This is a genomic window from Phyllobacterium zundukense, from assembly GCF_025452195.1.
Taxonomy (GTDB): domain Bacteria; phylum Pseudomonadota; class Alphaproteobacteria; order Rhizobiales; family Rhizobiaceae; genus Phyllobacterium; species Phyllobacterium zundukense_A.
On record NZ_CP104973.1, the window covers coordinates 1,481,194 to 1,850,000 of the forward strand.

Here is a 368,807-nt window from a genome sequence, read left to right on the forward strand (position 1 = left end):
GACGGATTGATTGTGGCAGGGTCTCTCGGCGAAGGGCCGATGCTGAGCCATGATGAGAAACTTGAGGTTTTGAAGACTGCGCAGAGCGTTGCCAAGGGCAAGCCCGTGCTCCTGACCATCAATGAAGCGGCAACGCGTGATGGTGCCGCGCTGGCAAAACGTGCTGCCAAAGCTGGTGCAGACGGCCTGATGCTCGTTCCAAGCCCGATCTACCACACAGACCCCGAAGAAACAGTGACGACGCTGAAAGCCGTGGCGGCGGCGGGCGGCTTGCCTGTGATGATCTATTCCAATCGCATCGCTTACCGCGTCGACGTAACGAGTGAAATCCTGACGGAACTTGCGTCGGATCAGCATTTCGTCGCGATCAAGGAATCCTCTGATGACGTTCGCCGCACGACAGATATCATCAACATGTTCGGTACCCGGTATGACCTCTTTACCGGTGTAGACAATCTCGCGTTTGAAGCGCTGACCGCAGGCGCGATCGGTTGGGTTGCTGGCCTGGTCACCGCTTTTCCGAAGGAAACTGTTGCTATATACAAACTGGTCATGGCTGAACGCTATGCGGAAGCGCTGGAAATTTATCGCTGGTTCCGCCCGCTTCTCGACCTCGATGTTTCCACATACCTCGTCCAGAACATTAAATTGGCGGAAGTGCATGAAATCGGCACCAATGATCGAGTCCGCCTGCCGCGTCAGCCGCTTCGCGGCGAACGCCGCGCTGCTGTCGAGAAGACCGTCATGGACGCGATCGCATCCCGCCCGAAACTCCCTGCGCTCTGAGCCAGTCGGCCGATTGATGGGCCAACGTTCGGACACAAAGGAAATTGTTATCATAGGTGCCGGCATTGTCGGCATCGTCGTTGCTGCCTATCTCGCCGAAATGGGACACAAGGTGCTTGTCATCGACAGGCAGGGTATCTGTGAAGGGACAAGCTCCGGCAACGCCGGGGCATTGGCATTTTCCGATATTCTTCCCATGGCTTCGAAGGGCATTCTTGCCAAGGTGCCGGGTTGGCTTATCGACCCCCTCGGACCATTCTCAATTCGCCCATCATATCTGCCGAAGCTCGCACCGTGGCTCTACCGGTTCTGGCGCGCCAGCCGTGCTAATGCACTGGAGCGGACCGTTCAGGCGCAGGGCGCACTCATGCGGCTTGCCAAGCCGGAAATGCTCGGTCTGATGGAGCGGGCGGGTATTAGCGGCATGGTACGTGAGGATGGCTCACTTGAACTCTATGAAAGCGAAGAAGAACTGAACGCAGCCTTGCCGGGCTGGAATGCCCGAAAGAGAGCCGGCATTGCCTTTGAGCATCTGCGCGGCGGGGAGCTTGCCACAAGCCAACCTGGTCTCGCATCGCGCTTTGTCGCGGGCACCTTTGTGCCTGGATGGAAGACGGTTAGTGATCCCCAACATGTGGGTAAGGGTTTGTGGGCTTACGCAGCTCGTTTTGGCGCTGAATTTCTGCAAGCCGAGGTCAGGGCTGTTACGGCAAGCGAAAAAGGTGCGACGATCCAGCTGGCAGACGGCATAAGTATTGAAGCTGCAAAAGTGATTGTTGCCGCCGGCGCATGGTCGCACCAGCTGGCAAAGGGTTTGGGTGATGCAATTCCTCTGGAGACCGAGCGCGGCTACAATACAACTTTGCCCGTGGGGGCGTTCGATCTCAAGCGCCAGCTAATTTTTTCGGGCCACGGCTTTGTGGTAACGCCACTCCAAACCGGTATCCGCATCGGCGGCGCAGTCGAATTTGGTGGACTGGATCTGCCACCTAACTATAAACGATCCGACGCGATGTTGACGAAGGCGAAAATATTTATGCCCGACCTCGATACTTCGGGCGGCAGGCGGTGGATGGGATATCGGCCGTCCGCGCCGGATTCATTACCGGTTATCGGCTATGCAAGAACCAGCAAGAATGTTCTCTATGCTTTTGGCCATGGTCATCTTGGACTGACACAGTCGGCAGCGACAGGACGCTTGATCATGGATCTTATTGTTGGAGCGAAGCCTTCAATTCCGATCGGACCATTCAGCCCGCAACGTTTCTAAGGAGTATCATGGCGCGCCATTCCTTTTTCTGTGTCGATGGTCATACTTGCGGCAATCCAGTGCGTTTGGTGGCCGGTGGCGGCCCCAATCTTTCCGGTTCGACGATGATGGAAAAGCGGGCACATTTCCTGGCGGAATTCGACTGGATCCGTACAGGACTGATGTTCGAGCCGCGGGGGCATGACATGATGTCCGGCTCAATCCTTTATCCACCCACCCGTGACGATTGCGATGTGGCGGTGCTTTTCATCGAAACGTCTGGCTGCCTGCCCATGTGCGGCCATGGTACGATCGGTACCGTGACGATGGCGATCGAACACGGCCTGATAACACCGAAGACACCAGGTATCCTCAAGCTCGATACACCCGCCGGGCTTGTGGTCGCGGAGTACGAACTAGACGGCCAGTACGTCTCCAGTGTGCGGATTACGAATGTTCCCGCATTTCTCTATGCCGAGAAGCTGGAAGTCGAATGTCCGGATCTAGGAACGTTGTTCGTCGATATTGCCTATGGCGGGAACTTCTATGCGATCGTCGATCCCCAGGAGAATTTCACGGATATTGCCGACTATCGAGCGCTCGATCTTATGGGCTGGAGTCCGACACTCCGAGAGCGCCTCAACGAGCGCTATTCGTTTCAGCATCCGGAAAAGCACGATATCAATACCCTCAGCCATATCCTTTGGACCGGCGCAGCGACGCAACCAGAAGCACACGCACGCAACGCGGTTTTCTATGGGGATAAGGCTATCGATCGTTCGCCATGTGGAACCGGGACGTCCGCCCGTATGGCGCAATTAGCGGCCAAGGGGAAGCTGAAACCAGGCGATGATTTCGTGCACGAATCAATAATCGGCTCGCTGTTTCATGGCAGGGTCGAAGAGGCCATCAGCGTGGCAGGAAAGCCGGCAATCATTCCGTCGATTGCAGGGTGGGCGCGCATGACCGGATATAACACCATCTTCATAGACGACCGCGATCCCTTTGCTCACGGCTTTGTGGTCAAATAGGCCCTTTTGGATCACTGGAGAATTAAGGCACGACTAGTCAATTCGTCTAACAGGGGCATAAAGGCCGGAATTTCTGTTGCATTGGATGTTAAATTTGGTGAAAATTTCCAGCGAATATATGTCAGCAAATGTAACGTTGTTGTGTCAGCCAAAAAAGCAGTTGCTTTCTCTAACGCAGACGCTAGGTGTAAAGACATTGGGGTAATGGGAACCGGATAAAAAAACCGGATAAAAAACTTCCCAATAAAATGAGGGGTATCGTTGCGATGGAGTACTTCATCCAGCAATCGATCAATGGATTGACGCTTGGTTCGATCTATGGACTGATCGCCATCGGCTATACGATGGTTTACGGAATTATCGGTATGATCAACTTCGCCCATGGCGACGTTTTCATGCTCGGCGCCTTTATGGCGATGATTGTTTTCCTTGCCTTGACTACTTTCATTGGTGGTGTGCCGGTCGTACTGGCACTGCTCCTGATGATGATCGTGGCCATGCTGCTGACGGGGTTGTGGAGCTGGACGATCGAGCGCCTGGCCTACCGTCCCTTGCGCGGCTCGTTCCGTCTCGCACCGTTGATTACAGCGATCGGCATGTCGATCGCGTTGTCGAATTTCGTGCAGGTCACACAGGGTCCACGCAACAAGCCGATCCCGCCGCTCGTCAATGGTGGCATTACCATTTACGGCACGAACATCACCATCGCCTACAAACAGATGGTCATTATCATCGTGACAGTGATCCTGCTTGCCGCGTTCTGGTATCTTGTCAACAAAACTACGCTCGGAAGGGCGCAGCGCTCCTGTGAACAAGACCGCAAGATGGCGGCTCTGCTCGGGATCGACGTGGACAAGACCATTTCCATGACGTTCGTTATGGGTGCCATGCTCGCGGCAGTCGCCGGCACGCTTTATCTCATGTTCTACGGCGTCATTTCCTTCACCGATGGTTTTACCCCAGGCGTCAAAGCTTTCACTGCCGCGGTGCTGGGTGGTATCGGCTCTCTCCCTGGCGCGGTGGTCGGCGGTCTGCTGATCGGTCTGATCGAGGCTCTTTGGTCCGCCTATTTCTCCATCGACTACAAGGACGTTGCCGCATTCTCGATCTTGGCAATCGTTCTGATCTTCCTGCCTTCCGGTATTCTTGGTCGGCCCGAAGTCGAAAAGGTTTAAGCGTATGGCTGTCCAAAAAATAGAACCGGATTCCGTCTTCGCAAAAGCTGTGAAGGAAGGGCTCCTCGCCAGTGCCCTCGCTTTCGGATTGTTCTTTCTGATCGTCGGTTTCCGCACCGATCAGAATATCCGGAATGAGCTTGTTCTCAACCAGCGTTGGGGACTGCTGGCAATCTTCGTGCTTGTCGCAGGTATAGGGCGGTTCTTGCTGACCGCTTACATAACACCCTGGAATGAAGCACGCAGCAAGAACAAGCGTGCTGCAGTCGAGAAAGAACAATCGACCTTTCGTAAGAGTTTTCCGAAGATCGGTTTGGGTCTCCTTCTCGTTTATCCGTTCCTCGTGATTTTGATCCTCTGGGCCTATAACGGTTCGATAATGGGCGGGCTGCAAGGTTCGCTGAAATATGTCGATAATTTCGGCATTCAGATTCTGATCTATGTGATGCTCGCCTGGGGTCTGAATATTGTGGTCGGTCTCGCCGGATTGCTCGATCTCGGTTATGTCGCCTTCTACGCTGTTGGTGCCTATTCCTACGCATTGCTCTCAACCCATTTCGGCTTATCGTTCTGGCTGTTGCTGCCCATGGCGGGCATTTTCGCCGCCCTCTGGGGCATTATGCTAGGCTTCCCGGTTTTGCGCCTACGTGGCGACTATCTGGCGATTGTTACCCTCGCTTTCGGTGAAATCATTCGTTTGGTGTTGATCAACTGGACCGTCGTTACCAAGGGCACGTTCGGTATTTCGGGTATCGCCAAAGCAACCTTGTTTGGCATTCCTTTCACCCCTGGACCAACCGGTTTCGCAGCGCTGCTTGGTCTTCCCAATTCCGGCGTCTACTACAAGATTTTTCTCTACTATCTTATTCTGCTCCTTGCGCTCCTGACTGCGTGGGTCACGATTCGTCTGCGCCGTATGCCGATCGGTCGCGCGTGGGAGGCTTTGCGTGAGGATGAGATCGCCTGCCGCTCGCTCGGCATCAATACGACGACGACCAAACTGACAGCGTTCGCCACCGGCGCAATGTTTGGCGGATTTGCTGGTTCCTTCTTCGCGGCACGGCAGGGATTTGTCAGCCCGGAATCCTTCGTGTTCCTCGAGTCCGCTATCATTCTTGCAATCGTGGTTCTAGGGGGTATGGGATCACTGGTCGGCATCGCTATCGCTGCGGCAGTGATGATCGGCGGCACTGAACTCTTGCGCGAGTTGGAATTCCTAAAGCGCATCTTTGGACCGGATTTCACTCCCGAACTGTATCGTATGCTCTTGTTCGGTCTTGCGATGATCGTGGTCATGGTCTGGAAGCCGCGCGGTTTTGTCGGCAATCGAGAACCGAGTGCCTTCCTGCATAAACGCAAGATGGTGTCCAGCGAGTTTACCAAAGAAGGCCACGGCTGATGGTTTCGGAAGTGCAAAACAATCCCACTGCAATCTTGCGCGTTGAACGGCTCTCGATGAAATTTGGTGGCCTCATCGCGATCAACGACCTGAACTTCGAAGCCAGGCGCGGCGCGATTACTGCCCTTATCGGCCCCAACGGTGCAGGCAAGACCACGGTCTTCAATTGCATAACCGGCTTTTACAAGCCGACCGAAGGTATGCTGACGATGACCCGTCAGAATGGTGAGGAGTATCTTTTGGAACGGATGGCCGATTTCGTCATCACCAAGAAGGCCAAGGTCGCGCGTACGTTCCAGAATATTCGACTGTTCTCGGGGTTGACCGTTCTGGAAAACCTGCTCGTCGCTCAGCACAACCCACTGATGTTGTCGTCTGGTTTTACCATTCTCGGCTTGCTGGGCTTTCCTACTTACAAGAAGGCGGCTTCGGATGCGATCGAGAAGGCCCGTTTCTGGCTGGAGAAGATCAATCTGGTGGAGCGCGCCGACGATCCAGCTGGTGATCTGCCCTATGGCGCGCAGCGGCGCCTTGAGATCGCTCGTGCAATGTGTACGGATCCTGAATTGCTCTGCCTTGATGAACCTGCTGCAGGACTCAATGCTCGGGAGTCCGCTGAACTCAACAAGCTCCTGCTCGATATTCGCGATGAGACCGGGACTTCGATCCTCCTCATCGAACATGACATGTCCGTAGTGATGGAAATCTCCGATCACGTTGTTGTTCTCGAATACGGCACGAAGATCTCGGATGGCACACCTGAGACCGTGAAAAACGATCCAAAGGTCATCGCTGCTTATCTTGGCGTCGAGGACGAAGAAGTGGTCGAACTGATCGAACAGGTGGAAGCTGCTGGTCTTGATGATATTACCGCGGCGGTAGACCTGCTTTCGACCGAGGCGCTACACGAGATTGAGGAAGCTCATCCGGAGATGGCTCCGGCCGCACTTATTCCTTCCGCTCCTGCCAAGGTCAGGCGGGCCAGAGCTACGGCTGCAAATAAGCCCGTTGTAAAGTCCGCCACAGACAAAAGTGCCGCCAAGCCGGCAGCAGCGAGTACCGTGAAATCGAAGCCGGCCAACCCGGCCGCAAAGTCGCCGGTGGCGATCAAACCCGGTGCAACGGCGAACGCACTTGCAGAGCCGCGTGGCGGCAAGGCAGACAAACTTATCGTTATCAAGGGCATCGGACCGGTCAACGAGCGCAAACTCAACGAACACGGAATATTCCACTTCGACCAGATCGCTGCCTGGAAGAAAGCCGACATCATTGCCGCTGAGGCCTATCTTGCTTTTGATGGGCGGATCGCGCGTGAAGACTGGATTGGACAAGCCAAGAAACTGGCAAAGCAGAGCCAGGTAACCCCGGCGCCCAAAAAGACCGGAGGGGCTAAATAATGTCAGAAAAGCAAGCCCTTCTCAGCGTTGAAGGCGTTGAAACCTATTACGGCAATATTCGTGCCTTGAGTGGTGTGACAGTCCATGCGGATCCGGGTGAGATTGTCGCTTTGATCGGTGCCAATGGCGCCGGAAAATCCACCCTGATGATGACGATCTTTGGGATGCCTCGCGCGCGTACCGGACGTGTCGTGTTTGACGGCAAGGACATCACGCAATTGCCGACGCATGAGATCGCGCGGCTGCGGATTGCACAATCACCTGAAGGCCGCCGCATTTTTCCCCGCATGACCGTGCAGGAAAATCTGCAAATGGGTGCGAGCCTCGACAAGCTTGAGTTCTTCGATGAAGATTCGCGCATGGTGTTCGATCTTTTCCCGCGATTGAAGGAACGCATCAATCAGCGCGGCGGCACCCTTTCTGGGGGCGAGCAGCAAATGTTGGCAATCGGGCGGGCGCTTATGGCACGTCCGCGTCTGCTACTGCTGGACGAGCCTTCATTGGGTCTCGCGCCACTGATCATCAAGCACATTTTCGAAGCAATCAAAGAGTTGAACAAGACCACCGGATTGACGGTCTTCCTTGTTGAGCAGAACGCGTTCGGCGCTCTGAAGCTTGCCGATCGCGGCTATGTAATGGTGAACGGAATTGTGACGATGAGCGGATCGAGCGCGGAACTTCTTGCGAATCCGGAAGTGCGCGCTGCCTATCTTGAAGGCGGTCGGCACTAACTGGAGAAAGGCCTCAAGGGGAATATTGCCATGCAGGGCATCTTATACGAAGAACCTTCAATCTGGCTGTTCATACTGGTTACCTGCCTCATGGGCGGCTGGGCCGCGTGGATGGCAGGACGAGCGTGCGCCAAAACATGGCGCCCCTTGGTGTTCGTCATATTCTATATGCTGCTGTTAGGCATCGCCGTCCGGTTCATCCACTTTGCTCTTTTTGGTGGAACGATGTTCACGCTTCACTACTACATCGTGGATACGATTGTGCTGACCATCATCGGAATTCTCGGCTATCGCTATACCCGCACCAACCAGATGGTGCGGCAGTATCATTGGCTCTATGAAAAAAGTTCTCCATTCGCCTGGAAAGAAAGAATGAGAGCTTAACCTATCTCGCTGATGCGAAATGAATCAGCGTGACAACCGCCGGGAAATCGGCAAATGTAATCTTCAAGCGACGAAAAACAAGCCGTCGCGAGGGGTTTGGTAAGTACCTAGAAAATGGGAGTTTTCAAATGAAGAAGTCACTATTATCGGGCGTTGCACTTGCTGCAATGCTCGCCTTGAGCGGCAACGCCTATGCCGATCTTTTGATCGGTGTCGGTGGACCGTTGACCGGACCGAATGCCGCTTTTGGTGCACAATTGCAGAAGGGTGCAGAAGCAGCTATCGCTGAGATCAACGCAGCTGGCGGTATTAATGGTGAGCAGGTCAAACTGTCACTTGGCGATGACGTTTCGGATCCAAAACAGGGCATTTCCGTTGCCAACAAGTTTGTTGCTGACGGTGTGAAGTTCGTTATCGGCCACTTCAATTCCGGCGTTTCGATCCCGGCATCTGAAGTCTATGCTGAAAACGGCATTCTGGAAATCACGCCTGCTGCGACCAACCCGGTCTTCACAGAGCGCAAATTGTGGAACACTTTCCGCACTTGCGGACGGGACGATCAGCAGGGTGTCGTAGCTGGTACGTACATTGCAGAGAAGTTCAAGGACGCCAAGATCGCGGTTGTCCATGACAAGACACCATATGGCCAGGGCCTCGCGGACGAAACCAAGAAGACGCTGAATGCCAAGGGCATGAAGGAAGCAATGTACGAAGGCGTTAACGTCGGCGATAAAGACTTCTCCGCTCTGATCGCCAAGGCCAAGCAAGCCGGTGTTACGGTTCTCTATTGGGGTGGTCTGCATACGGAAGCTGGCCTGATTATCCGTCAGCTTGCTGATCAGGGTCTGAAAGTCACGTTCATCTCCGGAGATGGCATCGTTTCGAATGAACTTGCTTCGATCGCTGGCGATGCGGTTGCGGGTACGTTGAACACGTTCGGCCCGGATCCGAGCAAGAACCCAGCCAACAAGGAACTCGTTGAAAAGTTCCGCGCACAGGGCTTCGAGCCGGAAGCCTATACGCTCTACGCCTATGCAGCAGCACAGGTCATCGCAGACGCAGCGAAAGCCGCGGGATCGAACGATCCTGAGACCGTTGCAAAAACGATGAAGGAAAAGGGTCCCTTCAAGACCGTTCTTGGCGATATCGCTTTTGATGAAAAGGGCGATCCCAAGCTTCCAGGCTACGTCATGTACGAATGGAAGAAGGGCGAAGACGGCAAGTACAGCTATTTCCAGCAATAAGCCTTCCGTTTGAGACAATCAGTGAATGCCCGGCCCGATGCTGGGCATTCACATTGATAACCAGCGCGTTTGTCGTGTTTCGGCGGCGCTTATTAGCCCGCGTAAAATACCAGCAATTTTTACAGCAAGCCTTTCGTTTATCCGCCCAAACCTATGCCGGTGATCAAGCTCCGGATGTGGTAATATAGCCCCACCAATTTTTCGACGTCATTTTAGAATGGAGTTTTGCATGACGAAGCTACTTTTCCCCTGTATGGTTGCAGCAACAATGCTCATATTCACCGGTTCCGCTGGCGCCGACATACTCGTCGGCATTGGGGCTCCACTCACTGGACCGAATGCGGCCATGGGTGCGCAGATCAAGCGAGGGGTAGAGGCTGCTACCGCTGCCATCAACGATGCCGGCGGTATCAATGGTGAGAAGATCGATCTAGCCTTCGGCGATGATGTTTCCGATCCGAAGCAAGGTATTTCCGTTGCAAACAAATTCGTGGCCGATGGCGCGAAGATCGTTATTGGTCACTATAATTCGGGCGTATCGATACCAGCATCGGAAGTTTATGCGGAGAATGGCATCCTGCAGGTAACCCCGGCGTCGACCAATCCGAAATATACCGAGCGGGGTCTCTGGAACACGTTCCGAACCTGTGGCCGCGATGACCAGCAAGGGAAAGTCGCCGGGGCATATATCGCCGATCATTTCAAGGACGCGAAGATCGCCATCGTCAATGACAAGACGCCCTACGGCCAGGGTCTCGCCGATGAAACCAAGAAAGCACTGAACGCCCAAGGCATCACCGAAGTGCTCAACGAGGGGGTCCATACCGGTGACAAGGATTTCTCGGCGCTGATCAGCAAAGTGAAGGAAGCCGGTGTTACCGTATTCTATTGGGGCGGTGTACACACGGAAGCGGGCCTGATCATGCGTCAATTGGCGGATCAGGGCCTTAAAGTACAATTCATCTCAGGTGCGGCGATCGTCTCAAATGAGCTGGCTTCGATAGCAGGCGATGCCGTCATTGGTACGCTCAATACATTTGGTCCGGATCCACGCAATAACCCGGCGAACAAGGAACTGATCGAGAAGTTCAGGGCGGACGGTTTTGAGCCGGAAGCATTCACGTTGTATGCCTATGGCGCGCTTCAGGCCATCGCCGCCGCGGCAAACGTCGCAGAAACAAACGATCCGGAGTTGATATCCAAATCATTGAAAGAAAAGGGGCCGTTCAAGACGGTGCTAGGTGATCTGGCGTTTGATGAGAAGGGCGATCCAAAATTCCCGGGCTACGTCATGTATGAATGGAAAAAGGGCCCCGACGGCAAGATCGGTTATTTCCAGCAGTAAGCTGATTAACTGATAGGTTACATAAAATGCCCGGCGCAGCGCCGGGCATTTTGCTATTGGACATTTGAGGTTCTTATGTTCAATATGTATTGTTTGCACTGCAGCAATCCTGAGAAATGTTGATGCAGACCAATCCATTTTAAAGCGGTTTCGCTGTCTGGAGTTTTCGCCTTGCCTATCAAGAAAATACTTGTCGCCAATCGATCAGAGATTGCCATTCGCGTTTTCCGTGCGGCCAACGAACTTGGCATGAAAACCGTGGCGATCTGGGCGGAAGAAGACAAGCTTGCGTTGCACCGCTTCAAGGCGGACGAGTCGTATCAGGTGGGTCGTGGTCCGCATCTGGCCAAGGACATGGGGCCCATCGAAAGTTATCTCTCAATCGAGGAGATCATCCGGGTCGCGAAGCTCTCGGGCGCCGATGCTATCCATCCAGGCTACGGTCTTCTGTCAGAAAGCCCCGAATTTGCCGAAGCGTGTGGCGAGGCTGGTATTATCTTCATCGGTCCAAAGCCGGAGACCATGCGACGCCTTGGTAACAAGGTTGCCGCGCGCAATCTGGCAATTGACATAGGCGTTCCAGTGGTGCCGGCCACCGAGCCCTTGCCGGACGACATGGAAGCCGTGAAAGCGATGGCCGTGGAGATCGGCTATCCGGTGATGCTGAAGGCGTCATGGGGTGGCGGCGGACGCGGCATGCGTGCAATTTTTTCGCCGGACGACCTTGCCCGCGAAGTCACCGAGGGTAAGCGCGAAGCCAAGGCCGCTTTTGGCAAGGATGAGGTTTATCTTGAAAAGCTCGTGCAACGCGCCCGTCACGTTGAAGTACAGATTCTTGGCGACACGCACCGCAATGCGGTGCACCTTTTTGAGCGCGATTGCTCGATTCAGCGACGGAACCAGAAGGTAGTCGAACGCGCTCCAGCGCCTTACCTCACGGACAGCCAACGCAAGGAAATATGCGACTACGGCCTGAAGATTGCTAAGGAAACCAGCTATATCGGCGCGGGCACCATCGAGTTCCTGATGGATGCCGATACCAATGAGTTCTACTTCATCGAAGTGAACCCACGAATCCAGGTCGAGCACACTGTCACCGAAGAGGTGACTGGTATCGACATCGTCAAGGCGCAGATTCGCATTCTTGAAGGTGCGGCCATTGGCACGCCGGAATCGGGCGTACCCGCGCAAAAAGATATCAAGCTCAACGGCCACGCCTTGCAGTGCCGCATCACCACGGAGGATCCGGAACAGAATTTCATTCCGGATTATGGTCGCATCACTGCCTATCGGGGCGCTACGGGTTTCGGTATCAGACTTGATGGTGGTACGGCTTATTCCGGCGCCGTGATAACACGCTTTTACGATCCGCTGTTGGAAAAGATTACAGCCTGGTCGCCAACAGCCGAAGAAACGATCCACAGGATGCATCGTGCGCTGCGCGAGTTCCGTATCCGCGGTGTCGCCACAAACCTGACCTTCCTTGAAGCGATCATCACACACCCGAAGTTTCTCGATAATTCCTATACGACCAAGTTCATCGATACGACGCCCGAACTCTTTGAACAGGTGAAGCGCCAAGACCGTGCAACCAAACTTTTGACCTATCTTGCCGACGTGACCGTCAATGGTCATCCGGAGACCAAGGGCAGGGCTATGCCCTCCAAAGATGCGGCACTGCCGCGCGTTCCTTTCGTCGAAACGCCCATCCCCGATGGGACCAAGCAACTGCTTGATCAACTCGGACCGCAAAAGTTTGCCGAGTGGATGCGCAACGAAAAGCGCGTGCTGTTTACGGACACTACGATGCGTGACGGGCACCAATCACTCTTGGCTACGCGAATGCGGACCTATGATATTGCTCGCGTTGCCGGCACTTATGCACGCGCCCTGCCACAACTTTTCTCGCTGGAATGCTGGGGTGGTGCTACTTTTGATGTGGCCATGCGATTCCTGACGGAAGACCCGTGGGAGCGCCTCGCTGAAATCCGCGAGGGGGCGCCAAATATCCTTCTGCAAATGCTGCTGCGTGGCGCAAACGGCGTTGGTTACAAAAGCTATCCGGACAATGTCGTCAAATATTTCGTACGCCAGGCGGCAAAGGGTGGTGTGGATGTTTTCCGCGTGTTCGACAGTTTGAACTGGGTTGAGAACATGCGCGTCACCATGGATGCGGTGGTCGAAGAGAACAAGCTGTGCGAAGCAGCCATCTGCTATACGGGCGACATCCTCAACTCGGCGCGGCCAAAATACGATCTGAAATATTACGTCGACCTGGCACAGCAGGTGGAGAAGGCTGGGGCACATATCATTGCCCTCAAGGACATGGCGGGTCTTCTGAAGCCAAATGCTGCGAAGGTTTTGTTCAAGGCATTGCGCGAAGCAACCGACCTGCCGCTGCATTTCCACACACACGACACGTCGGGCATTGCCGCAGCAACGGTTCTTGCAGCGGTGGATGCTGGTGTTGACGTGGTTGACGCTGCAATGGATGCGCTCTCCGGCAATACCTCGCAGCCATGCCTCGGTTCAATCGTTGAGGCGTTGAAAGGTACGGAGCGCGATCCCGGCCTTGATCCCGAATGGATTCGCCGGATTTCTTTCTACTGGGAGGCTGTACGAACCCAATACGCGGCTTTCGAGAGCGATCTGAAGGGGCCGGCCTCCGAGGTCTACCTTCACGAAATGCCCGGGGGGCAGTTTACCAATCTCAAGGAACAAGCACGCTCCCTCGGACTTGAGACGCGTTGGCACGAAGTTGCGCAGACCTATGCGGACGTGAACCAGATGTTCGGTGATATCGTCAAGGTCACTCCGTCCTCCAAGGTTGTCGGGGATATGGCGCTAATGATGGTAAGCCAGGATCTGTCCGTCGCCGATGTGAAAAACCCCGATAAGGATATCGCATTTCCGGATTCGGTGGTGTCGATGATGCGGGGTGATCTCGGACAACCGCCGAAAGGTTGGCCGAAAGACATCCAGACGAAGATTCTGAAAGGCGAAAAGCCATTCACCGAGCGGCCGGGTGCACTTCTGGGGCCCGCAAATCTTGATGCCGAGCGCAAAGAAATCGAGACCAAACTGGAACGGAAGATCAGCGATCAGGAATTCGCTTCGTATCTCATGTACCCCAAAGTGTTCACGGATTTTGCCATAACGCACAATACATATGGACCGACGAGTGTACTGCCGACGCATGTCTACTTTTACGGACTGGCGCAGGAGGAGGAAGTGTTTCTCGATATCGAACGCGGCAAGACACTCGTCGTGCGCAACCAAGCAGTGGGCGAACCCGATGATAAAGGAATGTGTACCGTCTTTTTCGAGATGAATGGTCAGCCGCGCCGTGTGAAGGTGCCGGATCGCGCACGGGCTGGCAGTGGCGCTGGCGTGAGGCGCAAGGCGGAGCTTGGAAATGACAAGCAGGTGGGAGCGCCCATGCCGGGCATTATCTCAACTGTAGGCATTGCGAGTGGACAGAAAGTCAACGCGGGAGATGTCTTGTTGTCTATCGAGGCTATGAAGATGGAGACTGCCTTGCGAGCCGAACGAGATGGCACAATTGTGGAAGTGCATGTGCGTGCCGGCGATCAGATAGACGCAAAGGATCTTCTCGTCGTTTACGAATAGGTTTGTGGACTATATCCGCAAGCATGAAAAGGCCCATATCGGCCTTTTTTGATGCCGAATCGGGTTCAAAATTCTTATTCATGCAAATATACGCATCCTATCTTGCCGATATAGGCAAATGCCGTTATGCTCGCTACAGGTGCGGGGTGTTCGATGCTGAAGGATTTATCGCCGGACGAAAGAAAAAGTATGATCCTTCAAAGGATCAATGAGTCTGGCCGCGTGCTGGCGAATGCGGTTGCATCGGAATTTGGTGTTTCAGAAGACTCCATACGCCGCGATCTTCGGGAATTGTCCGAACAGGGCCTCGTCCAGCGTTTCCACGGAGGCGCTGCCAGAAGCAGATCAGGTCCCCGAAGCTTTCAGCAGCGTGCTCGCGATGAGACCGCCGGCAAGAAGGCAATCGCCGCCGCCGCCGCCGCCCGCATCCCGGCGAACACCACGATGCTTCTCGACTCCAGTACAACGGTGCTGGAGTTTGTTCATGCACTCCCTAGAGACCTTCAGGCATGCATCATCACCGGTTCCCCGGATATCGCTTCGGCGGCGCTCGACCATCCCTGCTGCGAGGTTATTCTTCTGGGTGGAAGCCTAAACCGGCTGACGCGCAGTGCCATCGGGCAATCCACGCTGGCCGAAGTCCAATCGATGCGTGTTGACTATTGTGTTCTCGGTGCATGCGCCGTCGATGAAGAGTTGATGCTACGTGCCGAGAACTACGATGATGCACGCATGAAACTTGCCCTTGGTCAGGCTTGCAATGAGATCATTCTCCTTGCAACAAGCGAAAAGCTTGTTAAGCAGGCTCCCTTTGCCATTGGACCGATATCGCTCGTATCCACCCTTATAACCGACCGGACTGCAGATCGGTCGATTCTGGAGCGAATAAGCGGGATGGGTGTCGAAGTGATCGTCGCAGACGATCAACTCGGGTGACCGGAATGTCTTCGCAGTATCAGCCCACAACAGGTGATGATCCAATGGATGCCTCTGTCTACCTCAGGAAAGCCGTCTATGGCCGGTGGGCCGTCGCCTGCGCGTTTTTCTTCAACGGCTTCCTCGTCGGCAGCTGGGCGCCGCAAATTCCCGTATTTATGGTGCGTCTCGGGATCAGTGAATTCACGCTCGGTTTGCTCATCCTGGTTTTTGGTGTAGGCGCGCTCGCTGCGATGCCGTGGTGTGGTTACCTGATCAGCCGATTTGGATCACGGGCGGTCGTGAAGGCCTTTGCGGTGTTCTGCTCCTTCTCGCTATTGCTCGTCGCTCTCGCTCCAAACGTCTCGACAGCTGCTCCAGCGCTGTTTCTTTTCGGTGCTGTGATTGGCGGCATGGACGTCGCGATGAACGCTAATGCAGTGGAGGTGGAGAAAAAACTTTCGCGGGCGGTAATGTCGTCATCACACGGATTTTGGAGCCTTGGCGGGTTTGCCGGCGGTGCACTGGGCGGATTGGTGATCGAAGCGCATGGCCACTTGGCTCATGCGCTGGTGGTTACGCTGATCGCCATCGTGCTAAGCATGGCAACCTTCGGCTATATGATCACCGAAGACTCGCCTGCGGTACAGGAAAAGCACAAACTTGAGTTCCCGACCAATCCATTGATCTATCTCATCGGATTGATGGCGTTGTTTTCCATGGTACCCGAGGGTTCGGTGCTCGATTGGGCGGCGCTCTATCTTCAGCAGGAGCGTGGCGCAGACATTGCAACCGCCGGTTTCGCCTTCGCCGCTTTTTCCGGAACAATGTCGATCATGCGCTTTCTCGGCGATGGCGTTCGCAACCGCTTCGGTGCAGTGAAAACATTGCGCTATTCGGCACTTATCGGCGCAACCGGCATGTTGATAGCCAGTGTCGCTCCCAATTCCTGGATTGCGATACTTGCATTTGCATTCGCTGGACTTGGTATCGCAAATATGGTCCCAATCGCCTTCTCGGCAGCAGGAAATCAAAAAGGGACGTCTTCCGGGGTGGCGCTCAGCATGGTGACGCTCATGGGCTATTCGGGTATTCTTGTCGCTCCATCGGCCATAGGTTTTGTCGGAGGCAGAACCGGATTCGGACCGATCTATATGGTGCTCGCCGGATTGCTTATCGTTGTGTTCCTGATGTCCAATCTGGCAAAGAGCGCTGATGTTGACCGATAATGGAGCAATTCCAGGAAAAGTGGGAACCGGTTTTCCGTCCGGAATTGCGTAAAAATAAAGAGTTGGAACAATTCCGCGATTCGAAGAAAACCGGAAGTGTTTGATTAAGCGCGCCGGGCGACGACGGCGGGCTTTTTCCGTTGCATGAGAAAATCGCTCACGCGTTTTCCGGGCTTGTGAGACTTCAGTCCGACGCTCATTTCCGGTGTCAACTCGCCGGTCAGATCGAGCGTAGCGTGTTCGCCAACAGCATCGAAATTTTCCTCCAGCCAATCGCCTGCGGCTGCTCGACCAAGATCGCGCAGATATTCAAGGAACGCCCATTCGGCGTTGATTTTGGACGACGAAGACAGGCCCTCGAGCGCTTCGTCGGCGTCGATGCGGTGCATTCGAATGTTGCGGTATTCGCCATGCTCCAGCCTCCCGGCTTTAATCAGCGAATTGACGAATGCAATCGAACGGAACTCGCGCAAAAGCGCAGCGTTGAAGGTAATCTCATCGATACGATCGGTTATTTCGCGTGCCGTCTTGGGGGTGCCGCGTCTTTCGATCGGATTGATCTGGACCAAGAGGACGTCTTCGCTCTCGCTCGAATAGAAGAACGGGTATAGCGCCGGATTGCCGCCATAGCCGCCATCCCAATAGGGTTCGCCATCGATTTCCACTGCCTGAAAAATATAGGGAAGGCAGGCTGAGGCCATGACCACGTCTGCATTAAGTTCCGATTGCGAGAAGACACGCAGCCGCCCGCTCTCTACGTTGGTCGCGGAAACGAAGAGCTTGAATTGAGAACAGGCCCGTACCCGTTTGAAATCGATTTCCTTTTCAACCACGTCCCTTAGGGGGTTAAGATTGAACGGATTGAACTCGTAGGGAGAAAACAGTCGCGAAAACTGTTCAAACAGGTTGTAGCCGAGGCCATGTTCAACTGACCAGTTGCCGAAGAATCGATCCCATGGCGTGCGCTGAACCGGGCTGAATTGCCCTGTTCGCCCCACGGCTCGCCAGAATTCGTGCAACTTTGCACGGGCACCTTCAGCGCCGTTATGTGACCAACCGTCGGCGAGAGCTACGGCGTTCATTGCACCTGCGCTGGTGCCGGATATGCCTTCGATTGTCAGTCGGCTATCCTCGAGGATGCGGTCGAGAACGCCCCAAGTGAAGGCACCGTGCGAACCACCGCCTTGCAGGGCGATGTTGATTGTCTTCGATTTTACCTTTGTCACTGCGCTGTCCAGCCACCATCGACGGATATGGAGGTTCCGGTGATCTGCGCGGCGGCGTCGCTGGCGAGGAATACGACGGTTGCGCCAATCTGATCCACAGTCGCAAACTCCTTGGTAGCCTGCTTGTCGAGCATGACCTCGCGGATAACGGTCTCACGATCCATATCATGCGCTTTCATCTGATCAGGTATCTGCGCCTCGACGAGCGGCGTAAGCACGTAACCGGGACAGATTGCATTACTCGTGATGTGATGCTCTGCAACTTCCAGCGCAACAGCCTTGGTAAAGCCAAGGACGCCATGCTTGGCCGCGACATAGGCGGATTTGAATGGCGAGGCCCTAAGCCCATGTGCTGACGCAATATTTATGATGCGTCCCCACCCGGCTTTCTTCATGTATGGAAGGGCAGCAGCAGTCGTATGAAACGCCGATGTCAGATTGATGGTGATGATTGCGTCCCACTTTTCCGTCGGGAACTCATCGACAGGCGCAACGAACTGAATTCCGGCATTGTTGACCAGGACATCGACATTGCCAAAGGTTTGGGCGGCCTTTTCAATCAGGGTCCGGCACTCGGTACCGTTCGACATGTCTGCCTTGATATAGGCTACCTCTACGCCGTACTTCTCGGCAATTTCCCTGGCAAGTGCATGATCTTCGGGCCGGTCAGTGAATGAGTTGATCACAACATTGTATCCTGCTGCTGCAAGAGCATGCGCGGAACCGAGCCCAATGCCGGAATTCGAGCCTGTAACGACTGCGGTCTTTTTGGCCATGATTATTTCCTTTGATTGATCAACCGTGCGTGCAGAAGGCCGACAGAATATATTGCATTGCAGCAAAATTGCTAGATGTGCAGTATGAACACTTTGTCATACAACATCATTCACCCGGAATTGTCGTCGTCGCTCTGCATCAACCGGTCAACCTGCCGGCGTTCACGTTTTGTCGGGCGGCCGCTGCCCGCATCGCGCTTGGGTAATCCGTCAAGAGCAGTGATGCCGTCTTTGGCTGGAGGTGGCGGCGAGATGTCCTCGTACAACGTCCGCGCTTCTTCGGCCGGACCCCGGCGTGTTCCACCAGAGACCACTTTGTAGACGAGAATACGCCGATCAAGTGTGATCGTCAGGACATCCCCGGGCTTCACGCCGTGCGATGGCTGATCAATTTTGTCTTTGTTCGACCGCACATTGCCGCCAGAGACAAGCTTGGCTGCGAGGGCCCGGGATCTGACCACTCGGGCGAAGAATAGCCATTTGTCAATGCGCTGCCTTGTACTTCCATGATTTGAGGCTGAGCCCACCATGCCTATTTCTTCATTTGTTCCTTCAGTGCAAGCAGTTTCGCAAAGGGAGAATCCATGTCGATCTTGACCGGACGATCTTCACGTTCCTGGCGCTTCGCATGGAGAGGCGGCTTGGCGGCAATCTTTCCACTGTCGCCTTGCTTAAAACGATCCTTGCCGTTGGGCTTGCCTTTACCGCGGAATTGTTCCTTGCGCGCACCCTGTTCGTTCTGCTGATTTGCGTCGCGTTCATTCCGAGGGGGGCGCTGTTCGCCTTGGACACTGCGCGCCTGTCCGCCGCGATGATGCTCGCGTTTCTCTTGGTGCCCGCGATTGTTGCGGCCGTCAAAACGCGCCTGGCGCCAGAGCAGAATTGGCTTCGGCGCTTCTTCAGCCACAGTTTGCACAACAGTCGGGGCAGGCTCGTCAGCGGATGCACTGACTTCTGCAACCGATTCCGGCTGGAGCTCTCCGTCGGCAGACGGTTCAGTGGAATTGACGGCTGCTTCCGTAGGTGTGACGTTCTCATCTTCAGCGACCGCTGGGCCCGACGTGGCAGCAACCACAGCCGCTGGGTCGGCAGGCAGTGGCACGGTATCAAGTTCTATCAGTTTGGCAGCAACAATTGCTGCTGCGACCGATTCAGGACGATAGCCAAGACTTTTGAGAATTTCTTCCATATCGTCGGCGGTAGCGCCGAGGATCGACATCATCGACGGAGTCACCACAAAGCGAGTTCCATCATACGCGCCGTCCGGCCGTGTGCCCATTCCAGGCTTCCAGCCAAGTGCAGGCCGGATAAGATCGGCGAGGCGCTCAAGAATGTCGATTCGCACTGCGCGCCGGCCGAGGAGACGGTAGCCCCCAAGCCGATAGAAGGTTGGATCAAAGGTGGGATCAGTAACCACAGATGTGCGTCCTGCAGATAAGACCTGCACTACATCTCCATAGCCGGGGCGATCCTTGGCATCTTCCTTGAGGGCCCACAAAAGCGTGAGCAGACCGGCTGGTGCAGGCTTGAGCAGAGCGGGCAGGAATACGTGGTAAGCCCCGAAGCGGACACCAAGACGGCGAAGAGCGGCTCGTGAATCCTGATCGAGGCCACGTACGTCTTCGGCCACATCCCGGCGCTGAAGGACGCCGAAATTCTCGACAAGCTGGAAAGCAAGGCCCTTGGTGATACCAACCAGCGCATCGGCATTGGCAAGATCGACAAGTGGCTTCAGTATCGTCTCGATGTGATGAGCGAGAAAGCGATCGACGCGGGCCGCAACCTTGTCCCGCGCCGGGCCTGTCAATTGCTCGTCGGCAAGCAGAACAGCACGCGGCTTCAGCGCTTGCTCACCTGAGACGACCGAGGCGACCGGCGCGCCGATCCATCGCAAAGTCCCGTCTGAGCCGAGGGCGAAATCGCCATTGGCCGAAGCGGAGAACCGCTCGACGCGATTCTCGAATTCCGTCGCAAGCGCTTTCTGCGCTGCAGCCTTGACGGCCTTCGCGTCCGTTCCATCGACTTGAGCGTCCGTAGTGAAACGGAACCCATCCAAACGTCCAACATGATGCCCCTCGACAACAACGTCCCCGGCAGGGCTAATTTCGGCTTCTAGCATTGTATTCTCTCTCAGGCGCCTCATAAGCACGCTTGTCCTGCGGTCTACGAAGCGTTTCGTCAACCTTTCATGCAGTGCATCTGATAGTCTGTCCTCAATTTCACGCGTCTTTTCTTGCCAATGTGCCTGATCTGCAAGCCATCCAGGCCTGTGAGACACAAAAGTCCAGGTTCTGATCTGGGCGATCCGCCGTGAAAGCGCGTCGATATCGCCATCCGTGGAATCGGCGCGGCGAACCTCTTCGGCCATATAATTCTCGTTCACATGGCCCTTATCCGCAAGGTCGGTGTAGATCGATGCGATAATATCGGCGTGCTGGGCTGGCGCAATCTTGCGATAGTCGGGCAGCGCGCAAGCATCCCACAAAAGAGCCACACGTTCAGGCGTAGTGGCCAGTGGCGCGACATCCGGGTCGTTGGACAAATATTCTAGCGCCTGTTGATCGACCGCAGGGAGAGCACGCGTCAATCCTTCGATAGGAGCGGGCATATCAATGGATCTCTTCAGCGCGTCCAGGCTGGAATAGTCAAAGCGAGCCGTGCGCCACTGCAGAATCTTGACAGCGTCGAAGGAATGGGATTCCACTCTCTGTACGAGTTCCTCCGAGAACCCCGACACTTGGCCCGTCACGCCGAACGTGCCGTCGCGCAAATGCCTGCCGGCGCGGCCAGCTATCTGCCCTATCTCGCCCGGGGAGAGATTACGAAATTGATAGCCATCGAATTTGCGGTCCTGAGCGAAGGCCACATGATCAACATCAAGATTGAGACCCATGCCAATGGCGTCTGTGGCGATCAGATAATCGACATCACCAGATTGATATAGATCGACCTGCGCGTTGCGGGTACGCGGGCTGAGCGCACCCATGACCACCGCTGCGCCACCAGTCTGGCGCCTTATGAGCTCGGCGATGGAGTAAACCTCCTCGGCCGCGAAGGCGACTATCGCGGAGCGGGGCGGCAGGCGAGTTATTTTCTTGGATCCTGCATAGGCGAGATTTGAAAGTCGTGGCCGCGTGACGACCGAAACGCCACGCAACAGCTTCTCCAGTATCCCCCGCATGGTTGCAGCACCAAGCAACAACGTTTCCTGACGACCGCGAAGATGCAGAATGCGATCGGTAAAAATATGACCACGTTCAAGATCATTGGCGAGTTGCACTTCATCGATGGCGACAAAATCCACATCGGTTTGGCGGGGCATCGCTTCAACCGTGCAGACCGAATAGCGCGCTCCATGTGGATTGATCTTTTCCTCACCGGTAATCAGCGCAACATTTGCCAGCCCCACCCTGTCTGCCACACGATGATAAACCTCCCGGGCAAGCAGACGAAGTGGCAAGCCAATCATTCCGGTATGATGGGCAAGCATCCGCTCGATCGCTAGATGGGTTTTCCCTGTATTTGTAGGCCCCAGGACGGCTGTAACATCGCGGCCAGTCAAGACCAGGGGGACTTCGGGGTTGGGCATAAGGTTCATCAACTACAATCCAATACCGGCCACGAGGCGGTAAAAGCCGGGCATGCGTTTTCGATTAGCATTTTAAGCGTCCGACACAAAGGTAGGCGGGGCTAAACAGATAAACAATCGCGAACGATTCACGGAGTGTACCGTAACGAAATAGAACGCGAGGCGAACGAATCAGCTACGAAACGGCTCTAGGACGTGATTCCTGATTTGTTCACGGCCATATTTAGCTTTTCCGCGCTAATTCGTACTACATGCTGAATCACTAAAAATAAGTCCCTCCACACTGCATTTCTTAGAGTGGCGCGTGTCAACCCATGATTGTGACCGAGTTTTTCAGCACCAAAGACAAATGATTTCTTATGGTTACCTGATCAATGCGCGCGTGTCCCCAACTAGTGTTATTGCCATTCCGGTCGAGCCGAAACGAACCGGCGTCTCGCGGGATTTCCGTTTTGTTCACCACACACAGTTGGATGCTGCAGCAACAAAAACCGCACAACGCGCAACGATTCACAAGCTTTTATAGGACAAGATTCAGGCGCTCATACTGCGGAAGAACACCATGTTGGCGCCACGTATCCTCCGTTACGTTCAGGTCGAATACTGTCCACCGTTGGCCGTGAGTGTAGACCCGGTAATGAAACCCGCATCGTCAGATGCCAGAAACACCACACAGCGCGCTACTTCTTCCGGTTCGCCAAGGCGTCCGACCGGAATTTGCGGAATTATCCGCTCATTGAGCACCTTCTCATCGATTGCCCGCACCATCTCGGTGCCTATGTAGCCGGGGCAGATGGCATTGACCGTAATACCGGCACGCGCGCCCTCTTGAGCCAGAGCCTTCGTAAAGCCAATATCACCTGCCTTTGAAGCCGAATAGTTGGCTTGGCCGGCTTGGCCCTTTTGTCCGTTGATCGAAGAAATGTTGATCACCCGGCCAAATTTGCGGTCGCGCATACCGCTCCATACTGGATGGGTCATGTTGAACAGGCCGGTAAGATTGGTGTTGATTACGTCACTCCATTGGCCCGGTGTCATCTTATGGAACATCGCATCGCGAGTGATGCCGGCGTTATTTACCAGTACAGCGACGGGACCGAGATCTGCTTCGATCCTTGCTATACCAGCCGCACATTCCTCATAATTGGAGACATCCCACTTATAGGTCGCGATTCCGGTCTTTTTTCCGAATTCTTTGGCGGCGTCATCATTGCCAGCGTAGTTAGCCGCAACCTTGTAGCCTGCGGCTTTCAAAGCGACGCATATTGCTGCGCCTATACCGCGCGTTCCACCCGTTACGATTGCTGTTTTTGTCATTTATCATCCCTCCCTGAAACTGATCTCGTATAACGCTGTGCGACAATGAAAATGAAACGGCTTGTTGGTAGCAACAGCGGCCATCGATATAAAAACCGGCCCAATAATATTGAGCCGGTTGAAACTTGTTAGTCCTTGATGCGCTCTACACAAAGCGCGACTCCCATGCCGCCACCTATGCAAAGCGTGACGAGGCCCTTTGTGCCGTTGCGACGCTTCAGCTCGAACAACAAGGTATTGAGAACACGAGCACCAGAGGCACCGATTGGATGGCCGATAGCAATTGCGCCACCATTCACATTGACTATCTCCGGGTTGAACCCGAGATCCTTGTTGACGGCGCAGGCCTGAGCCGCAAACGCTTCGTTTGCCTCGACGAGATCAAGATCTTCGGCCGTCCAACCGGCCTTTTCAAGGGCTTTTCGCGAGGCCGGGATCGGCCCCGTCCCCATGATGGATGGATCAACACCGGCTGTCGCCCAGGATGCGATCCTTGCCAGTGGCTTGATGCCGCGGCGCTTGGCTTCTTCCTCGCTCATCAGCACCACCGCGGCGGCTCCGTCATTGAGACCCGATGCGTTGCCTGCAGTCACAGTGCCGTCCTTGTCAAAAGCCGGTCGCAATTTTGCCAGTGAGTCCAGTGTTGCTCCGTGTCGGATATATTCATCGTCGGCGACCACGACGTCGCCTTTGCGCGTTTTGACCGTAAACGGCACGATTTCATCCTTGAACTTGCCAGCCTTTTGAGCTGCCTCGGCTTTGTTCTGTGAGCCAAGCGCGAACTTGTCCTGTTCCTCGCGGGTCAACTGCCACTTGGTGGCGATGTTTTCGGCTGTAATACCCATGTGATAACCGTGGAAGGCATCGGTCAAACCATCCTTGATCATCGTATCGATCAGCTTCATGTCGCCCATTTTGGTACCACTGCGGAGATGCGCGCAATGGGGTGACAAGGACATCGATTCCTGACCTCCGGCAACAACGATAGTGGCATCACCCATGGCGATCTGCTGCATGCCAAGAGCAACCGCACGCAATCCGGAACCGCAAACCTGGTTCAGCCCCCAGGCGGTCGCTTCCTGCGGAATACCGGCGGCCATCGCTGCCTGTCTCGCCGGGTTCTGGCCTTCGCCAGCGCCGAGCACCTGTCCCATGATCACCTCATCGACATCCGCACCGTCGACACCGGCGCGACTCAGAACTTCCTTGATGACGGCGGCGCCCAGCTCATGTGCCGGAACATTTGCAAATGCCCCGTTGAACGATCCAACGGGGGTCCGGGCGGCACTGGCGATGACGATGGATTGGGTCATAACGTTTCCTCATATTTGTCATTCTGAATTCATAAAGCATATATCGATCAAAATTAGCTGCCTGCAACAGTTTGACAAGGCCCATTTAAGTATGAGACGCAAATATCACCGATCGCAGTGCAGCATTGGGCACAATGCACTGCGTTGAATGCAATGCACAAAACGCTTTGAATTGGCGCGCTTTGCCCCTATCCTCTCAAGTCCATCCATAAGCCGGCACGCAAAATTCGGCGGAGGAAACGAAGTTTTGGGGAGTTGAGTAATGGCTGCGAAAACCGGGGAGATCGTCATAAAAAAATACGCCAACCGGCGTCTGTACAACACCGGAACAAGTACTTACGTGACGTTGGAAGACCTGGCCGAGATGGTAAAACGCAACGAGGACTTTACCGTTCAGGACGCAAAGACTGGCGAGGACATTACTCACTCAGTCCTGACCCAGATTATTTTCGAGCTTGAGAACAAGGACGGGCAGAACATGCTGCCTATCCCGTTCTTGCGCCAATTGATTGCCTATTATGGTGATCAGATGCAGGTTGTGCTTCCAACGTTCCTTGAACAGTCTATGTCGGCCTTTGCAAAGGAGCAGGAGCGCATGCGCGAGCAACTGACGGCGGCCTTCGGCAAGACGCCGATGGACATGATGAACGTTAGCGCCCCGCTCAAACTGGTCGAAGAGCAGGTGCGTCGCAACACGGAAATGTTGCAGCATGCCATGCGCATGTTCACGCCTTTTCCCTTGAACAAGACCACCGCTCCTTCTGAGCCCGATGATGCGCACGCGCCCGAGAAGCCCGCAAAGGATACGGGGCTCGATGAGTTGAAGGAGCAGATTGCCGCTATGCAGCGCAAACTCGACTCCCTTGATAAATAATAATTGCTGGGGATAGAGCGAACCATTAACGGCGGAGTACTCGGTATGGCAGCGGCCAAAGCAACTGTATTCATCGACAATGAGCGCGTTGTCGTTACAGAATATCGTTTTGCTGTCGGAGAGAACACGGGTTGGCACAGGCACGCGCGTGATTATGTTGTCGTCCCGCTGATGGATGGACGGGTCAAGCTGGTGACGAAGGACGGTGAATCATTTGCGGAAATGAAAAAGGGCGTTCCCTATTTCCGGACTGAGGGCGTCGAGCATGATGTCGTTAACGCCAATGATGGTGAATATGCTTTTATCGAGATCGAGCTGAAATAGCTCAAGTGCTGCACACAAACAAAAAAGACCGGCACAACGGCCGGTCTTTTCATACGAATTCGAAAGAGGATTAGCCTTCCTTCGGCGTCAGAACCTGACGGCCACGGTACATGCCGGTCTTCAGATCGACGTGATGCGGACGGCGCAGTTCGCCTGAATTCTTATCTTCGACGTAAGTCGGTGCCTTCAGCGCGTCAGCGGAACGGCGCATGCCGCGCTTCGACGGAGAAGTTTTTCGTTTAGGTACAGCCATTGTTCCAGCTCCAGTAATCAGTCAAAATCCGGCACTGGCCCGATTGAGCCTGTCGCAATGGACAAAATTCCGGAAAGTTCGGTGGGGCTATACACGTCCTGAGGGCTTTTGACCAGCAGGACTCGCATATTTTTTGTCGCCAAGGCTTTTATCGGCAGATTCACCTAATTCACACATCCGATATAGGCCCCGGCGCCCCGTGCTCTGCGTTCGTTGACCCGTGCCAACGTCTGCATGCCACGGCCAGGCCGCGCAGGGTTGCGCACGATTGGGTTAGGCAACGTCACCGCCAGATAAGCGGCCTGACGTGGCGAAAGCTTTGCTGCGCTCGTCTTGAAATGATATTGCGACGCGGCCTCGATACCGTAGACACCCGGGCCCCATTCAGCGATGTTCAGGTAGATTTCCAGCAGCCGCTGCTTGGGTAAAATAAGATCCGTCAGTACAGCCAGAGGTACTTCCAGTCCTTTGCGGATGAATGAGCGGCTAGTCCACAGGAACAGGTTTTTGGCTGTCTGCATCGGAATCGTCGACGCGCCACGCGTCTGTTCGCCATCAATCGTATCCGAAACGACCGAATTCAATGCATCCCAATCCACGCCGTTATGGAAACAAAACCTCGCATCTTCAGACATCATGACCGAATTGACGAGTGATGGAGATATCTGGTCGAGTGGTACCCAGCGGCGGTCATAGCCAGAAAATGTCACGAGATCTTTGACCATCAGCGTGGAAATCGGATGGATGAAAGGCAATCGGTAAAGACTGAGCAGGATGATCGGCAACATTACGAGCACGACAACCAGTAGAACCAGGTAGCGCATGGCGCGCCCGACGGGCGAACGGCCAGGATTAACCAGATAACCTTTGCCCCGTTTGTTTTTGACGAGAAGTCTTGCCACACATATCTTCCATTTGAATATTCCCGTCGGACATAAAGCAAAGAGTGGCAGAAGGGAATTCTTTCTAAAATTTTCTGAGCCGTACACATAGGGACCACTGCAGAAATGCAATCGTGTTTGCTTAGGGCCATTGACCCGAAGTGGATTTATCGGCAATTGGCTGATTATGATGACAGATCGGGATTTTTCGTTGTTCCAGATTGCCTTACAGCAGCGCGCAACTTCGGTTGAAGCGCTGCTTGGCAATTTGCTGTCGGATCGCCCGCAAACCGGCGAGATTAGTCGTCCGCCCCGATTGATGGCTGCGATACGCCACAGCGTATTGAATGGCGGCAAGCGCCTTCGACCGTTTCTGGTTATGGAAAGCGCTGCCCTTTTTAAAGCGGATAATCTTGCCGCTTTGCGCGTTGCTGCGGCGCTCGAATGCGTTCACAGTTATTCTCTCGTCCATGATGATCTGCCAGCCATGGACAATGATGACCTGCGGCGCGGCCAACCGACGGTGCATCGGAAATTCGATGAAGCCACTGCCATTCTTGCTGGAGATAGCCTTCTGACCTATGCCTTCGAATTGATTGCCAGCGAGGAAACCGAGCTTGATCCCCAAGCAAGAATAGCGCTGATCGCGACGCTCGCCCGAGCCGCAGGAGTCGGAGGCATGGTGGGTGGCCAAGCGCTCGATCTTGAGGCGGAGATGGTCAAACCAGACGAACAAGGCATTATCCGCTTGCAGGCGATGAAGACCGGAGCGCTGATCCGTTTTGCCTGCGAGGCGGGTGCTATCGTCGGCCACGCCGGCCTAGAGGACCGCGAGCGGCTGGCGGAATATGGCGCTGCCATTGGCCTCGCCTTCCAACTTGCCGATGATCTGCTCGATGTTACAGCCGATGCGAGCCACATGGGCAAGGCGACGCGCAAAGATGCCGCGGCAGGCAAGGCGACACTTGTCTCCATGCATGGCATCGAGTGGACCCAGCGCCAGTTGGTCGGTCTGATCGCGCAGGCGGAAGAGCTTCTTGCCCCCTTTGGTGAGAAAGCAGCCCTGCTTAAGGATGCGGCGCGCTTTATTGCAGAAAGGCAGAGCTAGAACTACTACTCTGCCGCGTGCGAACCCGCGCCAAGACCGAACCGGTTCTCGATGTAATCTGCCACCATTTTCTGGAATTCCTGAGCGATACCGGCGCCACGCAAGGTTGCAACCTTCTTGCCGTCAACAAATACAGGTGCGGACGGTGTTTCGCCGGTGCCCGGCAGCGAAATGCCGATATCGGCCATTTTAGACTCGCCGGGACCATTGACTATGCATCCCATGACGGCGACGTTCAGCGCTTCAACGCCTGGATATTTTTCGCGCCAGATCGGCATATTGGTGCGGATATCGCTCTGAATCGATTGCGCCAGTTCCTGAAACACCGTTGACGTCGTGCGCCCGCAGCCAGGACATGCAGCGACTATCGGGATAAATTGCCGAAAGCCCATGGTTTGCAAGAGTTCTTGCGCCACCTGGACTTCGCGAGTGCGATCGCCGCCCGGCTCAGGTGTCAAAGAAATACGGATCGTGTCGCCGATACCCTGTTGCAACAGGATACCCATCGCGGCCGAAGAAGCCACGATGCCCTTGGTGCCCATGCCCGCTTCGGTCAGCCCGAGATGCAGGGCGTGATCGCAACGTCGTGCAAGTTCTGCATAGACCGCAATCAGATCCTGAACCTGGCTCACTTTTGCGGAGAGAATGATTTGCGAACGAGGCAGGCCAATCTCTTCGGCGAGTTGCGATGAGATCAGCGCCGATTGCACAATCGCTTCCCGCGTTACAGCCGCGGCCGTCAGGGGTGCGCCAGCAGCATGGTTCTGGTCCATAAGGGCAGTCAGCAGTTCCTGATCGAGCGAACCCCAATTTACACCGATGCGAACCGGCTTGTCATAGCGGATTGCCATTTCGATGATGGCGCCGAACTGTGCATCCTTTTTGTCCTTGAATCCAACGTTGCCCGGATTGATGCGGTATTTGGCCAATGCTTCGGCGCAAGCCGGATGGTCAGCCAGCAGCTTGTGGCCTATATAGTGGAAATCACCCACCAGCGGGACCGGGAGACCCAGCCGGTCGAGGCGTTCACGAATCTTCGGTACGGCTGCAGCCGATTCATCACGGTCAACTGTAATGCGGACGATCTGCGAGCCCGCCCTGGACAGAGCGGCCACCTGCGCCACAGTACCATCCACATCGGCGGTATCCGTATTGGTCATCGATTGAACGACAACCGGCGCGCCGCCACCCACCATGACGCCGCCCACATCGACACCGACCGACGACCGACGGCCAAAAGGTTGCGAGTAATAGTCTGACATCGTCAAGCTCCAGATATGCTGTTCAGGTGGCGCAGCTATCGCCATTTGTCAACTCCGTACGTACCAAGGAGTGGGCTACGCCTGCACTGCAGAGCTTAATTTCGAATATTGGCTATCGTGTCGAAATACTCTCTACCAGTGGCTCGCAAGCTAAGATATTATTCCACGAAGCGCGTCAGTATGGGACAGGCGTTGCTTGTCGATTGCGTGTCGCAATGCCATGAATGGCGCCGTGAACGCCGATGTCCCTAGATTCAAGGGAAGCCCGACCGCGTTCTGGTGCCGCAGCCGTTTTTCCCTCTTGTCAGCCCGGCATCAGAATCGTTACCTCAACGGCTGACACGTGGTGTCTTCAGGAGCCAGTAAATGACTTATGTTGTGACCGACAATTGCATCCGCTGCAAATATATGGATTGCGTTGAGGTCTGTCCTGTCGACTGTTTCTACGAGGGCGATAACATGCTCGTCATACATCCGGACGAGTGCATTGATTGCGGCGTTTGCGAACCTGAATGCCCTGCGGAAGCTATCAAACCCGATACCGAACCGGGCTTGGACAACTGGCTGCAGATAAATGCTGAGTACGCCGAGAAATGGCCTAATATTTCGCAGAAGCGCGATGCTCCTGCGGATGCCAAGGATATGGATGGTATCGAAGGCAAGTTTGAAAAATTCTTTTCGCCAGAGCCTGGCGAGGGCGACTGATATTTTATTCGAGTTTAGAAATAAATAGCCAATTTTTATCGCAGGGCATGTCTTGCAATATTGCGCCTTTTGCGCAAACGCAGCAAAAAGTTGATTCTAATCACTTTTCGTGATACTGTGCCGGCATACGTTGATCATTGGACGTCAAATTTCGTGGCGCTAAAGTATAAATCACCAATCGGCTAGATTTATTTCGGACTCTGCAGTTCAGGGCATGTTGTTTGTTTGCCCACCAATCTGTCTTGTCCGGACTGCTTTCGCGTGACAATTGGCGGCCGACAAACCGGGTTCCGGTTTCCAGTGATTGGTTTGACCGGTGCGTTTTGCCGGGCGCAGCAAGGAGTAGTTAAGCGCATGACAGCAGTTCAGCAGAAAAAAACCGCCCAGCGTATTGGATTTAAAACGGGCGAGTTTATTGTATATCCGGCACATGGCGTAGGGCAAATTGTCAATATCGAGGAACAGGAAGTTGCGGGCCACAAGCTTGAGCTGTTCGTGATCGATTTTCAGAAAGACAAAATGCGCTTGAAGGTACCGGTCGCCAAGGCAACAGCTATCGGTATGCGCAAACTTTCAGAGACAGACTATGTTGATCGTGCGTTGAAGGTTGTCCAGGGACGTGCTCGCATTAAGCGGACCATGTGGTCCCGCCGTGCCCAGGAGTATGATGCGAAGATCAATTCCGGCGACCTGATTTCGATTTCGGAAGTTGTGCGGGATCTTTTCCGGGCTGACAACCAGCCGGAACAGTCATATTCGGAACGTCAGCTTTATGAAGCAGCGCTGGATCGTATGGCTCGCGAGATTTCCGCCGTCAACAAGATGTCGGAAACAGAAGCTGTGCGCCTTATCGAGGTTAATCTCGCCAAGGGACCGAAGCGCGGTGCCAAGGCTGAAGAGGCTGAGATCGAAGCAGATGTCGTTGTTGAAGATGAGCAGGAAGAAGCCGCATAATAACGGATTCGTCCGAGTACAAAAAAGAAGCCCGGCATTGCCGGGCTTTTTTATTCGCTGATAATCTTGACTTTGTCGCCGGTGGATACCGTACCGCCGGGCGGCAGTGCATTGATCAGGCGGAAGAGGTCGAGCTTTCGATCGGTGCCCATGATCTGGTTGGAGAGGCTGACCAGTGTGTCGCCGGGCTTGACTGTGACGACCCGGATGCGCAGGGGCTTGGTATTTGCTTTCTCCTCCGGTGTCAGCAGGTGGAAGCTCCGGATGACTGTCTGTGAAGCCGGCATTAACGCGGTGCTGCCTGTTGGAGCAGCGGTCAGGAAGCGATAAATCCGGTTGCCTGCATTGACGACGAATATGTCGAATTCCCAACGATCCGCACGGGCTTTCGCGCTTGCCGCGGGCATTCCGTTGAAAGTCACCGCCTGAACGCTGGCACTATCAAGACCCGTAACCCAGCCGCTGCGCATGTAATCCGCCATCGACGGATTGCCGGAAACCTGCGTGCCGTCGAAGCGTATGGCCACTTCGCCCGGTCCCGTTGCCATGACCGCGTCTGCGCTGTTGTCGATTGTAAAGCCCTCAGGGACCGTGAAGCTTACGCCGAGCAGTGGATGAACGAAGTTGCGCCCTCGAACGTAACCCTCCTCGGGGGTGTCGCCATAGAGGATACCGTCGATCCCCTGCAAGAACGAGTCTCGGTCGGTCGTGCCTACACCCGGTGCGCCGATGCGACGCGCATGCCCGCGCGCGAGTTCGATACGCTGTGGCGCTGATGGGTGGCTGGCAAGAAAGTCGAGGCTCGCATCGGTCGCGCCTGAGACGCTGCGGAAATCCGCATAGGACGCCATGGATTGCAGGAAGCGGGCGGCAGCGAACGGATCATAGCCAGCCTCGCCGATCATCTTGATACCAATGGCATCCGCCTGAAGTTCCTGGTTTCGCGAAAATTGCGCCATGCGCAGCTTTCCGCGAATCAGCGCTTCGCGTCCGGCACTATCGTCCTGCAAGACTTCCGAAACGACGCGACCGGCAATCTGCGCCTCCTGCTCGCGCTGTTGACGTTCGACGCCGTGATTGGCGATCACATGACCCATCTCATGTGCGATGACGGCTGCCAGTTCCGCACTGTCATTGGCGAGGGCAAGAAGACCGCGCGTCACATAAAGATAGCCGCCGGGAAGGGCGAACGCATTGATGTTGGGCGAGTTGAGAATGGTGATGCGATAGGTGTGCGTCGGATTGTCGGAAACCGTAGTCAGATTACCGACGACTTTGGCGACCATGCGTTCGAGCTTGGCATCCTTGTATTCGCCGCCATAGGTCGCAAGAATGCGAGGATGCTGTTCGGCACTGAGCTTTGCCAGCCTGTCGTTCTTGGTGACATTGTCGACTGTCACCGGATTCGACGAAGGTCCTAACGCGTCCTCCTTGGTAACGTTAAGAACCTGACACCCCGACAGGAAAGCAAGTAGCAGCGTTGCCGACACGAGATTCGTGCGGCGAGCGGCTGGATGCCATCCGTTGTAGCTAGGGGATTGGTGCGAAGCCAGTATCATGTCCTCATTGTCGTCACGCGCGGGCAGATGCGTATTTTCGTGCCCTTGCTAGCCCGACAAACAGCTGTGAGCAAGAATTTCATTGTGTTCTTGAATGTGGCAACGCGTCGAAAATATGTCAAAGCTCAGACTCTTCTGCACCGAGATATTTCCGCAACAGCGTTGGCGCGTTGGTTGAGAGCAGGTCCGCTGCCAGTCCCGAAGCAACGATTTTTCCGTTGTCGAGAAAAACCAGCCCAGAGCGCAGACGCAAAGCATCGCCCGGATGATGCGTCACCATGACCACGGTCATGCCAGTTTCTTCTTGCAGATCACCGACAAGGTCGAGCATCTCATGCCGCAAAGCGGGACCAAGAGAAGCGAAAGCCTCATCCAGCAGGAGCACCGGCCGATTCCGTACGAGCGCCCGCGCTATCGCCACGCGCTGACGCTCGCCGCCGGACAAAGCCTCCGGCTTTCTATGTTCCTTGCCGGAGAGACCAACCTTGCCGATCGCCTCGGCAACGGCTACCTTGTCAGTTTCGTCCAATCTGAGGTTGGGCTTTCGGCCCAGCCCGACGTTGGCGGCAACATCGAGGTGCGCGAATAGATTATTGTCCTGAAAGACCATCGAAACAGGGCGCTCTGATGGTGCAGCATGTGTCACATCGGCGCCGGCGATCACGATGCGGCCGGATTTAGCCGTTTCAAATCCAGCAATGAGATTGAGAAGGGTGGATTTTCCCGCTCCGCTTGGGCCTATGATCGCGGTGATGGTCGACGGTTCGATGATCACGTCGAAATGCATCGCCATGTCATCATAGTCGAAGTTGACCGCATCGAGGCGGATTGCCGCACCATCCTTGGTTCGGGTCTTGGTTCGGGAACGCTCAGCCAATGTTAGCGACTTCTCTCTTTGCCAAAGTACCTGCACCTCTGTCAGCTGCGATCATCAGAAGCAAACACAGCACACCGAGGATCAGCGCCAGTCCTGCCGCATCCTGTGTACGATAGCTGCCCATGCGTTGCAGCAGCAAATAGGGCAGGGTCTGGATGGAATTGTTTCCGAAGAGAGCGATTGTTCCAAGGTCGCCAAGCGACAGGGCCATCGCAAAGGCGAAAGCCACGCTCGATGGCCGCTTCAGAACCGGCCAGTCGATAAGTCTAAGCCGGTTCCATCCGGTAATGCCCAGTTGCGCACACAGCCTGTTGTTGCGGCTTGCGGCCGTATCCCATGTCGGGCGCAATATGCGAAACGCAAAAGGTATTGCCATCGCGGCGTTAACGCTCACAACCATAAAGGGTGCGAGGCTGAATGGATCGACAAAATGGCGTGACAGGATAAACCAGCCGGAGCCGATGACGATCGGTGGTATGACCATGATAAGACTTGCACCGCGATCAAGCGAACGCTCAAACAGTTTTGGCGAGGCGTAGCGACGCCGGCTTGCAAGATATTCGCGGGCCATCACCAACGCCAGTGAAATGACCAGCGACAGCGCAGCCGCACTTGCTCCGAGCACGATGCTGGTCAGGATTGCGCGCCAGACGAGGCTCTCACCCAGTAGCCGGAGAAGATCGGCCGCCAGCCCCGAAACGACTGTTCCGCCTATGGGGAGCGCGACGAAAAGGAGACCGAGGATTATCGTGGCTCCGTCCAGAACGCGTGTCCTTAACGTTGGTTGGTCAAAGCGGCGCGTCGTCGTGTGCAGGCTGAACCCCTCCTCGGTCGGGCGCCCGCTTAGGCTCAGAACCGACAGAACGGCAATGGTCAAACACAACTGCACAAGCGTCAGCGAAACCGCGCGGGCGATATCGAAATCAAAATGCAACGATTGGTAGATCGCAACCTCAAGCGTTGTTGCACGCGGTCCGCCGCCGAGCGTCAGGACAACGGTGAACGACGTAATGCAGAGCATGAAAATCAACCCGGCAATGCCGGAAAGGTTGCGCTGTATCACCGGCCATTCGATCAACCGGAACCGCCCCCACGCTCCCATGCCGAGTTGGGAAGAGAGTTTCCAATAGTCTTCCGGAATGGAGTCCATGCTTGACAGGAGCAGTCGTGTTGCCAGGGGCAAATTGAAAAACACATGCGCAATGAGGATGCCGGTTAGTCCGTAAATATTAGGAATGGCGTCTAGCCCTAGCCAGCTGAACAGCACAGCAAGCAGGCTATTGCGTCCATAGATACTGGTGATACCGAGCACGGCCACAAGGGCTGGCAGAGCGAGCGGCAGGGCGAAGAACCGCAAGATCATAGTCCGTCCCGGAAATTCCGGATGTGCGTGGAGGGCGCGAGCGAGCGGGATGGCAAGCCCCACCGAGAGCAGCATGGAGAGCAGCGCCTGCAACAATGTGAAGCGTGCAATTCGCCACAGATAGCTGTCGAAGGCCGCAAAGCCTTCCGTGCCGCCACGCAGTGCTTCAACTGCGAGGCTCAAACATGCGCCGCCCGTCAGCATCGCAAGGAAGGCGAGGGCGAGAGCCCCCGCCAATGGCTTCAAGGATATCAACGTGTTACAAGCTCATGGCCGTCAGCCATTCATCGATCCAGGCTTTACGATTTCTAGCTACTTCCTCCGGTGAAAAAATCAATGTTTTTGCCGGCTTTACCAGGGTATCGAAGGTAGGGTTAAGCGGTCCGCTTGTCTTCGCCGCCGGAAGCATCCAGTTGCTTTCTGGAATGGTGTCCTGAAATACCGTGCCGGTCATGAAAGTCAGGAACTGCGAGGAAAGCGGGTTTTTTGCGCCGTTCACCGTTTGCGCGGCCACTTCGACCTGCAGGTAATGGCCCTCTTCGAATGCAGCAGCCTTGTAACGGTCGGTCTTTTCAGCAATGACGTGATAGGCAGGCGAGGTCGTATAGGAGAGCACCAGCGGTGCTTCTCCTTTAGTGAACAGGCCGTAGGCTTCCGACCAGCCCGGCGTCACGGTCAACACGCGATCCTTCAGTTTGGCCCAAGCTGCGCCGGCCTTGTCGCCATAGACGGATTTCACCCAGAGCAAGAGGCCGAGGCCCGGTGTAGATGTCCGTGGATCCTCGATGACGATCTTCTGGTTAGGTTCACCCTCGACCAGTTGCTTGAGACTGGTGGGCGGATTCTTGAGCTTTTCCGTATCGTAGATCACGGCAAAATAGCCGTAGTCGTAGGGAACGAAAGTATCGTCTTCGTAGCCGCCGGGAATGTTGATAGCACTTGTGTCGATTGCGTGCGGGGCGAACAGTCCTGTTTCCTTCGCCTCATAGGTCAGATTTGTGTCGAGGCCAAGCACGACATCGGCTTTGGTTGAAGCGCCTTCAAGTCTCAGACGGTTGAGCAGAGCGACGCCGTCCGTAACCGCGACGAAGTCCACAGTGCAATTGCATTGCTTTTGAAAGGCTTCCTTGACTTTCGGCCCCGGACCCCATTCGGCAGTGAAGCTTTCATAGGTATAGATCGTCAGTTTGCCATCGGCTTTTGCCGGTCCGGCAAGGGCAATTGCAAGAATGCCCGCCATGCTCACAGACTTCAGAATAATGTCGAATAGCCGCATCGGCGCCTCCTAGAGTTGAAATTCAAAAGGATTGATGCGCCGGCTTTATTGCCGCGTCTAATCCCTCCGCCGGTACAAACCGGATCAGGTTCCGCGGGTTGGCAGAATTTCTCCTTTAAGCCTCTCAGCCGATCCTTGCGAACTGGCACCCCGTTAGAGCATTGCAAAGATTAGAGATAAAGCTTTTGCCGTGCAAGCAATATGCCTTGTCGACTGAGCGATATGCTTCCCTTGCCACGCCCTCATCAGAGTCTGGCCATTGCTTGCATTGTGGGAAGACGGGCGGTCGTCGAAGCGCGTCTTGGTAGATAAGTAATGCGATCCGAAGACCGCCCGCTAACGTTGTCCCCCTGCCGGCCAGCTTCTGCTTGTTCCGAAGGGCGAGTGGATGAACGCCTGGAGTCCGGGCCCATCGTCGCCGTCGGTGCAGTGTCCGCACGATTGGCGTTGGCGTCAACAATGGAGGCAATATCTGCCTGGAATGCGCAGATTGACCTCCGAAGACGAACAGGTCGGCCAGCGCTCGGGTCCGTTGCCCGCCCGCTGACACGCCGTCCTTCCCCACTTTCGAACGGCTCCGGAAGCAGCTCCCCATGGAAAGGACGGGAACAGGATAGCTCAGGTTTGAAGGTGTTGGATAAACAGCCACGATTATTTTTGTCCGGAGGTTCGAGCGGGTACCTTTAAGGCTGTTTGATTTGCCGGATGGCAATGCTGCTGTGCGCCCTTCGACAGGCTCACCATGAGGGAGGTGGGTTGATTGCAGGGAGCCAGGAACAGCACCGTTGATGCCTGTCGCGACGCGGCCGGTTATCGTGTGGCTGTCGCGACATTGCAGGTTATCGTGCAGCCCACCCACCCTCCCTCATGGTGAGCTTGTCGAACCACGCACAGCAGCATTGCCATCCGGACAAAAAGGGTAGCCAACCTCAATGCGGCTCACAGGCGCATCTATCCCGTTGTTCTCACGCATGCTATGGGCGATCCATGAGCAAGTTCGTTATCCTTCTTGGTGGAGCCGTCCGTGTTACCGATCGTCTCCTGCGTCTTGTCGCCGGGGCGCGGGTGCTTGCTGCCGATGGAGGAATCGCCCATGCAGCGCCGCTAAGGCTCAAGCCGGAACTTTGGCTCGGCGATTTCGATTCGGCCTCGCCGGAGCTCGAAGCACAGTATGCCAAGGTTCCGCGGATGGAATTTCCGTCCGAAAAGGACATGACCGACGGCGAACTCGCTCTGAGCGAAGCCTACCGACTGGGTGCGACTGAAGTTATCCTCTGCGGGGCTTTCGGCGGCGAGCGTACCGATCACGCACTGCTGCATTTGACGATGGCGACGCGGTATGCAGCCGAAGGACGAAAGCTCGTTCTCTCCAGCGGATACGAAGAGGCACATCCTCTGGTTGCAGGCTCCTATGACTTCGATTTTGTGAATGGAACCCTTTTCAGCATTGTTGCATTTTCGCCATTAAGCGGGCTTTTTATCCATGGCGCGCGCTGGCCGCTTGAAAATGTGGAACTTTTTTTCGGTTCATCGCTTACATTGTCGAATGCCGTGCGTGGGAATCTCCACGTGTCACTTCATTCGGGTAAAGCGATCCTGATTGCTGCGCCGCAAATCGCCTAACGCTTGTAAAACAAAAGCGGAAAGTGTAATTGTCGACAGCCAGCATTGGGGACGCAAGCTGATGAGTTTGGTTTTTAAAACGGAGAGGTCTTCCATGTTGAAAAGTTTATCCACGATTGCGGTCGCAGGGCTTTTGGCGCTCTCGGTTGCTGGTTGCACGACCAGTGATCAGCGCGTCGCCGGTTATGGCGTTGGCGGTGCCGCACTGGGTGCGCTTGCCGGTGGTGCAATCACAGGTTCAGGCCGTGGCGCACTTGCAGGTGCGGCGATCGGTGGCGCTGGTGGTGCCTTGGTCGGCGCCGCAACCAACAATAACGATGGCCGCCGCTACTGCACTTACGAAAATCGCTATGGCGAACGCTATCGCGCACCGTGCCGCCGTTATTAATGTTGCATTTAAGCTATAAAAGAAACGGGCCGGAAATTTCCGGCCCGTTTTGTTCCGAGGCTACCAATCTTCATCCAACTCCCAGCGATCTTTCTTCTGCCGTATTATCTACGCAGAGTCTGGCTCGTATTGTTTCGATGTGAGAGGATTTTAAGATGACAGTTCGTTTAACTGCAATTGCGGTTTCGGCACTTTTGGCCCTATCTGTAGCCGGTTGCGCGACGAGTGAGCAAAATCAACGTGCCGGGACGGGCGCTTTGATCGGCGGCGGCGTTGGTGCGCTGGCTGGCCAGGCTCTTGGACATGATACGAAGAGCACCGTCGTTGGTGCAGCAGGCGGCGCACTTCTTGGTGCAGCCATCGGAACCGCAACGACCCCGAGAGGACAGAGCGGCAACTATTGCCGTTACCAGCGGCGTGACGGATCCATCTACGAGGCCCCCTGCGAAGGCAACGGCGGCGGTGGTTACTAATCCCGATCGATTTAAAGCTTGTGTGTAGGTACAGCAGGCCGGAAATTCCGGCCTGTTTTGCTTTATGGCATTTGACAGCGGCAATAATCTCGCCGACAAGCACGGCAATCTTCGATCGTAGCGCAAATTTTCCAGAACTGTAAACCGGCATGGCTCCCCCTCTTCTCCGTCTTGACCAGATAGCGCTGACTTTTGGTGGCACGCCGCTGTTGAGCGACGCGGCCATCTCCGTCAGCGAAAACGATCGCATCGCACTCGTCGGCCGCAACGGATCGGGTAAATCGACGCTGCTGAAAATTGCCGCCGGATTTATCGCGCCGACCGATGGTGACGTATTCAAGCATCCGGGCGTCACGGTGCGTTACCTGGCGCAGGCTCCCGACATGGAAGGCTTTGCCACTGTACGCGCCTATGTCGAAGCGGGCCTTGGTCCTGCTGACGATCTCTACCGGGTCAGTTATCTGCTCGAACATCTTGGCCTTACCGGCGAGGAAGAGCCGGACAATCTTTCCGGTGGCGAAACACGCCGTGCTGCGCTGGCCAAGGTGCTGGCGCCGCAACCCGACATTTTATTGCTCGACGAGCCGACCAACCATCTGGATCTCACAACTATCGAGTGGCTGGAAGACGAACTTCGCCAGATACGTTCCGCGATCGTGGTTATTTCCCATGACAGGCGCTTTCTGGAAAACGTCAGCCGTTCGACCATCTGGCTGGATCGCGGCGTGACAAAGCGCCTCGAACAGGGCTTCGCGGCTTTCGAGGAATGGCGCGACAAGGTTCTCGAAGAGGAAGAGCGCGACTTGCACAAGCTCGGGCGGCAGATCGTGCGGGAAGAGCATTGGCTGCGCTATGGCGTGACGGCCCGGCGCAAGCGCAATATGCGGCGGCTTGGCGATCTGCAATCCATGCGCAGCGAGTTCCGCAATCATCGCGGTGCGCAAGGCAAGGCCGTGCTGAAAGCCAGTGATGCAAGAGAGTCCGGCAAGCTCGTCATAGAGGCGGAGCATCTCGTCAAAGCCTATGGCGACCGGGTGCTGGTCAATGATTTTTCAACGCGGATACAGCGTGGAAATTGTGTGGGATTCGTGGGCCCTAACGGTGCGGGCAAGACGACACTGCTGTCGATGCTGACCGGAGTGCTCGCGCCGGATAGCGGCTTCGTCAAGCTTGGCACCAATCTGGAGATCGCCATCCTCGACCAGAAGCGCGACAGTCTCAATCTTGAGCAGACACTGTCGGACTACCTGACCGACGGGCGCGGCGAGAATGTCATCGTCAATGGCGAGCAACGCCACGTCGCATCCTATATGAAGGACTTTCTATTCCAACCGGAGCAACTGCGCACACCCATCCGCGAGCTTTCCGGCGGCGAGAGAGCACGGCTCATACTGGCGCGGGTACTTGCCCGTCCGGCCAATCTTCTGGTGCTCGATGAGCCAACCAACGATCTCGACATGGAAACGCTCGATCTGCTGCAGGAACTGGTAGCCGGCTTCGTGGGTACCGTCCTCCTTGTCAGCCATGACCGCGATTTCCTCGACCGGACGGTGACGTCGGTGATCGCTCCGGAGGGCAATGGCCGCTGGCTCGAATATGCCGGCGGCTACACGGATATGCTGGCGCAGCGCAAGGAAGCCGCCTTAGCGACACGCAAGGAGTTGAAAACTGCAAAGCTCGCCGGTGGTTCGGTGGAAAAGGCAGGGCCGGCGCAGCGTGAAGAAAAGCGCAAGCTTTCCTACAAGCAGAAGTTCGCGCTGGAAACTTTACCGGGAAAGATTGAAGCGCTGCACGTTGAGATTGCAATGCTTGAGAAAAAGCTGGCAGATCCGCAACTTTTCGCCAAGGACGCGGTGCTGTTCAACAAGACGGTCGATGAAATCAGCAAGAAGCGCCATAGCCTTGAAACTTACGAGCACGAATGGCTGGAGCTCGAAATGCTGCGGGAAGAAATCGAAGGCTAATTCGCCTTGGGCGCGAGCTTGGTTGCAAGCGTCTCGATACGGGTCGTAACCTCGGACAGCACGCCTGTTATCGCAGCGTCATTGTTATCGGCCTTGGCCAGCGCCTCGTCGCGGCTCTTGCGTAGCGCTTCCGCCTCGTTTTCGAGACCCTTTACCCGCATCTGCAACTCGCTGAGTTCATCCATGACCATGATGCCGGCCATGACAGTCAGACGCAGATCTCCGATTTCGCCAAAAGACGATTTGAGATGCGTGACATAGCGGTCAAAGCGCTCGGCAAGACCTGTCAGGTGCTGTTCCTGGCCTTCGTCGCAGGCCATTCTGTAGGCTTTGCCGTCGATCGTAACTGTTACCGTGGCCATGGTATGTTTCTTCCCGGTTTAACTCTTTGTCTTGTCGCATTTCCCGACGGAAAATCGCTTCACACTTTTCCTGGAAATGCTTAGCGATCAAGGACAGTACGGATGGATTCCATTGCAGCCACGAGACGGCGCGAAACTTCCTTGTTTGCCGCCTCCAGGCGCTCGGCCCGTCCTTCCGACGCATCGAGCTCCTGGGCCAGCTTGCGCCGGTCCATGTTCATGCGCTGCACTTCTTCTTCGGCCTCGGCAAAATCGCCTTCGTGCTCCAGACGTGCGTCGACCGCGTCCTCGAGCGAGGCCAAAGCTTTTCCCAGTCTTTCAAGAACCTGTTTGAGGGTGGCTTCCGATGCCATTTCAATGCTTCCCCATGTGTCGATCTTTTTAAACGAATCGCAAAAAGAAGAACAGCTTATCTTGGAGAGTCTAAGGGTTACATCAACGCCACGTCAATCAATCCGCACTGTCATGGTCCAGTCATGCACCGATAATAATCTCGTGCGACGAATGACCCGTTTGTCGGCAAGGCCATTTTGCCTTAGGTTTAATTGACTCCCTGAAGACACCTGCTATTTGTCGCGTGCCTTTTGGAAATTGTCTTTCCGGCATCCAGAGACGGCACTCCTTTCCTCTTCGAAAGACGGTGAACATGACCAATTCTGAGAAATCCAACCAAATGGCCAATGCAATCCGCTTCCTTTCGGCGGATGCGGTGGAAAAAGCCAATTCTGGCCATCCCGGTCTTCCCATGGGCGCAGCCGATATTGCGACCGTGCTTTTCACCCGCTTCCTCAAGTTCGATCCGAAAGCGCCGCATTGGCCCGACCGCGACCGTTTCGTGCTTTCGGCCGGCCATGGCTCGATGCTGCTCTATTCGCTTTTGTACCTGACGGGCTACGAAGACATGACCATCGACCAGATCGAGAATTTCCGTCAGCTCGGCTCACGCACGGCCGGTCATCCGGAATATGGCCATGCAGCAGGCATCGAGACGACAACCGGCCCACTTGGTCAGGGCCTTGCGAATTCTGTAGGCATGGCGCTTTCCGAACGCATCATGAATGCGCATTTCGGCGATGACCTGGTCGACCATCATACCTATGTCATCGTTGGCGATGGCTGTTTGATGGAAGGCATCAGCCAGGAGGCTATCGCGCTTGCCGGTCATCTGAAGCTGAACAAGTTGATCGTTTTCTGGGACCACAACAATATTTCGATCGACGGTCCGGTTACCCTTGCCGACAACACCGATCAATGTGCCCGCGTCGAAGCTTCGGGCTGGAATTCCATAAGCGTCGACGGTCACGATCAGGATGCCATTGCCGCTGCAATCGAAAAGGCTCACAAGTCCGATAAGCCGACATTCATTGCGTGCAAGACGACAATCGGTTTCGGTGCGCCGACGAAGGCTGGTACCAACAAGGTTCATGGGTCGCCGCTCGGCGCCGAAGAACTCGCCGGCGCGCGCAAGGCGCTTGGCTGGACGGCGGAGCCTTTTGTCGTCCCTGCCGACATTCTCGATGACTGGCGTGCCGCAGGTCAGCGTTCCAATGAGGAACACAAGGCCTGGGAAGAGCGCCTGCAGAAAGTCGATTCGACTATACGTTCCGAGTGGGATCGCCGCTTGAGTGGTGATTTGCCGGATAATTTCGAAGCAACGATTTCGGCCTACAAAAAGAAGCTTTCCGAAGACAGGCCCAAGGTTGCGACCCGCAAGGCTTCCGAGATGGCGCTCGAAGTCATCAACGGGATTGTGCCGGAAACGATTGGCGGTTCCGCTGATCTGACAGGTTCCAACAATACCAAGACCAGCCAGACCAGCAACATCACCCCTGAGGACTACGGTCAGCGCTACGTCCATTATGGCATTCGCGAGCATGGGATGGCGGCAGCGATGAACGGTATCTCGTTGCACGGCGGCCTAATCCCCTATTCGGGGACGTTCCTGACGTTCTCCGATTACGCGCGCGGCGCCATGCGGCTTTCGAGCGTGATGGGTATTCGCGTTGTCTACGTGATGACACATGATTCAATCGGTCTTGGTGAAGACGGGCCGACACACCAGCCGGTTGAACATCTTGCCGCTCTGCGTGCCATCCCCAACAATTACGTTTTCCGCCCGGCCGACGTCGTCGAAACGGCGGAATGCTGGGAATTGGCGCTCAAGTCGCGCAAGACGCCGTCGACAATCGGCTTGACCCGCCAGAATCTTCCGACGGTTCGCACCGAATATATCGCGGAGAACATGTGCGCCTATGGTGCCTATGAGCTCGCAGCGGCAAGCGGCAAGGCCGAAGTCACCATCTTTGCGACAGGTTCGGAAGTTGAGATTGCTCTCAATGCCCGCACGAAACTGGAAGAAGACGGCCATCCGACGCGGGTCGTTTCCGTTCCCTGCTTCGAACTTTTTGAACAGACGAGCGACGAGTACAAGCGCGTCATCCTCGGCGATGCGCCGGTGAAGATTGCGGTCGAAGCCGCCATCCGCATGGGCTGGGACAGGTTCATCGGTATCGATGGTATTTTCGTTGGCATGACCGGGTTTGGCGCCAGCGGCCCGATCGAAGCACTGTACGAGCACTTCGGTATCACCGCGGATCATATCGTCGCAGCGGCCGAAGCCAAGTTGAAATAATCCAGACCATTCCTGCATAATCCATTCAAGGGCCCCAAAACCCAGGGAGACATACAAATGACAGTTCGCGTTGCAATCAACGGATTTGGCCGCATCGGCCGCAACGTTCTTCGCGCCATTGTGGAATCCGGCCGCACCGACATCGAGGTCGTTGCGATCAATGATCTCGGCCCGGTCGAGACCAATGCCCATCTGATGCGCTATGACAGCGTCCACGGCCGTTTCCCCGGAACCGTGACGGTTGATGGCGACACGATCGACGTTGGCCGCGGACCGATCAAGGTCACTGCCGTGCGTAACCCTGTCGAATTGCCGTGGAAAGAGCTCAACGTCGATATCGCGCTCGAGTGCACTGGTATCTTCACTGCGCGTGACAAGGCCGCTGCTCATCTTGAAGCCGGTGCGAAGCGGGTCATCGTTTCGGCGCCAGCCGATGGTGCCGACCTGACCGTCGTCTTCGGCGTCAATGATCACAAACTGACGAAAGACCATATGGTCATTTCGAATGCGTCCTGCACCACGAATTGCCTTGCGCCGGTCGCCTATGTTCTCAACGATGCCGTCGGCATCGATCATGGATTCATGACCACGATCCACAGCTACACCGGCGACCAGCCAACGCTCGACACGATGCACAAGGATCTCTATCGCGGCCGTGCTGCAGCCCTGTCGATGATCCCGACCTCAACCGGTGCGGCCAAGGCTGTGGGCCTCGTTCTTCCAGAACTCAACGGCAAGCTGGACGGTACTTCAATCCGCGTTCCGACCCCGAATGTTTCGGTTGTGGATTTCAAGTTCGTCGCCAAGAAGCCGACGACGGTTGCGGAGATCAATGATGCCGTGAAATCGGCTGCCAACGGCAAGCTGAAGGGTATTCTCGGCTATACGGACGAACCGAATGTTTCGGTCGACTTCAACCACGACCCGCATTCTTCTGTATTCCACATCAGCCAGACCAAGGTTCTGGAAGGCACATTCGTACGCGTTCTGTCCTGGTACGACAACGAGTGGGGCTTCTCGAACCGGATGGCTGATACGGCTGTGGCTTTCGGCAAGGTCATCTGAGCCCTTCGATAAATCCATCCTGATGGCCATCTGATGCGATTTTCTGCGCTTCCGGTGCTCATGGACCTGAATGTCCACTGCGCTCCGTTTCTCGAAAACCGCACCAGCTGACCTATCAGGCTGAATTTCTCGCAAGGTCTCCCGGAGATCCAATTTCGGTGGCGGGCCGTGATAGGCTATTGTCCATCCGGCTTGCTGCCGATTTGCACCATTTCAAATGAGGGTAGGACGATGACTGTTTTCAAGACGCTAGACGATGCCGATGCCTCTGGAAAACGCGTGCTTGTGCGCGTTGATCTGAATGTCCCCGTAGCAAATGGCGAGGTAACCGATGCCACCCGCATCGAGCGGGTTGCGCCGACCATTCTAGAACTGTCGAAAAAGGGCGCGAAAGTCATTCTGCTGGCCCATTTCGGGCGCCCGAAGGATGGTCCGACGCCAGAATTTTCGCTGAAGCCAATAGCACAGGCGGTATCGAAGGTTATTGGTCACAGCGTTCAATTTGCCGAAGACAGCGTTGGCGACAAGGCTGCGGAAGCGGTTGCCAGATTGAAAAATGGCGACATTCTGCTTCTGGAAAACACCCGCTTCCACAAGGGCGAGGAAAAGAACGATCAGGCTTATGTGGAAGCTCTGGCCGCGCTGGGCGATATCTACGTCAATGACGCATTCTCGGCTGCTCACCGTGCCCATGCCTCAACCGAGGGGCTTGCGCGCGCGCTCCCCGCCTATGCGGGACGCACGATGGAGGCAGAACTTCAGGCGCTGGAGAAGGGCTTGGGCAATCCAAAACGTCCGGTCGTTGCCATTGTTGGCGGCGCCAAGGTATCTTCCAAGCTCGACCTTCTCGGCAACCTCGTTCAGAAGGTCGATGCACTGGTTATTGGTGGCGGCATGGCCAATACGTTTCTAGCCGCGCAGGGCGTGAATGTGGGAAAATCCCTGTGCGAGCACGATCTAGCCGCAACAGCCCGGGAAATCATGGCAAAGGCGAATGCCGCCAATTGCACCATCATCCTGCCTGTCGATGCTATCGTTGCCTGGCATTTTGAGGCCAATGCACCGTTCCATGCTTATGGTCTTGATGCCATTCCGGATGACGGCATGATTCTCGATGTTGGCCCGCAATCGATCGAGCGTATCAAGGCTGCCATCGACGATGCTTCCACACTGGTGTGGAATGGGCCGCTCGGCGCCTTCGAATTGCATCCGTTCGATCATGCCACGGTTGCCGCTGCACGTCATGTGGCCGCGCGGACGAAGGCGGGCCACCTCGTGTCAGTCGCCGGCGGAGGTGATACCGTCGCTGCGCTCAATCATGCTGGCGTTGCAGACGATTTCAGTTATGTTTCGACCGCAGGAGGAGCATTTCTTGAATGGATGGAGGGCAAGCCTCTGCCTGGTGTGGATGCTCTGACAAAACGCTAGAGATTTATCCCTATCGAGGATCAGTGGCCCGCTACGGTTAATGAACAACAGAAAATGTTATCTCTCTAAATCGGTTGAAAAAATTTCAATCGTTTCAATAAGTTGGTGTATAGTTCCGTTTGTCATTTGCTTCTGCTATGGCCCACGCTGTGGGAAAATGGAGTGATATAACTGATGAGCGAACGCCTGGAAGATATCGCGATTGCAATGGTTGCCGACGGCAAGGGTCTGCTTGCTGCTGATGAAAGTACAGGAACAATCAAGAAGCGGTTCGACACGATCGGACTGGAATCGACTGCCGATAGCCGGCGGGATTATCGCGAAATGCTGTTCCGTTCAGATGACGCGATGAAGGATTACATCTCCGGGGTCATTCTTTACGACGAGACCATTCGGCAAAGTGCCAAGGATGGCACGCCGTTTGTCAAACTTCTTCAGGCTGATGGCTGCATACCGGGCATCAAGGTCGATGCGGGTGCGAAGCCACTTGCCGGTTTCACCGATGAGACGATCACCGAAGGCCTAGATGGACTGCGCGAACGGCTAGGCGAGTATTACAAGATTGGCGCGCGTTTCGCCAAATGGCGCGGCGTGATCGGTATTGCCGACGGTATCCCGACCTGGGGTGCAGTCAAACAGAACGCACAGGCGCTGGCGCGCTATGCCGCGCTTTGCCAGGAGGCCGGTATCGTGCCGATCGTCGAGCCGGAAGTGCTGATGGATGGCAAGCCTGCGACGCATTCCATTGAACGCTGCTATGAAGTCACCGAATGGGTTCTGAAGACGGTTTTCGATGAACTCTATGACGCGCGCGTTGTGCTGGAAGGCATGATCCTGAAGCCAAACATGGTCATCGACGGCAAGAATGCCCGCAAGGCTTCGGTCGAGCAGGTGGCCGAACAAACCGTGCGGCTGTTGAAATCAACCGTACCGGCGGCAGTTCCAGGCATCACATTCCTTTCTGGTGGCCAGAATGACGAGGAAGCCACGGCGCATCTTTCGGCGATGAATGCCAATTACTCGCTGCCGTGGAAGCTCTCGTTCTCTTATGGCCGTGCACTACAGGCAGCTGCCTTGAGCGCCTGGAATGGTAAACCCGAGAACGTGGCAGCGGGCCAGAGGGCCTTTACCCACCGTGCGAAGATGAACAGTCTTGCCGCAACGGGCGGCTGGAAAAAAGACCTCGAGAAAGCAGCTTAAGCGTTTTTTATCCAAAAACGTATCTGATGGAGCCCGGGCTGGAAAATCAGCCCGGGTTTTTTGCGCACCATTTGCCGGCCGGGATTTATAACGGAAACATTTATGCGTGGAAATCCAATGTGTTATTGTAGCATTTATGCATTCAGGCGAATGCAAAAATGGCAAGGGAGGTATTTGCCTGCTAATGAAACCTTCGCCGTTCCATCCGCTGGTCAGCTGGCTGCTCTACCCTGTCTACGCGTGGCAGGGCACGGGCGTGCGGCGGAAAACAGAGCGTATGTTACCGCCAAGCAACCTGCCCATAGGTGAGATAGCTGGCAAGGACCCGGCAATCAGGCTGCTCGTGATTGGCGATTCGTCCGCGGCCGGTGTTGGCGTAACCGATGCATGGCAGGGCCTTTGCGTACGGCTAGCGGTGCATCTGCAGGGGCGGACCGGGCGCAAGATCATCTGGCGCACCGCGGGCTTCAATTCGGCGACGTCCGGCCAATTGCGCGATCATGTCGTGCCCAATCTCGAGCGCGGCATGTGGACCCATATCGTGCTGACGACCGGCACCAACGACACCAAGAATTTCCATTCGCTGCCGCGCTTCAAGCGCGAGTTTGGCGGGCTGCTCTACGCGCTGAAGGCGAAGTGGCCCGAAGCCCATATTGTCTGGTCGAAGGTCATCGATTTTCGCGATGTGCCCGCCATGCCGCCGCTGCTCGGCCGTATCCTTGAAGCAAGGGCGAGTGCAATCAACAAGCTGGGAGAACGGCTGTGCCGCGAGCGCATGGTGATCCCTGCAATGCGTCTGCCGATAGAGGGACCGGAAGGCTTTTCCAGTGACGGCTTCCATGCCTCGGCGCTTGGATATGATGCCTGGGCAAAACATCTGGTGCCCTATATTCTCAACCTGCCAGGCATGGAAAGCGATCCAGCGGATACCTAATAGCCTGCATGTCCGAGCAGGACGAGCGCGAACATCGCAAGAATGGCACCGGCGGCTATCTTCCAGAAATCACCGCGTTTTTTCAATCCAGGCCAGCCCAATGGTTTGATGATGTGCAACGCCATCATCAGAATCAGCACCAGCGGCAGGATTTTGGTCATGAAGGCATTTTACCTGCGCGGATGATCGGTAAGCCGAGCAGTGGTCGATCCATATGCGATTGTCAATTCCACCTTTGACTCTGCGTGGCACATTAGGGATGCTCTGAGCCGGGAGGATACGCATGACATCGCGATACAAAGAAATCTATCAGGAATGGCAGGCCGACCCGGAGGCATTTTGGGCTCACGCCGCCGTGGCGATCGATTGGATACGTCCATGGGAAAAGGTGTTCGACCCGGATGACGGACCCTATGGCCGCTGGTATGCGGGTGCTGAGTGCAACACTTGTTACAACGCCGTTGATCGGCATGTGGCGCAGGGGCGCGGCGATCAGCTCGCCCTCATCCACGACAGCGCGGTAACGGGGACCCAGCGCAAGATCACCTATGCGGAGCTTTTGAGCAATATCAATGCGCTGGCCACAGTTCTGACAGACAAGGGCGTAAAAAAGGGCGACCGCGTCATCATCTACATGGCCATGGTGCCGGAAGCGGTTGTCGCGATGCTTGCCTGCGCACGCATTGGCGCGGTGCATTCGGTGGTCTTTGGTGGCTTCGCCGCGCACGAGCTTGCTACGCGCATCGATGACGCCAAGCCGGTGATGATCATCGCAACTTCGTGTGGTCTCGAACCCGGGCGCGTCGTCGCCTATAAGCCTATGCTCGACAAGGCGATCGAACAGGCCAAGCACAAGGTTAGCGCCTGCCTGATCCTCGTTCGTCCGCAGCAGCCGCACGAGATGGTCGAGGGACGTGATTTCGACTATGCGGAGACGGTTGCCGCTGCGGCAGGGCGTGAAGTGCCATGCGCCGCGCTGAAGGCGACGGACCCGCTCTATATCCTCTATACCTCCGGTACGACCGGCCAACCCAAAGGCGTCGTACGCGACAATGGCGGGCATCTCGTGGCGCTCGCCTGGTCCATGGGTGCGATCTATGACACAAGGCCGGGAGACGTGTTCTGGGCGGCTTCGGACATAGGTTGGGCGGTAGGCCATTCCTACATCGCGTATGCGCCGCTGTTCGTCGGGGCAACGAGCATCGTCTATGAGGGCAAGCCAGTTGGAACGCCGGATGCGGGTACCTTCTGGCGCGTTATCTCCGAGCACAAGGTCAGGGTGCTGTTCACGGCGCCGACGGCGTTTCGGGCCATCAAGAAGGAAGATCCAAAAGGCGAGTTCATCGGCAAGCATGATATCTCGTCGCTGAAGTACCTGTTCCTTGCAGGGGAGCGCGCCGACACCGACACGATCAAATGGGCGGAGGAAAAACTCGGCGTTCCGGTCATCGATCATTGGTGGCAGACAGAGAGCGGTTGGCCGATGGCGGCCAATCCGGCCGGGCTTGGGATGCTGCCGGTCAAATACGGTTCGCCGACAGTGCCGATGCCGGGTTACGACGTGCAGGTGCTCGACGATGCTGGGCATCCGGTGAAACGCGGCGAACTTGGCAATATCGTCGTCAAGCTGCCATTGCCACCCGCTTGCCTGCCGACGCTGTGGAATGCCGACCAGCGTTTTCGCGAGGCTTACACCACAGAATTTCCCGGCTACTACAAGACCGCGGATGCCGGCATCATCGATGAAGAGGGCTATGTCTACATCATGAGTCGTACCGACGACATCATCAATGTTGCCGGTCATCGCCTCTCCACCGGCGCGATGGAGGAGGTGCTTTCAAGCCACCCGGACGTCGCCGAATGTGCTGTGATCGGCATTGCCGATCATTTGAAAGGGCAGGTGCCTTGCGGCTTCATAGTTCTCAAATCCGGTGTAACGCGGGACGAGACCCAGATCGAACAGGATTGCGTCGCGTTGATTCGCGAGAAGATCGGTCCGATAGCGGCTTTCAAGACGGCACTGACGACAAAGCGCCTGCCCAAAACGCGCTCCGGCAAGATTTTACGGGGAACGATGCAGAAGATTGCCGATCAGGAGCCCTGGAATATGCCAGCCACGATCGATGATCCCGCGATCCTCGATGAGATCAAGTTGGTGCTCAATGCACGCGGGATCGGTGTCAAAAATTAATCCGCGCTCATGACATCCTCCTGACAGCAGGTTGTCAGGAGGGGTGTGAGATAGTGTCTCTGTAGTCAAAAGGAGACAGGGATATGACTTACGTTGATTTTGGCATTGCCCGCACAGTAAGGCGTCTGCTTTCGGATTTCACAGCGTATCGTGAAGAACTGCGTACGGAGCGTCATATCAGTACGCTTCCCGAGCATATCCTGAAGGATATTGGCTGGCCGGATGCCTACGCCGAACGCCTCGCACGTCGAGGCTCCATGGAAGAAAAGGAGGCTGGCACGGAAGGTGCCAGCTCCGACCTCGCTCCATGGCAGCTTGGATGGCCGAAGGCTCGCCAGCCGAGAAAAGTCAGCAAATCGGGTTATTTCGGACTAGAATGCTGAGATAATCGGCAAGAATGGGAGCGAAAGATATGGAGCAGAAAAAGACGATCGGGTTTGTTTTCGTCGATAAATTCGCCGATTGGGAATTCGGATTGCTTTCAGGATCGGCGGTCGACTGGTTTGGTGCTCGTACCGTAGCGCTGTCGCCGTCGACCGGTCCGGTCAAATCCATTGGCGGCCTCAGACTGATGCCGGACCGGGGCGTCGCGCCCGAAGAAAATGCCGACCTCGATGCGGTTGCAGTCATCGGCGCGGAGACCTGGCCGAGCGAGGATGCTCCTGACATTGCGCCTTTATTGAGCGCCACATTGGCACGCGGCGGTATCGTTGGCGGCATTTGCGGCGGGACGTTGGCTTTGGCTCGCGCCGGGCTTTTTGAAGGGCGAAAACATACGAGCAATGGCGCCGGCTGGATCCAGTCAAAGATCGACGACTACCCGGGATCTTCACTTTACCAGGACGTTCCCTATGCTGTGAGGGATGCACACATTGTCAGTGCCGCAGGATCTGCACCAGGCACATTCGCGACCGATTTTCTCGAAGCCCTTTACCCTGAAAAGGCCGGGCAGGTTGCGGAGATGCGGGAGTTCATCGCCAGAGAGTTCAGGAACGACAATGCGCAGGGCTGACCGCCTTTTCCAAATTGTGCAGAAGCTGCGTGGCGGGCGCCTGGTAACCGCGCGTCAGCTTGCCGAAAAGCTCGAGGTTTCCGAGCGCACGATCTATCGTGACATCGCTGACCTGCAATCAACCGGCGTGCCGATTGATGGCGAGGCCGGTGTCGGTTACATCCTGCGCGAGGGTTTCGATCTGCCGCCACTGATGTTCACGCGCGATGAAGTTGTGGCGCTTGTCGCCGGTGCGCGGCTGATTACGGCTTGGGGCGGTGCATCCATGGCCCGCGCTGCGGAAGAAGCCATCATCAAGATAGGCGCCGTTCTGCCCAAAGAAGAGCGCCCGCGCATTACGAATACCCATGTTCACTCGACCAGCTATAACATCAGTGACAACGACCGGGCACTCATCGATCTTGCGGAAAACGCCGCGGAACAGTGCCGCATTCTGTCAATCACTTACACTGATCTCGACGGTAACGAGAGTGCCCGTGACATCCGGCCACTCGGTTTGTGGTTCTGGGGCAAAGTGTGGACACTGATCAGCTGGTGCGAGTTGCGCAATGATTTTCGCACGTTCCGCATTGACCGGATCGCCAAGGTCGAGAAAATCGACCGGATTTTCCGCCAGGAGCGCGGCAAGACTCTGGCGGACTTCTACCGCCGTGTGGAGCTGAGCGAAACACCGGATCACAAGGCTCGTGCGTCATAAAAAAGCCCGGCATCGCCGGGCTTTTTTCAATGGTTTGTCTTGCGAAGTCTATTCTTCGTCGTCGGTTTCCTGGTGGCCCTTGAGCGAAGACAGCTTGGCAAATACCTTGTCGGCGTCGAGCTCCTGATCCTCTTCGCGGACCGTTGGCTGAATGTCGAGATTTTCGGTTGCCGATGCGGGGAGCAGCGTATCGCCGCCTTCGCCTGGCTGCGGTACCGGCCGGCCGCGGGATGAGCGCTCCACCTCGATGTCCAGATCGATCTGCGAGGACAGGCCGAGGGTGACCGGATCCATCGGCTGAAGGTTATTCGAATTCCAGTGCGTACGATTGCGGATCTGTTCGATGGTCGATTTCGTCGTGCCGATCAGCCGCGAAATCTGCGCGTCCTTCAATTCCGGGTGGTTGCGAACCAGCCAGAGAATGGCATTCGGGCGATCCTGGCGCTTCGATAGCGGTGTATAGCGCGGACCCTTGCGCTTGGTTTCCGGAACACGAACCTTCGGCTCCAGAATCTTCAGCTTGTAGTTGGTATCAGCCTCGCCCTTGGCAATTTCCTCGCGCGACAACTGGCCGGTAATCAACGGATCAAGGCCCTTGATGCCCTGGGCGGATTCGCCATCGGCAATCGCCTTCACTTCGAGCGGATGCAGCTTGCAGAATGCAGCGATCTGATCGAAGGACAGCGCAGTATTGTCGACAAGCCAGACGGCCGTTGCCTTTGGCATTAGAAGCTGGGTGGCCATAGATATAGTCCTCTCGTTCGTCCGCTCCGGGGGCGCGGGACGTGGGTTCAACCACAATTTCCGGGAATTCGGCGCCTATATAGCGTTATTTTGTTCGATGAGCAAGAATCGGTTTCGAATACAACCGAGTACAACTGGGCGTTTCATCAAACTGTCATGAAATTGTCATTCCATTGCAATGCGGCTAGGCGAACGATCCTCCAACAATAACAGGAGGTTTCCCCGAACATGTCGCGCAAATCGCTCTATCTTGGTCTCTGGACTGCCCTGGCAGCGTCCGTTGCCATTCCCGCCGCCGCTGAACCGGTTTTCAACCGTATTGCGAGTTTCCCTGTCGCCGACAATCTGCCGAAAGACGCAGACAAGTCGAAGCCGACATCGTCGGAAATCATCACTGCATCGGAAGACGGCAAGACGCTCATTTATTCCGACAGCCCCTATGGTGCCATCGGCTTCGTTGACATCACTGATCCGGCCAAGCCGCAGGCGGGCGGGATCATCAAGGTCGATGGCGAGCCAACATCGGTTGCGACCGTTGGCGGAAATGTTCTGGCCGCTGTCAATACGTCCGAAAGCAAAGCCAAACCTTCAGGACGGCTCGACGTCATTGATATTGCCACACGCAAGGTCAACGCGACTTGCGACCTCGGCGGACAGCCGGATTCGGTTGCGATCTCCCCCGACAAGACTTTTGCCGCCGTCGTCATCGAGAATGAGCGCGACGAGGAATTGAACGATGGCGCAATACCGCAGATGCCCTCGGGCAACCTCAAGATATTCTCTTTGAAAGACGGCGCTCCGGATTGCGCAACCATGAAAACGGTGGACTTGACCGGTCTTTCGGAGATTGCACCAACGGACGCGGAACCGGAATTCGTTTCGATCAACAGTCAGAATCAGATTGCGGTGACCCTGCAGGAGAACAATCATATCGCTGTTGTCGATGCGGCGACCGGCAAGATCGTCAGCCAATTCTCCGCAGGTACCGTCGATCTGGACAAGATCGATGTGAAGAATGACGGAGCTTTCAAGTTCGACGGCAGCATGAAAGGTGTGCTGCGCGAGCCTGACACCGTCAAGTGGCTCGATAACGATCGCTTCGTTGTCGCCAATGAAGGCGACTACAAGGGTGGTTCGCGCAGTTTCACCATCTTCACGAAGGACGGCAAGGTAGCCTACGAGTCCGGCCCTTCGCTCGAATACAAGATCGCGGAAGCTGGACATTATCCGGACAAGCGCAACAAAAAGGGTGTTGAGCTCGAAGGAGCCGAATTCGCCAAGTTTGGCGATACGCCATATCTCTTCGTTGCCAGCGAACGCGCATCCATGGTCGGCGTTTACAAGGACACGGGTGCTGATCCGGAATTCGTTCAACTTCTGCCCTCGGGCATTGGGCCGGAAGGCGTTCTTGCGATCCCGTCGCGCAATCTTCTGATTACGGCGAATGAATCGGACCTCGTCGAAGATGGCGGTGCCCGGTCGCATGTCATGATCTACGAGCTCAAGGATCAGACTCCCAATTATCCGCTCATCGTCTCTTCAACAAAAGATGATGGAACGCCTGTCGGCTGGGGCGCGCTATCTGGTCTCGTCGGTGACCTGAAGGAATCCGGCAAGCTCTATGCCGTTTCGGATTCGATTTATTATTCCGCACCGACGATCTATACGATCGATGCCAAGCAGACGCCGGCAAAAATCACCAACGCACTAGTGGTCAAACGCGCCGGCCAGGCAGCCCAGAAGCTCGATCTTGAAGGTCTCACCACCGATGGCGACGGCGGTTTCTGGCTTGCCAACGAGGGCGATCAGGCGAAGCTTGTCCCGCATGCGATCCTCAATGTGAACGACAAGGGCGAAATCAAGAAAGAAATCGCGCTGCCGGACGACCTGCTGCCAAACCAGATACGCTACGGTCTCGAAGGCATCACCCGTGTTGGCGAAGGCGATGACGCTGTGCTCTGGATGCCGATCCAGCGCGAATGGAAGGACGACGAGAAGGGTTTCGTCAAGCTCCTGCGCTACGATATCAAGAAGAAGGAGTGGAGCGCGGTTGCCTATCCGCTCGACAAGACCGAAAAGGGCTGGGTAGGACTGTCCGAAATCACTGCCCATGATGGTCAGCTTTACATCATCGAACGCGACAATCAGGTCGGTGCAAATGCCGTCAACAAGCGCTTGTACCGCGTGGCGCTTGATGGGCTGAAGCCTGCCAAGATCGGCGAAAAGCTTCCAGTAGTCGAGAAGACGCTGGCGCATGACTTCATGGGTGATCTGAAGGCCAGCAATGGTTATGTCGCGGAGAAGCTAGAAGGCTTTACCGTCGACTCCGAGGGTAATGGTTATGCGGTGACCGACAATGATGGTGTCGACGGTTCGTCCGGCGAAACCATGTTCTTCAATATCGGTAAGGTTCAGGCAACAAACTGAGCCGGTCTTACTGAGTTTTCGCGTCCATCCTCCCGAACAGGAGGGTGGACGTCTTCTTTTTAGTCAGCTCACATCGAGCACGATCTTGCCGATATGGTGCCCGTCTTCGATACGTTCATGGGCCCGCCAGGCTTCATGCAGCGGGTAGATCATATCGATCACTGGCGCTACACGGCGCTCGACCAGCAAGGGCCACACTTTGAGCTCAAGTTCGCGTGCGATCCCCGCCTTGAACTCGACCGGACGGTTGCGAAGGGTGGACCCCGTATGGGTCAGACGCTTGACCATCAATTTCGATATGTCCGTTGTGACTTTGGCGCCGTTCAGGAAGGCGATCTGCACAATACGGCCATCGAGCGCTGCGACCTCATAGTTGCGTTCCGTATAATCGCCGCCCACCATATCCAGAGTGAGGTTGACACCCTTGCCGCCAGTCGCCTCCTTGACGGCCTCGACGAAGTCTTCACTGCGATAATTGATCGCGCAGTCAGCACCGAGTTTCCGGCAGGCTTCGCATTTCTCGTCCGAACCTGCAGAGGTGATTACTGTGGCCCCGAAGGCCTTGGCCAGCTGGATTGCCGTAGTGCCTATTCCGGACGATCCGCCATGCACGAGAAAGGTTTCGCCGCTCTGCAAGCCGCCGCGCTCGAACACGTTGTGCCAGACCGTGAAATAGGTTTCCGGAATTGCTGCGGCTTCAATGAAACCGTAGCCCGCAGGGATCGGCAATGCGTTGGTTTCGTGTACCACACAATATTGGGCATACCCCCCGCCCGCAACGAGCGCTGTCACTCGCTCGCCCATGCGAAATCGCGTTACACCTTCGCCAACCGCGACGACATCGCCGGCGATTTCCAGACCAGGGATATCAGACGCACCGGCTGGCGGGGGATAAAACCCTTGCCGCTGCAGCACATCGGGCCGATTGACGCCAGCGGCACGTACCTTGATGAGAAGCTCACCGGCTTTAGGCTCCGGAACGCCGCGCTCGCCCGGCTTCAGGACCAAGGGGCCGCCCGGCGCGGTGATTTCGATCGCCGTCATCGTCGTCGGAATTGTTTCGGCCATGGTGGTCTCCCTCTGAATTGATTCGCCAGAATGATTTGCAATTCCAAGCAGTTGGACTGTATCCTCTAACACTAGGACGACAAGTGGAGGAAATAATGTCACTTTTCGACGAAGAACCAAGGCGCAAGATTGTTCACGATATCGGGCAAGATCTGTCGTTGTTATCGGTTGCCGAACTTGACGAGCGGATTGTCCTGCTGCGTTCCGAGATCACACGTCTTGAGGAGGAGCGGTCACGCAAGGGTGACAGCAAGGTCGCTGCCGAGGCGCTGTTCCGCTGAGCCGACAAAGATTTGCGGGTGACCTAAAATCTCCGCATTGCTGATTGAGACGAAGTCATCACCAGCCTGCTCCAGGCTGGCTCCATTCCCCATTCGCTTGAAGGGTTTGCCGTGTTCCGTTCGTTCATTCAGGTCTTCGCGCTTCTCTGTGGCACCTCCTTCCTCGTTATGGCATCCGGTCTCCACGGATTACTGTTGCCATTGCGCGGTGGCGCGGAGGGTTTTTCGACGACGTCTCTCGGTCTTTTGGGAACAGCCTGGGCGGGTGGTTTCATCACCTCTTGCCTGCTGGCGCCACGGCTTGTGCGCCGTGTAGGGCACGTCCGTGCCTTCAGCGCCTTTGCATCGATCGCCGCGATTGTCGCGCTCTTTACCGGGATTCTCGTCGATTCGACTGCCTGGATCGTCCTTCGCGCTTTGACCGGCTTTGCCATGGCAGGCTCCTACATGGTGATTGAGAGCTGGCTGAATGAGCGCGCGACCAATGCCAATCGCGGGCAAATTTTCGGCCTCTACATGGTGGTGAACTTCGGTTCGATCACCGTCGGGCAGATGATGATCGGCTTCGGCGACGTGCATACGGGAACATTCTTCATGCTGTCCGGCATTCTCTTTTGCCTGGCACTCATTCCAACCGCGATTTCCACGGCCAGCAGCCCGAAGCCCCTGACCGAAGTGCAGCTCGATCTGAAGGCACTTTATCGCAATTCTCCGGTGGCTTTCCTTGGCTGTATTCTGATCGGCATCGCCAATGGTGCGTTCGGAACGCTTGGCGCCGTCTATGGCGCGGAGACGGGCATATCAACCACAGAGATCGCTCTGATGATGAGTGCATCAGTCATGGGCGGTGCGCTAATGCAGATCCCGGTTGGCCGCATGTCGGACCGCACGGACCGCCGCTATGTTCTCGCCATTGTCGGCGGTGCTGCGGCAGCGATTGGCCTTTTGATCTTTCTAATCGCGCCACACCACGCCTATGCCATTCTGGCGATGACCGCCATATATGGCGGTTTGGCCTATACGCTCTATCCCGTGGCAGTTGCCCATGCGAACGATTTTTCGGATCAGCAAAGCTTTGTCAAAGTCACGAGCGGACTGTTGCTGCTCTATGGTTTTGGCACCATGATTGGGCCGATACTTGGCGCGTGGGCGATGGAAAGCGTTGCACCTGAGGGTCTATTTGCCATAACGGCGCTGGCGCATATTTCGATCATGGCTCACGCGATTATAAGGTCACGTATGCGTGCACCCGTTCCGATCGAACTGCGCGATAACTTCCAGACGGTTCATTCCGAACGTGTGACGCCCGAAGGGGTCAGGCTGGATCCGCGTGCCGAGACGTTGCCCGAATAGTCCGGTCCAGTACGAAATTCGTTGACATTGCCGCTGGTTTAAAATGACTATTCTCACATGGTCGAAACGGATGCCTTTGCAGCAATTTCTGATCCAAACCGCCGCTATCTGCTCGAGGAGCTCAGACGCGGACCGAAAACTGTGAACGAACTGGCGACAGGCCTGCCGATTTCCCGTCCCGCCGTCTCCCAACACCTCAAGGCGCTTTTAGACGCGCGGCTTGTGTCAGTCAAAGCCGAAGGCACGCGGCGGATCTATGCTGTCGATGACAACGGGTTCCTTCATCTGAACCTGTGGCTCGACCAGTTCTGGAACGAGTAATACTTTTTGAGAATTCCACCCTAACGGACATCTGATGCGATTTTCTGCGCTTCCGGTGCTCATGGACGAGATTGTCCATTGCGCTTCGGTTCTCGAAAACCACACCAGCTGTCTCGACAGGCTGGCTTTTCAAAAGGTCTTGTTCACCTACAACAAAAAACCCGGCTCACCGCCTTTGCGGGAACCGGGTTTTTTCCAACTGCCAGTACGACGCTTCTTCAAGCTATCGACTGGAATTCTGCGGTCCTTCCGGGTCGTTAGTGGTGGGTGACGGCTGCTTTCAGTCGTTCAATCTGCTCTTTGAGCACCAGCTTGCGTCGTTTCATATTACTGATCGTCAGGTCGTCGGAGGCGGGACTTAACAGCGCGTCGGAAATTTCCTTTTCCAGCGCTCCATGCTTACGTTCAAGCGTTTCAAGATGAGACTCAATGGCCATCCGGCTTCTCCCTTGGTTGGTTTCGTCACGTATGCATGCTCTGCTTGCCAAGCAGCAAGTTTATGACAGAGCCGTGACACTGTGCCATCACTTTAGGCAATTGTCGAATTTGTTTCGTAGGATTTTCTTGTTCCATGAAATATGGTATGGCGACGTGCTGGCGAAGGCAGGTTGTCCACAGCCAGAGATTTGATTCTTTTTACAGCAAGAATACCGGGAATCACTGCATGTCCGACCAGGATCAGGCTGACATTCGATTGGCAGTCGCAAGATTGAAACAGGAGCATCTGGATTTCGATGCCGCCATACAAGCAATGATCCAGGTTGGGTGTGACCAGCTACGTATCCAGCGAATGAAGAAGAAGAAGCTCATCATCAAAGACAAGCTCATCGAGCTTGAAGACAAGATCACCCCCGATATTATCGCCTGACCTCAATCCGGAATATTGCAGTTCTGTCGCCAGCTTGCGGCGGTCAGTCTTTTCCGTTAATTCCTCCCGACAGATTTACAGGATGCTCAATGGCTGACAAACGCGCCGATGTTGCAATCATCATGGGGAGCCAGTCGGATTGGGCGACCATGCGTCACACTGCCGAAACGCTGGATAGTCTCGGCATCTCTCATGACGACCGCATTGTTTCCGCGCACAGAACCCCCGACAGACTTGTAAGCTTCGCCAAAGGCGCGCGCGAAGCTGGTTTCAAGGTGATCATCGCGGGTGCAGGTGGGGCTGCTCACTTGCCCGGGATGGCAGCATCGATGACGGCATTGCCCGTGTTTGGCGTGCCGGTGGAATCAAAGGCGCTTTCTGGGCAGGATTCACTTCTGTCGATCGTGCAGATGCCAGCCGGCATCCCGGTTGGCACATTGGCGATTGGTCGGGCCGGCGCGGTCAACGCCGCCCTCCTGGCCGCTGCGGTTCTTAGCCTGAACGATGCCGCGCTGGCAAAGCGGCTGGATGATTTCCGCAAGGCACAAAGCGACAAGGTTGCGTTGAGACCTTCTGACGAGGCATAAGCATGATTTCTCCTGGATCAACGATCGGTATTGTCGGTGGTGGTCAGCTTGGCCGTATGCTCGCCATGGCGGCGGCACGGCTCGGTTACAAAACCATCATTCTCGAACCACAGGAAAATTGTCCGGCGGCGCAAGTTGCAAACGAGCATATCGTTGCGGCCTATGACGATCGCAATGCGCTTGAACAACTTGCCGAACTTTGCGACGTCATCACCTATGAATTCGAAAATGTTCCTGTCGATTCGGCCGAAATACTCAGTGAAATCAAATCCGTATTTCCATCGGCGGCAGCATTGAAAGTCTCGCAGGACCGCGTCAGTGAAAAGCGCTTTCTCAACAATGCAGGGATCCAGACGACACAATGGCTCAGCATCGAGAACGAGGGCGATCTAGAAGCGGCCCTGTTGGCCTTCGGCGGCAAAGGCATACTCAAGTCACGTCGTTTCGGCTATGACGGCAAGGGACAGGTCAGGTTTTCCGGCAAAAAAGGTGAAGACGCCAAAAAAGGATTCGCCGCCATTGGCAGTGTTCCCGCCATACTGGAAGCGCTGGTCGATTTTGTCTGTGAAATTTCCGTCATCGCGGCCCGGGACGAAGCGGGCAATATAAAGACTTATGACATCACCGAGAACGTCCACAAGAACGGCATTCTTGCGACCTCGACGGTACCGGTCTCTGTGTCATCGACCGTAGCCGGCCTTGCCGCCGATGCAGCCCGCAAGCTGTTGGAAGGCTTGGACTATGTCGGCGTTGCCGGCATGGAATTCTTCGTGCTTGCCAATGGGACTGTACTGGCGAATGAATTTGCCCCGCGCGTGCACAATTCCGGTCACTGGACTGAAGCGGCCTGCGCTGTATCGCAATTCGAACAGCATATCAGGGCAATCGCGGGTCTGCCGCTCGGCGATACGAGGCGGCATTCCGATTGTGTCATGGAGAACCTGATCGGTGACGACATTGCAAAAGTTTCGGAAATCCTCAAGGAAACCGGCGCTGTCGTGCAACTCTATGGCAAGGCGGAAGCACGTCCCGGCCGCAAGATGGGCCATGTGACGCGGATCACGAAACGCCTCTAGCGATAAATAAATGCGTGATTCCCCGATGAATCATGCCATGAATCGTGAGCCGGGTGTTGACAATGCAGGTAATCCTTGGCTATTTCCCCGCAACGTGTTTATGGCGCGCTTTTTAAGGCGCGTTTTTTATTGGTGCCCGGTTTCGGGCGAAAGATACCGGTGCTGAAATGAAGATCAAGAACTCGCTTAAAGCCCTGAAGGGCCGTCATCGTGATAATCAGCTGGTCCGTCGCAAGGGCCGCATCTATATCATCAACAAGACTGCTCCGCGTTTCAAAGCACGCCAGGGCTGATATTACCCGTCTCACGGTTATTTGCATTTGACGTTTCGCTGATACGGATTACCATTCGTGTCATGCGGAACGTTGTTGTATTTTCAGCTGTTTTTTTACTTGCCTCGCCGGCAATTGCCATCGCGCAGGATCAACTGCCGCCGCCGCAACAGGCCGCCTTGCCCAACCAGACATTGACTGAGAAGCGTGCCGCGCGGCTCGACGACCTTTTTGCCTCGCTCAAGCGCGAAAGCAATGAAGTCAAGGCGGCGCGCATCGCCTCACAGATCCAGGCGCAATGGCAGAATTCCGGTAGTCCCACGATCGACCTGATGATGGGCTGGGCCGGTAAGGCTATGGAAGAAAAGAAGTATTCGGTCGCGCTCGACTTTCTTGACCAGGTGGTCGTGATGAAGCCGGACTATGCCGAAGGCTGGAACAGACGCGCAACCCTGAACTTTCTGGTGAACGATTACGGGCGTTCGATGGCGGATATCCAGAAGACACTGGCGCTTGAACCACGGCATTTCGGGGCCATGGCCGGCATGGCGGCGATCCTCAAGGATACAGGCCGCAAGGAGGCCGCCTTACAGGCTTTCGAGCGCGTTCTGACAGTCTATCCGATGATGCGCGAGGCGCAGAAGCAGGCGGGTGAGCTGGCCGACGAACTGACCGGCCAGCGGACGTAACGCACGTCGCCACAACCAATTTTCCTGCATAAGTAGAAAAACGTGCGCCAGAATCGATGATTCTTGCATCGGAATCGGTGGTTCTTATGTAGGAATCCGGTCATTGCGTTCCATTTTTCCGCCGGAACGCAATGATCCTTGTTAAAAAGCACTCAGATGCCGGTCAGCCCGTCCGATCCGATATAGGCGATGCGCAACATATTAGTCGAACCGGGCGTACGCAGCGGTACGCCGGCCGAGATGATGATGCGATCACCCGGATTGCCGAACTCTTCCTGATAGGCGATGTGACAGGCACGATCGACCATGTCGTCGAGGTCGCTGGCATCCTCAGTTACAACGCAGTGCAATCCCCAGACGAGAGAGAGCTTGCGCGCCGTTTCGACAACCGGCGACAGCGCGATGATCGGCAAGAGAGGCCGCTCGCGTGCTGCGCGCAGTCCGGTTGTGCCGGATGCGGTGTAGGTAACGATGGCCGAGAGGTTGAGCGTTTCAGCGATCTGGCGGGCGGCCAGCGAAATCGCATCGGCGCCTGTCGCGTTCGGCTCGGGACGCTGGGCGTGAATGATGCCCGGGTAGTTCGGATCGCGCTCGACCTCCTCGGCGATGCGCGCCATGGTCGATACGGCTTCGACCGGATAGGCGCCGGCGGCGGACTCCGCCGAGAGCATGACCGCATCGGCACCTTCGAATACGGCTGTCGCAACGTCGGAAACCTCGGCTCGCGTCGGAACGGCTGCCGTGATCATCGATTCCAGCATCTGCGTGGCGACGACGACCGGCTTGCCGGCTCTGCGGCAGGCGCGGATGATCTGCTTCTGGATACCGGGAACCGTCTCCAGCGGCATTTCAACACCGAGATCGCCGCGGGCAACCATGAGCGCGTCAGAGAGCTCGATGATCTCCTCAAGGCGGGTGACCGCCTGCGGCTTTTCGATCTTCGACAGCAGGGCAACGCGGCCGCGCGAGATCTTGCGCACTTCGGCAAGATCCTCCGGCCGCTGGATAAATGACAGGGCAACCCAGTCGACTTCCTCCTGCAGGACAGCATCGAGGTCGCGCCGGTCCTTCTCGGTGAGGGCGCTGACCCCGAGCGTCGTATCCGGCAGGCTGACGCCTTTCTTGTCGGAAATCTTCGTTCCGGAAACGACACGGCAGCGAATGTGCTTGCCGTCGGAAGCTTCCGCCACAAGCGCGAGCTTGCCATCGTCGATCAGAAGGCGGTGACCCGGCTCAACAGCTTCGAGAATTTCCGGATGGGGCAGGAATACGCGCGTATTGTCGCCCGGCGTGTCATTGTCGTCGAGCGTGAAGGTCTGCCCGGCAACGAGGTCGGCCTTGCCGTCCTTGAACTTGCCAACGCGCAGCTTCGGCCCTTGCAGATCGGCGAGAATGCCGATCGGTCGCCCCAGTTCCTTTTCGACATTGCGCAGGCGGCGCACGAGCTCCCGCATCAGGTCATGACTGGCATGGCTCATGTTGATGCGGAATACGTCCGCGCCGGCTTCGAACAATTTGCGGATCATGGCTTCGTCAGAGGAAGCGGGACCCAGTGTGGCTAGAATTTTGACCTTGCGGCGGCGTCTCATGGAGCGGGGGTATCCGTTACAATTGGAGAGGAGGGGGGATTTTCTTCCGTAAGCTGGACCATCCAGCTCGTTTGCTCGCCGGTATCGTATTCCTGGAATCCGGAGCGCTGGAAGCCACGCGCGAAACAGTCATTGATACCGGTAATCTTGAATTGGTTTTCGGCGACGCACATGTTCACCCTGCCATCCCAGCGCCCGCCACTCTGCGCGTCTTCGGCGTAGAGATAATAATAGCGCGAAGTCAGCGGTCCGACCACAAGCGTTGTGCAGGAGGACGCATTGACGTGCCACCAGCCTTCGGTGACCCAACCGGATTTGGCCCGGTAACCGAGCGCGACGCCGACGAGATTTTGCGTTGTGTTGCAGACGCGAAAATCGGCATGGGCCTTCTCAGGCGCAAAAAAACTGCCCGCAATGAAAATGAATAAAAAAGCCGCTAGAAAGCTGCCCAATCTCGTCCGCTGATGCAGTTCAGCGTGGAATATAGACCACTTGCGCAATATTGCCTCCGAAGGGTCAGGACCTGTTAATCTGGTCGAAATGGTATGAGGCTTTTCGTTCGGATGCGAGGAGCAGAGGCGATGGAAATGTTTATCCATTTTCAAGCCTTTGCGACAAAGTAGCCGGGCGAAAAGACCATATCCTCCGGACGCCGAAACGGCTGCAAGCTGCAGTGTCGAACCGCTCGGCCGGGGGGAAGGCCCCGCCCTTCACGCTTCTCCTCGCATCTTCTTGCCGTTTCAGGCGCCATTTCGATCATATTAATAGGTCCTGACCCTACATCGTGGTCACCCTTTTCGGTAGTTTCGCGAGCATTGTCAACGTAACCACGTAGAGTTCCTGCAACACTAAGACAAAAGAATGATGCCTGGATTGCCAACCAGACTATGAACAATGGAAAACAACCCTTGTTCGGTTTGAAAGACCTTCGTTGATTGCCAATTTCCCGTTGATGGCAATCGGCAAAAGCAGCTGTTCTTGACGCAGTGAATCGTAACTCCAATATGTATGAGGCAAAGCATCTGGCCCCGAACCAGACCCGATCGAGGACGTTTAAATGAGCAATCTTACTAATGATCAGCGCATTGCGCTCGAAGCCGCTGTTTTTCGTCGGCTTGTGGAGCATTTGCGAACCCGCAGCGATGTGCAGAATATCGACCTGATGAATCTGGCGGGGTTCTGCCGCAACTGTCTGTCGAACTGGTACCGCGAAGCGGCTGAAGCGTCCGGCGAAGAGCTTTCCAAGGAAGAATCGCGCGAAATCATCTATGGCGAACCCTATGCGGACTGGCAGGCCAAGCATCAGCGTGAGGCCAGCGATGTGCAGAAAGCGGCTTTCGAGGCCAATAAGCCCGCACATTGAGGGGGCGCCGTGCGTGGTTCGACAAGCTCACCATGAGGGAGGTTGTGTCAAAGGGGACCGGGTTCTGCAGCGTTGATGATGGGTGTTGCAATCGCTACCTCCCTCATGGTGAGCTTGTCGAACCACGCACAACCAGACGAATCCGACTCAATTGTCTTGACTCACCACGCACTGGTCGGGCATCGGAACCGCTCGCGCGACCGGTCTTGAGTCGCAAGATGAATTTTTACGGAGCGAGAGATGAGCATGGATGATTTGGCAGCACAGGGTGGGGTCGAAGGTGTGGCTGCGGCAGAGCTTCGGCAGTTCATCGAGCGCATCGAGCGTCTGGAAGAGGAAAAGACAACGCTCCAGGACGACATCAAGGAAGTGATGGCCGAAGCCAAGGGCCGCGGTTACGACACCAAGATCATCCGCACGATTGTCCGCCTGCGCAAGAAGGACGCCAACGAGCGCAAAGAGGAGGAGGCGATTCTTGAGCTTTACATGAATGCTTTAGGAATGGTCTGAACGGCAACCTGACGTCGTAATCCTATTTTGGCATTGCCATCCAGATGCGAGGTGCATTTTGCCAAACCAAAGCATCACAGATAGGCGAGCGTGCCCAACGATGAATAATGTTGGTTCAACATGTTGAGTTGCCTCATGTCGGTTTCGTCGATGGCAAAATCGAACACGTCGAGATTCTCTTCCATATGACTGGCTTGATTCGCTTTGGGAAGCGGGATCGTTCCGCGCTGCAGGTTCCATCGGATGACCAGTTGCGCTGGTGTTTTGCCGTACCTCGTTGCAATATGTGAGAGGGTGTCGTCGTCCAGACGCCGGCTGCGGGTCAGCGGACTGTAGGCCTGGATCGCGATGCCTCGTCTGGTCGCCTCGCGCAACATGGCCTCACTGTGGCCGAAGGGGCTCCACTCGATCTGATTCACCACTGGCGCTTCGCCGGTCGCGTTGGTCAGTTCGTCGATAAGTTCGATCGTGTAGTTGCTGACGCCGATATCGGTGGCAAGTCCCTCGTTTTTCGCTTGCAGCAGACCGCGCCAGAGGCTCTCGCCGGAACCTGTTCGCGGTGGCCGATGTATGAGCACCAGGTCTGCATGATCCAGTTGGAGTTCGTCCAGGTTTTTACGGGTCGCCTCGTAAGCATTGTCGGTCTCCTCGACTTTGGTCACAAGAAAGATGTCTGCACGTTCGAGACCGCTGCGTCGGATTCCCTCGCCGATCCCTTGCTGGGTTCCATAGTCACCGGACGTGTCGATGAGGCGGTAACCGAGTTGCAATGCAGTTTCGACCGCCTGCACTGTATCATCTCTTAGCTGCCAGGTTCCCAGACCCATTACCGGCATGCGGCTGCCGCTGCGCAGTTCTATCTCGCTCGTTCTGTCCATCGCCCTTTCCTCCACTGGTCCACATGCCCTTTCCAAGTTGTTACCTTGTGATCGGTAACATCAGCGCCAGGGATAGGTTCCACCATCGGATTGCCTGCAGCGGCACCGGCCAAAGGATTCGGTGCAGGCGCAACCAATCGGCAACGCCATTGTGGTCAAACACCGTGGTTGCACCAAAACAAGGAGGACCCGGCAAACACCATATTCAGCCCTTGTTTAAGATAGGCGGAACTAAATCTCCAGGCGAACGCTTTATCGTCATCGGTCGGATCGCCGAAAACCGTAATTGTGAGATTGCGCATGAAAATTGGCGGGGTCTGCAAAATAGCTGTTGTATGCCTTTTCGGGTTTGGATTGCCGGGTTGTTCAGGCGAACGGTCCGCGCTCGACCCTGCCGGCAAGGAAGCCGAAGAACTGGCCAAACTCTTTTGGATAATGCTCACGGGGGCGGGCATAGTATGGCTGTTCGTCCTCCTTGCGACGTTCGCAGCAGTCAGATTTCCATCTTCAGCCTTTGCGGGGATTCGCCCCGGTTTATTCATATTCATCAGTGGCGTAATTTTTCCCACGATTTGTTTGGGAGGTCTGCTTGTCCACTCATTGCGCCTGCTTCCCGGTGCCCGGGACGCGAAAGCCGACATAATTGTCAAGGTAAGCGGTGAACAGTGGTGGTGGCGGGTCAGCTATATGGGCCCTCGAGGTGAGAACGTCGTCTCCGCAAATGAAATCCGAATCCCGTCTGATGCGACGGTCGAGTTCGAACTTACAAGTCCCGACATCATCCATTCGTTTTGGATACCAGTGTTGGGCGGCAAAATGGACATGATCCCGGGACGGACCAACCACTTGCGTTTGCATCCGGAGAAAGCTGGAGTCTATCGTGGTGTTTGCGCAGAATATTGCGGAACATCGCATGCCTTGATGGGGTTTCCCGTCGTCGTTCAAACACAAGCGGAGTTTGACGCCTGGTTGAAACTCGAAACGTCGGATGCAGTTCGTCCGGGTTCGCCCGACGCCATCAATGGCGAACGTTTGTTTATGTCCACGGGCTGTCGCGCTTGCCATACGGTCCGTGGTACCGAGGCGAGGGGGCAGATCGGCCCGGACCTGACGCACTTCGGTGGCCGCAAAACAGTGGGAGCCGGCATTCTGGCAAACACGAGTACCAACCTCGAAAAATGGCTGCGTGACACAGGAAAGGTGAAACCCGCGGTGCGCATGCCGGAATTCAACATGTTGCACTCCGGTGAAACCCGGGATTTGGCAGCTTACCTGACGGGTCTCAAATAGGTGGATGGTATTCATGAGCGACATCCATCAGGGCCAAGCCCATGTCCAGGACGCGCAAACGGAACGTCTCAGAGAGGTTTGGAAAAATCCGGTCGGATGGCGGCGCTTCTCTGAAGTCAACAACTCGGTCATAGGTCACTGGTATACGGCAACAGCGTTCGCATTTCTGATTTTCGCAGGCGGCCTGGCGCTCTTGATGCGGGCGCAACTGGCCGTTCCGGATAATGATCTTGTAACCGCGCAACTCTACAATCAGTTGTTTACCATGCACGGTACGGCGATGATGTTTCTGTTCGCGGTTCCCGTCTTCGAAGGTGTGGCGATCTTAATCTTGCCGGCAATGCTCGGCGCGCGTGATCTGCCTTTTCCGCGTCTGTCCGCCTTCGGCTATTGGTCATTTCTCATCGGCGGTGTTTTTGTCTGTGGCTCGATATTTTTCAACGCCGCGCCGACCGGCGGATGGTTCATGTACCCGCCGCTGACCACGGATACGCGTCAATCCGGCATCGGTGCAGATATCTGGTTGCTCGGGCTGTCATTCATCGAAGTTTCATCGATCGCTGCGGCGGTGGAACTGATTGTAGGTGTACTGAAGTTCCGGGCTCCCGGTATGAACATCAATCTGACGCCACTCTACGCCTGGTATGTTCTTGTCGTGGCTGGCATGATTCTGTTTGCGTTTCCTCCTTTGATCGTCGGCGATTACCTGATGGAATTGCAACGGGCCTTCGACTGGCCGTTTTTCGATCCCAAGCGGGGCGGAGATCCGCTCCTGTGGCAACACCTGTTCTGGATTTTCGGTCATCCCGAGGTCTATATAATTTTTCTCCCCTCCATCGCCTTGTTGGCCATGATCGTTCCGACTTTCGCACAGCGTCCCATAGTCGGTTATTCATGGATCGTCCTGTCTGCCCTCGGTACGGGTTTTCTGAGTTTTGGACTGTGGGTGCACCACATGTTCACCACGGGGCTCCCGTCATTGTCTCTCGGGTTCTTTTCCGCCGCCTCGGAAGCCGTCGCCATCCCGACCGGAGCTCAGATATTCGTATTCATTGCTACGTTGGCACTGGGAAAAGTCGTCTCGTCCACGCCATTGCTGTTTGCTGCAGGCGCGCTCGCCATTTTCGTATTTGGGGGGCTGACCGGAGTGATGCTTGCGCTGGCTCCTTTTGATTTCCAGGCACATGACACCTATTTCGTTGTCGCCCACCTGCACTACACCCTATTCGGGGGCATGATTTTTCCACTGCTCGCCGGCGTGTATTATTATTATCCCTTCGCAACCGGGCAAAAGCTTTCGGATCACGCGGGCAGGGTTGCCTTTTGGTTGATGTTCGTCGGCTTCAACGCCACCTTCCTGCCGATGCACTTCACGGGCTTGCGCGGTATGCCGCGCCGGGTGTTCACATATCCGGCGGATGTGGGCTGGGACTGGTTCAATTTCATTTCGTCAATCGGCGCGTTCGTCTTTGCCGTCGGTTTTTCGGTCGTCCTTATCGATGTGCTGCGACCCAAGAAGCAAAGACCTGATGCGGACGGCAATCCATGGAATGCCGGAACGCTCGAATGGCTCGCGCAACGCGATGAAAGTTTTGGGATGCGCACCATACCCATCATCAGACATCGTTATCCGATCTGGTACCAAAAGAACTTTGTTCAGGACGTACGCGAAGGGCGTTTCTATTTGCCCGACGCGGAGGATGGGAGACGTGAGTCTCTCGTAACATCGGTTTTGGACGCTGAACCCGAACAATGTGCCCGGATACCCGGGCCGACGTTCCTCACGCTCTTCGCCGCGATCTTTCTGGGCGCTACTTTCATTTTTGCTACTTATCACTGGTGGATATCCACGCTCGCGAGCGCTTTTCTGACGCTTGCAACAGTCTTGTCGTGGTTGTGGACCGGCACAGGCGAAATCCCCGAGAAGCAGTTTCGAGATATCGGACTTCAACGCCGGGTACCGCTTTATCGCTCGGGACCAGCTTCCACTGGCTGGTGGGCCATGTTCATCACCATGACAGGCGATCTTACGGCATTTCTCAGTCTCATGTTCTGCTACTTTTTTTACTGGACCATTCACACCGACTTTCCACCAGGGGCAGACGGCAGGAATGGAACGTACTGGCTGGCAGGCTCGGCATGCCTGGTCATCCTGGCTTGGGCTTCGACGCTCTTGGCGCGGCGATTGAACACCGCCGGTTACCCTGCAGGTGTTCGATCCGCACTTTATGCTGGAGTAGCGTTGGGGATCCTGGGCGTTCTGGCCATGCTTGCTGGTCCCTGGTTTTCGAAAATGGACCCAACAGCCAATGTCTATCCGGCGACCGTTTGGGCGATTGTCATCTGGGTTGCCGTGCATACGTCTGTGGGGGTGATCATGCAGGCCTACTGCATCGCCCGCGCTTATGCAGGGAGGTTGACTGCCCGATATGACATGGAGATCTGGAATGTCACCTTATACTGGCACTTCGCCTGTTTTAGCGCGGTGGTCGCCTTGGCCACGCTCGTTGCTTTCCCGAACCTGACATGAGGGCGCCATGACACGCGAAACCGAAACGGGCCACAATCTTTGGCGGATGCTTGCGCCCCTGACGATATGGGCGCTGCATTTTCTCGCCTGCTATGTCGCGGCTGCGATTCTATGTGCCAAATACCCTCAGATCACAGACCTTGCGCCCCTCCGCCATCTGATATTTCTTGTCACTTTCCTTGCGGTGGCAGCTGTTGCCTACATCGGATTCTCGACGCTGCGAATATGGCGGCACAGCCTGGATGGCGATCTGGATTATGACCACGACACGCCCGAGGAGCGGCATCGCTTCCTTGCGCACGTTACGCTGATGCTATGTGCATTATCTGTTATCGGTATCCTGTACGTCGCCATTCCGGCCGCAATAATCGGATCATGCCGATGAAGGAAACGGCTAGCCTCACCGCGGGACTTATTGTCCTGGCCATGGCTTGGAGCGGGCCGTTGGCCATCGTCGGCCAACCGGGTTTTTCGTTCCAGATGTTGACGCACATGCTGGTGGTTGCAGTCGCTTCGCCACTTTTGGCAGTCTTTCTGCGGCCCGTTCTGCAAGCCCGTGCGTCCCCAATAGTGATCGCCACAATAGCATTCGTTTCGAGTCTGGCTGATTTCATCCTCATCTGGGCCTGGCACGTTCCTGTCCTGCACGATTACGCGCGCTACAACAGCGTGGTGCTATTGGCTGAACAGGCGTCATTTCTCTTCATAGGTGTCGTGGTCTGGACGTTTGCGCTGGCCACCTACCAGACAGCAAGGCGCACAGCGGGCCTCGTCGGAGCGGGGGTTCTGTTTTTTACGTCGATGCATATGACGCTACTTGGTGCGCTCCTGGCGCTGGCGTCTCGCCCTCTTTACGGCAGCTGTCTGGATGGAGCGAAGGCACTCAACTTGAGTGTTCAGGAAGACCAGCAACTCGGAGGTGTGATTATGCTGGTCATGGGCGGGTTGATTTACCTTGGCGTCGGCCTCGCCCTGGCCGGTGCCTCCATCGGTGCACACGACGACTTGTCTCTGCGTAAAAAGGAAGGGAGCTGATGCGCCCGCGCTTCGTGCTAGTAACTGCCCTTGCAGGGCTACTCATTGCTGTCGTTTCTGCCTGGTCAGGTCTATTCAACGTGGCTGCGAGCAGTGGGCATTTCAAGATCACAGCATGGTTCCTGCACTACGTGATGCGCCAGTCGGTGAAGACCCATTCGATCGGCATCGTGCCGCCTGATCTGAATGATCCCGTGCTGATCCGCCGTGGCGGAGCCCACTTTGAGACGGCCTGTGTTTATTGTCATGGAAGTCCTCTTGCGGACGGTAGCCCCGTGGCACGACAGATGACCCCAGCCCCACCGCAGCTTGGACACACCTTGGATACGTGGAAGTCCGCCGAGCTCTTCTGGATCGTCAAACACGGCATCAAGTATACGGGCATGCCAGCATGGCCGGCTCAGGATAGGGACGACGAGGTCTGGGCGGTGGTCGCATTCCTTGAAGTCCTGTCGACGATGTCCGCTGCGTCTTACCGAGAAATAGCGTTCGGGACTGAATCCGAGCATATCGCGGTACCAGCCGATCTCCCGCAATCGAAAGGCTGTACTCGATGTCACGGACAAGACGGCAAGGGCGATGACATCGAAGCGTTTCCCCGGTTGGACATACAGTCCGAGCGATATCTTGGTGCGGCACTGCAAAGCTACGTTCACGGCCGGCGGCAGAGCGGCATCATGGAAGCTGCCGTTTCCGGACTCACGCCCGGCGACATCGAAGCACTCGCCCGTTACTACCGGGCACCGGCCGAGCCCGGTCAGGCCCAGCACCAATCGGCAGACGATGCGACCGTGCTCAAGGGACAGAAAATTGCGCGGGAAGGGATTGCCGAAAAACAGATTCCCGCATGCAATAGCTGTCATCAACCAGAGGGCAACACGCCCAATTTCCGTCCCGATTTTCCTCGATTGGCAGGACAGAACAGGCGGTTTCTGATCGATCAGTTACATCTGTTTGCCGCTGAAAAAGATAGAGGTGGAACGGCCTTCGCCGGGCTTATGGCACCCTTCGCGCATAAACTCGATAACGAAGATATACACGCCGTCGCGGCCTGGTATGCTAGTTTGCCTGCCAGTCGCAATTGAGATTCGCCGGGAGCGGCGATACTAGCGACCCGGCGTCGAGTGCAAAGAGCAAAACCCTTCCCGCGCCGCGCAGTCTCTTAGTCATCAGCGCGTGGTTTATTATGGCCACTTTCCTGATTGAGGCCGCGGATTTCCGGGCGTTTGCCTGTATCGGCAGCATCGGTGCGGGGAGCTCGAAGTTTGTCACCCTTGCGGTAGGCCTCGCGTAATTCCTTCGATTGTTTCAGATCGCGCTCCGCGGCCCCGGGGTCCACTTCCTTGTCCGGACTCAAGCGGCCTTCAATGATGTCGATCTGCCTGTCGTGTGTTTTTCTTCCGACCATGGTTCCGATCCTTCATAGGGGTCTGTTGTTCGGGCGGCAGCGGCGTTTGCTGATGGTGCACAAGAAGCCACTGCGAATTCGTGCGCGTGTAAATGGAGCTGCAGAGCGCCCTGTAGGGGGGATCGCCATCGCGTTGCGCTATTGCCCGATAAGTCAGCACCGTTACGCGAGTGTCCAGTTCTACCAGGCTGCCGTTCTCCATCTCGATCGTTTCCCAGCGCGGCGCCTGCTCAAGTGCCGCGGTGATCTCATTTCCAACGAGGACGCCGGGTGGTTCCGGAAACACCATGATGCAATCGGGCGCCAGAAACGTCGTGTAGTAGGCCGCATCATTGAGCCAGAAGCCACGTTCCATCTCCCACAGCGCTCCCTCGTTCGAGCTGTCGTTTTGTGTCACGGAAGTCCTGACAAAGAATGGCAGCAGTTCGGAGATGCCGGAACCCAAGAGGTTCATATCTATTCTCCTCCTCAGTGCAGGAGCCCTATGGCCGCCAAGGTGAATGGTTGCACCGGCGCCTTGCTCAATCGTCGTTCAAACGGTTTGCCGCATGATCATGGTACTGTTCGGTCTGTATCTGTTTGCCGTCCGCACCACGTTCACGCGAGTGCTGTGCCTTGTCCCTGTTGGACAGGACCCTGTTTTCAGGAATCTTGTCCTCCGGCGTCTTTGACATTGCGCCTTCACCTGAGCCTTTGCCCTGTGAACCTTTGCCAAAATGCTTCTTACTGGCTTGCGCCATAGGAATTTCCTTTCATGCTTGTCCCATGAGTGGAGCGATCATTTTCCAGCCTTTTTCCGTGGATCGTGCGTGTGATGGCTATCTCGCTCGCCGCCGCCGCCGGATATCTTGCTCTTCGCGCGCTGATCGGACTCGGCCGGTGGCTTGTGGATTTCGAGCGGTGCCTTGGCATTTTCATGCGAGGCTCCCGGGCCTCCCTGGCGAATGCTGGCTGGCGTCTTGGTTGATGTTGGCATGATGAACCTCAACGATCCTGCTGATAACCCTGATGGGTCGTGTTGACTTTGGTGTTGCCGGTCTGACCGCGCTTTTCCGGATGGTCGGTTGCGCTTCCGTGTTGGGCCTCTTGCTTATCCTCAGGATTGGCGGCATCGCCGGTTCCCTTGGGCGAGCGATTGTCCTTGGGGACAGGGGGTGATTTGGCAGTCATGATTTTTTCTCCTTCCCGTTTCAAACCAATCAATCCACCGAATGTTCCATCAGCGCGGACTTCATCGCAGAAAGGCATAGGTTGGCCGCAGAACATTCATCGTGGGAACACGAACCGCGCTCACAAGCCAAACGGATAAGTGTCGGGCGCACCCGGCTTGGCATGCTCCGCCCCGAGCGGTGTGAGGGCAGAGGTTTCGTCAAACCAGACAAAAGCATCGAATTGACGGGCAAGCGACGCTTCAGCGTAGTGGCTGAGCACCTCGGTTTCCGGTCGATAGATCACACCGATAAACCGCTCCAATCGCGGTTCCGTCAGGCGTTGGCTGAGCAGCTCGTGTTGATCAAAATCAAGAAGGAAACGCGGAATGGCCGCCTCATGGCAAAGCCGTTCGTAGCTGTCGTGGTGCGAATGGCGCACGTCCATTATCTGCATCTCGCCATCCCAATCGGCGGCTGCAGCGACCGTGCCGGTATGCGTGCTGAATCCGATCAGGGCTGTTTCCTTGTGGAAGCGCTGGCGACAAAGCTGGCCGATGGTCAGTTCGCCGCGCACAACACCCATGTCGGTATAGCGAGCGTCGCCGATGTGCGAGTTGTGCGCCCATACCACAGCCTTGGCATCCGGGCCGCCTGTCTCAAGGATACGGCAGAGCGTCTCGAACATATGCGAGTCGCGCAGGTTCCATGATTCAGGACCACCATAATACATGATGCGGTAGTAGCGCTCCGCCGCAGCGACGAGGCGCGCGTTTTGCGCGGCATCGAAATAGTCCTTGCCATCCCTTGCTGCATAGTCGAGGCGGCGATTGAGCAGATCGCGGCACTGGGCGACAATCGCATCTTCGCATCTCCGGTAGCCGGCGGTGAGCACGGCGCGTCCGTAGCTGGAAGGCTCCTTTTGCCAAGGCGTCAGGCAGCCGTAGCGTTCGCGGGCGATTACGGCCGACCGGGGATCGACCTCATCCAGATAGTCTAGGACGGCGGCAATGGATCCGCTCATGTTGTAGATGTCGAGGCCGTAAAAGCCGGCGTGTCGCTCAGGCTCTACCCCGCCATTATATTCACGCATCCAATCGATGAACGCATCCACATCGGTGTTGCGCCACATCCAGGTGGGAAAACGCTGGAACGGCGGGTCGGAACCGGGCCGTGCCTGCCGATGCCGGACATAGCGGTCTATCTCCGCTGCATCGGGCCAATCCGCCTCAACGGCCACGATCGTGAAACCGTGTTTTTCGACAAGATGCCGGGTGATCGCGGCGCGGGCACTGTAGAAATCCGATGTCCCGTGGCTGGCCTCGCCTAGCAACACCACGCGCCGGTCAGCAAAGCGGCCAAAACACTCTCCAAACGCCGGATCGTCGGATTCAGGCAGCGGTTCGGCAGCGGCTGCGATCATATCGGGCAGCGTTTGTTCGCGCACTGCGGTGACGGGACGGTCACTCTCCTCTGCCCAGCCCTGCTCTCCAATCAAGGGGACGAACATCACCGAGCCGAGGTCCTCCGTCTCAAAGTCGGTTTCGCTCGTACGGGTCAGTTTGCGAAGCGTCTGACTCCATTCGTCAAGGCCGACCGGGATCACCAGGCGACCGCCTATCGTCAGCTGCTCTTTCAGCGCCCGGGGTACCTCCGGTCCGCCCGCCGCGACCAGAATGACATCGAAGGGCGCGGCTTCTGGCCATCCTTTCGTGCCGTCACCAATACGCAGATCGATGTTGTCGTAGCCGAGTTGCTGCAACCGCCTGCGGGCGGATTCGCCAAGGGTGTGATGGCGCTCGATGGCAAACACCCGGTCAGCTATCTGGCTGGCTACCGCCGCCGCATAGCCGGACCCTGCGCCTACATCGAGAACGGTTTCACCGGGCTTCAATTCCGCGGCTTCAATCATCCGCGCAACGATGTAGGGTTGCGAAATGGTCTGGCCCTCGCTTATCGGCAAGGGACTGTCCTCATAGGCAAACTCTTCAAATCCCGGATCGACAAAAACTTCGCGCGGCACACGGCGCATGGCCTCTAGAATGTGGGAGTCATTTATACCGCGCCGGGCAATCTGAACATCTACCATCCGGTTTCGCGCGCGGGGAAAGTCGAGCATTATCAGCGCTCCAGCAGTGGTGTATCCGCTTCCTTAACCTCGAACGAAGGCAATGGTTCCGATTTCAACTTCCACCAAGAGCGCGACTGAATCGCCGCGAAGGGTGCGCACGCAGGGCTGACCCGCGTCCAATTATGCTCCGGTATCGTCGTGGCTCGCGCTCAGGGGTTTTGATTCGGGCGACCCTTTGTAGCGAAGGAAAATTGACAAAACGACCAGCATTGCCGTGGAGAAGAATTCGGACTGCCAGTTCTGAAACGATTCAAACCAGAACCGCGCACCGCCAATATAGGCAAGTAGTGACTGCGTGCTATTTCCATGGATAACGGCTTCGGCATTCGATGATACGTGGCTGGCCAGCATATGCCCGAGGAAGGAAAGGATAAACAAGAACACCAGGACCAGACCAAGGGAGTAGCGATACAGCCAGCGAAACAGAGGAACATTATGCAATTTGGCCGGGTAGCGGGGCTCGTCGTTCTCGCCTCCTTTTTCGGGCGGTCCCTCCGGGTCGCGGGATTCGGCAGATCCCTTCTGGAAGAGATATGCGGTAAGAACGACGTAGGTTGCCATTTGCAGCCATTCGCTCTCCCAGTTTTCAAACAGCGCCGACAAGAAATTTGCGTTGGTCAAGTATTGGGCGAGTGATACCGCAGGCAGGCCGTGTTGCGCCAGCCGTTCGTTTTCATGGTAATGGCCAGCGACGGTCATGCCGATCATGCTAATGAGGAACGCGGTCAAAAGGGCAACGGTCAGGCCGTTGTTGCGCAGTGTACGCATATCGGTTCTCCGGTGCGAGAATCTATCGATTCACGAAAGTCGCGCCAATCGACAACATCATGCAGGACACCGACGATCCTTTCATCCTCCGCATCCGAGGCGAGCATCAATGGGTGGAAGATGTACCGTTCTTCATCGTCGGCGAGATAAGCAGCATGGACACTGGCAGCAATCGAGATAGTGTGCTCCAAAGAGGTCATGCGGGGTCTCTCCCAGCGCTTGGTGATGACTCTCTTTAATCCTCGGAAGAACAAGGCGTTCCATCCAACACGGGTTTTCTTTCGCTGGCGCCGGCATGGCTTTGTTGATTGGAACACGTGATTAACTTGTGCGTTTCAATCCAGCAAACAAGGAGGTCTGTCATGGACTGGAATCGCGTGGAAGGTAATTGGATGCAGGTAAAAGGCAAGATCAAGGAGCAATGGGGAAGGCTGACCGACGATGATCTCGACGTCATCGCCGGGAGACGAGACCAGCTAGAAGGCAAGATTCAGGAACGATACGGCAAGGCGAAGGACGAAGCCAGGCGCGAAATCGACGACTGGTACAACAGCCAGACCTGGTAGCCTTCCAACCGGTGACAATGCATCACGCAGGAGAACCTACGCGGCTCGATGGCTTGGCTTGAGCGAAGGGCGAAAGCGCTTGAGCAGTGTCTTTCCCAACCGGATACCATACATCTCGATCGTTCTGTGCAGCCCCCAGCTGATTACATAGACGGGTGGAGCTGTAAGGACGACCGTTATCAGCACGCGATATTGTTCCGTCATCCCGACATAAGCGGGAAGCCCAGACAGGATGCCTATAATCGGAATCATCAGAAGCAGGTGAACCAGGTAAACGCTGTACGATGTATCGCCAAGGAAACGAAATGGCCGCCAGTCAAGCCTGCCGACCAAGTCTTCGATCCACGGTTGGCCGAAACGTCTGGCAATACGCTTGTGAAGGACAAGGAAGCCAAACCCCAGCGCCATCGCGCCCTGCGTGGCGGCATACGTCGCCGACTTCGACCCGAAAATCATGCCCGGCACAAGCACCAACATCGCCAGCGAGCCAAAGAAAGCGGATCGCCTGTCTGCGTAAGACGCCGCAGCGGCAAAGAGCATGCCTGTCAGGAAGACATCGATTTTCAAAACCAGATTTGCTGGCATTGGATAGGCGTCAAAGTAGGCGGGTGCGATCATTTGAAGGGCAAACGCAACCGCAAGGCTCGCCAGCATGGCCGCGGCTGCCCCAACCCGCGCCCAAAGCAGCATGATGATCGGAAAAGCTACATAGAACTGCATTTCCAGGCCGATGCTCCAATCGGGCAAGGGTGTACGAAAACTGTATTCGGGAAGCAGACCAAACAAAAATGATCCGTGAACAAGTGCATTCAACGGTGACTGGTCAGTGTATCGAAGCATCGTGGTTGCCGTTGAAGGCCAAACTGTAGCGATCTGTTCACGCCAGCCGCCGACCGAGTTGCCGATGATGAACGAAACGAGCAGAAGAAGGTAGAACACAGGAGCAATCCTGAAAAAGCGTCTCAACCAGAACATTTGCCATGTCATCGGCGCTCCCCAAGGCTCTGCAACAGACCGCTGGATATAGTGGTGCGTCATGAGGAAGCCCGACATCATCATAAAGAGATCGACCGCGAAACCGCCTTCGGAGATGATGGGCCAATGAACCGCATTTAACACCGCTGCGTGCGAGGCAAGAACCCAAAACGCAGCCAAACCCCGGACCGCATCAAGGTAGGGTAAATGTCTGGCATTCAAGGATGCAGAGGTCGACATGGCTATCCTTGCTGCATTGCGAAGATGTTATTGACCGAATTTTTGCAATGCAGCATAGGGTGACACAAGGGTCAATAGCTGACGCCAGGTTTGTTTCCCGATTGCCGCATGGCCCTTTGATTCTGCAGAAGAACTGCCAGGATAATTTATGGGCGGGAACAGCAGCAGTTAGAAGTACCGTTGGATCGCGTTCCGGAAAGCCGAGCCACTGCCATACCTCGAAGTGCGCGCTGGACCATCGTGCAATGCCCCGCAGTTCGTCGCTGAGGGATCAGCGTTTCAAGATCCTTGCTCTGCGAATTTTGATTTCGTCCCGCTTCGTTGTGGGGTGAGACGGGTTCGTTGCAGCGCCGTATGGCATTCACTTGGCTGCTGAAGGCCGAGCATTGTCAAAGTGACATCGATTTCATCTCGGAGCATGGCAAGCAGATCCTCGGCTCCCGCCTCACCGTTTGTGGCGAGCCCCCATAGTGGAAGCCGACCAATCATTACTGACCTGGCGCCGTTGGCAATATACTTCAGGACGTCGCTTCCGCGCTTCACGCCACTATCCGCAAGGACGTCAAGATCGTGGCCAACGGCATCTGCGATTCCCGAAAGAACGTCGATCGGCGCGGGCGCAATATCGAGATTGCGGGCACCGTGAGCGGACACCACGATCCCGTCGGCTCCAGCAGTCTTTGCCAGGTGAGCATCGTGAACGCCAAGAACACCCTTGATGACAAGTTTACCTTTCCACCAGCGTCGAAGCTGATGGATGTCGTCCCAGTTCAGAAGGTTCTCCAGTCGGACGGCTTCGGCGATGGAAAGTCGGGTGACTGCGCTGCGGAATTCCTGCGGATAATGGCCATAGGTGGGCATACCAGTCTCCAGGAGATAGCGAAGCAGGACTCCACACAGCCAACGCGGGTGGAGCGCCACGTCCAGGCCAAGGCGCAGTGAATACTTTATCGGAATCGAAAAACCGTTCCGATGGTTGTATTCCCGCTTCGGGCTTGTGGGGGTATCGGCCGTCACGACCAGTGTCGTCACCCCTGCCTTTTCCACGCGTTCCAGCAGCGCGCGTGACAGGTTTCTATCCTTCCACATGTAAAGCTGAAACCAGAGGCTGGCTCCTGGCGCTCCCGCACGGATTTCTTCAATGGTCGTGATGGATTGTGTGGAGATACAAACCGGGATGCCCATCCGCGCAGCCGCTCGGGCAAGTTTGATCTCGCCGTTGTGTGAGACCAGTCCCGCCAGTGCCGTCGGCGCCACAACCAACGGCATCGCCGTCGTTTCACCGAGAATTTCGGTTCTCAGCTCGCGCTGAGGGTGACCAGTCAACACGCGCGGAACGAGCGTTATCGAATCGAGACTGTTTCGAAGGCATCGCAGGGCATTCTCATCTTCGGTTCCACGATCTATATATTCGAAGAGGGCTTTGGGAAGAGCTCTCCGGGCGGCGTCGCGAAAGCCCCCCGCGTTCAAAGGTCTCTGCATTTTCAGTTGCCTTGGCAGATCATGAGACGGCGAGGACCCAAAGCACTTTAGCGTCGCGCTCGCCGGCGGATGTCCACACGTGCTCGGCATTGGCATCGTAGTAGATCGAATCTCCCTCGTTTAACACAAGCGGCTCATACAGCTTGCTGTGGACGACAAGAGTTCCTTCCAGGACGGTCAGGAAAATTTCGGCCCCCGATTTTGCCCAGATCTTATAATCATCGGGTGAACGTGCCGAAACGGTCGTCATAATCGGTGTCATTTTCTTGTTGCGTAGATCCGAACACAAGAAGTTGTTGGCACACGTATTCGTGTCATGAGCCTTGCCGTTTCCAGCCCGCGTAACACTGCGGCGGCCATAGCCGCTTGGCGATGTATTTTGCGCATTCAGCAATTCCATCAAATCAATTCCGAGGCCAACGGCGATCCGCTGCAGCGTTCCGATTGTCGGGGAAAGTTCATTGCGTTCGATCTTCGAAAATGCCGAGGCAGATACGCCCGTCGCTTTGCTGACACTCTGCAACGTCAGGTTTCTGTCCTTGCGAATCTGATGCAAGCGCGCGCCGATGTTCATCTCGGATGGCGCGGCATCTGCAATACTGCTGGCGTGTTCGTCGCTCTTGCGGCGAATGACATCGTGGAGCAGTACGCCCTGATCGCTGATTGACTGGCTGGCCATAACCTTCTCCATCAGTTGCCGTCCGAATGCTTTGCTGTTGCGGACTTCACAATCCGCTACCGCAAATGATCCACTCTGGAAAGAAAAATACGCTAAAGCCAGAATTTTTCCTATAGTACATTTTTTTGATAAAAATATTGACATGTGCCGAATGCTCATAAATTATCTCATTTGTGAGGCGATCAACGCAACTAGAAAATAAAACCGGAACGGTCGCGATCACACTGGGAAACCGTGGCCGATCGCGCCTGTCCTCCGACTATGGGACATGCATTCATGACGACTCTTTCTGCCAATGAAATTAGTGGCCTCTACACGGCCATAGTCACTCCGATGAAGGAAGACAGAACCGTCGATCTTGACGCCCTGCGCGAGCTTACACGCTTTCAGTTGGAAAGTGGCGCGGCCGGGGTCGTTCCTATCGGTGGCACTGGCGAATATACGGCTTTCTCGCGATCCGAGCGCAGGGCGATTGTGGAAGCGTGCGTCGAGGCGTCGGATGGCAAGCCGGTCATTCCCGGTGTCCTGTCCACTGGTTTCAAGGATGCTGTCGAGGCTGGACAGGATTTTGCTGCCGCCGGCGCTTCTGCCGTAATGACGGTTACTCCTTATTACGCTTCGGGCACCCAAGAGGCGATGCGCGAATACTTCCGGGCCTATCGCCAGGAGATCGATGTGCCTGTTATGCTTTACCAAATCCCGCGTCGTACCAATGTAACCGTTACCGCCGAGTGCATACAGGGGATGGTCGAAGATCGCTCCATCATCGGCATGAAGTACTCGTCCTATGACGTGCCGGAGTTTATCAAGACGATCAAGTATGTCGGTAATCAAATTGCCATACTAAGCGGCGAAGAGCCTCTTTTTGCGACCCACGTCGCACTTGGCGCTCGCGGTGGCGTTCTAGCGTCCGCGTCGATATATCCCAAGGTCTGGCTTAAAATCTTCCAGCTTGCGCAGGAGGGTAAGCTCCATGAGGCCTTGCAAATCCAGGCCCCGATCGACTCCGTCGTCGAGGCAATTTTCCTGGAAACCAATCCCGGGCCTCTGAAGAAATACATGGCTCTGGCCGGCATGCCCGTAGGTAGTGTCAGGCTGCCGTTACAGGACCCGAGGCAACTCTGGCGAAACTGAAGGAAGTCGCCAATCAAGCCAAGCTAGTGAATCTCGCTTGACGAAAGGCTTATATCCGTGATCGATCGGCTGCTCGACATCGTTGGCCCCAAAGGGATCGTTAGCGACCCTTCCGAGATGACGCCCTATCTCACGGATTGGCGTGGTCGAAAGCAGGGCAGGGCCGTTTGCGTGGTTTTGCCCGCCTCGACAGACGAGGTCGCAGCAGTGATGCGCGTGGCCGCGGAAGAAAAGCAGCCGGTTTTCCCGCTCGGTGGCAATACGGGGCTGTGCTATGGAGCGGTACCCGAAAGTGACGATGCCGAAAAGCCCGGTATCGTACTCTCGCTTCGCCGCATGCACCGTATCCGCGACATCGATACCGTGTCAGATATTATCACTGTGGATGCCGGGGTCATACTTGCTGAAATCCATCAGGCGGCCGACAAAATCGATCGCCAGTTCCCTCTGCGTCTTGGTAGCGAAGGCAGTGCACAGGTTGGCGGACTCATCTCGACCAACGCCGGCGGCACCGCAGTCGTCCGGTACGGGCCGATGCGCGACCTGGTTGCCGGGCTGGAAGTGGTCCTGGCGGACGGCCGCATCGTCAACGACCTCGCGGCTCTGCGCAAAGACAACACCGGCTATATGTTACGGCAGCTCTTTATCGGTGCGGAAGGAACGCTGGGTATCATTACAGGCGCGGCGCTGAGGTTATTTCCAACGCTCTCAAAGAGTGCGCACGCCTGGATCGACGTGGTCTCGCCGGCGGATGCTGTTAAACTTCTCGCTCGGTTTCGCGCAACTGCCGGCTCATTCATCGAGGCCTTTGAGCTGGTATCCGCCTCTCAGTTCGAGCTCGTCCGGCGGCACGTGGATCGGGTTCGCATGCCGTTCGCTCAGTTGCCTGCATGGTCACTGATGGTGGAACTCAGCACATCCGACAGTTACACGGACCTGGATGCCATGCTCGGCGGCCTGCTCGAGGAGGGTTTTGCGGCCGGTCTGGTTGGTGATGCTGTGGTTGCCGCATCCAATCAACAGGCAAAGGAGATCTGGCATGTGCGCCACTCGGTATCGGAAGCCAACAAGAAGGAAGGCATTGGTATCGTCCATGATATAGCGGTACGGACATCTTTCGTTCCCGCGTTCATCGACGCGGCGGATAAAGTGGCAGCGGAACGATTTCCCGAGGCCACCACGCAGGTCGTGTGCCATCTCGGCGACGGAAATGTCCACTATATCCTGATGTTCTCGCACGACTATTGGAACACCATTGACGACCAGGACGGGTTTGCACTCGACGTCGAAAGGGCGATCCATGACGTCGGCGTCCAATTCGGCGGAACGTTCAGCGCGGAACACGGAGTGGGCCGTAAGCTCCCCGCGGAACTGGAGCGGTTGTGCGACCCGCTCCGCTACGAACTGATGCAGCAAATTAAACACGTTCTCGATCCGGACGGCAGGATGAACCCGGGGGTTCTGCTGAAATCGCAGTGAACTACCAACCGAAAGAAGAAAGGGGAATAACATGGTTTCCAGAAGAGAATTCGCAGGCCTTCTCGGAGGAGGTGCAATTGCAGCGACCTTAGCCGGTGCAAGCTCGGCTGTGGCGCAAGCCCCGTCGCAAAACTCGTTTCAGCAGATCATCAACTCGAAGAAGCTGCGCATCGGCGGCGTTGCAACCGGTGCGCCCTGGACAGTAAGGGACAAGGAGAGCGGCCAGTGGGGTGGTCAGTTCTATGACATCGGCAAGGCTCTTGCCACAGATATGGAGGTCGAGCTTGAAGTCGTGGAGACGACGTGGGGCAACGCCATCCTCGACCTGCAGGCCAACAAGATCGATGTCATGTTCGGAATGAACCCAACACCGAAACGCGCCTTGGCCGTGGACTTCACTGTCCCGGTCTATAACAGCGCTCTCGTTGTCATCGCGAAGACGGGTTTCGAACCGAAAACGTGGGCAGACCTCAACAAGCCCGAAGTCAAGATCGCGGTCGACATGGGTTCCGCGCACGACCAGGGTGCTTCGCGCCTGTGTCCCAATGCGACAATCGTACGGCTGAAATCGCTCGACGAGGCTACGTTGGCGCTCTCCACGGGCCGCGTTGATGCGCAGTGCATCTTCTGGATGGGAGGTGTTCGTGCCGTCAAGCGCGATCCTCGCCTGGGTAAGGTCATCGCTCCGACGCCGATCTTCGGTTCGACGTCCAACGCGGCCGTGCGACGAGAGGAAGATAAGACCCTCCGTGATTTCCTGAATACCTGGATCGTCTATGCGCAGGGCCTCGGCCTGGTCCGAGAGGCCGTCGTGTCCAGTCTCGCGAAGGTCGATATCACCCTCGACGACATTCCCGCCGGCGTTACCTTTTAATGATGTTTCGGTGCCTGCCTTTGGTGGGCACCGAACCGGAACACAGGAAGTCGTGATATGTATAATTGGGATTTCAACATCCTTTGGAGCTACCGTTGGCTGCTATTTGAAGGAACGCTCGTCACTATTGCCCTAACGGCCAGCATTGTCGTTTTAGGGCTGCTGATGGGGCTGATTGCCGGTCTGGCGCAGATTTCCCGGTTCGCGTTTCTAAGATGGGTGTCTTGGGCGTATATCGAACTCTTTCGTTGCACGCCTCTTCTTGTCCAACTCCTGTGGTTTTACTATGCACTGCCAATTTGACGGGCATCGAGATGAGCGCCATCACGGCGGCCGTTCTCACCCTGTCGTTGTATGGCGGATCGTTCTATGCCGAGGTAATCCGTGGTGGCATCGTGGCGATCGACGCCGGCCAACGTGAAGCCGGTCTGGCGCTCGGTTTGACGCCAGCGCGGGTGATGCGGCGCATTATCCTGCCACAGGCGATCAAGCAAATGATCCCTCCGCTCATGAACCAGTCGATCATCCAGTTCAAAAATACATCGCTGGTTTCCGTTCTGGCCGTGCCCGATCTCCTTTACCAGGGGCAATCGGCCGCGACGGAAACATACCGTCCGCTCGAAGTCTATACGGTGATTGCGGTCATCTATTTTGTCGTACTCGTGCCACTGACGGCCATCGTGAAGAAGAGCGAGAAGGCTCTTCGGGAAAGTGACTAAAATGATTGCCGAGAACTATAAGATCGAAATCAGTTCGCTCAAAAAGCAGTTCGGCGATCTGATCGTCTTGCGCGATATCAATTTAAAGATTGCTCCTGGCGCCGTCATCGCACTCATTGGCCCTTCAGGATCCGGTAAGTCCACGCTGCTGCGTTGCATGAACCTCTTGGTCATCCCGGACGGCGGCCTTATTCGCATCGGTAACGACGCGTTCCAGTTCGGACCTGGAACGAGTCTTCCTTCAGCTCGCGAGCAGGCTCGTTTCCGTCGCGGGGCAGGCATGGTGTTCCAGCATTTCAACCTGTTTCCTCATATGACGGTTTTGCAAAATGTCATGGAAGGACCGGTTTCCGCGAAGAATATGCCGAAGGCCGAGGCTGCAGTTCTGGCGCGCAAATTGCTTGCCAAAGTCGGGCTGGCCGAAAAGGCTGACGTTTATCCGCAAAGGCTCTCGGGTGGACAGAAGCAGCGTGTTGCGATTGCACGGGCGTTGGCAATGGAACCCGAGGTGATGCTGTTCGATGAAGTCACGTCTGCGCTCGATCCAGAACTTGTTTCCGAGGTGCTGTCAGTAATGCGTGATCTTGCTGCGGAAGGTATGACAATGATCATTGTCACGCATGAAATTGCCTTTGCACGTGAAGTTGCGGACATAGTCGTCTTCATGCGCGATGGTGTTATCGTGGAAGAAGGGCCAGCGCGCGAGGTCATCGACACTCCGAAACAGGAGGGGACGCGGTCTTTCCTCAGGCATTTTCATACCCGTGGCTAAAATGAACGTTCGGACTAGCGCTGCATATTCATCAGTTCCGGCATGGACATCATGTTCGCATCGAGATTGGCCATGATGATCATTGAACCGAACACGACCAAGGCAACGACAAAGACGCCAAAGGCCAGTGCAAGGATGTTGTTGAGGCTGTCGGGTGCGCTGGAGATGTGCAGAAAGAAGACGAGGTGGACGCCCATCTGGGCTATCGCCAATACGGCAAGCAGGATGGGAACGCCCGGTCCCCAGATCATGTCGGTTCCTGCAACCCAGAATGAAGCCAACGTCAATATGATCGCAAAGACCAGCCCGATGAGGTAGCCCTGCCAGCTTCCCCCGGCGACGCGCGGTGCACCGGCCTCCTGATCCTCGGTCGTTTCGATGGGTTCTGCCATTAGCGGGCTCCAAGATAAACGATTGTGAAAACACCTATCCAGACAATATCGAGCGCGTGCCAGAACAGGCTGAAACAGCGCAGCCGCCGCAGGACCATCGGACGGAAACCGAGCGTCAGAACCTGCGCGAACATGACCAGCAACCAGAACAACCCAGCCGACACGTGCAGGCCATGTGTCCCCACCAAAGCGAAGAAGGCGGAAAGGAATGCGCTGCGATCTGGTCCGGCACCGCTCTCAATCATGCCATGGAATTCAGACAGTTCCATGCCGACAAAGGTCGCGCCGAGCAGGAACGTAGCCGCGCCCCAGGCGACGGCCGGGATCAGTTTGCGTTGTTCGACGGTCAAGGACATCAGTCCGCAGGTGAAGCTTGACGCAAGAAGGATAGCGGTCTCGAGAAGGACGCGGTTGCGATCGAAGAGATCGTCCCCCGAAGGTCCGCCCGCCGTCTCATGCGACAGCACCGCAAACGCCGCGAACAACGCCGCAAATATGACGATGTCGCTCAGGAGAAACAGCCAGAAGCCGAAGCTGACCACAACATTCCTCGGCGCGGGGCCGCGTTCAGAAAGTGGAATCTCTGAGTGAGTCGATGAACTTGCGCTCATATGGCTCCTCGCGACACTTCGCTCTCGACGATGTACTCGACCTCGTCCGCAACGCGCCAGGCGTGAGCAAGAATGGTCATTAGCGCGCCTATCAATCCGGCGATAGCCATCCACCAGATATGCCAGATCAGGGCGAAGCCGGTCATGACTGCAAAGAACGCCAGCACGAACCCGATGGGGCTGTTGCGTGGAACCGTGATTGTTTCCGGATCCGGACCATCCTGACGGTGGGATTTGGGACTCTTCTTTGCTTCCCAGTAAGCGTCGAGGCCGTTCACCGATGGCAAGACCGAATAGTTCCATGCGGGAGGCGGGGAAGGCGTGGACCATTCGAGTGTGCGCCCATCCCATGGGTCGCCAGTTAGATCCCGTCGCTGGTCGCGGGTTCGAATGCTGATGAAGAGTTGAACAATCGTCAGAACGATACCGGCGAGGATGACGATTGCGCCAAGCAACGCGACGAGCATCAGGGGCTGCCAACCAGCAACATCGTAGTGCTGCATCCGCCGTGTCGCGCCCATCAGGCCGAGCATATAGAGCGGCATGAAGGCGAGATAGAAACCGATGAACCAGCACCAGAAAATTGCCTTGCCGATGCGCTCATCCAGCTTGAAACCAAAGGCTTTCGGGAACCAGAATGTATACCCGGCGAACGCACCGAAAAGCACGCCCCCGATAATCACATTATGGAAATGCGCCACGAGAAACAGGCTGTTGTGCAAGACGAAATCCGCGGGAGGAATTGCGAGCAAGACGCCTGTCATGCCGCCGACGACAAATGTGACCATGAAACCCAGCGCCCAATAGACCGGCGCATCGAAGCGGAGACGGCCACCATAAAGCGTGAACAGCCAGTTGAAGACCTTCACGCCAGTCGGCACCGCGATGATCATCGTCATGATCCCGAAGAAGCCGTTGATGTCTGCTCCTGCTCCCATCGTGAAGAAGTGATGCAGCCATACCATGAAGGACAAAACGCATATGGCCATGGTGGCAATGACCATCGAGCGATAACCGAAGAGGCGTTTACCGGAAAAGGTGGCAATAACTTCAGAGAAAACACCAAATGCGGGCAGGATCAGAATGTACACTTCAGGATGACCCCAGGCCCAGATGAGGTTGATATACATCATGGCATTGCCGCCAGCCTCGTTCGTGAAGAAATGAAATCCGAGGTAGCGGTCAAGAAGGAGCATCGCGAAGGTCGCAGTCAGGATCGGAAAAGCCGCGACGATCAGAAGATTGGAAGCGAGCGCCGTCCAGCAGAAGATCGGCATCCTCATATAACCCATGCCGGGTGCGCGCAGCTTCAGGATGGTTGTCGTCAGATTTATCCCCGACAAGAGCGTGCCCGCGCCGGATATCTGCAGCGCCCAAAGATAATAATCGACGCCAACCCCGGGCGAATACGCCAATTCCGACAGAGGCGGATAGACCAACCACCCCGTTCTCGCGAACTCGCCGATAACAAGTGACATGTTTACGAGAAGTACACCCGCTGCCGTCAACCAGAAGCTGACCGAGTTCAACACGGGAAACGCCACATCGCGGATACCGAGTTGCAGAGGCACGACGAAATTCATCAGGCCGACCATGAAGGTCATCGCCACAAAGAAAATCATGATCGTGCCGTGAGCCGAGAATATCTGGTTGTAATGCTCGGGTGGCAGGTAACCCTGCGCGCCGCCAGCCGCCAGTGCCAGTTGCGAGCGCATCATGATCGCGTCGGTAAACCCCCGGACGAGCATGACAAGGGCAAGCAGGATATACATGACGCCAATGCGCTTGTGATCGACGCTGGTGATCCATTCGGACCAGAGATAGGGCCACCAGCCTTTCCACGTGACAAGCAGCAATACCGCCGAGATCGTCAGCATGACCATGAGGGATGCGATCATCGGAATGGGCTGGTCGAAAGGTATGGCGGCCCAGCTGAGCTTTCCGAGCATGTCAGGTTCCGCCAGAAATCGTGGGTGCCGAATGGTGCCCGGCGGGGGATGTACCGGATCCGGGGTTGTTTGAATTCACGATATCATTGAACAGGTTTTGCTCGACCTGACCAAAAGTTGACGATGCCACCGCGGAACTCGGACGCGCCAGCTCCGAGTAGCTCGCCTTGTCCAACTTCCCGCCAGCAGTGCGTGCGCTTGCAGTCCACTGGTCGAAGGCTTGCTGCGGCATTGCATCGACCACGAAGCGCATATCCGAAAAGCCTTCGCCGCTGAATTGCGCCGAAAGGCCGGGATACCTTCCCGGCTTGTCTGCGAGCAGATTGAGCCGCGTCGTCATGCCCTCCATCGTGTAAATCTGGCTGCCGAGCTGTGGCACGAAAAAGCTGTTCATGACAGTCGCGGATGTGAGCTGAAAGCGTATCGGAACTCCTGCCGGCACCATGAGCCTGTTGACGCTTGCAACGCCCAGATCGGGATAGATGAAGAGCCATTTCCAATCGAGGGAAACCACCTGCACATTGAGTGGAGCGGCACTGGAAGCGATCCGCTTGCCGGGATCGAGGTCGTGGGAGCCGACCCAGGCGATACCGCCGAGGAACAGCACCACCAATGCAGGAATCGACCATACGATCAGTTCGATGCGGCCCGAATAGGACCAGTCAGGCATGTATCGAGCCCGCGCGTTGCTGTGCCGAAACCACCAGGCGAACCCGAGAGTGAGCAGAATGACAGGAATGACCACTGCCAGCATGATCGTTGTTGCGTTCAGCAATATCGTGTTCTGTGCGGCACCGACCGGACCCTGCGGGTCGAGAACGCCGCTGCGCCAATAAGAACCCGCTACGTCAGACATGATGTAATAACCAGTAAGCGGATTGTCTCATCAACGAAGCCCCTTTTGCCAACCCGGTTCCAAGTTGCGATGGTGATGGCGCGTCAGTCAGGCAGGGCGAAAGCGATAATTTCGTCGCTGACCTTTGGAGTGAGGATCGAATTACCCCCCGCTGCAAACACGACATATTGTTTGCCCTTATACTCATAAACCGCCGGAAGCGCGACAGCCGGCGCTGATACGAGAGACTTCCACAACACCTTGCCGGTTGCAAGGTCGAGTGCGCGCACCATCGAGTCCATGGAAGCGCCGATAAAGATCAAGCCGCTTGCGGTGATGACGGGGCCTCCCAGGGTGATCGATCCCCATGACTCAGGCATATAGAAGCCATATTGCTGCACCTGGCCGAACGGCACGTCCCAAAGCTGCTTGCCGGTTTTAAGATCATAGGCAGCAATTGAACCATAGGGAGGCTTCCAGCAGGGCATTCCCAGAGGATTGAGGAATGTTGTGAGCTGGACTCCGTAGGGTGCGCCGGTCATCGGAAAGAAACCGCCGGTTTCCAGGCCTCCGGCAGTCGCTGCCTTGTCATAATCAGCACGCGGGATCAGCTTGTAGATCTGCACTGCACTCGAATAGTTGACAACGAAGGTGCCGGTCGAAGGGTCGACCGCTCCGCCACCCCACTCGATACCCCCAATCGTACCCGGATAAACCAGAGACCCTTCAAGGCTGGGCGGTGTGAACCGGCCCTCGTCGCGCAAAGTCGCGGCGGTGCGGCTGCAATAGCCGAAGCTCACGATGTCCGCCAAGCCAAAGACACCGGGCCACTTGTCTCCCACGACGGCTTTGGGCAGTGGCACGTAGGGTTGTGTTGGTGAGGCCTTCTCTCCCGGTACTGTTGATGCCGGGAAGGGGCGTTCCTCGATCGGGTAGACCGGCTCACCCGTCTCGCGGTTGAGGACATAAAGGAAACCCTGCTTGGAGGTCTGCACCAGCGCCGGAATTGTGGCTCCATCCTTCTGGATATCGATCAGTGTCGGCGCAGAATTGGTGTCGAGGTCCCAGATATCATGATGCACGAGTTGCCTTGACCATACGACTTTGCCTGTGTCCACATCGAGCGCAGTCACTGATGTCCCGAGCGAGATCGCGTCCAACCTGTTACCGCCGAAAAAGTTTGGACTGGGCGAACTGACCGGCAAAAACAGCAGGTTGCGGTCACGATCGACGGCCATGCTTGCCCAGACGTTTGCGGTGCCGCTCTTGGCAGCGTCCGCTGGGTTCAAGGCATGGAACGTCCAGCGCAGAGCGCCCGTCCGCGCATCGAGCGCAAACACAGTACCGGGTGGATCGACGGCATCGGCCCAGTCCTTGCCGGCCCAACCAACGAAGAGGAAATCCTTGTAGACGGTTGGAGGCTGGAGAATGGACAGCGGCCACTTGGCGTTTTCAACATTCCACTGGTCGATATCCACGACGCCGCCTTTGCCGAAATCGGCGCAGGGCTTGCCCGTGTCTGCATCAATGGAATGCAGTTTTGCGTCCATCGTACCAATATAGATGCGTTTCTGGCATGCCTGCGCAGCGTCAGGGGCATCTGCCTGCCAGTAAGCAACGCCGCGGTTCTTGAGGTCGGGCTGTGTCAACGCTTCAAGAACAGCATTGGTGTCGTAGCTCCACTTAACCTTTCCTGTATCGGGCTCAAGTGCGAAAATCCGGTAGAAGGGTGTGCCGAGGTAGACTGTGTCATTAACGAAAAGCGGCGTCGCCGACCATACTGTTGGCGGAAGATCGGCCTGCGGATCAGTGGCCGGCGGACGATTGTGCATTCCAGCCGATGGCGGTCCACCGGATGAAACGTCACCAGTATGGGTACGCCATGCCACTGCGAGATTCCCCACATTTTGCGGAGTGATCTGCTTCAGGGGCGAGAATTTTTGTGCCGCAAGGTCACCATTGTAGGTGCTCCATTCGGCGCTCTGGGCCCGGAGTTCGCCGCAAGTTGCCGTCAACGCCACAACAGACAACGCCGACAATAGATACTTTGTCCACATCACGTCGGTCACCATTGCAAAAGCTTGGTTCAGGCAAACGCGCGACGCCGTCTGAACACGTGAAGAATCCAGCCGAGAAGGCTGACGAGCATAAGGATCACAAGTGTTTGACTATGCAGGAGATACCCGGCGAATGATGTGCCGGCGATATTGAGGAGAGAAGAGACAATGAAGAACGACCGGAGGAAGCCGGAGTTCAATTTGGCAAGCGCCATACCGAACAGGGCCAGCAGAATGGTGGACGCAATCACCAGAAGCGTTCCTGGCTCACCGGCGATACCGCTATCGGGATTGAAGTAGTTGAAGATGGAAACGATCAGACCGCCAAGCGATGCCAGCACCATGAGTGCAGCTCCAGCATCATTAAGGATCCCAGAAATTTTGGTCATCGTCCCCCTCGCTCCTATAGTATTGGAGCAAGCGAGTGGCAAAGTCTAGCTGGATTTTTACAGCCCTATAGCTCTTTTGATCAGTCTAACTGCAGTAATCGCCCAACATACCTAAACAATGTTGCATATAGCCAGAGTCCTCAGCTTAAACAGAGATGCAATTCGCTGGTCCGGTTGGGAGGCTGCGCGGCTGGACTAGAACAACGATGCGGGAATCCATCAACGCGTGCACGTCACGGTGCCGCCAGCGAATATGCTTTTTACTTCGATGGAAGCAAGGGTTGTTGTCCAGGCTACGCCGATAAGAATCGCTCGGTGAGCCGGGCCCACATGGCGGCACCGGTGGTCAGGCTGTCGTCGTTGAAGTCGTACTTCGAGCTGTGCAGGATCGGCGAGTCCTCGCCATTGCCGAGCCGCAGGAAGCAGCCTGGCTTGTGTTCCAGGAAATAGGCGAAATCTTCGCTGCCCGGAATCATGGGGCATACGCCCACCTTGTCGTCGCCCACGAGTTCCTTGACGACGTCTATGGCGAAGGCCGTTTCCTTCTCCGAGTTGATGACGACGGGGTACCCGCGCTCAAAGTCGATGGAAACGCTGGCGCCATGCGCTTCGGCGATCGACGTCGCGATGCCACGCACGCGCCGCTCGAGCATGGCGCGGACATCCGGCGAGAAGGAGCGAATGCTGGCGACGATCTCGGCCGTTTCGGGGATCACGTTCGACGCCGTGCCGCCGTGGATGGTTCCGACCGTCACGACCGCAGTCTCGATCGGGTTCACATTACGGGACACGACTGTCTGCAGCGCCATGACCATGTTGGCCGCAACGACGATCGGGTCGACTGTCAGATGCGGACGGGAGGCATGCCCGCCCTTTCCGACAATGGTTATCGTCGCGGTATCGGAGGCAGCCATCAATGGGCCCGGCCGCATCAGGAAGGTGCCGGCAGGCGCGCCCGGATGATTGTGCAAGCCGAAGATCGCATCGCAAGGGAACCGATCGAAAAGCCCATCTTCGATCATCGCCTGGGCGCCGCTGCCCTTCCCGGCCTCCTCGGCAGGCTGGAAGATCAGATTTACCGTGCCGTTGAAATGGCGGGTCCGCGCCAGATATTCGGCTGCGCCGAGCAACATTGTCGTATGGCCGTCATGGCCGCATGCATGCATCTTGCCAGCGGTCGTGCTGGCGTAGGGCAGGCCCGTCGCTTCCATAATGGGGAGGGCATCCATGTCCGCGCGAATGGCGATGCTGCGTCCGCCTGCACCCTGCCGCAACCGACCGACGACACCGAGACCTCCGACGTTGCGGGTCACCTCGTAGCCCCAGCGTTCCAGGCGATCGGCGACGTAGGCGGCCGTTTCGTGCTCCTCGAACGAGAGCTCCGGATGTGCGTGCAGGTGCCTGCGCGTCTCGATGAGCTCGGGGGTCCGATCGTCGAAATCCGCAATGCGAGCGAACTCATTTGAAGTTTGGGGCATGAGACTGTCTTCCGTGTTTTGCTCGGCCCGCCGGTCAGATGAAGCGGCTGAGGAAACTTCTGGTGCGGGGATGGGATGGATTGGTAAGGACCTCTGCCGGCGGACCCTCTTCGACGACGACGCCTCCGTCCATGAATACGACGCGGTCCGCTGCTTCCTTGGCGAAACCTATTTCATGGGTGACCACGATCATGGTCAAACCTTCCTTGGCAAGGTCGCGCATGGCGGCCAGCACTTCGCCCACCAATTCCGGATCGAGGGCAGATGTCGGTTCGTCGAACAGCATCAACCTAGGCCGGATTGCCAGCGCGCGGGCGATCGCCACACGCTGTTGCTGCCCGCCCGACAACTGGCGCGGATAGGCGTCCATCTTTTCCGCCAGCCCGACGCGGTTGAGAAGTTCCTTGGCGTATCGGACGGCCTCGTTCCGGTTCTGGCCATGGACGCCGATCGGCGCTTCGATGACGTTCTGCAGCGCAGTCATGTGCGGGTAGAGGTTGAACTGCTGGAACACCATGCCGATCTTGCTGCGCTGGACAGCGATGTCGCGATTGGAAAGCTTGTTCAACCGTCCATTCTTGAGGCGATAACCGATCTGTTCCCCGGCGACTTCGATGAAGCCCTGGTCGATCGCCTCGAGGTGGTTGATGCAGCGAAGGAAGGTGGATTTTCCCGAGCCTGACGGACCCAGAATCACAACCACTTCGCCGGGCGCGACATCGAGGTCGATGCCCTTGAGGACTTCCAGCGGGCCGAACGCCTTGTGGACATTGCGGGCCCGCACAAGGCTGGTTTCAGACATGCTCATGGGCCGCTCCTACCATGGGCGTGGCGTTTTCTTTTGTCCTGTCCGCAGGCGTCGACCCACGATCGCCACGATTGTAATAGCGTTCGATGGCGCCCTGTCCGACGTTAAGGATCGACGTGATGAACAAATACCAGAGCACGGCGACAAGCAGCATCGGGATGATCTCGAATGTCCGGTTGTAGATCGACTGGACCGAGTAGAGGAGATCGGCCATGGCGATGACGCTGACAAGCGAGGTCGCCTTGATCATGCTGATCAGCTGATTGCCGGTCGGCGGCACGATGGACTTCATCGCCTGCGGAATGATGATGCGCCACAAGGCGCGCGCCTTGTTCATACCAAAGGCCTCCGCCGTCTCGGCCTGACCCTTGTCCACCGACAGCAGGCCGCCGCGAATGATCTCGGCCATATAGGCGGCCTCGTTCAGGGCCAGCCCGACAATGGCTGCGGTCAACGGTGTGATGAGGTCGTTCGTGTCCCAGCTCGCGATTCCGATGGAAATGCGCGGGAACAGCGTGGACATATTATACCAGAAGATAAGCTGCACGAGCAGCGGTGTTCCACGGAAGAACCAGATGAACAGACTGGCCAGGGACGACGCCAGCCTGTCGTTCGACATGCGTGCGATGGCGAGAATGAGTCCGAGCACCACACCGATGATCATTGCGACGACCGTCAGGCCGAGTGTCACCCATAGGCCCTGTATGACCGTAGGGTCGAAGAGATACTGGGCTACGACCGGCCAGCCGAAGTTCGGATTGATCGCCACGATGTAGGCGAATCCAAGAGCGACGGCCAAGGTGAAGATCCAAAGGGCCAGGCGTGTGACGGGGAACGGCACGTGCGCGAGTTTGACGTCGCGCAGCCTGTCGTCGGGTTGAATCGATGCGGAACCGGACATGATCCTCTACTGCCCCTGGTTGATGCCGGGGGTGTCGATCAGATTCTTCTCGAGGCCCCATTTCTTCATGATCTGGGCGTAGGTGCCGTTCTCGATCAAAATCTTGAATGAGTCGAGCAGTACGCCGCCCAGAGGCGAGCCCTTCTTCACCACGGCGCCCTGATAGATGTCCTTGAATCCGTTGGCCTGGCCGACTGCAGCCAGCTCGAGCTGGCCGTTGGCCTGCTGAACGAAGTAGGTCAGGGGTGCCTGGGAAGAGAAGAAGCCGTCGGAGCGTTTCGACCGGACGGCCAGGATCGAGCTCGGCTGGTCGGTGAAGGACTGGACCTCGACCGCCGGATTACCCGCAGCCACGCATTTTTCGGACTGTTGCTTGATAACCTTTTCCGCCGAGCCACCGGCCATCACTGCGATGCGCTTGCCGCACGAGGCGTCGAGCGACGTGATGCCCTTCGGATTGCCCTTCTCCACCGCGAAGACGACATATTCACGCGCCCAGTCGATGAAGTCATTGGCCTTCTGGCGGTCGGGATAGTCGCCTACCGGGCCCATGGCGAACTGGTAACGGCCGGAATTGATGCCGCTGAGCAGGGCCGGAAGACCGGCCACGGATGCATGATCGATGGTGATCCCGAGCAATTCGCCTATGGCGATCGAAATATCGTTCGTCGCGCCGGTCAGGTCGGTTCCGGTGACGATTTCATAAGGAGGGAAGGAGCCGTTATTGACGGCGACCATCTTGCCCGCGTCGCGGATGTCCTGTGGCAAGCGCGAGCGTAGCTCCTCATTCTGCGTCTGTTTCTGAATGTCCTGAGCCCATGCAGCGGTTGCGGCCAAAGCCGCCACGAGCGAGGCGAGAATGCGGATCGATTTCTTCACGGTACACTCCTCTTGGGTGAAATTACGTCAGGCGACGCCTGGCTTCGAACGGAAAAAGCGAATGCGGCGTAAGCTCGGACTGCAGGATGCCCTGATCACGTAGTTCGGCAATGAAATCCTCGATCATCCTGAAATTCGCGTCCAGTCCACTATCGTTCCACGTCGGCGGCAAGTCGCGCGCCGAGCGCAGCAGCTCGTCGAACATCCACGGCGTCGTTTCGGCATATTTGCGCCGCTTCGAGGTCCAAAGCCGCTGACTTTCGTCGACGAGACGGGTTAACTCGCCGGGAAGCCAGGGATGGTCATGGACCAGCTCCGCCTTGACCGCAATTATGTGCATGCCGGGCACATATCCGACTTCGTCGAAATAGGCCTTTTCGGCGGCTGCGAAGTCCGGCAGCAATTGGCGAAGCCCCGCCCCGTTCTCGAAATAGCCGTCGGGCATGAAGGGAGTGAAGATCGCATCGAGCTCGCCCTTTGCCAGCAGTTCGAGCATGGGACGTTCACCGGGAGCCGCCTCGATCCTGCCGGCCAGGCCATAGCCGTCGAGCCGATCGACAATGGGGTGGTTGGCCGTCAGGCGACCGGCGAACCAGAACGCATCTTCGATGTCGACGCCTTCCCGGCGCAGGGCAGCCCGCGTCCAGGTGTTGCCGGAGTCGCGCCAGCCGGTGACGCCGATCCGCTTCCCGGCCAGATCGGATAGTCGGGTCATCGGGCTCGCTTCGGTGGTTACGACGCACCTGTGGCGGAAGCCTCGCATGATGAAGCAAGGAATGCCGACGATGGTTTCCGCGCCCTCGGCCATGGCGGAGGTGTAGCGGCTGAAGGAAACTTCCGCGGCGTCATAGATATCGCTCGAAGCAAGATCGGGGATCAGCGTTCCAACGCGGTCCACCTGGAGTTCGACCCGATCCGACGAGATGTCGCCGAAGATCAGCGGAGTAAGGTAGTCCCAATCCCGGGTGGCAATTTTGATGGGAACGCGCATGGATTTCCTCATTCCGGCGGTTTGACGAGACCTCCGTAAATGTTTATGTTGATGCAATCAAATGTTATTATGACATTAAACATTTAAAGTTCAGATGATGACAGATCAATTCGACGCTCAATGGTTTGCTCATCGTCTTGGCGATCGGACTTCGCGCGGCATCGCGCTTGAAACGGGCGCGATGATCCGCTCGGGCCTTCTGCCGGTCGGAACCAAACTGCCGTCCGTACGCGATCTCGCCTTCACGCTGGGTATAAGTCCGGCGACGGTTTCCATCGCCTGGGCCGATCTGCGCCGCCACAAGATCATTGGGGGGAGAGGTAGGAACGGCGCCTGGGTGATGGGCGACCGATTTGCGCCGCGTCCGACGCGCCTCGTGAACATCGGCAACTACGTGCCGGACACCCTGGAACTCGCGACGGCGTCGCCGGACAGGTCTTTGCTTCCGCCGCTGGAAGCTGCGCTGGTGCATGGAGCGAAGGCCGAAGCGCTCAACAGCTACGAAAGGGTTCGCATCCTGCCCGAGTTGGAAGACATCGTCCGTCCGACCTGGCCCTATGATCCTGGTGCGTTCCTGGCAACCAATGGAGGGTACAACGCCGTATACACCTTGCTGCATGCACTGGTGCCTGCCGGTTCGCCGGTTGCAATCGAAGACCCGACGGCAATGCGGCTTCTGGACATCCTGGAGGATCTCGACGTTCCGATCATCCCGGTTGCATGCGACGTGCACGGGCCACTTCCTGAAGCGCTCAGGGAAGCGCTGAAAGAAAAACCGGTGGCGTTTCTCTTCCAGCCCAGGGTGCATTCCGTCACCGGCTCCTCCATGACGGCGGAAAGACTTGAAGCGTTGGGCGACGTGCTGAAAGGGTCCGAAACGCTCATCATAGAAGATGATGGCGTCGGCGATATTTCGGAGGCGCCCCGGCATTCATTAGGCCGGCGCTTTCCGGACCGCGTCATCCACATCCTTTCCTATTCGAAAACACTCGGGCCCGATCTGAGGCTGGCCGTGTTGTCGAGTTCAGCGCGCATCGTCGAACAGATTCAATCGTATCGAAGCTTCAGCGCAGGCTGGACGAGCAGAATCTTGCAGGCTGCTGCATCCTGGCTTCTTCAAGACCCGTCGACGGATGAAATCATCCGTCGAGCCAGGACGATTTATCGGGAGCGCCGGCACTCGTTTGTTTCGGCATTGCTCCTGCGTGACATAAGAATTGATGCCGGAGACGGCCTGAGCGTGCTCGTTCCAGTCATGTCGGAGAACTTTGCTTTGATAACCTTGGCGTCCCGCGGCATCGCGGTTCATCCAGGTTCAAAATTCTCCATGAAGCCGATCAATTTCATACGCGTCGCCACCAGTGTCCTTCAATTGCCGGACGTCGACAGGGTCGCCGCTGCGATCGGGGTCGCGGCCGCTGTACCCAGATGAGCATCCGGGGCGCTTTGCTTCATGCAAAAGCGGCCTGAGAGATCAGGCCGCTTTCACGTCTTCAAATGGGCGCCTGTGAGGGGTCAGAAATTCCTCTGGAAGCGGATTGTGCCGCCGAAAGCATCGTCATCGCCGCCATTGGCAACCGAGAAGGCCTCGCGAGCGCCGTCGAACTTGGTGTAGTTGAGTTCCGGCGTGATCACGAAACCCGGAACCAGTTCGTATTCGACGTTGAGAGCAAGGGCGTAGGTGCCTTCGTCTTCCCAGGCCGCCTGGCCGTTGAGGGTCGCCTTCTCGGCGAGTTTTGCAGTGAAGCCACCCCATGCGGCCCAATCGCCCTCCCAGGTACCGAACCAGTTGCGGTTGAACTGATCGACATCGCCTGTGGCGGGATCGAAGTCGTTGTCGTAGCCGGACTGATAGCCGCCCATGATGAAGACCGAGAACTTGTCGTTGATCGTGACGTCGAGCCGAAGCTTGCCGGCAAATTCCTCGATGTTGGAGTCGTAGCCGACGACGCCGGATACACCGCCCCAGTCTTTCTCAAGTTTTGCACCGGCGAGAACGTGAGGCAGATAGTCTTCGATCACATATTGTCCGCCAAGGCCGGTAACATCATCCTGACCTTGCTCTGCGCCGATCATGGCCGAGAAGCCGTTGCCGCCGGTAAAGGTATAGCTGACCTGATTGCTCTGCCCGGATTGGTAGTTGATCACATCGTCGTTGAGGACATTGCCGGCGTAGCCGACGAATGATCCGAAAAGTTCATCAGCTGTACCGATGCGGAAGCCGCCGAGTTCGATCCACGCTTGCGGGAGTGTACCGCCGGTGGAGACGCCGTTCTCGTATTCGAGGCGGGTTTCGGCGTAGGAGCGAAGCGTGCCGAGCTCCGTCTCCGAACGGGCATCGAAGCGAACTTCCGCGCGGGTAAGCTTGTACCACGTCTCGTCGCCGTTGGCGCCGGCATTGGTGCCATCATAGGGATTGTCTCCGGCTGCAGCATCGTAACGAACATAACCGTCGATCTTCAGACAGGTCTCTGTACCAGGTATGTAAAAGAAGCCGGTGCCGTATGCATCGCAAACGCGCACATATTCGACGGGCTCCGGTTCAGCAACAACAACTGCATCTGCAGCGCGGGCGCCGGACGCTGCAACGAAGCCTGCAACGGATCCTAGTAAAAGACTTTTGATATTCATTGTTTTTCCCCATGTTGATAATTGTTGATCCTCGTCAGCCAGTCGCTTCCGATACGATGCGATCTCAGGATCGCAATCGGGTCTTCCCAATCGAGACGCGAACAGACGCGATAGATCTCCAATGTCTCCGCATCCATTTCGCCCCGCCGATTGAAGTACATGGCGGCCGCATAACGAGTGCGGCCTGACCACTCCTGTCCCAGCGGCGTGTTGATCAAGGCCCATTGTTCTCGCTCTACTTCGTCCGCAGACATGTCAGAAATCCGCAGGCGGGTTCGCAGTGCGTCGATCGAGCTTGATGAAGGGCCTCGGCACCACCTTGGCGCGCTTCATCAGCTTCTGATAACGAAGCTCGCGCATGGCATAGATCTCGACCCACAGATCGCCGGTTATGGTGTCGCCGTAGGGTCGCTCCAAACTGGCCAGTGCAATATTGCGCTTGGCCATCGGCGACCAAATCGCCGCGCTGACCAGTCCTATCTCGCGCTTGCCCTGGTGATAGACGATGGCGTGTTCGGCAGGGATATTCCCTTCGATTTCGAGCCCTATGAGGATGTGCTTCAGGCTGCCATTGGCTCGAGCCTGCTGGATGGCACGCCGCCCGTTGAAGTGGGGCTTTTCCATATCGATCATGAATCCGAGGCCAATCTCATCCGGCATTCGCACCCGGTCCGCGCGGATGGCGTGCTCGGCGGTGATGAAATCGGAATTGGCGACGATCAAGCCTGCTTCGAGCCGTGCCCGGTTGAGTGCGGCATAGCCTATTGCGCGCAAGCCGCGCTGTGCTCCCGCTTGCCACAACCTATCCCAAAGACCGAGAGCCAGTTTCTGCTCTACGAACAGTTCATAGCCAAGATCGCCGGTAAAGCCCGTGCGCGAGATCGTAACTGCGCCGCCTTCGTGCGGAAATTCGGCGAGATCGAAGATCTTGAGCGCGGCGACATTTTCGAAGCCCGCATCGCGCAGCACCGCGAAGGACGCTGGCCCCTGCAGCGCCAGAGCCGCGATAGAACTGGTCTCCTCGATAATGCTGACGTCGAACCCGATGCCGCTATCGAGCAGCCAGGGTAAATGCCGTTCCTGGCTGCAAAGGCGAAACCGATCACTCGTCAGGCGGAAAAGGGTTCCGTCATCGAGCACGTGGCCTTCATCGTTGCACCAGGCTGTATAGTGAACTCTGCCGGGCTTCAACTTCCTGACATCGCGAAGGGTAACCCGGTTCAGGAATGCTTCGGCATCCGGTCCTTCAATGCGATATTTCACCATTGGCGAAATATCGAACAGCGCGGCCTGGCTGCGAATGGCAAAATATTCGAGTTCTTCGTCCCAAAGCGAAAGAGGCGCCTTGTAGCCGGCCCAATCGTACCACTCCTCCGTTTGCATCAAGGCCTCGATGCGCGGCTGAAACGGCGAGGCGATGCGCGGCGTGCGGAAATGGTCCTGTGAGGCGGCTCTCGCCATCAGCAGCTTTTTCGGGTCGCTGTGCTTCATGACGTTATCCTTTCCTCGCAATGATGCGCCGCGCCGCGTTCAATCCCGGGACACCCGACACGCCGCCGCCCGGATGTGAGCCGGAACTTGCAAGATAAAGTCCGTCAATAGGGGTGTCATAGCCTTCAGCGCCGAAAACGGGACGGGACATCAACATCTGATCCGCCTGCAGTTCTCCGTGGTGCCAATGTCCACCTGGCATGCGGTAACGCTGTTCAATATCCAGCGGCGTAAGGAGTTCGGCGTGGAGGATCGATTTGCCGAGTCCTGGGGCGTAAGCCTCCAGCTGTGCGAGAATTGCCTTCAGGAACTTCGGCTTGCCAGCGCTCCAACCCTCCTTCAATGCGTAGGGAGCATACTGAACGATAGCGGAGAGAGTGCATGCGCCATCGGGCGCAAGGGATGAGTCGAGCAGGCTCGGCAGGGTTATCTCCATGACCGGCTCGGGCGAGAATTCTCCGTACTTGGAGGGATTGAATGCGCGCTCCACGTGATTGGCGGAAGGTGCAATGACTAGCCGGCCATTCAATTCCGGTGTACGCAAGCCTGAAAATTGCGGAATTCTGTCCAAGGCCAGATGCAGTTTGGCGGCGTCGCCATTAACCCGGATATTACTGATCCGTCTTACAAATCCTGTGTCGATCTCGCGGGTTCCGACAAGATTGAGAAACGTCGTGCGAGGACTGATGGCGGATACAACCGTTTTCGCCCGTATTTCCTCACCACTCTCCAGCACGGCACCTACCGCCCGGCCATTCTCGACGATGATCCTGACGACGGGAACATTCGAGCGGATGGCCACGCCAGCTGCTCTGCGGCGAGTTCGATTGCCTTGACCACGGCGCCGGTGCCGCCGACGGGATGCATCTGCGCGCCGGGCTTGCCACCCATTTCGCCCGCAAGCCGGTAATAGAGCCCGAGCAGGGAGGTCGGGGACCGCGGTCCAAGATGGCTGCCAAGTGTGGCATCGAAAGCAAGAAGACCTTTCAACCGATCGTCTTCGAGATGTTCGTCCAGCACATCGGCGACGTTCACGAGCAGCATGCGCAAAAAATCGCGCATGTCCTCCTTGCCGAGCCGGCGCAGGGAGATGCCGGTCATGGCCAGCGCGGACGTTTCCGCAAAGGACATGCCACGCAAATCGGGAGGTCTACGCGCGAGCAGGGGCTTCAGGATCCCTGCATAGCGCAAGAGTTGACTGCGCAGTCCGCTCCACGCCTCCTGTTCCGGCTTGGCAGCGCCGACGAGAGTTTCACCATAAGCGCCGATCAGGGTAAGTGGCGCACCTTCAGCTGAAAGCACGGTGGTCGGCATGAGACGGGATACGTCCAGTTTGAGGCCGTGCTTCTGCAACTCCAGAGACTTGATCACCTCGGGATGCAACCTGTTGATCAGGTGGGCTACCGGAGACGTCCGGAAACCTGGTGCGAATTCCTCGGTGCGCGCAGCACCGCCAGTTTCACCATTCGCTTCCAGCACGAGCACTTTTCTGCCGGTTTTGCCGAGAGTAGCGGCAGCAACGAGGCCATTGTGACCGCCACCAATGACTATCGCATCAAATGACGTCATGGGCGGGACTCATATGTTTCGTGCCAAGTGACAGATCACGCAGGATTTCGGCTGCAGCGTTGCGTCCGGGTGCTCCCATGACGCCGCCGCCTGGATGTGTGGAAGAGCCGCACATGTAAAGGCCGCCGACCGGCGAACGGTATTGCGCGTAGCCGGGGACAGGGCGGTTGAACAGCAGCTGATCGAAGGTCAGTTCGCCCTGGAAGATATTGCCTTCCGTCAGGCCAACTTCCGCTTCGAGTTCGCGCGGGGTGCGCACTTCCATATGAATGATGCGATCGCGGAAACCGGGCGAATAATCGGCGATCTGCGAAATCACCGTCTCGCCGAAAGCATCGCGGTCAGCGTCTGTCCACTCCTTGCCTTCCACCTTGGGTGGGCAATATTGGACGAAGCAGCTCATGAAGTGCTTGCCGGGCGGCGCCATCGTCGGATCGAGCGTTGTTGGAATGACCATGTCGAGGAAAGGATCGGCCGACCAGCGCCCGGCCTTCCAGTCATCATATCCGCGTTCCATGCGTTCTACGCTGTCGGTGAAGTGCATGTCGCCGCGATAAACGGGGGAATCCTTTGGAAGTGCCGGAAACTCCGGCATGGAATCGAGCGCGATGTTCACCTTCCCGGACGAGCCGCGCATCTTGAAGTTCCTGACGCGTCGCAGGAAAATATCGGGAAGTTCCTTCTCCTCGACGAGTTTGAGGAATGTCCTTTTCACATCGGCGTTGGAGATGACCATTTTTCCGGGTATTTCTTCACCGCCGACGAGCACGACACCCTTGGCGGATCCATTTTTGACGAGAACGTGGTCAACTTCGACGCCGGTGCGGATCGTGCCGCCGGACGCCTCGAACGACGCGGCGAGCGCCTTGGTGACCGCACCCATGCCGCCGCGGGCGTAGCCCCATGCACCGACGGACCCGTCGACCTCGCCCATGTAGTGATGCAAGAGGACATAGGCCGTTCCCGGTGACATTGGCCCCAGCGCCGTGCCGATAATTCCGGACAGCGCAAAGTTCGCCTTGATCACGTCTGTCTCGAAATATTCATCGAGGAAGTCCGAGATCGACATCGTCCAAAAGCGCAATGTATCTGCCATTTCTGTTGCGCCGAGACCGGCAAATTTCTTGCCGAGATACATCAGTTCCGAGATATCGCGCGGGCGGAAGCTCGTTGGATCAGCGGCTGTGCGCATGAGCAACGGCTGTATGAACCGGCACTGTCTCGTCACGTCGCGCGCATATCGATCATAGGCTTCGGCATCGCGTGGCGAGAAACGCGCGAACTCCCGGCGGTGCGCGTGATGGTCGCGATAATTGGCCAGGTAGTCGCCGTCCCGGGTAAAGACGGCGCCACCTTCATAGGAGATGACCTGCAGGCCAAAGCGCGGCAGTTCCAGATCGCGCATGATCTCCGGCCGGAATAGCGAACAGACATAGGAGCAGTTCGAATAGAGGAACCCGGGGGTGAGGGACCGGCTCGTCGCGGCGCCGCCGATCCAGTCGTTCTTCTCCAGCACGAGCACGTCAAGTCCAGCACGCTGCAAATAGCACGCGTTGACCAATCCGTTATGTCCCGCGCCAATGACGATGGCGTCCCAACTTTTCATTCGATACCCGTTCCCACTGTTCTTGCTCCATAATTCACACGAGAAATAATGGCTTGTCCAGTAGATATTGAATGAATGTTCAACAAATATGATTGCGTTCTGGACGACTTGGGTTATTGTTGAGCTGGATTGTGGACGGTACGCCCTTGACGGAAGCAGAGATCATCGGGACCTGGAAACGATGCAGAGCGAGCTTGACAATGACGGCTTTCACTTCACTCATCGGCATGAGGATGCCGGGCGTGATTTGCAGCCCGGCCGGATGCAGAAGAGGTCAGGCATGAAGGTCACACCGATCAAGGAAAAGGACGCGGAGAAGCGCGGCCGAAAGGCTTCGAAGGAGACGAGGCAGCTGCAGCTTATCGAGGCGACGATCGATTCGCTCGCCAAGCGCGGCTATTCCGAGACGACCATGGCGGATGTGGCCGATGGTGCCGGTCTCTCACGCGGCATCGTCAATTTCCATTTCGAGAGCAAGGAAAAGTTGCTCGTCGCAACACTGCAATTCATGTCCGAGGAATATTCCGTTCACTGGCGCAACGCGCTGGCCAAGGGCGGCGATGATCCTGCCCGGCAACTTGCCAGTGTTGTAGCTTCCGATTTCGATCGTGCCATCTGCAACAAGAGAAAGCTGGCCGCCTGGTGTGCCTTCTGGGGCGAGGCGAAATCCCGGCCGACCTATCAAGCTCTGTGCGGAGCGCGGGACGAGGCCTATCAGAACGTGATCATCGACATCTGCAAGAAGCTCAAGACCGACGGCGATTATTCGTTCGATGCCACTGCAACTGCACTTGGACTAAGCGCCATGCTTGAAGGTCTGTGGCTGCGTCTCATGATGGGAACCGAAGATGTGACGCGGGAATCGGCCCATTTTGCCGCCTGCGATTATCTGGCCTCCGTATTTCCAAAACACTTCTCAAGGGAAGCCTTGCCTGCAAAGAAAACCGCATGAACGGTTAAAAAAGGGGAATGAGCATGAAGAAATCGGGCCGCCATCTTGGCATCATACTTGGAGCCGCCGCCGCGCTGTCGGCTGCTGTCGCGACGATAGCCATCGCCGCAGACAAGGATCTGATCGTTTTCGACTGGGCCGGGTATGAGGAGCCATCGTTCCACCCCGGCTATGTTGCCAAGAATGGTGAGTCTCCAACCTTCGCTTTTTTGGCGACGAGGATGAAGCCTTCGAGAAGGTGCGTTCCGGTTTCAAATCCGACCTTGGACATCCATGCTCGCAAAGTGTGAAGAAGTGGCGGGAAGCCGGTCTGCTGCAACCATTGGATACGACGAAGATCACCGGCTGGAATGATCTGGCACCGAACATCATGGCCATGAAAGATCTTGCGACTACAGCGGACGGCAAGGCATGGTTCATGCCTTGGGACTGGGGGAATACATCGCTGACCTATAACAGCGATAAGGTCGACGCGAAGGACGTGCAATCGCTGAAAGCCTTTGCCGATCCGAAGTTCAAGGATCGCGTGTCTATCGGCGACAATGTCGACGATGCTTATGCTTTGGCGAGTCTCGCGATTGGGTTGAAAGACTGGACGCAGATGACTGACGAACAATTCAAGCAGGCGTCGGACTTCCTTCGTGAGGTCCATAAAAACGTACGGCTCTATTGGACAGATACCACCGAGATCGTACAGGCGATGGGCGGAGGCGAAGTCGATCTGGCCTGGGCATGGAATGATGCAGCGACGCAACTCAATCTTGCCGGCACGCCTGCGGCGAGAAAAGCCGATACAGATGAAGGTAACTCCACTTGGGTTTGCGGTTATGTCCGCTTCAAGGATGCGCCCGGATCGGAAGCGAAGGCCTATGATTTTCTCAACGCGCTCAATGATCCGGCGATCGCAACCTACATGGTGAACGATTGGGGATATGGCATGGCGAACGCCAAGGGCATGGGATCGGTCGATCCAAAACTGCTGGAGGAAAAAGGCTATGCCAACAACGACAAATCCGCCGAGAATACCTTGTTCCAGTCGCCGCTGCCCAATGAGTTGAAGGCGAAGATGATCGCTGAATTCGAGAAGATCAAGGCGGGGTATTGAGCGCAGACGTTCCCTCGCGCGTTGTCGTCGTCGGCGCAGGCTTTACCGGCATGTCGGCGGCGAGCGAACTGCAACGCGCGGGCATAGACTTTGTCCTGCTCGAGGCGCGGGATAGGGTGGGCGGACGCGTCGAGTCGAAAGCGAACTGCCTTGGCGAGCTTTACGATACGGGGGGCCAGTTCATCTGCGACGACATGCCCGAGATCATGGGGTTGGCGCGAACCCACGGCAAGACATTGGTCGAGACGCCTACACGCGGTGACACCATCGCCCAACCGCCGCCGCACGGCAGGCATGATGCGGAAAAAGTTTCTGCAGGATCGATGGCTCTGCGCCGACGCCTGCGAAAACTGGATCCGAACGATCCCGCGCTGTCCGGTTTGGCCGTCCGCGCATGGGTCGAGAACCAACAGGCCGAACCCGCCGTAAAAATGCGGTTTCTCTCGTTGATCGAAGGTCTATGGTGCGTGCCGGCCGGGCTTGTTCCACTGTGGTTTATTGTCGATAACGACCGGCGCATCACAAACAAGGTCTCCGAACTGCAGTACTTTCTCAAGGAAACGATGCATTCGCTGGCCGCAGATATGGCGCGGTCGTTGGGGAAATCGCTGCTATTAAGTGAGCCCGTCGACCGTGTCGAGACGACTGCATCCGGTGTGATGGTACGCACTATCCGCGAAGGCTATTCGGCCAACGAGGTCATCATTGCTGTACCGCCTGTAATGGCGCGCAAGATCATCTTCCATCCCTCCTTGCCAGACGCAATAAACAACGCGCTTGCCTCGTGGAAGAGCGGCACAGTCGTCAAGTTGCTCATACGATATGCCGAACCTTTCTGGCGGAGGACGGGCCTCAGCGGCAGTGTCATCTGGGTCGATCCACGCGGCCTCTACGCGTGCGATGCGAGCCATGATGACCAGCACCCGGCACTCGTGGTCTTCCTCGGGGGACCCATCGCCGTCGAGTGGTCAAGCCTTGGCGAAGAAGCGCTGAAGCAGGAGGTGCTGTCGAGACTGGTGGTGGCGCTTGGGTCAGAGGCTGGCACGCCGCTGGACATCCTGCTTCGTAATTGGATCGATGACACGTGGAGTGGTGGTGGCTATTCGGATATTGTCGAGGTCATGAACGCGATCGAAGCCGAAAATGCCTTGCGCCGCGGTTTTGCCGGCATCACCTTTGCCTCGTCGGAACTCTCGCCATCGTTTCCCGGCTATATCGAAGGAGCGATCATTGCCGGCCGCTTGGCGGTCCGGCCAATTATCGAGCGCCTTCAGTCGGCGAGTGCCACCAACGCGTCGGGGTCGTAGGCGAGGCGGATCGGGGCGCCCACCGGAATATCGTCAGCGCCAAAATTATTTGTCTCCGTCACCGAGAGCGGTTTGTCAAAACCTGGTATCTCGATCACGAGATGGGTTATCTCACCGAAATAATGCCGGTCGATAACCTTGCCGGCCACCTCGTATTTATCGGTCGCATCATCCCACAGGACGCGCAGGCGTTCGGGTCTGATCCCGAGCGTCGCACCTTTGCCATTCCTGACAAATGCCGCTGGCTTGTCGGTTTTCACCCGTCCAAAACCTGGCGTATCCAATATCATCGATGCGCCATTCTCCTCGACAATCTCAGCCTTTACGAAATTCATGCCGCCGAGAAAGTCGGCGACCTGACAGTTGACCGGCCGCTGGTAAATCTCTTTCGGCGATGCGACCTGCGCGATCTTCCCGCCGAACATGACCGCGATGCGATCGGACATGGCCAGCGCTTCATATTGATCGTGGGTGACGAGAATGAACGTGATGCCGACGGCTTGTTGCAGCCGGCGCAATTCAACCTGCATCTGCTCGCGCAGCTTTCTTGTCCAGCGCTGAAAGCGGCTCGTCCAGGAGAAGCACCTTTGGGCGCATGACCAGCGCACGGGCGAGCGCAACACGCTGGCGCTGTCCACCAGACAGTTCGGTCGCACCGCGCTTCCCAAGCCCGGTCAGTGATACTTGCGACAGCGCTTCTTCGACGCGGCGCTTTTCTTCGTCTGCACCAAGGCGGAGCCGTTTCAGCCCGTAACACACATTCTGTTCGACATTGAGATGCGGAAAGATGGCGTAGCTTTGAAAGACCATGTTGGTCGGCCGCCGGTTGGCGGGAATCCCGTCCATCGGTTGCCCGTCGACCGAGATCGATCCGCTTGTCGGCATGTCGAAGCCTGCGATCATACGGAGCAGCGTGGTCTTGCCGCAACCAGAGGGGCCAAGAAGCGAGAAGAACTCACCCTCGCGGATCGTGAGTGACGTCTCATCCAGCGCCTTGAAGGCCCCGTAGCTGCGCGTCACGCGCGAAATCTCGATCATGGAGCGTTCAGGCAATCATGCCTCCCATATTCTGAGTGCGATTGCTTGCGCGGCGTCGCACGATTTCTGCGATGGTCAAAAGGAGAATCGAACCAGCGAGGAGCAGCGTACCGAGAGCGAGGACGCCCGGCAGCTTGGCGGCAAATCGCAACTGACCCCAGATATAGACAGGCAGAGTCGCTTCGGTTCCGGTCAGGAAGAATGCCATGATAAATTCATCGAGCGAGATGGTGAAGGAGACGAGCAGGCTTGAAATAATAGCAGGCGAAACCATGGGCAGCGTCACACGCCGGAACGTTCCGAAGGCGCTCTCGCCAAGGTCCGAGGAGGCTTCCTCAAGGCTCCTGTCGAACCCTTCGAAACCCGAGGTCAGGACGCTCAGCGAATAGGGAATGCAGATCAGTACATGGCCGAATACAACCGTGATCAGCGACAGGCTAAGGCCGAGTTGCAGCATGACAAGCAGCATCGAGACTGCAACGATGATCTCTGGAAGGACCAGCGGCGCCATGAGAAGGCCATTGATGGTGCGCCTGCCGGGGAAGCGATAGCGCGTTATGGCACGCGCGGCGCATATGCCGAATATCGTGCTCAATAGGGAGGCGGAGATGCCGACGAGCAGGCTGTTCCATGCCGCATCGGTCAGTGCCGGGGTGCGAGTCAGGTCGCCATACCATTTGAAGGTAAAACCGCTTAAGGGAAACTTCGGTATCGCCGATGTGTTGACCGAAAAGATCGGTAGGAAAATTACAGGCAAATAGAGGAAGATGACGTAAAGGAAGGCGTAGGTTTTTAGCCAGCTTGGCGCAAAGTTCCGCAAGGTCTTCATCGGATTCGCCTCGCTGCCATGCGGATCACGAGAACGACAGAGGCGGCCATTGCCGTCACCACGGCCATGGTCGTCACCGAGAGCGCTGCGCCAAGTGGCCAGTTTGCGGCTTTGCCGAACTGAGCCTGGATAGCGTTGGCAATCATCACACCGTCTTTGCCGCCGACCAGACGCGGCGTCACGAAATCGCCGACAGTCGGGATCATCACGATAAGCGTTGCAGATATGATCCCAGGCACCGACAGGGGTAAGGTAATTCGCAGGAACCGACGCAATGGCCCATCGCCAAGGTCGGTCGCGGCCTCGACAAGCGAACGGTCGATTTTTTCCAGCGAGATGAAGATCGGCAGTACGGCAAATGTTGCCCACGCGTGCGTCAACGTGATCACCACTGCACTGGTGTTGTAAAGGAACGCGTCCGACGGACCGTTGGTGATCCCGAGGCCCATCAACGTCGCGTTGAGAACGCCATTATAGCCAAGGATGACTTTCCAGGACATCACGCGCAGGAGATAGCTTGTCCAGAACGGGATGGTGATCAGGAACAGCCAGACGCCTTTGTGCTCGCCGCCATGAAACGAGATGAAGAAAGCGATCGGGTAGGCAAGGACAACTGTAAAGAAGCTGACGAGGAGGGAAATCCACAGCGAGCGCATCAGAAGATCCCGGTAGATGGGATCGGTCAGCGCGATGCGATAATTTTCGAGGGTGAATGTCCGGTCGATCGTCAGGTAGTTTTGCGTCCAGAAACTGTTCGCAATGACCAGAACAATTGGAATGACCAGGAAGATCACTGCATAAATAAACGTCGGGCTTATCAGCCCGAGACCACGCGCAGCTTCTGATTGCAGAACAGGATTTCTTTGTTTTCGCACGACAGGCAGTGCGGCGATCCCTTCCGCCGGTGCCGTCATTCGAACGGACCGCGCGCGTGATATGCCATCAGGTACCGGAGCATATTGTTCCCATTCATTCGATTGACGCGGCACGTTCCCTGTCGTGCCTTCTTTCTTGCATCATGCGCCTATCTGTGGATTGAAATCAAGTGCTATTTCTGACATATTGATTGAATGAACATTCAATATAATGGGAGAAATCCTATTGATTTCCAATAATTGAGTGTAATTTTAAACGGGGAAAACCCGACACAAGTGTGAGGGAACTATGGCGGCGGTGAAACAGATACGGGCAGCCGGGGTGGCAGCGGCGCTGACAAATCACGAGACGATCGATCTCGCCAAGCAGCATCTGGTTCAGCCATGGCCCTGTGCTGGAGAAATCGGCGCCGAAGCCAGGTCGCTGATTAGTGGCGGCGAGGGAATCTATATCACGGACGGCGAGGGCAAGCGGCTTATCGATGGGCCCGCAGGCATGTGGTGCGTCAACGTGGGGCACCGCCGTGAAGAGCTGGCGCGCGTCATGTACGACCAGGCCATGCAACTATCATACAACACCCCTTGGTATACGATGAACGAGCCATCGGCGGTGCTCGCAGCGCGTATCGCCGCCTATGCGCCTGGTGACCTCAATCACGTCTTTTTCACCACCGGCGGCTCGACAGCCGTCGAGAGCGCACTGCGTTTCATGCAGTTTTTCAACAATGCGCGGGGGCGGCACGAGAAAAAGCTGATCCTGTCGCGCGGCGGCGCCTATCATGGTTCTACCTATCTTTCGGCATCGTTGAACGGGCGTCCGCGGGATCGCGACTGGATGGATGGGGCAGACGAACTTGTCGTCAAATTGTCCTCTCCGGACGCATTTCGCCGCCCCGATGGGATGTGCATAGCCGCATTCTCGGATATGCTGGTCGCCGAGTTCGAGGAGACGGTCCGCCGCGTGGGCGCCGATAAGATCGGTGCGTTCATTGGTGAGCCGGTCCAGGCTTCAGGCGGCGTCATTCTGCCGCCCGAAAACTATCTACCCCGCATCCGCAAGATATGCCGGGACAATGAAATACTGTTCATCGCTGACGAAGTGGTCACGGCCTTTGGCAGGCTCGGGCACGTCTTCGCTTCCGAGGATGTGTTCGATATCGATCCGGATATCATCACCTTCGCCAAGGGCGTCACCTCGGGCTATTTTCCGCTCGGCGGCATGGTCATTTCAGAGCGTCTTCTTGAAGAACTGCGCCGTTCAAATCACCCGACGGCGATGTATGCGCATGGACTGACTTACACCAGCCATCCCGTCGGCTGCGCCGTGGCGCTCACCAATCTCGACCTGCTCGAGGATGGCATCCTTGCTCATGCGCGGTCCGTTGCGCCCTATTTTCAGCAGCAATTGAAGACGCTTGAGGAACTACCCCTGGTTGGAGAGGTTCGCGGGATGGGCCTGATGGCCTGCGTCGAGTGCGTTGCCGACCGCGAGAGCAAGAATCCGCTGCAACTTGATACGAATGTCGGAATGCGCATCGATACACATTGTCATCAGCTCGGCCTATTGGTGCGGCCGCTCATCAATATGTGCGTCATGTCTCCGCCGCTGGTTATTACCCGCGAACAGATCGACGATATGGTGGGGATCTTGCGTGAAGGGATTTCTCGCACGATGGACGATCTACGGCGTGAGGGCGTCTGGCAAGGTTAAGCCGACTAATGATGCGGCCCGGCGTTTCCGCCGGGCTTGATCGACAATACAGTCCTGTCAGATTTGTCCGGCGAGCTGCGCGTTCAGCAAGGGCACCTCGACCTCTGAAGGGGCCATTTCAACCTTTAGAACGGGCAGCACATTGCGCAGGTGGTCGTGGTGCGAACGGACACCATATTCGAGATCCGAGAGATAGAATCCCGAGAACGATTTCGACAGCATCGATTCATTTGACCATTTCGTCAACTGAACATCTTCCGAGCTCGTCTCGCGATCGATGCGCGAGGCGAGGTAGCGGGCAGCCCGCTGCTGTCGAGTTTCATCCTTGTTGCGGAATACAGCGCCGCGCAACAGGGTCTCGCCTGTCGACAACGGAAACTCCTGGTAATACTGCGCGCCTTCAGGCGTAACCGAGATCACAGAATTCGGGAAAATCCCGTAATAGATCCACGCGTTGCGAAGGTTCTCGGGCAGATGCGTCGCCTCCGGTGCCAGATTGATATAGTTGCGCACACTCCAGCGCCGTCCCGCATGGGGATTATAGCTGGCGAAAGATCGCGACACGCCATTGATGAATGGCTCGTCGTAATAGGTCGAGCCGTAGAGGTCCTGGAGCGCCGGATGGGCCATTGCCACGTGGTATCCTTCATTGTCGACATCGCGCACCGACTTCCAGTTGACGGGCGATTTCTGCGTCCAGAAGCCGGCAGGCACCATATCCGCGATCTTGTAGTTCGCGATTTCCGCCCCGAATGGCTTCATCAACGTGGCAACTGATGGCTGGGCGCTCTTGAGAAAACGGATGAAGATAAAACCCATCCAGATTTCGAGTTCGAGTGGCAACAGACCGAATTCGTTTTTGTCCATCTCCGGGAAAGAGCGTGGACGCGCCGCGCCTCGCAGGGTGCCGTCGAGATTATATACCCAGCCATGGAAGGGACAGACCAGCGCGTTGTTGCATGTTCCCTTGTTATCGGTGACGACACGCGATCCCCGGTGACGGCAGATATTGTGAAAGGCACGGATTTCGCTGTCCTTACCACGCACGATCAGGGCCCGCTCGCCTACGATATCAAGCGCGACATAGTCACCGACGTTGGGCACATCGCAGACATGCCCGGCTATCTGCCAATGGCTTCGAAAGACGTATTCTTTCTCGAGCTCGAGCAAGGCCGGACTGCTGTAGCTCCAGGCCGGCAGTCCCCGGCGGTCCCAATTGTCCGGAATCGTCAAATCGCGTTGATTAACCTGCATAAATCCGCTCTTACTTATTGAATGTTCATTCAATATAAGCACAAACATCATTTGTTTGCAATCTGTTGGATGCCGACAGGATCGAAATGCCGGCCGTTCGCGCAATCGGCGGTGGCATTGTTTGGTTTTTTGAATCACAAGTCACTACTCTAGTCCGGCCGCTTTGACAGAACCGTGTCAACAAGGCCCCACTCCCTGGCTTCCTCCGCGGTCATGAAGTGATCGCGATCCAGTGTCTTTTCCACATCCTCGAACGAGCGCCCGCAATGCTGCGCGTAAAGCCGGATCATTCGGGCCTTGGTTTGGCGCATTTCTTCCGCATGGATGAAGATGTCAGAGGCCTGTCCCTGAAAGCCGCCGAGTGGCTGATGCACATGAATACTTGAATTCGCCAATGCAGTGCGCTGACCGGGTTCACCAGCCATCAGGAGGAAAGAACCCATGGACCGCGCTGTCCCCATGCACAACGTTGCGACGGGGCATGTGATGAACTGCATCGTGTCATAGATCGCCAGACCGCTGGTAATGACACCGCCGGGCGAGTTTATATACATCGAAACCGGCTTCGTCGGGTTTTCCGATTCCAGAAACAGCAATTGCGCGCAGACGAGTGCCGCCATTCCGTCTTCGACCTCGCCATTCAGGAACACAATACGTTCGCGCAGCAAGCGTGAGTAAATGTCGAATGATCGTTCGCCGCGGCTGGATTGTTCCACTACCATAGGGACGAGTTGCATCATGTCGCGCATAGGCGACCTCCTTCCGGTGTTGTTAGCAGGGTAATTTTAGGCTGCTGCGCGCAGAGGTGTCCGGCTATTGCTATTGGCTGCGTTCATCGCAATTTCATGGACAATACTGAAGGTCGTGCCGCCAGCATCATTCGCCCCGATCTGGAATGTCACGACACTAATGGCATCGTTATCCTTGATTCTATAACGCACGCGCGTATCAGGATCGGCGGAAATCAGATGCAGTTCGAAGGGTGGCTGCTGCGCGCCGCTCTCCGGTGCATCGTCCTCTACCCCGGGTCGCTTCAGCCATCGCGACACATATTCCGGTACGGTCAAGGCTCGCCACACTTTAGATGGAGCAGCGTCCAGTTCATAGGTGAGGTTTACGCTCGCGTCAGTCGTGCGTGTCATTGGTCCATCTCCTTGAGAAGCTGCTTCAGGTCATCCACGCGGCTTGGCCAGAACGCATTGTAGCGGCTAAGCCATCGATGGATTTTCGCCACGCCATCGGGATTGATCCGATAAAGGACATTCCTGCCGTGTTTCTGTTCCGCGATCAGTCCAGCCATGCGCAAGACAGCCAGATGCTGCGACATGGCCGGCTGCGACAAGTCAAATCCTTGCCGCAAGTCCGTGGCATTCATCTCGCCGTCGGCCAACCGTTCGAAGACGGCGCGTCTTGTCGGATCGGCCAACGCTTTGAAAAATTCTGTCTCACTCATGCAGATACATAAGCACAGACTTATATGATTTGCAACAGTGACGAATATCGACATTGGGTGACAAACACACAATCACGCCGGCAGCAGTCCTCCGGGTTCAATCTGGTGGGACAAAGGCGGGATTCCAGACGATTTCCCAAAGATGTCCATCAGGGTCCTGAAAATACCCCGCATAGCCGCCGTAAAACGTGTCCCGGGCACTTTTTATGATCGTCGCTCCGGCAGTGCGGGCTTGGTCCATTACTTCGTCAACTTCGTCTTTCCGGGACACATTATGGCCAATAGTAAAGGCGGTCGGGCTCGGAGCCGTCTTGGGCATTCCCGTATCATGGGCAATATCGTCATGTGACCAGACCGCCAGCTTCAGCCCTGAGGTCAGATCGAAGAATGCAACTGCTCCATGCTCAAATTCCTTCCCCACGATGCCGTCAGTCGGTAGGCCAAGACCAACGCGGTAGAACTCGACAGCCTTTTCCAGATCACTTACACCAAGGGTAATTACGGAAATTCTCGGTTTCATCTGTACTCCTCCGTTCTTGTCGTGGCACGAGCGGCATTGTACGCGAGCTCCATCCGGCTGTCGTGAAAATCCCGGTTGGAGCGATCCCTGACGTCGAGGTTCGCTCTACATCTGCTTGATGTGCATTACGGTCACGCGCTTCAGTTCTTCGATATCTTTCGCTGACAGGGCATCGATCATCTGGTGGTGCTCCCGCGACGATTGTTCAATCCGCGCGCGTGTTTTCCATTGTGACACCGGCGCCGAAGACGTCCTCTGGCGGATTTCGGTAACGAGGTTCACCAGTTCGCTGTTGCCGCAGAGCGCGAGCAACTCGCGGTGAAAGGCGAGATTGGCTTCGTAAAGCTCGATCATCGTTCCGTTCATGATGAGATCGTCAAAACGGCATGCGAGGTCCCGGAGTTTTTTCGTCGTCAGTTCCGAGGAGTTGGCAACGATCTTGTCCGCGACCGCCGTTTCGAGGATGACACGAATGTCGCTCACTTCCGTCGCCTGACGGCCATCGGGTTCATACACGTGGTAACCGCGATTGGGAACATGTTCGACCAGACGTCTTTGTACCAGCCTGTCGAGAGCGCGCCGCACTTCCGGCCGGGTGCATTGGTAGCGCTGTTCGAGATCGATCTGTTTCAACCATGCGCCTGGAGCGAGCACGCCAGCTAGAATATCGTGCAGGATCAAATCGGTGACATCGACGGCTTTGAGCTGTGATCTTGTTTTGGTTGTTGCTTCACTCATCGTCTCTCCCCGTATCCATCGAAATGCGTGCCGGCTGTAAGGTCTTCGTTCCCTACGAGATGTACGCCAGACAAATAATTTTACACAGAGGTTGCGTAAAAACTATTTGCGTCTAAATTGGTGCCAATTTTGGTTACTATCATAAAAACAGCCAAGTGGGAATCATGAGAAATTCGGGAGAAGTATGGGAAATCGTCGTGGCCAAGCGCGCTGCATTCTTTGAATTGAGCGATCGCGTTTGGGAGATGCCCGAGACGAACTACGAAGAATATCGCTCGTCAGACGAGCATGCACATCTGCTCGAGAAGGAAGGGTTTCGCGTCACCCGCGGCATCGCCAATCTGCCGACCGCAGTGATGGGCGAAGCAGGAGAGGGCGGACCAATCATCGCCATTCTCGGCGAATTCGACGCGCTCCCCGGCCTCAGCCAGGTAGCTGGACTGGCCGAAGAGCGGCCAATAGTCGAAGGCGGAAATGGCCATGGCTGTGGTCACAACCTTCTCGGGTCAGGATCGATGCTCGCAGCAGCTGCCGTCAAGGACTATCTGGCAAAAAACGGACTGAGGGGACGCGTACGCTACTATGGCTGTCCCGCTGAAGAGGGTGGCTCGTCCAAGGGCTTCATGGTGCGTGCTGGCGTATTCGACGACGTCGACATTGCCATTTCCTGGCATCCGGCAGCCTTTGCCGGCGTGAACAATCCAATCTCGCTTGCCTGCAACGAAATCAATTTCCATTTCAGCGGCCGTGCGTCGCACGCCTCGGCAACGCCGCATCTGGGACGCAGCGCCCTGGATGCTGTCGAGCTGATGAATGTCGGCGTGAACTACATGCGCGAACATATTCCATCGAGCGCACGTATCCACTATGCCGTTACCGACACAGGTGGCTCTGCCCCGAATGTCGTTCAGGCCCGGGCAACTGTACGCTACCTGGTACGGGCACGTGACCTGCCCGAACTCAACAGCCTTGTGGCGCGGGTCAAGAAGGTCGCAGATGGTGCGGCATTGATGACCGAAACCACCGTACGCAGCCGCATTGTCAGTGGCGATGCCAATCTTGTCGGTAACACGCCGCTCGAAACCTTGATGCATGCGCAGCTGGAACGTCTTGGCCCGCCGGATTTCGACGAGGCCGACCATGAGACTGCGCGGAAATTTCAGCAGACGTTCTCGCAAGAGGACATCCTATCCTCCTACAAGCGATTTAACGTGATGCCGAAGAAAGGCCAGGCGTTGTGCGACAGCATTTTCCCCCCCTGAGAGCGGTGATGGATCGATCGTCGGCTCGACAGATGTGGGAACGGTAAGCTGGGTTGTCCCGACAGTGCAGATGCGCGGCGCGACCTATGCCATTGGCACGCCGGGACATTCATGGCAGCTGGTTGCTCAAGGCAAGCTGCCTGCGGCGCACAAGGGCATGGAACATGCTGCGAAAGTGATGGCCGCGACAGCCATCGACCTGCTTGCCAATCCGGATCTCATTGGGGCCGCCAAGGCCGACCATAGACAGCGTCTGGACGGAACGCCGTTCATCAACCCCATACCGGATGACGTCGAGCCGCCATTGCCGGAGAACACGGATGTCTGAAACAGTTTTTGAACCGGACAAAGATCAACTGATGGAACACATTCGCGCGTTTTCGCGGAGAGTGAAATTGTCCGGTACGCCTGAAGAACTTGAAAGCTTCCGCTATCTGCAAGCGCAGATGGAAAGCTATGGCTACGATGTCCGGCTCATCCAGCACGATGCTTATATCAGTCTGCCGGGCAAGGCGCGGGTCATTGTGGATGGTCGCGTACTGCGCTGCATCACCCATTCGATGTCCGTTTCCACGCCCGGGGTTTCGGCTGAACTGGTTTACGTCGGCGAAGGCACAGCGGCGGAGTTCAGGGTCGCGGACGTTGCGGGGAAAGTCGTTCTCGTCGATGGTATAGCGACCGAAGAGGTCGCTGCGCTTGCCAGCGCTGCCGGGGGGGTCGGCCAGCTTCATGTCAGTCCCAACGAACACCTCTACGAAATGTGTGTGTCGCCCGTGTGGGGCAGCCCTTCACAGCACACGCGTTCAAATCTCCCGTCCACCGTCATCTGTTCTGTGCCTAATGACGAAGGGGCGAAACTGCGTACACGCTGCGAGCGAGGGGAGACGGTCAATGTCTCCATGCAGGCCGAGGTGGATACAGGTTGGCGCAAAACGCCTCTGCTGGTCGCCGAGTTGAGTTCCTTGGCTGCCGAAGCAGGCGAACCTTTCGTGCTTTTCTCGGGCCATCATGACACATGGCACTACGGCGTCATGGATAATGGCGGCGCCAATGCGACAATGCTGGAGGCTGCGCGCCTGCTTGCCGCCCATCGTGGCGAATGGCGAAGGGGGCTGCGCATATGCTTCTGGTCGGGCCACTCACATGGGCGCTATTCGGGCTCGGCATGGTACGCGGACGAATACTGGACCGAATTGGAGCAGCGCTGCATCGCCCACGTCAACGTGGATTCGACCGGCGGCGAGGGGGCAAGCGTGCTCACCAATTCAGGCGTGGTCGACGAGTTAAAGGCAGTGGCCTTCGCGGCAGTCGAAGCTTTCACCGGACAGCAACATGCCGGGCGGCGTCATGGTCGTTCAGCCGACCAGTCTTTCTGGGGCATCGGCATTCCCTCGATGTTCGGAAGTCTCAGCCATCAGCCGCCCGGACCAGTCAAAATGCTGACGGCGCTCGGCTGGTGGTGGCATACCCCGCATGACACGATCGAACACATTGATCCAAAGAACCTCGTCCGCGATACCGGGATCGTTATTCAGGTTCTGCGACAGCTGCTGACCTCTCGCATCCTGCCCTATGACTATACGGCCTATGCGGATGCATTCGCTGAGGAAATTGCGCAAATCAAGCAGCAGCTCGGCGTCAGGCTGGACATCAGCTCCCTCGAAAATGGTGCATCAGCTCTCCGGAACAATGCGGCAAGTCTGCTTGCGGCGTCGAAGACTGCTACGGATGTGGATGCCTCGCGTATCAATGCTGCGCTTATGCGCGCATCGCGCCGGCTTGTCCCGCTCAACTATACGACCGGGGAGCGTTTCCATCACGATTCAGCGTTGCCGCATCCGGCCTGGCCATCATTGGAGGGGATCAGACAACTCGCGCGGCATCCGGAAGGTTCGACCGAGCTACCGTTTTATGCGGTGCACGCGCGTCAAACGCACAATCGCATTGCCCATGCCTTGATGGAAGCGAATGCGGAACTGGAGGCGGTGCTGATCTGAACGCGGCCTGACAACAGTTCGCGAATAATGAGGCCTTGCGGCCTCCAAATAAAGGGGAATGAACATGAACAAGAAATTGCTTTTGGCTATCGTAGCCGCCGCTTTGTCATTCACGGGTACGGCGGCAAACGCCAAGGACTGGACCCATGTCAAAGTCGGGATCGAAGGTGCCTTTCCGCCCTGGAACATGATTGACTCCGGGGGCAAATTGTCAGGCTTCGATGTCGATCTGATCCAGGATCTGTGCACGCGCGCCAAGGTCGAATGCGAACTCATCACTGGCGAATGGACTAGCCTTATCCCCAGTCTGAACGCCGGGAAGTTCGATCTCGTCATGACGCTCGGCATCAACGAAAAACGCAAGCAGGTCGTCGACTTCACGGTTCCCTATGCGAGCGGCGTTGCCAGCTTCCTGACGTTGAAGGATGGAACGGTAACCGCGTTCCCCATGACGGGCGAACGCCTGAATCTGAATGACCATGCCAAGGCCGACTCCGTGATGGCCGAGATCGGCAAGGAGCTCAAGGGCAAGTCTGTCGGCGTTGTTGGCTCGACAAGCCAGGAACAGCTTATTCAATCCTATTTTGGCAACACAGTTACGGTCCGGACCTACAAGAGTTCCCCCGAACGCGATCTCGACCTGAAGGCAGGCCGTATCGATGCGGGTTTCGACAGTGGCGTATACGCAACCTCGATGTTGACCAAGCCAGGCAATGAGGATCTGCAGATGTCCGGCCCGCTTGTCAAAGGCGCCATGCTTGCAACGGAAGTGGCGCTTGGCACGCGCAAGGGCGAGGCCGATCTTCGCGAAAAGTTCGATGCTGCGATCAAATCTGCTGCCGAGGCAGGCGTCATCAAGACGCTTTCAGAAAAGTGGAGCAAGCTCGATCTCACGCCTACATTCAGCGGAAATTGAACGCGCAGTTTCAAGAGAAGGGCACAGATATGCCGTTCAATCGGTTCTATGAATTCGGATCGTACTGGCCATGAACCAGCCGGGCTTCCTTGACGTCATCAGCTTTGGACCGGGAGGGTGGGGTGCGGCCCTTCTCGCCGGAGCCTGGATGACGGTGCTCATCGCTATATCCGGTTTTCTGATCGGTTCGATCATAGGCACATTCGGCGCTTGGGCAAAGATCTCCGGCGGCAGGACAATACGGGCTATCGCTGATGGATATACCACTGTGCTGCGCGGCATTCCCGACCTTCTCGTCATCTATCTGTTCTATTTCGGCGGCAGTGCAGCGGTAACAGCGATCGGGCGTTTTTTCGGCTCGGAGGGGTTTATCGGCTTTCCGGGGTTTCTGGCCGGTGCATTGGCGGTCGGCATCACGTCGGGCGCCCAGCAGACAGAGGTGTTTCGCGGGGCATTCAAGGCCGTGCACCGGGGTGAAATAGAAGCGGCTGTCGCTTGCGGCATGTCGCGCGCTCTGCGCTTCCGGAGGATCATCGCACCATTGACGCTGCGTCACGCGCTGCCCGGTATGGGCAATGTCTGGCAGGTCGTGTTGAAGGAATCGGCCCTCGTGTCGATTACGGGCGTCGCTGAATTGCTGCGGCAGGCCCAGGTGGGCGCCGGATCGACTGGAATGCCCTTCAACTTCTATGTCGTGGCCGGCGCGATTTACCTGACGATCTCGACCTTCTCCGGTGCGCTGCTGCAATGGTCCGAGCGCTACTTTTCACGCGGTGTCAGGAGGAACTGATGGATTGGACATTTACGCTTGAAACGTTCATCAGCCTTGTCGCGGCTATTCCACTGACGCTGCAACTCGCTGCCACGTCGATCCTGCTCGGCGCTTTTCTTGCCCTCGGTCTGGCATTGCTTCGGCTTTCCGGGATTCGCGTTCTGGACTGGTTTGCCCGGTTCTACGTATTCGTGTTTCGCGGCACGCCACTGCTGGTGCAAATATTCCTCATCTACTACGGGCTCAGCCAGTTTCCGGCGGTGCGCCATACGATTCTGTGGCCGATACTGCGCGAGCCCTACTGGTGCGCCGTCATTGCATTGACGCTCAATACTGCCGCCTATGCCAGCGAAATCATCCGCGGCGGCCTCTTGTCGGTTCCGCACGGCCAGATAGAAGCTGCCCGAGCGTGCGGCATGCCACGCTTTATGGTTTTCCGGCGGATCGTCTTGCCTCTTGCTATCCGGCAGGCATTGCCTGGATATGGCAACGAGATGATCTCCATGGTGAAAGCGACTTCGCTTGCCTCGATCATCACGCTGATGGAAGTCACCGGGGTCGCCGCGAAAATCATCTCGGAAACCTACCGCGCCATCGAGGTCTTCATCGTCGCTGGCGTAATTTACCTGACCATCAATTTCCTGCTCACGCGGCTGGTGCATGTCGTCGAATACATGCTGAGCCCGCATCTTCGCGCGCCGCGCCTGCAGACCCCCGTTCAAGGAGAGAGCAAATGAACGCTCAAGCGCCTGCGATCACGCCATTGGCGCTCGACGTCAAGGATCTGCACAAGAGCTTCGGCAATGTCGAAGTACTGAAAGGGATTTCGCTCGGCGCCCGCGAGGGCGAGGTCGTCTCGATCCTTGGGTCTTCCGGTTCCGGCAAGTCGACCCTGCTGCGCTGCATCAATCTTCTCGAAGTGCCCGATTCCGGCGACGTAACAGTCGGCGACGAGACGATCCGCATGCAGCGCACGCGCGATGGCAAAAGCCGGCCGGCGGACCAGGCGCAGGTCGAACGCATTCGCTCACGGCTCGGCATGGTGTTTCAAAGCTTCAATCTGTGGTCGCACAAGACCATCCTCGAAAACGTCATCGAAGCACCGATCCATGTGCAGAAGCGCCCGCGCAAAGAGTGCGTGGAAGAGGCTGAAGCGCTTCTTGCGAAAGTCGGTATCACTGAAAAGCGCGATCACTATCCCTCGCATCTGTCGGGTGGTCAGCAGCAACGCGCTGCAATAGCGCGTGCTCTCGCCATGCGGCCGAAGGTGATGCTTTTCGACGAGCCCACCTCGGCGCTCGATCCGGAGCTCGTCGGCGAGGTTCTGCGCGTCATGCGCGGTCTGGCCGAAGAGGGCCGCACCATGCTGGTGGTCACCCACGAGATGGGCTTTGCCCGCGATGTCTCAAGCCGCGTTGTCTTCCTGCACAAGGGGCTCGTCGAGGAGGACGGCCGGCCGGAACATGTTTTCGTCAACTCGAAATCCGAACGATTCAAACAGTTCATCAAAGGCTGAACTCATCAGCCGCAAAAGGGGAATACCTGGAAATGAAATATGCAATTTTTACTTTGAAAGCCTTGCTGCTGTCGGCGTTGGTCTTTTCGTCGGCCGCCCAAGCAGAAAGCAAGAAATGGACGCAGATCACCATCGCCACGGAAGGCGCATTCAAGCCGTATAACTTTACCAAGCCCGACGGAACACTCGACGGTTATGAGATCGAGCTTTCGAAATATCTTTGCGATCATATGAAAGTCGAGTGCAAGATCGTCGTCCAGGACTTCGACGGGATGATCCCGGCGCTCAATGCCGGTAAGTTCGACGCCATCATGTCGGGCATGTCGGCGACTGCGAAACGCGAGCAGATCATCGATTTCAGCCAGTCCTATGGTTCCACCGGCCAGGCTTTTGCAACGTTGAAATCAAGCCCGTTGGCAGGCATGGAATTCAAGGGCGAAGTCTTCTCGCTGGCGTCCAATGAAGCAGGTGCCGTCAGCGCTTTGGAGAAACTGAAACCACTTTTGCAAGGCAAGACTATCGGCGTCCAGACAGCCTCGACAGGTGCGACCTTTGTCGAGAAATACTTGAAGGACATTGTCGAGGTTCGCGAATACAAGACCACCGAGCAACACGACCTTGATCTCGCCGCGGGCCGCGTCGATCTCGTCATGGCGTCCATGGCCTATCTCACGACATCGGCCGCCAAGCCAGGCAATGAGGAGATGACTGTGGCCGGTCCGCGCTTTCAGGGTGGGTTCCTGGGCAAAGGCAGCTCGGTCGGTCTGCGCAAGAACGAACCAGAACTCAAAGCGATGTTCGACAAGGCAATCGATGCAGCCAAGGCCGATGGCACGATCAAAACATTATCGCAGAAATGGTTTGGCTTCGACGTTACGCCACTCTGATCGATTGATAGTGCCGGGCATTCAGGCGGATGTGTTTGTGCCCGGCCGTCCGACGATCAATATCGAGAGCGCCACATGTCGATGGTTGGAGGTCAGCGAGTAAAGCCATCGCCGTATAAACATGACTTGATTTATCATATTATTGCGATTAAAGCACCCGGTTATCGCACCTCGGCTTTTGGTGCAGTTCCTACACGGGGTTTGAGATGCCGGAAATCCGCTTGAGTGCGACCGCGCGCGTGATTGTGTCAACACCGGATCACTATCTTGAGCGGCTGACGGATTACTTCTCCGAGCATGGCGATGTCTCGCTTGCCGCACGCAAAGGGCGCATTACTCTCCCGTTCGGCACGGCAATGATCGAGGCGGATAATGACAGCCTTTCGCTTCGCACGGAGGGCGAGGATGAAACTGGTCTTGCCTATATGAAATATGCCATCGCCAACCAGATGCTTGAGCTGGCGAGTGAGGAAAAGCCCAGGATCGTCTGGGTGGGCGACTGCGCTGCGGGCGGGCACCCGCCATTTTTCCGCGAGATGCGCTTTGTCAGCGCTACGAATATATCCCCGCACATGCGCCGTGTGACACTTCAGGGAGAGAGGCTGGCGCGTTTTGCGCGCGGAGGACTGCATGTCCATTTGCTGTTTCCGCCAAAGGGCGTTGAACGACCACAATGGCCAGTAACGGGGGAAGACGGGCGCCCGGTATGGCCTGAGGGCGAGCACAAGCTGGTCTCCCGCGTCTACACGATCCGCAATATCGACGCGGACGCCGGCAAAGTGGATATCGACATCGTCATTCACGAAGGGGAAGCAACGCCGGGTTCAGGTTGGGCCCTGAATGCCCGCAAAGGCGATCTGGTGGGTATGACAGGGCCGGGCGGCGGCGATGTGCCTGAGGCGGATTGGTATTTGCTGGCCGGAGATGAAACTGCACTTCCGGCAATCGGGCGCATACTGGCGCGGCTTCCAACGCTTGCAACGGCGGTCGTGCGTATCGAAGTGGACAATCCGCTCGACGAGCAGCTTCTGGCCTCTGCGGCCAATGTTGACCTTGTCTGGCTGCATCGCAATGGCCTGGAAGCAGGCACGACGACGCTGTTGCAGGATGCTGTCGAAACGGTGCCGTTCCCGACTGACGGGCAACGCGTGTTCGCCTGGGCGGGCTGCGAATTTGCAGCGTTCAAGGATATTCGCGGCTACTTGCGGAACGAGCGGAAGCTTGAACGGGAAAAACACCTTGTTGTGGCGTACTGGCGCCGCGGGTTTGATGGCGACAATGCCCGAAAAGAGCGAGAGAAAAAGGCTGGATAGAAGCATGCTGGATTGAAGGCAGGCAAAGAGGCTAGAGATGACATTTCATCCGCGGATGAAGAGCCGGGTAGAAGGGGTCTCCGTCATCGGGGACCTTCGCTGGCGCTCGTGGCAGGGCGTTGTTGCCGATGTCTGGTCCGTCAATTGCGCTCCGGATGCAGCTGGAGAATATGTGTCGGAGGATCCGCGTCTATTCGTGACGCTCGACAAGTCAGGAGATGGCAGCTTCGGCGTGGGGCTCAACACCCATGCAAAGGGTTCGATCCGGAGCAGCGTGCCTTACCCGATGAGCTATATACCTGCCGGCTTGCCAGTATGGGGGCGGGTTCACGATATCCAGTATCTGCGTCATCTCGATATGCACTTTGATATCACGAGTTTTGAACGCCGCTTTGCAGATGATCGTATCGGTGAAAGATTGAAGCTACCCCGGCTGATGTTTTTCGATGAGCAGGTCGCAAAGCTCGCCAACCTGATTGCCGATGAATGTCTTAACGATGAACCGCTGCACGAACTCTACGGCGATGGGCTGACCACGGCCCTTTTTGTCGCGCTCTTTCATATTCAGCAAGGCAAGAAACGGCAACGCAGCCAGCTTTCGCCGCGACAGTTGCGGACTGTCACAAGCTATATCGAAGACAATTGCATGCGAAGCATCCGCCTCCATGAACTGGCGGAATTGACGAGCCTTTCGCAGTCCTACTTCAGCCACGCTTTCAAGGCCTCGACAGGCATTGCCCCGCATCAATGGCAGATACGCGCCCGCATCAGAAAAGTTCAGACGCTGTTGGAAAAGCCCGGATCATCGCTGACACGCGTAGCTGCCGCTGCGGGTTTTTCGGATCAGGCACATTTCACGCGCGTATTCAAGCGGGTCGTGGGGGTGACGCCTGCCGTCTGGCAGCGGGATCGGCAGTTGTAACGCCAGACAACCTCGCCAACTGAATTCCTCACAAGAACGGCCCAAAAAAGTTCAAAAGACGACAGGAACAATCAATCCCAAAAATTAAAGTTGATATATGTACTCAACTTATATTCTGGCCTTGCTAGCGGTTACGGCTCGCCGCGTTGTTGGCCTTTTTGGACTTATCTGCGAGGGGATTATCATGCGTGGTGTTTATCGGTTGGCATTTGGTACGCTGCTTGGCGGGACGGCGGCGTCCGTAATGCTATGGGCAACTGAAACGCGTGCGCAAGATGCCTCCATCCAGCTGGACCCGATCGTCATCGAGGGGGGAAGTTCTGATGGTTCGGCAACCGGTCCGATTGATGGCTATGTGGCCAAGCGCTCTGCAACCGGTTCCAAGACAAATACCCCGATTACGGAAATTCCGCAGGCTGTATCGGTTGTCGGCAGGCAACAGATGGATGACCAGGGCGTGCAGAAGATCGACGAGGCGCTGCGCTATACCTCTGGCGTATTTGCGCAGCCCTTCGGCGTCGACAATGATACAAACTGGATCTACATCCGCGGCTTCGATGCGACGCAGAAGGGAACGTATCTCGATGGATTGCAGAATTTCGGCTTCGGATTCGGCGGCTTCTTTATCGATTCATTCGGTATTGAGCGCATCGATGTTCTGAAGGGACCTGCTGCCGTGCTTTACGGCGGCAGCAATCCCGGAGGCATTGTCAACTACATCAGCAAGCGTCCGACCGGCGAACGTCTGCGTTACGTCGAAACCGGGATCAACAGCTATGGCAACGGCTACCTTGGTTTCGACATTGGCGACAAGGCTTCCGAGGTGGTCGACTATCGCATCAACGGTAAAATATCGGGCGGTGACAACTACACCGATTTTTCAAAGGATTTCCTTGGTGTGATTTCGCCCAGCATCACCTGGAAGCCGGATGACGCCACGAAGTTTACGATTCTCGCCAATTACACGCATCTGGATCTTACCCATGATGGTGGTAGCTTCCTGCCCTATTATGGAACTGTGGTCGACGCGCCCTTTGGCAAAATCGATCGCAAAGCGAATTTCACGGAACCGTCGATCGACGACTATAACCGCGAGCAAGCCTCTATCGGCTACGAACTGGAACACACTTTCGACAATGACTGGACGGTGCGGCAGAATCTTCGCTACGGTTACAGTGGCGTGCGCGAACACAATCTATATCCGTTTGGATACGATGCTTTTTCCGCGCAGCCCATCGACGGCAATTACGATCTCTCGCGCATCAATTTCATGCACGATACGACGGTCAATACGTTCGTCGTCGACAACCAGCTCGAAGGCCAGGTAGCGACGGGCCCGATCGAGCACACGCTGCTGTTTGGCGCGGAATACAAGTTCTTCGACATTGACCAGATTCAGGCGACCGGCGGGTCAACCCCTATTAGTGCAGTTGATCCGGTTTATGGTGAACCTCAAGGTCCAATGTTTGCTCCTTACATCGACCAGGTCGTCAAGCGTCATCAGATCGGCGTCTATACGCAGGACCAGCTGCGCTTTGGCGATGGCTGGCTTGTCACTTTGAATGGCCGCTACGATTATGTGACGACGGATGCAAAAGGCACGCCTGAATATGACGGTCATGATGGTCAGGTCAGCGGAAGGGCTGGCATTGGCTACGAGTTCGACAACGGGATCACGCCCTACGCGAGCGTCGCGACGTTCTTCAGTCCGGAAATTGGGGTCGACAGTAATCTTGCCTTTCTGAAGCCCGAAACCGGCCAGCAATACGAAGTCGGCATAAAGTACCAGCCGACGAGCTTCGACGGTCTGATCACCGCTTCGCTGTTCGATCTGACAAAGCAGAACGTGCTGACCGGGCCGTTCAACGCGCAATTCCAGGTCGGCGAAGTCAATTCCCGTGGCTTCGAAATCGAGGCGCAAGCGAACATCACCGAAGCCTGGAGGCTGACAGCCGCCTTTACTGCGCTCGACTTGAAAGTGAAGGACGATGCCGACGCGGCACTGATCGGCAAGCAGCCTTATTTGATCCCCGAAGTGCAGGCGTCGCTCTTTGCCCAATATAGCTTCCTTGATGGTAGGCTTGAAGGCCTGTCCCTCGGTGGTGGTGTCCGCTACGTCGGCTCGAGCTATGCCGACCAATTGAATACGTTGAAGGTTCCCGATGTGGCATTGGTCGACCTGAAACTCGGCTACAAGAAGAACAATTGGGGCGTTGATCTGAACGTCACCAACCTGTTCGACGAGGATTATGTATCGGGCTGTCAGGGCGTTTACGTTTGTTCCTATGGCGAAGGACGCAAGGCGCTGCTGAAAGCCCATCTGACCTGGTAGCAGCCGGCCCGGAACGCATTATCGCCAGGGACCATAACGAACGATGACCTACCGCAGTCTTTTGCATCATTGATAATACGGAGAAATTATCCTTGCCTTTAGGGCGGCGACCGAGCGCATATAAAAGAGCCATGCGGTCAAAATACAACTTCAAATTTGGTTCACGGAGTTATGGCATAAGTGACCGCAGAGCTGCATGATGCATGCTGGCGGCGTGATGCGAATGAATTCGGAGGGCTGAAATGAACGACCAAAAGCACGAAGCGGCAAACCAGGATTGGCTTGAGGCTGAACTCGCCGATACACTCGATGAGGATTATGAGCTCGAACTTTCCGAGCCTGCGCTGTCCGAAGAGATTCGCAAGATCTACCGCAAGACTCATCCGCCAACCATCCCGCGTATGGAGTATTTTCGTGCCTTGCTTGCGTTGCAGGCGGAGTTGATCAAACTGCAAGACTGGGTCGCCTATCACAAAGAGAAGGTCGTCGTCGTTTTCGAGGGACGCGACTCTGCAGGCAAGGGAGGTGTCATCAAGCGCATTACCCAGCGGCTCAACCCGCGCACTGCGCGCGTCGTAGCGCTTCCAGCTCCTTCAGACCGGGAAAAATCCCAGTGGTATTTCCAGCGTTACGTGCCTCATTTGCCCGCCGGTGGCGAAATCGTACTGTTCGACCGATCCTGGTACAATCGTTCAGGCGTCGAACGCGTGATGGGATTCGCAACGGAAGACGAGGTTCAGCAGTTCTTCCACGATGTGCCGGAATTCGAACGCATGCTTGTCCGCTCCGGCATCAGGGTTATCAAGTACTGGTTCTCGATAACCGACGAGGAGCAGCAGTTGCGCTTCCTCATGCGCATTCATGACCCGTTGAAGCAGTGGAAACTCTCTCCCATGGATCTGCAATCGCGCGTGCGCTGGGAAGGCTACACCAAAGCCAAGGAGGAAACCTTCGCCCGTACGAATATACCCGAAGCGCCCTGGTATATCGTCGAGGGTAATGACAAGAAGCGCGCCCGTCTCAACTGCATTGCGCACCTTCTTTCACAGGTTCCCTATGAGCCCGTGCCCCACGAAGAGATCACCTTGCCTGATCGCGTGTTCAATCCGGACTATGAGCGTAAGGTATTGCCGCCCGAACTCTACGTTCCGTCAAAATACTAACTTAATACCGGCAATCCCGGCTGCGCGTTGTCTGTGATATCTTCTCCATTGCCTTCCCAGAGCGATCATCGGGAAGGCGATCGTTTCTGAACATCTTCAAAAACGCTGGGGGGATAGCGACAATGGATGAACACGAGATCGATGCGGTCAGGGCCCTGCTGCAATCCCATCCGCGACCCGCGAGCCTTGCCGAGCGTCGCCAACGCCTCGATCTCGTAGCGGCCGACGATCCAATCGCGCCCGATATCCAGTTCAAGCATCAAATGGTCGGTACGATTGAGGCTGAATGGTCGCTGGCGACGGGAAGCGACAGTACCAAGACGCTGCTGTTTTTTCACGGCGGTGGCTATTGCTCCGGATCGATCCAAAGCCATCGCAGGATGGTGGCCGAGACGGGTCGCGCTGCGGGCGTGCGCACGCTTGCGCTCGGTTACCGGCTCGCGCCCGAGAATCCGTTTCCGGCTGCCCTCGACGATGCGCTTGCCGCGTTTGAGTTCCTGCTCGCTCAAGGCGTTCCCTCGGCCTCGCTTGCCATCGGCGGTGACAGTGCTGGCGGCGGGCTGACGCTCGCGACCATGATACGTCTGCGCGACGCTGGCAGACCGCTGCCCGGTTGTGCCTGGTTGGTGTCGCCATGGGTCGATCTCGAAATGGCCGGCGCGAGCATGGACGAGAAGGCCGCCATCGATCCGCTGATTCACCGCGACTATCTCGAAGAGCTTGCGGGCGCATATCTTGGTCGGACCAGCGCTCGCGAGCCGCTTGTTTCGCCGCTCCATGCCGATCTTGCAGGGCTCCCGCCGATCCTCATCCAGGTTGGCTCGGCCGAGACACTCCTTGACGATGCGGTGCGGATCGCCCGCAGGCTTGGAGCGGTCGATATAGCAACGAACCTGGAGATCTGGCCACACATGATCCACGCTTGGCATCTATGGGCGGCGCGGCTGACTTCGGGGCGAGAAGCGATCGCGTCGGCCGGCGCGTTCATCAACAGACACCTCGCGACTTGAGAGCTCCTGCGGGAACCAGCGAAACGGTCAGTCGAAGGGGCGAGTGCTGGCACCGCCATCTGTGCAGGTCTACGAAATTGTGGCATAGATGAGCGATGGCGATAAGTCTCTTGGCAGTCCACAACAGCGGCGGCGAGACGGAGCGGGCGACGGGCAATTCGCTTGCCGTTGGCTACTCCGTAGCCGTGCTGTGCTGGCTGCTGTCGGCGGGTGTCTATATCTCCGCGAAATGGGTCTCTCCCGAAATGCCGCCATGGGCGTTGTGTTTCTGGCGCGTCCTTATTGCGTGGGCGATCCTGCTGCCGATTGTGCACAGTCATTTCGGCTCCATGGCTACGCTCGCGCGGGCGCGCCCGCTGGAGCTCATTCTCGTCGGCGGCATCGGGCTCGCGATCTGTCAGGGCATGGTCTTTATGGGGCTCGAAAACGCCGACGCCACCACGGCCGGCATCATCATGGCGCTAATCCCGATCATAACCATGATATTGGCCCGTTTTATCCTGGGTGAGCCAATGGGAAGGTGGCAGGTAATCGGATCGATCGTTGCCTTCGCCGGGATCGTGGTCATCATTGTCAAAGGCAGCCCGGCGGTGCTGATGCGTCTCGACGTCAATCCCGGCGAGTTGTGGCTCGTCGCTGGCGCTTTCTGCTTCGGCCTCTATGCTGTTCTGCTCCGCCGCGCGAAATTCGATTCAGAGCGTCTTCCGCTTCTGGTCCTTTTACTTGGGGCTGCAGCGCTGACAGCGCTCCCCTTCTATCTCTGGGAACTTGCTTCCGACGAACGCTCGGCCCTCGACAGCAATGGCCTGTTAGCCTTGGCCTATGTGGCGGTCCCCGGCGGAGCGCTGATGTACTACCTCTTCAATTGGAGCGTAGAAGCGTTGGGGGCAGGTCGGGCGGGCGTGCTTCTTTACATCCAAACGATATTTGTCGCCATACTCGCCTATTTTATCCTTGGCGAGCGCCTGCAAACCTATCATCTCGAAGGCGCTGCGCTCATAGTCGTCGGCGTGCTTTTTGTCATCCTGCTCAAGCCTCGGACCAAGTCTGTATGACCAAACCCTGAGGGCCCATTGAAATGACGATGAATGACCCCAATCAATTGGCGTCTGAAGTCTCGATTTCGATTGAGTGGATCCGTTCATTCTCTCTGGAGCGCTTGTGGCCCCGGTTCCTGTAATACTATCTGCAGCCATTTGACGAAGAGGTTCGCAGTTTCCTCGCTCCGTTGCCGTGTCGGGACCACGACGAAATAAGCCCCTCTGGGTTTGATCGCGGCGTCAGTCAGGCGCACCAGTCTTCCCTGCTGCAACAAGTCTTCCACGAGATGTGTCCAGCCCAGCGCGATCCCCTGACCGTTGAGCGCGGCATAGATCGCTTCGGTGTAAAAGCTGCAGCGCAATCCCAGCGTCTTCTTGGGAACCACGATGGAAAATGACGAGAGCCACTCATTCCAGCCTGTCCATGTTGGATCGTCGGTTTCATTGGAAATGAGGGAATACGAGGTCAGGTCCGCCGGGGTCTTGATGCGCCCGTCTGCGCCGATATATTTTGGGCTGCAGACCGGGAAGACTTCGTCCTCGAACAGCAATTCCGCATGAGCATCCGGCCACATGCCATTGCCGAACCTGATCGCGACATCCGCCTCGCCCAAGTGGAGGTTTGGCATACTGTCCTGAGAGAGGATGCGGAGGTTGATGTAGGGATACTGGCGCGAAAATTCTGAAATTCTGGGCATCAACCAGAAATGCGAGAATGCAACTGTCGCAGAAATGGTCAGCTCGTCGCCGGGTGCGTCCTTGCGAAGGTCGGTGACAGCTTCCGCGATGAGTTTGAAGGCGTCACTGGTGGCCGCCGAAAGCGCCTTGCCCTTGTCCGTCAAAACCACCTTGCGGTGCAGACGCATAAAAAGGGGAAAGCCAAAGTCCTTCTCGAGAAGGTGTATCTGGCGGCTGACCGCAGCCTGGGTGACGCCGAGTTCCTGGGCGGCCCTCGTAAAGCTCGACAACCTCGACGCCGCTTCGAATACGGTAAGTGCCGTCAATGGTGGCAGCTGTTTCCTCAAGTTTTTCACAGTTCACCCCGACTTGGCTGAGCCGCGCCAGAGTTTCCCATTACTTCAGGTAATGTCAATGGCGCACATTTGTGCGGTTGAATTATTGCGAGTCGGTGCGATTCTAAGGAGGCTTGATCCATAAGGAAACATTATGCTCAATACGTTCCCATCGCCGATCTCCTCTTTGCTCGATGCGCGTATCGACGGGCACTCTCTTCCTGCTGGACTTTATACGCGCGACGACGTCTTCCAGGCGGACCTCGATGTGTTCTTTTCCAGGCACTGGATTCATGTTGGTCTCGAGTGCGATGTTCCGGAAGCCGGCGACGCCGTGGTCATCGACATCGGATCGACGAGCCTGATCCTGCTGAGGGACGACGAAAACGACATCCGGGTGGTCCGCAATGTTTGCCGCCATCGCGGCGCGCGACTGCTGGACGCGGGGTCAACAGTCATTTCCAAGCTGGTGTGCCCCTACCACCAATGGACCTACGAGCTTTCGGGTGAACTCAGTTATGCCCCGCACATGGGGAAAAACTTTGACAAGAGTTGCAGGAGCCTGAAGCCGGTCAACTTCAAGTCGATCGGCGGCCTGATCTATGTTTGTCTTTCCGACAATCCTCCGCAAGACATTAAACGGCTGGAGGAAGTCATGGAGCCGCGACTCGCGCCCTATGATATCCGCAACGCCAAGGTCGCACACCAGCTGGACGTCATCGAGAAGGGCAACTGGAAGCTCACCATGGAGAACAACCGGGAGTGCTATCACTGCTCGGCCAACCACCCGGAATTGTGTGTTTCGTTCGTCGATCTTGACTTCGGATATGATCCCGACAGCCTCAGCCCGGAGGACCGGGAAGAGGCTGAAGCGCACTTCGCCATGTACAGCGAGCGTACGAAAGGCTGGGAGACAGACGGATTTCCATCGTCTACGGTCGAACAGGTGAGAAACTGTGAAACCAATTTCCGCACCCAGCGCCTGATTATCGCCGGGGCGGGCGAGTCCCAGACGGAGGACTCGACCGCCGCCTCGCAGAAGCTTCTTGGAACAATGACCCGCAAGGATCTCGGCGACACGCATCTTTGGGGGCACAGCAGCTGGTGTCACTTCATGGGCGACCATGCCGTGGTCTCCATCGCAATCCCGCTCTCTGCCGACACGACGTTAATCCGGACGAAATGGCTGGTTCACAAGGACGCGATCGAGGGCGTCGACTACGATCTTGCCAAACTTGCCCACGTATGGACCGAGACCACCAATCAGGACGCAGAGCTCGTTGCTCGCGCCCAGGCGGGCGTTCAGGACCCCGGCTATGAGCCTGGCCCTTATTCCAGGTTCACCGAAGTCGCGCTCGACGACTTTGCGACCTGGTACATTGAACGGATGCGCGCCCATGGCTACTGATCTCCTTCTCAATGCCGTGGGCCGAGCAAGCGGCGGATACTGTGACCCGGAGACCGACGGCGAACTCCTTTGCATCGACGTTCATGACGAAACGCATGACGTGAAAAGTTTCACGTTCGTCTCGCCCGAGCGGAAACAATTCGAGTTCAGCGCCGGCCAGTATTTCAAATTCGAGCTCGGTCTCGACAACGAAGACGACGGGCGCTGCTACAGCGTCTCTTCTTCTCCACTGCGCAAGAACGCCATTACAGTCACGGTGAAGCGCGTTCCGGGAGGTAGAGTGTCGAACTGGCTGCATGACAATTTGATACCGAACATGGCCGTTCGCGCGTCGGGGCCACTCGGCCGTTTTATCCGGCCAGCGGCGAAGAAATACCTTTTCCTGTCAGGTGGCTCAGGAATCACGCCGTTCATGTCGATGGCGCGGGAGCTTGCCGACACGGCCGAGTCGACCGATGTCATCTTTCTACATGCGGGCAGAAATCCAAAAGACCTTATCTTCCGCGAAGAGGCTGCAAACATCGCCCGACGCGTCAAAGGGTTCAGACTTCTGCTGCTTCCCGAAGACATCGGAACCGAACGAGGTTGGCCGGGTATTTCCGGCCGTATCTCCAAGGAGTTCCTTGCACTGGCCGCACCCGATATCTCCGACCGCGTCGTCATGTGCTGCGGACCCGCACCATTCATGGCGGCCGCGAGAAAGATCAGCGTCGAACTGGGTGTTCCCGAATCCAACTACCTTGAAGAAAGCTTCGACGGCGTTGTCATCGAAGCTCCAGCGCCGGCCTTCGAGGCTGTCGAAACAAAATCGTTCAGTGTGCAGTTTTCGAAACAGGGCAAGTATATCGACGTCCGCGCGGATCAGACGGTTCTCTCCTGCGCCAAAAAATCCGGCGTCAGAATTCCATCATCGTGTGCCAGCGGTATCTGCGGGACCTGCAAGTCCAAGCTCGTGAGCGGATCCGTCGACATGAAACACGATGGAGGGATCAGGCAAAGAGAGATTGACGCTGGCTTCTTCCTGCCGTGCTGTTCCAGACCGCTCAGCGATCTCATTGTCGAACGCTAGACTGGCTCGTGCAGAAACCAAGTCAGGACGGGGCTGCGGGCCTTGTGAAAAGCGAGAACCGATGATCATTGTTCATCGATCCGCCTGACGCGTCGACAGGATCACAGGCCGGATGTTTCCTTCAACAACCGCGCGCGCTCCGATGGCGGGATGCCGGTCTGTCGTGTCTTCTACGACGGTATAAAGTTTGTCGTCTCGAAATGCGCTAAATGTTCTTGTCGTATCCCCATCGGCAGGCGCCACGTCCATATCAAGGAAATCGTCTTCGGCTTCCGCGGCGACGACTCGGGCATCGGCGGCAGATCGAGCGCGAACGATGACCTCGCCCTGATTATCCGCATTATCCCAGCGCGGATCAGCTTCGTCGGCAATAGGCAGAAGGCGAAAAATTTTTAGCGGTTCCATGGTTAGCTCCGTTGTACAGGTCTATTCCATACGGAACGTAGCGGCGCCGGTTTTGTTGCAGCACGATGTGTCCCCGTGACTTTCAGAGAGCAAAAATCGTCATGGAACAACTGTCACATTGAAACGTTAGGTTGCGCTATGACCACACCGTTTCCCTCTGTGACCATCGAAATCCAGCCTGCCGGAAAGTCCCGGAACATCGCGTCTGCCCCGGAGGCTGCCGAAGTTCTGTTGATGGACTGGCCAATTCATGACGGCGTCAAACTGAAGGCGGCAAGGCAGAAATGTCTTGATGCGCTGGATGGTAAGGTAACAGTTACTGAATGCCGCTCGGCGTTCATCGAAGCGGCCAAAGAGGCTCGCATATTTGTCGATTATCCGGTGAAGAGATTCTAGGTCACGTATCGAAGTTGCGCTTCAGAACGGCCGAGAACATCGGGTCGTTGGCTATATTGTCGGCGATGTCGGTGAGTTTTGGAAAAGATTGCGAGAATTCTTTCCTTCCTGGCCGCCAGTTGCGCATGACCGCGATATAAAGGTCGATAGCGCTGAAATTATTGCCGAGAAAACAGGGTGTATCGGCGACATCTTCCACGTGTCCCCACAATGTTTTGCGATATCGATCGACAGTCCGCTTGTAACCGTCCTGTGCATCTTTCGGTAGTTGCCAGCGGGCAGGGTCATCGCTGAATGTCGACGTGGGGTAGATTTCGCTGACGATGTAAATGAGCCAGCGGAGGAATGCCGGCCGTTGCCGGTCGCTGGTTGCAGGCGCAAGTTTTGCATCAGGAAATGCGTCGGCCAGATGAAGGATAATCGCTGCGCTTTCGGTCATGACATCGCCATCCGGCATGATCAGCGTCGGAACCTGTCCGAGCGGATTCAATTCCAGCAAACGGTCGCGATCGGGGCCCGGCTCGAGATAGGGGATCTCTTCGAGTTCGAATTCAGCGCCGGCTTTGAGCATTGCCAATTCGATGACAACCGACCCGCAACCTTTCGATCCGATGAGAACATATTTGCTCACAGCCTTTGCTCCATCAAGTTTTGGCGTCATCCTCGACATCGACTTCAGGCCGGTCACTTCCCCTGACCGATTCCTGATGCCATGTGCCATCTGAGGTTTCATAGCTGATCTGGGCATCCTCGCCACCAATTTGCTGGCGTTTGGCTGCCTCCCTGGCAGCTCTCAACGCAGCGTCATGGGAGGGAAACTTCTCGGACCAGACGTCTCCGAGCTTGTAGGCCCAACCGCCGTCATGGGCATGGACATGATAGGTGAGATGCATGAAAGTTCTCCATTTGGACCGACTGATCTGATTGCACGGTGCTGCTATCAGGCGAAAAGAAAATGAACCGCCGAAGATTTTGTTCCAGCCAGAGCCACGATTGATGGCAAAGTAAATCTTCAGTGATTTGTCGAATGAATGGCTGCAGAGTTTAATGTAGCACACTTATCGGGCGATCAGCGAAGGGACGGGGCATGTCCAAATCCAATGCAGCGCTTTCGGGCACATTCAAAATTGGCGGAGACATCGAGATCAATCGCCTCGGTTTCGGCGCCATGCGCATTACTGGTCCGGGGATATGGGGCGAACCGACCGATCGTGCCGAAGCGATCCACACGTTGGAGCGCCTTCCCGAATTCGGCGTGAATTTCATCGATACTGCCGATTCCTACGGTCCTAATGTCTCCGAAGAGTTGATCAGGGAAGCGTTGCATCCCTATGGCGATATGTTGATCGCAACGAAAGCTGGGCTCGCACGCACGGGCCCAAACCTGTAGACGCCGCTCGGTCGACCGGAATATTTGATTCAGCAGGCCTATGCCAGCTGCCGCCGGCTTGGTGTCGAACAGATCGGTCTCTGGCAATTGCACCGGATCGACGCGAACGTGCCGAGAGACGAGCAGTTTTCGGCGGTAAAGAAGCTTCTTGATGATGGTGTAATCCGTCATGCGGGCCTGAGCGAGGTATCGGTTGCCGACATCAAGGCCGCATCAAAACATTTCAAAGTGGCCACGGTGCAAAACCGCTACAACCTTGTCGATCGAACCAGCGAGGACGTGCTCGACTATTGCGGCGAAAACAACATCGGTTTCATTCCGTGGTTCCCGCTCGCAGCGGGCGATCTGGCAAAGCCTGGATCTCTTCTCGACAAGATGGCCTCAGCTCACTCGGCCGGTCCAAGCCAGATCGCGCTGGCCTGGGTCTTGAAGCGCAGCCCGGTGATGCTGCCCATCCCGGGTACATCCAGGGCGGCGCATCTCGCGGAAAACATCGCAGCCGCGGCAATCGAACTTTCCAACCAAGAATTCGCTGCGCTGGATGCGGAAGGGAAGGCGTGGAAGGCGGGCTAATCAGTCCGGGGCCAAGCACGTTCTGAAGGCGATCAAGCAGCGGGTGCTGGCCGGCTATGATTTTCCGGTGCGCTTCATCCAGTGAAAACCACTGGGCGCAAGCGATCGACCCGCCCCCTTTCGAACAAGAGCGTCATGAACGCCGCAGCATCACCTCTACGGGCGGTCTGTTGCGAATGGTCTGGTACACCACGCAGTAGCGTTCGGTGAGCTTGAGGAGCTGGTCGAGCTTGTCTTGCGGTGCTTCCGTTTCAACGTCGAAGATTAGGCGAATTTGGGCAAAGCCAACTGCAGCGTCCTTGGCAACGCCGAGGGTACCGCGGAAATCGAGATCACCTTCGGCCGAGACGGCAGCGGATTGAAGCGGAATCTCCAGCGCCGTCGCCACTGCCTTCATGGTCACGCCCGCGCAGGCAACGAGTGCTTCGAGCAGCATGTCACCGGAGCATAGTTCCAGGCCGGTCCCCCCAGTCGCGGGATGCAGGCCCGCGACAGCAAGAAGGCGTCCAGTCTCCACTTTGCAGGCGATATTTTGGTCATCGAGCGTGCCGTGCGCCTTTAGCGTGATATATGCGTCCTTCGGGTCGGTTTTGTAACGCTCCTTGATCGGCGCCTGAATGGCGCGCAGCGTGGCAGCATCCATGGGGTGGCACTCCTTTTCGACGGCCGTTTTTAGTATATCGATGAAGTCGTCGTGCCTTGAAGCGATAGCAGGGAAGTCGAGCCCTCTCAAGGGCTGCTCCGTGTCCGCAACGATCAAGTGAAAACTGTCCCTGATCGTCCCTATCTGTGTTGGTCGCGGTGATTTACGGCAACTTCGCCACCCCCTGTAAGCCATCTTGCATCGAACCAGCGATCAGCCGGCCCGTCATAGGGCAGCCGCGTGACATCCCAGTGGCTGACGAAGCGTGCATAGGCGTCCCAGACCGGTGGGCCGCCACCGATGAAAACGACACGGCCAGCAAAGCGCCTGAGAGTTTCCTCGGGATCCATGCTGGAGCGAATGACGACAAGTTCCCGATCCGTGCGAGCAAAATCCGGAACGCTCGCAATCGTCTTGGGGCCAGCGAGCAAGACGTGTCCTCTCGTGAGGTCGAAAAACCGTGCAACGTCAGCCACGAACTCCGGCGACCGGTCGCCTTCCCATGGAAGGCCGCCTTTGAGGCCGAGCTGCCCCGTTTGGCCGATGGCACAGACAACCCTGACGACAGTCTTCTTCATGAGAACTCCATCCATAACTGGTCTGATGGATCTGTTGCAACGTTCCCCGCGGCATGGAGCGGTTCGCCTTCACAGACCCACCGTCGTTGCCATCGGTATCTTTTGACAAGCGTCCATTCACCCTCGGCCTTGGCCTTCGCATCTGCATGGAAAGGCGGCCAGTTGTTCAGGATTTCACCTGCCGGGAAGTATTGTAAGAGAAGACGTGTGCAGAGGGAAGCAGGACGGTGAAGCGCGGTGCAATGCAAATAGCCCCGAGCCGGGAGGAGCATCACTGCGGCACGCATCAATTGGTTTATGGCGCGATTACAGAGGAGTTGCAGCCCTCTGGTTCAATCCGAATGCGTGTTTTCAGCATCCTCAAGGGTATGTGGTCCGAAATCGCATAGCGTGTGGAACTTGATCGAAATACGGCGGTCAATTCCGTTAGCTAGCTGTGGAACCTCAACAGGTTGTCCCGATCCAGGCCGAGACGGCTGATAGGTGGTTTTGATCCTAAACTGCCGTGCGGCCTGTGCCAATTGTAGCGATGAAGCCAGTGCGGCAGCTCCTCCGTGCGTTCTTGAGAGTTGTTGTAAGCACGAGCGTAAGCCCATTCGCGTAGGCTCGTCTGAATGAAGCGTTCGGCCTTACCATTGGTCTTAGGCGTGTATGGTCTTGTGAAGACTTGACGCAAGCCCAGACGTTTGCAGGCTGTGCGGAAAGCCTTTGACCGGTAGCATGACCCGTTGTCGGTCATCACGCGCTCGATACAGATACCCAGCTTCGCATAGTAGGCGACGGCAGCCTCCAGGAAGGCAACGGCGCTCTCTTTGCGCTCATCTGGCATGACCTGCACAAAAGCGACCCGCGAAGCGTCATCAATGCAGACGTGGACGAACTCCCAGCCGATGCCCAGATGGCGGTTGACAACGCCCGTTTGCCGTCCGGTGATGCGGTGTCCCACCGAGCCAATACGGCCAAGCTTCTTAATGTCGAGATGAATGAGTTCGCCCGGATGTTCCCGTTCATAGCGGCGCACGGGTTCGGGATCCAGGGCGCTCAGTTTGTTGAGGCCCAACCGGCGCAGAACACGGCTGACAGTTGCCGGCGAGACGCCGACCTCGGCAGCGATCTGCTTGCCTGTCCAACGCTGGCGGCGTAACCGCTCAATCGTCCCGACAATGGCTTCAGGGGTCGGCCGGCGCAAGCGATGTGGTCGCGACGAACGATCCTCCAGTCCGCTCAAGCCCTCGCGGCGATACCGATCGACCCATTTGCGCACCGTCCGCGGGCACACGCCTGCGGCTTCGGCAACGGCCTGCGGCGTCTGCCCGCCCTCGACCTGGCTCACAATTCGCTCTCGACCATACCGCGTAAGACGGGCATTCTTGTGGATGTTCATCCGGTCCTCCAAGAGTCACTGAAGCTTCGACAACCTCAGTCTCCCCGGTTTGGACCGGATGGACAACCTATTGAAAGCTCACAACTAGCTCAGTTCGTCAGTCGAACACAGCCATGCGACCCGACTTGTTGATAAGCTCGGGATCAGGCATTCCATGAATGCCGTAGGTCGGCTCGGTTAGATCGATCCAGACACTTCCGACCGGGCCATTTTGCAGATTTTGACCCTGGTTGCACAAAGTTACTTTTATTGTTGTTTCTAATCAGAAAGACTCATTGACAATAGGGGTTTCCCCTTGATCGGCATTCGCCATTTTCCGGCAGATTCCCCACTATCTCTTTGATGTTATTGTATTATTTTTGAGGCTAACATTGACCCCATCCACCTCAGCAAACTGAATGATCATCAAAAAATAGGAATGTGCTGTCATTTGCATCTTTCGATTTACATAAGTACTGTGTGATGGGCACGCTGAACAATCGCTGGCTGCTCGGAGTATCAATCAACCGTTGGTATTTGATTGCGCTGCGATAGCTGCGCCCTGATGTCCAATTCTGAACATGGTCGTTGTCACAATCGATGAGGTTGCTGGTCTATTATTGTTGCCTTGGTGCAACGGGAGTCGTCACGTCTTTGACGCGCATATGTTGTGATCTGGAGAGGGGCATTTATTCTCTCAATAAGGCGTGTTTTATGGACACGCTGGAAATGAATGGCTTTGTGCGATGAATGGTCCGCATAATCACAACCTTGTGGAGTTGGACTTGAACTGCGAAGCAGGGATGCTGTCCGCGATTCCGAACAAAGTCGGGCCGAGATTGGAAACGCCGATGGGAGGCGTAATTGATGTTTCCCGGCCTCCCGGCTCGCTGACATTTCATACCAATGCGGAATTCGCTACGGTAATTCTGGCGCCGTCACCCAATATGGAAGCGGCCTTTGCAAACGATCGTTTGCAAACGTTCGACGCTGCCGTCGGAATGCTGGTTGTCAATCCATCCAATGTCGACCGGACGCTGAAATGGTCAACGACGAAAAGGAATGCAGCAATTGCCTTTGGCGCGACTGCCTATTCGGACCTTGCGTCATCCGAACTCGAAGGAGCCAGCTGGGAACTGCGGCCGCCAAAATTCGGGCACATCGATCTGCGGGCGCTGCGGCTCGCAAAAGCTATGGCCAGCGAAGTCTCTGCCTCCACTAGTAATCCATTGTATCTCGATGCCCTTCTTACGGTGTTTGGTATTCCATCTTCTGAGACACTATTCGAACGCCAAACTGCACTTGAAGGCTACCGCGTCCCGACGGCTGTCGGGACAAACGTCGAAGCGGACAGTGGAGTATATGAATGAAAACATGTCCGAGAACCTGTCGATCAACGATCTTGCTCGAATCTCCCGCATGTCTCCCAGTCATTTTATTCGGGCATTCACGCTGACGTTTGGCATGCCGCCACACCAGTATCTTGTAAATCTGCGCCTGAAAATGGCCGAAAAGCAGCTCATTGAAACAAAGCTTCCAATTTCAGATATTGCATTTCAAACCGGGTTTTCGAGCCAAAGTCATCTGACAAATACAATGAAACGTTTCAAGCAGTTAACCCCAGGCAAGATCAGATCTGCCAGCTAATGGCGACAATCTATTTTGTTGGTTGAGCCTTGGCCAGCGCAATCCAAGCCAGGCAGCTATACCACCTGCCAATACTTGATCATCAATTTCGATAGATGTTCATTTAAGCCAACAATACGCAGAGGCGAGAATAATATTTCAAAAAATGAAGTAAACATATCTTTTTTATTGGCCTAAATCATATTGTAAAAAGCGCGATCCTGTAAAGTTGGGCAATTTCGTGATATATTTTTGTCAAAAATTGTGTTGTCAATCCTGCATTGCGAAGCGGAGTGCGACATATCTTGTCACTGGTGGAAACTCAATTCGGGACATTCCGTAAACGTTTATGGCCGATGGCCCAAGACGGCATAACCCGAAACCTTCGCACCGGAATCAGCCGGCCAGGCAATCGGAAGCCGACCATGTCCGATCTATCCCAATCCCTTGTCGATGAACTTAATCAAAGAATAAGCGCCGTCTTGGTATCGCTGGAGAAGCGCCAACAGATGGCGTTGCCCGATCCCCGATGCGATCTGCTGCTCGCAACCTATGTGTTCGGCCTGACGACTCCTTTCTACGAAGACGAGCCGCCAGAACAGCATCTCGAAGCGATCCGAAACTATCTTGTTCGTGTGATGCCGTCCGACCGGGTGGCGCAAGCGCTGCTGGCGACACCCGGCGACGGGGACGACTGGTATACGAGCGCTCTCGATCCCATCGAGGCGATCGGCCGCAAGGATGGGCGCACGCTTTTCATTCGATACGTTGGTGCCGACGGCACCGCCGCAATTCAGACCAAATACTCTGCACCGGAAATGAATGGCGGTTTCAGAGAAGAACCAGCCGTGACCGATTTGAAAGGGACTGCCAAATGACGCATTTGCCAAGTGTGACTGCTTTCCGTCAGATCGCCCGCTTCACGGCAAATTGGGTGCCAGGGGCACTCGAAGACAACCGCTCCCTGCGCCGGCGTCTGATGGCGGCCTTGCGCAGGGCGCATCGTGTGCTCGGCATGCGCCGCAAAGGTCTGGGGCTTGGCATGCTGGGCGGCGGCAGGATGCTGGCGGCAGCATTGGGCGTGATCGCCTTCGGGGGCATAGCGACGCCGGCATTGGCGCAATATCAGGCTGGCGGCGGTTCGGCGACAGTCAGCGAATCCATGGCGATAGGAAACGGCGCGAGCGCCACCAACGTCTGGGCCATAGCGATCGGCTTCCAGTCCGTTTCGTCGGCCCAATACTCGGTGGCTCTCGGCCGGACTGCGTCAGCGACAGGCCCAGGCGGCGCCGTGGCAATCGGCAGCGGCACGATCTCAAACAACGTCAATTCGGTCGCGCTCGGCGTCAACGCCAGTGCCATCGCAGCCGGCAGCAACGCCTTGGGAACCTTCTCCACGGCGTCGGGCGGGAACTCCACCGCCGTCGGTACCGGCACCACAGCCAGCGGCGGCTCGAGCTTCGCCGGCGGCTGGGGATCCATTGCCAGCGGGCTGCGTTCCGCAGCATTGGGATTCCAGGCAAACTCCTCGGGGGTGGACTCGATTGCCCAAGGTAACAATGCCGCCGCAAGCAATCAGAATGCCGTAGCTATCGGCTTCCAGACGATCGCATCGGGGATCAACTCCGTCTCTCTCGGCTCGCGCACTGCACCGGGAGCGGGTGCTCTTGGGCAAAGCGCCATCGCCATAGGCACGGATGTGACGGCGTCCGCGAACGACGCACTTGCCGTCGGACGCGCAAGCCAGGCGACGGCAGCCAGCGCCATTGCGGTCGGCGTCAACTCCGGTGCCAGTGCAGCCGGCAGCACCGCACTCGGCAACGGCGCCAGAACCAGCGCCCTGAATGCCGTCGCTGTCGGCGCCGGGACGAGGGCGTCCGGGATAAACTCGGTCTATGTCGGCTCGTCCAGTTTTGCGACAAGCGCCAGTGGTCAGAGCGCTATCGGCATCGGCACGGACGTGACGGCGTCCGGGAACGATGCCATTGCGATGGGGCGCGAAAGCGGGGCGACTGGGACCAACGCCATCGCGGTTGGCCTGCAGTCTTTTGCTGACACCGCCGACGCCGTCGCCATCGGCACCGGTGCGTTTGCGACAGGCGGCAAGGCGGTCGCCATCGGCGCGGGAAACGTCGCCTATGGCGACGGCGCGGTCGCGATCGGCGATCCAAGCTACGCCAGCGGCACCGGCGCCTTCACCGGCGGCGCGAATAACATCGCCAATGCCGACGGCACGGCGAGCGCCACCGCCGCCAATGCGGCCAACGGCGTGGTCGCCATCGGCAACAACAATGTTGCGATCGGCCAGGGCTCCGTGGCGCTCGGCAACTTCAGCCGCGCGGGCGCCGCGGGCGCGGTCGCCTTCGGCGATACAGCAGTGGCGAACAATGCCGACGATGTCGCTCTGGGCTCGGGCTCGGTCACCTCGGTGGCTATCGGCACGCCCAGCGCAGTAATCAACGGCACGACCTACGCCTTTGAAGGAACCACTCCGATCTCCACGGTCAGCATCGGTGCGGCCGGTGCTGAACGCACCATCACCAACCTGGCGGCGGGCCGGATCAGTGCGACGTCGACCGATGCGATCAACGGGTCGCAGCTCTTCGCCACCAACAGCGCTGTCGACAGTCTTGGTGCGACGATCAACAATATCAACGATGGCGGTGGCATCAAATATTTCCACGCCAACTCGACGCTCGCAGATTCCACCGCGACGGGGGCAGATTCTGTAGCAATCGGCCCGGTATCCACCGCAACGGGCGCTGGCTCGGTATCAGTCGGTAATGGCGCCACCGCGACCAATGCGAATGATGTGGCGCTTGGCTCCGGTAGTCAGACCGCAGTTGCGGTCGCCACCCCCGGGACCACGATCAATGGCGTCAACTATACTTTCGCCGGTACAAATCCGACTTCGACCGTCAGTGTTGGTGCGGTCGGCGCTGAACGTACCGTTACCAACGTGGCCGCGGGCCAGGTCAACGGAGGGTCGACCGACGCGATCAACGGATCACAGCTCTTTGCGACAATCCAGTCGATCGACGCCGTGTCGGGTCAGCTTACGCACTATTACAGCTACAATGACGGGGGCACTCAGCAGGCAAACTATGCCAATGATGGCGCGACCGGAATCAACTCATTGGCGGCAGGCGTTGCCGCATCGTCCACCGCAGCAGAGTCTCTTGCCTTGGGTTATAACACCCAGGCAACCGTGCTCGGCGGCGTAGCGATCGGCGCAGGGTCGATATCGGACCGTGCCCTCGCACCGGCGACGGGCACGATTGGAACCTTTATCCCCTTCAATACCACCGATCTTACCTTACTTGGTGCCGTCTCGGTCGGAAACGCCACCGGTTATCGCCAGATCACCAATGTGGCCGATGGCACCGAGGATAGCGATGCCGTTACCATTCGCCAACTTACCGGCGCGCTCAGCTCGTTCGCGACCACGACGACGAGGTACTTCCACGCCAACTCCATCCTGGCGGATTCGCTCGCGGTTGGAACCGATTCTGTGGCAGTAGGCCCATCGACAGTCGTCAACGGCGACAATGGCATCGGCATCGGCAACGGTGCACTCGTCCAGCAAACTGCTCCGGGCGGCATCGCCATCGGCCAGAACGCAGCGGTCAGTTTCGCAGACTCGGTGGCTCTTGGTACCAATGCTCAGGCGAACGGCATCCAGTCGATGGCACTCGGTGCCGGGGCTTCGACTACCTTTGCAACCAACGTTGCGCTTGGAGCGGGAGCGCAGGCCACCGCACAGGCCGGGGATGTGGCACTGGGTGCCGGTTCGACCACGTCGAGCGCGGTCGCAACGACCAGCACCACTATAAACGGGACGACTTATAACTTTGCCGGTACCAATCCTACTTCGACAGTGAGTGTCGGCAGTGCCGGTGCGGAGCGTACAATCACCAATGTGGCTGCGGGCCAGATAACTGCAACGTCGACCGATGCCATCAATGGCAGCCAGCTCTACGCAACGAACCAGTCGATCGAAGCGCTCACGACCGGCATTGGTAATCTTGGAGACTCGGCGGTCCGACAAACCAGATGGCACGAAGTCGAACACAATCACGCTCCAGGGCGGTGATCCCGGCGCGCCGGTTCTGATCAGCAATGTTGCCGCCGGTGTCAGCAATACGGATGCAGTGAATGTCAAGCAGCTGAATGATGGGATGGCCACGACACTGACAGATTCCAAATCCTATACCGACCAGGTCGGCGCGACGACCCTCAGCAGCGCCAACGCCTACGCCGACTCCAAGTTCGGTCAGCTCAGTAACGATATCGGTGAGGTTCGCAGTGAGGCCCGAGGGGCGGCTGCGATCGGCTTGGCTGCGGCATCTCTGCGCTATGACGATCGTCCCGGCAAACTCAGTGTCTCGATGGGCGGCGGTTACTGGCGCAACGAAGGTGCATTGGCCTTCGGTGCGGGCTACACCAGCGAGAACGGACGCGTGCGTGCCAATCTGTCTGGTGCCACAACAGGCGGCAATGTTGGCGTTGGCGCCGGCATCAGCATCAGCCTTACCCTGAACTGAGACGCCTGACAAAGTGCTGCGAGAAAAGTCTTCGACAATAGTGAAGGTCCTGGTTTGCCTGCTCATCACAGGTAACCAGGCCGCGGCAGGAGGCTATAAAATCAAACCATCGGACGTTTTGGTGCCGCAAGACGTGCCCATGGGCAAGTATCGCCGGATCACCCAACCCTTTGAGAACTGGATTCTCATTTGTGACGAGAACCTGAAGACCAGACGCAAAGTGTGCAACATCAGCCAGACCTTTACCGATGAGACAGGAGCGCAGGTGTTCAGCTGGTCGCTGGCAGCAAATGTTGACGGTAAACCCTTCATGATCTTGCGAGTGCCGCCGGCAATCGGCCCGGGCAGCAAGATTTCGTTGAGGCTTGGCGGAATGGACCGCGACGTGGATGTCGACGTCAAGGCTTGCGACGCGTCGGTCTGTATTGGTTATCAGCCTGTCGGTCCGATCCTGCGCCAAGAGATTGTTAAAGAGACGACGGCCCGGGTTTCTTATTCGATGGGCGTGGGACAAGACGTCAGCATCGATGCCCCATTCAAAGGACTTGCGGCTGCCCTGTCCGCAATCAAATAGCGAAAGAATGGCAAGTTGACCAAGCAATCAATCAATGATCGGATACTATCCCGTTCGCAAGACACGATAAACGCGGAAGCGCAGGCTGGCTCAGGTTCACAGCTCGTGCGGCGGATCACATTATTCTGCAGCATCGGTGCTTTTCTGGCGGCCGGGACGGCACTGGCTTTTCAAATCAGTCCACACATTGGTGCGTTCTTATTTACTGAAGCGACTGCCCAGTCCCAAGCTCCTCAAAGCGCCAAAGCCGATACACCATTCCAGGAACATATCAGCCAGGCAGGCATCCGCGCCTGTGCCAATCTTTTCCCGGTGCTCGGTCAAGCGCTGACCTTCGGCTCGACCTATGCCGTCAACACCCAATGGAACAAAACCTCTCCCGATGCACATTCCGTGCAAGCCGTTGCAGGGATGAGCTACAACACGCCTGAGTATAAGGAGCAAGCAGCTGGCGTTGTCGTTGCCTCACCGATGGCCACCGGTTGCGAGGGGACCTTTGTCCGCGTGGCACCGTTTCAAAAGCCCTGCAAGGAAGTAATCGCAACCCTGCCACAGGGAAGCACACTCGCTGAAACGCTGTCCGGAACGCCTTTATACAATCTGGCAAATGATTCCGGTCAAGCTCTGCTGATCTCCTCCGGGACCTCGTGCGTCGTTGTTTCCATGGGGAGTTTGGCAGGATGACAACGACGTATCGTTCTCGCATAGCAACCCCCAGACAATGGAGCGTTCGTATGTATGGCAACCGTATCCTTTCGATTGGACTGCTCTCAATAGTCATTGGCCTTTCTCCCGGCAGCCGTGCCGCCGATATGCCTGACCCCGAGTCAATTCCGGAGCCGACGGTCGCAGAGAAAGGGATCTGGGGCGCGATCGCCTATTCCACAACGGATAATCGACACGGTTTTTTTTGGGGAGCGGACAAGCGAGACGAGGCGGAGGATATTGCCCTCAAACACTGCAATAATGCGGATGGAAAGAACTGCAAGGTCGTTACGGTATTCCGTAATCATCGTCACTGGAAAGACGATGACGACAGCGGCTTTCCTTATGAGCACTGCGCCGCCTTGTCTGTAGGCAAACCCACAGCTGGTGGAAGCTCGCCCTGGGGAGCTGCTTCGGAAGAGACGCGACAGAAGGCAGAGGAAAAGGCGACCAATCTCTGCGGAGGTGAGGGGCAGGAGTGCAAGATTCGCGAGTGGGTCTGTACCTGACGTCTATTGTCGAGAGAACGGGACAGGACAAGTCACGCCAATTGAGGGCTTAGAATTAAAAAGGGCTCGGTTGCGAGTTTTACAGGTTCGTCGACCGGCTCGGAGTGCGGCTGTTGAACCGAGCGACTGCCACGCCTCTTTTTTCCATTTCACCCGATCTGTTCGAATGTGCACTGCTGTGGGGACTTGTCGGGTCGCCAACGGACAAATCGAGTACCATGGCGGAAGCGTTCATTCGTCACATGATCGAATTTGACCTCAACCACCAGTTCCGGTCGCAAAGGCTGCCATTGACTGCTCTTCCCGGTAGCCCAACGGCTCGGGCCGGGTGCACGACCCGTGAAGCCTTCCCCCTTCCGCGCCTCGAGCTTTCGGGTCAGCGCCGGCGCTTCGGAGGCGGATATCATGGAGGTAAACCCCACATGATCGAGCATGCCATTCGTATTGTATAAGCCGAGCAACAGCGACCCGACAAGGTTGGTCCCGCTTCGGTAACGGAACCCACCCACGACGCAATCGGCAGTGCGGATACGTTTGACCTTTACCATTGTCCGCTCTCCCGGCCTATAGGGTGCGTCGAGGAGCTTGGCGACGACGCCGTCCGTTGCACCATGTCCCGAAGCGTCCAGCCAGGTCTGCGCCTTTGCTCGATCGGTGGTCGCCGGCGAGATAACCAGTTTGTCCTCGTCCTGAACCGATTGCACGAACTGCTCCAGCAGACTACGCCGTTGCCGGAGTGGCACATCGAGCAGTGACGCACCGTTCTCATCTGCCAGAATATCGAACACAGTGAACTTCGCCGGCGTCGACAGCGAGAGTTTGCGGATTCGGCTTTCAGCCGGATGCAAACGCATTTGCAGCGCATCGAATTCCGGTTTGCCGTCAATCATCACCACCAGCTCCCCATCGATCACAAACTCAGCGGCCCGCACCGCCTTGAGGTATGCGACCATCTCGGGAAAATAGCGGCCGAGATCTTTTCCAGACTTAGCGAGCAGACGGATGTTCTCGCCCTTCTTGAAAGCCAAGCAGCGAAACCCGTCCCATTTTGGCTCATACTGCCAAGGCCCGCCGGCCTGGGGCAGCACTTCGCTGGTGCGGGCTTCCATCGGCGTAATGTCTGATGGAAGAGAAAATTCAGATTTGGGGACCACGCGAGTTCCTTTTGTTCCAAACAGGCTTCCGGGCAAGGGGTTCCGCCAATCCGGAACAAAACGCAACGACGGTAGTTGGCGATATGCATAAACGCAGGAGGAGCAAGCTCATGAATGCGCCCATAACACCGCCCCGTCCCGAGGAACGAGGCACGAAGCTTCCTGAAAAACCCAAACCGCGTGATACGCCTTTCCCCGCACCCGGCCAACCGCCGACACCGAAACAGAAATCGGAGCTCGAAGACGGCAAAGAGGAGGAGCATCCACGCGAGCTATGAATGGGGACGAGGCTAAAACGACTAATCCGGCGTCACCGCCGAACGATTGAAATAGGTGTATCGCCCGAATTGGGGTATTGCAGGGTAAATGCAAATCTGAGATCATCCCTCATCCTAGAAGTCCAAATAAAAAGACCAGGGAACAGGAGGAAACATAGTTCGTAATTCTCGATGGAGTACAACTATGATTTCGAATTCAAGCTACGCGAATATCGCTGTTTCGTACAAAACGGGAGGCAGCGGATCATGAACGACAAGTCTTTTTCATCTCCAGTACTGATCAGCCTCGGTGCCATGGGGCTTCGCCTCGTCTCTTCGGCGTGGGAGGCATTGGAGTGCCTGAAGAACCAATGGCCACAGCAGGATGGGGTCGAATACCGGCGTGCCACGCGAATGTGCCGGGATGCCCTCGAAGGCTGGATGCCGCCGGCAAAGGCGAGGCAAGCATTCGTCATTGCCGCGCAGCGCGCGGGTGTGTTGATAGGCAAGCCCACGTTGAAATGAGCTAAATGGCGTGAGGCTGCTGCAGCGGGTACTTCTGTCTCGCGCCATCCGCATGGGCGCGAGAATTAGAGTTCTGACCGTCTTTTGCACTATCGAAGAGATGACGCAGCTGTGCAAAGCGGCTTTTGCCGCTTGCGGTTGGAAAAGCTGTCGCAATTCTCCCGAAGGATGTTATTGAAATCGTTGAATCTTTGAGGTTGATCCCCTCGGCTACGATGGGCACAGCCGGCTTACAATTCATTTAATTGAACAATTTCAATTCGTTAAGACGCGTATTTCCGTGACCCTCCCCTTGTGACCAAACTGTAATATAAGTGTCACATGACTGTTATAAACCTTCTGTAGACAGCGCTTACTTCAACAGCTTTCTAACGGGAGTAACACGATGAACAAGCTTTTAACCACAGCCGCTGTGCTTGCGATCGCCGTAGGCGCGTCGACGGTCGCAGCGTCTGCACGCGATCAGGTCCAGGTGTCGGGCTCTTCGACGGTCCTGCCATACGCCAAGATCGTTGCCGAAACTTTTGGCGAAACATATCCTAATTTCAAGACGCCAGTCGTTGAATCCGGTGGTTCCGGCGCAGGCATCAAGGAATTCTGCAAGGGCGTTGGCGAAGACACGGTCGACATTGCCAATTCATCCCGTCCAATCAAGGAGAGCGAATTGAAGTCTTGCGCCGATGCTGGCGTCAAGGACGTCCAGGAAATTCGCATCGGCTATGATGGCATCGTTTTTGCGACCGACGTCAAGGGTCCGGATTGGGCTTTGGCGCCGAAGGACATCTATACGGCACTTGCTGCCCAGATCGTCGTTGACGGCAAGCTTGTCGCCAATCCAAACACCAAGTGGAACCAGGTGAATCCGGCTCTCCCGGACTGGGATATCGCTGCTTACATCCCTGGCGAAAAGCATGGCACGCGCGAAGTTTTCGAAGAGAAGCTGATGACCAGCGGTTGCAAGACGACCGGCGCTGCCGATGCGATCAAGAAGCTCGGCCTTGATGACAAGGCTGCCGCTGCCGCCTGCGTCAAGATCCGCAAGGACGGCAAAGCAGTTGATATCGATGGCGATTATCCGGAAACGCTGGCTCGTATCGATGCCAACAAGACTGGCGTTGGCGTATTCGGCCTCGCTTTCTACGAAAACAATGCCGACAAGCTGAAGGTTGCTACGGTTGAAGGCGTTGTTCCGAGCACGGAAACCATTTCTTCCGGCAAATACCCGGTTTCCCGTCCGCTGTTCTTCTATGTCAAGAAGGCCCATCTCGGTGTCATTCCTGGTCTCAAAGAATATGTCGACTTCTTCCTCAACGATCAGATGATCGGACCGGACAGCCCACTCGTCGAGTATGGGCTAGTTGCTGCTCCAGATGCAGAACGCAAAGCCCAGCGCGATGCCTTCGCTGCCGGCACAACAATGAAGTAGGCTGCGGCTTACGGAAACGGGCGGCCTGGGCTGCCCGTTTACCTTTTAATTGACGTGAATTTTGCGGTACGGGGAAGACCTCTAGATGTCCATTTTCATGGTGCTTGTGATTGTAATGGCGATCGCCACGGCGGGATACTTCATCGGCCGCCAGCGCGCTGTCAGCAAAGAGGGCGGAAACGTCAAGCCGCATTCTCTGCCGCACTATCATGGATGGTGGGTTTTCTTGGCTTCTGCGCTGCCAGCTGTCCTTTTTATCGCAGTGTGGGCCGCCGCAACCGGCGTCTACCTGGAGCGCTCGGCCATTGCCGAGCTGCCAACGCGCACTGCCGACACTGTCATTGCCAGCCAAAGCCTTGAGCTCGGCATGGTCAGCGGGATTGCGCGCGGCCTGGACAGGCTTAGCGATGCGGAACGGGCCAATCTTCCGCAAACCTTTGCAGAATTGCAGCCGCTTCTCGCGAGCAAGGGAGTGGCGCTTGCGACCGAGGGTCAGGACTATATGATCCCCATCGCTGCCGAGTGGAACAGGAATACCGCCTGGGCGAGCAGTATCGGCGGAACTGTTGCGATAGTGCTGGCACTTGCCGGTGCGGTCTTCGGCCTCTCCGGGGTCAATGTCCGGGCTCGTGCACGCAACAATGTGGAGCGTATCATCCTTGGTGCGCTCATTGCGGCGTCGGCTATCGCCATTCTCACCACTATCGGCATTATCCTGTCGATGCTGTTCCAGACGATTACCTTCTTCCAATCCGTGTCGCCTTCGACGTTCTTCTTCGGCACGGTCTGGGATCCACGCTTTGCGGCGGCGGGTTCCGGCGGTTCGCAAGGGCAGTTCGGCTTGGTCCCTCTGCTTGCTGGCACGCTTTATATCGCGTTCGTGGCCATGCTGTTCGCCGTGCCGGTCGGCCTGTTCGCCGCCATCTACATGGCGGAATACGCCAGCCGCAGCGTACGCTCCGTCGTCAAGCCGTTGCTTGAGGTGCTCGCCGGTATCCCGACGATTGTCTATGGTTTCTTCGCACTCGTCACGGTTGGTCCATTCCTGCGCGATCTCAGCGCAGCACTTTCCGGTGGTTATGCCTTTATCCAGGCGCAGAGTGTTTTGACTGCAGGCATCGTCATGGGTGTCATGCTGATCCCTTTCGTCTCGTCGCTTTCCGATGACATCATCACTGCTGTTCCTGGTTCGCTGCGCGATGGATCACTCGGCCTCGGTTCGACCAAATCCGAAACAATCCGCCGTGTTGTTCTTCCGGCAGCCCTGCCGGGCATCGTGGGCGCGCTGCTTTTGACCGCGTCGCGCGCCATCGGCGAAACCATGATCGTTGTGCTGGCCGCCGGTGTTGCCGCCAACCTCAACATCAACCCGTTCGAAGCGATGACGACGATCACCGTCAAGATCGTCAATCAGTTGACGGGCGACCTCGAATTCAACTCACCGCAAACGCTGGTGGCGTTCGCCTTGGGCCTCACCCTCTTTTTCATCACTTTGGCGATGAACATCTTTGCGCTCTACATCGTGCGTAAGTATCGGGAGCAGTACGAATGACCGACATAGCCCTCAATCCCGTTGCATCTGCACGGCCGGCGCGCCGTGACATCGGGCTCAAGCGCCGTTATGCCGCCGAGCGTCGTTTCAAACTCTATGGCATTGCCGCTATCGCCATCGGTCTCTTCTTCCTGATCGCCCTGATGTATTCGGTGTTTTCCAACGGCTACACAGCCTTCTGGCAGACCGAGGTCAATCTTACGATCAATCTCGACCCGAAGATCATCGATCCCGACAACAAGCGTGCGACTGACCCGAACGTCCTGCTGACGGCCAATTATCCGATCCTGGCGCGCAATGCGCTGGCGGAAAAACTGGGCGTACCGACGACAAACAAGCCCGCGATGCGTGAACTCGGCAAGCTGTTTTCAGAAGGGGTACGCGGACAATTACGTGAGCTTGTCGTCGCCAATCCTTCGCTCATCGGCACGACGCAGAGCGTCTGGGTGCTGACCGGTGCTGACATCGATTCCGCCTTCAAGGGCCAGATTGATCTGACCGTCGATCAGACCCGCCGCAAGGTTTCAGACCAGCAGGTCGAGTGGATGAACAAGCTGAAGGGTGAGGGCGTGATGTCCCAGCGCTTCAATACCGGCCTTTTCACCTATGGCGCCTCGAGCCGCCCCGAGACATCTGGCCTTGGCGTTGCGCTCATCGGCTCGCTTTACATGATGTTGATCGTGCTGTGCCTTTCTCTGCCGATTGGCGTGGCCGCGTCTATCTATCTTGAGGAATACGCCAAGAAGAGCCGGCTGACGGACGTCATCGAAGTCAATATCAACAACCTCGCCGCCGTTCCTTCGATCGTGTTCGGCCTTCTCGGATTGGCTGTCTTCATCAACTTCTTCCACATGCCGCGCTCGGCTTCGCTGGTTGGCGGTATGGTGCTGACGCTGATGACATTGCCGACGATCATCATCGCCACACGTGCAGCGCTTCGGGCCGTTCCACCTTCGATCCGCGCGGCGGCTCTAGGCGTCGGAGCGTCGAAAACCCAGATGGTTTTCCACCACGTTCTGCCACTGGCCGCCCCCGGCATTCTGACCGGCACGATCATCGGTCTTGCGCATGCTCTGGGTGAAACGGCGCCGCTGCTTTTGATTGGCATGGTCGCTTTCGTCGCCAACGCTCCGGTTACGCCGCTCGATCCTTCCACGGCGCTGCCAGTACAGATCTATATGTGGGCAAATGAGGCGGAGCGCGCCTTTGTCGAGCGTACGTCCGGCGCTATCATCGTGTTGTTGATTTTCCTAGCGGTCATGAACATCACAGCTATCATTCTGCGTCGCCGCTTCGAGCGGCGGTGGTAACGGGTCGGGAAAGGCTCTAATTATGAACCTGATGACGGAACGAAATCTCGAAAAAGCGGTAAATGACAAAATGAGCGCTCATGGAAACGCGATCAAAATGCAGGGCAAGGATGTCACCGTCCACTATGGTGACAAGCAAGCCCTGTTCGGTGTCAGCCTCGATGTGCCGGAGAAGATGGTAACTGCTCTGATTGGCCCCTCGGGCTGCGGCAAGTCCACTTTCCTGCGCAGCCTGAACCGCATGAACGACACGATCGAAGGCTGCAAGGTCGGCGGCCTTCTTACGCTGGATGACGAGGACATCTACAATCCCAAAATCGACGTCGTGGAACTCAGAGCCCGCGTTGGCATGGTTTTCCAGAAGCCCAACCCCTTCCCGAAGTCGATCTTCGAGAACGTGGCTTATGGCCCGCGTATTCATGGTCTCGCCAAGAACCGCCAGCAACTCGATGAAATCGTCGAGAAGAGCCTGCGTCGCGCCAGCCTTTTCGAAGAGGTGAAAGATCGCCTGCACGAAGCGGGTACAGGTCTTTCCGGCGGCCAGCAGCAGCGCCTTTGCATTGCGCGCGCCATCGCCGTCAGCCCGGAAGTTATCCTTATGGATGAGCCTTGCTCGGCGCTCGATCCCATCGCCACCGCCAAGGTGGAGGAGCTGATCGACGAATTGCGAGAGAATTATACAATCGTCATCGTGACGCACTCGATGCAGCAGGCGGCACGCGTATCGCAGCGCACCGCAATGTTCCATCTGGGCAATCTTGTTGAGGTAGGTGATACCGAAATGATGTTCACAAGCCCGACGGAAAAGCGCACGCAGGACTACATCACCGGACGCTTCGGCTGATCACGGGAAAGAGGTTGATATCATGACCGAACAGACAGCACAGCACACCGTCCGTTCCTACGACGAGGAACTGAAATTCCTGACACATAAGATTGCCGAGATGGGCGGCCATGCGGAGCGCATGGTCGAGCAGGCCGTCGCTGCCATGGTCAATTCGGATAATGCGCTGGCACAGCGGGTTATCTCGGACGATTTGATCCTCGATGCCGGTCAACGTGAGATAGACGAAAAGGCGATTACCATCATCGGCAAGCGCCAGCCCATGGCGATCGACTTGCGTGAAGTCATCGGCACGATCCGCATATCATCGGATCTGGAACGCATCGGCGATCTCGGCAAGAACATCGCCAAGCGGGTGGTTGCGGTCACCGATACGAGGCAGACGCTCTCCGTCTATCGCGGGTTGCAGACCATCGCCGAACTGGCCTTGACGCAGCTCAAGGACGTTCTCGACGCCTACGCCACGCGTTCGGTCGCGCAGGTCAATATCGTGCGCGAGCGTGACGACGAGATCGATGCGCTCTATACGTCATTGTTCCGTGAACTCCTGACCTACATGATGGAAGATCCGCGCAATATCTCCGCCTGCACCCATCTGCTTTTCTGTGCAAAGAACATCGAACGTATCGGCGATCACGCGACGAACATTGCAGAGACAGTTTATTATATTGTGACGGGAACGCAGCTTCCGGCGGAACGCCCGAAGGAAGACCAATCTCACACCATCGTGGTGGATGAACCTCTCGCATCCTAGTTGAAGGTAGAAAATGGCTATAGCTCCCAAAATCACCGTTGTGGAAGACGAGGAAGCTTTGAGCGTCCTCCTCAGGTACAATCTTGAAGCTGAAGGCTATGCGGTCGACACTATCGCACGCGGCGACGAAGCAGAAATAGCTTTGCGGGAGAAAGTGCCGGATCTGTTGATTCTGGACTGGATGCTGCCAGGCCTTTCCGGCATCGAATTGTGCCGGCGGCTGAGGGCCAGACGCGAAACGGAAATCCTGCCGATCATCATGCTGACGGCACGCGGCGAGGAAAGCGAGCGAGTGCGCGGCCTTGCGACCGGCGCAGATGACTACATGGTCAAGCCATTCTCGACACCGGAGTTGCTCGCACGCATCAAATCGATGCTGCGCCGGGTCAACCCGAGCCTTCTGTCGCATGTGTTGAGCTTTGGCGACCTCAAGCTCGACCGCGAGCAACACCGTGTCTACCGCAAGGAGCGCGAACTCAAACTTGGTCCGACGGAGTTCCGCCTCCTGGAATTCCTGATGCAATCTCCCGGCCGGGTCTTTTCGCGTGGTCAGCTGCTCGACAATGTCTGGGGCGCCGACATCTATGTGGATGACCGCACCGTCGACGTGCATGTCGGGCGGTTGCGCAAGGCCATCAATATTGGCCGCTCAATTGATCCCATCCGTACGGTGCGCGGGGCAGGATATTCATTCGGCTAAGTTATTGCAGGGTTATCTTTCCAGCCAGACCAAGGAACCATTGTCTAACACCTTCGTTACTCTCGCGGTCGATTACTTGCGCAGCATCAAATTGCGTTTAATCGCGAAACCGCCAAACGAATGGGAGTCGTACAATGGCCGAGAAGACACTGGACAAACTCTTTCATGAAACCCTCAAGGATATCTATTACGCCGAGCGCAAGATTCTAAAAGCCCTGCCGAAAATGGCCAAGGGCGCGGCATCCCCGCAACTGAAAGCTGCTTTCGAGAAGCACCGGGACGAGACGGAGGTTCATGTCGAGCGGCTGCAACAGGTTTTCGAAATTTTCGGCAAGCGTGCACAGGGCAAGACCTGCGAGGCGATTGAAGGCATTATCGCCGAGGGCGAGGAAATCCTGGACGAATTCAAGGATCAACCTGCGCTGGATGCGGGACTGGCATCCGCAGCGCAGGCTGTCGAACATTATGAGATTGCGCGATACGGAACCTTGGCGCGCTGGGCCGGGGATTTGAATATGCCCGACGCGAAGAAACTGCTGGGCGCAACCTTGCAGGAGGAAATTGCCACCGACGCAGCACTGTCAAAACTGGCTGAAGGCTCGCTAAACCGGGCAGCAGCTGCCTGACCATCTGCAAAACGCTCCGTTACCGACGGAGCGTTTCCAGGTCGTAACTCAAAAATCTGGTGGAAATGGTATGAGGCCATCTTTTCGGATACGGGGAGCGAAGGCGATGGAAATGTGGTTCATTTTCGAGCCTTTGCGACGATGTTACCGGGAAGATGGACCCTATCCTCTGGACGCCGAAACGGCTGCAAGCTGCAGTGTCGAACCGTTCGGTCGGGGGAAGGGCCCCGCCCTTCACGCTTCTCCTCGCATCTTCTTGCCGTTTCTCGCGCCATTTCTATCAGATTTATGAGTTTACGACCTGTTGGAGGACATCGTGGCAGCCGGGTTGCGATACGGGCCGATCGGTCGAAGCGCTGTTCATCTCTGCGTGGATATGCAGCGCATTTTTTCGGGTGATAGCCCTTGGGCGATGGTCTGGTTCCAACGGGTATTGCCAAATATCGAGTTGATAGCCGGGCACCATCCTTCAGAAAGCATCTTCACCCGGTTCATTCCTGCCGACAGGCCCGGAGAGGGTCCTGGTCTCTGGTCGAAATATTATACCCGCTGGGCCGATATGACCTTGAGCCGACTGGATGAGCACAGTGTTGAGCTCGTGGAAGAGCTGGCCCGTTTCATCCCACCCGCCCGCATCTTCGACAAACGCGTCTACTCTCCCTGGCACAAAAGTTCACTCTATGCCGAGCTATACGAACGTCGAATGGACACTCTTGTCATCACTGGCGGGGAGACCGATGTTTGCGTGCTTTCCACTGTTCTCGGGGCAGTCGATTTCGGATTCAGGGTGATCGTAGTGACGGACGCGATCTGCAGTTCGTCCGATGAAGCGCACGATGCGATGCTGACGCATTATCATCAGCGATATTCTCAGCAGGTCGAAACGGCCACGACCGATATGGTTCTTGGCAGCTGGACAATCTGACTGTTGTTGCTTTTCTATCTCTGCCGTTCCCATGGCGGGACAAACCTTCCATCCAGATATTCATCCAGGTAACCCGAATGCACCGGGATGGCGAGATCTGATGATTTTAGGAATGCAAACGCCCAGCCTGCCTGGTTGCCATTCTCGTCGCAGATTTTAATCGACTTGCGAAAATTACCAGGCAATCCAACGGATTCGAGTGCGTCGAGCAAAGGTAACCGGCTTTCGGCGATGTCATAAAGTTCGCCTTTGACGCGAAGACCGGTCCCCGGCAAATCCAGCATCATCGGAGCGAACCAGGATCCGGCAATGAGCATGGGAAACCGCTCGACTGTACGGTAGTTTCCAAGAAACACGGCATCGTTCAGACCATGGGCATGCAGCGGGAAACCTTTCTTTAAAGTACCGAAAGCGAATATTCTCATCGGAACTCTGCAACGAACTTGCCGAATCCAGTCAGGCCGTGAGCCGAGCGGATTTTGAGAACCTGTACATGGACCGGCAGCTCGATGAGGAATTCACTATCCCGGGCGAGATGATGGATGCTGTTGGGGTCACCTCCGGTAAAGTGCGCCATCGACCCCACGTCCTCCCAATAAGAAATCGTCATGAATTCGGTCTCGTCCTCCCGGTCCTCACGTAAGGTCTGCACCCCGAGCGCCTTTTCAATTAGCGGCTTGATGCCGGCTTCGTAGTTATAGGCCTCATATTCGTCCGCGTGTTCCGGCCGGGTTCGGCCACGCCAAATGCGGGCAATCGTCGGTCGTTTGGTCATCTCGTTTTCCCTTGGTTGTGCTGTTCGTCGAAAACGCCAGATCCAAGCAGATAGTTCCTCCACTACGTCAGGAACAATTCGGGATGCTGTGGGTTAGGGTCAGAAGCGACGAAGGAGATTCAGATGGCACAGGGAAATCTTTCACGCCATGAAACAGCCGGTAACACGACTGCGAAACGGCACCGTGAAATTCAAGCTCAGATTGATAAGATCGACGAACGCAAGGGTAGTTCTGCTAAGGAAAAAGCGCCGCAAACGGGCGCCCGTGCTTACCCCGTTCCGCCATTTCCAAGACAGCATTTAAAGAAACCGGGCATCGAGGCTACCATAGAGCCAGCACCGATGTACGATGCACCCTACTATGAAGGTTCGAAGAAACTTGATGGCAAAGTCGCATTGATCACGGGCGGCGATTCCGGCATCGGACGCGCGGTTGCTGTTCTCTATGCGCGGGAAGGCGCCGATGTGGTCATCGTGCATCTCGATGAAGAGCGTGATGCGGACAAGACAAGGAAACTGGTCGAGAAGGACGGCGGACGTTGTCTCGTTATCGCGGGGGATGTTCGAAAGCGAGACTTTTGCCAGGATGCGGTTAAACAGACGATCAAAACCTTCGGCAAAATCGACGTCCTCGTCAACAATGCTGCATTCCAGCTGCACACCGACGATTTCCAGGATTTGACTGAAGAGCACTTTGACGAAACAATCAAGACCAACCTCTATGGCTATTTCTTTCTTGCCCAAGCGGCGGCGCGCGAGATGAAACCAGGATCGGCGATCATCAACACGGGCTCCGTTACAGGGCTTATGGGCAGTAAGAATCTCATCGATTACTCCATGACCAAGGGCGGTATTCACGCCTTCACCCGGGCGCTTTCAGGAAACTTGCTTTCCCGTGGCATTCGCGTCAACGCCGTTGCGCCAGGTCCCGTCTGGACGCCGCTCAATCCAGCCGACAAGGAGGCCGGGGACGTTTCGAAATTTGGTTCGGATACGCCGATGAAGCGGCCCGCTCAGCCCGAAGAACTTGCACCCGCTTATGTCTTTCTGGCGTCGTCCCATTGCTCGAGCTACATCACCGGCGAGATACTGCCCGTGGTTGGCGGTTATTAGGAGGGCGGTATGAAACTCAAGGCGCTCGCCCTCAATGGCACGTTGAAGAGCGAAGGGGAATCCTCCACGCAAAAGATGATCGACTTGGTGCTGGAAGCGTTGCAGCAGCACGACGTCGAGGGAACCAGCGTCCGGCTTGCCGAGCTGAATATCAAGCCGGGTGTGACTTCGGATGAAGGTGGTGGAGATGCCTGGCCGGACATCCGCAAGCGGATACTGGGTTCGCACATTCTCGTCATGGGAACGCCGATCTGGCTCGGCCAACCGTCGAGTGTGTGCAAACGGGCTCTTGAACGTATGGACGCCTTTCTCGAAGAGACGGATGAGGCGGGCAGGATGGTGTCTTATGGCCGCGTTGCGGCGGTTGCTGTCGTTGGCAATGAAGACGGTGCGCACCACGTCTCCGCCGAGCTTTTTCAGGCGCTCAATGATGTCGGGTTCTCATTGGCGCCGAATGCCGTTGCCTATTGGGTCGGTGAAGCCATGGGACGCACAGATTTCATCGATCTCAGGAAAGTGCCGGATGTTGTAACGAATGCGGTTGATATGCTCGCGCGCAACGCTGCGCATCTAGCCAGACAGCTGGCTGCAAACCAGTATCCCGGCGAGGGATAAAAAATTTCTCTATATTATTTCGTCGGATTTCAGAGTTTTGGGCGAGTTCTGATTGGCCGGACCGTGAAGAATTTGCCCAGGCTCGTCAAGCCGGGTAATCACCCCTTTTTCCATACGGAAGACACCGTGTTGCCCACCTTGCCGAGCAAAATCGGTTTCGAGATCGCCCCACGAACCAAGGAAATTGCCGCAGGAGCTACAATGTATTGGCGAGTTCGAATCCACATCTGCAGGTATGTTTAGATAGATTGTACCACAGTTTGCGCATTCCAGCTTTTGGTCCAGCCTTTGACCCATACCAGTACCCTTCTATGCTATTCAGCAGAAGAGTACGCCGTTTGCACGTAAGCGCAATTGTATGTCTACAAGCGGACATAGCCACAATGGAGTTCCTCGCAACGCCACCATCAGGCGCGGCCAAATTCCTTCCTCAGTTCATCTTTAGCGCGTTCTAATATTCTCTTTTGTTTGTCTGGCAGGTTGTGGCCTGCGCGGTTGATAAAGAAAGTCAGCATAGACATCGCAGACCGGTAGGGACTGGATTTGCGCCGATCGGAATGTTCTGCGGATCGCTTCAGCGAGACGGCAATCTTGTGAGGATCGTGCTGTTCGAAGACACGGGCCTCGAGGTCCAGCGCGTCACTATGATCGGTGACATCCTGGGACCATTTCTCTTTTGGCTTCCCGGCCATTTTTAAACCTCCAAGGGCTGTTCACTCGAATGTTACTTTCTGCGGATCGAATGCCCCATGACCTCGGATTGCACCGACGTCCGGTTTCGGGTCTTCATAGGCCCACATGGCATCTTTGGCAGACTCGCCCTGACCTGTGACCCGCCAGTAGGACGCGGTTCCCTTCCACGGGCATTTCGTGCTGGTCTCGGTCTTTTCCAGATGAGCGAAATAGATATCGTCGAAAGGAATATAGAGAACGGGATTGTGCCCGGGCTCCAATAGTTCCAATGCCCGTTCCGTCGAAGCTATAACGACATCGTGGAATCGTACCGTCACGGGGTGGGAATATGGTGTGATCGTGATGCCGCTATCCATGGTCGGTTCCTTTTCGCAATTGAATGACCGGAACTTCGTCGAGTCTCAAGCCGCAAGGAAGCAAAATGTTCCCGGCGAATGAAAAAGTGAACGAACCGTGCCGGGTCTATTCGTCACGGGAACCCCGGCACTTTTGATGCGTTAGAAAAGCACAGGAGAAATACCCCATGACGGAGACCAGATTGCTTACGGACCATCAGGAGATACGGGACTGGGCGGCGGCGCGATCTGGCATACCGGCGATCCGCGATCCCGAAGAGCTCATCGGTAGCGACGAGCCTGTGCTCTCCATCCGCTTCGGTCAGCATGCCTATGAGGATGATGATCGCCAGGGCGCCGATCGTCCCGACGATTTTGGCGGGCCGCGTCTGGTCGAATGGGATGAATGGTTCGCCCTGTTCGACCAGGAGGGCCTCGGTCTCGTGGTTGCGGAGGATGTGCCAGGCCAACGCGACGAGTTTCACGAAATCATTCGCAGATAGGTCCCGGATGTATCATCATGGACAAGCCTGATCTTTTGGAGAGCGAACATTCCGCCGTTAATTCCTTGAGTGAGCTCAAATCCGAGGCTGAGCACTGTAGACGATGCGATCTTTATAAAAACGCCACCCAGACGGTGTTCGGCGAGGGTTCGAGAGACGCGGAGACCGTCCTAGTCGGCGAACAACCGGGTGACAAGGAGGACCTAGCCGGTCGCCCGTTTGTGGGTCCGGCCGGTATTGTACTCGATAGATCCCTGGCCGAAGCCGGTATCGAGCGCGATCGCTGTTATGTCACCAATACCGTCAAGCATTTCAAATTCGAGCCGCGCGGCAAGCGCCGGCTGCACTCGAAGCCAAATGCCGGCGAGATACGAATTTGCTCATGGTGGCTCAGAAGCGAGTTGGAGCTTATCAAGCCGAAAATAGTCGTGGCACTGGGAGCAACAGCCGCCAATTGTCTCGTCAGCAAGGCGGTTCGCATAACCAAGGACCGGCGAAGGATATTTCATCCCGAGGGACTGCCGCCGGTTCTGGTCACCATACATCCCTCATACATTCTGAGAATACGCGACAGGGATCAAGCGGATATCGAAACGCGCGAATTCATCCGCGATCTGGCAGAAATAAGGAAGTTTCTCTCCTAGCCGTTACGACTCTTCGTGATAGATGCGATCGGTGGCGCGATCGCGAGCTTCCCGTTCATAACGGTTCAAACGGCGCTGTCTCATTCCGAGAGCCAGTAATAGGCCCAATATGAAGGGGCCGCCAATCAGTACCAAAAGCCATGAATACTCAGCCATGATTGCACTCCCGTTTCGGCTCTAACCGACGAGCGCACAATAGGTTCCCGATTTACGGTGCGGAGGGTGTGACTCGCCATATGGTGTTGCCAACATCGTCCGCAACCAGAAGAGCGCCGGCCTTGTCGATGGCGACGCCTACGGGACGACCGAGAGCCTTATCGCCATCGACAAAGCCCGTCAGTATATCTTGCGGAGGTCCATTCGGCTTGCCGTTGCTAAACGGAACGAAGATGACCTTGTATCCGCTGCGGGGCTTGCGATTCCAGGAGCCATGCTGGCCGACAAACGCGCCGTTCTTGTATTCGGGTCCAAACAGTGAACCGGTATAGAAGGTCAAACCCAGTGAAGCGGTATGTGGTCCAAGTGCGTAGTCCGGCTTGATCGCCTTGGCGACAAGCTCCGGGTTTTGCGGGCTGACCCGCACATCGACATTCTGGCCATAATAGCTGTATGGCCAGCCATAAAATCCGCCATCCCTGACCGACGTCATATAGTCCGGAACAAGATCGCTGCCGATCTCGTCGCGCTCATTGACCGCGACCCAGAGTGCGCCATTGTCAGGGTTCCAGGATAAACCGTTCGGGTTTCGCAGACCCCACGCAAACAGCCTGGTTTTCTTCGTGTTCAGATCGATCTCGAGGACGGCAGCCCGGTTGGCTTCCGCATCGATACCGTTCTCGCCGACATTGCTGTTCGATCCGACCGTCGCATAGAGCTTCGTCCCGTCGGCGCTGGCAATCACATCTTTCGTCCAGTGATGATTGATCGGCCCACCCGGCAGGTTCGCGATCTTTTCGGGTGCCGCGGTAATCTTCGTCTCGCCATCGCTATAGGGATAAGCGACGATCGCATCAGTATTGGCGACGTAAAGCTTGCCACCAGAAATGGCCATTCCAAAGGGCGAATTCAGGTTCTCAAGAAAGGTTTCCTTCATCTCGGCCACGCCGTCATTGTCGGCATCGCGCAGTAGCGTGATCCGGTTCGCGCTTGTCACCCCCGCACCAGCCCTGCCCATGATGAGGCCTTCGATCCAACTGCGGATGCTGAAGGACTGGTTCTGCCGCGGCGGCGCATTGGTTTCAGCTACAAGCACATCGCCATTGGGCAGGACATGCAGCCAGCGTGGATGATCAAGGTCTTTGGCGAAATCGTTGACTTTCATCCCTGCCGCAACTGTCGGTGTTTTGCCTTCCGGCCAAGAGGAAGCCTCGGCGATGTTGACCGTAGCGATAGGTTTGGGGTTCGGCGGAGGCAGAGTCGGGTCGGGGCCATATCCTTGTTCGACGGGTACGGTCGCGGACTCTTGCGAATAGAAATAGACGCCGGCCGCTGCGAGCAGTGCGAGCACCAGCAATGCCACGATAATGAGAAATGCAGTTTTCATGGCTGACCCTTGAATGGAGACCTGGAGTTGTGCAACGCACGAAAATAGACAAAGTTGCCGTGAGCGATGCGGTAAACTTGAGAAACTCGTGCCCTGACCAACGAGACGCCCTCGGTTCCGGCCGCAATAAATTTCAAATCCTTATAGTTTTTTTATTTCTTCTCCCTGTGTCGCGTCTCGAACTTTTATGGTGCTTCGAGCCATATTCCGTTGCGATCAACGAGCTTGGCAGTGTTGTCCACTGCCTCATCTGATTAGCCATTTATTTATTCAATAAGGAGTTCTATCGATGGACATTGCTGTTCTTGGGATAGGTATTTTGTTCCTTCTCCTCTCGCTGGCTTACACCAAAGCCTGCGACAGGCTCTGACTTGAAGGAACGGAAAATGACGATCGACTATATTCTCGGCGGCGCTGTGACCCTGTTCCTTCTCGCCTATCTCACCTATGCCCTCGTTCGTCCGGAGCGCTTCTGAGAGACCGCTGATTACTCCAGCTTGACGGGCATCTGATGCGGTTCTCTTCGCTTCCGGTGCTCATGGACGAAAATGTCCTGCGCTCCGGTTCTCGAGAACCGCACCAGATCCCTCGACAAGCTGAATTCTCAAACGGTCTCCAGCGCATTACCGGCCAAGGCTCGGAAAGCTACACCATGACTCTCAACGGTTGGATACAGATCCTCGTCTTCTGCGGGATCATCATTTTGCTCGTGAAACCGCTCGGCGGCTACATGACGCGCGTCTTCAACGGCGATCGCACATTCCTTTCGCCTATCCTCGTTCCCGTGGAGCGAGGCCTCTACCGCATAGCCGGCACAAACGAACGGGAGGAGCAGCACTGGACCACGTATACCGCGGCGCTGCTGTTTTTCAGCTTGGCCGGCTTTATCGTTCTCTATTTGCTGCAGCGGTTCCAGGGAGCGCTTCCGTATAATCCTGCCGCAATGGGTGCAACCGAGCCCGGGCTCGCATTCAACACGGCCGTCAGCTTCGTGACCAATACGAACTGGCAGAATTACGGCGGCGAAAGCACGATGTCGTATCTCGTGCAGATGGCAGGCTTTACCGTTCAGAATTTCGTCTCGGCGGCTACAGGTATTGCCATAGCGATCGCGCTTATTCGAGGCTTCACACGAGCATCCGGCAGGTCCATCGGCAATTTCTGGGTCGATCTGACCCGGTGCACGCTTTATATTCTGCTGCCGATCTGCATCGTCCTGACACTGGTTTACGTCTATCTCGGCGTTCCGCAAACGCTCGGAACCTATGTGGATGCGACGACGCTGGAAGGTGCGAAGCAGACGATCGCTGTTGGCCCGGTTGCTTCACAGCTTGCGATCAAAATGCTCGGCACCAATGGCGGTGGGTTCTTCAACGTAAACTCCGCGCATCCATTCGAAAATCCCGATGCCACCTCGAACCTTATCCAGATGGTGACGATCTTTGCGATCGGTGCGGCATTGACGAACGTGTTTGGCCGCATGGCCGGCAACCAGCGTCAAGGCTGGGCGATCTTTGCTGCCATGGGCGTCATGTTCCTGGCGGGTGTGATTGTCTGCTACTGGGGTGAGGCTGCCGGCAATCCGCTGGTCCATGCTCTCGGAATCGATGGTGGCAATATGGAAGGCAAGGAAACACGCTTCGGCATAGCCTTGTCGGCACTTTTCGCGGTCATTACGACAGCCGCCTCCTGCGGTGCGGTCAATGCGATGCACGATAGCTTCATGGCGATCAGTGGTATGATCCCCCTCATCAACATGATGCTGGGTGAGGTGATTGTCGGCGGCGTTGGTGCCGGTCTTTATGGCATCCTGCTCTACGTCATCATTGCAGTCTTCGTGGCTGGTTTGATGGTCGGCCGTACGCCGGAATATCTCGGCAAGAAGATCGAGGCCAAGGAAGTCAAGATGGCCATGCTGGCTGTTCTGGTTCTGCCTTTGGCAATGCTCGGCTTTACGGCGATAGCCACGGTACTGCCGTCCGCGGTCGCGTCCATAGCGAACGCCGGTCCGCATGGCTTCTCGGAGATACTGTACGCCTATACCTCTGCCGCTGCGAACAATGGTTCGGCCTTCGGCGGTCTGACCGGGAACACGCCTTGGTACAACATTACGCTCGGTATCGGAATGTGGATGGGCCGGTTCTTCGTCATCATACCGGCCCTGGCAATCGCCGGTTCGCTGGTTGCCAAGAAAACCGTTCCCGAGTCCGCGGGCACCTTTCCGACACACGGCGGCCTGTTCGTTGGTCTGCTGGTGGGTGTCATCCTGATCGTCGGCGGTCTCACCTTCTTCCCGGCGCTGGCAGTCGGTCCGATCGTCGAGCACCTCGCCATCGGCCTCGGGCAGACATTCTGATGAGCCCCGCCATGCGTCACAGTTCCCTGCAATTCAATCTCAAGCCCCGCGCCGGAAATTTGGCGCGGGGAGCAGAAAAGCGTGTGCGCGCTTCCGACATCATTCTCGGCGTGACGCTGACAATGTTGTTCGTCTGGCTCGCCGCATACGGGTTTATTCACATTCACAACTGGAGTCTCAAATGAGCCAGTCCAAATCAGCGAGTCTCATGGACTCCTCCATCTTGATCCCTGCTATCGGGGGCGCTTTCAAAAAGCTCAACCCGCGCAGCCTCATCCGAAACCCTGTGATGTTCGTGGTCGCTGTGGTTTCAGCCCTGACAACCGTGCTTTTCCTCAAGGACATCGCAACTGGTGGACAGAGCCTCGGTTTCTCCTTCCAGATCATCATCTGGTTGTGGTTTACCGTGCTCTTTGCCAACTTCGCCGAAGCGGTGGCCGAGGGGCGCGGCAAGGCCCAGGCAGATTCGTTGCGCAAAGCCCGGACGGAAACCCAGGCGAAGCTCCTTTCCGGCGATGACCGCAGCAATTTCAAGCTTGTGCCTGGCGCGAGCCTGAAGGTCGGCGACATCGTCCTTGTCGATGCCGGCGACATCATCCCGTCTGATGGCGAGGTTGTCGAAGGTATCGCCTCGGTCAACGAATCAGCAATCACTGGCGAGTCCGCACCTGTTATTCGCGAGTCCGGCGGTGATCGTTCTGCGGTGACCGGTGGAACGCAGGTTCTGTCCGACTGGCTGCGCGTCCGCATCACCGCAGCGGCGGGTTCAACCTTCATCGACCGGATGATCGCGCTCGTCGAAGGTGCCGAGCGCCAGAAAACGCCAAACGAAATCGCGCTCAACATCCTCCTCGCGGGCATGACGCTGATCTTCGTTCTGGCTACGGCGACAATTCCGAGCTTTGCCTCCTATGCGGGCGGCGCAATCCCGGTCGTCGTGCTTGTTGCCCTGTTCGTGACGCTGATCCCCACAACGATCGGTGCGTTGCTTTCGGCGATAGGTATTGCGGGCATGGATCGTCTTATCCAGTTCAATGTGCTGGCAATGTCCGGGCGCGCCGTTGAAGCAGCAGGCGACGTCGATACGCTGCTCCTCGACAAGACCGGCACGATCACCTTCGGTAATCGCCAAGCGACCGAGTTCTTGCCCGTCAAGGGCGTATCGGAGCAGGAACTTGCCGATGCCGCACAGCTTGCTTCGCTGGCGGATGAAACCCCGGAGGGCCGCTCGATCGTCGTACTGGCCAAGGAAAAATACGGCATACGGGCCCGGGACATGCAGACGCTGCATGCGACGTTTGTGCCTTTCACCGCCCAAAGCCGCATGAGCGGTGTCGATATCGATGGATCATCGATCCGCAAGGGCGCAGTCGACGCTGTTCTCACCTATGCCAATCAGCTGTCGCTTGCGACGCCGGGAGCGGGTGGAGCGGTTGTCGCGACACGCGCCACGGCCGAGACCATTCGTGATCTGCAGACTATTGCCAACCAGATCGCCAAGGGTGGCGGCACACCGCTCGCGGTTGTCCGCGATGGCAAGCTGCTCGGCATCATATACCTGAAGGATATCGTCAAGGGCGGCATTCGCGAACGTTTTGCCGAACTGCGCCGGATGGGAATCCGCACGGTGATGATCACCGGCGACAATCCACTGACCGCTGCCGCCATTGCGGCGGAAGCTGGCGTCGACGATTTCCTCGCGCAGGCAACCCCCGAAAACAAGCTGACGCTGATCCGCGACGAGCAGTCGAAGGGCAAGCTCGTCGCCATGTGCGGTGACGGTACCAATGATGCTCCGGCACTCGCCCAGGCAGATGTGGGCGTCGCCATGAACACCGGTACTGTTGCAGCCCGCGAAGCCGGCAACATGGTCGATCTGGACAGCGATCCTACCAAGCTGATCGAGATCGTGGGTATCGGCAAGCAGTTGCTGATGACCCGCGGTGCGTTGACGACCTTCTCGATTGCCAATGATATCGCCAAATACTTCGCCATTATCCCGGCAATGTTCCTGGCGTTCTATCCGCAGCTTGGCGCGCTCAATGTCATGGGACTGCAGACACCCCAGAGCGCCATCCTGTCGGCGATCATCTTCAATGCGCTCATCATCGTCGCACTTATCCCGCTGTCGCTGAAAGGCGTCAAATACCGGGCTGTCGGTGCTGGCGCGCTACTGAGGCGCAACCTTCTGATCTATGGCCTCGGCGGTGTCATTGTCCCCTTCGTCGGCATCAAAGCCATCGATGTGGTCATCACAAGCCTCGGCTTGGCGTAAAGGATTATTCCAATGTTAAAACAGCTCAAACCCGCGATTATCATGATCATTGCCTTCACGGTCATAACCGGCCTTATCTATCCTTTGGGCATGACTGGCATCGCTCAAGTCCTGTTCCCGCGGCAGGCCAATGGCAGCCTCATCGAGAAGAACGGAACTGTCATCGGTTCCGAACTGATAGGTCAGGCCTTCGCCACCGACAAGTACTTCCATGGCAGGCCATCTGCTGCGGGTGACGGGTACAATGCCGCTGCGTCCAGTGGGTCAAATCTTGGACCGACAAATCCGAAATTGATCGATCGAATCAAGACGGATCTGGCCGCCTTGCAGGCAACCAACCCGAATACTCTGGTGCCGATGGATCTCGTCACCACCTCAGGTAGTGGTCTGGATCCGCACGTCTCGCCGGAAGGGGCCTATTTCCAGGTGCCGCGCGTCGCCAAAGCGCGTGGTATCGATGAAACCCGCGTCCGCCAGCTGGTCGATCAGAACATCCAGGGCCGCGAGCTCGGTTTCATGGGTGAACCGGTCGTGAATGTGCTGGCGCTGAACCAGACACTTGATGGCCTGACGGCACAGTAGTTGAATGAGAGCCGGGGATCTGCAGCCGCAAACCCCGGCTCTGGCATGAGAGGCCCACAATGCCCACTGACAGCCGCGACACCGACAGGAGGCCATCGCCCGACGCACTCCTTGAAACTGCAGAGCGCGAGACGCGCGGACGGCTGAAGATTTTTCTCGGGGCGGCACCCGGCGTGGGCAAAACCTATGAAATGCTCATGGCTGGCCGAGCAGCACTTGCTGATGGCAAGGATGTGGTGATCGGCGTCGTTGAGACGCATGGGCGCAAGGAAACGCAGGCGCTAGTGGACGGTTTCGAAGTGATCAAACGCTCACAGATCAACTACAAGGATCATCGTCTTCAGGAGATGGACCTCGATGCAATCCTCGCACGCCGGCCAAGCCTCGTTCTGGTTGATGAACTCGCACATACAAACGCTCCAGGCACGCGCCATCCAAAGCGGTACATGGATGTGCAGGAGATACTGGCACACGACATCGATGTCTATTCGACAATGAACATCCAGCACGTCGAAAGCCTGAATGATGTCGTGGCGCAGATCACCAAGGTGCGGGTGCGCGAAACAGTGCCGGATTCGGTCATCGACCAGGCGGATGAGGTCGAGATCATCGATCTGACGCCCGCTGATCTGATCAAGCGTCTGCAGGAGGGAAAGGTCTACGTTCCGGCCAACGCCAAGCGCGCGATGGAAAACTATTTTTCGCCGGGCAATCTGACTGCCCTGCGCGAGCTTGCGCTGCGGCGTACCGCGCAACGTGTCGATGATCAGCTGCTCACCCATATGCAAGCGAATGCGATATCCGGGCCGTGGGCAGCCGGCGACCGGGTTCTCGTCTGTATCGATGAGCATCCAGGCGGTGCTTCACTTGTCAGATATGCCCGCCGTCTTGCGGATCGGCTTCGGGCGCCGTGGACAGCTGTTAACGTGGAGACACATCGTTCGACGCGTTTTTCAGAAGCGGATCGGAATCGGATCGCATCTACGCTGCGTCTCGCCGGCCAGCTAGGCGGTGATGCTATCACGCTCCCGGGCCGGGATGCGGCCGAGGAAATTGCACGTCACGCACGGGAAAACAATGTCACGCACATTGTCATCGGCAAGCCGCACAAGCCGCAATGGCGCGAACTCTTTGAAGGGTCGGTATCCCATGATCTGATCCGCCGGGCCGGCGATATCAGCGTGCATGTCATCTCGGGAAGCGAAGAGCGTGCGGGTCCCACGGTACGGACCGCCGAGCAGGCGCCGATGGCGAGCATCAGGATCAGAGCCTATCTCTTGAGCACTGCCTATGTGATCGGTGCACTCGCATTCGGCCTTTTGCTTTCGAGCGTGGTTGACGTGCGCAACATTGCGCTCGTCTTTCTCATGGCAGTGCTCGCTTCAGCCGTTTCAGCCGGACTCTGGCCGGCTTTGTTCGCATCCGTCCTTAGCGCCCTGATGCTCAATTTCTTCTTTCTCCAGCCGCTTTACACGCTCAATATTAGCGATCCTGAAAGCGTCATCGCGCTAGCCTTCTTCTTTGGTGTCGCAGTCATTGCCAGCAATCTGACCGCACGGGTCCAGCGTCAGGCTTCGGCGGCACGGCAACGTGCGCGAACGACCGAAGATCTCTATCTCTTCAGCAAGAAGCTCGCCGGGACCGGCACGCTCGACGATGTATTGTGGGCCACGGCGTTCCAGATCGCGTCCATGTTGAAGGTGCGTGTGGTCCTGCTCCTGCCGGATCATGGGACAATCGAGGTGAAGGCCGGCTATCCGCCTGACGATAGCCTGGACGATGCGGACATCGCGGCGGCGCGCTGGGCGTGGGAAAATAACCGTGCAGCAGGGCGGGGAGCCGACACGCTACCGGGTGCGAAGCGGCTCTACCTGCCGCTGCGGACAGGACGCATGGCGGTTGGCGTCATAGGGCTGGATAGTGACAAACAGGGGCCGCTGCTCACACCGGAGCAGCAACGCCTGCTCGATGCGCTGGCTGATCAGGCGGCTGTCGCCATAGAGCGCACACAGCTTGTGGCCGACGTCGACCGTGCCAAGCTCGCAGCGGAGGCCGACCGGCTACGCTCGGCGCTCCTGACGTCGATCTCGCACGATCTGAAGACTCCGCTTGCGGCCATCATGGGGGCGGCAGGTACCCTGAAGGAGTTTGCACCGGCCTTGCCGGTCGAGGCGCGGGTGGAACTGCTCGGGACTGTTATCGACGAGTCCGAGCGGCTCAACCGGTTCATCGCCAATCTGCTCGACATGACCAGGATCGAGTCTGGCGCAATGGAGCCGAATTTCGCGTTCCACTACGTTGGCGACATTGTCGGCACCGCGCTGAGCCGAGCTAAAAAAATCCTCGGGCACCACAAGACGGCGGTCAATATTTCGCCCGACCTGCCGATGCTGAGGGTCGATCCGGTGCTGTTCGAGCAGGTATTGTTCAACCTTCTCGACAATGCTTCCAAATACGCACCGGAAGGTTCCTCGCTGCGAATTCAGGCCTGGACCGATGATGGCTGGGTCATCCTGCAGGTCATCGACGAAGGGCCGGGCATCCCCGCCGACGATCTGGAGCGAGTTTTCAACACATTCTATCGCGTACGCAAGGGCGATCAGGTCACAGCCGGTACGGGGCTTGGCCTGTCGATATCACGCGGCTTCATAGAAGCCATGGGCGGCGCCATTAAAGCGGAAAGGCGTATCGACCGGTCGGGTACGATCTTCACGATCAGGATGCCTGTTCCGAAGGAGCCGCCAAACTTGGAAGAACTCATATGACAAATCCGAGTGTCAAGATCCTGGTTGTGGATGACGAGCCGCCTATCCGCAAGTTGCTCCGGCTCGGCCGGCTGATGCCGGCCGAGCTCTTCGCGCCCGGTCACTTGAATGACGGCGGCTGCCCAAGATCGAACGATGGCGGGTTGCCCAGGTCGTTGCCCAGAGCGGATGGCAAATTCAGCTGGATATTCTGCAGGTCGACCGCGGGCGTCGAATCAAGGAAGTAGGTAACCATCCCCGGAAAGGCGATGAGCAGTCCCACGAGGATGAGCTGCAGGACCAGCCATGGGATCGCACCCATGTAGATATCGCTGGTCTTGATCGATTTTGGCGCGATGCCCCGGAGATAAAACAGCGCAAAACCGAAGGGCGGGTGCATGAAGCTCGTCTGCATATTGGCGCAGATCATGACACCGAACCAAATGAGGTCGATTCCGAGTGCGCTTGCCGCCGGCGCGAGCAGTGGAATGACGATGAAGGCGATCTCGAAAAAATCAAGAAAGAAGGCGAGGATGAATATGAAGATATTGACGAAGATCAGAAATCCGACGACACCGCCCGGCAGGGAGGTCAGCATGGTTTCGATCCAGTGGCCGCCGCCAACGCCCTGAAACACCAGACTGAACACACGAGCGCCGAGCAGAATGAATACAACCATGGCGGTCAGGCGCATCGTCATATCCATTGCCTGATAAACGAGCTTCCAGGTCAGGCGGCGGTTCAGCCAGGCAATGAACATGGCACCGACAACCCCCATCGCTCCGGCTTCCGTGGGCGTGGCAAGGCCCATGAAGATCGTGCCGAGCACGATGAAGATGAGCGCAAGCGACGGGATCATGCCGCGCGCGCAGCGTGCCAGCAGCGGCCAGCCTCGGAGGGTGCGCGCTTCGGGCGGAAGCGCCGGAACGTGATCCGGCCTGATGATGCTGAGGACGAATACCCAGCCCGCGAACAGCAGCACCTGAACGATGCTCGCTCCGGTCGCGCCGATATACATATCACCCGGTGATTTGCCGAGCTGATCGGCAAGAACGATGAGCACAAGCGATGGCGGAATAAGTTGAGTGATCGTGCCGGAAGCCGCGATGACGCCGGTGGCGTGGCGGATATTATAACCGTATTTTGCCATCACCGGCAGCGAAATGAGTCCCATTGCAATCACAGAGGCTGCGACGGTTCCCGTGATTGCGCCGAGAATGGCGCCGACAAGGATGACTGCGTAGGAGAGGCCGCCGCGAACGCCGCCGAATAGCTGACCGAACCCTTCAAGAAGGTCTTCGGCGAGGCCGCATCGTTCAAGTATGACGCCCATGAACGTGAAAAACGGGATAGCCAACAGCAGCTCGTTGGAAAGCACCGAAAACATCTGGTAGGTGAGGTTACCCAGGAAGTCGGGGCTGATTTCTCCCATTTCGATGCCGATGAAGCCGAAGAAAAGTCCGACTGCGGCCAGGGAAAATGCCGCGGGATAGCCAAACACCATAAAGATGATCAGCCCGAAGAACATCAACGGGGCAAGATTGTCAGCAAAGAATGTCATCATTGAACGGGTTTCTCGTAGGCAAATTCACGAACATAATCAGTAGTGAGGGCGAGATAGCATTTGATGAGTTCTGAAATGCCCTGCAGACCTACCAGTGCGAAACCCACGGGCAGGCTCAACTTGACGGGCCAGAGCGGAAGACCGCCAGAATTGGACGATCCTTCATTGGTTACCCATGACAGGACGAACCAGGGCCATGTGAAATAAATCATCAGGCAACATATCGGCAGCAGGAAAAGCAGGCCGCCAAGCAAATCGATCCACGTCCTCGTTCTTTCGCTGACAGAGCCGTAAACGAGGTCGACGCGCACGTGCTCGTTCAATTTCAAAGTCCAGGCACCGCCGAGCATGACCATGCCGGCGAACAGATACCACTGCAGTTCGGAAAGGGAATTGGAGTTGCGACCGTAGATGGCCAAAATGCCGCGGAACAGACCGCCCACCCCGACATTGTGGTCCAGCCAGATCATCGTACTGATACTGTAACGCAGGAGCGCGTTGAAGGCGCAAACCAACGATGCAAACAAGACAAAATAGATCGCGACTATCGCTATGCGACGATTGAATTCATCGATCCAGCCCGTGATGGCCAGCCATCGTGACATGCAGTGTCCCCTCCCGTTTCACACCCTTCAAACCAGCCGGCGTCCTCTTGTTTGAGTTTTCAGCCGGCCTTGCGGGTTGACAGAGTTAACCCAAGGAATCGAACGTTGCAATGGCGGAACTTTCGTCAATTTCACCGAATGGAAGCGGGAGCCGGAGATCGGGAGCCTTCACTTCTTGATGCAATTGCGCAATCATCGGGAGGCGAGGAGGAACATCAATGGTGGCTGATTCGGATGTCTCGGGCGGCCTGACCGGGGGTTGCGTTTGCGGTCATGTGCGCTATCGCATGGAAACGACGCCGATCATTGTCCACGGCTGCCACTGCCGTTATTGCCAGCGGATGTCGGGTTCGGCTTTCGCGGTCAACGCCATGATCGAGGCGGACCGCATTATACTCACCGGTGAGGGCAAGCCCGACGCGATTCACACGGCCTCGGCATTGCCAGCCGGCCAGATAGTCCACCGCTGCCCGCGCTGTTCCGTACCGCTATGGGCCAATCATTCCCAGCTCGGTGAGACTTTCGCGCTTGTTTACGTTGGCACGCTGGACGACGCTTCAAAGCTATCTCCCGATATTCATTGTTTCACAACGACCAAGCATTCATGGGTCGCGTTGCCAGCGGGTATACCGGCCTTCGAAGGCAACTACGATGCGGAACAGGTCTGGAGCGCTGCAGCCAAGGCGCGTTTCACAACGGCGATGCAAGGTGAAATATGATGAAGCAGACGGCTCTTCCCTCAGGTGAGATGGTTCCGGTGCTCGGTCAGGGAACCTGGTTCATGGGCGAGGACAGACGGCAGTTCTATCAGGAAGCGGATGCATTGCGGCTTGGCCTCGATCTCGGCATGAGCCTGATCGATACGGCGGAAATGTATGGCAATGGCGGGGCAGAGGAAGTGGTCGCCGAAGCCATCGAACACAGGCGCGACGAGGTATTTCTGGTAAGCAAGGTCTTACCATCAAATGCATCGCGAAGGGGTACCGCACTCGCCTGCGAACGCAGTCTCAAACGCCTGAAATGCGAAACGATCGACCTTTATCTCCTCCACTGGCGCGGCGGCTACCCGCTTGAAGAAACAGTGGCTGGATTCGAAGACCTGATCAAGGCCGGGAAGATCCGGCATTGGGGCGTCAGCAATTTCGATACGGAAGATATGGAAGAGCTTCATGCGTTCGACGGCGGCAAGGCTGTCTCGACCAACCAGGTGCTTTACAATCTCAGCCGGCGCGGCGTCGAGTTTGAGCTATTGCCTTGGTGCCAGACGCAGAGGGTGCCGATAATGGCCTATTCGCCGATCGAGCAGGGGCGGATGCTCAATCATCCGGTACTCGCACGTATTGCCAAGGAGTGCGGGGCAACTCCTGCCGCGGTGGCGTTGGCTTTTGTTCTGAGCCATGACGGGGTCATCGCTATTCCAAAATCGAGTACTTCCAAGCACATACGGGAGAATCGCCGCGCTGTAGACGTAATGCTGACTGCGGATCAACTCGCTCTTCTGGATGAAGCTTTCCCCCCCACCGCGACGAAAACGACCGCTTGAGATGTTGTAGGGTCAGGTGCCATTTCGATCATATTAATGGGTCCTGACCCTAGATTTCTCCGGAGACATCGCGCCGCTGTCTGTCCAGTTCTTCGCTATAGCGGCGGAGTGTATGGCTTTCGGTAAGGAGGCCGATGACGCGGCGCTCGACAAGGTCACTGACGACAGCCAGTTCTTCACTTTCTGCCTTGTCAAAAATAGCGGCAGCCTGTTTGGCGTTCATCTGGGGTTGCAGGAAGTCGTTCTTGTATTTGATCAGGCCGATGATCGATTGGCCTTCGTCGGAGCTTTCGGTCACGCCCGAATGTGCCTCCGGTACCAGAACCATGCCGGCATATTTGTTGTTATCGTCGACAATGATCACGCGCTGGGTTGAACCAAGCGGGAAATCACGGCGAAACTCATCGATGCTCAAGCTGGATTGCGCTGTTCGGACATCGACACGCATGAGCTTGGCAACGGTCAGATTGCGAATCCAGCCCACATCATGGGCACTTCTGATACTTTCGCCCCTCAGGTGGAAACGCCAGGTAGCGAACGAATAGCCGAACAGATTGCGTACAGTGAGCGAGGCGGTAATCACGGCCGCAAGGACCAACACCGTTATGGGAAAATCGCCAGTGATCTCGAGGGCAAGGAACGTCATGGTCATAGGGCCGCCGATGACCGATACGGCCAGCGCACTCATGCCGACAACGGCATAAATAACTGGTGTCAACGTCGCATGGGCGAAGACGTAGGGTGCCGAATAAGCAAAGAGCTTGCCCAATAAAGCGCCCATGAACAGCGAGCCGAAAAACAGGCCGCCGCGGAAACCCGAACCGATGGAAATCGCCGAGGCAAACGCCTTGAGCAGGAGGACGCCAATCAAAGCCGCGATCGGAGTTGTGTTATCGAGATTGAGGTGCAGTGCGCCGTGACCGCCGGAGAGAACCTGAGGTGAGATCAGCGCCAAAAGGCCGATGAGAGCACCGCCAAACAATGGCCGGATCGGTCCGGGAATAAAGCTCTTTCGCGCAATCTGCTCGATAAACGCGACCCCCTTCATGAGAAGGATGCCGGCCAGTGCGCAGAAGACACCGAGAAGCAGAGCCGGGATATAATCTGCCGGGACTACTGTACCGAAATTGCCGATATCGATGATAAAATTATCGCCGGCTAGCACGCGCGCGATAATTGTGGCGACAAGCGCAGAAACGACGACTGGCGCGAGACTAAGGATCGTATAGGAGCCGATGATCAACTCGAAGGCGTAGAATGAACCGGTTAGCGGGGCGTTGAACGCAGCCGCAATCGCGCCGGCTGCGCCACAACCTACGAGGATTCGCAGGTCCGAACGACGCAATTTCAACGAGAGGCCAATCTTCGAAGCGAGGCCCGATGCAAGTTGGGTGTAGCCGGCTTCGAGACCAACCGATGCGCCGAAACCGTTGGAGATGAGGTTTTGAGCAGTAATGATGAGGCTGTCATTGAGTGAAAGACGTCCGCCGTGCAGTGCGTTTGCCTCGATGGGGTCGACCATGGGTCGTTTGCGATAACGGTTGAGGATAAGCAGTAACAATCCCAAAATGGCACCGCCCGTCACAGGTGCGACGAGCAAAAGAACGTGATCATTCGCCATGATCGACGAGAGCCGCTCGCCTTCGTTCAACCCGAAAATCAACTCGTGCATCGTCTGTGCGATGAAGCTCATGGCGGTGACGACGGAGCCCGATACGATGCCGACAGCAGCTGCCGCAAGAACCAGGCCGAGTTCGGTGCTGCGGGCAAATGCACGCAACCGGCTTGGTGCAAGAAATATAGAGAAAATGCCCAATCGGCGCAGTGCCAGTTTGCGAGACATTGTCGGCCCGGAGAGTTTGGTTTGATCATCAGAGGACAGGTCGACAGCCGAATATACGTCTATTGTGTCAATGCGTTGGCACGATTCATATCATTTTCATTCAGATGATGGCGCGCGAGTCCTGCGCGCGCCCTGAGTTCCTTAGTGGCTCAGCAGACGAGCAGCCAGCTTGCTGTGTGACAGGTTGGGCCCGAGTGCCTGGCGCGCCGCCTCGAAAGTGTTCCAGTCAGCCGCATGCCAATCTGGCACTCGATGAGCCCCACTATAAAGTCAGCCTTTTGTCGGAGAGGGGCGGGCTGATCGCTTCGTCCGCTGGTTTTTCTGTCAGCACTGACCCTTTCAGCGACGCTCCATTCGATACGGTGCTGGTGGTGGGTAACAATGACGTCGAGCCGGTGTCGTCAGCCCTGATCGATTTCTTGCGCGAAGTCGCACCGCGATCACGCCGCATTGGCTCGACCTGTACCGGCGCTTTCATCCTTGCCGAGGCCGGGCTGCTGGACGGGCGGCGCGCGACGACCCACTGGTTCCATGCCCGGAATTTCCAGCGGATGTTTCCCAACGTGAAGATGGAGGAGGATCGCATCTTCATCATCGACGGACCGGTCTGGACATCCGCCGGCATGACCTCGTGTATCGATCTGGCTTTGGCGCTGGTGGAAAAGGATCTGGGGATCGATATAGCCAAATCAGTTGCCCGAAAGCTCGTCGTCTATCATCGCCGTGCGGGTGGGCAATCGCAGTACTCGGCGCTGTTCGAACTTAATCCGAAATCTGACCGAATCCAAAAGAGTCTCATCTATGCCAGGGAAAATCTGCACAAGGAGCTGTCGGTAGAGCAACTCGCGGAACTCGTGCATCTCAGCCCGCGCCAGTTCAGCAGGGCGTTTCAGGCAGAAACCGGCCAATCACCCGCCAAGGCTATCGAGAACCTGCGCGTGGAGGCGGCGCGGTTGATGATTGAAAATGGTCGCATCCCGATTGATACAATCGCCCGCGATGTTGGGTTCGGTGATCGGGAACGCATGCGCCGCGCATTTCTGCGGGCTTTCGGGCAGCCACCGCGATACATGCAGCGGAATGCTCGGACAGAGGCTATTTCATAGCCATCTGAAGCGCGGCCAGAGTCGATTCCAGCAAAACCTGTGCGCCCAGTATGGAGTGTTCGGGTTTGACGAATTCCGCTTCATTGTGGCTGAGACCATCGCGGCAAGGCACGAAGATCATGGCAGCATCGGTGACCCGCGCAAGGAAAAGTGCATCATGGAACGCGCCCGACAGCATTGGCTTGGAGGTAATACCGAGACGCGTTGTTGCCTGATCGATAGCTTGCAATAGCAATGGAGAAAATTGCGCCGGTGGCATGTCGAACGTTCTGCGGATGGTCACTGCACAACCGAACGTCGCCGCCTTTTCTTCGCAGGTTGCGCGAATATGGTCCTCCAGTCGTGCCAGTTCGGCAGCGTCCGGATGGCGCAGGTCGACGCTGAAGGATACCTTGCCGGGAATGGCGTTGATTGACGCTGGCTCTAGCGATATGCGGCCGATGGTCAATCGGGCCCGCTCATCGTTGGGCATGACAGAATTGTAAAGCTCCTGTAGCGCTTCGGTGACCGCTACCAGCGGATCGCGGCGGAACGAGAGCTGCGTCGTTCCGGCATGGGCGGTCTGCCCAGTGACCACGACCTCGAGCCAGCGCGTACCTTGAATCGCATGGACGATGCCGATCGGGATATTCTCGCGCTCAAGCGATGGGCCTTGTTCAATATGCAATTCCAGATAACCGGAGAGCGGGTTTCCTAGCGGGCGCAGGATCGCTTGCGGAAGTGCATCGAGTGTCGCCGCAAGTTCCTCGCCCAATACCTTGCCGTCGGGAGAATGGGCGGAGTGCCATTGAGCCGGGATTGTACCCGTGGCAAAGGCCATCGATCCCATGCAACCTGGAGCGTACTGGCTGCCTTCCTCGTTGGTCCAGGCAACGACCTCGACAGCCGAGGGTGTCTGGATGCTGGCATCCTCCAGCGATTCGAGCACTTCGAAGGCTGACAATGTACCAAGCGCGCCGTCGAAGCGACCTCCCATGGGCTGACTGTCAAGGTGGCTGCCGATCAAGAAAGGCGGAAGGTCGTTGGAAAGCCCACGCCGGTGGATGAACAAATTGGCCATTGGATCCTGGAAAACGCCAAAGCCGCGCTCCAAAGCCAGATTTGCAAGTTTAGTCCGGGCGCTCCGATCTTCGGGAGACAGTGCCTGACGGTTGACGCCACCTGCCGGCGTAGCGCCAATAGCAGCGAAGTCATCCAGTCTCTGAAGGAGACGCTCTCCGTTGATCTTGCCACCTCTGTTCATTGCGATTTGGGTCAATCTTTCGCAATCGCCCAGGCAAGCATCTGTTCGAACAGCGTCTTATAGCCCTTCCACGCTATAAAATCCGAAGGGAGCCAGTGCGGCCCGACATCGGAGGTCCAGGCGAGTGTGCGGCCTTTGCCGTAGGTGCCCGTGACGAGAAGGGGCTGTGAGCCGTAGTCGGTGGAAACCGTTGCAAGGACTTCCGCGCCGTCCTTGACCGTGACCTCGTTGTAACCGAGCAAGATCGGCCAGTCCTTGCCGAGTCCCTGCAAAATGCGATGGTCGCCAGAGCCGGTTACGACAGGGGTGAACCCTTCCGGCACCTCGATGCGGTCGTCGACGGAAAGGCAAGTCACCGGCAGGACCTCTTCCACCGCCGTCTTGTGATAGCGTGCGCCGCCATTGATACCCTGGAAACTGTAGTAGCCCCCAAACATCAGCAGCGCACCACCATTGCGAACATAGTCGCGCAGCAGGCGAAGGCGGTTCGGCGTCGTCTTCGAATGAATCCACGTATCTGGATGCAGGAGCAATGTGTTGGCGCCGATATCGGAAAGAATGATCGCCTTGTACTCGGACAACGCTTCAATCGTTTGAGGGAAGTCGCGTTGCGCTTCGTGCGCCGGCATGAATTTCACGTCGAAGTCGCTGTCCTCCAACGCCTTCAGCAATTCGTCGGCGCCGGTGTGGTAGGTGACGGTCGGGAATTGGTCGAAACCCTTGATGTGGGTCGCGGTGGAAACCCATGACTCACCGGCGAGTAGAACTTTGTGTTTGGACATGAAAACTCCTTGAATACCAAAACGCAGCGATCAAGCCACAGCGGAAAATACGGATCTGGGGTTGTCTGTGAGCATGCGCTCGATGGTTCCGGCGTCGACGCCGTGGCGCTTGAGGCGTGGCACGAAGTGCTTGAGAATATAGCCGTAACCGAAGCCGCCATAGCGTGTCAGCATCATCTTCAGGAATACGTCCTGCGAGAGCAGAACGCGGTCGCCAAACCCCATATCGACGAGTGAGCGAATGGCACGGGCGTTCTGTTCGTCAGATGGTGACTGAGCATCCTGATCGGCGTAGTAATAGTCCATGCCGATCATATCGTATTCGAGGAACGCGCCGCGCTTGGCGAGCCCAGCCTGGTAGGGCAGATCCTCGTGACTGGGGTTCATGTGGCAGAGTATCGTGTGGTGGAGATCCGCGCCTTCTTCTTCGACGATGTCCAGTACCTGGTTGGCAAGACGTTCCCAACCTGGCAGATGGATCGATAGCGGCACGCCGGTAAGACGGGACGCACGCGCCGAAGCCCGCAACGACTTGCGCTCTTCGGATGTGAAGTCCTTGCTGACGCCAACTTCACCGATGATTCCCGCCATGATCTCGGGTTGCGTATTGCCGCCGCCCACATCGTTGACGAGAAATTCGGTGACCGCATCGACATCCATAGCTTTCAGCCATTCGGGATGGGTGTGTTGCAGGTAGAAGCCGGAGCCCATGACGATCTTCAGATTGGCCATGCGGGAGATGCGCCGCAGCTTCACCGGATCGCGGCCGATGCCGATGTTGGTGGGATCGACGACGGTGTGGCCACCGAGCGCCTGAAAGCGTTTGAGTTCGGAAAGCGCAAGGTCCGCATCGTCCAAGGAAACGTTGTCACGATTCATGTATGGGTTCATGCGCAATTCGCCGATGATCTCGATCGATACAGGCTGATCCGCGATCGCCAATTCGTCGGGATGGCACGGGCATTTCCAGGTTGTGGCTCCATCCAGCAGAATGTGCTCATGCATCAGGGTAACGCCCATTTCGGCGACAGGCAGCGGCCCCTGAACGGTCATCAGGGTTCCGGACTTGATCCCGATCGGTGCACGTCCGCGTTCATTGTTCTGAAAGTCGAGGCCTGTCATTCATCTGCTCCGGATCGCGCCGCGGAACAGACGGAAGTTCAACCAGATTGCGACAAGGATGATCGTGCCGGTAACGATGGGTGTGAAGAATGGTGACATGTGCGCAAGGATAAGGCCATTGCCGATAACGGCGACGGTCAAGGCTCCAAGGACGGTGCCAATCAGCGTGCCCCGGCCGCCGAAAAGACTGGTCCCGCCGAGCACGACGGCGGCAATCACTTCCAGCTCAAAGCCTTGTCCGGCATTGGACGAACCAGAGCCGAGGCGGGCGGCGAGGATGATACCGGCCGCTGCCGCTGCTGTGCTCGAGAGGACATAAACCATCAACGTTGTTAGCCGCGTATCGACACCGGCGCGGCGGACAGCCTCGGCGTTCGCACCAATGCCGGTCACATAGCGGCCGAAGCGGGTTTCGTTGAAGACGAGGTACGCGACGACAAGCACGACGAGGGCAATCAGCGCGGGGACCGGCACGCCGAGAAACCAGGCGCGGCCGATAACCGTGAAAGGGCTCGTTGCTTCGACCGGGATGGAATAACCGCCAGTGATAAGCAGAGCTATGCCGCGGATGACAGACAGCCCGGCCAGCGTGACGATGAAGGCAGGTATCCGCTCATATGCAATGAAAAAACCTTGAATTGCACCAATGGCAGCGCCAAGCAGCAGCATCGCGACGATGACCAGTGGCCAGGGCAAGCCAGCCTGCAATGTCACGGCCGACAGGGTGGCGACGAGCGCGAGAACAGAACCGACCGAAAGGTCGATACCACCCGTTGTGATGACGAAGGTCATGGCAGCCGCCACGATCAAGAGTGGTGCCGATTGCCTGACAATGTTGAGGAGATTCGGCGCCGTTAGAAAGGCGTCGGTAATGCCGGAGAACAACAGGCACACGACGAGAAAGAAGATGGCAATGGAAACGACGCTGCCGTTGGCCATGAAACGATCGTGCAGCGTGCTTTTTCGGACGCGCGTCTGAGCGGCGGCCGGATGCAGGGCATCGTTGCTTGAAGTCGATGGATTGCTCATGGCCGTGCTCCATTGTCTTCGCTGCGGCGCGCCGAACGAGCCTGGAACTTGCGCCCGACGATGAGGTTCACCACGTCTTCGATGCTGGTGTCTTCAATGCGTCTTTCGGCGACATTGCGGCCCTCATACATAACCTGAATGCGGTCGCAGACCAGGAACAGATCCTGCAGACGGTGGGTGATCAGGATCACACTGACGCCGCGGGCGCTGACAGCACGAATAAGATCAAGAACTGCCTCGACCTCCGCGACCGCGAGGGCTGCCGTTGGTTCGTCCATGATGAGAACGGAAGGTTCGAAGGAAGCCGCGCGGCCGATGGCGATGGATTGACGCTGGCCACCAGAAAGATTTTCAACCTTCAGACCCGTATCCGCAATGACGATGCCAAGCCGGTCGAGCATGGTGCGGGCCTCGTCGTGCATCCGCCTTTTGTCGAGAAAGGGCATGCCCAATATCCGGCGTCTCGGTTCCCTTCCAAGGAATATATTACCCGCCACATCGACGGTATCGCACAGGGAAAGGTCCTGATAAACCATCTCCACATGTTCTGATCTTGCGTCGGCGGGCGAGGAAAAAGATACGGTCTTGCCGTCGATCTCGATAGTTCCTGCGTCCGGTATGACGGCGCCGGACAAAACCTTGCTCAGAGTCGATTTGCCGGCACCATTGTCGCCGACGAGACCGAGCACTTCACCGGGCTTCAGGCTCAACGATACATTGTCGAGTGTCTGGATCGTATTGTACCGCTTGGATATGCCGGTCATGCGGACCCGGTAGGTTTCATTACCAATATCGTTCATCGCAATACCATTGGGTTAAATGACGATAGGACCGGGCGCGGCATGTGCGGCCGCGCCCTTGCAGCACTTGTTCTACTTGAACATGCCGCGGAACTGGTCGACGTTTTCCTTCGTAACAATTGTTACCGGCACGTTGATGATGGGCTCGATTTTTTCGCCCTTCTTCAGTTTGGTCAATGCCTCGATGGCAGCCTTGCCTTCACCGGCAGGATCCTGCTGAACAACAGCTGTGACCCAGCCAGCATCGATGCCCTCAACGGCTTGCTTGGTCAGGTCCCAACCGAAGACCTTGACGTCCCCCGTGCGGCCCTGGCTCGTAACGGCAGACACGGCACCGACCAGAGCCGGCTCACCCGTTGCGTAGAGCGTCGTCATGTCCGGATTGGCGGTCATCAGGTTTTCGGCGGCAGTCAGCGCCACGTCCTGCACGTTCTGGCCATCGACTGTATCAAGGAAGGTGATCTTCTGGCCACTGTCCGCAACGGCCTTCTTGAAGCCGTCCAGACGCTGGTTCTGAATGAAGGAATTGAGAGCGCCGATCACGCCGATTTTGGCAGTTCCCGACAAGTTGGACTTGACGTAGTCGGCATAGAACTTGCCGATGTCTTCGCCCGCCTTGGTGTTGTCGACACCGACGAAGGCGACATTGTCCCCATCAGGGATCTGCGCATCGATGGCGATAACCGGGATGCCGGCAGTCTTGGCGGCGGTGATCGCAGGCTTCACACCGTTCACATCGATAGCAACCAGAATGATGCCGTCGACCTTCTGGGTGATATAGTTTTCCATGGCGTCATTCTGGGCGCTTGGAACATTGTTGGCGTTGAAGATAACCAGTTTGGCACCGGCGGCATCGGCCGCCTTTTGTGCGCCTTCATTGATCTGGTTAAAGAAAAGTGCCTGCTGGTTGATCGTGACCAGCGCAAAGGTATCGGCCCAGGCGGACGAGCCAACAACAAGACACATGGCGACAGCTGCAGCACAGCCCGAAAGTATTTTGGTAAGACGCATCCCGATTCCCCTTTTTATTTGATGGAACGCCCATGTGAGGGCTTGTTTAAAAAACTGAACGCAGGGGCATAATTCAAGAGACTTGAATGCTTGTCAAGTAGTTTGAACAAGTTCAATCTAATGCTAAGGGCGGACGCGCGCCTAAAACGTCGGTGGTGTATTGACCCAGAAAATACTTGCACGCTTTTTGCCCGTGTTCCGGTAGGAGTGGGGCAGGTCGGAGTTGAAGACGAACGCGTCGCCCTCTTTGAGCTCAAACTGTTTTTCGCCGACTGTGAGTTCGACTTCACCCGAGAGAATATAGCCCACTTCTTCGCCTGCGTGTTGGATCGGGCCTGCGCTGGCTCCATCCTTTTCGATATGATGGATGTTGCATTGGAGCAGGTGCCCAGGCGAATAGGGAATGACGCGCTCCAGCGATATGCCTTCACCGCGCCGCAAAGGATCAAGGGCGATCAGTGGCCTTGCGCCCGCACGGAAGACGATGCCTTCCTCGCCGTCCGACTCTTCGAACATCCAGCCGATATTGGTTTCGAGAACCTGGACCAATCGGTGCAGCATCGGCAGGGAAGGCGATGCCTTGCCATTCTCGATTTTCGACAACAGGCTTTCTGAACAGTTGGCGGCTTCGGAGAGGGCCTTCAGTGTCAGGCCGCGTGTCTGCCGTGCCAGTTTCAGCCGTATGCCAAGCCGAGCCGGATTTGTCTCGGTGATACCGTTTGGCTGTTTTTCGAGTTCAATCTTGTTCATGCCTTGCCGTGACCTGTCAGCTGGTCAATAGGTTGTGAATTCGTAAATCTGGTCAGCAGATTTAGAGTGCACGACCTCGCATACCTTGGCGCTCATGGTCTGACAATGCAAGATCAATCCCATTTCGTGTCGCCGAGTGCATTCAGGGGTATCTTCAGAAAGCGTTCGCCGTTCGCTTCTGGATCAGGCAGCCTTCCGCCATTCATGTTGACCTGCAGGGCGGGCAGAATAAGTCTGGGCATGGGGAGTGTCTTGTCGCGGGCTTGTCTCATTGCCACGAACTCTGCTTGGGATTTGCATCGGGATACGTGGATATTGTGGCGCTTCTGGTCGACCACAGTGGTTCCCCAGCGAGGTTCACGCCCCCCGGGTTGATAGTCGTGGCCGACAAAGACTCTGGTCTCATCCGGGAGCGCAAGAATGGATTGAATGGATTGCCATAGATGCTTGGCGCTTCCCCCCGGAAAGTCGCAGCGGGCGGTGCCGCCGTCCGGCATGAACATCGTATCGTGGATGAAGGCGCAGTCGCCAATGACATAGGTGATCGACGCAAGTGTATGGCCCGGTGAGAACATCACGACCCCGGTCAGCTTCCCGATGTTGAAACGGTCTCCCGCGTGAAACAGGTGGTCCCATTGCGATCCGTCAGCGGGAAAATCCGGCCAGTTATAGAATTGCTTCCACAAGGCCTGAACCTCGACGATATGGCCGCCGATCGCGGTCGTTGCGCCTGTCCTGGTTCGCAGGTAGTCGGCTGCCGAAAAATGGTCGGCGTGCGGATGGGTCTCCAGTATCCACTCGACCTTCAACCCATTGGCGTCAACGAACTCCAATATTCGGTCAGCGTTGAGGGTAGCAGTCGCTCCGGACTTTTCGTCGAAATCCAGAACCGAATCGATAATCGCACAATGCCGGGTCACGGGATCTGCAACGACGTACTGGACGGAGTTCGTTCGTTTGTCGAAGAATGCTTGAACATCCGGTTTTATGGCGGCTTCCAACATTTTCGCGCGTCCCCCGAGCTCGGTCTTGACACGATTCTCGCTGCTTTTGGTTCAGCTTGTCAATCAGCGTAAGGATTGGGTCATGATACATTATTCTGTTGAACCAGGCGTTGTGCTTTGGCCTTTCGCGATGCTCCTGAAATCACATGCACGATCACTGCCGCGAAAACGATCGATCCACCAAACATTGTGCTCTTACTTGGCACCTCGCTGAACACGAGCCAGACCCAGAATGGCGCCAGGGGAGCATCGAGGGAACCGATCAGCGCGGTTTCGATCGGTGGAAGGAGCTTCGCCCCAAGGGTGAAGAGGGCAAGGCCCACGGCAGAAACCAGTATGCCGAATAGCGCAATGAGCATCAGATCATGGGCCGTCACGCCGAGCGGATTGCCAAGCGGCCAGCAGACGAGGGAACTGACGAGGGCCGACAGGCAGGCCGCAGGCATGACTGAAACATCCGGCGAGCGGCGGACGATGATCATGAGCACCGCCATACACAGTGTCATGCCAAAAGCGAGAGCATCGCCGAAGACAGTACCTTCGATGCTGAAACCAACCATAAGCGACACCCCGGTCGCGGCAGCGATGCTGGCGAGAATGGCACTCCACGTCGATCGTTCACCGAGAACGAACCAGCCAAGAATTGCTGCCACAAACGGGATGGTGGCATAGATGACAGCGACATGCGCTACGGTGGTTTCCTTCAAGGCACTGATGAAAAACACCATGCCGAGCGCGGAAATGCCAACGAAAAGCCAGCCAGCCTGACCCATGTCGCGGAAGCTCGCCCAGAACCGGCCGCGCTCGGTAAAGGCCATCACCGTCGCTATGCCGAGCGAACCGAAAATGCCGCGCCATGCGAGAATGGTCCAATTGTCCTGCGGGATGACGCGCGTGAACAGACCCGCAAGGCTCCATGCAATGGCCGAGCCGGTTACGAAAAGCAGTCCGAGTTGATAAGCCGATGGCTTCATGATTGCCTTGACGGTTCGAGGACAGGACACGTGCGTGATCTAGCGCCGCTGTTGCATGAGATGGCAAGGCGCCGAGCGCCAAAATTGAGATGTTACTGACACGATGATGTCAGTTGTTGAGTAAGAACGGCGTACGCAGTTTGTATAACAATCACACAATCTTGATTGTATCGGGCACCGGCTTAATTGACCCGAGTTGCTGGTCTATCTAACATTGGAGTCGTTCCAAGTTCTCGCCAACTTTTTGCACGCGCCGCATATCCCGGCCCCGATTGTTGGAAGTTTGATCCCAAGGATTGCCTGTGAAATTCGGTCGTTTTCTTACCGGTCTTGGAGCACTGATCGTTGTCGGTGCTGCGGGTGCTTTTGTTTACGCGTGGAAGCGGGAAATTGCTCCAATCAAACCACCGGAACGCGGGTCTTTCGATCAAGCATTGGTCGAGCTGGGGCGAAACTCGCTGCGGTCGGCAATTGCACCGCTTGTCACACCAACCCGGGAGGGAAATCCTTTGCGGGCGGGCTGACAATTCCGACACCGTTCGGGACGATATATTCCAGCAACATCACACCCGATCCGGAGACCGGTATAGGAACGTGGTCGGAGGCAGCTTTTCAACGGGCCATGCGCGATGGCGTCGGACGCAAGGGCGAGCATCTCTCGCAGCCGAAGTCGAAGCTCAAGTCCCCCGACGCTTATGAATATATTGGCAAGCCTTTCGCGCGTGTGGATATCCCGGCCAAGGTTACCGGCGGCCCCGCCTATGTACAGGACATGCGGTTGCCGGGGATGTTGCATGCCCGCGTCATTCGCCCGCCAAGCTGGTTCGCGACGCTGAAGAATATCGATACCGCTTCCATCAAGGCGATGCCGGGTGTGGTTGCTGTTATTCGTGATGGCAATTTCCTCGCAGTGGCTGCGGAGAAGGCGTTTCAGACCGTACAAGCCATGCGGGCTTTGACGGACCTTGCCGAATGGGAAGAAACGCCCCGCCTGCCGAACGAACAGGATCTACCCGCCGTTCTGCAAAAGAGCGAAAGCGAGCAGGGCGTCGTCGCCGAGGCTGGCGGTGATTTTACTGGCGGCGTGAAGACATTCAGCGCTCAGTTCATGCGGCCATATCAGATGCATGCATCGATCGGATCTTCGTGCTCCGTGGCTCATCTCGACAACGGCACGATGACGGTGTGGACCCATACCCAGGGCGTTTACCCGGACCGCAAGGCTATCGCGCAAATGCTCGGCATGCCGCTGGACAAGGTTCGCTGCATCCATACGGAAGGATCAGGCTGCTATGGACATAACGGCGCCGACGATGCAGCCGGCGACGCGGCATTGATTGCACGTGCCCTGCCAGGCCGACCTGCGTGACCAGGAGCATCTATGGGAACCGTACGGTCCGGCAATGCTGACCAAAGTCAGCGCATCGCTCGATGCATCGGGCAAGATCGTCAATTGGAAATATGACCTTTGGAGCAACACCCACTCGGCAAGGCCCGGCAGTGCGGGCGCACTGCTACCTGGGCAACTGATGGCGTCGGGCTATCCGCCAGACAAACCCGTGATGAGCATAACGCCGCTTGGCAATGGCGATCGCAACGCCATCCCGCTCTATTCCATCCCCAATATGCGGGTGCTTTGGCACTTCGTCGCCGATATGCCAGTGCGGGTTTCTTCGCTACGCGGGCTGGGCGCCTATGCAAACGTCTTTTCGATTGAAAGTTTCATGGATCAGCTGACGAAGGAAGCAGGAACCGATCCGGTTGAATTCCGTCTCAAGCACATGGAGGATCCAAGGGCACGCAAGGTGATCACGACGGCGGCCGAGGCTTTCAACTGGTCGAGCGATCCCATGCCAGAAGGACGCGGCCGGGGATTTGCCTTTGCCAAATACAAGAACCATGCCGCCTATCTGGCACTGGCGATGGAGATCGATGTCGACAAGGAAACCGGCAATATCCGCATACCGCGCATTGTCTCTGCTGTCGATTGCGGCGAGGCGGTGGCACCGGATAGCATCCGTAACCAGACTGAGGGCGGCATCATCCAGTCGTTGAGCTGGACGATGTATGAAGAAGTCAATTTCGATAATACCCGGATTACCAGTTCGGATTGGTCGACCTATCCGATCCTGCGTTTCAGTGCTGTGCCGAGTGTGCTCGATGTCCATATCGTCGATAATCCTGGTTCGCCCTATCTCGGCGTCGCCGAGGCGGCAAAGGACCGACATCCGCCGCACTTGCCAACGCAATCGCCAATGCAACTGGCAAGCGCATTTGCGATCTGCCTTTTTCGCCGGCGCGGGTGAAAGCAACGCTCGGAGTTTGACACGACTTCAGCGTAACCTGATTTGGCTGGAGCCTCTTGCATCATGCGGTCTTGATTGGTGGGATGCCCTGTCGCATAACTGCGGCGCATTCATCCGCAGCCAGCATTCGCAGCTGGGCTGGAAGCGCGCCACGCCACAGATATCAGGAATCAGACTATGCCAAATACAATTGTGCCCAGCTCCGGTGTTCTTGTCGGTCGCGCCAAAATTCCCGGCCATGCCACGCCGCGGATTGTTGCGGTGCGTGATGGCGTAGTTTTCGATATCACTGCCAAAGCAGCGCCGACGGTGCGCGATATTGCCGAACTCGACAATCCAGCCAGTTATGTTTCCGGAACTGCGGGAACCAGGCTTGGTGATGTGGACGCTATCATCGAGAACAGCTGGACAGAAAAACATGATCCGGCGCTTCCTGCGCTGCTTTCTCCGATCGATCTGCAGGCCGTAAAAGCGTCAGGTGTGACCTTCGTCGCTTCCCTGCTCGAACGCGTCATCGAGGAACAGGCGAAAGGCGACAAGGCCAAGGCCGATTCACTGCGTGACGACGTTCTCAAGCTTATCGGCGCGGACCTCTCAAAGATCGTCCCGGGTTCTCCTGCGGCGATGCAGGTCAAGGAGGCATTGATCGCCCGCGGCGTCTGGAGCCAGTACCTCGAAGTCGGGATCGGTCCCGATGCCGAAATCTTCACCAAGGGTCAGCCCATGTCGACTGTGGGCTTCGGTGCAGATGTGGGGTTGCACCCGATTTCGAGCTGGAACAATCCGGAACCGGAAATCGTGCTGGTCGTTTCAAGTGCCGGGCGCATCGTTGGTGCAACACTCGGCAACGACGTCAATTTGCGTGATGTGGAAGGACGCTCGGCTTTGCTGCTGGGCAAGGCGAAAGACAACAATGCCTCGGGCTCTGTCGGACCATTTGTTCGCCTGTTCGATGGTGATTTCACCATAGAGACCGTCAAGGCCGCGGAACTCAGCATGCGCGTCGAGGGAGAGGACGGGTTTGTGCTCGATGGCCATTCTAGCATGGCGAAAATATCACGCACACCGGAATCGCTGGTTGAAGCTACGATCGGAAAGCACCATCAATACCCGGACGGTCTTGTGCTCTACCTCGGAACCATGTTCGCGCCGGTCAAGGATCGCGATGGACCGGGCAAGGGTTTCACCCACAAGATGAACGACGTTGTTTCGATCTCGACCCTTTCATTGGGAACATTGTCCAACCGCGTCCGGCTTTCAACCGAATGCGCGCCATGGACTTACGGTACCAGCCATCTTTTGCGTGATCTCGCAAAAGCAGACCTTCTCTAGGTCCAGAAATAGCGGACGATGTGAAAGAAGATCGGGGCGGCAAAGACCAGACTGTCTGCCCGGTCAAGCATGCCGCCATGGCCCTCGATCAGGTGGCCCCAATCCTTGACACCACGATCACGCTTTATCGCGGAGGCGACCAATCCGCCGAAGAATCCCATGATGCAGGCGAGCGCGGCCATCAGGCCGGCTTGTGCCGGTGTGAAAGGCGTCAGCCAATAAAGCGCGGCTCCGAGGAGTGATGCGCTGATAACACCACCGATCAAACCTTCCCAAGTCTTGGACGGTGATATTTTGGGCGCTACCTTGTTCCTGCCGAAGAGCTTGCCGAACACGTATTGCAGCACATCGCTGCCCTGCACTGTGGCGATCAGAAATGCAATGAGCAGGAGGCCTTTGCCTTCGAAACCGGGTATCGGAAGCGTCAGCAGAGCCGGTACATGGCTGAGGCAATAGATAGAGAGCATGATACCCCATTGCTGCTCGCTGACGCGCTCGAGGAACCGCTCAGTATCGCCGGAGATCGCTGTCAAAGCGGGCATTGCAAGGAAGCAATAGACTGGCACGAAGATCGCGAACATTCCGTACCATTCGATCCAGAGCAGATAGTACTGAACCGGAATAATGATCAGAAACATGCCCAGGAGTATCCAGTGGTCACCGCGGCGCGTGTGTGTCAGCGTCACGTACTCGCGCAATGCAGCAAAAGAAACAAAGGCGAACAGCAGGATGACACCTCCCTTGCCGAAAAGGAATGCAATGGAGATGGTGGCGATCATGATCCACCACGCCTTGATCCGCGAGTTCAAATTGGCAAGTGTTGAAGGCAGAACATCGCCTTTGCGTGTGCTCTTCCAGCTCAGCGCGGTCGCGACGGCGCTAGCGGCCGTCAATATGCCAAGGAGGCCCAGGAACAGCCATATCGTTTCAGCCATGGTTGAGCGACCTCTGGTGTTCCGGGTTAAGCTCAAGCAGAGCCAGCCGCGCCCTGTCGAGAAAAGCATGACGATCTTCGGTGGGCGTAAGCTCGACAGGTGCGCCGAAGATCACGCGGCAAAGTAGTGGTACCGGTAAAAACGCACCCTTTGGAAGAACGCGCGACATGTTTTCGATCCAGCAGGGAATGAGCTCAACATCCGGACGGGCGAAGGCCAGGTTGTATAGCCCCGAGCGAAAACGCAGCAGTGGATCATCGGTCATGTTGCGCGTGCCTTCGGGAAAAATGATCAGTGAGTGACCATTGTCGAGTGCGTCCAGCATGATGACCATCGGGTCTTGCTCGCGCTCCACCCAGTTCCGTTCTACGAGCACGGTATTGAGCAGGTCACGCGCCAAGACGTGCCGGATCCTGTTTTTCCTCCAGTAATCAGCTCCGGCAACCGCACGGGTGCGTTCGCGCTCTTCCGGGAGCAGGCATGTGGAAAGCAGAATGAAATCGCCATGACTGGCATGGTTGGCGAAATAGATTCGTTGGCGCTTCGACGGTGCACAGCCTTGCCAGATCGGCCGCACGCCGGTGATGGCGCGCGCGACGCCGGCAAGCACCATGGCAGCCGCTCGCCGCAATAGCGGTTTGGTTTCGATCATATGCCCCCTCCGGTTGTTTTTAACCGGTCCACAACCCATAGGCTGTTATCGCAGCGAATAAAGCAAGAAAAGCCGCAAAAGCAAGGTGCAGTTTTATCAAGAGGCTATTGGTTCGTGTCATGCGCGCTTGCAAAGGTCGCGTCCTGTCAGGCCGCTTTCGCAAATGCATGCGCGCGAGAATGTCATCCACCGCGCGGCAGCCCTCGGTCTCGTCCTCGTGCGACGCGATAAAACGAAACAGTGCGGCATCGAAACGAAGATAGACGGCCAGGAGAAGGGTCAACAACCCGCCAATGATCAACAGCGGCCAGAGCCAGCTGAAAAGTGGACCTCCGGCATCGCCGATGATCGATGATGCAACCAGAAGGACGCATGTCAAAAATCCATAGGTATGCGCCCGGTGTTTCAATCGGGCCGCGAAGGTTGCTGCGTCTTCCTCCATATCAGTCATCCCGTTTGATTGTGCCGTATGGCTTGTTGCTGCATATGATCGAGGGTGGCACGGATTTCAAATCAGTTCGGGACGCACGAAGGCTCAAGTAAACGAATTCAGGAGTTCCTTGATTGTTGCCGCACTGGTAGGGCGGCCGAACAGCCACCCTTGTCCGTCAACCTTGGGAACAAGGGCCGCAAAATAGTCGCGCTGGGCGGGTGTCTCTATGCCTTCGACGACGATATCCAGGTGATGGACATGAGCCATGCCGATGATCTGCGGCACGATTGACACGGAGACGGAACCCGTTCCGATCGTTTGCGTAAAGGACCGGTCGATCTTTATCCCGTCGACATTCAGTTCACCGAGATAGGCGAGGCTCGAATATCCGGTGCCGAAATCGTCGATGAATATCCGGTGTCCGCGGGATCGCAGGCGCTTGATTGCCTCTATGGCGTCGACGGCGTTGGCGGTCGAACGTTCTGTGATTTCAAGTACAATCTGGCGACTGGCAACGTTCGCCTCCTCAAGACGCGACGCGAGCTGGGCACTGAAATCGCGATTGAAAAGATCCGCAGCCGCTATGTTGATGCTGATGTGAAAATCGGGATTGGCATCGAGAACTGGCGCCATGTCCTTAAGCACATTTTCGATAACGCGAATGGTAAGTCGGTTAATCAATCCGGCTTTCTCAGCAACGGGGATAAACACGTCCGGGGGTATCGTTTCCCCTTTTTCCTTCCAGCGCACAAGCGCCTCGGCTGCTACGGTGCGACCTGTCGCTATATCGACGATAGGTTGATACTCGATCGTTAGTCTATTATGCCCGAGTGCCTGTTGCAGCCTCGTTTTCATGCTCAGATTGTTACGCTGTAGCAGGATGATAATCGTCGCGAGAGCGCCACCGAGCGTAGCGCCGAAAATCGAGATGATCGCCGTGATCGGCTGCGCTGATGCTTCAAGCTGGCTGACCTCGGCGTGAACTGTCACGCATGCCATGTCTCGGCAGGCATCGCGGTAGACAATATCTCCGATACGGCCAACGCCATCGGCCGGTTTCACATCAAGCTTGCCGATATTCAATGGGCCGAACATCCCGACTGTAGAAGATGAGCCTTGTGGATTGTACATCACGACGTAGGCATAGGCGGAATTTTTAAGCGTTTCAAAAGAGGCGGGGTCGAGTACTACATTTGCCTTGCCAATACCGATAATCGGGGCGCTGGAATTGGATATGGCCAGACGCGAATTGGCATAAATCAGCTTCCCCGCGGGCGTTTCGAGATCATGTGCGACCAGCGGCATAGGATTTTTTCCGTTACCAAACACCGCGGAGCAATGAAAAAAGCCATCGCTCACTCTGCCCATGTCCTTGAGATATCTGGTGCCGAACAGCACGTCGCGTAAATACGATATCTCCTTGTCCGAACAAAAGGGATAGGGGGACGTATTGATGACCGTCAGCATCAGGTCGGCTTCGGTAAAAACATCGACCGCGCGATCAAGAAGTCGTTCAGAGAAAAGTCGCATCTGCCCGCGGTCACTTGAGATGACGACAAGCCTGCTGATCCACATGCCGCAGAGGGCGCCGGCGGCAATGAGCACAGCAATCAATATTGCTCTGTACCACAGCCGATCAAAATAGCGCGACATTAGGAGAATCCACCAAGCTTTCCACCACGGGGTCGACACGCCAGTTTGTTGACTCGAGCGCCAGCTTATCAATGACACTACGACCGTTAATATTTCTCTGATTTTCCGGAATCCAGGGAAAACTAAGTAGTTTGATTTAATTCCAACGTAGATGCCGTCATATCCCGGGTATTATCCATACTGACATGAATGGGTCGACCGTCGTGCTACGATTAAACGCAGCCGGCCAGTGTTTACGATACAAATCTGACTGACTGCGATGAAGTGAAGAAGAGGAGAATTCACCATGTCCGGGATTAGAATTGATCGTCGCGCCTTGCTTCTCAGCTGCGGCGGAGCTGTCATCGCTGCGCCCGTCGCAGCTTTCACCACAAAGCCGCCACGCCGGGACACCGAACCGTCCAGCGATCTGCTGGCGCTAATCAAGGCGCACGAGACAACGTACGAAGCGTTTGGCAAGGCAATGCAAGAGAAGGACTACAGTGGTCACGGACATGACAAAGCCAGCCGGGCTGAGGAAGAAGTGCTTCTGGCTGTCTGCGCCTATTCCGCGATCAGCGAAGGGGATCGCCGGACCAAGGCAGGATATCTTCTGAAGATTGCGGCGCGCGGCGAGCTCGACCTGGCAGAACACATGCAGGCTCTTCTCCACTCGGCGATACCGAAAGAATAGGATCGATCGGTTATCGCGGAAAGCAGTGCACTTTCTAGTGGTCTGCAACCGAACGTTTACGCGGCTCTACAACGAGCTTCGCAAGTTCCGAGACTGACCACGGCTTGTCTGCCCCGGTATCGTTGGCGACCTGAAGAATCCGGATCGGCAAGCAAACAGCAGTATACCAATCCTCGCTGCGGGCAGTTGTCTCTGCCTTTTCGAGCGCGGCGTCCAATTCTTCTTGCGTGACAACTCCCTTCGCGACCAACAATCGATTGATCGATGCGATGGCCAGACAGAGACCTTCAAGTTGCTTGTTGACTCCATGCATGGCTATATCCTCCGACTGAATTATTCGGGCGGATGAAATGTGCCCTTGGATTCAACGCACAAGAACGCAGTTCGATCCAATCTCGTCAGGGGCGTTCATCAGCCCGTGTCATAACTAGGACACAACCAGGTGCAGACTCGTGGCAAGGGCTTGCCGCGCCCTATCAGCTTGATTCAGTGAACCCGAATTGCAGTTCGCCACAACCGAAACGAAATGCTGAGGCTAAACGCGATGTATTCCGACGTTGACCGCACCCCGGTATCGATCATTATTTCCAACTACAACTACGCACGCTTTCTAAGGCCATGTATCGATAGCGCGCTGGAGCAGGATTACGGAGATGTCGAGGTCATCATTGTCGATGATGAATCGACCGACAATTCCGTAGAAATCATCGAATCATATGGCGGAAGGGTGCGCTCGTGCCTCAGGACACAAAATGGCGGGCACGCAGCGGCATTCAACACGGGTTTCGCGGCGTCATCGGGGGAGATCGTTCTCTTTCTGGACGCTGACGATTACCTTTATCCAAATGCGGTATCAGAGGCGGTCAGCGCCTGGGAAGCGACAATCGCCCAGCTGCAATTCAGACTGCATATCGTTGATGAGCAAGAACAGATCAAGGACATCTTCCCGCCACCTGAACTACCGTTCGATTCCGGTGATGTTATCCCGAAACTCTTGCGCAAGGGCCGTTACCAAACCACGGTGACAAGCGGCCTTGCCTTTGATCGATCAACGCTGGAAATGATCATGCCGATACCTGAGCCGGACTTCAGGCAAGGAGCTGACGGATATCTGGCTACGTTGGCCCCTCTCTATGGGAAAGTGACCTCAATAGAGACGTGTCTCGGAGCATATCGAATCCATGGGAGCAATCATTCGGTCTTTTCAGAGAAATTTGGCCAACGCGCACGCTGGCGGGTAGAGCATGATTTCCGTCGCCTGGAGGCCCTGTCCGACCAAGCTGCGGAGATCGGTCTGACCGTGCAGCAGGATGCCAATCTGCATGATCCGGTTCATCTGGAAGAGCGCTTGGCATCCTTGTGCGTCGACGAAAGCCAACACCCCGTGGCCGATGATTCCAAGCTCGCTTTGGGCGTCGCGGGCGTGACCGCCAGTCTGGAGATGAACGCCTCCCTGCGCCGTCGGGCTGTCCTTGCAGCATGGTTTTTGTCCGTCGGAGTGCTGCCGCGCCAGATGGCGAAAACGGTATTGTCATGGAAGCTTGTTGCATCGTCCAGGCCAGCATTCCTGTCACGGATGTCAAAGACCATCCGGCGCGCGATGGATTAAATCTGTCTTGAACCGTGTGCTGGTGCTCGAAATGGCCTATGATAATCGATGGGACGACCTAGCAGAGGAGGCATGCATGATGAATTTGTACGGTCGGTTTCTTGGCGGTGCCATCTTTATGACGGCAATTGTCTCGGGCGCTGCAGCGCATCACGGCTGGTCTTGGGCCGAGGTCGATCAAATAGAGCTCAAGGGTGTAATCCGTGAACTCTATATCGGCCCACCGCACCCAACACTCGACGTGGAAACTGCGAATGATGGTCTTTGGCGTGTAGAACTCGGCAATCCGCGTCAGACCGAACGCTCCGGCTTTGTCCACGGTTCGGCAAAAATCGGCGATGAGGTAGTTGCACTCGGCAATCGGTCCACTGACCCAAGCGAAAAACGTTTGAAGGCAGTGCGGATCGCCGTGGGCGGGAAGACGTTTGATATCTACCCCGAGCGTATCAAGACGAACTGACCCTTGTTTTGATAGAGTTTTTGCAAGCGCTTTCCGAATGGCCCGGAGCGGTTATGCTCCGGCGGGTTCAGGTTGCCTACCTGCTTGTCAATGCGGCGCATATTCTTTCGATCGGTCTTGTCTTTGGCGCTATCATTACGCTGGACCTTAGAATACTGGGGCTATTCAGGCGGTATCCGATCGGTACGCTTGGCCCACCTCTTTCACGTATTGCCGCAGCAGGTATTGCGCTTGCCATTATCACTGGATTGATGCTCTTTTCGGTGAGGCCCATCGCATACATTCACAATCCCGCCTTCCTCATCAAGGTTGGGATAGTCGGTTTGGGTATTACCAACGCTTTTCTGCTCAATCAAAATCGCCATTGGCGGCTCGCACTTAAGAACGAAGAACCGTCCCGGAGAGTGCAGCTGTCAGCACTGCTGTCTGTGACCCTTTGGGTCAGCGCCGTAATTGCCGGTCGGTGGATCGGGTTTATCTAATCAATGTGGAACCTTATCACATTGCTATAGTCGTCTATCTGGAAGCTATCCACTATTCCCCTTGAGGTTTTTCAATCTGTCCGGAAAAGAAAGTTCTTGCATCTGCGGTCAGGTCACGCCGGGAGCTTGACCGCGTGTAGAACATATGGCCGCCACGATAAAGCTTGAGGTTGACCCGGCCAGCAGCAAGTGACGACGGCAGATGCTCAATAACATATTTGCTGATCCCGTAGGGCGTTATGGCATCGCTGTAGCCCTGCGCGACCAGTAAACGGAAAGACGGTATAACCGATAGCAGGTCGCGAATATCGCCGGTCGCGCTAACTTGGGCTCGCGTACCGCCGTTTCTGCCGCGACGACCCCATTCCCACCGCTCGTTAACGTCGTTCGCGAGCAGTCTGTAGGTCAATTCAGTGCGAAAACCGAGTTCATTACGGGCGTAGCTGGCAAACGCCGCCCCATATGAGCGCGTGAACCCATCAAGAATGGGATCGTTGCTTCGGTCAGCGTCGGACTCAGGGTAAGGGTCTGAAACGGCAAACGACGCATCATAAGGACTGACAACCTCGAATTCATCGCCCTTCGAGTGCTTAACATAGGTGTTGTCGAGAAAACCGCGCGTTCTGCCCACGACCGCTTCGGGTATGCCAGTCAATTGTGAAACCCGCGCGTAGAATTTTTTTGCCTTGTCCCCTGTCGGTTCAGGTCCCGCAAGCGTCACAAGATAATCCGTCATGGCAAATTGCTCTGCGTTCCGGATCGCGCTCGAGTCGAAGGCATTTCGGCGTTCCAACTCTGCAGCAGCAAGCGAAGGAAGCTGAAGGGCCGCTCCTAGCGGATACTCCCTCTCCCCAAATAAAAGCTGCCCCTCGATGAGTGGTGACAGCATGATTATTCCCGAAACCAGGATGCCTTGATCATCCTTGAGTGCAGAGGCGACCTTTGCAGCACGAAAACCACCGTAACTCTCGCCAAGCAAATACTTCGGAGAAGCCATGCGCTCATTGTGACTTACGTAGAGCGCAATCGTCTTGGCAATGCTCTCCGCATCTTGGCCAACGCCATAAAAATTTGAAGTAACGCCGTCGCTCGCGGCACGACTCCATCCCGTGCCGACAGGATCGATCAACACAAGGTCGGTGAACCCCAGCCAACTATCCGGATTGTCGACAAGCGTGGGTCTGGTGCCATCCTGTCCGTTCGAGCCGAAATCGAGAATGCGTGGTCCGACCAGCCCAAGGTGGAGATAGGCCGACGCGGCTCCCGGTCCGCCGTTGAAGGCAAAGGTGAGCGGACGACCCGGTTGACGATCGCGGGCGACATAGGCGGTATAAAATATCTTGGCGGTTCGCTCTCCATTCTGCCCGAAGAGGCTGAGGGTGCCCGCGGTTGCGGTATAGGCGAGGTTCTGCGTCGGGGTTTTCAGGACGTGATCGGTAACTGAATCCGCGGCCAAAAGCCCCAGAATGCCGGTCGAATTGTCGCTCTCTGTCTTTGGAGCGTTTGCGTTATCTCCAGCACCTGACGGCTGTCGAGATTGCGCGACTTTCCCACCATGGTCATCTGCACCAGCGTCTTGCCGCGCATTGTCTTGCGGAAACGCTGGCGAGGTTAGTAGTGCAAAGGCGATGGCTAGACGCAAAATGATGTGATGGAACAGCTCTTCCCTCCTTCGATGCGGTGGCGTCCGCCAAGAGTGTATTCATTCGCACGGGAGAGGGAACTCAACACAAATTGATCTGCATCCAGACGACGACGATCTGCCGGCACATGGCCTTGCGATGTCCGTAAGATTGTAGGCCGCGTGGCAAAGCCAGGCACCATTCACGCCGGATAGGATAAAAGCCGCGGGACTGGCCTGAAATTGATCTAAAGGACGAAGCCGTATTGTGGCTCCACCTCTCGCTCTGTCGCACTAGTGTTCGGTCATGGAATGATGTGTCAGGGTCGCCGCGTTTTTGAACGGAAACGGTTTTTGAAAATGCCCGCGTCCCGCCATAAAATTGAGCTCACGATTTGCTGCCATTGCCGCCAGCTCGTCCTCATCACGTACGCCACTCTCATAGATTGCCATGACGACGCGAGCCAGTTCGTTACAGCGTTCATGGGTCCTGGGACACCGATCCAATAGCTGCGATGCCCTGTTGTGAGCCCTCTGCATGATTTCCCAGTCCGTAGTAGCGAATATTCGTTGGTCTCTATCTGTGAATGCCATGACACGCTCCCATCTGTTTAGCGAGAACACATCTCAATTTGCGGACCGCCATTCCGCGAGGTCATCATTGCGGCGATATGGAAAAAGCTAAGCGCATTTTCGGGGCGGCCGCAAATCGAATTGGATTCGTTTGTCGAATTCACCACTTACCGCACTGCAAAATGCCACTCCTGATGGGCAAACTTAGCAAGAGAGATACGCGGCAATTACACCAAATTGAAGATGGCCTTTGAATGGACTTCCGGCACGGTCATTCTGTTGTTTGTTCGAGGAGCCTCATCAATCCGGTTTCAGGGCCGGTAAGGCCTGCCCGATGGGGCGGGCGCAGAAGCGAACTATCGAGTCGGCCGGCGTTGAAGTACTCCGTCACAAGAGGATGAACATAACTTGACCGTGTTACTGCGGGTGTATTGCGCAAAAATTCGCTGACATTGCGCATGGCTGCTGCGAGAGCCCGCTTCCGGGCGGAATCGGAGTTGGCATCCATCCGCGCCAGGAATTCGAGAGCACGGGCCGAACCATGAAAAGTTCTGAAATCCTTGGCACTGACTTTTGAACCGGAGATTTCTTGTAGATATTGGTTCAGTTCTCCCGCGTGCAAGCTCCGCCAGCGCTGCTTGTCCTTGTATTGGAACAGTCTTCCACGCCTTGTCAGTGTTTTCAGGCGTCGGACAGCGGCGCGATCGCTAATCGCTATTTCGTTCTTCTTCTTGGATTTACCAGCAAAGACAAAGTTGGCGAGATTGCCGTTGATCTTGAGATCACTATTTTTGAGTGAGGCAATGCCACGACCGCCATCCTTGGCATACTTTTCATGTCCCGCCCGGAAAGCCTTTTGGTCGATCAGCTTGAGGGCAAGCGCGGCAAGCGGACGGCTCGATGTCGGCGGGCGCCGCATATCGCGGATAATGCGTTTGCGGATCCGCGGAAGTGCCTTGCCGAATGCAAGCAAGCGATGAGTTTTGATGCTGTTGCGCACCTCCTCCCACTTCGGGTGGTAGATGTATTGCCTGCGCCCAAGCGCGTCCAGGCCCACAGCCTGAATATGGCCGTCGCAATCATCACAGCAATAAACGTCGGTCCAGGCCGGCGGTATGACAAGTGCTGCCATGCGTTTGATGTGTGTTTGCGCGACGGGCCGTCCGTTAGTACGGATGTAATTGAATGTATCCTTCGATGCGACGCGTTTTAAGGTAAATGTTTCAGGATCAACCAGTTTCAATCCAAATTTCTCTGCATAATATGCGTAGTCCGCCTGCATTTCTTCACCTTGTTGTTGCGGTTCAAGAACGCCTGTCGTGACGGACTGTTCCCTGAAGCGGAAAAAAGGGGCAAGATAGAATCAACGACGCCATCTACGTATTGGAAGGAGAGCTCATGGCTCCGCGTTCATTCTGGAAAGGCTATTTGAAGCTTTCGCTCGTCACCTGCCCGGTGGCGATGGTCCCTGCAACTACGGACAATGAAAAAGTCAAGTTCCATACGCTTAACCGGAAAACGGGAAATCGCGTTGTCAGCCAATATATCGATTCCGTAAGTGGCAAGCCGGTGGACGAGGACGAAGAAGTCAAAGGCTATCAGCGTAGCGAAGACGAATATGTCATGCTCGAGGATGACGAGATTGAGGCGGTGGGGCTTGAAAGCACGCGAACGATCGATATCGAGATGTTTGTGCCGCGCGATAGCATTGATTGGATCTGGTATGACAAGCCGCACTATCTGACACCGGACGATCCCGTGGGCGAAGAAGCTTTTTCGGTCATCCGCGATGCGATGGAGGCAACCGGTCAGGTCGGGATTTCGCGGCTGGTTATGTACAGGCGGGAGCGTGCTGTGATGCTGGAGCCGCGAGGTCGCGGCATTGTCTTGTGGACATTGCGCTACGGCGATGAAGTGCGTGATCGCGATGCTTACTTCGGGGATATAAAGAATGACAAGGTCGACAGCAATCTCATGCCGTTGGTAAAGACGCTTATCGATGAGCGGATGAAGCCATGGGATCCCAAAATGGTTGATGATCCGGTTCAGGATCGCTTGCTGGAAATTATCGCGGCAAAAAAGAAGGGCAAGAAGCGTCCGGCAAAGGCAAAAGAGAGCACCTCGGAGCCTCCGAGTAATGTCGTCAATATCATGGACGCTTTGAAGAAGAGTATCGCCAGCGAAAGCAAATCAAAAAAACGCTAACCGCGCTTTTTTGTTTTCGGCTTTTCAATGGGAGCGGCGGCTGCACGAAAATCGGCCCAAGGATCGCGTTTTATGGCAGCAAGGCGAGTCGCCGTGTTCAAGACCGTGAAATAAGCCGGGCCAATGCCGGGAGTAAGCTCATCCCATTCGAGTGGCATCGAAACGGCAGCGCCTGGACGCGCCCGCGTTGAGTAGGGTGCAACTGCTGTCATACCGCGCTGGTTGCGCAGATAATCGATGAGAATCTTGCCCGTGCGTTTCGACTTGGTGATGGTCGAGACATATGAGTCAGGACTGTCGGACGCCATGGAATCAGCAAGTGCTTTGGTGAAAGCCTTGACTTCCGGCCAGGTAGCTTTGGGTTTAACTGGGGCCACAACGTGGAGACCCTTGCCCCCGGACGTCTTGATGAAGGCGGCTAGACCTGCCTGTTCAAGTCGCTCCCGGGTTTCAAGTGCGCCTGCTATGACCTGTTCCCAAGGGACATTTTCACCTGGATCAAGATCCATGATGATCATGTCCGGGCGTTCCCAATCTGTGGTCGTCGAACCCCAAGGGTGAATTTCGAGCACCGCCGACTGCACCAGACCGATAAGCCCGTCCAAGTCGTTGATGCTGATCAATGGCTCGTCGTCTTCGTCTTTTGGATCGGTGACCAAGGCGATATTGGAATTGAGGCCCTTCCAGGCGTGTTTCTGAAAAAAGGTTTGGCCGGTAATGCCTTCCGGACCCCGGAGCAACGCCAAGGGGCGCGCAACGACGAAGGGAGCTATATACTTCCAGACCTCGGTATAATAGTCCGCCAGGCCTTGCTTGGTGACGCCTTCTTCGGGCCAATAGATGCGGTCGGGATGGGTAAGTTTCACTGTGGGCCTCTCCGGTTGTGGCGATGCCTTTGACCTTGGCGTCTCGCGCACGACTTCGTTTGGATGCTTGTCCTCGCGCAGGCCGCGGAACGCTGCATGACGCAGATTGTTGTCAGCTGTCCAAGCGCGGAATTCCACCTCAGCGACAAGTTGCGGTTTCACATAGCGCACCTGCCGTGCCGCATCGGCGCTCAGCCGTTCGGCAAAGGGACTTTCCGGCGCGCGAATGCGTTCGAGCCTGCGAAACAAATCTTCCGCCACCGACGCGCTGTACCCAGTTCCGACGCGTCCGACGTGCTCAAGTTGCTTGCCGTTGTAAACGCCCATGACTAGCGAGCCGATCGCCCTGCGCGATGTAGTGGATGGTACGTAGCCCCCGATGACAAATTCCTGCCGTTGTGAGCATTTGGCCTTGATCCAATCCTTGACGCGGCCGGAGCGGTATGGCGCGTCGCGAAGCTTCGACACGATACCTTCGAGGCTGAGTCGGCAGGCGTGATCGAGAATAAGAGGCCCATTTTCTTCGAAATGTCCACTATAGCGGATCAATCCGGGCGCATCGGCCGTCAGTTTTTCAAGCATGGCCTTGCGCTCGACCAAGGGTAAATTTTGCAGATCAAAGCCGTCAAGATAGAGGAGGTCGAAAACGTAGAAAACGAAACGATCCGTCCGGTTGTCGCTGAGATCGGCTTGCAGGGCGGAAAAGCTGGAGGCGCCTCCAGCTGTTTCGACCACCAGCTCGCCATCGATCAGCGCCGTGCCAATTGGCAGGCTTTGAAATGCGCCAACGATTTCTTTGCCGAACTTCTTCGTCCAGTCGAGGCCGTTGCGAGTGAACAGCTTGACCCTGCCGGCCTCGATCCGTACCTGCAGTCGATAGCCGTCAAACTTTATCTCGTGAATCCAGCGTTCGCCTGAAGGCGGCTTTGGCGCAAGTGTCGCCAGCGTTGGCTCGACAAAAGAGGGAAGGGGTGCCTTCCTGGCTCCGTCGAGTTTTGAGGGATCAGGGATATTCGCCAGGGTGTCAGGGGACTGGGTTTTGATAGCCTTGGCGGCGGCTTTGCCATTGGCGGCCTTTTTTTTATCGATCTTGCCGGTCTTGGAAGACCAGCCGGGCTCTTCACCAGCGACATCGGCGATTTCACGCCCGGTCTTCACGGATTCAGGGCGCTCCTCAAGAATATCAGGATCGTTTTCGGTACGCGCGGAATCGTCTTCTGCCTTTATGAGCAACCAATTTTCGCGCTTTTCGCGCGGTTTGCCGTGCATGCGAACCAGATGCCAACGCCCTGAAAGCTTTTCACCGTGAAGTTCGAATTCCAGATGGCCCTTGGCATAACCGTACTTCTGGTCAAAGACCGGGGTCCAGGTGCCACGGTCCCAGACGATGACGGTACCACCACCATATTCGCCCTTGGGTATCGTGCCCTCGAAGCCGCCATACTCCAAAGGATGGTCTTCCACGTGGACCGCGAGCCGCTTCTCACTCGGTACCAGGCTTGGGCCGCGCGTAACCGCCCAACTCTTCAAAACGCCATCCATTTCAAGTCGTAGATCGTAATGAAGTCGCGTCGCATCGTGTTTCTGGATGACGAAACTATTACCGGCCTTACGCGACTTGCGCCCCTTTGGCTCTGACGTTGTCTTGAAATCGCGTTTTTTCCGGTATGTTTCAAGCGCAACCATAAATCAGCTCGCCTTCCTCCGTGCGGGTTCCGCCTTGGGTTTGCGGGCTTGCGTCTTTTTGGGTTTCGCCTCTTTCTTGCCTGCACCAGCGCTTTGCCGCAGCGCCTCCATAAGGTCCACGACCTTCTCGGACTTGGCGGGCTTCTTGGTGGGGATCGGCTTGCCTTCGAGTTTCGCCCGGACCAGTTCGGCAAGAGCGGTCTCGTATCGATCCTTGTACTCGGAAGGGTCGAAGCTGCCGCGTTTCGTTCCGATAATATGCTTGGCTAGGTCCAGCATCTCGCCCGTGATCTTCATCTCAGGGATATCGCTAAACGCATCCTTGGCTGAGCGGATCTCGTAATCGAAGTGCAACGTGTTGGCCACCAGTCCACCGCCCGCTGCGCGGATTAAGAGCGTGCGAGCGCGGCGGAAAAGCACCGTTTGGGCAAGCGCCGCCACCTTCTTGTCTTTCATGCCCTCACAGATGAGAGCAAAGGCTTCCTGGCCGTGCTTGTCACTGGGTGCGAGATAATATGGTTTGTCGAAATATATGTCGTCCACATCGTCCGTGGCGACGAATGCTTCGACTGATAGCGTCTTGTCGCTCTCGGGAACCGCAGCAGCAACCTCTTCGGGCTCGAGTACGATGTAATCGTTGTCGCCAACCTCGTAGCCCTTGACCTGATCTTCCTTTTCCACAGGCTTGCCGCTGTCGGAATCAATGAACTGCCGCTGAACCCTATTGCCGGTTGCACGATTCAACGTGTGAAAGGCGATGCGGTCAGAGGTCGAGGCAGCCGTATACAGCGCCACAGGGCACGAAAGCTCTGCAACCTTCAGAAAGCCTTTCCAATTTGCTCTTGGCGCCAACGCTCAACTCCCATGGCTCGTATTGCGAAATGCACTTGAGGTGGATTAGTTCCGAAACCCTTGTTGGTCCTACGTCTGACGGCTTGATTAATGGACGAGACGGTAACAATCTTGGCAGAAGAATACAACTTGAACGGGAAATAGCAGGGTTGGCAGACAACGGCGGGCCGCATGATTGGAGCGCGCCGAAGGCTCAAACAATTTTCACATACTTGATGAAAGGTGTTACTTTCGCGACCCTGTCGTAGAGTTGGCGTGCCGTCTTGTTGTCCTGGTTGGTCGTCCAATAGACCGAGTGGGCGCCAGCCTTGGTGGCCTCGGCATGGACGGCTTCGATCAATGCGCGGCCAACGCCCTTGCCGCGCACCTCCGGGTCGGCATAGAGATCCTGAAGATAGCAGACATCCTCGATGCTCCAGTTGTGCCGATGAAACAGGTAGTGCGTTAGCCCGACAGATTTGCCTTCAAACTCGGCGATGAAGCCGCGGTATTCGTGACTGGCACCGGAAGTCAGCCTCGCGAATGTCGTTTGGTAGACCTCTTCAGGCACTGTGGTCTCGTAAAAGGTGAGATAGGCAGTCCAAAGCCGGCGCCACTGGGCCTCGTCGGATTTTTGCAAAGGGCGGATTTGAACGCTCATCTATATTTGTCTCCTGATCTGCCGGGCGCGAGATTAGGGTTGCGATCCAATGAGCGCAAGAGGTTGAAATTAGCCGACAACCCTACTGGTGCAATCCAACCAACCGTCCTATATTTGGGTTGGCGTTCTGCGCTTCTCGACAGGAGAGACATATTCCCCGGGGCCTTAATGATCCCTTAGGGAGCTGTCCCTGAGGAGGCCCGTGGGCTTCTTCACACGGCACCCACCTACTTTGTAGGTTCCCGGGATCGACTTCTCCATCGGTTGTGTGGACGCCGCTTTTAATTTTGTGCTCATCCCGAGCTGGAGTCCAGCTTCCAGCCCCTCATGAAGTCACCCGCTTGAAGTACCCTCCCACCATCAAGGACCTGAAGAAGAATTTGAGGCTCGAAGCTCTGGGCCGGCGCGACGCGCTTTCCACGGAGTATCGGATCGAAGCATCGATGCGCATCGCTGACGCCGGCGTCGCTTCCCTTGTTGTAGATCCGGGGACCAATGTCTCGGGTTTCTGGCCGATCAGGTCGGAAGTGGATTTACGCCCTCTGCTTTTTCATCTGCGCGAAAAAGGTGCGCGGCTACTGCTTCCGGTCATCATCGACAAGCAGACGATTATTTTTCGCGAACTTGTGCGCGGTGCGCCGATGGTTGCCACGGGTTTCGGCACGGCGGGACCGCCCGAGGATGCGCTTGTTCTTGATCCTTCATTCATGCTGGTCCCTCTTGCCGCGTTCGATGAGCGCGGTCACCGTATCGGCTACGGCGCGGGCTACTACGACCGGGCGATCGCGCGACTGCAGGAGATTGGCGTCAATCCCCGGTTGATCGGCGTGGCTTTTGACTGTCAACAAGTAGAAATCGTGCCTGATGAACCGCATGACGTGCCGCTGGAGGCCATCCTGACGGAAAGCGGGTTGCGTAGCTTTGGCTAGACCGATAAAGCCAATCAACAATTATGAGCCCCGAAGGAACGGGCGCTCTCACTCAGGATGTGCGCGTGAGATTACTTTTTCTTGGTGATATGGTTGGCCGCTCTGGCCGTACAGCCGTTTATGAACAATTGCCGGGCCTTATCTCCGATCTGAAACTCGACTTTACCATCGTTAACGGTGAAAATGCGGCCGGTGGCTTTGGCATCACCGAAGAGATTTTCCACGACACGATCAATGCTGGTGCTGATGTCGTCACCACCGGCAATCACGTTTGGGATCAGCGCGAGGCGCTGGTCTTCGCCGCGCGCGAGCAGCGCTTCCTGCGGCCTGCCAATTTCCCGCTGGGGACAGCTGGAAAAGGTTCGGGCATATTTCTTGCCAAGAATGGCGCACGGGTTCTCGTCTCCAACATCATGGGCCGCGTTTTTATGCATCCGGATTTGCATGACCCCTTCACGATAGCCGAGGAAATTCTGGCGGCATGCCCGCTCGGTGAACAGGCGGATGCGGTGGTCTTTGATTTTCACGCGGAAGCGACGAGCGAGAAACAGTGTTTCGGTCATTTTGTCGATGGTCGCGCCAGTTTCGTGGTGGGCACTCATACACATGTGCCCACGGCAGACGCGCAGATATTAAATGGCGGAACTGCCTATATGTCCGATGCGGGTATGTGCGGCGACTATGATTCCTCGCTCGGAATGGACAAGGAAGAACCGCTCAATCGGTTCCTTTCCAAGGTGCCGAAGGGCCGGTTTGAGGCCGCCACCGGCAAGGCGACGATTTGCGGCGTCGGGGTCGAGATTTCCGACAGTACTGGCCTCGCCGAAAAGATCGCTCCACTGCGTCTTGGCCCGCGACTTGAAGAAACCATTCCATCATTCTGGAAATGAGTTGACCGAAGGAGGGCGCTCACCTAAGTCGAAGCACGCACCTCTACACCATCCGGGCCACTAACCTCAGGAACGACCCCCATGGAAGCGCTACTCTCCTATTTCGATTTCATCTACACGCCGTCAGGCCTTATCGCCCTCGTTACGCTTGTCGTGATGGAAGTGGTGCTCGGCATCGACAATCTCATTTTTATTTCGATACTCACCAACAAGCTGCCGAAGGAACAGCAAGCGCGTGCCCGCCGTCTTGGTATCAGCGCAGCGCTGATCCTGCGGCTCGTTTTGCTATTTACAATCTCGATCATCGTGCAGCTGACGGAACCGATCTTCGAGGCCTTCGGTCATGGATTTTCATGGCGCGACCTTATCCTGATCGCCGGTGGCCTGTTCCTGGTGTGGAAGGCCACGAAGGAAATCCATCACACGGTCGATCACGAGGATGCCAAGGAAGATGTCATCGGCAAGACGGTCACGCTTACGATGGGTGCAGCAATCGCGCAGATCCTCGTGCTCGATCTTGTGTTTTCTGTAGATTCCATCATCACCGCTGTCGGCATGACCGACGAAATCGCCATCATGGTTATTGCCGTGCTTGCTGCCGTGACCGTCATGTTGCTTGCAGCCGAGCCTTTGTCGAAGTTCATCGCCAACAACCCTACTATAGTCATGCTTGCGCTCGGCTTCCTTTTGATGATTGGTATGACGCTGATCGCCGACGGGTTTGGCTATCATGTTCCCAAAGGCTACATCTATGCGGCGATGGGCTTTTCTGCCCTTGTCGAGGCGCTCAACATGCTGGCGCGCCGCAGGAAAAAGCAGCACTGATTATGATACAAGTACATTAACGCCTATTGGAGGATTTGCACTCAATGACCCAGACCACTTTTGCCGAGGCTTTCGTTCCGCTCAAACTTGCCAACCGCTCGCTCGCATACAAGGCGCTGGCAGTGGTGATCGGCACTGCGTTTCTTGCGGTCAGTTCGTGGATTTCGGTTCCGATGGTTCCAGTGCCAGTCACCATGCAGACCTTCGCGGTCACCATGGTAGGCGCTCTCTATGGCTGGCGGCTTGGTGGCGTCACCGTCGTTGCATGGCTTCTCCATTCTTTCGTCGGATTGCCTGTCTTGGCCGACGGCATGCCGGGCCAGATTGCCTTTGCAGGTCCAACGGCTGGATATCTGTTTTCCTTTCCCGTTGTTGCGGTATTCATTGGTCTTCTCGCGGAACGTGGGCTGACGCGTAATCCATTCACGGCTTTCGGTGTCATGCTTCTGGGCAACGCTCTATGCCTTGTGCTCGGTGGGGCGTGGCTGGCAAACATGATCGGCCTCGAAAAGGCATGGATTTTCGGTGTCGCGCCGTTCATCATCGGTGGCGTCCTCAAATCGGCGCTGGCGGCCGCAACGATCGAAATGTTTCGCCGCTCAGGTATCCGCCTCTCTTGACGGTCAGGCTTCGCGCGCACCACCTGCTCTGCATGCTGACCTATGTCGGTAAAGGCTATAGTCCTGCCTTTACCGATAACTATGACAAGGTCATTGCGAGGTTGGTGGCCGGCGAGGATATCCTGATCAAGGCGGGGCCGGACGATATTTGCGAGCCCCTTCTCGCAACGCCCGAACCGCATTGCTTGCGCGACAGCGTTATCGAACGCGATACCAAGGCGATGCATGACGTCTCCAATCTGCTCGGCAGACCGCTTCAGATCGGCGACGCTGTAAATCTTGACGCCATGATGGTTGGAAAATTTCGCGATGCCTTTGCGAAGGGCCAAACCCGGCGTGCTTGTATCGGTTGTGAGTGGTTTGAACTTTGCTCCGCGATATCGAAATCCGGCTTTCAAGACACCAGACTGAAGTTTGGTTGAACGGCAAAGCGACGGGTGCTGGACGAAGCGCCGCTTTTTACCTATAAGGGCGCCATTCCAGAAGCATGTTTCCGCTCGGTGCAGCCCGCAACGTCATTGCAGGGCCCTGAAGTGAAACATCAACAACCGAGATAAAGCACGCAGGGGTGCCATGGCAGGCCATTCACAATTCAAGAACATCATGCACCGCAAAGGGCGCCAGGACGCCGTTCGGTCGAAAATCTTCTCCAAGCTTGGGCGCGAAATCACTGTCGCTGCCAAGCAGGGGCTGCCCGACCCGTTGATGAACCCGCGTTTGCGTCTGGCCGTGCAGAACGCCAGGGCGCAGTCGATGCCAAAGGACAATATCGAGCGCGCCATCAAGAAGGCGTCCGGTGGCGATGCCGATAATTACGAGGAAGTTCGCTATGAGGGCTATGGCCCGGGCGGCGTTGCTGTCATCGTCGAGGCATTGACGGACAATCGAAACCGCACGGCCTCCAATGTGCGGGCCGCCTTCACCAAGGCTGGTGGCGCCTTGGGTGAAACCGGCTCCGTCGGCTTCATGTTCAATCGCGTTGGTGAAATCACCTACAAGCCCGAGGCAGGTAGCGCCGACAAGATCATGGAAGCTGCGATCGAGGCTGGAGCCGACGATGTAGCGAGCGACGAAGAGGGCCACGTGATCCTGTGCGCTTTCGAAGACATCGGCGACGTTTCGAAGGCGTTGGAAGCCGCGCTTGGTGAAGCGGAATCAATCAAGGCGATCTGGAAGCCTGCGACGACTGCTCCGGTTGATGAAGAAAAGGCGCAGTCGGTTCTTCGATTGATTTCGACGTTGGACGATGATGACGATGTGCAGAACGTTTATGCGAACTTTGAAGTGAGCGACGAAGTCCTGGCCAAGCTCAGCGCCGCCTGATCCTATTGAAAATAATGACCCGCCAGGAATGTTCTGGCGGGCTTTTGTTTGAGCTTAGTTGACCGGGCCGTCCCCGCCAAGAGCTTCCATATCCGCGTCAGTCGGTCTTACGCCGGTGGCGCGATTGACCAGAATGGTAACAACCCATAGCACCACGCCGATCCCGATGAGGATCCCGGCGATCTTGTATTGCACTGGATCGCGGCCGGTCCAGGGGCCTGCGAAGAAGGCGCAGCAGATTGCGCCGACGATCGGCAGAAATGTCGGAGTGCGGAAGTGGTCGTGATCCACGCTTTCTTTGCGCAAGACCAGAACTGCGATGTTCACGATCGTGAAAACGAACAGCAGCAACAATGCCGTCGTGCCACCAAGAGCGGGAACCTCCCCCACAAACAGAATCAGGGCAAATGCCAGCAATGTCGTGAAGGCGATCGCCAGATATGGCGTGCGGCGGGTGGCGTGTACTTTGCCGAAAATTGGCGGCAACACATGTTCGCGGCTCATGCCGTAGACGAGGCGGCTCGCCATCAACATGTTGATCAAGGCACTGTTAGCGACGGCGAACATGGTGATGAAGCCGAATATCCATAGCGGGAAATTCGGCGCCCCGGCCTGAACGACCTTGAGCAGCGGGGTTTCACCTTCGCCGAGATCAGCAGGTGTGACGAGGGTGATGGCGGAAATGGAGACGAGCACATAGATAGCGCCGGTAATAAAGAGACCCACCAGCAGCACTTTTGGAAAAATTCCCGACGGGTTCTTGCATTCCTCGGCCATGTTGACCGAGTCCTCGAAGCCGACCATGGCGAAAAAGGCGAGGGTGGTTGCGGCCATAACCGACCAGAAGACGCTGGTATCCGGAGACGTGGCAAATTGCGTGATGCGAGAGACGTCGCCTTGTCCGGCAGCAATGGCCCACAAGCCGATGAAAATGATGATCAGAAGGCCTGTCAGCTCCACCATGGTCAGAACCACGTTGGCCTTGACGCTTTCACCGACGCCACGGAAATTCACGGCCGCAACGATCGCCATGAAGGCGAGGGCGACGAGCGAAATGCCGATTCCCGTTTGAAGATTGAGCTGAAACGCTCCCGAAAGGTTGGCGGCGAATGCACGCGATGCGGTCGATGCGGAGGTGATGCCTGAACACATGACGGTGAAGGCGACGATAAATGTAATGAAGTGGATGCCGAAGGCCTTGTGCGTATAGAGCGCGGCGCCGGCTGCCTTCGGATATTTCGTCACCAGCTCGAGATAGCTGAAGGCTGTGACGACGGCGACGACGAACGCCACGAGGAATGGGAGCCAGACGACACCACCAACCTGTTTTGCCACCTGGCCAGTGAGCGCATAAATGCCGGTACCTAAAATATCGCCGACGATGAAGAGGAGCAGGAGCCAAGGGCCCATGACCCGGTGAAGACTTGGTTCGATCGTCGCTCCTGCGGCGCTGCTACCTGAAGTCACGTCGGTCATCGAGTTCTCCCCCCTTGTAAATGCAGATACGCGTTTGAAAAAGCTATTGGCGAAACAGTAGCTTGTCAAACGAGAGGGAGCGAACAATGAAAACGGCCCCGAAAGTTCGGGGCCGTTTTAAAATCCGGTGCGCCGGAAAACTTATATGCCGAGATTGGCGAAACGGCTCTTGAACTTCGATACGCGGCCGCCACGGTCTGTCAGCTGCTGCGAACCACCGGTCCATGCCGGGTGCGTGGAGGGGTCGATATCGAGGTTCATCGTATCGCCTTCCTTGCCCCAAGTGGAGCGGGTCAGGTACTCTGTACCATCGGTCATGACGACCTTGATGGTGTGGTAATCTGGATGAATCTTGGCTTGCATCTTTATCGTCCTAAACTAGAGGGCACAAAACCAGCGCCACTGCCTAAGTGGGTTTCCGGTCGGAGCCGATTGGTAGAGATGAAGCCAAACGTCACAGGGGCGTGGGCTTCCAAAACTGTTGGCGAGCCTATACATCAGCCTTTAAGCAATAACAAGGCCGTCTGGCCGCAAAGTCGCAAAGCGATGTGAGGAAGACCTGAGACATGGCCGATAGGGATCCATCTCGCCTTCAAGAGACGGAAAGAAAGCGTCGCTCCTTGAAACCGCTGCGGCGAATCTACCCTTATATGTCACGCTATCGGGGTATGATAGCTGGCGCGCTCGTCTCCCTGGTGCTGGCGGCGGTAACGACCCTGACGCTTCCGCTGGCTGTCCGACGCATGATCGATCACGGCTTTTCCGGCGCGAATGGTGCTTTTATCAATAATTATTTTGGCATGCTGGTCGTGCTTGCCGCGCTTTTGGCACTCGCTTCGGGCGGGCGATACTATTTCGTCATAACACTTGGTGAGCGTATCGTTTCGGATTTGCGCCGGGATGTATTCGATCATCTGACACGGCTTTCTCCGGCTTTCTTTGATGGTACGCAGTCGGGAGAAATTGTCTCGCGCCTTACAGCCGACACGACGCAGATCAAATCAGCCGTCGGTGCGACGGCGTCGGTGGCGCTTCGCAATCTCATCCTTGCGTTGGGAGCAATCGTGATGATGGTGATTACGAGCGCCAAGCTCTCGGGACTTGTTATCGCGGCAATTCCGCTGATCATTATTCCGTTGGTCGCTTTCGGGCGATCCGTGCGCCGCCGCTCTCGTGCCGCCCAGGATACGCTGGCCAATGCCACGGCCTATGCCAGCGAATCCATTGTCTCGGTGCGCACGCTGCAGGCATTCACCAACGAGAAACTGGCAACCACTCGCTTTGGCGCCTCTGTTGAAGATGCGTTTTCGGCGGCGCGTTCATCGGTCAAGGCCAGGGCGATCTTGACTGCCTTTGCCATCTTCATGATCTTCTCCAGTGTCGTCGCCGTGCTTTGGTTTGGCTCGCGTGATGTACTTTCCGGCGCAATGACGCCTGGAACGCTCGGCCAGTTTCTGCTCTACGCAGTTTTTGCCGCGGGGGCGTTGGGAGCGCTTTCCGAGGTTTGGGGCGAGCTGTCACAGGCATCGGGTGCAGCCGAACGACTGATGGAAATCCTGGCAGAGAAACCGGCAATAGAAGCGCCAGCCAATCCTGTTCCTTTGCCGCAGCCCGCCACAGGTTCGGTGAACTTTGACGATGTGCACTTCAACTATCCGTCGCGTCCGGATGCTCCGGCCTTGAAAGGTCTCGACTTCAGCATCCAGCCGGGCGAGACGGTCGCTATCGTAGGCCCGTCCGGCGCTGGCAAGAGTACCGTGTTTTCGCTTTTGCTCCGCTACTACGATCCGGTTTCGGGCAATATCCGCGTCGATGGGCTCGATCTGCGCGACGTCGATCCTTCCGACCTCCGTTCACGCATCGCGATCGTTCCACAGGATACAACAATTTTTGCCGCGACCGCCCGCGAGAACATTGGCTTTGGTCGACCTGGTGCCACAAACACAGAGATCGAGGCCGCTGCCAAGGCGGCATTAGCGCACGACTTCATCAAAGCGTTCGACGACGGTTACGACACACAGGTCGGCGAGCGCGGCATCACACTGTCTGGCGGCCAACGCCAGCGCATGGCCATCGCGCGCGCCATCCTGCGCGACGCGCCTATCCTCCTGCTCGACGAAGCAACGTCCGCACTCGATGCTGAAAGCGAAATGCTGGTGCAGAGGGCTCTCGACCATTTGATGCAAGGCCGCACAACACTGGTCATCGCACATCGGCTCGCGACCGTGCTGAAGGCCGACCGCATTCTTGTCATGGAGAATGGACGCATCGTCGAGGAAGGAACGCATCAGACTTTGGTCAAGAAGAATGGTATCTATGCTAGCCTTGCCAAGCTGCAATTCGAAGCGGGCGCCGACGCCTTCAGGGGCGCTGCAGAATAACGATGTGATGCCGTTTCGTGGATAAAAGATAATTCAGAACGATTGACGGCTACTGTACGTGCTCGGATTTTGGCAATGCTGCTGTGCGTGGTTCGACAAGCTCACCATGAGGGAGGTGGGTTGATTGCATGGAGCCAAGAACGGCAACGTTGATGCCTATCGCGACGTGGCCGGTTATCGTGCAGCCCACCCAATTCCCTCATGGTGAGCTTGTCGAACCACGCACAGCAGCATTGCCATCCGGCAAATCAGCACCCTCAGACAAAAATAATCATGGCTGTTTATCCACGCGCCTGAAACCTGAGCTATCCTATGCCCGTCCTTTCCATGGGGAGCTGCTTCCGGAGCCGTTCGAAAGTGGGGAAGGACGGCGTGTCAGCGGGCGGGCAACGGACCCAAGCGCTGGCCCACCTGTTCGTCTTCGGAGGTCAATCTGCGCATTCCAGGCAGATATTGCCTCCATTGTTGACGCCAACGCCAATCGTGCGGACACTGCACCGACGGCGACGATGGGCCCGGACTCCAGGCGTTCATCCACTCGCCCTTCGGAACAAGCAGAAGCTGGCCGGCAGGGGGAAAACGTTAGCGGGCGGTCTTCGGATCGCATTATTTATCTACCAAGACGCGCTTCGACGACCGCCCGTCTTCCCACAATGCAAAACAATGGCCAGACTCTGATGAGGGCGTGGCAACGGGAAAGCACACCCGGTTCTTTGACATGATGGACACAGATTTACGGGAAAGAGGGTGCCCGTACGTAGTGAGCGCTCTAGCGTTCAGTCAGTTTCAGCTCAATACGGCGATTGCGGGCTCGTACTTCAGGTGCTACCCCCGGTTCAAGCGGTTGGAACTCGCCGAAGCCCGCGGCGACAAGGCGATTTGCCGGAACACCATTGGCGATGAGGAATTTGACGACCGAAATGGCGCGTGCCGACGAAAGCTCCCAATTGTCTCTGAATTGACCGGTCCCGGAAAGAGCGACGTCGTCCGTGTGGCCATCGACGCGCAGAACCCAGTTGATGTCATCAGGAATTTCCTTCTGCAGATCGAGCAAGGCGGCTGCAAGCTTCTTCATCTCATCGGAACCGGCCGGATTGAGGATCGCTGTTCCTGACGGAAACAGCACTTCCGACTGAAAGACGAAACGGTCGCCGACTATGCGGATGTTCTCCCTGTCGGAAAGAATTTCACGCAGACGGCCGAAAAAGTCCGAGCGATAGCGATTAAGCTCCTGCACGCGTTGCGCGAGAGCGACGTTGAGCCGCTTGCCGAGGTCGGCAATCTTGGCGTTCGATTCCTTGTCACGCGATTCCGATGCGTTGAGCGCCGCCTCGAGGGCACCGATCTGTTTGCGCAATGCCATGATCTGTTGATTAAGAATTTCGACCTGCGAAAGTGCGCGAGCGCTGATCTGCTTTTCGTTCTCAAGCCCGGTCGACAGCTCAGTAATCTTGCCCTCCGCCGCCGCCCCGGCGCCAGCGCCTTGGGAAAGCAGTGACTGAAGCCGCGACTGCTCATTCTGCGCGCTCGTCAGTGAAGCTTGCAAATTGGCGATTGTATCTTCGAGATCCTGCTTGTTGCCCTGTTCCAGCGATAAAAGCTGTGTAAGCTCGTTGATCTGCGAGTTAAGCCGATTGAGTACCGCATCCTTGCCGGTAATTTCCTGGCTCAAGAGAAACTGTGCAAGCACGAATACCGAGAGCAAGAACATGATCGACAGGAGCAGCGTCGACAGCGCGTCAACGAAGCCTGGCCAATAATCGACATGGCGAATGGCTTTGCGGTTACGACCCAGAGCCATCAGTTTGCCTTGTCGCGAGCGATAGCATCGCCCAATTTGGCGAGCGTCTGACGAATGGCCTTTTGCTCGTCGGACTGTTTTTCCACCCAGTCGCGCATCATCTGCTGCTCGGAACGCATGTTCTTCACAAGCCCCTGGATGCCTTCGGCAAGGCTCGCCAAGGCGGCAGTCGTACGTTGGCTCGATCCGCCGGTCTCCTGGATGTTTTGCAGGCGTTCCGCCAAGGCCCGCAATTCATCGGAGGCACCACTGCTCGCGGCATCGAACGCATGCAGGTCGGAACCAAGATCCGTGACACTTGATAGCCAGTTTTCCAACTCGGTGTAGAAGCGGTTTTGAGCCCGACCAGCCTGCAAATCCAGAAAACCAAGTATGAGCGATCCGGAAAGGCCAAAGAGCGAGGAGGAGAACGCCGTGCCCATACCGCGGAGCGGAGATTGAAGTCCGGCCTTCAGTGAGTCGAGGACGCTATTGGCATCGCCAGCCCGCGGGTCAAGCGACTGGATAGTCTGGCCGATGGAGCCGATCGTTTCAAGAAGTCCCCAAAATGTTCCCAGAAGACCGAGAAACACCAGGAGGCCGATGAGATAACGGGAGATATCACGGGTTTCATCAAGCCGCGCAGCGATAGAATCAAGCATGGAGCGCATCGCGCTGGTTGAAAGCGCCATGGATTGGCGTCGCCCGATGAGGGCGCGCATCGGCGCGAGCATGATTGGCTTGGCATTTGGATCATTGTTGCCCTTTCGGAACGAGTTGACCCAGCGAACCTCAGGAAACAACCGGATAACCTGGCCAAACCCAAGGAGGATGCCCACGACAAGAACGCCGACAATCAAGCCATTGAGACCGGGATTGGTGGTAAAGAAGACCGATATCTGGCGAAATAGAATGGCAGCAAGAAAGGCAACGATCGCCAGAAAGATCGCCATCGATAAAAGCACGAACCGCGGGCTGGAGAGCCGGTAAGGATCAAAATCATCGCCGTCCATACCCTGGCGGGTCGAACTGAAATCAGCCATCGTGTCGTCTCCGCATCGCAATCCGGTGCACCTAACAGATGCACAATGAACATAAAATCACTTTGCCTGCACGCTTTTCGCGCAAGTCAAATCGATTTCTGCGACCCTAACCGAAATTATGGTGAAATTGAAAGGTGCCCGAAAGGTTGAATTTGCTCCCGTTTGAGCAAAACTCCGTTGTTGTTCCGGACATGCAACAATTGCGACGATTAGATTGGCTTTTTCAAGGTCTTAAGAAGAGCACGTTGGATTGCCTCATTACCCGCGATGATAGCTTTACTATCGATCACGTCTTGCTCGCCATCGAGATTTGTGACGAAGCCTCCAGCCTCACGGATCATGATGATACCGGCGCCAATATCCCACGGTGAAAGACCTTCTTCCCAGAAGCCGTCGAGACGGCCCGCCGCTACATAGGCCAGATCGAGAGCGGCGGCGCCCATGCGGCGGATACCGGATACTTCGGCCATGACGTTGCGCATCTGCAAAAGGTAGTTGCCGTGGTCGCCGCGACCGAGGTGGGGAACGCCGGTACCTATGACGGAGTCAACCAGTTTGCTGCGCCCTGAAACGCGCAGCCGGCGGTCGTTGAGAAATGCCCCGCCGCCGCGCTCTGCTGTATAGAGCTCGTCCATGGCCGGATTGAAAATGACGCCGGCCACGATCTGGCCCTGACGTTCCAGCGCAATCGAAACGGCAAAAATCGGAATGCCATGCAGGAAATTGGTGGTGCCGTCGAGTGGATCGACCAGCCATCTGTGCTGGCTGTCACTGCCCTCGACAACGCCTGATTCTTCCATCAGGAAGCTGTAGTCAGGACGGGCCCGGCGCAGTTCGGTATAGACGATTTCTTCGGCTTTCTTGTCGGCCTGGCTGACATAGTCGCCAGGTCCTTTCAACGAGACCTGCAAGTTCTGTACTTCGCCAAAATCGCGAGCGAGCGAGCGGCCGGCTTTCATAGCAGCCTGCACCATTACGTTGAGAATCGCTGAACGCGCCATTTCGGTTTATTTCTCCATCAATTCAAAATTAGCTTAGTCGGCGCGGCGAACATAAGTCAGTTCGTTGGTATCAACCACGATACGTTCTCCCGACGAGATAAAGGGGGGCACGAGAACGCGAATGCCGTTTTCCAGAACTGCAGGTTTATAGGAAGACGCCGCTGTCTGACCCTTGACGACCGGGTCGGCTTCGGTGATTGCCAGCGTTACATAGTCTGGAAGAGAAATGCCGATCGGGCGCTCGTCGTAGAGCTCGACCGTGACCATCATACCGTCCTGAAGGAAGGCGGCGCGATCACCAACAAAATCTTTTTGCAGTTCAAGCTGTTCGTAACTGTCGGTATCCATGAAAATCAATGCTTCGCCCTGCTCATAAAGGAAGGAGAAATCTTTCTGTTCAAGGCGGACCTTCTCAACGGTCTCGGCAGAGCGGAAACGCTCATTCAGCTTCGTGCCATTGATGAGGTTTTTCAGTTCCACCTGATTGTAAGCGCCACCCTTGCCGGGTTTGACATGATTGGTCCTGACAGCAACCCAGAGGCCGCCATCATGTTCGATCACGTTGCCTGTGCGGATTTCATTGCCGTTGATTTTCATTTGTCTACTCGGATTTGTGTTGGATACCCGCGCCAGTCATGCGGCAGCGGTCAAGAATGGCGCTCCAAGACCACAAATTCGTGAAATAGGCAAGAGTGAGCACAAAAAACAGCCATAAGGCGTTCTACCGATTTTTGCCGCAAGGCTCAGGCGGCCAACGCCGTTTCCGCCAATGAGACCCAGTAACTGATGCCATAAGGGATCGCGTCATCATTGAAGTCATAAGCCGAATTGTGGAGGCTCGCAGTATCGCCGTTGCCGATAAAGACAAAGGCGCCGGGCCGTTTCTCCAGCATATAGGAGAAATCCTCAGCGCCCATCACTGGCGGCATGTCTGATATCACAGCAGCGGTGCCAACAATCGTTTGGGCGACGCCGATAGCGAAATCGGTTTCCCGCGCATGGTTGAACGTCACGGGATAACCTTGATGATAATTGACTTCTGCCTTGCCGCCAAAGACCGCAGCAGTCGATTCAGCGACTTCGGTCAGCCGTTGTTGCGCGAACGCACGGACTTCCGGAGAGAGGGTCCTTACTGTACCGCCAAGCTTGATGACATCCGGGATGACATTGGACGCGTCGCCTCCATTGAGCTGTGTCACGGATATGACAAGCGAATTCAGAGGATCGGTCTCACGGGAGATGATTGACTGCAGGGCGAGAATGATGTGGGCGGAAATCACCACCGGATCGACGGTCGCTTGAGGCTTTGCCGCGTGACCGCCTCGCCCCGTTACAATTATCTCGAACTCGTTAGTTGCCGCCATGATCGAACCCTTGCGCGTAGCGAATTGACCAATCGGGAGCCCGGGCGCGTTATGCATGCCATAAACTTCGCTGATCCCGAAACGCTCCATCAAACCATCGTCGATCATGGCAAGCGCGCCAGCACCGCCTTCTTCAGCAGGCTGGAAAATGACAGCGATCGTACCTTTGAAGTTACGGGTTTCGGCAAGATACTGTGCGGCACCAAGCAGCATCGCGGTGTGGCCATCATGGCCGCATGCGTGCATCTTTCCGGGTATATTGGATGTCCAGGATTTTCCGCTCGCTTCGGTTATCGGCAAAGCGTCCATATCCGCGCGAAACCCGATCACTGGCCCATCACCATGCCGCCCACGGATGATGCCGACGAGGCCGGTCTTGCCAATGCCGGTCTCGACACTGTCGCAGCCAAAGTCGCGCAGTTTCTCGGCGGCAAACCGCGACGTTTCATGCACGTCATACATGAGCTCCGGATTTTCGTGCAGGTGACGGCGCCATTCGGCGACGTGCTGCTGCATCTCATGAGCGCGGTTGATCAACGGCATTTTTGGATTCCCATCGGCTGGTTGCAGTATCGGTACGTTCCGAAATCTATTGCGCCGATGATCAACGCGTCAACGCGTTGGATCAAGCCCAGTTCACTGCAATTTATTTGCTTCCGCGATTGCGGCTTGGGTCTGACTATCATCAAGGCCAGCCATGAACGATTCAAGCTCCGGATCATTCAGCCCTGCGCGTTTGGCCACGATGTACCATGCCGCAGCCTTGATGAAATCGCCGTCGACCCCAATGCCGTCGCGGTAAAGTTTGGCGAGACGCCCCTGCGCTGCGACATTGCCGCCCGTCGCCGCGCGCAACATCCAGCCGAAACCGGCTTTATAGTTTTTTGCCCCGCCACGGCCCGTAACGAGCCAGCTGCCCAGATCTAGTTGAGCCGTGTCGTAACCCTTCGCAGCGGCTTTCGCCAAATACTGCCGCGCCTTGGCGTCATCTCGCGGAATAGTCAGTGTGCCATTGGCGAGAATCTGGCTGAGCGCATATTCACCATCGGGAAGACCCTTGTCTGCCGCTTTCTGAAACCAGGGATAAGCGTTTTCGACACCTGTGGCGCCTGGCCGTTCTTGTAGCAGGATTTGGCCAAAATTGAACTCTGCCGGAGCATTTCCCGCGTCCGCCGCAGACTTCATCAATTCCTTGGCCCTCTTGGGGTCCTTTGGAGCATATTTTCCCCGGAGAAGAATTACAGCGTAGCGGAATTGCGCTTCTGGTAATCCGTGATCGGCAGCTTTGCCGTACCAGTTTGCGGATTCCTGCATGTTAACCGGGACGCCAAGACCACGGGCCAGAATTTCTGCAAGGAGGACCTGGGCATTTGGATCGCCGGCCTCCGCGCGGGGCAAAGCCAGATTGTAGGCCGTTTTGTAGAGGCCGCGTTGGTACGCGCCAAAAGCGTCGTCTTCCGGACCTTTGCCGAACCGCGTCGGGTTGATCGTATCGAGAGCGGGATCATTGGGTGATTTAGGCTTGGCTTGCTTCGGAGTCGTTTCGGGCGAGGCCGGCATGGCCGGCGCAGGAGTCGTCGTCGGTGCCGCCGCAGGTGGTTGAGCGGTTTGGGCAAGGCCTCCCGCGACCAAAACCGGCATGGCCATCAGTGCGGCCGCAATAGAACAGACGAGCCTTCCTGATCTTGCTCCCATAGAATTATTCCTCAAATTTAGGCGCGTGCGCGTCAAGAAGCCGGTTGGCCTCCCGGACAGCCCCTGCCGGATCTGCTCCATCAAAAACGGCGGAACCAAGAGCGATGAACTCCGCGCCTGTCGCCACGGCATCGAGGATGCTGTCGAGAGTGTTGCCCGCCTGAATGATACAAGGGATTTCAACCATGGATGCCCACCACTCAGCGAGTTCGATGTTGCGCGGGTGCGCTTCAGGCTTATTATCCGCACCGATTTTGCCGAACAGAACATAGTCCGGTTGGGCTTCACCGATTTCCAGTGCGGTATGACGATTCTTGATGTTGCCGGTACCGACGATCATTTTGGGCGAAAAGCGCGTCACATTGGCTGCAATGTCAGCTGCCGCGCCCTCGATATGCAGACCGTCTGCCTTGACTCGTCCAGCGATCTGGGTGTTGCCGACGATAATTGCTGCTACACCGGCGCTCTGGATAATCGGGACGGCAATTTCAGCGAGGGTCTGGAACAAAGCCTCATCCGCTTCATAGGCGGGCAACAATACCGAAGCAACATCTCCGCCGGAAAGCGCATCATCAAGCAGCGTCGCAAGTTCATCCCCGCTTGCAGCCGGAGGGGCGATCAAAACGATACGGCAGCGTCGAGGTGTCGGTTCGATGTTCATGGGTTGCGACCTTCAATCGTTCTTCATAGACCGGGCAATCGTGATGGAATTCGGGCATAGAGGATGGCGGATGGTTTGAACAGACCCAAAGGTTTCGATTTGCCTGGTTGCAAATTCAACATCTTATGTACCAAATCGGAGCATATTTCCAAAAAAGCATTTTTCAATCGTAATGAGCAGAGTTAAAGGAGAAGTACTTCCTGCCGGATCCCCCGCCATGCCCGATCTTCTGATGAACCCGTGGTTCTATGCTGCTGCTGTCCCGGCCACGATTCTGATCGGGCTTTCCAAAGGCGGGCTTGGTGGCGCTATGGGCCAGGTCGGTGTCCCGCTCATGGCGCTGGTCATGCCACCGGTTCAGGCTGCGGCGATCATGCTGCCCATTTTGATCATCATGGATGTTGCAAGCCTCTGGTCGTGGCGCGGCTATCGTGACATGACGACATTGAAACTGATGTTGCCCGGCGGTCTGCTCGGCGTCGGTATTGGCTGGCTCACCGCTTCCATCGTAACTGACGACATGGTGAAGCTGATCGTTGGACTCGTTGCGATCATTTTCTTTGCGCGTTACATCTTCGCAAGCGCGGCGAAGCGCGCGACCTCACAATCTCATAATGGCGCTTCGGCCACGCTTTGGTCGACGATTGCCGGATTCACGAGTTTTGTCGCCCATGCCGGTGGCCCCCCCTACCAGGTTTATACCCTTCCACTGCGGCAGGATCCGAAGATTTATAACGGCACCAGTGTTATTTTCTTTGCCGTTATCAATGCGATCAAGGTCATTCCCTACTTTGCTCTTGGACAATTTGACGCGACGAATTTGAAAGCTTCAGCTGTGCTTGTGCCCCTTGCACCCCTTGCGACATTCGCCGGTGCCTGGATCGTAAAGCGGATGCGGCCGGAAGTATTTTTTCCATTCATGTATGCAATGATTTTACTGATGGGCTTGAAGCTCACCTACGACGGAATTGCCAACTTGTCATATTTTTGAACGAAAGTTGATCGGCGCAATCGCAACTTTTGCCCTATGTCAACATTACTGATCGCAGCCACGAACGAGTCGCTTCCATCGAGGCCGGGAGCGGAATTACCGTACATTGACAGGATATTGGTGAACGCTATGACACAGAACCAGCTCAAACAGCGGGACACCCGTATCGACGTTTTCAGGGCTCTGGCTCTTCTCACGATCTTCATAAATCACATTCCGGGGACGGTTTTTGAGAACCTCACTCACAAGAATTTTGGATTTTCCGACTCCGCCGAGGCGTTCGTGTTGATCTCCGGTATCGCCGTCGGTCTCGCCTATGGTTCCAAGTTCGAATCGGGCAGTCGTCTTCTGATAACGCTCAAGGCGTGGCGGCGGGCTGCAACTCTCTACTGCGCTCACATCCTCACGACGATCGCTACGTTGGCGATTTTCTGTGCCGCAGGCATTTATCTGAAACGCCCCGACTTCATGTCGTTCATCAACATAGGTCCGCTGATGGATCAGCCGGCAAAGGCACTCATCGGCATTGCGACGATGGGCCATCAGATTGGCTACAACAATATCCTGTCGATGTATGGCGTACTGTTGCTCATGCTCCCGATATTCCTGCTGATCGCGAGAATCAGTATTTCTGGCATGGTCGTGCTCTCAGGCATGCTGTGGCTGGTTTCTGGCGTGTACCAAATCGCTCCGCCAAACTATCCGACCAATGGTGTGTGGTTTCTCAATCCGCTGTCGTGGCAGTTCCTGTTCGTTATCGGGATAGCAGGAATCATGCATGTGCGCCGAGGCGGCACCATTGGATTCAACAAGTATTTGTTTGGGCTTTCGGCGGCCTATATCCTGATCGCACTAGTCTGGGTGCGTTGGCCATTATGGGGTGTGGATACGTCATTGGGCCTGCCGACGGTCATCACGGGCTTCGACAAGACATTTCTGTCGTTGACGCGATTGGCCCATGTCCTATCACTCGCCTATGTGGTTGTGTCCGTGCCGGCGATCTCCAATCTGGCCCGTCGCGCCCCAGATCATCCGCTGGCCATCCTAGGCAAACATTCGCTGCCGGTTTTTGTTGCCGGTACGATGCTCGCCATGGTGGCACAGGTCGTCAAGGTCCTGAATCCCGGTGGTTTGCTCGACGACACGCTCCTGATCGCAAGCGGGATCATGGCGCAATTTGCTTTGGCCTATTACCTCGAATGGCTGCCGCGTATAGGTTGGGGCGGACGCCCGGTACAAAAGCCGGTCAAGCCTCAAATTGCAGTTGCCAGCAAGTTGAGGAACGGGACAATGAAGCCGGCGACGAGCCCAGTGGCCTCGCGATAAAATCAACTTTCCTGTTGTCGTTAACCAGTCGTTAAGCATTACAATCTATAAATTGATCATCCAGTTTTCTGGATTCTTACCAAGTGGTTTGGCCACTTTGTTTGACGCCTCCCTGTTAGACTCCTGAGAGCCGCCTCGTTTTTGCGGCTCTTTTTTTATGTTCATATCCAAAGTTTAACCCTGACGTTAACCCTTTATTAAGGATAAACTTGCGCTCCTGTGAGGATGCGGGCAGGTTGCTGGGGACTACTGCTCGCCGACCGTTGTGATACCTCGCTTGCTGTTCCAGTAAGGGAGCACTGCTTTGGAAAAATCGCGGATCGTGGCAGCGCATTTTAGGTGACAGGGCATATGATGACCGAACAGGAATTCCACGTAGACAACACGATAAGGCTTGCAGAGCACATGGTCCGCTCTGAGAGTTTCAATCATCTCTACGATGAAGGCATGAGTCTTGTGGAAGAAGCGGCTTTCTACCTTGATGGCGAAGGCCGCGAGGAGGCTAAACGCCTGTCGCGCATAGCGGCGACGCTTTATGCGGCTGAATCGATGCGGTTGACGACACGCCTGATGCAGGTGGCATCCTGGCTGCTTTTGCAGCGGGCATCCCGTAGCGGTGAGATGACACTCGAACAGGTGCTTTCCGAAAAAGCCAAGGTTCGGCTTGATACCGACTCGGCGCCTGAAACAGTTGTTGGCTGGGATGAAATTCCGCTACCCTATTGCGATATAGTGCATCGCTCGTTGCGCCTGCAGGCGCGCGTTCGCCAAATGGACGATGAAATTTACAATGATGGCGTTGGGGCCGAGCAAAAGCGGGTCTTCTCAACCAATCCTGTGTCCGATCAGATCAGTTTGTTGGCGACTGCATTCGGCCACCGCTAACGACGAACAGATTTGTTTCTCTTTTGTTCACCTTTCTACTGTCAAGATGTGTGACACATGGATAAGGTTCGGGCATGAAAGAAGCGATTCGTATTATCGGAATTGACCCAGGTCTTCGGCGGACAGGCTGGGGCATCATCGAGACGCTGGGAAATTCACTGCGTTTTGTTGCAGCAGGCACAGTCCTTTCAGACGCCAAGCTCGACCTCGCCTCCCGCCTCTGTCAACTCCACGATGGACTTGCCGGTGTGATTCACGAGATGGTGCCGCATGAATCGGCCGTCGAACATACCTTCGTCAACAAGGATGCCACAGCGACGCTCAAGCTCGGTCAAGCACGCGGGATTGCATTGCTCGTACCCGCGCTTGCTGGGCTTCACGTTGCCGAATACGCACCAAATGCAGTCAAGAAAGCTGTTATCGGTGTCGGGCACGGCGAGAAAAAACAGATTCATATGATGGTGAAAGTGCTCATGCCGAAGGCTATATTCGACACCGACGATGCCGCAGATGCACTTGCAGTTGCCATTTGCCACGCACATCACCGGCAAAGCGCAATCGGGCGTATAGCCATCGAACAGAAACTGGCGGCACTCGGATGATCGGAAAGCTCAAAGGTACTGTCGACGAAATCGGCGAGGACCATGTGGTGGTCGATGTGCACGGCGTATGTTACGTCGCCTTCTGCTCGGCCCGGACGCTTTCCAACATGCCGGGGCCAGGCGAGGCGGTTGTCTTGCTCATTGAAACATATGTGCGCGAAGATTTGATACGTCTCTTCGGGTTTGGCACTGCGCTTGAGCGCGAGTGGTTCCGCTTGCTGCAAAGCGTTCAGGGTATTGGTGCGAAGGTTGCGTTGAGCGTTCTCGGAACATTGACACCGTCTGATTTAGCCAACGCTATAGCGCTGCGCGATATCGCGATGGTCAGCCGGGCACCGGGGGTTGGCAAGCGGGTCGCGGAACGCATCGTAACGGAACTCAAAAACAAGGCGCCAGCCTTTGCCGGTGGGGCGATGGGGACGATCGGGCTCAAGCAGGAATTGGGCGAGGGTGTCGCTCCCGCTCCGGTAACGGACGCAGTATCGGCTTTGACCAATCTCGGTTATTCGCGCGATCAGGCAGCGAACGCCATTGCCGCCGCGATGAAGGATGCCGGTGAGGGGGCCGATTCCACCAAGTTGATCCGACTTGGCTTGAAGGAATTGTCACGCTGATGCGGTTGTTTGAACAAGCTGCTTATGCCAAGACACGCAAATGAGTGATGCCAGCCGCCTGATTTCACCGGACAAGCGTGGCGAGGATCTCGATACCTCTCTGCGACCGCAGACCCTTGCCGATTTTGTTGGTCAGGCGGCGGCACGCGCCAATCTGAAAGTCTTCATTGAAGCAGCGAAATCTCGTGGTGAAGCACTCGATCATGTCTTGTTCGTCGGTCCGCCTGGACTTGGCAAAACCACCCTGGCGCAGATCATGGCCAAGGAACTGGGCGTCAACTTTCGCTCGACCTCGGGGCCGGTTATTGCCAAGGCAGGCGATCTCGCCGCGCTTTTGACCAATCTCGAGGAGAACGATGTTCTCTTTATCGATGAAATCCACCGTCTCAATCCGGCTATCGAAGAAATTCTCTATCCGGCAATGGAAGACTACCAGCTCGATCTGATCATCGGTGAGGGACCTGCGGCCCGTTCGGTAAAAATTGATCTCGCCAAATTTACACTGGTTGCAGCGACAACGAGGCTGGGGCTTTTGACCACGCCGTTGCGAGATCGCTTCGGTATCCCTATCCGGCTCAATTTCTATACGGTCGAAGAACTGGAACATATCGTGCGGCGCGGGGCACGGATCATGGGTATCGGCGTCACCGATGACGGTGCGCTGGAAGTCGCTCGCCGTGCACGCGGCACCCCCCGTATCGCCGGACGTCTTCTGCGCCGCGTGCGGGATTTCGCTATTGTCGACGGCAAGGACAAGATCGATCGCGACACGGCTGATTCCGCACTGTTACGCCTTGAAGTCGATTCGCTAGGACTGGACCAGCTCGACCGGCGTTATCTCGCGATGATAGCGCACAACTTCGGCGGAGGTCCGGTTGGTATCGAAACGATTGCCGCCGGACTTTCGGAACCTCGTGACGCGATCGAAGACATCATCGAGCCATATCTGATCCAGCAAGGATTTATACAGCGTACGCCTCGCGGACGCGTTCTGACCGCCAATGCCTGGAAACATCTTGGTCTGAACGCTCCGGCGGATATTATCCAGCAGCAGATCAACCTTTTCCAGCAAGACAGCTGATTACTCGGTTTTTAGCCCGAGACCTTTCAGAATAACCGGATCGAGCACTCGCTGCTTGTCATCGAGTGTAATGCCGAAAGCACCGCCCCATGACCACACCGACCAAGGGAAGCCGCGTTTGCGTGCAGCTTCGGTCATGTCTTTCAAATAGGCAGCGCGCCAGTCTGACGGCATGCGAAACTTCTTCTGATACTCCCTGCGTATCATGCCGAACTCCCCCAGGAAAATGCGCTCGGGGGGGATGCTGTTGTTCTTTCCCCACGCTGCCGCCTTTTCGAATGGTTCATCCAGCGCGGCGAGAACTTCTTTATAGGTAGTCACGCCGCCAGCCATTTCATTGAACCCAACGAGCAGTTCCTCCCTACGCTCCTTGGGGGCTTTGGTCTCGATTGTTTTCCGAACCGCCGTAAGGCGCTCTTCAAATGCTTTTTCGCCCATCAGATCCGGCGGATAGGGCAAGCCTTCGACATAGCTCATGGAATCGCCTGTCCAGTCGGCACCCTGATGCGTCAGGACATAAGGTTCATAGGAATGAAAGGTCCAGATGACATTGTCATCGGCGATGGAAGCGGGATCAACCTTTTCCAGCCCGTACGCACTCGACCAGCAGCCGCCAGACAAAATCAGTGTATGGTTTGGCGCTGCCCCACGAGCAGCCCTATGCAACTGCATCAACATCGCGGGCCATTTAGGGAAAAGCGTGGGATCGCAGTCGATCACCGGCTCATTGAACGGTTCAAACGCAGTGGTTGCGGCATCTGTATCGGACAGCGCCCTGCCGAGCCGACCGACCATCTGCACATATCGCGTGAAGAGTGCTTCGTCAGCCAGGATGTGGTTTGTATCCACCTTGCGATCGTCGCTCGGAATTGAATGAAGATCGACGATCACCTTCAGTCCTGCCTTGTGCAGCATATCGACTGTCTCGAGCGTCTCCGCGACGAGTTTTTTAACGCGAGTTTCCGACGCATCCTCCAGGAAGATTGCGGGATCGATTGGCATACGGACGAAATCAAAACCCGCCGTTCGGATATGCTCCAGATCGCTGATGGTAGTGCCCTGCCGCCATTCGGGGAAATTATCCAGGACAGACACTTCGTCCCAGCGATCAGGCTTGGGCCATGTGGTCCATAGCTCGAGACTGAGACCGCGTTGCATGGTGAAAGTAGTAGCTGATCCAGCCACGGAACCCGCAACCAGACAGAGGAGACAAAAAAGGACTCGCAGCAGTGTGAAAACCAATTCTCCGTATCCTATTTCGTGGGGACTATGGACAAAATGCCTACCAAGGCCGCAAAAAGGAAGGGCTATGGTCGAAAACAATTCTTCATCATTAATCGCCACTGGATTGGTCGGGGAGCTTACGGATACTGGCCATCGCTTGCTGGCGCGCGTTTATTATGCCGACACGGATTTTTCCGGACTTGTCTATCACGCACGTTATCTTGAATTTCTGGAACGGGGCCGTACCGATTATTTGCGCCTTCTCGGCGTGCACCATTCAGAGCTTGTTGACGGAAAACTCGGCGAAAGCATCGTTTGGGTGGTCCGGCGCATGGAGATAGACTTCAAATCTGCGGCAAGGATCGATGATGTATTGACGATCGAGACGCGAACAGCGGAAATATCTGGCGCAAGGGTGCGGATGGCGCAGGCCATAAAACGAGGAGATGATATTCTTATTTCGGCTATCGTAGAGGCGGCCATGATTAACGGTGCCGGCCGGCCGCGACGATTTCCACCGGAGTGGATCAAGCTTTTTCGGCCAGCTTCGCAGAAATGAGCGTGGAAAATCGCCCGCTGCCCGCAAAACATAAACTCATCCTTAACCATAACAAATCATGAATAAGACGTGCAGACGACAGGTTTCACGTTAACGCCTTCGTTTTACCAAAATTAACGTAAAGAAGCCGCGTTATGGTTACTGGAAAATTCCGGTTATAAGCGTGGCTCATCTGGATTGAGACGATTGCGCCCCCGGTCAACACGCCGGGTTTTCGGATTCGAGGATTGTAGATATGGAAAATTTAGCGGTTGCCGTTCAGACATCGGACATGTCCTTGTGGGGGCTGTTCTGGCAAGCCGGATTTGTCGTCAAGCTTGTGATGGTGGGCCTGCTCGGCGCATCGATCTGGACCTGGGCGATCATCATCGACAAAATCCTTGGATTTGGCCGGGCAAAGCGCGCCTTCGACCGTTTTGAACAAATATTCTGGTCAGGACAATCCCTTGAAGAGCTCTACCGAAACCTCGGTGATAAACGCACCACCGGCATGGGTTCAATTTTCATTGCTGCGATGCGGGAATGGAAGAAATCGTTCGAAAAGGGCGCGCGTTCGCCAATCGCACTGCAAATGCGCATCGACAAGGCGATGGATGTGGCGCTGGCCCGAGAAAGCGACTACCTCGCAGCGCGACTGACGTTCCTCGCAACCATCGGCTCGGCTGGACCATTTATCGGTCTGTTCGGCACGGTCATTGGTATCATGACCTCATTCATGGGCATTGCTGGTTCCAAGTCCACCAGCCTTGCCGTAGTCGCGCCGGGTATCGCCGAGGCACTGCTGGCAACGGCTATCGGCCTGGTCGCCGCCATTCCGGCGGTTATCGCCTATAACAAGCTTTCGAGCGACGCTGGAAAACTGACTGCGCGCATGGAAGGCTTTGCCGACGAGTTCTCCGCCATACTCTCGCGGCAAATCGATGAGAAGCTGCCGCGGGCTTGAGGACGCATTTGAGAAACCGATACGTTAATTGCAGGATTTAATGCCATGGGCATGTCGATAGGTAACAACGGTTCTTCGGGTGGACGGCGGCGACGCGGACGTTCCAGCAAGGGCGTGATGAGCGAGATCAACGTTACGCCCCTCGTCGACGTCATGCTCGTATTGCTCATAATCTTCATGGTAACGGCACCGATGATGACGGTCGGCGTTCCAATCGATATGCCAGAAACATCGGCACAGACCCTGAACAGCGAATCTGACCCGATCTACGTAACGATCAATCAACAGGGGCAGATCTACCTGCAGGAAACCGAGATTCCGCTGGAGGAGATCGTTCCAAAACTTCAGGCAATTGCCAAGACTGGCTATAACGAGCGCATTTTCGTGAAGGGTGACAAATCCGCCGACTACGGCACGATCATGAAGGTCATGGCACAGATTTCTGGTTCGGGTTTCAAAAATATCGGTCTCGTCAGTCTGCCGGAGGTTAACTGATCAACCATGCGGGCTAGCGTCACATCCTCCGCAATTATCCACGCTGTGGTCATCGGCTGGGGGCTCCTGTCGTTCTCCTCGCCGACACCAATGGATATGGCGAATTCGGAGTCGATGCCGATTGATATCGTTTCAGATATAAGCCAATTGCAGAAGGGCGATAAAAAGGCACCCAAGGCCGAAAAGCCTGCACCCAAGCCCACTCAAAAACCACAGGCAATTCCGGACGCTCAGAACGTTGGCGACAGTGAAGTCGACGCAGACACCAAACCTGCTCCAGAGACGAAACCAAAACCGATCGAAGCTGCACAGGCGCCGAGGCCTTCGGATGCCCCAGTCGCTAAGCCAGATCCGCTGCCGGAACCGAAGCCCGAAGTCAAGCCAGAGCCCAAACCGATCCCTGTACCGGCCACGGAGGTAAAGACCGAGCCCGCTCCGAAGGAAGAGGTAAAGCCGGATCCAGTGGCCGAGGCGATCAATGAGACCAAATCCGAGCCAGCGCCGAAGGAGGAAGCGAAGCCTACGCCGACACCTCCGGTAGACAAGCCCGCGGAAGAGGCATTCAAGCTGCCCGATACGGTCGCTAAGCCTGAGGCCAAACCCACGCCACCAGCACAGACAGCCAAGACGCCTGATCGCAAGGAAGTGCAGGAGAAGCCCAAACCGACGCAAACGGCGGCGACACCTTCCAAAGATAAAGACGGTATCGCTGATCAAGTCGCAGAGCTTCTGAACAAACAGAAGCCGTCAGCTGGAGGCGCCAAGCGATCAAGCGATCAGGCCTCTCTTGGAGCGAACAAGGCTACGGGAGGTTCAAAGCTCAGCCAAAGCGAGATGGATGCCTTGAAGGGGCTCATTGAAGGAAATTGGAACAAGCCAGTGGGAGCTGAAGAGACCCCTGAAATGATCATCGTTGTGAAATTCAGGCTGACGCAGGATGGGGAAATCGACGGTCGGCCCGAGGTTAGCGGCAGCGGCGGTGACTCCGGATTATTGGATGCCGTAAAGAGCAGTGCCGTACGGGCGGTGATGAAGTCAGCGCCGTTTAACCTACCGCAAGATAAATACGACACCTGGTCGAGCGTTGAACTGACGTTCCATCCCGGTGCTACCTGATGTCGATTATAGGCCAGCCAAAAGAGGGCCCTGAACTAATGCTAAAAATACTCCGGACTTTATGTGCAGCTTTCGCGATGGTCATAGCAACTTTGATCGTGGCGACGCTACCTGCGAAAGCCCAGCTGAAACTCGATATCACCAAGGGTGTTGTCGAGCCTATGCCAATTGCCATCACGGATTTTCTTTCCGGCGATCAATTGGGTACGAATATTTCTAATGTGATTGCTGCGGATCTGGAGCGATCCGGACTGTTCGCACCTGTCGACAAAGGCGCTTTCATCGAGAAGATCTCGAATCCCGATGCGGCGCCCCGTTTTGAGGACTGGAAGGTTATCAATGCTCAGGCCCTTGTAACGGGTCGCGTTACCAAGCAAGGCGATGGCCGGCTGAAGGCGGAATTCCGCCTTTGGGATACATTCGCCGGGCAGCAGCTTGATGGCCAACAGTTCTTTACCTCACCCGAAAGCTGGCGCCGTGTCGCCCATATTATTGCAGATGCAATCTATGAGAAGCTCACCGGCGAGAAAGGCTATTTCGATACACGCGTTGTCTTTGTCGATGAATCCGGCACCAAGGAAAAGCGCATCAAGCGCCTCGCGATCATGGATCAGGACGGCGCCAATGTCCGCTATCTGACCAATGGCAAGGATCTTGTCCTGACGCCGCGGTTTTCGCCAAGCCGTCAGGAAATCACTTACATGTCTTTCGAGGGCGGCAAGCCACAGATTTATCTTCTGCAGCTTGAAACGGGTCAGCGCGAGCTTGTCGGCAATTTCCCGGGCATGACTATTGCGCCGCGCTTCTCACCAGACGGTCAGAAGGTCGTCATGAGCCTGTTGCAGGAAGATGGGAGCGCGAACGTCTACACGATGGATTTGCGCAGCCGGACAACGACGCGCCTCACGAGCACATCAGCTATCGACACCGGTGCATCCTATTCTCCCGATGGGAGCCAGGTTGTGTTCGAGTCGGATCGTGGCGGCCGTCCGCAGATTTACAAGATGGGTGCCGACGGCTCAAATCCGCAACGCATTTCCTTCGGAGATGGTTCTTACTCGACGCCGGTATGGTCTCCCCGCGGCGATCTGATCGCCTTCACCAAACAATCTGGTGGCGAGTTTTCCATCGGCGTGATGAAGACCGATGGATCGGGCGAGCGAATCCTGACCAGCGGTTATCATGACGAGGGTCCAACCTGGGCTCCGAACGGCCGTGTGCTGATGTTCTTCCGCCTGCCGCCCGGCTCCAACAGCCCCAAGCTGTCGACGGTCGATCTGACTGGTCGAAATCTGCGCCAGATCCAAACGCCAAACCTCGCGTCCGATCCTGCCTGGTCGCCGCTGCTTGAATGAATCGGTGGATAAACCAGTAATAACTGACAATCGCGTCCGTGTCTCAAGACATTCCCGCGAATGTCGTCTTTCCGCCTCAATTTGTGCCTTTAGGGTGCAGAACACATTCTGAAATCGCTGTTAATCCTGGTGTTAAGAGTGGATTAACCCTGTTTCTGAACCGAGCCTTAACCTCGATATGGTTACTGCTTGTTCACCGAAACAATTCAATTCTTAAGGAGTCCAGGCTATGCGCCGCTTCGAAATGATCGCCCGCAGTCCAGTTTTCGTTGCACTCTTCCTATCTCTCGCCATTGCGGGTTGTGCTTCGAAGAAAAATATGCCCAACAGTGCCGGTGATCTCGGTCTTGCCGGCAGCGCAAAACCTGGTTCCACTCAAGATTTCACAGTCAACGTTGGCGATCGTATCTTCTTCGACGTTGACTCTTCCGTCATTCGCGCTGATGCACAGCAGACTTTGGCCAAGCAGGCACAGTGGCTCCAGCGCTATCCAAACTATGCGATCACGGTCGAAGGTCATGCGGACGAACGCGGCACGCGTGAATACAATCTGGCCCTTGGCCAACGGCGTGCAGCTGCGACGCGCAACTACCTCGCATCGCAGGGTGTTCCTGCAGCACGTATCAAGACACTTTCCTACGGTAACGAGCGTCCGGTCGCCGTTTGCGACAGCGAATCGTGCTGGTCGCAGAATCGTCGCGCCATCACAGTTCTTGGCGGCGCTGGCAGCTAAGAGCCCGCTGATTCTATCAGGGAAAGCGGCTTCGGGCCGCTTTTTTTGTTTGGGTTCTGGTCAAAACAAAATTTGGCCGAAGTCACGTTGCTCGTGTTAGATAAGTTGCCGCAAAATCCCAGCGGTGTTTCTATTTCCCACATCAGGGGCGGTAAAAGGAATGAACAAACGACTGAAAAGAATGGCGCTGGCTATGACGGTGCTGCCATTTCTGGCGGCCGGCGTGGGCCATGCTTCCAGCATTGAGGATAGTTTTCCCCTCCCAGCGCCAAAGCCAGCCATTATGATGAGCGATGCGCCCGTCCTGATGGCACAGGCAGGGGATCCGCGTGTGAGCCAGCTGGAGGAACAGATCAGACAGCTTACCGGCAAGATCGAGGAACTGAACTTCCAGATTCTTCAAATGCAGGAGCAGATGCGGAAGGTACAGGAAGACAATGAATTCCGGTTCCAGGAACTGGAAAAGGGCAAGCGCTCGGATGCAGGCGGCAAAAGCGACCGCAGTGTCGCCTCTGTAGCGCCCTCGCGGAAAACCGGGGAGGCATCGACGGATGCCTCCACCAACTCAACGGCGCCCACAATAAACTCGTTGCCCGACGCCACTGATTCCGCTGCCATTGACCCACAAACCGATGCTGCCGGCTCACCACAGCTTGGCGAGCCACCGCGTCCACTTGGACAAATCGAGTTTGATGCCAATGGCAACGTAATTGGTGGTTCCAGAAACGATACGCTGGCTGGTCCGTCTTCAGACAACACCAATTTTGCAGCGCTACCGGACACCGATGATCCGAAGGTGCTTTACAGCCAAGCCTATCAGTTGTTCCTGTCTGGCGACTACAAAAGCGCCGAGGCCGCGTTTCGCAGCCACGTGGATCGTTTCCCGAAAGATCCGGCGGATCCTGATGCGCGATATTGGCTTGGTGAATCGCTTTACAGCCAAGGGCGTTTCCAGGAGGCCGCCTCAGTCTTTCTCGATAATCACAAGCAATTTCCTGACGCCAAGAAAAGCCCCGAAAATCTTCTGAAGCTCGGCATGACACTGGCAAAAATGCAGGACCACGAGGTTGCCTGTGCAACGTTTGCCTCGGTCAATTCCCGTTACCCAAATATTTCTGCAGCGATCAAAGAGCGCGTGAAGAATGAACGTGCCGCCAACAAATGCTGACCAGGATATTGATCCTGCCAGCGTTTTCGATGTGATTGATTTCAAGGAGCGGCGATCTGTCATAGTTGCTGTGTCGGGTGGCAGTGACTCGCTGGCTTTGTTGCACCTTCTGATCAGCTATCGCGCAGCACAATGCACCTTTCCAGAAATTATTGCCGTTACGATCGACCATGAGCTTCGACCTGAATCTGTCGATGAAGCGCATTTTGTCGCAGGTCTCTGCAGATCAGCTGGAATTACGCATCGGATCTTGAACTGGGATGGACCCAAACCGCATACGGGCCTGTCAGCCAAGGCACGCGATGTCCGCTATGAACTCCTGTGTCGCGCAGCGCGCGATGCCGGTACTGACATGATTCTTGCGGGTCATACGCTTGACGATCAGATCGAGACCTTTGTCATGCGCTCCGCACGAACGGGTGAGGGAGGGAGCGAACGGGGCTTGGCCGGTATGGCATTGGCGACCTTACTTGATCGCGAGGTCTGGCTCCTGCGACCTTTACTCGACGTCTCACGGGAAAAGTTACGCGACTATCTCCGCGCCAGAGGGATTGCCTGGCGCGACGACCCTTCCAATGACAATCCAAAATACGAGCGCGTTCGAATTCGCAATAGGCTGCGGCTCGTGGATTCCCGGGAAATGGTCTGCGAGATCGTTGAAAAAGCAAGCAAAAGACGCGTGGTGAACGATAAGGTTGCGCAGTTTCTACCGGATTGTGTGACTATTTACCATGGAATCCGCGCTGAAGTCAGTCGCGAAGGCTTGGCCTTGCAAGAGCAGGATGTCCAGCAACTTGTCGTGGCCATAGTGATGGCAACGATGGGTGGGCAATCATTTCTCCCACCAGTAGAAAATTGCGACAGGGCCCTGGAGCATATTCATTCGAAACGTTCGTCCGGACGCATCACAATGAACCGTTGTGTTATTCAAATCAGGAAAGACAATGTGCTTATCTACCGGGAAATGCGCTCTTTGGCGAACATCGCTATTGAACCAGACGGCACTGCCATCTGGGATGGTCGCTACCGGATCGGCAATCATACCAACAGATTAATCAGGATCAGCGCAACCGGCGTGTTGGGGCTGAAGTTCCTGGGTGATACCCATCCAGCCAATTTTCACCGGCCATCGATTTTGTCGAGCCCTGCTGCGTTTCTCGATGGTGACATTGTCGATGTTCCGGCTTTCGGCAATCACGTGAAATTGGCTGAAGGAATTTCTGTGACACGGCACCTTGCCCTGTTCGACCATATTCTTTCTGGCTATGATGAAATCCTTGCTCAATCCGTTGCAGAAACCTTTCAACTACAGGGGTACAAGCGTTCTCCGGTAAACCAGATTAATAAGAATTGACGTGAGTTTGAACGCCAGCCTTGGCAAGGACATGCTTCGAACCTATGTTACGTATAAATTCCGCGTCCTTGCGGTGATGTTTTGATGGGACCCGATATGAATCCTAACTACAGGAACTTCGCGCTGTGGGCGATTATCGCCTTGCTTCTAATTGCGTTGTTCAACCTTTTCCAAAGTCCAAGCTCTCGTTCGGCGTCGAGCGATGTACCTTATTCGCAGTTCATCAATGACGTGAACAGCGGCCGAGTAAAATCGGTGACGATCGCGGGCAACCGTATCACCGGTACCTATTCCGACAATGGCGCAAGCTTCCAGACCTATTCACCGGGGGATGCTGGTCTTGTCGGTCGCCTCGAAAGCAAGAGTGTTCAGATTGCCGCGCGGCCTGAATCCGATGGTTCGACATCGCTCGTTGGCATGCTGATTTCCTGGCTGCCGATGATCCTCATTCTCGGTGTGTGGATATTCTTCATGCGTCAGATGCAAGGGGGTTCACGCGGCGCCATGGGCTTTGGCAAGTCCAAAGCCAAGCTTCTCACCGAGGCGCATGGACGTGTGACGTTCCAGGACGTCGCTGGCGTTGATGAAGCCAAGGAAGATCTTGAGGAAATCGTCGAGTTCCTGCGCGATGCACAGAAATTCCAGCGGCTCGGCGGACGTATCCCACGCGGAGTGCTGTTGGTTGGCCCTCCCGGTACCGGTAAGACATTGCTCGCGCGCGCAATTGCTGGCGAAGCAAATGTGCCTTTTTTCACCATCTCCGGTTCAGACTTCGTTGAAATGTTCGTCGGCGTCGGCGCGTCGCGTGTTCGCGACATGTTCGAACAGGCGAAGAAGAATGCGCCATGCATCATCTTCATCGATGAAATCGACGCGGTTGGCCGTCATCGTGGCGCTGGCCTAGGCGGCGGTAATGACGAACGCGAACAGACCCTCAACCAGTTGCTGGTTGAGATGGATGGTTTTGAAGCCAACGAGGGCGTTATCCTTATTGCTGCAACCAACCGCCCGGACGTGCTTGATCCGGCGCTATTGCGTCCGGGCCGCTTCGACCGTCAGGTCGTCGTGCCAAACCCGGATGTTACGGGTCGCGAAAAAATCCTAAAGGTGCATGCACGCAATGTGCCCTTGGCACCGAATGTCGATCTGAAGGTGCTAGCTCGTGGTACCCCGGGCTTCTCCGGCGCCGACCTTATGAATCTCGTCAACGAGGCTGCCTTGATGGCGGCGCGCCGAAACAAGCGCCTTGTCACGATGCTTGAATTCGAAGACGCCAAAGACAAGATCATGATGGGTGCAGAGCGTCGCTCGACCGCCATGACCCAGGCGGAAAAGGAACTTACCGCCTATCATGAAGCGGGCCACGCCATTGTCGCCCTAAACGTCGAGGTGGCCGATCCCTTGCACAAGGCGACGATCATCCCGCGCGGCCGTGCCCTCGGCATGGTCATGCAATTGCCTGAAGGTGATCGCTACTCGATGAGCTACAAGTGGATGATTTCCCGGCTGGCCATCATGATGGGTGGCCGCATTGCCGAAGAGCTGAAGTTCGGTAAGGAAAACATCACATCGGGTGCTTCCTCCGATATCGAGCAGGCAACCAAGCTCGCACGCGCCATGGTTACGCGATGGGGCTTCTCGGACAAGCTCGGCCAAGTCGCCTATGGCGAGAATCAGGAGGAAGTCTTCCTCGGGCACTCCGTTGCACGCACGCAGAACGTTTCGGAAGAGACGGCACAATTGATCGATGCAGAAGTGCGCAAACTGATCGACGATGCCTATACCCATGCCCGTACGATCCTGACCAAGAAGAAGAAGGAATGGATCGCCATCGCGGAAGGGCTGCTTGAATACGAGACGCTTACTGGCGAAGAGATCAAAGCGTTGATGGCTGGTAACAAGCCTGCTCGTGATCTCGGCGATGATACTCCGCCGTCACGCGGTTCGGCTGTCCCTAAGGCTGGTGCCAAGAAACCACGCAAGGGGGATGAACCGGACAAGGGTTTGGAGCCTCAGCCAACGTCCTGAATGGGGTAACCCAACTTATACAAACGGCCGGTGAAAACCGGCCGTTTGTACGAATTGTTCATTCATTTGCGTCAAGTATAATCACCACACAAATTGTGAGATGCGAAATCGATGGTCTTCTGCAATAAGCGGAGATCGAGCACGAGCAAACGCGGGCTACTCTTGGCCATATGATAAAACCAGAGCCCCAAGCATTGGACAATAAAATGGTTCGCAAATATTTTGGGACAGATGGTATTCGCGGGCAGGCAAACGCCTATCCGATGACGCCAGATATCGCAATGAAGGTGGGTATGGCTGTCGGCCTTGCATTCAAGCGCGGCCAACATCGCAATCGCGTCGTGATCGGAAAGGATACACGGCTTTCGGGTTATATGATCGAGACGGCGCTTGTGGCCGGGTTTACCTCGACAGGTATGGACGTGTTTCTCCTCGGCCCGATTCCGACGCCGGCTGTCGCCATGCTCTGCAGGTCGTTGCGCGCGGACATTGGCGTGATGATTTCAGCGTCGCACAATCCTTACCACGATAATGGTATCAAGCTGTTTGGCCCGGATGGTTTCAAACTCTCCGACGAGATCGAGCTCGAAATTGAACGATTGATGGAAGAGAATTTGACAGATCGGCTGTCCAGTTTCGATGCACTTGGCCGGGCCAAGCGTGTTGACGGCGATATCTATCGCTATATTGAATTTGCTAAGCGGACGATGCCAAAGAACATCTCGCTGGCGGGTTTGCGGATTGTCGTCGATTGCGCCAACGGAGCGGCATACAAGGTTGCACCCGCAGCATTGTGGGAGCTGGGCGCAGACGTCGTTACGATCAACAACGAGCCCAATGGCACGAACATCAACGAGGATTGCGGCTCAACTCATCCGTTAGGCTTGATCAAGAAAGTGCATGAAGTCAGAGCCGATATCGGCATTGCCCTTGATGGCGATGCCGACCGCGTGCTGATAGTCGATGAGAATGGTGCCATCATCGATGGGGACCAGCTCATGGCCGTCATCGCCCAATCCTGGCAAGAGTCAAACCGCCTGGTCGGTGGCGGCGTGGTTGCGACAATCATGTCCAATCTCGGCTTTGAGCGCTTCCTGGTCGATCGTGGTTTGACGCTGGCACGCACGCAGGTAGGTGATCGATATGTAGTTGAGCACATGCGCAGTCATGGTTTCAATATTGGCGGCGAACAGTCCGGCCATATCGTGTTGTCAGATTTTTCCACAACTGGCGATGGCCTAGTATCGGCCCTACAGATTCTTGCGGTGGTCCAAGAACAGAACAGGCCGGTGAGCGAGGTCTGCCGTAAATTCGATCCCGTGCCGCAATTGTTGAAAAACGTTCGTACAACTGGCACGAAGCCGCTGGAGAACAAGAAGGTAAAGAGCGCCATCGATGAGGCTCGTGATCGTCTGGGCAATGCCGGTCGTCTTGTAATTCGGCCGTCCGGAACGGAACCTTTAATACGCGTCATGGCAGAAGGCGATGACCGCAAACTTGTCGAGACCGTCGTCAACGATATCATTTCGGTGATTTCTTCGGCTGCATAGAACAGTATACTACATACGAATACAAAATGGGCCCGCTGGCCCATTTGTTGTTTAGATAGCAACCGGCGTTGTTTCCGATTCATTAACGTTAATGGATATGGTGAAGAAACACGGTTAAGCGAGATTTAACTTTTCCCCCTCATATTGGTTTCTAACACCTTAGTAGCATTCGCTGCACTCCAATCATTGGGCTTCGTGAGGGAAACGAAAATGAGCACTTTCACTAAACATGCTGCCATGAGCGCAGCACTTCTGTGCCTGGGTGCTGTCCCGGCATATTCGGCCGACATACAGGATCCGCAGGTAGTGGAAGTCCAACAGTTCGGCGGATGGTACTTGCGCGGCGACATCGGCATGAGCAACCAGCAATTCGACGGGCTGGATTATGTAGGCTTCGCGGATCCTGCTGTTCACGGCTGGCACGATGAGGGAGATTTCGACGCCGGCATAACCGGTCAGATAGGTGTCGGATATCAGTTCAACGATTGGCTACGTGCGGATGTCACTGGCCAGTATCGTGGTAAGACCGAGTTTAGCGCCTTGGACTTTTATGACACGGACGGCATTCCGGACAATGGCGATGAGGCAACGAACGAATATCACGCGAAGAAGTCAGAATGGTTGTTTTTGGCCAACGCCTATACCGATCTTGGTACTTACGCCGGCCTCACACCTTACGTAGGTGCAGGTATCGGTGCATCGCGAAACACAATTTCGAATTTTACCGATAACAATGCAATCACGGGCGGCGGTGGCTTTGCCGGTTCCGACTCCCAGTGGGAATTTGCATGGGCACTGCACGCCGGTGTGGGCATCAAGGCGACTGATCGCATGACCATCGATCTCGGTTACAGCTACCTGGATCTTGGAGACGGTCAGACAGCTAATGCATCCAACTTCATCCCCTCGCAAACGCGGCCCAACCCGGAACCGTTCAAATTCAAAGACATTACGTCGCATGACTTCAAGGTTGGTGTGCGCTACGCGTTCTGATTGATTATTCAGAGGAATTCGCACGGCAGGAGATCTCTCCTGCCGTTTTCGTTTGTGTTTTGTTGGAATGCCCATCGATTGTTCCGCGCGATTTTGATGTCGCGCACAAACATATTTCTTGACTGCCAACGACATTTCTCCTAGTTCCCGGAGTGGGCCACCTCTCCCCAACGAGAGGCGAGCTATCTGTAAGGATAGGAGAAAACATGACGACGCTATCAAAGCCGGCGCAGCGCCCGGCTAATCCTAATTTTTCATCAGGTCCCTGTGCAAAACGTCCCGGATGGTCGCTCGACGCGCTTTCCGATGCGCCGCTCGGCCGCTCGCATCGCGCCAAGGTTGGTAAGACCAAGCTCAAGCAGGCGATAGATCTTACCCGTGAAATTCTACAGGTCCCGGCGGACTACCGCATCGGAATTGTACCGGCTTCGGACACTGGCGCTGTCGAAATGGCACTCTGGTCGCTGCTTGGCGAGCGCGGCGTCGATATGGTCGCGTGGGAGAGCTTCGGCTCCGGCTGGGTAACGGATGTTATCAAGCAGCTTAAACTTGGCGACGCCCGCACCATTGAAGCAGGATATGGCGAGCTACCGGACCTTTCCAAGGTCGATTTCGACCGGGACGTCGTCTTCACATGGAACGGCACGACTTCCGGCGTCCGGGTACCGAATGGCGATTTCATTCCCGCTGACCGCAAAGGGCTTACCATCTGCGATGCGACGTCGGCGGCCTTTGCGCAGCGACTGGATTTTGACAAGCTCGACGTTGTAACGTTCTCCTGGCAGAAAGTGCTTGGCGGCGAAGGCGCGCATGGCATGTTGATCCTCAGTCCCCGCGCGGTTGAACGGCTGCTCAGTTATAAGCCCGCGTGGCCTTTGCCCAAGATCTTCCGGCTCACCTCGGGCGGCAAGCTGATCGAAGGCATCTTCGCTGGCGAGACAATCAATACGCCCTCGATGCTATGCGTTGAAGATTACCTTGATGCATTGGCCTGGGCGAAGTCCATCGGGGGGCTTGATGGACTAGTTGGCCGTGCAGACCGAAATTCTGCTGTTCTAGATGCTTTTGTCGAGCGGACGCCATGGATTGCCAATCTCGCGAGAGTTTCGGCAACGCGATCCAACACCTCTGTCTGCCTGACGATCGTCGACCCGGATATTATCGCTCTTGATGCAGAAGCCCAGGCAAATTTCGCCAAGAACCTTGTGGCGGTGCTGGAGAAAGAGGGCGTCGCCTATGACATCGGCGCCTATCGCGATGCGCCGTCGGGCCTACGCATTTGGGCGGGTGCCACTGTCGAGGCGGCTGACCTTGAAGCTTTGACGCTTTGGCTCGACTGGGCTTTCCAGTCGCAAAAAGCCGCTCTGAAACAGGCAGCCTGAATTCCGGCCGATGCGGCCGCAGCATTGCGGCCGTCATCAATTGCATCATTCCAATTTAACGCCAGTTCCCATTGATGGAGGCCATGATGGCACCACGTGTACTCGTATCCGATAAACTCTCCCCTACGGCGGTCCAGATATTCAAGGACCGCGGTGTCGAAGTCGACTATCTTCCAGACCTCGGCCCGGATAAGGAAAAACTGCTCGAAGTGATCGGCCAGTATGATGGTCTTGCTATCCGCTCTGCGACCAAGGTCACGGAGAAGTTGATTGCTGCCGCAAAGAATCTGAAGGTTGTCGGGCGGGCAGGCATTGGTGTTGACAATGTCGATATTCCAGCCGCCTCACGGCGCGGCATTATCGTGATGAACACACCATTCGGTAACTCTATAACGACGGCCGAGCATGCCGTTGCCTTGATGTTTGCAGTCGCGCGCGAATTGCCCGAGGCCGATGCTTCCACGCGCGCAGGCAAATGGGAAAAGAACCGCTTTATGGGTATCGAGATCACGGGCAAGACGCTTGGGATCGTCGGTTGTGGTAATATCGGGTCCATCGTCGCCGCACGTGGTGTCGGCCTCAAAATGCATGTGGTTGCCTTCGATCCCTTCCTTTCGGAAGGCCGTGCTGAAGAGCTGGGCGTTGAGAAAGTCGAACTAGATGAGCTGCTGGCGCGCGCCGATTTCATAACCCTGCATACGCCGATGACCGACAAGACACGCGGCATCATCAATGCAGAGAATATCGCAAAGATGAAGGATGGCGTGCGTATCATCAATTGCGCCCGCGGCGGCCTGATCGTCGAGAAGGACCTCATTGCCGCACTGAAGTCCGGCAAGGTGGCCGGCGCTGGCATTGATGTATTCGAGGTGGAACCTGCTACCGAGAACGAATTGTTCCATCTTCCCAACGTTGTCTGCACGCCGCATCTTGGTGCTTCTACCAGCGAGGCACAGGAAAATGTCGCGCTGCAGGTGGCCGAACAGATGTCGGACTATTTGATAAAGGGTGCTGTCTCGAACGCGATCAATATGCCATCCATTACTGCAGAAGAAGCGCCGCGATTGAGGCCATTCGTCAAGCTAGCAGAGGTGCTCGGAGCGTTTGTTGGCCAGGTCACTGAAGATCCCATCCAGGAAGTGGAGGTTCTGTTCGATGGCTCCACGGCTGCAATGAATACGCGCGCGCTGGTAAGCGCTGCTCTGGCCGGCCTTATCCGCCCTCAGGTGGCCGATGTGAACATGGTCTCGGCGCCGGTCATGGTGAAGGAGCGTGGTATCGTGCTTTCCGAGGTAAGGCGTGATAAATCCGGCGTATTCGATGGTTATATAAAGCTCACCGTGAAGACTGCATCGTTGACGCGGTCAATTGCCGGCACCTGTTTCTCGGATGGCAAGCCACGTTTCATCCAGATCAAGGGTATCAATCTCGATGCCGAAGTCGGTCAGCATATGCTCTACACAACCAATAATGATACGCCGGGAATGATTGGCTTGCTCGGTACTATCTGCGGCAACAACAATGTCAATATCGCGAACTTCTCGCTTGGTCGTGACAATCCCGGTGGAAACGCAATTGCAATGCTCTATCTTGACGAACGGATTCCGGACCATGTTCTGGAGGAATTGCGCGTTAACAAGGCGATCGTTTCCGCAAAACCGTTGGAATTCGACATCGGATGATCATATGGCCCCGGCTATGAAGTCCGTCGAAAATGTACCGCGCTGGCGTTTGATGGAAGCAATCGATCTTGCTTCTGTCAGCACGGTTGCGGCTGAGGTTCATCCCGATTTTCCGGAAGATGACGCGGTTTTTTCCAATCGTTTTTCGTTGCACGGGCAAGGTGCATATGTTTTTGAGAATGGGGCAACCACGCTTGGTTACGCGATCACTCACCCGTGGAAAAGCTTTGACATTCCGCCTCTGAATACTGTGCTCGTCGCTTTGCCGGAGTGGTCAGACAATTACTATATCCATGACATAGCGTTGGTGAATGCGGCGCGCGGCAGTGGCGCTGCAAGTGAAATTGTGCAAACGGTGATCGACCACGCCAGACAGCTCGGCTGCCAAACGATCTCGCTCGTTGCAGTCAATGGATCATCGATTTTCTGGCATAGACACGGATTTGAGACTGTTGATCGACCGGAACTAGTTGAAAAGCTTGCAACCTATTCTGATGACGCCTGTTTCATGCTGCTCCAGCTTCGCTAGTACCGGCATGCTTGCGTCCGCTGAGTTCGGCTATCCAGATTCCACCCAGCACAAGGACCAGCGCTACGCCGTGATAGATTTGGAAGTCCTCGCCCAGCAATGCAACTGCGAGCAATGTTCCAAAAATCGGAACTGCATTGATGAATAAGCCAGCGCGGTTCGCGCCGATGTATTCGACGCCCTTGATGAAGAGTACCTGTGCCGCGAGCGAAGGAAAGACGGCGGTATAAAGGACAACCATCGTTCCTGTGGGGTCGGGCGGGATCATCGTCCCATTCTGCCATTCCCAAATCGTGAACGGAATGGCCGTAACAAAAGCAAAAAAAGTCATTACCGTCATGAGGCTTTGCCAATTGATGCTTGGTCTAAAGCGTAGCGCGACGGTGTAGCCACTATAGAGAAGTACCGCGAGAAGCATCAGCACGTCGCCAAAATTGACGTCGAGGCTAGCCAAACGTGCGAAACTTCCATGGCCTGCTGTCAAGGCGACTCCAACAAGTGAAAGGCTAAACCCAAAAATCTGTCCTGGTTGTACACGTGTCCCAAACAACGTTAAATTTGCCACGAAAATTACCATCGGTATGCCGGCTTGCTCGATCGTGACATTGATTGCAGAGGTATAATTTAGTGCGCTGTAGAGAGCCATGTTGAAAAATGTGAAGCCGAAAGCGCCTAGTGCGGCCAGCATGGGTAGATTTGGTCGCAACTGTTTCCAGTCCCGCCGAACCTGTTTCAAGCTGAAAGCGCCTATAAAAAGGAAGGCAAGCAGCCAGCGCAACAGTGTCAGAAGCATCGGCGAAATATGACCAACGGCGAATTTGCCCGCAACAGCATTGCCGCCCCATAACAGGGCGGTCGTCAAAAGAAAAACGTAAGCGGTGCGGTTCATAGCTCTGTCGCCGACAATTGATCATCCCGCATGAATCATCGAGACAACAGGTTTAATTGCGCGATAGAGCCAAATTGGTCGGTTGGCAATCGAAAGAATTGTCGCGCTTTTATAAACCAGCCTGTATAGAAGCACCGCATTTAGCGCATAACCTCAAACGAGAATCGGTTTTTCGAAGGATTGTGCGCCATTAAGGTGTTGTTGCTGCATCCGAGAGGTAGTCGAGCATAAGCACTACGAGATTATGATTGAGGAGTTTTGGATGGCAAATGTTGTTGTGATCGGTTCCCAGTGGGGTGATGAGGGCAAGGGTAAGATCGTCGATTGGCTTTCAGAACGCGCTGATGTCATTGTTCGCTTTCAGGGCGGTCACAATGCGGGGCATACGCTTGTGGTTGATGGTGTGACCTATAAATTGTCGCTCCTGCCATCGGGCGTCGTGCGCCACGGCAAGCTTTCAATCATCGGCAATGGCGTTGTATTCGATCCACACGCATTCATCGCTGAAAAGAAGAAACTTGAAGCTCAGGGCGTTGTTATTACGCCCGAAACGCTGAAAATTGCCGAAAACACGACGCTAATTCTTTCAATTCACGGCGAGCTCGATCGCAGACGCGAAGCTTCCAACTCGGGTACAAAGATCGGAACTACGGGCCGTGGCATCGGACCGGCCTACGAAGACAAGGTGGGCCGCCGCGCAATCCATGTCCTCGATCTTGCTGATCCGGACACGCTGCCTGCCAAGATCGAACGCTTGCTTGCGCATCACAATCCCCTGAGACGCGGTCTCGGCATAGAGGAAGTCGACGGCGCAAGATTGCTTGCTGAACTCAATGAAGCTGCACCACATATCTTGCCATTTATGGATAGGGTTTGGTATGTGCTCGACCAGAAGAAACGAGCCGGTGAACGCATCCTCTTTGAAGGCGCGCAGGGGACCCTCCTTGATATCGACCACGGCACCTACCCATTCGTGACGTCATCGAACACGGTTGCGGGACAGGCGTCAGCCGGATCCGGGATCGGCCCAGGATCACTGCACTATGTTCTTGGTATCACCAAGGCTTATACGACGCGCGTCGGCGAGGGCCCTTTCCCGACGGAACAACAAAATGAAGTCGGACAATTTCTCGGCGAACGCGGCCATGAATTTGGGACCGTTACAGGGCGCAAGCGCCGCTGCGGTTGGTTCGATGCTGTTCTGGTCCGCCAAGCTGTTGCCAATAACGGCATCAGTGGTATCGCTTTGACCAAGCTTGACGTGTTAGACGGGCTCGATGAGATCAAGGTCTGTACCGGGTACGAGCTCGATGGTGACGTGATCGACTATCTTCCTGCGGGTCAGGGCCAGCAGGCGAGGGTGACGCCGATCTACGAGACTCTGGAAGGTTGGAAAGGGACCACGGCAGGTGCCCGCAGCTGGAGCGAACTCCCGGCGCAAGCGATCAAGTACGTGCGTTATGTGGAAGAGTTGATCGGTGCGCCAATCGCGCTTCTGTCCACCAGCCCCGAACGCGACGATACGATACTTGTTACTGACCCGTTTCATGATTAGAGTCAGGAGCACGTCCTGGAGATAATCTCACAACAAAACCATGGGTTTGGGTGAATGGCAGATTTCGTTGCGGTACTGAGAAAGACAATTGACGGGCTGGCAGACCCAACACCGGCGCTGCGGCAACGTGTGTATGCGAAAGCTCGTGCAACGATCGAGCAAAAACTTGTAACGCTGAATGCTCCAGAGGCCGTGGCCACACGTCAGATAAAGGCGCTTGAGGACGCCATTGCTGAAGTCGAATCCGATTTTGCGCCAGCAGTTGAGGATAGAATACCCGAACCCGCTCCGGTTCCGTCGCCTCCACCCATTCCAGCACCAACATCGGTATCGATAACTTCGGCGCCCGCTGCCTCGACCAAATCTGTTGCGCCGCCCTTTACCAAAGTTGAGGCTCAGCCGGATGCTCTGGAAGATTTTCTGTCAAGTCACGACGCGAGCGGGTCAACACGTGGCGATACCAAAGTCCAAGACAATCATGACGACTTTCCGGCAACCAGATCATCCGTCAATTCAGGGCGGGGTCCTGAGGAGCAGGATGATGATCTGGGCATCGCAACCGAGGACCGTTCCTCAGGTGATTATGGTGTCTACACGCGCGGGCCCCTTAAACGGCCGGCGCATCGGCGTTCGTTGGTGCCTCTGCTCGGTGTAGCAGCCTTGATCCTAATCATTGCTGGCGCCGGTTATGCGGGCTGGAACTATCGTGACCGAATTGCTCAAGAAGCGACTGCCTTTAAAACCTACCTGGCCAATCTGACAAACAGGGATACGGCGCCGGCTACGACCGCGACGAACGAGCCAGCTACTCCAGCGCAGCCCGCCAAACCGGCTCAGCCTACGCCCGGCCAATCGCCCACGCCTGAGACCGCAGAGCCGAAGCCCGAGCCAAAGCTTACTCAACGTCTCCTCCCGGACGGCCAAGAAATCAACCCGGGCCCTGCGAATGACACTCCTTCACTGGGAGAGGGTACTTCTGTTGCCGCGTCGACACCGGATCAGCCGGCCCAGCCACCTAAAGCGCAAGGTCAGCAGCAAGCCGCTGGCCTAACACAGCCACCTGCAGCTCTGCCTATCGGTCAGAAGGCTTTCTTTTATGAGGAACGCTCCGGACAGGATGCAGGGACTGCCGATGCAGGCGGTGTAGTCTGGTCCGTTGTTCAAGAATCGCCTGGTAATGATCTTCCACCCGAGCCTGCCATAAAGGCTGATGTCACTATTCCCGACCGGGGCATCAATTTGCGCATGATCATACGGCGCAATGGGGATAAGTCTCTTCCCGCGAGTCATCTGGTGGAGATGATATTTACCGTGCCGGAAGGCTTTCCAGGCGGATCGATCGATAATGTCTCGCGCATGACCTTCAAGGATACCGAACAAGCTCCGGGAAGCCCACTTGTCGCCATTCCGGCCAAGATCGCCGACAATTTCTTCATCATTGCCATGAACGACGCAAAGACAGCTGTCGATACCAACATGTCACTGATACGGCGCCAATCGTGGATCGACATACCTATCGCCTATAAGACAGGTAGGCGCGCCCTGATTACGCTTGAGAAGGGCTTACCTGGTGAGAAAGCGTTTGATGAGGTTTTAAAGTCCTGGGCCGCGAAGGCCGGAGGCTAAGCAGACGCAAAAAAAGGCCGCCTAGGCGGCCTTTTTTGAACCGGCAAACTAGTTCAGCGCGCGTCAGAACCAGTCGAAACGAGTGCCTTTTGCTGCCTGATAGCTGCCGCCTTAACGGCGTCCTGCACTTTTTCAAATGCGCGAACTTCGATCTGGCGAACACGTTCGCGGCTGATGCCGAACTCCGTTGAAAGATCCTCCAGGGTTACAGGATCATCGGCAAGGCGCCGGGCCTGAAAGATACGACGTTCGCGGTCGTTGAGTGACGACATCGCCCCGGTGAGCATTTCACGGCGATTTTCCAGCTCGTCCTGTTCAATCAGCATCGTTTCAGCGCTGTCGTGGTCATCGACAAGCCAATCCTGCCAATCGCCGCCGGCTTCACCATCGGACGAACGAATTGGCGCATTCAACGACGCGTCGCCAGACAGGCGGCGGTTCATCGAAACCACTTCTTCTTCAGAAACACTGAGACGTGTGGCAATCTCTTTGACCTGCTCAGGGTTGAGATCACCATCGTCGAGTGCTTGAATCTTGCTCTTCACCTTACGAAGGTTAAAGAACAGACGTTTCTGATTTGCGGTAGTGCCCATTTTGACAAGGCTCCACGAACGCAGGACATATTCCTGGATCGAAGCCTTGATCCACCACATCGCATATGTGGCAAGACGGAAGCCGCGTTCCGGTTCGAAGCGCTTTACGGCCTGCATCAGCCCCACGTTTCCTTCGGAAATAACTTCGCCGATCGGCAGGCCATAGCCGCGATAACCCATTGCAATTTTGGCAACGAGACGCAGATGGCTTGTGACAAGCTTATGCGCAGCTTTCGGATCGGCGTGTTCCAGATACCGCTTGGCGAGCATATACTCTTCCTGCGGTTCGAGCATCGGAAAGCGACGAATTTCTTCTAGGTAACGGGTCAATCCACCGTCACCACCTAAGATACTTGGAAGATTTTGGGCCACTGAGCACCCCTCCTCATTTTGGAATAGACCCCCATTGTCGGCGGGTCCGCATTGACCGCCCACCCAATAGCTTGGCGCGGACAGATTAGTCCTATCAATATATAGGTATCATTTTGTCAAAAACACGGTGCATTAAGCAGCGAAACAATCCGTCACATAAATGTGAACAATACGGTCAGGTTTTGCTCATGTTAACGAACTCCGGACGTCACCAAAGGTTCCGTCATTCGAACTATATCATGTTCTTTCCTGAAAAGCCTTGATCAATTCGGCCATATCTTCCGGTACTGGTGCTTCAAACCGCAGGACCTCGCCGGTCGACGGGTGCTCGAAAGCAAGAAGCCGTGCATGCAGTGCCTGCCGAGTGAATCCCTTAACGATGCTTTGCAAGGGTTCGTCGAGCTTGTTAGCTTTGGTCTTGTAAGCACTGCCATATTCAAGATCGCCCACCAGCGGGTGGCCTGTATGAGCCATGTGGACACGGATTTGATGCGTTCTGCCTGTCTCCAAGTGGCACTCCACGAGCGATGCAAGGGCAGTTGCGTCCTCCTTGGCGGCATATCGCTCCTTGACCTCGAAATGCGTAACAGCGTGACGGGCGTCCCCGCGTTCTTCCTGGACAACAGCTTGCTTGGTGCGATCTCGATGTGATCTGCCAAGAGGAGCATCGATCGTGCCGGTTGTTCGATCAGGTGTTCCCCATACGATGGCGAGGTATGCGCGTTCCAGATCGTTTGTGCGTCCATGATCAGCGAACTGAGCGCTGAGATGGCGATGAGAGAGATCGTTCTTGGCGACGACCATGATGCCGCTGGTTTCCTTGTCGAGGCGATGTACGATGCCGGGCCGCCTGACGCCGCCGATGCCAGACAGTGTATCGCCGCAGTGGTGGATCAACGCATTGACCAAGGTACCGGTCCAATTGCCATTTCCGGGATGGACCACAAGGCCGGCAGGTTTGTTGATAACGATGAGGTCTGCGTCCTCGTAGAGGATGTCGAGTGCGATATCTTCGCCCTTGGGAACCGCATTGTCAGGCGCGGGAATCTCGATTGTAACGCGAAGACCCTCGCGCAGTTTGTGTTTGGTCTCGTGGATTGGTTTACCGTCAATGCTGACCTGGCCTCCGCTGATGAGCGATTGGATGCGATTGCGCGAAAGATCTGGCGTCAGCTGCGCCGAAAGCCAGGCATCAAGTCTCTTGCCGCTTGCATCAGTATCGGTAATTAGCTCTTTCAAAACCTCGGTCCCTTCGTTACAGGAGGCTTGGTTTGAAACCTCGGAGAACACTATATATGGCCAACATCAACCCGGACATCGATGGGGACGAACAGCCCCTTGATCCGGCAATGGAACGAGTCCGGCGCAAGATGATCCGGCTTTTGGCTGTTTCCATCGGTATCATGGTGATCGGTCTTATGGCGGTGCTGGCGGCTATTGTCTACAAGATTAGCCAGCCGGTCCCTGAAGTGGTTACGGCGGTTCGTTCCGAGGTTCCTGTACAACCACTCGGTGCGGCGCTGACCGGTGAGGCTATAACGCTCGATCCAGGGACGCGGATACTTTCCCACAATCTCGCGAACAATACTCTTTCTTTGGAAACGAGATTGGCCGACGGAACCCGGCAAATCCTTCTCTATGATATTGCAACCAAACGCGTGGTGGCACGAATTTCGGAAGCCGCTGGCAATTGATTGAAGTGAGGGATCAGTTGGAAGCTGATGAGAAATCATTATTGCACTTTGCCGTACGCTTGATTATACCCCCTCATAGCTACCTGCGACGCGCCCATCGTCTAGCGGTCAGGACGGCGCCCTCTCACGGCGCAAACAGGGGTTCGATTCCCCTTGGGCGTACCAGTATATCCGCATACCATCACCTTTGTGCGCGAGGATGTTCAGACCGCATTGTGAAAGGCTGCGCTTTATGAGGTTGCCTCGGTTTGAAGTCCTGACCAAGATCCGGCGATCTGTGATTTACAGGATTTTGCGACCCCGTGCGCCCACGCATCCGGTGGCATTCGCGGGACCAGTCGTCGTCGTGGGGTCGGCACCCGTTTCGACGGTTCCCGCCGGCTTCGGCACACAGTTTCATGTGATCACGGTAAATGGTTCGCAAAGCATTCTGGACAAGTGGGGCGTTGAAATTCCGGACGCGACCTTCATGCAGTTCAACCAAGTCGAGGGGCAAACGACCAACGCTTTGCACGTCCGCAAGGTGCTTGACGGAAAATGTACACGGCTCCTTTACGTCGTACGCTGGCCTAAAAGCTTGGACCTGCTTAAACAAGGGCTCGCCGCGTTCAACTATTCTTATGACGACGTGAAGGTGATCAACCGCTTCAAGCGCATGGCAATGTATGAGGCTGTCATGGGAGGCCTCAATGTCGAAATCGACGATGAAATGAAGTTCTCAAATGGGATCACGGCAGTCTTTTATGCCATTTTGAGCGGGGCCAAAGCTGTGATCATCAGTGGCATCAACCCCGATTCGTCAGGACACGTTTATAACGATGCCAATCTGAAACGCTTGCACGCAGGTACCGACAAACAGATATTGCAGGTACTGATCGATCGAGGATATCCACTTTACACTGCTGACCACGAAGTCTCTAAAGGCTCCGGCCTTCCACTATGGACAGACCAGACGTTCAGCAGATTCAATGCGGTGAATACGGACGTGTCGCTTCGCGCTTAGGCGTATAAACCGCGTGTCCGTTAAGGGCAACACGGTTTATCCATCGCAAATCCGGACTGTCGGCGATTCAAATCGTTTTCCAATTCGGATCGACCGCGCTGGCGGCCGCGCGCCACTCGTCGGCGTAGTCCACATTTTGCCAATCCTTGAACCAAGGTCCGCCATTGGTGAAGTGGACGGCATTTGGATAACCGTTCGCCGGCTTTTCGTTCCAGCCTTCCAGCCAGTTCCATTCAACCGGAACCTCGCCAATTTCGTCGTCTTGCGCCCACTGCATCCGGTGCAGGTATGCACCACTCTCCCGATTGATGAGTTCCGGGGTGAGTTGGCGTGTCGACGGGTGATCGCAATTGAATAGCATGAACGAAGACCAGTTTTTGCGCGGATAGCTGGTCTGGACTTTGCCGTCCATCTTCGTGCCTTCCTTCGGCGTATAGTCGTGCTTGACGCAGACCACCGCTTTTGTTTCATCCCGGTATTCGAGCAGTTTCGCCACATCGCCGAAAAACAGGAAATCACAATCGCAGAAGAGTGCCCAACCCTTATAACCGGCGAGCCAGGGTGTGAAGAAACGTGAATAGGTGAACTCGGTCGAGGCGAGAGGGTCGATATCACGCGTATATGCGCCTTTTTCCACGAGCTCTTCCAACTTGATCGGAATTACTCGAACAGGAACGGTCGCGTGTTTCAATACAGTGCTCTTGGCGACCTCATAGGCGATCGGTTCGCGTGAATCCCATCCCACGTAGATATCAAGTTCATTCTGCATAATGCCTCGCTTTATATTCTGAGAGTCAGGGTAGGGTTTTAAACCATATACCGAAAAGGAAAACCCCTCATTGCCGCCAAATTGCGGCGCTGATTCCGGCTTTCACGTCAGCAATGCTGGCCGCCGGTGCTCATGGGGGCACCCTTGACCTTCCACACGCGCAAGTTTAATCGGTCGGCTTTCTGGGGTCACACTCACTGAAGAGCCGACTCTCGTGCAAGGCGGAACCACCTGTTGAAACGGCATCAAACTTTCTTGTTTCCAAGACCGGAAATTCCCTTTCCATACCATCCTGGCAGTCCGGCCGCTTTCTCGAGTAGTCGAACCCAGTCCTTGGTCACGCGTTGGCGCAATTTCAATGTAAAGAAGCGTCACGATCCGGTTCAGTTATTGCCTCTCAGGAAAGGTGACATCCGGCCTCTTGGGCCGAACGATATACCGCTCATCTTTCTGACGCATAACAGCATTCAGTTTCTGCCGTCCTTCCTCGCCCATTACCGCAAATTGGGAATAACGCGATTTTTATGCGTGGATGACCAATCGACAGATGGTACACGAGAAAAACTGCTCGACGAGAATGATGTCGATCTCTTTGGCTCGAGTATCCGGTATCGCCAGGCAAATGGGGGCAATCTTTGGCGTGAGGCCCTTGTCCGGATTCATGGGTCCAGGCGCTGGTACATGAATGTCGATTGCGACGAGTACTTTATTTATGACGAGTGCGAGACAAGAAAGCTGCCCGAGTTAATTGCGGGATTGCAAGCAAAGGGCGTGCTGCACTGCCCGGCGCCGATGATCGATTGTTATCCATCGGCCTCGCTCAAGTCGGCGGTCTTCGACGGCTCCTCGGACGTCATGCCTTGGGAGATCGCCAATACCTTCGACCGGCAAGGGTATCGGCTGTTCCGTAGCAACTCGGCAATGTCGATGATGGGAGGGCCGAGAGACAGGTTGCTGGATGATCCTGAGAACTACGATGAATTAATGAAATACCCGCTGCTCTACGTGGAATATGATATCGCGTTTACCATTAGCATCCACAAGCCATGGCCATTTCACCGCAACTTTTCTCCCATCTATGGCTCACTGCTGCATTTCAAATTTTTTAGTGAAACAGAAGACTTCGTGAAGAAGGCGATAGAAGGTGGGCAATATTTCAAGGGTTCCCGAGCTTACAAGACCATGCTGGAGGCAATCACGGCCGGAAGGCTAGACAACCTTACTTCAGATGTATCCGTAAAGTTCGAAAACGCGAAGCAGTTGTCCGATCTTGGCTTCTTCAAGAGCGTGTTTTAGATGTCACGCGCCGGCTGTGCGGGCGCGCTTCTTCTTCACTTCGGCCATTCGGGGTTTTGTTTCGAGCCCACTCTTGTAGAGATTGTTTCGGTCGAGAACCTTGACGTCGCGCTCGCCGCATAGGGCCATCGTAATATCGAGCTCCTTGCGGATGATCTCCAATGCCTCGGTGACGCCTTTTTTTCCGCCGGCACCCAGTCCGTAAACAAAGGCTCGACCGATATATGTGCCCTTGGCTCCGATGGCGAGCGCCTTCAACACGTCCTGTCCCGATCTGATGCCGCCGTCGAAGTGCACTTCGATCTTGTCGCCAACGGCGTCTACGATATCTGCAAGAACCGATATGGACGACGGCGCTCCATCAAGCTGGCGGCCACCATGATTGGATACGATGATCGCATCTGCACCAGTCGCCGACGCCATTTTCGCGTCTTCGACATCGAGAATGCCTTTGATGATAAGTTTGCCGCCCCACCGTTCCTTAATCCAGGTGACATCGCTCCAGGAGAGGTGGGGATCGAACTGTTCGGTTGTCCAGACTGACAGGGACGACAAATCACCCACGCCTTTGGCGTGGCCGACGATATTGCCGAATGTACGGCGATTGGTCCTGAGCATCTCCATACACCATTGTGGACGAGTGGCCATTTGCCAGATGTGTTTCGGTGTAAACTTCGGAGGTGCAGAAAGACCGTTGCGCAAGTCCTTATGGCGCTGGCCCAGAATCTGCAGATCAAGCGTCAGAACCAGAGCCGAGCACTTGGCAGCTTTGGCACGGTCGATCAAATTATAGATGAAGTCCCGGTCGCGCATCACATAAAGCTGGAACCAGAAGGGCTTTGTTGTAACCGATGCGACATCCTCGATTGAACAGATGCTCATTGTTGAGAGGGTGAACGGAACGCCGAATTCCTCGGCCGCCTGCGCCGCCAGCATCTCGCCATTTGCATGCTGCATACCCGTCAAGCCGGTTGGTGCGAGAGCGACAGGCATGGAAACTTTCTGCCCGACCATCGTGCTTTCGAGGGTGCGGTCGGTCATGTCGACCGCAACACGCTGGCGCAATTGGATCTTGCGGAAATCCTCTTCGTTTGCGCGATAAGTGCTCTCAGTCCATGCACCGGAATCCGCGTAGTCGAAGAACATTTTCGGGACGCGCCGCTTGGCTAATTCTTTCAGATCGGCAATTTCAACTGTCTTTTTCATATTCCGCCCTGCAGCAATGGTGCGATGGTTTTCACACCAATGTATCCAAAAAGGCAAGCGCCAACTCAACAAATGGCTACAGATAAAGGCATACTTCATAAGCAAATGGTTTGTCTTTGCTCCTCGAGTGCAGCTATTGTCCTAACTCAGTCTGCACTCGACAGGATCCGATTTGATGGAAAAACAACCCCTTCTCCTGCTTGGACCTCTCATGCCGTATCTAACGGAGGAGTTGGCAAAGCGATACGCAATTGAAAAACTCTACGAGGAAACAGACGCTCTGGGCTTTCTGCAGAAAAATGCAGAACGCTTTCGCGCGGCGGTCACGAGTACGTTCACTGGCCTCAAGGCGGATATGATCGATTTGCTGCCTGCACTCGAGATCGTTTCTTCGTTTGGTGTCGGCACGGATTCGCTGGATATTGCTTACGCAGAGACCAAGGGAATACAGATCGCCAACACACCGGACGTTCTTAACGAAGACACCGCAAATATGGCGATCACACTTCTGTTGGCGGCTACCCGCGACATCGTTGCAAATGATCGGTTCGTTCGGGAGGGACGCTGGGCGACAGGAGAAACACCACCCTTGGCGCTGGGGATCGAAGGCAAGAAGATCGGACTGGTTGGGCTTGGCCGGATTGGCAGTGTCATCGCAAGGAAGTTGACTGCTTTTGGTTGCGAGATCGTCTACCACACGCGCAATAAGAGACACGACGTCTCATATGAGCATTACAACGATTTGACCGAAATGGCCCGCAAGTGTTCTGCTTTGATCGCAATCTTGCCAGGCGGAGACGCAACGAAAGGCGTCATTTCGCGCGAGGTCCTGCAGGCGCTTGGTTCCAAAGGAACCTTCATCAACATCGCGCGCGGCACGGTCGTCGACGAAATCGCCTTGGTCGAGCTTTTGCAATCGGGACAACTTGGACGCGCTGGTCTCGACGTGTTCGTGGATGAACCGAATGTCCCTGAAGTCCTGTTTGAACTGAATAATGTGGTGCTGCAGCCACACATGGGCAGTGCCACGGTCGAAACGCGAAAGGCGATGGCCGACCGTGTCGTTTCCAATCTGGACGACTACTTTTCAACCAAGTGAAGCTGCAGGCGATTATCCGAATACGACCGTCTTGTGACCGTTGAGCATGACGCGCGATTCAAGGTGTTTCTTTACTGCCCGCGCCAGCACGCGACTTTCGATGTCGCGGCCGGTGGCAACGAAATCTTCCGCACTCATGGCATGGGTAACGCGTTCGGTCTCCTGCTCGATGATCGGACCCTCATCGAGGTCAGGCGTGACATAATGCGCTGTCGCGCCAATAAGCTTCACGCCGCGTTCGAAAGCCTGGTGATAGGGCTTGGCACCCTTAAAGCTTGGCAGGAACGAATGGTGGATATTGATGACTTTGCCGAACAACCGTTTTGACAAATTGTCTGACAGGACCTGCATGTAGCGGGCCAGAACGACGAGATCTGCGCCCGTGTCCTTGACGATCTTGAGCAGAGCCTCTTCCTGCTCGATCTTGTTGTCCTTGGAGACCGGCAGGACATGATAAGGAATGCTCTCATGTTCCGCAAAGCGGCGGCTGTCCTCATGGTTGGAGACGATCGCAGCAACATCGGCGTCCAGCCAACCAACCTTGATCTGGTAGAACAGATGCAGAAGCGCATGGTCGAACTTGGATACCATGATGATGATCTTCGGCTTTTTCGATTGGTCAACAAGGGTGGTTTTCATGTCGAAACGCTGAATGGCGGGTTTCAAGGCCCGTTCGACATCATCCTTGGTTGTGCCTTCAGCTGCCGTGAAGGCGATGCGCATGAAGAAGCGATTTGTCTGTCTGTCCCAGAACTGATTGCTCTCGGCAATATTCGCATCCATACCGGCAAGCTCCGTCGTTACCGACGCAACGATACCCGGTCGATCTTCACAGGAAAGGGTAAGGACATAATTTTTGTCTGGCATGATAACTCCGGGTGCAGGCGATCTGATCTTGCAGGATCATAGTGAGCAGCGTCGAACGGCGTCGATACAAAAGCGAAGCGCTCAGTCCTTTTTCCGGCATGGACTTTCTGTTCAACCTTCGGGCTTGGTTCCGTACCAGCGAGGCGTATAGACCCATTTGCCGCCGTCCCTGCGTTCAAAACTGCGCGTGAGCGACGATCCGACAATGATCACCGTTCGCATGTCCACCTGATCGGGGGTTAGCTCGGCAAGCGCGATGACACGCAAGGTTTCCGCAGGACGGCCGATATCTCGACCAAGGACGATAGGGGTATCAACATTCCGGTACTTGCGCAGGATATCGATGGCGCGTGGCAGTTGCCAAGGACGATGCTTTGAGATTGGATTGTAGAATGCCATTGCAAGGTCTGCTTCGGCGGCCAATGAAATGCGTTTCTCAATAATCTCCCAAGGCTTCAGATTGTCGGAAAGCGAAAGAACACAGAAGTCATGACCGAGTGGTGCACCACTACGGCTGGCTGCCGCCAACGCAGCGGAAACCCCGGGCAGTATTTCCAACTCCACAGCATGCCAGGAGACGTCCGCAGATTCATGCAATGCCTCGACCACTGCAGCAGCCATGGCGAAAACACCGGGATCACCGGAAGAAACCATCACGACGGACCGGCCCGTTGCGGCAAGCTTGAAAGCGTGTCGCGCGCGCTGCATTTCTTCGCGATTGTCGGTTATATGCAAGGTCTGGTCTGAGCGGAAAGGTCCAGCCATGCGGACGTAGGTGTCATAGCCAAGCACATCGTCAGCGTTGTTCAGTTCCCGTTTGACCGCAGGAACCATAAAATCGGGGTTCCCTGGCCCGAGACCGACCACTGCAAGCCGTCCACGTTTGTGGTCGGCCAGCGTAGCTTCTGCAGAGGCCGCGCTCTTGAAATCTGTCGGCTTGCGCTGAAAAACCAGAACACCTTTTTGGGGTGCAACATCCGAAGACGTAACCAGGATACGCAGTTCCGCGTCGTCATCCAGCGGAAGCTTGGCGTCCTGAAGCCAAGGCGCGTCTCCCTCTATTCTAACAGTTTTGCCCCCAAGCAAATCGGCAATGAATGCCTTGGCGTCCCCGGGATTTTTCAATTCGAAGCCCGGGGGAGGATTGAGCAGGCAAGTACCGAACCGGAGTTCACCTGATGTCGTTATGGCGGGTGAGACCTGGAGAACAGCTGCAATTTGCCGGGCAAGAACGTTCACACCTGTTGTGCCACCCAAGAGGGGAACAACCGCGCTGCCATCATCCGCCACCGCCAGAACGGGCGGTTCGGCTCCCTTGTCACCAAGAACCGGGGCGAGGGAGCGGATAGTAATGCCGGCGGCGCAGAGAGCGATGACTGCATGACCGTTCTGATAGAGCTGCCGGACTGTTTCGCCGAAGTTCGTGTAGGAGATATCGGCGCCTTCGACGCGGGCTTCCAACCCATAGATAGTTGCTTCGAGCATGCTCGCTCTGATTCGCGATGCGGTTTCCATGCCGAGCGCCGACAGGGCCACTATGGCTATTGGATATATCATTCGGCGCTCCCCGCCCATTTCTCTCCCGGCACGAGAATCAATGAGAAATAGGGCGAGGATTCGGGATCGACCTCCGCCAATGGAATGATGCGTTGTGCCTCCATCGTTGCCCGTTCGACATAAAGCGCCCGATCGAGCAGGCCAAGATCGTCGATTACACCACGCACTTTCGCGAGGTTTTTACCAAGCTTCATGATCGCTGCCGCCTCGGTGGCGGCGAGCCGGGTCTTCAAATCTTGTGCAGAAAGGACACCGGAGAGAACAGTAAGCGTCTGATTCCGGTAGACCAGTGGTGCACCTAGCACGGCGGCTCCGCCCAGTATGGAACAGACACCTGGCACGACTTCGGTTTCGTAGTCTTCAGCCAGTCTGTCGTGGATGTACATGAAGGAGCCGTAGAAGAATGGGTCCCCCTCGGCGATAACCGCGACATCAGTTCCCGCGTCGAGATGGGTGCGCAAAAGCGCGGTTATCTCGCCGTAGAAATCGCTGACGATAGCATCGTAGTTCATATGCGCTGGTAATATCTCTGTCGTGACTGGATAAATCAGCGGGACGAGAAGCTGCTTCTCGTCAAGATAGCGCTCGACGATAGCTAAGGCGTTACCCTTCTTGCCTTTGGCTGCATGATAAGCGACCACGGGGGCAGCCTGAAGCAGACGCAACGCCTTCAATGTAATGAGTTCAGGATCGCCGGGACCAACACCCAGTCCAAAAAGCCGCCCGGGCTTTGGCATTATTCTTTCTCCGACGCGAGAGCATTGATCGCTGCAGCAGCCATGGCACTGCCGCCGCGGCGGCCATGCACGACAACATAGGGAATTCCGCGGCTGTCCTCCGCAAGCGCCGCCTTGGATTCCATCGCGCCGACAAAGCCGACTGGAAAGCCGAGAATCAGCGCCGGTTTTGGAGCGCCTTCGTCGATCATTTCGAGCAATCGGAAGAGGGCGGTGGGCGCATTGCCGAAGGCAACAACAGCACCCGCCAAGTGGGGGCGCCATAGTTCCAACGCTGCCGCGGATCGGGTGTTGCCCATGTCGAGCGCCAATTTGGCGACCGAGGGATCTCCCAAGGTGCAAATCACCTGATTTTGAGCCGGCAGACGTGATCGGGTGACACCCTCAGCAACCATGCGTGCGTCGCACAAGATGGGCGCGCCGCTCAGTAATGCGCTGCGACCAGCTGTTGCGGCGCCCTCGGAAAACGCCAGGTCCTGTATGACATCGACCATGCCGCAAGCATGGGCGACGCGCACAGCCAACTTTTCCAGATCAGCTGGAATGCCCTTCAAATCGGCTTCGGAACGAATGATAGCGAACGAGCGATCATAGATCGCCTGACCGTCGCGGATATAGTCAAGCATATAGTGGCCCCCCAGAGCCGGAATTCTCATCGATCAATTCGGCAGCTTCGTCGATAGTTACATTGGCAGCCAATAGCTTGCCAAAACGCGACGGTCCATTGGTCGCGCACAGAAAGATGTCGTAACGTCCGGCCGCAGTTGCCACGAGAGTTATGGGTTTTGCCGAGGGCGATGCACAGGATTTGCTGCAACCACTCATATGGATTTGCGGAACTGCCGGATTGCCCTGCAATAGCGCCGCGAGCTTCAGCCCGTCTGACTGGGTGGCTGCCAAAGCCGAACCGCATCCCGCCGACCCCGAACAGCTGATCATCGTCGCAAGTGCCTTTTTAGGATTGGTGCCCAGTCCGAGTGCTTCGAGCGCAGCGAGCGTTGTCTTTGCATCACCGATTGAAACTTGCGGCAAGAGAACGCTTTGCCAAGGGGTCATGCGCAATGTTCCGTTGCCATACTTTTCAGCAACGTCCGCCAGCGATTGCAACAGGCCTGGATCAAGGCGGCCAAGTGGAGGCATAGCGCCTACAAAACAGCGTGAGTTGTTAGCTTCCGACGAGAGGCCAAGATGACCATTTTCACGGGCAGGATATCTGCGCCAATTTGTAATCTTCTCACTTCGCATCGGAACTCCGAGGCGAGATTCCAACTGGTCTACGAGGTAGTCTGCCCCAGTTTCGTCCGTCATATGACGCAGGCGCGAAGCTTGCGGGTGTGCACGGCACCATTTGATGAAGGTATCGAGCATGCCAGTGATGAGACCGAATGCTTGCTCGGTTGTAACACTGCCAAGGGCAGGCTGAGCATCGGCTTTTGTGGGCGGCACGCCTGCTACGCCGAAGGCGAAGCGCGGCGCACTGCTTTCCAGATCGATAGGACTGAGCCAAAGATCATGGGGGTGATCAACCATCGCAACGCTTTCGCCTCCATCAATGAGAATGGAAAACTTAGGCGAAAGAGTCTGGTAGAGCAGATTCGTCTGCACGATTGTCAGCACGCGCAGGGCCAGAGGCCGGACGTCCGGTACCGTCCCGTCGAATCCGGCAAACGGGCTGATCATAATGTTGCGAACGTCATCGCCTCGATCGCTCAATGGTCCGAGCCCTGCTTCCAGCAAAGCCGTTATTAACGATTCTTCCATTTCCGGCCGCACACCACGAATTTGCAGATTGGCACGATTGGTGATTTCAATCGTACCGTTGCCACAACGCTGTGCCGCGTGCGCGACGGCGCGGGCCTGAACTGAGCTCAGATCGCCGAAGGTCAGTTTCAAACGGCAGATACCGCCGTCGAGTGCCTTTGCCATGCGGAACAACCCCGGGCAGGCAGAGCGTCGCGCCTCGACGGTTGATCGCTGGATAGTGGTTCTCAGATGGCTCATGGCGTTGTCGGTTTTACAGGATGCCTCGGGGCGTGCCAACCTTTCTCATAGCGCTCGCTTCGTTGACCCATCAAGTGGTTTCGGGCATGCATGGTAGCCGCAATTCGATGGAATGTATGATGACGCAATGGTTGACGATTATCGGGATTGGTGAGGATGGATATAGTGGTCTCGGTCAGAATGCCCGTGATGCCCTCGCAGGTGCTGGAACGATTTTCGGCGGCAAGCGCCATCTGGATCTGTTGCCCGAAGGGCTGGCCGGTGAACGTATTGCATGGCCCAGCCCATTCTCGGATGCGTACCCTATGCTCCTTGCCTTGGGCGGCCAGCCTGTCGCTGTGTTGGCCAGCGGCGATCCGATGCATTTCGGCATGGGCGCCACTCTGACGCGCTATGTCGCGGCCGATGAGATGCGAGTAATTCCCGCTCCTTCATCATTCTCGCTGGCGGCCGCTGCCATGGGCTGGCCGATACAGGAAACACAACTGCTGAGTGTTCATGGCAGGCCAATCGAGACGCTGTTCAAGGCGTTCGCGCCTGGGGCGAAGTTGCTTATTCTCAGCAATGATGGAGGCACGCCTTTACAGGTTGCGCAGATGCTGAGCGAAACCGGGTTCGGCTCAGCGCGATTGACTGTGCTGGAGCATCTGGCGGGTGCGGCGCAGCGGCGAATTGATGGCATTGCGAATGCCTGGAACCATCCTCGCTGTGCCGATCTCAATGTGCTTGCTGTGGATTGCGGCAGAGCGATGCCACCAGCCCGGTCCTATGCAACGCTTGCCGGTCTGCCCGACGAAGCGTTCGAACATGACGGGCAATTGACTAAGCGGGATATCCGTGCCGTTACACTGGCACATCTTGCGCCGCTGCCGGGGGAGCTCTTATGGGATGTCGGGGCGGGTTGCGGCTCGATCGGCATTGAGTGGATGCGCGCACACAGTTCATGCCGGACCTTGGCAATTGAGGCCAATGACAAGCGGCAAGATTTGATCTTGCGTAACAGCCGGGTACTAGGAGTGCCTGACCTTCAACTTGTACGCGGTGAAGCGCCGGCGGCTTTGCAGGGGCTTGCAGAACCCGATGCCGTCTTCATCGGTGGCGGCTTGACCGATGAGGGGGTAATGGAGGCGTGCTGGAAGGGTCTCAAGCCAGGTGGGCGCCTGGTTGCCAATGCTGTAACAATTCAGAGTGAAATGGCAATCGTTGGCTGGCGCTCCGCCCATGGCGGCGGACTCACAAAGCTTGCTGTTTCGTATGCGCAACCTCTGGGTGGTTTCGATACGTGGCGTTCTGCTCTGCCGGTCACGGTCTACGTTGTTCACAAGCCGATGTGATTGTCCGTTCGATGCAGGGAATACTGAATATGGCCTTTTTGCCTTCAATAGCGGAACCAACATCGCAGTTCTAAGGTTGGTATTCTCTTGCCGGAAAGGAATCTCTCATGGAACTTGATCCTCAGAACGCGTTTTCCGCAATTCAGACGGGCATTCGCGAGGCAAGCGCCCTTGTTGTTGCTTACGCGTTTTCTGTAATTGGCGCGGTTCTGTTACTGATCATCGGATTCGTCGTCGCAGGTCTCGTCGAGCGTTGGGTCTATGCCGGGCTTGGGCAAGTCGGCGGCTTCGACCTGACATTGCGCCGGTTTTTTTCCAAGATCGCACGCTATGTGGTGCTCGGCCTCGTCGTGGTAATGGTGCTCGGTCAATTTGGTATCCAGACCGCTTCGGTTATTGCTGCCATCGGTGCTGTCGGCCTGGCAATAGGACTGGCCTTACAAGGAACGTTGCAGAATATCGCGGCCGGCATCATGCTTTTAGCGCTCCGTCCCCTGCGCATTGGCGAATATGTGGAGGTCGGCAGCATCAGCGGTACAGTCGAAGAGATCGGTCTCTTTGCGACGCGATTGCGTGCTGCGGATGGCATATATATTCTTGCGCCAAATTCGACGCTTTGGACCCTGCCCGTCAAGAATTTTACCCGAAACGGTATTCGGCGCAATGACATCACGATTACGGTTTCCAATGAGGATGATTTGGACCGGGTGCAGCAATCCTTGATCGAACAGGCTGAAACCGACAAGCGGGTCAAGAAAGACCCGGCCCCCTCAGCCTTTGTGGCCGAACTAGGCGATGCGACCACAGCAATAACATTACGCTACTGGACTTCGGTCAACGAATACCAATCTGCCAAAGCGGATCTTAACAAAAGCGTGCTGAACTGGCTGAAAGCCAAAGTTTGACCTGTTCAAAGCTATGATCATAGAATCAGTTACTTGGCCCGCGGAAACAATCCCGCCGATCTCGCATTGCGGATCGGCTATTCGCCGCTAGGCCACCTGAAATAGCCGTTCCGACCGTTAGCCCCAGCCACGAAAAAAGGGGCCGCTTCGACTACAGTCGGAAGCGGCCGGAAATTGGTATAAGGGCATATAACAATAAAATATTGCATTTGCTTCGCAACTGCAAGTACTGCTTTTGAATGAGCAAAACGTGGACGTTTCTGAATTCGTTCCTTTGACCGAAAAATGTGGTGGAGGGCAGTATGGTGATCCCGACTGGATTCGAACCAGTGGCCTACAGATTAGGAATCTGCAATCTTACGGATTTCACCCTTCAGACACCCTGTCTCTCCCTCATCTCACCTCAGAGAGACGCTTGAGTGTGACTAACAGTTTGAAATCACGAATGGAAATCAGAAAATGAATGGGAAAAACTTGAGGAATGACCTCTTAGGTCGTCCCCTAGACACAAAATCACTCCTCAGAGTTCCCTTTCTCCGTCCTATCACACATAAGATATTGATATAATTCTAGATTATTTTCGGTCTCATCCCAGAGATTCACGACAAATTGTCCTCTCATCTCCTTAATTGATTGCTTTCACTACCTCCTAGATTACCCCCTTCTGTTGCCTCAGATTCCGAGATATGTCATTACTCGGTCATTACTTTTACGGGGATCATGACATGAAAACCAAGCTGACACAGAAGACGATAGAGGCCCAGATAAAGGCTCAAGTTTCAGCGAGTGAAACGAGTAAAGGGAAACCCGTCTATCTATGGGATACTGAACTTTCTGGCTTTGGTGCCCGTCTCTCACCTTCTGGGGAGGTCTCTTGGCTTGTCCAGAAGTTCATAGGGGGTCGTGGGGGTCGTGCTGTCCGTCAGACTATAGGACGTGCAAAGGACGCCATAGAGCTTGCAGACGCCCGTTCTTTGGCTGAACAGGAGATCGGAGATATCCGTAAGGGTATCAATGTCGTCGCTCGTAAGAGACAGCTACGTCACAAGGTACGGGACCAGCTGAACAGTATCAGGACTGAGGAAGCCATAGAGAGATTCATCAAGGCCAATGGGAACGACACGAGGTATTGGAGCGACACCGAACGTCTCCTGAGGGCGTCCCTCTCGTCCTTCATGAAGCGTCCTATCATTGAGGTCTCTAAGGCTGACGTTCGGAAGATGCTTGACGACAAGCAAGGTAGACCAGCCGCACAGCGTAACCTCTTTGCTGCACTGAGACCCTTCTTCTCGTACCTCCTAGAGCATGATTTGATAGAGGTCTCACCCCTGTCGTCGATCTCTGCTCCCGAACCGTTGCCCTCGCGTGACAGATTGCTGACTGACCTTGAGTTGAAAGCCTTGTGGGAGGTCTCCATGGGATTGAGTAATCCTTGGGGTCAATTCTATCGCCTTTTGATCCTGACGGGTCAGCGTATCGGAGAGGTCTCAGGTATGCGATGGGAAGAGATCGACATGACGAAGGCTCTATGGACCATCCCGAAAGAGAGAGCCAAGAACGGTAAGGCTCATATCGTCCATCTGTCACCCCAATCCTTGAATGAGTTGCGTTCTCTGTCGAACAAGCAAGAGGGCTTTGTATTCCCCGCCAAAAGACTGACCAAGAAGGACCAGGAATCGAAAGGCGAGGGGTCTATCAAGGGATTCAGCAAGTCGAAAGCCTCAGTCGATGCCCTCATGACTGCCTATTTGAAAGGGAAGACAGGCAAGTCCGATTACAAGCTCATGCCGTGGCGTGTCCATGATCTTAGACGGACAATGGTCTCAGGACTTGCTCAAGCTGGATACCCGACCGACGTTGTAGACCGTCTGCTCAATCATGTGTCGGGTTCGAGATCAGGCGTGAAGGGAGTTTATCAGCGCTACGAGTTTCTCAAGGAGAGACAGGATGCCCTTCAAGCATGGGGAGAGAAGGTCGCCACGCTATGATTCTGGTATTGCCCCCTCTGGCTTGCCATCAAATTGAGCTATCAGTTTGCTAAACTTTGACTTCAGCTCAAGCTTCTCTTTGTGTCGAAGGTCCTCTTCAAGGATCATGATGATTGATTCCTTGCCAGCCTCATAGAACCGCAAGCATGCATCGTTATCAAGCTCGTGGATGCCTTGGCTAAATATGCCGTATATCCTTTTGTTCTCGACAAGAAATTCCGGAAGGTGGTCTTTCAGCAATTGAATCTTATCTTCCATCCGGACGTTGAACTGTGCGTCATCCCATCCCTCTTGTTCTTTGTACTCATCGAACCGAGACTGAATGAGACGCTCAAAGACTCTCCGAAGATAGACGAATGAGCCAATGCCCTCGCCGTGAGCCGCTAGTCCGATAGCCTTGTAAAGCTCAGACCAGTTGTCGCCCTTGAGGACTGACTTGTATTTCTCTCTGGTCTCATCGATGGCGATATCAGCAAGAGACGGGTATTGGCCCACCTTTTGAATGATCAGCCTATTAATTAATAAGTTGTATTTGTAAGAGTGAGTGCTTACGCGAGTGCATCTGACTGTGACGTCGTCGTAAGTGAACCGAGTCTCGATGTCATCAAAGGCATCCCCAATGCGCTCGCCATGTAAAACAAATGTTGAATCTTTGCCGCACGTTTTACAGAAGCCATCCAATCGAAGTTCCTGCTTGCTATACAATGCCAACAAAGGGGCTGATCCTTTGGTCAATTTGTATTTGGTATATAGCGGTGTGTTGAACAGGAAGTCTGTTAACGACGTGAGTACCTTTGGTTCTGCCATTTGTTTCCACCTTGTTGTTCCCTAACTTATGGCTGAGTCACGAAGGGGAAACAATGCAGAGGCAGATATACAATTTCATCCGCAAGTAGCCTGACTTCCTATCATCCCTTTCGTGCTATCCTCATTCTAGGAGGACAAGATGGATTTTAGAAGAATCTCAACCAGTAGGCTGAACCCTGAACGGGACTTTGCAATCAAGGTCTATGACGAGGGGAATAAGACTGTCGCAAAGGTACATTCCCCCGAACATGGATGGGGACCTCAAGTCGATGTTGAACGGGCAATTGCCACTGCCGATCAGCAAGGAAAGATGGACTATGATTATGTCGTTATCGATGACGACGGACTATGGAAAGAGAAGTGGGGCAATCTTGAGGATTGGGATGAACGTCTCGTGAAGATCGAAGGTCTCCCCAAGAAATAGGCCCTCCTTGACTCATACAGGGCTCCGGGTGACTTCATTCCCTCGGGTCAGTCACTGTAAACCTTGTCCACAACCAAATACAACCGCCTCCGTGTTGTGACTGCTTCAGTAGTGGTAATCTGAATCGTTGTCGGAGGAACTACGTGGAATACATAATCAATTTCTTTCAATCCGTTCTGGGACTCAAGGCAAGACAAGGCTGGATATTCTTCATTTCTGGTGGCGTAATAGCTGCTCTCTGTTTATTGGCTCCTGCTCCATATAACTTCGATAATGGTTGGCTCACTGTCTCTTCGGCTGTCTGTATCTTCGGCGCTACCATTCTTGTCGTCTCCCTCGGTTCCGTCATCTACAGCTCTCTTGTGGAGTTCAAAGACCGATTGACAAAAAGTCGTGCTCTCGAAGCCAAGTCTCGACAACTGGCTGAAAACTCTGTCAGGAATCTGAAGGTCCTCAATGATCATGAGAGGGTGTGCCTCGCCTTCATACTCAAAAAGGGCAAGCAGCGGTTCAATGCCTCGTCGCGACTCAATGACACCACTCGTCTAGTAGAGAAGGGGATCATCAGGTACGACGACCCGAAAAGTCGAGATATCTTTGCAGTTACTGAATCCGTCTGGGAGATGCGTGAACAACTGATCGATGACCTCCCTGATATTCGGATGGATTTACGCGATGCTCCTTGGGTAAGGTAGGGTCGCACGAGTAGCTTCCTATCATGTCTCTTGGATAGCCCTCCCTTGACTCATACAGAGTCATACAGCGAGTTTCATGAGAGGACTGGTACCATCCTAGCCTGAACGCTAAACGCCTCTGTATGATTGGATTGCAGGAATGTCATCCTAGAATCTACCCATTCTGACACCGTTTGAGTGCCGTCGTGTCGATCTGAGTTGCTAAATTATGTCAGATTTCGCTCTCTTAGTGGCCCTACAGGATCGATTTCACTATCATTCGAGGTTTCAAACATGAAAATATAACCAAGCAATATCAAGAGTTTATAAGATTTATAGGATTATTATCATTTTCCCTCTTGACATTTTTCCTAAACGTGTTAGTCTAGAGATGTAGGATAGAATTTTTTCTAATCCCGAATCACCTCCCCAAAATCCCCAGTTGTCGCCTTCATCCCAAGGGCTGTTTTCATTTTCATTGCAGTCATTCTTTGGGGACGCATGGCTATTTCAGAAAGACATTACAATGGACGCATTTCCAGAGAGCCACTCAGAAAAACACATGGTTCGTCTCATCACAGGAGAATTGAACATTGACTTGCCCGGCAAGGGATCAGTCAAAATCTTCAAGCCGACCCATCATAACAACCTCTTCAAGATCGAGTTCAAAGGATTGAAGACCCCTGAGCATTTGACTGGCAAGTACACCACATTGAACGCAGCCTCGATTGAACTCCGAAAGTACCTTGATGAGAAGGGTCTCGTGATCGGACAGATTGAACGCTACGCCCCTATGGACGCTCGTTAACTCAGGCTTCGCTTAAAAACCCATTTAATTTCAAACCAACACATTTAACTCAGGCTTCCATCGAAGCCATGAAAAGGAAATCATTATGACCATGTACAAAGACCGCTCTTTCAAAAAGAAATGGAACGAACTGACGGAATCCGAGAAGCTTCTCGCAGACTCTGAGATCAATAAGTTTGTCGCCAAGCTGGTGAATGATCGGGAGCTTTCCGACGACATCCGTCAGGAGATTGCAAAGCGTCTGTTGGAGAAGTCCCGTAAATCCACGACTCCCGAGGACGACCGTCGCTCCGTCTGGGGCTGACCTACGTCGAACTCAGTTTAATCAAGCTCAATATTTTCCAACTTGGGGCCATCGTTAACTCCTCGCATCGCTCGTCGATGCAGAGCAAAGCGGTGGCTTCCCTTTTTCAGAAAGCTATTTTCATGAAAGCTCGACCAATTAGAATTGAATCCGAAGCAGGAGGGTCTGTCGTTATCGTACCCTTGGGGCGTTCAGGCAAAGCTTCCGCTACAATCGACCTCGACGACTACGAGTTGCTCCTATCATTGGGTGTCTCTCCCAACTGGCGTGTCTCAAACTTCTCTGTAGCATCCCGTCATGACCTCGTTTCCCGTATCCTCATGGATGCCAAGGCAGGGCAGAGGGTTCGATATCTCGACAAGAACTCTATGAACCTCCGTCGTTCGAACCTCTATCTTGAGAACAAGGGGTTCTCTGTCCATTCGGGACGGTCACAAGTTCCCTTGGAACGAGGTGCCTTTGACGAGCATAGCTCGGATGGACGCTAAGGTCGTAAGGGAGCTTTTCGACTACGATGACGAGAGGGGTGTTTTGGTCTGGAGAGAAAGACCTCGTCACCACTTCAAGTCTGATCGTGTTTGGAAAGCTACCAACTCCAGGTATGCCGGTCGTGATGCCGGACACTTGGACAAGGACGGGTACACCTACATCAATGTTCTGGGTCGCCGTCGTTTAGCCCATCGTCTCATATGGCTCTACGTCACTGGTTCGATGCCTACGGGGATTCTTGACCACGACAGCGGGGCGAGGTCGCACAACTGTTTCGATAACCTCAAGCCCGTCACCCTCATTGAGAACGGAAGAAACCGAAAGCGTCCTAGCAACAATACGTCGGGTCGTATGGGTGTCATTTGGGATCGATCTAGGTCCCGCTGGCTTGCACAGATTCGGGTCAATGACAGGACGGTCCATCTCGGGAGGTTCCGTCAGTTCGAACTAGCCTGTCAGGCAAGGGAGAGGGGTGAACGAGAGAACGGATTTCACCTCAATCATGGTCGGTCCTAAGCACCGTTTCGGCGCCTCCTGAGCCTCTCCAATTGGGGTCGTTCCAAGTGGAAGATTCTCCACCCCGCACCTACCCTAGCTGACCCCGAAATTTCCGAAAATTACCCCTAAAAAATACAAGCAAATACAGTGGCTTAGAGACCCCTCAAAATCGCTAAGTGGAAGATTCTCGACCACTCATTTCACACATCATTCGACCGACAGAGTCGAAGCCGTAAGGGAACTCCAACATGACCAGTATGAACACCGAACTAATTCCCCCTACTTTGGTGGCGGGGGGCAAGACCTACAAGCGTACGCACCAAGAGAAGAAGGCTATCACCCTGCTCGATTCAGCATTGGAGATTGCCGACATCAAACGCCTCATGTTCGTACGACAGATACGAGCAGCGCTACGCCCGACCGTAGAAGCCAAGAAGCTAATCAAGGCAGAACAACTACGCCGAGCAGGGGGCAACGGTCCAGGTTCGACGACGAAGCCCGAGTTAGACTTCTCCGACATCCTCGAACTTGAGGTACTCCTACGTCGTCGTGATCTAACCCTCGACACGTACCAGCTAGCCCAATTGTCAGCCATGAACCGTAAGGTTCTGAGTGGATATCCTTGGAAAGAGTTCGAGAAGGATAGTGAAGCTTTGTTGCTCATTGAGAACAGCAATCCTGCTGCCCATCGAAGGGCGGAATACGATCACTCCCGAGCATCATCACACGAGTCCTCTTGGCTCTCTGATGAGGAGGCCGAGCAGGAATGTAGGGAACGTGCCGAAGATGATGCCCGCCTAGAGGCTATGATCGCAGAAGAGGAGTACACCCGATGAGCCTCAAACATCATGGGATAGGGGGAGGTACTGTCACGACCTACGCCGCCTTCGATAGATACGGGTTGGTACCTGAAAAGAAACCTGACTCGCTCCGCTCGTCGGAGCAAGAACCCAAGAAGGGCAGTAATCTTCTCCAACTAAGTATAACCCCTTTCAACCTCGAAATCCGAGATGACTGGAGAGTCTACCTCCCGAGAGACGGGAAGGAGTACAGCCTTCAGAAACGAATATATGGAAGATGGATTGAACAGCGGACAGCCAAGAACGCCGAAGACCTCATTCATGGGGTCAGGCTGAAGGTGGGCAGGATCAGTGGATTTGCTGAGTCTCTCCTTGAGGAACTGCCTCCTCTGGGAGTCGAGACGAACCCGACTTAAAAACCTCACCGTAGAGAGGCGTTCTTCGTTTTGGCTAGGTAGGTACCGGACACACCCTAAACGCTGAATTTACCCCGACCCCGGACACCAAAGAAACGCTATCTAGGGGGGCATCCTCGAGATCCACTTATTGTTTGAGGACAGTCCCGGTTCACTACTTGGGACCCAAGATTGTCTGGGCTAGCTTGGACGTTAGAACGAAGCCATTTCAGGAGCCGATCCTAGGTGAGACCCAGACAGTCGCCGAAGGATGCCACTCGACCCGAAAAAAGGGGAAATTATCTAATGATTTCTCGTGCGCGCGCGCCTTAAGTATTTACTTAAGGATAATACCTAGAGAGGTACTTAAAGAACCTCTTATGGAACTCCAATAGTGAACACCCTTGGAGATAAGATACATAAGTATCTCTATTAGAGTTCATAAAGGGTTCTTAAAGGACTTCCTAGAGTACCCTCTTCAAGATGTACCCTTGGAAATAAAATACCTAAGAGGTACCTTAGAGAGTTCTATTCCTGTTACCCTTCTTGTGGTCTTATCGAATAGGCCTCACCGAAATCCGTCTCAAGGGTGGTCGTATAGATAAGCTTCCTTTCTTTGGTCGCCAGCCCGAAGGGCCACACTGTACGATCTTTTTCAGATTTTTGGTCAGGGGCGGTGCTACGAGCGGAGCGAGTAGGAAGTGTTTTTGAATGGGGCTTTGACGAGGGCTTGAAGGGGGCTGTACGATAATGGACGACATCACTGACATGGAAAGGCCGTTGCTATTGCAATCACAGTGATTAGCGATGCGCTCTGATGTCTCATGGAGGGGTGGTCCCTCAAATACACGCAAGTGACGTCCGCTAACTGACTCCCCGTAACGCCTTGCGGTATACACAATGGGAACAACGGAGTGAGTCCTTGAGCTTCAGCTTGTGCCTGTGTGTCGACAACGCCGAGGACGTAGCCTGTCGCTTCGCCTATGATTGGGGTGCAAGCTGCATAGAGGGTGTTTCCAGTCAAATAGGTCGTTCTCGTCGCAGCGTGGGCTCCTGAGACTGACAACGACAGGGCCAAGGCCGTGGCTATTGAGTTTCTCATCCTTGGTCCCCCTTTATTGTGGTTCACCCTTAGTTCCGTCACCTACAAGGGAACGCTTCAGACAGTGATCCTGTCACCAAGATCGCTCCACTCAGGTGGCGGATTTGAGGATTGTTCTTGAGGTACTGACAGACGGTGTCGACAAGCTGCCCTCCCTGAGCCCCTTCTGGAAGACAGAATTTAAATTTGGAACCTTGCCCCAAGTTCATGTCCTCTGCGATTAGCTGCTGATCTGCAACCCCTATGATATACCCGCTGGCTGACAATGGATGAGATAGGCAGAAGTTATGGAGCTTGTTTCCGTCTACGAAAATTCGGGTCTCAGCCTGAGCGATGGTTAGCGTTGAACCTAGAGCAACGACTGACAGTAGAATACGCATATATACCCCTCCCGATTCCCATAATTTCTACGAGAAAATCTTTTCGTGCAATGCACTACCCTATGGTACCCCCGTCACCCCCTCCATACCCCCTTTGAATCCTCTCCCAGCCACAGAATTGCTCGAAAATACCCCTCTTGGGGGTCGAACGAAGGCTAGTTTGAGGGGCAATAGGGGGAGAATCACGACAGGATCAAAGTCCTTCCCGTCATTGTAGGGTCATTACTTATCGAACCGAGAGAGGCTACCCCGCATCTTGTGTCAATCCTAAGTAATTGATTTGTATGGTGATCCCGACTGGATTCGAACCAGTGGCCTACAGATTAGGAATCTGTCGCTCTATCCTACTGAGCTACGGGACCAACTGACCTGACATACTGTTTTTCGCGGCGGTCGCCAAGTCTCAAGATGAGTGGAAATTTTCAGCAGTCCGGTGCCAATCAGGATGACGGGGGGAGAGCGCTTTCAGCCAATTGCACCCAGTAACTGATGCCGTGCGGGATTGCGTCGTCGTTGAAATCATAGGAGGGATTGTGCAGCGAGGCGCTTTCACCATTGCCTATGAAAATAAACGCTCCCGGACGTGCTTCCAGCATGTAGGAGAAATCCTCGCCGGCCATCATGGGCGCGACTTCCTCGTTGACTGCGTCATTTCCAGCGACGCAGCGCGCCGTTTTAGCCGCGAAGTCGGTCTCTTGATCATGGTTGAACGTTACCGGATAGTTGCGGACATAATTGACAGTTGCGGTTGCGCCCAAAGCTCCGGCAAGGCCTTCAGCGATTTCGATCAGGCGCTTTTCGGCAAAGTCGCGCATTTCCGGGCGCAAGGTGCGGACGGTGCCAGCGAGTTCGGCCCTTTGAGGAATGATGTTATGGGCATCGCCGGCATGAAACTTGGTGACGGAGAGAACGACTGAGTCAAGTGGGTCTGTACCGCGCGAGACGATGGTTTGCAGGGCATTGACCAGTTGAGACCCGATAACGATCGGGTCAATCGTCCGGTGTGGTTGCGCTGCATGGCCACCGCGACCTTCGACAATGATGGTGAACTCATCCGTTGCTGCCATGATGGGGCCCTTGCGAATGGCAAACTGACCAATGGGAAGTCCGGGAATATTGTGCATGCCATAGACTTCCGATACGGAGAAGCGCTCCATCAAGCCGTCCTTGACCATTTCACGGCCACCACCACCGCCTTCTTCCGCAGGCTGGAAGATAACCGCGATTGAACCACCAAAGTTGCGGGTTTCAGCCAGATATTGCGCGGCACCCAAAAGCATGGCGGTGTGGCCATCATGGCCGCAGGCGTGCATTTTCCCGTCCGTACGGGAAGCCCAGGGCTTACCGGTAATTTCAGTGAGTGGCAGCGCATCCATGTCGGAGCGCAAGCCAACAGTCGGGCCTTCGCCATGGCGCCCGCGAATGATGCCGACGACACCGGTACGGCCAATCCCGGTCTCCACCGTGTCACAGCCGAATTGGCGCAGCTTTTCTGCAACGAACCGCGCTGTCTTGTGCACGTCGAACATTATTTCGGGGTTCGCATGCAGATGGCGCCTCCATGCGGAAACCTCGTCCTGCATTTCGATCGCGCGATTGAGCAAAGGCATTCGAGGGCAACTCCAAATCCAGGTCTGACATTTCGGTGAACAGAATAAAGGTGTTTTGCCTTTTGCCTGCCACATAAGATAGATAAGGGCATTGCAGCCTGGTGTGAAGCGCGGCTTAACGCCTTTCCGGGTTGTTTATATAGACAGGTCGGATTTCAGAAATGCGGAAAACTGTAGCACTCTTTCTTTCGGGTTGCGTAATAACGATGACCGCTGCATCGGCGGCGCTTGCCGGTGCAAATATTACAGTCGATGCCGGCAACGGCGAAATCCTCTCGCAAGAGGATGCTTTCCAACGCTGGTATCCCGCGTCTTTGACCAAATTGATGACAGTTTACGTGGTGTTCCGGATGATTGAGTCAGGCCAGATTACCCTGGATACGCCAATCAAGATCACTGCGCTGTCCGCCAAACAGCCTCCAAGCAAGATGGGCTACAAAGTTGGCTCCGAGCTGACATTGGACAATGCGCTCAAGATCATGATGGTGAAGTCCGCCAATGATATCGCCATGGCGGTGGGTGAGACGTTGGGCGGTTCTTCAGACAAGTTTGCTGTGCTCATGAACGCCGAAGCCAAGCGTCTGGGCATGACAGGTTCGCATTTCGTTAATCCAAACGGTCTTCACTCGGATGACCATTATACAACTGCGCGGGATCTCGCGATCCTGACACTTCAGTTGCGCCGGGAGTTTCCGCAGTACGCGCATTATTTTGATATTGAAGCCATCGACTATGGCGGCAAGAAACTTCAGCCCAATCTGAACGCGCTTATCGGCCGTTTTCAGGGTGCGGATGGCATGAAGACCGGATTTGTTTGCCCCTCGGGCTATAATCTGATCGGCTCTGCAACGCGCAACGGCAGGACGATCATCACTGTGGTTTTGGGCGAATTGAAGCTGACAACACGGGCGACGAAAGCAGCGGAACTTCTTGCCAAAGGTTTCGAGACCCAGGGCAGCGGCACGACGATCGATACATTACAGCCCTATGGTGCACCCACGCGCGACGTGGCAGTCAACATGCGGCCAAGTGTTTGTTCGAAGGAGGTATCGGGGTCCGATACCTGGGACGGCAAGGACCTCGAAGGGCACATCGTTCAGGGGTCACCTTATATGAAAAGGATGGAACATGAACCGGCAGTGGAAAAAGTTGCGCTGCTGCCGGCGAAGATCAATTCATTGGGGATGGAGTTGAACCGGGTTCCTGTTCCGATGCCGCGGCCAGATCGCTCGTCGCTGACGGACGCGAGTGATGCCTTGAAAGCAGTAAACTGATGTCCGACGCTCCCATACCGGTGTCGGTACTCACGGGCTTTCTGGGGTCGGGAAAGACGACGTTGCTCAACCGGCTGCTGAAGGATCCGGCTCTCTCCGATACGGCGGTAATCATCAACGAGTTCGGCGATGTGGGCATTGATCATCTGCTTGTCGAGAAAGCCAGCGACGGCATTATCGAGCTTTCCGATGGTTGCCTCTGCTGCACCGTACGCGGAGAGCTGATTGATACGCTTTCGGATTTGATCGACCGATTGCAGACGGGAAAATTGCAGCGACTAAAACGGGTCATCATCGAGACGACCGGGCTTGCAGACCCTGCGCCAGTTCTGCATGCCGTTATGGGCCACCCGGTGTTGTTGCAAGCCTTTCGCGTTGATGGTGTGATCACCACCGTAGACGCGATCAATGGCATGGCAACGCTCGACGCGCACGACGAAGCGATAAAACAGGCTGCTGTTGCTGATCGCATCGTTGTAACCAAGACGGATTTGCCGGAAGCCCAAGAAACGCTCCTTGCGCTGCGCGCAAGGCTTGCAGCGTTAAATCCTGGGGCCGACCTGATCGACGTAGCCGACCGGCGGACGGGATACGCGGCGTTGTTCGAATGCGGCGTCTATAATCCAGAAACCAAGACCGTCGATGTTCAGCGTTGGCTAAAGGCGGAAGCCTACCGTGATCGCGAGCATGAACACGCCAAGATCGATCATGGGCACCACCATCATCACGGCGAGGACCATCATCACGACGTCAACAGGCACGACGCAAATATCCGGTCATTCTCGCTGAAGCACGATGCCCCGATATCCCTGCACAGCTTCGATATGTTCCTTGACCTGTTGCGTTCGGCCCATGGTGAAAAATTGCTGCGCGTCAAGGGTATCGTACAGTTGGAGGACGATCCGGAGCGGCCTCTGGTCATACACGGCGTACAGCAGATTTTTCACCCACCGGCACGGTTGGCAGCGTGGCCGGATGGCGTTCGTGAAACGCGCCTGGTGATGATCGTCAAGGATTTGCCGGAGAGCTATGTCAGCCAGCTCTTCAACGCATTTCTTGATCGGCCACAGATCGATATGCCGGATCGTGCTGCGCTCGTTGACAACCCGTTGGCAATTTCCGGTGTCAAGCTAAGCTAGTCAACCGCATTCGATGTGGAACCGGTGTCCGCCGTCGATGCTGAGCGTTTCGATCAGCCTATGACCCTCGGTCAGACAAAAATTAGGCATGTCGATAACAGCTAGCGGGTCGCTTGTTGCAACCCATATGCGGCTGCCAGCGATCATATCCGCAAGCTTCCTGCGGGTTTTGAGCACCGGCAAGGGGCAATTCAGGCCGCGAAGATCGTATATCTCGGCATTCATGATTGCTTTTCCGGCATGATTACTTTTCGGGATGCTAGTTGCCGATAATCTTCCACCAGGCCTTTTTCGCCGGGGCTGGCTGCTCAACGGCAGCTGCAGGAACTTCCGGTGCAATAGCGGCCGTGGTTTGTGGTGCAGGTGCGGATTGTTGCGGGGCTGCCGGAGCTGACGAAGCTGTCGCAGGTGCAAGGGTTATGGGTGCTGGCGCAGCCGAGGCCATGCTCTTTCCCATACGCGTTCTTTTAGAAGCGTCACGCGCTTCCCGTGCCTTGTCCGCTGCGACGGCGGAGGCCAGGCGAACCATGACCTTCGTTGCAGCATCCTTGTCCTGCGGCGAAAGAGACGGCGGTTCTTGCGTCACCCGCTCACCCCGAGCACGGCGAGCGCTCCAGTCAGCAATGATCTTGGCTTCGGCAATACCCTGGATAGAGCGGCTGGGCGGGATGATCTTGCCTTTGCCGACCATTGTAGAGAATGCTGTCTCATAGCTGGTTTGGTACGACTGATACGCCATTTTCAGCGATTCTGGCTGATCGGAAGGCGGACACGTTGCTGTCGCCGCAATCGGTGCATTCGGATCGGACGTGTGGTTGAAGACATATTTCTTCTCGCAGACATCCACCTTCGGCGGTACCTTGGTGATTTCAAAGTGGTCGTAACCTTCTTTCAGGTTCTTCCAGAAGGTATAATTCGGATCATCCTTGTAGCGCGCCATATTGGCTGCGGTCATACGGAAAGGATAGGCCTGCAGCTGGAACGATTCCTGACCACCCTTGAACGCATCCCGGGCAAAAGCGTAAATCTGTGCGACCTGTGCATCGGTCATTGAATAGCAACCTGACGACGAGCACGCGCCATGGACCATTAAATTGGCACCGGTACGGCCAAGGGCGCGGTCCAATGCATTGGGAAACCCTGTGTTGAAAGAGAGATAATAGCTCGATTTCGGATTCATCTGCGCCGGGCGAACTGCGTAGAATCCTTCAGGTGCCTGACGGTCACCCTCGATGAACTTGGGGCCAAGTTTCCCCGACCATTTGCAAATCTGGTAATTCGTGACCATGTCGTAACGGCCATTGTCCTTGCGTTTCCACACTTCAAGGACGTTCTCTTCCTTGAATATGCGGAACATGACTGGCGATGTAAGGCTCATGCCCTTCGCCTTCATGCTCTGGACGAGCTTCTCCGGCAACTGCGTCCCGGCACCATTAGGAGACAGGTCATCGATCGACGAGTTTTGGCAACCCGCTACAAAGAGGGTTAGCATGAATGCCGCAAGGATATGTGCCAGTGTCTTCATTATTGCAGCTGCTACCAGTTCATTAATTGTGTTCGTGAGGGCCCCTGAAGCGTGCGGATCTCTGGTCCGCATATCATAAATGCATCTGTTATAGTTGATAAAGCCTTACTTCACTTGCGCAAAATTGCTCGATTGCACAAACGTCACCTGCAACGAATGCAGGGCGGATTTATGGCAAAGCCCTCTGCTTCCATCTACCGCGATGGTGCCTCGGCACCAGTCAAACAAAAAAGGCGGCGCACCCGCACCGCCTTTTTCGAATTTACGATGAACGAATTAGCCGTTCAACGCGTCCTTCAGTGCCTTTGCAGGCTGGAAAGCAACTTTCTTGGACGCTGCGATTTTGATCGTTGCGCCCGTAGCAGGGTTACGGCCTTCGCGAGCAGCGCGCGACTGGACCTTGAACTTGCCAAAGCCTGGCAGCGAAACTTCATCGCCGGCTACGACGGAATCAGTGATACCCTTAAGAACGCTATCAACAATCGCCTTGGACTGAACTTTTGTAAGACCCTGATCAGCGACGAGCTTTTCAATGAGATCGGACGTATTCATTTTGGCGGTTTCCTCAGTATATTCGTTGATCGGAGGCGTCTGTATGGCACGCGATTCCCGCGCTGTCATCAGTGGGAACGCCCAAAAAGCGGGTTTATACCCAGTGTTTACAGGGTTTTTTTCAAAACCGGCTGTGAAATTCAAGATTACGCTCTGAAGAGGCTTGCAAACCGCGCCAAGTGATTCGGAGGGTGGGACCCCAACTAGAGCCGTTCAACATGGAAAGGATCCATCATTTGCCAGACGGGTGGGTCGCCGATATGGCGAACAAGGTGGTCTACAAACGCTCGAACCTTGGCCGAGACATGCCGTGTAGGCGGATACACGGCGTATATTTTGTAAGGAACCGGCGTCACATCAGGCAGCGCCGGAATGAGAACACCCGCTCGCAGGGCGTCCGCGGCAATGAACATTGGAAGCAGGACAAGCCCAAGACCGGCAATTGCCATGTCGCGCATGGCCTCGCCATTATTGGCAACGATGCGGCCATGCATGGCCACCGAGATTGGGTCATTGGGAGAGGCCGGGTTTTCGAATTGCCACAACTGGCTGGTATTGACGTTTGAGTAGTCGATGCAGGCGAAAGAGCTCAGTTCTTCGAGCCGCTTTGGCAAGCCATTGGCTGCAGCGAAAGCCGGACTGCAGCAAATAATCCTGGCATCAGTACAAAGCTTGCGGGCAATAAGGCTTGAATCCTGGAGGATGCCGATCCGGATGCCGACATCATAACCGCCACGCACCAGATCGACCATGCGATCCTCAAGTTCTACCGCTACTTCCAGATCGGGATATTGCCTGGCGAAGTCGGCAATCATTCGTCCAAGATAAAGCGTGCCGAATGACATCGGGGCGGCAATCCTCAAATTGCCCCTAATGGCGCTATGCCGCTCACCAACGGTATCGGCGGCTTCAACGATCTCCCGAACCAAGGGCCTGATACGCGCGACAAAGTCGCGGGCGTGGTCGGATGCGAGCAACTTGCGTGGCGAACGCTGGAACAGTTCTATGCCCAGTGCACCTTCAAGATCGGAAATGCGCTTGCTCACCACTGATTTCGAAAGGTTGAGGCGCGCGGCGCTCCCTGTGACGCTGCCGGTTTCCATTACGTCGAGAAAAGTGAGAAGATCGTCGAAACGCCATTTCATTGTTTGGTTATAGTGGACGTTAGGCCGATTTGAAACACCCGTATCTCTCCTTCGTTCGTTTTGGTCGAACATAAGTTGCAGAGATCCACTCTTTATCGGCGGCCAGACAACGCAGATATTCACGCCAACGGCGATTATGCCCGAACTAATTCAGGAGGCTTCGATGACCTTACAACTGACAGGTATTCATCATTTGACTGCGATAACGGCAAATGCGCCAGAAAACCTGCGATTCTATACGCAAACGCTCGGTCTGCGACTGGTCAAGAAAACCGTCAATCAAGACGACACTAGCGCCTATCACCTCTTCTATGCAGATGGAGAGGCAGCGCCCGGCACCGATCTCACGTTCTTCGACTGGCCAGTTGGGCCCGAAAGCCGCGGTACGCACAGTATTTCACGTACAGGTTTGCGTGTCGGCAGTAAGGCAAGTCTGCAATGGTGGAAAGCTCGCTTCTCCGAACTTGGCGTAAAGTCTGGTGATATTGCTGAAATCGGTGGCTACGACTCGCTCGATTTTGAAGATGGCGAAGGACAACGGCTCCGGCTCATCAATGATGGCGGCGCTGGAGCGTCGCACCCGTGGGACAGAAGCCCTGTTCCGGCCGAGCATCAGATCCGTGGGCTCGGCCCGATCACCCTCAGCGTGCCCGATATTACCAACACGGAAGCGATCCTTCTTCATGTGATGAACATGCGCAAGGTCAACACTTACCCATCGCCGGATGGTGCCGGGCATGTTCATGTGTTTGCAATGGGCGAGGGTGGCCCCGCGGCCGAACTGCATGTGGCCGTTCAACCAGATCTTCCGGCTGCAAGGCAGGGTGCCGGTGCTGTGCATCACGTCGCGTTTCGCGCGCCGGATGTGCAGCAATTGCATGAATGGACCGAACGCCTGAACGAATTCCGGATGCCCTCGAGCGGTGAGGTGGAGCGCTACTACTTCCGCTCGCTGTACTTCCGCGAACCGAACGGCATTTTATTCGAAATCGCCACGGATGGTCCGGGCTTCACGGTCGATGAGCCCTTGGAGACTCTCGGGGAGGGCTTGTCGTTGCCGCCATTCCTTGAAGGCAAGCGCGCTTCGATCGAAGCAGGGCTCAAGCCGCTGTCGTAATGAAATTGAACAGGCCGGAGAAACTTCGGCCTTTTCTTTTATGCAGTCAGCCATTCCTGGACCACATCGATATCGAGCGGTCCGATTTCATGATCGGCGGACACGGCCTTCACTGTAATATCGGCTCCGGCACTCCGCAGTTCCGCCTCAAGCGCAGGCGCATGCGCTCCAAACAGATCGTGGTCACCGGTGATTGCAAGGACTTCCACCTCACGAAGATCGGCCTTGGGTGTATCCTCAAGCACCTTGGTCGCGCGCAACAGAACTGCATTGCGGATAATGCCCGGATACAGTTGCATCATTGCAGCGAGAAGGTTCGCGCCGTTGGAATAGCCTAAGAAAGTAGTTCGTTGGAAATCCAGGCCGTAGGCCTCGACAGCACCCTCTATAAACGCGGCAAGTGCTTCGGCTTCCGAACGAATGTCCTTTTGATCAAAGCTCAGCGGTCCAAAGCGCCGGAACCAGCGGGCCGAACCCTCTTCCGTGCTGCGTCCGCGTAAACCAATCAAGCTTGCAAACGGCGCAACCTTCGAGGCGAACGGCATAAGGCTGGTCTCGTTGCCGCCCGTCCCGTGCAAGAGGATCAGTGTTTGCCCAATGGTGATTTCCGGGATGTGGACCCGGTGAATGAACGGAAGTTCGCGATAGATGAAACGCTCCTCTTTCGGCAGGCCAAATTGCGGCAGCATTACTTTCAGGTTTTCAGCTTCCTCAGCAAAATGCGGCGGGATAAACAGCCGGGTGCCAAGCTTTTCAGGGGTTTCGTCGATCAGCATGCCGGGGCCGTCGGTAGCCATTTCGAGCAGGGTGCCGCCAGGCTCGCGCACGTAGATAGAATGGAAATATTTCCGGTCATGCAGTGCTGTTGCCGTCATTCCGCGTGCTACCAAGCGATCATACGTTGCCGTTACAGTGGGGATGTCCACAGCGCGAAAAGCAATATGGTCGATGGTGCCGGTTCCGGGTGCCGAGCCCCAGAACCCAGTTGCATCGCGAACGTCGATGCAATCGCCGGACGTTGAAACCATTCTTGTAATCGTTTCAGTTTGCCCGCCTGAAATGTAAGAAAAATAATCTGCAAGGAATGTGCACGTTTCCTGCGGTTTTTCGGTCAGAATCGTCGCGCCGCGGATGTATTTTATCGTATCAGATGCAGGAATTTCGCCACCAACCCAGAGATCGCCGGCCTTTACGGCCTGAGTTCCCACGAGCTTCACGATCACACCGTCGGGATCATGCAAACGCAGCACCGGTTCACCGAATTCCTGTACTGGTCCTGAGGTAGCAACGTTGAATAGCAAGGCACGTGTCAGCCAGAAGCCAATACTATCCGGGGCAATAGCGAGCGAGACTTCGCTTGGCTGCCCGTATCCAACTCGGCCCGGCGAACCATCTTCCCATACGAGAAAGGTAATCAGAGAGCCTGGATTGCCTGACGCGTCCCCATAAAGGAGATGGAGCTGGGTTGCGTCTTCATAACCGCCCGTGCGCTTGACAAGGCGCAGACCGAGGAAGCCAGCATAAAAATCGACATTTGCCTGAACCTTCCGCGTGATCAGGGTGATGTGGTGGATGCCGCCTGTCATGAGTATCTCCCGGCCTGTCAATATTTGACTGTTACGGAGTAGAAAGCAGGGATGCAACGCCTAGAAGAACATCTCCAAAAAACAACACCCACCGCGGGAGGAGCGGTGGGTGCTACTTGTAAAGATCAGCTGGGAGGAGACTGATCTCTAGACCATCCGTGACTTGGGAGGAGAACGTCCCGGAGGTTGATCGAATTTACTTACTGAGCCGAAGCGGCTTTCTTGGCAACGAAAGAGATATCGCCGCGGGAAATGCCAAGGTCATTCAGTTCACGTGCAGACAGGCGGTTCAGTTCCGTGACAGTGTCACGATAGCGGCGCCAGTTATTGTAAGAGCGGATCAGGTTCATTTCACTCACCTTGTAAGTTCTTGTTTGTTTGATCATTTTTCGATCATGCTGCTCATATAGTAGACAGCCTGCCAAACTTGCAGTGACAAGTTTGCATAGCTGCTCTGCAACGAAATGAGGGGTTGACCAAGAGAGCTGATGAGAAAACGGGAAGCTTTCTCCGGTTGAAATCAGGCTTGTGTTTTTGCTTTAGATTTTGGCGTTTTGGATGGTCGACGCGGCTGGGTTGATTTGTCTGTCTTCCGTTCCGCCAACAGCTTGTTGGCCTTTTTTGCAGCCGCTTCGCATCGCTCGCGAAATTGTTCCACTTCTTCTTCCGGCAGGTGCTCGATACCAATAAAGGCATTCCTGGCTTTGCCAACACGAACCAGCTCATCGAGTTTCGCCTGGATGGCTACGCTATCGCGATTTTGCGTGTTCTGGATGAGAAAGACCATCAGGAAGGTGATGATGGTTGTGCCGGTATTGATGATGAGCTGCCATGTGTCGGAAAAGCCGAAGATAGGACCTGTGACGGCCCAAGTAATTACGATCAGACAACACAAAACGAAGGTTAGTGGTTTGCCAGCTGCGAGCGCAACGTGATTGGCGATCCGCGTAAACAATTTGCCAAACATGATGTCCTCCTCCTGAAAAGCAGCGAGGAGATAACTTGATGCCGCGTGAAATGTTCCACGAAGCGCTGCGAAGTACCAAGGGCTATTGGATCGAGAAGACGGTTGAGAAATGGCGCGCCCGAAAGGATTCGAACCTCTGACCCCCAGATTCGTAGTCTGGTGCTCTATCCAGCTGAGCTACGGGCGCGTGCCACAAATGCGCGTTAGTCTGCGCAGCGCGGTTGGTAATCGGTTGAGCTATGAATTGCAAGCTGCTTCGCTCAAAAAACCGCAACTATTTTCACATGGAATGTTGGCTGCGGTTTCTTTGGAGGCTAAAGACTACGGCCGATGGCCAGATATTTATCGCGCCGGTCTTGTCTCAACATGTCACGATCCATGTTGCCCATGGATTTGAGAGCAACATTGATAATGTTGCCTGTTGCCTCGATCGCTGCATCCTTGCCGCGGTGCGCGCCACCCATGGGTTCGGGAATGATGCCATCGATGATCTTCAGTTCATAAAGATCCTGCGCGGTGATACGCATCGAAGTCGCGGCATCCTTAGCCCGGGTGGAATCGTGCCAGAGAATGGACGCTGCGCCCTCCGGTGAAATCACCGAGTAGATGGAATGTTCGAGCATGTAGACACGGTTGGCTGTGGCGATCGCGATCGCTCCGCCGGACCCTCCTTCTCCGATGATAACCGAGACGATCGGCACTTTCAGATTGAGACAAGCGGCAGTCGAACGGGCAATGGCCTCGGCTTGTCCGCGTTCTTCCGCCGCGATTCCCGGAAAGGCACCCGCCGTATCGACGAGCGTAATCACCGGCAAGTCGAAACGGTCGGCCAGATCCATGATGCGCACGGCCTTGCGATAGCCTTCAGGCATGGCCATGCCGAAATTGTGTTTGAGGCGTGTCTTGGTGTCGTTGCCCTTTTCCTGTCCGATAACGGCGACGGCTTGACCATTGAAGCGTGCGAGACCGGCCTGGACGGCGTCATCGTCCGCATAGTTGCGGTCACCTGCCAGTGGCGTGAAATCGGTGAAGAGCTTGGAGATATAATCCACACAGTGAGGGCGATCCGGATGACGCGCAATCTGCGCCTTCTGCCAGGGGGTGAGCTTGCGGTAGAGATCGCGCAACGCCTCGGCGGACCTTTTCTCCAACCGTACGATCTCGTCATTGGTGTCGAGAGCATCGCCTTCCTCGGCAAGCTTTTTCAACTCGAGAATCTTGCCGTCGAGATCAGCAACCGGCTTTTCAAAGTCAAGGTAGTTGTACATGGACGAGGGGTCTGCCTGCAAAACGGTGGGTTTTTCACGACCTAACTGGCTGTTGCCGAGGCGCATGTCAAGGAAGCAAGGTTGAGATCATGCGTTGGTGGCGCATGTTACAGAGGGAATTCCGGCAAAGGGATGGTGGTTATTTGGCGGGGCTCTTGCGTTTCGCCGGCTTGGCGGAGTTTGAGCGTCTTGCGCGTTTTGGAGTCTTGGTGCGCTGCCAACCGATCCATCTGCCTTCGCCTTCATAGTTGTGAAAGCCGCCAGCTGCTGCGATCAGCCCCTGCCGCACTTCGTCTAAATCGAGCCCTGGCATATTTTGCAGGAGAACTGGCGGCAGGTGATCGATGTCGAGCCAAGTCTGGTCAAAATAGATGTGTTCCGGACCGCTTTCGCCAGTTACAGCAAAGAACCAGCGGCCTTCCATGACATCGCCGAACCAGGGATCAGGAAACAGGGAAGGCGCGAAGTCAAATCCAAATGCGGTTACTTCATCCCAGCGCCAGCTTTGCCGCCAATTCATCGTGCGGGTCAAATGGCTGGAGCGGCTGAATCCCGTTTTGTCAAAATGGATCACCTCGCTGTCGGGTTCGACAGACGATGACTCTGACCCGTATAACAATCTCTTCAACAGCCGCCACATGGCCGGTCCGCCAGTTTGCTGGCCCACTCCATCGGTGGGCCAGCATTTAGTCTGCCAGAGGGTGATGCTCCGTGACAAGCTGATGCAGCCGCTCTTCCATCACATGTGTGTAAATTTGCGTCGTCGAAATATCCGAATGGCCGAGTAATTGCTGCACAGCACGCAGATCCGCACCGTTTTGCAAGAGATGGCTGGCAAAGGCATGACGCAAAACATGGGGCGATATCGCCGATGTTTTGAGGCCCGCCCGCGCGGCAAGCCCCTTCAGTTCCCGTGCGAACACCTGTCGTGCCAGAAAGCCGCTTTCCGATATGGCGGGGAACAGCCAGACACTGGCGGAAAGACTAGGCAATGCGTCACGCACCGCCAGATATTTTGCCATTGCGTTGCGCGCCTTGCCGGATAAAGGGACGACACGGTCCTTCGAGCCCTTGCCTCGGACCATGAGGAATCGATTGTCTGAGCGTGCGACCGTTACCGGAAGGCCAACAAGTTCAGAAACACGCAGGCCTGTTGCATAAAGAATTTCGAGCAGCGCATGCAGTCGTAGCGCCTGGAGATGAACGGCACTCGATGATTTTGCGTCGAAGGTCTCGACCTCAGCGCGGGAAAGCAGTTTTTCCACATCCGACTCGCTCAGGATTTTTGGCAGGGCGCGGTCCTTTTTCGGCGTGTCCAGCGTGCTGGTCGGATCGTCGGTGCGAATATTCTCCATGTAGAGAAAGCGGAAGAACTGGCGCAGGGCCGAAAGCCGCCGTGCCTGGGATGTGGCTGCGTAGCCCCGTCCGGCAATGTCGTCGAGATAGGACCGAATTGTTCCGGGTTCTGCAAAGGTCAATTGGATACCTGTTGCAACGCTGAACCCTGCAGCATCTTCCAGATCCCGGCGATACGAATCCAGTGTGTTTTGTGCGGCCCCGCGTTCGGCGCTCATCATTTCAAGGAAGGTCTCTATGGCTGCTGCTGCTCGCATCGGCTTATTTCGGTCTATCCGGTTTCGGATTGAGCTTTTCAGAGGGAATGCGAATAGTCATTTCCGTCTGCGTGGGATGCACGAAAGTCACCAGCGCAACCATGCCGGCATAGATGAGCCCCGCGAGAATCGCGAGAATGATGATCAATCGTGTAAGCGTCGGCATTTTCTATTTGAATCGCCTTTGTCGGCTTTGGTGCTTGGTTCCATAATCCTGCAGCTCAAACCCTTATGATTTGATGAAGCTTGAGTCTTCTAACGCCATAGTTTGCTTGACGACAGCACGGTTTTCCTGTCGAAACGCAATTATGAATATGACTGAAGACACAGTTGGGGCAGCCGAGATTGCGGAGCTTGCCAAATCCATCAGAGAGCGCCTCGGACATCGGTCCATCGTGCTTATCGGACTGATGGGCGCAGGCAAATCCACAGTCGGCAAAAAACTTGCGTCACTGGTCGAACTGCCGTTCTTCGACGCTGACAACGAGATCGAAAAAGTCTCGACCATGACTATTCCAGAACTTTTCGAAGCCTATGGAGAAGCCGAATTTCGGGACCTCGAGCGGCGCGTTATTGCGCGCATGCTTGAGAATGGACCGATCGTGCTGGCGACCGGTGGCGGTGCTTATATGAATGAACTTACGCGAAAAGCTATTGCTTCGGATGGTATTTCGCTCTGGTTGAAGGCCGAACTTGATGTGCTGATGGCGCGTGTTGCGCGCAAACAGAACCGTCCGCTCTTGAAAAACGATAATCCTCGAGGTGTGATGGAACGACTTATGACCGAGCGCCACCCGATTTATTCGGTCGCCGATCTGGTGGTGAACTCCCGCGAGGAAAAGAAGGAAATCATTGCCTTCGAAGCAATGCAGGCAATTGTTGCCCATCTTGATGGTATCGCATCCCGCAGCAATGAGGAATCCGGTTCATGACCGACGCGGTTACCACTACCATTGTACCCGTCAAGCTCGGGGATCGTTCTTACGACATTCTCATCGGGGCTGGATTGATCGATCGGGCCGGACACGAGATTGCAAAGCGGGCCAAATCGGTGCGTGTCGCCATTGTCAGCGACGAGACTGTCGCAGGTCTGCATCTCGATCGGCTCACGCGAAGCCTGACGGCTGCCGGTATAGATTCTACACCGATCTTGGTTGCACCCGGAGAGAAATCCAAGGGTTTTGCAACACTCGAAACCGTAACCAATGCAATTCTTTCCGCGCGTCTTGAGCGCGGCGATATCGTGGTTGCTTTTGGCGGCGGTGTCATTGGCGACCTTGCCGGGTTTGCGGCCGGCATTGCCCGTCGCGGCATGGGATTCATCCAGATGCCTACATCGTTGCTGGCGCAAGTCGACTCCTCGGTGGGCGGCAAGACGGGCATCAACACGGCGCACGGCAAGAACCTCGTTGGTGTCTTTTATCAGCCCCAACTCGTTCTGGCCGATACGGATGTGCTGGACACATTAACTCCACGCGAGTTCCGTGCCGGCTACGCTGAAGTTGCTAAATATGGACTGATCGACCGGCCGGATTTTTTTGCCTGGCTGGAAAAGAACTGGCGGGGGATTTTCGCTGGCGGACCCGAACGCACTGAGGCCATTGCCATATCATGCCAATCCAAAGCCGATGTAGTCGCCAGAGATGAACGCGAGACGGGGGATCGTGCGCTACTCAATCTTGGCCATACGTTTGGCCATGCATTAGAAACCGCGACGCACTACGATTCCGGGCGGTTGGTACATGGCGAAGGCGTCGCCATCGGGATGGTTCTCGCGCACCAGTTTTCGGCAAAAATGAACCTGGCCAGCCCGGACGATGCGGCTCGCGTCGAAGCGCATCTGCGCCAAGTGGGGCTCCCGGTTTCCATGGGCGATATCCCTGGCCAACTACCTTCCGCGGAAACACTGATGGACTACATTGCGCAAGATAAAAAAGTAGCGCGCGGGGCGCTTACATTCATTTTGACTCGCGGCATTGGCCAGTCGTTTATCGCAAAAGACGTGCCGCCATCGGCCGTGTTAAGCTTTTTGCAGGAGAAACATCCGAAATGACGCTGGAAATCTGGATCTTTTGCGGAATCATATTCCTTTTGATCCTGATGTCTGCCTTGTTTTCAGGGTCTGAGACTGCACTGACCGCCGTCTCTCGTGCACGTATGCATCGCTTGTCGAACCGCGGTGACGAACGCGCGGCCGTGGTGGAAAATCTGATCGTAAAGCGGGACCGGCTTATCGGTGTCATGCTCATCGGCAACAACCTCATCAATATTCTAGCCTCTTCGTTGACGACGAGTATGCTGCTGACATTGTTCGGCCAAGCTGGCGTTGCTTATGCCACGGCGATAATGACAGTGTTACTTGTCATTTTCGCGGAGGTGTTGCCCAAGTCCTGGGCGATTTCGAGTCCCGATCGAAATTCGCTCGCTCTTGTCCGGTTTGCCCAGATAGTCGTTTTTCTGTTCGGCCCCCTTTCTGATCTGGTCAATTGGATTGTTCGCCAGATTCTTGCGGTGTTCGGCATTAACCTTGCGGCAGGCACGTCAATGTTGTCAGCCCAGGAAGAACTGCGCGGCACTGTCGATCTATTGCACAAGGAAGGCTCTGTCGTTAAAGGTGACCGGGACCAGATCGGCGGTCTCCTCGACCTGCGTGAACTCGAAGTCTATGACGTTATGATCCATCGGACCGACATGGATTCGGTCAACGCAGACGATCCTATCGAGACCATCATTACGGAAATCCTGGCGAGCCATCATACCCGCATTCCAGTCTGGAAGGGCGCGAATGACAATATCGTCGGTGTTGTCCATGCCAAGGATCTGGTGCGGGCGATCCGCGACGCAAATCGGGACTTTTCCAAGATCAACATCATGAAGGTGGCGACGAAGCCGTGGTTCGTTCCGGACACGACAAGCCTTCAGGATCAGCTCAATGCCTTTCTGAGACGCAAAGCGCATATCGCCATTGTGGTCGATGAATATGGCGACGTGCAAGGATTGATCACTCTTGAAGACATTCTAGAAGAGATCGTCGGCGATATCGCTGACGAGCACGACATCGATGTGCAGGGTTGCCGTCCTCAACCGGATGGTTCAGTGCTGGTTGACGGCTCAGTCCCCATTCGTGATCTTAACCGGGCTCTGGACTGGCACTTGCCCGATGCCGAAGCGACGACCATTGCCGGTCTCGTGATCCATGAAACACAGAGCATTCCGAAGGAAAAACAAGCCTTCACCTTCCATGGCAAGCGTTTCACGATTTTGAAGCGTGAGAAGAACCGTATTACACGGCTGCGTATTCGCCCCATCGAGGATGACGACAGGCCAAGTTAAACTAGTGCCGTTTAGCTTATAGCGCTTCATCACGGCAACAAAATCAGCTGGGCGCGCGAACGCTGAGCGCTCCTAGTCGCTTGGCCGTTTTTCGCAAAGAGGCATCGAAGCTGATCATAGTCTCACATGTGAGGCTTGCTGCCGCTAGATGAAACGCATCCGCATAGTCCATGCCTGACACCGACAAACCCAGAGCCTGAGCGGCCACGGCGGGGTTTTCGAGTGAAACATTTGCAAGTCCGGCAAATTTACGCAAGGCTTGGATAATTGTTAGCGTGTCAAAGCCATATGCGCCTTTCAAAACCCACCCGGTTTCGAGAAGAACTGTCGTGGAGATCCATACTTTCTCATGTTCGATCAGTTTGCGGGACGCGACTGATTGTTGGGGGTGATCTCCGGTCAGAAACCGGACCACAACGTTGGTGTCAATTGCCAGCATGTCTGAGCCTGGCCTGGGCGGTTATGGCTGCATCCATTTCTTCCAGGGTTTTTGGCTCATCAGTGTACTTTAGCATGCCAAATACATCACTGATCATAGAGCTCTCGAAGAGCGGTTGTTCCTTTAAGAGTACCCCTTCGCCAGTTTCCTCAACAATCAGGCGGGTGCCAGGGTCCCAATGATGTTGCTTGCGAATAGTCGCGGGTAGAACAATTTGACCCTTTGTAGAAACGACGGTTGTAAGCTTCACTGTTTTAGGCATCGAGCACTCCAAAGTAAGACGTATGTAAGATAGGCTCGTTTCTATAATTTGCAAGGCATTTGGCCGGTCACAAGGTTCTATCGCCGCGTCGCCTCACCCGGTGCCGCGGGTTCAAGCGCCAGCGCGTGGACGCTGCCATTCAGTTCGTCCTGTAGCACTTCATTGATGGCGCGATGGCGCGCAACACGCGACATGCCGGCGAATGCCTCCGCGACAATCCGCACACGAAAATGCGTTTCGCCTGAACCGTCAAATGTGCCATGATGTTCGCTGTCAGAATGATGGTGGCCGGCGTGCAGATGGCTTTCATTGATGACTGCCAACGAAACAGGATGAAAAACCTGCATCAGTTTGCTTTCGATCACTGACTGAGTGGACATTTCGTTCTCCTGCGCCCATATGGTAGTTTCACTTGGCAAATCCGTTCATGATCACAAATTTACCGCCATTTCAGGCGTTAGGTCTATCCATGGGTAAATGTCAATTCTTGTTCCGCCAACCGATCCGTTGATGATTCTGATTCGATGACCTCAAGTTCGAAATATTTTGACAGCATCCGCATCCGCCCGAAAAAGGTGGACGAGGAGAAATCGCGCACACCCGTCTGCCAATGGGATGGTTGCGACAAGCCTGGACCGCATCGCGCGCCCGTGGGACGTGAGAAGGAAGGCGAGTTCTTCCATTTCTGCATCGACCATGTGCGTGAGTACAATAAGGGCTATAATTACTTCTCGGGTCTCTCGGACGCCGAGGTAGCCAGGTACCAGAAGGAAGCGTTAACGGGCGACCGTCCGACCTGGACCGTTGCGGGATTGCCTGGAAGCGGAGCGGGTGCAAGCGCCAGTACGCGCGCTCAAGCGAGTGCCAGCGCCAAGACATCGCCGGATTTTTCGAAGTTGCGTTCGGGTCGTGCGGCATATCAGAACAGATTCCGTGACCCCAACAGCGTTTTCAATGAGGCGCGGGTGCACATCCGCAAGCTCAAGCCACTGGAGTCGAAAGCACTGGATACGCTTGGGCTTGGCGCAAAAGCCACTGGCGAAGACATAAAGTCGCGCTATAAAGAGCTTGTGAAGATCCATCACCCCGATGCCAATGGCGGTGACAGGGCTTCCGAGGATCGTTTCCGTGACGTAATCCAGGCCTATCAATTGCTCAAAGCGGCTGGTTTCTGCTAACCCACGATTGAGCCGAATTCGGGACTTCACAGCGAGGTTCCAAACTATCTTTATGCGTCTGCGCGTGCAGTCGCGCTGGAGGCATGATGAATAAGGTTGATCGCGATATTGCGAATTTGCCGGATACAACGGTTTCTGCTGCAAAATTGTTTGGTTTTGAAACCGATATGATGGTTCCTGCCTATAAGGCAGGTGACGCTTATGTGCCGGAAATCGACACGGACTATCTATTCGACAAACAGACCACGCTGGCCATTCTCGCGGGCTTTGCGTTCAACCGCCGTGTCATGGTCTCCGGCTATCACGGTACGGGCAAATCGACCCATATCGAGCAGGTTGCGGCGAGGCTGAACTGGCCATGCGTGCGCGTCAATCTGGATAGTCACGTCAGCCGTATCGACCTTGTCGGCAAGGATGCGATCGTCGTCAAGGAAGGTATGCAGATCACCGAATTCCGCGACGGCATCCTGCCTTGGGCCTATCAGCACAATGTCGCGCTTGTATTCGACGAGTATGATGCCGGCCGTCCGGACGTAATGTTCGTGATCCAGCGCGTGCTCGAATCGTCGGGTCGTCTGACGCTGCTCGATCAAAGTCGCGTTATCCGCCCGCATCCCGCTTTTCGTCTGTTTGCCACCGCCAATACGGTTGGTCTTGGTGATACGACGGGTCTTTATCATGGCACGCAGCAGATCAATCAGGCGCAGATGGACCGTTGGTCCATCGTGACAACGCTCAACTATCTGCCGCACGACAATGAGGCGGCTATCGTTGCCGCCAAGGCCAAGCATTATCAGAACAAGGAAGGCAAGGAGATCGTCTCCAAGATGGTGCGCGTTGCTGACATGACGCGCGCAGCGTTCATCAATGGCGACCTCTCGACTGTCATGAGCCCGCGTACAGTCATCACATGGGCGGAAAATGCCGATATCTTCAAGGACGTGGGCTTTGCTTTCCGTTTGACGTTCCTCAACAAGTGCGACGAACTCGAACGTCCGCTGGTCGCCGAGTTCTATCAGCGGGCGTTTGGCAAGGAACTGCCTGAGTCCACGGCCAACGTGGTCATAGGCTGAGCGTCACGGTAAAGATGGCAGGTCCCGGAGATAATTCACGTGCGAATCCGAAAGGTCCGGTTGATTCCGAACCTTTCAAGCGCGCGCTTACGGGATGTATGCGAGCGATTGCCGGCGACCATGAAATGGAAGTCGGGTTCGGTAACGACAAGCCGGCCCTGACCGGTCATCGTGCCCGGCTTCCTGATCTGCCCAAGCGCCCAACTGCCAATGATGTAGCCGTCACGCGCGGTCTTGGCGACTCGATGGCGCTGCGCAAAGCCTGTCACAATGACCGTATTCACGCGACGCTGGCGCCGGAAGGCAAGCAGGCGAGGGCGATCTTCGACGCGGTCGAACAGGCGCGTGTCGAAGCCATCGGCGCGCTGCGTATGGACGGCGTCGCCGAGAATCTGACTTCTATGCTCTCGGACAAATATGCCCGGGCCAATTTTCCGGCGATTACCGACAAGGCAGAGGCGCCGTTGGAAGAAGCCGTGGCGCTTTTGGTTCGTGAAAAGCTTACCGGTCGCAAAGCGCCGGAATCAGCTGGCAATGTGCTTGACCTGTGGCGTGACTGGATCGAGGAGAAGGCCGCAGCGGACCTCGACCATCTCGGCGCCAAGATCAACGATCAAAACGCTTTCGCTCGTGTCGTACGCGAGATGCTGGCTTCCATGGAAATGGCGGAAGAGCTGGCCCAGGAGAGCCAGGAAGACGACAGCCAGGACAATAACGAAGACTCGCCAGAACCGGAAGAAAACAACGAAGGTGGTTCGGACGAGAACGAGGGCAGCGATTCGTCCGAGAATGATGATTCCGATACATCCAGCGACGACAGCCAGTCCGGCGAGACCGAAGCCGCCGACGCTTCGTCTGACGATATGGACGAGGATTCGGACGCGGATGCCGAAATCCCCGGCGAGGCGAGGCGGCCCAACCAGCCTTTCTCCAACCTCGGCAGTGAAAGCGGCTACAAGATTTTCACGCAGGAGTTCGACGAAACAACCGATGCGGAAGAGCTTTGCGACGAGGCCGAGCTGGAGCGATTGCGGGCTTTCCTCGACAAGCAACTCGCCAATCTCTCCGCTGTCGTTGGACGCCTGGCAAACAAGTTGCAACGCCGTCTTATGGCGCAGCAAAACCGCTCATGGGACTTCGATCTTGAGGAAGGCTACCTCGATAGTGCCCGTCTTGTGCGGATTGTAATCGATCCAACGCAACCACTCTCCTATAAGCAGGAACGTGATACGGATTTCCGCGATACGGTGGTGACGTTGCTTATAGACAATTCCGGTTCCATGCGCGGGCGCCCGATTACCGTTGCCGCGACGTGCGCGGACATTCTGGCAAGGACGTTGGAGCGCTGCGGCGTAAAGGTGGAAATCCTCGGCTTCACCACCAAGGCCTGGAAAGGCGGTCAGGCGCGGGAAGCTTGGCTGGAACGCGGTAAGCCCGCCAATCCCGGACGTCTTAATGACCTGCGCCACATCGTCTACAAGCGCGCTGACGCCCCGTGGCGGCGCGCACGGCGCAATCTTGGCCTGATGATGCGCGAAGGCCTCCTGAAAGAGAACATCGACGGTGAAGCCCTGATATGGGCTCACCAACGGTTGCTGGGCCGTCCTGAGCAGCGCCGTATCCTGATGATGATCTCGGATGGAGCTCCAGTTGATGATTCCACTCTTTCGGTCAATCCGGGTAACTATCTCGAGCGGCATCTGCGCGCTGTGATCGAGGAGATCGAAACACGTTCGCCGGTTGAGCTTATCGCCATTGGTATCGGTCATGATGTGACGAGATACTATCGCCGCGCTGTTACTATCGTGGATGCCGAGGAACTTGCCGGCGCCATGACGGAGCAGCTGGCTTCACTATTTGAAGAGCCGGAGCGACAGAGCCCAAAAAAGTCAGTGCGGCGATAATATGAACCGAACTGCGCTGGCTTTTCGGCGCGCATCGCTTTACCTCGTGTTCCTTGTTGCAATGCCGGTTTCAGCGGAAGAGAGCGCGGTCGTTTCCCCTGCAGTCATCGAGTCCCGTGTCATCTCCAATTTTCGCATCGGCTCGTCCGAGAGGCGATTCGGAGACCTTGAATTTGTTGGCGGTCTGGAAATGACTTCTGCGAGTTCCGACTTTGGCGGCCTTTCCGCGTTTCGCTATCTGGATTCGGGAAAGAAGTTTCTCGGCATCACCGATACAGGCTTCTGGTATGCGGGTACGATGCAGCGCGATGAAGAGGGCAGACCTTCATCAATCAGCAGTTTTCGCTTGGCACCGATCCAGAGCGAGGAGGGTGTTCCCGTCGAGGGCAAATGGAACTCCGATGCCGAAGGCATGAGCGTTTACGGCAATATCGTCACTGTCTCATTCGAGCGTATCCACCGGATTGCAGAATATGCGCTGGACCTTGAAAACTTTGTCTCGACGCCAAAGGATGTTCCTCTGCCGATACCGAGGGAAGAGCTGCGCAACAATCGCGGCATAGAGACGATAGCCTATTCACCAGCCTCCAGCCCATTGCACGGGGCGTGGATTGCCGTAACCGAGAAAAGCATCAACAAGGCCGGCGATATGTTTGCCGCAGTTCTTGAAGGACCACAGAAGGGCACTTTCTTTGTCAAACGCCGCGACGATTTTGACATCAGCGATGGCGATTTCCTGCCCGATGGTGATTTGCTGCTGCTCGAGCGTCGCTTCAGCATGGCAAGCGGCGTGGTCCTGAGAATACGAAGGATACCCGTGGCGAGCATCAAACCTGGTGCCACAGTCGACGGTGAATTCATCCTGCAGGCAGACATGCGCAACCAGATAGACAATATGGAAGGGCTGGATGTCTGGCAGACGGCCGACGGTTCTACCCGGCTATCACTCGTATCAGATGATAATCATTCCATTCTGCAACGGAATCTTTATTTGGAATTCCGGTTTGCCGAGTAGATTGCAGGGGCGAAGATTGCAAGGATTGCTCCATAAGGCACTAGCATTGCGACAGCCATGAACATCTTGACCATCAGATCGCCAAAACCCAACGACATCCACAATGGGATTTCCCTGCCAAGGAACGGCACTAGCATGGTAAGTGACGAATCGGTGTGGCCCGTCGCGGCGTCGATCCAGGCAAAGTCGGCGGCAAAGGCGATCGAGAAAAACAGCAGTGTGTCTAACAGCGAACCGAAGATGGCAGAGGCAAAAGGCGCCTTCCACCAGGTCAGCTGCCGCAATCTGTTGAATACGGTGATGTCGAGAAGCTGGGCGGTGAGGAATGCCGTGCCGGATGCGATGGCGATGCGCGGCGTTGCCAGCCAGACCGAAAGGACGACGGCAATTGCAAACCCCACATAGACGACCTTCCGGGCAAAGGCCGGGCCGAATGTGCGATTTGCAAGATCGTTGACCAGAAAGGCTATCGGATAGGTAAAGGCGCCATAAGTCAGGATTTCTCCCAATCCAAAATGATCAAAAGGATACTGAACAAGGATATTGGACGCGGCAACGACCGCGCACATGGCTAGAACGGGGAGAATAAAATCCGAAAAGGTATAGGCGCGCTTCGGCGGCATTTTTTTATCCTGGGTAATGGAACCAGCAATAAGGCCAGCATTTGCTGGCCTCGACGACTAGAAATAGAAACGATTGCTGATTACGCAGCGACCGGAGCTTCGAGAAGCTTCTTGGCAATCTGGCGCTTCAGGAGACGGGCGCGTTGCGACAGCTCCTTCTCGTCAGCTTTGACCAGGAATGCATCCAGACCACCGCGATGCTCGACGCTGCGCAGGGCGTGAGCTGAAACGCGCAGGCGATAGCTCTGACCGAGTGCTTCGGAAATCAGCGTTACGTGGCAAAGATTCGGCAAGAAGCGGCGGCGCGTTCTGTTGTTCGCGTGGCTCACATTGTTACCATATTGTACCGACTTAGCGGTCAATTCACATGTGCGGGACATCTGGTCTCACCTTCAAATTTTTCATTCGCCTTTGTCCGAATATTTCCTGCTACCATCGCACGTTGCCGTGCAGCGGCTCGCTTATCGGATGGGCGGCCTATTGGGAAGTCGCGTTTCTATAGTGATATGGGCCGCGCACGTCAAGTGCACTTATGCCAAGTTTGCCGCTACCTATATATAATACGGGCCAGCTTGTATTGTTTATCACAACTTCGCCCGTTTTATGCTTTCGAACAATCGCTGCAGGGATGCTTTGGACGAAAATGACGAGAATGAATGCCCACAGGCACTACGCCAGCCGAAAATTAATGCTGGTGCCGCTCGCTGCGCTAGCGCTGATGGGTGCGCATCCGGCGCACGGCGCTCAGTCATATCAGACAGATTACCGCGTCTCGCTCTTCGGATTGTCGATAGCCAAGGCGAGTTTTTCAACCAGTGTCACAGATGATCGCGCTTACAAAGTTGTCGGGTCTCTTGCCAGCTCGGGGCTAGGTAGCCTCTTCGATGACACCAACGGCAAGCTGGACATTACTGGTCAGTTCGCCGAGACCGGGCCTGTACCGAATTCTTATGTTGTCAAATACCGGCATGGCAATCGAAACAAAAGCACGTCGATCGCTTTTACCAACGGCAACGTGACGACTACCACCAATGATCCGCCGATCAAGAGGAAGAAGAATTGGGTGGATCTCAAACCTGCCGACCTGCAATCCGTTGCCGATCCGATTTCCGGCGTGATGGTGGCAGCAAGCAGCCTTGACCAGGTCTGCAAGCAGACGTTGCATCTCTTCGATGGCCAGACGCGCGTGGATTTGAAACTTTCTCCATCGGGCCGGGCCCAGCCCTTTGCGACCCAGGGTTTCAAGGGCGATGCCATCACTTGTTCAGCCAAATTCGTCCCGGTCGCCGGTTATCAATCAGGGCGAAAAGCTATCGAATATTTGAAGAACTCAAGCAAGATCAGTCTCACCTTTGCATCACTCGGCAAGTCCGCTATCTATTCACCGGTGCAGGCAAAGATCGGCACGCAGATCGGCACGGTGACTGTTTACGCAACCCGTTTCGAAAAGACGCAATAGACGCGGCTCGGCAGCCGTACTTCAGATCCGGGGTGCTTTTTTGGCGACATTTGTTGGTTTTCTTGCGATCATCATGTGGGCGATGCTCGCGCTTTTCACCGATGTGTCGGGTAAGGTTCCGCCATTTCAGTTGACCGCGATGACGTTCGCTATCGGTGCGTGCCTCGGTTTGATCTCTTGGCTGTGGCGGCCGGGTGCTGCGCGGCACCTGCGCCAGCCTGCAAAGGTCTGGATGCTTGGCGTGGTGGGGCTATTTGGCTATCACTTCCTCTATTTCACGGCGCTGCGTAACGCACCAGCGGTTGACGCCAGCCTTATCGCCTATCTCTGGCCGCTTTTCATCGTAGTGGGATCTGCCCTGATGCCTGGTGAAAAGCTGCGCTGGTTTCACATTATAGGTACGCTGCTGGGCTTGGCGGGAACGGTGCTGATCATAACCAAAGGTGGCGGCCTCGGCTTCGACCCGCAATTTGGCTTCGGCTACGCCATGGCTGGCCTCTGCGCACTGACATGGGCCGCCTATTCGCTGTTGTCACGACGCTTCGCCAATGTGCCAACCGACGCTGTGACAGGCTTTTGCATAGCAACTTCAATACTTTCGCTGATTTCGCACGTGCTGCTCGAGCAGACAATCTGGCCGGATGGCATCACCCAATGGCTGGCCGTCCTCGGACTTGGACTATTCCCGGTTGGGGCGGCTTTCTACGTCTGGGACTACGGCGTCAAGCATGGGAATATCCAGGTGCTTGGTGCGTCGAGCTATGCCGCGCCACTGCTTTCAACGCTTGTGCTGATCGTCGCCGGGGTTACGGAGCCAACGGGACGCGTGATGCTCGCCTGCCTCCTGATCACGCTGGGCGCGGTTATCGCAGCAAAGGACATGCTTTTCAGACGCCGTCAGGGCTCCCAGCCAGGTTCCGCCATCTCGAACTGAGCGAAATCAAATCCCGGTGCTACCGTGCACCCGACAAGTGTCCACGCGCCGAGGCTCTTGGCCATTTGCCATTGTCCTGCCGGAACAATGGCTTGCGGGCGCTGCCCATTGGCAAGGTCAAGTCCAAGCGTATGGGTTTCGTGCGGTGAGCCCTCAGTCGCCACGGTCAAAAGCAGTGGTGCACCACCATACCAGTGCCAGACTTCCGCAGCATCCTTGACGCGGTGCCAGGCCGAAATTTGGCCTTCCTCGAGCAGAAAGTAGATCGCCGTCGAGTGCCCGCGCCCGCCTTCTGGCCATTCACCCTGGTTGTCGCGGAAAGTCTGGACATAGAAGCCGCCTTCCGGATGCGGCTGAAGCCCGAGGTATTCGCGAATCTCGCCTGCTGTCAGCACCATCAAAAGTTGTCCTTGCGCTTGCGGATTTCGGCGAAAACCGCCTCATCGGTCGCGCTCTCCATTTTGAGGTTTTTGCGGATCGCCGGATCGTGCCAGCGGAGAAACGGGTTGGTCGCCATCTCGCGCATCAGCGTTGTCGGCAAGGTCGGTAAATCTGCCCCGCGCAACCTCTTGATTTCCTTGGCCCGCTCCTTGAGCGCGGAGTTTTCCGGGTCGATAGTCAGGGCAAAACGCGCATTGCTCTCGCTGTATTCGTGGCCGCAATAGATCTCCGTTTCACCCGGCAGTCCGATCAACCGCTGCAGCGACTTGAACATGGTTGCCGGCGTTCCTTCGAAAAGTCGCCCGCAGCCGAGCGAAAACAAGGTGTCGCCGGTAAACGCGACCTTGGCGGCAGGGATATGAAAGGAGATTTCTCCTGCGGTGTGCCCCGGTGTGGAAATGACCTCCACCTCGAAACTGCCGAACTTGAAACGGTCACCGTGACGGACGCCGCGGTCAATACCTGGTATTTTCGCCTTTTCGTCTTCCGGACCAATGATTTCCACGCCAAATCGTTTCTTGAGCGCCAGATTTGCCTCGACATGATCGGTATGGTGATGCGTGTTGAAAATATGGGTCAATTTCCAGCCGCGGCGCTTGAGCGCGTCGAGAATCGGCTGTTCCTCCGGGGCATCTATCGACGCGGTCAGACCGGTTTCAGGATCATGGATCAGCACGCCGAAATTATCGCTGCGCGCGGTGAATTGTTCTATTTGCAATTGGGACATGGTCGTTCTCTTCATTCTTTGCTGGGCAAGATAATCCCGGTTCAGCCAAGCCCGCAACCCATGTCATTTCTTGATGTTCTCATCTTCCATGTTACGTTGCGGCCATGCATCTAGACATCATCGATCTGCGCGCGTTTTACGCTTCAACTCTCGGCCATCTGACCGAGCGCTCTATTTCAATGGCCTTGGTGCCGCTCTGGCCGAAGCTGCCAGGCGAGCGGCTGGTTGGTCTCGGATACGCCGTACCTTACCTCGACCGGTTCCGCGGCGATACGGAGCGCACCTTCGCGTTCATGCCGGCGGGGCAGGGCGCGGCCAGCTGGCCGCCGGCTGAGCCATCCGCTACAGCATTGATATTTGAAGAGGATTTGCCTCTGCCGGACTCCGCAGTGGACAGAATATTGATGGTACATGCGCTGGAACATGCGGAAGACCCACGCGAAACACTGAAGGAAATGTGGCGTGTTCTGGCGCCCAACGGCCGGCTGGTCATCGTCGTTCCGAACAGGCGCGGGCTATGGGCAAGGTTCGAACATACGCCGTTTGGCAGCGGCCGCCCCTATAGCCGAGGTCAGCTGACGCGTCTCCTGAGGGAGGCAAACTTCACGCCCGGACCGTGGGGCGAAGCTCTGTTCTTCCCGCCATCATCGCGAAAAGCGATGATGCGGCCTTCTTCATTGTTTGAACGGGTGGGTCGCCGGTTTTGGCCGATGTTCTCTGGCGTGCTGATCGTTGAGGCGCAAAAACGCATCTATCAGGGGCTGCCCGTTGCCAAGCGTGCGTCGCGGCGTGTGTTCGTACCGGTGCTCTCACCGCAAGGCACGGCAAGCGCAAGTTCGCGTTAGCACAACCAAATTACCCGCATCGGTTTAAATTCTTGCGGCGGAATCGATGAGTCTTGCACCGGAATCGCGACTCTTCGTGTGAGGTTCGAGGGTTCTTGCGCAAATTCTGTTCAGGATTCGCTAGCGTTTGAGCAAAAACACGGCCTGCTGGCCGAAGAGGTTCCAAAACCCCCAAGGCATGTTGAATCCGAGGCGCTCTCCCAAGGCATTCAGCGCGACGGCGGACTCGACCACCGCGCCGACTTCCTTGGTCATGTCGACAAAATCATTGATGGTGCAGAAGTGGATATTCGGCGTGTCGTACCAGCTATAGGGCAGGTCTTTGGTGACCGGCATGCGACCGTTGATTGCAAGCGAGGTGCGTACCCGCCAATGCCCGAAATTGGGGAATGACACGATGGCCTTTTCGCCGATGCGCAGAAGTTCGGAGAGAACATTCTTCGGGTTGCGGGTCGCCTGCAAGGTCTGCGACAGGATCACATAATCGAAACCGCCATCCGGATAATATTTGAGGTCGCTGTCGGCATCGCCCTGGATGACCGACAGGCCGCGCGCCACCGATTCGTTGACGCCCTTTTGCGAAAGCTCGACGCCCCGCCCATCCACATCCTTGGTGTTCTGCAAAAGCTCCAGCAGTTCGCCATCGCCGCAGCCGACATCGAGCACGCGCGAGCCGGGTTCGACCAGCGAAGCGATGACGGCAAAATCGACGCGGGGATGGACGTTCACACTCATGACGGCAAAAGCCCCCTGGCGCGGGCGGCGGAGCGGATGAATCCGGTGATCGTCGAAAACATCTCGGGCTCATCGAGCAGGAACGAGTCGTGCCCCCGATCCGACTCGATCTCGACGAAGGACACCGACGCGCCGGCCGCATTCAGCGCATGGGCGACCATCCGGCTTTCGCTGGTCGGGAACAGCCAGTCGCTGGTGAATGAAACGATGCAAAACCGGGTTTTCGATCCGGCGAAGGCGTCGGCAAGGCGGCCGCCATGTTCCGCCGCCAAGTCGAAATAGTCCATCGCCCGGGTCATGTAGAGATAGGAATTCGGATCGAAGCGCTCGACGAACGTCGTGCCCTGATGGCGCAGATAGCTTTCAATCTGGAAATCGGCGTCGAACCCGAAGGTCAGTTTCTGTCGATCCTGCAGATTGCGCCCGAATTTGTTGTGCAAGGCAGTCTCGGAGAGATAGGTGATATGCGCCGCCATGCGGGCGACCGAAAGACCCTTGCGCGGGACAGTGCCGGCTTCGAGATAGCGGCCTTCCTTCCAATCGGGATCAGCCATGACCGCTTGACGGCCTACTTCATGGAAGGCGATATTCTGCGACGAGTGGCGGGCACCGGTCGCGATCGCCACGGCCGCAAACACCTTGTCGGAATGGCTCGACGCCCATTCCAGCACCTGCATGCCGCCCATGGATCCGCCGATCACGGCAAAAAGCTGTTTGATGCCCAGATGGTCGATGAGCATCGCCTGGGCCCGCACCATGTCCGCTATCGTGATGATCGGAAGGTCCAGCGCGTAGGCCTTGCCGGTTTCAGGATTGATCGAGGCCGGGCCTGTCGAGCCAAGGCAACCACCGAGAACATTGGAACAGAGCACGAAATAGCGGTCCGTATCGATGGGCTTGCCCGGACCGATAAGCAACTCCCACCAGCCGGGCTTGCCGGTTACGGGATGGACATTGGCGACATGCTGATCGCCGGTCAGCGCATGACAGACGAGGATTGCGTTGGACTTGTCGGCGTTGAGTTCGCCATAGGACTGATAGGCGATGCGAAACGGCGAAAGCGACACACCGCTGTCCAGATGCAACGGCTTGCCGGCGCCAAAATCCACCACCGGACTGTGGGGATTTGTCGCCTCCTGGCTTTGCTGGACTTTTTTAGCGGATGGTCGGCTAGCTTTGGTCATTTTTGTGCAATTGAGGGCGTGATCGCGCGTAGGTATGGTCGCAGCTCGCGCAAAGTCAAGTTGTTCTCGACATCCGGGCTCCATGCAGTTATGTCCGCACGGTGCTTTTGCCCGTTACGGACCCGAACAATCATGACGACACGACAAGACATGCGCCCAACTCCGAAAGCCGGCATACTGGACGTAGCAGCCTATGTCCCCGGCAAGGAACATGCTCCGGGTGTCGCGAAGGTCCACAAGCTGTCGGCAAATGAAACGCCGCTCGGCGCCAGCAAGCACGCTATAGATGCCTTTCGCGAGGCGGCGGGGAAGCTTGCGATCTATCCGGATGGTCAGGCAACGGAACTGAAGAAGGCGATCGCCGATGTGCACCGCCTCAATGCCGAGAACATTCTTTGCGGCAATGGCTCTGACGAACTGCTTGGCCTGCTTTGCCAGACCTATCTTTCGCCCGGCGACGAGGCGATCTACACCGAACATGGATTTCTGGTCTACAGAAACTACATTATGGCTGCGGGGGCGACGCCGGTTGTTGCACGCGAAAATAGCGAACGGGCCGAGGTCGACTCCATACTGGGCGCGGTCACGCCACGCACGAAGATAATTTTCCTTGCCAACCCAAACAATCCGACCGGCACGTACCTGCCTTTCGAAGAAGTACGCCGTCTGCATGACGGCTTGCCCAAGAATGTACTGCTGGTCATCGATGCTGCCTACGCAGAATATGTCCGCCGTAATGACTACGAAGCGGGTGTCGAACTTGTGTCATCCTTCGAGAATGTCGTGATGACCCGGACCTTTTCCAAGATTTATGGGCTGGCTGCGCTTCGCATCGGCTGGATGTTCGCACCCGTCCACGTCATCGATGCGGTCAATCGCATTCGCGGCCCCTTCAACATGAACTCGGCGGCCATTCTTGCCGGCAGTGCCGCGGTCCGCGACCGCGCGCATGTCGCGGAGGCTGCCGCGTATAACGAGACATGGCGTGTCTGGCTCACCGAACAATTGACCGGGCTTGGGCTTCGGGTCACGCCGTCGGTCGGAAATTTCCTTCTCGTGCACTTTCCCGAAGATCCGGCGAAATCGGCGGAGAAGTCGGACGCTTACCTGACGAGCAAGGGCTATATTTTGCGCCGCGTTACGGGATACGGATTTCCGAACGCGTTGCGCCTCTCCATTGGATCCGAAGAAGCCAATCGCGGCGTAGTCGCTGCACTTTCTAAATTCTTAAAGTAAAACAAATGTCCGACGTTCATTTTGATACAATCGCCCTGATCGGCATCGGCCTTATCGGTTCGTCGCTGGCGCGCGTCATCAAGCGCGAGGGCCTTGCCGACAAGATCGTCATCTCCACCCGCAGCGAAGCCACACTGGCTCGGGCCAAAGAGCTTGGCCTCGGCGATAGCTATACACGCGACAGCGCCGAGGCGGTGAAGAACGCCGATCTCGTCATTGTTTCTGTGCCTGTCGGTTCGTCAGGTGAAGTTGCCCGGCAGATCGCCGCCTCGCTTAAGCCCGGGGCGATCGTCACCGATGTCGGTTCGACCAAGGGCTCGGTGATTGCACAGATGCAACCGGAACTCCCCGCGAATGTGCATTTCATTCCGGGGCATCCGCTCGCAGGAACGGAGTATTCCGGCCCCGATGCCGGGTTTGCCGATCTGTTCATCAACCGTTGGTGCATTCTCACGCCGATCGAAGGCACGGACCCGGACGCTATCGCAAAGCTGACGAGGTTTTGGGAAGCCTGCGGTTCGCGGCTCGATACGATGGACCCTTTGCATCACGACCGTGTGCTCGCCATCGTATCGCATCTCCCGCACCTCATCGCCTACAATATCGTCGGCACGGCCAGCGACCTGGAAGAAGTGACGAACTCCGAAGTCATCAAATATTCGGCTTCAGGTTTTCGCGATTTCACCCGTCTGGCCGCATCTGATCCCACCATGTGGCGCGATGTCTGCCTGCACAACAAGGACGCCATCCTTGAAATGCTGTCGCGGTTTTCCGAGGACCTCGCCTCATTGCAGCGATCGGTTCGCTGGGGTGATGGCGATGCGCTTTTCGACCTGTTCACCCGGACACGTGCCGTCCGACGCGGTATCATCGATGCCGGCCAGGAAGTGGATGCGCCGGACTTCGGACGGCAAAAGGCAGGGCAGCGGTCAAAGTAATCGTCATGGTTCAGGAAAAACGATGGATTCGTGATCTCGGGCGCCGTTGAGAATGCGCAAAACTTTGACGCCAGCCTCGTCGAAACGATAGAAGATAAGGTACTCGCCGTACGGCCGACGCCGGACGCCAGTATGCTCGTGTCCTGATACAAACGGGAAACTGTTGTGCATGCTGACAAGACGCTCGCATCGATCAACTAGTTCATCCACGAAACTGACTGCCCGGCGCGGACTGTTGCGCGCTATATAGTCGCCAATTTCCTCAAGATCGACCTCCGCTTCGTCCGTGATGATGACAATCACGAATGATCTTCCACCATACTTTGGTATTTTGCTTTCAGGCGATCGGCGACTTCACGTAGAGGCTTAACCCGGCCAGCCTCAACGTCCGCAAGCCCCCGAGCAATTGCTGCATCGAGCGCTGCGAGGCGCTTTTCACGCTCCTCAACCAATCTTATGCCTTCGCGCAAGACTTCGCTGCGTGAATTATAACGCCCGGACTTCACCAAATCGTCCACATAGGCTTCGAGTTTTATTCCGAGGTTCACGCTGCTGGCCATGGTTGTTGCTCTCAAGAAATGTATCAGGGCTTGATAACTGTTATCAATACTACTTTCGTCGATGGCCTAGTGCAAGTTTACAGCGCAGGCAGCCGTCCGATACTGATAAAGCCAACCGACATTTTGCCGTTCTTCGCCGTAATGGGAAGTGTCGGCGCGCCGCTCTCATCTTTCGGAACGAACGCCATCGCTTGGACAACGGTGGAAATCGTATTGCCTGCTTCAGGGAAAATGCCCTGCATGACTTTGGCCACGCCTTCCGGATTGCGCATCGTCACCTTGAAATCACCGCTGATGCGCCCGTCATCGGCGACGGAAAACGGACCGGAAATTGCAATCCCGCTGCCATCCTCGAAGGACAGTTCGACTTTTCGCAGCGTTCCCGTCTGACCGCGCAGAACCGACAGGTCACGCTCCGGTTTTGCCAGCAGCGCGAAACCATTGGCAAGCTGGACATCGGCCGCGCCGGTCAATTCGGGCAATGGCCTGTCGAGGACGATATTGTCGGCGATCTTCAGCTTGTCGAAGGAAAGTGCGATATCCATCTGCGGCTGGCTGGTATTGAACTCAAGTTTCCCGGTCTGCATGACGGCGAGCGGAACAGGATTGCTCACGTTTCCGCGCTCATTGACCATGACATTGCTGCCTTCGATCGACAGTTGTTTGGGAAGCGGCTTGTCGAGCCGGACGCTGGTGGCGAGATTTTCCCATTTCACGTCGAGAGGCGGAGCACCGGGCACGTCGACTGCGGCAGGGCCCTGGACGCTGCTGACAATCTGAAGCGGGTCGTAGATTTGCGCTGCGGAACGGAAGCTGCCGGCGGTGATAGATATGCTTTTGGCTTGGTCGACCCAGCCGACTTTCGAGCAGTCGAGACCAACGCGTAAGGGATAGCCGCTCGCCCTGGCGTTTTCGCAGCTGGCGTCGATACCCTGTTGCTTGAACGCCGCGATATTCGTTGCGACGCGGCTTTCCAACTGATTAGCCAGATAGTACCAGCCACCGGTGTAGATCACGCCGGCAAGGATAACCAGTGCGCCGATGATGATCGGAAGTCTCGAAGGCTTGCGGCTCTTTTCGGCAGTGCTTGACGGCATGGGGCGGGTCTCGCTATCGGTCACGGGACCGTTGACAATCCACCCCGACGGCCATTTGATGCGATTTCTGCACTGACCTAGGCGCATGGACCAAATGTCCACTGCGCTCCGGGTCTCGAAAACCACATCAACTGACTCGCCAGGCTGAATTCTCAAAACAGTCTCTCAGGCAAATCTATCAGGCAAATCTATCAGGACGGATATGGGCGATTTTTGGGTCTTTGGCTATGGCTCTTTGATGTGGAAGCCGGGTTTTGCCCATGTGGAGACTTTGCACGCCCGCCTGCACGGCTATCGAAGAGCGCTGTGTGTCCGGTCCTACGTGCATCGTGGAACGCCGGAGCGTCCGGGGCTGGTGCTCGGCCTCGATCGGGGCGGATCCTGCCTCGGAATGGCGTTTCGTGTGCCTGGCGATCTCGAGGACGAGGTTGTCGCCTATTTGCGGGCGCGCGAATTGGTCACGCATGTCTATCTCGAGCGGCGGCTCGCGATACGGCTCGAAGACGGGCGCAAGGTCGAGGCGCTGACCTATATCGTCGACCGCAGCCATGTTCAGTATGCGGGCAGACTTTCCGTCAGCGAAGCAGCAACGGCTGTGCGCGGTTCAGTGGGTCAATCGGGCCGCAATGAAGACTATGTGCACAGCACGCTCGAGCACATGCACAAGATGAAGATCCGCGACCACTGGATGGAGGCGGTTGTCGCGGCGTTTGACAACTAGAGCGTATCAGGTTTTCGTGGAAGCGTTTCACCCACCCCGGACCTGCGGTCCGACCCTCCCCATCGAGGGGAGGGTGAGGGGGCAGGGGCTACCGGATATATCCAGCAAGGCTCCCACCTCCCCCTTCCATGGGGAGGTCGCAGCGAAGCTGCGGGAGGGGATGAACCCTCATATTTCAGGAATACCCAAACGCTCTAGGGATGCGCATTGATCACAGGCCGGTCGCCGTATCGACAAAACGGGCGGCGTCATCGCTGGACCAATCGGCCGGACCATTCATCGCCGCGATCTGGCAGCCTTCCTTGTCGACAAGCATCGTCACCGGGAGGCCGAAAGCAAGATTCTTGCGCTTCAGATCGTTGAATACACCCATCGATGGATCGCGATAGAGTAGCAGCGACTTGACGCCGATCTCGCTCAGGAACGCCTTCGGCTTCTCATCATCGCCCGTATCGATGTTGATGGTCACGACCTGGAAATTGTCGCCGCCCTTCTTCGTTTCCAAGGCATCGAGGGCCGGCATTTCCTCGCGGCAAGGCACGCACCACGTTGCCCACAGATTGACAAGAAGCGTCTTGCCTTTGAAATCGCCGAGGCGGGCAGGCTTCCCATCGGGAGCGGTGAAAGTCAAAGCCGACATGGATTGAGGCGAATCCGCACCACGCATGGCCGCAACGGCGCCAACGGCCGCCCCGTCGATTTTCTTGGCATCCGCGGTTTTCAACGCGCATTGATCGGACGGGTTTGTGCCGGCGACAATATTGCCAGAAGGCCGTTCCATCACGTATACCGCAACCGCACCGGCAAGAATGCCTGCGAGAGCTGCAGACAGGATGATCTTCCTGCTGTTGTCGCGTGGCGTTTTCTGCGTTTCGTTGCCGTCCGTCATTTTACTCTTCTCGCTTCTCACCCAAGGCGCTACCCATGTCCGACAAGAAGAACAGCAATGAAATGTGGGGAGGCCGTTTTGCCTCGGGTCCCGCCGCGATCATGGAAGAAATCAACGCTTCCATCGGCTTCGACCAGAAACTCTACGCCCAGGACATTCAGGGTTCGCTTGCCCATGCTGCCATGCTTGCGAAAACCGGCATAATAGCGGCGGACGATCACGACAAGATCGCAAAGGGCCTGAACACGATATTGTCAGAGATAGAGACGGGAAAATTCACGTTTTCGCGCAAGCTCGAAGACATTCACATGAATATCGAGTCGAGACTGGCTGAACTGATCGGCGCGCCGGCAGGCCGGTTGCATACGGCACGCTCGCGCAATGATCAGGTCGCTGTCGATTTCCGCCTCTGGGTCAAGGCGGAATTCGAGAGGACGGCGATTGCGCTGAAGAAGCTGATCGAAGCCTTTCTGACGCGTGCCGAGGAACATGCGGCATCGCTGATGCCAGGCTTTACGCATCTGCAGACGGCGCAGCCGGTCACCTTCGGTCACCACTGCATGGCCTATGTCGAGATGTTCGGCCGCGATTTGAGCCGGGTGAAGGACGCTATCCAGCGCATGGACGAATCCCCGCTGGGTGCTGCGGCGCTGGCCGGGACCGGATTTCCGATAGACCGGCACATGACCGCAAAGGCGCTCGGGTTCCGCGAGCCGACGCGCAACTCGCTCGACAGTGTTTCGGATCGCGATTATGCGCTGGAATTTCTCTCGACCGCCGCGATCACCGCGACGCACCTGTCGCGGTTGGCCGAAGAAATCGTCATCTGGTCGACGCCGCAGTTCGGGTTCGTGCGTCTGTCCGACAGTTTCTCCACCGGCTCGTCGATCATGCCGCAGAAGAAGAACCCCGACGCAGCCGAACTTGTGCGCGCCAAGACCGGGCGTATCACCGGCTCGCTGGTCGGGCTTTTGACGGTGATGAAAGGTCTGCCGCTGACCTATTCCAAGGACATGCAGGAAGACAAGGAAGCCGTCTTCGATGCGGCGGAGACGCTGGAACTATGCATTGCCGCGATGACCGGCATGGTTGGCGACATGACCATCAACACCGCCGCAATGAAAAAAGCAGCCGGTTCCGGTTACTCCACTGCAACCGATCTTGCTGATTGGCTGGTACGCGAGCTCGGCCTGCCTTTCCGCGAGGCGCATCATGTGACCGGACGTGCCGTGGCACTGGCCGAAGAGAAGAAAGCCGAGCTCGGCAAGCTGTCGCTGGAGGACCTGCAGGCGATACATCCTGGCATCACCGATTCGGTGTTCGGTTATCTGACAGTCGACAAATCGGTGCGCAGCCGCAAATCCTATGGCGGTACGGCGCCGGGCGAGGTTCGCCGCCAGATCAGATTCTGGCAAAAGCGTATCGCCAAACTCTAAAACAATATTGGCTGGAGATGGGGGTGCAAAGAGCGCCTTCATACGCTAGACAGAGTAAACGCCATTCGGGATCAAACTTATGACGAGCCGTTCTTTTTTGACGACAATACTGATGTCGATTGCAATTCTAAGCGTTGTTTCGGCCTGTGGCCGAAAGGGCGATCCTGAGCTGCCGCCGGCTTCCGTTACGACGATGCCCGGCGAGCCGAAGACGGAAAAACCGCCGGTCCAGGACAAGCGTTTCATCCTCGACCCGTTGATCTAGGCGTTTTACGTGAACCATTTCGACTATAAAGACGGCGTTCTCCATGCCGAGGGCGTCAGCATTCCCGACATCGCCAAGGCGGTCGGAACGCCTTTCTATTGCTATTCCACCGCAACGATAGAACGGCATTTCAAGGTCTTCTCGGCGGCATTCGCCGATATGGATACGCTCATCGCCTACGCGCTCAAGGCCAACTCCAATCAGGCCGTCCTGAAGACGCTGGCTCGCCTTGGTTCAGGCGCCGACGTCGTCTCCGAGGGCGAAATGCGCCGCGCTCTTGCTGCAGGCATCCCGGCCAACAGAATCGTTTTTTCCGGCGTCGGCAAGAAGCCCGGCGAAATGGATTTTGCGCTGGCAGCAGGCATCCATTGTTTCAACGTCGAATCCGAGCCGGAGCTTGAGATACTTTCGGCGCGCGCGGTTGCTGCCGGCAAGATTGCGCCGGTATCGCTGCGCATAAACCCGGATGTGGACGCCAAGACCCACAAGAAGATTTCCACGGGCAAATCCGAGAACAAGTTCGGCATTCCGCTTGCGAAGGCCAGCACGATCTATGCGCATGCCGCCAAGCTGCCCGGTCTCAAGGTCACCGGCATCGACATGCATATCGGCAGCCAGATCACCGATCTCGAACCGTTCGACAATGCCTTCAGGCTGCTGGCCGAGCTGGTGGCGCAGCTGCAGGCAGACGGCCACGATATCAAGCATGTCGATCTCGGCGGCGGCTTGGGCATTCCCTATCATTTCGACAATAATCCGCCGCCGCTGCCTGATGCCTATGCGCAAATCGTGCAAAAGCACATCAAGCCGCTGGGCCTGAAGACCATTTTCGAACCGGGCCGTCTCATCGTCGGCAATGCCGGTATCTTGGTCAGCGAGGTGATTTATCTCAAGGAAGGTGATGCGCGGAACTTCATCATTGTCGACGCGGCCATGAACGATCTCATCCGTCCGACGCTTTATGACGCGTTTCATATCATCCGCCCGGTCAAGGAGCCTGGGGCCAACGATCCGCGTATTCGCGGCGATGTCGTCGGTCCCGTTTGCGAAACCGGCGATTATCTTGGCCTCGATCGCGATTTGCCGCGCCCGGCTCCCGGCGATCTCATCGCCATTGGAACGGCAGGCGCTTACGGCGCAGTGCAGGCCGGCACCTACAACACGCGTCTGCTGGTGCCGGAGGTGCTGGTCAATGGCGACCGGTTCCATGTGGTGCGGCCCAGGACGAGCTATGACGAGCTGATCGGCTTGGATTCGGTGCCAGACTGGCTTTAAGGCCACCTCTCCGTCATCGTAAAACACCTCCCTCTCCGTCATCCTCGGGCTTGACCCCGAGGACCCACGGCAAGGAGGCGTGGATATTTCCCCCTACACGGCGGGATCCATTAAACGAAACTAACGGTGCAAAGTGTCATTGAGATGCAGTCTCATTGAAATGCGTCGCGTGCGAGCGAACTCAAGTGCTTCTCAACCGTGGGTCCTCGGGTCAAGCCTGAGGATGACGAAGAGGGAGGTGTTTTACGATGACGGAGAGGCGGGTGCTTTACGAATAGCGAAACGTACTTTGGCAAACGTCCTAAACGGAACAGAAGCTTCACGTTGTCCCCCTCTACACAAAACTATGATCGCATTTTTACCCCAAGGCCTCGCCTTTGCCATGATGAATGGTATTGTTCTATGATGCCGGCACCGTCGATGCCGGCGAGATGGAGTGCGTATGACCGATCAACAACCCGACAAACGGGACGGGATCAGGTTCGGGTTCGATATTTTCAAAAGTATCGATCGCCTCCGTTTGTCTACATGGTTGACCGTTGTCTTTGAACGCCTGTGGCCACTTGTACTGCCGCTGCTGCTTTCCGTTGCCGTTTTCCTCTGCCTGTCCTGGTTCGGTATTTTCCGGATAATTCCGGATGCGTTGCGACTGGCACTGCTCGGGCTATTTGTTCTCTCGCTGCCCCTCTGCCTCTATCTCCTGCTCCGATTCCGTCTGCCCAATCACGCGGAAATCAGCCAGCGGCTGGAAAGTGTCAACACGCTCGATCACCAGCCGATCACCATCCAGTCGGAAGAACTCGTCAACAAATCCATCGATCCGTTTGCTCAGGCGCTGTGGGACGAACATCGCAAGCGCATGGCCGAGCGCATCCAGAATTTGAAGAGCGGCCTGCCGCAGACGCGTATCCCGGAACGCGATCCCTGGGCGTTGCGCGGGGTTGTCGGCTTGCTTCTCGTCGTCGCCTTTGCCTTTTCCGGTGGGCCGCTCGGCGGCCGCGTCAACGATGCGTTCCGCAGTCATAGCAAGAGCGAAGCCATACCGCCCCGCATTGATGCCTGGGTAACGCCTCCGCGCTATACCGGACGCGCACCGCTCTTCCTGACAACGGCAGCCAATACGGAAGAAAAACAGTTCACCATTCCGCAGGACAGCACGCTTGTCGTTCGCATCATCGGCGGCAGCGGATCGGAAAAAGTTACCCAGACGTCGCTGGATGGGGAGGCAACAGATATTGCGGCGAAAGATCAAGGCAAGCCGGAAGACAATCCAACGGCGACCAAAGCCCGGCCGCGTAATTTCGAACTGCCGATCGGTGCCAACAGCACGGTCAGCCTGTCGGATGATGGCAACCCGCTTGCCGAGTGGGCGTTTTCAGTAACACCGGACCAACCACCTTCCGTCCGTTTCACCAAGGATCCTTCCAGCGCCGCCAACGGTACGATGGAGGTTTTCTACGAAATCAAGGATGATTACGGCGCTTCGAGCGCAGTGGCGCAAATCGAGCAGGCATTGCCTGCCGACAAGGATGCGCGGCCGCTCTTCAAGGCGCCCGACCTGCCTCTGGCGCTGCCGCGGCGCGGCGATCAGCCCAAGGAAACCACGACCACCAAGGATCTCACCGAGCATCCATGGGCCGGGTCTGAAATTCGCATGACCCTGGTCGCGACAGACGATGCCAAACAGGAAGCCAGAAGCGAGACCAAGACGTTCGTCATGCCCGAACGGCCCTTCGCGAATCCGCTGGCCAGGGCAGTCGTGGAACAGCGTCGCATGCTGGCGCTCAACGCCAACGCCAAGCCGCAAGTGCTCGATATGCTGGATGCAATCACCATCTGGCCGGAAGAGACGATCAAGAACGCGTCTCATTACCTCGCGTTGCGCAGCGTGCGCTCGCGGCTCAATCTTGCGCGCAGCGACGACCAGTTGCGCGATGTCGTCGCCTATATGTGGCAAGTCGCGCGTGGTATCGAGGACGGCGCTCTTTCGGACGCCGAGCGGCGCCTGCGTCAGGCACAGGAAGCCTTGAAGCAGGCAATCGAACAGGGTGCCAGCCAGGAAGAAATTGAAAAGCGCATGAAAGAATTGCGCAGCGCCATGAATGAGTATCTGCGCGAATTTGCCCAGAAAGCCCAGAAGAACCCGAATATGGCGCAAATGCCAAATCCTAACGCGATGGAACTGCGGCAGGAGGACATAGACCGCATGCTCGACCGCATCGAGGACTTGGCCAAGCAGGGGGCGAAGGATCAGGCGCAGCAGCTGCTTTCCGAGCTCGAAAACATGATGAACAACCTGCAGATGGGCCAGCAGCAGCAAAACCAGCAGGGCCAGCAAGGTCAGATGCGACAGCAGATGGACAAGCTGGGCGAATTGATGCGGCGCCAGCAGGAGATGATGAACCAGACCAACCGGCTTGAGCAACAGCGTCAGAATGGCATGCAACAGGACCAGGGCCAGAGCCAGCAGGGTCAAAATGGCCAGGAAGGTCAGCAAGGCCAGATGTCCGAAGAGGATATCGCCAAGGCCTTGCGCGGCCTTCAGGAAGGCCAAGGCAAGCTGCAGTCGGATCTGGAGCAGATGATGAAGGATCTGAAGGGGCTCGGCGTCAACCCCGGTGAAGGTTTCGGCGACGCCAACAAGTCCATGGGCCAGGCGGGGAAGGCACTGGGCGAAGCCGATGGTGGCCAGGCGGTTGACCGGCAGAGCAATGCACTCGACGCTCTGCGCCGCGGCGGGCAGGACATGATGAAACAGATGCAGCAGGCCATGGGTCAGGAAGGCCAGACTGGCGGACCCAATGGACAGCAGCAGCAAAATGGCAGGCTCGATCCCTTGGGACGCCAACGCGCCACGGGAGGTTTCCCCGACGAGTCCAAGAATATCGTGCCCAAAGACCTGGATATCCAGCGGGCGCGCGAAATCCTGGAGGAAATCCGCAAGCGCCTCGGCAATGCACTGAGCCCTCAGTTGGAAAAAGACTATCTGGAGAGATTGCTGAAATTCGATTGAGCGGCGGATGCCGATTATCTCTCCCCTTGCGGGAGAGAAAGCGATTTCAGCATCTTAGCTCTTGTTTAGTGCTAGAAATCGCAAGTGAGAGGATTTGCAATCTTCACACTACCCCCTCTCTTGGATTTTCTAAGAATTTAGCGAAGAGGCTAAATCCAAGAAAATCCGTTCTCCCCCACATGGGGGGAGATAAGCGGCGAGTCTAATCCGCGACAACACCCACATAGGGCAGTTGCCGGAATGAATGGCCAACGTCCATGCCATATCCCACGACGAAATAATCCGGGCATTCGAAACCTTTGAAATCGGCTTCGATGTCGGTCTTGCGCTTGACGCTCTTGTCGAGCAGCACCGCGATTGAAACGCTGCGTGCACCACGTTCCAGCATGAGTTCACGGGTGAACTTCAGCGTTTTCCCGGATTCGAGAATATCGTCGATCAAAAGAACGTCGCGGCCATGCACATCGCTGTCGATATCGCGGAGCAAGCGCACCTCGGTGCTTTCCGTGCCCTTGCCATAGCTCGATACCGTTATGAACTCCACGTCCGGTTCCGCTCCCGCATCGTGCATGGCGCGGATGAGGTCGGCGGCGAAGATGAAAGATCCCTTAAGGATCGAGATCACGAGCAAGTTTTCGAAATTGCGGGCAACGATGGCCTTGGCAAGTTCGAGGTTCCGCTCCGCGATTGTCTCGGCGCTGAAAAGCACCTCGATAGTTTTTCCGCCGACATTTGGCATGCAATTTTTTTCCGGTTAACGATATGTAACTGCTATAGCCCGATCGCTGCCCGGAAATCTAGCGCGCGTGTTCGCTCTTGTGTCCGACCGAGCCAGTGGTCAGCATCGGATCGTCCGCAGGTGACCCTCCGGACAATAATGTGTGGCCGCCTGTTATCCAGAAGACCGAGACGGCAACCAAAGCGACCACGAGCCAATAGCCGAAGCCCGGCCCCCTGCCTTCTGCGCTTTCGCGCGCATGCAGTATCGTCATCGCTTCATCGCTGGGCAACAGGCGTTGCCATGTATCAGCCCCGGCCTCCTTGGCGATGGGGACGCGCGCCAGTGTCTCGAAATCGACATCCTGCGCATCACCCTTGTCGATTGAAGGCATAGCATTCGAACTCGGATTATCTTTGGTTTCCATTGTATCGATCTTTGCAAAATGCGGTTTTGGCATCGTCTGCCCTCATGCAGACAATTTTTTCCGAATCATGGGACAGCCTATCCCACAAAAATTAATGTTTTGGCTGATGTCCGGCTGCGTTTGATGGGTGGCCAAACCCGTCCGCACAAAATAGAACACGCATAGAATGAGATTGGAAAGTTACGCTTGATTCGCTTTGAGAATGTCGGTTTGCGATACGGAATGGGCCCGGAGGTTCTGCGTGATGTCAGCCTCCATATTTCACCGCGGTCGTTCCAGTTCCTGACCGGCCCGTCGGGTGCCGGAAAGACGTCACTGCTGCGCCTGTTGTTCATGACGCTGAAACCGACGCGCGGCCTGATCAACGTTTTTGGCAAGGATATCGCCACGATCTCATCGAAGGAAATGCCGCTGCTGCGGCGTCGCATCGGCGTGGTTTTCCAGGATTTCCGTCTGCTCGACCACATGACGACCTATCAGAATGTGGCGCTGCCGTTGCGTGTGCGCGGCAAGGAGGAGGCGACCTATCGCGCCGAAGTCGAAGAGCTTCTGGACTGGGTTGGCCTTGGCGAACGCATGCATGTACTGCCGCCCGTCCTTTCCGGCGGCGAGAAGCAGCGCGCCGCTATCGCGCGGGCCTTGATCGATCAGCCGGAAATCCTGCTCGCCGATGAGCCTACCGGCAATGTCGATCCGCCGCTGGCGAGACGCCTGCTCCGGCTTTTCGGCGAATTGAACCGTTCGGGCACGGCGGTCGTCATCGCGACGCATGATCTGACACTGATGGACCAGATCAATGCGCGGCGCATGATCCTCGATCAGGGGAGGCTCGACATTTATGATTGACGCCGCTCGTATAAAATACCTGGCGCTCGACCTGTTTGGCCGCGCCATGGAGCGGTTTCAGGCCAAGAGCGGACAGGCGCCGATTGTGCCCGCCGGCAATGTCGTTGGCCACGCCCTGATGATCGTCATCGCCATCATGACATTCCTCGCCTGCCTGACCATCGGCGCAGTCAGTCTCGTCCAGTCGACGGCGGCGACGTGGCAGAGCCAGATTTCGACCGAGGCCACCATCCAGATACGTCCGGTCGAGGGCCAGGATATGGAGACGCTGCTCAACCAGGCGAGCACCATTGCGCAGGGTTTTGCCGGCGTGAAATCGACCCGCATCATCGACCGTGCCGCGACCGAGCGTCTGCTGGAACCATGGCTTGGAAGCGGTCTCAATATCGACGAGCTGCCGGTGCCAAGGCTGGTGGTCGTCACGCTCGACGAAGCTTCGCCGCCGGATTTCGCCGCAATTCGCGCGGCGCTGGTCAAGGAGGTGCCGGGCGCCAGTTTCGACGATCACCGCAACTGGGTCGACCGGCTCGTTTCGATGGCGCGTTCGACGGTTCTGATTGGCATGGCGGTGCTTGCGCTGGTCGTCGCTGCGACCGTGCTGACGGTTATTTTCGCGACGCGGGGCGCAATGGCCGGCAACGGACATATCATCGAGGTTCTGCATTTCATCGGTGCCGACCAGAATTTCGTTGCGCGCCAGTTCGAGCGGCATTTCTTCTGGACGGCGCTCAAGGGTGCCGCTTGCGGCGGGGCGCTTGCCATTGTCATTTTTCTCTGTATCGGCTGGTGGTCGTCGCACAATCTGGCGACGCCCGAGGCAGACCAGGCGACGGCGCTCTTCGGCAATTTTTCCATCGGATCGGGCGGCTATACGGGTGTTGTTCTGATCATATTGGCGGTCAGCATCCTGACCATGATTACAACAAGAATGACGGTCATAGCGCATTTAAGACGGGTTGACGGGCGCAGCGGCGAAAGTCACGAAACCTGATGCCATTTTATTCATTTTAATATCCGGATTGTACAAAAGCTGAGCCCCGGCAATCTTATTAAACAGAACAAGAACAAACCTCGAACAAGGCATTTTGAATCACCATGGGCGGCGCAAACGACAGCAACCAGCAAGATCAGATCGCTACTACTCGCGGCGGCCGGCTGCTCGCGTTCATCCGCAGGCGCATCGTGCTGCCGCTGTTCATCGTCTGCGTTCTCGGTCTCGTCCTGTTCATTGGCGGGTTCATTCTCTTTGCCGATCGCGTCACGACCTTGGAGGCGCCGGATCTCAGCCGGCCTGCCGATGGGATAATCGTTCTGACAGGCGGTTATTCCCGGATCGAAGGGGCGCTCGATCTCCTCAAGAACAAGCGCGGCGAGCGCCTGTTCATCAGCGGCGTGCATCCCACCACCAATCGCAGCGAATTGCAGCGCGTGACCGGCGGCGACGCAAGCCTGTTCGAATGCTGTGTCGATATCGACCGTTCGGCGCTGGACACGGTCGGCAACGCGGCCGAGAGCGTCAAATGGGCTCACTCGAACCGGTACAACCGGGTAATCGTGGTCACCAACAACTACCATATCCCCCGCACGATGGTGGAACTCCGGCGCGTATCCCAGGATATCGAATTCATTCCCTATCCGATTATCAACACGAACCTGCGTGACGGCGACTGGATTTCCCGCGGTCTGGTGGTGCGGGTGCTTCTGGTCGAATATATTAAATACCTCGGTTCCGAAATTCGTTCGCATCTCCCCGATAGCCTGTTCGGGCTCAAGCTTGGCGCGAAGACTTTTTGAGAGTTCACGGCATCGCGGCATTAGTATACGAAGGCGCAAAGGCCAACCGTCCCGAGACTCAGATGACGATCATTCGATCAATCACCTTCAACACATTCTTCTATCTGAATTTGATCATCCGGATGATCATCTTCACACCCTATTATTTCTTGAGCCCGCGCAAGCAGGCGTGGAGCGTTCCGAAAAACTGGGCGAAATCGAACCTGTGGCTGCAAAAGGTGATCGTTGGCGCAGACGTCCACATCGATGGGCTGGAGAATATTCCGGACGGTCCCTACATCTGTGCGCCGAAGCACCAGTCCTTCTGGGACACCTATGCCTTCCTGCCGCACATCGCCGATCCGGTCTATATTCTCAAGCGGGAGCTGACCTGGATTCCGCTGTTTGGCTGGTACATCCAGAAAATGAAAATGGTGCCGATCGATCGCGGCAAGCGTTCGGCAGCCATGAAAGTGGCGGTCAGGGGAGCGCGCGAAGCTGTCGCAGGAGGGCGGCAGCTGATGATTTACCCCGAGGGCACACGGACGTCGCCGGGTGCGCCGCCGCATTACAAATACGGCGTCGCGCATATCTATGGCGAACTCGGTGTTCCCGTCGTTCCGATCGCGCACAATGCCGGGCTCTATTGGCCGCGGCGCAAGTTCATGCGCTATCCCGGCGTCATCCGCTGCCGTATTCTGCCGCCGATCCAGCCGGGGCTCGACAATGACGCGTTTTTGAAGAAGCTCGAAGAGGTCACGGAAGCTGCCTGCGACGAGCTCCTGATCGAAGCAGCGAAGTCGGACAATCCACCGCCCATGCCACCGACAGCGGTCAGGCGGCTGAAAGAACTCGGGGTCCAGGGTCCGTCGATATTCACGCTCTGACGGCCTGCAAACGGCGTTCTTCTGCGCTCCAGTGCTCACGTACCTTAAAGTACGCTGCGCTCCGGTGCTCGAAAACCACCGTTTTCGGCTCGTCAGAGCGTGAATCTCAACGGACCCTCGTCGGGAGCAAGATTCAAGACACCCCACCCCGGACCTTGCGGTCCGACCCTCCCCATCGAGGGGAGGGTGGAGGTTGTGCCTCGCCTATTGCCGGGCGAGCTTCTGCGCAGGTTTGTCCCGTCCAAGGTTCTGCAGCTCGATATCAGTGATGGCGACCTTGCCGCTCCCCTTGGGGAAGACGAGTTTCAGCTCTTTGAGGCTGGTTGTGTCAATGCCCTCAAAGGCGGCAAGCGGGATGGCGACCATGTTCAGAAGCTGTGGCACCGACTTCGCCCATAACGCATCATCCGTACGATCCGTCATCGGGATGTCTTTGCTCGGATCGTCCTTTTTCGGTCCGCTCACAGCTTTAAGAGCCAGCGTATTGTAAAGCGCATCGCTGTAATCGCTTGCCGTCACAGTTGCCGTCTTGCCGGTGCTGTCGGTCATTGACACCAACACTTCTTGACCCATCGGCCAGACCACCGCGATGCGGAAGGTCAGCGAATCCACGCCTTTTGTTGAGAGGCCGGCTAGATCAGTGATTATGGTCGCATTCGGCTTCGACCAGGCGAGTTCGGCATGATCGGCAATTGACAAAAATCCTATTCCCCTCGCGCCATCAGGATTGCTATGGCTCCACCAGCCGAGTGGGTATGCAAAGTCTTTCAGTGCATCGCTGCTCTTGCCCCCGACATCGAAGCATTTGGTGCGTTCATAAACCCATGAACCGTTGGCCGGACCGATGGGCATGTTACAGCGTACGAGTCCATTGTCATCGAAGCCCGAGTACGTTACTGCGCCGCCCAGCTGATTCCTTTTGAGACTGTCGGCCTGCGCAAAGCGCTGGATAAGTTTCCGCCTGTAATCACCCTTTTGTACTGTCAGCACAGTACGCTCATCGCAGGTCTTCTTGTCCTCCTCACAAGCGGCTTCGGGCAATTGCGCTGTTCCGTTCCAGTAGGCTGCGAACTTCTGCTCGCCTCCGACATGATAGCGCATGAAGGAATTAATGAGGAAAAGCCCGTTGCGCTCTTGGTTCGGCCGACTCAGACGAACGCTGTCTTTGCGACCGTCATCGCAATAGGCGGCGTTGGCCGCTTCACCATCATCGCCCCACTTGCGATTGTAGAAATCGTGGTTCGCTCCTTTCACGAAAATCTGATACCGCGGTGCGGAGTCGGTTTGAGGACCATAGCGGTTGTTATCATAGGAGCGAGCTCCTTCAAGATTTGTCACATCGCCATCACAGGAAGGTAGCAAGTTTGCGAGCGGAACATTGGTCAGACCTAGATTGCTGTCGGCGTTTGTTGGGGCCAGCATGAAAGCCGCCTTGAAATCATAGGGGAGTGCCGTTTCCCGACCGGCGGCATAAGAAAGACTGTATTTTTCAGCGGCAGCCTTGAGTTTGGGATCGTCAATACTGGCCGGCACCGCTTTTGCTGGCTTCCCTTCCACTGCCGGTTGCGTGGTGGCCGGTATAACCGTGGCCGCCAAGTCAGGGAAAAGCTCCCTCAAGGGAAAATGACCGGCGATCAGAAGGGCTTTGACTGCTTCAGCATCACCAGTCAACATTCCGCCAAGTAACGATCCTCTGTATCTTTCATACGTGACTTCGAATTTTTCCTCATCAATGCTGGCCGGCACGACCTTCGCTGGTGTTGCCTCTACTGCGGGTTGAGTGGACGCCGGCGTCACGGCGGCGGCAAGGTCCGGATATTTAATGAACGCCCAAGCCGTTGGATTGGCCATTAGCACATCCTTCAAATCGTCCACACTGACCCCAACCCGGGTCTGATTATACTTGATCGCATTGGAAACACCTTGCCCGCCGCGCGAATGGCCCATGATGCCAATACGATCGAAATCCAGCTTGCCCTTCAAGAGATCAAGCGCCCCGGGCTTGCCATCCTTGTCGATCTGACCGTTCATGTCGATCTGGCGCAGCAGATCCAAGGTTCCCAAGATTAGCTGTCCGCGAGACTGGCTCGTTCGATCGCCCATATTGTTGTTAGTGTCAGCGTCGATTGAGAGAACGACATAACCGTGGGTGGCCAACTCTTCGGCGAGATAATCATAGCCCATGTAGCTTTGACTTGCGCCCATTCCGTGCTCAAAGACGATGATGGGGTAACGTGATTTCGGGGCGAGGAGGCTGATGGCTTCCCGGGGATAACGTACCCAGCCTCTGATTGGAGCAATGAAGATTGAATCGTCTTTCGTTGAAATAACGTCCGTGCCGTTCGATTTTGATACGAGGTTGCCCAGATCGTAAACATAGGCTGGTGTCGAAGAAAACGTCGCGCCGCCCGCCGTATCAGGCGCGATTTCGGTAAAGCGCCCGACCTTTGTGGCGAGCGGAATGGCAAGGCCGCCGCCGGTCTGCGGCTGCGTGTCGGGTTCAGTGCCGGGAACGACTGTCACCGTGCCCTTGACCGGCTCGTCCTTCGGAATGTCCGCCGTAACTGCCGTTTGTACCGGCGGCACATCGAATGTCGAGCCGGCGGTCGGCGTCTTATCCTCATTGCAGCCTGATAAAGCGCCAACAAGCAGTGCCGATATGCACGCTGTTTGTGCAAGCCTGCACGCCAGGCGCGTGTGGGGTTTCAACCATTGCGTCATTGTAAATAATTCCTTCAACTGAAGGTCGCATTCTGAAAATAATCGACCGTGAAATGACAAAAATATGAGTTGGCGAATAATTATGTGGATGCGGGACGTGCATCCCGCATCAATCATGTAAGCAATGATCGTGCCAATTTGTTTAGTGGGGGATTTTAAGGCGCAAAAGCCCTCCCTCTCCGTTATCCCCGGGCTTGACCCGAAGGAGCCACACTTCGTGTCAAAACAAGAATTCAACGCTGCAATCTGGAAATTCCCATGGGTCCTCGGGTCAAGCCCGGGGATAACGGAGAGGGAGTAGCCACGGATGGCGGAGAGGCCGAAGATGAGATAATTCAGAGAGGTGGAGGATGGGAAAATGCGGAAGAACACCTCTGCAGGCATAAAAAAAGCTCCATCGTGACGTGGAGCTTTTCTCAACTTATGCGAACGCGTTGAATTACTCGGTGCTGCCTGCAGCGGCCTTCTTGGCCTTCTTGGCTTTGTACTTGTCGAAGCCATGCAGTTCGCCGGGCTTGCGTTCCTTCGGAGCCTTCTTCGGCTTTTCTGTGGTCCAGCCTTCCGGTTTTGCCTTGGCTGGCTTGGCCGCCCAATCAGTTCTGGGCTTCTCATCATTGGAGCGCGACTTGCGATTGTCGAATTCGCGCTTCTCGCCAAATTGCTTCTTCGGCTTGAAGTCGCCGCCCTCAGTGCGACGCGGCGATGAAGGGCCGGCGCCTTCGCTGCGGGTGATGTTCACACCCTTTTCGCCGGTGCCATACTGCTTGATCCGCGCCATGAAGGCATCGGCCTTGCTGGCGGTGATCTCGAAACGCGTCTCCGTCTCGAGGATCTTGATTGAGCCGACATCGGTCTTGGTGATATCGCCGGCCTTGCAGATTAGCGGCAGGAGCCAGCGCGGCTCGGCGCGCTGCTTGCGGCCAACGCTCAAGGAAAACCATGCGCCGCTTTCGAACTGCTCAAAGCGATCCGAGCGCGACGTGCGCTCGCCGCGGCCAGGACGATCCTCGAAGCTGCCTTTGCGGATCGGTTCGAGTACATGCGACGGCGTGTTGGAGAGTTCTTCCGGGGCAGGGCGCGCAGCCATCTGCTGGCGCAGGTAGGCAGCGGCGATCTGTTCGGCAGAATGCAGTCCGAGCAATTCGGCTACATATCCGGCCTCTTCCTCGCTCACGAGTTCCGTCAGGGAAGGATCGTTGAGAATGCGGTCATGGTTGCGCTTGTTGATCGCGTCGGCATCCGGCGGTGGCACCATGGTCGTCGACAGCTTGGCACCCTGCAACAGGCGCTCGGCGGTGCGGCGGCGCGATGCGGGCACAATTAGAACGCAGATGCCCTTGCGTCCGGCACGTCCAGTGCGGCCGCTACGATGCAGCAGTGTCTCGGAATTGTTCGGCAGGTCGGCGTGAATGACGAGGTCGAGATTGGGCAGGTCGATGCCGCGTGCCGCAACATCGGTTGCAACGCAGACCCGGGCACGGCCATCGCGCATCGCCTGCAGGGCATTGGTGCGCTCGGCCTGGCTGAGTTCGCCCGAAAGGGAAACGACAGAAAAGCCGCGATTGGACAGGCGGCTGGTCAAGTGCTTCACCGCCTCGCGGGTCGATCCGAAAATAATGGTGTTCTGTGCATCGTAGAAGAGCAGGGAATTGATGATGGCGTTTTCGCGCTCACGCGGCGCCACTGGCATGATGTGGTACTCGATATCCGCATGCTGCTCGCGGTCGCTCGTGGCGGAAATGCGCAGGGCGTCTTTCTGGAACTGCTTGGCGAGCAGGGCGATTGGTTTTGGTACCGTCGCCGAGAACATCAGCGTGCGGCGGTCTTTCGGTGCTTCGCCGAGAATGAATTCGAGGTCTTCGCGGAAACCGAGATCGAGCATCTCATCGGCTTCATCGAGGACGACAGCGCGCAGTTCCTTCATGTCGAGCGAACCGCGAGTGATATGGTCGCGCAAACGGCCGGGCGTCCCGACGACGATATGCGCGCCCTGTTGAAGCGCGCGGCGCTCCTTGGTCATGTCCATGCCGCCAACGCAGGAGGCGATGCGCGCGCCGGTGGGCTCATAGAGCCATTCGAGCTCGCGCCGAACCTGCAATGCCAGTTCGCGCGTCGGGGCGATGACGAGCGCGTAAGGTGCGCCGATGGATGTGAAGCGGTCTTCGCCTTCAAGCAAGGTCGGTGCGATGGCGATACCGAAGGCGACAGTCTTGCCGGAGCCCGTCTGGGCGGAGACCAGAAGGTCGGCACCCTCGGCTTCCGGAGCCAGAACAGCGGTCTGTACCGGCGTCAGGGTCTCGTAGCCACGGGCTGCCAATGCACCGGACAACGCCGGGGCGATAGAATCAAAAATAGTCATCAATGAACTTTCAGTGCTGGTTTGGGCGTGTGGTTGGCTCGGCGTCAATGGGAGCACGAGCGGCACGCATGTAGCTTTGTTGCGCTCTCGTAGAGCTTGCGACGCGTTCCGTCAATGCCAAGAAACGCATAGCTCCCATCCGCACTCCCGTCAGGAGGTGAAGCCCGCACGTTTCAAACGCACAATAGCGAGGTCGAGCGCGGAAAGAAAGCTCGAACGATCTTTCGGGGAAAATGGCCGCGGACCGCCGGTGATCTGCCCGGCGGAGCGCAGTTCGTCCATAAGATTGCGCGTTGCGAGTGTGTTGCCGATGGAGGCTTCGGTAAAGGCGCGCCCGGTGGGCGAAATGGCATCGGCCCCGGCTTTGACGCAGCGGCTGGCGAGCGGGATGTCCGCCGTCACCACAACATCGCCGCGCGAGACGCGCTCCGCGATCCAGTCGTCGGCGGCGTCGAAACCATCGCTGACGATGACACGCTCGATCATCGGATCGCGCGGAATTGCCATCATCGAGTTGGAGACGACGAAGGTCTTCACGCCATAACGCTCGGCGACGCGGTAGATCTCTGCCTTTACAGGACAGGCATCGGCGTCGACATAGATTGTGATCTTTTTTTCTTCGTTCATGCTCAACCGAAAATATGCAGGGCCGCGAGGCCGACCGAGGCGCCGAGCCCGATGGCGATGCCTGCGGCAAGCGCTGCCACCAATAGGCCCGTTCCAAGCCAGACGCCATCCTGTTCGCCAAGGCCGATGGCCAAAAGGACGATGCTGAGCGCCGGCAGCTGATTGATGAGCGGGACCGGCAGGATGACAATCAGCGACATCAGCAGCGCGACCATGCTGACGACACGCTCGACGATCATTTGCGGAACGAACCAATAGCGCGGGCGTGCCAGCTTTTCAAAGCGAACGAGCATGGGCTCCAGCCTTGCAATGAACCGGCGATACGTTTCAACCTGCATTGATTTGCGCCGCATGAAGACGGGAAACCACGGCTTTTCAAAGCCCAGCAGCATCTGGATCGAAAGCAGCACCAGCGGAATGCCGAAGATCGTGGAAGTGCCCGGAGGAAGCGGCACAAGATTGAGCGCCGCAAAAAGGATCATCAGCGCGCCGAAACTGCGTTCAGACAAGGCGTCGAGAATGTCGTCGAACGATATTCTTGTCGCAGGATCCGCGCCGATCTCGACAAGGACTTTGGACAAGCGCCGCGTATCCGGATCGTACCGCGCGCTATCGTCGCCGCTCATCGATATTCACGCTCTGACGGCCTGCAAATGGCGTTTTTCTGTGCTCCGGTGCTTGAGGACCACCATTTTTGCCGCGTCATGGCATGAATCTCAACAGTCATGCGTAGAGGACATTCAGCGCGTCGGGACGGGATGTTCGCCGCGATAATCATAGAAGCCGCGGCCGGCCTTGCGTCCGAGCCAACCGGCTTCAACATATTTTACCAGCAGCGGGCAGGGGCGATATTTGGAATCCGCCAGGCCGTCATACAGCACCTGCATGATCGACAGGCAGGTATCGAGGCCGATGAAATCGGCCAGCTGCAACGGGCCCATGGGGTGATTGGCGCCAAGTTTCATCGCGGTATCGATGGCATCGACCGAGCCGACGCCCTCATAGAGCACGTAGATCGCTTCGTTGATCATCGGCAAAAGGATGCGATTGACGATGAATGCCGGAAAATCCTCGGATACGGTAATGGTCTTGTCGAGGCTCGCGACAAATTCCCGGGCGCTCTCGAACGTGACGTTCTCGGTTGCGATGCCACGGATAAGCTCGACCAGATGCATCACCGGAACCGGGTTCATGAAGTGAATGCCGATGAACCGTTCCGGGCGATCAGTGGTCGCCGCAAGGCGCGTGATCGATATCGACGAGGTGTTGGTGGCGAGGATGGCTTCCGGATTGAGATTTGGACACAGCTGCGCGAAAATCTTGCGTTTTACGGTCTCGTCTTCCGTGGCTGCCTCAATGGCAAGATCGACGCCGGAAAGATCCTCCATCCGCAATGCCGGGCGGATACGCGACATTCCCTTGACGCGCTCCGCTTCCTCGAGCTTGCCGTGGGAAACAGAGCGGGCCATGTTGCCGTTGACGGTCGCGAGGGCCTTTTCGATCTGCTCGGCCGACTGGTCATGGATCAAAACATCGTATCCAGCCAAAGCGCAGACATGTGCAATGCCGCTGCCCATTTGGCCCGCGCCAACAATGCCTACGGTCTTGATCGTGCCAGCCATGTTTCCATCCCGTCTTATTATGAATATATCACATAAACTAAATGGCCGGGGTAGCGTTCGTCTACCCCGGCCAAGCAATTTCATTTTAAAGTTCGAATTAAATAATCAAAGGGCCTTTTCAAGCTCGGGCAGGATGACGAAGAGATCACCGACGAGGCCATAGTCGGCGACCTGGAAGATCGGCGCTTCCTCGTCCTTGTTGATGGCGACGATGACTTTCGAGTCCTTCATACCGGCCAGATGCTGGATCGCGCCGGAAATACCGACGGCGATGTAGAGATCCGGTGCCACTACCTTGCCGGTCTGGCCAACCTGCCAATCGTTCGGGGCGTAGCCGGCATCCACCGCGGCGCGCGAGGCGCCAACGGCTGCACCGAGCTTGTCGGCAACCGGAAGGATCACTTCCTTGAACTTCTCGTTCGAGCCAAGAGCACGGCCACCGGAAATGATGATCCTTGCGGACGTCAGTTCGGGACGGTCGCCGCCGGAAAGCTTTGCCTCGACGAACTTCGACAGACCGGGATTGGCTGCAGCCGAGACATTCTCGACGGAAGCCGAACCGCCTTCACCGGCTGCCGCGAAGGTTGCGGTGCGCACGGTGATGACCTTCTTGGCATCGGTCGCCTGTACGGTCTGGATGGCGTTGCCTGCATAGATCGGACGCTTGAACGTATCGGGCGAGATCACCTCGATGATGTCCGAGACCTGCATGACGTCGAGCAGGGCGGCAACACGCGGCAGGATGTTCTTGCCGTTCGTGGTCGCTGCCGCAATGATCGTGTCGTAATTGCCGGCGAGCGATACGATCAGCGCCGCGCTTGCCTCGGCAAGGCGGTTGGCCAGATCGTCACTGTCGGCGAGGAGAACCTTTTTGACGCCGGCAAGCTTGGCAGCCTGATCGGCGACGCCCTTGGCGCCTTTGCCTGCGACCAGCACATGCACGTCCGGGCCGATGGCAAGGGCTGCCGTCAGTGCCTTTGCGGTCTGGTCGGAAAGGCTCTCGTTATCGTGTTCGGCAAAAAGAAGAATAGCCATGGTGAAATTCCTTATCCTTTAAATCAGAACGCCGGCTTCGTTCTTCAGCTTGCTGATGAGTTCAGCGACATCCTTGACCTTGACGCCCGCCTTGCGGCCGCCCGGCTCTTCGGTCTTGATGACCTTCAAACGCGGCTTGGTATCGACGCCATAATCGGCAGCGGACTTTTCATCCAGCGGCTTCTTCTTGGCCTTCATGATGTTCGGCAGCGAGGCATAGCGCGGTTGATTCAAGCGCAGGTCCGTGGTGACGATCGCCGGCAGCGTGATTTCGATTGTCTGCAAACCGCCATCGACTTCGCGGGTGACCTTGGCAGTGTCGCTACCGAGTTCGACCTTCGAGGCGAAGGTGCCCTGGCTCCAGCCGAGGAGGGCCGCAAGCATCTGACCTGTCTGGTTGGCATCGTCATCGATAGCCTGCTTGCCGAGGATGACCAGCTTTGGCTGTTCGGCATCGACGACGCCTTTCAGGATCTTGGCGACGGCGAGCGGCTCGACGATATCGTCGACCTTGACGAGAATACCGCGGTCGGCACCCATGGCGAGCGCGGTACGGATGGTTTCCTGCGCCTGCGCCGGGCCGATCGATACGACGACGACTTCCTCGACCTTGCCGGCTTCCTTCAGACGGAGCGCTTCCTCGACCGCGATTTCGTCGAACGGGTTCATCGACATCTTCACATTGGCAAGTTCAACGCCGGAGCCGTCGCCTTTAACCCTGATCTTCACGTTGTAATCGACTACCCGCTTTACCGGTACGAGGACTTTCATAGGGATTCCCTCTCAAATAAACGAAGGACAGATTTACTGTCCGGTGGTGCTACCCGCTTGCCGGAAGCCGACATGGAGGTGAAAAAAACGACACTGCCGCGTCTGAGTTGCGCGGGACCGTAAATATGAGCGACGTAAAGGTCAATCCGCTTGCACCCAGTTCAACCGATTGAATGAAGACAGTCAGCGGCCCCACTTGACCGGTTCGGCCTCGCGGGTGACTGGCTCCGGTTGTTTCTCCACCACTACGGCGCGCGGCGAGACAATAGCCCGGTCAAACAATGGCACGCTTCGGCGCTTCATGATCACGATAAGCACAGCGCCGGCGATGATGCCGCCGACATGGGCCGGCCAGGACACCTGTTCCTGCCCGCCCCATAAAAGCATTGCGAATTGTGTCACGACCCACAGCACCAGCGGATAGATTGCCGGGATGCGCAAGGGAATGCGCCCAAACGCCAGCACCCAGACCTTTACGCGTGGGTGAAGCAACAGGTAGGCGGAAACGATACCGGCGATGGCGCCAGAAGCGCCGATGAGCGGCGCTTCTGAATCGGGCAGGATCACGCCATGCAGGAACGCTCCGGCTGCGGCACACAGAAGATAGAAGATCAGAAACTTGATGTGGCCAAGCGCGTCTTCGACATTGTCGCCGAAAACCCAGAGGAACAGCATATTTCCGCCGAGATGGAAGATGTCGGCGTGCAGGAAAGCGTAGGTGATGTAGGTGAAATCGGGCGGGACGAAGTAATAACTGGCAGGCAGAACCGCCATGTCATGGATGATGGCAGGTATGTAACCGAGGCCGATCGCGGCGACATGGGCAGTCTCGCCGTCAACAGCCATGACCAGATAGACAAGCACGTTGATGACGATCAGCGACAGCGTCACATATTGCAGCTTGATGTATTTGAGACTGTTGGCGTCATGCAATGGAATGAACATCGGCGCCGGTTCCCTGCCTCAGCGATTGCGACATTTAGCGGTTATGACCGGGGACCCATAACACGTCCCTCGCGCCATTGTCATTGACCACGCGGGCCGCGACAAACAGAAAATCCGACACGCGGTTGATGTATTTCAGGGCGGCCGGTGTGACGGTCTCGTCAGGCTTCTGCGCGAGTTCGACCATGTGCCGCTCGGCGCGGCGCGCCACGGTGCGGGCAAGGTGCAGCGCGGCGGATGCGGGCGAGCCGCCCGGCAGCACAAAGGAGCGCAATGGCGCAAGGTTTGCGTTCAACCGGTCAATCTCCGCTTCAAGCCGCAGAACCTGGCTGTCGATAATGCGCAAGGGTTCGTAAGGAAGCGTCTGGCCCCTGTCGGGAGTTGCAAGATCGGCACCGAGATCGAAGAGGTCGTTCTGTATGCGCATAAGCATGGCGTCGAGTTCGGGGAAGGCTTTTTCCGTATGGAGCCGCGCAAGCCCGAGACAAGAATTTGCTTCGTCCACGGTGCCATAGGCTTCGACGCGAAGATCATGTTTGAGACGCCGTTCGCCACTGCCGAGGCCGGTGGTGCCGTCGTCGCCCGTACGCGTGTAGATCTTGTTGAGCTTGACCATGAGACAACCTGTCTATCATTCGTTTTTAACGCTATTCCGGACGGAAACCGCTTCACACTTTTCGTGGAATTGCTCTAGCCTGCCGCGCGGTGGAAATAGATCGCACCGACGATCAGGATGATGGCGATCAACTGCAGGAAGATGCGCAACTGCATCATCTTGTTGGAGAAGTTTGCGTCGCCGCCTTTCATCATGTTGCGCAGGCCAATGAGGAGCACGATGGTCACCGCGGCAATTGCCACGAGCGCCAAAAATTTGAAAATGACATCCATACTCTATTCCTTGATCGTCAGACTTGTCTGCAGTCTGCTCCTGTCACGACTGGCTCGCAAGCACGCGATATAGCGCACGTGTGGATAGAAATCTGCGGGCAAAGTTTGTAATTTTTGCCGGGCGTGTCACCAGATAATGGGGACGCGGGCGGGGATTTTCCAATGCGTCCTTCAGCACTGCATAGACCGCATCAGGACCGAGTTTAAATTTCGACTTTGTGCCGCCCCCCGAAAGCCGGGCTAGCAGCCTGCGATACTCGTCACGATGCACCGAGTTTTCCACATCGATGTACTTTTCGATCTGCTTGCGGGCATTGTAGGTGAACCGGGTGGCGATGGGCCCAGGCTCGATCAGCGACATTTGAACGCCTGAACCCTCCAGTTCCATCCGCTGCACGAGCATCAGCCCTTCGACCGCGAATTTTGATGCGACATAGGCGCCGCGCCATTTCATCGGTACGAGGCCAAGGATGGACGAGCAATGAACGATCCGGCCATGGCCCTGCTTGCGCATGACGGGAACAATGTGTTGCGTCAGCTCATGCCAGCCGAAGAAATTGACGTCGAACTGCTCCCGCAGTCCATTGATGGGGAGATCTTCCACGGCGCCAGGCAAAGCGTAGGCGCCATTGTTGAAGAGCGCATCGAGCGTGCCGCCGGTTTCGCCGAGCACTGCTTCGACCAGCGCAGCGATGGAGTCCGGTTCGCGGTAGTCGAGATAGTAGGCAGACAGGCCATCAGCCTTCAACGCTTCGATATCCGTTGGCTGCCTTGCGGTGGCAAAGACTGTCCAGCCATCTGCCTTCAGCGCCCGGGCGCAATGGGCACCTATCCCGCTGGAACATCCTGTGATCAAAATCGTTCTTGAACGTGCCATGTTTACCGGATGTTTCAACTAAGGTGTTTTAAAGACTTCACATATTCGCCGGCGCCTTGCAATCTCGAGGTCAGGAAGGGACAGACCATTATCGATGCGTAGGGCAAGATCTTTTCTTTGGCGCGTTGTCGCCGATACATGGCGGCATTTCAGCACCGATGATGGGTGGGCGCTTGCAAGCCACGTTGCCCTTTCGGCAATTCTCGCGCTCTTTCCGTTTCTGATCTTTGCGACTTCCCTTGCAAGTTTCCTTGGGGCGAGCGCCTTCACGGATACGGCTGTTCATGTGATCTTCGATACATGGCCAGAGGTGATCGCCAAGCCGATTGCGCAGGAGGTACGCAATGTTCTCAATATCCAGCGCGGCGGCCTTTTGACGATCAGCGTTATCGCGGCAGCCTATTTTGCCTCCAACGGCATCGAAGCGTTGCGGGTGGCTCTCAACCGTGCCTATCGCGTGATCGATACGCGTTCGATCGTCTATTGCCGCCTGCAAAGCCTCGGCTATGTCATTGTCGCAACGATAGGTATCATGGCCATCAGCTTCCTGCTGATCCTCGCACCGCTCGCCATGCGCATCGCGACGATCTATATCCCGGAGCTTGTACTTGTGTCAGGAACGATCGGCTTCTGGCGCTACTGTATTGCCTCGGCGGTGCTCATCATTGGCCTTTTGGTCGTGCACCTGTGGCTGCCCGCGGGCCATAGGACTTTCATGGAGATACTGCCGGGCGTCCTGTTGACGCTAATTGCCTGGACCGTTGGCGCGACGATCTTTGCAAGTTATCTCGAGACCTTTGCAACCTATGTGTCGACGTATGCGGGCCTCGCATCGATCATGGCGGCGATCGTTTTCCTCTATATCGTCGCGGCGATCTTCATCATCGGCGCGGAGATCAATGCCGCGATCATCCGTTACTGGGAAATCGAGGAAGCCACGCGTCTCTGACCTGTCGAGAGGGCCACGCCTAGGCTGGCAATGACCATTCCGACCAATTGAAACGGTGTCAGTGTCTCGCCGAACAGCGCATAGGCCATCAGTGCCGTGACACCCGGGACCAGATAGAACAGCGATGCGACCTTGGACACCGCGCCCTGATTGATGAGCAGCATCAGCAGCAGCACGGCGCCTATCGACAGGACGAAAACGAGCCAGAACATGGCGAATATCAATTCGCCCGACCAGATGATGGTGTGGGTCTCCAGTAAGAGCGAGAATATGCCGGTGAGGACGGCGGCGCCAAGATATTGCAGAGTCGTACCCGCCTTCAGATCGATATTGCCGGCAAAACGCTTTTGCCAGACAGTGCCGATGCTGATGGCGATAACTGAAAAGATTGCCGCTGAAACCGTCGCCGGCGTGATGCCGCCGGTGGAAATGACGAGCTTCGGCCAAAGGACCATGGCGACGCCGATGCAGCCGACGGCAAGCCCGGCCCAATGGCGCGGCTGGATGGTTTCGCCGAGTACCAACCCCGCGATCAGGGCTGTGATCAAGGGCTGCAGCCCGACGACGAGCGCCGACATGCCTGCGGGCAATCCATTGTGAATGGCCCAGAACGCGGCTCCGAGATAAGCCCCATGTATCAGGCAGCCCGCGATGATCGCGTGCCTTGCACCGCGTTTGCTGGGCCAATGATTGCCATCGAGTACCACCCAGAGGCCAAGGATGGCTCCCGCGATCAAAAACCGCACCATGAGGAAATAGAACGGTTCCATATAGGGCATGGCGTAGCGAGCGCCGATGAAGCCGGTGGCCCAAAGAACAACAAACAGAGCGGGAAAATAGCGGACGGGCATAGTCGGGAGACCGGATCAGGGATGGATAGTGGTGCTGATCTATACCGAATTGGTTTCAACAACCAGACGTTGCCTAAGGATAAGATTGGGTGCGTGGTTCGACAAGCTCACCATGAGGGAGGTTGGGTGCGTTCCACGGATAGTCGCGGAGGTTGCGACTGTCTGCAGTCAACCAATCTCCCTCATGGTGAGCTTGTCGAACCACGCATGGCCGCTTTGCCAATCGAGCTAGACACCAACCATACTGCGTATTTCTTCGGCGCTCACACCTTCTTGCCGCAGTGAATGCAACGCGGTGTCCCTGCGGCTTTTCGAAAGTTTCTCCCCGTCGTGATCCAGGATAAGCGCATGGTGGTGGTAAACCGGCGGCTCGATATCGAATATCCGCTGCAGCAGGCGATGGACGCTTGTGGCCTGGAAAAGGTCCTTGCCGCGCACGACGTGGGTGATGCCCTGCAGCGCATCGTCGATCACGACCGATAGATGATAGCTCGTCGGCATATCCTTTCGCGCAATGATGACGTCACCCCAAACGTGCGGTGCGGCTTCAACGGCGCGTTTTTCAGGTTCAAGCTCGGTCCAGAAAAGCGGCTCGCCAACATGTTCAAGCGCATCGTCCATATTCAAACGCCACGAAAATGGCTGCCCGCCGCTGATCCGCCGTTTTCGCTCGGTGTTCGAGAGCTGCCGGTCCGTCGGCGGATAGAGCAGGGCACCGTCCGGATCGCGCGGCCAAGTCCCATTTCCACCAAGGTTTTCGATTTCGTGTTTGATCTCGCCGCGGCTTAGAAACGCCGGATAGACAAGTTCCATACCGATCAGCCGATCGAGCGCCTCGCGGTAGACAGCGAAGTGTTCCGACTGACGGCGGACCGGCTTCTCCCACTCGAAGCCGATCCAGTGCAGGTCCTCCTGCATGGTCTGTTCGAGTTCCGGGGTGCAGCGCTCGCGGTCGATATCCTCCATGCGCAGCAGCAGTCGGCCGCCTGCATCGCGCGCCATCTGCTGGTTGAGCAACGCGGAATAGGCATGGCCGAGATGCAGATGGCCATTGGGGCTGGGGGCAAAACGGAATACCGGAACTGTCATGAGTGATGAGTGGCGTTCTTGCGTGGGTATCGAGGCAATTGATACGGTGTTTCTCAAACGAAGCAAAGTGAACGATTGCAATGCGCAGAATTGATACGCTCGAGGATATTGCGGAAGGGCTCGAAGCCTTGCTGCAAACGCACCCCGAACTTGTGGCGATAGCCGAACGCGCCGGGCCGCTGCCGCTGCGCCGCTCCGTCCCGGGCTTCGAGAGCCTTGCCTCGGTGATCGTTTCGCAGCAGGTCTCCAAGGCCAGTGCCGATTCGATCTGGAAGCGGCTTGTCAGCATCATCGATCCCCTGACACCGGAAAACTACCTTGCAGCCGGCGAGGAGGCGTGGCGCCTTGCCGGCCTGTCCCGCGCCAAACAGGCCACTCTCGCCCGGATCAGCGAAGCGGTAATAGCGGGAGAACTCGATCTCACCGCTTTGGCGGATATGCCGATTGAAGAGGCCATGCGGGTAATGACAAATGTGAAAGGCATCGGGCCCTGGACGGCGGAAGTCTATCTGCTGTTTTCCGCTGGCCATGCGGACGTGTTCCCATCGGGCGATGTCGCGCTTCAGCATGCCTATGCCCATGCCTATGGCGAATCAGTGCGGCCGGACTCCAAGGCGTTGCGGCTCTTTGCGGAGCGCTGGACCCCGTGGCGCGGTGTTGCCGCCCGACTTTTCTGGGCTTACTATGCCGCAACGCGTGGCCGCGATGGCACACCAATGCCATGAAGTTGAAATAACGGGGTTTTTCCTCAGCAAACACCGCAATTTGCTTCACATTCCTGTCACGTCCAGCTTACAATAATGCAAGCCTGATGGTTGGATTGGGAGTTGATTCCTTGACAATAGCCGTCTCGCCGGACGGGTTACCGGCTCTGGTACTCAATGCGGACTACCGTCCGCTCAGTTATTATCCCTTGTCGCTCTGGTCCTGGCAGGACGCGATCAAGGCGGTTTTTCTTGACCGTGTGAACATCGTCGCCGAATACGAGCATGAGGTGTCCTCGCCCTCCTTCGCGATGCGGCTACCCAGCGTGGTATCGCTCAAGACCTACATCAAACCCACGCGCAATCCTGCCTTTACCCGGTTCAACGTCTTCCTGCGCGACCGGTTCGAATGCCAATATTGCGGCTCGGAAGAAGATCTGACTTTCGATCACGTCATCCCGCGCTGTGCTGGCGGCGAAACGATCTGGCAGAATGTCGTGGCAGCCTGTTCACCTTGCAATCTTCGCAAGGGCGGTCTGATGCCCAACCGTGCCAAAATGTGGCCGCGACAGAAACCCTATGAACCGACCGTGCATGATCTGCACAATAACGGCCGGCTGTTTCCGCCAAACCATCTGCACGAAAGCTGGATGGATTATCTGTACTGGGATGTCGAACTCGAACCCTGAGACCCCTGCCAATCCACCCCGATGGCCATCTGATGTGGTTTTCTGCGCTCCCGTTGCTCACGAACCCAAAAGTTCGCTGCGCTACGGTTCTCGCAAACCGCACCAGCTGACTCAGCGGGCTGAATTCTCAGATGGTCTCAGCGACGGCACTACGCCTTCACTGCGCCACGAAATGCGACGATCATCAAGATCAGGCTGGCGATGGCATTCCAGCCGGCAAAGGACAGGCCAAGTACGCGCAGCGCGGCCGTATCGCATGCGGGCGGGTGAATGGCATTCATATCCTTCAGGAGATTACCCGCATCGGTGGTGATCGACATGGATACTGCGGTGCAATCCGTTGGTCCGGCCCAGAACTTCCATTCGACGCCCGCATGGAAGACGGCGAGGCCGAGGCCAACGAGCATGAGGAGCCCTCCAAGTGCCAGCAGGAGACGCGTAAGGCTCGCTGGCCATTTCAGGCTGGACGAGGCAACCGCCAAGGCCATCAGCGGAATGCCGGCATAATAGGGATAGCGCTGCTCAAGACATAATTTGCAGGGCAGATACCCGCCGATATACTGAAAACCAAGCGCAGACCCGACCGTGAAAATCATTGCGAGGAAGAGAAATACAGCCGTCCTGAAATGGATGGGGGAATTCGTTGCACTCATACTATCTTGACGTCCTCATTCATGGCGATCGCTTTACAACTGGGTGTAGTGGAACAGAGCATAGAGCAAAATCAGGACAAGTGCTGCTGCGCCCGCAATCAGGCCAAGCCGTTTTTCGATGAAGCCGCGAATAGGTTCGCCGTAACGCCGCAAAAGCCAGGCGAGGAAGAGAAAGCGCGCGCCGCGCGCCAGCACCGCCGAGACGATGAACAGCCAGATATTGATACCCGCGGCTCCGGAAAGAATCGTGACGACCTTGATCGGCGGCAGGTGGGCGAGGCCGGATGTGACCAAGAGGAGCAGGATCGCATCGGCGCTGGTCGAACCGCGCAATTGCTCGAAGGCATCGAGCTTGCCGTACATTTCAAGGATCGGCTTCGCCAGTGTTTCATAGGCATAGTAGCCGAGCAGCCAGCCTGCTATGCCTCCGAGGACAGATGCGATCGTTGCCACCAGCGCATAGCGGTAGGCTCGTTCGGGCCGCGCCAGCGCCATCGGCAGGAACAGCACATCGGCCGGAACGAGGAACACCGAGCTTTCAATGAATGCGATGATGGCAAGCCAGACCTCCGCCGATTTGCGCGCAGCCAGAGACATGGTCCAATCGTATAGTCTGCGCAGCATCAAGTCGGTTCCTGTGGGGGGGAGGCTATTTCGGAAAGTCGGGTGATCTTTAGGCTCTGTCGATATTCACGTCATGACAGCCTGCAAATGGCGTTTTTCTGTGTTTCCGGTGCTCATGAACGTGAATGTTCACTGCGCTCCGGTTCTCGAAAACCACCATTCTCGGCTCGCCTTGACCTTGAATCTCGACGGACCCTAGAGCAAACCGCAGCCAAATGGAATCGTTTCGCTCAATTTTTGCCAAAGGCTCTTTTCCTGGCCATTCGCCTCTATTTGTCTCGTGCGGGCAGGGCAACACACGACTGTGTTACATTCAAGAAATCATCTTATTGCTGTTGACCGAAGGGTGGCTCTGCATGTATTTGGCTTTTCACGGTCGTGGGTTCACCCATATCCGACGCTCTTGCGGCCCCCTTGGCGGAATTGGTAGACGCGCCTGACTCAAAATCAGGTTCCGAAAGGAGTGCTGGTTCGATTCCGGCTAGGCGGTAATCATCGTACCGGCGAGGACGATCCACGCTACACCCACCATCGCGCACACCAGGAGCGTGAGGATAACGTTGGCGCGAAACCTGAATAACGCCAGCATTGCAGCTGCGGTCAAAAGCAATGACGGCTCGTTCAAGGAGCTCAATACCGGAACATCGAGCGAGAACCATCCGAGCTTGTAGTTATAAACTTGTCTGAACAGTACATGTAGTCCGAACCAGATCGCCAAGTTCAAAATGACGCCAACAACTGCAGCTGTGATCGCGGACATCGCGCCTGTCAGCGCCGTGTTCCCCCGCAAGCTCTCGATGAACGGTGCGCCAAGGAATATCCACAGAAAGCAGGGGATGAACGTCACCCATGTCGTCAGGACAGCGCCGATGCCAGCCGCAACGAAGGGGTCCAGGACGCCCGGATTCCGGAACGCTGCCATGAAGCCAACGAACTGAACGACCATGATCAGCGGTCCTGGCGTCGTCTCGGCCATTCCCAAGCCGTCAAGCATCTCTCCGGGTTTCAGCCAGCCATAGTACTGAACTGCCTCCTGCGCTACGTAGGCAAGGACGGCGTAAGCACCGCCGAACGTGACAACCGCCATCTGGCTGAAGAAGATCGCGACCTTGGAGAAGACGTTGTCGAGGCCGAGGAAGGCAACAAGGAGCGCGACCGGGATCAGCCAGAGCGCAAGTAACACGCCCGAGACCTTCAATGACCAGGCAAGGTTGGGCCGCGCGTGACGAGGGATCACTTCGCCCAGCGCCGAATCTCGGTCTTCCAGTGCGGCACCGGCACCGGACTTGTGCCCGCCGCCGATCCGGAAATGCGGTGATGCGACCCGCCCGCCAATGTAGCCGACCACGCCCGCTGTCAGGATGATCATGGGAAACGGGACGTGAAGGAAGAAGATCGCGATAAAGGCGCACGACGCAATTGCGATCATCGCGTTGTTCTTCAGCGCCCTTTCACCGATCCGGAACACTGCTTGAAAAACTACGGCAAGCACTGCAGCCTTCAGTCCGAAGAACAATCCTTCAACTACATCGATGCTGCCGTAGGCGACATAAATGTAGCTGAGGCAAAGGATTGCAAGGAACCCGGGTAGAACGAAGAGGGCACCTGCAACAAGGCCCCCACGTGTCCTGTGCAACAGCCATCCGATGTAGATTGCCAGCTGTTGTGCTTCCGGTCCCGGCAAAAGCATGCAGTAGTTCAGAGCATGCAGGAAGCGGTGCTCGCCTATCCAACGCTTCTCTTCGACAATGATGCGATGCATAACCGCGATCTGGCCAGCAGGACCGCCAAAACTTAGAGCGGCGATCCTTGCCCAGACTTTCACCGCGTCCGCGAAGGAGATGCCATGTTCATGCACTTGCTTGTCTGAAAGCGCGTCTGCCTTGCTGATGATGTCGGCCATCATGCTGTCCGTTTCGCCGAGGGCCAATTGTGTTTCTCGTCTGTCGCGTCCCGGCTCCAGCGATAGAAGGCATCGTAAAGTCCAAGGCCAGCTTCCAGTTGCTCATGATCGTCAGTGTACATCCTCGACAGTCCGAGGGACGCTGCCAACAGGCCAGATGCTTCCGGGGCAAGATCGAGTCGTGCTGTGTCGGCCCCTCGCACAATTGTGGCCAGCCGTAGCAAAGGCTCCGATGACAAGCCGAGTTCGTCAATCATGACATCAAAGGTGCAGAGCTCTTCGCGGTGGCTCCAGAAGACCTCTTCGATATCATAAGGCGCTGCATCGAACCGGTCCGCCACATCGGCGACATCTGCCGGAGGGACGAACAGAAAGACGGCATAGGGATCAACGAAACGCTTGATCAACCAGGGACAAGCGATGCGATCGATCTTGGGCCGCGCTCTCGTCACCCAAACGGTACGCCCTTGGCTATCCCGAAGTGGCAACTTCGATACGGGGACGACTGCCAATCCGGACGCAACCCAAGCCTCGAACCCGCCATCGAGAACATTCGCGTCAATACCGGATTGCCGAAGCCACGCGGCCACGCCATGGCTGAGCTTTCGACCGCGCTGACAGATCACAATAGCGGCACGAGTTTCCAAATGGCCGAGCCAAGCTTGGACGTCGCTATAGCTGCGCCGGATTGATCCGGGGATCAGGCGCGGATCGGCCGCAAAGTCGTCGTCGGTTCGAACATCGACAAGGATGGGACAGCCGGGTGTGCCAACCAGGCGGGATAGTTTTTCAGAAGAAATTTCGAGAAGCGAAGTCATGACGCGTCCTCCGTTGATCGGTTACTCCGGACGCGATACTTCGGCTGACGCCTTGTGGGGTGATCGCAACCCCCATTACAACATAATGTCACCTTGTCGACACGTGTCAAGTACGCGAGGGCCTGGCAGCGTTCCATTGTGACGGATAAGATCGCGTTGATATCAATCGCGAAACCCAAATGGACGATGGGTGGGCTGAATGGAGAGACAGGCAATACGAAATCGACTTGCTCCGGGAGTAGTGGCTGCCTTGACGGCAGCAGCTCTGTTCGGCATTGGCACGCCATTGGCGAAGCTCCTGTTGTCGACGGTGAGCCCCTGGATGCTCGCGGGGCTTTTGTATCTCGGCTCTGGCCTGGGGCTGGCATTGTACAGATGGATCAAGAGGTCACCAGGGGTTAGCCTGCCTCCTCACGAGTTGCCATGGTTCATCGGGGCAGTCACCGCCGGTGGCGTCGCCGGACCCGTTCTCCTCATGCTTGGCTTGGTTGGGATGCCCGCGTCTGGAGCATCACTGCTTCTGAATGCCGAAGCTGTCTTCACGGCCATTATCGCTTGGTTCGTCTTCAAAGAAAACTTCGACAGAAGGATTGCGCTTGGGATGGTTGCCATTGTGGCGGGGGCGGTGGTGTTGAGCTGGTCAAGCGAAGCACGATTGGAGGGGTTCTGGTCAGCCTGTGCTGTCTTGGCGGCCTGTCTTGCCTGGGGCATCGACAACAATCTTACCCGCAAAGTGTCGTTGACTGACGCCTCCTGGATCGCGTGTGTGAAGGGCCTGGTAGCGGGCTCTGTGAATCTGGGATTGGCATTGGTTCTGGGAGCGGCGATGCCGTCCCTACCCAATCTGATAAATGGACTCGTGCTTGGCTTTTTTGCCTACGGAGTGAGCCTTGCGCTGTTCGTGGTTGCCCTCCGTCACCTCGGGAGTGCTCGAACGGGCGCGTATTTCTCGGTTGCTCCTTTTCTTGGTGCGGTGGTTGCGCTTGCGATGGGCGAGCCGCTGACGCTCTCGCTCATCGTGGCTGGAGCTCTCATGGCGACAGGTATTTGGCTTCACCTGACTGAACATCACGAACACCTTCACACCCATCCCGAGCTTGAACACGAACACGAGCATGTCCACGACCTACATCACCAACATGATCACCCTTATCCTATCGCAGCGGGGGTCAGACATAACCACGTTCATAGGCATACGGCAGTCCGCCACTTCCATCCCCACTACCCCGACGCACACCATCAACATGACCATTAACGGGCATGCGCAGCTGCCAGGCACAAATGGTTACTTCCGTCCCGTCAAATTCCGCAGGCGTTCGCGGACCAGGCGCGCGATATTCTGCGTGCGCCGGTAAAGGTGAAGCTGTGAAGCTGCCTGCCGTGCCGCCCGGTCGGCGGCGGGTGTCAGCCCGATCACCAGCGTGCCAACCGGTTCACGCTCCATGAACAGGCGCGATGCGACAGGATGGTCGGGTACCGCACAGGAATCCGTCCGGTCGATGTTCGGATCGTCCAGATGGTTTTTCAGCATCTCAATCATCAGGAGAACGCCAGGCGAATAGGCGGCGAGGCTCTCGTCATAGGCGGTCTTCCACGTCCATGCTTCACCGGCTTCGACAAAGACCACGAGGACGGCGATGGTCTTGCCATCGAGTTCGAGTGTGTGGATGCGGGCGAGATCGCGGGTCGCGAGGTTGTTGACCGCCTCGCGGGCAAAGGCAGCACGGAAACGATCGACTGCCATGGCGGAGCCTCGTTGACCTTTCCAGCCGCTGGCTTCGAGCACGAGAAAATCCTCCAGCCGTACGCGGATATCTTCTTCGCGGCGGCTGACGGTATAGGTCAGCTTGCCCTTGTCGGCGAGGCGGCGCCACAGCCGGCGATATTCCTTGGCGTGTTTGGCACCGATGGCATCGCGCAAATACTCTTCGCCTTCCTTGGCGCTTTCAAGAAAGGGCCGCTCGACCTGATTGACGGTCACCATCGTAAGATTGCGGTCCAGCGCGATGGAGCGGATCAGCTGCGCCGCGGTGCGGTTCAGCAATATATCCGGCAGAACCAGAATTTCCGGGAATTTGAGGTGCTTGCGGCCCAGCATGTCGAACAAGTCATTGAGCACGCCGACCGGATCGTCCCGGTCGATCAGCGGCGTACCCTGTGGCCCGAAGGGTGTGGCCCATGCGCGGATGATGGAAGCCGTCACATTGAATCCTGGCCGCTCGATCGTATAGGGCATGAGGAAGCGGAGACGGCTCTTCACATCGTTCTCGTCACGCATGACCATGAAGCGAACCTGCCGGTCGTCGAGGCGTGGCATGGCCGGGGCGAGGAAGCGCGGATTGAAGAAGATGTTCGGCTCGACCGTGCGATACGTCAGATATTCAAGCTCATCGAGGAGTTCGAAACCGGCGGAAGCCGAGTAGACGGAAAGCTTGCGCGGAACGGCGCGGGTGCCAAGGGTCTCCTCGAGCTGCTTGGTCGCCTCGTGCGTTTCGAAGCCCGAGAGCTGGGAGAGGATCTGCGAGGACGGGCCTCCGGCAAGTTCTTCGAGAAGCGGTATGGCTGCCATCAGACTTCTTCCTTGGCAGCGCCTGTCCTGCCCGCAAAAACGAACATCGTAATGTTCAGACGATTATAAACAGTCAGCGCCAGCGTCACCGCTTCGAACACCATCGAGAATGCAGTTGCAAAAGCGGCACCAGCAAGGCCATAGGCCGGTATCAATACAATGCTGAGACAGATGTTAACAATCAGTGTGACCGCATAGACCATGGCGCATATTTTCTGTTTGCCGGCCATATTGAGGAGACTTTCCGCCGGCCCGACCGAAGCGCGGGCGACGACACCGACCACCAGAATGAACAAGAGTGGATAGCCATCGGTAAATTGGGCGCCGAAGAGCAGGAGCAGCGGCTTGCCGAGAACGAGAAGGATGATTGCCATCGCCAATGACGGCCAGAAGGTCCAGCGCGCCGTATCGCTGGCGAATTGCGCAAGCTGCGCGTGGTCATTGGTGTGCATCAGTTCGGAATAGCGTTGGGCGGCGCCGGCCTTGACCGAGAAATAGACGAAATGGACCAACGCGAGCAGCTTGACCGTTGCGAAATAGGTCGCGACCTTGTCCGGGTCCATATAGCGGCCGACCATCAGGACGTCGGCATTGGTCAAAAGGAAGAAAAACCCTTCGACCAGAAAGATCGGCAGCGAGACCGCGAACCATTCTCCAAAACGGATCGCCTTCGGACCGGGCGATACAACCTCCCTGAACCTGTGATTGACGACCGACAACTGCACCAGCGAGGTCATATAGGTTGCGATGATGGCCGAGATCACCGCCGCCACTGCTGTCGGGGCGAAGCCGGCCACATGGGCAATGGTCATAATGGCAAGAGTGAGAATTGGACGGATGATGTAGGTTGGCGTCAGCGCGACCAAAGCCCAGGATCGTGATCGGGCGGTTCCGTCCAGCGTATCGCCCAGCGCTATCATCGGCAGGCAGATGAAGCCGATGATGAAGGGCGCGACGTAGTAGGATTCGATGGCATCGCGTAAGAAATAGACCCCGGCAGCCCCGGTGATGGCGATGCAGGTCGTCAGGCCGAGCGCGAATATCTTGCTGGTGAACAAGATGCCGCGCAGGTGATCAAGCTGCCGGTGCTCCAGATATTCCGGCACGAAGCGGATGACACTGGTCTGGAAACCCAGACAGGAGAGGTTCCCGAGAATAACGACCGTCACCCAGACGAGGACGAAAATGCCGTATTCGAACTGGCCCATCCAGCGCGCGAAGATGACCTGCGAGACGAGCGCGATGGCGGCGCTGATAATCCGGATGGAAAAGGCGATCAGCGACACGCGCTGCGCAGCGGCGTGCTCCATTGAACCATCAAACAGCTGATCGAGGCGCGCTAGCCACGGACGGAGCTGCTTCGACAGGTTCCCCGGCAGATACCGGTCTGCAGCTTTGACCGCAGAAATTCGCAAGGGCAGCTCCACTCGTTTCCAATGCAAGACGCTTACTGCGTAAACGTTTAGAAACGGTTCGGAAAGTCAACGGCTTGTGCTGTTGGAACAAGAGAAAAGGCCGCGTTGTGACGCGGCCTTTGGGTTCATCAGACGAAAGCACCGTGACAGTGCTTGTATTTCTTGCCCGAACCGCAGGGGCAGGCTTCGTTGCGGCCAACCTTGCCCCATGTCTGCGGGTTATTCGGATCGCGATCCTTGGGATCAACGACACGCAGGTCCTGCTGTACCGCGAGAACACTGCCGCCACCGAAGTCGTCCTCACCCGTGAGGCCATCGAGGTGGTGTGCTTCCATCACCGGCAATTCCGGCTCGGGCGCGCTTGCGGCCTCGCGCACGAGTTCCACGCGCATCAACTGGCTGGTCACGTTCTGGCGCAAATTGGCCAGCAGCGTCTGGAAGAGTTCGAAGCCTTCGCTCTTGTACTCGTTGAGCGGGTCGCGCTGGGCGTAACCGCGGAATCCGACGACCGAGCGAAGATGATCGAGATTGACCAGATGTTCGCGCCACAGGGCATCGAGGGTTTGCAGAATGACGGACTTCTCGACATAGGCCATGATTTCCGGACCAAACCGCTCGGCACGATCGGCGGCTGCCTTCTCGACGGCTTCCATCAGGCGTTCCCTGATGTCATCCGGCGTAATGCCGTCTTCGAGGGCCCATTCGGTGATCGGCAGATTGAGATTGAGAATGTTGCGTACATCCTCGTCGAGCTCGGTGATCTTCCATTGTTCCGCGTAAGCGCCTTCGGGCGTGTAGCGCGCGATCAGATCGTCCACCACATCCTCGCGCATTTCTCTGGTGGTATCGCTGAGATCGGTGCTGTCCATCAATTCGATGCGCTGCTCGAAGATCACCTTGCGCTGATCGTTCATCACGTCGTCATATTTCAGAAGGTTCTTGCGGATATCGAAGTTACGCGCCTCGACCTTCTTCTGCGCTTTTTCCAGCGCCTTGTTGATCCAGGGATGGACGATGGCTTCGTCTTCCTTGAGGCCAAGCTTCTGCAGCATGCCATCCATGCGTTCGGAACCGAAAATCCGCATCAGATCGTCCTGCAGCGACAGGAAGAATTTCGAGCGGCCGGGATCGCCCTGACGGCCTGAACGGCCACGCAACTGATTGTCGATGCGGCGGCTTTCATGGCGTTCGGTCGCAAGAACGTAAAGCCCGCCGGCCGCAAGTGCCTTTTCCTTGAGCTTGGCGATATCGGCCCTGATCGCAGCTTCTTTTGCCTTGCGCTCTTCGCCCTCGGCCATATCGTCGAGTTCGCGCGCTATGCGCATTTCCAGATTGCCGCCAAGCTGAATGTCGGTACCGCGGCCTGCCATGTTGGTGGCGATGGTGATGGCACCTGGAACACCGGCTTGCGCGACGATATGGGCTTCCTGTTCATGGTAGCGGGCATTCAAGACCTGGAAGTCCTTGAAACCTTCCTTGCGCAGGCGTTCAGCCAGTTGCTCGGATTTCTCGATCGACGTGGTGCCAACGAGAATAGGCTGGCCCTTGGCCGTGGCTTCACGGATATCGCGAACGATCGCCTTGTATTTTTCCTCGACGGTGCGGTAGACCTCGTCGTCCTCGTCGAGACGCTGAACGGGAACATTGGTCGGAATTTCAGTCACTTCGAGACCGTAGATGTTGCCGAATTCTTCCGCTTCGGTTGAAGCCGTACCGGTCATGCCGGCAAGCTTCTTGTACATGCGGAAATAGTTCTGGAAGGTGATCGAGGCCAGTGTCTGATTTTCCGGCTGGATCGTCACATGTTCCTTCGCTTCAAGCGCCTGGTGCAGGCCTTCCGAGAAGCGGCGGCCCGGCATCATGCGGCCGGTGAACTCATCGATGATAACGATTTCGTCGTTGCGAACGATGTAGTCCTTGTCCTTCTGGAAGAGCTTGTGCGCTCGCAAAGCATTGTTGACGTGGTGCACGACAGCAACGTTCTCGATATCGTAAAGGCCTTCGCCCTTGAGATGACCGGCGTCCCTCAGGAGGTTTTCGAGCTTCTCGGTGCCCTCCTCGGTAAAGATCGCCGTCTTCTGCTTCTCGTCGATCTCATAGTCTTCGGGGTTCAATGGTTTGATGAACGCATCGATGAGATTGTAGAAATCGGACCGGTCATCGAGCGGGCCGGAGATGATCAGCGGCGTGCGCGCTTCATCGACGAGGATCGAATCCACTTCGTCGACGATGGCGTAGTTGTGCGGGCGCTGCACCATCTGGGCGCGCTCATATTTCATATTGTCGCGCAGGTAATCGAAGCCGAGTTCGTTATTGGTGGCGTAGGTGATATCGGCGTTATAGGCCTTGGCACGCTCTTCATCATCGAGACCATGCACGATGATGCCGTAAGAGAGTCCGAGGAAGTTATAAATCTGCCCCATCCAGTGCGCATCGCGGGTGGCGAGGTAGTCGTTCACAGTGACGACATGAACGCCTTTGCCTTCAAGCGCATTCAGATAGACGGGCAGGGTCGCAACGAGCGTTTTGCCTTCGCCGGTGCGCATCTCGGAAATGCCGCCATTGTGCAGGACCATTCCGCCGATCAGCTGGACGTCGAAGGGGCGCATGCCAAGAACACGCTTGGCAGCTTCACGTGCCACGGCAAAGGCCGGAACAAGCAGATCGTCGAGTTTGGTGCCATTGGCGAGCTTTTCGCGAAATTCCGCGGTTTTTGCCTTGAGCTCATCGTCCGTAAGCGACGAGATTTCTGCCTCAAGCGCATTGATCTGGTCAACGCGGGGTTTGAAGCTGCGGACGCGGCGCTCATTCGAGGAGCCGAAAATCTTGCGGGCGAGGCCGCCGAAACTGACCATCCCTGGTCCTCTCTATAATACGTTTTGCCAGCAACTATGGCATTTGAGGCATCCAAAGCCTGACATTCAAGACGCCTGATACAATACGGACACCAAGCCCAAGGTATAAGTCTATCTGTTGCCAAGCTATCTGGACGCAAAGCCGATGGACAGATAAGAGGGGGCACGAATGATGTCAATGTTGAAGCAACAAGCGATCGATCGCAGCCTCATGGCAAAATTCTGCCGTATTCATAGCCCGTACCGGTCCTCCCAAGGAGAAATTGACCCATGAACCAATTGCGTAAAACCCTTTCATTAATGACTGTCGCTGCACTTTTGACCGGTATATCTTCCGTGGCAATGGCCCAGGAAGCCGGTAAGACGGAACCTGCCAAGCCAGCACAGGCGGACACAGCCAAGGCCGATCCCGATAAAGTGCTTGCAACAATCAACGGCAGCAAGATCACAAACAAGGATGTAGACCAGATTTCTGCAGACCTCGATCCGCAATTCGCCAAGCTGCCCGATGACCAGCGGCGTTTGGCCGCCCTGGCTGCCATTATCGATATCAAGTCACTTGCGGCGAAGGCTGAGGCCGAAAAGCTTGACCAGACCCCCGAATTCCAGGCTCGTCTGGAGTTCCTGAAGGATCGCGCCCTGCACAATGACTACTTCAAGCAGCAGGTTGTCGACAAAATCACCGACGCTGACATTCGCGCTCGCTACGATAAGGAAATCGCAGCGATGCCGCCACAAAATGAAGTCCGCGCCCGTCACATTCTGGTGAAGACCAAGGAAGAAGCCGAAGCCATCATCAAGCAGCTCGATGGCGGAGCGAAATTCGAAGACGTTGCCAAGGAGAAATCGACGGACGGCTCGGCTGCCCAGGGCGGCGATCTCGGTTATTTCGGACCGGGCCAGATGGTGCCGGAATTCGACAAGGCAGCAAACGCGCTGGAAGTCGGCCAGTACACCAAGGAACCTGTCCAGACCCAGTTCGGCTTCCATGTGATCAAGCTTGAGGACAAGCGTACCCAGCAGCCGCCGGCATTCGATCAGGTCAAGGAACAGGTAAAATCCATCCTCATTCGTGAGAAGTACATGGAGTTGGTAAAGAAGGACCGCGGCGACCTGAAGATCGAATATACCGATCCGGCAACGGGAGCTGCGATCAAGGCAGCAACCGAAGCCCAGCAGTAACAATATAAGACCCGGTGCAAGTCGCCGGGTCTTCCTTCGACAATTTGTGACCTGTCAAAAAAGCGCTTTTCGAGGTAGCCGATGTCAACATCCGTCTCTCCGCTGGCTCCGAAACATTATCCGGCCATGCCGGAAATTCACGGGGTTAAGATCGCCACAGCTGAAGCGGGGATCAAATACAAGGGCCGGACAGATGTTTTGCTCATCGTATTCGATCGGCCAACGGCCGTGGCCGGTGTATTCACACGGTCCAAATGCCCTTCGGCAGCCGTGGATTACTGCCGTACAAGTCTTGAGGGTGGCACGGCGCGGGCCGTCGTTGTCAATTCCGGCAATGCCAATGCCTTTACCGGGAAAAAGGGTCGTGAGTCTGCCAAGTTGACCGCCGCAGCGGCCGCAAAGGCTGTCGGTTGCAAGCCTCATCAGGTTTTTCTTGCCTCGACCGGCGTGATCGGTGAGCCGCTCGATGCGGGTAAATTCAGCCATCTTTTGACGGACATGACGAAGAATGCCGTTGCCGAGCGCTGGCAAGATGCCGCGAGCGCCATCATGACGACCGATACGTTTCCGAAAGTCGCTACCGAAACCGTGCTGCTCGACCGTGTGCCGGTAACAATCAACGGCATCGCCAAGGGTGCCGGCATGATCGCGCCGGATATGGCCACGATGCTGTCCTTCGTAGCCACCGATGCGCCGATTGCGGCAGATATTCTGCAGAAGCTCCTGTCGAAATCCGTTGGCAAGAGTTTCAATTCCGTGACCGTCGACAGCGATACATCGACATCCGATACCTTGCTGCTTTTCGCTACCGGATCAGCTGCCGAGCGCGGCGCTGCGCCTGTTACGAAGCTCAAGGACAAGCGTCTCAAGCCTTTCGCCAAAGCACTTGACCGCGTTCTGAAGGATCTTGCGCTGCAAGTGGTGCGTGACGGCGAGGGCGCACGCAAAATGCTCGAAATCAGCGTGACTGACGCGACATCCGCCCGGTCCGCCAAGCGTATTGCGCTGTCGATTGCCAATTCGCCGCTGGTCAAGACGGCGGCTGCTGGCGAGGATGCCAATTGGGGCCGCATCGTCATGGCCGTCGGCAAGGCTGGCGAACCGGCCGACCGTGACCGGCTGGCGATCTGGTTCGGGGATATCCGTGTTGCCCGCGAAGGTGAGCGCGATCCGGACTATTCGGAAGAAGCGACCTCCGCCTATATGAAGAATGACGATATCAAGATCCGTGTCGACATCGGTCTCGGCAAAGGCAAGGCGACTGTCTGGACCTGTGACCTGACCAAGGAATATGTGGCGATCAATGGCGACTATCGCAGCTGAGAGCCCAGCGAAAATTCGCCATGACGGGCTGCAAATGGCGTTTTTCTGCGCTCCGATGCTCACGTACCCAAATGTACGCTGCGCTTCGGTGCTCGAAAACCACCATTTTCGCCGCGTCCTGACGAATTTTCGCTTGGGCTTTAATAGGGATCTTGCATGCAGTTAGCCCAAATCAGACAGTTTGAGGCGGTCGGTTTCCGGTCCTGGCCCGCATCGTCGGTGCACTATGATGGAAGCTGGGCAATTCGCATGACGGCCAGCCACCCTTCGAAGCGGTTGAATTCGGTCAATCCGCTCGATCCCGGTGATACCGACAATCTCGAACAGCGGGTGGCACGTGCTGCACAGCGGTTTCGCGCCTATGGCAGGCCGCCGATTTTTCGCCAGTCACCGCTCGCGCCGGAAGCGCTCGATCATTACCTTGAAGAGCTCGGCTGGGCACGTTTCGACGAATCGATGGTCATGGTCGTCGATCTGGCAAATGTCGATCTTTCGGACGCAATCGATCAAATTCCGCTCAAAGATATCGGCCGATTTATCGATGCCGCCTTGCAGGTGCAGGGAGACAACGCCACGCTGAAACCTGGCCTCTTCGAAGTTATCAATGCTATTCGTCCATCCAAGGGCTTGTTCGTTATCGAAGAGGGTGCCGTCCCGGTGTCAACGGCGATCTGTGTGCAGGATGGAGCGCTGGCAGGTCTGTTCAACATCGGAACCGCGGCAAACCGGCGTCGCGTTGGCCTCGGTCGCACGATTATCAAATCGGCATTGAAATGGGCTCTGCAGCACGGCGCGAAGAAGGCGTGGTTACAGGTCGAAGTAGCGAACACGGGCGCCGTCGCGCTCTACGAGCAAATGGGCTTCAATGAAGCTTATCGCTATGCCTACAGGCAGGCGCCGCAGACATGAGCGAACACCCGATCCTTCTCGTGACGGCCTGTGCGCTGGTCGATGCGGACGGCCGGGTGTTGTTGACGCAGCGTCCGGAAGGCAAACAGCTCGCCGGCCTCTGGGAGTTTCCAGGCGGCAAGGTCGATCCGGGGGAGACGCCGGAGGAAAGCCTGATCCGCGAACTGCACGAAGAACTCGGCATCGTCATCAAACCGGCTTGCCTCGCGCCGCTGACCTTTGCCAGCCACACCTATGAAACCTTCCATCTGCTGATGCCGTTATTCATCTGCCGGCGCTATGAGGGAATACCGCGCGGAATGGAGGGCCAGGTGCTGAAATGGGTACGGCCGAAGGATATGCGCGACTATCCAATGCCGCCCGCAGATATCCCGCTCATCCCGTTCCTTGTCGATCTTCTCTAACAGCCCGTCTTGAAAGTCTACTGCGGCGGTCATCTGACGCGGTTCTCTGTGCTTCCGGTGCTCACGTACTTTATGTACGCTGCGCTCCGGTTCTCGAAAACCACGCCATCTGACTCGCCGCAGCGACTTTCCAAACTAGCTGTGAGTTTCAATCGCAAATTATATTCTTGCCGCGTTAACTCTGATGCTTAATTGATCCTTCACCTGATTGAGCGACTTTTAGTTAATCTTGACGCGTATTTCAGGTGGGGCATGGGGCGTAAGAACGACTATCTCGATGACGAACTGTTGCAGCCGAGCGCTCTTTCGGGTGCAGCCGGAGGTATCTTGCGGATCACGTTGCTGTTCGGTTCGGCAGCCGTTGCGCTGGCTCTGATCATTGCGCCGCTTGCCGACCGCGGTTCGCAAGCTGTCGTCGACTATTCGACCAGCCGTTCCATCGATGAGATTCAGACCGGATCGATCAAGACGCCAGACCCGATAACCACGTCCACCTATACCATTCGCCGGAGCATACTGCAGTCTTCGCCCAAGGCGGTCTGTATATTGAACAGCGATGGCTCAAAGATCGGCGACTGCTGAGAAAACTCTACTGCGGCGGGCATCTGACGCGATTTTCTGCGCTTCCGGTGCTCACGTACTTGAAGTACGCTGCGCTCGTCGCAAGAGCGACCCCAAAAACCACGCCATATGCCTCGCCGCAGCGACTTTCCAAATGGGCTCAGGATTATTTCTTCTCTCCTGTTTCCACATCCTTGAGAAAATCGGCAAGCGATGCCTTGGCGGAGCCGGGCTTCAACGGCTTTTGCTGCGATTCATGCGCAGCCCAGCCTGACATCCAGATGAACGAGAAAGTCGCCCTGATCCGGCCGTCGGGATCGCTGAAGCGTTCCGCATAAATCTCCGCAACCCGCATGAAATAATGCCGTGTCAATGGCCGGCGCGACCGTCCGATGAGGACATTCTGCATGCCCATGGCGCGCAGGTCGCGCATCAGGGCGAAAGCCGAGTCGTAGCGCACCGTATAGGTCTCTATATCGGTGACCGGCAAGGTAAAACCCGCACGCTGCAACAGGCCACCGACATCGCGGACGTCGGCAAAGGGCGCGACGCGCGGAGACGCGCCACCGTAAATTTCGCTTTCTGCCGTCAGCAGGCATTCGCGCAATTCCGCAAGGGTATTCTCGCCGGCCATTGCACCGAGGAAGAGACCATCGGGTTTCAGCGCGCGACGGATCTGCAATAGGGTGCCCGGTGTGTCGTTGGTGAGATGCAGGGATAGTAGTGACACAATAACGCCGATGCTTGCCGGTTTTAGCGGCAGGATCTCCTCATCCGCGACGATTGCGGGAAACGCATTGTCGAGAAACTGCCGCGCGTGCTCGACACGCACGATCGTCGTGGCCTTGCCGGATCGCTGGATTGCGCGCGCGGCGAGACCCGTGTGGCTCGCCAGATCCACGGCAATGTCGAACTTGCGTTCAACGGCGGACAGGCGCTCTTCCAGATCTTCGCAAGCGCGCGCAAGCAGGAAATCCGCAGAATTTCCGTGCTGCCGCAAAGCGCGCAGCCGCCTCGCCAGCAATAAATTTCGATCGAAGACCTGATGCCGATCCATTCCGGATTTCTCTGATGTCTGTATAGTTGGGGCGTAGATGCGTCGCCTTGGAACGAATTGCAATGAAAACCAGCGGGAAAACAATCGGAGCAACGATAAGTCTCTTCACACGCAGCGCAACCGAAGGGTTGTTCGGATTGCTGTTTCCGCCGGTTTGCGCCGGCTGTGACAAGCATGTCGCGGAGCCAGGCTCACTGTGCGGTCAATGCTGGTCGAAGGTGCGTTTCATCGAGAGGCCCTATTGTCCGGTACTTGGCATTCCCTTCAGTCATGACCTCGGCGCCGAAATCCTCTCCGCAGAAGCGATTGCCGAACCGCCGCCGTTCCGGCGTGCCCGTTCAGTCGCCGTGCACGAAGGTGTCATCCGCGATTTGGTGCACCGGCTCAAATATAATGACCGTACCGATCTGGGGCCATGGATGGCGCGCTGGATGGTGCGTGCCGGTGGCGAATTGCTGGATGATTGCGATGTGATCGTGCCGGTTCCGCTGCACGCGCGGCGGTTCTGGTTTCGCCGGTTCAACCAATCCGCCGAACTTGCCCGGCATCTGGCGCGGTCGAGCGGCAAGGCATTTGATCCGGATGCGCTCAAACGCATTAAACAGACGAAACAGCAAGTGGGCCTCAGTCTGAATGAGCGTGTCGCCAATGTGCGCGGTGCGTTCAAGGTGCCCGTGACGCAGGAAATCAAGGTGCGCGGCCGCAACGTGCTCCTGATCGACGACGTCTATACAACCGGCGCGACTGTCAAAGCCGCCGCCCGCGCCTTGCTCCGGGGCGGCGCCGTGAGCGTCGATGTCCTGACTTTCGGCCGGGTGCTATCGAAAGAATTACCTATCTGACACTACTTATGCGCAAAAAACAGGTCTTTTCGCCTGAAGTTTTGATGCCTATATAGAAAGGCAAACGGAGCTTTCGAATGGTTGATGTAACAATCTATACGCGTGACGGCTGTGGTTATTGTACAGCCGCCAAAAGCCTTTTGTCCAAAAAGGGCGTCGCTTTTACCGAGCACAATGCCTCGATCGAGCCCGCCGCTCGCCAGGAAATGCTGGCGCGCTCCAATGGGCGCACTACATTTCCGCAAATCTTCATCGGCGAAGCCCATGTCGGTGGTTGCGATGATCTCTATGCGCTGGAAAATCAGGGCCGTCTCGACATATTGTTGAAGACCGGCGAACTCGCTTGAAGATTGGATTGTGACATGAGTTCATTTCGCGCTGCCGCCATCCAGATGCGCTCGGGCACAGACCCGCAAGCCAATGCCGCCGATCTTGCGACCTATGTTGCAGATGCTGCCGGCCAAGGTGCCGTCTACGTCCAGACACCGGAAATGACCGGTTCGTTGCAGCGCGATCGCAAGGCACTTGCCAGCGTTTTGAAAAGTGAGAGCGACGATATCATCGTTCGCACGGCTTCGGAGCTAGCGGCCAAGCACGGAATTCATCTTCATATAGGATCGACTGCGATTGCCCGTGACGATGGCAAGATTGCCAACCGCGCGTTTCTCTTGGGGCCGGACGGCAATATTCTTACGCGCTATGACAAGATCCACATGTTCGACGTCGATCTCGACAATGGCGAGAGCTGGCGCGAGTCCGCTGTCTACGCGCCAGGCGCCGATACGGTCGTGATCGATCTGCCTTTTGCGCGGCTCGGTCTCGCCATCTGCTACGACGTACGTTTCCCGCAATTGTTCCGCGCCCAGGCATTGGCCGGTGCATTGGTGATTTCAGCACCTGCCGCCTTCACCCGGCAGACCGGTGAAGCGCATTGGCACGTGCTTCAGCGTGCGCGTGCGATCGAGAATGGCGCCTTCATGATTTCGGCGGCTCAGGGCGGTGTGCATGAGGACGGGCGGGAAACCTATGGTCATTCCATCATCGTCGCGCCGTGGGGCGAGGTTTTGGCGGAGGCCGATCATGCAGAACCCGCAGTCATTGTGGCAGATATCGATCCAGCACTGAGTGCAGCGGCACGAATGAAGGTGCCCAACCTCAAGAACGCGCGGCCATTCGGGGTTGTCGTTGAAAACGATGGACAGGCGACGAGGTTCAACGCCGCATCATGATTCGGTTTTCCCTCCATTGCGACCATGACCATGAGTTTGAAGGCTGGTTTCGCAGCAATGACGATTTCGACACGCAAGTGGAGAAGCAGCTCGTTTCCTGCCCCGTCTGCAGTTCGCACAAAATAGGCAAGGCCCTGATGGCGCCGTCGGTTGCAACTGGCCGCCAAAAGGAAAAGATCGCCATCGCGATGAGCAAGATGGCAAGTGAACTGCGTGAAATGGCCAAGAAGGTTCGCGAAAATTCCGATTATGTTGGCAGTGATTTTGCCGAGGAAGCCCGCAAAATTCACTTTGGCGAGGCAGAACAGCGCGGCATTTATGGCGAGGCGACGCGCGATGAAGTCGAAGCGCTCGTGGATGATGGTGTCGATGTGATGCCGCTGCCGGTGTTTCCCGACGACCACAATTGATCTTGATAGGCTGATGGCGATGTCTATGGTGCGGTAGTCGATTCTGACTAACCGGATGAATTCCATGCCATTTCTGAATTCCGCTCCCGCGCTGCTCGTCCTGACTGGCGGTTTTCTGGGGTTGACGCTTCCATTCGGCAAATTGGCTTTTGCCGCGGGCATTGCTCCATCTCTATGGGCGTTCGTTATCTCTATCGGCGCCGGAACGGTGCTTCTGGCGGCCTTTCTGCTTATGGGAAAGCGTCCGCGTATCGATGTGCATATGATACGGTATTACCTTATCGCCGCATTGATCTCCTATGCCATTCCTAACCTCATGACCCTCTCGGCGATCCCACATCTCGGCTCAGGGTTTACGGGAATCATGTACACATTGTCGCCGGTATTCACTCTTCTGCTTTCCATCCTTTTCAAGATGCGCAGCCCCAATCTCCTTGGACTTCTCGGCATATTCACCGGTTTTGCCGGAGCAGTGCTCGTGGGATTTACCCGGGGTCAGGTCGGCCAGCCGGCTGAACCTCTCTGGCTGGCGATTGGCTTGCTCATCCCGGTCCTGCTTGCTCTCGGCAATGTCTATCGCACGATCGATTGGCCGAAAGGTGCTGATCCGACCGAGCTTGCAGCCGGCAGCCATCTGACCACTGCGGTGCTGCTGGTTCCGATTATTTTCTGGATGACAGGTACATTTCCCGTTGAACCACTCGGCGCTGTGCCTTGGCTGGTCTTTGCCCAGGTTCTGGCGTCAGCCTGCATGTTTGCGCTGTACTTCCGGCTCCAGGCCGTCGGCGGACCGGTCTATCTCAGCCAGATCGGTTATGTCGGCGCGGCAGTTGCATTGCTCGCGGGCACTTTGTTCCTGGGTGAAGTTTATCAGCTCGCAACCTGGATCGGTGCGGCGATCATCACCCTTGGCGTGTTGATGACCACGAAAGCCCAGCAACAGATGGTGGCAAAGGTCAGCTAGGCCTTGTTGCCAGGACCATGTAATTGACGCTCGTATCGCTTGATCTGTTCCAGCTGTCTGCCAGCGGATTGTAACTTACGCCGACTTTTTCCACGACTTCCAGTCCAGCGCGTGACATGGCGGTTTCAAGCTCTTCCGGCCGGACCAGCTTTTCATATTGGTGGGTTCCGCGCGGCAACCAGCGAAGCACATATTCCGCACCGAATATGGCAAGGCCGAGCGCCTTTAGGGTCCGGTTGATGGTGGCGACAAAGGTCATGCCGCCGGGTTTGACCATTTGGGAACAGGCAGACATGTAGAGCTCGACATCGGCAACATGTTCGACGACTTCCATATTCAGGACCACGTCGAACTGTTCTCCCGCATCGGCGAGCGCTTCTGCCGTCGTTGCGCGATAATCGATCGAGAGCCCGCTCTGCGCTGCGTGGATTTTCGCAACTTCGATATTTGTTTCGCCGGCATCGGCTCCAACGACTGTCGCCCCAAGGCGTGCCATGGGTTCGCATAGAAGGCCGCCGCCGCAACCGATATCAAGAATACGCAAGCCTGTGAACGGTGCCGGGACATTCGGATCGATGCCGTAGTGGGCACAGACCTTTTCCTTGATGTAGGCGAGGCGCGTGGGATTGAACTTGTGCAAGGGACGGAATTTGCCTTGCGGATTCCACCATTCTGCTGCCATGCGCGAGAAACGCTCGACTTCCGCGTCGTCAATTGTCGTGCGCTGTGCTGTTGCCATCGGTTCTGTCCTTATTGCTCTCTTCGACTGGACCCTTCCAGCAAAAAATGTCAAGCCGTACTCGGAATTCTGCTTTCGGGTAGACCGCTCTAATCCTCAAAGCGACTCGTGGCGTCACGATTGTGGTCGTACCGTTTCGTGAGTGGAAACGGCGGCAGCCAGGACTCGCGACGGACGATCCAGCTTTCGTAAGTTGGCATCAGTTGGTCTGGGGCATCCAGAGATCCCAGGTGCACTTCGATTTCGTCTGCGGTGCGGGCGAAAACGGGCGAACCGCAGCGGGGGCAGAAAAACCGTCCGGCGTAGTCGCGTGTTTCGCCGTCGATCGTCACAGCATCCTGAGGAAATACGGCGGCAGCGTAGAAAAGCGCCCCATGATGCTTGCGGCAGTCGAGACAGTGACAAAGGCCGACCCGGTACGGGAGTCCCGACGCCACAATTCGAACATTGCCGCACAGGCAGCCGCCGGTGAATCGGTCCATGCTGCGTCTCCTCCAAGATCAAGGGAGCGGAATGTTTACAACGAACAGCACTGTCCCTGCAATTGCCCGCTGCGGGAGGGGGCGTCGTTTTCCGAAGCCGGCGATAGTTCAAACAGCCGTCGGGCGTTCTTGCAGTCCGGCGATATTTTCGGTATGGGAGCCGCATTCATTTGGCGGGTGGCTCTTTCGATTCAAGCGGCTCCTCACCAATATATTTCAGGCATTCCAGAACGGTACCTTCCCATGGCACGCATTGTGATGAAATTCGGCGGCACTTCGGTGGCCGATATTGACCGCATCCGTAATGTGGCCAGGCATGTCAAACGCGAAGTCGATGCGGGACATGAGGTAGCGGTCGTGGTTTCGGCCATGGCCGGGAAAACCAATGAGCTCGTGGCCTGGACCCGGCAGACATCGCCAATGCACGACGCGCGCGAGTATGATGCAATTGTCGCATCAGGCGAGCAGGTGACGGCTGGCCTGCTTGCAATCGCCCTGCAGGCGATGGGCGTCCACGCCCGTTCCTGGCAAGGCTGGCAAATTCCGATCAAGACTGACAATGCCCATGGCGCTGCCCGTATCCTCGATATCGATGGTTCGTTCTTGATCGAGCGGTTCGCCGAGGGCCAGGTGGCTGTGATCTCCGGATTTCAGGGCATTGGTCCGGACAATCGCATTTCCACACTGGGACGCGGCGGTTCAGATACCAGTGCCGTTGCAATCGCAGCTTCGGTGAAGGCCGATCGATGTGATATCTATACCGACGTCGATGGTGTCTACACGACCGATCCGCGCGTCGAACCGAAGGCGCGACGGCTGTCGCGGATATCGTTCGAAGAAATGCTGGAGATGGCATCTCTTGGCGCGAAGGTCCTGCAGGTGCGGTCTGTCGAGCTTGCCATGGTGCACAAAGTGCGCACCTTTGTCAGGTCCAGTTTCGAGGACCCCGATGCACCGGGCATGGGTGATCTCATCAATCCGCCCGGAACACTTATTTGCGACGAGGAAGAAATCGTGGAACAGCAGGTTGTCACAGGAATTGCCTACGCCAAGGACGAAGCCCAGATTTCGCTGCGCCGTGTTGCCGACCGTCCGGGTATATCGGCCGCCATTTTTGGTCCGCTCGCCGAGTCTCATATCAATGTCGACATGATCGTCCAGAATGTTTCCGAGGACGGAACCAAGACCGACATGACCTTTACCGTGCCTTCGGGCGATCTCGACAAGGCTCTCGTGGTCCTCGAAAAGGTCAAGGCGGAGATCGGCTGCGATATCATCCAGTCGGAAGCCGGCATGGTCAAAGTCTCGGTCATCGGTATTGGCATGCGCAGCCATGCGGGTGTTGCCGCGACGGCGTTTCGCGCGCTGGCAGACAAGGGTATCAACATCCGGGCGATCACGACCTCGGAGATCAAGATTTCCATTCTAATTGATGGCCCGTATGCGGAACTTGCCGTACGTACTTTGCATTCTGTGTACGGTCTGGATAAGCATTAGCAAACGAGATTCTGTTTGTCGGCCGCGTCGCTGGCTGACATGATCAACAAATGTGGTGAGGCCCATTCGGTCTTGCCGGTATTCTTATGGAGAAAGGCTCCAAGTGCCAACGCGCGAGCAGACAACAGGTCCCCGTGTCATGCTGAAGCGTCTTCGCGAATTGATGGCGGAGGCGCTTGAGCCGCAGGAGAGGCTTGACCGGATCGTTCGCGATATCGCGCAGAACATGGTTGCGGAAGTGTGCTCGTTTTACGTGCTTCGCTCCGATGGTGTCCTGGAACTTTATGCAACCGAAGGTTTGAACCCATCCGCCGTGCATTTGGCGCAACTGCGTCTTGGGCAGGGTCTTGTCGGTACCATCGCAGCCAGCGCCCGCCCGCTCAATCTGACCGATGCGCAGACGCACCCGGCCTTCGCCTATCTGCCGGAGACGGGCGAGGAGGTTTACAATTCATTCCTTGGCGTGCCGATCCTCCGCGCAGGACGCACCCTGGGCGTCCTTGTCGTTCAGAACCGGACCAAGCGCGTCTATCGCGAAGATGAGGTCGAAGCGCTCGAAACGACGGCCATGGTGCTGGCAGAAATGGTTGCCGCCGGCAGTCTGACGCGGCTTGCACGGCCCGGGGTCGAACTCGACATGGGCAAGCCCATGAGCTTCAGCGGCAGCGCCTTCAATGATGGCGTGGGCCTCGGGCACGTCGTGCTGCATGAGCCGCGCATTGTCGTCACAAATCTCTTCAACGAAAACATCGACACGGAAATCGACCGGCTCGAAATGGCGCTCGGTTCATTGCGCATTTCGATCGATGACATGTTGTCGCGCCGCGATGTGGCTTTCGAGGGCGAGCATCGCGAGGTGCTCGAAGCTTATCGCATGTTCGCGCACGATACGGGATGGGTGCGGCGTCTCGAAGAGGCAATTCGCAACGGTCTGACGGCGGAAGCCGCAGTTGAAAAAGTGCAAAGCGATACCCGCGCCCGGATGATGCACCTGACAGATCCGTATATGCGCGAGCGGCTGAGCGATTTCGACGATCTCGCCAACCGTTTGCTGCGCCAGCTGATGGGCCGTGATGTCAAGACCATGGCGGGTTCACTCGCCAAGGACGCAATCATCATCGCACGCTCGATGGGTGCTGCGGAACTCCTCGACTATCCGCGCGAACGCCTGCGGGGTCTTGTGCTCGAAGATGGGGCCGCGACCAGCCATGTTGTGATCGTTGCCCGCGCCATGGGTATTCCTGTTGCCGGGCAGGTCAAGGGCGTCGTCTCCATGGCCGAAAACAACGATGCGGTGATCGTCGATGGCGACGATGGCCGCGTTCATTTGCGCCCGCAATCAGACGTGGAGGCCGCCTACACCGAGAAGGTCAAGTTCCGTGCCAAGCGTCAGGCGCTTTACCGGGAATTGCGCGACCAGCCTTCGCTGACGAAGGATGGAGTGCATATTTCGCTCCTGATGAATGCCGGTCTGCTCGTCGACCTGCCGCAATTGGTGGAAGCTGGCGCTGCTGGTATCGGCCTGTTCCGTACCGAACTTCAATTCATGGTCGCCTCGACTTTCCCACGTGCCGAACAGCAGGAGCGGCTCTATCGCTCCGTATTGGATGCCGCCGGTGATAAACCGGTGACATTCCGGACGCTCGACATAGGCGGCGACAAGGTGCTGCCCTATTTCCGCAGCGATGCCAACGAAGAAAACCCTGCCATGGGCTGGCGGGCGATCCGCCTGACGCTCGATCGCCCGGGCCTGTTGCGTACGCAGGTACGCGCGCTTCTGAAAGCGGCTGGCGGGCGCGAGCTCCGGCTGATGTTGCCGATGGTCACGGAAGTGGCAGAAGTGCGCAAGGCGAGCGAATTGATCAACCGCGAGGTGCAGCACCTGTCGCGCTTCGCCCACAATCTGCCGACGCGCGTCAAGATCGGGGCAATGGTCGAGGTGCCATCGTTGCTGTGGCAACTCGACGAACTCATGTCGGTGGTGGATTTTGTCTCGGTTGGCTCGAACGACCTGTTTCAATTCGTCATGGCGGTCGATCGCGGCAATTCGATCATCACCAATCGGTTCGACAATCTGTCGGTGCCCTTCTTGCGGGTGTTGCGTCAGATCGCCGATGCGGGAAACCGCAACAACACGGACGTCACGCTATGCGGTGAAATGGCGGGAAAGCCGCTTTCTGCGATGGCGCTTATCGGGCTTGGATATCGATCCATCTCGATGTCGCCCGCATCGATCGGCCCGATCAAGGCCATGCTCGGCACTGTCGATGTGGCAGAACTTACCGCGCAACTCGCCGATGCGATCGATAATCACGGCGAAACCGGTTCGTTGCGCCATGTCCTGACCAAGTTCGCAGAGCGAGCCGGCGTCCCACTTTAGAGGTTCGAATACATGTCCATTCCGCAGGATCGTATGGATCAGCTGCTGAAGCGTTTCTCCATGATGGAGACGCAGATGGCGAGCAATCCCGATTCCGAAACCTATGTGAAGCTGGCTTCGGAGTATTCCGAGCTTGAGCCCGTGGTCGCCAAGATCCGCGATCTGCTCGCTGCGCGCAGCGAAGCGGAAGGGTTGCAAGCCATGCTCGATGACGGCACCACCGACAAGGACATGCGTGAATTGGCGGAAGCCGAGCTGCCCGACATCGAGGAGCGTATCGAGGAACTCGAGAAGGATATCCAGGTTCTGCTCCTGCCCAAAGACGTTGCCGACGAGCGCAACGCCATCCTCGAAATTCGCGCCGGTACCGGCGGTTCCGAGGCGGCACTGTTCGGCGGTGATCTGTTTCGCATGTATGAGCGCTATGCGGCCGCAAACGGATGGCGCGTCGAGCTGATATCGGCCAGCGATGGCGAGGCCGGCGGCTACAAGGAAGTGATCGCCATGGTTTCGGGCAAGGGCGTTTTTGCCAAGCTCAAGTTCGAATCGGGCGTCCACCGGGTACAGCGCGTTCCCGATACCGAGGCGAGCGGCCGTATCCATACGTCCGCCGCGACAGTTGCCGTACTGCCGGAAGCCGAGGAAATCGACATCGATATCCGTCCCGACGATATCCGCATCGATACGATGCGCGCATCGGGTTCTGGCGGTCAGCACGTCAACACGACCGACTCGGCGGTGCGTATCACGCACATTCCTTCCGGCATCGTCGTCGTGCAGGCCGAGAAGTCGCAGCACCAGAACCGCGCCCGCGCCATGCAGGTGCTGCGTTCGCGCCTGTTCGACATGCAGCGCCAAAAGGCGGACAGCGAGCGCTCGGAGGCCCGACGCAGCCAGGTTGGCTCGGGCGATCGTTCCGAGCGCATCCGCACCTATAATTTCCCGCAGGGACGTGTGACCGATCATCGCATCAACCTGACGCTCTACAAGCTCGATCGGATCATGGAAGGCGATCTCGACGAACTCATCGACGCGCTGATCTCCGACTACCAGACAGCGTTGCTCGCCCAGATGAACGAGAGCTTTTGACCGTGATGGCAGAACATGGGACGCGCCTTGCCGATGTGCACAGAGAGGCGCGCGTTCTCCTGGCAAAAGCGGGACTCGAAACGGCTGATCTCGACGCTCGGTTGTTGGTGGAATGGCTAACCGGCTGTGATCAGCTCGAGGCGATCCGCAATCCGGCCCGCCCGATCGACCAGACTATCGTTGCGCAACTTCACACAGTTCTTGCCCGGCGAATCAACGGCGAGTCTGTGCATCGTATTATCGGCAAGCGTGCATTCTTTGGCATCGAACTTGGGCTTTCCGCCGATACACTCGAGCCCAGGCCCGACACCGAAGCCTTGGTGGAACTCGCGATCCCTTTTCTGCGCCAGCGTATCGAGGAGCAAGGTATCGCAGACCTGATCGACCTTGGAACCGGGACGGGCGCGATAGCCTTGGCGTTGCTCGACCAATTCAGCCAATTGCGTGCAGTGGGCGTCGATATTTCTGCGGGTGCCCTTGATACGGCGCGTGACAATGCCCACATCAACAACGTATCGGATCGTTTTGCAGGCCTTCGTTCGGATTGGTTTTCCGAGATAAGTGGCTCATTCGACCTGATTATTTCCAATCCGCCATATATACCATCCGCCGATATAAAGGGCTTGCAACGTGAAGTAGCGCTGCACGATCCGGTGAGGGCTCTGGATGGCGGGCAGGATGGCCTCGCCCCCTACCGAATCATTGCCGGGCGCTCCCGGCAGCATCTCAGGCAAGGTGGTGCGGTCGCATTGGAAATCGGTTTTGGACAACGCAGTGATATCGAGGCGATCTTTTCAAAGGAAAAATTCGCTTTGGCTGCTGTCCAGAGAGATATTGGTGGGCGCGAAAGGGCACTTTTATTCACACCAATGTAAAAAGATTGAAAAAAGGCTTGGAATTTGCCGTGAACACGGCTAGTTTCCGGTTACCGCTCAAACCGAAACAAATCTGGTTCTGCCTATCAAGCAATTGATACGGAAATTTCCGGGTGTTTGATTTCTCTTCGGAAATAGCTGGAGAAATGGTTTTTGCGGCAGCACAAAAGTTTTATGAAACTTTGGATGCGATTGAAGCGCGGGGCGCGCTTCAGGTCGGCACTTGAGAAGCGAAGCTTTTTGACTCAAATGGTGAGCAAATTAGCGCCCCTGATTTTCTGAAAAGAGATAAGTATGAGGCCAGTACAGCAGAATAGGCGCATGCGCGGACGCGGTAACAATAATAACCGCAGCAAAGGTCCCAACCCATTGTCCCGTAACTACGAGAGCAACGGCCCCGATGTCAAAATCCGGGGGAATGCTCAGCACGTCGCCGAAAAATATACGACTCTTGCACGGGATGCACAGAGTGCCGGTGACCGCGTGATGGCTGAAAACTATCTCCAGCACGCCGAGCACTATAATCGAATCATTCTTGCGGCTCAGGCTCAGGCGCCTGTCCAGTATCAGCGCGATGATCAGGATCAGGATCAGGACGATGAGAACGGCTATGATGATGATGGCATGAACAATGGCAACGGTAACGGCAACGGCAACGATACCGATCGTCAGGAGGTTCCTGAACGCCAGGAGTTCTCGCAGCGCCAGGACCGTCAGCAGCGTCAGGATCGCCAGGACCGGCCCGAGCGCCAGGATCGTCGCGATCGGCAAGATAGGCAAGATAGGCAAGATCGACCGGAACGTGTGATGCATCAGCCGATCAACGGCAGCGGACCACAGCCGATCATTCAGGGTACGCCCGCCGAAGTCGTTTATGACGACGACACGGTCAGCCAGCGTCAGCCGCAACCTCAGCCACAGATCCAGCCGGTTGAAAATGGCGCTGCTGCGGCACCCGAGGCCGAGGCTGCCGAAGCAAAGCCAGCACGCCGCGCACCGCGTGGTCGCAGACCAGCCCGGCCGCGCGTCACCGAGGAAAATGGTTCGGAAGCAAGTCCTCCGGACACCGCCAACGATCTTTCGCCTGCCAGCATCGTTGCCGAGGTCAAGAAGCGCCGGACAGCCGTCGAATCCGACGTTTGATCTGGACTGACTGAGTTGTACGCCACTCGCGGGGAAGCCTGCGGGTGGCGATTTGATTCCGGGGTATCGTTGAGAAGTGTCAGATCCGAGGTACAAAGTTTGCCGGATGGCATTGCTTGCTGTGCGTGGTTCGACAAGCTCACCATGAGGGAGTTGGGTGGGCTGCACGACAACCGGCGGCGTCGCGACAGGCATCAACGTTGCTGTTTCTGGCTCCCTGCAATCAATCCACTTCCCTCATGGTGAGCTTGTCGAACCACGCACAGCAACATTGCCATCCGGCAAATCAGCAGCCTTGCAGACACCCCGATCAAACCTTCAGACAAAATAATCGTGGCTACTTATCCAACACCTCCAAACTTGACTTATTCTATTCCCGTCCTTTCCGCGGGGAACTGCTTCCGGAGCCGTTCGAAGTGGGGAGAGGATCGGCGCCTCCGATGGCGGGTAACGGGCCCGCTGTCCGGGGACGTTCTGTCCAAGGGTTTCCCCTGCCGGTACTACGACTGGCGTGTGCTGGACGAGCACTTCGAAAGGGGCTTTCGGCAGCGAGTGAACAATTCACCCGAAGTCGAGGCCTCCCAAGCGGAACGGACGGGATCAAAAGACGCCGGACGGGCGGTCGTCGGATCGCATTTTATTCTACCAAGACGCGCTTCGACGACCGCCCGTCTTCCCACAATGCAAAGCAATGGCCAGACTCCGAGGAGGGCGTGGCGAGGGTGGGGCTTTTTGTGATAAAGCAACAAGTCAAGGCAGTAACAAAAGCTGAAATTCCGATCTTGCAGGCTGCGGACAATATTCCCATATCTGCTTCGAGCGAATGGGTCTGCCTCTTGCAGGGGACCCGTCACCAACACACCGCGCGATGCCGCTTAAAGGGTCGTTCGGTAAAAGGAGACACACATGAATATAGAAAAATATACGGAGCGTGTCCGGGGGTTCATCCAGTCCGCACAGACCTTTGCCCTCTCATCCAACCACCAGCAATTTGCACCCGAGCATTTGTTGAAGGTCCTGGTTGATGATGAGGAAGGACTTGCTGCGTCTCTGATCGAGCGGGCAGGCGGGCGCATAGCAGATGTACGCCTCGGTTTGCAGGCAGCACTCGACGCAATGCCGAAAGTAACCGGGGGCAACGGGCAGCTTTATCTGGCCCAGCCCTTGGCCAAGGTTTTCACGACTGCGGAGGAACTGGCGCAGAAAGCTGGCGACAGTTTTGTTACTGTCGAAAGGCTTTTGACTGCGATGGCGATCGAAAAGTCGGCCAAGACCGCGGACATATTGAGCCGTGCCGGTGTCACTGCTGCCGGTCTGAATGCCGTCATCAACGACATCCGCAAGGGGCGGACTGCAGATTCGGCTTCAGCCGAGAACACCTACGATGCATTGAAGAAATATGCACGCGATCTCACAGCTGATGCGCGGTCCGGCAAGCTCGATCCTGTCATCGGACGCGATGATGAAATCCGCCGCACGATTCAGGTCTTGTCGCGGCGCACCAAGAACAATCCAGTGCTGATTGGCGAGCCGGGCGTCGGCAAGACGGCAATTGCCGAAGGGCTCGCGCTGCGTATCGTCAATGGCGATGTGCCTGAATCACTGAAAGACAAGCAGTTGATGGCGCTGGATATGGGCGCTCTTATTGCCGGTGCGAAATATCGCGGTGAATTCGAGGAGCGGCTGAAAGGCGTCCTGTCCGAAGTCACTTCGGCAAATGGCGAGATCATCCTGTTCATCGACGAGATGCATACTCTTGTCGGCGCCGGCAAGGCCGAGGGCGCGATGGATGCTTCCAACCTCTTGAAGCCAGCCTTGGCGCGTGGTGAATTGCACTGCGTTGGTGCGACGACGCTCGATGAATATCGCAAGCATGTCGAAAAGGATGCGGCGCTTGCCCGCCGGTTCCAGCCGGTGTTTGTCGACGAGCCGACGGTGGAAGACACCATCTCGATCTTGCGCGGTCTGAAGGAGAAGTACGAGCAGCATCATAAAGTCCGAATTTCCGATTCGGCGCTTGTTGCTGCGGCAACATTGTCCAACCGCTACATCACCGACCGGTTCTTGCCAGACAAGGCGATCGATTTGATCGACGAAGGCGCAGCACGGCTTCGCATGCAGGTGGATTCCAAGCCGGAAGAACTCGACGAGATCGACCGGCGTATCATGCAGTTGAAGATCGAGCGTGAGGCGCTGAAGGTCGAAAAAGATGACGCATCCCGCGATCGTCTTGAGCGGCTGGAGAAGGAGCTCGCCGATCTGGAAGAACAGTCGACCGCGATAACCAATACCTGGCAGGCTGAAAAGCAGAAGCTCGGTCATGCGGCCGATTTGAAGCGGCAGCTTGATGATGCACGCAATGCGCTTGCGTCAGCTCAGCGCAATGGTGAATTCCAGAAGGCCGGCGAGCTTGCCTATGGGACGATCCCCCAGTTGGAAAAGGAGTTGGCAGAAGCCGAACAGCATGATGGTTCGACCTCGATGGTCGAAGAAATCGTGACGCCGGATCATATTGCCCAGGTTGTCTCGCGCTGGACCGGTATTCCGGTGGACCGGATGCTGGAAGGCGAGCGTGAGAAGCTGTTGCGTATGGAGGATGAACTGGCCAAGCGGGTCGTCGGGCAGGGCGAAGCAGTCCAGGCTGTGTCGAAAGCCATTCGTCGCGCGCGCGCGGGATTGCAGGATCCGAACCGGCCTATCGGCTCGTTCATCTTTCTTGGGCCAACAGGTGTCGGCAAGACGGAATTAACGAAAACGCTGGCTTCATTCCTGTTCTCCGACGAGACGGCCATGGTCCGGCTCGACATGTCCGAATACATGGAAAAGCATTCGGTCTCGCGGCTGATCGGCGCGCCTCCCGGCTATGTCGGTTATGAAGAGGGCGGTGCTCTCACCGAAGCTGTCCGGCGCAGGCCTTATCAGGTGGTCCTGTTCGATGAAATCGAAAAGGCCCATCCGGATGTGTTCAACGTACTTCTGCAGGTTCTTGACGATGGCCGTCTGACCGATGGTCAGGGGCGTACTGTCGATTTCCGCAACACGCTGATCATCATGACATCGAACCTCGGGGCCGAATATCTTGTCGGGCTGTCAGAGGGCCAGGATGTCGAGGAGGTTCGTGAAGAGGTAATGAACGTCGTCAAGGCATCGTTCCGGCCGGAGTTTCTCAACCGCGTGGATGAAATCATCCTGTTCCATCGTCTGCAGCGCAAGGAGATGGGCAAGATCGTGGCGATCCAGCTGCAGCACCTGCAATCGCTTCTGACAGATCGCAAGATCGTTTTGAAGATCGATGAGGACGCAACGAACTGGCTGGCCGAAAAGGGCTACGATCCTGCCTATGGTGCGCGACCGTTGAAGCGCGTGATCCAGAAGGAAGTGCAAGACCCGCTGGCGGAAAAGATCCTGCTCGGCGAGATACTGGATGGCTCCACGGTCAAGATCACCGCCGGGTCGGACAGGCTGAACTTCAAACCTGTCAAATCCGCTCCCGAACGGGAAAAGAGCGAGGCCGCGTAAGTGCGCGCCTGTGCAAAACGGCAAACAAAGAAGATGGCCGCCATTGCTGCGCCGTGCGTCCTTTCGGACGCACAAAGGACGCAGCAACACTTTTGAATCTGCGCAGACCCATTTTCAAAAATCGAAATCGATTTTTTTTGTGGTTCTGCGCGGGCAGGCCATTTTCACGTCCCGTTCATTCGATAAATGCAACGATAAAAGCCTATCGTCATTAACCATAAAGACAGGAAAATCGGTCATGGTTAATGACGAGTTAGTGGCAGAAACCGGAAGCTGAAGGCATGACATCTTATCGTTGTTCATTATTTGGAATGTTGCTGATTGCTTCAACAGGTTCTGTCGCTCCGTTCACCGCACAAGCCGCAGAAAGTGCTGTGCCCGTCGTCAACGATCAGGGTTCATATACCGTTGCGCAATGGTTCGAGCCGCGCGAGCGGCGGCAAGCTTATCGATCCTATTTTGACGAGTATGGCCGGAAAATTACTGTAGATCGGCGCGGCCGGATTGTTGCTGTGGAAGAGCCGCAAAACAATCAATCGAACGAGGGGACGGATTATTTCCCCGATGCACCGCAAGACCCCTATGACACGGGCGCGATTTCGAATGATCCTTACGGCACGGCACTGCCTTCCGAACAGGATTATGGCAGCATCAACCGCGAACCATTACCGCCCGCCAATGGCGAATCGGATTTGCAACCCACCGATCCGAACTTTGTAGAACCGGGTGTGCCCAGTGATGGCCTGACAGATACTCCGCAGCAGGAGCAGATACCTGTCCATCCGAATCCGGCTCCGACGATTGAATTGCCGAAGGGGCAGGGCGCTAAAGCCAAAATTGCCGCGATCCAGGTTCTGCTCGACAGGATCGGCGTATCGCCGGGCGTTATCGATGGCCATAAGGGCGGCAATGTCGACAAGGCTGTCGCCGCCTTCGAGGAAATGACCGGACAGCAGTTCGATCCTCTCAACGAAGAAGGCATCAATGCGTCGCTGGAACAGACCGGCGGTCCGGCGTTCATGTCCTATACGATCACATCCGAAGATGCGGCTTACCCATTCGTTGCATCCATCCCGGAAGATTACAGCCACAAGGCGCAACTGGAGCGCATGGCCTTCACGTCAGTGACGGAAATGCTGGCCGAGCGGTATCACATGGACGAGAACTACCTGAAAGAGCTCAATCCGGGTGTGGATTTCAACACGCCAGGTGTTGCCATTCAGGTTGTAAATATCGGGCAAAATGCCGGGGGCGCCGTGACGCGTATCATCGCCGACAAGGGGCGCAAGCAAGTGCGTGGATACAATGCGGAAGGTCGGCTGGTCGTCGCCTATCCGGCAACGATCGGGTCGACCGACACGCCATCGCCTTCGGGTACCGTGCAGGTCGAGCGGGTCGCTCTCAATCCGAATTATACCTACAACCCCAAAATCAACTTCAAGCAAGGCGAAAACAATTCGGTACTGACGATACCGCCCGGACCCAACGGCCCTGTCGGGACTGTGTGGATTGCCTTGTCGAAGCCGACCTACGGGATTCACGGCACACCTGAACCGTCAAAGATCGGCAAGACGAGCAGCCACGGTTGCGTGCGGCTGACCAATTGGGATGCGACGGAACTGTCGAAGCTCGTGCAGAAGGGTGTAACAGTCGAATTCCAAGAATAGCGCCTTACTAGCGCAAAATAGATTATGCGCTAGCCGCTGGCAGCGACCTTGGTTCCCTTCGCCTCGTCATCTTTAAGCAGCTCATCGATACGCTCACGTTCGCGCTTGAATGCGACCAGATCATCGCCGCCAAGTTCACCACCGCTCGGAAGACGAATGCGCATCGGATCGACTTTGGAGCCATTGACGATCACCTCGTAGTGCAAATGAGGGCCAGTCGAAAGCCCGGTCGATCCGAGGTAACCTATAACCTGGCCCTGCCGCACCTTCGCACCCGGGACCACGCCGCTGGCGATGGCATTCTGATGCGAGTAGCTGCTCTCATAACCGTTGGAATGACGAACGAGCGTCTGGTTGCCATAGCCGTTGGTCCACCCCGCACGTTCGACGACACCATTGCCTGCTGCGATGATCGGCGTTCCACGCGGAGCTGACCAGTCCACACCCGTATGCATGCGGGAATAACCGAGGATAG

Annotated in this window: 361 protein-coding genes, 5 tRNA genes, 1 other RNA gene, 12 pseudogenes and 1 riboswitch (2 of these 380 only partly in view); of the genes and pseudogenes, 205 read left to right on the top strand and 174 right to left on the bottom strand. The window is 56.3% G+C overall.

From position 1 onward, the window contains the following. The 13 genes from N8E88_RS19595 to N8E88_RS19655 form a co-directional block, all read left to right on the top strand. Nucleotides 1–786: the 3' portion of a dihydrodipicolinate synthase family protein gene (locus N8E88_RS19595; protein ID WP_262295133.1), read on the top strand. Its footprint begins 108 nt before the window's first position; the window shows 786 of its 894 coding nt (coding positions 109–894); its start codon lies beyond the left edge, outside the window; the stop codon is at nucleotides 784–786. 16 nt (nucleotides 787–802) lie between these two features. Then, nucleotides 803–2,056: an NAD(P)/FAD-dependent oxidoreductase gene (locus tag N8E88_RS19600; RefSeq protein WP_262295134.1), complete on the top strand. Its 1,254-nt coding sequence runs from the start codon at nucleotides 803–805 to the stop codon at nucleotides 2,054–2,056. An 8-nt stretch (nucleotides 2,057–2,064) separates the two neighbouring features. Continuing rightward, nucleotides 2,065–3,066 carry a 4-hydroxyproline epimerase gene (locus N8E88_RS19605; protein WP_262295135.1) on the top strand — a complete coding sequence of 334 codons (1,002 nt, stop codon included), beginning with the start codon at nucleotides 2,065–2,067 and terminating at the stop codon, nucleotides 3,064–3,066. Between the two features lie 266 nt (nucleotides 3,067–3,332). Beyond that, entirely contained in the window at nucleotides 3,333–4,241 is a 909-nt protein-coding gene (locus N8E88_RS19610) for a branched-chain amino acid ABC transporter permease (RefSeq protein ID WP_262295136.1), read from the top strand. A 49-nt stretch (nucleotides 4,242–4,290) separates the two neighbouring features. Then, nucleotides 4,291–5,640 carry a high-affinity branched-chain amino acid ABC transporter permease LivM gene (gene livM / locus N8E88_RS19615; RefSeq protein WP_410010689.1) on the top strand — a complete coding sequence of 450 codons (1,350 nt, stop codon included), beginning with the start codon at nucleotides 4,291–4,293 and terminating at the stop codon, nucleotides 5,638–5,640. Further along, entirely contained in the window at nucleotides 5,640–7,037 is a 1,398-nt protein-coding gene (locus tag N8E88_RS19620) for an ATP-binding cassette domain-containing protein (protein ID WP_262295138.1), read from the top strand. Before livM ends, N8E88_RS19620 begins: the two co-directional genes overlap by 1 nt. Then, nucleotides 7,037–7,768, top strand: coding sequence for an ABC transporter ATP-binding protein (locus N8E88_RS19625; protein ID WP_209999136.1), 732 nt, complete (start codon nucleotides 7,037–7,039; stop codon nucleotides 7,766–7,768). The genes N8E88_RS19620 and N8E88_RS19625 overlap by 1 nt, the downstream gene beginning before the upstream one ends. Nucleotides 7,769–7,798: 30 nt before the next feature. Next, nucleotides 7,799–8,152 carry a DUF6867 family protein gene (locus N8E88_RS19630; RefSeq protein ID WP_262295139.1) on the top strand — a complete coding sequence of 118 codons (354 nt, stop codon included), beginning with the start codon at nucleotides 7,799–7,801 and terminating at the stop codon, nucleotides 8,150–8,152. Between the two features lie 128 nt (nucleotides 8,153–8,280). Further along, nucleotides 8,281–9,396 carry a branched-chain amino acid ABC transporter substrate-binding protein gene (locus N8E88_RS19635; protein ID WP_114431767.1) on the top strand — a complete coding sequence of 372 codons (1,116 nt, stop codon included), beginning with the start codon at nucleotides 8,281–8,283 and terminating at the stop codon, nucleotides 9,394–9,396. A 229-nt stretch (nucleotides 9,397–9,625) separates the two neighbouring features. After that, nucleotides 9,626–10,741 carry a branched-chain amino acid ABC transporter substrate-binding protein gene (locus N8E88_RS19640; protein WP_262295140.1) on the top strand — a complete coding sequence of 372 codons (1,116 nt, stop codon included), beginning with the start codon at nucleotides 9,626–9,628 and terminating at the stop codon, nucleotides 10,739–10,741. A 171-nt stretch (nucleotides 10,742–10,912) separates the two neighbouring features. Continuing rightward, the gene (pyc, locus tag N8E88_RS19645; RefSeq protein ID WP_262295141.1) at nucleotides 10,913–14,371 is read left to right on the top strand and encodes a pyruvate carboxylase; all 3,459 of its coding nucleotides are present in this window, start codon (nucleotides 10,913–10,915) and stop codon (nucleotides 14,369–14,371) included. Nucleotides 14,372–14,560: 189 nt separating this feature from the next. Continuing rightward, nucleotides 14,561–15,307, top strand: a complete 747-nt coding sequence (locus N8E88_RS19650) for a DeoR/GlpR family DNA-binding transcription regulator (protein ID WP_262295142.1) — start codon at nucleotides 14,561–14,563, stop codon at nucleotides 15,305–15,307. A 44-nt stretch (nucleotides 15,308–15,351) separates the two neighbouring features. Further along, nucleotides 15,352–16,515: an MFS transporter gene (locus tag N8E88_RS19655; RefSeq protein ID WP_262295143.1), complete on the top strand. Its 1,164-nt coding sequence runs from the start codon at nucleotides 15,352–15,354 to the stop codon at nucleotides 16,513–16,515. A 104-nt stretch (nucleotides 16,516–16,619) separates the two neighbouring features. Here N8E88_RS19655 and N8E88_RS19660 read toward each other — a convergent pair whose 3' ends face one another. The 6 genes from N8E88_RS19660 to N8E88_RS19685 all read right to left on the bottom strand — a co-directional run bounded on the left by N8E88_RS19660 (nucleotide 16,620) and on the right by N8E88_RS19685 (nucleotide 24,736). Further along, nucleotides 16,620–17,741, bottom strand: coding sequence for a patatin-like phospholipase family protein (locus N8E88_RS19660; protein ID WP_262295144.1), 1,122 nt, complete (start codon nucleotides 17,739–17,741; stop codon nucleotides 16,620–16,622). Then, the gene (locus N8E88_RS19665) at nucleotides 17,738–18,517 is read right to left on the bottom strand and encodes a 3-hydroxybutyrate dehydrogenase (protein ID WP_262295145.1); all 780 of its coding nucleotides are present in this window, start codon (nucleotides 18,515–18,517) and stop codon (nucleotides 17,738–17,740) included. Before N8E88_RS19665 ends, N8E88_RS19660 begins: the two co-directional genes overlap by 4 nt. 110 nt (nucleotides 18,518–18,627) lie before the next feature. Continuing rightward, complete coding sequence (locus N8E88_RS19670) at nucleotides 18,628–19,047, bottom strand: RNA-binding S4 domain-containing protein (protein ID WP_262295146.1); 420 nt, start codon at nucleotides 19,045–19,047, stop codon at nucleotides 18,628–18,630. 2 nt (nucleotides 19,048–19,049) lie between these two features. Beyond that, nucleotides 19,050–22,115: a helicase-related protein gene (locus N8E88_RS19675; RefSeq protein WP_262295147.1), complete on the bottom strand. Its 3,066-nt coding sequence runs from the start codon at nucleotides 22,113–22,115 to the stop codon at nucleotides 19,050–19,052. Between the two features lie 582 nt (nucleotides 22,116–22,697). Further along, nucleotides 22,698–23,423, bottom strand: coding sequence for a beta-ketoacyl-ACP reductase (locus N8E88_RS19680; protein ID WP_262295148.1), 726 nt, complete (start codon nucleotides 23,421–23,423; stop codon nucleotides 22,698–22,700). Nucleotides 23,424–23,551: 128 nt separating this feature from the next. Next, nucleotides 23,552–24,736, bottom strand: a complete 1,185-nt coding sequence (locus tag N8E88_RS19685; protein WP_262295149.1) for an acetyl-CoA C-acetyltransferase — start codon at nucleotides 24,734–24,736, stop codon at nucleotides 23,552–23,554. 262 nt (nucleotides 24,737–24,998) lie between these two features. Between N8E88_RS19685 and phaR the strand changes: the two genes are divergently transcribed. Further along, a complete protein-coding gene (phaR, locus tag N8E88_RS19690) occupies nucleotides 24,999–25,610 on the top strand; it encodes a polyhydroxyalkanoate synthesis repressor PhaR (RefSeq protein ID WP_262295150.1) in 612 nt (203 codons plus the stop codon). Nucleotides 25,611–25,655: 45 nt separating this feature from the next. Continuing rightward, a complete protein-coding gene (locus N8E88_RS19695) occupies nucleotides 25,656–25,934 on the top strand; it encodes a cupin domain-containing protein (protein WP_262295151.1) in 279 nt (92 codons plus the stop codon). 70 nt (nucleotides 25,935–26,004) lie between these two features. On the opposite strand, the gene rpmF is transcribed toward N8E88_RS19695, so the two are convergent. Further along, a complete protein-coding gene (rpmF, locus tag N8E88_RS19700; RefSeq protein WP_008121851.1) occupies nucleotides 26,005–26,187 on the bottom strand; it encodes a 50S ribosomal protein L32 in 183 nt (60 codons plus the stop codon). A 164-nt stretch (nucleotides 26,188–26,351) separates the two neighbouring features. After that, nucleotides 26,352–27,011 (bottom strand): monofunctional biosynthetic peptidoglycan transglycosylase, encoded by a 660-nt coding sequence (gene mtgA / locus N8E88_RS19705; RefSeq protein ID WP_262295537.1) that lies wholly within the window; start codon nucleotides 27,009–27,011, stop codon nucleotides 26,352–26,354. Between the two features lie 247 nt (nucleotides 27,012–27,258). Between mtgA and N8E88_RS19710 the strand changes: the two genes are divergently transcribed. Further along, nucleotides 27,259–28,176: a polyprenyl synthetase family protein gene (locus N8E88_RS19710; RefSeq protein ID WP_262295538.1), complete on the top strand. Its 918-nt coding sequence runs from the start codon at nucleotides 27,259–27,261 to the stop codon at nucleotides 28,174–28,176. 5 nt (nucleotides 28,177–28,181) lie between these two features. Here the strand turns inward: N8E88_RS19710 and ispG are convergent, their stop codons facing one another. Further along, nucleotides 28,182–29,438, bottom strand: a complete 1,257-nt coding sequence (ispG, locus tag N8E88_RS19715) for a flavodoxin-dependent (E)-4-hydroxy-3-methylbut-2-enyl-diphosphate synthase (protein ID WP_410010690.1) — start codon at nucleotides 29,436–29,438, stop codon at nucleotides 28,182–28,184. A gap of 366 nt (nucleotides 29,439–29,804) precedes the next feature. Between ispG and fdxA the strand changes: the two genes are divergently transcribed. Together fdxA and N8E88_RS19725 are read left to right on the top strand one after the other, a co-directional pair. Then, nucleotides 29,805–30,143 carry a ferredoxin FdxA gene (fdxA, locus tag N8E88_RS19720; RefSeq protein ID WP_112531007.1) on the top strand — a complete coding sequence of 113 codons (339 nt, stop codon included), beginning with the start codon at nucleotides 29,805–29,807 and terminating at the stop codon, nucleotides 30,141–30,143. Between the two features lie 354 nt (nucleotides 30,144–30,497). Further along, a complete protein-coding gene (locus tag N8E88_RS19725) occupies nucleotides 30,498–31,097 on the top strand; it encodes a CarD family transcriptional regulator (protein ID WP_114431777.1) in 600 nt (199 codons plus the stop codon). A gap of 50 nt (nucleotides 31,098–31,147) precedes the next feature. On the opposite strand, the gene N8E88_RS19730 is transcribed toward N8E88_RS19725, so the two are convergent. From N8E88_RS19730 to thiB, 4 genes are all read right to left on the bottom strand, one after another. After that, nucleotides 31,148–32,575: a M48 family metalloprotease gene (locus N8E88_RS19730; protein ID WP_262295540.1), complete on the bottom strand. Its 1,428-nt coding sequence runs from the start codon at nucleotides 32,573–32,575 to the stop codon at nucleotides 31,148–31,150. Between the two features lie 199 nt (nucleotides 32,576–32,774). After that, nucleotides 32,775–33,449, bottom strand: a complete 675-nt coding sequence (locus N8E88_RS19735; RefSeq protein WP_262295541.1) for a thiamine ABC transporter ATP-binding protein — start codon at nucleotides 33,447–33,449, stop codon at nucleotides 32,775–32,777. Between the two features lie 76 nt (nucleotides 33,450–33,525). Further along, a complete protein-coding gene (gene thiP, locus N8E88_RS19740; RefSeq protein WP_262295152.1) occupies nucleotides 33,526–35,151 on the bottom strand; it encodes a thiamine/thiamine pyrophosphate ABC transporter permease in 1,626 nt (541 codons plus the stop codon). Nucleotides 35,152–35,155: 4 nt separating this feature from the next. Further along, the gene (gene thiB, locus N8E88_RS19745) at nucleotides 35,156–36,172 is read right to left on the bottom strand and encodes a thiamine ABC transporter substrate binding subunit (protein WP_262295153.1); all 1,017 of its coding nucleotides are present in this window, start codon (nucleotides 36,170–36,172) and stop codon (nucleotides 35,156–35,158) included. Between the two features lie 44 nt (nucleotides 36,173–36,216). After that, a riboswitch (TPP riboswitch) is annotated at nucleotides 36,217–36,335 on the bottom strand. Between the two features lie 824 nt (nucleotides 36,336–37,159). Here thiB and N8E88_RS19750 point away from each other — a divergent pair. From N8E88_RS19750 to N8E88_RS19765, 4 genes are all read left to right on the top strand, one after another. After that, nucleotides 37,160–37,795 (top strand): thiamine diphosphokinase, encoded by a 636-nt coding sequence (locus N8E88_RS19750; RefSeq protein WP_262295154.1) that lies wholly within the window; start codon nucleotides 37,160–37,162, stop codon nucleotides 37,793–37,795. 94 nt (nucleotides 37,796–37,889) lie between these two features. Further along, nucleotides 37,890–38,183: a YMGG-like glycine zipper-containing protein gene (locus tag N8E88_RS19755; RefSeq protein ID WP_112524617.1), complete on the top strand. Its 294-nt coding sequence runs from the start codon at nucleotides 37,890–37,892 to the stop codon at nucleotides 38,181–38,183. A gap of 155 nt (nucleotides 38,184–38,338) precedes the next feature. Then, the gene (locus tag N8E88_RS19760) at nucleotides 38,339–38,656 is read left to right on the top strand and encodes a YMGG-like glycine zipper-containing protein (protein ID WP_262295155.1); all 318 of its coding nucleotides are present in this window, start codon (nucleotides 38,339–38,341) and stop codon (nucleotides 38,654–38,656) included. Nucleotides 38,657–38,805: 149 nt separating this feature from the next. Beyond that, nucleotides 38,806–40,620 carry an ABC-F family ATP-binding cassette domain-containing protein gene (locus N8E88_RS19765; RefSeq protein ID WP_262295156.1) on the top strand — a complete coding sequence of 605 codons (1,815 nt, stop codon included), beginning with the start codon at nucleotides 38,806–38,808 and terminating at the stop codon, nucleotides 40,618–40,620. On the opposite strand, the gene N8E88_RS19770 is transcribed toward N8E88_RS19765, so the two are convergent. Together N8E88_RS19770 and N8E88_RS19775 are read right to left on the bottom strand one after the other, a co-directional pair. Next, a complete protein-coding gene (locus tag N8E88_RS19770) occupies nucleotides 40,617–40,982 on the bottom strand; it encodes a cell division protein ZapA (RefSeq protein WP_114431216.1) in 366 nt (121 codons plus the stop codon). The two genes, N8E88_RS19765 and N8E88_RS19770, sit on opposite strands and share 4 nt — an antisense overlap. An 80-nt stretch (nucleotides 40,983–41,062) precedes the next feature. Beyond that, a complete protein-coding gene (locus N8E88_RS19775) occupies nucleotides 41,063–41,335 on the bottom strand; it encodes a DUF4164 domain-containing protein (RefSeq protein WP_209999170.1) in 273 nt (90 codons plus the stop codon). A gap of 293 nt (nucleotides 41,336–41,628) precedes the next feature. On the opposite strand from N8E88_RS19775, the gene tkt reads away from it, so the two are divergent. The 5 genes from tkt to N8E88_RS19800 all read left to right on the top strand — a co-directional run bounded on the left by tkt (nucleotide 41,629) and on the right by N8E88_RS19800 (nucleotide 48,241). Then, complete coding sequence (gene tkt / locus N8E88_RS19780) at nucleotides 41,629–43,614, top strand: transketolase (protein ID WP_262295157.1); 1,986 nt, start codon at nucleotides 41,629–41,631, stop codon at nucleotides 43,612–43,614. A gap of 57 nt (nucleotides 43,615–43,671) precedes the next feature. Beyond that, the gene (gene gap, locus N8E88_RS19785; RefSeq protein ID WP_262295158.1) at nucleotides 43,672–44,679 is read left to right on the top strand and encodes a type I glyceraldehyde-3-phosphate dehydrogenase; all 1,008 of its coding nucleotides are present in this window, start codon (nucleotides 43,672–43,674) and stop codon (nucleotides 44,677–44,679) included. Nucleotides 44,680–44,910: 231 nt separating this feature from the next. Further along, on the top strand, nucleotides 44,911–46,107 hold the full coding sequence (locus tag N8E88_RS19790) for a phosphoglycerate kinase (RefSeq protein WP_262295159.1): 1,197 nt from the start codon (nucleotides 44,911–44,913) through the stop codon (nucleotides 46,105–46,107). A gap of 174 nt (nucleotides 46,108–46,281) precedes the next feature. After that, nucleotides 46,282–47,307: a class I fructose-bisphosphate aldolase gene (locus tag N8E88_RS19795; RefSeq protein ID WP_262295160.1), complete on the top strand. Its 1,026-nt coding sequence runs from the start codon at nucleotides 46,282–46,284 to the stop codon at nucleotides 47,305–47,307. A 184-nt stretch (nucleotides 47,308–47,491) separates the two neighbouring features. Beyond that, complete coding sequence (locus N8E88_RS19800; protein WP_262295161.1) at nucleotides 47,492–48,241, top strand: SGNH/GDSL hydrolase family protein; 750 nt, start codon at nucleotides 47,492–47,494, stop codon at nucleotides 48,239–48,241. Here the strand turns inward: N8E88_RS19800 and N8E88_RS19805 are convergent. Beyond that, entirely contained in the window at nucleotides 48,238–48,402 is a 165-nt protein-coding gene (locus tag N8E88_RS19805) for a hypothetical protein (RefSeq protein WP_183665176.1), read from the bottom strand. The genes N8E88_RS19800 and N8E88_RS19805 overlap by 4 nt on opposite strands. Nucleotides 48,403–48,524: 122 nt before the next feature. Here N8E88_RS19805 and N8E88_RS19810 point away from each other — a divergent pair, with 122 nt between their 5' ends. From N8E88_RS19810 to N8E88_RS19825, 4 genes are all read left to right on the top strand, one after another. Next, nucleotides 48,525–50,432: a propionyl-CoA synthetase gene (locus tag N8E88_RS19810; RefSeq protein WP_262295162.1), complete on the top strand. Its 1,908-nt coding sequence runs from the start codon at nucleotides 48,525–48,527 to the stop codon at nucleotides 50,430–50,432. Nucleotides 50,433–50,515: 83 nt separating this feature from the next. Beyond that, nucleotides 50,516–50,815: a DUF1127 domain-containing protein gene (locus tag N8E88_RS19815; RefSeq protein ID WP_262295731.1), complete on the top strand. Its 300-nt coding sequence runs from the start codon at nucleotides 50,516–50,518 to the stop codon at nucleotides 50,813–50,815. A 29-nt stretch (nucleotides 50,816–50,844) separates the two neighbouring features. After that, entirely contained in the window at nucleotides 50,845–51,444 is a 600-nt protein-coding gene (locus N8E88_RS19820) for a DJ-1/PfpI family protein (protein WP_262295163.1), read from the top strand. Continuing rightward, nucleotides 51,431–52,141 (top strand): helix-turn-helix transcriptional regulator, encoded by a 711-nt coding sequence (locus N8E88_RS19825; RefSeq protein WP_262295164.1) that lies wholly within the window; start codon nucleotides 51,431–51,433, stop codon nucleotides 52,139–52,141. Before N8E88_RS19820 ends, N8E88_RS19825 begins: the two co-directional genes overlap by 14 nt. Nucleotides 52,142–52,189: 48 nt before the next feature. Here N8E88_RS19825 and N8E88_RS19830 read toward each other — a convergent pair whose 3' ends face one another. After that, a complete protein-coding gene (locus tag N8E88_RS19830; RefSeq protein WP_262295165.1) occupies nucleotides 52,190–52,885 on the bottom strand; it encodes a DUF1013 domain-containing protein in 696 nt (231 codons plus the stop codon). Nucleotides 52,886–53,113: 228 nt separating this feature from the next. Between N8E88_RS19830 and N8E88_RS19835 the strand changes: the two genes are divergently transcribed. Next, the gene (locus tag N8E88_RS19835; protein ID WP_262295166.1) at nucleotides 53,114–55,312 is read left to right on the top strand and encodes an esterase-like activity of phytase family protein; all 2,199 of its coding nucleotides are present in this window, start codon (nucleotides 53,114–53,116) and stop codon (nucleotides 55,310–55,312) included. 63 nt (nucleotides 55,313–55,375) lie between these two features. Here N8E88_RS19835 and N8E88_RS19840 read toward each other — a convergent pair whose 3' ends face one another. Beyond that, nucleotides 55,376–56,380 carry an NAD(P)H-quinone oxidoreductase gene (locus N8E88_RS19840; RefSeq protein WP_262295167.1) on the bottom strand — a complete coding sequence of 335 codons (1,005 nt, stop codon included), beginning with the start codon at nucleotides 56,378–56,380 and terminating at the stop codon, nucleotides 55,376–55,378. 95 nt (nucleotides 56,381–56,475) lie between these two features. Here N8E88_RS19840 and N8E88_RS19845 point away from each other — a divergent pair, with 95 nt between their 5' ends. From N8E88_RS19845 to N8E88_RS19855, 3 genes are all read left to right on the top strand, one after another. Further along, nucleotides 56,476–56,661 carry a DUF1192 domain-containing protein gene (locus N8E88_RS19845; protein ID WP_112524575.1) on the top strand — a complete coding sequence of 62 codons (186 nt, stop codon included), beginning with the start codon at nucleotides 56,476–56,478 and terminating at the stop codon, nucleotides 56,659–56,661. Nucleotides 56,662–56,829: 168 nt separating this feature from the next. Then, a complete protein-coding gene (locus N8E88_RS19850) occupies nucleotides 56,830–58,014 on the top strand; it encodes an MFS transporter (RefSeq protein WP_262295542.1) in 1,185 nt (394 codons plus the stop codon). 57 nt (nucleotides 58,015–58,071) lie between these two features. Continuing rightward, nucleotides 58,072–58,335, top strand: coding sequence for an ArsR/SmtB family transcription factor (locus N8E88_RS19855; RefSeq protein WP_262295168.1), 264 nt, complete (start codon nucleotides 58,072–58,074; stop codon nucleotides 58,333–58,335). 257 nt (nucleotides 58,336–58,592) lie between these two features. On the opposite strand, the gene N8E88_RS19860 is transcribed toward N8E88_RS19855, so the two are convergent. Then, the gene (locus N8E88_RS19860) at nucleotides 58,593–58,772 is read right to left on the bottom strand and encodes a YdcH family protein (protein ID WP_114431205.1); all 180 of its coding nucleotides are present in this window, start codon (nucleotides 58,770–58,772) and stop codon (nucleotides 58,593–58,595) included. A gap of 227 nt (nucleotides 58,773–58,999) precedes the next feature. Here N8E88_RS19860 and N8E88_RS19865 point away from each other — a divergent pair, with 227 nt between their 5' ends. From N8E88_RS19865 to N8E88_RS19885, 5 genes are all read left to right on the top strand, one after another. Further along, nucleotides 59,000–59,203: a YdcH family protein gene (locus N8E88_RS19865; protein ID WP_099997693.1), complete on the top strand. Its 204-nt coding sequence runs from the start codon at nucleotides 59,000–59,002 to the stop codon at nucleotides 59,201–59,203. Between the two features lie 89 nt (nucleotides 59,204–59,292). Then, on the top strand, nucleotides 59,293–59,790 hold the full coding sequence (purE, locus tag N8E88_RS19870) for a 5-(carboxyamino)imidazole ribonucleotide mutase (RefSeq protein ID WP_262295169.1): 498 nt from the start codon (nucleotides 59,293–59,295) through the stop codon (nucleotides 59,788–59,790). A 2-nt stretch (nucleotides 59,791–59,792) separates the two neighbouring features. Continuing rightward, nucleotides 59,793–60,866: a 5-(carboxyamino)imidazole ribonucleotide synthase gene (locus N8E88_RS19875; protein WP_262295170.1), complete on the top strand. Its 1,074-nt coding sequence runs from the start codon at nucleotides 59,793–59,795 to the stop codon at nucleotides 60,864–60,866. A 167-nt stretch (nucleotides 60,867–61,033) separates the two neighbouring features. Next, complete coding sequence (ykgO, locus tag N8E88_RS19880; RefSeq protein ID WP_091880250.1) at nucleotides 61,034–61,159, top strand: type B 50S ribosomal protein L36; 126 nt, start codon at nucleotides 61,034–61,036, stop codon at nucleotides 61,157–61,159. A gap of 62 nt (nucleotides 61,160–61,221) precedes the next feature. After that, nucleotides 61,222–61,827, top strand: a complete 606-nt coding sequence (locus tag N8E88_RS19885; RefSeq protein WP_262295171.1) for a tetratricopeptide repeat protein — start codon at nucleotides 61,222–61,224, stop codon at nucleotides 61,825–61,827. A gap of 152 nt (nucleotides 61,828–61,979) precedes the next feature. Here the strand turns inward: N8E88_RS19885 and pyk are convergent, their stop codons facing one another. Then, nucleotides 61,980–63,416, bottom strand: coding sequence for a pyruvate kinase (gene pyk / locus N8E88_RS19890; RefSeq protein WP_114431201.1), 1,437 nt, complete (start codon nucleotides 63,414–63,416; stop codon nucleotides 61,980–61,982). After that, a complete protein-coding gene (locus N8E88_RS19895) occupies nucleotides 63,413–63,838 on the bottom strand; it encodes a DUF1036 domain-containing protein (RefSeq protein WP_112524623.1) in 426 nt (141 codons plus the stop codon). The genes pyk and N8E88_RS19895 overlap by 4 nt, the downstream gene beginning before the upstream one ends. 635 nt (nucleotides 63,839–64,473) lie before the next feature. Here N8E88_RS19895 and N8E88_RS19900 point away from each other — a divergent pair. Together N8E88_RS19900 and N8E88_RS19905 are read left to right on the top strand one after the other, a co-directional pair. Beyond that, entirely contained in the window at nucleotides 64,474–64,779 is a 306-nt protein-coding gene (locus N8E88_RS19900) for a DUF1244 domain-containing protein (protein WP_262295172.1), read from the top strand. 240 nt (nucleotides 64,780–65,019) lie between these two features. Further along, on the top strand, nucleotides 65,020–65,289 hold the full coding sequence (locus tag N8E88_RS19905; protein ID WP_370637210.1) for a DUF2312 domain-containing protein: 270 nt from the start codon (nucleotides 65,020–65,022) through the stop codon (nucleotides 65,287–65,289). Between the two features lie 74 nt (nucleotides 65,290–65,363). On the opposite strand, the gene N8E88_RS19910 is transcribed toward N8E88_RS19905, so the two are convergent. Together N8E88_RS19910 and N8E88_RS19915 are read right to left on the bottom strand one after the other, a co-directional pair. Then, the gene (locus N8E88_RS19910) at nucleotides 65,364–66,167 is read right to left on the bottom strand and encodes an aldo/keto reductase (RefSeq protein WP_262295173.1); all 804 of its coding nucleotides are present in this window, start codon (nucleotides 66,165–66,167) and stop codon (nucleotides 65,364–65,366) included. A gap of 155 nt (nucleotides 66,168–66,322) precedes the next feature. Further along, a complete protein-coding gene (locus tag N8E88_RS19915; protein WP_262295732.1) occupies nucleotides 66,323–66,715 on the bottom strand; it encodes a hypothetical protein in 393 nt (130 codons plus the stop codon). Between N8E88_RS19915 and coxB the strand changes: the two genes are divergently transcribed. The 5 genes from coxB to N8E88_RS19940 are packed head-to-tail and all read left to right on the top strand — an operon-like array spanning nucleotide 66,603 to nucleotide 72,107. Continuing rightward, a complete protein-coding gene (gene coxB / locus N8E88_RS19920) occupies nucleotides 66,603–67,457 on the top strand; it encodes a cytochrome c oxidase subunit II (RefSeq protein ID WP_262295543.1) in 855 nt (284 codons plus the stop codon). The genes N8E88_RS19915 and coxB overlap by 113 nt on opposite strands. A gap of 13 nt (nucleotides 67,458–67,470) precedes the next feature. Further along, on the top strand, nucleotides 67,471–69,987 hold the full coding sequence (locus N8E88_RS19925; protein ID WP_262295174.1) for a cbb3-type cytochrome c oxidase subunit I: 2,517 nt from the start codon (nucleotides 67,471–67,473) through the stop codon (nucleotides 69,985–69,987). 7 nt (nucleotides 69,988–69,994) lie between these two features. Beyond that, entirely contained in the window at nucleotides 69,995–70,372 is a 378-nt protein-coding gene (locus tag N8E88_RS19930; RefSeq protein ID WP_262295175.1) for a hypothetical protein, read from the top strand. Then, the gene (locus tag N8E88_RS19935) at nucleotides 70,369–71,022 is read left to right on the top strand and encodes a cytochrome c oxidase assembly protein (protein WP_262295176.1); all 654 of its coding nucleotides are present in this window, start codon (nucleotides 70,369–70,371) and stop codon (nucleotides 71,020–71,022) included. Before N8E88_RS19930 ends, N8E88_RS19935 begins: the two co-directional genes overlap by 4 nt. Then, the gene (locus tag N8E88_RS19940; protein WP_262295177.1) at nucleotides 71,022–72,107 is read left to right on the top strand and encodes a c-type cytochrome; all 1,086 of its coding nucleotides are present in this window, start codon (nucleotides 71,022–71,024) and stop codon (nucleotides 72,105–72,107) included. Before N8E88_RS19935 ends, N8E88_RS19940 begins: the two co-directional genes overlap by 1 nt. A gap of 77 nt (nucleotides 72,108–72,184) precedes the next feature. Here the strand turns inward: N8E88_RS19940 and N8E88_RS19945 are convergent, their stop codons facing one another. The 8 genes from N8E88_RS19945 to N8E88_RS19980 all read right to left on the bottom strand — a co-directional run bounded on the left by N8E88_RS19945 (nucleotide 72,185) and on the right by N8E88_RS19980 (nucleotide 76,677). After that, nucleotides 72,185–72,430 carry a hypothetical protein gene (locus N8E88_RS19945; RefSeq protein ID WP_262295178.1) on the bottom strand — a complete coding sequence of 82 codons (246 nt, stop codon included), beginning with the start codon at nucleotides 72,428–72,430 and terminating at the stop codon, nucleotides 72,185–72,187. Next, on the bottom strand, nucleotides 72,387–72,884 hold the full coding sequence (locus N8E88_RS19950) for a nuclear transport factor 2 family protein (protein ID WP_262295179.1): 498 nt from the start codon (nucleotides 72,882–72,884) through the stop codon (nucleotides 72,387–72,389). The genes N8E88_RS19945 and N8E88_RS19950 overlap by 44 nt, the downstream gene beginning before the upstream one ends. 67 nt (nucleotides 72,885–72,951) lie before the next feature. Next, nucleotides 72,952–73,170: a hypothetical protein gene (locus tag N8E88_RS19955; RefSeq protein ID WP_262295180.1), complete on the bottom strand. Its 219-nt coding sequence runs from the start codon at nucleotides 73,168–73,170 to the stop codon at nucleotides 72,952–72,954. 38 nt (nucleotides 73,171–73,208) lie between these two features. Then, nucleotides 73,209–73,406: a hypothetical protein gene (locus tag N8E88_RS19960; RefSeq protein ID WP_114431195.1), complete on the bottom strand. Its 198-nt coding sequence runs from the start codon at nucleotides 73,404–73,406 to the stop codon at nucleotides 73,209–73,211. An 8-nt stretch (nucleotides 73,407–73,414) separates the two neighbouring features. After that, nucleotides 73,415–73,600 (bottom strand): hypothetical protein, encoded by a 186-nt coding sequence (locus N8E88_RS19965; protein ID WP_262295181.1) that lies wholly within the window; start codon nucleotides 73,598–73,600, stop codon nucleotides 73,415–73,417. 120 nt (nucleotides 73,601–73,720) lie between these two features. Further along, on the bottom strand, nucleotides 73,721–75,697 hold the full coding sequence (locus N8E88_RS19970; RefSeq protein WP_262295182.1) for a protein-L-isoaspartate(D-aspartate) O-methyltransferase: 1,977 nt from the start codon (nucleotides 75,695–75,697) through the stop codon (nucleotides 73,721–73,723). 132 nt (nucleotides 75,698–75,829) lie between these two features. Beyond that, nucleotides 75,830–76,477 (bottom strand): DUF6766 family protein, encoded by a 648-nt coding sequence (locus N8E88_RS19975; protein ID WP_262295183.1) that lies wholly within the window; start codon nucleotides 76,475–76,477, stop codon nucleotides 75,830–75,832. Then, on the bottom strand, nucleotides 76,450–76,677 hold the full coding sequence (locus N8E88_RS19980) for a hypothetical protein (RefSeq protein ID WP_262295184.1): 228 nt from the start codon (nucleotides 76,675–76,677) through the stop codon (nucleotides 76,450–76,452). The genes N8E88_RS19975 and N8E88_RS19980 overlap by 28 nt, the downstream gene beginning before the upstream one ends. Nucleotides 76,678–76,839: 162 nt before the next feature. Here N8E88_RS19980 and N8E88_RS19985 point away from each other — a divergent pair, with 162 nt between their 5' ends. Beyond that, nucleotides 76,840–77,043, top strand: coding sequence for a CsbD family protein (locus tag N8E88_RS19985; RefSeq protein ID WP_114431191.1), 204 nt, complete (start codon nucleotides 76,840–76,842; stop codon nucleotides 77,041–77,043). 36 nt (nucleotides 77,044–77,079) lie between these two features. Here N8E88_RS19985 and N8E88_RS19990 read toward each other — a convergent pair whose 3' ends face one another. The 3 genes from N8E88_RS19990 to N8E88_RS20000 all read right to left on the bottom strand — a co-directional run bounded on the left by N8E88_RS19990 (nucleotide 77,080) and on the right by N8E88_RS20000 (nucleotide 80,419). After that, a complete protein-coding gene (locus tag N8E88_RS19990) occupies nucleotides 77,080–78,258 on the bottom strand; it encodes an acyltransferase family protein (protein WP_262295185.1) in 1,179 nt (392 codons plus the stop codon). 279 nt (nucleotides 78,259–78,537) lie between these two features. Then, entirely contained in the window at nucleotides 78,538–79,740 is a 1,203-nt protein-coding gene (locus tag N8E88_RS19995) for an alpha-hydroxy acid oxidase (RefSeq protein WP_262295186.1), read from the bottom strand. 19 nt (nucleotides 79,741–79,759) lie between these two features. Next, nucleotides 79,760–80,419 (bottom strand): type II toxin-antitoxin system RelB family anti-toxin, encoded by a 660-nt coding sequence (locus N8E88_RS20000; RefSeq protein ID WP_262295187.1) that lies wholly within the window; start codon nucleotides 80,417–80,419, stop codon nucleotides 79,760–79,762. Between the two features lie 276 nt (nucleotides 80,420–80,695). On the opposite strand from N8E88_RS20000, the gene dapA reads away from it, so the two are divergent. From dapA to N8E88_RS20030, 5 genes and pseudogenes are all read left to right on the top strand, one after another. Then, nucleotides 80,696–81,553, top strand: a complete 858-nt coding sequence (gene dapA / locus N8E88_RS20005) for a 4-hydroxy-tetrahydrodipicolinate synthase (RefSeq protein WP_262295188.1) — start codon at nucleotides 80,696–80,698, stop codon at nucleotides 81,551–81,553. A gap of 57 nt (nucleotides 81,554–81,610) precedes the next feature. Continuing rightward, nucleotides 81,611–83,032 carry an FAD-binding oxidoreductase gene (locus tag N8E88_RS20010; protein WP_262295189.1) on the top strand — a complete coding sequence of 474 codons (1,422 nt, stop codon included), beginning with the start codon at nucleotides 81,611–81,613 and terminating at the stop codon, nucleotides 83,030–83,032. Between the two features lie 31 nt (nucleotides 83,033–83,063). Then, entirely contained in the window at nucleotides 83,064–83,906 is an 843-nt protein-coding gene (locus tag N8E88_RS20015; RefSeq protein WP_262295190.1) for a transporter substrate-binding domain-containing protein, read from the top strand. A 57-nt stretch (nucleotides 83,907–83,963) separates the two neighbouring features. Continuing rightward, nucleotides 83,964–84,625 (top strand): annotated as a pseudogene (locus tag N8E88_RS20025) (amino acid ABC transporter permease). Nucleotide 84,626: 1 nt separating this feature from the next. Continuing rightward, nucleotides 84,627–85,397, top strand: coding sequence for an amino acid ABC transporter ATP-binding protein (locus N8E88_RS20030; protein WP_262295193.1), 771 nt, complete (start codon nucleotides 84,627–84,629; stop codon nucleotides 85,395–85,397). Nucleotides 85,398–85,411: 14 nt separating this feature from the next. On the opposite strand, the gene cyoD is transcribed toward N8E88_RS20030, so the two are convergent. The 11 genes from cyoD to N8E88_RS20085 form a co-directional block, all read right to left on the bottom strand. Then, nucleotides 85,412–85,789, bottom strand: a complete 378-nt coding sequence (gene cyoD / locus N8E88_RS20035; RefSeq protein ID WP_262295194.1) for a cytochrome o ubiquinol oxidase subunit IV — start codon at nucleotides 85,787–85,789, stop codon at nucleotides 85,412–85,414. Then, on the bottom strand, nucleotides 85,789–86,400 hold the full coding sequence (gene cyoC / locus N8E88_RS20040; RefSeq protein ID WP_262295195.1) for a cytochrome o ubiquinol oxidase subunit III: 612 nt from the start codon (nucleotides 86,398–86,400) through the stop codon (nucleotides 85,789–85,791). Before cyoC ends, cyoD begins: the two co-directional genes overlap by 1 nt. Beyond that, nucleotides 86,397–88,349, bottom strand: a complete 1,953-nt coding sequence (gene cyoB / locus N8E88_RS20045) for a cytochrome o ubiquinol oxidase subunit I (RefSeq protein WP_262295196.1) — start codon at nucleotides 88,347–88,349, stop codon at nucleotides 86,397–86,399. Before cyoB ends, cyoC begins: the two co-directional genes overlap by 4 nt. A 1-nt stretch (nucleotide 88,350) precedes the next feature. After that, complete coding sequence (gene cyoA / locus N8E88_RS20050) at nucleotides 88,351–89,205, bottom strand: ubiquinol oxidase subunit II (RefSeq protein ID WP_262295197.1); 855 nt, start codon at nucleotides 89,203–89,205, stop codon at nucleotides 88,351–88,353. Between the two features lie 83 nt (nucleotides 89,206–89,288). Next, nucleotides 89,289–91,241 carry a pyrroloquinoline quinone-dependent dehydrogenase gene (locus N8E88_RS20055; protein WP_262295544.1) on the bottom strand — a complete coding sequence of 651 codons (1,953 nt, stop codon included), beginning with the start codon at nucleotides 91,239–91,241 and terminating at the stop codon, nucleotides 89,289–89,291. A 29-nt stretch (nucleotides 91,242–91,270) separates the two neighbouring features. Further along, nucleotides 91,271–91,630 carry a hypothetical protein gene (locus N8E88_RS20060; protein ID WP_262295198.1) on the bottom strand — a complete coding sequence of 120 codons (360 nt, stop codon included), beginning with the start codon at nucleotides 91,628–91,630 and terminating at the stop codon, nucleotides 91,271–91,273. 293 nt (nucleotides 91,631–91,923) lie between these two features. After that, a complete protein-coding gene (locus N8E88_RS20065) occupies nucleotides 91,924–93,108 on the bottom strand; it encodes a M20 aminoacylase family protein (protein WP_262295199.1) in 1,185 nt (394 codons plus the stop codon). A gap of 34 nt (nucleotides 93,109–93,142) precedes the next feature. After that, entirely contained in the window at nucleotides 93,143–93,916 is a 774-nt protein-coding gene (locus N8E88_RS20070) for an amino acid ABC transporter ATP-binding protein (protein ID WP_262295200.1), read from the bottom strand. Further along, a complete protein-coding gene (locus tag N8E88_RS20075; protein WP_262295201.1) occupies nucleotides 93,903–94,817 on the bottom strand; it encodes an amino acid ABC transporter permease in 915 nt (304 codons plus the stop codon). The genes N8E88_RS20070 and N8E88_RS20075 overlap by 14 nt, the downstream gene beginning before the upstream one ends. A gap of 6 nt (nucleotides 94,818–94,823) precedes the next feature. Beyond that, nucleotides 94,824–95,663, bottom strand: a complete 840-nt coding sequence (locus tag N8E88_RS20080) for an ABC transporter substrate-binding protein (RefSeq protein WP_410010691.1) — start codon at nucleotides 95,661–95,663, stop codon at nucleotides 94,824–94,826. 55 nt (nucleotides 95,664–95,718) lie between these two features. After that, nucleotides 95,719–96,687 carry a substrate-binding domain-containing protein gene (locus N8E88_RS20085; protein ID WP_262295203.1) on the bottom strand — a complete coding sequence of 323 codons (969 nt, stop codon included), beginning with the start codon at nucleotides 96,685–96,687 and terminating at the stop codon, nucleotides 95,719–95,721. A 97-nt stretch (nucleotides 96,688–96,784) separates the two neighbouring features. Here N8E88_RS20085 and N8E88_RS20090 point away from each other — a divergent pair, with 97 nt between their 5' ends. Beyond that, on the top strand, nucleotides 96,785–98,119 hold the full coding sequence (locus N8E88_RS20090; protein WP_262295545.1) for an aminotransferase-like domain-containing protein: 1,335 nt from the start codon (nucleotides 96,785–96,787) through the stop codon (nucleotides 98,117–98,119). 83 nt (nucleotides 98,120–98,202) lie between these two features. Here N8E88_RS20090 and N8E88_RS20095 read toward each other — a convergent pair whose 3' ends face one another. The 5 genes and pseudogenes from N8E88_RS20095 to N8E88_RS20120 form a co-directional block, all read right to left on the bottom strand. After that, complete coding sequence (locus N8E88_RS20095; protein ID WP_262295204.1) at nucleotides 98,203–99,318, bottom strand: porin; 1,116 nt, start codon at nucleotides 99,316–99,318, stop codon at nucleotides 98,203–98,205. Continuing rightward, nucleotides 99,315–99,572: a hypothetical protein gene (locus N8E88_RS20100; protein WP_262295205.1), complete on the bottom strand. Its 258-nt coding sequence runs from the start codon at nucleotides 99,570–99,572 to the stop codon at nucleotides 99,315–99,317. The genes N8E88_RS20095 and N8E88_RS20100 overlap by 4 nt, the downstream gene beginning before the upstream one ends. A 1-nt stretch (nucleotide 99,573) precedes the next feature. Continuing rightward, nucleotides 99,574–100,809, bottom strand: a complete 1,236-nt coding sequence (locus tag N8E88_RS20105; RefSeq protein WP_262295206.1) for an aminomethyl transferase family protein — start codon at nucleotides 100,807–100,809, stop codon at nucleotides 99,574–99,576. A 4-nt stretch (nucleotides 100,810–100,813) separates the two neighbouring features. Next, nucleotides 100,814–102,378 (bottom strand): annotated as a pseudogene (locus N8E88_RS31565) (phytoene desaturase family protein). Continuing rightward, nucleotides 102,365–103,984, bottom strand: coding sequence for a phytoene desaturase family protein (locus tag N8E88_RS20120; RefSeq protein WP_262295209.1), 1,620 nt, complete (start codon nucleotides 103,982–103,984; stop codon nucleotides 102,365–102,367). Before N8E88_RS20120 ends, N8E88_RS31565 begins: the two are co-directional and overlap by 14 nt. A gap of 262 nt (nucleotides 103,985–104,246) precedes the next feature. Here N8E88_RS20120 and N8E88_RS20125 point away from each other — a divergent pair, with 262 nt between their 5' ends. From N8E88_RS20125 to N8E88_RS20135, 3 genes and pseudogenes are all read left to right on the top strand, one after another. Further along, complete coding sequence (locus tag N8E88_RS20125; protein ID WP_262295546.1) at nucleotides 104,247–104,936, top strand: TetR family transcriptional regulator C-terminal domain-containing protein; 690 nt, start codon at nucleotides 104,247–104,249, stop codon at nucleotides 104,934–104,936. 23 nt (nucleotides 104,937–104,959) lie between these two features. Then, a pseudogene (locus N8E88_RS20130) lies at nucleotides 104,960–106,041 on the top strand (extracellular solute-binding protein). Next, on the top strand, nucleotides 106,038–107,348 hold the full coding sequence (locus tag N8E88_RS20135; RefSeq protein WP_315975301.1) for a flavin monoamine oxidase family protein: 1,311 nt from the start codon (nucleotides 106,038–106,040) through the stop codon (nucleotides 107,346–107,348). The pseudogene N8E88_RS20130 and the gene N8E88_RS20135 overlap by 4 nt, the downstream one beginning before the upstream one ends. On the opposite strand, the pseudogene N8E88_RS20140 reads toward N8E88_RS20135, so the two are convergent. The 3 genes and pseudogenes from N8E88_RS20140 to N8E88_RS20150 form a co-directional block, all read right to left on the bottom strand. After that, nucleotides 107,312–108,386, bottom strand: a pseudogene (locus N8E88_RS20140) (ABC transporter ATP-binding protein). The gene N8E88_RS20135 and the pseudogene N8E88_RS20140 sit on opposite strands and share 37 nt — an antisense overlap. Before the next feature lie 7 nt (nucleotides 108,387–108,393). Then, nucleotides 108,394–109,215 (bottom strand): ABC transporter permease, encoded by an 822-nt coding sequence (locus N8E88_RS20145; RefSeq protein ID WP_262295210.1) that lies wholly within the window; start codon nucleotides 109,213–109,215, stop codon nucleotides 108,394–108,396. Further along, nucleotides 109,212–110,129, bottom strand: a complete 918-nt coding sequence (locus tag N8E88_RS20150) for an ABC transporter permease (RefSeq protein ID WP_262295211.1) — start codon at nucleotides 110,127–110,129, stop codon at nucleotides 109,212–109,214. Before N8E88_RS20150 ends, N8E88_RS20145 begins: the two co-directional genes overlap by 4 nt. A 250-nt stretch (nucleotides 110,130–110,379) precedes the next feature. On the opposite strand from N8E88_RS20150, the gene N8E88_RS20155 reads away from it, so the two are divergent. Beyond that, nucleotides 110,380–111,801 carry an aminotransferase gene (locus N8E88_RS20155; protein ID WP_262295212.1) on the top strand — a complete coding sequence of 474 codons (1,422 nt, stop codon included), beginning with the start codon at nucleotides 110,380–110,382 and terminating at the stop codon, nucleotides 111,799–111,801. 57 nt (nucleotides 111,802–111,858) lie between these two features. Here N8E88_RS20155 and N8E88_RS20160 read toward each other — a convergent pair whose 3' ends face one another. The 6 genes from N8E88_RS20160 to N8E88_RS20185 form a co-directional block, all read right to left on the bottom strand. After that, nucleotides 111,859–113,055 carry an aromatic ring-hydroxylating oxygenase subunit alpha gene (locus N8E88_RS20160; protein WP_262295213.1) on the bottom strand — a complete coding sequence of 399 codons (1,197 nt, stop codon included), beginning with the start codon at nucleotides 113,053–113,055 and terminating at the stop codon, nucleotides 111,859–111,861. Between the two features lie 149 nt (nucleotides 113,056–113,204). Further along, nucleotides 113,205–113,804: an ATP-dependent Clp protease proteolytic subunit gene (locus N8E88_RS20165; RefSeq protein ID WP_262295214.1), complete on the bottom strand. Its 600-nt coding sequence runs from the start codon at nucleotides 113,802–113,804 to the stop codon at nucleotides 113,205–113,207. A gap of 36 nt (nucleotides 113,805–113,840) precedes the next feature. After that, the gene (locus N8E88_RS20170) at nucleotides 113,841–114,197 is read right to left on the bottom strand and encodes an SRPBCC family protein (protein ID WP_262295215.1); all 357 of its coding nucleotides are present in this window, start codon (nucleotides 114,195–114,197) and stop codon (nucleotides 113,841–113,843) included. After that, entirely contained in the window at nucleotides 114,194–114,508 is a 315-nt protein-coding gene (locus N8E88_RS20175; protein WP_262295216.1) for an ArsR/SmtB family transcription factor, read from the bottom strand. The genes N8E88_RS20170 and N8E88_RS20175 overlap by 4 nt, the downstream gene beginning before the upstream one ends. 97 nt (nucleotides 114,509–114,605) lie before the next feature. Continuing rightward, nucleotides 114,606–115,028, bottom strand: coding sequence for a VOC family protein (locus tag N8E88_RS20180; protein WP_262295217.1), 423 nt, complete (start codon nucleotides 115,026–115,028; stop codon nucleotides 114,606–114,608). Nucleotides 115,029–115,133: 105 nt separating this feature from the next. After that, on the bottom strand, nucleotides 115,134–115,766 hold the full coding sequence (locus N8E88_RS20185; protein WP_262295218.1) for a GntR family transcriptional regulator: 633 nt from the start codon (nucleotides 115,764–115,766) through the stop codon (nucleotides 115,134–115,136). A 164-nt stretch (nucleotides 115,767–115,930) separates the two neighbouring features. Between N8E88_RS20185 and N8E88_RS20190 the strand changes: the two are divergent. From N8E88_RS20190 to N8E88_RS20250, 13 genes and pseudogenes are all read left to right on the top strand, one after another. After that, nucleotides 115,931–117,356: pseudogene (locus tag N8E88_RS20190) on the top strand (M20 family metallopeptidase). Beyond that, nucleotides 117,349–119,025, top strand: coding sequence for a M28 family peptidase (locus tag N8E88_RS20195; protein WP_262295219.1), 1,677 nt, complete (start codon nucleotides 117,349–117,351; stop codon nucleotides 119,023–119,025). Before N8E88_RS20190 ends, N8E88_RS20195 begins: the two are co-directional and overlap by 8 nt. 64 nt (nucleotides 119,026–119,089) lie before the next feature. Next, on the top strand, nucleotides 119,090–119,941 hold the full coding sequence (locus N8E88_RS20200; protein WP_262295220.1) for a transporter substrate-binding domain-containing protein: 852 nt from the start codon (nucleotides 119,090–119,092) through the stop codon (nucleotides 119,939–119,941). Nucleotides 119,942–120,011: 70 nt separating this feature from the next. Then, nucleotides 120,012–120,731 carry an ABC transporter permease gene (locus N8E88_RS20205; protein ID WP_262295221.1) on the top strand — a complete coding sequence of 240 codons (720 nt, stop codon included), beginning with the start codon at nucleotides 120,012–120,014 and terminating at the stop codon, nucleotides 120,729–120,731. Beyond that, nucleotides 120,731–121,450: an ABC transporter permease gene (locus tag N8E88_RS20210; RefSeq protein WP_262295222.1), complete on the top strand. Its 720-nt coding sequence runs from the start codon at nucleotides 120,731–120,733 to the stop codon at nucleotides 121,448–121,450. Before N8E88_RS20205 ends, N8E88_RS20210 begins: the two co-directional genes overlap by 1 nt. Beyond that, nucleotides 121,447–122,229 carry an ABC transporter ATP-binding protein gene (locus N8E88_RS20215; protein WP_262295223.1) on the top strand — a complete coding sequence of 261 codons (783 nt, stop codon included), beginning with the start codon at nucleotides 121,447–121,449 and terminating at the stop codon, nucleotides 122,227–122,229. Before N8E88_RS20210 ends, N8E88_RS20215 begins: the two co-directional genes overlap by 4 nt. Before the next feature lie 32 nt (nucleotides 122,230–122,261). Then, the gene (locus N8E88_RS20220; RefSeq protein ID WP_262295224.1) at nucleotides 122,262–123,116 is read left to right on the top strand and encodes a transporter substrate-binding domain-containing protein; all 855 of its coding nucleotides are present in this window, start codon (nucleotides 122,262–122,264) and stop codon (nucleotides 123,114–123,116) included. Nucleotides 123,117–123,322: 206 nt separating this feature from the next. Continuing rightward, on the top strand, nucleotides 123,323–124,429 hold the full coding sequence (locus tag N8E88_RS20225) for a siderophore-interacting protein (protein WP_262295225.1): 1,107 nt from the start codon (nucleotides 123,323–123,325) through the stop codon (nucleotides 124,427–124,429). Between the two features lie 37 nt (nucleotides 124,430–124,466). Next, entirely contained in the window at nucleotides 124,467–125,351 is an 885-nt protein-coding gene (locus tag N8E88_RS20230) for a helix-turn-helix domain-containing protein (RefSeq protein WP_262295226.1), read from the top strand. A gap of 184 nt (nucleotides 125,352–125,535) precedes the next feature. Beyond that, nucleotides 125,536–127,683: a TonB-dependent siderophore receptor gene (locus tag N8E88_RS20235; protein ID WP_410010667.1), complete on the top strand. Its 2,148-nt coding sequence runs from the start codon at nucleotides 125,536–125,538 to the stop codon at nucleotides 127,681–127,683. Between the two features lie 242 nt (nucleotides 127,684–127,925). Beyond that, nucleotides 127,926–128,846 carry a polyphosphate kinase 2 gene (ppk2, locus tag N8E88_RS20240; RefSeq protein ID WP_262295227.1) on the top strand — a complete coding sequence of 307 codons (921 nt, stop codon included), beginning with the start codon at nucleotides 127,926–127,928 and terminating at the stop codon, nucleotides 128,844–128,846. Nucleotides 128,847–128,968: 122 nt separating this feature from the next. Beyond that, on the top strand, nucleotides 128,969–129,856 hold the full coding sequence (locus N8E88_RS20245; RefSeq protein WP_262295228.1) for an alpha/beta hydrolase: 888 nt from the start codon (nucleotides 128,969–128,971) through the stop codon (nucleotides 129,854–129,856). Nucleotides 129,857–129,951: 95 nt separating this feature from the next. Then, a complete protein-coding gene (locus N8E88_RS20250) occupies nucleotides 129,952–130,911 on the top strand; it encodes a DMT family transporter (RefSeq protein WP_262295229.1) in 960 nt (319 codons plus the stop codon). Nucleotides 130,912–130,997: 86 nt separating this feature from the next. On the opposite strand, the gene N8E88_RS20255 is transcribed toward N8E88_RS20250, so the two are convergent. Then, complete coding sequence (locus N8E88_RS20255; RefSeq protein ID WP_262295230.1) at nucleotides 130,998–131,900, bottom strand: LysR substrate-binding domain-containing protein; 903 nt, start codon at nucleotides 131,898–131,900, stop codon at nucleotides 130,998–131,000. 163 nt (nucleotides 131,901–132,063) lie between these two features. On the opposite strand from N8E88_RS20255, the gene N8E88_RS20260 reads away from it, so the two are divergent. Then, a complete protein-coding gene (locus N8E88_RS20260; RefSeq protein ID WP_262295231.1) occupies nucleotides 132,064–133,317 on the top strand; it encodes an aromatic ring-hydroxylating oxygenase subunit alpha in 1,254 nt (417 codons plus the stop codon). Next, nucleotides 133,307–134,386, top strand: a complete 1,080-nt coding sequence (locus N8E88_RS20265) for an FAD-binding oxidoreductase (RefSeq protein WP_262295232.1) — start codon at nucleotides 133,307–133,309, stop codon at nucleotides 134,384–134,386. The genes N8E88_RS20260 and N8E88_RS20265 overlap by 11 nt, the downstream gene beginning before the upstream one ends. Nucleotides 134,387–134,458: 72 nt before the next feature. On the opposite strand, the gene N8E88_RS20270 is transcribed toward N8E88_RS20265, so the two are convergent. Next, the gene (locus N8E88_RS20270; RefSeq protein WP_262295233.1) at nucleotides 134,459–134,791 is read right to left on the bottom strand and encodes a hypothetical protein; all 333 of its coding nucleotides are present in this window, start codon (nucleotides 134,789–134,791) and stop codon (nucleotides 134,459–134,461) included. Between the two features lie 138 nt (nucleotides 134,792–134,929). Between N8E88_RS20270 and N8E88_RS20275 the strand changes: the two genes are divergently transcribed. Then, a complete protein-coding gene (locus N8E88_RS20275) occupies nucleotides 134,930–135,187 on the top strand; it encodes a DUF982 domain-containing protein (protein ID WP_262295234.1) in 258 nt (85 codons plus the stop codon). A 1-nt stretch (nucleotide 135,188) separates the two neighbouring features. Here the strand turns inward: N8E88_RS20275 and N8E88_RS20280 are convergent, their stop codons facing one another. Together N8E88_RS20280 and N8E88_RS20285 are read right to left on the bottom strand one after the other, a co-directional pair. Further along, the gene (locus tag N8E88_RS20280) at nucleotides 135,189–135,818 is read right to left on the bottom strand and encodes a glutathione S-transferase family protein (protein WP_262295235.1); all 630 of its coding nucleotides are present in this window, start codon (nucleotides 135,816–135,818) and stop codon (nucleotides 135,189–135,191) included. Between the two features lie 13 nt (nucleotides 135,819–135,831). After that, nucleotides 135,832–136,080: a DUF2188 domain-containing protein gene (locus tag N8E88_RS20285; RefSeq protein ID WP_112523979.1), complete on the bottom strand. Its 249-nt coding sequence runs from the start codon at nucleotides 136,078–136,080 to the stop codon at nucleotides 135,832–135,834. 194 nt (nucleotides 136,081–136,274) lie between these two features. Between N8E88_RS20285 and N8E88_RS20290 the strand changes: the two are divergent. After that, nucleotides 136,275–137,150: pseudogene (locus tag N8E88_RS20290) on the top strand (aldo/keto reductase). 133 nt (nucleotides 137,151–137,283) lie between these two features. On the opposite strand, the gene N8E88_RS20295 reads toward N8E88_RS20290, so the two are convergent. The 4 genes and pseudogenes from N8E88_RS20295 to N8E88_RS20310 form a co-directional block, all read right to left on the bottom strand. Further along, entirely contained in the window at nucleotides 137,284–137,793 is a 510-nt protein-coding gene (locus N8E88_RS20295) for an OsmC family protein (protein ID WP_262295236.1), read from the bottom strand. A gap of 140 nt (nucleotides 137,794–137,933) precedes the next feature. Then, nucleotides 137,934–138,371, bottom strand: a complete 438-nt coding sequence (locus N8E88_RS20300; protein ID WP_262295237.1) for a dihydrofolate reductase family protein — start codon at nucleotides 138,369–138,371, stop codon at nucleotides 137,934–137,936. A 430-nt stretch (nucleotides 138,372–138,801) separates the two neighbouring features. Continuing rightward, a complete protein-coding gene (locus tag N8E88_RS20305) occupies nucleotides 138,802–139,755 on the bottom strand; it encodes an IS481 family transposase (RefSeq protein ID WP_262291788.1) in 954 nt (317 codons plus the stop codon). Between the two features lie 89 nt (nucleotides 139,756–139,844). After that, nucleotides 139,845–139,966, bottom strand: a pseudogene (locus N8E88_RS20310) (L,D-transpeptidase); the annotation flags it as partial. A 619-nt stretch (nucleotides 139,967–140,585) separates the two neighbouring features. Between N8E88_RS20310 and N8E88_RS20315 the strand changes: the two are divergent. From N8E88_RS20315 to N8E88_RS20345, 7 genes and pseudogenes are all read left to right on the top strand, one after another. Further along, nucleotides 140,586–141,104 carry a hypothetical protein gene (locus N8E88_RS20315; RefSeq protein WP_262295238.1) on the top strand — a complete coding sequence of 173 codons (519 nt, stop codon included), beginning with the start codon at nucleotides 140,586–140,588 and terminating at the stop codon, nucleotides 141,102–141,104. A gap of 4 nt (nucleotides 141,105–141,108) precedes the next feature. After that, a complete protein-coding gene (locus tag N8E88_RS20320; protein ID WP_262295239.1) occupies nucleotides 141,109–141,381 on the top strand; it encodes a helix-turn-helix domain-containing protein in 273 nt (90 codons plus the stop codon). Nucleotides 141,382–141,785: 404 nt separating this feature from the next. Then, a complete protein-coding gene (locus tag N8E88_RS20325; protein WP_262295240.1) occupies nucleotides 141,786–142,238 on the top strand; it encodes a hypothetical protein in 453 nt (150 codons plus the stop codon). Beyond that, nucleotides 142,235–145,904 (top strand): annotated as a pseudogene (locus tag N8E88_RS20330) (YadA-like family protein). The gene N8E88_RS20325 and the pseudogene N8E88_RS20330 overlap by 4 nt, the downstream one beginning before the upstream one ends. Before the next feature lie 121 nt (nucleotides 145,905–146,025). Next, the gene (locus tag N8E88_RS20335) at nucleotides 146,026–146,478 is read left to right on the top strand and encodes an invasion associated locus B family protein (protein ID WP_262295241.1); all 453 of its coding nucleotides are present in this window, start codon (nucleotides 146,026–146,028) and stop codon (nucleotides 146,476–146,478) included. 15 nt (nucleotides 146,479–146,493) lie between these two features. Further along, nucleotides 146,494–147,162 (top strand): hypothetical protein, encoded by a 669-nt coding sequence (locus N8E88_RS20340; RefSeq protein WP_262295242.1) that lies wholly within the window; start codon nucleotides 146,494–146,496, stop codon nucleotides 147,160–147,162. A 50-nt stretch (nucleotides 147,163–147,212) separates the two neighbouring features. After that, entirely contained in the window at nucleotides 147,213–147,692 is a 480-nt protein-coding gene (locus N8E88_RS20345) for a DUF4189 domain-containing protein (RefSeq protein ID WP_410010668.1), read from the top strand. Nucleotides 147,693–147,841: 149 nt separating this feature from the next. Here the strand turns inward: N8E88_RS20345 and N8E88_RS20350 are convergent, their stop codons facing one another. Then, nucleotides 147,842–148,801 (bottom strand): ATP-dependent DNA ligase, encoded by a 960-nt coding sequence (locus N8E88_RS20350; protein WP_262295550.1) that lies wholly within the window; start codon nucleotides 148,799–148,801, stop codon nucleotides 147,842–147,844. Nucleotides 148,802–148,956: 155 nt separating this feature from the next. On the opposite strand from N8E88_RS20350, the gene N8E88_RS20355 reads away from it, so the two are divergent. The 10 genes from N8E88_RS20355 (at nucleotide 148,957) to N8E88_RS20400 (ending at nucleotide 157,765) form a co-directional block, all read left to right on the top strand. Further along, nucleotides 148,957–149,124, top strand: a complete 168-nt coding sequence (locus tag N8E88_RS20355; RefSeq protein WP_262295243.1) for a hypothetical protein — start codon at nucleotides 148,957–148,959, stop codon at nucleotides 149,122–149,124. A 246-nt stretch (nucleotides 149,125–149,370) separates the two neighbouring features. Beyond that, entirely contained in the window at nucleotides 149,371–149,628 is a 258-nt protein-coding gene (locus N8E88_RS20360; protein ID WP_112524224.1) for a DUF982 domain-containing protein, read from the top strand. Between the two features lie 385 nt (nucleotides 149,629–150,013). Continuing rightward, a complete protein-coding gene (locus N8E88_RS20365; RefSeq protein ID WP_262295244.1) occupies nucleotides 150,014–151,054 on the top strand; it encodes a substrate-binding domain-containing protein in 1,041 nt (346 codons plus the stop codon). A gap of 85 nt (nucleotides 151,055–151,139) precedes the next feature. Then, nucleotides 151,140–152,606 (top strand): phosphate ABC transporter permease subunit PstC, encoded by a 1,467-nt coding sequence (gene pstC, locus N8E88_RS20370; RefSeq protein ID WP_262295245.1) that lies wholly within the window; start codon nucleotides 151,140–151,142, stop codon nucleotides 152,604–152,606. Further along, nucleotides 152,603–153,916 (top strand): phosphate ABC transporter permease PstA, encoded by a 1,314-nt coding sequence (gene pstA / locus N8E88_RS20375; RefSeq protein ID WP_262295246.1) that lies wholly within the window; start codon nucleotides 152,603–152,605, stop codon nucleotides 153,914–153,916. Before pstC ends, pstA begins: the two co-directional genes overlap by 4 nt. A gap of 70 nt (nucleotides 153,917–153,986) precedes the next feature. After that, the gene (pstB, locus tag N8E88_RS20380) at nucleotides 153,987–154,760 is read left to right on the top strand and encodes a phosphate ABC transporter ATP-binding protein PstB (protein ID WP_262295551.1); all 774 of its coding nucleotides are present in this window, start codon (nucleotides 153,987–153,989) and stop codon (nucleotides 154,758–154,760) included. Between the two features lie 22 nt (nucleotides 154,761–154,782). Beyond that, entirely contained in the window at nucleotides 154,783–155,514 is a 732-nt protein-coding gene (gene phoU, locus N8E88_RS20385; protein ID WP_112523958.1) for a phosphate signaling complex protein PhoU, read from the top strand. A gap of 13 nt (nucleotides 155,515–155,527) precedes the next feature. Beyond that, nucleotides 155,528–156,214 carry a phosphate regulon transcriptional regulator PhoB gene (gene phoB / locus N8E88_RS20390; RefSeq protein ID WP_262295247.1) on the top strand — a complete coding sequence of 229 codons (687 nt, stop codon included), beginning with the start codon at nucleotides 155,528–155,530 and terminating at the stop codon, nucleotides 156,212–156,214. Nucleotides 156,215–156,348: 134 nt separating this feature from the next. Then, complete coding sequence (locus N8E88_RS20395) at nucleotides 156,349–156,840, top strand: YciE/YciF ferroxidase family protein (protein ID WP_112523954.1); 492 nt, start codon at nucleotides 156,349–156,351, stop codon at nucleotides 156,838–156,840. A 316-nt stretch (nucleotides 156,841–157,156) separates the two neighbouring features. After that, nucleotides 157,157–157,765, top strand: a complete 609-nt coding sequence (locus N8E88_RS20400) for a cysteine hydrolase family protein (protein WP_315975305.1) — start codon at nucleotides 157,157–157,159, stop codon at nucleotides 157,763–157,765. A 14-nt stretch (nucleotides 157,766–157,779) separates the two neighbouring features. Here N8E88_RS20400 and N8E88_RS20405 read toward each other — a convergent pair whose 3' ends face one another. Both N8E88_RS20405 and N8E88_RS20410 read right to left on the bottom strand, forming a co-directional pair. After that, on the bottom strand, nucleotides 157,780–158,190 hold the full coding sequence (locus N8E88_RS20405) for a gamma-glutamylcyclotransferase family protein (RefSeq protein ID WP_262295248.1): 411 nt from the start codon (nucleotides 158,188–158,190) through the stop codon (nucleotides 157,780–157,782). Beyond that, a complete protein-coding gene (locus N8E88_RS20410) occupies nucleotides 158,187–158,540 on the bottom strand; it encodes an antibiotic biosynthesis monooxygenase family protein (RefSeq protein WP_262295249.1) in 354 nt (117 codons plus the stop codon). Before N8E88_RS20410 ends, N8E88_RS20405 begins: the two co-directional genes overlap by 4 nt. A gap of 123 nt (nucleotides 158,541–158,663) precedes the next feature. Here N8E88_RS20410 and N8E88_RS20415 point away from each other — a divergent pair, with 123 nt between their 5' ends. Together N8E88_RS20415 and N8E88_RS20420 are read left to right on the top strand one after the other, a co-directional pair. Then, a complete protein-coding gene (locus N8E88_RS20415; RefSeq protein WP_262295250.1) occupies nucleotides 158,664–159,653 on the top strand; it encodes an SDR family oxidoreductase in 990 nt (329 codons plus the stop codon). A 9-nt stretch (nucleotides 159,654–159,662) separates the two neighbouring features. Next, nucleotides 159,663–160,268: a flavodoxin family protein gene (locus N8E88_RS20420; RefSeq protein WP_262295251.1), complete on the top strand. Its 606-nt coding sequence runs from the start codon at nucleotides 159,663–159,665 to the stop codon at nucleotides 160,266–160,268. A 407-nt stretch (nucleotides 160,269–160,675) separates the two neighbouring features. On the opposite strand, the gene N8E88_RS20425 is transcribed toward N8E88_RS20420, so the two are convergent. Both N8E88_RS20425 and N8E88_RS20430 read right to left on the bottom strand, forming a co-directional pair. Beyond that, nucleotides 160,676–160,960, bottom strand: coding sequence for a DUF3175 domain-containing protein (locus N8E88_RS20425; protein WP_262295252.1), 285 nt, complete (start codon nucleotides 160,958–160,960; stop codon nucleotides 160,676–160,678). Between the two features lie 21 nt (nucleotides 160,961–160,981). Continuing rightward, complete coding sequence (locus N8E88_RS20430; RefSeq protein WP_262295253.1) at nucleotides 160,982–161,317, bottom strand: DUF427 domain-containing protein; 336 nt, start codon at nucleotides 161,315–161,317, stop codon at nucleotides 160,982–160,984. A gap of 167 nt (nucleotides 161,318–161,484) precedes the next feature. Between N8E88_RS20430 and N8E88_RS20435 the strand changes: the two genes are divergently transcribed. Further along, nucleotides 161,485–161,799 (top strand): hypothetical protein, encoded by a 315-nt coding sequence (locus N8E88_RS20435; protein ID WP_262295254.1) that lies wholly within the window; start codon nucleotides 161,485–161,487, stop codon nucleotides 161,797–161,799. A 17-nt stretch (nucleotides 161,800–161,816) separates the two neighbouring features. Next, nucleotides 161,817–162,443 carry a UdgX family uracil-DNA binding protein gene (locus tag N8E88_RS20440; protein WP_262295255.1) on the top strand — a complete coding sequence of 209 codons (627 nt, stop codon included), beginning with the start codon at nucleotides 161,817–161,819 and terminating at the stop codon, nucleotides 162,441–162,443. A 3-nt stretch (nucleotides 162,444–162,446) separates the two neighbouring features. On the opposite strand, the gene N8E88_RS20445 is transcribed toward N8E88_RS20440, so the two are convergent. Both N8E88_RS20445 and N8E88_RS20450 read right to left on the bottom strand, forming a co-directional pair. Further along, nucleotides 162,447–162,599 carry a hypothetical protein gene (locus tag N8E88_RS20445; protein ID WP_262295256.1) on the bottom strand — a complete coding sequence of 51 codons (153 nt, stop codon included), beginning with the start codon at nucleotides 162,597–162,599 and terminating at the stop codon, nucleotides 162,447–162,449. Nucleotides 162,600–162,651: 52 nt separating this feature from the next. Beyond that, nucleotides 162,652–163,986 (bottom strand): PQQ-dependent sugar dehydrogenase, encoded by a 1,335-nt coding sequence (locus N8E88_RS20450; RefSeq protein WP_262295257.1) that lies wholly within the window; start codon nucleotides 163,984–163,986, stop codon nucleotides 162,652–162,654. Nucleotides 163,987–164,372: 386 nt separating this feature from the next. Between N8E88_RS20450 and N8E88_RS20455 the strand changes: the two genes are divergently transcribed. The 7 genes and pseudogenes from N8E88_RS20455 to N8E88_RS20485 form a co-directional block, all read left to right on the top strand. Next, nucleotides 164,373–164,462 (top strand): K(+)-transporting ATPase subunit F, encoded by a 90-nt coding sequence (locus N8E88_RS20455; protein ID WP_100003438.1) that lies wholly within the window; start codon nucleotides 164,373–164,375, stop codon nucleotides 164,460–164,462. Nucleotides 164,463–164,638: 176 nt separating this feature from the next. Continuing rightward, a complete protein-coding gene (gene kdpA / locus N8E88_RS20460) occupies nucleotides 164,639–166,342 on the top strand; it encodes a potassium-transporting ATPase subunit KdpA (protein ID WP_262295258.1) in 1,704 nt (567 codons plus the stop codon). 11 nt (nucleotides 166,343–166,353) lie between these two features. Continuing rightward, the gene (locus N8E88_RS20465; RefSeq protein ID WP_262295259.1) at nucleotides 166,354–166,527 is read left to right on the top strand and encodes a hypothetical protein; all 174 of its coding nucleotides are present in this window, start codon (nucleotides 166,354–166,356) and stop codon (nucleotides 166,525–166,527) included. Beyond that, nucleotides 166,524–168,617, top strand: a complete 2,094-nt coding sequence (kdpB, locus tag N8E88_RS20470; protein WP_262295260.1) for a potassium-transporting ATPase subunit KdpB — start codon at nucleotides 166,524–166,526, stop codon at nucleotides 168,615–168,617. Before N8E88_RS20465 ends, kdpB begins: the two co-directional genes overlap by 4 nt. 12 nt (nucleotides 168,618–168,629) lie before the next feature. After that, nucleotides 168,630–169,199 carry a potassium-transporting ATPase subunit KdpC gene (gene kdpC / locus N8E88_RS20475; RefSeq protein WP_262295261.1) on the top strand — a complete coding sequence of 190 codons (570 nt, stop codon included), beginning with the start codon at nucleotides 168,630–168,632 and terminating at the stop codon, nucleotides 169,197–169,199. Nucleotides 169,200–169,258: 59 nt separating this feature from the next. Beyond that, the gene (locus N8E88_RS20480) at nucleotides 169,259–171,964 is read left to right on the top strand and encodes a DUF4118 domain-containing protein (protein WP_262295262.1); all 2,706 of its coding nucleotides are present in this window, start codon (nucleotides 169,259–169,261) and stop codon (nucleotides 171,962–171,964) included. After that, nucleotides 171,961–172,032, top strand: a pseudogene (locus tag N8E88_RS20485) (DNA-binding response regulator); the annotation flags it as partial. The gene N8E88_RS20480 and the pseudogene N8E88_RS20485, both read left to right, overlap by 4 nt. Nucleotides 172,033–172,064: 32 nt before the next feature. Here the strand turns inward: N8E88_RS20485 and N8E88_RS20490 are convergent. After that, nucleotides 172,065–173,507, bottom strand: coding sequence for a TRAP transporter large permease (locus N8E88_RS20490; protein ID WP_262295263.1), 1,443 nt, complete (start codon nucleotides 173,505–173,507; stop codon nucleotides 172,065–172,067). After that, entirely contained in the window at nucleotides 173,504–174,112 is a 609-nt protein-coding gene (locus tag N8E88_RS20495; protein ID WP_262295264.1) for a TRAP transporter small permease subunit, read from the bottom strand. Before N8E88_RS20495 ends, N8E88_RS20490 begins: the two co-directional genes overlap by 4 nt. Nucleotides 174,113–174,330: 218 nt before the next feature. On the opposite strand from N8E88_RS20495, the gene N8E88_RS20500 reads away from it, so the two are divergent. Together N8E88_RS20500 and N8E88_RS20505 are read left to right on the top strand one after the other, a co-directional pair. Then, nucleotides 174,331–174,831 (top strand): GFA family protein, encoded by a 501-nt coding sequence (locus N8E88_RS20500; RefSeq protein ID WP_262295265.1) that lies wholly within the window; start codon nucleotides 174,331–174,333, stop codon nucleotides 174,829–174,831. After that, a pseudogene (locus N8E88_RS20505) lies at nucleotides 174,828–175,665 on the top strand (aldo/keto reductase). Before N8E88_RS20500 ends, N8E88_RS20505 begins: the two are co-directional and overlap by 4 nt. A gap of 39 nt (nucleotides 175,666–175,704) precedes the next feature. On the opposite strand, the gene N8E88_RS20510 reads toward N8E88_RS20505, so the two are convergent. Then, nucleotides 175,705–177,498 (bottom strand): chloride channel protein, encoded by a 1,794-nt coding sequence (locus N8E88_RS20510; protein WP_262295267.1) that lies wholly within the window; start codon nucleotides 177,496–177,498, stop codon nucleotides 175,705–175,707. 194 nt (nucleotides 177,499–177,692) lie between these two features. Between N8E88_RS20510 and N8E88_RS20515 the strand changes: the two genes are divergently transcribed. Beyond that, a complete protein-coding gene (locus N8E88_RS20515) occupies nucleotides 177,693–178,604 on the top strand; it encodes a GlxA family transcriptional regulator (protein WP_262295268.1) in 912 nt (303 codons plus the stop codon). On the opposite strand, the gene N8E88_RS20520 is transcribed toward N8E88_RS20515, so the two are convergent. From N8E88_RS20520 to N8E88_RS20560, 9 genes are all read right to left on the bottom strand, one after another. Continuing rightward, nucleotides 178,594–179,847 (bottom strand): Zn-dependent hydrolase, encoded by a 1,254-nt coding sequence (locus N8E88_RS20520; protein ID WP_262295553.1) that lies wholly within the window; start codon nucleotides 179,845–179,847, stop codon nucleotides 178,594–178,596. The two genes, N8E88_RS20515 and N8E88_RS20520, sit on opposite strands and share 11 nt — an antisense overlap. A gap of 11 nt (nucleotides 179,848–179,858) precedes the next feature. Then, the gene (locus N8E88_RS20525; protein ID WP_262295269.1) at nucleotides 179,859–180,629 is read right to left on the bottom strand and encodes a glutamine amidotransferase; all 771 of its coding nucleotides are present in this window, start codon (nucleotides 180,627–180,629) and stop codon (nucleotides 179,859–179,861) included. Nucleotides 180,630–180,659: 30 nt separating this feature from the next. Continuing rightward, entirely contained in the window at nucleotides 180,660–181,751 is a 1,092-nt protein-coding gene (locus N8E88_RS20530) for a phosphotriesterase family protein (RefSeq protein ID WP_262295270.1), read from the bottom strand. Continuing rightward, on the bottom strand, nucleotides 181,752–182,780 hold the full coding sequence (locus N8E88_RS20535; RefSeq protein ID WP_405044627.1) for an ABC transporter permease: 1,029 nt from the start codon (nucleotides 182,778–182,780) through the stop codon (nucleotides 181,752–181,754). After that, nucleotides 182,777–183,580: an ATP-binding cassette domain-containing protein gene (locus tag N8E88_RS20540; RefSeq protein WP_112523872.1), complete on the bottom strand. Its 804-nt coding sequence runs from the start codon at nucleotides 183,578–183,580 to the stop codon at nucleotides 182,777–182,779. Before N8E88_RS20540 ends, N8E88_RS20535 begins: the two co-directional genes overlap by 4 nt. Before the next feature lie 72 nt (nucleotides 183,581–183,652). Further along, the gene (locus N8E88_RS20545) at nucleotides 183,653–184,591 is read right to left on the bottom strand and encodes an ABC transporter substrate-binding protein (RefSeq protein ID WP_262295271.1); all 939 of its coding nucleotides are present in this window, start codon (nucleotides 184,589–184,591) and stop codon (nucleotides 183,653–183,655) included. A gap of 141 nt (nucleotides 184,592–184,732) precedes the next feature. Continuing rightward, nucleotides 184,733–185,341 carry a cupin domain-containing protein gene (locus tag N8E88_RS20550; protein ID WP_262295272.1) on the bottom strand — a complete coding sequence of 203 codons (609 nt, stop codon included), beginning with the start codon at nucleotides 185,339–185,341 and terminating at the stop codon, nucleotides 184,733–184,735. A 113-nt stretch (nucleotides 185,342–185,454) separates the two neighbouring features. After that, nucleotides 185,455–186,345 (bottom strand): MBL fold metallo-hydrolase, encoded by an 891-nt coding sequence (locus N8E88_RS20555; RefSeq protein ID WP_262295273.1) that lies wholly within the window; start codon nucleotides 186,343–186,345, stop codon nucleotides 185,455–185,457. A gap of 80 nt (nucleotides 186,346–186,425) precedes the next feature. Further along, a complete protein-coding gene (locus N8E88_RS20560) occupies nucleotides 186,426–187,319 on the bottom strand; it encodes a DMT family transporter (RefSeq protein WP_262295274.1) in 894 nt (297 codons plus the stop codon). A 302-nt stretch (nucleotides 187,320–187,621) separates the two neighbouring features. Here N8E88_RS20560 and N8E88_RS20565 point away from each other — a divergent pair, with 302 nt between their 5' ends. From N8E88_RS20565 to N8E88_RS20575, 3 genes and pseudogenes are all read left to right on the top strand, one after another. Next, on the top strand, nucleotides 187,622–187,843 hold the full coding sequence (locus tag N8E88_RS20565) for a hypothetical protein (RefSeq protein WP_262295275.1): 222 nt from the start codon (nucleotides 187,622–187,624) through the stop codon (nucleotides 187,841–187,843). A 134-nt stretch (nucleotides 187,844–187,977) separates the two neighbouring features. Continuing rightward, nucleotides 187,978–189,645, top strand: a pseudogene (locus N8E88_RS20570) (xanthine dehydrogenase family protein molybdopterin-binding subunit); the annotation flags it as partial. Between the two features lie 157 nt (nucleotides 189,646–189,802). Beyond that, entirely contained in the window at nucleotides 189,803–190,957 is a 1,155-nt protein-coding gene (locus N8E88_RS20575) for a fumarylacetoacetate hydrolase family protein (RefSeq protein WP_262295276.1), read from the top strand. Here the strand turns inward: N8E88_RS20575 and N8E88_RS20580 are convergent. The 4 genes from N8E88_RS20580 to N8E88_RS20595 all read right to left on the bottom strand — a co-directional run bounded on the left by N8E88_RS20580 (nucleotide 190,954) and on the right by N8E88_RS20595 (nucleotide 194,630). Beyond that, nucleotides 190,954–191,892 (bottom strand): phosphatidate cytidylyltransferase, encoded by a 939-nt coding sequence (locus N8E88_RS20580; protein WP_262295277.1) that lies wholly within the window; start codon nucleotides 191,890–191,892, stop codon nucleotides 190,954–190,956. The genes N8E88_RS20575 and N8E88_RS20580 overlap by 4 nt on opposite strands. Then, entirely contained in the window at nucleotides 191,885–192,544 is a 660-nt protein-coding gene (locus N8E88_RS20585; RefSeq protein WP_262295278.1) for a lysophospholipid acyltransferase family protein, read from the bottom strand. The genes N8E88_RS20580 and N8E88_RS20585 overlap by 8 nt, the downstream gene beginning before the upstream one ends. Before the next feature lie 19 nt (nucleotides 192,545–192,563). Beyond that, complete coding sequence (locus N8E88_RS20590; protein ID WP_262295279.1) at nucleotides 192,564–192,986, bottom strand: hypothetical protein; 423 nt, start codon at nucleotides 192,984–192,986, stop codon at nucleotides 192,564–192,566. A gap of 93 nt (nucleotides 192,987–193,079) precedes the next feature. Further along, nucleotides 193,080–194,630 (bottom strand): EAL domain-containing protein, encoded by a 1,551-nt coding sequence (locus N8E88_RS20595; RefSeq protein ID WP_262295280.1) that lies wholly within the window; start codon nucleotides 194,628–194,630, stop codon nucleotides 193,080–193,082. 286 nt (nucleotides 194,631–194,916) lie between these two features. Between N8E88_RS20595 and N8E88_RS20600 the strand changes: the two genes are divergently transcribed. After that, nucleotides 194,917–195,303, top strand: coding sequence for a hypothetical protein (locus N8E88_RS20600; protein ID WP_262295281.1), 387 nt, complete (start codon nucleotides 194,917–194,919; stop codon nucleotides 195,301–195,303). 34 nt (nucleotides 195,304–195,337) lie between these two features. On the opposite strand, the gene N8E88_RS20605 is transcribed toward N8E88_RS20600, so the two are convergent. Continuing rightward, nucleotides 195,338–195,616 carry a nitrile hydratase subunit beta gene (locus tag N8E88_RS20605; protein WP_262295282.1) on the bottom strand — a complete coding sequence of 93 codons (279 nt, stop codon included), beginning with the start codon at nucleotides 195,614–195,616 and terminating at the stop codon, nucleotides 195,338–195,340. A gap of 231 nt (nucleotides 195,617–195,847) precedes the next feature. Between N8E88_RS20605 and N8E88_RS20610 the strand changes: the two genes are divergently transcribed. The 3 genes from N8E88_RS20610 to N8E88_RS20620 all read left to right on the top strand — a co-directional run bounded on the left by N8E88_RS20610 (nucleotide 195,848) and on the right by N8E88_RS20620 (nucleotide 197,854). After that, nucleotides 195,848–196,912: a glycosyltransferase family 2 protein gene (locus tag N8E88_RS20610; RefSeq protein WP_262295283.1), complete on the top strand. Its 1,065-nt coding sequence runs from the start codon at nucleotides 195,848–195,850 to the stop codon at nucleotides 196,910–196,912. 76 nt (nucleotides 196,913–196,988) lie between these two features. Further along, nucleotides 196,989–197,372, top strand: a complete 384-nt coding sequence (locus N8E88_RS20615) for a DUF6152 family protein (protein ID WP_262295284.1) — start codon at nucleotides 196,989–196,991, stop codon at nucleotides 197,370–197,372. 53 nt (nucleotides 197,373–197,425) lie between these two features. After that, a complete protein-coding gene (locus N8E88_RS20620) occupies nucleotides 197,426–197,854 on the top strand; it encodes a DUF2214 domain-containing protein (protein WP_262295285.1) in 429 nt (142 codons plus the stop codon). 52 nt (nucleotides 197,855–197,906) lie between these two features. Here the strand turns inward: N8E88_RS20620 and N8E88_RS20625 are convergent, their stop codons facing one another. The 3 genes from N8E88_RS20625 to N8E88_RS20635 form a co-directional block, all read right to left on the bottom strand. Beyond that, nucleotides 197,907–199,496: a S10 family peptidase gene (locus N8E88_RS20625; RefSeq protein WP_262295286.1), complete on the bottom strand. Its 1,590-nt coding sequence runs from the start codon at nucleotides 199,494–199,496 to the stop codon at nucleotides 197,907–197,909. Nucleotides 199,497–199,769: 273 nt separating this feature from the next. After that, complete coding sequence (locus N8E88_RS20630; RefSeq protein ID WP_262295287.1) at nucleotides 199,770–200,069, bottom strand: hypothetical protein; 300 nt, start codon at nucleotides 200,067–200,069, stop codon at nucleotides 199,770–199,772. A 250-nt stretch (nucleotides 200,070–200,319) separates the two neighbouring features. Then, nucleotides 200,320–201,330, bottom strand: a complete 1,011-nt coding sequence (locus N8E88_RS20635) for a DNA topoisomerase IB (RefSeq protein ID WP_262295288.1) — start codon at nucleotides 201,328–201,330, stop codon at nucleotides 200,320–200,322. Nucleotides 201,331–201,446: 116 nt separating this feature from the next. On the opposite strand from N8E88_RS20635, the gene N8E88_RS20640 reads away from it, so the two are divergent. Beyond that, entirely contained in the window at nucleotides 201,447–202,253 is an 807-nt protein-coding gene (locus tag N8E88_RS20640) for a non-homologous end joining protein Ku (protein WP_262295289.1), read from the top strand. On the opposite strand, the gene ligD is transcribed toward N8E88_RS20640, so the two are convergent. The 3 genes from ligD to N8E88_RS20655 form a co-directional block, all read right to left on the bottom strand. Further along, nucleotides 202,250–204,805 (bottom strand): DNA ligase D, encoded by a 2,556-nt coding sequence (ligD, locus tag N8E88_RS20645; protein WP_262295290.1) that lies wholly within the window; start codon nucleotides 204,803–204,805, stop codon nucleotides 202,250–202,252. The two genes, N8E88_RS20640 and ligD, sit on opposite strands and share 4 nt — an antisense overlap. 3 nt (nucleotides 204,806–204,808) lie before the next feature. Continuing rightward, the gene (locus N8E88_RS20650; RefSeq protein WP_262295291.1) at nucleotides 204,809–205,657 is read right to left on the bottom strand and encodes a non-homologous end joining protein Ku; all 849 of its coding nucleotides are present in this window, start codon (nucleotides 205,655–205,657) and stop codon (nucleotides 204,809–204,811) included. A 193-nt stretch (nucleotides 205,658–205,850) separates the two neighbouring features. Next, entirely contained in the window at nucleotides 205,851–206,297 is a 447-nt protein-coding gene (locus tag N8E88_RS20655) for a GNAT family N-acetyltransferase (protein ID WP_262295292.1), read from the bottom strand. Between the two features lie 121 nt (nucleotides 206,298–206,418). On the opposite strand from N8E88_RS20655, the gene ssrS reads away from it, so the two are divergent. The 7 genes from ssrS to N8E88_RS20690 all read left to right on the top strand — a co-directional run bounded on the left by ssrS (nucleotide 206,419) and on the right by N8E88_RS20690 (nucleotide 210,884). Then, a non-coding RNA gene (gene ssrS, locus N8E88_RS20660) (6S RNA) lies at nucleotides 206,419–206,575 on the top strand. Nucleotides 206,576–206,638: 63 nt separating this feature from the next. Beyond that, a complete protein-coding gene (locus N8E88_RS20665) occupies nucleotides 206,639–207,226 on the top strand; it encodes a 5-formyltetrahydrofolate cyclo-ligase (RefSeq protein ID WP_262295293.1) in 588 nt (195 codons plus the stop codon). 65 nt (nucleotides 207,227–207,291) lie between these two features. Then, complete coding sequence (locus tag N8E88_RS20670; RefSeq protein WP_262295294.1) at nucleotides 207,292–208,116, top strand: TIGR00282 family metallophosphoesterase; 825 nt, start codon at nucleotides 207,292–207,294, stop codon at nucleotides 208,114–208,116. An 81-nt stretch (nucleotides 208,117–208,197) separates the two neighbouring features. After that, entirely contained in the window at nucleotides 208,198–208,941 is a 744-nt protein-coding gene (locus tag N8E88_RS20675; RefSeq protein ID WP_114431082.1) for a TerC family protein, read from the top strand. A 44-nt stretch (nucleotides 208,942–208,985) separates the two neighbouring features. Then, nucleotides 208,986–209,561: a biotin transporter BioY gene (locus tag N8E88_RS20680; RefSeq protein WP_262295295.1), complete on the top strand. Its 576-nt coding sequence runs from the start codon at nucleotides 208,986–208,988 to the stop codon at nucleotides 209,559–209,561. Beyond that, complete coding sequence (locus N8E88_RS20685; protein ID WP_262295296.1) at nucleotides 209,558–209,983, top strand: DUF1284 domain-containing protein; 426 nt, start codon at nucleotides 209,558–209,560, stop codon at nucleotides 209,981–209,983. The genes N8E88_RS20680 and N8E88_RS20685 overlap by 4 nt, the downstream gene beginning before the upstream one ends. A gap of 151 nt (nucleotides 209,984–210,134) precedes the next feature. Further along, nucleotides 210,135–210,884, top strand: a complete 750-nt coding sequence (locus N8E88_RS20690; RefSeq protein ID WP_262295297.1) for a YebC/PmpR family DNA-binding transcriptional regulator — start codon at nucleotides 210,135–210,137, stop codon at nucleotides 210,882–210,884. A gap of 54 nt (nucleotides 210,885–210,938) precedes the next feature. Here N8E88_RS20690 and N8E88_RS20695 read toward each other — a convergent pair whose 3' ends face one another. Both N8E88_RS20695 and rpmE read right to left on the bottom strand, forming a co-directional pair. Further along, on the bottom strand, nucleotides 210,939–212,360 hold the full coding sequence (locus N8E88_RS20695; RefSeq protein ID WP_262295298.1) for an APC family permease: 1,422 nt from the start codon (nucleotides 212,358–212,360) through the stop codon (nucleotides 210,939–210,941). A 141-nt stretch (nucleotides 212,361–212,501) separates the two neighbouring features. After that, on the bottom strand, nucleotides 212,502–212,723 hold the full coding sequence (gene rpmE / locus N8E88_RS20700; RefSeq protein WP_112523777.1) for a 50S ribosomal protein L31: 222 nt from the start codon (nucleotides 212,721–212,723) through the stop codon (nucleotides 212,502–212,504). 203 nt (nucleotides 212,724–212,926) lie between these two features. Here rpmE and N8E88_RS20705 point away from each other — a divergent pair, with 203 nt between their 5' ends. Then, a complete protein-coding gene (locus N8E88_RS20705) occupies nucleotides 212,927–214,741 on the top strand; it encodes an ABC transporter transmembrane domain-containing protein (protein WP_262295299.1) in 1,815 nt (604 codons plus the stop codon). 769 nt (nucleotides 214,742–215,510) lie between these two features. Here the strand turns inward: N8E88_RS20705 and N8E88_RS20710 are convergent. From N8E88_RS20710 to N8E88_RS20740, 7 genes are all read right to left on the bottom strand, one after another. Beyond that, entirely contained in the window at nucleotides 215,511–216,542 is a 1,032-nt protein-coding gene (locus N8E88_RS20710; RefSeq protein ID WP_262295300.1) for a peptidoglycan -binding protein, read from the bottom strand. Continuing rightward, nucleotides 216,542–217,564 (bottom strand): MotA/TolQ/ExbB proton channel family protein, encoded by a 1,023-nt coding sequence (locus tag N8E88_RS20715; RefSeq protein ID WP_262295301.1) that lies wholly within the window; start codon nucleotides 217,562–217,564, stop codon nucleotides 216,542–216,544. The genes N8E88_RS20710 and N8E88_RS20715 overlap by 1 nt, the downstream gene beginning before the upstream one ends. A 209-nt stretch (nucleotides 217,565–217,773) precedes the next feature. Continuing rightward, nucleotides 217,774–218,565, bottom strand: a complete 792-nt coding sequence (locus N8E88_RS20720) for an inositol monophosphatase family protein (RefSeq protein ID WP_262295302.1) — start codon at nucleotides 218,563–218,565, stop codon at nucleotides 217,774–217,776. 33 nt (nucleotides 218,566–218,598) lie between these two features. Then, nucleotides 218,599–219,162: an elongation factor P gene (gene efp, locus N8E88_RS20725; protein WP_106719145.1), complete on the bottom strand. Its 564-nt coding sequence runs from the start codon at nucleotides 219,160–219,162 to the stop codon at nucleotides 218,599–218,601. A gap of 146 nt (nucleotides 219,163–219,308) precedes the next feature. Then, nucleotides 219,309–220,472 (bottom strand): M20 aminoacylase family protein, encoded by a 1,164-nt coding sequence (locus N8E88_RS20730; protein ID WP_262295303.1) that lies wholly within the window; start codon nucleotides 220,470–220,472, stop codon nucleotides 219,309–219,311. A gap of 93 nt (nucleotides 220,473–220,565) precedes the next feature. Then, nucleotides 220,566–221,624: a tetratricopeptide repeat protein gene (locus tag N8E88_RS20735; RefSeq protein ID WP_262295304.1), complete on the bottom strand. Its 1,059-nt coding sequence runs from the start codon at nucleotides 221,622–221,624 to the stop codon at nucleotides 220,566–220,568. Nucleotides 221,625–221,628: 4 nt separating this feature from the next. Beyond that, a complete protein-coding gene (locus N8E88_RS20740) occupies nucleotides 221,629–222,285 on the bottom strand; it encodes a thiamine phosphate synthase (RefSeq protein ID WP_262295305.1) in 657 nt (218 codons plus the stop codon). A 217-nt stretch (nucleotides 222,286–222,502) separates the two neighbouring features. Here N8E88_RS20740 and N8E88_RS20745 point away from each other — a divergent pair, with 217 nt between their 5' ends. The 6 genes from N8E88_RS20745 to ruvB all read left to right on the top strand — a co-directional run bounded on the left by N8E88_RS20745 (nucleotide 222,503) and on the right by ruvB (nucleotide 227,784). Next, on the top strand, nucleotides 222,503–223,276 hold the full coding sequence (locus N8E88_RS20745; protein WP_262295306.1) for a sulfite exporter TauE/SafE family protein: 774 nt from the start codon (nucleotides 222,503–222,505) through the stop codon (nucleotides 223,274–223,276). 129 nt (nucleotides 223,277–223,405) lie between these two features. Next, complete coding sequence (locus tag N8E88_RS20750) at nucleotides 223,406–224,602, top strand: OpgC family protein (protein ID WP_262295307.1); 1,197 nt, start codon at nucleotides 223,406–223,408, stop codon at nucleotides 224,600–224,602. 351 nt (nucleotides 224,603–224,953) lie between these two features. Further along, on the top strand, nucleotides 224,954–225,487 hold the full coding sequence (locus N8E88_RS20755; protein WP_262295308.1) for a protease adaptor protein RcdA: 534 nt from the start codon (nucleotides 224,954–224,956) through the stop codon (nucleotides 225,485–225,487). 74 nt (nucleotides 225,488–225,561) lie between these two features. After that, a complete protein-coding gene (gene ruvC, locus N8E88_RS20760; RefSeq protein WP_262295309.1) occupies nucleotides 225,562–226,089 on the top strand; it encodes a crossover junction endodeoxyribonuclease RuvC in 528 nt (175 codons plus the stop codon). Continuing rightward, a complete protein-coding gene (gene ruvA / locus N8E88_RS20765) occupies nucleotides 226,086–226,703 on the top strand; it encodes a Holliday junction branch migration protein RuvA (protein ID WP_262295310.1) in 618 nt (205 codons plus the stop codon). The genes ruvC and ruvA overlap by 4 nt, the downstream gene beginning before the upstream one ends. Nucleotides 226,704–226,743: 40 nt before the next feature. Then, on the top strand, nucleotides 226,744–227,784 hold the full coding sequence (gene ruvB, locus N8E88_RS20770) for a Holliday junction branch migration DNA helicase RuvB (RefSeq protein ID WP_262295311.1): 1,041 nt from the start codon (nucleotides 226,744–226,746) through the stop codon (nucleotides 227,782–227,784). Here ruvB and N8E88_RS20775 read toward each other — a convergent pair whose 3' ends face one another. Further along, entirely contained in the window at nucleotides 227,785–228,969 is a 1,185-nt protein-coding gene (locus N8E88_RS20775) for a glycoside hydrolase family 5 protein (RefSeq protein ID WP_262295312.1), read from the bottom strand. It lies immediately after the preceding gene. A gap of 124 nt (nucleotides 228,970–229,093) precedes the next feature. On the opposite strand from N8E88_RS20775, the gene ybgC reads away from it, so the two are divergent. The 14 genes from ybgC (at nucleotide 229,094) to N8E88_RS20845 (ending at nucleotide 244,895) form a co-directional block, all read left to right on the top strand. Beyond that, nucleotides 229,094–229,567 (top strand): tol-pal system-associated acyl-CoA thioesterase, encoded by a 474-nt coding sequence (gene ybgC, locus N8E88_RS20780; protein ID WP_262295313.1) that lies wholly within the window; start codon nucleotides 229,094–229,096, stop codon nucleotides 229,565–229,567. Nucleotides 229,568–229,802: 235 nt separating this feature from the next. Beyond that, nucleotides 229,803–230,510, top strand: coding sequence for a protein TolQ (tolQ, locus tag N8E88_RS20785; RefSeq protein WP_106719136.1), 708 nt, complete (start codon nucleotides 229,803–229,805; stop codon nucleotides 230,508–230,510). A gap of 45 nt (nucleotides 230,511–230,555) precedes the next feature. Beyond that, entirely contained in the window at nucleotides 230,556–231,005 is a 450-nt protein-coding gene (tolR, locus tag N8E88_RS20790; protein ID WP_112523739.1) for a protein TolR, read from the top strand. Between the two features lie 6 nt (nucleotides 231,006–231,011). Then, the gene (locus N8E88_RS20795; RefSeq protein WP_262295314.1) at nucleotides 231,012–232,121 is read left to right on the top strand and encodes a cell envelope integrity protein TolA; all 1,110 of its coding nucleotides are present in this window, start codon (nucleotides 231,012–231,014) and stop codon (nucleotides 232,119–232,121) included. A 38-nt stretch (nucleotides 232,122–232,159) separates the two neighbouring features. Next, nucleotides 232,160–233,476 (top strand): Tol-Pal system beta propeller repeat protein TolB, encoded by a 1,317-nt coding sequence (tolB, locus tag N8E88_RS20800; protein ID WP_112524188.1) that lies wholly within the window; start codon nucleotides 232,160–232,162, stop codon nucleotides 233,474–233,476. A gap of 229 nt (nucleotides 233,477–233,705) precedes the next feature. Then, on the top strand, nucleotides 233,706–234,209 hold the full coding sequence (gene pal / locus N8E88_RS20805) for a peptidoglycan-associated lipoprotein Pal (protein WP_112523733.1): 504 nt from the start codon (nucleotides 233,706–233,708) through the stop codon (nucleotides 234,207–234,209). Between the two features lie 160 nt (nucleotides 234,210–234,369). Next, nucleotides 234,370–235,377: a tol-pal system protein YbgF gene (gene ybgF / locus N8E88_RS20810; protein ID WP_262295315.1), complete on the top strand. Its 1,008-nt coding sequence runs from the start codon at nucleotides 234,370–234,372 to the stop codon at nucleotides 235,375–235,377. Then, entirely contained in the window at nucleotides 235,352–236,731 is a 1,380-nt protein-coding gene (gene tilS / locus N8E88_RS20815) for a tRNA lysidine(34) synthetase TilS (protein ID WP_262295316.1), read from the top strand. Before ybgF ends, tilS begins: the two co-directional genes overlap by 26 nt. Before the next feature lie 96 nt (nucleotides 236,732–236,827). Then, nucleotides 236,828–238,759 carry an ATP-dependent zinc metalloprotease FtsH gene (ftsH, locus tag N8E88_RS20820; RefSeq protein WP_114431678.1) on the top strand — a complete coding sequence of 644 codons (1,932 nt, stop codon included), beginning with the start codon at nucleotides 236,828–236,830 and terminating at the stop codon, nucleotides 238,757–238,759. Between the two features lie 206 nt (nucleotides 238,760–238,965). Continuing rightward, nucleotides 238,966–240,309, top strand: coding sequence for a phosphoglucosamine mutase (glmM, locus tag N8E88_RS20825; protein WP_262295317.1), 1,344 nt, complete (start codon nucleotides 238,966–238,968; stop codon nucleotides 240,307–240,309). 210 nt (nucleotides 240,310–240,519) lie between these two features. Next, nucleotides 240,520–241,302, top strand: a complete 783-nt coding sequence (locus tag N8E88_RS20830) for an outer membrane protein (protein WP_262295318.1) — start codon at nucleotides 240,520–240,522, stop codon at nucleotides 241,300–241,302. 206 nt (nucleotides 241,303–241,508) lie between these two features. Beyond that, nucleotides 241,509–242,684 carry a phosphoserine transaminase gene (locus tag N8E88_RS20835; protein ID WP_262295319.1) on the top strand — a complete coding sequence of 392 codons (1,176 nt, stop codon included), beginning with the start codon at nucleotides 241,509–241,511 and terminating at the stop codon, nucleotides 242,682–242,684. A gap of 86 nt (nucleotides 242,685–242,770) precedes the next feature. Next, nucleotides 242,771–244,366, top strand: a complete 1,596-nt coding sequence (gene serA / locus N8E88_RS20840; RefSeq protein ID WP_262295555.1) for a phosphoglycerate dehydrogenase — start codon at nucleotides 242,771–242,773, stop codon at nucleotides 244,364–244,366. A gap of 52 nt (nucleotides 244,367–244,418) precedes the next feature. After that, nucleotides 244,419–244,895, top strand: a complete 477-nt coding sequence (locus N8E88_RS20845) for a GNAT family N-acetyltransferase (RefSeq protein ID WP_262295320.1) — start codon at nucleotides 244,419–244,421, stop codon at nucleotides 244,893–244,895. Here N8E88_RS20845 and N8E88_RS20850 read toward each other — a convergent pair. Beyond that, entirely contained in the window at nucleotides 244,873–245,784 is a 912-nt protein-coding gene (locus tag N8E88_RS20850) for a DMT family transporter (RefSeq protein WP_262295321.1), read from the bottom strand. The two genes, N8E88_RS20845 and N8E88_RS20850, sit on opposite strands and share 23 nt — an antisense overlap. 262 nt (nucleotides 245,785–246,046) lie before the next feature. On the opposite strand from N8E88_RS20850, the gene N8E88_RS20855 reads away from it, so the two are divergent. Together N8E88_RS20855 and N8E88_RS20860 are read left to right on the top strand one after the other, a co-directional pair. Next, nucleotides 246,047–247,339, top strand: coding sequence for an adenylosuccinate synthase (locus tag N8E88_RS20855; protein WP_262295322.1), 1,293 nt, complete (start codon nucleotides 246,047–246,049; stop codon nucleotides 247,337–247,339). Nucleotides 247,340–247,393: 54 nt separating this feature from the next. After that, nucleotides 247,394–248,965 carry a transcriptional regulator gene (locus N8E88_RS20860; protein ID WP_262295323.1) on the top strand — a complete coding sequence of 524 codons (1,572 nt, stop codon included), beginning with the start codon at nucleotides 247,394–247,396 and terminating at the stop codon, nucleotides 248,963–248,965. Nucleotides 248,966–249,018: 53 nt separating this feature from the next. Here N8E88_RS20860 and rpoH read toward each other — a convergent pair whose 3' ends face one another. Together rpoH and N8E88_RS20870 are read right to left on the bottom strand one after the other, a co-directional pair. Next, a complete protein-coding gene (rpoH, locus tag N8E88_RS20865; RefSeq protein WP_209999339.1) occupies nucleotides 249,019–249,930 on the bottom strand; it encodes an RNA polymerase sigma factor RpoH in 912 nt (303 codons plus the stop codon). Nucleotides 249,931–250,167: 237 nt separating this feature from the next. After that, nucleotides 250,168–251,169, bottom strand: coding sequence for an RluA family pseudouridine synthase (locus N8E88_RS20870; RefSeq protein WP_262295324.1), 1,002 nt, complete (start codon nucleotides 251,167–251,169; stop codon nucleotides 250,168–250,170). Nucleotides 251,170–251,225: 56 nt separating this feature from the next. On the opposite strand from N8E88_RS20870, the gene N8E88_RS20875 reads away from it, so the two are divergent. The 3 genes from N8E88_RS20875 to N8E88_RS20885 all read left to right on the top strand — a co-directional run bounded on the left by N8E88_RS20875 (nucleotide 251,226) and on the right by N8E88_RS20885 (nucleotide 252,627). Continuing rightward, nucleotides 251,226–251,624, top strand: a complete 399-nt coding sequence (locus N8E88_RS20875; protein ID WP_262295325.1) for a fimbrial protein — start codon at nucleotides 251,226–251,228, stop codon at nucleotides 251,622–251,624. Nucleotides 251,625–251,714: 90 nt separating this feature from the next. After that, nucleotides 251,715–251,789 (top strand) — tRNA-Glu (locus tag N8E88_RS20880). A 67-nt stretch (nucleotides 251,790–251,856) separates the two neighbouring features. Then, nucleotides 251,857–252,627, top strand: a complete 771-nt coding sequence (locus N8E88_RS20885; protein WP_262295326.1) for a membrane-anchored protein — start codon at nucleotides 251,857–251,859, stop codon at nucleotides 252,625–252,627. A 67-nt stretch (nucleotides 252,628–252,694) separates the two neighbouring features. On the opposite strand, the gene N8E88_RS20890 is transcribed toward N8E88_RS20885, so the two are convergent. Then, nucleotides 252,695–253,396: a glycosyltransferase gene (locus N8E88_RS20890; RefSeq protein WP_262295327.1), complete on the bottom strand. Its 702-nt coding sequence runs from the start codon at nucleotides 253,394–253,396 to the stop codon at nucleotides 252,695–252,697. A 333-nt stretch (nucleotides 253,397–253,729) separates the two neighbouring features. Between N8E88_RS20890 and N8E88_RS20895 the strand changes: the two genes are divergently transcribed. Beyond that, nucleotides 253,730–254,692: a glycosyltransferase family 2 protein gene (locus N8E88_RS20895; RefSeq protein WP_262295328.1), complete on the top strand. Its 963-nt coding sequence runs from the start codon at nucleotides 253,730–253,732 to the stop codon at nucleotides 254,690–254,692. A gap of 3 nt (nucleotides 254,693–254,695) precedes the next feature. On the opposite strand, the gene N8E88_RS20900 is transcribed toward N8E88_RS20895, so the two are convergent. Next, nucleotides 254,696–255,898, bottom strand: coding sequence for an alpha-hydroxy acid oxidase (locus tag N8E88_RS20900; protein ID WP_262295329.1), 1,203 nt, complete (start codon nucleotides 255,896–255,898; stop codon nucleotides 254,696–254,698). 175 nt (nucleotides 255,899–256,073) lie between these two features. Between N8E88_RS20900 and N8E88_RS20905 the strand changes: the two genes are divergently transcribed. Beyond that, a complete protein-coding gene (locus tag N8E88_RS20905; RefSeq protein ID WP_262295330.1) occupies nucleotides 256,074–256,997 on the top strand; it encodes a 2-hydroxyacid dehydrogenase in 924 nt (307 codons plus the stop codon). Nucleotides 256,998–257,009: 12 nt separating this feature from the next. On the opposite strand, the gene purU is transcribed toward N8E88_RS20905, so the two are convergent. The 5 genes from purU to cobG form a co-directional block, all read right to left on the bottom strand. Further along, nucleotides 257,010–257,864, bottom strand: coding sequence for a formyltetrahydrofolate deformylase (gene purU, locus N8E88_RS20910; protein WP_209999356.1), 855 nt, complete (start codon nucleotides 257,862–257,864; stop codon nucleotides 257,010–257,012). A 111-nt stretch (nucleotides 257,865–257,975) separates the two neighbouring features. Next, nucleotides 257,976–259,421, bottom strand: a complete 1,446-nt coding sequence (cobJ, locus tag N8E88_RS20915) for a precorrin-3B C(17)-methyltransferase (protein WP_262295331.1) — start codon at nucleotides 259,419–259,421, stop codon at nucleotides 257,976–257,978. Further along, nucleotides 259,418–260,158 (bottom strand): precorrin-2 C(20)-methyltransferase, encoded by a 741-nt coding sequence (locus tag N8E88_RS20920; RefSeq protein ID WP_262295332.1) that lies wholly within the window; start codon nucleotides 260,156–260,158, stop codon nucleotides 259,418–259,420. Before N8E88_RS20920 ends, cobJ begins: the two co-directional genes overlap by 4 nt. Then, on the bottom strand, nucleotides 260,158–260,784 hold the full coding sequence (locus N8E88_RS20925) for a precorrin-8X methylmutase (RefSeq protein ID WP_262295333.1): 627 nt from the start codon (nucleotides 260,782–260,784) through the stop codon (nucleotides 260,158–260,160). Before N8E88_RS20925 ends, N8E88_RS20920 begins: the two co-directional genes overlap by 1 nt. Next, complete coding sequence (cobG, locus tag N8E88_RS20930) at nucleotides 260,777–262,159, bottom strand: precorrin-3B synthase (RefSeq protein ID WP_262295334.1); 1,383 nt, start codon at nucleotides 262,157–262,159, stop codon at nucleotides 260,777–260,779. The genes N8E88_RS20925 and cobG overlap by 8 nt, the downstream gene beginning before the upstream one ends. A gap of 119 nt (nucleotides 262,160–262,278) precedes the next feature. On the opposite strand from cobG, the gene cbiE reads away from it, so the two are divergent. Continuing rightward, nucleotides 262,279–263,493: a precorrin-6y C5,15-methyltransferase (decarboxylating) subunit CbiE gene (gene cbiE, locus N8E88_RS20935; protein WP_262295556.1), complete on the top strand. Its 1,215-nt coding sequence runs from the start codon at nucleotides 262,279–262,281 to the stop codon at nucleotides 263,491–263,493. A 107-nt stretch (nucleotides 263,494–263,600) separates the two neighbouring features. Next, entirely contained in the window at nucleotides 263,601–264,398 is a 798-nt protein-coding gene (locus tag N8E88_RS20940; protein ID WP_262295335.1) for a mechanosensitive ion channel family protein, read from the top strand. 303 nt (nucleotides 264,399–264,701) lie between these two features. Here N8E88_RS20940 and N8E88_RS20945 read toward each other — a convergent pair. Next, nucleotides 264,702–264,781 (bottom strand) — tRNA-Arg (locus N8E88_RS20945). A 342-nt stretch (nucleotides 264,782–265,123) separates the two neighbouring features. Between N8E88_RS20945 and N8E88_RS20950 the strand changes: the two genes are divergently transcribed. Then, nucleotides 265,124–266,386, top strand: coding sequence for a tyrosine-type recombinase/integrase (locus N8E88_RS20950; RefSeq protein WP_262295336.1), 1,263 nt, complete (start codon nucleotides 265,124–265,126; stop codon nucleotides 266,384–266,386). Here N8E88_RS20950 and N8E88_RS20955 read toward each other — a convergent pair. Further along, nucleotides 266,381–267,193 carry a hypothetical protein gene (locus tag N8E88_RS20955; RefSeq protein ID WP_262295337.1) on the bottom strand — a complete coding sequence of 271 codons (813 nt, stop codon included), beginning with the start codon at nucleotides 267,191–267,193 and terminating at the stop codon, nucleotides 266,381–266,383. The two genes, N8E88_RS20950 and N8E88_RS20955, sit on opposite strands and share 6 nt — an antisense overlap. A 139-nt stretch (nucleotides 267,194–267,332) precedes the next feature. Between N8E88_RS20955 and N8E88_RS20960 the strand changes: the two genes are divergently transcribed. The 6 genes from N8E88_RS20960 (at nucleotide 267,333) to N8E88_RS20985 (ending at nucleotide 271,606) form a co-directional block, all read left to right on the top strand. Next, nucleotides 267,333–267,617, top strand: coding sequence for a hypothetical protein (locus N8E88_RS20960; RefSeq protein ID WP_262295338.1), 285 nt, complete (start codon nucleotides 267,333–267,335; stop codon nucleotides 267,615–267,617). Between the two features lie 143 nt (nucleotides 267,618–267,760). Continuing rightward, nucleotides 267,761–268,312: a hypothetical protein gene (locus tag N8E88_RS20965; protein WP_262295339.1), complete on the top strand. Its 552-nt coding sequence runs from the start codon at nucleotides 267,761–267,763 to the stop codon at nucleotides 268,310–268,312. 505 nt (nucleotides 268,313–268,817) lie between these two features. Then, nucleotides 268,818–269,099 (top strand): hypothetical protein, encoded by a 282-nt coding sequence (locus tag N8E88_RS20970; protein WP_262295340.1) that lies wholly within the window; start codon nucleotides 268,818–268,820, stop codon nucleotides 269,097–269,099. Nucleotides 269,100–269,184: 85 nt separating this feature from the next. After that, nucleotides 269,185–269,403, top strand: a complete 219-nt coding sequence (locus tag N8E88_RS20975; RefSeq protein ID WP_262295341.1) for a hypothetical protein — start codon at nucleotides 269,185–269,187, stop codon at nucleotides 269,401–269,403. A 1,235-nt stretch (nucleotides 269,404–270,638) separates the two neighbouring features. Then, a complete protein-coding gene (locus N8E88_RS20980) occupies nucleotides 270,639–271,226 on the top strand; it encodes a hypothetical protein (protein WP_262295342.1) in 588 nt (195 codons plus the stop codon). After that, nucleotides 271,223–271,606: a hypothetical protein gene (locus tag N8E88_RS20985; RefSeq protein WP_262295343.1), complete on the top strand. Its 384-nt coding sequence runs from the start codon at nucleotides 271,223–271,225 to the stop codon at nucleotides 271,604–271,606. Before N8E88_RS20980 ends, N8E88_RS20985 begins: the two co-directional genes overlap by 4 nt. A 739-nt stretch (nucleotides 271,607–272,345) precedes the next feature. On the opposite strand, the gene N8E88_RS31885 is transcribed toward N8E88_RS20985, so the two are convergent. From N8E88_RS31885 to N8E88_RS20995, 4 genes are all read right to left on the bottom strand, one after another. Further along, nucleotides 272,346–272,687, bottom strand: a complete 342-nt coding sequence (locus N8E88_RS31885; RefSeq protein ID WP_410010669.1) for a Rap1a/Tai family immunity protein — start codon at nucleotides 272,685–272,687, stop codon at nucleotides 272,346–272,348. A 38-nt stretch (nucleotides 272,688–272,725) separates the two neighbouring features. Next, nucleotides 272,726–273,067 (bottom strand): Rap1a/Tai family immunity protein, encoded by a 342-nt coding sequence (locus N8E88_RS31890; RefSeq protein WP_410010670.1) that lies wholly within the window; start codon nucleotides 273,065–273,067, stop codon nucleotides 272,726–272,728. 285 nt (nucleotides 273,068–273,352) lie between these two features. Further along, nucleotides 273,353–273,429 (bottom strand) — tRNA-Arg (locus tag N8E88_RS20990). 78 nt (nucleotides 273,430–273,507) lie between these two features. After that, nucleotides 273,508–274,677 (bottom strand): M20 aminoacylase family protein, encoded by a 1,170-nt coding sequence (locus N8E88_RS20995; RefSeq protein WP_262295344.1) that lies wholly within the window; start codon nucleotides 274,675–274,677, stop codon nucleotides 273,508–273,510. Nucleotides 274,678–274,838: 161 nt separating this feature from the next. Between N8E88_RS20995 and N8E88_RS21000 the strand changes: the two genes are divergently transcribed. Together N8E88_RS21000 and N8E88_RS21005 are read left to right on the top strand one after the other, a co-directional pair. Further along, a complete protein-coding gene (locus N8E88_RS21000) occupies nucleotides 274,839–275,951 on the top strand; it encodes a D-alanyl-D-alanine carboxypeptidase family protein (protein ID WP_262295345.1) in 1,113 nt (370 codons plus the stop codon). Continuing rightward, nucleotides 275,951–277,090, top strand: coding sequence for a CobW family GTP-binding protein (locus N8E88_RS21005; RefSeq protein ID WP_262295346.1), 1,140 nt, complete (start codon nucleotides 275,951–275,953; stop codon nucleotides 277,088–277,090). Before N8E88_RS21000 ends, N8E88_RS21005 begins: the two co-directional genes overlap by 1 nt. Here N8E88_RS21005 and N8E88_RS21010 read toward each other — a convergent pair whose 3' ends face one another. The 4 genes from N8E88_RS21010 to N8E88_RS21025 form a co-directional block, all read right to left on the bottom strand. After that, nucleotides 277,091–277,315 (bottom strand): sulfurtransferase TusA family protein, encoded by a 225-nt coding sequence (locus N8E88_RS21010; RefSeq protein WP_262295347.1) that lies wholly within the window; start codon nucleotides 277,313–277,315, stop codon nucleotides 277,091–277,093. It lies immediately after the preceding gene. Nucleotides 277,316–277,349: 34 nt separating this feature from the next. Beyond that, complete coding sequence (locus N8E88_RS21015) at nucleotides 277,350–278,615, bottom strand: hypothetical protein (RefSeq protein WP_262295348.1); 1,266 nt, start codon at nucleotides 278,613–278,615, stop codon at nucleotides 277,350–277,352. Nucleotides 278,616–278,891: 276 nt separating this feature from the next. Then, on the bottom strand, nucleotides 278,892–279,167 hold the full coding sequence (locus tag N8E88_RS21020; protein WP_099997835.1) for an HU family DNA-binding protein: 276 nt from the start codon (nucleotides 279,165–279,167) through the stop codon (nucleotides 278,892–278,894). Between the two features lie 203 nt (nucleotides 279,168–279,370). Beyond that, nucleotides 279,371–280,312: a LysR family transcriptional regulator gene (locus N8E88_RS21025; protein ID WP_262295349.1), complete on the bottom strand. Its 942-nt coding sequence runs from the start codon at nucleotides 280,310–280,312 to the stop codon at nucleotides 279,371–279,373. Between the two features lie 163 nt (nucleotides 280,313–280,475). On the opposite strand from N8E88_RS21025, the gene N8E88_RS21030 reads away from it, so the two are divergent. Then, nucleotides 280,476–281,429 carry a ring-cleaving dioxygenase gene (locus tag N8E88_RS21030; RefSeq protein ID WP_262295350.1) on the top strand — a complete coding sequence of 318 codons (954 nt, stop codon included), beginning with the start codon at nucleotides 280,476–280,478 and terminating at the stop codon, nucleotides 281,427–281,429. Nucleotides 281,430–281,467: 38 nt separating this feature from the next. Here the strand turns inward: N8E88_RS21030 and N8E88_RS21035 are convergent, their stop codons facing one another. The 8 genes from N8E88_RS21035 to N8E88_RS21070 all read right to left on the bottom strand — a co-directional run bounded on the left by N8E88_RS21035 (nucleotide 281,468) and on the right by N8E88_RS21070 (nucleotide 287,029). Beyond that, nucleotides 281,468–283,015 carry a VOC family protein gene (locus tag N8E88_RS21035; protein WP_262295351.1) on the bottom strand — a complete coding sequence of 516 codons (1,548 nt, stop codon included), beginning with the start codon at nucleotides 283,013–283,015 and terminating at the stop codon, nucleotides 281,468–281,470. Between the two features lie 200 nt (nucleotides 283,016–283,215). Further along, a complete protein-coding gene (locus N8E88_RS21040; RefSeq protein ID WP_106666964.1) occupies nucleotides 283,216–283,365 on the bottom strand; it encodes a DUF1127 domain-containing protein in 150 nt (49 codons plus the stop codon). Between the two features lie 170 nt (nucleotides 283,366–283,535). After that, nucleotides 283,536–283,982 (bottom strand): low affinity iron permease family protein, encoded by a 447-nt coding sequence (locus N8E88_RS21045; protein ID WP_262295352.1) that lies wholly within the window; start codon nucleotides 283,980–283,982, stop codon nucleotides 283,536–283,538. Between the two features lie 110 nt (nucleotides 283,983–284,092). Then, a tRNA-Arg gene (locus tag N8E88_RS21050) sits at nucleotides 284,093–284,169 on the bottom strand. Nucleotides 284,170–284,296: 127 nt separating this feature from the next. Then, the gene (locus tag N8E88_RS21055; RefSeq protein WP_262295353.1) at nucleotides 284,297–285,250 is read right to left on the bottom strand and encodes an acetyl-CoA carboxylase carboxyltransferase subunit alpha; all 954 of its coding nucleotides are present in this window, start codon (nucleotides 285,248–285,250) and stop codon (nucleotides 284,297–284,299) included. Nucleotides 285,251–285,389: 139 nt separating this feature from the next. Further along, on the bottom strand, nucleotides 285,390–285,824 hold the full coding sequence (locus tag N8E88_RS21060) for a hypothetical protein (RefSeq protein WP_262295354.1): 435 nt from the start codon (nucleotides 285,822–285,824) through the stop codon (nucleotides 285,390–285,392). Nucleotides 285,825–285,936: 112 nt separating this feature from the next. Beyond that, nucleotides 285,937–286,863: a site-specific tyrosine recombinase XerD gene (gene xerD, locus N8E88_RS21065; RefSeq protein WP_262295355.1), complete on the bottom strand. Its 927-nt coding sequence runs from the start codon at nucleotides 286,861–286,863 to the stop codon at nucleotides 285,937–285,939. 4 nt (nucleotides 286,864–286,867) lie between these two features. Then, the gene (locus N8E88_RS21070) at nucleotides 286,868–287,029 is read right to left on the bottom strand and encodes a histidine kinase (RefSeq protein ID WP_262295356.1); all 162 of its coding nucleotides are present in this window, start codon (nucleotides 287,027–287,029) and stop codon (nucleotides 286,868–286,870) included. Nucleotides 287,030–287,171: 142 nt separating this feature from the next. Between N8E88_RS21070 and N8E88_RS21075 the strand changes: the two genes are divergently transcribed. From N8E88_RS21075 to N8E88_RS21085, 3 genes are read left to right on the top strand one after another with little or no spacing between them, the layout of a single operon-like run. Next, nucleotides 287,172–287,795: a shikimate kinase gene (locus N8E88_RS21075; protein ID WP_410010671.1), complete on the top strand. Its 624-nt coding sequence runs from the start codon at nucleotides 287,172–287,174 to the stop codon at nucleotides 287,793–287,795. Continuing rightward, nucleotides 287,792–288,916, top strand: coding sequence for a 3-dehydroquinate synthase (gene aroB / locus N8E88_RS21080; protein WP_262295357.1), 1,125 nt, complete (start codon nucleotides 287,792–287,794; stop codon nucleotides 288,914–288,916). The genes N8E88_RS21075 and aroB overlap by 4 nt, the downstream gene beginning before the upstream one ends. Further along, the gene (locus N8E88_RS21085) at nucleotides 288,913–290,196 is read left to right on the top strand and encodes an HlyC/CorC family transporter (RefSeq protein ID WP_262295358.1); all 1,284 of its coding nucleotides are present in this window, start codon (nucleotides 288,913–288,915) and stop codon (nucleotides 290,194–290,196) included. Before aroB ends, N8E88_RS21085 begins: the two co-directional genes overlap by 4 nt. A 43-nt stretch (nucleotides 290,197–290,239) precedes the next feature. Here the strand turns inward: N8E88_RS21085 and N8E88_RS21090 are convergent, their stop codons facing one another. The 3 genes from N8E88_RS21090 to N8E88_RS21100 form a co-directional block, all read right to left on the bottom strand. Beyond that, nucleotides 290,240–290,635, bottom strand: coding sequence for a type II toxin-antitoxin system VapC family toxin (locus tag N8E88_RS21090; RefSeq protein ID WP_262295359.1), 396 nt, complete (start codon nucleotides 290,633–290,635; stop codon nucleotides 290,240–290,242). Next, nucleotides 290,622–290,897: an AbrB/MazE/SpoVT family DNA-binding domain-containing protein gene (locus tag N8E88_RS21095; RefSeq protein ID WP_262295360.1), complete on the bottom strand. Its 276-nt coding sequence runs from the start codon at nucleotides 290,895–290,897 to the stop codon at nucleotides 290,622–290,624. The genes N8E88_RS21090 and N8E88_RS21095 overlap by 14 nt, the downstream gene beginning before the upstream one ends. A gap of 77 nt (nucleotides 290,898–290,974) precedes the next feature. Beyond that, entirely contained in the window at nucleotides 290,975–291,277 is a 303-nt protein-coding gene (locus N8E88_RS21100) for a BolA family protein (protein ID WP_262295361.1), read from the bottom strand. A gap of 144 nt (nucleotides 291,278–291,421) precedes the next feature. On the opposite strand from N8E88_RS21100, the gene N8E88_RS21105 reads away from it, so the two are divergent. The 4 genes from N8E88_RS21105 (at nucleotide 291,422) to N8E88_RS21120 (ending at nucleotide 296,067) form a co-directional block, all read left to right on the top strand. Further along, nucleotides 291,422–292,075, top strand: a complete 654-nt coding sequence (locus tag N8E88_RS21105) for a J domain-containing protein (protein ID WP_112523565.1) — start codon at nucleotides 291,422–291,424, stop codon at nucleotides 292,073–292,075. An 86-nt stretch (nucleotides 292,076–292,161) separates the two neighbouring features. Beyond that, nucleotides 292,162–293,148, top strand: a complete 987-nt coding sequence (gene cobS, locus N8E88_RS21110) for a cobaltochelatase subunit CobS (protein ID WP_112523562.1) — start codon at nucleotides 292,162–292,164, stop codon at nucleotides 293,146–293,148. Between the two features lie 14 nt (nucleotides 293,149–293,162). After that, nucleotides 293,163–295,052 (top strand): cobaltochelatase subunit CobT, encoded by a 1,890-nt coding sequence (gene cobT, locus N8E88_RS21115; protein WP_262295362.1) that lies wholly within the window; start codon nucleotides 293,163–293,165, stop codon nucleotides 295,050–295,052. Between the two features lies 1 nt (nucleotide 295,053). Then, complete coding sequence (locus N8E88_RS21120) at nucleotides 295,054–296,067, top strand: esterase-like activity of phytase family protein (RefSeq protein WP_262295363.1); 1,014 nt, start codon at nucleotides 295,054–295,056, stop codon at nucleotides 296,065–296,067. On the opposite strand, the gene N8E88_RS21125 is transcribed toward N8E88_RS21120, so the two are convergent. Further along, complete coding sequence (locus tag N8E88_RS21125) at nucleotides 296,040–296,690, bottom strand: queuosine precursor transporter (RefSeq protein ID WP_262295364.1); 651 nt, start codon at nucleotides 296,688–296,690, stop codon at nucleotides 296,040–296,042. The two genes, N8E88_RS21120 and N8E88_RS21125, sit on opposite strands and share 28 nt — an antisense overlap. 80 nt (nucleotides 296,691–296,770) lie before the next feature. Beyond that, on the bottom strand, nucleotides 296,771–297,070 hold the full coding sequence (gene rpmB, locus N8E88_RS21130) for a 50S ribosomal protein L28 (protein ID WP_112523551.1): 300 nt from the start codon (nucleotides 297,068–297,070) through the stop codon (nucleotides 296,771–296,773). Between the two features lie 263 nt (nucleotides 297,071–297,333). Here rpmB and N8E88_RS21135 point away from each other — a divergent pair, with 263 nt between their 5' ends. Beyond that, the gene (locus tag N8E88_RS21135; protein ID WP_262295365.1) at nucleotides 297,334–298,149 is read left to right on the top strand and encodes a DUF3108 domain-containing protein; all 816 of its coding nucleotides are present in this window, start codon (nucleotides 297,334–297,336) and stop codon (nucleotides 298,147–298,149) included. 73 nt (nucleotides 298,150–298,222) lie between these two features. Continuing rightward, nucleotides 298,223–299,083, top strand: a complete 861-nt coding sequence (locus tag N8E88_RS21140) for an aromatic amino acid exporter YddG (protein WP_262295558.1) — start codon at nucleotides 298,223–298,225, stop codon at nucleotides 299,081–299,083. On the opposite strand, the gene N8E88_RS21145 is transcribed toward N8E88_RS21140, so the two are convergent. Together N8E88_RS21145 and gloB are read right to left on the bottom strand one after the other, a co-directional pair. Further along, nucleotides 299,047–299,481 (bottom strand): cupin domain-containing protein, encoded by a 435-nt coding sequence (locus N8E88_RS21145; protein WP_410010672.1) that lies wholly within the window; start codon nucleotides 299,479–299,481, stop codon nucleotides 299,047–299,049. The genes N8E88_RS21140 and N8E88_RS21145 overlap by 37 nt on opposite strands. Further along, complete coding sequence (gene gloB, locus N8E88_RS21150) at nucleotides 299,481–300,251, bottom strand: hydroxyacylglutathione hydrolase (protein WP_262295366.1); 771 nt, start codon at nucleotides 300,249–300,251, stop codon at nucleotides 299,481–299,483. Before gloB ends, N8E88_RS21145 begins: the two co-directional genes overlap by 1 nt. A 104-nt stretch (nucleotides 300,252–300,355) precedes the next feature. Here gloB and N8E88_RS21155 point away from each other — a divergent pair, with 104 nt between their 5' ends. Then, nucleotides 300,356–301,096, top strand: coding sequence for a class I SAM-dependent methyltransferase (locus N8E88_RS21155; protein ID WP_262295367.1), 741 nt, complete (start codon nucleotides 300,356–300,358; stop codon nucleotides 301,094–301,096). 120 nt (nucleotides 301,097–301,216) lie between these two features. On the opposite strand, the gene metW is transcribed toward N8E88_RS21155, so the two are convergent. Both metW and N8E88_RS21165 read right to left on the bottom strand, forming a co-directional pair. Continuing rightward, complete coding sequence (metW, locus tag N8E88_RS21160) at nucleotides 301,217–301,831, bottom strand: methionine biosynthesis protein MetW (protein WP_262295368.1); 615 nt, start codon at nucleotides 301,829–301,831, stop codon at nucleotides 301,217–301,219. Continuing rightward, nucleotides 301,828–303,015, bottom strand: a complete 1,188-nt coding sequence (locus N8E88_RS21165) for a homoserine O-acetyltransferase MetX (RefSeq protein WP_262295369.1) — start codon at nucleotides 303,013–303,015, stop codon at nucleotides 301,828–301,830. The genes metW and N8E88_RS21165 overlap by 4 nt, the downstream gene beginning before the upstream one ends. A 132-nt stretch (nucleotides 303,016–303,147) precedes the next feature. Here N8E88_RS21165 and hisC point away from each other — a divergent pair, with 132 nt between their 5' ends. Further along, nucleotides 303,148–304,251, top strand: coding sequence for a histidinol-phosphate transaminase (gene hisC / locus N8E88_RS21170; RefSeq protein ID WP_262295370.1), 1,104 nt, complete (start codon nucleotides 303,148–303,150; stop codon nucleotides 304,249–304,251). A gap of 5 nt (nucleotides 304,252–304,256) precedes the next feature. Then, nucleotides 304,257–305,189: a prephenate/arogenate dehydrogenase family protein gene (locus N8E88_RS21175; protein WP_262295371.1), complete on the top strand. Its 933-nt coding sequence runs from the start codon at nucleotides 304,257–304,259 to the stop codon at nucleotides 305,187–305,189. A gap of 3 nt (nucleotides 305,190–305,192) precedes the next feature. Here the strand turns inward: N8E88_RS21175 and N8E88_RS21180 are convergent, their stop codons facing one another. The 3 genes from N8E88_RS21180 to N8E88_RS21190 form a co-directional block, all read right to left on the bottom strand. Next, nucleotides 305,193–305,492 (bottom strand): type II toxin-antitoxin system RelE/ParE family toxin, encoded by a 300-nt coding sequence (locus N8E88_RS21180; protein WP_262295372.1) that lies wholly within the window; start codon nucleotides 305,490–305,492, stop codon nucleotides 305,193–305,195. Continuing rightward, the gene (locus tag N8E88_RS21185) at nucleotides 305,489–305,749 is read right to left on the bottom strand and encodes a type II toxin-antitoxin system ParD family antitoxin (RefSeq protein ID WP_114431622.1); all 261 of its coding nucleotides are present in this window, start codon (nucleotides 305,747–305,749) and stop codon (nucleotides 305,489–305,491) included. Before N8E88_RS21185 ends, N8E88_RS21180 begins: the two co-directional genes overlap by 4 nt. A gap of 77 nt (nucleotides 305,750–305,826) precedes the next feature. Further along, nucleotides 305,827–306,846 (bottom strand): DUF2125 domain-containing protein, encoded by a 1,020-nt coding sequence (locus N8E88_RS21190; protein ID WP_262295373.1) that lies wholly within the window; start codon nucleotides 306,844–306,846, stop codon nucleotides 305,827–305,829. 202 nt (nucleotides 306,847–307,048) lie between these two features. On the opposite strand from N8E88_RS21190, the gene N8E88_RS21195 reads away from it, so the two are divergent. Beyond that, entirely contained in the window at nucleotides 307,049–307,567 is a 519-nt protein-coding gene (locus N8E88_RS21195) for a gamma-glutamylcyclotransferase (protein WP_262295374.1), read from the top strand. A 211-nt stretch (nucleotides 307,568–307,778) separates the two neighbouring features. On the opposite strand, the gene tlpA is transcribed toward N8E88_RS21195, so the two are convergent. Beyond that, complete coding sequence (gene tlpA / locus N8E88_RS21200) at nucleotides 307,779–308,456, bottom strand: thiol:disulfide interchange protein TlpA (protein ID WP_262295375.1); 678 nt, start codon at nucleotides 308,454–308,456, stop codon at nucleotides 307,779–307,781. Nucleotides 308,457–308,491: 35 nt separating this feature from the next. On the opposite strand from tlpA, the gene argH reads away from it, so the two are divergent. The 4 genes from argH (at nucleotide 308,492) to N8E88_RS21220 (ending at nucleotide 314,445) form a co-directional block, all read left to right on the top strand. Next, the gene (gene argH / locus N8E88_RS21205; RefSeq protein WP_262295376.1) at nucleotides 308,492–309,892 is read left to right on the top strand and encodes an argininosuccinate lyase; all 1,401 of its coding nucleotides are present in this window, start codon (nucleotides 308,492–308,494) and stop codon (nucleotides 309,890–309,892) included. 79 nt (nucleotides 309,893–309,971) lie between these two features. Then, on the top strand, nucleotides 309,972–310,157 hold the full coding sequence (lptM, locus tag N8E88_RS21210; RefSeq protein ID WP_209999448.1) for an LPS translocon maturation chaperone LptM: 186 nt from the start codon (nucleotides 309,972–309,974) through the stop codon (nucleotides 310,155–310,157). 9 nt (nucleotides 310,158–310,166) lie between these two features. After that, nucleotides 310,167–311,432, top strand: coding sequence for a diaminopimelate decarboxylase (lysA, locus tag N8E88_RS21215; protein WP_262295377.1), 1,266 nt, complete (start codon nucleotides 310,167–310,169; stop codon nucleotides 311,430–311,432). A gap of 442 nt (nucleotides 311,433–311,874) precedes the next feature. Beyond that, nucleotides 311,875–314,445 carry a TIGR02302 family protein gene (locus tag N8E88_RS21220; protein ID WP_262295378.1) on the top strand — a complete coding sequence of 857 codons (2,571 nt, stop codon included), beginning with the start codon at nucleotides 311,875–311,877 and terminating at the stop codon, nucleotides 314,443–314,445. 202 nt (nucleotides 314,446–314,647) lie between these two features. Here N8E88_RS21220 and hpt read toward each other — a convergent pair whose 3' ends face one another. Further along, on the bottom strand, nucleotides 314,648–315,184 hold the full coding sequence (hpt, locus tag N8E88_RS21225) for a hypoxanthine phosphoribosyltransferase (RefSeq protein WP_262295379.1): 537 nt from the start codon (nucleotides 315,182–315,184) through the stop codon (nucleotides 314,648–314,650). A 58-nt stretch (nucleotides 315,185–315,242) separates the two neighbouring features. After that, entirely contained in the window at nucleotides 315,243–315,623 is a 381-nt protein-coding gene (locus N8E88_RS21230) for a hypothetical protein (RefSeq protein ID WP_262295380.1), read from the bottom strand. A gap of 153 nt (nucleotides 315,624–315,776) precedes the next feature. Here N8E88_RS21230 and ftsE point away from each other — a divergent pair, with 153 nt between their 5' ends. The 4 genes from ftsE (at nucleotide 315,777) to N8E88_RS21250 (ending at nucleotide 319,096) form a co-directional block, all read left to right on the top strand. Then, nucleotides 315,777–316,436 carry a cell division ATP-binding protein FtsE gene (gene ftsE / locus N8E88_RS21235; RefSeq protein ID WP_112523496.1) on the top strand — a complete coding sequence of 220 codons (660 nt, stop codon included), beginning with the start codon at nucleotides 315,777–315,779 and terminating at the stop codon, nucleotides 316,434–316,436. Then, nucleotides 316,429–317,427 (top strand): cell division protein FtsX, encoded by a 999-nt coding sequence (locus tag N8E88_RS21240; protein WP_410010673.1) that lies wholly within the window; start codon nucleotides 316,429–316,431, stop codon nucleotides 317,425–317,427. Before ftsE ends, N8E88_RS21240 begins: the two co-directional genes overlap by 8 nt. A 104-nt stretch (nucleotides 317,428–317,531) precedes the next feature. Further along, nucleotides 317,532–318,230, top strand: a complete 699-nt coding sequence (locus N8E88_RS21245) for a YdcF family protein (RefSeq protein ID WP_262295381.1) — start codon at nucleotides 317,532–317,534, stop codon at nucleotides 318,228–318,230. A gap of 62 nt (nucleotides 318,231–318,292) precedes the next feature. Further along, the gene (locus N8E88_RS21250; RefSeq protein ID WP_262295382.1) at nucleotides 318,293–319,096 is read left to right on the top strand and encodes a lysophospholipid acyltransferase family protein; all 804 of its coding nucleotides are present in this window, start codon (nucleotides 318,293–318,295) and stop codon (nucleotides 319,094–319,096) included. 204 nt (nucleotides 319,097–319,300) lie between these two features. Here N8E88_RS21250 and N8E88_RS21255 read toward each other — a convergent pair whose 3' ends face one another. The 11 genes from N8E88_RS21255 to N8E88_RS21305 form a co-directional block, all read right to left on the bottom strand. Beyond that, the gene (locus N8E88_RS21255; RefSeq protein WP_262295383.1) at nucleotides 319,301–322,201 is read right to left on the bottom strand and encodes an alpha/beta hydrolase family protein; all 2,901 of its coding nucleotides are present in this window, start codon (nucleotides 322,199–322,201) and stop codon (nucleotides 319,301–319,303) included. A 55-nt stretch (nucleotides 322,202–322,256) separates the two neighbouring features. Continuing rightward, nucleotides 322,257–324,176, bottom strand: a complete 1,920-nt coding sequence (locus N8E88_RS21260) for a DEAD/DEAH box helicase (RefSeq protein ID WP_262295384.1) — start codon at nucleotides 324,174–324,176, stop codon at nucleotides 322,257–322,259. A 150-nt stretch (nucleotides 324,177–324,326) separates the two neighbouring features. Further along, on the bottom strand, nucleotides 324,327–324,803 hold the full coding sequence (locus N8E88_RS21265) for a YaiI/YqxD family protein (RefSeq protein WP_262295385.1): 477 nt from the start codon (nucleotides 324,801–324,803) through the stop codon (nucleotides 324,327–324,329). 2 nt (nucleotides 324,804–324,805) lie between these two features. Then, nucleotides 324,806–325,429 (bottom strand): exopolysaccharide biosynthesis protein, encoded by a 624-nt coding sequence (locus N8E88_RS21270; protein WP_262295386.1) that lies wholly within the window; start codon nucleotides 325,427–325,429, stop codon nucleotides 324,806–324,808. 114 nt (nucleotides 325,430–325,543) lie between these two features. Beyond that, complete coding sequence (locus N8E88_RS21275) at nucleotides 325,544–326,425, bottom strand: 3-hydroxybutyryl-CoA dehydrogenase (protein WP_114431638.1); 882 nt, start codon at nucleotides 326,423–326,425, stop codon at nucleotides 325,544–325,546. A gap of 105 nt (nucleotides 326,426–326,530) precedes the next feature. After that, a complete protein-coding gene (locus N8E88_RS21280; protein WP_262295387.1) occupies nucleotides 326,531–327,460 on the bottom strand; it encodes an electron transfer flavoprotein subunit alpha/FixB family protein in 930 nt (309 codons plus the stop codon). An 18-nt stretch (nucleotides 327,461–327,478) separates the two neighbouring features. After that, nucleotides 327,479–328,231 (bottom strand): electron transfer flavoprotein subunit beta/FixA family protein, encoded by a 753-nt coding sequence (locus N8E88_RS21285; protein ID WP_262295388.1) that lies wholly within the window; start codon nucleotides 328,229–328,231, stop codon nucleotides 327,479–327,481. A gap of 183 nt (nucleotides 328,232–328,414) precedes the next feature. Beyond that, on the bottom strand, nucleotides 328,415–329,176 hold the full coding sequence (locus N8E88_RS21290) for a rhomboid family intramembrane serine protease (protein ID WP_262295389.1): 762 nt from the start codon (nucleotides 329,174–329,176) through the stop codon (nucleotides 328,415–328,417). A gap of 34 nt (nucleotides 329,177–329,210) precedes the next feature. Next, nucleotides 329,211–329,792: a cob(I)yrinic acid a,c-diamide adenosyltransferase gene (locus tag N8E88_RS21295; protein ID WP_262295390.1), complete on the bottom strand. Its 582-nt coding sequence runs from the start codon at nucleotides 329,790–329,792 to the stop codon at nucleotides 329,211–329,213. 74 nt (nucleotides 329,793–329,866) lie between these two features. Continuing rightward, nucleotides 329,867–330,064: a twin transmembrane helix small protein gene (locus N8E88_RS21300; RefSeq protein ID WP_114431643.1), complete on the bottom strand. Its 198-nt coding sequence runs from the start codon at nucleotides 330,062–330,064 to the stop codon at nucleotides 329,867–329,869. A gap of 43 nt (nucleotides 330,065–330,107) precedes the next feature. Then, nucleotides 330,108–330,941 (bottom strand): SDR family oxidoreductase, encoded by an 834-nt coding sequence (locus tag N8E88_RS21305; RefSeq protein ID WP_262295391.1) that lies wholly within the window; start codon nucleotides 330,939–330,941, stop codon nucleotides 330,108–330,110. A gap of 94 nt (nucleotides 330,942–331,035) precedes the next feature. Between N8E88_RS21305 and N8E88_RS21310 the strand changes: the two genes are divergently transcribed. Beyond that, nucleotides 331,036–331,890, top strand: coding sequence for a YihY/virulence factor BrkB family protein (locus tag N8E88_RS21310; RefSeq protein ID WP_262295392.1), 855 nt, complete (start codon nucleotides 331,036–331,038; stop codon nucleotides 331,888–331,890). Here the strand turns inward: N8E88_RS21310 and N8E88_RS21315 are convergent. Further along, complete coding sequence (locus tag N8E88_RS21315; protein WP_262295393.1) at nucleotides 331,857–332,741, bottom strand: DMT family transporter; 885 nt, start codon at nucleotides 332,739–332,741, stop codon at nucleotides 331,857–331,859. The genes N8E88_RS21310 and N8E88_RS21315 overlap by 34 nt on opposite strands. A gap of 228 nt (nucleotides 332,742–332,969) precedes the next feature. Further along, nucleotides 332,970–333,830, bottom strand: a complete 861-nt coding sequence (gene gluQRS, locus N8E88_RS21320) for a tRNA glutamyl-Q(34) synthetase GluQRS (protein ID WP_262295394.1) — start codon at nucleotides 333,828–333,830, stop codon at nucleotides 332,970–332,972. An 80-nt stretch (nucleotides 333,831–333,910) separates the two neighbouring features. Here gluQRS and N8E88_RS21325 point away from each other — a divergent pair, with 80 nt between their 5' ends. Beyond that, a complete protein-coding gene (locus N8E88_RS21325; protein ID WP_262295395.1) occupies nucleotides 333,911–334,555 on the top strand; it encodes a DNA-3-methyladenine glycosylase family protein in 645 nt (214 codons plus the stop codon). Nucleotides 334,556–334,665: 110 nt separating this feature from the next. After that, complete coding sequence (locus tag N8E88_RS21330; protein ID WP_262295396.1) at nucleotides 334,666–335,223, top strand: HNH endonuclease; 558 nt, start codon at nucleotides 334,666–334,668, stop codon at nucleotides 335,221–335,223. 149 nt (nucleotides 335,224–335,372) lie between these two features. Here N8E88_RS21330 and N8E88_RS21335 read toward each other — a convergent pair whose 3' ends face one another. Then, entirely contained in the window at nucleotides 335,373–335,876 is a 504-nt protein-coding gene (locus N8E88_RS21335; protein ID WP_262295397.1) for a disulfide bond formation protein B, read from the bottom strand. Nucleotides 335,877–335,909: 33 nt separating this feature from the next. Then, nucleotides 335,910–336,500, bottom strand: a complete 591-nt coding sequence (locus N8E88_RS21340) for a YqaA family protein (RefSeq protein ID WP_262295398.1) — start codon at nucleotides 336,498–336,500, stop codon at nucleotides 335,910–335,912. A gap of 408 nt (nucleotides 336,501–336,908) precedes the next feature. On the opposite strand from N8E88_RS21340, the gene N8E88_RS21345 reads away from it, so the two are divergent. Continuing rightward, nucleotides 336,909–336,991: transfer RNA gene (locus N8E88_RS21345), tRNA-Leu, on the top strand. Here the strand turns inward: N8E88_RS21345 and chrA are convergent. Both chrA and N8E88_RS21355 read right to left on the bottom strand, forming a co-directional pair. Continuing rightward, nucleotides 336,982–338,403, bottom strand: coding sequence for a chromate efflux transporter (chrA, locus tag N8E88_RS21350; protein WP_262295561.1), 1,422 nt, complete (start codon nucleotides 338,401–338,403; stop codon nucleotides 336,982–336,984). The genes N8E88_RS21345 and chrA overlap by 10 nt on opposite strands. Continuing rightward, nucleotides 338,403–339,221, bottom strand: a complete 819-nt coding sequence (locus tag N8E88_RS21355) for a chromate resistance protein ChrB domain-containing protein (protein WP_262295399.1) — start codon at nucleotides 339,219–339,221, stop codon at nucleotides 338,403–338,405. Before N8E88_RS21355 ends, chrA begins: the two co-directional genes overlap by 1 nt. A 241-nt stretch (nucleotides 339,222–339,462) precedes the next feature. Here N8E88_RS21355 and N8E88_RS21360 point away from each other — a divergent pair, with 241 nt between their 5' ends. Next, nucleotides 339,463–340,476 (top strand): DMT family transporter, encoded by a 1,014-nt coding sequence (locus tag N8E88_RS21360; protein ID WP_315975309.1) that lies wholly within the window; start codon nucleotides 339,463–339,465, stop codon nucleotides 340,474–340,476. A gap of 30 nt (nucleotides 340,477–340,506) precedes the next feature. Here the strand turns inward: N8E88_RS21360 and bspF are convergent, their stop codons facing one another. The 3 genes from bspF to secA all read right to left on the bottom strand — a co-directional run bounded on the left by bspF (nucleotide 340,507) and on the right by secA (nucleotide 346,060). Further along, nucleotides 340,507–341,790, bottom strand: coding sequence for a type IV secretion system effector crotonyl transferase BspF (gene bspF / locus N8E88_RS21365; protein ID WP_262295401.1), 1,284 nt, complete (start codon nucleotides 341,788–341,790; stop codon nucleotides 340,507–340,509). Next, complete coding sequence (locus tag N8E88_RS21370; protein WP_262295402.1) at nucleotides 341,790–343,205, bottom strand: lipopolysaccharide biosynthesis protein; 1,416 nt, start codon at nucleotides 343,203–343,205, stop codon at nucleotides 341,790–341,792. The genes bspF and N8E88_RS21370 overlap by 1 nt, the downstream gene beginning before the upstream one ends. 128 nt (nucleotides 343,206–343,333) lie before the next feature. Continuing rightward, entirely contained in the window at nucleotides 343,334–346,060 is a 2,727-nt protein-coding gene (gene secA / locus N8E88_RS21375; protein ID WP_262295403.1) for a preprotein translocase subunit SecA, read from the bottom strand. A gap of 270 nt (nucleotides 346,061–346,330) precedes the next feature. Here secA and N8E88_RS21380 point away from each other — a divergent pair, with 270 nt between their 5' ends. From N8E88_RS21380 to N8E88_RS21400, 5 genes are all read left to right on the top strand, one after another. Then, nucleotides 346,331–347,242, top strand: coding sequence for a peptidylprolyl isomerase (locus N8E88_RS21380; RefSeq protein WP_262295404.1), 912 nt, complete (start codon nucleotides 346,331–346,333; stop codon nucleotides 347,240–347,242). 81 nt (nucleotides 347,243–347,323) lie between these two features. Further along, a complete protein-coding gene (argJ, locus tag N8E88_RS21385) occupies nucleotides 347,324–348,565 on the top strand; it encodes a bifunctional glutamate N-acetyltransferase/amino-acid acetyltransferase ArgJ (protein ID WP_262295405.1) in 1,242 nt (413 codons plus the stop codon). Nucleotides 348,566–348,721: 156 nt separating this feature from the next. After that, the gene (locus tag N8E88_RS21390) at nucleotides 348,722–349,474 is read left to right on the top strand and encodes a GNAT family N-acetyltransferase (RefSeq protein ID WP_262295406.1); all 753 of its coding nucleotides are present in this window, start codon (nucleotides 348,722–348,724) and stop codon (nucleotides 349,472–349,474) included. Next, complete coding sequence (locus tag N8E88_RS21395; protein ID WP_262295407.1) at nucleotides 349,471–349,878, top strand: (deoxy)nucleoside triphosphate pyrophosphohydrolase; 408 nt, start codon at nucleotides 349,471–349,473, stop codon at nucleotides 349,876–349,878. The genes N8E88_RS21390 and N8E88_RS21395 overlap by 4 nt, the downstream gene beginning before the upstream one ends. 252 nt (nucleotides 349,879–350,130) lie before the next feature. Continuing rightward, the gene (locus N8E88_RS21400) at nucleotides 350,131–350,460 is read left to right on the top strand and encodes a hypothetical protein (protein WP_262295408.1); all 330 of its coding nucleotides are present in this window, start codon (nucleotides 350,131–350,133) and stop codon (nucleotides 350,458–350,460) included. Between the two features lie 145 nt (nucleotides 350,461–350,605). On the opposite strand, the gene N8E88_RS21405 is transcribed toward N8E88_RS21400, so the two are convergent. Beyond that, nucleotides 350,606–351,496 carry a methyltransferase domain-containing protein gene (locus tag N8E88_RS21405; protein WP_262295409.1) on the bottom strand — a complete coding sequence of 297 codons (891 nt, stop codon included), beginning with the start codon at nucleotides 351,494–351,496 and terminating at the stop codon, nucleotides 350,606–350,608. A gap of 62 nt (nucleotides 351,497–351,558) precedes the next feature. Here N8E88_RS21405 and N8E88_RS21410 point away from each other — a divergent pair, with 62 nt between their 5' ends. The 5 genes from N8E88_RS21410 (at nucleotide 351,559) to N8E88_RS21430 (ending at nucleotide 354,941) form a co-directional block, all read left to right on the top strand. After that, the gene (locus tag N8E88_RS21410) at nucleotides 351,559–352,338 is read left to right on the top strand and encodes a ComF family protein (protein ID WP_315975310.1); all 780 of its coding nucleotides are present in this window, start codon (nucleotides 351,559–351,561) and stop codon (nucleotides 352,336–352,338) included. Nucleotides 352,339–352,415: 77 nt separating this feature from the next. Beyond that, complete coding sequence (grxC, locus tag N8E88_RS21415; RefSeq protein WP_262295410.1) at nucleotides 352,416–352,685, top strand: glutaredoxin 3; 270 nt, start codon at nucleotides 352,416–352,418, stop codon at nucleotides 352,683–352,685. A 15-nt stretch (nucleotides 352,686–352,700) separates the two neighbouring features. Further along, a complete protein-coding gene (locus tag N8E88_RS21420) occupies nucleotides 352,701–353,567 on the top strand; it encodes a carbon-nitrogen hydrolase family protein (protein ID WP_262295411.1) in 867 nt (288 codons plus the stop codon). After that, nucleotides 353,564–353,977, top strand: coding sequence for a DUF1178 family protein (locus N8E88_RS21425; protein ID WP_262295412.1), 414 nt, complete (start codon nucleotides 353,564–353,566; stop codon nucleotides 353,975–353,977). The genes N8E88_RS21420 and N8E88_RS21425 overlap by 4 nt, the downstream gene beginning before the upstream one ends. 64 nt (nucleotides 353,978–354,041) lie before the next feature. Then, nucleotides 354,042–354,941: a DMT family transporter gene (locus tag N8E88_RS21430; protein ID WP_262295413.1), complete on the top strand. Its 900-nt coding sequence runs from the start codon at nucleotides 354,042–354,044 to the stop codon at nucleotides 354,939–354,941. On the opposite strand, the gene ubiG is transcribed toward N8E88_RS21430, so the two are convergent. Continuing rightward, nucleotides 354,934–355,680, bottom strand: a complete 747-nt coding sequence (gene ubiG, locus N8E88_RS21435) for a bifunctional 2-polyprenyl-6-hydroxyphenol methylase/3-demethylubiquinol 3-O-methyltransferase UbiG (protein WP_262295414.1) — start codon at nucleotides 355,678–355,680, stop codon at nucleotides 354,934–354,936. The two genes, N8E88_RS21430 and ubiG, sit on opposite strands and share 8 nt — an antisense overlap. Before the next feature lie 89 nt (nucleotides 355,681–355,769). Beyond that, nucleotides 355,770–356,162 (bottom strand): GFA family protein, encoded by a 393-nt coding sequence (locus N8E88_RS21440; protein ID WP_262295415.1) that lies wholly within the window; start codon nucleotides 356,160–356,162, stop codon nucleotides 355,770–355,772. Nucleotides 356,163–356,405: 243 nt separating this feature from the next. Here N8E88_RS21440 and N8E88_RS21445 point away from each other — a divergent pair, with 243 nt between their 5' ends. From N8E88_RS21445 to N8E88_RS21480, 8 genes and pseudogenes are all read left to right on the top strand, one after another. Beyond that, nucleotides 356,406–357,659: an aspartate kinase gene (locus N8E88_RS21445; RefSeq protein ID WP_112532270.1), complete on the top strand. Its 1,254-nt coding sequence runs from the start codon at nucleotides 356,406–356,408 to the stop codon at nucleotides 357,657–357,659. A gap of 139 nt (nucleotides 357,660–357,798) precedes the next feature. Then, nucleotides 357,799–360,039 carry a phosphoenolpyruvate--protein phosphotransferase gene (gene ptsP, locus N8E88_RS21450; protein WP_262295563.1) on the top strand — a complete coding sequence of 747 codons (2,241 nt, stop codon included), beginning with the start codon at nucleotides 357,799–357,801 and terminating at the stop codon, nucleotides 360,037–360,039. Between the two features lie 12 nt (nucleotides 360,040–360,051). Further along, complete coding sequence (prfA, locus tag N8E88_RS21455; RefSeq protein WP_262295416.1) at nucleotides 360,052–361,128, top strand: peptide chain release factor 1; 1,077 nt, start codon at nucleotides 360,052–360,054, stop codon at nucleotides 361,126–361,128. A 2-nt stretch (nucleotides 361,129–361,130) separates the two neighbouring features. After that, nucleotides 361,131–362,003, top strand: coding sequence for a peptide chain release factor N(5)-glutamine methyltransferase (prmC, locus tag N8E88_RS21460; RefSeq protein ID WP_410010692.1), 873 nt, complete (start codon nucleotides 361,131–361,133; stop codon nucleotides 362,001–362,003). A 321-nt stretch (nucleotides 362,004–362,324) separates the two neighbouring features. Further along, nucleotides 362,325–362,495: pseudogene (locus N8E88_RS21465) on the top strand (DUF4167 domain-containing protein); the annotation flags it as partial. A 315-nt stretch (nucleotides 362,496–362,810) separates the two neighbouring features. After that, nucleotides 362,811–363,146: a hypothetical protein gene (locus tag N8E88_RS21470; RefSeq protein ID WP_262295733.1), complete on the top strand. Its 336-nt coding sequence runs from the start codon at nucleotides 362,811–362,813 to the stop codon at nucleotides 363,144–363,146. Between the two features lie 906 nt (nucleotides 363,147–364,052). Further along, the gene (clpB, locus tag N8E88_RS21475; RefSeq protein ID WP_262295417.1) at nucleotides 364,053–366,665 is read left to right on the top strand and encodes an ATP-dependent chaperone ClpB; all 2,613 of its coding nucleotides are present in this window, start codon (nucleotides 364,053–364,055) and stop codon (nucleotides 366,663–366,665) included. 311 nt (nucleotides 366,666–366,976) lie between these two features. Further along, on the top strand, nucleotides 366,977–368,332 hold the full coding sequence (locus tag N8E88_RS21480; protein WP_410010693.1) for a L,D-transpeptidase: 1,356 nt from the start codon (nucleotides 366,977–366,979) through the stop codon (nucleotides 368,330–368,332). A 29-nt stretch (nucleotides 368,333–368,361) separates the two neighbouring features. Here the strand turns inward: N8E88_RS21480 and N8E88_RS21485 are convergent, their stop codons facing one another. Next, on the bottom strand, nucleotides 368,362–368,807 hold the 3' portion of the coding sequence (locus N8E88_RS21485; protein WP_262295419.1) for a M23 family metallopeptidase. The gene runs 1,507 nt beyond the window's last position; the window shows 446 of its 1,953 coding nt (coding positions 1,508–1,953); its start codon lies beyond the right edge, outside the window; its stop codon occupies nucleotides 368,362–368,364.

What these genes read in the sequence shown, in the direction of transcription:
- N8E88_RS20560 (WP_262295274.1), bottom strand. Translation starts at nt 187,319, where the DNA reads ATGAAGCCATCGGCTTATCAACTCGGACTGCTTTTCGTAACCGGCTCG.
- tlpA (WP_262295375.1), bottom strand. Translation starts at nt 308,456, where the DNA reads ATGACGGACGGCAACGAAACGCAGAAAACGCCACGCGACAACAGCAGG.
- N8E88_RS20350 (WP_262295550.1), bottom strand. Translation starts at nt 148,801, where the DNA reads ATGGAAGCCCGCACCAGCGAAGTGCTGCCCCAGGCCGGCGGGCCTTGG.
- N8E88_RS19735 (WP_262295541.1), bottom strand. Translation starts at nt 33,449, where the DNA reads ATGGCGATGCATTTCGACGTGATCATCGAACCGTCGACCATCACCGCG.
- N8E88_RS20735 (WP_262295304.1), bottom strand. Translation starts at nt 221,624, where the DNA reads ATGGGAGCAAGATCAGGAAGGCTCGTCTGTTCTATTGCGGCCGCACTG.
- N8E88_RS20845 (WP_262295320.1), top strand. Translation starts at nt 244,419, where the DNA reads ATGGAAGCAATCGATCTTGCTTCTGTCAGCACGGTTGCGGCTGAGGTT.
- N8E88_RS21020 (WP_099997835.1), bottom strand. Translation starts at nt 279,167, where the DNA reads ATGAATACGTCCGATCTCATTGAAAAGCTCGTCGCTGATCAGGGTCTT.
- N8E88_RS20885 (WP_262295326.1), top strand. Translation starts at nt 251,857, where the DNA reads ATGAGGTTGCCTCGGTTTGAAGTCCTGACCAAGATCCGGCGATCTGTG.
- N8E88_RS21300 (WP_114431643.1), bottom strand. Translation starts at nt 330,064, where the DNA reads ATGGATGTCATTTTCAAATTTTTGGCGCTCGTGGCAATTGCCGCGGTG.
- N8E88_RS20265 (WP_262295232.1), top strand. Translation starts at nt 133,307, where the DNA reads ATGGCTACTGATCTCCTTCTCAATGCCGTGGGCCGAGCAAGCGGCGGA.
- N8E88_RS21265 (WP_262295385.1), bottom strand. Translation starts at nt 324,803, where the DNA reads ATGAACGAAGAAAAAAAGATCACAATCTATGTCGACGCCGATGCCTGT.
- N8E88_RS20620 (WP_262295285.1), top strand. Translation starts at nt 197,426, where the DNA reads ATGCTCCGGCGGGTTCAGGTTGCCTACCTGCTTGTCAATGCGGCGCAT.
- N8E88_RS20065 (WP_262295199.1), bottom strand. Translation starts at nt 93,108, where the DNA reads ATGCCCCAAACTTCAAATGAGTTCGCTCGCATTGCGGATTTCGACGAT.
- N8E88_RS20275 (WP_262295234.1), top strand. Translation starts at nt 134,930, where the DNA reads ATGACCACACCGTTTCCCTCTGTGACCATCGAAATCCAGCCTGCCGGA.
- N8E88_RS20720 (WP_262295302.1), bottom strand. Translation starts at nt 218,565, where the DNA reads ATGGCGCGTTCAGCGATTCTCAACGTAATGGTGCAGGCTGCTATGAAA.
- N8E88_RS19640 (WP_262295140.1), top strand. Translation starts at nt 9,626, where the DNA reads ATGACGAAGCTACTTTTCCCCTGTATGGTTGCAGCAACAATGCTCATA.
- N8E88_RS20630 (WP_262295287.1), bottom strand. Translation starts at nt 200,069, where the DNA reads ATGGCATTCACAGATAGAGACCAACGAATATTCGCTACTACGGACTGG.
- N8E88_RS20235 (WP_410010667.1), top strand. Translation starts at nt 125,536, where the DNA reads ATGCGTGGTGTTTATCGGTTGGCATTTGGTACGCTGCTTGGCGGGACG.
- N8E88_RS20855 (WP_262295322.1), top strand. Translation starts at nt 246,047, where the DNA reads ATGGCAAATGTTGTTGTGATCGGTTCCCAGTGGGGTGATGAGGGCAAG.
- N8E88_RS19980 (WP_262295184.1), bottom strand. Translation starts at nt 76,677, where the DNA reads ATGACCTCTTTGGAGCACACTATCTCGATTGCTGCCAGTGTCCATGCT.
- N8E88_RS21230 (WP_262295380.1), bottom strand. Translation starts at nt 315,623, where the DNA reads ATGCCAAAACCGCATTTTGCAAAGATCGATACAATGGAAACCAAAGAT.
- kdpA (WP_262295258.1), top strand. Translation starts at nt 164,639, where the DNA reads ATGACTCTCAACGGTTGGATACAGATCCTCGTCTTCTGCGGGATCATC.
- cobJ (WP_262295331.1), bottom strand. Translation starts at nt 259,421, where the DNA reads ATGATATATCCAATAGCCATAGTGGCCCTGTCGGCGCTCGGCATGGAA.
- N8E88_RS19925 (WP_262295174.1), top strand. Translation starts at nt 67,471, where the DNA reads ATGAGCGACATCCATCAGGGCCAAGCCCATGTCCAGGACGCGCAAACG.
- N8E88_RS19695 (WP_262295151.1), top strand. Translation starts at nt 25,656, where the DNA reads ATGGCAGCGGCCAAAGCAACTGTATTCATCGACAATGAGCGCGTTGTC.
- N8E88_RS20600 (WP_262295281.1), top strand. Translation starts at nt 194,917, where the DNA reads ATGTCCGGGATTAGAATTGATCGTCGCGCCTTGCTTCTCAGCTGCGGC.
- N8E88_RS20305 (WP_262291788.1), bottom strand. Translation starts at nt 139,755, where the DNA reads ATGAACATCCACAAGAATGCCCGTCTTACGCGGTATGGTCGAGAGCGA.
- N8E88_RS20355 (WP_262295243.1), top strand. Translation starts at nt 148,957, where the DNA reads ATGAATGCGCCCATAACACCGCCCCGTCCCGAGGAACGAGGCACGAAG.
- fdxA (WP_112531007.1), top strand. Translation starts at nt 29,805, where the DNA reads ATGACTTATGTTGTGACCGACAATTGCATCCGCTGCAAATATATGGAT.
- N8E88_RS19795 (WP_262295160.1), top strand. Translation starts at nt 46,282, where the DNA reads ATGAGCGAACGCCTGGAAGATATCGCGATTGCAATGGTTGCCGACGGC.
- N8E88_RS20425 (WP_262295252.1), bottom strand. Translation starts at nt 160,960, where the DNA reads ATGGCCGGGAAGCCAAAAGAGAAATGGTCCCAGGATGTCACCGATCAT.
- N8E88_RS19970 (WP_262295182.1), bottom strand. Translation starts at nt 75,697, where the DNA reads ATGCTCGACTTTCCCCGCGCGCGAAACCGGATGGTAGATGTTCAGATT.
- N8E88_RS20795 (WP_262295314.1), top strand. Translation starts at nt 231,012, where the DNA reads ATGCGGGCTAGCGTCACATCCTCCGCAATTATCCACGCTGTGGTCATC.
- N8E88_RS19975 (WP_262295183.1), bottom strand. Translation starts at nt 76,477, where the DNA reads ATGCGTACACTGCGCAACAACGGCCTGACCGTTGCCCTTTTGACCGCG.
- N8E88_RS21325 (WP_262295395.1), top strand. Translation starts at nt 333,911, where the DNA reads ATGCGCAGAATTGATACGCTCGAGGATATTGCGGAAGGGCTCGAAGCC.
- N8E88_RS19945 (WP_262295178.1), bottom strand. Translation starts at nt 72,430, where the DNA reads ATGGTCGGAAGAAAAACACACGACAGGCAGATCGACATCATTGAAGGC.
- N8E88_RS21340 (WP_262295398.1), bottom strand. Translation starts at nt 336,500, where the DNA reads ATGCTGCGCAGACTATACGATTGGACCATGTCTCTGGCTGCGCGCAAA.
- N8E88_RS19675 (WP_262295147.1), bottom strand. Translation starts at nt 22,115, where the DNA reads ATGAACCTTATGCCCAACCCCGAAGTCCCCCTGGTCTTGACTGGCCGC.
- N8E88_RS19935 (WP_262295176.1), top strand. Translation starts at nt 70,369, where the DNA reads ATGAAGGAAACGGCTAGCCTCACCGCGGGACTTATTGTCCTGGCCATG.
- rpmE (WP_112523777.1), bottom strand. Translation starts at nt 212,723, where the DNA reads ATGCAAGCCAAGATTCATCCAGATTACCACACCATCAAGGTCGTCATG.
- N8E88_RS21280 (WP_262295387.1), bottom strand. Translation starts at nt 327,460, where the DNA reads ATGGCTATTCTTCTTTTTGCCGAACACGATAACGAGAGCCTTTCCGAC.
- N8E88_RS20205 (WP_262295221.1), top strand. Translation starts at nt 120,012, where the DNA reads ATGAACCAGCCGGGCTTCCTTGACGTCATCAGCTTTGGACCGGGAGGG.
- N8E88_RS20590 (WP_262295279.1), bottom strand. Translation starts at nt 192,986, where the DNA reads ATGGAGGAAGACGCAGCAACCTTCGCGGCCCGATTGAAACACCGGGCG.
- N8E88_RS20610 (WP_262295283.1), top strand. Translation starts at nt 195,848, where the DNA reads ATGTATTCCGACGTTGACCGCACCCCGGTATCGATCATTATTTCCAAC.
- cyoB (WP_262295196.1), bottom strand. Translation starts at nt 88,349, where the DNA reads ATGCTCGGAAAGCTCAGCTGGGCCGCCATACCTTTCGACCAGCCCATT.
- N8E88_RS19865 (WP_099997693.1), top strand. Translation starts at nt 59,000, where the DNA reads ATGTCCGACCAGGATCAGGCTGACATTCGATTGGCAGTCGCAAGATTG.
- N8E88_RS21040 (WP_106666964.1), bottom strand. Translation starts at nt 283,365, where the DNA reads ATGAACCTGATCCGCTCTTACAATAACTGGCGCCGCTATCGTGACACT.
- N8E88_RS20165 (WP_262295214.1), bottom strand. Translation starts at nt 113,804, where the DNA reads ATGCGCGACATGATGCAACTCGTCCCTATGGTAGTGGAACAATCCAGC.
- N8E88_RS20905 (WP_262295330.1), top strand. Translation starts at nt 256,074, where the DNA reads ATGGAAAAACAACCCCTTCTCCTGCTTGGACCTCTCATGCCGTATCTA.
- ptsP (WP_262295563.1), top strand. Translation starts at nt 357,799, where the DNA reads ATGCTGAAGCGTCTTCGCGAATTGATGGCGGAGGCGCTTGAGCCGCAG.
- N8E88_RS20450 (WP_262295257.1), bottom strand. Translation starts at nt 163,986, where the DNA reads ATGAAAACTGCATTTCTCATTATCGTGGCATTGCTGGTGCTCGCACTG.
- cbiE (WP_262295556.1), top strand. Translation starts at nt 262,279, where the DNA reads ATGACGCAATGGTTGACGATTATCGGGATTGGTGAGGATGGATATAGT.
- N8E88_RS20360 (WP_112524224.1), top strand. Translation starts at nt 149,371, where the DNA reads ATGAACGACAAGTCTTTTTCATCTCCAGTACTGATCAGCCTCGGTGCC.
- N8E88_RS20520 (WP_262295553.1), bottom strand. Translation starts at nt 179,847, where the DNA reads ATGAACAGAGGTGGCAAGATCAACGGAGAGCGTCTCCTTCAGAGACTG.
- ligD (WP_262295290.1), bottom strand. Translation starts at nt 204,805, where the DNA reads ATGGTTGCGCTTGAAACATACCGGAAAAAACGCGATTTCAAGACAACG.
- lptM (WP_209999448.1), top strand. Translation starts at nt 309,972, where the DNA reads ATGACGAGCCGTTCTTTTTTGACGACAATACTGATGTCGATTGCAATT.
- N8E88_RS20705 (WP_262295299.1), top strand. Translation starts at nt 212,927, where the DNA reads ATGGCCGATAGGGATCCATCTCGCCTTCAAGAGACGGAAAGAAAGCGT.
- N8E88_RS21405 (WP_262295409.1), bottom strand. Translation starts at nt 351,496, where the DNA reads ATGGATCGGCATCAGGTCTTCGATCGAAATTTATTGCTGGCGAGGCGG.
- N8E88_RS21000 (WP_262295345.1), top strand. Translation starts at nt 274,839, where the DNA reads ATGCGGAAAACTGTAGCACTCTTTCTTTCGGGTTGCGTAATAACGATG.
- N8E88_RS20920 (WP_262295332.1), bottom strand. Translation starts at nt 260,158, where the DNA reads ATGCCAAAGCCCGGGCGGCTTTTTGGACTGGGTGTTGGTCCCGGCGAT.
- N8E88_RS21240 (WP_410010673.1), top strand. Translation starts at nt 316,429, where the DNA reads ATGATTGACGCCGCTCGTATAAAATACCTGGCGCTCGACCTGTTTGGC.
- hpt (WP_262295379.1), bottom strand. Translation starts at nt 315,184, where the DNA reads ATGCCAAATGTCGGCGGAAAAACTATCGAGGTGCTTTTCAGCGCCGAG.
- N8E88_RS21335 (WP_262295397.1), bottom strand. Translation starts at nt 335,876, where the DNA reads ATGAGTGCAACGAATTCCCCCATCCATTTCAGGACGGCTGTATTTCTC.
- ybgC (WP_262295313.1), top strand. Translation starts at nt 229,094, where the DNA reads ATGGTCGAAAACAATTCTTCATCATTAATCGCCACTGGATTGGTCGGG.
- N8E88_RS20300 (WP_262295237.1), bottom strand. Translation starts at nt 138,371, where the DNA reads ATGAAGAAGACTGTCGTCAGGGTTGTCTGTGCCATCGGCCAAACGGGG.
- N8E88_RS20185 (WP_262295218.1), bottom strand. Translation starts at nt 115,766, where the DNA reads ATGAGTGAAGCAACAACCAAAACAAGATCACAGCTCAAAGCCGTCGAT.
- N8E88_RS20260 (WP_262295231.1), top strand. Translation starts at nt 132,064, where the DNA reads ATGCTCAATACGTTCCCATCGCCGATCTCCTCTTTGCTCGATGCGCGT.
- N8E88_RS20525 (WP_262295269.1), bottom strand. Translation starts at nt 180,629, where the DNA reads ATGTCCAAACACAAAGTTCTACTCGCCGGTGAGTCATGGGTTTCCACC.
- N8E88_RS20225 (WP_262295225.1), top strand. Translation starts at nt 123,323, where the DNA reads ATGCCGGAAATCCGCTTGAGTGCGACCGCGCGCGTGATTGTGTCAACA.
- N8E88_RS20175 (WP_262295216.1), bottom strand. Translation starts at nt 114,508, where the DNA reads ATGAGTGAGACAGAATTTTTCAAAGCGTTGGCCGATCCGACAAGACGC.
- N8E88_RS20285 (WP_112523979.1), bottom strand. Translation starts at nt 136,080, where the DNA reads ATGCATCTCACCTATCATGTCCATGCCCATGACGGCGGTTGGGCCTAC.
- N8E88_RS20615 (WP_262295284.1), top strand. Translation starts at nt 196,989, where the DNA reads ATGATGAATTTGTACGGTCGGTTTCTTGGCGGTGCCATCTTTATGACG.
- N8E88_RS20410 (WP_262295249.1), bottom strand. Translation starts at nt 158,540, where the DNA reads ATGACCAAACGACCGACGATTGCCCGCATTTGGCGTGGCCGAACCCGG.
- N8E88_RS21440 (WP_262295415.1), bottom strand. Translation starts at nt 356,162, where the DNA reads ATGGACCGATTCACCGGCGGCTGCCTGTGCGGCAATGTTCGAATTGTG.
- N8E88_RS20435 (WP_262295254.1), top strand. Translation starts at nt 161,485, where the DNA reads ATGACGGAGACCAGATTGCTTACGGACCATCAGGAGATACGGGACTGG.
- N8E88_RS21260 (WP_262295384.1), bottom strand. Translation starts at nt 324,176, where the DNA reads ATGACTATTTTTGATTCTATCGCCCCGGCGTTGTCCGGTGCATTGGCA.
- N8E88_RS20215 (WP_262295223.1), top strand. Translation starts at nt 121,447, where the DNA reads ATGAACGCTCAAGCGCCTGCGATCACGCCATTGGCGCTCGACGTCAAG.
- ruvB (WP_262295311.1), top strand. Translation starts at nt 226,744, where the DNA reads ATGAGTGATGCCAGCCGCCTGATTTCACCGGACAAGCGTGGCGAGGAT.
- N8E88_RS19855 (WP_262295168.1), top strand. Translation starts at nt 58,072, where the DNA reads ATGGTCGAAACGGATGCCTTTGCAGCAATTTCTGATCCAAACCGCCGC.
- N8E88_RS20540 (WP_112523872.1), bottom strand. Translation starts at nt 183,580, where the DNA reads ATGAACGATATTGGTAATGAAACCTACCGGGTCCGCATGACCGGCATA.
- N8E88_RS21290 (WP_262295389.1), bottom strand. Translation starts at nt 329,176, where the DNA reads ATGTTCATTCCATTGCATGACGCCAACAGTCTCAAATACATCAAGCTG.
- N8E88_RS20635 (WP_262295288.1), bottom strand. Translation starts at nt 201,330, where the DNA reads ATGCAGGCGGACTACGCATATTATGCAGAGAAATTTGGATTGAAACTG.
- N8E88_RS21395 (WP_262295407.1), top strand. Translation starts at nt 349,471, where the DNA reads ATGAGCGAACACCCGATCCTTCTCGTGACGGCCTGTGCGCTGGTCGAT.
- N8E88_RS21285 (WP_262295388.1), bottom strand. Translation starts at nt 328,231, where the DNA reads ATGAAAGTCCTCGTACCGGTAAAGCGGGTAGTCGATTACAACGTGAAG.
- N8E88_RS21400 (WP_262295408.1), top strand. Translation starts at nt 350,131, where the DNA reads ATGGGGCGTAAGAACGACTATCTCGATGACGAACTGTTGCAGCCGAGC.
- N8E88_RS20850 (WP_262295321.1), bottom strand. Translation starts at nt 245,784, where the DNA reads ATGAACCGCACCGCTTACGTTTTTCTTTTGACGACCGCCCTGTTATGG.
- N8E88_RS21270 (WP_262295386.1), bottom strand. Translation starts at nt 325,429, where the DNA reads ATGAGCGGCGACGATAGCGCGCGGTACGATCCGGATACGCGGCGCTTG.
- N8E88_RS20550 (WP_262295272.1), bottom strand. Translation starts at nt 185,341, where the DNA reads ATGAACAAGATTGAACTCGAAAAACAGCCAAACGGTATCACCGAGACA.
- pal (WP_112523733.1), top strand. Translation starts at nt 233,706, where the DNA reads ATGCGCCGCTTCGAAATGATCGCCCGCAGTCCAGTTTTCGTTGCACTC.
- N8E88_RS19815 (WP_262295731.1), top strand. Translation starts at nt 50,516, where the DNA reads ATGACTTACGTTGATTTTGGCATTGCCCGCACAGTAAGGCGTCTGCTT.
- N8E88_RS20755 (WP_262295308.1), top strand. Translation starts at nt 224,954, where the DNA reads ATGATGACCGAACAGGAATTCCACGTAGACAACACGATAAGGCTTGCA.
- N8E88_RS19840 (WP_262295167.1), bottom strand. Translation starts at nt 56,380, where the DNA reads ATGGCCGAAACAATTCCGACGACGATGACGGCGATCGAAATCACCGCG.
- N8E88_RS20500 (WP_262295265.1), top strand. Translation starts at nt 174,331, where the DNA reads ATGGTGGCTGATTCGGATGTCTCGGGCGGCCTGACCGGGGGTTGCGTT.
- N8E88_RS20220 (WP_262295224.1), top strand. Translation starts at nt 122,262, where the DNA reads ATGAAATATGCAATTTTTACTTTGAAAGCCTTGCTGCTGTCGGCGTTG.
- purE (WP_262295169.1), top strand. Translation starts at nt 59,293, where the DNA reads ATGGCTGACAAACGCGCCGATGTTGCAATCATCATGGGGAGCCAGTCG.
- N8E88_RS21125 (WP_262295364.1), bottom strand. Translation starts at nt 296,690, where the DNA reads ATGCCGCCGAAGCGCGCCTATACCTTTTCGGATTTTATTCTCCCCGTT.
- N8E88_RS20675 (WP_114431082.1), top strand. Translation starts at nt 208,198, where the DNA reads ATGGAAGCGCTACTCTCCTATTTCGATTTCATCTACACGCCGTCAGGC.
- ispG (WP_410010690.1), bottom strand. Translation starts at nt 29,438, where the DNA reads ATGTCAGACTATTACTCGCAACCTTTTGGCCGTCGGTCGTCGGTCGGT.
- N8E88_RS20295 (WP_262295236.1), bottom strand. Translation starts at nt 137,793, where the DNA reads ATGGATGCTGCCACGCTGCGCGCCATTCAGGCGCCGATCAAGGAGCGT.
- N8E88_RS20655 (WP_262295292.1), bottom strand. Translation starts at nt 206,297, where the DNA reads ATGAGCGTTCAAATCCGCCCTTTGCAAAAATCCGACGAGGCCCAGTGG.
- aroB (WP_262295357.1), top strand. Translation starts at nt 287,792, where the DNA reads ATGACCGACGCGGTTACCACTACCATTGTACCCGTCAAGCTCGGGGAT.
- N8E88_RS19940 (WP_262295177.1), top strand. Translation starts at nt 71,022, where the DNA reads ATGCGCCCGCGCTTCGTGCTAGTAACTGCCCTTGCAGGGCTACTCATT.
- N8E88_RS19710 (WP_262295538.1), top strand. Translation starts at nt 27,259, where the DNA reads ATGACAGATCGGGATTTTTCGTTGTTCCAGATTGCCTTACAGCAGCGC.
- N8E88_RS19625 (WP_209999136.1), top strand. Translation starts at nt 7,037, where the DNA reads ATGTCAGAAAAGCAAGCCCTTCTCAGCGTTGAAGGCGTTGAAACCTAT.
- phoB (WP_262295247.1), top strand. Translation starts at nt 155,528, where the DNA reads ATGGCTATAGCTCCCAAAATCACCGTTGTGGAAGACGAGGAAGCTTTG.
- N8E88_RS19620 (WP_262295138.1), top strand. Translation starts at nt 5,640, where the DNA reads ATGGTTTCGGAAGTGCAAAACAATCCCACTGCAATCTTGCGCGTTGAA.
- N8E88_RS20575 (WP_262295276.1), top strand. Translation starts at nt 189,803, where the DNA reads ATGCCAAATACAATTGTGCCCAGCTCCGGTGTTCTTGTCGGTCGCGCC.
- N8E88_RS20015 (WP_262295190.1), top strand. Translation starts at nt 83,064, where the DNA reads ATGGTTTCCAGAAGAGAATTCGCAGGCCTTCTCGGAGGAGGTGCAATT.
- ruvC (WP_262295309.1), top strand. Translation starts at nt 225,562, where the DNA reads ATGAAAGAAGCGATTCGTATTATCGGAATTGACCCAGGTCTTCGGCGG.
- N8E88_RS20985 (WP_262295343.1), top strand. Translation starts at nt 271,223, where the DNA reads ATGAGCCTCAAACATCATGGGATAGGGGGAGGTACTGTCACGACCTAC.
- N8E88_RS19630 (WP_262295139.1), top strand. Translation starts at nt 7,799, where the DNA reads ATGCAGGGCATCTTATACGAAGAACCTTCAATCTGGCTGTTCATACTG.
- N8E88_RS20100 (WP_262295205.1), bottom strand. Translation starts at nt 99,572, where the DNA reads ATGTCTGCGGACGAAGTAGAGCGAGAACAATGGGCCTTGATCAACACG.
- N8E88_RS21255 (WP_262295383.1), bottom strand. Translation starts at nt 322,201, where the DNA reads ATGCCTGCAGAGGTGTTCTTCCGCATTTTCCCATCCTCCACCTCTCTG.
- N8E88_RS21095 (WP_262295360.1), bottom strand. Translation starts at nt 290,897, where the DNA reads ATGCCTAAAACAGTGAAGCTTACAACCGTCGTTTCTACAAAGGGTCAA.
- tkt (WP_262295157.1), top strand. Translation starts at nt 41,629, where the DNA reads ATGACCAATTCTGAGAAATCCAACCAAATGGCCAATGCAATCCGCTTC.
- N8E88_RS19655 (WP_262295143.1), top strand. Translation starts at nt 15,352, where the DNA reads ATGGATGCCTCTGTCTACCTCAGGAAAGCCGTCTATGGCCGGTGGGCC.
- N8E88_RS20715 (WP_262295301.1), bottom strand. Translation starts at nt 217,564, where the DNA reads ATGGCTGATTTCAGTTCGACCCGCCAGGGTATGGACGGCGATGATTTT.
- N8E88_RS21390 (WP_262295406.1), top strand. Translation starts at nt 348,722, where the DNA reads ATGCAGTTAGCCCAAATCAGACAGTTTGAGGCGGTCGGTTTCCGGTCC.
- N8E88_RS21430 (WP_262295413.1), top strand. Translation starts at nt 354,042, where the DNA reads ATGCCATTTCTGAATTCCGCTCCCGCGCTGCTCGTCCTGACTGGCGGT.
- rpmF (WP_008121851.1), bottom strand. Translation starts at nt 26,187, where the DNA reads ATGGCTGTACCTAAACGAAAAACTTCTCCGTCGAAGCGCGGCATGCGC.
- N8E88_RS19830 (WP_262295165.1), bottom strand. Translation starts at nt 52,885, where the DNA reads ATGGCCACCCAGCTTCTAATGCCAAAGGCAACGGCCGTCTGGCTTGTC.
- kdpC (WP_262295261.1), top strand. Translation starts at nt 168,630, where the DNA reads ATGTTAAAACAGCTCAAACCCGCGATTATCATGATCATTGCCTTCACG.
- N8E88_RS20345 (WP_410010668.1), top strand. Translation starts at nt 147,213, where the DNA reads ATGTATGGCAACCGTATCCTTTCGATTGGACTGCTCTCAATAGTCATT.
- kdpB (WP_262295260.1), top strand. Translation starts at nt 166,524, where the DNA reads ATGAGCCAGTCCAAATCAGCGAGTCTCATGGACTCCTCCATCTTGATC.
- N8E88_RS19825 (WP_262295164.1), top strand. Translation starts at nt 51,431, where the DNA reads ATGCGCAGGGCTGACCGCCTTTTCCAAATTGTGCAGAAGCTGCGTGGC.
- N8E88_RS21100 (WP_262295361.1), bottom strand. Translation starts at nt 291,277, where the DNA reads ATGTCCACTCAGTCAGTGATCGAAAGCAAACTGATGCAGGTTTTTCAT.
- N8E88_RS31885 (WP_410010669.1), bottom strand. Translation starts at nt 272,687, where the DNA reads ATGAGAAACTCAATAGCCACGGCCTTGGCCCTGTCGTTGTCAGTCTCA.
- N8E88_RS20150 (WP_262295211.1), bottom strand. Translation starts at nt 110,129, where the DNA reads ATGACGGCACCGGCGGAAGGGATCGCCGCACTGCCTGTCGTGCGAAAA.
- N8E88_RS20605 (WP_262295282.1), bottom strand. Translation starts at nt 195,616, where the DNA reads ATGCATGGAGTCAACAAGCAACTTGAAGGTCTCTGTCTGGCCATCGCA.
- N8E88_RS19845 (WP_112524575.1), top strand. Translation starts at nt 56,476, where the DNA reads ATGTCACTTTTCGACGAAGAACCAAGGCGCAAGATTGTTCACGATATC.
- N8E88_RS20860 (WP_262295323.1), top strand. Translation starts at nt 247,394, where the DNA reads ATGGCAGATTTCGTTGCGGTACTGAGAAAGACAATTGACGGGCTGGCA.
- N8E88_RS20180 (WP_262295217.1), bottom strand. Translation starts at nt 115,028, where the DNA reads ATGAAACCGAGAATTTCCGTAATTACCCTTGGTGTAAGTGATCTGGAA.
- N8E88_RS20975 (WP_262295341.1), top strand. Translation starts at nt 269,185, where the DNA reads ATGACCATGTACAAAGACCGCTCTTTCAAAAAGAAATGGAACGAACTG.
- N8E88_RS20245 (WP_262295228.1), top strand. Translation starts at nt 128,969, where the DNA reads ATGGATGAACACGAGATCGATGCGGTCAGGGCCCTGCTGCAATCCCAT.
- N8E88_RS20395 (WP_112523954.1), top strand. Translation starts at nt 156,349, where the DNA reads ATGGCCGAGAAGACACTGGACAAACTCTTTCATGAAACCCTCAAGGAT.
- pyk (WP_114431201.1), bottom strand. Translation starts at nt 63,416, where the DNA reads ATGAGACGCCGCCGCAAGGTCAAAATTCTAGCCACACTGGGTCCCGCT.
- N8E88_RS20030 (WP_262295193.1), top strand. Translation starts at nt 84,627, where the DNA reads ATGATTGCCGAGAACTATAAGATCGAAATCAGTTCGCTCAAAAAGCAG.
- ruvA (WP_262295310.1), top strand. Translation starts at nt 226,086, where the DNA reads ATGATCGGAAAGCTCAAAGGTACTGTCGACGAAATCGGCGAGGACCAT.
- N8E88_RS21025 (WP_262295349.1), bottom strand. Translation starts at nt 280,312, where the DNA reads ATGAAATGGCGTTTCGACGATCTTCTCACTTTTCTCGACGTAATGGAA.
- N8E88_RS20980 (WP_262295342.1), top strand. Translation starts at nt 270,639, where the DNA reads ATGACCAGTATGAACACCGAACTAATTCCCCCTACTTTGGTGGCGGGG.
- purU (WP_209999356.1), bottom strand. Translation starts at nt 257,864, where the DNA reads ATGCCAGACAAAAATTATGTCCTTACCCTTTCCTGTGAAGATCGACCG.
- xerD (WP_262295355.1), bottom strand. Translation starts at nt 286,863, where the DNA reads ATGCGAGCAGCAGCAGCCATAGAGACCTTCCTTGAAATGATGAGCGCC.
- N8E88_RS19790 (WP_262295159.1), top strand. Translation starts at nt 44,911, where the DNA reads ATGACTGTTTTCAAGACGCTAGACGATGCCGATGCCTCTGGAAAACGC.
- N8E88_RS21195 (WP_262295374.1), top strand. Translation starts at nt 307,049, where the DNA reads ATGGGCGATTTTTGGGTCTTTGGCTATGGCTCTTTGATGTGGAAGCCG.
- N8E88_RS20595 (WP_262295280.1), bottom strand. Translation starts at nt 194,630, where the DNA reads ATGTCGCGCTATTTTGATCGGCTGTGGTACAGAGCAATATTGATTGCT.
- N8E88_RS20160 (WP_262295213.1), bottom strand. Translation starts at nt 113,055, where the DNA reads ATGCAGGTTAATCAACGCGATTTGACGATTCCGGACAATTGGGACCGC.
- N8E88_RS20440 (WP_262295255.1), top strand. Translation starts at nt 161,817, where the DNA reads ATGGACAAGCCTGATCTTTTGGAGAGCGAACATTCCGCCGTTAATTCC.
- ftsH (WP_114431678.1), top strand. Translation starts at nt 236,828, where the DNA reads ATGAATCCTAACTACAGGAACTTCGCGCTGTGGGCGATTATCGCCTTG.
- rpmB (WP_112523551.1), bottom strand. Translation starts at nt 297,070, where the DNA reads ATGTCCCGCACATGTGAATTGACCGCTAAGTCGGTACAATATGGTAAC.
- efp (WP_106719145.1), bottom strand. Translation starts at nt 219,162, where the DNA reads ATGAAAATCAACGGCAATGAAATCCGCACAGGCAACGTGATCGAACAT.
- N8E88_RS19835 (WP_262295166.1), top strand. Translation starts at nt 53,114, where the DNA reads ATGTCGCGCAAATCGCTCTATCTTGGTCTCTGGACTGCCCTGGCAGCG.
- N8E88_RS20210 (WP_262295222.1), top strand. Translation starts at nt 120,731, where the DNA reads ATGGATTGGACATTTACGCTTGAAACGTTCATCAGCCTTGTCGCGGCT.
- N8E88_RS20585 (WP_262295278.1), bottom strand. Translation starts at nt 192,544, where the DNA reads ATGATCGAAACCAAACCGCTATTGCGGCGAGCGGCTGCCATGGTGCTT.
- N8E88_RS21470 (WP_262295733.1), top strand. Translation starts at nt 362,811, where the DNA reads ATGCATCAGCCGATCAACGGCAGCGGACCACAGCCGATCATTCAGGGT.
- N8E88_RS21075 (WP_410010671.1), top strand. Translation starts at nt 287,172, where the DNA reads ATGAATATGACTGAAGACACAGTTGGGGCAGCCGAGATTGCGGAGCTT.
- hisC (WP_262295370.1), top strand. Translation starts at nt 303,148, where the DNA reads ATGACGACACGACAAGACATGCGCCCAACTCCGAAAGCCGGCATACTG.
- N8E88_RS19775 (WP_209999170.1), bottom strand. Translation starts at nt 41,335, where the DNA reads ATGGCATCGGAAGCCACCCTCAAACAGGTTCTTGAAAGACTGGGAAAA.
- N8E88_RS20405 (WP_262295248.1), bottom strand. Translation starts at nt 158,190, where the DNA reads ATGAGAATATTCGCTTTCGGTACTTTAAAGAAAGGTTTCCCGCTGCAT.
- N8E88_RS20070 (WP_262295200.1), bottom strand. Translation starts at nt 93,916, where the DNA reads ATGAGCATGTCTGAAACCAGCCTTGTGCGGGCCCGCAATGTCCACAAG.
- N8E88_RS20200 (WP_262295220.1), top strand. Translation starts at nt 119,090, where the DNA reads ATGAACAAGAAATTGCTTTTGGCTATCGTAGCCGCCGCTTTGTCATTC.
- N8E88_RS21425 (WP_262295412.1), top strand. Translation starts at nt 353,564, where the DNA reads ATGATTCGGTTTTCCCTCCATTGCGACCATGACCATGAGTTTGAAGGC.
- pstA (WP_262295246.1), top strand. Translation starts at nt 152,603, where the DNA reads ATGACCGACATAGCCCTCAATCCCGTTGCATCTGCACGGCCGGCGCGC.
- N8E88_RS20490 (WP_262295263.1), bottom strand. Translation starts at nt 173,507, where the DNA reads ATGATGACATTCTTTGCTGACAATCTTGCCCCGTTGATGTTCTTCGGG.
- N8E88_RS20680 (WP_262295295.1), top strand. Translation starts at nt 208,986, where the DNA reads ATGACCCAGACCACTTTTGCCGAGGCTTTCGTTCCGCTCAAACTTGCC.
- N8E88_RS20060 (WP_262295198.1), bottom strand. Translation starts at nt 91,630, where the DNA reads ATGACCAAAATTTCTGGGATCCTTAATGATGCTGGAGCTGCACTCATG.
- N8E88_RS21140 (WP_262295558.1), top strand. Translation starts at nt 298,223, where the DNA reads ATGTGGGCGATGCTCGCGCTTTTCACCGATGTGTCGGGTAAGGTTCCG.
- N8E88_RS19965 (WP_262295181.1), bottom strand. Translation starts at nt 73,600, where the DNA reads ATGACTGCCAAATCACCCCCTGTCCCCAAGGACAATCGCTCGCCCAAG.
- ykgO (WP_091880250.1), top strand. Translation starts at nt 61,034, where the DNA reads ATGAAGATCAAGAACTCGCTTAAAGCCCTGAAGGGCCGTCATCGTGAT.
- N8E88_RS21355 (WP_262295399.1), bottom strand. Translation starts at nt 339,221, where the DNA reads ATGACTTCGCTTCTCGAAATTTCTTCTGAAAAACTATCCCGCCTGGTT.
- N8E88_RS20415 (WP_262295250.1), top strand. Translation starts at nt 158,664, where the DNA reads ATGGCACAGGGAAATCTTTCACGCCATGAAACAGCCGGTAACACGACT.
- N8E88_RS19750 (WP_262295154.1), top strand. Translation starts at nt 37,160, where the DNA reads ATGAGCAAGTTCGTTATCCTTCTTGGTGGAGCCGTCCGTGTTACCGAT.
- N8E88_RS20580 (WP_262295277.1), bottom strand. Translation starts at nt 191,892, where the DNA reads ATGGCTGAAACGATATGGCTGTTCCTGGGCCTCCTTGGCATATTGACG.
- N8E88_RS20955 (WP_262295337.1), bottom strand. Translation starts at nt 267,193, where the DNA reads ATGGCAGAACCAAAGGTACTCACGTCGTTAACAGACTTCCTGTTCAAC.
- N8E88_RS19605 (WP_262295135.1), top strand. Translation starts at nt 2,065, where the DNA reads ATGGCGCGCCATTCCTTTTTCTGTGTCGATGGTCATACTTGCGGCAAT.
- N8E88_RS21250 (WP_262295382.1), top strand. Translation starts at nt 318,293, where the DNA reads ATGACGATCATTCGATCAATCACCTTCAACACATTCTTCTATCTGAAT.
- N8E88_RS20555 (WP_262295273.1), bottom strand. Translation starts at nt 186,345, where the DNA reads ATGTTGGAAGCCGCCATAAAACCGGATGTTCAAGCATTCTTCGACAAA.
- N8E88_RS20730 (WP_262295303.1), bottom strand. Translation starts at nt 220,472, where the DNA reads ATGCCGTTGATCAACCGCGCTCATGAGATGCAGCAGCACGTCGCCGAA.
- coxB (WP_262295543.1), top strand. Translation starts at nt 66,603, where the DNA reads ATGCTCACGGGGGCGGGCATAGTATGGCTGTTCGTCCTCCTTGCGACG.
- N8E88_RS20875 (WP_262295325.1), top strand. Translation starts at nt 251,226, where the DNA reads ATGGCCAACATCAACCCGGACATCGATGGGGACGAACAGCCCCTTGAT.
- N8E88_RS19960 (WP_114431195.1), bottom strand. Translation starts at nt 73,406, where the DNA reads ATGCCAACATCAACCAAGACGCCAGCCAGCATTCGCCAGGGAGGCCCG.
- cobS (WP_112523562.1), top strand. Translation starts at nt 292,162, where the DNA reads ATGAATAAGGTTGATCGCGATATTGCGAATTTGCCGGATACAACGGTT.
- N8E88_RS20325 (WP_262295240.1), top strand. Translation starts at nt 141,786, where the DNA reads ATGTCCGATCTATCCCAATCCCTTGTCGATGAACTTAATCAAAGAATA.
- N8E88_RS20455 (WP_100003438.1), top strand. Translation starts at nt 164,373, where the DNA reads ATGACGATCGACTATATTCTCGGCGGCGCTGTGACCCTGTTCCTTCTC.
- N8E88_RS20830 (WP_262295318.1), top strand. Translation starts at nt 240,520, where the DNA reads ATGAGCACTTTCACTAAACATGCTGCCATGAGCGCAGCACTTCTGTGC.
- mtgA (WP_262295537.1), bottom strand. Translation starts at nt 27,011, where the DNA reads ATGCGCTACCTGGTTCTACTGGTTGTCGTGCTCGTAATGTTGCCGATC.
- N8E88_RS20270 (WP_262295233.1), bottom strand. Translation starts at nt 134,791, where the DNA reads ATGGAACCGCTAAAAATTTTTCGCCTTCTGCCTATTGCCGACGAAGCT.
- bspF (WP_262295401.1), bottom strand. Translation starts at nt 341,790, where the DNA reads ATGGCAGCCATACCGCTTCTCGAAGAACTTGCCGGAGGCCCGTCCTCG.
- grxC (WP_262295410.1), top strand. Translation starts at nt 352,416, where the DNA reads ATGGTTGATGTAACAATCTATACGCGTGACGGCTGTGGTTATTGTACA.
- argJ (WP_262295405.1), top strand. Translation starts at nt 347,324, where the DNA reads ATGTCAACATCCGTCTCTCCGCTGGCTCCGAAACATTATCCGGCCATG.
- N8E88_RS21090 (WP_262295359.1), bottom strand. Translation starts at nt 290,635, where the DNA reads ATGCTGGCAATTGACACCAACGTTGTGGTCCGGTTTCTGACCGGAGAT.
- N8E88_RS19725 (WP_114431777.1), top strand. Translation starts at nt 30,498, where the DNA reads ATGACAGCAGTTCAGCAGAAAAAAACCGCCCAGCGTATTGGATTTAAA.
- N8E88_RS19650 (WP_262295142.1), top strand. Translation starts at nt 14,561, where the DNA reads ATGATCCTTCAAAGGATCAATGAGTCTGGCCGCGTGCTGGCGAATGCG.
- N8E88_RS21380 (WP_262295404.1), top strand. Translation starts at nt 346,331, where the DNA reads ATGAACCAATTGCGTAAAACCCTTTCATTAATGACTGTCGCTGCACTT.
- N8E88_RS20510 (WP_262295267.1), bottom strand. Translation starts at nt 177,498, where the DNA reads ATGTCTCGCAAACTGGCACTGCGCCGATTGGGCATTTTCTCTATATTT.
- N8E88_RS19770 (WP_114431216.1), bottom strand. Translation starts at nt 40,982, where the DNA reads ATGGCCACGGTAACAGTTACGATCGACGGCAAAGCCTACAGAATGGCC.
- pstB (WP_262295551.1), top strand. Translation starts at nt 153,987, where the DNA reads ATGAGCGCTCATGGAAACGCGATCAAAATGCAGGGCAAGGATGTCACC.
- cyoA (WP_262295197.1), bottom strand. Translation starts at nt 89,205, where the DNA reads ATGTCTGACGTAGCGGGTTCTTATTGGCGCAGCGGCGTTCTCGACCCG.
- N8E88_RS19885 (WP_262295171.1), top strand. Translation starts at nt 61,222, where the DNA reads ATGCGGAACGTTGTTGTATTTTCAGCTGTTTTTTTACTTGCCTCGCCG.
- N8E88_RS20745 (WP_262295306.1), top strand. Translation starts at nt 222,503, where the DNA reads ATGCCCGATCTTCTGATGAACCCGTGGTTCTATGCTGCTGCTGTCCCG.
- N8E88_RS20085 (WP_262295203.1), bottom strand. Translation starts at nt 96,687, where the DNA reads ATGCGCGTTCCCATCAAAATTGCCACCCGGGATTGGGACTACCTTACT.
- N8E88_RS21445 (WP_112532270.1), top strand. Translation starts at nt 356,406, where the DNA reads ATGGCACGCATTGTGATGAAATTCGGCGGCACTTCGGTGGCCGATATT.
- N8E88_RS20535 (WP_405044627.1), bottom strand. Translation starts at nt 182,780, where the DNA reads ATGAGCAATCCATCGACTTCAAGCAACGATGCCCTGCATCCGGCCGCC.
- N8E88_RS20125 (WP_262295546.1), top strand. Translation starts at nt 104,247, where the DNA reads ATGCAGAAGAGGTCAGGCATGAAGGTCACACCGATCAAGGAAAAGGAC.
- N8E88_RS31890 (WP_410010670.1), bottom strand. Translation starts at nt 273,067, where the DNA reads ATGCGTATTCTACTGTCAGTCGTTGCTCTAGGTTCAACGCTAACCATC.
- N8E88_RS20480 (WP_262295262.1), top strand. Translation starts at nt 169,259, where the DNA reads ATGCCCACTGACAGCCGCGACACCGACAGGAGGCCATCGCCCGACGCA.
- N8E88_RS21165 (WP_262295369.1), bottom strand. Translation starts at nt 303,015, where the DNA reads ATGACCAAAGCTAGCCGACCATCCGCTAAAAAAGTCCAGCAAAGCCAG.
- cyoC (WP_262295195.1), bottom strand. Translation starts at nt 86,400, where the DNA reads ATGAGCGCAAGTTCATCGACTCACTCAGAGATTCCACTTTCTGAACGC.
- N8E88_RS20530 (WP_262295270.1), bottom strand. Translation starts at nt 181,751, where the DNA reads ATGACAGGCCTCGACTTTCAGAACAATGAACGCGGACGTGCACCGATC.
- tolB (WP_112524188.1), top strand. Translation starts at nt 232,160, where the DNA reads ATGCTAAAAATACTCCGGACTTTATGTGCAGCTTTCGCGATGGTCATA.
- N8E88_RS19985 (WP_114431191.1), top strand. Translation starts at nt 76,840, where the DNA reads ATGGACTGGAATCGCGTGGAAGGTAATTGGATGCAGGTAAAAGGCAAG.
- N8E88_RS20170 (WP_262295215.1), bottom strand. Translation starts at nt 114,197, where the DNA reads ATGACACGCACGACTGACGCGAGCGTAAACCTCACCTATGAACTGGAC.
- N8E88_RS19850 (WP_262295542.1), top strand. Translation starts at nt 56,830, where the DNA reads ATGGCATCCGGTCTCCACGGATTACTGTTGCCATTGCGCGGTGGCGCG.
- ppk2 (WP_262295227.1), top strand. Translation starts at nt 127,926, where the DNA reads ATGAACGACCAAAAGCACGAAGCGGCAAACCAGGATTGGCTTGAGGCT.
- N8E88_RS20970 (WP_262295340.1), top strand. Translation starts at nt 268,818, where the DNA reads ATGGACGCATTTCCAGAGAGCCACTCAGAAAAACACATGGTTCGTCTC.
- N8E88_RS20740 (WP_262295305.1), bottom strand. Translation starts at nt 222,285, where the DNA reads ATGAACATCGAACCGACACCTCGACGCTGCCGTATCGTTTTGATCGCC.
- N8E88_RS19670 (WP_262295146.1), bottom strand. Translation starts at nt 19,047, where the DNA reads ATGGTGGGCTCAGCCTCAAATCATGGAAGTACAAGGCAGCGCATTGAC.
- N8E88_RS19915 (WP_262295732.1), bottom strand. Translation starts at nt 66,715, where the DNA reads ATGAATATGAATAAACCGGGGCGAATCCCCGCAAAGGCTGAAGATGGA.
- N8E88_RS20090 (WP_262295545.1), top strand. Translation starts at nt 96,785, where the DNA reads ATGACAGATCAATTCGACGCTCAATGGTTTGCTCATCGTCTTGGCGAT.
- glmM (WP_262295317.1), top strand. Translation starts at nt 238,966, where the DNA reads ATGGTTCGCAAATATTTTGGGACAGATGGTATTCGCGGGCAGGCAAAC.
- N8E88_RS20155 (WP_262295212.1), top strand. Translation starts at nt 110,380, where the DNA reads ATGGCGGCGGTGAAACAGATACGGGCAGCCGGGGTGGCAGCGGCGCTG.
- N8E88_RS20195 (WP_262295219.1), top strand. Translation starts at nt 117,349, where the DNA reads ATGTCTGAAACAGTTTTTGAACCGGACAAAGATCAACTGATGGAACAC.
- N8E88_RS20365 (WP_262295244.1), top strand. Translation starts at nt 150,014, where the DNA reads ATGAACAAGCTTTTAACCACAGCCGCTGTGCTTGCGATCGCCGTAGGC.
- N8E88_RS20145 (WP_262295210.1), bottom strand. Translation starts at nt 109,215, where the DNA reads ATGAAGACCTTGCGGAACTTTGCGCCAAGCTGGCTAAAAACCTACGCC.
- metW (WP_262295368.1), bottom strand. Translation starts at nt 301,831, where the DNA reads ATGAGTGTGAACGTCCATCCCCGCGTCGATTTTGCCGTCATCGCTTCG.
- thiB (WP_262295153.1), bottom strand. Translation starts at nt 36,172, where the DNA reads ATGCGGCTATTCGACATTATTCTGAAGTCTGTGAGCATGGCGGGCATT.
- N8E88_RS20105 (WP_262295206.1), bottom strand. Translation starts at nt 100,809, where the DNA reads ATGAAGCACAGCGACCCGAAAAAGCTGCTGATGGCGAGAGCCGCCTCA.
- cobT (WP_262295362.1), top strand. Translation starts at nt 293,163, where the DNA reads ATGGCAGGTCCCGGAGATAATTCACGTGCGAATCCGAAAGGTCCGGTT.
- N8E88_RS20925 (WP_262295333.1), bottom strand. Translation starts at nt 260,784, where the DNA reads ATGCTTGACTATATCCGCGACGGTCAGGCGATCTATGATCGCTCGTTC.
- N8E88_RS21175 (WP_262295371.1), top strand. Translation starts at nt 304,257, where the DNA reads ATGTCCGACGTTCATTTTGATACAATCGCCCTGATCGGCATCGGCCTT.
- serA (WP_262295555.1), top strand. Translation starts at nt 242,771, where the DNA reads ATGGCACCACGTGTACTCGTATCCGATAAACTCTCCCCTACGGCGGTC.
- N8E88_RS20900 (WP_262295329.1), bottom strand. Translation starts at nt 255,898, where the DNA reads ATGAAAAAGACAGTTGAAATTGCCGATCTGAAAGAATTAGCCAAGCGG.
- N8E88_RS19755 (WP_112524617.1), top strand. Translation starts at nt 37,890, where the DNA reads ATGTTGAAAAGTTTATCCACGATTGCGGTCGCAGGGCTTTTGGCGCTC.
- pstC (WP_262295245.1), top strand. Translation starts at nt 151,140, where the DNA reads ATGTCCATTTTCATGGTGCTTGTGATTGTAATGGCGATCGCCACGGCG.
- N8E88_RS21190 (WP_262295373.1), bottom strand. Translation starts at nt 306,846, where the DNA reads ATGCCGTCAAGCACTGCCGAAAAGAGCCGCAAGCCTTCGAGACTTCCG.
- N8E88_RS21015 (WP_262295348.1), bottom strand. Translation starts at nt 278,615, where the DNA reads ATGAAGACACTGGCACATATCCTTGCGGCATTCATGCTAACCCTCTTT.
- N8E88_RS21035 (WP_262295351.1), bottom strand. Translation starts at nt 283,015, where the DNA reads ATGACAGGCGGCATCCACCACATCACCCTGATCACGCGGAAGGTTCAG.
- N8E88_RS19685 (WP_262295149.1), bottom strand. Translation starts at nt 24,736, where the DNA reads ATGACCCAATCCATCGTCATCGCCAGTGCCGCCCGGACCCCCGTTGGA.
- N8E88_RS21315 (WP_262295393.1), bottom strand. Translation starts at nt 332,741, where the DNA reads ATGCCCGTCCGCTATTTTCCCGCTCTGTTTGTTGTTCTTTGGGCCACC.
- ubiG (WP_262295414.1), bottom strand. Translation starts at nt 355,680, where the DNA reads ATGGCAACAGCACAGCGCACGACAATTGACGACGCGGAAGTCGAGCGT.
- gluQRS (WP_262295394.1), bottom strand. Translation starts at nt 333,830, where the DNA reads ATGACAGTTCCGGTATTCCGTTTTGCCCCCAGCCCCAATGGCCATCTG.
- N8E88_RS21310 (WP_262295392.1), top strand. Translation starts at nt 331,036, where the DNA reads ATGCGTAGGGCAAGATCTTTTCTTTGGCGCGTTGTCGCCGATACATGG.
- phaR (WP_262295150.1), top strand. Translation starts at nt 24,999, where the DNA reads ATGGCTGCGAAAACCGGGGAGATCGTCATAAAAAAATACGCCAACCGG.
- N8E88_RS21055 (WP_262295353.1), bottom strand. Translation starts at nt 285,250, where the DNA reads ATGTACAACTACCTTGACTTTGAAAAGCCGGTTGCTGATCTCGACGGC.
- N8E88_RS20445 (WP_262295256.1), bottom strand. Translation starts at nt 162,599, where the DNA reads ATGGCTGAGTATTCATGGCTTTTGGTACTGATTGGCGGCCCCTTCATA.
- N8E88_RS19900 (WP_262295172.1), top strand. Translation starts at nt 64,474, where the DNA reads ATGAGCAATCTTACTAATGATCAGCGCATTGCGCTCGAAGCCGCTGTT.
- N8E88_RS19665 (WP_262295145.1), bottom strand. Translation starts at nt 18,517, where the DNA reads ATGGCCAAAAAGACCGCAGTCGTTACAGGCTCGAATTCCGGCATTGGG.
- secA (WP_262295403.1), bottom strand. Translation starts at nt 346,060, where the DNA reads ATGGTCAGTTTCGGCGGCCTCGCCCGCAAGATTTTCGGCTCCTCGAAT.
- phoU (WP_112523958.1), top strand. Translation starts at nt 154,783, where the DNA reads ATGACCGAACAGACAGCACAGCACACCGTCCGTTCCTACGACGAGGAA.
- N8E88_RS20835 (WP_262295319.1), top strand. Translation starts at nt 241,509, where the DNA reads ATGACGACGCTATCAAAGCCGGCGCAGCGCCCGGCTAATCCTAATTTT.
- N8E88_RS20545 (WP_262295271.1), bottom strand. Translation starts at nt 184,591, where the DNA reads ATGCGTCTTACCAAAATACTTTCGGGCTGTGCTGCAGCTGTCGCCATG.
- N8E88_RS20120 (WP_262295209.1), bottom strand. Translation starts at nt 103,984, where the DNA reads ATGAAAAGTTGGGACGCCATCGTCATTGGCGCGGGACATAACGGATTG.
- N8E88_RS20230 (WP_262295226.1), top strand. Translation starts at nt 124,467, where the DNA reads ATGACATTTCATCCGCGGATGAAGAGCCGGGTAGAAGGGGTCTCCGTC.
- N8E88_RS19800 (WP_262295161.1), top strand. Translation starts at nt 47,492, where the DNA reads ATGAAACCTTCGCCGTTCCATCCGCTGGTCAGCTGGCTGCTCTACCCT.
- N8E88_RS20055 (WP_262295544.1), bottom strand. Translation starts at nt 91,241, where the DNA reads ATGTGGACAAAGTATCTATTGTCGGCGTTGTCTGTTGTGGCGTTGACG.
- N8E88_RS20750 (WP_262295307.1), top strand. Translation starts at nt 223,406, where the DNA reads ATGACACAGAACCAGCTCAAACAGCGGGACACCCGTATCGACGTTTTC.
- gap (WP_262295158.1), top strand. Translation starts at nt 43,672, where the DNA reads ATGACAGTTCGCGTTGCAATCAACGGATTTGGCCGCATCGGCCGCAAC.
- N8E88_RS21420 (WP_262295411.1), top strand. Translation starts at nt 352,701, where the DNA reads ATGAGTTCATTTCGCGCTGCCGCCATCCAGATGCGCTCGGGCACAGAC.
- N8E88_RS19930 (WP_262295175.1), top strand. Translation starts at nt 69,995, where the DNA reads ATGACACGCGAAACCGAAACGGGCCACAATCTTTGGCGGATGCTTGCG.
- N8E88_RS20315 (WP_262295238.1), top strand. Translation starts at nt 140,586, where the DNA reads ATGGGAGGCGTAATTGATGTTTCCCGGCCTCCCGGCTCGCTGACATTT.
- N8E88_RS21135 (WP_262295365.1), top strand. Translation starts at nt 297,334, where the DNA reads ATGACGAGAATGAATGCCCACAGGCACTACGCCAGCCGAAAATTAATG.
- N8E88_RS20710 (WP_262295300.1), bottom strand. Translation starts at nt 216,542, where the DNA reads ATGGCTCTGGGTCGTAACCGCAAAGCCATTCGCCATGTCGATTATTGG.
- N8E88_RS20940 (WP_262295335.1), top strand. Translation starts at nt 263,601, where the DNA reads ATGGAACTTGATCCTCAGAACGCGTTTTCCGCAATTCAGACGGGCATT.
- N8E88_RS19680 (WP_262295148.1), bottom strand. Translation starts at nt 23,423, where the DNA reads ATGACAAAAACAGCAATCGTAACGGGTGGAACGCGCGGTATAGGCGCA.
- N8E88_RS21030 (WP_262295350.1), top strand. Translation starts at nt 280,476, where the DNA reads ATGACCTTACAACTGACAGGTATTCATCATTTGACTGCGATAACGGCA.
- N8E88_RS20420 (WP_262295251.1), top strand. Translation starts at nt 159,663, where the DNA reads ATGAAACTCAAGGCGCTCGCCCTCAATGGCACGTTGAAGAGCGAAGGG.
- N8E88_RS20890 (WP_262295327.1), bottom strand. Translation starts at nt 253,396, where the DNA reads ATGCAGAATGAACTTGATATCTACGTGGGATGGGATTCACGCGAACCG.
- N8E88_RS19875 (WP_262295170.1), top strand. Translation starts at nt 59,793, where the DNA reads ATGATTTCTCCTGGATCAACGATCGGTATTGTCGGTGGTGGTCAGCTT.
- N8E88_RS21480 (WP_410010693.1), top strand. Translation starts at nt 366,977, where the DNA reads ATGTTGCTGATTGCTTCAACAGGTTCTGTCGCTCCGTTCACCGCACAA.
- N8E88_RS20640 (WP_262295289.1), top strand. Translation starts at nt 201,447, where the DNA reads ATGGCTCCGCGTTCATTCTGGAAAGGCTATTTGAAGCTTTCGCTCGTC.
- N8E88_RS21145 (WP_410010672.1), bottom strand. Translation starts at nt 299,481, where the DNA reads ATGGTGCTGACAGCAGGCGAGATTCGCGAATACCTCGGGCTTCAGCCG.
- N8E88_RS19805 (WP_183665176.1), bottom strand. Translation starts at nt 48,402, where the DNA reads ATGACCAAAATCCTGCCGCTGGTGCTGATTCTGATGATGGCGTTGCAC.
- cobG (WP_262295334.1), bottom strand. Translation starts at nt 262,159, where the DNA reads ATGAGCCATCTGAGAACCACTATCCAGCGATCAACCGTCGAGGCGCGA.
- N8E88_RS20095 (WP_262295204.1), bottom strand. Translation starts at nt 99,318, where the DNA reads ATGAATATCAAAAGTCTTTTACTAGGATCCGTTGCAGGCTTCGTTGCA.
- N8E88_RS20960 (WP_262295338.1), top strand. Translation starts at nt 267,333, where the DNA reads ATGGATTTTAGAAGAATCTCAACCAGTAGGCTGAACCCTGAACGGGAC.
- clpB (WP_262295417.1), top strand. Translation starts at nt 364,053, where the DNA reads ATGAATATAGAAAAATATACGGAGCGTGTCCGGGGGTTCATCCAGTCC.
- N8E88_RS21275 (WP_114431638.1), bottom strand. Translation starts at nt 326,425, where the DNA reads ATGGCTGGCACGATCAAGACCGTAGGCATTGTTGGCGCGGGCCAAATG.
- N8E88_RS19910 (WP_262295173.1), bottom strand. Translation starts at nt 66,167, where the DNA reads ATGGACAGAACGAGCGAGATAGAACTGCGCAGCGGCAGCCGCATGCCG.
- tolQ (WP_106719136.1), top strand. Translation starts at nt 229,803, where the DNA reads ATGGAAAATTTAGCGGTTGCCGTTCAGACATCGGACATGTCCTTGTGG.
- N8E88_RS19810 (WP_262295162.1), top strand. Translation starts at nt 48,525, where the DNA reads ATGACATCGCGATACAAAGAAATCTATCAGGAATGGCAGGCCGACCCG.
- N8E88_RS21155 (WP_262295367.1), top strand. Translation starts at nt 300,356, where the DNA reads ATGCATCTAGACATCATCGATCTGCGCGCGTTTTACGCTTCAACTCTC.
- N8E88_RS21305 (WP_262295391.1), bottom strand. Translation starts at nt 330,941, where the DNA reads ATGGCACGTTCAAGAACGATTTTGATCACAGGATGTTCCAGCGGGATA.
- gloB (WP_262295366.1), bottom strand. Translation starts at nt 300,251, where the DNA reads ATGTCCCAATTGCAAATAGAACAATTCACCGCGCGCAGCGATAATTTC.
- N8E88_RS20950 (WP_262295336.1), top strand. Translation starts at nt 265,124, where the DNA reads ATGAAAACCAAGCTGACACAGAAGACGATAGAGGCCCAGATAAAGGCT.
- N8E88_RS19995 (WP_262295186.1), bottom strand. Translation starts at nt 79,740, where the DNA reads ATGCAGAGACCTTTGAACGCGGGGGGCTTTCGCGACGCCGCCCGGAGA.
- N8E88_RS21005 (WP_262295346.1), top strand. Translation starts at nt 275,951, where the DNA reads ATGTCCGACGCTCCCATACCGGTGTCGGTACTCACGGGCTTTCTGGGG.
- N8E88_RS21045 (WP_262295352.1), bottom strand. Translation starts at nt 283,982, where the DNA reads ATGTTTGGCAAATTGTTTACGCGGATCGCCAATCACGTTGCGCTCGCA.
- N8E88_RS21410 (WP_315975310.1), top strand. Translation starts at nt 351,559, where the DNA reads ATGAAAACCAGCGGGAAAACAATCGGAGCAACGATAAGTCTCTTCACA.
- cyoD (WP_262295194.1), bottom strand. Translation starts at nt 85,789, where the DNA reads ATGGCAGAACCCATCGAAACGACCGAGGATCAGGAGGCCGGTGCACCG.
- N8E88_RS20430 (WP_262295253.1), bottom strand. Translation starts at nt 161,317, where the DNA reads ATGGATAGCGGCATCACGATCACACCATATTCCCACCCCGTGACGGTA.
- N8E88_RS20075 (WP_262295201.1), bottom strand. Translation starts at nt 94,817, where the DNA reads ATGTCCGGTTCCGCATCGATTCAACCCGACGACAGGCTGCGCGACGTC.
- N8E88_RS20690 (WP_262295297.1), top strand. Translation starts at nt 210,135, where the DNA reads ATGGCAGGCCATTCACAATTCAAGAACATCATGCACCGCAAAGGGCGC.
- N8E88_RS21010 (WP_262295347.1), bottom strand. Translation starts at nt 277,315, where the DNA reads ATGAATGCCGAGATATACGATCTTCGCGGCCTGAATTGCCCCTTGCCG.
- N8E88_RS19820 (WP_262295163.1), top strand. Translation starts at nt 50,845, where the DNA reads ATGGAGCAGAAAAAGACGATCGGGTTTGTTTTCGTCGATAAATTCGCC.
- dapA (WP_262295188.1), top strand. Translation starts at nt 80,696, where the DNA reads ATGACGACTCTTTCTGCCAATGAAATTAGTGGCCTCTACACGGCCATA.
- N8E88_RS21295 (WP_262295390.1), bottom strand. Translation starts at nt 329,792, where the DNA reads ATGGTCAAGCTCAACAAGATCTACACGCGTACGGGCGACGACGGCACC.
- N8E88_RS21220 (WP_262295378.1), top strand. Translation starts at nt 311,875, where the DNA reads ATGACCGATCAACAACCCGACAAACGGGACGGGATCAGGTTCGGGTTC.
- N8E88_RS19950 (WP_262295179.1), bottom strand. Translation starts at nt 72,884, where the DNA reads ATGAACCTCTTGGGTTCCGGCATCTCCGAACTGCTGCCATTCTTTGTC.
- N8E88_RS19600 (WP_262295134.1), top strand. Translation starts at nt 803, where the DNA reads ATGGGCCAACGTTCGGACACAAAGGAAATTGTTATCATAGGTGCCGGC.
- N8E88_RS20250 (WP_262295229.1), top strand. Translation starts at nt 129,952, where the DNA reads ATGGCGATAAGTCTCTTGGCAGTCCACAACAGCGGCGGCGAGACGGAG.
- N8E88_RS21105 (WP_112523565.1), top strand. Translation starts at nt 291,422, where the DNA reads ATGACCTCAAGTTCGAAATATTTTGACAGCATCCGCATCCGCCCGAAA.
- N8E88_RS19760 (WP_262295155.1), top strand. Translation starts at nt 38,339, where the DNA reads ATGACAGTTCGTTTAACTGCAATTGCGGTTTCGGCACTTTTGGCCCTA.
- N8E88_RS20320 (WP_262295239.1), top strand. Translation starts at nt 141,109, where the DNA reads ATGTCCGAGAACCTGTCGATCAACGATCTTGCTCGAATCTCCCGCATG.
- N8E88_RS19955 (WP_262295180.1), bottom strand. Translation starts at nt 73,170, where the DNA reads ATGGCGCAAGCCAGTAAGAAGCATTTTGGCAAAGGTTCACAGGGCAAA.
- N8E88_RS21070 (WP_262295356.1), bottom strand. Translation starts at nt 287,029, where the DNA reads ATGCCGACGCTTACACGATTGATCATCATTCTCGCGATTCTCGCGGGG.
- ybgF (WP_262295315.1), top strand. Translation starts at nt 234,370, where the DNA reads ATGAACAAACGACTGAAAAGAATGGCGCTGGCTATGACGGTGCTGCCA.
- N8E88_RS19610 (WP_262295136.1), top strand. Translation starts at nt 3,333, where the DNA reads ATGGAGTACTTCATCCAGCAATCGATCAATGGATTGACGCTTGGTTCG.
- tolR (WP_112523739.1), top strand. Translation starts at nt 230,556, where the DNA reads ATGGGCATGTCGATAGGTAACAACGGTTCTTCGGGTGGACGGCGGCGA.
- N8E88_RS19860 (WP_114431205.1), bottom strand. Translation starts at nt 58,772, where the DNA reads ATGGCCATTGAGTCTCATCTTGAAACGCTTGAACGTAAGCATGGAGCG.
- chrA (WP_262295561.1), bottom strand. Translation starts at nt 338,403, where the DNA reads ATGGCCGACATCATCAGCAAGGCAGACGCGCTTTCAGACAAGCAAGTG.
- N8E88_RS20465 (WP_262295259.1), top strand. Translation starts at nt 166,354, where the DNA reads ATGCGTCACAGTTCCCTGCAATTCAATCTCAAGCCCCGCGCCGGAAAT.
- N8E88_RS21185 (WP_114431622.1), bottom strand. Translation starts at nt 305,749, where the DNA reads ATGGCCAGCAGCGTGAACCTCGGAATAAAACTCGAAGCCTATGTGGAC.
- N8E88_RS21085 (WP_262295358.1), top strand. Translation starts at nt 288,913, where the DNA reads ATGACGCTGGAAATCTGGATCTTTTGCGGAATCATATTCCTTTTGATC.
- N8E88_RS21245 (WP_262295381.1), top strand. Translation starts at nt 317,532, where the DNA reads ATGGGCGGCGCAAACGACAGCAACCAGCAAGATCAGATCGCTACTACT.
- N8E88_RS20995 (WP_262295344.1), bottom strand. Translation starts at nt 274,677, where the DNA reads ATGCCTTTGCTCAATCGCGCGATCGAAATGCAGGACGAGGTTTCCGCA.
- N8E88_RS20695 (WP_262295298.1), bottom strand. Translation starts at nt 212,360, where the DNA reads ATGACCGACGTGACTTCAGGTAGCAGCGCCGCAGGAGCGACGATCGAA.
- N8E88_RS19905 (WP_370637210.1), top strand. Translation starts at nt 65,020, where the DNA reads ATGAGCATGGATGATTTGGCAGCACAGGGTGGGGTCGAAGGTGTGGCT.
- N8E88_RS19990 (WP_262295185.1), bottom strand. Translation starts at nt 78,258, where the DNA reads ATGTCGACCTCTGCATCCTTGAATGCCAGACATTTACCCTACCTTGAT.
- N8E88_RS21120 (WP_262295363.1), top strand. Translation starts at nt 295,054, where the DNA reads ATGAACCGAACTGCGCTGGCTTTTCGGCGCGCATCGCTTTACCTCGTG.
- N8E88_RS19765 (WP_262295156.1), top strand. Translation starts at nt 38,806, where the DNA reads ATGGCTCCCCCTCTTCTCCGTCTTGACCAGATAGCGCTGACTTTTGGT.
- N8E88_RS20495 (WP_262295264.1), bottom strand. Translation starts at nt 174,112, where the DNA reads ATGTCACGATGGCTGGCCATCACGGGCTGGATCGATGAATTCAATCGT.
- N8E88_RS20000 (WP_262295187.1), bottom strand. Translation starts at nt 80,419, where the DNA reads ATGGCCAGCCAGTCAATCAGCGATCAGGGCGTACTGCTCCACGATGTC.
- tilS (WP_262295316.1), top strand. Translation starts at nt 235,352, where the DNA reads ATGAACGTGCCGCCAACAAATGCTGACCAGGATATTGATCCTGCCAGC.
- argH (WP_262295376.1), top strand. Translation starts at nt 308,492, where the DNA reads ATGTCCGACAAGAAGAACAGCAATGAAATGTGGGGAGGCCGTTTTGCC.
- prfA (WP_262295416.1), top strand. Translation starts at nt 360,052, where the DNA reads ATGTCCATTCCGCAGGATCGTATGGATCAGCTGCTGAAGCGTTTCTCC.
- N8E88_RS19635 (WP_114431767.1), top strand. Translation starts at nt 8,281, where the DNA reads ATGAAGAAGTCACTATTATCGGGCGTTGCACTTGCTGCAATGCTCGCC.